At 66.8% G+C, this 337,865-nt stretch carries 303 protein-coding genes, 6 tRNA genes, 1 other RNA gene and 2 pseudogenes (1 of these 312 cut by a window edge); 106 read left to right on the top strand and 206 right to left on the bottom strand.

What is annotated here, in order from left to right; all coding sequences use genetic code 11:
* The first annotated feature begins 723 nt into the window (after positions 1-723).
* Positions 724-3,810, top strand: coding sequence for a TonB-dependent receptor (locus tag C1932_RS08920; protein WP_108761880.1), 3,087 nt, complete (start codon positions 724-726; stop codon positions 3,808-3,810).
* Between the two features lie 73 nt (positions 3,811-3,883).
* Here C1932_RS08920 and C1932_RS08915 read toward each other — a convergent pair whose 3' ends face one another.
* The 15 genes from C1932_RS08915 to hisS all read right to left on the bottom strand — a co-directional run bounded on the left by C1932_RS08915 (position 3,884) and on the right by hisS (position 18,014).
* Positions 3,884-4,642 (bottom strand): copper homeostasis protein CutC, encoded by a 759-nt coding sequence (locus C1932_RS08915; RefSeq protein ID WP_108761879.1) that lies wholly within the window; start codon positions 4,640-4,642, stop codon positions 3,884-3,886.
* Positions 4,639-5,637 (bottom strand): N(4)-(beta-N-acetylglucosaminyl)-L-asparaginase, encoded by a 999-nt coding sequence (locus C1932_RS08910; RefSeq protein ID WP_108761878.1) that lies wholly within the window; start codon positions 5,635-5,637, stop codon positions 4,639-4,641. The genes C1932_RS08915 and C1932_RS08910 overlap by 4 nt, the downstream gene beginning before the upstream one ends.
* 51 nt (positions 5,638-5,688) lie before the next feature.
* Entirely contained in the window at positions 5,689-6,711 is a 1,023-nt protein-coding gene (locus C1932_RS08905) for a glucokinase (protein WP_108761877.1), read from the bottom strand.
* Positions 6,712-6,802: 91 nt separating this feature from the next.
* Positions 6,803-7,087 carry a hypothetical protein gene (locus C1932_RS08900; RefSeq protein WP_108749468.1) on the bottom strand — a complete coding sequence of 95 codons (285 nt, stop codon included), beginning with the start codon at positions 7,085-7,087 and terminating at the stop codon, positions 6,803-6,805.
* Between the two features lie 35 nt (positions 7,088-7,122).
* On the bottom strand, positions 7,123-8,712 hold the full coding sequence (locus tag C1932_RS08895; protein ID WP_108761876.1) for a calcineurin-like phosphoesterase family protein: 1,590 nt from the start codon (positions 8,710-8,712) through the stop codon (positions 7,123-7,125).
* 149 nt (positions 8,713-8,861) lie between these two features.
* Positions 8,862-9,482, bottom strand: a complete 621-nt coding sequence (gene hisIE / locus C1932_RS08890) for a bifunctional phosphoribosyl-AMP cyclohydrolase/phosphoribosyl-ATP diphosphatase HisIE (RefSeq protein ID WP_108761875.1) — start codon at positions 9,480-9,482, stop codon at positions 8,862-8,864.
* Complete coding sequence (gene hisF, locus C1932_RS08885; protein ID WP_108752948.1) at positions 9,472-10,248, bottom strand: imidazole glycerol phosphate synthase subunit HisF; 777 nt, start codon at positions 10,246-10,248, stop codon at positions 9,472-9,474. The genes hisIE and hisF overlap by 11 nt, the downstream gene beginning before the upstream one ends.
* The gene (gene hisA / locus C1932_RS08880; protein ID WP_108761874.1) at positions 10,242-10,976 is read right to left on the bottom strand and encodes a 1-(5-phosphoribosyl)-5-[(5-phosphoribosylamino)methylideneamino]imidazole-4-carboxamide isomerase; all 735 of its coding nucleotides are present in this window, start codon (positions 10,974-10,976) and stop codon (positions 10,242-10,244) included. The genes hisF and hisA overlap by 7 nt, the downstream gene beginning before the upstream one ends.
* Complete coding sequence (gene hisH / locus C1932_RS08875; RefSeq protein WP_108749463.1) at positions 10,973-11,575, bottom strand: imidazole glycerol phosphate synthase subunit HisH; 603 nt, start codon at positions 11,573-11,575, stop codon at positions 10,973-10,975. The genes hisA and hisH overlap by 4 nt, the downstream gene beginning before the upstream one ends.
* Positions 11,572-12,645 (bottom strand): bifunctional histidinol-phosphatase/imidazoleglycerol-phosphate dehydratase HisB, encoded by a 1,074-nt coding sequence (gene hisB / locus C1932_RS08870; RefSeq protein WP_108761873.1) that lies wholly within the window; start codon positions 12,643-12,645, stop codon positions 11,572-11,574. Before hisB ends, hisH begins: the two co-directional genes overlap by 4 nt.
* Positions 12,642-13,736 carry a histidinol-phosphate transaminase gene (gene hisC, locus C1932_RS08865; RefSeq protein WP_108761872.1) on the bottom strand — a complete coding sequence of 365 codons (1,095 nt, stop codon included), beginning with the start codon at positions 13,734-13,736 and terminating at the stop codon, positions 12,642-12,644. The genes hisB and hisC overlap by 4 nt, the downstream gene beginning before the upstream one ends.
* Positions 13,733-15,028 (bottom strand): histidinol dehydrogenase, encoded by a 1,296-nt coding sequence (hisD, locus tag C1932_RS08860; RefSeq protein ID WP_108761871.1) that lies wholly within the window; start codon positions 15,026-15,028, stop codon positions 13,733-13,735. The genes hisC and hisD overlap by 4 nt, the downstream gene beginning before the upstream one ends.
* Positions 15,025-15,936 carry an ATP phosphoribosyltransferase gene (gene hisG / locus C1932_RS08855; RefSeq protein WP_108752942.1) on the bottom strand — a complete coding sequence of 304 codons (912 nt, stop codon included), beginning with the start codon at positions 15,934-15,936 and terminating at the stop codon, positions 15,025-15,027. Before hisG ends, hisD begins: the two co-directional genes overlap by 4 nt.
* A 34-nt stretch (positions 15,937-15,970) precedes the next feature.
* Positions 15,971-16,279 (bottom strand): YerC/YecD family TrpR-related protein, encoded by a 309-nt coding sequence (locus C1932_RS08850; RefSeq protein ID WP_108763403.1) that lies wholly within the window; start codon positions 16,277-16,279, stop codon positions 15,971-15,973.
* A gap of 340 nt (positions 16,280-16,619) precedes the next feature.
* Positions 16,620-18,014 carry a histidine--tRNA ligase gene (hisS, locus tag C1932_RS08845; protein ID WP_108761870.1) on the bottom strand — a complete coding sequence of 465 codons (1,395 nt, stop codon included), beginning with the start codon at positions 18,012-18,014 and terminating at the stop codon, positions 16,620-16,622.
* Between the two features lie 140 nt (positions 18,015-18,154).
* Between hisS and C1932_RS08840 the strand changes: the two genes are divergently transcribed.
* Positions 18,155-18,907, top strand: coding sequence for a helix-turn-helix domain-containing protein (locus tag C1932_RS08840; RefSeq protein ID WP_108761869.1), 753 nt, complete (start codon positions 18,155-18,157; stop codon positions 18,905-18,907).
* 79 nt (positions 18,908-18,986) lie between these two features.
* Here the strand turns inward: C1932_RS08840 and thrC are convergent, their stop codons facing one another.
* The 5 genes from thrC to C1932_RS08815 all read right to left on the bottom strand — a co-directional run bounded on the left by thrC (position 18,987) and on the right by C1932_RS08815 (position 26,161).
* Positions 18,987-20,273 (bottom strand): threonine synthase, encoded by a 1,287-nt coding sequence (thrC, locus tag C1932_RS08835; RefSeq protein WP_108763402.1) that lies wholly within the window; start codon positions 20,271-20,273, stop codon positions 18,987-18,989.
* Between the two features lie 29 nt (positions 20,274-20,302).
* On the bottom strand, positions 20,303-21,217 hold the full coding sequence (locus C1932_RS08830; protein ID WP_108761868.1) for a homoserine kinase: 915 nt from the start codon (positions 21,215-21,217) through the stop codon (positions 20,303-20,305).
* Positions 21,214-23,718, bottom strand: a complete 2,505-nt coding sequence (thrA, locus tag C1932_RS08825) for a bifunctional aspartate kinase/homoserine dehydrogenase I (RefSeq protein WP_108761867.1) — start codon at positions 23,716-23,718, stop codon at positions 21,214-21,216. The genes C1932_RS08830 and thrA overlap by 4 nt, the downstream gene beginning before the upstream one ends.
* 348 nt (positions 23,719-24,066) lie before the next feature.
* Entirely contained in the window at positions 24,067-25,017 is a 951-nt protein-coding gene (locus C1932_RS08820; RefSeq protein ID WP_108754788.1) for a DMT family transporter, read from the bottom strand.
* Positions 25,018-25,462: 445 nt separating this feature from the next.
* On the bottom strand, positions 25,463-26,161 hold the full coding sequence (locus C1932_RS08815) for an AraC family transcriptional regulator (protein ID WP_108752937.1): 699 nt from the start codon (positions 26,159-26,161) through the stop codon (positions 25,463-25,465).
* Positions 26,162-26,252: 91 nt separating this feature from the next.
* On the opposite strand from C1932_RS08815, the gene C1932_RS08810 reads away from it, so the two are divergent.
* Positions 26,253-27,053 (top strand): DUF6491 family protein, encoded by an 801-nt coding sequence (locus tag C1932_RS08810; protein WP_108763401.1) that lies wholly within the window; start codon positions 26,253-26,255, stop codon positions 27,051-27,053.
* Here C1932_RS08810 and C1932_RS08805 read toward each other — a convergent pair.
* From C1932_RS08805 to C1932_RS08780, 6 genes are all read right to left on the bottom strand, one after another.
* Complete coding sequence (locus C1932_RS08805; protein WP_108757708.1) at positions 27,050-28,102, bottom strand: linear amide C-N hydrolase; 1,053 nt, start codon at positions 28,100-28,102, stop codon at positions 27,050-27,052. The two genes, C1932_RS08810 and C1932_RS08805, sit on opposite strands and share 4 nt — an antisense overlap.
* An 83-nt stretch (positions 28,103-28,185) precedes the next feature.
* Positions 28,186-28,605 carry a BLUF domain-containing protein gene (locus tag C1932_RS08800; RefSeq protein ID WP_108761866.1) on the bottom strand — a complete coding sequence of 140 codons (420 nt, stop codon included), beginning with the start codon at positions 28,603-28,605 and terminating at the stop codon, positions 28,186-28,188.
* Positions 28,606-28,688: 83 nt separating this feature from the next.
* A complete protein-coding gene (locus C1932_RS08795) occupies positions 28,689-29,828 on the bottom strand; it encodes a hybrid sensor histidine kinase/response regulator (RefSeq protein ID WP_108752933.1) in 1,140 nt (379 codons plus the stop codon).
* Entirely contained in the window at positions 29,825-30,397 is a 573-nt protein-coding gene (locus tag C1932_RS08790) for a chemotaxis protein CheB (protein WP_108756044.1), read from the bottom strand. The genes C1932_RS08795 and C1932_RS08790 overlap by 4 nt, the downstream gene beginning before the upstream one ends.
* Positions 30,397-31,221 carry a CheR family methyltransferase gene (locus C1932_RS08785; RefSeq protein ID WP_108749448.1) on the bottom strand — a complete coding sequence of 275 codons (825 nt, stop codon included), beginning with the start codon at positions 31,219-31,221 and terminating at the stop codon, positions 30,397-30,399. Before C1932_RS08785 ends, C1932_RS08790 begins: the two co-directional genes overlap by 1 nt.
* Positions 31,218-34,328 (bottom strand): response regulator, encoded by a 3,111-nt coding sequence (locus C1932_RS08780; protein ID WP_108761865.1) that lies wholly within the window; start codon positions 34,326-34,328, stop codon positions 31,218-31,220. The genes C1932_RS08785 and C1932_RS08780 overlap by 4 nt, the downstream gene beginning before the upstream one ends.
* A 149-nt stretch (positions 34,329-34,477) precedes the next feature.
* Here C1932_RS08780 and C1932_RS08775 point away from each other — a divergent pair, with 149 nt between their 5' ends.
* Both C1932_RS08775 and C1932_RS08770 read left to right on the top strand, forming a co-directional pair.
* Positions 34,478-35,638, top strand: a complete 1,161-nt coding sequence (locus C1932_RS08775) for an ATP-binding protein (protein WP_234412337.1) — start codon at positions 34,478-34,480, stop codon at positions 35,636-35,638.
* Positions 35,628-35,987: a response regulator gene (locus C1932_RS08770; RefSeq protein ID WP_108749445.1), complete on the top strand. Its 360-nt coding sequence runs from the start codon at positions 35,628-35,630 to the stop codon at positions 35,985-35,987. Before C1932_RS08775 ends, C1932_RS08770 begins: the two co-directional genes overlap by 11 nt.
* 248 nt (positions 35,988-36,235) lie before the next feature.
* Here the strand turns inward: C1932_RS08770 and C1932_RS08765 are convergent, their stop codons facing one another.
* A complete protein-coding gene (locus C1932_RS08765; protein ID WP_108752928.1) occupies positions 36,236-36,925 on the bottom strand; it encodes a MarC family protein in 690 nt (229 codons plus the stop codon).
* 299 nt (positions 36,926-37,224) lie between these two features.
* Between C1932_RS08765 and C1932_RS08760 the strand changes: the two genes are divergently transcribed.
* Positions 37,225-37,716, top strand: a complete 492-nt coding sequence (locus C1932_RS08760) for a hypothetical protein (protein WP_159094513.1) — start codon at positions 37,225-37,227, stop codon at positions 37,714-37,716.
* 47 nt (positions 37,717-37,763) lie between these two features.
* Here the strand turns inward: C1932_RS08760 and C1932_RS08755 are convergent, their stop codons facing one another.
* Together C1932_RS08755 and C1932_RS08750 are read right to left on the bottom strand one after the other, a co-directional pair.
* A complete protein-coding gene (locus tag C1932_RS08755) occupies positions 37,764-38,201 on the bottom strand; it encodes an acetyltransferase (RefSeq protein WP_108761862.1) in 438 nt (145 codons plus the stop codon).
* A 24-nt stretch (positions 38,202-38,225) separates the two neighbouring features.
* Positions 38,226-38,302, bottom strand: a tRNA-Arg gene (locus C1932_RS08750).
* A gap of 190 nt (positions 38,303-38,492) precedes the next feature.
* On the opposite strand from C1932_RS08750, the gene C1932_RS08745 reads away from it, so the two are divergent.
* From C1932_RS08745 to C1932_RS08715, 7 genes are all read left to right on the top strand, one after another.
* Complete coding sequence (locus C1932_RS08745; RefSeq protein ID WP_108752925.1) at positions 38,493-40,025, top strand: aldehyde dehydrogenase family protein; 1,533 nt, start codon at positions 38,493-38,495, stop codon at positions 40,023-40,025.
* 17 nt (positions 40,026-40,042) lie between these two features.
* A complete protein-coding gene (locus C1932_RS08740; protein WP_108763400.1) occupies positions 40,043-40,828 on the top strand; it encodes an SDR family oxidoreductase in 786 nt (261 codons plus the stop codon).
* Positions 40,829-41,611: 783 nt separating this feature from the next.
* Positions 41,612-41,896, top strand: a complete 285-nt coding sequence (locus C1932_RS08735; protein WP_108761861.1) for a DUF4190 domain-containing protein — start codon at positions 41,612-41,614, stop codon at positions 41,894-41,896.
* A 5-nt stretch (positions 41,897-41,901) separates the two neighbouring features.
* Positions 41,902-42,672 carry a class I SAM-dependent methyltransferase gene (locus C1932_RS08730; RefSeq protein WP_108761860.1) on the top strand — a complete coding sequence of 257 codons (771 nt, stop codon included), beginning with the start codon at positions 41,902-41,904 and terminating at the stop codon, positions 42,670-42,672.
* A 9-nt stretch (positions 42,673-42,681) separates the two neighbouring features.
* Positions 42,682-43,737: a quinone-dependent dihydroorotate dehydrogenase gene (locus C1932_RS08725; RefSeq protein WP_108761859.1), complete on the top strand. Its 1,056-nt coding sequence runs from the start codon at positions 42,682-42,684 to the stop codon at positions 43,735-43,737.
* Positions 43,734-44,783, top strand: a complete 1,050-nt coding sequence (gene murB / locus C1932_RS08720) for a UDP-N-acetylmuramate dehydrogenase (protein WP_108761858.1) — start codon at positions 43,734-43,736, stop codon at positions 44,781-44,783. Before C1932_RS08725 ends, murB begins: the two co-directional genes overlap by 4 nt.
* Before the next feature lie 32 nt (positions 44,784-44,815).
* A complete protein-coding gene (locus tag C1932_RS08715) occupies positions 44,816-45,679 on the top strand; it encodes a DMT family transporter (protein WP_108763399.1) in 864 nt (287 codons plus the stop codon).
* A gap of 113 nt (positions 45,680-45,792) precedes the next feature.
* Here the strand turns inward: C1932_RS08715 and C1932_RS08710 are convergent, their stop codons facing one another.
* Complete coding sequence (locus tag C1932_RS08710) at positions 45,793-46,812, bottom strand: aminoglycoside phosphotransferase family protein (RefSeq protein ID WP_108763398.1); 1,020 nt, start codon at positions 46,810-46,812, stop codon at positions 45,793-45,795.
* Positions 46,813-46,922: 110 nt separating this feature from the next.
* Positions 46,923-47,534: a TetR/AcrR family transcriptional regulator gene (locus C1932_RS08705; RefSeq protein ID WP_108761857.1), complete on the bottom strand. Its 612-nt coding sequence runs from the start codon at positions 47,532-47,534 to the stop codon at positions 46,923-46,925.
* A gap of 103 nt (positions 47,535-47,637) precedes the next feature.
* Here C1932_RS08705 and C1932_RS08700 point away from each other — a divergent pair, with 103 nt between their 5' ends.
* Positions 47,638-48,711: an MBL fold metallo-hydrolase gene (locus C1932_RS08700; RefSeq protein WP_108761856.1), complete on the top strand. Its 1,074-nt coding sequence runs from the start codon at positions 47,638-47,640 to the stop codon at positions 48,709-48,711.
* Positions 48,712-48,749: 38 nt separating this feature from the next.
* Here the strand turns inward: C1932_RS08700 and C1932_RS08695 are convergent, their stop codons facing one another.
* Both C1932_RS08695 and C1932_RS08690 read right to left on the bottom strand, forming a co-directional pair.
* The gene (locus C1932_RS08695; RefSeq protein WP_108761855.1) at positions 48,750-49,241 is read right to left on the bottom strand and encodes a DNA-binding protein; all 492 of its coding nucleotides are present in this window, start codon (positions 49,239-49,241) and stop codon (positions 48,750-48,752) included.
* 30 nt (positions 49,242-49,271) lie between these two features.
* On the bottom strand, positions 49,272-49,514 hold the full coding sequence (locus tag C1932_RS08690) for a hypothetical protein (protein ID WP_108761854.1): 243 nt from the start codon (positions 49,512-49,514) through the stop codon (positions 49,272-49,274).
* 261 nt (positions 49,515-49,775) lie between these two features.
* Here C1932_RS08690 and C1932_RS08685 point away from each other — a divergent pair, with 261 nt between their 5' ends.
* Positions 49,776-52,895: a discoidin domain-containing protein gene (locus tag C1932_RS08685; protein ID WP_108761853.1), complete on the top strand. Its 3,120-nt coding sequence runs from the start codon at positions 49,776-49,778 to the stop codon at positions 52,893-52,895.
* A 249-nt stretch (positions 52,896-53,144) separates the two neighbouring features.
* Here the strand turns inward: C1932_RS08685 and C1932_RS08680 are convergent, their stop codons facing one another.
* The 9 genes from C1932_RS08680 to C1932_RS08640 all read right to left on the bottom strand — a co-directional run bounded on the left by C1932_RS08680 (position 53,145) and on the right by C1932_RS08640 (position 63,751).
* Entirely contained in the window at positions 53,145-54,119 is a 975-nt protein-coding gene (locus C1932_RS08680; RefSeq protein ID WP_108761852.1) for an ABC transporter substrate-binding protein, read from the bottom strand.
* Positions 54,120-54,136: 17 nt separating this feature from the next.
* Entirely contained in the window at positions 54,137-55,879 is a 1,743-nt protein-coding gene (locus C1932_RS20155) for an amino acid ABC transporter permease/ATP-binding protein (protein ID WP_108761851.1), read from the bottom strand.
* Complete coding sequence (locus C1932_RS08670; protein ID WP_108763397.1) at positions 55,876-56,427, bottom strand: GNAT family N-acetyltransferase; 552 nt, start codon at positions 56,425-56,427, stop codon at positions 55,876-55,878. Before C1932_RS08670 ends, C1932_RS20155 begins: the two co-directional genes overlap by 4 nt.
* A gap of 5 nt (positions 56,428-56,432) precedes the next feature.
* A complete protein-coding gene (locus C1932_RS08665; RefSeq protein ID WP_108761850.1) occupies positions 56,433-57,653 on the bottom strand; it encodes a M20 aminoacylase family protein in 1,221 nt (406 codons plus the stop codon).
* A 4-nt stretch (positions 57,654-57,657) separates the two neighbouring features.
* Positions 57,658-59,001, bottom strand: coding sequence for an LLM class flavin-dependent oxidoreductase (locus C1932_RS08660; protein WP_108761849.1), 1,344 nt, complete (start codon positions 58,999-59,001; stop codon positions 57,658-57,660).
* An 18-nt stretch (positions 59,002-59,019) separates the two neighbouring features.
* Positions 59,020-59,997: an MsnO8 family LLM class oxidoreductase gene (locus tag C1932_RS08655; protein ID WP_108761848.1), complete on the bottom strand. Its 978-nt coding sequence runs from the start codon at positions 59,995-59,997 to the stop codon at positions 59,020-59,022.
* A gap of 14 nt (positions 59,998-60,011) precedes the next feature.
* Entirely contained in the window at positions 60,012-60,374 is a 363-nt protein-coding gene (locus tag C1932_RS08650) for a DUF3088 family protein (RefSeq protein ID WP_108761847.1), read from the bottom strand.
* Between the two features lie 169 nt (positions 60,375-60,543).
* Entirely contained in the window at positions 60,544-61,125 is a 582-nt protein-coding gene (msuE, locus tag C1932_RS08645; RefSeq protein ID WP_108761846.1) for an FMN reductase, read from the bottom strand.
* Between the two features lie 46 nt (positions 61,126-61,171).
* The gene (locus tag C1932_RS08640; protein WP_108761845.1) at positions 61,172-63,751 is read right to left on the bottom strand and encodes a TonB-dependent receptor; all 2,580 of its coding nucleotides are present in this window, start codon (positions 63,749-63,751) and stop codon (positions 61,172-61,174) included.
* A gap of 311 nt (positions 63,752-64,062) precedes the next feature.
* Here C1932_RS08640 and C1932_RS08635 point away from each other — a divergent pair, with 311 nt between their 5' ends.
* Positions 64,063-65,055: a helix-turn-helix domain-containing protein gene (locus C1932_RS08635; RefSeq protein ID WP_108761844.1), complete on the top strand. Its 993-nt coding sequence runs from the start codon at positions 64,063-64,065 to the stop codon at positions 65,053-65,055.
* A 9-nt stretch (positions 65,056-65,064) separates the two neighbouring features.
* On the opposite strand, the gene C1932_RS08630 is transcribed toward C1932_RS08635, so the two are convergent.
* The 4 genes from C1932_RS08630 to C1932_RS08615 form a co-directional block, all read right to left on the bottom strand.
* Positions 65,065-65,463, bottom strand: coding sequence for a hypothetical protein (locus tag C1932_RS08630; protein WP_108761843.1), 399 nt, complete (start codon positions 65,461-65,463; stop codon positions 65,065-65,067).
* Between the two features lie 84 nt (positions 65,464-65,547).
* The gene (locus tag C1932_RS08625; protein WP_108761842.1) at positions 65,548-66,039 is read right to left on the bottom strand and encodes a hypothetical protein; all 492 of its coding nucleotides are present in this window, start codon (positions 66,037-66,039) and stop codon (positions 65,548-65,550) included.
* A 91-nt stretch (positions 66,040-66,130) separates the two neighbouring features.
* Positions 66,131-66,718, bottom strand: coding sequence for a TetR/AcrR family transcriptional regulator (locus C1932_RS08620; protein ID WP_108761841.1), 588 nt, complete (start codon positions 66,716-66,718; stop codon positions 66,131-66,133).
* 116 nt (positions 66,719-66,834) lie between these two features.
* Positions 66,835-67,785: an AraC family transcriptional regulator gene (locus tag C1932_RS08615; protein ID WP_108761840.1), complete on the bottom strand. Its 951-nt coding sequence runs from the start codon at positions 67,783-67,785 to the stop codon at positions 66,835-66,837.
* Positions 67,786-67,885: 100 nt separating this feature from the next.
* On the opposite strand from C1932_RS08615, the gene C1932_RS08610 reads away from it, so the two are divergent.
* The 4 genes from C1932_RS08610 to C1932_RS08595 all read left to right on the top strand — a co-directional run bounded on the left by C1932_RS08610 (position 67,886) and on the right by C1932_RS08595 (position 70,070).
* Entirely contained in the window at positions 67,886-68,725 is an 840-nt protein-coding gene (locus tag C1932_RS08610) for an oxidoreductase (protein ID WP_108761839.1), read from the top strand.
* 102 nt (positions 68,726-68,827) lie between these two features.
* Positions 68,828-69,283: an SRPBCC domain-containing protein gene (locus tag C1932_RS08605; RefSeq protein ID WP_108761838.1), complete on the top strand. Its 456-nt coding sequence runs from the start codon at positions 68,828-68,830 to the stop codon at positions 69,281-69,283.
* A gap of 8 nt (positions 69,284-69,291) precedes the next feature.
* Positions 69,292-69,606, top strand: a complete 315-nt coding sequence (locus C1932_RS08600) for a metalloregulator ArsR/SmtB family transcription factor (protein ID WP_108763396.1) — start codon at positions 69,292-69,294, stop codon at positions 69,604-69,606.
* A gap of 2 nt (positions 69,607-69,608) precedes the next feature.
* Complete coding sequence (locus tag C1932_RS08595; protein WP_108763395.1) at positions 69,609-70,070, top strand: SRPBCC family protein; 462 nt, start codon at positions 69,609-69,611, stop codon at positions 70,068-70,070.
* A 10-nt stretch (positions 70,071-70,080) separates the two neighbouring features.
* On the opposite strand, the gene C1932_RS08590 is transcribed toward C1932_RS08595, so the two are convergent.
* On the bottom strand, positions 70,081-70,743 hold the full coding sequence (locus C1932_RS08590; protein WP_234412332.1) for a hypothetical protein: 663 nt from the start codon (positions 70,741-70,743) through the stop codon (positions 70,081-70,083).
* A 67-nt stretch (positions 70,744-70,810) separates the two neighbouring features.
* Entirely contained in the window at positions 70,811-71,386 is a 576-nt protein-coding gene (locus C1932_RS08585) for a hypothetical protein (protein ID WP_108761836.1), read from the bottom strand.
* A gap of 223 nt (positions 71,387-71,609) precedes the next feature.
* Here C1932_RS08585 and C1932_RS08580 point away from each other — a divergent pair, with 223 nt between their 5' ends.
* The 8 genes from C1932_RS08580 (at position 71,610) to C1932_RS08545 (ending at position 80,886) form a co-directional block, all read left to right on the top strand.
* Positions 71,610-72,089: a hypothetical protein gene (locus C1932_RS08580; protein WP_234412330.1), complete on the top strand. Its 480-nt coding sequence runs from the start codon at positions 71,610-71,612 to the stop codon at positions 72,087-72,089.
* A gap of 322 nt (positions 72,090-72,411) precedes the next feature.
* Positions 72,412-74,004: a sensor domain-containing diguanylate cyclase gene (locus C1932_RS08575; protein WP_234412328.1), complete on the top strand. Its 1,593-nt coding sequence runs from the start codon at positions 72,412-72,414 to the stop codon at positions 74,002-74,004.
* Between the two features lie 123 nt (positions 74,005-74,127).
* Positions 74,128-75,897 (top strand): sensor domain-containing phosphodiesterase, encoded by a 1,770-nt coding sequence (locus C1932_RS08570; RefSeq protein ID WP_234412326.1) that lies wholly within the window; start codon positions 74,128-74,130, stop codon positions 75,895-75,897.
* 90 nt (positions 75,898-75,987) lie between these two features.
* A complete protein-coding gene (locus C1932_RS08565; RefSeq protein ID WP_234412324.1) occupies positions 75,988-76,473 on the top strand; it encodes a chemotaxis protein CheW in 486 nt (161 codons plus the stop codon).
* Between the two features lie 288 nt (positions 76,474-76,761).
* A complete protein-coding gene (locus C1932_RS08560) occupies positions 76,762-77,268 on the top strand; it encodes a hypothetical protein (protein WP_108761835.1) in 507 nt (168 codons plus the stop codon).
* A 5-nt stretch (positions 77,269-77,273) separates the two neighbouring features.
* Complete coding sequence (locus C1932_RS08555; protein ID WP_108761834.1) at positions 77,274-79,097, top strand: XVIPCD domain-containing protein; 1,824 nt, start codon at positions 77,274-77,276, stop codon at positions 79,095-79,097.
* 740 nt (positions 79,098-79,837) lie between these two features.
* Positions 79,838-80,200 (top strand): hypothetical protein, encoded by a 363-nt coding sequence (locus C1932_RS08550; RefSeq protein WP_108761833.1) that lies wholly within the window; start codon positions 79,838-79,840, stop codon positions 80,198-80,200.
* On the top strand, positions 80,197-80,886 hold the full coding sequence (locus tag C1932_RS08545) for an Imm52 family immunity protein (protein ID WP_108761832.1): 690 nt from the start codon (positions 80,197-80,199) through the stop codon (positions 80,884-80,886). Before C1932_RS08550 ends, C1932_RS08545 begins: the two co-directional genes overlap by 4 nt.
* A 43-nt stretch (positions 80,887-80,929) precedes the next feature.
* Here C1932_RS08545 and C1932_RS08540 read toward each other — a convergent pair whose 3' ends face one another.
* Together C1932_RS08540 and C1932_RS08535 are read right to left on the bottom strand one after the other, a co-directional pair.
* The gene (locus C1932_RS08540) at positions 80,930-81,343 is read right to left on the bottom strand and encodes a hypothetical protein (protein ID WP_108761831.1); all 414 of its coding nucleotides are present in this window, start codon (positions 81,341-81,343) and stop codon (positions 80,930-80,932) included.
* Between the two features lie 76 nt (positions 81,344-81,419).
* On the bottom strand, positions 81,420-82,202 hold the full coding sequence (locus tag C1932_RS08535) for a 3-hydroxybutyrate dehydrogenase (RefSeq protein ID WP_108761830.1): 783 nt from the start codon (positions 82,200-82,202) through the stop codon (positions 81,420-81,422).
* Between the two features lie 1,086 nt (positions 82,203-83,288).
* Here C1932_RS08535 and C1932_RS19795 point away from each other — a divergent pair.
* Positions 83,289-84,524 (top strand): hypothetical protein, encoded by a 1,236-nt coding sequence (locus C1932_RS19795; RefSeq protein WP_159094512.1) that lies wholly within the window; start codon positions 83,289-83,291, stop codon positions 84,522-84,524.
* Positions 84,525-85,003: 479 nt separating this feature from the next.
* Positions 85,004-85,348, top strand: a pseudogene (locus tag C1932_RS20150) (hypothetical protein); the annotation flags it as partial.
* A gap of 452 nt (positions 85,349-85,800) precedes the next feature.
* On the opposite strand, the gene C1932_RS08525 reads toward C1932_RS20150, so the two are convergent.
* The 16 genes from C1932_RS08525 to ndk form a co-directional block, all read right to left on the bottom strand.
* Positions 85,801-88,791, bottom strand: coding sequence for a type I restriction endonuclease subunit R (locus C1932_RS08525; protein WP_108761829.1), 2,991 nt, complete (start codon positions 88,789-88,791; stop codon positions 85,801-85,803).
* A 10-nt stretch (positions 88,792-88,801) separates the two neighbouring features.
* Positions 88,802-89,959 carry a restriction endonuclease subunit S gene (locus C1932_RS08520; protein WP_199912016.1) on the bottom strand — a complete coding sequence of 386 codons (1,158 nt, stop codon included), beginning with the start codon at positions 89,957-89,959 and terminating at the stop codon, positions 88,802-88,804.
* On the bottom strand, positions 89,952-91,478 hold the full coding sequence (locus C1932_RS08515; protein WP_108761828.1) for a class I SAM-dependent DNA methyltransferase: 1,527 nt from the start codon (positions 91,476-91,478) through the stop codon (positions 89,952-89,954). The genes C1932_RS08520 and C1932_RS08515 overlap by 8 nt, the downstream gene beginning before the upstream one ends.
* Positions 91,475-92,971, bottom strand: a complete 1,497-nt coding sequence (locus C1932_RS08510; RefSeq protein WP_108761827.1) for a class I SAM-dependent DNA methyltransferase — start codon at positions 92,969-92,971, stop codon at positions 91,475-91,477. Before C1932_RS08510 ends, C1932_RS08515 begins: the two co-directional genes overlap by 4 nt.
* A 455-nt stretch (positions 92,972-93,426) precedes the next feature.
* Positions 93,427-94,992, bottom strand: coding sequence for a glutamine-hydrolyzing GMP synthase (guaA, locus tag C1932_RS08505; protein WP_005413109.1), 1,566 nt, complete (start codon positions 94,990-94,992; stop codon positions 93,427-93,429).
* 110 nt (positions 94,993-95,102) lie between these two features.
* On the bottom strand, positions 95,103-96,560 hold the full coding sequence (gene guaB / locus C1932_RS08500) for an IMP dehydrogenase (RefSeq protein ID WP_108747812.1): 1,458 nt from the start codon (positions 96,558-96,560) through the stop codon (positions 95,103-95,105).
* A gap of 419 nt (positions 96,561-96,979) precedes the next feature.
* The gene (gene folD, locus C1932_RS08495; RefSeq protein WP_108749405.1) at positions 96,980-97,858 is read right to left on the bottom strand and encodes a bifunctional methylenetetrahydrofolate dehydrogenase/methenyltetrahydrofolate cyclohydrolase FolD; all 879 of its coding nucleotides are present in this window, start codon (positions 97,856-97,858) and stop codon (positions 96,980-96,982) included.
* Between the two features lie 192 nt (positions 97,859-98,050).
* Positions 98,051-99,886 (bottom strand): monovalent cation:proton antiporter-2 (CPA2) family protein, encoded by a 1,836-nt coding sequence (locus tag C1932_RS08490; protein ID WP_108761826.1) that lies wholly within the window; start codon positions 99,884-99,886, stop codon positions 98,051-98,053.
* A gap of 203 nt (positions 99,887-100,089) precedes the next feature.
* Positions 100,090-101,226, bottom strand: a complete 1,137-nt coding sequence (gene moeB, locus C1932_RS08485; RefSeq protein ID WP_108761825.1) for a molybdopterin-synthase adenylyltransferase MoeB — start codon at positions 101,224-101,226, stop codon at positions 100,090-100,092.
* A gap of 254 nt (positions 101,227-101,480) precedes the next feature.
* A complete protein-coding gene (gene der, locus C1932_RS08480) occupies positions 101,481-102,878 on the bottom strand; it encodes a ribosome biogenesis GTPase Der (protein ID WP_108752881.1) in 1,398 nt (465 codons plus the stop codon).
* 15 nt (positions 102,879-102,893) lie between these two features.
* Positions 102,894-104,102 carry an outer membrane protein assembly factor BamB gene (gene bamB, locus C1932_RS08475; protein WP_108749400.1) on the bottom strand — a complete coding sequence of 403 codons (1,209 nt, stop codon included), beginning with the start codon at positions 104,100-104,102 and terminating at the stop codon, positions 102,894-102,896.
* Positions 104,102-104,740 (bottom strand): tetratricopeptide repeat protein, encoded by a 639-nt coding sequence (locus tag C1932_RS08470; protein ID WP_108755991.1) that lies wholly within the window; start codon positions 104,738-104,740, stop codon positions 104,102-104,104. The genes bamB and C1932_RS08470 overlap by 1 nt, the downstream gene beginning before the upstream one ends.
* A 64-nt stretch (positions 104,741-104,804) precedes the next feature.
* The gene (locus C1932_RS08465; RefSeq protein WP_108761824.1) at positions 104,805-105,671 is read right to left on the bottom strand and encodes a RodZ domain-containing protein; all 867 of its coding nucleotides are present in this window, start codon (positions 105,669-105,671) and stop codon (positions 104,805-104,807) included.
* Between the two features lie 19 nt (positions 105,672-105,690).
* Entirely contained in the window at positions 105,691-106,479 is a 789-nt protein-coding gene (pilW, locus tag C1932_RS08460) for a type IV pilus biogenesis/stability protein PilW (protein ID WP_108761823.1), read from the bottom strand.
* Positions 106,466-107,671 carry a 23S rRNA (adenine(2503)-C(2))-methyltransferase RlmN gene (gene rlmN, locus C1932_RS08455; protein WP_107232307.1) on the bottom strand — a complete coding sequence of 402 codons (1,206 nt, stop codon included), beginning with the start codon at positions 107,669-107,671 and terminating at the stop codon, positions 106,466-106,468. Before rlmN ends, pilW begins: the two co-directional genes overlap by 14 nt.
* A gap of 10 nt (positions 107,672-107,681) precedes the next feature.
* Positions 107,682-108,107, bottom strand: coding sequence for a nucleoside-diphosphate kinase (gene ndk, locus C1932_RS08450; RefSeq protein ID WP_108749396.1), 426 nt, complete (start codon positions 108,105-108,107; stop codon positions 107,682-107,684).
* A gap of 351 nt (positions 108,108-108,458) precedes the next feature.
* On the opposite strand from ndk, the gene C1932_RS08445 reads away from it, so the two are divergent.
* The 3 genes from C1932_RS08445 to C1932_RS08435 all read left to right on the top strand — a co-directional run bounded on the left by C1932_RS08445 (position 108,459) and on the right by C1932_RS08435 (position 112,867).
* On the top strand, positions 108,459-109,124 hold the full coding sequence (locus tag C1932_RS08445) for a TetR family transcriptional regulator (RefSeq protein WP_108761822.1): 666 nt from the start codon (positions 108,459-108,461) through the stop codon (positions 109,122-109,124).
* Between the two features lie 26 nt (positions 109,125-109,150).
* The gene (locus tag C1932_RS08440) at positions 109,151-111,523 is read left to right on the top strand and encodes a 3-hydroxyacyl-CoA dehydrogenase/enoyl-CoA hydratase family protein (RefSeq protein WP_108752875.1); all 2,373 of its coding nucleotides are present in this window, start codon (positions 109,151-109,153) and stop codon (positions 111,521-111,523) included.
* A 135-nt stretch (positions 111,524-111,658) separates the two neighbouring features.
* Positions 111,659-112,867: an acetyl-CoA C-acyltransferase gene (locus tag C1932_RS08435; RefSeq protein WP_108752874.1), complete on the top strand. Its 1,209-nt coding sequence runs from the start codon at positions 111,659-111,661 to the stop codon at positions 112,865-112,867.
* Between the two features lie 381 nt (positions 112,868-113,248).
* On the opposite strand, the gene galU is transcribed toward C1932_RS08435, so the two are convergent.
* The 8 genes from galU to cmk form a co-directional block, all read right to left on the bottom strand.
* Positions 113,249-114,127: a UTP--glucose-1-phosphate uridylyltransferase GalU gene (gene galU / locus C1932_RS08430; protein WP_108752873.1), complete on the bottom strand. Its 879-nt coding sequence runs from the start codon at positions 114,125-114,127 to the stop codon at positions 113,249-113,251.
* Positions 114,127-116,037, bottom strand: coding sequence for a nucleoside-diphosphate sugar epimerase/dehydratase (locus C1932_RS08425; protein ID WP_164271348.1), 1,911 nt, complete (start codon positions 116,035-116,037; stop codon positions 114,127-114,129). Before C1932_RS08425 ends, galU begins: the two co-directional genes overlap by 1 nt.
* A gap of 15 nt (positions 116,038-116,052) precedes the next feature.
* Entirely contained in the window at positions 116,053-117,030 is a 978-nt protein-coding gene (locus tag C1932_RS08420; protein WP_108761821.1) for a glycosyltransferase family 4 protein, read from the bottom strand.
* A gap of 3 nt (positions 117,031-117,033) precedes the next feature.
* Entirely contained in the window at positions 117,034-118,212 is a 1,179-nt protein-coding gene (gene lapB, locus C1932_RS08415) for a lipopolysaccharide assembly protein LapB (RefSeq protein WP_108761820.1), read from the bottom strand.
* A 6-nt stretch (positions 118,213-118,218) separates the two neighbouring features.
* Entirely contained in the window at positions 118,219-118,503 is a 285-nt protein-coding gene (locus C1932_RS08410; RefSeq protein ID WP_108749389.1) for a lipopolysaccharide assembly protein LapA domain-containing protein, read from the bottom strand.
* Positions 118,504-118,580: 77 nt separating this feature from the next.
* Complete coding sequence (locus tag C1932_RS08405; RefSeq protein WP_005409286.1) at positions 118,581-118,886, bottom strand: integration host factor subunit beta; 306 nt, start codon at positions 118,884-118,886, stop codon at positions 118,581-118,583.
* An 89-nt stretch (positions 118,887-118,975) separates the two neighbouring features.
* Entirely contained in the window at positions 118,976-120,661 is a 1,686-nt protein-coding gene (gene rpsA / locus C1932_RS08400; protein ID WP_108761819.1) for a 30S ribosomal protein S1, read from the bottom strand.
* A gap of 198 nt (positions 120,662-120,859) precedes the next feature.
* Positions 120,860-121,537, bottom strand: coding sequence for a (d)CMP kinase (gene cmk / locus C1932_RS08395; protein ID WP_108749388.1), 678 nt, complete (start codon positions 121,535-121,537; stop codon positions 120,860-120,862).
* A gap of 197 nt (positions 121,538-121,734) precedes the next feature.
* Between cmk and ykgO the strand changes: the two genes are divergently transcribed.
* The 7 genes from ykgO to C1932_RS08360 all read left to right on the top strand — a co-directional run bounded on the left by ykgO (position 121,735) and on the right by C1932_RS08360 (position 127,215).
* Positions 121,735-121,860, top strand: coding sequence for a type B 50S ribosomal protein L36 (ykgO, locus tag C1932_RS08390; RefSeq protein WP_005409283.1), 126 nt, complete (start codon positions 121,735-121,737; stop codon positions 121,858-121,860).
* A 143-nt stretch (positions 121,861-122,003) separates the two neighbouring features.
* Positions 122,004-122,333, top strand: coding sequence for a hypothetical protein (locus C1932_RS08385; RefSeq protein WP_108761818.1), 330 nt, complete (start codon positions 122,004-122,006; stop codon positions 122,331-122,333).
* 39 nt (positions 122,334-122,372) lie between these two features.
* Positions 122,373-123,410 carry an agmatine deiminase family protein gene (locus C1932_RS08380; protein WP_108761817.1) on the top strand — a complete coding sequence of 346 codons (1,038 nt, stop codon included), beginning with the start codon at positions 122,373-122,375 and terminating at the stop codon, positions 123,408-123,410.
* Positions 123,411-123,663: 253 nt separating this feature from the next.
* Positions 123,664-124,551 carry a carbon-nitrogen hydrolase gene (locus C1932_RS08375; RefSeq protein ID WP_108761816.1) on the top strand — a complete coding sequence of 296 codons (888 nt, stop codon included), beginning with the start codon at positions 123,664-123,666 and terminating at the stop codon, positions 124,549-124,551.
* Between the two features lie 14 nt (positions 124,552-124,565).
* Positions 124,566-125,096, top strand: a complete 531-nt coding sequence (locus tag C1932_RS08370; protein ID WP_108755985.1) for a GNAT family N-acetyltransferase — start codon at positions 124,566-124,568, stop codon at positions 125,094-125,096.
* Complete coding sequence (locus C1932_RS08365) at positions 125,089-126,321, top strand: TraB/GumN family protein (protein ID WP_108761815.1); 1,233 nt, start codon at positions 125,089-125,091, stop codon at positions 126,319-126,321. The genes C1932_RS08370 and C1932_RS08365 overlap by 8 nt, the downstream gene beginning before the upstream one ends.
* Before the next feature lie 48 nt (positions 126,322-126,369).
* The gene (locus tag C1932_RS08360; protein WP_108761814.1) at positions 126,370-127,215 is read left to right on the top strand and encodes a phytanoyl-CoA dioxygenase family protein; all 846 of its coding nucleotides are present in this window, start codon (positions 126,370-126,372) and stop codon (positions 127,213-127,215) included.
* A 111-nt stretch (positions 127,216-127,326) separates the two neighbouring features.
* Here the strand turns inward: C1932_RS08360 and C1932_RS08355 are convergent, their stop codons facing one another.
* The 3 genes and pseudogenes from C1932_RS08355 to C1932_RS08345 form a co-directional block, all read right to left on the bottom strand.
* Positions 127,327-130,407, bottom strand: coding sequence for an efflux RND transporter permease subunit (locus tag C1932_RS08355; RefSeq protein WP_108761813.1), 3,081 nt, complete (start codon positions 130,405-130,407; stop codon positions 127,327-127,329).
* A pseudogene (locus tag C1932_RS08350) lies at positions 130,404-133,856 on the bottom strand (efflux RND transporter permease subunit); the annotation flags it as partial. The pseudogene C1932_RS08350 and the gene C1932_RS08355, both read right to left, overlap by 4 nt.
* 62 nt (positions 133,857-133,918) lie before the next feature.
* Positions 133,919-135,076, bottom strand: a complete 1,158-nt coding sequence (locus tag C1932_RS08345; RefSeq protein WP_108761812.1) for an efflux RND transporter periplasmic adaptor subunit — start codon at positions 135,074-135,076, stop codon at positions 133,919-133,921.
* Positions 135,077-135,293: 217 nt separating this feature from the next.
* Here C1932_RS08345 and C1932_RS08340 point away from each other — a divergent pair, with 217 nt between their 5' ends.
* Both C1932_RS08340 and C1932_RS08335 read left to right on the top strand, forming a co-directional pair.
* Positions 135,294-135,689, top strand: coding sequence for a c-type cytochrome (locus tag C1932_RS08340; RefSeq protein WP_108752863.1), 396 nt, complete (start codon positions 135,294-135,296; stop codon positions 135,687-135,689).
* A 9-nt stretch (positions 135,690-135,698) separates the two neighbouring features.
* Positions 135,699-136,160: a cytochrome c gene (locus tag C1932_RS08335; protein WP_108752862.1), complete on the top strand. Its 462-nt coding sequence runs from the start codon at positions 135,699-135,701 to the stop codon at positions 136,158-136,160.
* Between the two features lie 192 nt (positions 136,161-136,352).
* On the opposite strand, the gene C1932_RS08330 is transcribed toward C1932_RS08335, so the two are convergent.
* Positions 136,353-138,236 carry an ATP-binding cassette domain-containing protein gene (locus C1932_RS08330; protein WP_108761811.1) on the bottom strand — a complete coding sequence of 628 codons (1,884 nt, stop codon included), beginning with the start codon at positions 138,234-138,236 and terminating at the stop codon, positions 136,353-136,355.
* A gap of 111 nt (positions 138,237-138,347) precedes the next feature.
* Complete coding sequence (locus tag C1932_RS08325) at positions 138,348-139,223, bottom strand: LysR family transcriptional regulator (protein WP_108761810.1); 876 nt, start codon at positions 139,221-139,223, stop codon at positions 138,348-138,350.
* A 100-nt stretch (positions 139,224-139,323) separates the two neighbouring features.
* Here C1932_RS08325 and C1932_RS08320 point away from each other — a divergent pair, with 100 nt between their 5' ends.
* Together C1932_RS08320 and dbpA are read left to right on the top strand one after the other, a co-directional pair.
* A complete protein-coding gene (locus tag C1932_RS08320) occupies positions 139,324-140,403 on the top strand; it encodes a YeiH family protein (protein WP_108761809.1) in 1,080 nt (359 codons plus the stop codon).
* Between the two features lie 196 nt (positions 140,404-140,599).
* Positions 140,600-141,976 (top strand): ATP-dependent RNA helicase DbpA, encoded by a 1,377-nt coding sequence (dbpA, locus tag C1932_RS08315; RefSeq protein ID WP_108761808.1) that lies wholly within the window; start codon positions 140,600-140,602, stop codon positions 141,974-141,976.
* Positions 141,977-142,150: 174 nt separating this feature from the next.
* Here dbpA and C1932_RS08310 read toward each other — a convergent pair whose 3' ends face one another.
* Entirely contained in the window at positions 142,151-142,690 is a 540-nt protein-coding gene (locus tag C1932_RS08310) for an adenine phosphoribosyltransferase (protein WP_108752856.1), read from the bottom strand.
* Positions 142,691-142,989: 299 nt separating this feature from the next.
* Here C1932_RS08310 and C1932_RS08305 point away from each other — a divergent pair, with 299 nt between their 5' ends.
* Positions 142,990-145,413, top strand: coding sequence for a membrane-bound PQQ-dependent dehydrogenase, glucose/quinate/shikimate family (locus tag C1932_RS08305; protein WP_108761807.1), 2,424 nt, complete (start codon positions 142,990-142,992; stop codon positions 145,411-145,413).
* 101 nt (positions 145,414-145,514) lie between these two features.
* Positions 145,515-146,369, top strand: a complete 855-nt coding sequence (locus C1932_RS08300; RefSeq protein ID WP_108751533.1) for an IclR family transcriptional regulator C-terminal domain-containing protein — start codon at positions 145,515-145,517, stop codon at positions 146,367-146,369.
* 102 nt (positions 146,370-146,471) lie between these two features.
* On the opposite strand, the gene pcaC is transcribed toward C1932_RS08300, so the two are convergent.
* From pcaC to C1932_RS08220, 15 genes are all read right to left on the bottom strand, one after another.
* Complete coding sequence (pcaC, locus tag C1932_RS08295) at positions 146,472-146,855, bottom strand: 4-carboxymuconolactone decarboxylase (protein ID WP_108749372.1); 384 nt, start codon at positions 146,853-146,855, stop codon at positions 146,472-146,474.
* A 21-nt stretch (positions 146,856-146,876) separates the two neighbouring features.
* Positions 146,877-147,665, bottom strand: a complete 789-nt coding sequence (gene pcaD, locus C1932_RS08290; RefSeq protein ID WP_108761806.1) for a 3-oxoadipate enol-lactonase — start codon at positions 147,663-147,665, stop codon at positions 146,877-146,879.
* A 26-nt stretch (positions 147,666-147,691) separates the two neighbouring features.
* Positions 147,692-149,035: a 3-carboxy-cis,cis-muconate cycloisomerase gene (locus C1932_RS08285; protein ID WP_108761805.1), complete on the bottom strand. Its 1,344-nt coding sequence runs from the start codon at positions 149,033-149,035 to the stop codon at positions 147,692-147,694.
* 78 nt (positions 149,036-149,113) lie between these two features.
* Positions 149,114-149,677, bottom strand: a complete 564-nt coding sequence (gene pcaG / locus C1932_RS08280) for a protocatechuate 3,4-dioxygenase subunit alpha (RefSeq protein ID WP_108761804.1) — start codon at positions 149,675-149,677, stop codon at positions 149,114-149,116.
* A 4-nt stretch (positions 149,678-149,681) separates the two neighbouring features.
* Positions 149,682-150,392, bottom strand: a complete 711-nt coding sequence (gene pcaH, locus C1932_RS08275) for a protocatechuate 3,4-dioxygenase subunit beta (RefSeq protein WP_108761803.1) — start codon at positions 150,390-150,392, stop codon at positions 149,682-149,684.
* 78 nt (positions 150,393-150,470) lie between these two features.
* Positions 150,471-151,679, bottom strand: coding sequence for a 3-oxoadipyl-CoA thiolase (gene pcaF, locus C1932_RS08270; protein WP_108763388.1), 1,209 nt, complete (start codon positions 151,677-151,679; stop codon positions 150,471-150,473).
* Positions 151,680-151,686: 7 nt separating this feature from the next.
* The gene (locus C1932_RS08265) at positions 151,687-152,334 is read right to left on the bottom strand and encodes a 3-oxoacid CoA-transferase subunit B (RefSeq protein WP_108752849.1); all 648 of its coding nucleotides are present in this window, start codon (positions 152,332-152,334) and stop codon (positions 151,687-151,689) included.
* Positions 152,331-153,011 (bottom strand): 3-oxoacid CoA-transferase subunit A, encoded by a 681-nt coding sequence (locus C1932_RS08260; protein WP_108752848.1) that lies wholly within the window; start codon positions 153,009-153,011, stop codon positions 152,331-152,333. The genes C1932_RS08265 and C1932_RS08260 overlap by 4 nt, the downstream gene beginning before the upstream one ends.
* A 171-nt stretch (positions 153,012-153,182) precedes the next feature.
* Entirely contained in the window at positions 153,183-154,502 is a 1,320-nt protein-coding gene (locus tag C1932_RS08255) for an MFS transporter (protein ID WP_199912014.1), read from the bottom strand.
* Between the two features lie 52 nt (positions 154,503-154,554).
* Positions 154,555-155,442: a type I 3-dehydroquinate dehydratase gene (gene aroD / locus C1932_RS08250; protein ID WP_108761801.1), complete on the bottom strand. Its 888-nt coding sequence runs from the start codon at positions 155,440-155,442 to the stop codon at positions 154,555-154,557.
* Positions 155,442-156,734 carry a carbohydrate porin gene (locus C1932_RS08245; RefSeq protein WP_108752845.1) on the bottom strand — a complete coding sequence of 431 codons (1,293 nt, stop codon included), beginning with the start codon at positions 156,732-156,734 and terminating at the stop codon, positions 155,442-155,444. Before C1932_RS08245 ends, aroD begins: the two co-directional genes overlap by 1 nt.
* 22 nt (positions 156,735-156,756) lie before the next feature.
* Complete coding sequence (locus C1932_RS08240; RefSeq protein WP_108761800.1) at positions 156,757-158,268, bottom strand: right-handed parallel beta-helix repeat-containing protein; 1,512 nt, start codon at positions 158,266-158,268, stop codon at positions 156,757-156,759.
* Between the two features lie 838 nt (positions 158,269-159,106).
* Positions 159,107-160,672, bottom strand: a complete 1,566-nt coding sequence (locus C1932_RS08230; protein WP_108761799.1) for a YdiU family protein — start codon at positions 160,670-160,672, stop codon at positions 159,107-159,109.
* 31 nt (positions 160,673-160,703) lie between these two features.
* Complete coding sequence (locus C1932_RS08225; protein WP_108752842.1) at positions 160,704-161,393, bottom strand: glutathione S-transferase; 690 nt, start codon at positions 161,391-161,393, stop codon at positions 160,704-160,706.
* Positions 161,394-161,579: 186 nt separating this feature from the next.
* On the bottom strand, positions 161,580-161,789 hold the full coding sequence (locus C1932_RS08220) for a cold-shock protein (RefSeq protein ID WP_004153307.1): 210 nt from the start codon (positions 161,787-161,789) through the stop codon (positions 161,580-161,582).
* Between the two features lie 302 nt (positions 161,790-162,091).
* On the opposite strand from C1932_RS08220, the gene C1932_RS08215 reads away from it, so the two are divergent.
* The gene (locus C1932_RS08215; RefSeq protein WP_108761798.1) at positions 162,092-162,580 is read left to right on the top strand and encodes a YaiI/YqxD family protein; all 489 of its coding nucleotides are present in this window, start codon (positions 162,092-162,094) and stop codon (positions 162,578-162,580) included.
* 28 nt (positions 162,581-162,608) lie between these two features.
* On the opposite strand, the gene C1932_RS08210 is transcribed toward C1932_RS08215, so the two are convergent.
* Positions 162,609-163,496: a pseudouridine synthase gene (locus tag C1932_RS08210; protein ID WP_108761797.1), complete on the bottom strand. Its 888-nt coding sequence runs from the start codon at positions 163,494-163,496 to the stop codon at positions 162,609-162,611.
* Positions 163,497-163,617: 121 nt separating this feature from the next.
* On the opposite strand from C1932_RS08210, the gene C1932_RS08205 reads away from it, so the two are divergent.
* From C1932_RS08205 to C1932_RS08195, 3 genes are all read left to right on the top strand, one after another.
* Positions 163,618-164,166: a YaeQ family protein gene (locus C1932_RS08205; RefSeq protein WP_108755965.1), complete on the top strand. Its 549-nt coding sequence runs from the start codon at positions 163,618-163,620 to the stop codon at positions 164,164-164,166.
* The gene (locus tag C1932_RS08200; RefSeq protein ID WP_108761796.1) at positions 164,163-165,347 is read left to right on the top strand and encodes an NAD(P)/FAD-dependent oxidoreductase; all 1,185 of its coding nucleotides are present in this window, start codon (positions 164,163-164,165) and stop codon (positions 165,345-165,347) included. The genes C1932_RS08205 and C1932_RS08200 overlap by 4 nt, the downstream gene beginning before the upstream one ends.
* 91 nt (positions 165,348-165,438) lie before the next feature.
* Positions 165,439-167,508 carry an EAL domain-containing protein gene (locus tag C1932_RS08195; protein WP_108763387.1) on the top strand — a complete coding sequence of 690 codons (2,070 nt, stop codon included), beginning with the start codon at positions 165,439-165,441 and terminating at the stop codon, positions 167,506-167,508.
* Between the two features lie 82 nt (positions 167,509-167,590).
* Here the strand turns inward: C1932_RS08195 and fabV are convergent, their stop codons facing one another.
* From fabV to queA, 6 genes are all read right to left on the bottom strand, one after another.
* Positions 167,591-168,850 (bottom strand): enoyl-ACP reductase FabV, encoded by a 1,260-nt coding sequence (gene fabV / locus C1932_RS08190; protein ID WP_108761795.1) that lies wholly within the window; start codon positions 168,848-168,850, stop codon positions 167,591-167,593.
* Positions 168,851-169,612: 762 nt separating this feature from the next.
* Positions 169,613-170,593: a protein translocase subunit SecF gene (gene secF / locus C1932_RS08185; RefSeq protein ID WP_108749354.1), complete on the bottom strand. Its 981-nt coding sequence runs from the start codon at positions 170,591-170,593 to the stop codon at positions 169,613-169,615.
* Positions 170,594-170,609: 16 nt separating this feature from the next.
* A complete protein-coding gene (gene secD / locus C1932_RS08180; RefSeq protein ID WP_108761794.1) occupies positions 170,610-172,466 on the bottom strand; it encodes a protein translocase subunit SecD in 1,857 nt (618 codons plus the stop codon).
* Positions 172,467-172,527: 61 nt separating this feature from the next.
* Positions 172,528-172,872 carry a preprotein translocase subunit YajC gene (yajC, locus tag C1932_RS08175; RefSeq protein WP_108749352.1) on the bottom strand — a complete coding sequence of 115 codons (345 nt, stop codon included), beginning with the start codon at positions 172,870-172,872 and terminating at the stop codon, positions 172,528-172,530.
* Between the two features lie 134 nt (positions 172,873-173,006).
* Positions 173,007-174,137, bottom strand: coding sequence for a tRNA guanosine(34) transglycosylase Tgt (tgt, locus tag C1932_RS08170; protein WP_108755962.1), 1,131 nt, complete (start codon positions 174,135-174,137; stop codon positions 173,007-173,009).
* A 159-nt stretch (positions 174,138-174,296) separates the two neighbouring features.
* Positions 174,297-175,328: a tRNA preQ1(34) S-adenosylmethionine ribosyltransferase-isomerase QueA gene (gene queA, locus C1932_RS08165; RefSeq protein WP_108761793.1), complete on the bottom strand. Its 1,032-nt coding sequence runs from the start codon at positions 175,326-175,328 to the stop codon at positions 174,297-174,299.
* Positions 175,329-175,574: 246 nt separating this feature from the next.
* Here queA and C1932_RS08160 point away from each other — a divergent pair, with 246 nt between their 5' ends.
* Both C1932_RS08160 and C1932_RS08155 read left to right on the top strand, forming a co-directional pair.
* Positions 175,575-177,071: an aminotransferase class III-fold pyridoxal phosphate-dependent enzyme gene (locus C1932_RS08160; protein WP_108755960.1), complete on the top strand. Its 1,497-nt coding sequence runs from the start codon at positions 175,575-175,577 to the stop codon at positions 177,069-177,071.
* Positions 177,072-177,302: 231 nt separating this feature from the next.
* Positions 177,303-177,896 (top strand): TIGR00730 family Rossman fold protein, encoded by a 594-nt coding sequence (locus C1932_RS08155; protein WP_108749348.1) that lies wholly within the window; start codon positions 177,303-177,305, stop codon positions 177,894-177,896.
* A gap of 19 nt (positions 177,897-177,915) precedes the next feature.
* Here the strand turns inward: C1932_RS08155 and C1932_RS08150 are convergent, their stop codons facing one another.
* A complete protein-coding gene (locus C1932_RS08150) occupies positions 177,916-180,774 on the bottom strand; it encodes an EAL domain-containing protein (RefSeq protein ID WP_108761792.1) in 2,859 nt (952 codons plus the stop codon).
* Positions 180,775-181,040: 266 nt separating this feature from the next.
* Here C1932_RS08150 and C1932_RS08145 point away from each other — a divergent pair, with 266 nt between their 5' ends.
* From C1932_RS08145 to C1932_RS08125, 5 genes are all read left to right on the top strand, one after another.
* Positions 181,041-181,559: an RNA polymerase sigma factor gene (locus C1932_RS08145; RefSeq protein WP_234412374.1), complete on the top strand. Its 519-nt coding sequence runs from the start codon at positions 181,041-181,043 to the stop codon at positions 181,557-181,559.
* Positions 181,556-182,515: a hypothetical protein gene (locus C1932_RS08140; RefSeq protein ID WP_108761791.1), complete on the top strand. Its 960-nt coding sequence runs from the start codon at positions 181,556-181,558 to the stop codon at positions 182,513-182,515. The genes C1932_RS08145 and C1932_RS08140 overlap by 4 nt, the downstream gene beginning before the upstream one ends.
* A gap of 34 nt (positions 182,516-182,549) precedes the next feature.
* On the top strand, positions 182,550-183,146 hold the full coding sequence (locus tag C1932_RS08135) for a YigZ family protein (RefSeq protein WP_108761790.1): 597 nt from the start codon (positions 182,550-182,552) through the stop codon (positions 183,144-183,146).
* A complete protein-coding gene (locus C1932_RS08130) occupies positions 183,139-184,911 on the top strand; it encodes an ABC transporter transmembrane domain-containing protein (protein ID WP_108761789.1) in 1,773 nt (590 codons plus the stop codon). The genes C1932_RS08135 and C1932_RS08130 overlap by 8 nt, the downstream gene beginning before the upstream one ends.
* Before the next feature lie 70 nt (positions 184,912-184,981).
* Positions 184,982-185,176, top strand: a complete 195-nt coding sequence (locus C1932_RS08125; RefSeq protein WP_108761788.1) for a hypothetical protein — start codon at positions 184,982-184,984, stop codon at positions 185,174-185,176.
* Between the two features lie 206 nt (positions 185,177-185,382).
* Here C1932_RS08125 and C1932_RS08120 read toward each other — a convergent pair whose 3' ends face one another.
* From C1932_RS08120 to C1932_RS08110, 3 genes are all read right to left on the bottom strand, one after another.
* Entirely contained in the window at positions 185,383-186,507 is a 1,125-nt protein-coding gene (locus tag C1932_RS08120) for a prephenate dehydrogenase (RefSeq protein ID WP_108761787.1), read from the bottom strand.
* A complete protein-coding gene (gene pdxY, locus C1932_RS08115; RefSeq protein WP_108761786.1) occupies positions 186,504-187,412 on the bottom strand; it encodes a pyridoxal kinase in 909 nt (302 codons plus the stop codon). Before pdxY ends, C1932_RS08120 begins: the two co-directional genes overlap by 4 nt.
* Before the next feature lie 765 nt (positions 187,413-188,177).
* On the bottom strand, positions 188,178-189,377 hold the full coding sequence (locus tag C1932_RS08110; protein ID WP_108761785.1) for an MFS transporter: 1,200 nt from the start codon (positions 189,375-189,377) through the stop codon (positions 188,178-188,180).
* A gap of 73 nt (positions 189,378-189,450) precedes the next feature.
* On the opposite strand from C1932_RS08110, the gene C1932_RS08105 reads away from it, so the two are divergent.
* Positions 189,451-190,248, top strand: a complete 798-nt coding sequence (locus C1932_RS08105) for a helix-turn-helix transcriptional regulator (protein WP_108761784.1) — start codon at positions 189,451-189,453, stop codon at positions 190,246-190,248.
* 59 nt (positions 190,249-190,307) lie between these two features.
* Here the strand turns inward: C1932_RS08105 and dnaJ are convergent, their stop codons facing one another.
* The 4 genes from dnaJ to hrcA form a co-directional block, all read right to left on the bottom strand.
* Positions 190,308-191,435 (bottom strand): molecular chaperone DnaJ, encoded by a 1,128-nt coding sequence (gene dnaJ / locus C1932_RS08100; protein WP_108761783.1) that lies wholly within the window; start codon positions 191,433-191,435, stop codon positions 190,308-190,310.
* Positions 191,436-191,589: 154 nt separating this feature from the next.
* Positions 191,590-193,512: a molecular chaperone DnaK gene (dnaK, locus tag C1932_RS08095; RefSeq protein WP_108761782.1), complete on the bottom strand. Its 1,923-nt coding sequence runs from the start codon at positions 193,510-193,512 to the stop codon at positions 191,590-191,592.
* A gap of 186 nt (positions 193,513-193,698) precedes the next feature.
* Positions 193,699-194,214, bottom strand: coding sequence for a nucleotide exchange factor GrpE (gene grpE / locus C1932_RS08090; protein ID WP_108749334.1), 516 nt, complete (start codon positions 194,212-194,214; stop codon positions 193,699-193,701).
* A gap of 63 nt (positions 194,215-194,277) precedes the next feature.
* Entirely contained in the window at positions 194,278-195,342 is a 1,065-nt protein-coding gene (gene hrcA / locus C1932_RS08085) for a heat-inducible transcriptional repressor HrcA (RefSeq protein ID WP_108752821.1), read from the bottom strand.
* A gap of 115 nt (positions 195,343-195,457) precedes the next feature.
* On the opposite strand from hrcA, the gene recN reads away from it, so the two are divergent.
* Positions 195,458-197,134 carry a DNA repair protein RecN gene (gene recN / locus C1932_RS08080; RefSeq protein ID WP_108761781.1) on the top strand — a complete coding sequence of 559 codons (1,677 nt, stop codon included), beginning with the start codon at positions 195,458-195,460 and terminating at the stop codon, positions 197,132-197,134.
* A 124-nt stretch (positions 197,135-197,258) separates the two neighbouring features.
* On the opposite strand, the gene C1932_RS08075 is transcribed toward recN, so the two are convergent.
* Positions 197,259-198,176, bottom strand: coding sequence for a LysR family transcriptional regulator (locus tag C1932_RS08075; RefSeq protein ID WP_108755951.1), 918 nt, complete (start codon positions 198,174-198,176; stop codon positions 197,259-197,261).
* 93 nt (positions 198,177-198,269) lie between these two features.
* On the opposite strand from C1932_RS08075, the gene C1932_RS08070 reads away from it, so the two are divergent.
* The gene (locus tag C1932_RS08070; protein WP_108761780.1) at positions 198,270-199,535 is read left to right on the top strand and encodes an SGNH/GDSL hydrolase family protein; all 1,266 of its coding nucleotides are present in this window, start codon (positions 198,270-198,272) and stop codon (positions 199,533-199,535) included.
* 65 nt (positions 199,536-199,600) lie between these two features.
* On the opposite strand, the gene fur is transcribed toward C1932_RS08070, so the two are convergent.
* Positions 199,601-200,008: a ferric iron uptake transcriptional regulator gene (gene fur, locus C1932_RS08065; protein ID WP_108749330.1), complete on the bottom strand. Its 408-nt coding sequence runs from the start codon at positions 200,006-200,008 to the stop codon at positions 199,601-199,603.
* Positions 200,009-200,111: 103 nt separating this feature from the next.
* Between fur and bamE the strand changes: the two genes are divergently transcribed.
* Positions 200,112-200,501 carry an outer membrane protein assembly factor BamE gene (gene bamE, locus C1932_RS08060; protein ID WP_108749329.1) on the top strand — a complete coding sequence of 130 codons (390 nt, stop codon included), beginning with the start codon at positions 200,112-200,114 and terminating at the stop codon, positions 200,499-200,501.
* A 36-nt stretch (positions 200,502-200,537) separates the two neighbouring features.
* On the opposite strand, the gene C1932_RS08055 is transcribed toward bamE, so the two are convergent.
* Entirely contained in the window at positions 200,538-200,795 is a 258-nt protein-coding gene (locus tag C1932_RS08055; protein ID WP_108752817.1) for an RnfH family protein, read from the bottom strand.
* A 3-nt stretch (positions 200,796-200,798) separates the two neighbouring features.
* The gene (locus tag C1932_RS08050) at positions 200,799-201,224 is read right to left on the bottom strand and encodes a type II toxin-antitoxin system RatA family toxin (protein ID WP_108749327.1); all 426 of its coding nucleotides are present in this window, start codon (positions 201,222-201,224) and stop codon (positions 200,799-200,801) included.
* 57 nt (positions 201,225-201,281) lie between these two features.
* Between C1932_RS08050 and smpB the strand changes: the two genes are divergently transcribed.
* The gene (gene smpB / locus C1932_RS08045; RefSeq protein WP_065722998.1) at positions 201,282-201,785 is read left to right on the top strand and encodes an SsrA-binding protein SmpB; all 504 of its coding nucleotides are present in this window, start codon (positions 201,282-201,284) and stop codon (positions 201,783-201,785) included.
* Between the two features lie 194 nt (positions 201,786-201,979).
* Here smpB and C1932_RS08040 read toward each other — a convergent pair whose 3' ends face one another.
* A complete protein-coding gene (locus C1932_RS08040; protein ID WP_108761779.1) occupies positions 201,980-202,552 on the bottom strand; it encodes a hypothetical protein in 573 nt (190 codons plus the stop codon).
* Between the two features lie 228 nt (positions 202,553-202,780).
* Here C1932_RS08040 and ssrA point away from each other — a divergent pair.
* Positions 202,781-203,134, top strand: a transfer-messenger RNA (tmRNA) gene (gene ssrA / locus C1932_RS08035).
* Positions 203,135-203,296: 162 nt separating this feature from the next.
* Positions 203,297-203,773, top strand: coding sequence for a hypothetical protein (locus C1932_RS08030; protein WP_108761778.1), 477 nt, complete (start codon positions 203,297-203,299; stop codon positions 203,771-203,773).
* A gap of 18 nt (positions 203,774-203,791) precedes the next feature.
* Here the strand turns inward: C1932_RS08030 and C1932_RS08025 are convergent, their stop codons facing one another.
* A complete protein-coding gene (locus tag C1932_RS08025) occupies positions 203,792-204,247 on the bottom strand; it encodes a methyltransferase (protein WP_108763385.1) in 456 nt (151 codons plus the stop codon).
* A gap of 108 nt (positions 204,248-204,355) precedes the next feature.
* Here C1932_RS08025 and C1932_RS08020 point away from each other — a divergent pair, with 108 nt between their 5' ends.
* Together C1932_RS08020 and C1932_RS08015 are read left to right on the top strand one after the other, a co-directional pair.
* Complete coding sequence (locus C1932_RS08020) at positions 204,356-206,383, top strand: alpha/beta fold hydrolase (protein WP_108761777.1); 2,028 nt, start codon at positions 204,356-204,358, stop codon at positions 206,381-206,383.
* Between the two features lie 98 nt (positions 206,384-206,481).
* Positions 206,482-207,336 (top strand): endonuclease/exonuclease/phosphatase family protein, encoded by an 855-nt coding sequence (locus C1932_RS08015; RefSeq protein WP_108761776.1) that lies wholly within the window; start codon positions 206,482-206,484, stop codon positions 207,334-207,336.
* Between the two features lie 16 nt (positions 207,337-207,352).
* Here C1932_RS08015 and C1932_RS08010 read toward each other — a convergent pair whose 3' ends face one another.
* From C1932_RS08010 to C1932_RS07980, 7 genes are all read right to left on the bottom strand, one after another.
* Positions 207,353-207,616 carry a hypothetical protein gene (locus C1932_RS08010; RefSeq protein WP_108761775.1) on the bottom strand — a complete coding sequence of 88 codons (264 nt, stop codon included), beginning with the start codon at positions 207,614-207,616 and terminating at the stop codon, positions 207,353-207,355.
* A gap of 163 nt (positions 207,617-207,779) precedes the next feature.
* On the bottom strand, positions 207,780-209,195 hold the full coding sequence (locus C1932_RS08005) for an efflux transporter outer membrane subunit (protein WP_108752812.1): 1,416 nt from the start codon (positions 209,193-209,195) through the stop codon (positions 207,780-207,782).
* The gene (locus tag C1932_RS08000) at positions 209,189-209,926 is read right to left on the bottom strand and encodes an SDR family oxidoreductase (RefSeq protein ID WP_108752811.1); all 738 of its coding nucleotides are present in this window, start codon (positions 209,924-209,926) and stop codon (positions 209,189-209,191) included. The genes C1932_RS08005 and C1932_RS08000 overlap by 7 nt, the downstream gene beginning before the upstream one ends.
* Positions 209,927-209,992: 66 nt before the next feature.
* A complete protein-coding gene (locus tag C1932_RS07995; RefSeq protein ID WP_108761774.1) occupies positions 209,993-213,163 on the bottom strand; it encodes a multidrug efflux RND transporter permease subunit in 3,171 nt (1,056 codons plus the stop codon).
* Between the two features lie 112 nt (positions 213,164-213,275).
* A complete protein-coding gene (locus tag C1932_RS07990) occupies positions 213,276-214,499 on the bottom strand; it encodes an efflux RND transporter periplasmic adaptor subunit (RefSeq protein ID WP_199912013.1) in 1,224 nt (407 codons plus the stop codon).
* Positions 214,500-214,585: 86 nt separating this feature from the next.
* Positions 214,586-215,356, bottom strand: coding sequence for an SDR family NAD(P)-dependent oxidoreductase (locus C1932_RS07985; RefSeq protein ID WP_108752808.1), 771 nt, complete (start codon positions 215,354-215,356; stop codon positions 214,586-214,588).
* Positions 215,353-215,580 carry a hypothetical protein gene (locus C1932_RS07980; RefSeq protein ID WP_108751527.1) on the bottom strand — a complete coding sequence of 76 codons (228 nt, stop codon included), beginning with the start codon at positions 215,578-215,580 and terminating at the stop codon, positions 215,353-215,355. Before C1932_RS07980 ends, C1932_RS07985 begins: the two co-directional genes overlap by 4 nt.
* Before the next feature lie 146 nt (positions 215,581-215,726).
* Here C1932_RS07980 and C1932_RS07975 point away from each other — a divergent pair, with 146 nt between their 5' ends.
* Positions 215,727-216,755: a LysR family transcriptional regulator gene (locus tag C1932_RS07975; RefSeq protein ID WP_108749308.1), complete on the top strand. Its 1,029-nt coding sequence runs from the start codon at positions 215,727-215,729 to the stop codon at positions 216,753-216,755.
* A 207-nt stretch (positions 216,756-216,962) separates the two neighbouring features.
* Here the strand turns inward: C1932_RS07975 and C1932_RS07970 are convergent, their stop codons facing one another.
* The gene (locus tag C1932_RS07970) at positions 216,963-217,658 is read right to left on the bottom strand and encodes an OmpA family protein (RefSeq protein ID WP_108749307.1); all 696 of its coding nucleotides are present in this window, start codon (positions 217,656-217,658) and stop codon (positions 216,963-216,965) included.
* Positions 217,659-217,797: 139 nt separating this feature from the next.
* The gene (locus C1932_RS07965) at positions 217,798-219,213 is read right to left on the bottom strand and encodes a deoxyribodipyrimidine photo-lyase (protein WP_199912012.1); all 1,416 of its coding nucleotides are present in this window, start codon (positions 219,211-219,213) and stop codon (positions 217,798-217,800) included.
* Positions 219,214-219,318: 105 nt separating this feature from the next.
* On the opposite strand from C1932_RS07965, the gene C1932_RS07960 reads away from it, so the two are divergent.
* Positions 219,319-219,903: a hypothetical protein gene (locus C1932_RS07960; protein WP_108761771.1), complete on the top strand. Its 585-nt coding sequence runs from the start codon at positions 219,319-219,321 to the stop codon at positions 219,901-219,903.
* A 19-nt stretch (positions 219,904-219,922) separates the two neighbouring features.
* On the opposite strand, the gene C1932_RS07955 is transcribed toward C1932_RS07960, so the two are convergent.
* Genes C1932_RS07955 through C1932_RS07940 form a run of 4 tightly spaced genes read right to left on the bottom strand, consistent with a single transcriptional unit; the run spans position 219,923 to position 225,594 of the window.
* A complete protein-coding gene (locus tag C1932_RS07955) occupies positions 219,923-220,537 on the bottom strand; it encodes an inorganic diphosphatase (RefSeq protein WP_108761770.1) in 615 nt (204 codons plus the stop codon).
* A gap of 10 nt (positions 220,538-220,547) precedes the next feature.
* Positions 220,548-221,912, bottom strand: a complete 1,365-nt coding sequence (locus C1932_RS07950; protein WP_108761769.1) for a metallophosphoesterase family protein — start codon at positions 221,910-221,912, stop codon at positions 220,548-220,550.
* On the bottom strand, positions 221,909-223,033 hold the full coding sequence (locus C1932_RS07945; protein ID WP_108761768.1) for a phytase: 1,125 nt from the start codon (positions 223,031-223,033) through the stop codon (positions 221,909-221,911). The genes C1932_RS07950 and C1932_RS07945 overlap by 4 nt, the downstream gene beginning before the upstream one ends.
* Positions 223,033-225,594: a TonB-dependent receptor gene (locus tag C1932_RS07940; RefSeq protein WP_108761767.1), complete on the bottom strand. Its 2,562-nt coding sequence runs from the start codon at positions 225,592-225,594 to the stop codon at positions 223,033-223,035. Before C1932_RS07940 ends, C1932_RS07945 begins: the two co-directional genes overlap by 1 nt.
* Positions 225,595-225,748: 154 nt before the next feature.
* Here C1932_RS07940 and upp point away from each other — a divergent pair, with 154 nt between their 5' ends.
* Positions 225,749-226,381, top strand: coding sequence for a uracil phosphoribosyltransferase (upp, locus tag C1932_RS07935; RefSeq protein WP_108749301.1), 633 nt, complete (start codon positions 225,749-225,751; stop codon positions 226,379-226,381).
* A gap of 102 nt (positions 226,382-226,483) precedes the next feature.
* Here the strand turns inward: upp and C1932_RS07930 are convergent, their stop codons facing one another.
* The 6 genes from C1932_RS07930 to rsmD all read right to left on the bottom strand — a co-directional run bounded on the left by C1932_RS07930 (position 226,484) and on the right by rsmD (position 231,326).
* Positions 226,484-227,371, bottom strand: a complete 888-nt coding sequence (locus C1932_RS07930) for an MBL fold metallo-hydrolase (protein WP_108761766.1) — start codon at positions 227,369-227,371, stop codon at positions 226,484-226,486.
* A 119-nt stretch (positions 227,372-227,490) separates the two neighbouring features.
* Positions 227,491-229,230: a gamma-glutamyltransferase gene (gene ggt / locus C1932_RS07925; RefSeq protein ID WP_108761765.1), complete on the bottom strand. Its 1,740-nt coding sequence runs from the start codon at positions 229,228-229,230 to the stop codon at positions 227,491-227,493.
* Positions 229,227-229,508, bottom strand: a complete 282-nt coding sequence (locus C1932_RS07920) for a YfhL family 4Fe-4S dicluster ferredoxin (protein WP_108749298.1) — start codon at positions 229,506-229,508, stop codon at positions 229,227-229,229. Before C1932_RS07920 ends, ggt begins: the two co-directional genes overlap by 4 nt.
* A gap of 132 nt (positions 229,509-229,640) precedes the next feature.
* The gene (locus C1932_RS07915; RefSeq protein ID WP_108761764.1) at positions 229,641-230,132 is read right to left on the bottom strand and encodes a hypothetical protein; all 492 of its coding nucleotides are present in this window, start codon (positions 230,130-230,132) and stop codon (positions 229,641-229,643) included.
* A 79-nt stretch (positions 230,133-230,211) separates the two neighbouring features.
* Positions 230,212-230,721, bottom strand: coding sequence for a pantetheine-phosphate adenylyltransferase (gene coaD, locus C1932_RS07910; RefSeq protein WP_005409091.1), 510 nt, complete (start codon positions 230,719-230,721; stop codon positions 230,212-230,214).
* A 26-nt stretch (positions 230,722-230,747) separates the two neighbouring features.
* Positions 230,748-231,326, bottom strand: coding sequence for a 16S rRNA (guanine(966)-N(2))-methyltransferase RsmD (gene rsmD / locus C1932_RS07905; protein ID WP_108761763.1), 579 nt, complete (start codon positions 231,324-231,326; stop codon positions 230,748-230,750).
* Between the two features lie 663 nt (positions 231,327-231,989).
* On the opposite strand from rsmD, the gene htpG reads away from it, so the two are divergent.
* Positions 231,990-233,879, top strand: coding sequence for a molecular chaperone HtpG (gene htpG / locus C1932_RS07900; protein WP_108761762.1), 1,890 nt, complete (start codon positions 231,990-231,992; stop codon positions 233,877-233,879).
* A 159-nt stretch (positions 233,880-234,038) separates the two neighbouring features.
* Here htpG and C1932_RS07895 read toward each other — a convergent pair whose 3' ends face one another.
* Entirely contained in the window at positions 234,039-234,338 is a 300-nt protein-coding gene (locus C1932_RS07895) for a flagellar basal body protein (protein ID WP_108763384.1), read from the bottom strand.
* Between the two features lie 129 nt (positions 234,339-234,467).
* Between C1932_RS07895 and ftsY the strand changes: the two genes are divergently transcribed.
* The 3 genes from ftsY to C1932_RS07880 all read left to right on the top strand — a co-directional run bounded on the left by ftsY (position 234,468) and on the right by C1932_RS07880 (position 237,261).
* Complete coding sequence (gene ftsY, locus C1932_RS07890) at positions 234,468-235,778, top strand: signal recognition particle-docking protein FtsY (protein WP_108761761.1); 1,311 nt, start codon at positions 234,468-234,470, stop codon at positions 235,776-235,778.
* 83 nt (positions 235,779-235,861) lie between these two features.
* Entirely contained in the window at positions 235,862-236,986 is a 1,125-nt protein-coding gene (gene mutY, locus C1932_RS07885; RefSeq protein ID WP_108761760.1) for an A/G-specific adenine glycosylase, read from the top strand.
* Positions 236,987-236,991: 5 nt separating this feature from the next.
* A complete protein-coding gene (locus C1932_RS07880) occupies positions 236,992-237,261 on the top strand; it encodes an oxidative damage protection protein (RefSeq protein ID WP_108752794.1) in 270 nt (89 codons plus the stop codon).
* A gap of 35 nt (positions 237,262-237,296) precedes the next feature.
* Here C1932_RS07880 and C1932_RS07875 read toward each other — a convergent pair whose 3' ends face one another.
* The 10 genes from C1932_RS07875 to C1932_RS07830 form a co-directional block, all read right to left on the bottom strand.
* Positions 237,297-237,746, bottom strand: coding sequence for a DUF6491 family protein (locus C1932_RS07875; protein ID WP_108761759.1), 450 nt, complete (start codon positions 237,744-237,746; stop codon positions 237,297-237,299).
* 187 nt (positions 237,747-237,933) lie between these two features.
* On the bottom strand, positions 237,934-238,647 hold the full coding sequence (gene lolD, locus C1932_RS07870) for a lipoprotein-releasing ABC transporter ATP-binding protein LolD (protein WP_108761758.1): 714 nt from the start codon (positions 238,645-238,647) through the stop codon (positions 237,934-237,936).
* Positions 238,640-239,881, bottom strand: a complete 1,242-nt coding sequence (locus C1932_RS07865) for a lipoprotein-releasing ABC transporter permease subunit (RefSeq protein ID WP_108752791.1) — start codon at positions 239,879-239,881, stop codon at positions 238,640-238,642. The genes lolD and C1932_RS07865 overlap by 8 nt, the downstream gene beginning before the upstream one ends.
* 23 nt (positions 239,882-239,904) lie before the next feature.
* Positions 239,905-240,354, bottom strand: coding sequence for a hypothetical protein (locus C1932_RS07860; protein WP_108761757.1), 450 nt, complete (start codon positions 240,352-240,354; stop codon positions 239,905-239,907).
* Positions 240,305-240,553, bottom strand: a complete 249-nt coding sequence (locus C1932_RS07855) for a succinate dehydrogenase assembly factor 2 (protein WP_108752789.1) — start codon at positions 240,551-240,553, stop codon at positions 240,305-240,307. The genes C1932_RS07860 and C1932_RS07855 overlap by 50 nt, the downstream gene beginning before the upstream one ends.
* Positions 240,554-240,650: 97 nt before the next feature.
* The gene (locus tag C1932_RS07850; protein WP_108752788.1) at positions 240,651-241,436 is read right to left on the bottom strand and encodes a succinate dehydrogenase iron-sulfur subunit; all 786 of its coding nucleotides are present in this window, start codon (positions 241,434-241,436) and stop codon (positions 240,651-240,653) included.
* Positions 241,437-241,502: 66 nt separating this feature from the next.
* Complete coding sequence (gene sdhA, locus C1932_RS07845; protein WP_108752787.1) at positions 241,503-243,293, bottom strand: succinate dehydrogenase flavoprotein subunit; 1,791 nt, start codon at positions 243,291-243,293, stop codon at positions 241,503-241,505.
* 30 nt (positions 243,294-243,323) lie between these two features.
* Positions 243,324-243,719: a succinate dehydrogenase, hydrophobic membrane anchor protein gene (gene sdhD / locus C1932_RS07840; RefSeq protein ID WP_108752786.1), complete on the bottom strand. Its 396-nt coding sequence runs from the start codon at positions 243,717-243,719 to the stop codon at positions 243,324-243,326.
* Positions 243,716-244,108 carry a succinate dehydrogenase, cytochrome b556 subunit gene (sdhC, locus tag C1932_RS07835; RefSeq protein WP_108755925.1) on the bottom strand — a complete coding sequence of 131 codons (393 nt, stop codon included), beginning with the start codon at positions 244,106-244,108 and terminating at the stop codon, positions 243,716-243,718. Before sdhC ends, sdhD begins: the two co-directional genes overlap by 4 nt.
* A gap of 56 nt (positions 244,109-244,164) precedes the next feature.
* Positions 244,165-244,338, bottom strand: coding sequence for a DUF1674 domain-containing protein (locus C1932_RS07830; protein ID WP_108752784.1), 174 nt, complete (start codon positions 244,336-244,338; stop codon positions 244,165-244,167).
* Positions 244,339-244,377: 39 nt separating this feature from the next.
* Here C1932_RS07830 and C1932_RS07825 point away from each other — a divergent pair, with 39 nt between their 5' ends.
* Entirely contained in the window at positions 244,378-245,253 is an 876-nt protein-coding gene (locus tag C1932_RS07825) for a folate-binding protein YgfZ (RefSeq protein ID WP_108761756.1), read from the top strand.
* A 220-nt stretch (positions 245,254-245,473) separates the two neighbouring features.
* On the opposite strand, the gene ugpC is transcribed toward C1932_RS07825, so the two are convergent.
* The gene (gene ugpC, locus C1932_RS07820) at positions 245,474-246,556 is read right to left on the bottom strand and encodes a sn-glycerol-3-phosphate ABC transporter ATP-binding protein UgpC (protein ID WP_108761755.1); all 1,083 of its coding nucleotides are present in this window, start codon (positions 246,554-246,556) and stop codon (positions 245,474-245,476) included.
* Positions 246,557-246,910: 354 nt separating this feature from the next.
* Here ugpC and zwf point away from each other — a divergent pair, with 354 nt between their 5' ends.
* The 5 genes from zwf (at position 246,911) to C1932_RS07795 (ending at position 253,020) form a co-directional block, all read left to right on the top strand.
* Entirely contained in the window at positions 246,911-248,347 is a 1,437-nt protein-coding gene (gene zwf, locus C1932_RS07815; RefSeq protein WP_108752781.1) for a glucose-6-phosphate dehydrogenase, read from the top strand.
* Positions 248,344-249,351 carry a glucokinase gene (gene glk, locus C1932_RS07810; protein ID WP_108761754.1) on the top strand — a complete coding sequence of 336 codons (1,008 nt, stop codon included), beginning with the start codon at positions 248,344-248,346 and terminating at the stop codon, positions 249,349-249,351. The genes zwf and glk overlap by 4 nt, the downstream gene beginning before the upstream one ends.
* The gene (pgl, locus tag C1932_RS07805) at positions 249,348-250,070 is read left to right on the top strand and encodes a 6-phosphogluconolactonase (protein ID WP_108761753.1); all 723 of its coding nucleotides are present in this window, start codon (positions 249,348-249,350) and stop codon (positions 250,068-250,070) included. Before glk ends, pgl begins: the two co-directional genes overlap by 4 nt.
* A 58-nt stretch (positions 250,071-250,128) precedes the next feature.
* Positions 250,129-252,045: a phosphogluconate dehydratase gene (gene edd, locus C1932_RS07800; protein WP_108752778.1), complete on the top strand. Its 1,917-nt coding sequence runs from the start codon at positions 250,129-250,131 to the stop codon at positions 252,043-252,045.
* Between the two features lie 315 nt (positions 252,046-252,360).
* The gene (locus C1932_RS07795) at positions 252,361-253,020 is read left to right on the top strand and encodes a bifunctional 4-hydroxy-2-oxoglutarate aldolase/2-dehydro-3-deoxy-phosphogluconate aldolase (protein ID WP_108749277.1); all 660 of its coding nucleotides are present in this window, start codon (positions 252,361-252,363) and stop codon (positions 253,018-253,020) included.
* 108 nt (positions 253,021-253,128) lie between these two features.
* On the opposite strand, the gene C1932_RS07790 is transcribed toward C1932_RS07795, so the two are convergent.
* The 3 genes from C1932_RS07790 to ispG form a co-directional block, all read right to left on the bottom strand.
* Complete coding sequence (locus C1932_RS07790; protein ID WP_108761752.1) at positions 253,129-253,776, bottom strand: response regulator; 648 nt, start codon at positions 253,774-253,776, stop codon at positions 253,129-253,131.
* A gap of 201 nt (positions 253,777-253,977) precedes the next feature.
* The gene (locus C1932_RS07785; RefSeq protein ID WP_108761751.1) at positions 253,978-254,727 is read right to left on the bottom strand and encodes a phosphatase PAP2 family protein; all 750 of its coding nucleotides are present in this window, start codon (positions 254,725-254,727) and stop codon (positions 253,978-253,980) included.
* Positions 254,708-255,973 (bottom strand): flavodoxin-dependent (E)-4-hydroxy-3-methylbut-2-enyl-diphosphate synthase, encoded by a 1,266-nt coding sequence (gene ispG, locus C1932_RS07780; protein ID WP_108752776.1) that lies wholly within the window; start codon positions 255,971-255,973, stop codon positions 254,708-254,710. Before ispG ends, C1932_RS07785 begins: the two co-directional genes overlap by 20 nt.
* 114 nt (positions 255,974-256,087) lie before the next feature.
* On the opposite strand from ispG, the gene C1932_RS07775 reads away from it, so the two are divergent.
* Both C1932_RS07775 and C1932_RS07770 read left to right on the top strand, forming a co-directional pair.
* Positions 256,088-257,314, top strand: a complete 1,227-nt coding sequence (locus tag C1932_RS07775; RefSeq protein ID WP_108752775.1) for an ATP-binding protein — start codon at positions 256,088-256,090, stop codon at positions 257,312-257,314.
* On the top strand, positions 257,311-257,874 hold the full coding sequence (locus C1932_RS07770) for a response regulator transcription factor (RefSeq protein WP_108752774.1): 564 nt from the start codon (positions 257,311-257,313) through the stop codon (positions 257,872-257,874). Before C1932_RS07775 ends, C1932_RS07770 begins: the two co-directional genes overlap by 4 nt.
* A gap of 33 nt (positions 257,875-257,907) precedes the next feature.
* On the opposite strand, the gene pgi is transcribed toward C1932_RS07770, so the two are convergent.
* The 6 genes from pgi to pcnB all read right to left on the bottom strand — a co-directional run bounded on the left by pgi (position 257,908) and on the right by pcnB (position 263,490).
* Complete coding sequence (gene pgi / locus C1932_RS07765) at positions 257,908-259,419, bottom strand: glucose-6-phosphate isomerase (protein ID WP_108761750.1); 1,512 nt, start codon at positions 259,417-259,419, stop codon at positions 257,908-257,910.
* Positions 259,416-259,796, bottom strand: coding sequence for an aspartate 1-decarboxylase (gene panD, locus C1932_RS07760; protein ID WP_004153087.1), 381 nt, complete (start codon positions 259,794-259,796; stop codon positions 259,416-259,418). Before panD ends, pgi begins: the two co-directional genes overlap by 4 nt.
* A gap of 142 nt (positions 259,797-259,938) precedes the next feature.
* Complete coding sequence (gene panC, locus C1932_RS07755) at positions 259,939-260,778, bottom strand: pantoate--beta-alanine ligase (protein ID WP_108755916.1); 840 nt, start codon at positions 260,776-260,778, stop codon at positions 259,939-259,941.
* On the bottom strand, positions 260,775-261,590 hold the full coding sequence (panB, locus tag C1932_RS07750) for a 3-methyl-2-oxobutanoate hydroxymethyltransferase (RefSeq protein WP_079221487.1): 816 nt from the start codon (positions 261,588-261,590) through the stop codon (positions 260,775-260,777). The genes panC and panB overlap by 4 nt, the downstream gene beginning before the upstream one ends.
* 34 nt (positions 261,591-261,624) lie before the next feature.
* Complete coding sequence (gene folK / locus C1932_RS07745) at positions 261,625-262,110, bottom strand: 2-amino-4-hydroxy-6-hydroxymethyldihydropteridine diphosphokinase (protein ID WP_108761749.1); 486 nt, start codon at positions 262,108-262,110, stop codon at positions 261,625-261,627.
* A 3-nt stretch (positions 262,111-262,113) separates the two neighbouring features.
* Entirely contained in the window at positions 262,114-263,490 is a 1,377-nt protein-coding gene (gene pcnB / locus C1932_RS07740) for a polynucleotide adenylyltransferase PcnB (RefSeq protein ID WP_108761748.1), read from the bottom strand.
* 50 nt (positions 263,491-263,540) lie between these two features.
* On the opposite strand from pcnB, the gene C1932_RS07735 reads away from it, so the two are divergent.
* A tRNA-Glu gene (locus C1932_RS07735) sits at positions 263,541-263,615 on the top strand.
* A 338-nt stretch (positions 263,616-263,953) separates the two neighbouring features.
* Here C1932_RS07735 and C1932_RS07730 read toward each other — a convergent pair.
* The 3 genes from C1932_RS07730 to xylB are packed head-to-tail and all read right to left on the bottom strand — an operon-like array spanning position 263,954 to position 268,268.
* The gene (locus tag C1932_RS07730) at positions 263,954-265,378 is read right to left on the bottom strand and encodes a sugar porter family MFS transporter (RefSeq protein WP_108761747.1); all 1,425 of its coding nucleotides are present in this window, start codon (positions 265,376-265,378) and stop codon (positions 263,954-263,956) included.
* Positions 265,379-265,410: 32 nt separating this feature from the next.
* Positions 265,411-266,751 carry a xylose isomerase gene (gene xylA, locus C1932_RS07725; protein ID WP_108761746.1) on the bottom strand — a complete coding sequence of 447 codons (1,341 nt, stop codon included), beginning with the start codon at positions 266,749-266,751 and terminating at the stop codon, positions 265,411-265,413.
* Positions 266,752-266,774: 23 nt separating this feature from the next.
* On the bottom strand, positions 266,775-268,268 hold the full coding sequence (gene xylB, locus C1932_RS07720; protein ID WP_108763383.1) for a xylulokinase: 1,494 nt from the start codon (positions 268,266-268,268) through the stop codon (positions 266,775-266,777).
* A gap of 246 nt (positions 268,269-268,514) precedes the next feature.
* Between xylB and fdxA the strand changes: the two genes are divergently transcribed.
* Complete coding sequence (gene fdxA / locus C1932_RS07715; protein WP_108749264.1) at positions 268,515-268,838, top strand: ferredoxin FdxA; 324 nt, start codon at positions 268,515-268,517, stop codon at positions 268,836-268,838.
* A gap of 139 nt (positions 268,839-268,977) precedes the next feature.
* Here the strand turns inward: fdxA and C1932_RS07710 are convergent, their stop codons facing one another.
* Both C1932_RS07710 and dapA read right to left on the bottom strand, forming a co-directional pair.
* On the bottom strand, positions 268,978-269,514 hold the full coding sequence (locus C1932_RS07710; protein WP_108761745.1) for a hypothetical protein: 537 nt from the start codon (positions 269,512-269,514) through the stop codon (positions 268,978-268,980).
* Positions 269,515-269,546: 32 nt separating this feature from the next.
* The gene (gene dapA, locus C1932_RS07705; protein ID WP_108761744.1) at positions 269,547-270,440 is read right to left on the bottom strand and encodes a 4-hydroxy-tetrahydrodipicolinate synthase; all 894 of its coding nucleotides are present in this window, start codon (positions 270,438-270,440) and stop codon (positions 269,547-269,549) included.
* A 165-nt stretch (positions 270,441-270,605) separates the two neighbouring features.
* Here dapA and C1932_RS07700 point away from each other — a divergent pair, with 165 nt between their 5' ends.
* From C1932_RS07700 to C1932_RS07655, 10 genes are all read left to right on the top strand, one after another.
* Positions 270,606-271,166 (top strand): glycine cleavage system protein R, encoded by a 561-nt coding sequence (locus tag C1932_RS07700; RefSeq protein WP_005409051.1) that lies wholly within the window; start codon positions 270,606-270,608, stop codon positions 271,164-271,166.
* Positions 271,167-271,245: 79 nt separating this feature from the next.
* On the top strand, positions 271,246-271,725 hold the full coding sequence (locus C1932_RS07695; protein ID WP_108761743.1) for a peroxiredoxin: 480 nt from the start codon (positions 271,246-271,248) through the stop codon (positions 271,723-271,725).
* An 81-nt stretch (positions 271,726-271,806) separates the two neighbouring features.
* The gene (locus tag C1932_RS07690) at positions 271,807-273,207 is read left to right on the top strand and encodes a PhoH family protein (RefSeq protein WP_108749260.1); all 1,401 of its coding nucleotides are present in this window, start codon (positions 271,807-271,809) and stop codon (positions 273,205-273,207) included.
* Positions 273,204-273,704, top strand: coding sequence for a hypothetical protein (locus C1932_RS07685; protein ID WP_108761742.1), 501 nt, complete (start codon positions 273,204-273,206; stop codon positions 273,702-273,704). The genes C1932_RS07690 and C1932_RS07685 overlap by 4 nt, the downstream gene beginning before the upstream one ends.
* An 18-nt stretch (positions 273,705-273,722) precedes the next feature.
* On the top strand, positions 273,723-274,391 hold the full coding sequence (locus C1932_RS07680; protein ID WP_108761741.1) for a YoaK family protein: 669 nt from the start codon (positions 273,723-273,725) through the stop codon (positions 274,389-274,391).
* A gap of 97 nt (positions 274,392-274,488) precedes the next feature.
* Entirely contained in the window at positions 274,489-275,298 is an 810-nt protein-coding gene (gene thiD / locus C1932_RS07675; RefSeq protein ID WP_108761740.1) for a bifunctional hydroxymethylpyrimidine kinase/phosphomethylpyrimidine kinase, read from the top strand.
* Entirely contained in the window at positions 275,295-276,221 is a 927-nt protein-coding gene (locus tag C1932_RS07670; RefSeq protein WP_108761739.1) for an alpha/beta fold hydrolase, read from the top strand. Before thiD ends, C1932_RS07670 begins: the two co-directional genes overlap by 4 nt.
* Positions 276,212-276,288 (top strand) — tRNA-Arg (locus C1932_RS07665). Before C1932_RS07670 ends, C1932_RS07665 begins: the two co-directional genes overlap by 10 nt.
* Before the next feature lie 70 nt (positions 276,289-276,358).
* Positions 276,359-276,435: transfer RNA gene (locus C1932_RS07660), tRNA-Arg, on the top strand.
* 32 nt (positions 276,436-276,467) lie between these two features.
* Positions 276,468-276,544: transfer RNA gene (locus tag C1932_RS07655), tRNA-Arg, on the top strand.
* 733 nt (positions 276,545-277,277) lie between these two features.
* On the opposite strand, the gene C1932_RS07650 is transcribed toward C1932_RS07655, so the two are convergent.
* Positions 277,278-278,192, bottom strand: coding sequence for a LysR family transcriptional regulator (locus tag C1932_RS07650; protein ID WP_108761738.1), 915 nt, complete (start codon positions 278,190-278,192; stop codon positions 277,278-277,280).
* Between the two features lie 139 nt (positions 278,193-278,331).
* Between C1932_RS07650 and C1932_RS07645 the strand changes: the two genes are divergently transcribed.
* On the top strand, positions 278,332-279,033 hold the full coding sequence (locus C1932_RS07645; RefSeq protein WP_108752758.1) for a pirin family protein: 702 nt from the start codon (positions 278,332-278,334) through the stop codon (positions 279,031-279,033).
* A gap of 45 nt (positions 279,034-279,078) precedes the next feature.
* Here C1932_RS07645 and C1932_RS07640 read toward each other — a convergent pair whose 3' ends face one another.
* Complete coding sequence (locus C1932_RS07640) at positions 279,079-280,191, bottom strand: alpha/beta fold hydrolase (RefSeq protein WP_108761737.1); 1,113 nt, start codon at positions 280,189-280,191, stop codon at positions 279,079-279,081.
* A 232-nt stretch (positions 280,192-280,423) separates the two neighbouring features.
* Here C1932_RS07640 and C1932_RS07635 point away from each other — a divergent pair, with 232 nt between their 5' ends.
* Both C1932_RS07635 and C1932_RS07630 read left to right on the top strand, forming a co-directional pair.
* Complete coding sequence (locus C1932_RS07635) at positions 280,424-282,799, top strand: TonB-dependent receptor (RefSeq protein WP_108761736.1); 2,376 nt, start codon at positions 280,424-280,426, stop codon at positions 282,797-282,799.
* Positions 282,800-282,807: 8 nt separating this feature from the next.
* Positions 282,808-284,916 (top strand): phospholipase C, phosphocholine-specific, encoded by a 2,109-nt coding sequence (locus tag C1932_RS07630; RefSeq protein WP_108763382.1) that lies wholly within the window; start codon positions 282,808-282,810, stop codon positions 284,914-284,916.
* A 44-nt stretch (positions 284,917-284,960) separates the two neighbouring features.
* Here C1932_RS07630 and C1932_RS07625 read toward each other — a convergent pair whose 3' ends face one another.
* From C1932_RS07625 to rlmE, 18 genes are all read right to left on the bottom strand, one after another.
* Complete coding sequence (locus C1932_RS07625; protein ID WP_108752755.1) at positions 284,961-285,443, bottom strand: LuxR family transcriptional regulator; 483 nt, start codon at positions 285,441-285,443, stop codon at positions 284,961-284,963.
* A gap of 101 nt (positions 285,444-285,544) precedes the next feature.
* Positions 285,545-290,230, bottom strand: coding sequence for an ATP-dependent helicase (locus C1932_RS07620; protein ID WP_108763381.1), 4,686 nt, complete (start codon positions 290,228-290,230; stop codon positions 285,545-285,547).
* A gap of 168 nt (positions 290,231-290,398) precedes the next feature.
* A tRNA-Ser gene (locus tag C1932_RS07615) sits at positions 290,399-290,491 on the bottom strand.
* Positions 290,492-290,569: 78 nt separating this feature from the next.
* The gene (gene csrA / locus C1932_RS07610; protein WP_108749250.1) at positions 290,570-290,773 is read right to left on the bottom strand and encodes a carbon storage regulator CsrA; all 204 of its coding nucleotides are present in this window, start codon (positions 290,771-290,773) and stop codon (positions 290,570-290,572) included.
* A gap of 150 nt (positions 290,774-290,923) precedes the next feature.
* Positions 290,924-293,572 carry an alanine--tRNA ligase gene (gene alaS, locus C1932_RS07605; protein WP_108761735.1) on the bottom strand — a complete coding sequence of 883 codons (2,649 nt, stop codon included), beginning with the start codon at positions 293,570-293,572 and terminating at the stop codon, positions 290,924-290,926.
* Between the two features lie 109 nt (positions 293,573-293,681).
* On the bottom strand, positions 293,682-294,173 hold the full coding sequence (gene recX, locus C1932_RS07600; protein WP_108749248.1) for a recombination regulator RecX: 492 nt from the start codon (positions 294,171-294,173) through the stop codon (positions 293,682-293,684).
* Between the two features lie 111 nt (positions 294,174-294,284).
* A complete protein-coding gene (gene recA / locus C1932_RS07595) occupies positions 294,285-295,322 on the bottom strand; it encodes a recombinase RecA (protein ID WP_108749247.1) in 1,038 nt (345 codons plus the stop codon).
* A gap of 204 nt (positions 295,323-295,526) precedes the next feature.
* Positions 295,527-296,162, bottom strand: a complete 636-nt coding sequence (gene lexA, locus C1932_RS07590) for a transcriptional repressor LexA (RefSeq protein WP_108749246.1) — start codon at positions 296,160-296,162, stop codon at positions 295,527-295,529.
* 146 nt (positions 296,163-296,308) lie between these two features.
* Positions 296,309-297,991 carry a 2-polyprenylphenol 6-hydroxylase gene (ubiB, locus tag C1932_RS07585; protein WP_108761734.1) on the bottom strand — a complete coding sequence of 561 codons (1,683 nt, stop codon included), beginning with the start codon at positions 297,989-297,991 and terminating at the stop codon, positions 296,309-296,311.
* Positions 297,992-298,026: 35 nt separating this feature from the next.
* On the bottom strand, positions 298,027-298,521 hold the full coding sequence (locus tag C1932_RS07580) for a nicotinamide-nucleotide amidohydrolase family protein (RefSeq protein ID WP_108763380.1): 495 nt from the start codon (positions 298,519-298,521) through the stop codon (positions 298,027-298,029).
* Positions 298,522-298,583: 62 nt separating this feature from the next.
* Positions 298,584-299,891 carry an MFS family transporter gene (locus C1932_RS07575; protein ID WP_108761733.1) on the bottom strand — a complete coding sequence of 436 codons (1,308 nt, stop codon included), beginning with the start codon at positions 299,889-299,891 and terminating at the stop codon, positions 298,584-298,586.
* A gap of 186 nt (positions 299,892-300,077) precedes the next feature.
* Positions 300,078-301,388, bottom strand: coding sequence for a ribosome rescue GTPase HflX (hflX, locus tag C1932_RS07570; protein WP_108752750.1), 1,311 nt, complete (start codon positions 301,386-301,388; stop codon positions 300,078-300,080).
* A gap of 14 nt (positions 301,389-301,402) precedes the next feature.
* A complete protein-coding gene (gene hfq / locus C1932_RS07565) occupies positions 301,403-301,678 on the bottom strand; it encodes an RNA chaperone Hfq (RefSeq protein WP_079221450.1) in 276 nt (91 codons plus the stop codon).
* A 96-nt stretch (positions 301,679-301,774) separates the two neighbouring features.
* Entirely contained in the window at positions 301,775-302,728 is a 954-nt protein-coding gene (gene miaA / locus C1932_RS07560) for a tRNA (adenosine(37)-N6)-dimethylallyltransferase MiaA (RefSeq protein ID WP_108761732.1), read from the bottom strand.
* Positions 302,728-303,624: a dihydropteroate synthase gene (gene folP / locus C1932_RS07555; protein WP_108761731.1), complete on the bottom strand. Its 897-nt coding sequence runs from the start codon at positions 303,622-303,624 to the stop codon at positions 302,728-302,730. The genes miaA and folP overlap by 1 nt, the downstream gene beginning before the upstream one ends.
* A gap of 580 nt (positions 303,625-304,204) precedes the next feature.
* Entirely contained in the window at positions 304,205-304,393 is a 189-nt protein-coding gene (locus tag C1932_RS07550; RefSeq protein ID WP_108749239.1) for a hypothetical protein, read from the bottom strand.
* A gap of 94 nt (positions 304,394-304,487) precedes the next feature.
* Positions 304,488-306,425, bottom strand: a complete 1,938-nt coding sequence (gene ftsH, locus C1932_RS07545) for an ATP-dependent zinc metalloprotease FtsH (RefSeq protein ID WP_164271596.1) — start codon at positions 306,423-306,425, stop codon at positions 304,488-304,490.
* A 67-nt stretch (positions 306,426-306,492) separates the two neighbouring features.
* The gene (rlmE, locus tag C1932_RS07540) at positions 306,493-307,125 is read right to left on the bottom strand and encodes a 23S rRNA (uridine(2552)-2'-O)-methyltransferase RlmE (protein WP_008265654.1); all 633 of its coding nucleotides are present in this window, start codon (positions 307,123-307,125) and stop codon (positions 306,493-306,495) included.
* Between the two features lie 64 nt (positions 307,126-307,189).
* Between rlmE and yhbY the strand changes: the two genes are divergently transcribed.
* Together yhbY and C1932_RS07530 are read left to right on the top strand one after the other, a co-directional pair.
* The gene (gene yhbY / locus C1932_RS07535; RefSeq protein WP_108761730.1) at positions 307,190-307,495 is read left to right on the top strand and encodes a ribosome assembly RNA-binding protein YhbY; all 306 of its coding nucleotides are present in this window, start codon (positions 307,190-307,192) and stop codon (positions 307,493-307,495) included.
* Positions 307,496-307,507: 12 nt separating this feature from the next.
* Complete coding sequence (locus C1932_RS07530) at positions 307,508-307,882, top strand: Mth938-like domain-containing protein (protein ID WP_108749236.1); 375 nt, start codon at positions 307,508-307,510, stop codon at positions 307,880-307,882.
* Positions 307,883-308,011: 129 nt separating this feature from the next.
* Here the strand turns inward: C1932_RS07530 and C1932_RS07525 are convergent, their stop codons facing one another.
* The 4 genes from C1932_RS07525 to surE are packed head-to-tail and all read right to left on the bottom strand — an operon-like array spanning position 308,012 to position 310,881.
* Complete coding sequence (locus C1932_RS07525; protein WP_108752744.1) at positions 308,012-308,797, bottom strand: peptidoglycan DD-metalloendopeptidase family protein; 786 nt, start codon at positions 308,795-308,797, stop codon at positions 308,012-308,014.
* On the bottom strand, positions 308,794-309,408 hold the full coding sequence (locus C1932_RS07520; protein ID WP_108752743.1) for a YqaA family protein: 615 nt from the start codon (positions 309,406-309,408) through the stop codon (positions 308,794-308,796). The genes C1932_RS07525 and C1932_RS07520 overlap by 4 nt, the downstream gene beginning before the upstream one ends.
* 19 nt (positions 309,409-309,427) lie before the next feature.
* On the bottom strand, positions 309,428-310,105 hold the full coding sequence (locus C1932_RS07515) for a protein-L-isoaspartate(D-aspartate) O-methyltransferase (protein WP_108761729.1): 678 nt from the start codon (positions 310,103-310,105) through the stop codon (positions 309,428-309,430).
* Entirely contained in the window at positions 310,102-310,881 is a 780-nt protein-coding gene (gene surE / locus C1932_RS07510) for a 5'/3'-nucleotidase SurE (protein ID WP_108752741.1), read from the bottom strand. Before surE ends, C1932_RS07515 begins: the two co-directional genes overlap by 4 nt.
* 209 nt (positions 310,882-311,090) lie before the next feature.
* On the opposite strand from surE, the gene C1932_RS07505 reads away from it, so the two are divergent.
* Positions 311,091-311,630, top strand: coding sequence for a Smr/MutS family protein (locus C1932_RS07505; protein WP_108761728.1), 540 nt, complete (start codon positions 311,091-311,093; stop codon positions 311,628-311,630).
* A gap of 85 nt (positions 311,631-311,715) precedes the next feature.
* Here the strand turns inward: C1932_RS07505 and truD are convergent, their stop codons facing one another.
* The 10 genes from truD to C1932_RS07455 all read right to left on the bottom strand — a co-directional run bounded on the left by truD (position 311,716) and on the right by C1932_RS07455 (position 319,669).
* Positions 311,716-312,747: a tRNA pseudouridine(13) synthase TruD gene (gene truD / locus C1932_RS07500; RefSeq protein WP_108761727.1), complete on the bottom strand. Its 1,032-nt coding sequence runs from the start codon at positions 312,745-312,747 to the stop codon at positions 311,716-311,718.
* A complete protein-coding gene (ispF, locus tag C1932_RS07495; protein WP_005409005.1) occupies positions 312,744-313,241 on the bottom strand; it encodes a 2-C-methyl-D-erythritol 2,4-cyclodiphosphate synthase in 498 nt (165 codons plus the stop codon). The genes truD and ispF overlap by 4 nt, the downstream gene beginning before the upstream one ends.
* Positions 313,242-313,275: 34 nt before the next feature.
* Positions 313,276-313,974, bottom strand: a complete 699-nt coding sequence (gene ispD, locus C1932_RS07490) for a 2-C-methyl-D-erythritol 4-phosphate cytidylyltransferase (protein ID WP_108755894.1) — start codon at positions 313,972-313,974, stop codon at positions 313,276-313,278.
* The gene (gene ftsB, locus C1932_RS07485; RefSeq protein ID WP_108761726.1) at positions 313,971-314,321 is read right to left on the bottom strand and encodes a cell division protein FtsB; all 351 of its coding nucleotides are present in this window, start codon (positions 314,319-314,321) and stop codon (positions 313,971-313,973) included. Before ftsB ends, ispD begins: the two co-directional genes overlap by 4 nt.
* 4 nt (positions 314,322-314,325) lie before the next feature.
* Complete coding sequence (gene eno / locus C1932_RS07480) at positions 314,326-315,618, bottom strand: phosphopyruvate hydratase (RefSeq protein WP_108752736.1); 1,293 nt, start codon at positions 315,616-315,618, stop codon at positions 314,326-314,328.
* Positions 315,619-315,671: 53 nt separating this feature from the next.
* Positions 315,672-316,064: a hypothetical protein gene (locus tag C1932_RS07475; RefSeq protein WP_108761725.1), complete on the bottom strand. Its 393-nt coding sequence runs from the start codon at positions 316,062-316,064 to the stop codon at positions 315,672-315,674.
* A gap of 31 nt (positions 316,065-316,095) precedes the next feature.
* Entirely contained in the window at positions 316,096-316,452 is a 357-nt protein-coding gene (locus C1932_RS07470) for a hypothetical protein (protein WP_108761724.1), read from the bottom strand.
* The gene (gene kdsA, locus C1932_RS07465) at positions 316,449-317,279 is read right to left on the bottom strand and encodes a 3-deoxy-8-phosphooctulonate synthase (protein WP_108749223.1); all 831 of its coding nucleotides are present in this window, start codon (positions 317,277-317,279) and stop codon (positions 316,449-316,451) included. Before kdsA ends, C1932_RS07470 begins: the two co-directional genes overlap by 4 nt.
* Before the next feature lie 88 nt (positions 317,280-317,367).
* Positions 317,368-319,032: a CTP synthase gene (locus C1932_RS07460; RefSeq protein ID WP_108761723.1), complete on the bottom strand. Its 1,665-nt coding sequence runs from the start codon at positions 319,030-319,032 to the stop codon at positions 317,368-317,370.
* 400 nt (positions 319,033-319,432) lie between these two features.
* Positions 319,433-319,669 (bottom strand): hypothetical protein, encoded by a 237-nt coding sequence (locus tag C1932_RS07455; RefSeq protein WP_108751520.1) that lies wholly within the window; start codon positions 319,667-319,669, stop codon positions 319,433-319,435.
* Positions 319,670-319,829: 160 nt separating this feature from the next.
* On the opposite strand from C1932_RS07455, the gene parE reads away from it, so the two are divergent.
* The 3 genes from parE to C1932_RS07440 all read left to right on the top strand — a co-directional run bounded on the left by parE (position 319,830) and on the right by C1932_RS07440 (position 324,078).
* On the top strand, positions 319,830-321,719 hold the full coding sequence (parE, locus tag C1932_RS07450; RefSeq protein ID WP_108749221.1) for a DNA topoisomerase IV subunit B: 1,890 nt from the start codon (positions 319,830-319,832) through the stop codon (positions 321,717-321,719).
* Positions 321,720-321,899: 180 nt separating this feature from the next.
* Positions 321,900-322,475, top strand: coding sequence for a GNAT family protein (locus tag C1932_RS07445; protein WP_108761722.1), 576 nt, complete (start codon positions 321,900-321,902; stop codon positions 322,473-322,475).
* Positions 322,476-322,584: 109 nt separating this feature from the next.
* On the top strand, positions 322,585-324,078 hold the full coding sequence (locus C1932_RS07440; RefSeq protein WP_108761721.1) for a S10 family peptidase: 1,494 nt from the start codon (positions 322,585-322,587) through the stop codon (positions 324,076-324,078).
* Between the two features lie 436 nt (positions 324,079-324,514).
* Here the strand turns inward: C1932_RS07440 and C1932_RS07435 are convergent, their stop codons facing one another.
* Together C1932_RS07435 and C1932_RS07430 are read right to left on the bottom strand one after the other, a co-directional pair.
* Positions 324,515-325,636 (bottom strand): inorganic phosphate transporter, encoded by a 1,122-nt coding sequence (locus C1932_RS07435; protein ID WP_108752730.1) that lies wholly within the window; start codon positions 325,634-325,636, stop codon positions 324,515-324,517.
* Positions 325,637-325,649: 13 nt separating this feature from the next.
* Entirely contained in the window at positions 325,650-326,276 is a 627-nt protein-coding gene (locus C1932_RS07430; RefSeq protein WP_079221423.1) for a DUF47 family protein, read from the bottom strand.
* Between the two features lie 283 nt (positions 326,277-326,559).
* On the opposite strand from C1932_RS07430, the gene C1932_RS07425 reads away from it, so the two are divergent.
* Both C1932_RS07425 and C1932_RS07420 read left to right on the top strand, forming a co-directional pair.
* Positions 326,560-327,903, top strand: coding sequence for a hemolysin family protein (locus tag C1932_RS07425; protein WP_108761720.1), 1,344 nt, complete (start codon positions 326,560-326,562; stop codon positions 327,901-327,903).
* Positions 327,887-328,546 (top strand): exopolysaccharide biosynthesis protein, encoded by a 660-nt coding sequence (locus C1932_RS07420; RefSeq protein WP_108761719.1) that lies wholly within the window; start codon positions 327,887-327,889, stop codon positions 328,544-328,546. Before C1932_RS07425 ends, C1932_RS07420 begins: the two co-directional genes overlap by 17 nt.
* Positions 328,547-328,633: 87 nt before the next feature.
* Here C1932_RS07420 and C1932_RS07415 read toward each other — a convergent pair whose 3' ends face one another.
* From C1932_RS07415 to C1932_RS07400, 4 genes are all read right to left on the bottom strand, one after another.
* On the bottom strand, positions 328,634-329,131 hold the full coding sequence (locus tag C1932_RS07415) for a pyridoxamine 5'-phosphate oxidase family protein (protein ID WP_108761718.1): 498 nt from the start codon (positions 329,129-329,131) through the stop codon (positions 328,634-328,636).
* Between the two features lie 69 nt (positions 329,132-329,200).
* Positions 329,201-330,196 carry an LLM class flavin-dependent oxidoreductase gene (locus C1932_RS07410; protein ID WP_108761717.1) on the bottom strand — a complete coding sequence of 332 codons (996 nt, stop codon included), beginning with the start codon at positions 330,194-330,196 and terminating at the stop codon, positions 329,201-329,203.
* A 138-nt stretch (positions 330,197-330,334) separates the two neighbouring features.
* Positions 330,335-331,102: a sulfurtransferase gene (locus tag C1932_RS07405; protein WP_108761716.1), complete on the bottom strand. Its 768-nt coding sequence runs from the start codon at positions 331,100-331,102 to the stop codon at positions 330,335-330,337.
* A 313-nt stretch (positions 331,103-331,415) separates the two neighbouring features.
* Complete coding sequence (locus C1932_RS07400) at positions 331,416-331,781, bottom strand: DUF6164 family protein (RefSeq protein WP_108761715.1); 366 nt, start codon at positions 331,779-331,781, stop codon at positions 331,416-331,418.
* A gap of 66 nt (positions 331,782-331,847) precedes the next feature.
* Here C1932_RS07400 and C1932_RS07395 point away from each other — a divergent pair, with 66 nt between their 5' ends.
* Positions 331,848-332,282 (top strand): FKBP-type peptidyl-prolyl cis-trans isomerase, encoded by a 435-nt coding sequence (locus tag C1932_RS07395; RefSeq protein WP_108749211.1) that lies wholly within the window; start codon positions 331,848-331,850, stop codon positions 332,280-332,282.
* Complete coding sequence (locus C1932_RS07390; RefSeq protein ID WP_108761714.1) at positions 332,269-333,516, top strand: TIGR03862 family flavoprotein; 1,248 nt, start codon at positions 332,269-332,271, stop codon at positions 333,514-333,516. The genes C1932_RS07395 and C1932_RS07390 overlap by 14 nt, the downstream gene beginning before the upstream one ends.
* Before the next feature lie 162 nt (positions 333,517-333,678).
* Here the strand turns inward: C1932_RS07390 and C1932_RS07385 are convergent, their stop codons facing one another.
* The 5 genes from C1932_RS07385 to C1932_RS07365 form a co-directional block, all read right to left on the bottom strand.
* The gene (locus C1932_RS07385; RefSeq protein ID WP_108761713.1) at positions 333,679-334,140 is read right to left on the bottom strand and encodes a GNAT family N-acetyltransferase; all 462 of its coding nucleotides are present in this window, start codon (positions 334,138-334,140) and stop codon (positions 333,679-333,681) included.
* Between the two features lie 84 nt (positions 334,141-334,224).
* Positions 334,225-335,847: an FMN-binding glutamate synthase family protein gene (locus C1932_RS07380; protein WP_108761712.1), complete on the bottom strand. Its 1,623-nt coding sequence runs from the start codon at positions 335,845-335,847 to the stop codon at positions 334,225-334,227.
* A 55-nt stretch (positions 335,848-335,902) separates the two neighbouring features.
* Entirely contained in the window at positions 335,903-337,189 is a 1,287-nt protein-coding gene (locus C1932_RS07375; RefSeq protein WP_108761711.1) for a nucleotide sugar dehydrogenase, read from the bottom strand.
* A 123-nt stretch (positions 337,190-337,312) separates the two neighbouring features.
* Positions 337,313-337,756 (bottom strand): BLUF domain-containing protein, encoded by a 444-nt coding sequence (locus C1932_RS07370; RefSeq protein WP_108761710.1) that lies wholly within the window; start codon positions 337,754-337,756, stop codon positions 337,313-337,315.
* A gap of 64 nt (positions 337,757-337,820) precedes the next feature.
* Positions 337,821-337,865, bottom strand: partial view of a TraB/GumN family protein gene (locus C1932_RS07365; RefSeq protein WP_159094510.1) — the final stretch only. 960 nt of this gene lie beyond the right edge of the window; only the last 45 of its 1,005 coding nucleotides appear in the window; its start codon lies off the right edge, out of view; it ends in the stop codon at positions 337,821-337,823.

Genomic DNA, 337,865 nt, shown 5'->3' with positions numbered 1-337,865 from the left:
CCCCACACCGCCCCGCCTCTGACGGTTCCCCGCGATTTGTCGGGCCAGGCGGGGTCGGATCCCGTTGCTGCGCAACGGGCTCCGACCCCAGATTGATTTCGATGTCTGACAGATTCATCCACGCATGGCGTGGATCTACTGGCCGCCGGCCAACTGGATGTATCCATTCGATACCCGACAGATGTGTCGACCAAGGTCGACACCTACCAACAGCCGCGTGAACCTGTCGAGGGCGGGGCGGTGTCGGATTGCGGGGTGTCAGCCGCATGGATGCGGCTGCCAAGCCTACAAGGACGTACTTGCGGCGTCCCCGCAATCCGACACCGCCCCGCCAACCCACGGATAGCCCGCTTTTGAAGTTGACGTTGCCGTTGCTCCAGGCGGGTGCAGGGCTGCAAGCCCTGCCGAACAACCCCCACCCCTTTGCGCATGTAAACGATTCCAGTGTGTTTCAGCGAAACATCATTCGGCCGACACGTCCCTGCAATATTGCGCAGCAGCATGCGCAGACCCTCTGGCCATGCTAAAAATCGCCCCGCCATCGCTTAGATCGATCCAAGCGGATCCCGTGGGATGGCCCGGCGTTGGGGACCGGCACCAGATGTACCGAACACCAGCGCGCCGCCCCAGGCAGCCGCGCGGCATCAGCAAAATCGGCACCGCAGATTAGATCGATTCAAGTTTCCGCGTCAGTCACCGGATCAATCCATGAGAGAGGGAGAGATGGCAATCAAGCATTCAACTCGTACGCACGGCCGCGACGCCTTGTCGTTCGCCGTCGCACTGGCCCTGGCCGCAGCCGTTGCGCCGACCGGCGCCGCTGCCCAGCAGGCCAGCGCACAACCGACCACCGGCAGCGCCGACGCCACCACGCTGGACAGCGTGCAGGTCACCGGCTACCGCTATGCGATCGAGAAGAGCCTGCAGCAGAAGCGCGACGCCAACGCCGTGGTCGAAGTGATCACCGCCGAAGACGTCGGCAAGTTCCCCGACAAGAACGTTGCCGACTCGCTGCAGCGCGTGCCCGGCGTGGTCATCACCCGTGACGGCGGCGAAGGCAAGAGCGTCAGCGTGCGCGGCCTCGACCCCGACCTGACCCTGACCCAGTTGAACGGCAACTACATCGCCACCTCCGAAACCAATGACGAGGCCAGCCGTTCGTTCAACTACACCCTGCTGCCGTCGAACATGCTGTCCAGCGCCGAGCTGTTCAAATCGCCAGAAGCGCGCATCGACGAAGGCGGCATCGGCGGCACGGTCATCCTGCACACCCGCCGCCCGCTGGAAATGGAATCCAACTCCGGCTACGTGACCCTGGAAGGCGTCTCCTCCGACACCCACCAGGATGTCGACCCGCAGGCGTCGGCGCTGTACTCGTGGCACAGCAAGGACGAGCGCTTCGGTGTGCTGGTGGGCGTGACCCAGCAGAAGCGCACCAGCCGCACCATGGAAGTGACCACCGAGAACTACCAGTGGTACGGCACCGATGTCGATGCCCGTGATGTCAACGGCAACGCCCTCACCCAGGGCGGCATCAACTACTGGTGGGGCAACTCCGGCTTCAACGACCAGTTCGGCCGCAACTACAGCGACTTCTTCATGCCCACCTCGGTGAACTTCGCGGTGAAGGAAGAGAAGCGCGAGCGCAAGGGTGGCCAGCTGACGTTCCAGTTCAAGCCGGTCGACAACCTGACCCTGACCGCCAACTACTTCCGCTTCCAGCTGGACGGCGACTACACGCAGAACATGCTGAAGGTGCCCGAGTGGAACATGGCGCGCTACAACGGTGACGGCAACTGGGCCGGCGGCCGCCTGCTCAACGGCCTCAGCTTCGACCCCAGTGGCACGGTGGTCACCGGCGCACAGTTCGAAAAGCTGGCTGGCAAGACCTACTACTGCAGCGAAGACGAAGCCGCTGCCGCCGGCCTGGCCCCGGGTGGCTGGGGCCCGGATGACTGCACCATTCCCACCCCGCAGCTGACCGGTGGCTACAGCCGCGAAAAGGCGCTCTCGCAGACCGCCGACCTGACCATCGACTGGGACATCAGCCCGCTGTGGAAGGCCTCCTTCAGCGGTGGCCGCACCTGGTCCGAGGGTGGCCCGTCGATGAACTTCCGCATGTCGGCCAAGCCGCGCCGCCGCGTCAACGGCGTGTGGGAATCGGGCAACCAATACACCGCGTGGGACCTGACCGGCACCCCGTCGCTGACCGTCTCGCCGAACCTGCAGGAGGTGCTGATGAATGGCATCGCCGAGGTCGACACCGGCTCGACCGATTCGTCGTGGATGCAGACCGAGGTAGAGCAGAACCACTTCCAGGCCGATGTCACCAAGATGTTCGAAAGCGGCTGGCTGGACTCGATCCAGTTCGGCGCCAAGTACCGTGATGGCAAGGTCCACCGCAACACCGGCAACACCTACTGGGTGTGCCAGGGCGCCGACCCGGCCGACTATGACAGCCGCTATCAGGCCGGCTGTGACAACACCGCCGGCATCGCCCAGCCCGGTTTCTTCCTGTCCAACCCGATCAGCGGCATCGCCGGTGGTTTCAACGCGAATGTATTCCCGGGCATCAACTTCCCGTCCTACATCGACTACCTGAACTCCACCTATGGTTCGTCGCATAACCGCGTTGAGGACGACTTCGTCTACAACGTCAACGAGAAGATCTATTCCGGTTACTTCCAGGCCAACTTCCGTACCGAGCGCCTGCGCGGCAACGTCGGCGTGCGCGTGGTGCGCACCAAGCAGTTCGCCCAGTCCAGCGACTCGATCGAACGCTTCAACGATTACTTCCTGGACAACGCCTCTGGCGCGCCGATGTCCTGCGACGATCCGGCGGCAGCCGCCTTCCCGACCTATGGTTGCGAAAGCGGCTTCGTGCGCCTGCCCGATGCCCTGGCACGCGAGAAGAGCTACGAGCTGATCGGTTCGGACCGCACCTACACCGACGTGTTGCCCAGCTTCAACATCGCCTGGGACATCACCGACAACCTGGTGCTGCGTGGCGCCGCGTCGAAGGTGGTGGCACGGCCGAGCTACACCAGCATCGCCGCACCCGGCAGCCTAAGCTACTACAGCCCCGAGTACGTCAATGACCGCCGCGTTGCCGGCGGTGCGCCGACCGAAGGCTGGGCCGGCAGCGGCAGCAACAAGAACCTGGAAGCCTTCGAAGCGACCCAGTACGACCTGGGCGTGGAGTGGTACTTCATGCCGGGCGCGGTCGCCGGCGTCGGCCTGTTCCGCAAGGACATCAGCAACTTCACCGTGCCGATCGTGCGTGACGTGCAGATGGAAGTCGGTGGCGAAATGGTGACGGTGCAGAACTACAGCACCCAGGCCAATGGCCGCGATGCAGTGTCGCAGGGCGTGGAACTGTACGGCCAGTACACCTTCGACTTCGGCCTGGGCGTGCAGGCCAACTACACCTACAACGACACCAACCTGGCCTCGATCGAGCTCAATGGCGAGAACCTGGGTGCATCGCCGCTGGTGGGCAGCGCCAAGAACCAGGCCAACCTGACGGTGTTCTACGAAACCGATCGGTTCCTGGCCCGCGCCTCGTACAACCGCCGTGGTGAAGTGGTCGGCGGCCTGGTCAACGGCATGACCCAGTACACCGAGCCGTACGACCAGCTGGATCTGAACGTGGCCTACAACTTCACCGAAGCGCTGACCTTCACCGCCTCGGTGCTCAACGCCACCAAGTCGGAACAGCGCATCTACCTGGGCAACGACACCCAGTCGCGCCTGATCTCCAACCTGTACTCGGGCCGTCAGATCTACTTCGGCGCGACCTACAAGTTCTAAGCGCTACCGGGGTCGGAGCCCTTCTGCGAAGGGATCCGACCCCGTTCAACGGTCCTCCACGGCAGCTGCGCTTTCACAGGTGGCTGCCGTTTTTGTGTGCCGCGCCGTCCAACGCCTTGCGCAATGCCGCCACGGTGGCGGTACTGGTCTGGTGCCAGTCCGGGTCCAGCCCGCGCAGCAGCGGGTTCTGGAACTGCATGGCCGAACGCCGCAGGCCCTTGGCCGATGCATGCAGTTCGCTGCAGCCGGTCAACCGCGCGATCCTGGCGATGTTGGCCGGGCCGATCCCTGCGCCCGCCATCACGCGGATGCGCCCTGCCGCCTGCGTCACCAGCGCGGCCAGCATGCTGCTGCCGGCTTCGGCGCTCACCTGCCCGCCCGAACTCAGCACCCGCGTGCAGCCCAGCTCGATCACCTGTTCCAGTGCAGACGGCAGCTCACGCGCAGCATCGAACGCGCGATGGAAGGTGACCTGCAACGGCCCTGCAGCCTGCACCAGTTCACGGCACAGCGGCATGTCGATGCCACCGTGCATATCCAGCGCACCGATCACCACGCCATCGCAGCCCAGCGCACGGCACTGCGCGATGTCGCGCAGCATCAGCTCGGTTTCCAGCGCGTCGTAATGGAAGTCGCCCGGGCGCGGCCGCACCAGCACGAACAAGGGAATCTGCAGGCGCTCGCGCGCGATGGCGATGCTGGCGAACGATGGCGTGGTGCCGCCCTCGCCCAGGTTGTCGAACAGCTCGATGCGGTCGGCGCCACCGGCCTGCGCCGCCAGCGCAGATGCCAGTGAGTTGCTGGCGATCTCCAGCGTCAGCGCGGCGCTCACGTCTGGCTGCTCGTGTAGATCGACGGCGAATCGCGCAGGTCGTCCTGGCGCTGGCCATCGCATACCGCATAGACGAAGCCCCGATGCAGGGCGTACGCGCCCACCTCGCCCTGTTTGTTCATCGCCAGGAAGCACACCTGCAGTGTGCGGCTGGCTTCGGGGCGCTTGCGCACCACCCGGTCGATCGCTTCACGGCAGGCCTGCGCAGGCGTGCGGCCCTGCCGCATCAGCTCCACCACCAGGAACGAGGCGGCGTTGCGGATCATCTCCTCGCCCACGCCCGAGGCGGTGGCGGCGCCCACCTCGTTGTCCACGTACAGGCCGGCACCGATGATCGGGCTGTCGCCGACCCGGCCGTGCAGCTTCCAGGCCATGCCGCTGGTGGTGCAGGCGCCGGCAAGATGCCCCTTGGCGTCCAGCGCCAGCATGCCGATGGTGTCGTGGTTGTCGCTGTTGCCGGGGATGCCACGGCGCTCGGCGTTGATCTGCGGCTGGTACTGCTCGGTCTTCAACCATTCGCGCCAGGCCGCCTCGGCCTGCGGGGTGAGCAGCCGCTTGCGCTCGAAGCCCTGTTGCACGGCGAACCGCTGGGCACCGTCGCCCACCAGCAATAGATGCGGGCTGTTTTCCATCACCTTGCGTGCCACCGACACCGGGTGCGCGATGTCCACCAGGGCAGCCACCGCGCCGCAGCGGCCATCGCCATCCATGATGCTGGCATCCAGGCTCAATACCCCGTCGCGATCGGGGTTGCCGCAATGGCCGACGGTGGGATTGCACAGTTCGCTTTCGGCCCAGCGTGCGCCGGCTTCCACCGCGTCCAGCGCGCTGCCGCCCTGGCCCAGTACCTTCCACGCGGCCTGGTTGGCCGGCACGCCGAAGTCCCACGTTGAAACGACCTTCGCCCCGCCCTGCGTGCGCGCCTGCACGCCCGGCAAGGCGGCCATGCATGCGGCCAATGCACCGGCCTGCAGGAACTGCCTGCGATCCACCATGTTGCCCTCCCCTTGCAGAAAGCGATGCCGGCCGCGGGCCGGCTGCGTGATTCAGCCCCCGCGCGGCAGCCGCGCCGCGTGCCAGACGGCCGCGCCGAGCACGCCCAGCTGGCCATGTTCCACCCGCCACACCGGCACCTGGCGCAGCACATCGGCCAGCACGCCCTTGTTGAGGAAGCGGTCGCGGAAACGCCCGTCGGCCAGGAAATCCTGCACGTGGGCGGAAATGCCGCCGGCCAGGTACACCGAGCGCGCGCCTACGGCAATGGCCGCATCGCCCGCCAGGCTGCCCAGCCACGCGCAGAACACCTGCAGGGTTTCCACCGCCACCGCATCCTCGCCGCTGCGCGCGGCGCCTATCAGCGCTTCGGTGGTCGACCACTGCGGTGCAACCCCGCGCAGTTCGCACAGGCACGGGTACAGGTTCAGCAGCCCGCTGCCGGACAGCACCCGTTCGTTGTCCACGTGCGGCCAGCGCTGCAGCAGCTTGGCCAGCACCTGCAGTTCCAGCGCGGTGCCAGCCCCCAGCGCGGCGTGGCCCAGTTCACTGGCCAGCACCGGGCGGTCGCCATCGGCAAAGCGCAGCGCTGCGCCCAGGCCGGTGCCCGCGCCCAGCACCAGCGCCGGGAACGCCTGCGCCGGGTCGCCCGGGCCGTTCAGCGGCACCAGCGTTTCCGGCTGCAGGTAGGGCACGGCCAGGGCCACGGCCTCGAAATCATTGATCAGCTGCAGTTCGCCCAGGCCGGACTGCGCGCGGGTGGCCGACAGTGAAACGGTCCACGGCAGGTTGGCGTTGATCAGCACATCGCCATCAAGCACGCCGGCAATGGCCACCACCGCGCTGTGCGCGGGCGGGTCCAGGCTGGCACTGAAGTCGGCCAGGATCGCTGCCAGGCTGGCGTGGTCGGCGCAGGCATAGGTGCGATAGCCGCCCAGGCGCGGGGTCTGGCCAGGCACCAGATGGGCCACCGCGACACGGGCGAAGGTGCCACCCACATCGGCCACTACCACGCTGTGCGAAACGCCGGCGCCGCTGGCGTCGGAGGAAGACGGGTCTACTGCTGCGACGTTCACACGGGCCTGCTTGAATCGACGGATCGGCGTCGATTCTCGGGCATCCCAGCGGCTTTGCCAACGCTGCGGCAATGCCCCGCCCGGCAGCGGCTTACATGCCTTCCTGCTCGGCCACCTGCACGCCGTCCACCAGCACGCGCAGGCGCTGCGGGCGGAAGCCGGCAAACAGCAGCGGCCGGGTGCGTTCCACCAGCACCTGGTGGCCGGCGATATGGCGCAGCCAGGACTGCACCAGCGAGAACGAAAAATGCGTGCCCGGGTGCAGCGGGTGCTGCACCCACACCGTTTCGCTGGCACTGCGCAGCTGCATGGCACCACTGAACCAGTGGCGGCTGAGGGTGACCGGCGTGGTGCCGGCCATGAAGCGGATTTCCATGGCGCGTCCTTTCGTCGTGGCAACCGCCCGCCCGGTCAGGGCTGGGCGGTCTGCAGGCTGTAACTGGTGGTGGCGGTGAACACCGCACCGTCCGGCTGGGTGGAGCGTACCTCCACCTTGTGGCTGCCGACCGCCAGCCCGGTGGGCAGCGCGCCACGCCACAGGTGCGGCGAGGCGGTGGCTTCCGGCGAACGGTCATAGCCGCGCAGGGTGCTGGCCAGATCGTCGGCCACGTTCTCCACCAGCAGGCGCGGGTCGGGCTGGCTGACCTGCTTCATGGGCTGCCACGGGCCACCATCCACGCGGTACTCCACCACGCTGGCGTCCTCGCCCATGTACACGTTGGCGTACACGCCCCACGCCGGGTAGGCACCCTGGCGCAGCACCTTGGGCGCGTGCAGGCCGATCTGCTCGCTGGCCGCGGCACCGGCCACGCGGTACTGCAGGCGGTAGCTGCCGTTGCCGGCCACATCCAGCAGCGCGTAGCCCTTGGGCGTGCCATCGCTCATGGTGCTGTCCGGCACGCCGGCAGCATTCTTCACCCCGGACCAGAACGCGCCGCAGTTGGCGCCCACGTTGTATTCGTGCAGCGGCTTGTCGCCCTGCCAGCCTTCGGCCTTGCCGTGGTAGACGTGCTGCTGGGTGTGGCTGTGCCCACTCAGCACCAGCACATTGCGGAACGGCTTGAGCAGATCGAACAGGCGCTGGCGGTCGGCGTGGCGGAAGGTCTCGCGCCCCGGTGCGGCATCGAACAGCGGAATGTGCATGCCCAGCACCAGCAGGCGGTCCTTGTGCAGGCCCTGCAGGTACGCGGCCAGGAAGGCGAACTGGTCCTCACGCAGGCCGCCCACGTACTTCGGTTTGGCGTTGGGGTCGTACACCACGTCGTCCAGGAACACGAAGCTGGCACCGCCCTCTTCCACCGCGTAGGTGTCCGGGCCGTAGATGTTGCGCCAGCTGTCCAGCGAGTGGTCATCGTTGGCGGCGTCGAAATCCAGGTCGTGGTTGCCGGGCACATGGAACCACGGCACGCCCAGTTCGGTGGTCACCTTGTTGATGGCCGGGTACAGGGTCAGGTCGTCATTGACGATGTCACCCAGGGTGGTGCCCAGCCGCGCCTTGGTCTGCCCCACCAGCGGTTTGACGATCGACTGCTGGTAGTAGCCGATGTCCTGCGTGGTGGCGGTCTGCGAATCGGTGAACACCAGCATCTGGAAGCCGCGCCGGCTGTCGTGGCGATCGGCCTGCAGGGCGAAATCCCAACTGCGGGCGGCATCACCGGTGGCGGCGATGCCACCGTACTTCAGGGCCGGCGAGCCGTTGGGGCGGTAGTGCCGCCAGAACGACGGCAGTCCGTCGGCCGCCTTCGGGAAGGAATAGGCATCGGGCTTGATGACGAACACCGTCTGGCCGTCGCGCACCGGCAGGCTGTAGCTGCCATCGGCGGCGGTCTTGACGATGGTCTCGCCGTTGGACACCTGCACGCCGGCCAGGCCGGGATCGGTGGCACCGCGCCCGGGCTTACCGTCGCGCTCCAGGTAGACCTTGCCGCTCACCACGGTATCGGCGGCCCATGCCGGCGAAGTAAGCAACAGGCAGCACAGCCAGGCGGCAGGCAGTTTCATGGGGGCAGTCCGGGGGCAGAGAGACCCCCTATTGTAGGTGCGGACCGTTGGTCCGCACACCACTATCTGTCGCCCTTGTAGAGTCGAGCCATGCTCGACTGCATTGGCCACAACAGTCGAGCAAGCTCGACTCTACGGGTGGGTGCGGATCACCGGTGGCGCTGTTCCAGCACCGCCCGCGCATCATCCAGCGACAAGCCGCGCGCGCGCAGCAGCACCAGCAGGTGGTACAGCAGGTCGGCGGCCTCGCCCAGCAATGCCTCATCGTCCTGAGCCACGGCCGCCAGCGCGGTTTCCACGCCCTCCTCGCCCACCTTCTGCGCAATGCGGCGGATGCCGCCCTCGAACAGCGAAGTGGTGTAGCTGCCCGGCGGTCGCTGCGCATCGCGCACGGCCACCAGCTGGCCCAGCCCGCCCAGGAAGTCCTTGGGTGCGCCGTCGAAGCAGCTCTCCGCGCCGGTGTGGCAGGTCGGGCCGGCCGGCCGCGCCAGCACCAGCACGGTGTCGGCATCACAATCGACGCTGATCGACTGCACCGCCAGCACATGGCCGGACTGCTCGCCCTTGGTCCACAGGCGCTGCTTGCTGCGGCTGTAGAAGGTCATGTGGCCGGTCACCTGGGTGATATGCAGCGATTCGGCATTCACATAGCCCAGCATCAGCACCTGCAGCGTATCGGCGTCCTGCACCACCGCCGGCAGCAGGCCATCGCCCTTGGCCCAGTCCAGGGTTTCCAGCGCCTGCGGCGAGGGGCGTACTTCAATAGACATCTCGAACCTCGATCTGTTGCTCGCGCAGGTAGCGCTTCAAATCTGCAATGGCAATGGCGCCGCTGTGGAACACGCTGGCGGCCAGTGCACCGTCCACGTCGGCCTGGTCGAAGGCCTGGGCGAAGTGCTCCATCGCACCGGCACCACCGGAGGCAATCAGCGGCACGTTGCACACCGCACGCGCCTGGCGCAGCTGCGCCACGTCGTAGCCACGGCGCACACCGTCGCTGTCCATGCAGTTCAGCACGATTTCACCGGCACCGCGGCGCTGTGCGTCCACGATCCAGTCCAGGGTGCGCAACGGCACCGCCTGGGTCTTGCTGGGGTCACCGGTGAAGCGGCGCACGCGCCACTCGCCATCGGCCTCGCGCACCGAATCCACGCCGACCACCACGCACTGCACGCCGAATTCGTCGGCCAGTTCGGTGATCAGCTCGGGGCGGCCCAGCGCCGGCGAGTTGATCGAGATCTTGTCGGCACCGGCAAACAGCACACGGCGTGCGGTTTCCACGCTGTCGATGCCACCGGCCACGCAGAACGGAATGTCGATCAGGCGCGCGATGCGCTCGATCCAGCCCACGTCCACCGAACGTGCTTCCGGGCTGGCACCGATGTCATAGAACACCAGTTCGTCGGCACCCTGGTCGCGGTAGCGCTGGGCCAGTTCGGCGATATCGCCCATGTCCACGTGGTCGCGGAAGCGCACGCCCTTGACCACGCGGCCATCGCGCACGTCCAGGCAGGGAATGATGCGGCGGCTCAACATGCCAGTGCCTCGCCCAGGTCCATGCGCTGCTCCAGCAGGGCCTTGCCCAGGATCGCGCCACCACAGCCGGCCGCGCGTGCCTCGGCCACGTCGGCCACGCTGCGGATGCCACCGGACGCCTGCACGGCCACGCCCGGCAACAGCGCCGCAAGATGCGCGTACAGGCTGATGTTCGGGCCGGCCAGCATGCCATCACGGGCAATGTCGGTGCACAGCAGGTGGGCCATGCCCGCCTGCGCATAACGCTGCGCCAACGCATCCAGGGTGACCCCGGCGTTTTCGGTCCAGCCATGCACCGGCAGCTGCCACTGGCCCTGCGCATCCTGGCGCGCGTCCAGGGCGATGGTCAGGCGCTGCGGACCGAACTCGGCCAGCCAGGCGATCACGGTGTCCGGTTCGCGCACGGCCAGCGAACCGACCACCACGCGGCCAGCGCCGGCATCGAGGATGCGCGCCACGTCGTCGCGGCCGCGCACGCCGCCGCCGGTCTGCACCTGCAGCGAGGTCTGCGCGCGGATCGCCGCCAGCAGGGGTGCCAAGGTGTAACCGCCCGCTCGCGCCGCATCCAGATCGACCAGGTGCATCCACTGCGCGCCCTGCGCGGCAAAGGCCTGCGCGCGCGGCAGCGGATCGTCGCCGTAATGGGTTTCCTGCGCATAGTCGCCCTGGCGCAGCCGCACCACGCGGCCATCACGGATATCCAGCGCGGGGTAGACGGTGAAGCTCATGCAGCGGTGCCCTCAAGGAAATTGCGCAACATCTGCGATCCGGTCTCGCCGGAACGCTCGGGGTGGAACTGGGCGCCGAAGTAGCGGCCCTGCTCCACCACGGCGGTGAACAGGCCGCCGTGATCGCAGGCGGCCACGGTGTGGGTGTTCAGCGGTGCCGCATAGCTGTGCACGAAGTATGCGCTGGCACGCTCGGGCACGCCCTGCAGCAGGGTCGATTCGCGCAGCGGCAGCAGCCGGTTCCAGCCCATGTGCGGCACGCGGATCCCACACGCTGGCACCAGCTTGCGCACCACACCGGGAATCAGGCCCAGGGTGTCCACGCCTGCTTCTTCGGAACGATCAAACAGCAGCTGCATGCCCAGGCAGATGCCCATCAACGGCACCTCCAGGCGCCGCAGCGGTTCCACCAGGCCCTGCGCGTGCAGGCGCTGCATGCCCGGTGCGGCCGCGCCCACGCCGGGCAGGATCACCCGCTGCGCACCGGCCAGGCCTTCGGCATCACGCACCAGCCGCACCCGCGCGCCCAGGCGTTCCAGTGCGTAGCGCACCGAGCCCAGGTTGGCACCGCCGGCATCGATCAGCGCAACTTCGCTCACAGCGCCCCCTTGGTGCTGGGCAACGCCGTGCCCTGGCGGGCCAGCGCCGGGCGCAGCGCACGGGCCAACGCCTTGAAGCAGGCCTCGACCTTGTGGTGGTCGTTGTCACCGCGCACCTGCAGGTTCAGGTTCAAACCGCTGGCATCGCACAGCGAACGGAAGAAGTGCGGTACCAGCTCGGTGGGCATGTCACCCACGCGCTCGCGCTTGAACTCACCTTCGAACACGAAGTACGGCCGGCCGCTGAAATCCAGCGCGGCACTGGCCAGGGTCTCGTCCATCGGCAGGGTGAAGCCATAGCGGCCGATGCCGCGCTTGTCGCCCAGTGCTTCGCGCAGCGCCTGGCCCAGCGCCAGGCCGGTGTCCTCGATGGTGTGGTGCTCGTCGATGTGCAGGTCACCCTCGGCCCGGATGTCCAAGGCGAAACCGCCGTGCTTGCCGATCTGTTCCAGCATGTGGTCGAAGAACGGCAGGCCGGTGGCGATGTGCGCGTCCCCGGCCCGGTCCAGGTCCAGTTCAACGCGGACCTTCGTTTCCTTGGTGTTGCGCTGCACCACGGCGGTACGCGGCGCATCGGCCAGCGCGTGGGCGATGCCGGGCCAGTCCCACTCGCCGCCGAACTGCTCGGTACGCAGCTGGAAACCGCGGATGTTGAGGTTCTCGGCGAACTGCACGTCGGTGATGCGATCACCCACCATGGCCGAACGCGCCCAGTCGATGCTGCGGTCCTGCAGGTAGGCGGTCATCAGGCCGATGGCCGGCTTGCGCGTGGGCGCATTGTCCTGCGGCCAGCTGCAGTCGATCAGCACGTCACGGAACACGATGCCCTGGCTTGCGAAGATCTGCAGCATCAGGTCGTTGGGGCCATCGAAGCTGGTGCGCGGGTATGCCTCGCTGCCCAGGCCATCCTGGTTGGTGACGATGACGAACTGGTAGCCGGCATCGCGCAGCTTCAGCAGCGCCGGAATAACCTGCGGCACGAAGCGCAGCTTCTCGTAGGCGTCGATCTGGAAGTCGGCCGGCTCCTCGATGAGGGTGCCGTCGCGATCGATGAACAGAATGGGGATCATGCAGCGGCCCTCCGAGCCGACAGGGCCGCGAGCACGCGGTCGTTCTCTTCGCGCGTGCCAATGCTGATGCGCAGTGCATCGCCCAGCTGCGGCGCGGCGCGCTGGTCACGCACCACCACGCCGGCCGCCAGCAGGGCGTCGAATGCGGCCTGCGCATCGCCAAAGCGCACCAGCAGGTAATTGCCGGACGAGGGGTACACGCGGCGCACGCCGGGCAGGCCCGGCAATGCCGCAAACAGGCGTTCACGTTCGGCAATGACGGTGGCCACGCGTTCGGCGGTGCGCGCCAGCGCCGCCGGCTGCAGCGCCTGCACGGCCAGTTCCGCGCACGGCGTCGGCACCGGATACGGGGCCTGGCAACGGCGCAGCACGGCAATCAATTCCGGCGCGGCAATCAGCGTGCCGATACGGGCCGCGGCCAGAGCATGCGCCTTGGACAGCGTGCGCAGCACCGCCACGTTGGCGTGCGCGGCCAGCAGCGTGGTGGCTGACGGGCGCTGTGCGAATTCCACGTAGGCCTCGTCCACCACCACCAGGGCCTGCCCACGCAACGCCGTGGCCACACGTTCGATCCCGGCCAGGCTGATATCGCTGCCGGCCGGGTTGGACGGTGCGCACAGGAACAGCAGCTTGGCGCCCTGCTGCTGCGCGGCGCTGATGACAGCATCCAGATCGGCGTGCAGACCCTCGGCCGAATCCACCAGCGGCACGTCGATCAGCGCGGCGCCCTGCAGGCGCGCGCACACCGCGTACATGCCAAATACCGGCGAGGTAACCAGTACACCGTCGCGACCGGGCACGCACAGCGCGCGCACAAGCAGATCGATCGCCTCGTCGCTGCCACGGCCGATCAGCAGCTGCTGCGGCTGCACGCCGTACAGCGCGGCCAGACCCTCGCGCAATGCAAGCGGTTGCGGTTCGGGATAGCGGCGGCTGCTGCCGGCGGTATCGGCAGGATTGGCCCAGGCCGACTCGTTGGCGTTCAGCCAGACATCGCCCTGCACCGCCGCGCTGCGCGCCGAGCTGTAGCCCGCGAACGCCTGCAGGTCCGGGCGCACCAGCGCCAGTACGTCATCGATGGCAGCGCTCATGCGGCGGCCTCCATGCGCACGGCCACGGCACGTTCGTGCGCGTCCAGGCCTTCGGCACTGGCGATGATGCGCGCGCAGCCACCAATCGCCGCCAGCCCGGCCGCGCTGGCACTCTGCACGCTGATCAGGTTCTGGAAACTGGCCACGCTGACGCCGCTGTAGGCACGCGCGGCACCGGCGGTGGGCAACACGTGGTTGGTGCCACTGCAGTAATCGCCCAGCGCTTCGGGTGTGTAGTCGCCCAGGAATACCGAACCGGCGGCCTGCACCTGCGGCAGCCAGTCACGCGGTTCACGCAGCGCCAGGATCAGGTGCTCGGGTGCGTAGCGGTTGCTGATGGCGAAGGCTTCGTCCAGCGCCTCGACCTGGATCAGGCGCGACGCCGACAGGGCCTGCCGCGCGATCTGCTGCCGCGGCAGCAATGCCACCTGACGCTCCACTTCGGCTTCAACGGCCGCCAGCATCGCCGCATCGTCGGTCAGCAGCAGCACCTGCGAATCGGGGCCGTGCTCGGCCTGCGACAGCAGGTCCGCCGCCACGAACGCCGGATTGGCACCGGCATCGGCGATCACCAGCACTTCCGACGGGCCGGCCGGCATGTCGATGGCGGCCGCGCCGTCCTGCGCCACCTGCTGCTTGGCCTCGGTCACGAAACTGTTGCCCGGCCCGAACAGCTTGTCGCAGGCCGGAATGCTGGCCGTGCCATAGGCCATCGCAGCGATGGCCTGGGCCCCGCCCAGCTTGAACACGCGCTGCACGCCGGTCAGCCGCGCGGCCACCAACACGGCCGGATCGGCACTGCCGTCGGCGCGCGGCGGCGTGCACAGCACCACCTGCGGGCAGCCGGCCAGTTGCGCCGGCACGCCCAGCATCAGCGCGGTGGAAGGCAGCGGCGCACTGCCGGCCGGCACGTACAGCCCTACCCGGCCGATCGGCCGCAGCATGCGTTCGCAGACCACGCCCGGCGCGGTTTCCACCGCATAGCCCTGGCCCATGCCGGCTTGGTGGAAGCGGCCGATGCGCTCGGCGGCCTCGACCATGGCCTGGCGCAGCGCCGCCGGCACGGCCGCTTCAGCGGCGGCGAATTCGTCCTCGGATACTTCGAACGACGGCAATTCAACGCCGTCGAAACGGGCGGTGATGGCACGCAGGCCGGCGTCACCTTCGGTGCGCACCTGCGCGATCAACGCAGCCACCGCATCGCGGGTCTGCTGGGCCACGGTCTGCACCGGGCGGGTCAGCGCCTCGCTGCGTGCGGTTTCATCAAGTTGCGACCAGATCAGACGATTCATGCCAGCGACCGCTCCACGCTCAACACCATCAGGCCCTGGGCGCCGGCGCGCTCCAGTTCTTCCATGCGCTGCCAGGTCAGCGGACCCGGGCACATGGTCTGCAGGCGCAATGCGCCCCCATCGGCAGGCAAACGCACCAGCGGCTCGGCATCGGCCAGCAGCTGGGCCAGTGCGTCCACCCGGTCTTCGCTGGCGCGGAACATCAACAGCTTGCGGTCCTGCTTCTGCACCACGCCATCCAGGCGGCGCAGCAGCATGCTGCGCAGGCCGGCGCGGGCATCGTCGGGCACGCGCACGGCCCCGGCCAGCACGGCCTCGCTGTCCAGCAGGTTGTGCACGGGCGTGAGCTGGTTGGCGCGCAGGGTGGCGCCACTGGAGACCAGGTCGCAGATCAGGTCGGCGGTGCCCAGGCGCGGGGCGATTTCCACCGACCCGGACAGTTCCACCACCTGCGCATCCACGCCCTGCTCGCCCAGCCACTGCTTGAGGATGGCCGGGTAGCTGGTGGCGATGCGGGTGCCGGCCAGCTGCGCCGGACCGCTCCACTGCCACTCTTCGGGCACGGCCAGCATCAGCCGGCACTGGCCGAAGCCCAGCCCGCGCAGGGCCTGATAGGCGTCGGGCAGGCCGATCTGGCGGCGCGCGGCGGCCTGTTCGTCCAGCTCGTTGCGGCCGACGATGCCCAGGTCGCACACGCCGTCGGCAATCAGGCCGGGAATGTCGTCGTCGCGCACCAGCAGCAGGTCCACCGGCAGCGATTCGCCGTAGCAGAACAGCTTGTCGCGGCTCTCGCGCCAGCTCAGGCCGCAGGCGCTGAGCAGGTTGCGGGCGGGTTCGGCCAGACGGCCGCTTTTCTGGATGGCGATGCGCAGCCGGTCACGTGCCGGCGCTGCCTGGGTTGCGCTCATGGGGGAGGTCTCGAAGTTCGGAACGGGGCGCGGATCAGCGCGAAGCAAGGCGGTCGATGGCGGCGGCATAGCCTCGATGGCCATGCTCGAGCGTGCGCGCGACGCGTCCGGTGGTGGTCACGCTGACCCCGGTGCGTTCGTGGATCTCGCGGTAGGGCACGCCCTGCTGCAGCAGCGGCACGACCTTCCAGCGGTCGGCCATGGCTTCCAGTTCGGCGGGGGTGCACAGGTCACGCAGGAAGGCTGCCACCTCTTCCGGGGCGCGCAGGGCGGCAAAGGCTTGGGCCAGCGCGCCCAGGTCGGCCTGCGGGTCTTTGGCGGCAATGTCGGGGCGGGCTTTCACGGGGTCGATCTCGTGCATCAATGTAATAGCGCGTTAGTACATTAACGCATTCTTGCGCAGTGCGTCAAATCTGGGGGGGGGTTGTGGGCAGGGCTGCGCCCTGCACCCGCTGTAGAGTCGAGCCATGCTCGACTGAAGCAACAGCAAAAGCTGGTTTCCTGGGGTTGGCGGGATGGGTCCACCCCGCCTTCGACAGTTTCCTGCGAGCTGTTGGGAGGGCATGGGGTCGGATCCGTTTTCTGAAGGAAGACGGCTCTGACCCCGGAACGCGGCCCGGAAACAAAAACGCCCACCGGGTGGTGGGCGTTTCGTGGCGTGTCGGCGTGCGGCCAACCGGCCGTTACATCACCTTCGACTGTTCCAGCTCGACCTGCAGAGTGCTGGCCAGTTCGTCGCGGGAGACTTCGAACTGCTGCTCGCGCACCAGGTCCTTCACCGCCACCACGCCGCGCGCCAGTTCGTCCTCGCCCGCCAGCACCACGAAGCGGATGCCGGCCTTGGCCGCGTACTGGAACTGCTTGCCGATCTTCTTCGGCTCCATCTGCACTTCGGTGTTGATGCCACCGCTGCGCAGGCGGCGGGCGATGTCCAGCGACTGCGCCATGCCCTGCTCGTCCATCAGTGCCACCAGCGCCTGCACGCTGCTGGCTTCGATGCCGTCGATCAGGCCGGCTTCGCGCAGCTGCCAGAACAGGCGCGACAGGCCGATGGAAATGCCCACGCCCGGCAGCTTGGACTTGCTGTAGTGGCTGGCCAGGTCTTCGTAGCGGCCGCCCGAGCAGATCGAGCCGATCTGCGGGTGGTCGGTCAGCGTGGTTTCGTACACGGTGCCGGTGTAGTAATCCAGGCCACGGGCGATGGAGAAGTTCAGGCAGTACGCGCTTTCCGGCACGCCCAGCGCCTGCACCAGTTGCAGCACTTCGCGCAGTTCGGCCACGCCGGCGCGCAGGGTGTCCGACGATGCGGCATTGGTTTCCAGCGCCGCCAGCTGGGCCAGCGCATCGGCATGGCCCTGCGAACGCACGGCCACGAACGCCAGGATCTTCTCGACCTGTTCGGCCGGAATCCCGAAGCCCTCGCCCACCAGCGTGTCGCGCACGTAATCGGCGCCGCGCTTGTCCAGCTTGTCCACTTCGCGCAGCACCGCCAGCTGGCGTTCGCCCTCGGCCACGCCCAGGCTTTCGAAGAAGCCGCGCATCAGCTTGCGGTTGTTCAACTGGATGCTGAAATCGCCGATGCGCAGTTCCGAGAACACCGCATGGATGACCGCCAGCACTTCGGCGTCGTAACGCACGCTCAGGCTGTCCTTGCCGATCACATCGATGTCGCACTGGTAGAACTCGCGGAAACGGCCACGCTGGGCACGTTCACCGCGGTACACGCGCTGCATCTGGTAGCGACGGAACGGGAAGGTCAGTTCGTGTTCGTGCTCGGCCACGTAGCGGGCCAGCGGCACGGTCAGGTCGAAGCGCAGCGCCATTTCCGGCAGCGAACGGTCGCCCGATTCGGCCGCATTGGCCAGCGCACCGGTGGACTGCACGAAGTACACCTGGCGCTCGGTTTCGCCGCCGGACTTGGTCAGCAGCACATCGGACAGCTCGAACACCGGGGTCTCCACCGGCAGGAACCCGAAGCGCTCGTAGTTGCGGCGGATGACGTCCAGCATGCGCTGGAACGCAATCTGCTCGCGCGGCAGCAGTTCAAGGGTGCCGGGCGGGGTACGGGGCTTGATCACGGGGCAGAACTCCTGCAGGAACGGGAACGTGGGAGGGGGCGACATTCTAGCGCCCCGCATCGCTCAGGCGCCGATCAGGGGCCGTCTGGCCGCATGAAGTATCATAAGGCCCTCCCCCGCCCGCGATCTGCCCCTGCACCATGTCCCGGCCCGACGGCGCCCTGCCCGCTGATCCCTCCTCCGCTGCACCGTCCTGCACCACGCTGGACTGCCTGCACTGCTCGGTGCGGCATCTGGCGGTGTGTTCGGCGCTGTCGCCCGACGAGGTGCAGGCGCTGGAACAGGTTACGGTGTCGCAGCAGGTGGCCGTGGGCAGTACGCTGGCCCGCAGCGGTGAAGAACGCCTGCATGTCTATACATTGACCGCCGGTGCGCTGCGCCTGGTGCGCACCCTGGCCGATGGCCGCCGCCAGATCAGCGGCTTCGTGCTGCCCGGCGATTACCTGGGCCTGAGCGGCAGCGACCTCCACCGCTACGATATCGAAGCCATTGCGGACAGTCGCGTGTGCCGGGTGGCGATGCCGCAGATGCGCGCCCTGCGCGGGCGTTACCCACATCTGGAACGCAAGCTGCTGCAGCGCGCCTGCCAGGAACTGGACGCCGCGCAGGACGCGGCGCTGGCCCTGGCCCGTCTGCAACCGGCAGAGAAGCTGGCCGATTTCCTGCTGCGCCTGGCCGCGCGCGAGGCCCGCCTGGGCGGCGATGGCCTGCGCGTGCAGCTGCCGATGGGCCGCGGTGATATTGCCGATCATCTGGGCCTGACCATGGAAACGGTCAGCCGCACCTTCACCAAGCTGCGCCAGCAGGGCCTGATCGCCCTGCCCCATCTGAACGTGGTGGAGATCCAGGACGAAGACGGCCTGCGTGCGCTGGCCGGTGACGGGCTGCTGTAACCGCGGCCGCCGGGCATGGCCCGGCGCTACTCCCTTCGCCGACCTTCGGTAGCGCCGGGCCATGCCCGGCGGCGCTTGATCAACGCAACAACACCTCGCGCAACGTGTTGTAATCGGCTGGCAACGGCTCGGCATGCGCCGGGCGCTGCAGCAGCGCATCCAGCGCCGGCGGCACCGCCACGGCTTCACCGATCAACGGCTCCACCACCGCCTCGAACTTCGCCGGGTGCGCCGTGGCCACCACCGCCCAGTCACCCTTGGCACCACGCACGCGCAGATCGCGCAGCACCTTCACTGCCGTGGCCGTATGCGGGCAGAACAGTTCGCCATGGCTGGCGTGTTCGCTGGCAATGGTCGCGCGGATCGTCACATCGTCCACGCTGAACGCACGGAACGCGGCGCGCAGTTCGGCGTCATCGTCGTTGTACAGCCAGCGCAGGCGCTCGAAATTGCTGGGGGCACCGACGTCCATGGCATTGGCCACAGTAGCCACGCTGGCCTGCGGCTGGTAATCGCCGCCGTTGAAGTAGGCTGGCAGCACTGCATTGGCATTGGTGGCCAGCACGATCTGCCCGATCGGCACCCCCAACGCGCGCGCCAGCACCGCCGCCATCGCATTGCCCAGGTTGCCGGTCGGCACCACCAGGTTCAGGCGGCGCCCGCTCTGCGTGTGGTGCACCAGCGCGGCATGCGCGTAGTAGCTCATCTGCGGCAACAGACGGCCCAGGCTGATGCTGTTGGCCGAACTGAGCGGCACCTGCGCCTGCAGCGCGGTGTCGGCCAACGCCTGCTTGGCCATGGCCTGGCAATCATCGAACGAGCCGGCCACGCGCAGCGCCTGGATGTTGTCACCGAAGCAGCCCAGCTGATGTGCCTGGCGCGGCGATACGCGGCCGTCGGGATACAGCACCACCACGCGCACGCCCGGCTGCTGGTGGAAGGCCGCGGCCACGGCCGCACCGGTGTCGCCTGACGTTGCCACCACGATGGTCAGATCGCGGTCCTTGCCGGCCTGCAGGCGCGACAATGCACCGGCCAGGAAGCGTGCACCGATGTCCTTGAACGCGGCCGTGGGCCCATGGAACAGCTCCAGCACATGGTCGCCGTTGCCCAGCGCACGCAGCGGCACGGGGAAATCGAAGGCCTGTTGGCAGATTGCCGGCAGCGCATCGGCCAGTGCATCGCCAGTGAAGAACGGTGCCAGCAGATCGGTGGCGGTCTCAGCCAGCGACGCGCCGGCCTGCAGCACGCGCGGTGACGGCAGGCGCTCGGGCACGTACAGGCCGCCATCGGGAGCCAGCCCGGCGGCGATGGCCGCACTCAGGCCAACGGCCGGTGACTGGCCGCGGGTCGATACGAATTGCATCACGTCGGTTTCCAGAAGGGGGGAAGGATTCAGCACAGGTGGGCTCCCGGGGCATCCAGCGGCGAGACCCAGGCCTCGCTGTCCAGGCCGGCGGCCGCAAACGCGGCACGCACCGGCGCCGCCGCGGCCCGCGCGCGGTCGGCATCGTCGAACCAGGCGAACACGCTGGGACCGGCACCGGAAATGCCCGCGCCCATCGCCCCCGCCGCCAGTGCCGCCTCCTTGGCGGCATCGAAGCCGGCAATCAAGCCGGCGCGCCGCGGCTCCACCAGCACATCACGCAGGCCGGCCCGCACCAGCTCCGGATCACTGCGATGGCAGCCGCTCAGTACCAGGGCCAGGTTGGCACTCTGCGCAACGAACTCGCCCAGGGCATAGCTGCCCTGCAGCGCCTGCCGCGCACGCCGCGTTTCCAGCACGGCCTGCGGGTGCACCAGCAGGCTGTGCCAACTGGCCGGCACCGGCACCGGCACCAGCCGGTCGGCGGTGCACAGCGCCAGCCCGCCCAGCAGCAGCGGACCCACGTTGTCGCCGTGGCGGCCGCCACTGGCCACCGCTTCGCCATCCAGCGCATGCGGGTACAGCGCTGCGCGTGGCAGCGGCGAATCCAGCAACGCGTTGGCCGCCACCAGAGCGGCCACGCACGAGGCCGCCGAACCGCCCATGCCCGAGCCGAACGGAATGCCCTTGTCGATTTCGATGGCGAAGCCGAACTCCAGGCCCAGCGCTTCACGCAGCGACATCAGTGCGGCGCCGGCGGTGTTGCCGGCGGCGTCCAAGGGCAACGCAACTTCGCTGCCGCGGATCGCATCGATGCGCACCAGCGGGTCGGCGATGCGGCGCACGGTTACGGTATCGCCCACCCCGGCGATGGCGTGGCCGAGGATGTCGAAGCCCACGGCCACGTTGGCCACCGAGCCCGGCGCGAATGCACGTGCGATCACAGCCGCGCTCCTTCACCGGCAGCCACTCGCAGCAGGTCGGCGAAGACACCGGCGGCGGTCACTTCCGGGCCAGCGCCCGGGCCCTGCACCACCAGCGGGTTGTCGCAGTAACGGCGGGTACGGAACTGCACCACGTTGTCGGTCAGCCGCAGGTTGGCAAAGGCGTGCTCGGCCGGCAGCTCCTGCAGGCCCACCGACGCACCATCGGCGCCCAGCCGCGCGACATAGCGCAGCACTGCGCCACGCTCGCGCGCGGCCTGCAGGCGGGCCAGCAGTTCTGCATCCGAGTGGCCCAGCCGCGCCATGAATTCGTCCACGCTGCCCGCGCGCAGGGCCGCCGGCACCAGGCTTTCCACCTGCACCTGTTCCAGGCTGAGTGCGTGCCCGGCCTCGCGGGCCAGGATCACCAGCTTGCGCGCCACGTCCACGCCGGACAGGTCATCGCGCGGGTCCGGTTCGGTGTAGCCCATCGCACGCGCCTGCGCCACCAGTTCCGAGAACGGCTGGCTGCCATCGAAACGGTTGAACAGCCAGGCCAGCGTGCCCGAGAAGATGCCTTCGATGGCCAGCACTTCATCGCCGGTGTCCACCAGGTCGCGCAGCGTGGTGATCACCGGCAGGCCTGCGCCCACCGTGGCTTCATAGCGGAAGCGCGCGCCGCTGGCCGCGGCCGCCGCGCGGATGCACTGGTAGCGCGCCAGCGGCCCGGCCCCGGCCTGTTTGTTCGGGGTGACCACGTGGATGCCGGCAGCCAGCCAGTCGGCATAGCGCTCGGCCACCTCGGCACTGCCGCTGCAGTCGATCACCACCGCATGCGGCAGGTGCGCGGCCAGCAGGTGTTCGGTGAAGGCATCCAGATCACTGGCCTGGCCGTTTTCCTGCAGCGCGGCGCGCCAGTCGGCATGCAGCACCTCCGCTTCCAGGCGCATGCGCGAACGCGAGGCCAGTGCACGCACGCGCAGATCGACATTGGCCTTGGCCAGCAGCTGCGGGCGCGCGGCCAACAACTGGTCCAGCAAGGCCGCACCCACGTTGCCCGGACCGATCACGCCCACCGCGAAGGTCTGCGGCGATAGCCAGAACCCGGCATGCGCGGCGCGCAACGCACGCGGCGCATCGGCGCTGGACACGGCCACCGAGATATTGCGCTCGGACGAGCCCTGGGCGATGGCCAGGATGTTCACCTGGGCGCGACCCAGCGCTTCGAACAGGCGCGCGGCCACGCCCGGCTGGCCGGCCATGCCGTCACCCACCGCGGCCAGCACGCTCACTTCGTCACTCACCTGCACCCGCTGCACCTGGCCCACCGACAGTTCATGGGCAAACGCCTGCAGCAGCGCCTCGTGGCCACGCGCCGCCTCGGCGCCGCGCACCACGCAGCAGATCGAATGTTCCGACGACCCCTGCGAGATCATCACCACTGACACATGCGCCTGGCGCAGTGCGGAGAACACGCGCTCGGCGGTACCCGGCACGCCCATCAGGCCGGTGCCTTCCAGGTTCAACAGGGCCAGGCCGGGGCTGAGCGTCAACCCCTTCACCGGCCCACGCGGCGAGCGCTCGGCACTGATGCGCGTGCCCGGATGCAGCGGCTGGAAGGTGTTGCGGATGATGATCGGCATGCCCAGGCGGATGGCCGGCGACATCGTCTGCGGGTGCACCACCTTGGCGCCGAAGTAAGCCAGTTCGCAGGCTTCGTCGTAGCTCAGCGCTTCCAGCTGCACCGCCTCGGGCACCAGCCGCGGATCGGCCGAGAGCACGCCGTCCACATCCGTCCAGATATGCAGCTCATCGGCGTTGAACAAGGCGGCGAAGATCGCGCCGGAATAGTCGCTGCCGTTGCGGCCCAGCGTGGTGATGCGATCCTGGCCGTCACGTGCCACGAAACCGGTAGCCACCACCCGCGCCTGCGGGTGCTGCAGGCGCCAGTTGGCCAGCCGGTCGGCGCTGGCCTCCCAGTCCACGTCCACGCCCAGTTCGCCGTGGCCGACCACCAGCACGTCGCGCGCGTCCAGCACCGCGCAGTCCTCGCCCAGCGCCCGCAGGTGGCTGCCCAGCAACTGTGCGGAAAACACTTCGCCCAGGCCCTGCACGCGGTCCAGCACCTCGCGCGGCAGTTCGCCGATCACCGCCAGCGCGGCCAGCACCTCGGCCAACTGGTCAAAGCGCGCGTCGATCCATTCCACCGTCTCGCCCACCTGCTCGCCCAGCAGCGCCACGGCCGCGCCGCGGTGCCGCGCACGCACCGCATGCCAGGCATCGCGCCAGCCCGCGTCGCCGCGCGCGGCCAACTGGGCCAGTTCGATCAGCGCATCGGTCACGCCCTTCATGGCCGACACCACGGTGACCTGCAGTGCCTCGGGGCGGGCCAGCAGCAGACCGGCTACGTGGCGATAGCGCTCGGCATCGGCCACCGACGTGCCGCCGAATTTATGCACGACAGTGGAAGGCGCGGCCAGATCGAGGTGGGCACCGGAATGGGCGGGGGCGTTGGCGGACATGCAGACCTCATTGGGAGGCCCCGTCGCATGCAGGTGTCGAGTTTCCCCGCCACCTGGATGGTGCGGGGCCGTGGTTTTCGGGAGTTACACGAAGACGACGGGCCGCACCAGGGCAGTGGTGACGGTGGTGGTGGTAATGGCGACCGGCGCAGTCGAGCGGCCCGCGGTAGCGGGGGCGATCAGGCTGGCAAGGGCGGCATCGAGAACCATGGCGCACAGAAAACACCGTGCGCCGGGGCGCTGTCAAGTGTTGCAGCGCAAAATATTCCTGCGGCGATCATCTGCCAACGTGCCGCCATTTGGTTGCATCTGTGACGAAGCGGCGATCAGGGCGCGCACGGCGCGCAATCACCCGGCATGTTCGGCGATCGCGCGCGGCGCACGGTGTGCGTGCGCACACAACAACACCCCGGCCACCAGGCAGACGATGGCCAGCGCCTCCAGCAGGGTCGGCCAGCGCCATTGCCAGGCGAACGCGTATAGCAGCGCAAACAGTGTTTCGAACACGATCATCTGCCCGGTCAGGGTGAGCGGCAGCAGACGGCTGGCGCGGTTCCAGAAAGCATTGCCGATCAGCGAGGCAAACACCGCCACGCCGGCACTGATGCTCCAGAACAGCGTCCACTGCGCTGGGCTGTGCGCCGCGCTCTGGCCGGTGAACGCCATCGGCACCAGCAACAGGGCCAGGCCGCCGGTGGTCACGCCGGTCAGCATGGACCAGTCATGGCTGGAAAGATCGGGCCGCCGCGCCAGCCAGCGGCTGTTGCCCACCGAATACACCGCCCACGAGAACAGCGCACCAAACGCGCACACCAGACCCAGCACCCGCTGCCGCCACGGCGTGGCCAGGTGTTCGGACATCAGCGCCTCCCAGCCCACCAGGATGACCCCGAGCACGCACAGCCCCAGCGCCGGCAACAACTGCTTCAGCGGCACCGCACCCTGCTCGCGCACACCCACCAGGGTCACCACCACGGGGATCAGCCCGACGATGAGCGAGGCCGCCGCACCACCGGCCCACTGCACGGCGGTGGCCAGCAGCAGGAAGTACACCAGGTTGCCGGCCAGGCTGAGCCACAGCAGGCCCCGCCATTCGGCGCGGCCCAGTTTCGGTGCCAGCCGCTTCCAGCGCGGCAGCAGCAGCACCAGCGCAATCAGGCCGTAGACCAGATAGCGGCCGGCCGACAGCTGCAGCGCATTGAACGAACGCAGCACGGCAGGGGCGAGGAAGACCACGCCCCACAGCGCGCCGGCGGCAACGCCATTGGCGATGCCCAGGGCCATCGGGTTGTTGCGCATGAACACATCGGCGGGGGAAGGACAGGCCGCGCAGTGTAGGCGGCGCCGTCGCGCGCGTCTTGACCGAGGCTACTGCCCCACCCCGTCGCGACGGCGCTTACCGCGCCCAACGGCGGTTGCCCTCGCTTTTCGTAGCGTCGAGCTTGCTCGACGGCTGTTGCTCTCCGCTCTTCGTAGCGTCGAGCTTGCTCGACGGCTGTTGCTCTCCGCTCTTCGTAGCGTCGAGCTTGCTCGACGGCTGTTGCTCTCCGCTCTTCGTAGCGTCGAGCTTGCTCGACGGCGTTCCAGCAAGAGCCGTCGAGCAAGCTCGACGCTACCAAAGCCATTCACCGCCCGTGTCCGGTCGTTCCGCCTCAAGGCCATTCGCCGCCCGGGTCCGGTCGTTCCGCCACAAGGCCATGCCGCCTAAGTCACGGCGTTTCGCTGCAGCCCAACGCCGCCCGAATCAAGGCACCTCACCCCGCCGCCACGCTGCCGGGGTCATCCCGGTTTCCCGGCGCAGGGCACGGGTCAGCGCGCTCTGTTCCGAATAACCGGCCGCCAGCGCGATCTGGCTGATCGGCGCGGTACTGGTCAACAGCTGGTGCTTGGCCCAGCGCAACCGGTTGGCACTCAACCAGGCCTGCGGGCTGACCCCGAACTCACCCAGGAACAGCGCATGCAGGCGGCTTTCACTCACCCCGACAAACCCCGCCATGCGCGCCACCGGCCAGTGCTGGCCCGGTTCGCGCTGCACCGCCGCGCACAGGCCCTGCAGCCGCGCGCCACTGCCGGCCGGGGCGAACGCGTGCAGCAGGTCCGGCAGCAGTTCCGGCACCGCCTGCCCCGCCTGCACATGGGCCAGGCGCTGGCGCAGGCGCTGCGGCAGGTGCAGCCAGCGTTGCCGGCACAGGTGCTCCTGGGTGGCATCGTCCAGCACGCCCGGGCCGCAATCGACGATCACGAAACCGTTCGGCCCCTGCGCCATCTGGTCATGCGCCTCGCCGGCGGCCACGAAGGCGCCCTGCAGCAGATCCAGCCGGCCGCCATGGCCTTCCATCTCGAACTGCAGTTCGCCCTGCAGCGGCAGCACCCACTGCGCGTAGTCGTGCCGGTCCAGCCCGGTGGCCTGGCCGTAGTGCCGCAGGTGGAAGATCGCGCCCATCGGCGCAGTGTGCGCGTGCCGCCCGGCGGCGGCAATACTGACATGGGCCCGTGCTATGGTCGGCGCCATCCACACCCACCGGGATCGCACGATGAAGGAACGTCTGCTGCCGATCGCCCTGGCGCTGCTGCTGGCCAGCCAGCCGCTGTCTTCCCTGCGCGCGCAGGACGCGCGGACGCCGCCCGCCCCGCACTGCGTGGATGCACGCAGCGTGCAGCAGGTCGAACAGGATACCGCCGGGTCCATCGCCGTGCGCGATGGCCGCGACCGCGCCTTCCGCATCGACTTCAGCACTGCCTGCCCCGGTGTGAACCAGGCCGAAGCCCTGCGCCTGGAAGCGCCACAGGGCTGGGCCTGCGGCACACCCGGCGAACAGGTGGTAGTCGATGGCCGCCGTTGCGCGGTGAGCACGGTCACGCCCATCGACAACCGTACCTTCGCCCTCACCGCGCGTGAAAGCAGCCGCCAGTTCGCCGATACCCTGCCTACGGTTACGGTGGAAGCCAAAGGCACGGCGCGCCGCACCGACGATCGCGGCCGACACACCTTCCAGACCTCATCGGCCGTCTGCTTTGCCACCCGCCACGTGCGTGGCTGGAGCGAAACCCCCGAAGGCGTGGAGGTGGAAACCAACCCGCGCCGCAACGGGGGCCACCGCTATTACACGGTTGAACTGGCCAGCAGCTGCTCGATCCTGGCCGGCGCCACCGAGGTCGATTTCCAGTCCGGGTTCCAGAACGGGCTAATCTGCGGCAACCCGCGCGATCGCATCGTGCTGCAGCCGTCGGGCATCGAGAACGATGCCCGCTCCTACGGCCCGCGCTTCGCACGCCCGGGCTGCGACATTCTGGCCGTCTACCCGAGCGACAACAAAGGCCCCGCCGCGCCCTAGCCGTCGGTGCCCAGGAACGCGAACGGCTTGCTGGGCTGGAAATGGGACAGCGCATCACCGGCAAAGGTGTTGCGCTGGTCCGGGCCCAGGTCCAGTTTCAGTACCGGCCCGGCGAAGTCGATCTTGTTCAGGTCCACCCAGAATGTATTGGGCGTGAGCGCCGATTCGAAGAAATACAGGCGCCGCTTGTGGTCGGCCACCGTGCGCCAGCGGGTGGACGAAATATTGGGCTCGCCCGGCGTGGTGATGCCGTAGGGCACCGATGCATTGCGGATCACGCTGAACACACTGGCCAGCGCCACCACCGGGTCTTCCGCCTTCGGAATTGCATTGATGTAGAACGAAGCACGCGCGAAGCGGTCGGCCGAGCGGTTGGTACCGGGCAGCATCACGGTGCCGCCGATCTGCTTCCAGTAGGCGTTCAGGGCCAGCTGCTCATCGAAGATGGGCGAGTTGGTCATCACCTGGTAGCGGCGGTCGTGGTGGATCACCTGGCGTCCGCCGATGTACTCGACGATGGCGCTGTCACCGCTGGCATCGGACAGGGACAGGTGCAACGTGGCCTGGCGATCTTCGCCGGGCACCTTGTCGGTCACGATGGAATACGGCTCGCGTTCCAGCGCGGCCACCGCCTCCTGCACCGTGGCGAAATTGTCCAGCACGTACTGCGCCCACAGCGAAATGGCCAGGCCCGGCTTGTTGCTGCGGCTCTTGGGGTATTCCGATTCCACCAGCCACAGCAGGTTGGCGACCAAGCCCTTTTCGTTCATGCCATCGGTGGTGGACACGTCGTAGCCGGTCGCCACCACGCTGCCGTAGCGCGCCTTCCAGGCAATCGACTTCGGCCCGGCCTGGCCATTGCGTTCAATGCCCCGTGGCAGCACGTACAGGTTGGTGGCCACATCCACCTTCCAGTCCATGGAGCGGGCGGTGATCACATCACCATTGTCCCCCAGGTACACCGCGCGCGTACACGCCAGTGCCGGTGAAACCGCCGCTGCCAGCGCCATTGCCAGCATCGCCCTGCCCTGCCACTTCATGCGCGCCATGTCGTGCTCCATTCCCCGGGGATCAGCCGATGAAAGCGCGGCGCTTGTGACCTGCGAGTGAAGTGGTGCGCCCGGGACCGGTGTTACAGCGCCGGCTGCACGATCTGCGCCAGCAGATCGATGGCGGTCGGGCCGCCGGCATCCCCCGCCAGCGTGCGCGCGAAACCGGACCAGTCACCGGCGGCCAGCTGCCGCAGCAGGGAGGCCTCCACCGGCAGCACGCGCATTGACCAATAGGGGAACTGCCGCTGGCCCAAGTGCCCGCGCGCAAGCTCCATCAGATCGTGGTGACTGCCCGCGCGCAGGATGCGTTCGTACACCGAATCGATGCCATCGGGCGGGCCCTCGATGTACTGCAGGAAGCGCTGGCCATCATGGAGCAGCACGCCGGTGACGCCCGCCATCTTGTTGAAACGTGCCGCGTCGTCCACCAGCGCGTGCATGCGTTCAACCGGAAGATCTGCCTTTGCCTGGCTGACATAGGCGATGGCGCACAGTGGCATGGGGCGTCCTTGACCAAAGAGGCGCCCACCGTAGCAGTTGCGGACGGATGCGTCTCAATCGCCGCCGGAACTTGCTGAAGAATTCAGGAAACGGCGATGGCGCGTCCATCCACGCGACGCGGCAGGATCGCTTCGAACACCACCTGCCCTGCCTCGTTGCGTGCGGTCAATCGTCCGTGATGCGCGCGCACGAACTGGTCGGCGATGTACAAGCCCAGCCCCAGCCCCTTGCTGGGATGGAAGCTGGCCTTGAACGGTTCGAACAGGCGCGGCAGCAGCGCCGCATCGATCTGCCCCGCATTGCGCACGCGCAGGGTGACCGTATGTGCATCGCGGCCATCGACCTGCACCTGCACCGCCGAATCACCGCCATGGGTCAACGCGTTGCCGACCAGGTTCGCCGCGATCTGGCCCAGCCGATCCAGGTCGCCCTGCAGCCCGCTGTCGCCATCCTGTTCGAACTGCAGCCGGGCGCTGCCATGCGCGCTGCCGGCCTCGGCCAGCACGGCACGGGTCACCTCGGCCAGGTCGCACGCCGCCGCATCCATGCGCAGGCCGCCGGTGCGGATGCGCGAGAAGTCCAGCAGCTGTTCCACCATGCGCGCCATGCGCACCGTACTGGCCTCCAGATGCTTCAGCGTCTGCTGCGCTGAAGCGTTGTCAGCCGGCAGCTCCAGGCTCAGCTTGTCCGCGCACAGCAGGATGGCCGACAACGGCGTGCGCAGGTCGTGGGTCAACACGGCCGCCATGGTCTCGTTGAGCTTCAGCGCCCGCTCCAGCGCCTCGTTGCGGGCCTTCAGCAACTGGCGTTGCTGGTAGAGCTCGATGAACACGCTCACCTTGCTCAGGATCACCTGCGGCGCCACCGGCTTGTGCAGGAAATCCACCGCGCCGCTTTCATAGCCCTTGAACGCGCGCACCGGGTCGTCGGGCGAGGCGGTCAGGAAGATGATCGGCACATCGCGGCTGCGCTGCGAACCCCGCATCAGCTCGGCCAGGGTGAACCCGTCGATCTCGGGCATGTGCACGTCCAGCAGCGCCAGCGCCACTTCGTGCTCCAGCAGCAGTTCCAGCGCCTGTGCACCGGAACCGGCCAGCAGCAGGTTCACCCCGTCGCGGCGCAGCAGCGCCTGCATGGCCACCAGGTTCTGCGGCACGTCATCGACGATCAGCAGGTTGACCGGGGACTGCGTCGGGGCAGGCTCGGGCGGCAGCAGGTTCATGCGAAAACTTCCTTCAGGCGACAGCACAATGTTTCAAGGGACAGCACGGCGTCGGCGCCGGCGTGCTGCAGGGCGGAGGCCGGCATCATCGATGCTTCGGCCTCCTCGGGGCATTGCAGCCAGGCGCGGCCACCGGCGCTGCGCACCGCGGCCACGCCTTCGCTGCCATCACTGCTGGCCCCGGTCAGCAGTACTGCCAGCACACCCGCACCGAACACCGCCGCGGCAGATTCGAACAGCGGATCGATGGCCGGCCGCGAGAACAGCACCGGCTCGTCCATCGACAGCGCCACCGCCTGGGTGTCTTCCACCAGCAGGTGGTAGTCCGGCGGCGCGAACGTCACCGTGCCCGGCTGCAGCGGCTGCTTGTCCTCGGCCTCGCGCAGGGCCACCACGCAGTACGGCGCCAGCACTTCGGCAATGCGGCTGCTGCGGTCACGCGGCAGATGCAGCACCACCAGCACCGGCACCGGCAGGCTGGCCGGCAGCGCGCCCAGCAGCTGCTGCAACGCCGCCACGCCACCTGCCGAAGCACCCACCACCACCAGCGCCGGACGCGGCTCGGCCATCAGGCCACCTTCCGGTACAGGCGATGCTCGCGCGAGCAGACTTCGAACGCGCCATGGTGGATGCCAAACTGCAGCGATTCCTTGCTGCCCAGGCCCAGGAAACCCCGGTGCACCAGCGCTTCGCGGAACAGCCCGACCGCACGGTCCTGCAGATCGCGGTTGAAATAGATCAGCACATTGCGGCAGGACACCAGGTGTACTTCGGAAAACACCGTGTCGGTGGCCAGGCTGTGGTCGGCAAACACCACGTTGCGGCGCAGCTGGCGATCAAACACCGCGCCATCGTAGGCGGTGGCGTAGTAATCAGACAGTGAACCGGTGCCACCGGCGGCCAGGTAATTGCGGCTGAACTGCGCCAGGCGGTCGATGCCATAGGCACCGGCCTCGGCAGTGGCCAGTGCCTCCGGGTTGATATCGGTGGCGTAGACGATGCTGCGCTCGAGCAGGCCTTCCTCATGCAGCAGGATCGCCAGCGACCACACCTCCTCGCCCGTGCTGCAACCGGCCACCCACAGCTTCACTGACGGCCAGGTGCGCAGCACCGGCACCACCTGCTCGCGCAGTTCGCGGAAATAGGCCGGGTCACGGAACATTTCCGAGACCTGCACGGTGAAGAACTGCATGGCCTGGGCGAACAGCTCCGGCTCGTGCAGCAGGCGGTGCTGCAGGTCCACCAGGCGCTCGCACTCATAGCGCTGCATGGCCTGGCGCACCCGCCGCCGCAGCGACGAGATGGCGTAGCTGCGGAAGTCGTAGTGGTAGCGCTGGTACAACGCTTCCAGCAGCACCTTCAGTTCCAGGTCGAACAGCGCCTGTTCGTTCATTGCCGCGAGCACCACACACGGCACAGCGACACCAGCTTGTCCACGTCGATGGGCTTGGCGATGTAATCATTCGCGCCGGCCTGCAGGCAGCGCTCGCGGTCATCGGGCATGGCCTTGGCGGTCAGCGCAATGATCGGCAGGTCCTGCAGGTGCCGCTGCGCGCGGATCTCGCGCATGGCGGTCAAGCCATCCTTCTCCGGCATCATGATGTCCATCAGCACCAGATCGACCTCGCGCTGGGCCAGGCGGTCCACCGCTTCCTGGCCGTTGCGGGCGATTTCCAGGCTCACACCCAGCGGTTCCAGCACGCTGGACAGGGCGAAGATGTTGCGCACATCGTCTTCGGCCAGCAGCACGGTGCGCCCGTCCAGCACGGTGTCACGGCGGCGTGCCTCGCGCAGCAGGCGCTGCTGGTCACTGGGCAGGCTCGCTTCCACGCTGTGCAGGAACAGGGTCACTTCATCGAGCAGGCGCTCGGGTGAACGCGCGCCCTTGATGATGATGCTCTTGGAATAGCGGCGCAGGCGCTGTTCGTCTTCGCGGCTGAGCGCGCGGCCGGTGTAGACGATCACCGGCGGGAAGCCGACGTCATCGTTGCCGGCCATGTGCTCCAGCAGGTCGTAGCCGCTGCCGTCGGGCAGTGCCAGGTCCATCACCATGCAATCGAAGGTGACCGTGCTCAGCTGCTGCAGCGCCTCGGCCTGGGTGCCCACGGCCACGATCTGCAGCTGGTCGCGGCCCAGCAGCAGTTCCAGGTTGTGGCGCAGGTCGCTGTCGTCTTCCACGATCAGCAGGCGGCGCACATCGCGCTGGCTGGTCTGTTCCAGCTGCTCGATGGCCGCCACCAGGCGTTCGCGGGTGGTCGGCTTGATCGCAAACCCGATCGCGCCCAGTTCGCGTGCCACCTGGCTGCGATCCATCGCCGACACCACATGCACCGGAATATGGCGGGTGTCGGGATTGCGCTTCAGTCGTTCCAACACGCTCAGGCCGGATACATCGGGCAGGCCGATGTCCAGCAGGATGCCATTGGGGCGCAGCTCGACGGCCAGTGCCAGCGCTTCTTCGGCCGTGGTGGCCACCACGCAGTCGAAGTCCAATTCATGGGCCAGCGCCACCAGCGCTTCGGCGAAGGTGGCATCGTCTTCCACCGCCAGGATCAGGCGGCCGCCGTGGCGGCGCTGGCCACGATCATCGGCCACGGTGCGCACCGGCGCGGCAGCGCCATGGGCCACCCCCAGCTGCGGCGCGGGCGCATGCACCGCAGCCGGCGCTGCAGCAATGGGCGCAACTTCAGCCGGCGCGTGCGGTACCGATTCGGCCACGGCCGGGGCGCCCTGCAGCGGCAGTTCCAGGATGAAGCAGCTGCCCCGCCCCGGTTCGCTGTCCACCTGGATATCGCCGCCCATGCGTTCGGCCAGGTCACGCGAGATCGACAGACCCAGGCCCGTGCCACCGTAACGGCGGCGGGTGCTGCCATCGGCCTGGCGGAACGCCTCGAAGATGGCCTGCAACTGGTCGCGGGCGATGCCGATGCCACTGTCGGCCACTTCGAAACGCACCCGGCCATTGCCGCCGGCGCGCACGTGCAGGCTGACCTTGCCGTGCTCGGTGAACTTCAGCGCATTGGCCAGCAGATTCTTCAGGATCTGCTGCAGGCGCTGGCTGTCGGCCACCAGCTGCGTCGGTGCCAGCGCGTCGGCTTCGATCTGCAGGGCCAGGCCCTTCTGCCGGGCCATCGGCTCGAACGTTTCACGCAGGCGCTGCAGCACGCTGTCCACCACCACTACTTCGTCGGCCAGCTCGACATGGCCGGCTTCGATGCGCGACAGATCCAGGATGTCGTTGATCAGCGCCAGCAGATCGTTGTTGGACGACAGGATGGCGCGTGCGTACTTCACCTGCTCCTCGGTCAGCGTGCCGTCCTTGTTGTCGGCCAGCAGCTTGGCCAGGATCAGTGAGCTGTTCAGCGGCGTGCGCAGCTCGTGCGACATGTTGGCCAGGAATTCGGACTTGTAGCGCGAGGTGGCGGCCAGCTCGTTGCTGTTGCGCACCAGCTGCCCCTGCGCGACCAGCAACGCCTGCTTCTGCGCTTCCAGTTCGTGGGTGCGCTCTTCCAGCTGCACGTTGCTCTGTTCCAGCTCGGCCTGCTGCTGCTCCAGGTGGCCCTGCGACTGCATCAGGCTGCGGCTCTGCTCTTCCAGCTCTTCGTTGGCCACGCGCAGTTCTTCCTGCTGCGCCTGCAGTTCCTCGCCCTGGCGCTGCGATTCCTCCAGCAGCACCACCAGCTGCGCGCGCAGCAACGAGGCGCGCAGGGCCATGCCGATGGTTTCGCCACAGCGCTGCAGCAGTTCGGTGTCCAGCGCGGCCTGCTGGCCCGGGCTGGCGCGGCCCAGTTCGATCACGCCCACCAGGCTGCCATCGCTGCTGATCGGCGCCAGAATGCGCTCGCGCACGGCAATGCGGCCCAGGCTGGACTGAAGCTCCAGCGCCTGCGCATCGCCACCACTGAGGTGCAGCACCCGGCCATCGCGGGCCACCTGGCCGAGCAGGCCTTCCTGCAGGCCCACGGCGCTGGCAATGCCGGTGGGCAGGGCCACGCCGCCGGTCAACTGCAGGCGGCCGCCTTCCAGGCGGTACAGCGCGCCCACCTGGGCCTGCAGCTGCACGGCCAGGCTGGACATGGCGGCCTCGGCAATCTGTTCCGGGCCCGGGTCGCCGCGCAGGCTCAGGGCCACCGCGTTCTCGGCTTCCTGCAGCCACAGCGCGCGCATGGCCTGACGCCGGGCCTCGATGGCGCGCGACACGATCAGCGCGATCATCAGGAAGGCCACGCCGCCAATACTGCGGTTCACGAACGAGAATGCCGAGTTGCTGCTGGCCGGCGCAACGTTGTAGCCGATGGCCAGCAACCCGCAGGCGATCACCGCCACCATGAACGGCACCCGCGCACTGCGCTGGAAAACGGTCACGCCCACGGCCATGAAGTAGGCCAGCCAGACCGCGTAGCCCAGCGGCACCACCAGTTCCATGGCGGCAGTTGCCGCAAGTAGCACGGCTGAAGCCGTCCAGACCCAGCGGTCACGCGTGGTTGCACCAGGACGCATGCAGGTGGTTTCCAGTCGACAAAAGGGGGATGAGGATACCCCGTGTCGCATTCAGCCGCATACGACAAATGGCACACGCCGCGCCTGCACATATCCTTCACGCTGCGCTGCCTAGGGTCTGCGCCCTTACAGGGGCTTTTTCTATTGACGTGGTCGCTGCCGCATTCACGGATTCCGCACTGACGGATCCCTCACGACAATTGCGATTGCTGATTGACAGCGTGCATGACCATGCGCTGTACCTGCTCGATCCCGATGGCATCATCTGCAGCTGGAACCCGGGCGCGCAGCGCATCAAGGGGTTCCTGGCCAAGGAAGTGGTGGGCACCCATTTCGGCCGCTTCTACCTGGCCAAGGACCGCGACGCCGGTGAACCGCAGCGCCTGCTGCAGCTGGCTGCGCGCGATGGGCACCATGCCAGCGAGGGCTGGCGGCTGCGCAAGGACGGCTCCTCGTTCCGCGCCAGCATCGTGATCGAACCGGTGGTCGAACAGGGCCAGCTGCTGGGCTTCGTCAAGATCACCCGCGACATCACCGAGAGCTGGCAGGCCCAGCGCCTGCTGCGTGATGCCCAGCGCGCGCTGCGCCAGACCCAGCAGTTCGAGACCGTGGGCCGGCTCAGCCGCGGTTTGTCGCATGAATTCAACAACCTGCTGACCACCATCGGCAACGCCATCGACCTGGTCTCGCTGCGTGTGGGCCAGGACCCGCGCGCACAGGAGCTGCTGGCCAGCGCCCAGGCGGCCACCGACCGTGGTGCCCTGCTGACCCGCCAGCTGCTGGCGTTCAGTTCCGGGCAGACGCTGGTACGCGACCGGGTGGACATCAATGCCTTGATCGGCGGTCAGTTGGACGCCCTGCGGCGCAGCTGCCCGCCCGGCATCGGCCTGGACACGTCCATGACCCTGGACCTGCCGCCGCTGTGCCTGGACCGGGCGCAGCTGGAAACCGCGCTGGCCAACCTGGTGGCCAACGCCGCCGAAGCCACCCCGCCCGGCGGCCGGGTGCGGGTGGCCACCGCGCTGGAACGGCGCCTGGACCCCGACGCCGACGGGCACGTGGAGCGCGCATACGTTACCCTGCGTGTCCACGACGAGGGCCGTGGCATGGCGCCGGAGATCGCCGAGCGCGCCAGCGAGCCCTTCTTCACCACCAAGGACATCGGCAAAGGCAGCGGCCTGGGCCTGAGCCAGGTGTTCGGTTTCACCACCCAGAGCGGCGGTTTCGTCGACGTGGCCACCACCCCCGGTGTTGGCACGACGGTCAGCCTGCTGCTTCCTGCAATAGAGGACTCCACCCATGACCGATGACCCGATCCGCGTATTGATGGTGGAGGACCAGACCGATCTGCGCGAAATGATCGGCCTGGCCCTGCGCGATTTCGGCATCGACGTGGAAACCACCGCCGACGGTCACGAAGCGGTGGCGCTGCTGCAGAGCGGCACCCGTTTCGACGTGGTGTTCAGCGATATCAGCATGCCCAACGGCATGTCGGGCATCGAACTGAGCGAGCACGTGGCCCGCGACCAGCCGCACGCGCGCATGATCCTGTCCTCCGGCTACGCGCGCTCACAGCTGCCGCCGCTGCCCGACCAGGTCGAGTTCCTGCCCAAGCCCTACCGCCTGCGCCAGCTGGTGGAGCTGCTGCAACAGCACTGATCCCGCACCGCCCCGGTACCGGCGTACGATCCAACACCACTGAACCCGCTTCGGTAGAGTCGAGCTTGCTCGACTGCTCCTGCCCGTGCCCTTCGTAGAGTCGAGCTTGCTCGACTGCTCCTGCCCGTGCCCTCGACTGCTCCTGGCTCCTGCCCCATCCGTCGAGCAAGCTCGACGCTACAAAAGCGCCTCGCGTCGCTCCGGCGTGCGGCCGACGGTCCGGCGACCTCCGTCGAGCAAGCCCGACGCTACGCCGCGCCGGCAAACGTCTCGTGATTGAGGTCCACCCACCCCGTCCACATCAGCTGTATGCCAATGCACAGCAGCACGAACGCCACCAGCTGCTGCATCACCACCGCACCGGTCGGGCCCAGCCGCGTAACCAGAAAAATGGAATTGCGCAGGATCAGATAGATCACGCCCACCACCAGCAGCGCCCCACCCACCGCCACGATCACACCCGACAGCAGGTGCAGCGGCGTCACCGATTCCACGTGCGTACCTAGGGTGATGCACGCGGCAATGGTTCCCGGACCGGTGGTCAACGGGAACGTCAGCGGAAAGAAACTCTTGCCTTCCAGTTGCGCATCGGCAATCGCCTCGGCCTGCTCCTGCGCCGGGCTGGGCGGGTCGTCAGTACGCGCACCCAGCATGCGCCAACCGGCAGCGGCCACCAGCAAGCCGCCACCGATACGCACCACCGGCAGGGAGATGCCGAACAACGACAACACATAGGTGCCGACCAGCATCGCCAGCACGATCACCACGAAACTGTTCACCGCGATCTGCCGCGCCAGCTTCTTGGCCATGGCGCGGCGGTTGCCCACCGTGGAAACGAAGATCGACGCCGTGCTGAGCGGATTGATGATCGGCAGCAGGGTGACCGGCACCAGGATCAGTTCACCGGCCAGGGTGACAAGCAGGGTGGGCAACTGCACGGGCGCCTCCGTGGGGCTGGGCGGTTACCAGCGCAGGAACAGGGTGACACCGAAGATGATCAGCACCACGACCAGCACCAGCCACAGGCCATGGCGCTGTCTCCAGGTGGGCTTGGGCGTACCGGGGGTATTCATGTCGGAAATCCTTGCGTGGTGGGGATGACCGCAGGGTGCTGGACGCCGTGTGCAGTGGGCGTGGAGACGGGTTGGGTACTTCAGAATGGGTAGGATTGAACGGCCGCACCGAGTCATATAGCTTTCAGGCTCAGCTGTCCCCTGAGGGTACATTCGTGAGCGGCATGAATCTGCTTGGATTGCTGTTGATGCTCGGCCAGGACGCATCGCCGCCGACTGCTGCCGACGTTTCCCAGAAAGAGATTGCCGTCGCCGCCGCCGAAGCGGTTGAATCAGCGAAGATATATGCCAACTGTGCGGGCTGGTGGGATTTCCTGGCCACGCACGAGCGGGACGCCGGGCGACCCGCGTCCGCCGAGCAGTTCAAGAACCTGGGAAATGGCGCACAGACTGCGGCGTTGTGGCTGCATGGCCAAGCATATGCTCTCACCGCGACCAAGCCTGCCCGCTACAAGACGTGGTTACCCCTGGTTGCGCCTTTACGGGAGGGCGCGGCCATCAGAGCCGCGGCCATGGCCGAACATGGGAAAATCGACCTGGTGCGATCTGAGCTGCAGCGATGTGAAACCTTGCTGGAGAGCCAGCAGCGCGCCATCGACAGCATTCGCAATGACACTGTCCAACAGGAACTGGATGCCGCCGGTGCGGGCGACTAGTCCGGGGCCGTTGCGCAACGAGGCGGGTGCCCGGGCTTTCTGCTGGATTAACCGTCGTAACGCAGGTGGATCAAGGGATACGGACGGCCTTGCGAGTCACACGGTGAACGGCCGGTCTCGATGAACCCCATCCGCAGGTAAAACCCAACAGCCTGCGCGTTCTGCTCGTTTACATCGGTCGTCAGGTGCTTGTGCGCAGACAATCCATGCAGCAACAGCTGTCGTCCAATGCCGGTGCCACGGACATCAGGATCGATGAACAACGCTTCCATATGGGAGCCGTCGATCAGCATGAAGCCGTACGGCCGATCATTCTGATCAACCGCCACCGTCATCGGCGCTTGCGGCAGGAAAGCGGCGACCTCGTCATCAATCGCCAGCCGGTCCTCGGTACGGAGGAAGCCGTGGGTCGCTTCAACCGAGCGACGCCACAGATCCACCAAGGCTGCGCCATCGTCGGCGCGCGAGGAACGCAGAGTGTACATAGCCTGCTCAAGGTGCTTCGAATCTGGTGACCCCGGCCCGATTCGAACGGGCGACCTTCCCCTTAGGAGGGGGACGCTCTATCCAGCTGAGCTACGGGGCCATGCAGCCGCCAAGTTTACAGGCAAGCCCTCGGCCCTCCAAGCATTCATGTTTCCCCTCCCCGCTCCCAGCCCGCTGGCGCGCCGCACCATGGGCATCCGGGCGGCTCTGCTACCATCGGCGGTTCAGTCCGCTGCATCCCCCACCTGCCCGCGGCGGCGCCAACAACGTAACGAAATACAGGAGTCTGCATGTCTTCCGAGCTGCTCAAATCCCTTGGCCTGGACGCGATCAACGCCGGCACCTACCTGGGCAACGGGGAATGGTCCAACGCCAATGGCGGTGAGCTGATCACCCCGGTGAACCCGACCACCGGCGAGGCCATCGCGCAGGTGCGCGCCACCACCGAATCCGAGTACGAAATCGTCATCGCCCGTGCGCAGGAAGCCTTCAAGGTCTGGCGCACCACCCCGGCCCCGCGCCGTGGCGAGGCCGTGCGCCTGTGCGGCGAAGCGCTGCGCAAGCACAAGGACGCGCTGGGTTCGCTGGTCGCGCTGGAAATGGGCAAGAGCAAGCCCGAAGGCGACGGCGAAGTGCAGGAGATGATCGACATCGCCGATTTCGCCGTGGGCCAGAGCCGCATGCTGTACGGCTACACCATGCATTCCGAGCGCCCCGGCCACCGCATGTACGAGCAGTACCACCCGCTGGGCCTGGTCGGCATCATCTCGGCCTTCAACTTCCCGGTGGCGGTGTGGAGCTGGAACGCCTTCCTGGCCGCCATCTGCGGTGATATCTGCATCTGGAAGCCGTCCAACAAGACCCCGCTGACCGCCATCGCCTCCATGCGCATCTGCAACGAAGCGCTGCGCGAAGCCGGCTTCCCGGACATCTTCTTCCTGGTCAACGACGCCGGCACCGCCCTGTCCGAAACCCTGGTGGACGACCGCCGCGTGCCGCTGATCAGCTTCACCGGCTCCACCCAGGTCGGCCGCACCGTGAATGAAAAGGTAGCCCGCCGCCTCGGCCGCTGCCTGCTGGAACTGGGCGGCAACAACGCCATCATCCTGGACGAAACCGCCGATCTGAAGCTGGCCGTGCCGGGCATCGTGTTCGGTGCGGTCGGTACCGCCGGCCAGCGCTGCACCACCACCCGCCGCCTGATCGTGCACCGCTCGATCTACGCCGATGTGCTGGCCACGCTGGTGAAGGCCTACAAGCAGGTGGAAGGCAAGATCGGCGACCCGACAGATGCCGCCAACCTGATGGGCCCGCTGAACAGCGAAGGCGCCGTGCAGCAGTTCCTGGATGCCATCGCCCAGGCCAAGGCCGCCGGCGGCACCATTGAAACCGGTGGCACCCGCATCGACCGCGCCGGCAACTTCGTGCTTCCGGCCATCGTGTCGGGCCTGAAGAACAGCGACGCGGTGGTGCAGCACGAAACCTTCGCGCCCATCCTGTATGTCATGCCGTACGACAACATCGATGAAGCCATCGACATGCAGAACGGCGTGCCGCAGGGCCTGTCCTCGTCCATCTTCACCGCCAACCTGAAGACCGCCGAGAAGTTCCTGTCGGCCGCCGGCAGCGACTGCGGCATCGCCAACATCAACATCGGCACGTCCGGTGCGGAAATCGGCGGCGCCTTCGGTGGCGAGAAGGACACCGGCGGTGGCCGCGAATCCGGTTCGGATGCGTGGAAGGTCTACATGCGCCGCCAGACCAACACCATCAACTACTCCGATTCGCTGCCGCTGGCCCAGGGCATCAAGTTCGATCTGTGATGGCAAGCGAGCTGGCCATGGCCCAGGGTCGGATCCCCGCAGGGGCTCCGACCCTCGACCTCACCGGCCGCCGGGTGCTGATCGCCGGCGGCAGCAAGGGCATTGGCCGTGAACTGGCGCTGGCCTTTGCCGGCGCCGGTGCGCAGGTGTCGGTCTGCGCGCGTGGCCAGGCCGGCCTGGACGCCCTGCAGGCCGACGCCCAGACCCAAGGCACGCCGCTGCACACCGCGTCGGTCGATCTGGCCGACCTCGACCAGATCGACGCTTGGCTGCACGGCGCCGCCGACGCACTGGGCGGCATCGACGTGCTGGTGAACAACGCCACCGGCTACGGCATGGCCGACGATGAAGACGGCTGGGCAGCCAGCGTGCAGATCGACCTGATGGCCGCGGTGCGTGCCTCGCGGCTGGCCCAGCCGTGGCTGCGCGCCTCGGCAGATGCGTGCATCCTGAACCTGTCGTCCATTGCCGCGCAGCAACCGCGCCCCGGTGGCGCGCCGTATGCCGCGGCCAAGGCCGCGCTTTCGCACTACACCACCTCGCAGGCCCTGGCGCTGGCCCCGCACCGCATCCGCGTGAACGCCATCGCCCCCGGCTCGATCGAGTTCGCCGACGGCCTGTGGGATCGCCGCCGCGTGGAAGACCCCGCGCTGTACCACGGCACCCTGGCGAAGATCCCATTCGGCCGCTTCGGCCACCCGCAGGAAATCGCCAACGCCGCCCTGTTCCTGTGCTCGCCGCTGGCACGCTGGATCACCGGCCACGTGCTCAACGTCGATGGCGGCCAGGTGTTGATGGGCTGACCCGGCCCCGCCGGTGGGCGTCCCTGCCCCCGGTAGCTGCCAACCTTGGTTGGCAGTCCCGCCCCTGGTAGCTGCCAACCTTGGTTGGCAGTCCTGCTCTGGTAGCTGCCAACCTTGGTTGGCAGTCCTGCCCTGGTAGCTGCCAACCTTGGTTGGCAGTCCTGCCCTGGTAGCTGCCAACCTTGGTTGGCAGTCCTGCCCTGGTAGCTGCCAACCTTGGTTGGCAGTCCTGCCCTGGTAGCTGCCAACCTTGGTTGGCAGTCCTGCCCTGGTAGCTGCCAACCTTGGTTGGCAGTCCTGCCCTGGTAGCTGCCAACCTTGGTTGGCAGTCCTGCCCTGGTAGCTGCCAACCTTGGTTGGCAGTCCTGCCCTGGTAGCTGCCAACCTTGGTTGGCGATTCGCGTCGACCAAGGTCGACGCCTACCAGAGCAATCCCCGCCCCCGGTAGCTGCCAACCTTGGTTGGCGATCCGCGTCGACCAAGGTCGACGCCTACCAGAGCGATCCCCGCCCCCGGTAGCTGCCAACCTTGGTTGGCGATTCGCGTCGACCAAGGTCGACGCCTACCAGAGCGATCCCCCGCCCCCGGTAGCTGCCAACCTCGGTTGGCGATTCGCGTCGACCAAGGTCGACGCCTACCAGAGCAATCCCCGCCCCCGGTAGCTGCCAACCTCGGTTGGCGATCCGCGTCGACCAAGGTCGACGCCTACCAGAGCGATCCCCCCGCCCTTGGGCTTGGCCACCCGCAGGCACTATCATGTGCACACTGCCAAGGAGGACCCCGATGAGCGTGGCACCCCGACAGACCAGCACCGTGGCCGTACTCAGCCTGGTGCTGGGCATTGCAGGCTGGACCGTACTGCCGTTCGTGGCCAGCATCGTGGCCATCATTACCGGGCACATGGCCCGCGCCGAAATCCGCCGCCGCCCCACCGATCTGGACGGCGATGGTCTGGCCCTGACCGGGCTGATCCTGGGCTGGTTGAACGTGGGCATGGTGCTGCTGGGCATCCTGGCCTTCATCGCTTTCTTCGGCGGCCTGGCCTGGCTGGCCGCCATGTCGAACTGACCGCCATGAGCGCTTCTGACAGCACCGAACGCTTCAGCAGCCGGGTGGCCGACTACGTGCGCTACCGGCCCGACTACCCCGCCGCCCTGATCGACTGGCTGCATGGCCCGATGGCCGTGCACACCACGGCCCTGGTGGCCGACATCGGCGCCGGCACCGGCATCTCCAGCCGCCAGTTCCTGGCCGCCGGCCACCCGCTGGTGGCGGTGGAACCCAATGCCGCCATGCGCGCCGCCGCGCAGCAGTGGCTGGCGCCGCAGTACCCGCAGTTCCGCGCCGTCGATGGCCGTGCCGAAGCCACCGGCCTGGCTGATGCCAGCGTGGATCTGGTGTCTGCCGCCCAGGCATTCCACTGGTTCGACACCGTGGCCGTGCGCGCCGAGTGGCAGCGCATCCTGCGCCCCGGCGGCCTGGCCCTGGTGTACTGGAACTCGCGTCTGCTCGACGCCAGCCCGTTCCTGGTCGGCTACGAGCAACTGCTGCTGGACTTCGGCACCGACTACACCGCCGTGGCCGAGCGCTACCAGGACGATGCCACCATGCAGGCCTGGTTCGGCCCCGGCCTGCGTGGCTGGGTGCAGTTGCCCAACGTGCAGCACCTGGACCTGGACGCCCTGCGCGGCCGCCTGCTGTCGTCCTCGTACGCGCCGCAGGCCGGGCACCCGCGCCACGATGCCATGCTGGCCGCACTGCAGGACCTGTTCGCCGCCCACGCCGTGGATGGCCAGGTCGCCTTTGAATATCAAACCCGAGCCTTCCTCGGCACGCTGGACTGAAACCACCGCATGTATTCGCTTGCCCGCCCCTTCCTGTTCTCGCTCGACGCCGAGCGCGCCCACGGCCTCGGCCTGTCCGCCCTGGACCTGGCCTACCGCACCGGCACCACGCCGCTGCTGGCCGCACGCATCGCGCCGATGCCCAGCACGGTGTTCGGGCTGACCTTCCCCAATCCGGTCGGCCTGGCCGCCGGCCTGGACAAGAATGGCGAGCACATCGATGCGCTGTTCGCGCTCGGTTTTGGCTTCGTGGAAATCGGCACCATCACCCCGCGCCCGCAGGAAGGCAATCCGAAGCCGCGCCTGTTCCGCCTGCCCGCCCACAGCGCCATCATCAACCGCATGGGCTTCAACAATGCCGGCGTGGATGCGCTGGTGCGCAACGTGGAACGCGCGCGTGACCGCCGCGGCCTGCTCGGCATCAACATCGGCAAGAACAAGGACACCCCCAACGAACAGGCGGCCAACGATTACATCACCTGCCTGGACAAGGTGTATGCGCTGGCCGACTACATCACGGTGAACATCTCTTCGCCCAACACCGCCGGGCTGCGCGAGCTGCAGGAAGAAACCGCGCTGCGCCAGCTGGTGGCACAGCTGCGCGATCGCCAGGAGGCGCTGGCCGCGCAGCATGGGCGCCGCGTGCCGATGCTGGTGAAGGTGGCACCGGACCTGAGCGAGCGCGACATCGATGCCGCCGCACGCGTGCTGGGCGAACTGCAGGTGGACGGGGTGATCGCTACCAACACCACCATCGACCGCAGCCGCGTGGCCGGCGATCCGCTGGCCAACGAGGCCGGCGGCCTGTCCGGTGCGCCGGTGCTGGACCAGTCCACCCTGGTGCTGCGCCGCCTGCGCGCGCGCCTGCCCGAATCCATTCCGCTGGTCGGCGTGGGCGGCATTCTGTCCGGCGCCGATGCGGTGGCCAAGATGGCCGCCGGTGCGTCGCTGGTGCAGTGCTACAGCGGCCTGATCTACAAGGGCCCGGCCCTGGTGGCCGACTGCGTGGAAGCGATCCGTCGCCGCCGCGAGGCGCCCAGCCGTGGCGCGGTGGCACCACTGTGAGCACCGCACCCTTGCGCTGGACCCTGACCGAAAACGCGCCGCTGCAGGCGCTGAACACCTTCCATGTGCAGGCCACGGCAGCGCAGCTTCTGGAACTGCACGACCCGGCCCTGCTGCCCGATGTGCTGGCCCTGCCCAGCGTTGCCGGCGGCCCGCTGTTGGTGCTGGGCAGTGGCAGCAACGTGCTGATCGCCGACGATCTGTCCGGCACCGTGCTGGTGTTCGGCAACCGCGATATCAGCTTCCTGGAACACCGCGCCGACCACGCGGTCATCCGCGCCGGTGCCGGTGTGCCCTGGCACGGCCTGGTGATGTGGTCGCTGCAGAATGGCCTGTCCGGGCTGGAAAACCTGGCGCTGATTCCCGGCACCGCCGGTGCCGCCCCGATCCAGAACATCGGTGCCTACGGCGCGCAGGTGGGCGAATTCATCCAGGCCGTGGAAGCCTGGGATTGCCAGGACCAGGCCTGGGTGCGGCTGGACAACGAACAGTGCGGCTTCGGCTACCGCGACAGCGTGTTCAAGCAGCAGGCCGATCGCTACCTGATCACCGCCATCGAACTGAAGCTGCCGCTGCTGCACGATCTGCGCATGGATTACGCCGGCATCCGCGAGGAACTGCAGGCACAGGGCGTGGAACTGCCCAGCGCGGTGGACGTGGCCAACGCGGTCATCGCCATCCGCCGCCGCAAGCTGCCCGACCCCGATGTGCTGGGCAATGCCGGCAGCTTCTTCAAGAACCCGGTGCTGCCGCTGGAACAGACCGAGGTGCTGCTGCAGCACTTCCCCGAGCTTCCGGTGTTCCCGGCCGAGCGCGAGGACCAGCGCAAGGTGTCGGCGGCGTGGATGATCGACGCCTGCGGCTGGAAGGGCTTCCGCGAAGGCGATGCCGGCGTGGCCGCCAGCCACGCACTGGTGCTGGTGAACCACGGCAATGCCAGCGGCGCCGAACTGCTGGCCCTGGCCCGTCGTATTTCCGCCTCGGTGCTGGAAAAGTTCGGCGTGCCCATTGAACCGGAACCGCGCCTGCTCGGCGCCCAGTGGTGAACACCGCCGTGCAGGGCCCGGCCGCCGCCCCGTTGCGGGCGGCACTGCTGATGCTGGGCAGCACCCTGGCGTTCGGGCTGATGGCCGTAGCGATCCGCTACGCCACCCACTACGTGCCCACCCAGGAAGTAGCCTTCTTCCGTAATGCCTTCGGCCTGCTGGCGCTGCTGCCCATGCTGCTGCGCCCGGGCCGTGCGCCGCTGAAGACCCAGCAACTGCCGCGCTATTTCCTGCGCAGTGCCATCGGCCTGGCCTCGATGCTGTGCGCGTTCTGGGCGCTGGGCCATCTGCCGCTGGCGCAGGCGGTATCGCTGTCCTATTCCACGCCGCTGTTCGTCACCATTGCCGCGGTGCTGTGGCTGGGCGAGATCGTGCGCGTGCGCCGCTGGGCGGCGGTGGTGATCGGCTTCATCGGCGTACTGGTGATCGTGCGGCCCGGCACCGCCGGCTTTTCCGCAGGCAGCCTGGTGGCCGTCGCTGCCGCCCTGCTCAGCTCGCTGGTGGCCATCCAGATCAAGCAGCTCACCCGCGTGGACAGCGCCGATACGGTGGTGCTCTACGCCTACGTGTTCTGGGTGCCGCTGTCGCTGGTACCGGCCTTGTTCGTGTGGGTGTGGCCCACTGGCATGGCCTGGGTGTGGCTGGTGGCCACCGGCGTGATGGGCACCGTGGGCCAGCTGCTGTGGACCCGCGCGCTACGCCTGGGCGAAGTCTCGGCACTCACTCCGATCAGCTTCCTGCAGCTGCCCTTGGTGACCCTGTGCGGCTGGCTGCTGTTTGGCGAAACCATCGACCGCTGGACCCTGATCGGCGCCGGCATCATCCTGGCCGCCAACGCCTACATCGCCCACCGCGAAGCCGTACTGGCCCGCCGCGCCCGCACCACCGCCCCGTAAAGTCGAGCTTGCTCGACTGCTCTTTGTAGAGTCGAGCCATGCTCGACTGAATTGCCGAACGCAGTCGAGCATGGCTCGACTCTACAAGACACGGCAGTCGAGCAAGCTCGACTCTACAGAACGCAGCACGCTACCCGGTACGCGCGCTCTGCCGCATCCACCACATTCCCCGGCGCGAACTGCTCGCCCAGGAAATGCAGCGCCTGCCGCCGCTGCTGCACCGCACGTCCCTGCGCCTGCGCCCCCAGCAGCATCTGCTGGAACTCGATCAGGTCCTGCAGCACGCGCACATGCCGGTACCAGGCAATCCATCGCGCATCGCCCAGATCGTCCCCATAGCCTTCCACGAAACCCGGCGGGCGCTCACGCCCCCAGCGCCCGCCCACCGCGCCGCCCACGAACATCAGGTCACGCTCGCGCGGGGCCAGCGCCAGGCCATCCCAGTCGATCAGATGCAGTCGGCCAGCCGTATCCATCAACAGATTGCCGGCATGCAGATCGGAATGGCACACCCGCAGTTCTGCACGCTGGTCCTGTAGGCCCTGCTGAAGGTCCTCGGCGCGTGCATGCAGCTGCGCAATGCGCGCACGCTGCTGCTGCCACAGCGCCAGGAACGCCTCGCCCCAGCGATCCGTGGCCGTCGGCAGCGCACCGGGCTGCTGCAGCCACTGCCCCACCGACCCCAGCGCGTCGGTATCCAGCGCAACCTGCGGCAGCGCGCTCGCCATCGCTTCCGGCAGGCGCGCCTGGTGCAGGCAACGCAGCACGCGGCCCAGCTGCTGCCACTGCGCCGAGCTCAGCGGCGCCTCGAAACCCGATTGCCCTTCAATATAGGGAAACAGCGTGAACTGCAGGCCCCAGCGCTGTGCCGACGCGGCACCGGCCAGCGTGGGCCACGGCGCCACGATCTCCTCGATGCCCAGCGTGCCGCGCAACCAGTGCAGGCTGTCCCACACTGCCGGGTTCACCTGGTAACGGCGGCACTTCAGCCACCACTGCGCGTTACGCGCATCAATGCGGTACACCGCCGCATGGGCATCGGCGCCCACCGCGCGCGACACCACCGCCGTGGGCGTGATGCCATAGGACTGCTGCAGGACTTCCCCGATCTGCGGCGCCGTTGCAAGTGACATGAACACCCGACTGCGTGGAGGGCGCGCCCACTATCGCAGACACGCTTTACAGCGCGCAGGCAAACCGGTCACATCTTTGGCCAGCTGCGACAAAACAGCGCAGCGTCAGGTCACTTCGCGTAGTGCCCCAGGAACATCGCCACGGCCGATTCGGCCACCCGCGTACGCTCGGCGGCGGCCAGCGGCGGCTGCCCCAGCGTCACCTGCGGCCAGAACGCAAAGCCCTTCACCAGGCCCTGCAACTGCTGGTCGGCGAATTCCGGATCGACCTCGCGCAGACGGCCATCGGCCACCGCCGCGCGCACCCACGCACTCACCCCGCCCTCTTTTTCGCCCATGCGGCAGACGATGGCCTGCGCGCGTTCGGGCGAATGGATGATCTCGGCCATCGCCACCCGTGCCAGGTCAATGAAGTTAGGGTCGCCCAGCAGCTCCAGCTTCTTGGCCAGCAACTGCAGCAACTGCGCCTGCAGCGGCTGGTCGGCGCGGTACGGCACGTCCACGCTGGCCACGCTGCTTTCCCACAGTTCTTCCAGGATCAGCGCGAACAACTCTTCCTTGCTGGGGAAATGGTTGTAGACCGTGCGCTTGGAAACGCCGGCCGCCGCCGCGATGCGGTCCATGCTGGTCGCCTCGTAGCCCGCCGCGCGGAACTCTTCCACCGCCGCGCGCACGATGGCTTCGCGTTTGCGGTCGGTCAGGCGTTGCGGGGCTCGGGACATGGCGTTACCAGGAATCTGAACGGATGCCGTCATTTTACACCGCCCAGTGTACTTGCCTGAAATCGGAAACTACACTGTGCAGTATACCTAGCGGACGTCCCCGATGAAGCGCCTGCTCCTTGTCCTCCTGCTTGGAACCCTTGCCGTGACCGCCTACACGTTCTGCAAATCCTGGTCCCTGCCCGACTTCCCCGACTCGCCGCAGTACCGCGACGGCAAGTTCCGCAACGTCCTGCCCAAGCCGGCCATGGGCCTGCGCGATGGTCTGGAAATCTGGTGGACCTTCCTGTTCAACAAGCCCAAGGGCACCGTGCCCACGCAGCCTATTCCGGTGCAGCCGCTGGACCGCGCCACGCTGGACGCCGCGCCCGATCGCAGCCTGTTCCGCCTGGGCCATTCCACCCTCCTGCTGAAGCTGCGCGGCCAGTTCTGGCTGACCGATCCGGTGTTCTCTGAACGCGCCTCGCCGGTGCAGTGGATGGGCCCGGCGCGCTTCCACGCACCGCCCATCAGCATCGACGATCTGCCGCCGATCGCCGGGGTCATCCTGTCGCACAACCACTACGACCACCTGGACCATGCCGCCGTGCTGGCGCTGGCTGGCAAGACCACGCGCTTCATCGCGCCGCTGGGCGTGGGCGACCAGCTGATCGCCTGGGGCATCGATGCGGCCAAGGTGGAACAGCTGGACTGGTGGCAGAGCACCAGCGCCGGCGGCCTGCGCCTGACCGCCACCCCGGGCCAGCATTTTTCCGGCCGCGGCCTGGGCGACAGCGACCGCAGCCTGTGGGCGTCGTGGGTCATCCAGGATGACGACTTCCGCATCTTCTTCAGCGGCGACACCGGCTACTTCGATGGCTTCAAGGCCATTGGTGAAAAGTACGGCCCGTTCGATCTGACCATGATCGAGACCGGCGCCTACGACGAACGCTGGGCCTTCGTACACATGCAGCCCGAACAGACCCTGCAGGCGCACCTGGATCTGCGCGGCAAGTGGCTGCTGCCGATCCACAACGGCACCTTCGACCTGGCCCTGCACGACTGGCAGCAGCCGTTCGAACGCATCACCGCCCTGGCCGCTGCCCACAACGTCCCCGTCGCCACCCCGATCATGGGCGAAGCCCTGGACATGCAGGCCCCCACGCCCGGCACCCGCTGGTGGGAATCCCCCCGATAACCCCGGCCGGTAGGTGCCAACCTTGGTTGGCACGCCTTCTACCGCCGCCGTTGCTGCTCCTTGTCCACGTTTACCTGGGCCGCCGCGGCAGCCAGTTCCAGCAGTTCTCTGCTGACCTTCTGGCTACCGCGCGCCTGCAGCCACGCAAGAATGTCAGCCAAGTGCCAGATGGATGCGCTGCCTTCATGCACGGGTGCAGGGAAGGTGTGCGGGTGTGACAGCAGCAATTTGCGCATGTTCTGCCGCGACATGCCCAGCAGATCTGCCACATCGGTCAGCCCCACCAGATCGGGGCTGACTTCAATCAGCTCAGCACCCGGCACCGCGGCCCGTACATTGGCAAGTGCCGATGAGACGGCGTCCTGAGCGCTGGCGGCCTGTCGGCAGAACTCAAGCGCCAACCGACCTGGTCGGCCGATGCCCAACAATGCATCGTCGCAACCCGCTTCAGCCAGTTGCCGCTCCAACTCGCCGGCATCTGCACCAGCATCAGGCAGACGGAATTTCAGAATGAAGGTGAACTCGGTCATGGATACAACCCTTCGGGGCAGGCAGGTGCGTCATTGCTCACGGATGCAGTTCTCCACAACACGGCGCAGCGCCCTGGCGTGGTTCGCGGGATTGCGCGGCGTGCTCCAGATGCTGACGACACAGAATTCGCCGCAGCGGCACTCCTTGTCGTTGTAGGGGCAGTAAATCCTCCCCCACGCATGGCTGCCACCGATACGTAAGCACCAACCACGCTCTTCCGCAAAACGCAGCGCGGCCTCAATGTCTTTGTCTGGCTGGCGCGAACGGGGCATTCCTTTCCCTCGGAGTCTGGAGTCAGCCGGATGGGTTGTCAAGTGACAACCCACTCTGTGTGCGAACACCGCGATCAACCGTACGCGTTATCCAGTACCGATCCAGAGGCACCCGCGACACAGCGATAGGTGCCAACCTTGGTTGGCACGCCGTCCCTACGCTGACCCGCCCACATACTGCGATGCGTCATGTAACCGCTTACATGCCTTGCTAGCGTAGCCCTGCCCGTTCCCGGGCCGTGCTCATGTGAGGCCTTCGCAATGACGCTCTGCGCCGACCGCTGCACAACTTCCCCGCCGCACCGACGCCTCGCCCAGGCACTGCTGCTGCCCACCCTCGCACTGGCGGCAGCGGTCAGCGCACAGAACCTGCCACCGCGCGCGCAATGGCAGGCCAGCGCCTCATCGCAGCAGGTTCCGGCGATGGCGATCAGCCACCTGATCGACAACGATCCGAAGACGGTGACCGGTGGCGCGTTCAGCCCCGGCCATTGGTTCCAGATCGATCTGGGTAAACCGGCAATGCTGGCAGGCGCGCGCCTCACCTGGGATGTCTCCAACCCCGAAGCCTATTCGCTGCAGACCTCGCTCGATGGCACCCACTGGCAGACGGCGTACGTCATGGCCGATTCGCTGGGCGGCATCGAGACCCTGTACTTTGCGCCCCGCCAGGCCCGCTACCTGCGCCTGGCCAGCCCGCAGCGCACGTCCGACTGGGGTGTGTCCATCTTCGAAATGGAACCGCTCGACACCGCGCTCAGCGCACGGGTGCCCGGGCTGAAGGCCACCCAATCCGCTGCGCTGTGGCAGGGCGGCGGCACGGTTGCCCTACCCGCCGGCAAGGACGGCAGCCACACGCTCGACATCATCCTGCCCCGCGCCCAGCCCAGCACCGGGCTGGCGGTGGACTGGGCCAGCGTGCACGGCGCCGCACGGCTGCAGGCACAGGACGCGCAAGGTCGCTGGCACGAGCTGGCGCGCGATGCGCAGGCCGCCACGCGCCAGCAGAGTTGGCTGGCGGCAGATGCACCACTCGACCTGCAGGCGCTGCGGCTGACCGTGCAAGGCGATGCGCCGCAGGTCAAACGCATCCGCCTGCTCGGCCCGAAGGCCGTGATGACACCGATGAAGCGCTACCAGATCGCTGCCAGCGGCGCGCAGCGCGCATTGTTCCCTACCTCGCTGCACATGCAGCAGACATATTGGACGGCCGTGGGAGTGCACGCGGGCCGTCAGAAATCCATCTTCGACGAGTACGGCAACATCGAGGCCTTCAAGGGTGCGCCGCTGGTTCAACCGATCTGGCGCAGCGCCGATGGCCGCGCCGCCGGCGCCGCAGGACACCCGGTGCAGCACGCCCTTCGCGATGGCTGGAAGCCGATGCCATCGGCCACCTGGTCGCCGCAGCCGGGGCTGGAACTGCGCAGCGAGGCCTTCGCCATCGAGCGCGACGGTCAGCCGGTCACCTTCGTGCGCCATCGTCTGCACAACACCGGCACTACAGCGATCGAAGGCACGCTGAGCCTGGCCGTGCGACCGATGCAGATGAACCCACCGTGGCAGAACGGCGGGCTGTCGCCGATCCGCGAGGTGGCCGTTGCAGGCAACGCCGTGCGCGTGAACGGCCGAACCCTGCTGCACTCACTCACCTCGATCGACGCCGCAGGCAGCGCGCCGTTCGGCAACGAAGGCGAAACCGAAATCACCGCGGCCATCGCCAGCGGACAGCTGCCAGCAGCGAAGCAGGCCAGCGATGCGGCCGGGCTGGCCGCGGCGGCGTTAAGCTATCGCATCCGCCTGGCCCCCGGTGCCAGCGAAGCCGTCGTGGTGGCCTTCCCGCTGGGCACCGCCAACGCTGATGCCAATGGCGTGCTGCCGCAGGCACCGCCCCTGGACCTGGCATCGCTGCCACGCGACGGCAGCACGGCCTTCGACACGCTGGCCAGCCGCGCCTCCAACGATTGGCAGGCACGGCTGGGCCAGGTCGGCCTGCGCCTGCCCGATCCTTCGCTGGTGGACATGCTGCGCGCGCAGGCCGCTTACATGCTGATCAACCAGACCGGTCCGGCCATGCAGCCCGGCCCACGCAACTACAACCGTTCCTTCATCCGCGATGGCATGGCGACCTCGGCCGTGCTGCTGCGCATGGGCGAAGCCAAGGTCGCGCGCGACTACCTGGCCTGGTACAGCGAACACGGCGTGCATGACAACGGCCTGGTGTCCCCCATCCTCAACGACGATGGCAGCGTGAATACCGGCTTCGGCTCGGACATCGAGTACGACAGCCAGGGCCAGTACATCACCCTTGTCGCCGACGTCGCACGGCTGGATGGTGGGCCGGAAAGCGTGCGCGCCTATCTGCCCAAGGTGAAGGCCGCGCTGCGTTTCCTGCAGGAACTGCGCGAACGCACTCTGGTGCCGGGCTACATGGCCGACCAGCCGTCGCCGGAGCGCTTCGCCGGCATTCTGGCGCCGTCGATCAGCCACGAAGGCTACCCCTCACCCACCCACAGTTACTGGGACGACTACTGGGGCCTGAAGGGCTGGCATGATGGTGCGTGGCTGGCCGAATCGCTGGGCGACCATGAAACCGCAACGTGGGCGCGCGAACAGTACAAGGCGCTGTATGACGCACTGCATGCCTCTATCCGCGCGACCATGGAATGGAAGGGCATCGACTTCATTCCGTCCTCGGCAGACCTCGGCGACGGCGACCCGACCGGTGTGTCGATCGCACTGGATCCCACCGGCGCGCAGAGCGTGCTGCCCGCCGAGGCCCTGCGCACCACCTTCGCCCGCTACCTGGACGATGTGCGCAAGCGTAACCAGCCCGGCGCGCTGTATGCCTACACGCCGTACGAGATCCGCAACGTACTGAGCTACGTACACCTGGGCCAGCCTGAAGCAGCCGACGAACTGCTGCAGGGCCTGCTGCGCGATCGCCGGCCGCTGCAATGGCAGGTGCTGGCAGAAGTGGTGCATTCCCGGCTGCGCTTCCCGCGCTACCTGGGCGACATGCCGCACACCTGGATCGGCGCCGAATACGGCCGCACCCTGTTCGGCATGCTGATGCGCGAAGACGACGACGCGCTGTCGCTGCTGCCGGGGGCGCCCCCTTCCTGGGTAGCGGGTGAAGGCCTGGCCGTGGACCGCCTGCCCACCGCCTACGGCACGCTGCAGATGCAGGCCCGCCAGCGCGATGGCACCTTGCGGGTCACGCTGGGCCAGGGCCTGCGCAAGGACACCGCCGTGCGTGTGTGGTGGCCCAGCCGCACCCTGCCGAAGGACGTGCGCGTGGATGGGCGACCGGTCAGTGACTTCAATGCTGAGGGTGTGCGTCTGCCTGAACCGTTCAAGACGCTTGAAGCGCGCTGGCCGTGACCCGGGTCGGGTGGGTGCCAACCTTGGTTGGCACCCCCCGCCTTGGTAGGCACGTTTTGCCTTGGTAGGTGCCAACCTTGGTTGGCACGTCCTGCGTCGACCAAGGTCGACGCCTACCAAAGCACAGCCCCTCGCATTCCGGTAGGTGCCAACCTTGGTTGGCACGCCCTGCGCCGACCAAGGTCGACGCCTACCAAAGCACAGCCCCTCGCATTCCGGTAGGTGCCAACCTTGGTTGGCACACCCACATCAGAACCCCGGCAACCCCGGCGGGTTGGTCTGCGACTGCGGCACGGCTTCCTCAGCCAAGTTCCAACGCTGCAGCGCCTGCGCATACGTGCCGCTTTCAATCTGCGTGTTCAACGCCTGGGTAATCGCATCGGCCAGCCCGCTGCCCTTGCGCGTGGTTGCTGAAATCGCCGCCGAATCCGGCCAGCCGCCGGGGAACAGCCCCACGCGGCGCACCTTGCCATCGCGCGCCGAATAGGCGCCGGTCGCATTCGGTTCAAACGACACATCGGCGCGCCCGGTAATCACCGCCAACCGCCCCACCACCGCATCATCGAAGTACTGGTACTCCACCGGCTTCAAGCCCGCGGCAATATTCTGCTGGTCCCAGTGCCGCAGAATCTGGTCCTGGTTGGTGCTGGCGCCCACCACCACTTTCAGCCCTGCCACATCGGCAGGCTTTTCGATCTTCTGGATCGGCCCGTCGGTACGCGTGTAGATGCCTAACAGGTCAAACCGGTAGCTGGAAAAATCGAACTTCTTCTTGCGCTCTTCGGTCACCGTCACGTTCGACAACACCGCATCGTACTTGCCCGATTCCAGGCCCAGCGGCCAGTCGGCCCACGCTACCGGCACCAGCACCAGCTTCAGGCCCAGGCCATCGGCAATCAGCTGTGCGATGTCCGGCTCCACGCCAATCACCCGCTTGCTGTCGGCACCATAGTCGGCCAACGGCAGCTGCGCCGGGTGGGTGGCCACGGTCAGCACGCCCGGGGTCACGAAACGGTAGCCGGGCGGCAGCAGCGCCTGCGCCTTGGGGTCCGGCGTGCCGCGCAGCACCGGCGCGTCGGCGCCGGCCAAGGTAACGCTGGCAGCCGGCACCGGCGCCGGTGCCTGGCGCACGCGCGAATAGACAATGCCGGCAATGCCGATCACCAGCACACCCACAACCAGCAACGTGCTGCGCGAAGGACGACGGTGAGATGCAGGGCTCATGGGTTCACTCGAAAGGGTTACAGGGTCTTGGCAAGGAAATCGGCGGTGCGTTGCTGGCGCGGGCGCTCGAACAGTGCCTCGGGCGTGCCCTGCTCGATCACCCGGCCCTGGTCCATCATCACTACGTGGTCGGCCACGCGGCGGGCGAAAGACAGTTCGTGGGTCACAATCACCAGGGTGGTCCCCGAGCGCGCCAGTTCCTCGATCACACTCAGCACTTCGGCCACCAGCTCCGGGTCCAGTGCCGAAGTCGGTTCATCGAACAGCAGCACCTTCGGCTGCAGCGCCAGCGCGCGCGCAATCGCAATGCGCTGCTGCTGGCCGCCGGACAACTGCCGCGGGAACGCATCGGCCTTGTCGGCCAAGCCCACCCGCTGCAGCAACGTACGTGCCTGCTGCTCGGCCTGCACGCGCGATACCCCGCGTACCGCGATCGGCGCTTCCATGATGTTTTCCAGCGCGGTCAGGTGCGGGAACAGGTTGAATCCCTGGAACACCATGCCGATCTCGGCGCGGCGGCGACGGATCTCACGCTCGGGCAGTTCGTACAGGGTGTCACCGTCGCGGCGGTAACCGATCAGCTGACCGGCCACGCTCACATAGCCGCTGTCGGCGCGCTCCAGATGGTTGATCAGCCGCAGCAGCGTGGATTTGCCAGCACCCGAAGGACCAATCAACACCGTCACGCTGCCCGCGCGCAGGTCCAGGCTCACATCGTCCAGCACCACCTGCTCGTCGAACACCTTGCCCACGCCATGCAGGGTCACTGCCGCCCCCTGCCCGGCTTCCAGCGGCACCGCCACGCGTGGGCGATCACCATCCCCGGGCACAGCAGCGCGCGCACGCGGTACCGACGACACCCGCGATACGCTGCGCTCGCGCTGCAGCTGGCCACGCGCAAAGCGCTGCTCCACCCGCCGCTGCAGCAGCGACAACACGGTCAGGATCACCAGGTACCAGACCGTGGCCACCATCAGCAGCGGCACCACTTCCAGGTTGCGGCGGTAGATCACCTGTACGGTGTAGAACAGCTCGGGCAGCGCCAGCACGTAGACCACCGAGGTGCTCTTGGCCAGCCCGATCACATCGTTGAAGGCCGCCGGCAGGATCGATCGCATCGCCTGCGGCAGGATGATGCGGCGCACCTGGCGCCCGCGCGGCAGGCCAAGTGCGGCCGCCGCTTCATATTGGCCATGGTCCACCGACAGAATGCCGCCACGGATCACCTCGGCCGAGAACGCTGCCTGGTTCAAGGTCAGGCCCAGCACCGCCGCGGTGAACACGCCGATCAGCTGCGTGGTCGGGTACGAGAACAGGCTCATGCCGGTGAACGGCACGCCCAGTTCAATGGTGCTGTACAGGTAGCCCAGGTTGTTCAGCAGCAGCAACAGCACCAGCAGCGGAATCGAGCGGAACAGCCACACATAGCCCCACGACACCGCCGCCAGCAGCGGCGAGCCGGATACCCGCGCCAGCGCCAGCAGCGTGCCCAGCGCAAAGCCCAGCCCGGTGCCCAGTGCGGTCAGCAGCAGCGTGCGCCCCAGCCCTTCCAACACCGGCTTGGCGAAGAACCATTCGGCGAACGTACCCCAGCCCCAGCGCGGGTTGCCCAGCACCGACTGCAGGCCGATCAGGATCAGCGCCAACGCCAGCAGCGTACCCACCACCTGCAGCGGGTGCCGTGCGGGTACGATCTTCAATGCCGGTGCAGCGGCAGCGCGCGTGGCCAGTCCTTCCAGCGCGGTCGAAGGCGTGCTCATGCATGCACCGCCTGGCGTGCGGCAACCACCGCGCCTGCCCCCGGCTGCGGCGCGCGCAACCTCTTTTCGAACGGCAGATGCGCGATGGTTTCCGGGTCGGCGTGCAGGTCGAACAGCGCCGTGTAGCCGTGGCTCAGGTACAGGCCCACGGCCTCGGGTTGGCGGAAGCCGGTGGTCAGGAACACGCGCCGGTAGCCTTGGCGTGCGGCCTGCGCCTCCAGTTCCTGCAGCACCCGCCGCGCAATGCCCTGACGGCGCAGGCCGGGCAGCGTCCAGATGCGCTTGAACTCGGCGGTGTCGGCATCGCGGTGCGGCATGAAGGCGCCACCGGAAATGGCCACGCCGTCGCGCAGCAGCAGTACGAACGCGCCCACCGGCGCGGCAAACGCCTGCGCGGGGTAGCGCTGCAGTTCCTCGCGGGCGCTGCCGCCAATGCGCCGCCGCACATCGGCGTAGCGGCTGTCGTATTCCTGTTCCAGCCCATCGAACAGCGGCCGTGCCAGCGGATCGTCCACGCCGGTATACAGGAAGCGCTCGTTTTCAAACACCGTACTCATGCCGCCTCCTCCACCAGATAGTGTTCGGCCAGCCGCGCCCACAGGCTGGCGGCCGGCGCAATGGCTGCATCGTTGAAGACGTAGCGCGGGCTGTGCAGCGAAGCGCTGTCACCGTTGCCGACGAAGATGAAGCTGCCCGGACGCGCCTGCAGCAGGAAGGCGAAATCCTCACTGGCCGTGCGCGGTGCGAAGTCGGCCACCACCTGCTCGCGGCCAAACGCCTGCAGCGCAAGATCACGCACCAGCGCGGTCTGCTCGGCGTGGTTGATCACACTGGGGAAGCCGCGCGGGAAGGAAATCTCCACGCGCGCGCCAAATGCCGAAGCGGTCTGCTCGGCAATCTCGATCACCCGCCGCCGCAGGGTGTCACGCACCTCCGGCAGGTAGGCGCGCACGGTCAGGGTCAGTTCCACCGCATCGGGAATCACGTTGGCTGCCTGGCCACCGTGGATCGAGCCCACCGTCACCACGCCCATCTGCCGCGGGTCGACATTGCGCGACACCACGCTCTGCAGCGCGGTCACGATATGCGCCGCCGCCAGGATCGGGTCCACGCTGCCCTGCGGCTCGGCGCCATGCCCGCCCTTGCCGATCACCTTCAGCCGCGCCCAATCCACCGATGCCATCGCCGGGCCATCCACGAAGCCGAAATGCCCCACCGGCACGCCCGGCCAGTTGTGCAGACCGTAGATCGCATCCACCGGGAAGCGCTCGAACAGGCCGTCGTCGATCATCTTCGATGCGCCCGAACCGGTTTCTTCGGCCGGCTGGAGCACCAGGTGCAGGGTGCCGCTGAAGCGCCCATGATGGGCCAAGTAATGCGCCGCCGACAGCAGGATGGCGGTGTGGCCATCGTGGCCGCAGGCGTGCATCAGGCCTTCGTTCTGGCTGGCATAGGCCAGGCCGGATTCCTCGGCGATCGGCAACGCGTCCATGTCCGCGCGCAGGCCCAGCCGGCGCGTGCCCGTGCCACGCTGCAGCGTAGCGACCACGCCAGTGCCGCCCACGCCGGTGGTCACCGCATAGCCCCAGTGCTGCAGCAACTCCGCTACGCGGGCGCTGGTGCGGTGCTCCTCGAACGCCAGTTCCGGGTGGCGGTGCAGGTCATGGCGGATTGCGATGGCCTCGGCAGCGCGTGCCGCGATCTCCGGCAGCACGCCGGTCGCTGCGGAAACGCGCTGAGGGTGGCCCGGCGCTACCGAAATGTCTCCGCTCATCGCCCTACCCCACCTTCTGCGCTGGCGCGGCATCGACCGCATGCCGGCTGGCCTTGTACGGCAACGCCAGGTTGTCGCGCAGGGTCTGCCCCTGCAGCTCACGCTGGTGGTAACCCCGCGCCTGCAGGATCGGCAGCACCAGGTTCACGAAGTCATCCAGCCCTTCGCGCTGCGCGGCAAAGCCCAGGATGAAGCCATCACTGGCACCGGCATCGAACCAGCGGATCAGTTCGTCGGCCACCTGTTCGGGCGTACCAATGAAGTTCGGCCGCGGGCTTACCGCCTGCAGCGCCACCTGGCGCAGGGTCAGGCCTTGGGTGCGCGCATCCTGTTTGATGCGGTCGGTGGCGGAGCGGAACGAATTGCTGCCCACCTCGCCCAGTTCCGGGAACGGCGCGTCCGGGTCGTATTGGCTGAAATCGTGATGGTCGAAGAAGCGCCCCAGGTAGGCCAGCGCATCGTCCAGCCCCGCCAGTGCGGCAATGGCCTGGTACTTGGCCTCGGCCTCTTCGGCGGTGCGCCCCACGATCGGGCCGATGCCGGGGAAGATCTTCACGTCCGCCGCGCTGCGGCCATGGGCAATCGCCGAATTCTTCACCTTCTGGGTGAAGGCACGGGTTCCTTCCAGCGACGGCGAATGGGTGAACACTGCATCGGCATACTTGCCCGCCAATGCAATGCCATCGTCGGAAGAGCCGGCCTGGAAGATCACCGGCTGGCCCTGTGGCGAGCGCTGGATGTTCAGCGGTCCTTCCACCTGGAAGAAGCGCCCCTTGTGGTCCAGGCGGCGGAATTTCTCCGGTGCGAAGAACACGCCACTGTCGCGTTCGCGCACGAACGCATCGTCATCCCAGGAATCCCACAGGCCCTGCACCACCTCCAGGTACTCATCGGCAATCTGGTAACGCAGCGCATGTTCCGGGTGCGGGCGGCCGTAGTTGCGGCCCGACCCCTCCAGCGGCGATGTCACCACGTTCCAGCCGGCGCGGCCACCACTGAGCAGATCCAGCGAGGCAAACTGACGCGCCACCGTGAACGGATCGCTGTAGGACGTGGACAACGTCCCCGCCAGGCCGATCTTCTTCGTCGCCGTGGCGAGTGCGGACAGCAGCGAGATCGGCTCGAAGCGGTTGAGGAAGTGCGGAATGGACTTCTCGTTGATGTACAGGCCATCAGCCACGAAGCCGAAGGCGATGCCGTTGTCTTCGGCGGTACGCGCAATGTCGATGTAGAACTGCAGGTTCACGCTGGCATCGGCCGGGTTCGATGCGTGCTTCCACGCATGCATGTGGCTGCCAGGGCCCTGCAACATGATGCCGAACGGAATGGGACGCGGGGTCGTGCTCATGGGGGAATCTCCTGCAGGTCAGGCCACCGCCGCGCGCGGTGCGGGCGACAGCAGTTCAAGGGAGGTCAGGCGTGCATCCAGGTCGGCCACCGGCGCGTCCAGGATGAATTCGCCCACGCCGAAGCGGCGGTGCAACGCGTCCAGTTCTGCGCGCACGTGGGCGGCATCGCCGGACAGCACGCTGGGGACGGTTTCCTCGATACGGAACTCGGCCACACCCAACTGGCGGGCGTACTCGGCTGCCGCTTCCGGGCTCGGCAGGTTCACCGTCTGCCCAGGCGCCAGATGCAGCTTGTACACGCGCAGCGCGCCGATATGCCGCGCCGCTGCTTCGGCGGTGGGCGCAGCGAAGGCCACTGTGGCCAGCAACGGCGGTTGCATGGACAGCGCACGGTAGGCATCGAACGCCGATTCAATGTGCCGCGGGTCGCCGTCGAAGTGCGCCGCGTAGACGAAGCGCCAACCCAGTTCGGCAGCCTGGCGCGCACTGTGCGGGCTCGCGCCCAGCAGGAAGCGTTCGGGCGCAGTCTGCGGTACCGGCCGTGCCTGCGCATCCTCGCGGGTGCTGGCCAGATAGCCCTCCAGATCACGCAGCTGCTGGTCGAAATCGGCAAACGGCGGTCGCCCCGCCGCCAGCGCCGCGGTCGACGCCGGCAGGCCGCCGGGGGCCTTGCCCACGCCCAGATCCACCCGGCCCGGCGCCAGCGCCGCCAGCAGGTTGAAGTTCTCGGCCACCTTGTACGGCGCGTAGTGGCGCAGCATCACCCCGCCGCTGCCAATGCGGATGCGCCGCGTCTGCGCCAGCACCCAGGCCGCCAGTACTTCCGGCGCCGGGCTGGCCAGGGTGGGCGAAGCGTGGTGTTCGGCAAACCAATAGCGGTGGTAACCCAACTGCTCGGCGCGCTGCGCCAACTGCAGGCTGTTGCGCAGCGCCTGCTCCGGCGTTGCGCCCTCGGCCACCGGGCTCTTGTCCAATACGCTTATCTGGTAGCTCATGCGCGCGTCCTCGCTCAGGGGTGGGCCACGGGAATGCCCAGCAGGGCATTCAGCGCCGCCAGAATCGGCTCGGCGCCGGACACCACCTGGCGGTCCTGGTGCGCGCCATTGGCGTGATCGCTGTGCACGCCCTGCGGCAGCACCAGCTTGGGCAGCGACTGGTCCTGCTCGCCAATCTCGGCAATCACCTCACGGCGCGGCCGGGCGAACCCGATCCGGCGCACGTCCAGCTGGTCATCCAGACCGTCAATGCTGGACAGCGCGCCTTCCAGCAGCAGGCTGTGCCGGCAGAAGAAACGTTGGCCGGGCAACTGGCCATCCTCGAACTGGCGATCCAGCAGGAACAGGATGGGCTTGGGGGATGCGTCTACCGCCACAGTGAAGTCCTCATCAGGTGCGGCGTAGTGCTGCCGCGTCACCTTCGATGCTAGAGAGACCGAGCGCCGCCACTGCGCCAGTGCGCGACAATCGGCGGTCAGATCCGGCCATGCAGATGCGTGTTGGCCATAAGCACAGTGCTGCGCGTCATGGCCACCACAGGCAATGTCAGGCAATGCGGCGCAACGCCACCGGCAGCGCCACGCCCTGCGCCGCCAGGTGCCCGCCCGCCCGTTCGGCAGCCAAGACGATGCGCGCCTGCAGGGCCGCGCTGTTGATCACCTCGCCATCGAAATCGGCCGGCGTGGCATACACCCCGATGGGCAACGTGTGCGCCTGCAGGAAACTGAACAACGGCCGCAGCTGGTGATCGATCACCAGTGCGTGGCGCTCGCTGCCGCCGGTGGCGGCCAGCAGCACCGGCGTATCCACCAGCGCCTCCAGCCCGATGAAATCCACCAGGTGCTTGAATAGACCCGGGTACGAGCCGCGATAGACAGGCGCAGCCACCACCAGCAGGTCAGCCGCTTCGATGGTCTGCAGTGCCTGCTCCACCGCAGGCGCGGCCTCATCGCGCGACAGCGCCTGGCCCAGCGAGCGCGCAATCGGCGCCAGCTCCACCCACTCCACCCGCGCCTGCACCCGCTGCTGCAGCGCAACCAGCAGATGCCGCACCAGCAACGACGTACGCGATGTCGCCGACCCCGTCGGCGATCCCACCAATGCCACAACGTTCACTACAGAAGACATGAATCACTCCCATGTAGAGTCGAGCCACGCTCGACTGCCTTACACCTCAGAACCGATAGTTCACCCGCCCGTACCACACCGCGCCCACCGTGCTCAGCACATCGCCGGTATCCCAGGTGGTTTCGATGCTGGCCACGTCGGTGGCACTGCGCGCGTACTCGGGTACCTTGCGGGTGCGCTTGTCGAACACGTTGTTCACCCCCAGCGCGGCGCTCCAGCCCGCGCCCAGCTCCACCGCCCCGGAAATGTTGGTAACCAGCACCGGCGGCTGCGTATAGGCCACGCCGTTGTTCAGACGTTTGATCGGCCCGTAGTAAGTGAAGTCCAGGTTCGAGCGCCAGCGCCCGTTCTGCCATCCCAACCCCGCCACCTGGGTGTACTGCGGGGTGCGGTAGCGCAGTGCGTATTCGCTGGAACGGGTGAGCAGATTGATGTTGGGCAGGCCCTGCAGCGCGGCCGGAATCGCACTCACTTTCTGGATCGTGGTGCGGCCCACGTTGGCCGCGTACGTCCAGCGCAGCTTGCCCCACGCCGTGTCCTGGTTCGCTTCCAGGGTCAGCTCCACGCCGCGCGTGCGGGTGTCGCCCACGTTGGTGAAGTAGCTGGCGTAGAACGCATCGCCGGGCAGGATGCTGATGCCCGCCGTGCCCAGCAGCGCATCGATGGTGTTCTTCTGCGCGGCGGTCAGCACGGTGCCGCTGTTGTCGGTGATGCGCGCCGGGTCCTGCGCGTTGTAGCCAATCTGGCTGGACTGCCCCAGCTGCCCGCGGATATCGATCTGGTAGGCATCCACCGCCAGATGGAAGCCTGGGCTCGGGTCCCAGGTCACGCCCAGGCTGTAGTTGGTGGCCTTTTCCGGCTTCAGCGGCGTCGCGCCCAGCGCAACGGCAGCCGGCGAACCCACCTGCGCCACCAGCGTAGTGCCGCACGGGCAGCTGCCGGTGGCCTGGTAGAACTGCGCACCCAGGCTGGGCGCATGGAAGCCATTGCTGACCGTGGCGCGCACGCCCAGCGCATCGGTGAAGTCGAAGCGCGTGGTCAGCCGCCCGGTGGACACCGTGCCGAAATCAGAGTGGTCTTCCCAACGCGCCGCCGCATCCAAGTACCAGCGCGAAGTGATGTTGGTGGCCGCACCGGCATACACCGCCTTGCTGTTGCGCGTGGCCTTCACCGCATCGGCGGTGGAATAGCCCACGAACGCTGCCGCGCCGAAGCCGGTGTACGACTCCCACTGTCCGGCGCCGCGCTCGTACTGCTCGTGCTGGTACTCGGCGCCGGCACTTACTTCCAGTGGCGACGCAAAGGCCGCCACCTCGAATCCACGGCGCAGGTCCAGGTTGGCGATGCCCTGCTGGTAGTCCAGCTTGCCGTCGTAGAAATCGGTGGGCGAGCCGGGGTATGGCAGCGAATAGTTCACCGAATTGCGCGTGTAGGTGCGCACCGTGTTGCGGTTGCCGGTCAGGCTGGCGTCGTAGTCCCAGCCCGCCAGCTGGCCCTTCACCCCGGCCGTACCGGTGTACTGCTTCTCCTTGGTTTCCAGCACTGGCAGGAAGCCGTCGGGAAACACACTCAACACGCCCGGCGCCTTGTAGGTAGTGAAGATGGTGGCCGGCAGGCGGAAGTTCTGGATCGCCTGCGCCGTGCGGTTGCTGGCTGTGGCATTGGCATAGAACTGCACGCTTTCGCCCACGCCGTGCCCCACGTTCACCGCGAAGGCCTTCAATGCGTAGGAAGGCGAACTGAGGATGGTGTTGGCTTCCGCATCGCGCGTGGCCTCGGCCGGGTTCGGCGATGCACCGGCCGGCAGACGGTTATTCGGGCGCAGCGCCACCAGGTTGCCGTTGGCATCCACCGCCGGGTAGCTCAGGTAACCATCGATATAGCGCCGGGTGCGGATGGCATGGTGCTGGCGCGTGGTTTCACCAGACAGATTGATGAAACCATCTTCGCCCCAGGGCAGGCCCACATTGGCGCGCACGCTGGTGCGGGTGCCATCGCCATCGAAGCTCTGCCCGCTCTCCACGGAAACATCGCCACCGTGCGCCTGCGATTTCAGGATCACGTTGATCACACCGGTAATGGCGTCCGAACCGTAAATGGCCGACGCACCATCGCGCAGCACCTCCACATGGTCGATGGCCGACACCGGAATGAGCGCCAGATCGGCCCAGGCATGGCCGGGGTAGCCGCCGCCGTTGGCACCACTCACATAGGCGCTGGCATTGCGGCGTTTGCCGTTCACCAGTACCAGCGTGTAGCCTGGCGACAGATTGCGCAGCTGGTAGCCGCGAATCAGGCTTTCCTGGTCGCTCTGGTAGCCACCAATCTGGCTGAGCGACGGTAGGCTGCGCTGCAGCGCTTCCAGCAGATTGGCCTGGCCGGTGGAGGCCAGATCCTCGGCCGAGATCACATCGATGGGGATGGAACTGTTCTTGACCGTGCGCGTGCTGGTGCGCGAACCGGTCACCACCACCGCATCCAGTGTGGGCGCGGCCAGATTGGCCGAGGTGGCGCTGGCCGTGCTGGCCGGTGCATCGGCATCGGCGGCGTGGGCAGGTGCAGCGGCCAGCGTGGCCGCAATCAGAACCGCAAGGGTATTCAGGACAGGCGTGTGGGCGGCAGGCATGGGGGCTCTTGGGGGTGGGCCGGAGACACACCTCCATTCAAGAGCCCCGGCCCGCCAGGCAACAGGCGAAATCGCGTCACCCAACCGTCATATCGCGCCAGCCACATGACCGCTGGTAATGACCTTACGCAGCCGGGGTCGGATCCCTTTCCGAAGGAAAGGGCTCTGACCCCGCACGCAATCCATCCCCGACCGGGGTCAGATCCCTTTCCGCAGGAAAGGGCTCTGACCCCTGGCGCACATGCCCCACGGGCATCACCACATGCCCGCGCATCCCTGCGCTTACCGCCGCGCCTCGCTAGCATCACCCCATGCACAGCGAACCCGCCGCCCCCACTGTTGCCATCGTGGCTTGCCACGGCCAGGGGCTGTTCGAGTTCGGTTGCGCCGTTGGCCTGTTCGCGCCCATCCGCCCGGAACTGGGCGTGGCCTGGTACCGCACCCAAGTCTGCGCCGGCGAACCCGGTGCGCTGCGCATGCTCGGCAATGCGCAGGTGCAGCTGCCCTACACGCTCGATGCGGTGGAAGATGCAGACATCATCGTCATTCCCGGTTGGCGCGAACCCAGCGAACGCCCGCCGCAGGCGCTGCTCGATGCGCTCATCCGTGCCCACGCGCGCGGCGCACGCATCACCAGCATCTGCTCCGGCGCGTTCGTGCTGGCCTGGGCCGGGCTGCTCGATGGCCGCCAGGCCACCACGCACTGGCGGCTGACCGACACCCTCGCCCGCGAATTCCCGCGCGTGCAGGTCCGCGACGACGTGCTCTACGTCGATACCGGCGACATCATCACCTCGGCCGGTTCGGCCACCGGCATGGACATGATGCTGCACATGGTGCGCAAGGATTACGGCGCGCGCGTGGCCAACCTGGTGGCCGAACGCCTGGTGCTGGCACCGTGGCGCGATGCCGAACGAAGCCAACGGGTCAGTCGGGCCATTCCCAATGGCGAACCCACGCGGCTGGCGAAACTGATGGAATGGATGCGCCGCAATATCCGCGATGCGCACTCGCTTGCCAGCTTGGCCGAACAGGCCGCACTGAGCCAGCGCACCCTGCAGCGGCAGTTCCTGGAAGCCACCGGCCTGTCGCCCATCGATTGGCTCATCCGCGAGCGCGTGGCGTTTGCCCGCGAGCTGCTGGAAACCACCGACCGGCCGTTGCAATGGGTGGCCGAACAGGCCGGGTTCGGTTCGCAGGAATCGTTCCGCCGGCACTTCCGCGGACTGGTGGATGCCAGCCCAACGGAATACCGCAGCCAGCATCGTGGGGCGGTCAGTGCGGATCGGCTGGTGGGGTGCTGACGCTGCCCGCTATCCGGACCACAGGCGAACGTCCTCCGCCCCAGTGGGGAAAAATCCGTCCGGTTTGCAGAACACCAGTTTCCCGCCGAGAGACTGAGTGCGAGTGAAAACAGCTACGCCACCCTCGCTGCCGAATACTGCGTAGTGGTGAGTCAACTGGCACACCAGATTGGCTTCGGCACCCGGCTGACGCTTCCAGAAGGGACTTGCCTCCGAGTAAGCGAAAAGATGAAGCTGGTGTCCTTGATAGCCATGGCCCACCGAGTAGTCAGGTAGACCGGAGTGCTGAACCTCAACCTGCCGCAATGCATCGCGAAGCCGCTCCATCGCGGCAACGGCATTCTCCGCAGGGGGCATGGCCTCGAATGCATCCAATGCCAACTTCAATCGCTCGCTCTTCTTCAACATCGACTAATCCTTGACGGGAAGACCTCAGGCTGAAGTGTAGGCGCTGCCGATGTTGTTCAGCATGCGATTGCTGTTCCGCCGCATTCATTGGCGAGCAGCACGTCCAATCCGCCAGCACTGCGCAGCGAACCCGACCACGAACACCACCGCGCAGCACAGCAACACCTGCAGCACGACCGGCGCCAACGGCGCAGCCGCAATCGGGTGCCCCAGCGGCAAACGGGTAAGCGTTTCATTGGTGCCCGGCACCAACGACAACAGGAAGCTGAAGGACAACGCGAACGTGGACAGATACGGCGCCAAGCGCCCCAACACGCGCAGGCGTCCCGCCAGCACGCCGCCAAAGGCGATCAGCAGCACGATCACCCCAAACGCATGGCCCGGGTTGAGCCCACCTGTACTGGATACGGTGAATGCCGTCGCCACTGACAGCACCAGACCGACCAGATAGACCTTGCCTGAGCGAGTGGACGGGTCGATCGCGCGGTGGTGGATGAAGCTGTAAAGCCCGGCCAGGACAGGAATCAGGCTGACGGCCGTATGGATTGCGCCGAGGGTGGATAGTGGGTGTGCCATGAAGAACTCCGGACTCTATTTGAACCTACTAGTAGGTAGGGTTGATGGACAAAAGAAAGGCCTGCGCTGCCGCAGGCCCATCACACAACACTCAGGCTGCCGCGCTTACCCGCGCGATAGCCAGGCGCGCCAGCGTCGCGAACGTGGCCGCGTCACCAAAGCCACGCGCGGCCAGCATTGCGCCATGCACCGACGACATGAAGGCCTTCGCCTCGTCGGCCGCCGAGCCTTGCAGGCGCAGTTGCCCTTGCGCCGCGCCTTTTTCCAGGGTGACGGTCAGCCAGCCGCTCAGATCCTCGAAATGGCCGCGTACTTCCTCGGCGATCTCGGACGGAATCAACGGCGCCTCGGCCGCCAACATCGCGCAGATGCAGAACGACGACGTACCGCCGGCAATGCAACTGGACCAGTAATCCACGTAGGCGTTCAACTCCTTCAGCGGATCGCCCAACTGCCGGTCCAGCAGCGCCAGACCTTCGCGGGCTTCTGCCCGGTACAGCACCACCACCGTGCGCACCAGGTCCGCCTTGCTGGGGAAGTGGTGGTGGATGCTGGCCTTGCTGATGTTCACCCGCGCCGACACGTCGGCATAGCTGAAACCGTTGTAGCCACCGGCTTCCAGCAGCGAGCGGGCCTGGGCCAGGATTTCCAGTGCCTTCGGGGAGAGCTGCTCTTTCATGACTCCTAACCTACTAGTTGGTAGTCTTCACTGTCAACTGAGCCGCTGTGCTCGCCGGGCGTGGCCCGGCGCTACCGGTGGGTGATGGGTAGTGCACCGCCATGCACAGCAGCGGCTCAATGCGACGACACAAACACCGCACCTTCCACCGGCGCTGGCAGCGCGAAGCTGCGCCGCATGCGCGCCACCTCAGCTGCCGGCGGTAACCCGAATAGCCGCTTGAACTCGCGGTTGAACTGCGAGGGGCTGGCATAGCCCACCGCCAGCGATGCCGCTTCTGCAGTCATCGCCTGCCGCAGCATCAGCAGCCGCGCCTGGTGCAGACGGGTGGACTTCACGTACTGCATGGGCGAAGTGCCGGTAATGCTGCGGAAATGCTCATGGAAGGTCGCCACGCTCATTTCGGCCTCGGCGGCCAGCGCATCCACATCCAGCGCAGTGGAATACGCGGCGTGGATATGCCGCAGCACCTTGCCGATGCGCCCGAAGCGCCCGCGCATTGCCAGCGCTTCGCGCATGGCCGCGCCCTGCGCACCGGTCAGCACGCGGAAGTACAGCTCGCGCACCAGCGATGGCCCCAGCACATCTGCTTCCAGCGGGTCGGCCAAGGCCTCCAGCAGACGCAGCACGGTGGCCTGCAGGGCACCCTGCATCGGGCTGGCCATCATGCTTTGCGCAGGCGCCTCGCTGCTGCCCGCGCGCTCGCCCAGTTCAATCAGCAGATCGGCGGCCAACTGCAGGTCCAGGTGCAGGTAGATCGCCAGCAGCGGCGCCTCGGCGGTGGCCTCGGTTTCCATGGTGAATGGCACCGGCACCGACACGGCCAGATAGTGCTGCGCGTCGTACTGGTAGACCTGCCCACCGAGGTAGCCGCGCTTCACCCCCTGGCAGACGATCACGATGCCCGGGTCGTATAGCACCGGCGTGCGCGCCAGCGGCCGGTCCGAACGCAGCAGCCGCACACCCGGCAGCGCGGTCAGCGTGTAGCCCTCGTCCACGGCCAGCGCCTGCAGCAGTTCCACCATGCGCGCCTGTGCCTGCGGCTGGGTCGGCTCATCGCGCGACATCGCACCCTCGTAGAAATAGGCAAGAACGGGCGAATGTTAGGCCTGGGCGGTGCCGCGCTCAAGCACTAACGTGCAAGCTCCCTCACACGAGCCCTCCCCCATGACGGCCTCCCGCCTCCTCTTCATCACCGGCGTCAGCAGCGGCTTCGGCCGTGCCCTGGCCCAACAGGCGCTGCTGGCCGGCCACCGCGTGGTCGGCACCGTGCGCAGCCCTGCTGCGTGCAGCGACTTCGAAACCCTCGCCCCCGGCCGTGCGTTCGGGCGCCTGCTGGACGTCACCGATGCACAGGCCATCGACGCGCTGGTCAGCGCTGTTGAAACCGAGATCGGCGCCATCGATGTGCTGGTCAACAACGCCGGCTACGGCCACGAAGGCATCCTGGAAGAATCCACGCTGGACGAACTGCGCCACCAGTTCGAGGTGAACGTGTTCGGCCCGGCCGCGCTGATCAAAGCCGTGCTGCCGCACATGCGCGCGCGCCGCCGTGGCCACATCCTCAACGTCACCTCCATGGGCGGCTTCATCACCATGCCCGGCATTGCGTGGTACTGCGGCAGCAAGTTCGCGCTGGAAGGCATCAGCGAAGTGCTGGGCAAGGAAGTGGCCGCGTTCGGCATCCATGTCACGGCGGTGGCGCCCGGTTCGTTCCGCACCGATTGGGCCGGCCGTTCCATGGTGCGTGCACCGCGCGCGATCAAAGACTACGACGCACTGTTCGACCCCATCCGCAGCGCGCGCGAGGCCAAGAGCGGCCAGCAACTGGGCGACCCAATGAAGGCCGCGCAGGCCATGCTGCAGGTGATCGACAACCCCACCCCGCCTAGCCAGCTGCTGATGGGCAGCGATGCCCTGCATCTGGTGCGCGGCAAGCTGCAGGCCATGGCCCAGCGCATCGACCAGTGGGAAGCGCTGAGCCGATCCACCGACAGCCCGGTTTGAAATCAATACGGGGCACCGTTGACATGCAGGTAATTACCTGCCTAATCTCAGCTCCATGGACGGCCCGCGCCGTGGGCCGCCCTCCTACCGTAGGACGCTGAGATGGTCGAGATCGCGCACCGCGTTGGTATCAAAGCACCCGTCGCACAGGTCTACCAGGCCCTGGCCACCCCGCAGGGCGTTGCCGCCTGGTGGACCGAGGAAACTGCCGGCGACCGGCACCCGGGCGGCACGCTGCACCTGCGTTTCACCGCCCATGGCGAAGAACGCGGCGTCATGCAGATGAAGCTGCAGGAACTGCAACCCGACACCCTGGTGCTCTGGGAAGTGCTGGCCGGCCCGCCGGAATGGATCGGCACCCACATCCGTTTCGCCCTGCGCCAGGAAGGTGAGTACAGCATCGTGCTGTTCACCCACGAAGGCTGGAGCGAGCGCGCCGAATTTACCCGGCACTGCAGCACCAAGTGGGCCATGTTCCTGATGAGCCTGAAATCCCTGCTGGAAACCGGCACCGGCCAACCCAGCCCACGCGACATCAAGATTGACGAGTGGAACTGACCCACCGCATGGATGCAGACAAGGTTTTCAAAGCCCTGGCCGACCCCACGCGCCGAACCCTGTTGGACCGGCTGTGTGCGCAGAACGGCCAGACCCTGGGCCAGCTATGCGACCACCTGCAGATGACCCGGCAGTCCGCCACCCAGCACCTTGGCCTGCTGGAAGACGCCAACCTGATCAGCACCGTGCGCCGCGGCCGCGAAAAACTGCACTTCATCAACCCGGTGCCGCTGCACGACGTCTACGCGCGCTGGGTACGCAAGTTCGAGCAGCAGCGGCTGACGCTGCTGCATGACCTGAAACGCGAACTGGAAGGAGAATGACCATGCCCACCGAGGCCACCCGCTTCATCCACGTGATCTACATCGCCTCCACACCGCAGAAAGTGTTCGATGCCATCACCCGCCCGGAAGTCGCACGCACCTACTGGGGTCACGAAAACGTTTCGGACTGGCAGCCCGGTTCGCGCTGGCAGCATGTGCGCGCCAACGATGCACGCACGGTCGAACTGGTCGGCGAGGTGGTGGAAAGCACCCCACCCTCGCGCCTGGTCATCACCTGGGCGGCGGCATCGCAGGCCGACAACCCAGCCAGCTACAGCCGGGTGACGTTCGATATCGTGCCTTATGAAGACATGGTGCGGCTGACCGTTACCCACGACGACCTGGAGCCAGGCAGCGGCATGGATACCGGCATCCGCCAGGGCTGGCCGATCGTGCTGTCCAGCCTGAAATCGATGCTGGAAACGGGCACCGGCCTGGATGTGTTTGCCAAGCCGAAGGGGTGACCCTGCGCCGCTACGCCCCCACCACGGCCCCCGCCACGCGGCACACCAGCATCGTGGCGGCCAGCGCCCCGGCGAAGGCGAACAGCCAGCTCATCTCGGCGTTGAGCAGTCGCTTGCCCGCTTCATCCAACAGACCGGCATCGCGGCGGCGGACCTGGCGGTAAAGCAGCAGCATGCAGAACGCCATCAGTACCAGCAGCGGCAGCCACGCGAACAGCAGCACGTTCAGTTGGCCCGCAAACGCGGGGCTTACGCTGAAACGGCTGACCCAGCTACCGAAGGTGCGCTGGTTGTCCAACGGCAGGAACACGAACAAGACAAGCGCCATGCCCAGCACGTACAGCGCGCCATGGCGCAGCCGTAGCGACCACGGCCAACGCACATCGGCGTGCGGCGATGCCACGTTGGCGCCCAGTTGAAATGAAACGGGCGTGCCCCCGGCCTCACCCTCGCGCGCGTGATGCCAGAAGCCGCGCAGCATGCCCCGATGCAGCACCGGTAGCAGCACCACGGCGCAGAACCCCACCAGCACCGTGTTCAGTGCCAGCGCGCCACCGTCTTCGCGGTCGCCGAACAGCAGGGCCAGGCCGAACCAAGCGGCGAAGAACACGGTCATGCCTGCCACGAACAGCACGGCCGCGACCAACAGGCGGCGCCCTGGCTTCGCGGCCATCCATGCATGCAAGCCTGTGCTGTTCTGCGCATCCTTCATGGCAATCTCCTGTGCCGCCCTGCCCGCTTCAGCGTTGAATCACGTAGACGAACATGCCCACCAGCATCAGCAGCGCCACCGTCAAGGCGATATAGGGCGTGGCCGAGAACAGCTTCAGCAGCAGGTCAACGCCCGTGCTCCGCTTGCGCCCCCCAACATGCTGATCCAGCACGCTGTACAGGCCGTTGAAGCTGGCCTTGTCCTTCTCGTCGGGTGCGTTGAAGTCGCGCCAGGTCAGCAGGCCGCAGTAACGACCCGTTGCAGAATCCAGCCGCAGCACATGGCCGCCGCGGCGGTTGATGAACGGGTAAGCGTTGTAGCTGCGAATTGCCGAGAACGGTGAAGCGAACAGCGTGCGCTCACCGTGGCGGATCGCAATGGCGCCCGGGGACAGCACGATATCAATCAGGTAGGTGCCACGGCGCACGATCAGGTAGTTCACCCCACCCACCACCGAAAGCGTGGCGATCAGGAAAGCGGTCTGCGCGGATGTGTGCTCGATGGCATAGGCGCACGGCACGATGACCGACAGCGGCACCACCACCGCGATCAGATTGATCAGCAGGGTTTTCCAGGCTACCTGTCTTACGGTCAGCGTTTCCATTCGCGGTCCTTCGCTGGTGGGGGAAACGGGGTCGGCGCGAACAACCAGCGCCCGGTGGGGGCATGCTAATCGGAAATGGGGCGACAGGTGCAGGGGCTGGTGGTGACGCCTTTGGCTTGGCCGAACTCAGGGACATCATGCGGCACGCCCCTACTCTAGCTCGGGCATGCCGGCCGGGCGCAGACGCCGCATGAGGCTACCCGTCCTGTATGGATAGAATCCCATGAAGGCCAACAGCGCACTCAGGGAGGAAACGATGCCGTTCGTCAACGAGTACATCTCGCCGGAGGATGCGGCCAGATATCACTTGGCCGAGATTGACGCCAGCTTCAGAAGCGGGGGAATTTCCCGTCAGTGGACCATCGATCGCGAGCAGGACATCTATCTCAGGATCCTGTCGCGAGGCCTTGAGGCGGAGACAAAGCATGAAAGCGTGTGGTCGTTCTACTGGAAAGGAACGCTGCTGACGCTCCGCTTGGACCTGTTGAATGGGAACGGAAAGCCGGGAGAACCAGGGGGGTCGCATTGGCTACTGGTCAGACTGAACGGAACCAATGGCTTGCCACCGACACTTGGCCCATACAAGCAATCGATCAAAGAGAGCCTCAGGCAAGCGCTGGTGGCTTACAAGGACGCGGGGGTACTTTCAGGCAACACCGACTACACCATTACATTGGATGTTAGCGACGAGTGCGCGCTGTAAGCGCACCCTTCAATAGCGCATGTATCCAGTGACAACGGGCGATCACGCCACTGACTGAGGTAACGCCAAACTCTGCCCAACCCAATCAACCAGGCACCGTGTGGGGCGATGGATCGAGTATGAGCATACCCGTGCATGCATGCTGCCCTTGGCTCGTAGCATTCAGCGGGAGCACCATCTGGCGATGGAACAGCAGCGAAACCAGGATGGCCCTGGTGGCCGTGCTGGCCCGAGCCTAGGCTAAGTCGTGTGAAGGCCTGCCCACGCGCCCTCCTGCCCCCGGCTTGTAACCTGAGGCCCTACCAACTGCCTGGGGCGCAGGGTGAACGCATCGATCCGGCGGGTGAACCTGCAACGGCTGATCCTCGCGCTTGCCGCGCTCTCGGCCCTGGTCATGCTGGGCAATGCGGTCTGGGCCAGCTACCAGGTGCAGCGCCAGCAGCTGCTTGAAAAGAGCCTGGAAGCCAACCGGGTGTATGCGCACTCGCTGGCGCAGTCCACCCAGCACTTCGTGCTGAACGCGCAGCAGCAACTGGCAGTCGGCGCCGAACGTCTCAGCCGCAACGCCGCCCAGCCCGCCGCGCACGACGATGAAGTGGAACGGGTCAAGCTGCAGACCGATGCCTTCAACAGCGTCATCTCGGTCAATGCCCAGGGCGTAGTGGTGGGCACCTCACCGGCCCTGCCCGAGCTGCAGGGCAAGGCCCTCACCAGCGCGGCCAACCGGCAGGCGCTGCAGCAGCGGGTGCCGATGGTCAGCGATCCATTCGTTGCCCACACCGGCAACCTGGTGGTCACCCTCTCCCACCCCGTGTTCAACGCCGATGGCGACTACGCTGGCTACATCACCGCGTCCATCCATCTGCGCGACCCCAATGCGCTGCACAGCCTGCTCGGCACCCATCCCTACGACGATGGCTCGTATCTGTACGTGGTCAGCCGCGATGGCACCGTGCTCTACCACCCCGACCCCGACCGCGTCGGCCAGGCCGCCACCCGCAATGCCGCCGTGGAGGCACTCAGCCAGGGCCGCGCCGGCGCATTGCACTCGCACAACCGCCACGGCGTGCCGATGCTGGCCGGCTTCGCCCCTGTGCCCGCGGCCGGCTGGGGCATCGTCGCCCAGCGCCCGACCGATGCGGCCGTGGCCCCCATGGGCAGCCTGACGGCCACGGTGCTGCGCAATGCCGCGCCGCTGGGGCTGCTGACCCTGCTGCTGATCTGGCTGTGCTCGCGGCGCATCGCCTCGCCGTTGCAGGAACTGGCCCGGCACGCACAGGACCAGGATGTCGGCGCCGCCATCACCCAGGTCAAGGCGGTCAATTCCTGGTACCACGAAGCCGCCCAGCTCAAGCAGGCCGTGCTGGTCAGCTTCCGCAACCTCAACGAACGCATCGGGCTGCTGGACAAGGCCGCCCTCACCGATCCCCTCACCCAGCTGCTCAACCGGCGCGGGCTCGAACGCGCGCTCAGCGCGCTCAATGCCTCGGGCGTGCCATTCGGGGTCATCACCCTGGACGTGGACCACTTCAAGGACGTCAACGACCAGCACGGCCACGATACCGGCGACCAGGTGCTGGCCGGCATCGCCCAGTGCATGCGGGCCAACGCGCGCCCGCAGGACGTGCTGTGCCGCTTGGGCGGTGAGGAGTTCCTCGCCCTGCTGCCCGAGGTCAGCGCAGACACCGCGCTGCAGGTGGCCGAGCGCCTGCGCAGCGTGATCCAGGCGCACGCCTTCCCCAGCGTCGGGCACGTCACCATTTCAGCCGGCGTCAGCCACTACCCTGAAACCCAGGGCGACGCAGACCTGGTCATCCGCCAGGCCGACAAGGCGCTGTACCGCGCCAAGCACGGCGGCCGCAACCGCACCGTGCTGTACCGGCGTCGCAGCCAGCGGCGCGAAAACCCGTCTTGACGCGATGCTTGCCGTTTCTGCACAACGGCACCGCCCCGCACCTGCAACCCTGTCATCACCGCCGTGCCGCCTGCACGGCCCTGCTTCGGCTCTATGGCGCCCCTGTTCAACCGGAACACGCACATGGCCCCTACCCGTACCGAAGAACGCATGTCGACGCTGGGCAGCCTGGACGTCCTGGACGACGCCGCGGGCGCCTCGCTGGATCGGCTGACCGACCTGGCGGCGCGCACCTTCCGCGCGCCGGTGGCCTTCGTCTCGCTCATTGAAGAAGACCGACAGCGGCTGATCTCGCGCCAGGGCCTGGACGTGGCCGAATCGCATATCCGCGATTCCATCTGCGCCCACACCATCGGCTCCAAAGCCGGCCTGGTCATCAACGATCTGCGTGTGGATCCGCGTTTTTCCAGCCTGCCGCTGGTGGCCGGGCCTCCGCACCTGCGCTTCTATGCCGGTACGCCCCTGGTGGCCGCCAACGGTGTGCCCATCGGTGCGCTGTGCGTAATGGACAGCGTGCCCCGGCAGTTTTCCGCCGATGACCGCCGACAACTGCAGACGCTGGGTATGGCGGTGATGAACGAACTGGAGCTGCGCACCCTCAGCGGCCGTCGCGATCCGGTCAGTGGCCTGCCCAACCGCCACCAGTTCGCCATCGATTACGCCGCGCGCGCGGTGCGCGCGCCGGGCCAGCCGTGCTTCGCGGTCATGATCGACATTCTGGATCTGCCGCGCGTGCACGAGGCCGGCCAGGTGCTGGGCATGGTGCCGCTGGAAGCGCTGATCCGCCGTGCCGGCGTACGCCTCAACCTGGCCCTCGACGGCGTGGCCCAGGTCTACCATGTGGGCGCCACCCGCTTCGCCTTCGTGGTGGAACTGCCCACGCGCGAGGCCATCGAACGCCTGGTTCACCTGCTGCACGACGATCTCATCCGCCCATTGATGGCGGCATCGGTTCCGCTGGCGCCGCAGTTCCATGCCGGCCTGTGCGAGGCCGCCCTGGGCCGTGACAGTGCCGACGACGTGCTGCGCAAGATGATGATCGCGCTCGGCTCGGCCCTTGCCAGCCAGGTCACCTGCTGCTGGTACTCGCCCAGCCGCGATGAACGCCTGCAGCGCAGCTACCGGCTTGCCACCGACGGCCAGCAGGCACTGCAGCAGGACCAGTTCCACCTGGTCTACCAGCCGCGCTTCCGCGCCCATGATCTCGCCCCGGTGGCGGCCGAAGTGCTGTTGCGCTGGAACCACCCGCAGCTGGGGGCGGTCAGCCCGGCCGAGTTCATTCCCGTATTCGAGCGCACCACGCTGATGGATGGCGTTACCGCCTGGGTGCTGGAACACGCCTTCAGCCAGTTGGCGCAGTGGCGGCGCGAAGGCCTCAGCCTCACCCTGTCCATCAACCTGTCCGCGCGCGATGTGTCCCGCAAGGGCATGGCCGATGCCTTCATTTCCGCGCTGCTGTGCAAGGGGCTGTCCTGCAGCGATGTGGAAATCGAGATCACCGAGGGCGAATGGCTGCGTGCCGATTCGCTGCCTGGCGAACAACTGCAGCAGCTGGCCGCGGCCGGCGTGCGCGTGGCCATCGATGATTTCGGCAGTGGCTACAGCAACTTCGGCTACCTCACCGAACTGCCCATCCACACCATCAAACTGGACAAGTCGATGATCCACGACCTGCCCACCGATATGCGCGCCCAGTTGAAGGTGCAGGCGGTCATCAGCCTGGCCCACGGCCTGGGTTACAACACCGTGGGCGAAGGCGCCGAGACGCCGGAACAGGTGGCCCTGCTGCAGGCCTATGGCTGCGATGAGATCCAGGGGTTTGCCCTGTCCCGCCCGATCAGCGCGGCAGATCTGGCCCGGCAGCTGGACGCCGCGCCCTACGCCCAGACCTGACGCCCGCCGGGCGCTTGCCCAGCAGAAGCTGAATGTGCGCCTCGGCCTTCATCTGCCGCGCACACACCCGGGCATTCCGGCACGGCATGATTGCAGCGCATCAGCAGCGCCCCTTCCCCCGGATTTCCCTTGCAGCCGCATTCCCCTTTGGCCGGTCAACCGGCCCCGTTGTCGCATGACTTTTTCGAATTCCTGGCCGTGCGCGCGGGTAATCAGTGGTTTGCCATGGACGTGCAGGCCGCTGTGGAAATCCGTGGCCCTGAAACCTTCAGCCGCGCACGCGGCGAAGGCCGCCCCACCGTTACCGTGCGCGACGAAGCACTGACGGTGGTCGACCTGCGCCGGCTCAGCGGGCTGGGTGCGTTCGGGAGCGCCTGCCCGGCGATGCTGTTGGTGCAGGCAAGCGCAGAGGTGCTGGCTCTGGCCGTGGACGAAGTGGGCGATATCGAAAGCGTCCCCCGCGAGCAGGTGCGGGCGGTCAATCCACTGGGGTTTGTGTTCTGCAGCCAGAGCATCGCTCTGGGTGCCAGGGGCGTGTTGCCGCTGATCGATCCGATGTTGTTGATCGCCGCCTGATCGCTACCCCACCGCGCTGCAAAAGGCTTGCACGCAAGAACTGTCGCTACCTGCATTCAGCGCTCACATTCAAATGTGGCGAAGATCACATATCGCGCTTCATCCCCACCTGCCGGTGAAGGCCGAATCGCAATGCCCGGCCCGGATAGCGTACCTTCTCAGAGAGCCAAGCAGGGGCGAGATGTGAAAACTATCTACAAAGCCACGATTGCATCAACGCTTCTAATTGCAGCCGCTTGCGGAACTACGACAGGCGCGACGACCGTGACGGACAGACAAGGACGCGACATGAACGGCAACACGCAAATCACACCTGAACTGCTCGGCCACCGCTTTCTCAAAATGATTGAAAGCACCGACAACTTCGACCAGCTGACAGCGACTTCCATTCGGAATGCAGTAGGTACGCCATTCGATTCCGACGCAAACGATGAATCAGGTTTTTACACACTGATGATGCCCGGCGGCGATTGGCAGTACAGCGTCACCTACAACCTCGACGACTCCCGTCCGCAGTACTCGAACGTCGCAATCGAGCTGATAAGGTCGAAGGAGACCCCTGACACCAATGGCCCACCTTGCGGGCTCGATCTCAACACCTATCGAACCTCCTTGGACGCCATGGGGTTCAACGCCGAACCCGTCAGCTACAACGAGATTGGTTGGGCTGTGGCATTCAACTACACACGCAATAATGTGCGTGTTCAGATCATTCCGCAGCATCTGACATCTACGGAAAGCCAATCTGCCCGCGACTGCGTTAAGACGCTGAGCATCCACAAGCTTGGGGGCTAACACGGATGACATCTCCGAACGCAGCGCTGCAGGCGGCGCTATCTCGGTTTTCGAGTGAACCGGGCGTTTCTTCAGAGCAGCAAGCACAGTTGCGCGCGACGCTGGATGCTGATCAGGACCTGCTTGAACGGCTCAATGAACAGGCTGCAGCCGGGCATCTGTCCGGGTTCGCGTTGGGCCAGGCTGGCCATGAATCTTTGGCAGGCTCGTACAACAAGAGCAGCGGCGTAGTCACCCTCCCTGCCATTGACGCAGGAACGGGAGCCGACGAATCGCTGCGGGGTGCATTGCGACTGCAGGAAATGAGCATCCGATTTGCTCATAGCACCTACACCGATTCGAATGGCCAAAGCCAACCCGTGACGCAGGACATGGTCACCAATCTGCAGGCGACAATCAACGGATCGCCCACGCTCGCCAGCGAAATGAAACGAGCCGTCGTAACTACAGACAGCAGCAACGTCAACGACACAGGTAACGGCAGGCGGCAGCACATGCTGCTCGAGAATTTTGCACCGCTTAGTGGAACCGTCGCAGGTGGAACATTCTACCCTGGCGATAAGACAATGAGCATCCCGCCCGCCACACTGAACCAGCCTGCAGACAGATTCATGCAGAGCAGCGCAGCGGCCGACCTGACGTTTGTCTTAGGTCACGAGACTCAACATGCGTTCAATCAGGTAGATGTCGCATCTGCTTATCGTCAGTTTGACGCATCGGTAAAGGCGATTGCACGGGACAACAATCCCGTCAACGACTACACATTACCCATTGAGACCTTGATCGCAAGCAACCGCGAGGATGAGGCCAAAGCACAGATAGCAGGATGGAACGCATTGGTTGATAGGGTAAGGCAGACGGACCCTGCAGCCGACATGACCGCCATGCGGAATCTGCGCATCGGCCGGACAGACGATTTCATCGAAGCCGATCCACAGAACCCAAGACATGCCAGACCTCGGAGCGGATTTGAGTTCAACGAGAATGGCTCGCTATCGATGACGGCACAGAACATCACAACGCAAGCCAACTACTACTTCGACAAGCCTCCCGTCGGCACGCCCGGCGTGGCACGAAATCAGACCACCGGCATAGGCTTCCGTGGCGATTCTGATTACCCGAATTACTATGGGGCGGGCGCCGTCAGCCGTGCCATCGCTTTTGACAGGGCCTATGCCCACCCGATTTCGGGCGTTGAACCGCAATTTCATCTTGATATGCAGCGCCTGCGTCTCAGCGAGAGACTGCTCGAACACAACGGAATTACGCTCCCCCAAGCTACCGCCACAACACCTCAAACGTACTGGGATACGAGCACGACACCACCGACGCGCGGACTATTTCAGCACACGCGCGATTCGCACGAGCACACCTACCCAACGCCAGAGTTCAGTGCCCAACCAGCTCGCCCCGAGCACCCGGGAAGCGCAGACAAGGCTTTGTTCGATAAGATCTGCAGCGGCGTTCGCGAACTAGATCGAAGCGTGGGAAAGTCCTGGGACGACAACAGCGAACGACTCAGCGCAAGCCTGCTCGTATTGGCTACCCAAAAGGGCTTCACGGCGAAAGATGACGTTAGAGTCGCGTCCAATATGCCGACCGAGACCGTAGCCGGAGGGGAATTCGTACACATCTGGCGATGCGGACACCCCTCACCCGATCCGGCCTCCAACAGGGCACACATGCCAATGCAGGAGGCACTCTCGATGTCGGCGGAGCAACGCCTTGCTCAACTGGACGCCCTGCAACAGGCCAAGGCAGAGCAGATCGGAAGCAGACAGCAACAGGACGTCGCACTCGTGGAATCAGGTCCGGCTCGATCCATGTAGCTTGCCGTTCAAAGATCGCGATATGCGGCAGACTTTTCATGGTGAGTGCCGACGGCAGCATCCTGTTGGTCGACCCCATCGCGCGGCTGGCCAAGTCCAGGGTGCCGCCGGACATGGCCCGGCGCTACCCCACAGCGCCCGCGGCGCCCCCAGGTAGCGCCGGGCCATGCCCGGCGAGCGCAGCGGCCCATGACGCATTCGGCACGTCAAATCGGCCCGATGCGCCACATCGCGTCATGCGTTCTGTCTGCCGCGACCTCGCAGGGAATGCCTCATACAACTACTCCTAAGCGAAAAACGTCACGCATCTTTGGGCTTTCCGCGCCGTTTGCGTCATTTCATGTCGCGCCACGCCCGCCCGCGGCACGGACGAGCGCCCTCGTGTCGCATGTGCCACTGATCGTGCATGCGACAATCGTCTCCGCTCTCTCGATACATCAGCACGTTTCGGATTTTTCTGATTGAAGCGAGCGTGCACGCGTAGACAACATGGCGTGCCACCGACAACGGGTGGCCGGGCATGCAAACCCGAGACAGAAGTTGTTTACGCTTGCCCGTCGGCACCGTCCTTAACCGGTGCCGGCGGGCAATCCGTCGGCCGTCTATGGCGGGCGGTGCGTGGGGGTCTTCGGACCCGCCGGTCTATGGCAACTGTCTGTCCCGGTTTGCAGCCACGTACCGTCCGCCACCCCGCCTTGCGCGGGTGGCGCTGCTGTGCCTCTGCCACGGAAGCCGACGCCATGACCGCACCGAACGCCCTGCCCTTCAGCGCCACCGCTGATTCCATCAACGACGACGAAAACCCCTCGCCCGACCTCAGCACCCTGCTCGGCTGCCTCGACCGCATCCGCGCAGGCGAAGGCGCCGACGGCCAGCCTTGGCCCGAAACCCACCTGCCCCTTGGCCGTCGCATGGCCCTGGCCCGTATCGACCGCGCCGCCGCCGGTCTGCTCACCGTGGCCGAAGTGCTGCACGCCGCAGAGCGCTGCCGCGCCGTAGCCACACCCGATCGGCACCTGAGCGAAGGCGTGGTCGATGGCCTGTTCCTGGCCTGCCGCAGCCTGGCCGAACTGGTCTGCCAGGACATCCGGCCGCGCGGATGATCAGCGTCGTTCTCCGCTTCCAGATTGCCAAACACCACCACACCGATTACGAAGCCGCCTACCTGCAACTGGTCGAGATGCTGCAGCGCTTTCCCGGCAGCGACACCTGGTACTGCGAGGTAAACGCCCCCGGCCAGGTGCCGCTGCGGCTGGACGATGTCCCGGCCGTGCTGCACCGCCTGCGGGTGCGCGCCGAACTGGCGCCCGTGCGTACGTTCAGTGCATCGCTGTTGAACCGGCCAACCGGCCAGCGCCTGCCCGGGCTGATCAATATTGATTACAGTCCGGGCGTCGGCACCATGACCGTGGTCGTCAACCGGCCCGCCGACGTGCAGGCCAACCCCACCCGCTGGATCGCCGGCATCATGCTGGCGGTGCTGGAAAGCGAATTGGGCACCCGCTACGCATTTGCCGACGTCTACGACCGGCTGAATGGTCGGTTCGTGAACTACCACGATGCCTGCGCAAGCTACCCCGGGCGGCACTGCCTGGGGTGGATGGCGTATGTGCGCCGGGCAGTGAGCGCGGCGGAGTTACCACAGGCCGCATTGATTCTGCCCGCGCCGGGGGGATCGATTGTGGTGTCGGTGGATGGGGCGTTCAAGCTGGCCGACAAGAAGCATGTGCGGGTGGCGAACGCGCTGGAAATGCGGATGTATGAGTTGGGGTTGCTGCCGGTGTTTTAGCTGGTTGGGACGTCGGGTCTGCCGTGGTTGCAGAAAGGCGGGGTTACTTGCACACCGCAACCTGCCTTCCCTGCCAGACCGCCGGTGCAGGCGGCAGCGTTTCGGTCGATGTACCAGCCAAACTCTGCGCGCCGTCGAGATGGGTTACATGCAGTCCTCTGGCTTCCCGCTGCACAGCGATCGACTCGATGTTCCCGCGCATCAGAACTAAAGAATTGCCCCGTGGCTTGATCTTCATGACCTCAGGGGCGCTCGCTTCGCCCTCGTATCGCTGCACCACGGCATATCCACCATCCGGACCCCCAACGAACGAAACCTCCAGTCCCAGCAGGTCGCCGGATTCGGGGTGCATGCAGACGTTCGAATAGATGGGTGCCGGGTTCGGGGCGCCAGCGCCCGTTGCAATGCCAGGTAAAACCGCCAGCACCAGCATGCATAGAAGCTCTGGGTTGATCATCTGCGGGTCTCCATTCCTCAAGGCGCGAACGTGGCGGGCAGCTGGGAGTACACGAGATTGCAGCGTTAGCCGGTGGCTAGCGCGCCGTCCAGCCCCCATCCATCGGCAATGCTGTACCCGTAATCTGCGCCGCAGCATCCGAGGCCAGGAACACCACCATGTCCCCCAATTGCTCCGGCGTCACGAACTGCAGCGAAGGCTGCTTCTCGGCCAGCAGCTCACGCGCGGCGACCTCCTGATCGGTGCCATCCCGCTCCGCCAGCGCGGTGATCTGCTGCTCCACCAGCGCCGTGCGTACCCAGCCGGGGCAAATGGCGTTGGCGGTGATGCCGTTGCCCGCATTCTCCAGCGCCGTCACCTTGGTAAACCCGACCACGCCGTGCTTAGCCGCCACATAGGCCGACTTGTTCACCGACCCGACCAGCCCGTGTACCGAAGCAATGTTGATGATGCGGCCCGAACCCAGCTGCTTCATGTACGGCAGCGCCGCCGCCGTTGCATGGAACACCGCCGATAGATTCAGCGCCAGGATCGCATCCCACTTCTCGACCGGGAAGTCCTCGATCGAGCCGGTGTGTTGGATACCGGCGTTATTCACTAGGATGTCGATACGGCCCATCGTTGCGACAGCGCGGGCGATCATTTCCCGTACCGCTTCGCCGCGTGAAAGGTCGGCTCCATCGTGTGCCACCCGCACCCCAAACTCTGTCTCCAAGCCGGAGCGGATACGTTCGATCTCCGCCGAATCACCGAAGCCATTGAGCAAGATGTCGGCCCCCTGCCGCGCCAGCGCGGTGGCGATGCCAAGACCGATACCGCTGGTGGAGCCCGTGACTACCGCGACCTTTCCACTGAACATGGGTGATACTCCTCGGGACTGAGGCGCAGTGTAAACCTGCGCCATGCGTGGATGCTCCACCTCGGCACTACGAAACACGCAGTGCTTCTCCACATCATCTCGGCCACTTCAGGATGATCTCAGCTCGGCAATGGAAAGAGCAATCATATCCCTCCCTGAGACCGCAGCCTTGTTGTTTCCGAACTATCGGTTACTTCGCCGCACGGGCGTGCGCTGAAACAGCAACTACCCACGCATCAGGTGACCCATAGGCGCTTGCGAACAGGCGCACCCGGACAATCTCGTGAGGCACATTCTCCATCACCGTATCGCTCAATCAATACCATCTCTAAAGAACGTCGATGCACAGGATCGTCCCCATTGTATAGGTCGGCCCCCGTAGACGAGGCGAGGGGTAGCAACGTGGCTCTGTGTGCGCCGGCCGTGCTTACCACGGCATCACCTGCTACATTTCGACCAGTAACACCTCGCGCCTACCTGCGTGTTCCGAAGCATTCCGCATCAGCAAATTCCAGGTGCATGGATCACTTCGATCATGGGCTGGTTCGTCTACCGCACGCCAGCAATTCGTGAGGGAACTGCCGTGCAGTGCGAGAAGATTTTTTTAAATTACCTTAGGCCTCAACAGATTCCTCATCATTGCGATTGACCGTCTTCTAAGGTAGCGTTGCAGCTAATAAGGAAATTATGGAAGCTACCAGAGGGGGGCTCGATGGTATACAGGCATCACCCGCAGCATAGGTCAGCCGCATTTGCTAACAAGAAGTCGCAGTGGTGTATCACGCCGCCCGATGAGACCGCGTGCTATAACCTCGCGACTCTCAGCGGATGGATAGCGAATGGCGCATATTGGGGGCTTCACGTTTTGAATGGTGGCGTACCCGCCCCTTCTTTATTGGGAACATCGCCCAAGAATGACAACCTATTCATCGCCAAATTTGTCTCCAACCAGGGAGTTTGGCATGGCTATCCAGTTGCGCACTGGCTTTCTCCATTTGATAAGCCAACAATGGACGTTTTGAATAGCTGGAATGCCATTGGCTACATTAATAGGGCGGCAAAAGCGAAAATCCACAGAGGAAAGAAATGGACGCCGTAAAGATCAGAATTCCCGGCGCATTTTGGGACTCCCAAATTTACTCGGGAGAAATAATTCTATTTACGGATGGCGGAGGTGTACGACGATTCGACTGGCGCCAGTTCATCGATTCGATAGCAGATCATAATTTCAAAGTAATGACCGCGCTACGGATTGCCTTCGTGGATGGCGAGCTCTTCTACAATGAAAAAGTTAGAAAGATTCTACTTGATCCCGAGGTGTCCAGAGTAATTAAGTCGCAACTTGACACTTTGGCCTCGATGGATCTATGGGTTAGTGATAACTCTCGAGAAATGGGAAGGGAGACATCCAGTCCATTCGACTTCATGCCTACCGACACGGATATTTATTACAATAACGTCATTGCTTCCGGAGATAATGGACTCTTTAGCTGCGCGAGGGGACACATAGGGAAGCGATCCTCAGGTGCTTTTGTCGAAAAGCACCACGATGCAAAATTTATCCAAGTGAAAGCATCTGACCGCAACACTGCTGTGGCCGCTGCCGCAGGAGATGATGGATTACTGGAATTTTCGTTTGATCGTGAAGGTAGCGACGCCAGACTCGCCGCATCAAAGCTTCTTGCTCAGCGACCATGCAGTGCGTGCGACTGGGCATTCCAGAGCGTGGTGGGGTGGACCGAGTCTGACGGGTTTCTTGCAAATTTCAGAGAAGAGCGGCAAAGAGGAAGGACTGAGAAGATTCGTCTTTTTGATCGCGTCATCAATTTTTCTGAATTCTTTGACAATTCAACCGACGACCAATCCAAGTCCTTCTCATGGGGCGCACGCGAAAAATTCTACCGGATATCGGATGGATCCATATCCGTCGTGGAGCGCAGTGATTCATCCAAGTCCAGAAAGAGGGCAATGAATGAGTCGACCGGAGAGTTCAAGATACTCGACCGCATCGCTGCTAACCTTAATGCAGATTCAGTTGTATCGACTGGCACTGCACCTTTCGGGAGCGTCGTGGAGCTATCCGATAGGATCCTGGTAATACGCAGCGATGGACGGGTGGATACTTTCCAGGGCGAGCTTGTTCATTGGCGCATATTCCCCCGATCTTCCAATTACAGCAATCAACTGCACTTGATATACGAAGACCACATGGAAGTCGTGTCCTTCGTTCACGACTACTTTGTAGATCAAATAGATAAGAGATTTGGGTTCTATCGATCTGCTGACCCGCTTTCGGAAGAGGTCAAGGTCGCCTTTTCTTAGCATACTTAAGATGCGACTCCCCGCCGTAACTGGCGGGGATCTTTAGAGTCCGGATTATGCCCGCCACCAGTGGCCGCAAGCCGGTAGTCCTAAGCGACTATCACTACGTCGGCGATTGTCATTCTCTATCGTTCCTAGTCGAATTGGCGCCGCAGAACTACGAGATCGGTGCAGGCGTACAACAATCTTAGGAGCCAGCTCTCGCCTAGGTATAGCGGCGACACATCCAACACTTATGCGACGCATTGTCCAAGGATTACCCCACCCACTCGCGCTCGCCATCGCCATCGCCATCGCATCATACGCTTCATTATCGAGTCCGGACCTCGCCTTGATCGCGCCGTTGCCTGGGATGCGGAGTAAGAACTACTGCAAAGAAGGCGGTCGCGCTACTCGCTTGTGGCATGAGCGATTGCGCCACTTTGAATCACCATCAGCAGGACCGCTGCGCGAATGCGGCAGCCACGGAAGCCGACGCCATGAACGAATCCGACGCCTTCCCCTCTTACACCGTTGTTGAGCCCATCAACGACGACACTCCCCTACCCGACCTTAACTCTCTGCTCGGCATCCTCAAGCGCATGCGCGGCTGCGAAGGGGGATGGGCACCCTTGGCCAGAAACCGACGTGTCTCCCGGCCGCCGCGTCGGCGTGGCCAGGAGCGAGCGCGCGATGGTGGGAGCGCTGACGGTGCTGGAACTGCCGCACGCTGCAGACCGCTGCCGGGTGGCAGCGGAGCCAGACCAGTATTTGGATGAGGGTGTGATGGGCTGTTTCTGGCTTGCCGAGGGTTGGTTGAGCGGGCTTGTCGGGAGGTTAGGCCGAGTGAGCCCAATTTCCCGAACACGAATGCCGTAATGACAACCGAGGTGCCACCGCGTGTGGACGGGCACCTGCGCTGCGACGCTCGCTCAGTATCCATCAACAGGAGAACTGGAGGTCAGGAATATCCCTCTGGGCGGAGCGCAGATCCCAACTATTTTCAAGACCCGAAGCCTCTAGCTACCCCAGCCTGCGTAAGCATTCACGATAATCAGCTAGGACTATCAAAAACATCAGAGCCAGAGACATCAGCTTCCAGACCCCCTGATCCCCAGCGACCTAATACCCTCGCATAACATATAACAGTTGGAGGTCGCCCTAGCTAATCCAGGTCTGCATACGACATGCATCTCCTGCTCCGCAAAATGGCAACTCGTCTGAACTAGTAGAGCTTTCTGGCAGCCAGCCCGACTAGTGATGCCAGAAAGGCTTCATTCGAAGGCATCTGTATACGTTAGTAGTATTGCTTGATGTAGCTATAGGCCTTCTCGAAGAGCTCTTCATCCACGTGCAACTTGTACTTGAAGAGAGCCTTTCGCAGCGCTTTCTTGACCTCACGCTCGCCTGCTTGCGTGCTCTGCCAGCCCGGAAAGCGAACGAGCCGCACGATCTCGTCAATATCCGACACAACGCGTTCGACGATGATGGGCGTCTCAGAAGTCTTGATCTCGTTGAAAAGCTCGGTGAGCGCGGCCTTACCACGATCTTCGTGCTCTTCGGGCTGGACATCCTTCTCGGCTTGCAGCGTCTCCTTTGCGATTTCCAGCAACTGCTTCAGAAACTCGACGCTGCTGATCTGACCGAATTCGAAGCGGTCCTTCAGGGCATCAAGCCGCTCCGACAGCTTCTTGAACTTGGGGTTGCCGCCATGCTCGCGCAGCCGACGCTTAAGCTTGATCTCGATTTCATCGGCCTTCTTCGGATCGGGATTCGACAGCACAGCCTCCAGCAGATCAGCGTCCAGCACCAGGGTGTCAAGGTCATCCCGCACGGCGTCCACATGCACGTTCTGGTGGATCAGCTCGATGGTCTTGGCGCCTAGCGAATGCCAGATTAGCTTGCCGTGGCCACTCGAGGGCTGCACCGACTGGTACACCTGGGACAGCCACTTGTAGTCCTTCTCGAACGGGCCAAGCACAATGTCCGGTGACAGCGCCTCCCATATCTTGCCCAGCACGCTGTAGGCGGCCGCGAAGTTGTCACGAACCTCATTGTTCGGCAGGCACTGTTGCGCAGCGATCAGACCTTCATAACCTTGCAAAGAGCGATCACAGCCAGCGAAGAAGGCCAGGCTCTTCTGCATGGATTCGGGCAGCTTGTCCTTCAGCTCCTGAATGTTGCTGACCACCTGCTTAACACTCTGGTCGTCAAATTCCAACGCTGCCGCTACATCATCGAAGATGCCGAGGTAATCGACGATCAGACCGTGAGTTTTCTGCTCGGAGTAAGTGCGGTTCACCCGGCAGATGGCTTGGAGCAGCGTGTGGTCACGCAGCGGCTTATCCAGGTACATGGCCTGCAGGACCGGAGCGTCGAAGCCCGTCAGCAGTTTGGCCGTGACGATGATCAGCTTCAGCGGATCGGCCGGGTCGCGGAAACGATCCAGCAGTCGCTCTTCTTCGTCACGGCTTCGGGCGTAATGCGAGTACTCCGGGTGCTCCTTCTTGTCGGACGCCTGCACCGACATCACGATGTCTGTAGCCTCGGGCGGCAGCAGCTTGTCCAGTTCGACCTTGAACAGCAGGCAGCACTCTCGGTCGAAGGTGACGATCTGACCCTTGAAGCCGTTGGGCTCCACCTTCGTCTGGAAATGCTCGACGATGTCCTCGCACACCTTGCGGATTCGCTCGGGCGTCTTGACCAGCACGGCCATCTTGGCGGCAGTCTTGGCGAGGTTGTCCTTGTCCAGATCCGACAGGCCGCCGGTCAGGTCTTGGTAGGCGGCATCCAGCGCCGCCTTGTCGATGTGTAGGTCAATAAGCCGGGGCTCGAAGTGCAGCTTCAGCGTGGCGCCGTCGCGGATCGACTCCTCGAAGCCGTACCGGCTCATGTAGCCCTTCTCGTCCTCGTCTGCCCCAAAAGCATAGAAGGTGTTGCGGTCGGCACGGTTGATCGGCGTGCCGGTCAGGCCGAACAGAAACGCATTGGGCAGGGCCTCACGCATCTTGCGGCCCAGATCACCTTCTTGGGTGCGGTGAGCTTCGTCCACCAGCGCGATGATGTTGCTGCGGTCATTCAGACTGCCCGCGGCCTCACCAAACTTGAATATCGTGGTGATGATGATCTTGCGCACATCCTGCGCCAGCAGTTGTTGCAGCTTCTCGCGGCTGTCCGCCTTTTCCAAGTTGGGAATGTCCGCCCCGGTGAAAGTGCCCGTGATCTGGCTGTCGAGATCGATCCGGTCCACCACGATCAGTACCGTGGGATTCTTCAGGCCAACATGCATGCGCAGCTTCTGCGCGGCAAATACCATCAGCAGCGACTTGCCCGAACCCTGGAAGTGCCAAATCAGCCCTTTCCTGGGGTAGCCCATCAGCACGCGCTCGACGATCTTGTTGGCCGCTTCAAACTGCTGGTAGCGGCAGATGATCTTGATGCGCTGCTTTTTCTTGTTGGTGGCGAACAGGGTGAAGCTGCCGAGGATGTCCAGCACCAAATGCGGGCGCAGCATGCTCTCGGCGGACAGCTTGAGCGACTTCAGCGGGTGATGCTGACCATCCTCCCCATTGCGATCCAGATGCCACGGCCCCCAATCCTTGACCGGCAGACCGATGGAACCATAGCGATAGGCTTTGCCTTCAGTGGCCACTGAGAACACATTGCAGACGAACAGCTCCGGCACGAACTTCTCGTAGTCGTCGTGCACCTGCACCGCGCCATCGACCCAGCTGATGCATTTCTTGACTGGCGTCTTGGCCTCGATCAGCACCAGCGGCAGCCCGTTGACCAACAACACGAGATCGGCGCGGCGCTCGGTGGGACCTGCGCGGTAGATGAACTGCTGGGTGACGATGTATTGGTTCTGCGCCAAATCATCCAGGTCGATCAACCGCACCGGCACATGCTCGTTGTTAGGGCCGAAGGGCATCGAGCGCTCACTGCGCATCCAGGCAGTCATTTCCTCGTTAGCGCGGATCAGCCCGTCCGAGCGGACCGACAGCACGATGGCGCGCAACTTGTAGAGCACCTCGTCGGCCCGGTCGGGCTGGGCGGCAATCTCGGGGTTCAGTCGAATGAGCGCATCGCGCAGCCAGGGTTCGACCAGCACTTCCTGGATCTGGCGCGGCACATCAGCAGGGGCGACATAGCGCCAGCCGATGCCTTTGGGGCTAGGACCGTAGCTGACACTAGGCTCCTGGACGGTGTTGGCCGGGACAGCCTTGATAGGACCGGCGAGCAAATCGCGGACGTAGGCTTCGACGGTGTTGGCTTCTGTGAATGACATGGCTACCTCCTCACGACGCCAGATTCTGGTTAAGGAAATAGCGCTTCATCTTCATCGCATCAGCGTGCCTCGATTTCGCTTTGCCTACCGCAGCCCGCACGGCATCCACTTCAGCAATAAATGCGTCTTGTTCATCAAGGTCGATCTTTGGGACAGCAAGAGAAAATAGCTTGTCACTCTCCAGACGCTTGGTGCCGTGTGATGACTCCGAAACCAGCCGGAGGTAGCGTGGCGCCGCGTATTCGAACCAATACTGGATGTACTTAGGCCGATACTCATCGCTGACCACCAACGCCTTCATATCCTGATTAAATGCAGCAGGCACCAACGTCCGTGCAACGGGAAACGTGTGCGCTAGAATCATCCCTCGGACGACGATCATGATCGTGTCTTTGGGCATCAGCTTCGATCCCGCCTCAACACCTTCAGCCGTGAGATTCTCCTCAGCTGAATCAAGCTCGACCAGTTTCATGTCCTTCGGGCTTACCCACGGAATCGGGCCACCCCAAAAAGCGGAATTCCCCCGCGAGGGTGTTCCACCACTGTGCCATTTCCCGATCTCGGAAACCTTACGATATTCGGCATATGAAGTCTCGAAGTGATCGATCATCAATGAACGGCGTAGCTTCTCCGCAGAGTCTGATAGTGACTCTGTCAGTTCCAGGAATTCCTCGAAGCGAGTTAGCCCCCCCAGGAGCCTTTCCTGCTCATCCTTCGGCGGAAGCGCAAACTCCTGCGCCGCCATCGTTTTCCAGTTGATCGTTGGTGATAGAGAACCTACAGAAATCTCCACCGCGCGATTCATGAACAGATCACTCTGCATGAAGAATGGAAGGAGTTCGGAAAGTACAACTTCAGGCTTAGCCCGCAGTACCATCGCATGAGCCGAGCAAATGCCATCGAACTCGGAGACACCGAGCTTGCGCTGGTAGGCGCGACGGCGACCGAAAATTACGTCGCCCTTCTTGAACATCAACTTGGTGGCTTCCACGTCGTCCGGCGTACCCCAGCGACGGATCTTCAGCGAATCGGCATCCAGGTGTTCGAGACCAACGTAGTGCTCCATGCCTGATTCGGACGGGTTGTCGATACGGACATTGACGTTCGTCGCCATCTGATCGAAGCGCCAGACCTTCCAACCCGGCTTCAACTTATTGTTATCAGACACGCTCGATGTCCTCCGTAATCAGCCCATCCAGCGTTTCCACCAGTGCATCCATCTGTTGCCAGAACGCGCGGCCATCGGTTTGCCATTGTTCCCAGGTAGAAAGCAGCGATACCGCGTTGCCACTGCTGTCGGTAGTGATGGCAGCAGTAATACGCTTCACGTACAGCGGTATCGATAGGTTGCCTGCATTCGCGCCGATTTCAGCTAGTGTGGCGACCTTGGCGAAACCGGGCACATCCGCAAAGGCATTGTAAGCGCCCAGGATGCGCTGCTGGTGCTCGGGCTTCAAAAAGCTCTGCGCTCGTTCGCGAGTGACCTCGTTGACAGCGTCGATGAAAATCACCTTGCCCTGGCGTGCAGCGATCTTCTTGCGGTTGCAGATGACGATGCACGACTCCATCGGGGAGTTGTAGAACAGATTGGGGCCCAAGCCGATGACGGCCTCGATCCAGTCCTGCTCAACCATCTTGGCGCGCATAGCCTGTTCTTCGTTACGGAACAGCACACCGTGGGGCCAAAGAGCGGCACTACGCCCCTTGGAGGTGAGGCTGCTCAGGACATGCTGCTGGAAGGCGTAATCGGCGCGGCCTTGCGGCGGCGTGCCCAACGAGTTTCGGCCCCACTTGTCACTGCTCCAGGCCTCTCGATTCCACTGTTTGATGGAGTATGGCGGGTTAGCCAGGATCACATCAAACTGTCTCAAACGGTCGCCTTCGATGTGCTTCGGTTCCGCCAGAGTGTCGCCCCTGATGATTTCAAAGTCCTCCACGCCGTGAAGGAACAGGTTCATGCGGGCGATGGATGACGTGATGAGATTGCGCTCCTGCCCGTAGAGCTTGAGCGAGCGGTACTCGCCGCCCGAACGTTTCACTTCGTCCAGTGCCGAAATCAACATGCCGCCGGTTCCGCAGGTGGGGTCGTAAATCGACTCGCCGGTCTGCGGCGCCAGAAGCTGCGTCATCAAGTGGACGACGGTCCGGTTGGTATAGAACTCGGCCGCCGTGTGGCCTGAGTCGTCCGCGAACTTCTTGATCAGATACTCGTAGGCGTTGCCCAACTCGTCCTCGGGGACGTTGGCCACCGAGAGTGTCTGGGTCGAGAAGTGCTCTATCAGGTTTTTCAGCGTTTCGTCGGGCAGGCGTTCGCGATTGGTCCAGGGGGCATCGCCGAAGATGCCGTCGAGCAGATACGGGTTGGCCGTCTCGATGGCGCGCATGGCTTTCTGGATGGCTGCGCCCACACTCTTCGGCGTCTGACGCACATCGGTCCAGTGAGCACCTTGGGGTATCTGGAAGCGGTGATTCTCGGCGAACTGGGCGTAGGAGAGGTCGCCCTTAGAGTTGGCCAGCGCCGCCTGGTATTCCTCGTCCCAAACGTCAGAAACGCGCTTGTAGAACAGCAACGGGAAGATGAACTGCTTGTAGTCACCCGCGTCGATGAGGCCGCGAAGCAGCACGGCCGCACCCCACAGGTAGCTTTCGAGATCTTGTTGGCTTATGCGTTTGCTGGGGTGACTCATTGCAGCCATCCCCCTTCAGCCATGACCTGCGCGAGCCGCTCTTCGGCTTCACGGCAGCGGGTGAGCGCGTCCTTGAATGTCGCGATAGCATCGGGCAGGGGTGGGATGTCCTCTTGCAATGGCGGCAGGACATAACGCGAAATGTTCAGCGTCCAGTCCTCGGCCTTGATCTCGTCGAGACTGACCAGGCGGACTGCGTCCTGCACGTCAGCAAAGTCGCGATACCAGCCGAGGATCTCGGTGGCGTGGTCGGGTTCCAGATAGTTCTGCGCCCGCCCACGACGGAACAGGCGCGACGCATCGGCAATCAACACCTTCTTCCTGCGTTTGGCCGGCTTGCGCTTGCGCAAGACCAGGACGCACGCGGCCAGACCGGTGCCGTAGAAAAGATTGGGCGCCAACCCGATCACGGCCTCGACCAGATCCATCTCCAGCAGTGTCTGACGAATGCTTCCTTCTGCGCCCTTGCGGAACAGCGCGCCCTGCGGCAACACCACAGCCATGCGCCCGCTGCCCACTGCCATGGACTTGACCATGTGCTGCACCCATGCAAAGTCACCGCTGGATGCCGGCGGCAGGCCAGCGAAGTTGCGCCCGTAGGGATCGTTTACCCAGAGATCCTCTCCCCACTTCTCCAGCGAGAAGGGCGGATTGGCAATCACGCAGTCGAAGGTGGCCAGTCTGTCGCCCTCGAAGAAAGCTGGACTGCGCAGCGTGTCGCCGCGCACCACCTGGAAGTCCTCGATGCCGTGGAGGAACAGGTTCATCCGGGCGATTGATGAGGTGGTCAAGTTCTTTTCCTGACCGTAGAGCTTGCCCCATAGCCGCTTGACGTCACCATGCTGCTCCTTCACGTGCTGCACGGCAGCCAGCAGCATGCCCCCGGTACCACAAGCCGGGTCGTAGATGGTCTCGGCTTCCTTGGGATCGAGCATGTCGATCATCAGCCGCACGACGCTGCGTGGGGTATAGAACTCGCCAGCCTTCTTGTTGGTGGCGTCGGCGAATTTCTTGATCAAATATTCGTACGCATCGCCTAGCACGTCCGAATTGACCTTAGTGTTGCCGAACGGCAGCTTGGAGAAATGCTCGATCAAGTCCTTGAGCAAGGCATCGGACAGCCGCTCCTTGTTTGACCACTGGGCATCACCGAACACGCCGTACAGGGTTTCGGGGTTGGCCTTCTCAATTTCGCGCATCGCACGCTGAAGGCCCGCCCCAACATTGCTGGCCTTAGTGCGAACGTCGTTCCAATGGCTGTCTTCCGGGATCTGGAAGCGATGCGACTCCGGGAACCAGGCCAGTTGCTCGTCGCCAGTCTCGTCTACGATGTCTTGGTACTCCTCGTCCCAGACATCACAGATGCGCTTGAAGAACAGCAGCGGGAAGATGTAGGTCTTGAAGTCAGCCGCATCCACCGGGCCGCGCAGGATGTTGGCGGACTCCCAGAGGTGGCCCTCGAGCTGACTGAGGGTGAATTTCTGTTCGCTCACAATGCGCCTTTCTTATGATGTGCACATCAGCTTGATAGCTGATTCAAAACAATGATGCGCTTGAAGCTCTCCTCGGGATTACGCAGTCAGACAGGAGGTAAAGCAACTCCTCCAATCACGCCCCAGCTGCTGGAGCAACTGGATTCCAGTGCGCTGAAAACTCACTTCCCAAAGAGAAGCGACGAGCAAATTAATGTGGCCAGAAGAACCATCCATGCCCTTATGATGGGCCCAATTCAATCGGCCACCCCCGTCTGCTTCAATCACCGCGAAATCCAAACCGCCCGTGCGCTGGAACACGCGAATCTCGAATTCAGGGAGGTTTACCCCTCATTCTAGGCCAGTGAGACAGGCCCTGTGACGTCCCAGGATGGCAAATGCCATCCTACAGATGAAAACGGCCTAGGCTCATTCCCTCCAACAAGGGCGCCTCTCGGCGCCCTCGTTCTTTCAACTCATTCCCACTCAATAGTAGCCGGCGGCTTCCCCGAGATGTCATAGACAACCCGCGACACCCCCCGCAACTCATTGATGATCCGGTTGCTCACCGTACCCAGGAACTCATACGGCAGATGCGCCCAATGCGCCGTCATGAAGTCAATCGTCTCCACGGCCCGCAGCGCAATCACCCACTCGTAAGCACGCGCGTCGCCCACCACGCCCACCGACTTCACCGGCAGGAACACGGCAAACGCCTGGCTGGTCTTGTCGTACAGATCCGCCTTGCGCAGCTCATCAATGAAGATGGCATCGGCCTTGGCAAGCAGCTCGGCGTATTCGCGCTTCACTTCACCCAGGATACGCACGCCCAGGCCCGGGCCCGGGAACGGATGGCGGTAGACCATGGTGCGCGGCAGGCCCAGTTCAACGCCCAGGCGGCGCACTTCGTCCTTGAACAGCTCGCGCAGCGGCTCCACCAGGCCCAGCTTCATGTGCTCCGGCAGGCCCCCCACGTTGTGGTGGCTCTTGATCACATGCGCCTTGCCGGTCTTGCTGCCGGCCGACTCGATCACGTCCGGGTAGATGGTGCCCTGCGCCAGCCACTTGGCGTTCTTCAGCTTGTTCGACTCTTCGTCGAAGATCTCAACGAACAGGTTGCCGATGATCTTGCGCTTGGCTTCCGGGTCGCTCACGCCTTCCAGCGCGGCGAAGTAACGGTCGGCGGCATTCACGCGTACCACCTTCACGCCCATGTGCTCGGCGAACATCGCCATCACCTGGTCGCCTTCCTGCCAGCGCAGCAGGCCGGTATCCACGAATACGCAGGTCAGCTTTTCGCCGATGGCCTTGTGCAGCAACGCGGCCACAACCGACGAATCGACGCCGCCGGACAGGCCCAGGATCACTTCGTCATCGCCCACCTGTTCGCGCACACGGGCGATCTGGTCGTCGATGATGTTGGCGGCGGTCCACAGGGTCTGGCAGCCGCACACATCCACCACGAAGCGGCGCAGCAGCGCCTGGCCCTGCAGGGTGTGGGTCACTTCCGGGTGGAACTGCACGCCGTACCAGCGCTTTTCTTCGTTGGCCATGGCGGCCACCGGAATGCGGTCGGTGGTGGCGGTGATGGTGAAGCCCGGCGGCGCAACGGAGACGTGGTCGCCGTGGCTCATCCAGACATTCAGCTTCGGCTCGCCGCCGTGGTCGCTCAGGCCCTTGAACAGCGCATCCGGGTTGATCACGTTCACTTCGGCGTGGCCGAACTCGCGCTGGTCAGCGGCTTCGGTAGCACCGCCCAACTGCGCGGCCAGGGTCTGCATGCCGTAGCAGATGCCGAAGATCGGCAGGCCGCTGTCGAACACTTCCTGCGGCGCGGCCGGGGCGCCCGGCAGCGTGGTCGATTCCGGGCCACCGGACAGGATGATGCCCTTGGCGCCAAACGCCGCGATCTCGGCCGGGTTGTGGTCCCAGGCCCAGATTTCGCAGTAGACGCCCAGCTCGCGGATGCGGCGGGCGATCAGCTGCGTGTACTGCGCGCCGAAATCGAGGATCAGGATCTTGTCGTTGTGGATGTTGGTCATGGCGCCCTGGCAATGCAGTAGGGAAAACGAAACTTCGAATGCTTTTTCAACAGCAGATAGAGAAAGAGGAACGGGAATCAGCTTCCTCGTTCCTCTTTGCCCGGCCCGCGTCAGGCGCGGTAGTTCGGCGGCTCCTTGGTGATCGTCACGTCGTGGACGTGGCTCTCACGCTGGCCGGCGCCGCTGATCTTCACGAACTTGGGCTTGGTGCGCATGTCGTCGATGGTGGCGCAGCCCACGTAGCCCATGGTGGCGCGCAGGCCGCCCATCAGCTGGTGGATGATGCCGCCCACCGGGCCGCGGTACGGCACGCGGCCTTCAATGCCTTCCGGCACCAGCTTGTCGGCGGTGGCGGCGTCCTGGAAGTAGCGGTCCTTCGACCCCTTTTCCATGGCGGCCAGCGAACCCATGCCGCGGTAGCTCTTGTACGAACGGCCCTGGTACAGCTCGGTCTCGCCCGGCGATTCCTCGGTACCGGCCAGCAGGCCGCCGACCATGATGGTCGAGGCACCGGCGGCCAGCGCCTTGCCGATGTCGCCCGAGTAGCGGATGCCACCGTCGGCGATCAGCGGGATGCGGTCCTGCAGCGCTTCGGCCACCAGATCGATGGCGGTCACCTGCGGCACGCCCACGCCGGCAACCACGCGCGTGGTGCAGATCGAGCCCGGGCCGATGCCCACCTTCACCGCGTCCGCGCCGCTGTCCAGCAGTGCCAGTGCAGCTTCGCCGGTGCAGATGTTGCCACCGATCACCTGCACGTGCGGGAAGTTCTTCTTCACCCAGGCCACGCGGTCCAGCACGCCCTGCGAGTGGCCGTGCGCGGTATCAACCACGATCACGTCCACGCCGGCGGCGACCAGCGCTTCCACGCGGCGATCGGTATCGCCACCCACGCCGACGGCAGCGCCGACCAGCAGACGGGTCGACAGATCCTTGGCAGCGTTGGGGAAGTCGGTGTTCTTCTGGATGTCCTTCACGGTGATCAGGCCACGCAGGGCGAAATCATCGTTGACCACCAGCACCTTTTCGATGCGGTTGCGGTGCAGCAGCTGCAGCACTTCATCGCTGGCGGCGCCTTCCTTCACCGTGACCAGGCGATCCTTCTTGGTCATGATGTGGCGGACCGGATCGTCCAGCTCGGTTTCAAAGCGCATATCGCGGTGGGTCACGATACCGGCCAGCAGGCCGTCGCTGCCCACCACCGGCACGCCGGAGATGTTGTGTGCCTGGGTCAGGGCCAGCACGTCGCGGATGGTGGTTTCCGGGCCAACGGTGATCGGGTCGCGGATGACGCCGGCCTCGAACTTCTTGACCTTGGCCACTTCCGCGGCCTGCTGTTCCAGGCTGAGATTCTTGTGGATGATGCCCATGCCGCCGAGCTGGGCCATGGCGATGGCCAGGCGGGCTTCGGTGACGGTATCCATGGCTGCAGACAGGATCGGAAGCTTCAGCTTCAGGTCGCGAGTCAACCGCGTTTCGAGGTTGACGTCCTTGGGCAGGATGGTCGAATGAGCGGGGACGAGCGAGACGTCGTCGTAAGTGAGTGCTTCAGCCTGGATGCGCAGCATCGGCATACCCGAGATGTGGGGAAGCGCGACATTTTACCCCTTTTTCACGTCCGATGGGAGGGGGTGGATGCGACGCAGTGTCGCGCGGGCAACGATCGGTTCAGGGGGCCAGGCCCGGCCGCGGGATCACCCCCAACCGGAACCGCGTGGGATCAACCCAACCGGAAAACCGCCTTTGGTAGGTGCCAACCTTGGTTGGCACGAACCGGCAGACGCCCTCACCCCATTTGGGGTCTGGATGCCGGACAGAGCGTGCCAACCCCGGAGATCCGCCTTTGGTAGGTGCAAACCTTGGTTGGCACAAACCGGCAGACGCCCTTACCCCATCTGGGGTCCAAATGACGGACAGAGCGTGCCAACCAAGGTTGGCACCTACCAAGAGCGGGTCATGCGCCCTGCCCCAGCCCACCAACCGCAGGTCAGCTCAGGGCTTCCGCCGCTTCCAACGTGTTCTGCATCAACGTGGCCACGGTCATCGGGCCCACACCACCCGGCACCGGGGTGATCCAGCTCGCGCGCTCGGCGGCGGCTTCAAACCCGACGTCACCCACCAACCGGCCGTCATCCAGCCGGTTGATGCCCACGTCGATCACCACGGCGCCCGGCTTCACCCATTCACCCGGCACGATGCCCGGGCGGCCCACGGCCACCACCAGGATGTCGGCGTTGCGCACGGCCTGTTCCAGCACGTCCTTGGGGGTGAACTTGTGGCAGCTGGTCACGGTGCAGCCGGCAATCAGCAGCTCCAGGCCCATCGGCCGGCCCACGTGGTTGCTCACGCCCACGATGGTGGCGTTGCGGCCGCGCACCGGCTGGTCGGTGTGGCCCAGCAGCGTGGTGATGCCGCGCGGGGTGCACGGGCGCAGGCCGAATTCACGCAGGGCCAGGTGGCCGACGTTTTCCGGGTGGAAACCGTCCACGTCCTTGCGCGGGTCGATGCGCTGGATCAGCCGGCGCGCGTCCGGGATGCCCGGCAACGGCAGCTGGATCAGGATGCCGTTGATCTTCGGGTCGGCATTCAGCTGGTCAATCAGGTCCAGCAGCTCGGCCTCGGTGGTGCCGGCCGGCAGATCGTAGTCGTAGGCTTCAATACCGACCTTTTCCGCCGCGCGGCGCTTGTTGCGCACGTACACGGTCGAGGCCGGGTCACCACCCACCAGCACCACGGCCAGGCCCGGGCGGCTGCCGCCGGCGGCCACGCGGGCGTCAACGCGCACCTTCAGGCTGTCGAGCAGATCCTCGGCAATACGGCGGCCATCGAGGATGCGGGCAGGAGGCGTTGCGACGGAATCGTTCATCGAATGCGGGGGCAGGCGGCGGCGGGGACGCTATTGTCCCTGATTCAGGCCCCCTCGCCCACCGCAGGATGCGGCCAGGAAGGGGTCGGATCCCTTTGCCGCAGGCAAAGGGCTCTGACCCCGCAAGCTGCGGAGCCTACGAGGCCCGGGGTCGGAGCCCTTTCCGTTGGAAAGGGATCCGACCCCGCCCCCTCATTCCTCTTCTTCTTCCGGCACCTGGTCGGCGTTCAAGGTGCGCGCCTTGCGCTTGGGTGCGGTAAACGGCGTCGGGGTCGGTACGCCCGGCAGTGCGCTGCCGAACACCATGTGCGCACCGGCGCGCAGGCTGCCGCCGGCCATTTCCAGTTCGAAACGCTCGGCGTCGCGCTCGCGGATCTGCTCGGCGATTTCCTGGGCGTCCTCCTCTTCGGCACCCAGCTCCATCAGCGCAGCCTGGCCGAACAGCAGGGCCGATTCGAAGGTTTCGCGAATCTGGAAATCGACGCCGGCATGGATCAACCGCAGCGAGTGCTCGCGGTCGAACGAGCGCACCAGCAGCTTGGCCTGCGGGAATTCGTGCGCCACCAGCTCCACGATCCGGTCGGCGTCTTCGGCATTGTTCACGCACACCGCAATGGCACGTGCGGTGGCCGCGCCGGAAGCGTGCAGCACGTCAAGACGCGTGCCGTCGCCGTAATAGATCTTGAAACCGAAGCGCTCGGCGTTGTGGATCATGTCCACGTCGTTGTCGATGATGGTCACGTCCACGTCGCGAGCCAGCAGCGACTGGCTGGCCACCTGGCCGAAGCGGCCGAAGCCGATCAGCAGCACGCTGCCGGACAGGCCATCGGCGGTGTCCACGCCTTCTAGGCTCACTTCCGGCTTGGGCGCCACGCGCTTGTAGACCAGCACCACCAGCGGGGTCAGCGCCATCGACAGCACCACCACGGCGGTGAAGTTGGCATTGATGTCCATGTTGATGACGCCGGCGCTGGCGGCGGCACTGAACAGCACGAAGGCGAACTCACCGCCCTGCGCCATCAGCACACCACGGTCCAGCGCCTGGGCGTGGTCGCTGCCCATCAGGCGCGCCACCACGTAGATGCACAGGGCCTTGGCGGCCATCAGCGCCAGCACCAGGCCGACGATCAGCGGCCAGTTGCCGGCCACCACGCCCAGGTCCAGCGCCATGCCCACGCTCAGGAAGAACAGGCCCAGCAGGATGCCGCGGAACGGTTCGATGTCCGCTTCGATCTGGTGGCGGAAGGTCGATTCGCTCAGCAGCACGCCAGCCAGGAACGCGCCCATCGCCATCGACAGGCCCGACAGCTGCATCAGCAGCGCCGCGCCCAGCACCACCAGCAGCGCGGCGGCGGTCATCACTTCGCGCGCCTTGGCTTCGGCCAGCAGGCGGAACAGCGGGTTCAGCAGGAAGCGGCCAACCAGCACCAGGCCGATGATGGCGCCGGCGCCGATGGCCACCGACAACCAGCGCGAGCATTCACCGTCGGCACTGCCGGCGCTGGGCGCCATCCACGCCACCAAGGCCAGCAGCGGCACGATCAAGAGGTCTTCGAACAGCAGGATGGAAACGATCTTCTGCCCCGACGGCAGCGCGACGTCGCCGCGCTCGGCCAGCAGCTGCATCACCACTGCGGTGGAGGTCAGCACGAAGCCGGTGGCGCCGATGAAGGCGACCTGCCAGGGCAGCCCGAACAGCTTGGCGATGCTGGTCAGCACCAGCGCGCAGGTGACGATCTGCAGCGTGCCCAGCCCGAAGATTTCCTTGCGCAGGCTCCACAGGTGCGACGGCCGCATTTCCAGGCCGATGACGAACAGGAACATCACCACGCCCAGTTCGGCGGTGTGCAGGATCGCCTGCGGGTCGGAGAACCAGCCAAGCCCGAACGGACCGATGGCCAGACCGGCAGTGAAATAGCCCAGTACCGAGCCCAGGCCCAGCCTGCGGAACAGCGGCACCATGACCACCGCTGCGCCCAACAGGGCGACGACCTTGACCAGTTCGCTGGTCGCTGCTTCTACCGCCATGCGGTGCGTTCCCCATATGCGTTGATGGGGTCAACGATAGGGGAAGTTGGTGGACGGCAATAGCACGTGCGTTGCGTTTGATTGTGCCGAAAACGGAACGATGGCAGAAACAACACCCATCATCGTTCCATTGTAGAGTCGAGCCATGCTCGACTGCTCTGCTCGGCGGGCCAAAGGCAGTCGAGCATGGCTCGACTCTACAGTCACCCGCCCCGGCAGAACGCGGCGTAATCGATATACCCGGGGAACACCCCACCCGGCGCGCACACCGGGCACGTCGGGTCCGGCGCAATGCGGCTTTCCCGGAACCGCAGGCCCAGCGCATCGAACCGCAGCAACCGCCCGACCAGCGGCTCGCCAATGCCCAACAGCAGCTTCAGCACCTCGGTGGCCTGCAGCACCCCGGCCAGGCCGGGCAGCACGCCCAGCACCCCGGCCTCGGCGCAGTTGGGCGCAAATTCCGGCGGCGGCGGCTCAGGGAACAGGCAGCGGTAGCACGGCGCCACGCCACGCTGGCGGCCGGCGTCAAACACGCTTACCTGGCCGTCGAAGCGCTCGATGGCCGCATACACCAGCGGCACCGCGTGCTTGATGCAGGCATCGTTGAGCAGATAGCGCAGCGGGAAGTTGTCCGAGCCATCCAGCACCACGTCCACGCCCTGCAGCAGGCGGTCGATGTTTTCGGACGTGACCCGCTCGCACACGGCCTCCACGTCGATGCTCGGGTTCAGCGCCAGCAGACGCTCGCGCGCCGATTCCACCTTGGCCTGGCCGACGCTGGCTTCGGTATGCACGATCTGCCGCTGCAGGTTGCTGCGCTCCACGTGGTCGTGGTCGACCAGGCGCAGGTGCCCTACCCCGGCGGCCGCCAGATAGAAGCTGGCCGGTGCGCCCAGACCGCCGGCGCCGAGCACCAGCACGCGCGCCTGCTGCAGGCGACGCTGGCCGGCCTCGCCCACCTGGGGCAGCAGCAGGTGGCGCGAGTAGCGGTCGTAGAAATCCTGATCAGCTGCGGACAGCAGCGGCTGCACCAGCGGCAGCGATTGTCCGCGCCAGGCCACGGTGCCGCCCGTCACGGAAGCCACGTTCGAATAGCCCGCCGCGATTAGCGCCTGCGCCGCATCGGCCGAACGCTTGCCGGTCTGGCAGATCAGCAGGATTTCCTGATCGGGCGCGGGCAGGTGTGCGGCCGGCTCGGCCAGCAGATCTTCCTTGGCCACGCCGCGCGCGCCCTCGGCCATGCCACCGGCACGTTCGTGCGCGTTGCGCACATCGATCAACACCGCGCCATGGGCCAGGCGCGCGTGCGCCTGCTGCGGAGAACGCTCGGGAATGCTCATGTGCCCATTGTAGGCCGGCCGCCGGGCGCGGGTGGCCGCGGTAACGACGGCGCCAGCAACGCGCGCGGTAGAGTCGACCGTTGGTCGACTGCTCTTCGCCGAATCCCGAAGCCCCGCGCTGCGCGCGGCAGTCGACTGACAGTCGACTCTACCCCGTCGTTTTTCCCCGTCCGGTTTTTCCGGTCCGGTTTTTCCCTTCCGGTTTCCCCGGTCGGTTTCCCACGAAAAAGGCGGCCCTGCGGCCGCCTCTCGTATTACTTGCCCTTCACGTGCTTCATCAAGCGCCGCTTGGCCTTGACCTGCCGCTCGGTGAGGACGTTCTTCTTGCCCTCGTACGGGTTGGTACCCTCGCGGAAGATGAAGCTCACCGGTGTGCCGATCAGCTTGAAGCGCTTGCGGAAGAAGTTTTCCAGGTAGCGCTTGTACGATTCCTGCAGCTCCTTCAGGCGCGTGCCGTGCACGATGAAGGTGGGCGGGTTGGAACCGGCCGGGTGCACGTAACGCAGCTTGGAGACATGGCCGCGGATGGTCGGCGGCGGGTTGGTCTCGTACGCCACTTCCAGCGCCTTGTTCACTTCGCTGGTGGTGAAGGTCTTGTTCGCCGATTCGTGCGCGCGGTGCACGGCGCGGAACAGTTCGCGCAGGCCCGAGCCATGCTTGGCCGAGATGCGCACCGATTCGGCCCACGGCACGAAGCCCAGCTTCAGCGACAGCAGGGTTTCGGCCTGCTCGCGCTGGTACTCGGTCAGGCCATCCCACTTGTTGATGGCGATCACCAGTGCACGGCCGGCATCAAGCACGGCGCCCAGCACGGTGGCGTCCTGGTCGGTCACGCCTTCGGTGGCGTCCAGCATCAGCACCGCCACCTGGCACTGCTCGATGGACTGCATGGTCTTGACCACCGAGAACTTCTCGACCACTTCGTCCACGCGCGAACGGCGGCGCAGGCCGGCGGTATCGATCAGGCGGTAGTCGCGGCCGTCACGCTCCAGGTCCACCGCAATCGAATCGCGGGTGGTGCCCGGCACGTCCGAGGCGATCATGCGCTCTTCGCCCAGGATGCGGTTCACCAGCGTCGACTTGCCCACGTTGGGGCGGCCGACGAAGGCGATGCGGATGCGGTTCGGGTCGTTGTCCAGCTCTTCGCCGCTGCCTTCTTCGGGCAGGCGCTGGATCACTTCGTCCAGCAGGTCGTCCAGACCCTGGCGATGGGCGGCCGATACGGTCAGCATTTCGCCGAAGCCATAGCGGGCGAATTCCGAACGCACGTTGTCCTCGTCGGTGCCGTCGATCTTGTTGATCAGCAGCAGCGTCGGGCGCGAGAGCTTGCGCAGCCAGGCCAAAATCTCATCGTCCATGGCCGAGGTGCCCTCACGGGCATCCACCACGAACAGGATCAGATCGGCTTCGGCAGCGGCGGCACGGGCCTGGCGCGTGGTCGCGCCAGCCAGGCCTTCTTCTTCTTCGGCAATACCGCCGGTGTCGACCACCAGGAAGTGGTTGTCTTCATCCAGGCGGCACACGCCGTAGTTGCGATCGCGGGTGACGCCGGGCTGGTCATGGACCAGGGCGTCACGGGTGCGGGTCAACGCATTGAAAATGGTTGACTTGCCGACATTCGGCCGTCCAACCAGGGCGACCAAAGGCAGCATCGCGATTACTCCGTATTAATTTGCCAACCGGAAGGCGGTCAGCTTGCCATCAACGTTCTGCACCAGCAGCAATCCGTCGGCCACGATTGGCTGGGCCAGCAGGGCGTCACCGCCGCTCTTGGCCCGCGCCGCCAGTGCGCCATCGGACGTCTGCAGCCAGTGCAGGTATCCCTTGTAGTCACCCACCACCACGTAATCGCCCTGCAGCGCCGGGCCGGTGAGCGAGCGACGGGCCAGTGCGGTCTGCGACCACATGGCAGCGCCACTGGTCTTGTCCAGGCCGAACACCCCGCCCTTGTTGTCGGTTACGAACACATTGCCCGAAGACACCGCCACGCCACCGGCGCCGCCGTGGTCACGCGCCCACAGCGGGCGACCGGTCGGGCCTTCGATGGCCATGGTCTGGTTCTTGAAGCTGCTGACATACAGCGTATTGCCTTCCAGCACCGGGGCGCCGTCGACGTCGGCCATGCGCTCCAGCTCGGTACGACCTTCGCCGCTGGCCAGGCTCTGGTCCCACAGGGTGCGGCCGTCCTGCATGGCCAGCGCGGACACGGCGCCGTCATCCTTGCCGATGAACAGCACGCCCGGGCCGGTGACCACCGGCGCGTTGCCGCGCACGGTCAGGGCCGGCAGTTCGCTGGGGTTGAACCACTTCTGGGTGCCGTTGCCGGCATCGAAGGCGGTCACCCGGCCATCGTTGCTGCGCACGAACACCAGGCCGTTGGCCACGGCCGGGGCGGCGATGACTTCGTTGGGCACGCGGGCGCGCCACTTTTCGCTGCCATCGTTGATGTCCAGGGCAATGACCTGGCCGTCCAGCGTGCCGATCACCACCAGGTTTTCACCCACGCCGGGGCCGCCGGACAGGCGCAGCTTCGGCTTCTTCTTTTCCTTGGTCGGTTCCCAGGTCCAGACCTTCTTGCCGGTCTGCAGGTCGATGGCATGCACGCCGCCGGTAATGGCCGCGGCGAACACGTGGCCATTGGCCACCACCGGGCCCTGGCGCACGCCAATGCGCTGCTCGCCCTTGCCCAGGTTCACCGACCAGGCCTTGTTGACCTTCACGGTCGGCTCGAACTTCACCAGCTCGGCCGGTTCCTGCGCCTTCTTGGCGGCGGCATCCTTACCGGCGAACCAGCCCTTCATGGTGCTGCAGCCGGACAGCGCCATACCGAGCAGCAGCACGGAAGCGACGCGCGTGATCATGACCTTCTGACTCATCAAACCGACTCCGCAGGGGCGGCGACGGTGCCGCCAGCGTCCATAACCTTGGTTTCCAGCAGGCGCCGCTGCGGCGCTGCCACGTCCAGCGTTTTCAGCGCCTTCTCATACTGTTCGCGCGCGGCGTCGCGCTTGCCCTGGGCCAGCAGCGCATCGCCGTGGATTTCCAGGCTGCTGCTGTCGGTGGCACTGCCCAGCAGCTTGATCGCCTCATCGCTCTTGCCGGTAGCCACCAGCAGGCGCGCCACGCGCTGGTCGACCACGCGCTGCAGGTCGCCTTCAACCTTGACCGCGCGCAGGGTGGCCAGCGCTTCTTCGTTCTTGCCCGCGTCCACCTGGGCCTTGGCCAGCTGCAGGGCGGCCAGATCGCCGTAGATGCTGGACGGGCCAGCCTCCAGCGCCTTCACCGCCTTGGCGGCGTCGTCCAGCTTGTTCTGTTCCAGGCCGACCAGGGCTTTCTGGTATTCGACATTGGCCGTGGCCAGCTTGCCGCCCTGTTGCTGCTGCCACCACTGCCAGCCGGCAATGGCACCGATGGCGATGACTACGCCACCGATGATGCTGGCGCCATTGCTCCGCAGCCAGCTGCGGACGCGTTCACTTTGTTCGTGCTCGTCGAGCAGATCGTCGATCGCCATGCGTACTCTCGCCCCGCCCATCGGGAGGGACCATTGGGATTATCGAAGGTGGTGAAACCGCGTCTCAGTGTGAAACCGGGACAACGGAGCCTTCAGAGGATACCTGAAAGCGGGCCACGTTGGCTCGCTGGTAGGGGCTCAGATCGACGATAGCGCCGTTCTGCTGAACCTGCACCGCCGAGGCATTGCCCAGGGTGACGCGGGTTACCTGGCCGGGGGTGAAGCTGCGGCGCTCGCCGGCCTTGATCAGGGCCTTCTCGACCGTGCCGCCGTCGGGGCCGGCAATATCCACCCAGCTGTCGCCACTGAACTGCATGTCCAGGTTGGCGGCGGCCGGCGCAGCGGCCGGGGCCGGGCGCGGCACCGGGGTGAGCGAGGCCACGTACGGCGCGGCCGGCTTGGCGGCCGGGGCGGCCACCGGCGCGCTGGCAACGGCGGCATCGCCGCCTGCCACCGGCGGAGTGACCGGCACGGCGGCGGGAATGGCATCCAGCGAGGCGGTACTGGGCGCTGACGGGGTGGCATCGAAGTGGCCGCGGGTGGCGAACCACACCGGCACCGCCAGCACGGCAGTAATGCCGACGTACAGCGCACGGCGGCCGAGGTTTTCGGCAATGCGGCGCGCACGCGGGGTATGGGTATGGCTGACCAGGGTGGGCGGTACCACCGGCCCCACCTGGGCCTGTTCCAGCAGCTGGCTGATATCCACGTTCAGCAGGCGCGCATAGCTGCGCAGCTGGCCGCGCACGAACACCGGCGCGCCGAGCTTCTGCCACTGCTCTTCTTCCAGGGACTTCACCACCTGGACGGGCATGCGCAGGCGCGCGCCAACGTCTTCAAGGGTCAGCCCGGCCGCCTCGCGGGCCTGGCGCAGGCGGGTGCCGCAGCCGGCCGCAGTATCGAGAGCGCTCACAGTCTGGTCATCAATCACAATGCATCAACCCTGGAGTTTAGGAGCCCGCATCCTGCGGAAATTCCTGTCGAATGCGCTGCAGATAACGATCAGATGCCGCCTGATCGCCCAGTCGCGCTTCGATGTCAGACGCAAGTTGTAACACGGAACGCGTGGCCGGTGCAGCCGCAATCCTACGTTCGGCGAAGGCCCGCGCGGCCATGTACTGGCCCTGGCGGAAGCTGAGCTGGGCCATCGCTTCCAGCGCCACCGGGTTCTGCGGGGCGTGCTGCAGCGAGGTCCGCAGGTCGCGTTCGGCACGCTCGACCTGGCCGGCATCGAGCGCACAGCCCCCGGCGTTGGCCAGTGCCGCGGCGGGGGTGGCATAGCCCGGCGCCTGCAGGGCGCGGTCGAACCAGACCAGCGATTCGGCGGCCTGGCCGTGCTGGCACAGCCAGGCGGCGTAGTTGTTCAGCACATCGCCGCGCTGCGGGGCCAGTTCGGCGGCGCGGCGGAAGCCGTCGCCGGCCTGCTGCTGGCGGCCACGGCGGTCTTCCACCCCGGCCTGCAGCATCAGCGCATCCACGCCGTTGGGCTGGATCTTCAGCGCCTGCCGGGTCTTGCGCTCGGCCTCGTCCAGATTGCCGACCTGCAGGTCACGGGCGGCCAGCGCCAGCATGTCGTCGTACTTGAACTGCTGGCGCACGTTGGGGTCGTCGCGCACGGTGTGCACCGGGGCCACGCCGCCGGGGCCGATGGGAATTTCAGAAGTGGTGGTACAGCCGCTGGCAGCCACTGCCAGCATGCCTGCGAACAGGGCCGGCAACCGGCGGTCAGGCCGCTGCATCACTCCCCTTCCCTGCCTGCAGCGTCTTGTTGAACTCTGCCTGGCGGCGCGTGCGGTCCATCACCTGGCCCTTCAACTGGCCACAGGCCGCGTCGATGTCGTCGCCACGGGTGCGGCGGACCATGGTCAGCACGTTGCTGTCCAGCAGGATCTTCTGGAAGGCGCGGATATGCGCTTCTTCGGAACGCTCGTAGCGGGTGCCCGGGAACGGGTTGAACGGAATCAGGTTGACCTTGCCCGAATCCCTGGCCTGTACCGCGTTGTCGAACTGGTGCATCAGGCGGGCCAGCTCGCGCGCATGCTCGGGCTTGTCGTTGATGCCCTTCATCAGGGTGTACTCGAAGGTGACCGACTCGCGGCGCTTGTTGGCGCGCAGGTAGCGGGCACACGAGGCCATCAGCTCGGCAATCGGGTACTTCTTGTTCAGCGGCACCAGCGTTTCGCGCAGCGCGTCATTCGGCGCATGCAGGGAAACGGCCAGCGACACGTCGCTTTCGGCGGACAGGCGATCGATCTGCGGGACCAACCCGGAAGTCGAAAGCGTCACGCGCTTGTTGGCCAGGCCGTAGCCCAGGTCGTCGCGCATCACGCTCATGGCGCGCACAACGTTGTCGAAATTCATCAGCGGCTCGCCCATGCCCATCATCACCACGTTGGTGAGGCGGCGCATCTGGTGCGGCACGTTGCCCAGGTGGCGCGCAGCCACCCACACCTGGCCGATGATCTCGGCGGTGGTCAGGTTGCGGTTGAAGCCCTGGGTCGCGGTGGAGCAGAACGTGCAGTTCAGGCCGCAACCGACCTGCGAGGACACGCACAGCGTGCCGCGGGTCTTGTCGGGGATGTACACGGTCTCGATGGCGTTCTTGCCATCCACGCCCATCGCCAGCAGCCACTTGTGGGTGCCGTCGGCGGAGGGCTTGTCGAACACGATGTTGGGAACAACGACCTCGGCATGGGCCTGCAGCTTGGCGCGCAGGACCTTGCCGAGATCGGTCATTTCATCGAAATCGGTGACGTAGCGATGGTGGATCCACTTCATCACCTGATGGGCACGGAATTTCTTTTCGCCGAGTTTTTCGACGAAAAACTGTTCCAGGCCCGCGCGATCGAGGTCGAGCAGGTTCTGCTTGCCAGCCGTGGGTGCCGACTTCGGCAGCGGCTGGATGGCGGGGGACTGTACGACCTCGTTCACGGCATCACTCTCAGCGCGAAACGACTTCGGTGGCGGCGAAGAAGTAGGCCACTTCAATGGCGGCATTCTCGACCGAGTCCGAGCCGTGGGCGGCGTTGGCATCGATGGAATCGGCGAAGTCGGCGCGGATGGTGCCCGGCGCAGCGTCCTTCGGATTGGTGGCGCCCAGCAGGTCGCGGTGGGCCAGGACGGCGTTCTCGCCTTCCAGGGCCTGGATCATCACCGGGCCGGAGATCATGAACTCGACCAGCGCGTTGAAGAACGGACGCTCGCGGTGCACGGCGTAGAAGCCTTCGGCTTCACGGCGCGACAGCTGCTTGTACTTGGCGGCCACGACCTTCAGGCCGGCCTTCTCGAAGCGGGCGTAGATTTCGCCGATGACGTTCTTGGCAACGGCGTCCGGCTTGATGATCGAAAGGGTGCGCTCCAGCGCCATGGGATGTCTCCAATGGAATCGGGCCGCTGATGGCCCGAAGGGTAACATGAAAAAAACCCGCGTCGGGACGCGGGCTTAGCCTGATAAACGTGCGCGGATTGTAAAAGATCCCGCGTAGTAGTGCCAGCCCATGGCTGGCAGCCGCGCGGCCACCCGGGGTCAGACCCCCGCAGGGGCTCTGACCCCCTTCCCCAGCCCGGCCTTGGGGTCGGAGCCCCTTCGGGGATCCGACCCCGGTCCTTCGGGTGAATGCCCTGTAACCGGCCCGGTGATTTTGCTGCACTGCAAAATGCCATACGCCCCCGTCTGGTCCTAGTATCAAACAATCGTTTGATTAAGGTCCGCCGCCCCATGGCCAAACCCGCCCACTTCTCGACCAAGGACCGGATCCTCGGTGCCGCCGAGGAGCTGTTCGCCCAGCACGGGTTCGCCGGCACGTCGCTGCGCCAGGTCACCAGCCAGGCCGACGTGAACATCGCGGCGGTGAACTACCACTTCGGCTCCAAGGAAAACCTGGTCAACGAGGTGTTCCGCCGCCGCATGGACGAAATGACCGCCGCGCGCCAGGCCCAGCTCGAACGCGCCCGCAGCGAACACCCCGGCCAGCTGCGCCCGGTGCTGGCCGCCTTCGTGGAGCCGGCACTGGCCATGGCCCAGGACCGCCAGAGCGGCGGCGCCTTCGTGCGCGTGATCGCCCGCGCCTACGCCGAAAAGAACGACAACCTGCGCAAGTTCCTGTCCGATCACTACGGCCATGTGCTGCGCGCGTTCGGCAAGGCCATTGCCGAATGCGTGCCCGGCCTGAGCAAGGAAGAGCTGTACTGGCGGCTGGATTTCCTGGCCGGCTCGCTCACCTACGCCATGGCCGACTTCGGGCTGATCAAGCGACCCGCCGGTGTCACCGAAGCGGCGCATCGTGCCCATGCCGCCCACGAACTGATCCACTTCGCCGAAGCCGGGTTCCGCGCCGCCGCACGCGACAGCGCCCTGCCCGCTTCCATTGATTCCACCCAGTAACTGCTGACCAACAAAGGCCCTACACCATGTCCAATTCCCTGCTAGTCCGCCGCGCCGCCGTGCTGGGTGCCGGCGTCATGGGTGCCCAGATCGCCGCCCACCTGACCAACGCCGGCGTCGATACCGTGCTGTTCGACCTGCCTGCCAAGGAAGGTCCGGCCGATGGCATCGTGCTGAAGGCAATCGCCAACCTGGGCAAGCTGAGCCCGGCGCCGCTGGCCAGCAAGTCGCTGGCCGAAGCCATCACCCCGGGCAACTACGAAACCAGCCTGGAACAGCTGAAGGACTGCGACCTGATCATCGAGGCCATTGCCGAGCGCATGGACTGGAAGCAGGACCTGTACAAGAAGATCGCCCCGTTCGTGGCCGACCACGCGGTGCTGGCCTCCAATACCTCCGGCCTGGGCATCAACAAGCTGGCCGACGTGCTGCCCGAGCAGCTGCGCCACCGCTTCTGCGGCGTGCACTTCTTCAACCCGCCGCGCTACATGCACCTGGCCGAACTGATTCCGGCCACCACCACCGACAAGGCGGTGCTGGAAGGCCTGGAAGCCTTCCTGGTCACCACCCTGGGCAAGGGCGTGGTGTACGCCAAGGACACCCCGAACTTCATCGGCAACCGCATCGGCGTGTTCTCGATCCTGTCCACCATCCACCACACCCAGCAGTTCGGCCTGGGCTTCGATGAAGTGGACGGCCTGACCGGCCCGCTGGTGGGCCGCCCGAAGTCGGCCACCTACCGCACCTCCGACGTGGTCGGCCTGGACACCATGGCCCACGTCATCAAGACCATGGGCGACACCCTGCCCAACGACCCGTGGCATGAATTCTTCAAGTCGCCGAAGTGGCTGGACGCGCTGATTGCCAAGGGCGCGCTGGGCCAGAAGACCGGCGCCGGCATCTTCCGCAAGGTCGGCAAGGACATCGTGGTGCTGGACCTGGAAAAGCAGGACTACCGCGCCGCCGATCGCACTGCTGCCCCGGAAGTGGTCGAGATCCTGAAGATCAAAAACCCGGCCGAAAAGTTCGCCAAGCTGCGCGAAAGCCAGCACCCGCAGGCGCAGTTCCTGTGGGCGACCTTCCGCGACCTGTTCCACTACAGCGCCTACCACCTGGCCGATATCGCCGAAACCGCGCGCGACGTCGACCTGGCCATCCGCTGGGGCTACGGCTGGTCGCTGGGCCCGTTCGAAACCTGGCAGGCCGCTGGCTGGAAGCAGGTGGCGCAGTGGATTGCCGATGACATCGTGGCCGGCAAGAGCATGAGCAGCGCCCCGCTGCCGGATTGGGTGTTCGATGGCCGCGACGGCGTGCACGCCGCCGAGGGCAGCTACAGCCCGTCGCGCAACGCCAAGCTGCCGCGCTCGTCGCTGCCGGTGTACCAGCGCCAGCGCTTCCCCGATCCGCTGCTGGGCGAGCAGTTCGCCCCGGGCGAGACCGTGTTCGAGAACGACGGCCTGCGCATGTGGCACGACGGCGATGGCATTGCCGTGGTCAGCTTCAAGACCAAGATGAACACCGTGTCCGACCAGGTGCTCGATGGCCTGCAGGAATGCGTCAGCCGCGCCGAGAAGGATTTCCAGGGCCTGGTGATCTGGCAGCAGAAGGAACCCTTCTCCGCCGGTGCTGACCTGGCTGGCGCGCTGGGCCTGCTGCAGGCCGGCAAGGTCGACCAGTTCGAAGAAATGGTGGCCAACTTCCAGCGCACCAGCCAGCGCATCAAGTACTCGCTGGTGCCGGTGGTGGCCGCGGTGCGTGGCCTGGCCCTGGGCGGTGGCTGCGAATTCCAGATGCACAGCGCCAAGACCGTGGCCTTCCTGGAAAGCTACATCGGCCTGGTCGAAGCCGGCGTGGGCCTGCTGCCGGCCGGTGGCGGCCTGAAGGAACTGGCCGTGCGCGCCTCGCAGGCCGCTGGCCCGGGCGGTGATGTGTTCGCCGAACTGAAGAAGACCTTCGAGACCGTGGCCATGGCCAAGGTGTCCAACTCGGCGGTCAACGCCCAGGAACTGGGCCTGCTGCGCAGCACCGACAAGGTGGTGTTCAACAGCTACGAGGCGCTGTACATCGCCAAGGCCGAAGCGCGTGCGCTGGCCGAAGCCGGTTACCGTCCGCCGCTGCCGGCACGCCGCATCCAGGTGGCCGGTGACGTGGGCATCGCCACCTTCAAGATGATGCTGGTCAACATGCTGGAAGGCCGCTTCATCAGCCCCTACGACTACGAGATTGCCGAGCGCATCGCCACCGTGCTGTGCGGCGGCAAGGTCGACCGCGGCACCCTGGTGGACGAAGAGTGGCTGCTGACCCTGGAGCGCAAGCATTTCGTTGAACTGGCCCAGCAGGAAAAGACCCAGGCCCGCATCGCGCACATGCTGAAGACCGGCAAGCCGCTGCGTAACTGATTCCCTGCTTCTGGTAGGTGCCCACCTTGGTGGGCACACCTCCGCCTCTGGTAGGTGCCCACCTTGGTGGGCACACCCTGATGTGGCAGTCGAGCATGGCTCGACTCTACAAATCCTATTCAAGAGATCACTGCAATGACCAAGCAAATCCAGGACGCCTACATCGTCGCCGCCACCCGCACCCCGGTGGGCAAGGCGCCCAAGGGCATGTTCCGCAACACCCGCCCCGACGACATGCTTGCGCACGTGCTGCGCAGCGTCGTCGCCCAGGCCCCGGGCGTGGACGTGAACCGCATCGATGACGCCATCATCGGCTGCGCCATGCCCGAAGCCGAGCAAGGCATGAACGTGGCGCGCATCGGCGTGCTGCTGGCCGGCCTGCCCAATACCATCGCCGCACAGACCGTGAACCGCTTCTGCTCGTCCGGCCTGCAGGCAGTGGCGCAGGCTGCCGATGCGATCCGCCTGGGCAACGCCGACCTGATGCTGGCCGGCGGCACCGAATCGATGTCGATGGTGCCGATGATGGGCAACAAGATCGCGATGGCGCCGAGCGTGTTCGACAACGACCACGTGGCCATTGCCTACGGCATGGGCATCACCGCCGAGAAGGTGGCCGAAGAGTGGAAGGTTTCGCGCGAAGAGCAGGACGCCTTCGCCCTGGCCTCGCACCAGAAGGCCATGGCCGCCATCCAGAACGGCGAGTTCAAGGATGAGATCAGCCCGTACGAGATCGTCTCGCACCTGCCGGACCTGGCCGATGGCCAGCGCATCATCACCCGCAACAAGATTGCCGACACTGACGAAGGTCCGCGCCCGGATTCGTCGGCTGAAGGCCTGGCCAAGCTGCGCCCGGTGTTCCGCAACGGCCAGTTCGGCGGCACCGTCACCGCCGGCAACTCGTCGCAGATGAGCGATGGCGCCGGCGCCGTGCTGCTGGCTTCGGAACAGGCGATCAAGGATTACGGCCTGACCCCGCTGGCCCGTTTCGTCAGCTTCTCGGTGGCCGGCGTGCGCCCGGAAGTGATGGGCATCGGCCCGATCGCCGCGATTCCGAAGGCACTGAAGCAGGCCGGCCTGACCCAGGACCAGCTGGACTGGATCGAACTGAACGAAGCCTTCGCCGCGCAGTCGCTGGCGGTGATCCGCGATTGCGGCCTGGACCCGAGCAAGGTGAACCCGCTGGGCGGCGCGATCGCCCTGGGCCACCCGCTGGGCGCGACCGGCGCGATCCGCACCGCCACCCTGCTGCACGGCCTGCGCCGTCGCCAGCAGAAGTACGGCATGGTGACCATGTGCATCGGCACCGGCATGGGCGCCGCGGGTATTTTCGAAGCGCTGTAACCCCGACCGCCGGAGTCAGAGCCCTTTGCTAGGCAAAGGGATCTGACCCCGGTTGGCCCGCATTGTAGAGTCGAGCCATGCTCGACTGGCGCACGAAAAGCAGTCGAGCATGGCTCGACTCTACCGGGGTCAGATCCACGAAAAAAGGCAGCCAATGGCTGCCTTTTTTTGCTTTTGCCCCTGCCCTTGATTCCGCCCTTCCCGTCCGCGCGCGCAGGAAACCTGGCAGGCGGGATGGGTGGGCCTTTGCAGGACCGCTGGCGCCATGGATGGCGCCAACGAGCCCCCATGGACGGGTTTACGGCGTGTCCTGCAAAGGCCCACCCATCCCGCCCATCACGTATCAATCAAGGCGCCGCGAACGGAGCGCCTGATAAACCCTTACTCCGCCAGCATTGCCGCCAGCTTCTCGCGGGCCGGGCCGGCCAGCTTCGGGTTGTCCAGCGCGAAGCGGATCGTCGCTTCCACCAGGCCCAGGTGCGTGCCGCAGTCAAAGCGCGTGCCCTCGAAGCGGTACGCATCTACCGGCTCCTGCGCCAGCAGCGCGGCAATCGCATCGGTCAGCTGGATCTCACCACCAGCACCACTGCCGGTCTGTTCCAGCAGCTCGAAGATCTTCGGGCTAAGCACGTAGCGACCCACCACCGCCAGATCGCTCGGCGCGTCTTCCGGCTTGGGCTTTTCCACGATCTGCGAAATACGGCCCTTGCGGCCATCGAACGCCTCGGTGGCGACGATGCCGTAGCTGGCGGTTTTCTCGTGCGGCACATCTTCCACTGCAATAACGCTGGCGCCACTTGCCTCGTTCAGATCGGCCATCTGCTTCAGCGCACCGGCGCCGCGGTTCCAGATCAGATCGTCGGGCAGCAGCACGGCGAAGGGCTCATCGCCGATCACCGCCTTGGCGCACAGTACTGCATGGCCCAGGCCCAGTGCCTCGGCCTGGGTGACGAATATCGCGCGCACGCCTTCGGGCAGCACGTGGCGGATCAGCTCCAGCTGCTCCTGCTTGCCGGCACGCTCCAGCTTCTGTTCCAGCTCGTAGGCCTTGTCGAAGTAATCGGCCACGGCGTGCTTGTAGCGGTTGGTGATGAACACCAGGGTGTCACAGCCCGCCTCGATCGCCTCGTCCACCGCGTACTGGATGAGGGGCCGATCGATGATCGGCAGCATTTCCTTGGGAACCGTCTTGGTGGCGGGCAGGAAACGGGTGCCCAGGCCTGCCACTGGGAAAACTGCCTTGCGAATGCGCTTGCTCATTAGTGCCTGCTGGCCTCTCGTGCGGGGAATGGCACGACTTTAGCGGATGAGATGTATGCGTCCTGTTCGATTGGCGAGAATTCGGGCATGGTCGCGAACAGGATTTCCTGGATGGCGCCGGTGTCATAGCTCACCGTTGCCTCGCGCAGCTTGGGCACGTTGCCCAGCACCAGATCGCGCGAGAAGGTACGCACGCCGGCCTCCAGCACCTTCGGGTGCGAGGTCGGGCGGTAGTCTTCGTCGGAATAAAACAGCGTCTCGTGCAGCTTCTCGCCCGGGCGCAGGCCGGTGTAGATGATCGGAATATCCTTGTACGGCTGCTTGCCGGCCAGGCGGATCATCTGTTCGGCCAGCACGCGGATCGGCACCGGCTCGCCCATGTCCAGCGTGTAGATGGCACCGTGCGACGCCGACGCGGCCGCCTGCAGGATCAGCTGGCAGGCCTCGGGAATGGTCATGAAGTAACGGGTCACTTCCGGATCGGTCACCGTGACCGGGCCGCCGCGCAGGATCTGTTCGCGGAACAGCGGCACCACGCTGCCGGCCGAGGCCAGCACGTTGCCGAAGCGCACGGTCACGAAACGGGTATGCGTGGATTTCTGGTCCAGGCTCTGGCAGATCATTTCCGCATAGCGCTTGCTGGCGCCCAGCGCATTGACCGGGTCGACCGCCTTGTCGGTGGAAATGAACACGAAATGCTCCACGCGCGCTTCCAGGCAGGCGCGTGCCACGTTTTCGGTGGCCAGGATGTTGTTGCGCACGGCTTCGCGCAGCTGCCGTTCCAGCACCGGCACGTGCTTGTACGCGGCGGCATGGAAGGCGGTATCGACCGGGTGTAGCGACAGCGCATGGCGCATCACCGCCGGGTCGCCACAGTCGCCCAGCACGGCCTCCACTTCGATATCGGGGAAACTGCGGCGCAGCTCGCCTTCGATGGTCAGCAGCAGCAGTTCGCTGATTTCGACCAGCACGATGCGGCCGGCGCCGTGGCGCGCGCACTGGCGGCACAGTTCCGAACCGATGGAACCACCGGCGCCGGTGACCATGACGGTACGCCCGCCCAGCCAACCGCGGATCAGGTTCCAGTCCGGCATGATCGGCTTGCGACCCAGCAGGTCTTCGATCGCCACTTCCTTCAGCTGACCCGGCAGCGACTGGCCCTGCAGGATGTCGCTCAGCTTGGGCACGGTGCGGAACGGCACGCCGGTGCTTTCGCAGATGGCGACCACGCGCTGCATGCCCACCGCATCGAGCGAGGGGATGGCGATGACCAGCAGCTTGGCCGCGCTTTCGCGCACCACCGCCGGGGCATCGTCCAGGGTGCCCAGGATCGGCAGGCCCTGCAGCTTGGCGCCGCGCAGGTGCGGGGCGTCATCGAGCAGGCCCACCGGTTCGAAGTTGCCGGAACGGCGCAGGTCGCGCACCAGCGTTTCGGCAGCCTGGCCGGCGCCGAGGATCAGCACCCGGCGCGCGGTCGAATCGGACTGCAGCGACTGGTAGTCCTTCCATGCGCGGTACAGCAGGCGCGGCGCGCCCAGCAGGGCCGACAGTGCGAAGGGATAGATGACCAGCACCGACATGGGCACGCCGTTGAAGCGCTTCCAGGCCAGCACCAGCACGATGGCGACCAGGCCGATGAAGCTGGCCTTGAAGATGTTCAGCAGGTCGCTGACGCTGGCGAAACGCCACAGGCCGCGGTACAGGCCCACGCGCCAGAACACGATGCCCTGCAGCGCCAGCACCAGGGTGGTGTCGACATTCCACAGCGGCAGCGCCGGGGCGTCGGCCAGGATCGAGTACCGACCGGCATGCAGCAGCTGCCAGCAGGCCCAGACCATGAACAGGTCGTGGCAGACGATGGCCGTGCGCGGCAAAAGACCGAGGATTCTGTCCCGCCAAGGTGAAGACATATTTCGCTTAATTCCTTATCGATTGCGCAATCCATTGCGCAGGAGGAGCCAGAGCAGAGTCAGCGCGGCAAACCACGCGACCGCTACGACAGCCTCCCACCTCGGCTGCAAACTGGAGCAGACATTGAACACTGTAATACTGAACAGGCCCAAAACAAAGTACATCCCTGTGACCTGTGCGTGGCTGGCTCCTGCCTGCACTGCGCGCTGGTAGACGTGCTGAGTGTGGGGTTCCATCCAGCGTTGCCCGGAGAGCATGCGCGCCAACAGTGTGAAGCCAGCGTCCACAAGGAAAGGTGAAATCGGCACCAGCAGCAGCATCCACTGGATGTTGGTCTTCAGGCTGGCGATGGCCAACACCACGGACACCGCATAGCCCAGGGCGCCGCTGCCGACATCGCCCATGAAGATCTTCGCCTTCGGGAAATTGAACGGCAGGAAACCCATGCAGGCCAGGCCCAGGGCAATGGCGACCAATGAATAGGGCCACGGCAGCACCGGCGCCAGCCCCAGCGCGGCGATCACCGCCTGGCTGCTGGCAATGCCGTTGATGCCATCCATGAAGTTCCAGATGTTGATGAGCGAGGTGGTGAAGAACAGCACCAGCGCGGCAAGCAGCCAGCTTCCGCCATGCAGCTTCACCAGCCCGGCCAACAGCGCGGCGGCGACTACGTGCACGCACAGACGGCGCACCGCCGGCAGCGGGCGATGGTCATCCCACCAGCCGATGCCGGCCACCAAGACGAGGCCCAGGCTGGCGATCAGCACACTGCCTGCGGCGTCGGGCCAGGCCCACATCGCGGCACCGGCGGCCACCAGCAGGCTGATGACGATGGCGATGCCGCCACCGCGCGGGGTGGCCACGCTATGGCTGCGGCGTTCGCCCGGCTGGTCCAGCAGTTGCCGGCGCAGGGCGTAGCCCCGTGCAGCCCACGTCAAACCGGCGCTGAGCAGGGCCAGGCCCAGCAGCGCGCCCATCACCAGCCAGGGCATGGCTCAGAGCACCGCGTAGTTCAGCAGCGGCTTCACGGTGCCCCACTCCTTGCAGCTCGGGCACTGCCAGTGGTGGGTACGCGCGCCGAAGCCGCAGCGCGTGCAGCGGTAGGCCGGGTTGCGCACCAGCAACTGATCGGTGATGTGCTTCAGATCGTGCAGGGTGGCGGTGGAATCGGCGCCCTCGGCCAGGGTCAGATCGATCAGCGCCGATTCGCCACGCACCGACGGGCGGTCCTTCAACTGGCGGCCCAGGTAGGCACGCGCCGGGGCCACGCCTTCCTGCTCTTCCATCAGGCGGGTGAGCGCCAGCACCGGGGCGATGCCACGGTAGTGTTCGGTCATTTCCGACAGGAACGCGCGGGCACCGCCGAGGTCACCCACCTTGCGGTAGTTCTCCATCAGCGCCGGCAGCAGCTCGGGCAGGTATTCGGGGTCGTTGCGGGCGGCGCGTTCGAACGCACGCACGGCGGCTTCGGCATTGCCGGCATCCGTTTCCAGACGGCCTTCAATGATGCCGGCGCGCACCGACATGGCATCGGCCTGGTAGGCGCGGGCAATGGCCGCCCTCGCCTCGTCCAGCTTGCCGGCACCACGGAAGCGCTCGGCCAGCTCGCATTCGAACTGACCGATCAGCTTGCCCATCGGCTCGCCGGTCACGTCTTCGAAGCGGGTGGCGTTGTCGATCGCCTTTTCCCAATCGCGCTCGGCCTGGTAGATGCCGATCAGGTGTTTGAGCGCCTGCGGTGCGCGCTGGTCCAGCTGCGCCAGTTCGGTGAACACGGTTTCGGCACGGTCCAGCAGGCCGGACTTCATGTAGTCCTCGCCCAGTGCCAGCAGCGCCTGCACGCGCTGCGCGTCGCTCAGGTCGTTGCGGTTCACCAGGCCCTGGTGCAGGCGGATGGCGCGGTCCACTTCGCCGCGACGGCGGAACAGATGGCCCAGCGCGACCTGGGTCTCGAAGGTTTCCTTGTCCAGTTCGGCGATATGCAGGAACAGTTCGATGGCCTTGTCCGGCTGCTCGTTCAGCAGGTAGTTCAGGCCACGGAAATAGGTGCTGGACAGGCGGCTGACCTCGTTGTCACCGTGGCGTTGACCGCCACGCCGGCCGATTACCCAGCCTGCAACAGCAGCCAGCGGCACGAACAGGAAAAACCAGAACCACTCGGTGACGAAATCCATCTTCGATCAGCGTCCATCAAAAGATTGGGGGGAAGTAACCGGGGCCGACGTGGCGGCCACCGACTTGTTGGCGCGGCGCAGCTGGCTGTAGAGCGGAATGACCACGCTTACCAGCACCAGCCCGGCACCGACAACCACGCCGACCAGCAGTGCGGCGATCAACGCCACGCCAACCGACGTATGCAACTGGGTGAACAACAGGTTGATCGACATGTCGGTCATGTTGACCGCGCCGATGATCAGGCCAAGGATCAGGACTGCCAGCAGCACCAGCAGACGGAAAACCTTCATGCGACAGCTCCAATGGCAGGAGCCTGTAGCTTATCCGACTGGCGGGAAAAATCGCACGTCGTCGCGCGACAGGACCTTCAGGCCGGATCGGCGTCCAGCGGCAGCACGCTGCTGACCCGCTCGCGCAGCTCCTTGCCCGGCTTGAAATGGGGAACGTGCTTGCCCGGCAGGGCCACCGATTCACCGGTCTTCGGGTTGCGACCCAGGCGCGGCGGCCGGTAGTGCAGCGAGAAGCTGCCAAAGCCACGTATTTCGATGCGATCCCCGGCAGAGAGGGAACCGCCCATCATCTCCAGCAACGACTTCACCGCCAGATCGACATCATCGGCCTTCAGGTGCGCCTGGCGGCGCGCAAGGATTTCGATCAGTTCGGATTTGGTCATCGCCGGCTCACATCAGGGGTCACTCAGCCTGAAACGGCCCGGGCAATGCCCGGGCCGTCCAGGAAACAACGAACAGCTACAGGCCGATATTACTCGGACTTGTTGCCGTTCAGCTGTGCACGCAGCAGCGCGCCCAGCTGGGTGGTGCCGCTGGAAGCCGAAGAGGACTGGTATTCCTCCAGCACTTCGCGCATTTCAGCGTCGTCCTTGGCCTTGATCGACAGCTGCAGGGTGCGGCCCTTGCGGTCCATGCCCACGAACTTGGCTTCGACCTTGTCGCCGACCTTCAGGTGCTGGGTGGCGTCGTCAACGCGCTCGTTGGAGATGTCGCGTGCCGAGACGTAACCTTCGATGCCGTCAGCCAGCTCGATGATCGCGCCCTTGGCGTCGACTTCCTTCACCACGCCTTCGACCTTGGAGCCCTTCGGATTGGCAGCCATGTACTGGCCGAACGGATCCTGCTCCAGCTGCTTCACGCCCAGGGAGATGCGCTCGCGTTCCGGATCGACGGCCAGGACAACGGCGTCCAGGGTGTCGCCCTTCTTGAAGTTGCGAACGACGTCTTCGCCGGTGGTGTTCCAGCTGATGTCGGACAGGTGGACCAGGCCGTCGATGCCGCCGTCCAGGCCGATGAAGATACCGAAGTCGGTGATCGACTTGATCTGGCCCGACACCTTGTCACCCTTCTTGTGGGTGGCAGCGAAGGTTTCCCACGGATTGGCGGCAACCTGCTTCATGCCCAGCGAGATACGGCGACGCTCTTCATCGACGTCCAGCACCATCACTTCGACTTCGTCACCAACCTGCACAACCTTGGACGGGTTGACGTTCTTGTTGGTCCAATCCATCTCGGAGACGTGCACCAGGCCTTCGACGCCCGGCTCGATCTCAACGAACGCGCCGTAATCGGTGACGTTGGAGACCTTGCCGAAGACGCGGCTGTTGGCCGGGTAACGACGGGCGATGTTATCCCACGGATCTTCGCCCAGCTGCTTCAGGCCCAGCGAAACGCGGTTGCGCTCGCGGTCGAACTTCAGCACGCGCACGTCCAGCTCGTCGCCGACGTTCACGACTTCGGACGGATGGCGCACGCGCTTCCATGCCATGTCGGTGATGTGCAGCAGGCCGTCGATACCGCCCAGGTCCACGAACGCGCCGTAATCGGTCAGGTTCTTGACGACACCCTTCAGGATCGCGCCTTCCTGCAGCTTGTCCATCAGCTGCTCGCGCTCTTCCGAGTGCTCGCTTTCGACGACAGCGCGGCGCGAGACCACGACGTTGTTACGCTTGCGGTCCAGCTTGATGAGCTTGAATTCCAGCTCCTTGCCTTCCAGGTAGGCCGGATCGCGCACCGGGCGCACATCGACCAGGGAACCCGGCAGGAAGGCGCGGACATCCTTGATGTCCACAGTGAAACCACCCTTGACCTTGCCGCTGATGCGGCCGGTGATGGTTTCGTTCTTTTCCAACGCTTCTTCCAGCTCGTCCCACACCATCGCGCGCTTGGCCTTCTCGCGCGACAGGACGGTTTCGCCGAAGCCGTTCTCGATCGAGTCGAGGGCGACCTTGACGATGTCGCCTTCGGCGACGTCGATTTCGCCAGCGTCGTTACGGAACTGTTCGATCGGCACGATGCCTTCGGACTTCAGGCCAGCGTTGATCACCACGACGTCGCCGCGGACTTCAACAACGGTACCGCTGACGATGGCGCCCGGCTTCAGCTTGGCCAGGTTGGCCTGGCTGGCTTCAAACAGTTCGGCAAATGATTCGGTCATTAGATTTACTCTGTTGGACACATGGGTCGGTGGCGTCCCCTTCAGGGGAATGGCGACCGCCCGCCTGTTGGTCGACCCCGGAAACGCAGGTCGTGTGTAGTAGGAAAACCGCCACGCATCATTGCGCGACGGAGCTTGTACAGCACTGCATTGCGCGACCACCACCGGTGTTGCTGGCAGCGCTCCTGCGCGAACGGATCAGGCAGCCGGAACCGGAAGCAGATCCATCACTCTGGCAACGACATCTGCGATGCCGATGCCTGTGGTGTCGATGAGGACGGCATCGTCTGCCGGCTTCAGGGGCGCCACGGTACGCTGAGCATCACGGGCGTCGCGGGCCATGATCTCGCGCAGGAGGTCATCAAAGCTAACAGAAACCCCCTTGTCTTTCAACTGCTTATGCCGGCGCTCGGCGCGCTCCTCGGCACTGGCGGTCAAGAACACCTTGTAGGGGGCGTCGGCGAAGATGACCGTGCCCATGTCGCGGCCGTCGGCGACCAGGCCCGGCAGCTCCCTGAATGCGCGCTGGCGCTCTTTCAACGCCGAACGCACCTCGGGAATGGCGGCAATGGCCGAGGCCAGCGCGCCGGTGGTCTCCAGGCGCAGCTCGTCGGTGGCATCGGTGCCGTTCACCAGCACGCGCATGGCATCGCCCTGTTCAACAAACTGAACGCGGGTGTCGAAGGTGCAGCGCACCAGGGCCGAGGCGTCGGAGGTGTCGATATCGGCCCAGCTGGCCGCCACGCCCACCGCCCGGTACAGCGCGCCCGAATCCAGGTAATGCCAGCCCATGCGGCGCGCCACGATGCGGCTGATGGTACCCTTGCCAGCCCCGGACGGGCCGTCGATGGTCAGGACGGGAGCGAGTGGATTCATGGGGGTCCTTGCGCGTGTGAAGGGGCCATTCTAGCCCCTGCCAGACGCCCTGCGCGGCGACTTTCGTGCAACCACTTGAAACCACGGAGAAAAGCCCGGTAGAATGGCGGGCTTGAACGAGCGTCAACTGCCGATTGTCTTTCGCATATCGCGGCCACGCTCCACCCGAACAACTACTGTTTACGCCGAGGTATGCCATGAAAGTCCTGTCCTCCCTGAAGTCGGCGAAGGCCCGTCACCGTGACTGCAAGGTCGTGCGTCGTCGTGGCAAGATCTTCGTCATCTGCAAGTCGAACCCGCGTTTCAAGGCGCGCCAGCGCTAAGCCTTCCGGCCTTCGGGCCCAGGCTGCCCCACGCGGGGCGACCCGATGCAAAAAACCGCCTTCGGGCGGTTTTTTGTTTATGCGGCTTTTTTCCGCCGTTTTTGCTGTAATCGCCTTTCTTGACCACTGGGGAGTAGTTCGAGATGAAGCGTTACCTGTCCACCCTGGCCGTACTGGCCACCCTGGCCGCCGCCACGCCGGCGCTGGCCGACACCCTGCTGATCGACCGCGCCCGTGAAAAGCCGGCCACCGCCCTGCCCGTCCGCGGCCAGAGCATGCAGCAGGTGCAGTCGCAGTTCGGCGCGCCGAGCGAACAGCTGCAGCCGCGCGGCGGCCAGAAGCGCCAGTGGCCGACCATCCACCGCTGGGTCTACCCGCAGTTCACCGTCTACTTTGAAAAGCAGAAGGTGATCGATGTGGTGGCCAACCAGGCCGACCCGAACGAAGTCGGCCCGAAACCGCCGATCCGTTGATCCCCCACCCCGCCCGTGGCGGGCCCGTGTAGCGAGACCATGAACCAGAACCTTCGTTTTCCTGCCGAATGGGAAGCCCAGAGCGGCGTCCTGATTGCCTGGCCCACCGCCGACACCGACTGGGCCGACCGCCTGGGCCAGGTGGAAGAGACCTACATCGCCCTGGTTGCGGCCATCACCCGCTTCCAGCCGGTGCTGATCTGCGTGGCCGATGACGATGTGGAGACCTATGCCGAAATGCGGCTGCGCTCCAACCGCATCGACATGGACAAGGTGCGCTTCACCACGGCGGCCTACGACGATACCTGGCTGCGCGATTCGGGCCCGATCACCCTGCGCCGCGCCGACGGCGGCTTCCAGCTGCTGGACTTCCGCTTCACCGGCTGGGGCGGCAAGTTCGACGCCACCCTGGACGACCAGCTGGTGGGCGTGCTGGACCAGGCCGGTGTGTTCAACGACGCACCGGTGCGCAGCATTCCGTTCGCGCTGGAAGGCGGCGGCATTGAAACCGATGGTGAAGGCACCCTGCTGACCACCTGGAAGTGCCTGCACGAACGCCACCCGGACCGCGACCGCGAAAGCCTGAGCGCCGACCTGGCCGACTGGCTGCAGCAGGACCGCGTGCTGTGGCTGGACCATGGTTACCTGGAAGGCGACGACACCGACGCCCACATCGATACCCTGGCCCGCTTCGCCTCGCCTGACAGCATCGTCTACCAGGCCTGCGACGACCAGAGCGATTCGCACTACGCCGAACTGCAGGCGATGGGCAACGAACTGGCCGCGCTGCGCACCAAGGATGGCAAGCCGTACCGCCTGTTCCCGCTGCCGTGGGCGCAGCCGGTGATCGACGAAGGCCGCCGCCTGGCCGCGTCGTACGCCAACTACCTGATCGTCAATGGTGCGGTGCTGATGCCGGCCTACGGCGATCCGGCCGACGACCTTGCCCGCGACGTGCTGGCCCTGGCCCACCCGGGCCGCGAGATCGTGCAGGTGCCCTGCCGCTCGCTGATCTGGCAGAACGGCAGCCTGCACTGCATCACTATGCAGTTGCCGCAGGGCCTGCTGAAGGCCTGATGCACCATCGCCGGGCCCCGCGCCCGGCACCGCCTTGGATGCAACATCGCCGGCTCCGCGCCCGGCACCGCCTTGGATGCAACATCGCCGGCTCCGCGCCCGGCACCGCCTTGGTAGAGTCGAGCCATGCTCGACTCTACCGCTGCCACGTGCCCGTTCGCGTTTCGAACGGAGCGGGCCCATTCAGCGGCCAACACGCCGCGGCACGCCATCCGCGCTAACATGCAGGTTTTCCCCCGCAGGAACGCCCCGCATGAACTCGCGCAGCCCCCTTACCGTCGCCCTGATCCAGGAGCGCAACCACGGCGATGCCGCCGCCAATCTGGCGGTGATCGAAGCGCGTGTGGCCGAGGCGGCTGCGCAGGGCGCGAAACTGGTGCTGCTGCAGGAACTGCACAACGGCCCGTACTTCTGCCAGCACGAATCGGTGGACGAGTTCGACCTGGCCGAGCCGATTCCCGGCCCCAGCACCGAACGCCTGGGCACGCTGGCCAAGAAGCATGGCGTGGTGCTGGTCGGCTCGCTGTTCGAGCGCCGCGCCGCCGGCCTGTACCACAACACCGCCGTGGTGTTCGAAAAGGACGGCACCCTGCTGGGCAAGTACCGCAAGATGCACATCCCCGATGACCCGGGCTTCTACGAGAAGTTCTACTTCACCCCGGGCGACATCGGCTTCAAGCCGATCGATACCTCGGTGGGCCGCCTGGGCGTGCTGGTGTGCTGGGACCAGTGGTACCCGGAAGCGGCGCGCCTGATGGCGCTGGCCGGTGCCGAACTGCTGCTCTACCCCACCGCCATCGGCTGGGACCCGGACGATGTGCAGGATGAAAAGAATCGCCAGCGCGACGCCTGGGTGCTGAGCCACCGCGGCCATGCCGTGGCCAACGGCCTGCCCGTGCTCAGCTGCAACCGCGTGGGCCATGAGGCCTCGCCGCTGGGCGCGTCGGGCATCCAGTTCTGGGGCAACAGCCACGTGCTGGGCCCGCAGGGTGAGTTCCTGGCCGAGGCCGGCACCGACGCCACCGTGCTGGTGTGCGACGTGGACCTGCAGCGCAGCGAGCACGTGCGTCGCATCTGGCCGTTCCTGCGCGACCGTCGCATCGATGCGTACGGTGATCTGCTGAAGCGCTACATCGACTGATCCGGAGACCCGGCATGGCCGTCCTCATCCGTGATGCCGGCCCGGCCGACATTGCTGCGATCACCGCGATCTACGCGGTGGAAGTGACCGATTTCGTCAACACCTACGAGTACGACATTCCGGATGCGGCCGAGATGCTGCGCCGCATGCGCGACATCATCGACCGCGGCTTCCCCTACCTGGTGGCCGAGATCGACGGCCAAGTGGCCGGCTACGCCTACGCCAACACCTACCGCACCCGCGTGGCCTACCAGTGGACCGTGGAAAATTCGGTCTATGTGGATGCCGCCTTCCAGGGCAACGGCGTGGGTACGCGCCTGCTGCAGGCGCTGATCGATGCCTGCACCGCGCGCGGCTACCGGCAGATGGTGGCGGTGATCGGCGAACCCACCAACACTGCCTCCATCAAGCTGCACGAACGCTTCGGCTTCCACCTGGTGGGCGTGTTCCAGGGCCTGGGCCGCAAGCACGGCCGCTGGCTGGACACCGTGCAGATGCAGCGCGCGCTCGGCGACGGCGCCGACACCGCCCCTTCCAATGAATGACCCCATGACTGAAACCCTTCCCGAAACCGGCGACGATCTGTTTGCCGGTCAGCCGGTGCGCGTTGTCGAGCGCGACGGCGTGCGCTACACCCTGCTGGGCACCGCCCACGTTTCCCACGCCAGCGTGGAGGCCGTGGAAAAGGCCATCGACAGCGGCCGCTTCGATGCGGTGGCGGTGGAACTGGACCCGCAGCGCCTGCAGGCACTGAGCGATCCGGACACGCTGGCCAAGCTGGACCTGGTGGAAGTGATCCGCAAGGGCCGCGTGGCCCTGTTCGCCGCCAACCTGGCCTTGTCGGCCTACCAGCGCCGCCTGGCCGAGCAGCTGGGCATCGAACCCGGCGCCGAGCTGAAGCGTGCGGTGGACCTGGCGCGCGAGCGCAACCTGCCGGTACACCTGATCGACCGCGAAGTGGGCCTGACCTTCCGCCGCGCGTCGCAACGTCTGGGCTTCTTCGGCAAGCTGAAGCTGGTGGCCGGGCTCGGCGCCGGTCTGTTCTCGTCCGAAGAAGTGGGCGAGAACGAGATCGAGAAGCTGAAGCAGGGCGACATGCTGGAATCGAGCTTCGGCGAATTCGCCAGCGAAAGCCCGGCGCTGTACGAAACCATCATTGGCGAGCGCGACCGTTACATGGCCACCCGCCTGCGCGAGGAGCACACCCCGCTGCAGCGCGAGGTGCTGGCCGTGGTCGGCGCCGGCCACCTGGCCGGCCTGGCGCGCTACCTGGAAACCGACAACGAGGCACCGGCAGCGCTGCGTGCCGAGCTGGAAGCGGTGCCGAAGAAGCGCAACATTCCCTGGTTCACCCTGGCGATCCTGGCCATCGTGGTGACCGGTATTGGCGTGGGCTTCTACCGCGGCGGGCTGGGCGTGGGCACCGAACTGCTGGCGACCTGGGCGATGTACACCGGCGGCCTGGCCGGCCTGGGCTGCCTGCTGGCCGGCAGTCACCCGCTGAGCATCCTGACCGCGATCGTGGTGGCACCGTTCAAGCCGTTCCGCCTGAGCATTCCCACCGGTGCGTTCTCGGCGCTGGTGGAAGCGCGCCTGCGCAAGCCGGCCTACGAGGATTTCCTGAAACTGCGCGACGATGCGCAGAGCCTGAAGGGCTGGTACCGCAACCGGGTCACCCGGGTGGTGCTGACCTTCATGCTGACCAACCTGGGCAGCATGCTGGGCCTGTGGCTGACCGCTGGCCGGGTGTGGGGCAAGGTGGCAGGCTGAAACCCGGGCCTGCACTGCAGGCCTACGCGTTAAGGAGACGATTGAGCAATGGATGCATATGAAGCGCTGATGCGCGATGGCTACGTGGTGGTGCGCCAGGCGATCGCGCCGGCGCTGGTGGAGGACATCAACCAGCGCATCGCGCGGTTCAAGCAGCGCAACGTGAAAGCGGTGACGCGCAACCTGGATGCCCACCAGCGCCTGTACCGGATCGTCAACCTGCACCTGGTGGTGGATGCAATGACCGCGCTGCTGACCGACAACGCGGCCATCGATGTCTGCGACCGCTTCTTCGGTGAGCCCACCACGCTCTACACCAGCCTGTACTACGAGCGCGGATCGGAGCAGTCGCTGCACCGCGACACCCCTGTGTTCTGCACCTCGCCGGGCGAGCGCTACATGGGCGTGTGGACGGCGCTGGACGCGGTGGATGACAGCAACGGTCCACTGCGCGTGGTGCCGGGCAGCCACCTGCTGCCGCCCATCGACCTGCAGGCACTGCGGAAGAAAGTCTTCGGTGATGGCCCGGTCAGCCCCATGGCTGGCGAAGGCTGGGCGGGCTACCAGGAAGCGGTGGCGCGCCAGTGCGAGGAAGCCGGACTGCAGGCGCAGGCGGTGCATGTGCAGCCGGGCGATGTGATTGTCTGGCACCCGCAGCTGTTCCATGGCGGTGCGCCGCACCCGTCGGCCGGCACCCGCCGCAGCGTGGTGATGCACGTGACGCCCAAGTCGATGCCGGTGGGCCACATGGACGTGTTCTACGGCCAGACCGCGCTGCCTGAAAAGGCCCCGTGGCGTTACTACCGCCGTGGCCAGCGCGAGATCGCGCGATTTGGCCATGTCGATTTCGGTCACGAGTACACGCGCCGGACCTGGTTCCTGCGCAAGGCCTGATCGGCCCCGGAAAAAAGAAGGGGGAGACCGCCCCACTACGACCGGTCTCCCCCCACCACTACACACGGTGTTGCCGCCATTGGCGGCAGTCGAATGGGCTCGGCCCTGCGTTCAGTCGAGCAGGCTCGACTCTACCGGGCGAACGCGGGCGCGGCGGATCAGGCGCACGGCGGCGTTGCGCAGGTCGTCCAGCAGGGCGTAGATCGTGGGCAGGAACAGCAGGCTGACCACGGTGGAGAACGCCAGGCCGCCGGCAATCGCGCGCGCCATCGGGGCGTACTCCGGGCCATCGCCGAACATCTGCGTGTTGGTCAGCGAGATCGGCACCATCGCCAGGATCGCCGTGCCCATGGTCATCATGATCGGGCGCAGGCGCTCGCGTGAGCCTTCCACCAATGCCTGGGTGCGGCCCATGCCGCCACGCCGCAGGTTGTTGATGTGCTCGATCATCACGATGCCGTTGTTCACCACCACGCCCATCAGCACCAGGATGCCGATGAAGGACATGATGCCGAACGAGGTGCCGGTGATCCAGAACAGCCAGAACACGCCGAAGATCGAGAACAGCACGCCGCTCATGATCGCCGCCGGGAACAGCAGCGATTCAAACACCGCGGCCATCACCACGTAGATCATCACCAGCGCGATGAGCAGGTTGAACACCATCTGCTGCATGGCTTCATCGTCGTTGCCGTAGTCGCCGCCGTCGAAGCTGTAGCCATAGCCGGCCGGGAAGTTCATCGGCTTGAGCACGGCCTCGATCGCCTTGCGGCCGTCGGGTGCGGTGATCTTCTCGGCCAGGTTGGCCTTGATGGTGAGCGTGGTCTGGCGGTTGGTGCGGCCGATCTGGGTGGCAGAGGACCCCACATCCACGCTGACCAGGCTCAGCAGCGGCACGCTGCGGCCATCGCCGGTGCGCACGCTGAAGCCGGCCAGGTCTTCCGGGCTGCTCTGTTCGGCACCGGCGAAACGAACCCATACCGGCACTTCATTGTCGCCACGGCGGAACTCGCGCATGGGGGCGCCACGCAGGGCCAGGCCGACGAAGCTGGCCACCTGTTCGGCGTTGAAGCCGAAGGCTGCGGCACGTTCGCGGTCGACGTGCACCTTCAGCTCGCCACCCTTCTCGCCGTTGTCGATGCGCACGTCACGCAGCTCGCTGCGTTGCGCCAGCAACGGCAGCACTTCCTGGCCGATCTCCTGCAGCAGGGTGCTGGAATCGCCCACCAGCTGCACCTGTACGCCCTGGTTGCCACCGCCGCCGCCATCGCCGCCCTGGTTGCCGACAAAGTAGTCGGTGCGCGCGGACTTGGGCAGACCCTTGCGGATTTCCTCCTGCAGCGCCTTGATGTCCTTGGCGTGCTTCTCGTCCAGAGTGACCACGGTGGAGCTGCCTTCCTGTTCGCTGTACCAGGAATACACCTGCTGCACGTGCAGGCGCTCGCGGTTCTCTTCGATCCAGGCTTCCACGCGGCCCACTTCCTCGGACATCTGCCGGTAGGTATACGCGCCCTTCCACATGTAGCCGATGAAGATGTCCTTGCCACCTTCGCCGCCAAACATGTCCACCTTGGTCAGCTTCATCGGCACCAGGCTGACCAGCACCACCAGCACGATGCCCAGCAGGCTCCAGCCACGATGGCGCAGCGACCAGTCCAGCAGCTGCGCGTAACGGTGCTGCAGGCGCGCGATCACGCCGGTCTGCGAATGCACCAGCTTGGGCGTTGCCATGCGCGCGGACAGCATGGGAATCAGGCTGACGGCCACCAGCCACGAGGCCAGCAGCGAGACCGAGATGGTGATCGCGATCTGCGCCATGAAGATGCTGATGTTGTTGGTTTCGCCAAACAGGTTCGGCACGAACACGATGCAGTGGCACAGGGTGCCGGCGCTGAGCGCGATGGCGACGTTGCGGGTACCGATGATCGAGGCCAGCCGTGGCTGCCCGGGCATCCGTTCGCGCTCCTGGTAGATGCTTTCCACCACCACCACGGCGTTGTCCACCAGCATGCCCACCGCCAGCAGCAGGCCCATCATGGTCAGGATGTTCAGGGTGACCCCGGCGAAGTACATGAAGCCCAGGGTGATGGTGAAACAGATCGGAATGGCCAGGGTGACCATCAGCGTGGACGGCCAGTGGCGCAGGAAGAAGAACAGCACGGTGACCGACAGGATCAGGCCGACCGCACCGGCTTCGGCCAGTTCCAGCAGCGAGGACGTGACCGCCTTGCCCTGGTTGTCGATCACCTTGATCTGCACATCGCGCATGGAATCCTGCGCACGGATCGCTTCCACTTCGGCCAGCGCCGCGCGCGAGACTTCCACCAGGTTCGCACTGCGCTCCTTGTAGATGTCCAGGCCCACCGCCGGGTTGCCGTCCAGCCGGCGGCCGTAGTTCATGCGCGCCGGCTTCAGGCGCACATCGGCGATATCGCCCAGGCGCAGGCCGGTGGCATTGATCACCAGGTCGCGCATTTCCTGCAGGTCGGTGATCTCGCCCACCGGCTGCACGCGCACGCGCTGGCCGTTGTCGTCGATCTGCCCGGCCGAGATCGAGAAGTTCAGCGTGCGCAGGCGCTCGCTCAGTTCGTTGATGCTCAGGCCATGGGCATTCAACCGGTTCGGGTCGATGGCGATCTCGACCTCGTTCGGCGGCGCGCCGGTGATGTCCACGCGGGCTACGCCGGGAATGCGTTCGATGCGCCGCTTGAACTCGCGGTCCAGCATGTCATACGCGGTGGTCAGGTCGGTGGTGCTGGCCAGGCGCACCTTCAGCACCGGCTGGTCGCTGCTGGACCACTTGAACACGTTGTAGCGCTGCAGGTCGTCGGGCAGATCACTGCGGATCGCATCGATGCGTTCGCGCGCATCGGAGGCGGCAATGGCGATATCGCGGTCCCAATCGCTGAACTCGATGAAGATCGACGCCGCCTCGGCGGTGGCCGACGAGCGCATGCGCTTGATGCCGGTCATGGTGGCCAGTGACTCTTCCACCGGCCGGATGATGGTGCGCTCAACCTCTTCCGGCGTGGAGCCGGTGTAGGGAATCTGCACGAACAGGAACGGCGCGGAGATATCCGGCAGCGCTTCCAGCGGCAGCCGGAACGAGGCGATCAGGCCGACCACCACCAGCGACACGAAACACATGATGGTGGTGACCGGGCGACGGATGGAAAACTCGGCAACGCTCATGCCGGTTCCTCCGCGCCCGCCGCGCTGCCGGTGGCGCCGTGCAGGCCTTCGCCGGCGTGCTTGCGGCCGCGTTCGCGGTAGTAGGCATCGCCGCGGCGGTCCATCAGGTCGTACACCACCGGAATGACCAGCAGGGTGAGCAGGGTGGACACCAGCAGGCCGCCGATCACGGTGATGGCCATCGGCGCGCGCACCTCGGCGCCCTCGCCCATCGCCACCGCCAGCGGCAGGAAGCCGAACAGCGTGCACAGGGTGGTCATGATGATCGGCCGCAGGCGCGAGCGTGCCCCTTCCACCAGGGCTTCGTGCTTGGCCACGCCGGCTTCGCGCAGCTGGTTCACCTTGTCGATCAGGATGATCGCGTTCTTGGTGACCAGGCCGACCAGCAGGATCAGGCCGATGAACACCACCACCGAAATGGGTTTTCCGGTCAGCATCAGCGCCAGGATCGCGCCGACCAGCGCCAGCGGGATGGTGAACAGGATGACGAACGGGTGCAGCAGCGATTCGAACTGCGAGGCCATCACCAGGTAGACCAGGAAGATGGCCAGGCCGAAGGCGAAGATGAGCGACGTGGCGGCCTGAGCCAGTTCTTCACCCTGCCCGCCGATATGCAGGCCCACGCCGGCACCCAGCGGCTGTTCGGCCACCATCTGCTGCACTTCGCGCATGGCCGCGCCCAGATCGATGTCGCGCAGGTTGGCCGAGACCACCGCCACGCGGGTCTGGTCGGCGCGGTGGATCTCGCTGGGGCCACTGGTGGCGATGACGTCGGCCACTGCATCCAGGGTGACCGGACGGGTGCTGCCCGGATTGACGATCAGCCGGCGGATGCTGTCCACGCTGGCGCGGTCGCCTTCCTGGGCACGCACCAGCACGTCGATCTTGCGGTCGCGGAAGCTGTAGCGCGTGGCCACGTCGCCGCGCACTTTCTTCACCACCACATCGGCGATCTGCCGGGTGGTCAGGCCCAGCGCACCGGCGCGTTCCTGGTCGAAGCGGATCTGGATTTCCGGGAAGCCTTCTTCCACGGTGGATTTGACGTCGGCGTAGTGCGCGTTGCCGCGCAGCAGCGCGGCCAGGCGCTGGCCGGCCACTTCCAGGGTGGCCATGTCCTGCCCGCGCAGCTCGATTTCCAGCGGCGTGGAGAAACTGAACAAGGCCGGCCGCGCGAAGTCGACCTGCGCTCCCGGGTGCTGGCCCATGCTGTCACGCAGGCGCTCGGTGATCTCCGCTTCGGTCTTCGCGTTTCCGCCACCGGCCATCACCACGGTCAGCTTGCCGATGTTCTCACCGCTTTCGGTGGGGCTGGCATCCAGACGGGTGCCGCTGCCGCTGACGCCGTACAGCGAGGCCACGCCCTGACTCTGGCCATGGGCCAGCTGCAGTTCGCGCACCAGCGCATCGGTCTGCTTCAGCGGCGTGCCGGCGGGCAGCTTCACGGTCATTTCGAAGCGGTCCTGGGCCAGCTGCGGAATCAAGTCCGCACCCAGCATCGGCACCATGGCCATGGTGGCCACGAAAGCCAGCCCGGCCAGGCCCAGCACCTTGCCCGGGTGGGCCAGCGCATTGGGCAGCAGGCGCAGATAACCGCGCTCGGCGCCGGCATAGGGCTTCATGGCGATATCGCTGGCCTTGCGCATGACCGGGCCGACCACGGCCACGATGCCGCGCCACACGCGCACCACCAGCCAGGCCAGGGCGAAGAAGCTCCAGCGCACGCTGGCCACGAACCCGCGACGACCCAGCGCGATCGGCTTCTGCCAGCGGCTGTCCGGCCGCCACGCGTCGGCGCCGGGTTCTTCCGGGAACGCCAGCGGCGGGCGGCCCTTCAGCGAGCTGAGCATCGGGATCAGGGTCATCGACACCAGCAGCGAAATGGCAATGGCGATGGCCACCGTGAGCGCCTGGTCGCGGAACAGCTGGCCGGCGATGCCATCGACGAACACCAGCGGCAGGAATACGGCGATGGTGGTCAGGGTGGAGGCCACCACCGCCATGCTCACTTCACGGGTGCCGACGATGGCCGCCTGCAGGATGCCCAGGCCACGTTCGCGCGCCTTGGCGATGCTTTCCAGCACCACGATCGAGTCGTCCACCACCAGGCCGGTGGCCAGGGCCAGACCACCCAGCGACATCACGTTCAAGCTCAGGCCAAGCTGGCCCATGAAGAAGAACGTGGCGATGATCGACACCGGCAGCGACAGGCTGATGACGAAGGTGGACCAGCCATCGCGCAGGAACAGGAAGATGATGAGGATGGCCAGCAGGCCACCGATCACCGCGTCCTTTTTGACATCGGCAATGGCGTGTTCGATGAAGCGCGACTGGTCCTCGATGGTGGTCAGTTCGGCGTCGGACGGGAAGGTGCTCTTGATCTGTTCCAGGCGCGTGCGCAGGGCCTGCGCGGTGGCAACGGTATTCGCATCGCCTTCCTTGTAGATGGCCAGCTCCACCGATTCCTTGCCGCCCAGGCGGATGATCGCTTCGCGTTCCTTGTAGCCCTGGCGCACGGTGGCAACGTCTTTCAGGCGCACCGGCACACCATTGGCGACCACGCTGGAATTGCCCGAAGAGGCACTCTGCGCGGCCGACGCCGCGGCAACGGCGGCCGCCGAGCCGGTGGACGCGGCGATGGTGAACATCTGCTGCAGGGCCGAATCGGCTGCACTGCCATTGGACGACTGGGTGGTGACCAGCAGGTTGCGGATCTCTTCCAGGTCGGCGAACTGGTTGACGGTACGCACCAGGAAGCGTTGCGAGCCCTCTTCCAGACGCCCGCCGGAGATGTTGATGTTCTCTTCCTTCAGCCGCTTGATGACGGTATCGATGGGCAGGTTGAGCTGGGCCAGCTTCTGCTGGTCGATGTCCACCTGGATCTCATCCTCAAGACCGCCACCCACCTTCACCGCAGCCACGCCGGTCACCGGTTCCAGCTTCTTCTTCAGGTCTTCGTCGGCATAGCGGCGCAGGCCGGTCAGTTCGCGGATCGCGTCTTCATCGCTGGCCGGCGCGGCCTTGGTCGACAGCACCAGGCGCATGATCGGCTCGGTGGACGGATTGAAGCGCAGCAGCACCGGCGCCTTGGCCTCCAGCGGCAGGTTCAGCGCTTCCATCTTGTCGCGCACTTCCAGGCTGGCCTGGTCCATGTTGGTGCCCCAGGCGAACTCAAGCACCACATCGCTCTGCCCGGTGCGCGAGACCGACTTCAGCTTGCGCAGGTTCTTGACCACGCCCACCGCTTCTTCCACCGGCTGGCTGATCAGGCTTTCGATTTCGGTCGGTGCCGCGCCGGTGTATTCGGTGCGCACGGTGAGCGTGGGATAGCTCAGGTCCGGCAGCAGGTTTACTTTCAGGTTGCCCAGCGCGATCAGGCCGAACAGCAGCAGGGTGACCGTGCACATGGCGATGGTGACGCGGCGGCGGGTGGCGAATTCCACCAGGCCGCCGCGCATGCCGGAGGCGGCGCCGTCGCTCGCCGGCGAGGCACCGTGGTCGTGGCCCGGGGCGGTCATTGCTGGCTCCCGGCCTTGTCTGCGGGCTTGGCCGCGGCTACCGTGGCCGGCTTGGCCTTGGCCTTGGCGTTGGGATCGGCGATGACCTGCACCGCAGTACCGTCGCGCAGCGCCACCTTGCCGGCCGTGACCACCTGGTCACCGGCGGCGAGGCCTTCGCGGATTTCCACCCACGGGCCTTCGGCGTAGCCCAGCTTCACCGGTACGCGGGCGACCTTGCCGGCGCGCACGCGGAACACCGCCGGTTCGCCATCGTCCAGCAGCGAAAGGCGCGGCACCACCAGTGCGTCGGCGCGCTGGTCGTAGTCGATGCGGATGCGGCCGAACATGCCCGGCTGCAGGGCGTGCGCGGCGCCATCGAAGGCACTGACCACGCGGAAGGTGCCGCTGCCCGAATCGACCACCGGCGCGATGCGGTCCACCGTGCCGGTGAAGCTCTGCCCCGGCAGCGCGTCGGCCGACAACGTGACCGGCTGGCCGGCACGCAGGGTGGCCAGTTCGCGCTCGGGCACGTTCAGCGTGGCCTCCAGCCGCGAGTTGTCGACGATGCGGAAGATGGGCGTGTTGATCTGTACGAAGTTGCCGGTCTTGATCGAGCGCGAGGCGATGACGCCGGAGATCGGCGCCACCACCGTGGTGTAGGACAGTTCCAGCGTGGCCAGGCGGTACTGGGCGCGCATGTTTTCCAGGTCGTAGCGCAGCTGGTCCACGTCGGCGGCGCTGACCATCTGCTGGCCCACCAGCTTCTGGGCGCGCTGGTAGTTGTTTTCCAGCTTGCGCAGCTGCGCTTCGCTCTGCGCCACGGCCAGGCGGGCGCGATCGGGGTCCAGGCGCACCAGCGCCTGGCCGGCGGAAACCCGCTGGCCCTCTTCCACCAGAACCGCCAGCGCCACGCCGGAGGTCTTGGCCACCACCTGCGATTCGGCGCGCGGTTCCAGCGCCGCCGTGCCGGTGTAGCTGGCGGCCACGGCACGATGGCTGGCCACGGCCACTTCCACCGGTACCGCATCGACCTTCTTCTCGTCCTTGGTTTCGGCCTTGGCCTCGTTGTTGGGCCCGGCGGCACAGCCACTCAGCAGCAGGGAGGTGGTGAGCAGCAGCGCGGCAGCACAGGTTGCGCTGCGGCGGCCCGGCAGCAAGTTGGAGTACGACATCGTCAGGTCCCTGGAAGATGCGTGGACGGGGGTGTGGACAGGTGTGCTACCAAAGTAATGCACCACTTCACGGCCACACCATATCCCAAAGGTCATGGTGCCTTCACGCCGCTGGTCGGACCGCCCCCATTTCAGCTAGATGAAACCTGCGGCTATACTCGGGACCGTTCCGTACCCCACGCCGGAACGACCAGACCCGAATCCCGGAAACGACATCATGCGCCCGCAGCCGCTCGCCGCTTGTCTCGCTCTGGCCGTCCTCCTGCCCCTTGGGGCCGCCGCACAGCCCGCTCCTGCTTCTGCACCTGCCACACCCGCACCGGCCCCGGCACCTGCCGCCACGCCGGCGCCTGCCGCGCCCAGCGGCAATTTCGACAATGGCCGGGTGCTGGCCTACACCTGCCAGGGGTGCCATGGCATCACCGGCTACAAGAACGCCTACCCCAGTTACCGGGTGCCCAAGATCGGTGGCCAGAGCCAGCAGTACCTGACCCAGGCCCTGACCGAGTACCGCCAGGGCAAGCGCCGGCATCCGACGATGCAGGCGCAGTCGATGAGCTTCAGCGAACAGGAGATCGCCGATCTCGCTGTTTACCTGTCCACCGTCAAGTAAGGCCCGCCCATGTCGAAAGCCGCGCATCCCGTGCGTCACGCCATCGCCCTGTCCGTCGCCCTGCTGCTGGCCGCCTGTTCGCAGTCGCAGGTGGAAAACAGCGAAAAATCCGCCGCCGACCCTGGCCATGCCAGTGGCGAGCACGGCTCGTCATCGTCGGCCGGCCTGCCGGCCGGGCGCGAAGCCGCCGGCGAAGCCCGCGCCAAGGTGAAGGGCAAGGCCACCAACCAGAGCTGCATCGATTGCCACGGTGCCGACGGCAACGCGCCGATCGACCCGACCTACCCCAAGCTGGGCGGCCAGTACGGCGATTACCTGGCCCATGCGCTGCAGGCCTACCGCGCCGGCGACCGCGAACATGCGCTGATGACGCCGCAGGCCAAAGACCTGAGCGACCAGGACATTGCGGATCTGGCGGCGTACTTCGGCAGCCGGACCAGCCAGCTGCGGGACCTGCACGGGGTGAAATGACCCCGCCATCCACGCATGGCGTGGATCTACCGGGCACCGGCGCCGGCCACCGGCATTGGTAGGTGCGGACCTTGGTCCGCACACATTGCGCCGTCCGCCTTCCGGTAGCGCCGGGCCATGCCCGGCGGATCACCCGATGCGCCGCGCTGCACGCTCGCGGGGCATGGCCCCGCGCTACCGCATGCCGCGCGATCAGCCTTCCAGCTCTTCCCAGCGTGCGTACGCAGCGTCCAGCTCGGCCTGCACCTTGGCCAGCTGCTGGGTGTGGGCGGTCACTTCGGCGATGCTGCGGGTGTAGAACGAGGGGTCGTTCATCGCCGCGGTCAGGCCTTCCACATCGCCTTCCAGCGTTTCGATGGTCTTGGGCAGCTGCTCCAGCTCGCGCGCTTCCTTGTAGCTGAGCTTGCGCTTGGCGGCGGCCGGTTCGGCGGCGACTGGCGCCGCTGCGACGGCCGGCGCCAGCTTGGCCACCACCGGTGCTACCGGGCTGCTGATGCTGGCCGCGTAGCGCTGCCAGTCGCTGTAACCGCCCACGTATTCGCCAATCACACCATCGCCTTCCATCACCAGCGTGGAGGTCACCACGTTGTCGATGAAATCACGGTCGTGGCTGACCAGCAGCAGCGTGCCGGTGTATTCGCCCAGCAGCTCTTCCAGCAGCTCCAGGGTTTCCACGTCCAGATCGTTGGTCGGTTCGTCCATCACCAGCAGGTTGGACGGCTGCGCGAACAGCTTGGCCAGCAGCAGGCGGTTGCGCTCGCCACCGGACAGGCGGGTGATCGGCGCACGCGCGCGCTCGGGGGTGAACATGAAGTCCTGCAGGTAGGCATGCACGTGCTTGCGCTTGCCATTGAACTCGAGGAAATCACGGCCTTCGGCCACGTTCTCGATCGCGCTCCAGTCTTCGCGCAGCACCGCACGGTACTGGTCGAAGTAGGCAATCTGCAGGTTGGTGCCGGCGTTGACTTCGCCCTTGGCCGGCTGCAGTTCACCCAGCAGCAGCTTCAGCAGCGTGGTTTTGCCGCTGCCGTTGGGGCCGATCAGGCCGATGCGATCGCCGCGCAGGATGGTGGTGGTGAAGTCGCGGACCATGGTGCGCTCGCCGAAGGCGAACGAAATGTCCTTGACGTCGATGACCTTCTTGCCGGAGCTGACGCCCTGGGCGGCTTCCATCTTGACGTTGCCGCTGAGGTCGCGGCGCTGCGAGCGCTCGGTGCGCATCGCCTTCAGGCGGCGCACGCGGCCTTCGTCGCGGGTGCGGCGGGCCTTGATGCCTTGGCGGATCCAGACTTCTTCCTGCGCCAGCAGCTTGTCGAAGCGGGCGTTTTCCTGCGCCTGCGCGTTCAGGCGTTCCTCGCGGCGGCGCTCGTAGTTGGCCCAGTCGCCCGGCCAGCTGGTGACCTGGCCGCGATCGATCTCGACGATGCGGGTGGCCAGCGCGCGCAGGAAGCGGCGGTCATGGGTGACGAACACCACGCTGCCGCTCCAGCCCTTCAGGAAGGCTTCGAGCCAGTCGATGGCTTCGATGTCCAGGTGGTTGGTCGGTTCGTCCAGCAGCAGCACATCCGGGCTGGACACCAGCGCGCGGGCCAGCAGCACGCGGCGCTTCATGCCGCCGGACAGGCGGCCGAATTCGGCTTCGCCATCCAGGTCGAGCTTGGTCAGGGTTTCGCTGACGCGCTGGTCCAGGCCCCAGCCGTTGGCGGCGTCGATCTTGGCCTGCACGTTGCCCAGCGCTTCGCCGTCGAATTCCTCGGCATGGCTGAGGTGGTGGAATTCGGCCAGCCACTGGCCCAGTTCGCCCAGGCCGTCGGCCACGACGTCGAACACCGAACCGGCGGCGCCGTGCGGCACTTCCTGTTCCAGGCGGGTGACGCGCACGCCCTGCTGCACGCGCACTTCGCCGTCATCGGGCTTGTGGTCGCCCGACAGCAGCTTGAGCAGGGTGGATTTGCCGGCGCCGTTGCGGCCGATCAGGGCGATGCGTTCGCCCGGCTCGATCGACAGTTCGGCCTTTTCCAGCAACAACGGGCCGCCGACGCTGAAGTCGACGTTCTGCAGAGTAATCAGAGGCATCCCCATAGTGTAAGCGTTGGGGAGGTCAGCCGGAATCTCGCCGGCGAACGGGTATGTCGGGGTCGGATCCCGTTGCTGCGCAACGGGCTCTGACCCCATCGTGAAGCGTGATTATCCCACCGCTCCCAGCAACGCCTGCAAGCCCGGCAGCCAGTGCTTGCCGGGGTGGCGTACCAGCCACAGGGTGCGCTGCAGGGCCGGTAGCGGAGTCTCCAGCACCTGTAGGCGGCGCAGCGCCAGCGGCTCTTCCACTGCGTGGCGCGACAGGCAGGCCACGCCCAGCCCGGCAATAGCGGCCTGCTTGATCGCTTCGGTGTTGCCCAACTGCAGGGTCTGGGCGAAACCGTGCAGGTGCGGCAGCAGGGCCTGCTCCACCGCTTCGCGGGTGCCGGAGCCGGGCTCGCGCAGCAGCCAGCGGGCGGCGCGCAATTCGTCCAGCGACCAGCACGCGGGGGCGTCTGCGGCGGCAACGATCACCAGCGGGTCCTGCTGCCACGGCGTTACCTGCAGGCCGCGCTCGTGGCACGGGCCTTCGATCAGGCCAGCGTCCACGTCCAGCCGCTGCACGGCGGCCACCACGCCGGCGCTGTTGTCGATGCGCAGGTCGACTTCGGCCTGCGGGGTCTGCCGCAGCAAGGCGGCAATGCGTGCGGGCAGCAGGTAGTTGCCGATGGTGGTGCTGGCCGCCAGCACCAGGTGCAGCGGTGCGCCCTGCCCCGGCGTGCCGCCTGCCGCCAGGTGTCGTTCCAGGTCGGCGGCGTTCGCCAGCAGGGTGCGGGCCGGTTCCAGCAGGGCCCGGCCATGCCCGTTCAGCACCAGGCGACGGCCGATGCGGTCGAACAGCGGCGTACCGAAGTGCGCTTCCAGCTCCTGCAGGGCCGCACTGCTGGCCGATTGCGAGAGGGCGATCGCCTGCCCGGCGGCCGTGGTGCTGCCGTGGTCGGCAATGGCGACGAAGACCTGTAGCTGGCGCAGGGTCAGGCGCATGCAATTACCTGCTTGATAGGTAGTTTTCACTCATAGTATTCGTTTTACAGGTAATCCGCGCGGGCGCAGGCTGGGCGCACCTCCTCCATGCCCGCCCGCCATGAACGCCCCTGCCCTGACTCCCTGGTACCTGCCCGCTCTGCGCCAGCGCTGGCAACCGCGCCTGCCCGGCCTGCTGCTGGTGGGTCTGCTGGCCGGGGCGTCGCTGTACCTGGCCGAGCTGCCGTGGCTGCAGGCGCATGGCCTGAGCGCGCTGACCGTGGCCATCGTGGCCGGCATCGTGGTCGGCAACACCTTTTACCCGCGACTGGCCCCCGCCAGCGCAGCCGGCGTCGGCTTTTCCAAGCATCGGCTGTTGCGCGCGGGCATCGTGCTGTACGGACTGCGCCTGACCTTCCAGGACATTGGCCAGGTGGGCGTGGCCGGCGTACTGATGGATGCGCTGGTGGTGGCCAGCACCTTCGGCCTGGCCTGCTGGCTGGGCGTGCGCGTGTTCAGGATGGAGCGCGAAGCGGCGATGCTGATCGGTGCCGGTAGCGCGATCTGCGGCGCGGCGGCGGTCATGGCCGCCGAACCCGTGGTGCGCGGGCGGGCCGCGCAGGTGACCGTGGCGGTGTCGACGGTGGTGGTGTTCGGCACGCTGGCCATGTTCCTGTACCCGGCCCTGTTTGCGCTGGCGCAGTCGCATGGCTGGCTGGCCATGGACGCGCGCCAGTACGGGCTGTTCACCGGTGCCACCGTGCACGAGGTGGCGCAGGTGGTGGCCGCCGGTCGCGCGGTGAGCGAGGCCGCCGCCGATACCGCCGTGATCACCAAGATGGTGCGGGTGATGCTGCTGGCGCCGTTCCTGGTGGGGCTGTCGCTGTGGCTGGCGCGAGGCGGCAAGGCGGCTGGTGAAGGCACGGCCCCGCGCATCGTGGTGCCGTGGTTTGCGTTCGGGTTCGTGGCGGTGGCCGGTTTCAATTCGCTGCATGTGCTGCCGGCAGGTTTCCAGGCCGGGCTTGTGCAGCTGGATACGGTGCTGCTGGCGATGGCGATGGCCGCGCTGGGCCTGACCACCCATGTGTCTGCGCTGCGCCAGGCCGGGCTGAAGCCGCTGCTGCTGGCGCTGGTGTTGTTTGCGTGGCTGCTGTTGGGTGGCCTGGCGATCCACCAGGGTGTGCTGGCGGTGTTGGGCTGAGGGCCGGGACACCGCCATCCACGCGTGGCGTGGGTCTACTGATTCAACGCGTGGTACACCCGGCAGTAGATCCACGCCATGCGTGGATGCCCCCCGGTGTATTCGACTCCGATGGGGTCAGAGCCCATTCCTGCGGAATGGGATCCGACCCCACGCCATCAGGCGGGCCCTGCCGCGCAGACAGGTACAATGCGCCATGACTGACTTTTCGACCCTGCCGCTGAGCCCGGCCCTGCAGCCCGGCCTGGACGCCCTCGGCTACACCACGCTTACGCCGATCCAGGCGCAGAGCCTGCCCGCTATCCTGGACCGCCACGATGTGATCGCACAGGCGCCGACCGGCAGCGGCAAGACCGCGGCCTTCGGCCTGGGCCTGCTGCAGGCCATCGACCCCAGCCTGATCCGCGTGCAGGCGCTGGTGCTGTGCCCGACCCGCGAACTGGCCGACCAGGTCGGCAAGCAGATCCGCAAGCTGGCCACCGGCATTCCCAACCTGAAGCTGCTGACACTCGTCGGTGGCGTGCCGCTGGGCCCGCAGCTGGCATCGCTGGAAGGCCACGACCCGCATGTGGTGGTGGGCACGCCCGGCCGCGTGCAGGAACTGGCCCGCAAGCGCGCACTGAACCTGGGCGCGGTGCGCACGCTGGTGCTGGACGAAGCCGACCGCATGCTGGACATGGGCTTTGAAGAACCCATCCGCGAGATTGCCGGCCGCACCCACAAGGATCGCCAGAGCCTGCTGTTCTCGGCCACCTTCCCCGACAGCATCCGCGCCATCGCCCGCGACCTGCTGCACGATGCGGTGGAAGTCACCGTGGAAGGCGCCGACCAGGCCCCGGCCATCCGCCACCTGTTCTGCGAAGTGGAACCGGCGCACCGGCAGAAGGCGCTGGCCGGCCTGCTGCTGAAGTACGCGCCGGAATCGGCGGTGGTGTTCTGCAACACCCGCAAGGACGTGGACGAAGTGGCCAACTCGCTGCAGCAGTTCGGCTTCTCCGCACTCGCCCTGCATGGCGACATGGAACAGCGCGACCGCGAGGAAGTCCTGCTGCGCCTGGCCAACCGCAGTTGCAACGTGCTGGTGGCCAGTGATGTGGCCGCGCGCGGCCTGGACGTGGAAGAACTGGCGGCAGTGATCAACTACGAACTGCCGACCGACGTGGAGAGCTACCAGCACCGCGTGGGCCGTACCGGCCGTGCCGGTGCCAGCGGTCTGGCGATCAGCCTGGTGGCAGGCCGCGAGAAGACCCGTGCCGAGGCGATCGAAGCTCAGATGGGTCAGCCGCTGGATTGGCAGAAGACCCCGCTGGCGACATCGCGCCCGGCCGAGCTGCCGCAGGCAGCCATGCGCACGCTGCGCATCGATGGCGGCAAGACTGACAAGCTGCGCCCCGGCGATATCCTGGGTGCGCTGACCGGCGATGCCGGCCTGTCGGGCAAGCACATCGGCAAGATCGCGATCTTCCCCACCCGTTCGTACGTGGCCATCGCCCGCGAACACGTGAACAAGGCCGTTGCGAAGCTGGAAGCCGGCAAGATCAAGGGCCGCCGCTTCCGCGTGCGGATGATGTGATCGGGTAGGCGCCACCGTGATCCGGTAGGCGCCAACCGGTGCCAACCAGAGCGAATCACCGCGATCTGGTAGGCGCCAACCTTGGTTGGCGCTCCACAGGTCGCGCGGACATCAGTGCCAACCAAGGTTGGCACCTACCAAAGCAGGCGGCACCTGCGGGATCGGGCTCCCCGCTCAGAACACCAGTTCGGTGTGCAGCGGCAGATCCGCTTCCCAGCGGCCACGGCCACCCAGGCCGTCCAGTTCCACCAGCACGCCGGCGCCGACCACGTCCACGCCCAGGCGGCGCACCAGCGACAGCGCGGCCACCAGCGTACCGCCCGTCGCCAGCACGTCATCGATGATCGCCACGCGCGCACCGGCGTGCAGCGCATCGGCGTGCACTTCAATGCAGTCGCTGCGGTATTCCAGCGTGTATTCCTCGCGCAGCACCTTGCCCGGCAGCTTGCCCGGCTTGCGCACCGGCACGAAGCCCACGCCCAGTTCCAGCGCCATGGCCGCGCCCAGGATGAAACCGCGCGATTCGATACCGACCACCGCATCCAGCTTCTGGTCGCGCCAACGATCGGCCATTGCCGTGATCGCGCCGCGGAAGTCTTCGCCGTGCGCGAGCAGCGGCATGATGTCCTTGAACAGGATGCCGGGCTTGGGGAAATCAGCGATATCGCGCAGGCGCGAGGCCCAGGCGGGGACGGCCACGGTGGCGTCGGTCATTGCAGCTACCAGCTTGTATGGCGGCATAGGGTAACCGGTTCGCCTGAACGCTGCCCGTTCCCGGCACTGGCGCGCCGCAACGTTCCATTAGTGGCCCGCCCGATCTCACGCCAAAATCGCACACACGTGCGATAATCGCCCTAACCGGCCATTCACTCCGCCTGCGCCATAAGCAGGTCACTGCCTGCCCGCCCGCTGGACGGCCCGCAGCCAGGGATGCCGAACGGTCCCCGCCACGCCTGGCGCGCGCGGGCCTTCCCCCACGGCCGTGGGGTTTTTCGATACGAGGTTCATGCAACGTGGACGAGACGACGAAAGTTCCGGCCCTGTGCCGGGTGCTGCTGGTCCTGCTCGGCATTCTGGTGGCACTGTTCGGCCTGGCCCTGCTGGTCGGCGGTGTGCGCCTGGCCCAGCTGGGCGGTAGTTGGTATTTCCTGCTGATGGGTCTGGCATCGGCGCTGGCCGGTGCCCTGCTGCTGGCGCGCCGCCCGGCCGGTGCACTGCTGTACGGCGCCGCCTTCGTGGCCACCGCGGTATGGGCACTGGTCGATGCCGGCTGGAATTTCTGGCCGCTGGTATCGCGCCTGGTGATGCCGGCCGTGCTGGCCCTGCTGGTGGCATTGGCCTGGCCGCTGCTGCGACGCAGCCGTGGCGCAGTGGCGGGCCGCGGTGCCTATGGCGTGGCTGCCGTGCTACTGGTGGGCCTGCTGGCCACCGCGGTGTCGGCCTTCCAGCCGCGCCCGGTCGTGTCCGCCGCCGGCGATGTGCCGCCGGTGGTGCCGGTGGCCAAGGGCAGCGAGCAGCGTGATTGGATGCATTGGGGCAACACCACCGCCGGCACCCGCTTCGCCGCGCTGGACCAGATCACCCCGGACAACGTGCAGCAGCTGCAGGTGGCCTGGACCGCGCGCACCGGCGATGTGCCGGAAAGCAACGGCTTCGGTGCCGAAGACCAGAACACCCCGCTGCAGATCGGCGACACCCTGTACCTGTGCACCCCGCACAACCAGGTGATCGCCATCGATGCCGATTCGGGCACGCAGCGCTGGGCCTTCGATCCCAAGGCCACTGCACCGAACTGGCAGCGCTGCCGCGGCCTGGGCTACTTCGACAGCAGCACCGCTGCCGCCGCGCCCGCCGCTGTGGTCGAGCCGTCCGCACCGGCCCCCAGCGTCGCCGCTGCAGTGGGCCAGCCGGCGATCTGCGAAAAGCGCATCCTGATGACCTCCATCGATGCCCGCCTATTCGCGCTGGACGCCAAGACCGGCGCGCTCTGCCCAGACTTCGGCAGCAACGGCGTGGTCGATCTGAAGGTGGGCATGGGCGAGATCAAGCCCGGCTTCTACACCCTGACCGCCGCACCGCTGGTGGCCGGTGACCTGATCGTGGTCGGCGGCCGCGTAGCCGACAACATTGAAGTGGGCGAACCGTCCGGCGTGGTGCGTGCGTACAACGTGCGCACCGGCGCGCTGGCCTGGGTCTGGGACCTGTCCAAGGAAACCCCGGACGTGCCGCTGGATCCGTCGATCCATTACACCCGCGCCACGCCGAATGTGTGGACCTCGATGGCCTACGATCCGCAGCTGGGTCTGGTCTACCTGCCCACCGGCAACACCACGCCGGACCAGTGGGCCGGCGAGCGCACCCCGCAGGACGACAAGTACAGCTCGGCCGTGGTCGCGCTGGACGTGGCCACCGGCAAGGAGCGCTGGGTCTACCAGACCGTGCGCCATGACCTGTGGGATTACGACCTGCCCGCGCAGCCGACCCTGACCGACGTGCCCGACGGCAAGGGCGGCACCCTGCCGGCCCTGCTGCAGATCACCAAGGCCGGCCAGATCTTCATGCTGAACCGCCAGACCGGCCAGCCGATCACCGAAGTGCGCGAGATTCCCGCACCGCAGGGCAACGCCCAGGGCGAGCGCTACGCCGCCACCCAGCCGCTGTCGGTGGGCCTGCCGCAGATCGGCGCGCAGACGCTGACCGAATCGGACATGTGGGGCGCCACGCCGATCGACCAGATGCTGTGCCGCATCCAGTTCAAGCAGTTCCGCTACGACGGCATGTACACCCCGCCGGGCGAAGACCTGGCCCTGCAGTGGCCCGGTTCGCTGGGCGGCATGAACTGGGGCAGCGCCTCGGTCGACCCGACCACCGGCTATCTGTTCGTGAATGACATGCGCCTGGGCCTGTGGACCAAGCTGATTCCGCGTGCGCAGATGGCCAGCGGCGATGGTGGCGTGGAAATGGGCGCCGCTTCGCAGACCGGCACGCCGTACGGCTCGCTGCGCGACCGTTTCCTGTCCAAGCTGGGCATTCCCTGCCAGCAGCCGCCGTTCGGCACGATGTCGGCCATCAACCTGGCCACCCACAAGCTGGTCTGGCAGGTGCCGGTGGGCACGGTGCAGGACACCGGGCCGATGGGCATCAAGATGCACCTGCCCATTCCGATCGGCATGCCGACGCTGGGCGGTTCGCTGGCCACGCAGTCGGGCCTGCTGTTCTTCGCCGGCACTCAGGATTACTACCTGCGCGCCTACGACAGCCGCAGCGGCAAGGAAGTGTGGAAGGCCCGCATGCCGGTGGGCAGCCAGGGCACGCCGATGACTTATGTCTCGCCGAAGACCGGCCGTCAGTACGTGGTGATTTCCGCCGGTGGCGCGCGCCAGTCGCCGGACCGCGGCGATTACGTGATCGCCTACGCGCTGCCGCAGAGCAAGTGAACCGTGCCCACGCCGTGGCCCCTCGTGGCCACGGCGTGCGGGTACCGATCCTGCTGCCCAGCGCTTACCATGCAGGGCTTACGTAGATGAAACCGGTTGCCATGCCTGCTGTTCCTCCCAGCCGCCGCCCCAAGCGTTCCCCGGCCCCGCCACAGGAGCGCGGGCTGGCCCATGAGTTGATGCAGCAGATCCAGGGCAACCAGGGCGATCCGGATTTCATGACCTCGCTCGGCCGCGGCCTGGCCGTGCTGAGCGTGTTTTCGCAGCATCCGCGCGAAGTGACCATGTCACAGATCAGCAGCGACACCGGCATCTCGCGTGCGGCGGTGCGCCGCGTGCTGTATACGCTGGAAAAGCTGGGCTACGTGGGCGAACAGGGCCGCGGCTATGTGCTGCTGCCGCGCGTGCTGGGGCTGGGCGGCGCCTACGTGGCGTCCTCGTCGATGACCGCCGCCGCGCAACCGGTGCTGGATGCACTGCGCGACGACGTGCACGAATCGTGTTCGCTGGGCGTGCTCGATGGCGACGACATCCTGTACATCGCGCGTGCCGAGACCGTGCGCATCATGTCCATCGGCCTGCGCGCAGGCAGCCGCCTGCCGGCGTACTGCACCTCGATGGGCCGGGTGCTGCTGGCGGCTCTGCCGCGCGACACGCTGGAAGGCTATCTGGAACGCACGCCCCTGCGCCCGCGCACCGAGCGCACGATCACCCGCATGGATGATTTCCTGGAGACGCTGGAGAAGGTTCGCCGCGAAGGCGTTTCACTGGTGGACCAGGAGTTGGAGATCGGTCTGCGTTCGATCGCCGTGCCGGTGCGTTCGCGCAGTGGCGAGGTGATTGCCGCGTTGAACATCGGCACCCAGGCCGGCCGCGTGAACCTGGGCGTGATGCAATCGCAGTTGCTGCCGCGCCTGCGCGAAGCCGCGCAGCAGCTCGGGTCGTTGCTGCATTGAGCCAAGCCCCGGGGTCAGATCCCTTTCCGCAGGAAAGGGCTCTGACCCCAGTCGTGAGCGGGGTCAGAGCCCTTTGCGTTGCAAAGGGATCCGACCCCGCCCTCAGTCGGCCGCCTGCTCTTCCAGGATCGGCTTGGCCAGCGCGAAGGCGTGGTTGGCCGCAGGCACGCCGCAGTAGATGGCCGCCTGCAGCAGCACTTCCTTGATCTCTTCCGGCGTGACGCCATTGTTGCGTGCCGCGCGGATATGCAGCTTGAACTCTTCGTCATGGCCCAGCGCCACCATCATCACGATGGTCAGCAGCGAGCGGGTGTGCCGCGGCAGGCCGTCGCGGGTCCACACCGTGCCCCATGCCGTGCGGGTAATGAATTCCTGGAATTCAGTGGTGAAGTCCGTGCGCGCCTGCAGCGAGCGTTCCACATGGGCTTCGCCCAGTACCTGGCGGCGTACGGCCAAGCCGGCTTCGTAGCGTTCCTGTTCGTCCATCGTCGTCTACCTGTGCAAGTGTCAGTGCGTGGCCTGCGCCAGATGCGCGGCCAATGCATCGGTGAAGGCCTGCGGTGATTCCAGGTTGCAGATATGCCGGCCGGCCACCTGCGCATACGCACCCTGCGCAGCACCGCTGGCAATGGCCTGCAGATCGGCCGGCACGCAGACCGGGTCGTCATCGCCGGCGATGGCCAGCAGCGGCACCTGGATGCGCGCCAGCATCTCGCGGAAGTCGGCCGTGCCCACCGCGTTGCAGCAGCCCACGTAGCCCTCCACCGGCGTGGCCAGGAAGCGCTGCAGGATGTCTTCCACCAGGCTGGCATGGGTCTGTGCGAAGCCGGCCGTGAACCAGCGCTCGCGCGTGCCATCGACCAGCGGCAGCAGGCCGTCGTGCTGCACCTGGGCGATGCGTGCCTGCCAGCTTTCGGCGCTGCCGATCTTCGCGGCCGTGGCAGCCACGGTGAGCGTGCGCAGGCGGTTGCCGGCATGCACGCCCAGCCACTGGCCGGTCAGCCCGCCGATGGACAGCCCGCAGAAGTGGCTGCGCTCGATGCCCAGGTGATCCCACAACGCCAGCACGTCGACGCCCAGCTCGGCCACGCTGTACAGGCCCGGCGGCGCGCTGGACTGGCCATGGCCGCGGCGGTCATAGCGCAGGATGCGGTACTGCGCAGACAGCGCCTGCACCTGCGGCGCCCACATGCCCAGGTCGGTGCCCAGCGAGTTGCAGAAGGTCAGCCAGGGGCCGTCTTTACGGCCCTCGGTCTGGAAGTGCAGACGATGCTGCGGAAGCTCGAGAAACGGCATGCTGGCTCCAGCGAAGTACGTGGGGATCAGGCGCGTGCAAGCACGCGGTCGATCCAGGTATCGGCCATGCCGCGCCAACTGTCGGCGGCGAACAAGGCATCGAGTTGTTCAGCGGAAAGCTGCGCGGTCACCTCGGGCATCTGCGCCAGCACCGCACGCAGGTGCTGCGATTGGCCCAGTGCGCGCTGCGCGGCCTGTTCCACCAGCGCGTGCGCGGCGGCCTTGCCGATGCGCTCGCCCAGGGTGACCGCTACGGCTTCGGCATAGAGCAGGCCGCCATGGCTGTCCAGGTGCTGCAGCATGCGCGCGCGATCCAGTTGCAGGCCCTGCACCACCACGGTGACCTGGGCCAGGCTGCCGGCACACAGGCGCACGATCTCCGGCACGGTTTCCCATTCGGCATGCCACTGCCCGGCCGCACGTTCGTGCGGTTGCGGCATGGCGCTGTACAGCGTGGACAGCAGGCCCGGCACACGGGTGGCAGCGGCAATGGCCGCCACGCAGCCCACCGGGTTGCGCTTGTGCGGCATGGCCGACGATCCGCCCTTGCCCTCGCCTGCCGGTTCGAACGCCTCGGCCACTTCGGACTGCATCAACAGCACGATGTCGGTGGCGATCTTGCCCAGGCTGCCGGTCAGCAATGCGAACGCGCTGCCCAGCTCGGCCACGCGATCGCGGGCGGTGTGCCAGGGCAGTGCCGGCACTGGCAACTGCAGTTCCTCGCCCAGTGCCTGGGCAACGTCCAGGCCACGGTGCTGCAGCGAGGCCAGGGTGCCGGCGGCACCACCGAACTGCAGCACCAGGGTGTCTTCGCCCAGGGCCAGCAGACGGCGCTGGCTACGTTGCAGGGCATCGAGCCAGCCGGCGGCCTTCAGCCCGAAGGTGACCGGAACCGCCTGCTGCAACAAGGTGCGGCCCGGCAGGCCGGTACCGCGCTCGGCGTCGGCCAGCTGCGCAAGCGCCGTACACAGCGTCTGCAGGCGCGACAGCACGTGCTCACGTGCGGCGCGCAACTGCAGCACCGCACCGGTGTCGATGATGTCCTGACTGGTCGCGCCCCAGTGCACCCAGCGCGCCGCCTCGGCGTCGTTGGCCTTGACCTGCGCGGTCAGTGCCTTCACCAGCGGGATGGCGGGGTTGCCGGCAAGCGCGGTGGCGGCTGACAGCGCGCTCACATCGTAATGGGCTGCATTGCAGGCCGCCTCGATGGGGGCCACCGCCGCCTGCGGAATCACCCCGCAGCGCGCCTGCGCGCGGGCCAGCGCGGCTTCCACATCCAACATGGCCTGCAGCCGTGCCGCATCGGTGAACGCCACGTCCACGGCAGGCTCGCCGAACAGGCCGCCAAGCAGCGAAGGAGTCGGGTTCATCAAAGTAGATCCTTCCGGGGTTGCCCCAGCTTACCCGCGCCGGCCGTGACCGGCGTGGGCAAGCGACAGCCCGGGCGTTCAGTAGGCAAAGAACACGGTTTCGTCGGGGCCCTGCATGCGCACGTCCCAGTGGTACACGCCCTGGCCCTGCGCCTGCGCGACCAGGGTGTGGCGGCGCTCGGCCGGCACCAGCGCCAGGATGGCATCGTCGCCATTGCTGGCTTCGTCACTGAAGTAGATGCGCGCGCGGGTGGCCTGCAGCAGGCCGCGCATGAACACCAGCACCACCAGGTGCGGGGCCTGCGCTTCACCGCGCAGCCCCGCCACGCGGCCGGGCTTGACGGTGCTGAAGGCAAAGCGTCCCTGGTCGTCGGTCGGCACCCGGCCCCAGCCATCGAAGCTGGGATCGTGGTCGTCGCGGCGCGGGTCTTCGGCGTGCGCGTAGATGCCCTGCGCGTCGGCCTGCCAGATTTCCAGCACGGCATCGGACACCGGCACGCCCTCGCCATCGAACACCTGGCCCTGCACCTGCACGCGTTCGCCCTGCGCCTGGGCCGGCGCGATCTCGACGCGGTACAGCGGTTCCAGGCCCAGCCGGTAGTAAGGGCCGACGGTCTGCCACGGAGTGGATTGGAAGCTCATGGTCTTACTCCCACACGGTCATCTTGCGACCGCGCAATACGATGTCGAAACGATAGCCCAGCGCGAATTCATTCGCGGTGGTTTCCCAGTCGAACGAGGACACCATGCGCTCCCGCGCCTTGGCGTCATCCACGCAGTTGTAGATCGGGTCGAACGCCAGCAGCGGGTCGTTGGGGAAGTACATCTGCGTGACCAGGCGCTGGCCGATGCCTTCGCCATGCAGCGAGAAGTGGATGTGCGCCGGCCGCCAGGCGTTGTAGTGGTTGCGCCACGGGTACGCGCCCGGCTTGATGGTGGTGAAGCGGTAGCGGCCTTCGCTGTCGGTCAGCACCTGGCCGGTGCCCTTGAAGTTCGGGTCCAGCGGTGCGTCGTGCTGGTCGCCCTTGTGCAGGTAGCGCCCGGCGGCGTTGCACTGCCACACCTCGACCACCGAATTGCGCACCGGCCGACCGTTCTCATCCAGCACGCGGCCACTGACGATGATGCGCTCACCCAGCGGCTGGCCGGGGAAGCCAGCAGTCAGATCGGCGGCATGCGCGCCCAGGGTGATGCGGTTGATGCTCGGCCCCGTCACTTCGGAAAGGGTGACCGGAATGGCAATCGGATCGGTGCCCGGGCCGCGCTTGGCGGTGCTGGCATACGGCAGGTGGATGCGCGGAGGCTGGCTGCCGGGATACGGCTTGCGGTAGCCGCGCAGTTCGGTGGGATCGCTCATGGCGTACTCCTGTTGGCGAGCGGCCCGAGGGCCGCGGCTGTCATGCTGGTTACGGGCAGATTATGGAATGCGAGGGGGTCACACGCGCTCGATGGCCAGGGCCACGCCCTGCCCCACGCCGATGCACATGGTGGCCAAGCCACGCCGGCCGCCGCTGGCTTCCAGCTGGCGCAGCAGGGTCAGTGCCAGGCGCGCGCCGCTCATGCCCAGCGGATGGCCCAGCGCAATGGCGCCGCCGTTGGGATTCACGTGTGCGGCATCGTCGGCCAGACCCAGCTGGCGCATGCAGGCCAGGCCCTGCGAGGCGAAGGCTTCGTTCAGTTCGATGGCATCGAAATCGGTGATTGACAGGCCCAGCCGTGCCATCAGCTTCTGGCTGGCCGGCACCGGGCCCATGCCCATGATGGCCGGCTCCACGCCCGCGCTGGCGAAGCCGAGGATGCGCGCGCGCGGAGTCAGCCCCAGCGCCTTGACCTGTGCGCCCGAGGCAAGCAGCAGTGCCGCCGCGCCATCGTTGATGCCCGACGCATTGCCGGCGGTCACCGTGCCCGGCTGGCGGAACAGCGGCTTCAGTTTGGCCAGTGCTTCGGCGGTGGTATCGCCACGCGGGTGTTCATCACGGTCGACGGTCACGGTCTCGCCGCGCTTGCGGCCCGGCACGTCCACCGCCACGATCTCGCCCTCGAAGAAGCCACGCGCCTGCGCCGCGGCGGTGCGCTGCTGGCTGCGCAGGGCGAACGCATCCTGGTCGTCGCGGCTGATGCCGTAGCGCTCGGCCACGTTCTCGGCGGTCTGGCCCATCGTTTCCACGCCATGCAGTTCACGCAGGCGCGGGTTGATGAAGCGCCAGCCCATGGTGGTGTCTTCGATCTGCTGGTCGCGGGCGAACGGCGAGGCCGCCTTGCCCATCACGAACGGCGCGCGCGACATCGATTCGACGCCGCCGGCGATGGCCAGGCCCAGCTCGCCCGCAGCGATGCCGCGCGCCACGGTGCCGATGGCATCCAGCCCCGAACCGCACAGGCGGTTGATCGTGCTGCCCGGCACGCTTACCGGCAGGCCAGCCAGCAGCAGGCTCATGCGCGCCACGTTGCGGTTGTCTTCGCCGGCCTGGTTGGCGCAGCCCAGGTAGACATCCTCGATCAGCGCCGGGTCCAGCTGCGGGTGGCGCGCCAGCAGGGCCTTCAGCGGAATCGCGCCCAGGTCATCGGCACGCACGCCGGACAGCGCGCCGCCGTAGCGGCCGATCGGGGTGCGGATGCCATCGACGATGTAGGTCTCGTGCAGGCTCATCTCAGGCTCCTTCGGCCAGGGCCAGCGGCAGGCCGGTCAGTTCACGCAGTTGTGCGATGTCCATGCCTTCCACCATTTCCAGCACGGTGGCGCCGTCGGGGCCGAGATCGAACACCGCCACATCGGTATACACGCGCGATACGCAGCGCAGGCCGGTAAGCGGGTAGCTGCAGTCGGCCACCAGCTTGCTTTCACCCTTCTTGGTGAACAGGTCCATCATCACGAAGACCTGCTTGGCGCCGATGGCCAGGTCCATGGCACCGCCCACGGCGGGAATGGCGTCGGCCGCACCGGTGCTCCAGTTGGCCAGGTCACCGTGTACCGACACCTGGAAGGCGCCCAGCACGCAGATGTCCAGGTGGCCGCCACGCATCATCGCGAACGAGTCGGCATGGTGGAAATAGCACCCCCCGGTGAGCAGGGTGACCGGCTGCTTGCCGGCATTGATCAGGTCCGGGTCTTCGTGGCCGGGCGCCGGCGCCGGCCCCATGCCCAGCAGGCCGTTTTCCGACTGCAGGAAGATTTCCTTGTCGGCCGGCAGGAAGTTGGCCACCGTGGTCGGCAGGCCGATGCCCAGGTTCACGTAGGCACCTTCGGGAATATCGCGGGCCACGCGCGCGGCCATCTGTTCGCGGCTGAGCTTGTTCATGCCTGTACTCCTGCTGCGGCCACCGGCACCACGCGCTGCACGAAGATGCCGGGCGTCACCACCGCTTCCGGGTCCAGTTCGCCCAGCGCCACCACCTCACGCACCTGCACGATGGCGCAGCGCGCGGCCATCGCCATCAGCGGGCCGAAGTTGCGCGCGGTCTTGCGATAGACCAGATTGCCCCAGCGATCGCCGCGGTCGGCCTTGATCAGCGCGAAGTCGGCATGCAGCGGATATTCCAGCACGTAGTGGCGGCCGTCGATCTCGCGCGTTTCCTTGCCCTGGGCAAGTTCGGTGCCGTAACCGGTGGGGGTGAAGATGGCACCCAGGCCGGAACCGGCCGCATGGATGCGCGCGGCCAGGTTGCCCTGCGGCACCAGTTCCAGCTCGATTTCACCGGCGCGATACGCAGCATCGAAGTGCTGCGAATCGGACTGGCGCGGGAACGAACAGACGATGCGGCGCACGCGCTTGTGCTTGATCAGCGCGGCCAGGCCGGTATCGCCGTTGCCTGCATTGTTGTTGATGATGGTCAGCTCGCGCGCGCCCTGCGCGATCAGCGCATCGATCAGCTCGTCGGGCATGCCCGCGGTGCCGAAGCCACCGATCATCACGGTGGCCCCATCGTGGATATCGGCCACCGCTGCTTCGGCGCTGGCCACGGTCTTGTCGATCACTGCATTGCTCCTTGCCCTGCCCTTCGCTGGTACGTACCAGCGCGGCGCACGGCCACTGCGACGGGAAAACATGACGCGGACATGGTGCGCACAGGCCCCTGCCCGGTCAATCCGATATTCGGCCATTCAATCCGATAATCGCACATTGCCTGCATGACTCCGGAAGGCGGTTCAACGCCGGTTCTGGCCCACGCCCACGCGCAGCCCCAGGCATGCCCAGGCGGCCAACAGCAGCGGCAGCGCGCACAGCACATACAGCGCCGACGGCGGCCAATGGCCATCCACCAGCACGCCCACGGTGAGCGGCGACAGGATGGCGCCGACCCGGCCGACGCCGATCGCCCAACCCAGGCCGGTGGTGCGCACCTGTGCGGCGAACACCACCGGTGCGGCGGCGTACAGCCCGGCCATGGCAGCAAACAGCGCCGCACCAATCACGAATGCCAGCGGGAAGGCCACGTTCAACTGTGTGTTGAACGCAGCGAAGCCCAGCATCGCCACCATCGCCAACAGCAGCGCGCCGGCGGTCAGGCGGGACAGCGACCAGCGCGAGGCCAGCCAGCCGAACAGACTGCCGCCGACGATGCCGCCCAGGTTCAGCAGCACGCCGCCGGTGATGCCCTGCTGCGCCGAAACACCTGCAGATACCAGCAGCTTCGGGGTCCAGCTCAGCACGAAGTAGAACGCGAACATGTGCAGGAAGAACGCCAGCGCGATCAGCAGCGCGACACGGCGCAGATCACCCACGAACAGCGCGGCGTAGCCCTGCGGCTGGCCCTCACGCACCGGTGCCGGCGGCAGCGCCTGCAGCGCAGGCATCTGCATGCGCGACAGCAGCGCGTTCAATCGCGGCAGCGCATCGGCCGGGCGCCGTGCCACCAGGAAATCCAGCGATTCGGGCAGGCACTTGAGCACCAGCGGGATGCACAGCAGCGAGGCACCCGCGCCGATCAGGAACACGCTGTGCCAAGACCAGTGCTGCAGCATCCACGCCGCCAGCACGCCACCGGCGGTGGCGCCAATGGGATAACCGGTTGCCTGCAGGGCCACGGCGGTGCTGCGCCACTTGGCGTTGGCATACTCGGCGGTGATCACCCCCACACCGGCCAGCATGCCGCCAATGCCGATGCCGGTGAACACCCGCAGCGCGCCCAGCTGCCACGCGTTGCCGGCCAGCGCCGACAGCGCCATGCCCGTGGTCAGGATCAGCAGGCAGCACACGATCATCGGCCGCCGGCCCCAGCGGTCAGCCAGCGGCGCCAGCAGGAACGAGCCCAGCGCCATGCCGACCAGGCCGGCACTGAGCATCAGCCCCAGCACCTTGCCCGACAGTTCCCAGTCCGCCGACACGTGCGGCGCGGTGAAGGCCATCACCATCACGTCGAAGCCATCGAGCATGTTCAGCAGCACGCAGATGGCGATGGCGGTCCACTGGAAGGGACTCATCCGTTCCAGGACGAGCGGCGGTGCGGCGGCGGAGGCGTGGCTCATGGTGCGGTTTCCTGCAACAGCGTGAAGCGGCGGAACATCCGGCGTGGTGGTCTCAGCGACCGGCCTGGCTGGAAGCGTGGATGACCTGCAGGACGTCCTGCAGTTGTTCGACTTCAACCTGGCCCGGCGCCGACGGCGTGCCGATCATGCCGAAGGTCAGGGCCTGGCCGAAGGTTTCCCCAGCCAGTCGCGAGACCACGCCGGTGCCGCCCATCGACATGGTCAGCAGCGGCTTGTCACTGCGCTGGCGTACCTGCCAGGTGGCGTCCAGCAGGGCCAGCACATCGCCGGCGTCGCGCGGCATCACCGCGATCTTCAGCACGTCCGCGCCCATCGCCTGCTGCTTCAGCAGCCGCGCGACGATCTCCTCGCGCGGCGGCGTGGCCTGGAAATCGTGGTTGGACATCACCACCTTCACCCCCGCCTTGTGCGCCTGCGCCACCAGCGCCTGCACCACGTTCGGGTCGCGAAACATTTCCACATCGATCAACTGGGCAAAGCCACCGCGCAGCAGCGTGGCGTACAGCGCGCCGTAGTCGCGGTCACTGATCGCCTTCGCACCGCCCTCGGCCTTGGTACGGAAGGTGACGATCATCGGCTTGCCGCCCAGCGTGGCCTGGATGCGCTTGCCCAGCGCCACCAGCTTGCTGCCATCGGTGGCGATATCCAGGTAATCGATGCGCCATTCGGCCAGGTCGGTGTGCGTGCTGGCGGCGATGGCCGCGGCCTGCTGCAGAGCGAGTTCGGCACTGGCACCGGTAATTGGCACGATGGTGCGCGGGCTGCCCTCGCCGATGCGCAGCGAGCCCACCTGCAGCACCGCCGGCGGCGGCGCGGCCAGGGCCAACACGGGGGAGGTGCACAGCGCACCGGCGAGGACAAGGGAGGCAAACGGAATGCGCATGGCAGTCACCAGGGCGTGGAAGGAGCGCGCGGCCATCAGAAGGTCACCTTGGCCTGGACACCCACGGCCCAGGCGTTGTCGGTACCGCTGTAGTTGAACGTGCCGGGATTGACGATGTACTGCACGTCGGGGCGGATCATCAGCCACGGGTTCACCTGGAAGCTGTAGGACAGCTCGAACAGCTCCTCGGCCTGGCTGAGGTTGTACAGCGGCGAATCCACCGGCACGCCACCGGCGGCCAGCGAAGCGCGGCGCGCATCCACCAAGCGGTCGTTGATATCGGCGCCCACGTAACCCAGCGCGATGCTGTCCTGCGCGCGCGAACCGATGCCCTGGTACACGCCACCCACTGCATACCAGCGCTTGATCTGTGCGGTATCGGCGTCGGACACCATGTACTGCGCGAACGCCGTCAGGCCGCGGCTGGGGTCGGCCGACTCCTGGGTCAGGCGCTGCTCGGCCAGCACGTAGGCGCCGTGGCGGCCGGTGGTGGGCGAGGTATCCAGGCCGCGCTGGTCTACGCGCGAGGTGTCGTAGTAGCCTCCGAATTTGTAGACGCCGGCGTAGCGGCTGCCCTTGGCCGGGGTCCAGGTCACTTCCACCGGGAACAGCGAACCGGTGGTGCCCGAGGCGAACGGGCGGAACGCATTGCGTTCGATGTTGCCACCCAGGTTCGGGTTCACCTGGAACCAGCCGGTGCGCACGTTCAGCGCCGGGCTGACCTGTTGCGCCACTTCACCGCCCCAGCGCGCCACCGGGTAGTTGTACCAGCCGCTGTTGCCGGACATCGCCAGCGGGTGCGCGCAGAACGCCGCATTGACGAAATGGGTCAGCAGGCTGTGCAGGCCGAACTGGTTGCCCATCGCGTAGTAGCCCAGCTTGTAGTACGACTGGCCACCGTTGAAGGTCTGGTCGTAGCTCAGTTCGGTCAGCCGCGTGTACTGGCCGCCGTAGGCTTCCTGGATCGGGAAGCGGTTGCCGACCAGATCGGCCGAGGTGCTGCGGCCACGCCGGTCGTTGAGCGTGAAGTGGAAGGCACCGCCGTCCCAGCCGGCCAGCTTGCCCATGTCCAGGTCCATGCCCACGCGCACCTGCTGCGCATAGCGGGCGCCGGTTTCCCCGTAGCCGCCATCCACCACGCCCATGGCCTCGCCCACGTAGTCGCCGCGGAAGGCAATGCCGCGCTCGTACAGATCGGTGCGGGTACCGCCCCAGTCGCCGGTGAGCGTCTTGCCCGCGTAGCGGTTGCTGGATTGCGCGCTGGCGACGGCCGGCAGCAGGGCCATCGCGGCCAGTACGGTCAGGGAAACAGGCTTTGCAGGAATCATGGTCAGGGTCTCGGAAAGGTGATCAGCGCAGCGACAGCGGCGCGCTCAGGGGGGACGTGGCGCCCTGCGGCGAGGTGACCGTGGCGGTCACACCGCCCAGATCCGCAGCATCGGCGCCATTGCCCAAGGGGAAGGTGAAGGTGCCGTTGCCCTGGCCGTCGGTACGCGCCTGCACGGTGCCCAGCACGCGCTCAGCTTCGCTGCCGTTGGCCGCACGGTTGCCGAACACTTCCACCTGGTAGTGGCTGTCCGGCTGGCCGTGGAAGCTGCCGGTCACGGCGCGCTGTGCGCCCTTGCCCTGCACAGCCACCAGTTGCGGCGCGGCCTGGCCCAGGTTGGCCTGCGGCTGGCAATCGGCCTGGCCGGCGGCGCTGCAGATGCGCGCACGCTTGGCCGGATCGTTGTCCACGCCGCGCCCACGCGAGCCGACGAAGCTGGCATGTTCCAACCCCGGCACACCGAACACGATGGCGCCGCGCGGCTGGCCCTTCACGCAGGCGCCGCCGGCTTCGCAGCGCTCGATCGGCAGACCGTTGCCGAAGATGCGGTTGGCGCTGAAGCGGTTCGGCGCACTGACCGGCTGCGGACGCACGCCAATGCCGATGCCGTTGCCGGTGATGGTGTTGCCATCGACCACGTTGCCGCTGCCGGTGATGCTGAGCCCGATCGAGTTGCCGGTGAAGGTATTGGCCGCGATGTAGTTGCGGTTGCCCCAGTTGATCTGCAGGCCATCGGAGTAATCGACGAAGCGGTTGTGCACCACGCTGTTGTCATTGCCCCACAGGATTTCGATGCCCTGCGACGGTTCCGGGTTGGCCGTGGTGGACTGGAACAGGTTGTCGGCCACCAGGTTCCAGGCCGCGCCGCGGGTCAGTTCCAGGCCATCGCCGTTGTCCAGGAACACGTTGCGCACGATGCGGTTGTGCACCGTGGTGGTGGCGGTGGACTGGCCCTTGCCATCGTCGCCGGTGAGCATGATGCCGGCACCGCCCTTGTTGGCGACGATGCGGTTGTCATGGATTTCGCTGTGGCTGGCGCGGTTGATCAGCACGCCGATGCAGAAGTTGCGGATCTCCAGGCCGGTCAGTTCGACGCCCTGGGTATCGCGCAGCACCAGGCCTGGCAGCGTGGTGGTGCGCACATTGGTGCCAGACTGGCCCGGCTCGGCACCCGGGCAGGCATCGGTGCCGGTGCCGGTCACGTAGGCCGAGCCATCGATGGCCACAAACTGGCCATCGCGCGCCCACGGCGTGCCGACAATCTGCACCGGGCCCTTGATTTCCGGCAGCGGCGAGGCCGGCTTGATCACGTACGGCGCCGCGCCCACCGCATTGATTTCAATGCGGTAGCGGCCCGGCGTGGCGTTGGCGGTTTTGATGGCCCAGCGCAGCGAGCCGGCGTTGCTGTCGTCGGCGTAGCGATCGACACGCAGCACCTGCAGCGCTTCACGCGGGGGTTCGGCCTGGTAGGCCAGCGCCAGCGACGGCAGCAGGGCAAGCAGGGACAGGGAAACGACAGACAGACGACGGCACATGCGATCACTCCGCACAGGTGAAAGAGATCCAACGGTCTTCCCCTGCACCTGGCTTCAGCACCGTTGCCTATGCTGCCCTCGCCCCGCCAGGGGTGGATCGCTTGGACTGCTATGAAACTGCGGAAGTGAAATTAGGTTTATCGCACTGCACCATTCAAGTGCGGTAATCGACTGCGCGTGCGAATATCGCACTGAATAGGTAATACGTTGGTTGTAGGGGGTTCTTTGCAGGGCTTGCAGCCCTGCACCCGCTCAATGCAACGGCAACGGCGAAAGCAACAGCAACAGCAACAGCGGCATTCCGTGGGATGGCGGGGCGGTGTCGGAGTGCGGGGACGCCGCAAGTACGTCCTTGTAGGCTTGGCAGCCGCATCCATGCGGCTGACACCCCGCAATCCGACACCGCCCCGCCTTCGACAGGTTCACGCGGCTGTTGGTATCTGCGCCAATTGTCCCGCGCGGCTGTTGGTAGGTGTCGACCTTGGTCGACACATCTGTCAGATATCGAATGAATTCATCCGTGTCGACCAAGGTCGACACCCACCAGAGCAGAACGCCGCTTCGACAGCACGCGGCTGTCCGTAGGTGTCGACCTAGGTCGACACCCACCAGAGCAGAATGCCGTTCCAGCAGATCGCGGGAAACTGTCGAAGGTGGGGCGGTGTCGGATTGCGGGGTGTCAGCCGCATGGATGCGGCTGCCAAGCCTACAAGGACGTACTTGCGGCGTCCCCGCAATCCGACACCGCCCCACCATCCCACCGATACCCAGCTTTTGACGTTGCTGTTGCTGTTGCATTGAGCAGGTGCAGGGCTGCAAGCCCTGCAAAAAAACTCCCCTACGAACTGCAGGACAGCATCGAGCAGCCGGCGCGGTGCTCGGCCCAGGCCGGCCGCTTGCCTGCGTAATGTTCCAGCCCCGGCCGCTGCGTATACGGATCGCGCAGCACCTCCTGCAGCGCATGCACGCCACCCAGGTCGCCCTGCTCGGCGCGATCGATGGCCTCCTGCGCCAGCCAGTTGCGCAGCACATACAGCGGATTGGCCGCTGCCATCTTCGCCTGCCGCGCTTCGACCGACAGCGGGTCCACGCGCAGCCGCGCCGCGTACGCCTGCAGCCACTGCTGCAACGGCGCCTGCACCGCCTGCCGGCGTGCCTGGTCGTAATACACATCGCCCAGTGCGGCCACATCCGGCGCGGCCACGTCCACCTGCATCAACGCACGCCACGCCAGGGTCATGTCCATGCCGCCGTCCTGCAGCAACTGCTGCCAGCGAAGGTACAGCTGCAGATCCTCATCGTCAGCCGCCGCCAGACCCAGCTTGGCCGCTGCATCGCGCCGGGTGCAGGCCACGAAGGTGGACTGGAATGCGGCCAATCCGGCCTGCAGGGGCTGCACATCGGCGAACAACGGCGACAGTGCCTGCGCCAGCCGGTTGAGATTCCAGTACGCCACCTGCGGCTGGGTGCCGAAGCGGTAGCGGCGGCCTTGCGCGTCGGTGGTGTTGGGCGTCCAGTCCGGGTCGTAATCCTCCACCCAGCCGTACGGGCCGTAATCGATGGTCAGGCCGAGCACGGACAGGTTGTCGGTGTTCATCACTCCATGCACGAAGCCGACGCGCATCCAGTGCGCCATCAGCTCGGCGGTGCGCACGGCAATCTGCGCGAACCAGTCGCCGTACAGCGCCCCCCCTTCCCCCTGCAGTTCAGGGAAATCGCGGGCAATGCAGACGTCGGCCAGCTGCTTCAGCAGCGTGGTCTCACCGCGCGAGGCAGGCAGTTCGAACGTGCCGAAGCGCATGAACGACGGCGCCACGCGGCAGACGATCGCGCCGGGCTCGGCGCGCGGGTGGCCGTCGTAGAACATGTCGCGCACCACGTCCTCGCCGGTGCCGACCAGCGACAGCGCACGCGTGGTCGGCACGCCCAGGTGATGCATGGCTTCGCTGCACAGGAATTCGCGGATGGACGAGCGCAGCACGGCGCGACCATCGGCGCCGCGCGAATAGGGCGTGGGCCCGGCGCCCTTCAACTGCAGCTCCCAATGGCGCCCGTCGGCGGCCACCAGCTCACCCAGCGATATCGCGCGCCCGTCGCCCAGCTGCCCGGCCCAATGGCCGAACTGGTGGCCACCGTAGTTGGCCGCCCACGGCTGCATGCCGTCGTACAGCGCGTTGCCGCCGAACACCTGGGCGAAGTCGGCGCCCTGCACATCGGCGGCGTCGAAGCCAAGGAACGCGGCAACCTGCGGCGACCAGGCCAGCAGGGTCGGCGCCGCGACCGGGGTCGGCATCACCGATGACCAGGCCGCCTCGCGCACCTCGCGGCGGCGTGGGCCGGTTTCGGGGTCGCCCGGCAGGGCAGTCAGCAAGCGGTTGTCGAAACGGGGGGCGTGGGTATCCATGCCAGCAGGATGGGGGCGGTCGGCCCCGGCCTCAATCGCCGCGCAGGGCCTGCAGTGCCCCGCCGTGGGCCTCGGCGCGCTGGTAGGCCGGGCGCTGGCCGATGCGTTCCAGGAAGCCCCGCAACGCCGGCTTGTCGTCCAGCCCGCCGCCACGGGCGGCCGCGGCCTGGATCGGGAAACTCATCTGGATGTCGGCCGCACTGAAGCGTTCACCGGCGAACCACGGGCTTTCGGCCAGGCGCCGCTCCATCCAGTCCAGGTGCAGGCGGCGCTGCGGGCCGATGAAGCTGCGCTCGGCCTTGTCGGCGATGCTGCGTGCGATCGGCCGGGCAAAGAACGGCATCGGCGCACTGCGGATGCGCCCGACCACCAGGGTCAGCAGCAGCGGCGGCATGGCCGACCCTTCGGCGTAGTGCAGCCAGTAGCGATAGGCGATGCGCTCGGCACTGTCGGCCGGCACCGGCGACGGCGACAGCACGCGCTGGGTGTCGTAGCGGTCGACCAGGTAGTCCAGGATCGCGCCGGATTCGGCCAGCACCAGGTCACCGTCCTGCAGCACCGGCGCCTTGCCCAGCGGATGGATCTGCCGAAGCTCCGGCGGCGCCAGCAGCGTCTTCGGATCGCGCGGGTAGCGCCGCAGTTCGTAGTCCAGCCCCAGTTCTTCCAGCATCCACAGCACGCGCAGCGAACGCGAGTTTTCCAGGTGGTGGACGATGCGCATGCGAAAACTCCTGAGGGAAGCCCGCATCGTACCGCGCGCGATGCATGCGCTCCGTAGAGTCGAGCTTGCTCGACTGCCTTTCGCATTGCGCCAACGGCAGTCGAGCAAGCTCGGCTCTACAAAAGCAAAAAAAACGCCGGAAGCTTTCGCTTCCGGCGTTCTGGCTACCAAACGGTAGCAGACGGATTAGACCGCCTGCACCTGGTCAGCCTGCATACCCTTCTGGCCCTGGACGGCGATGAAGGTAACCTTCTGGCCTTCCTGCAGGGTCTTGAAGCCGGTGCCCTGGATGGCACGGAAGTGCACGAACAGGTCCGGGCCGCTTTCCGGGGTGATGAAGCCGAAGCCCTTGGCGTCGTTGAACCACTTGACGGTGCCGGTCTGACGATCAGACATTTGACTAACTCCTGAAACACATGTTGAAAAAATCGCAGCCACCGGGAATCGGGGCCGAGACTGAGTTGCAGGCGTTGGTAAAGCGGATCGATGAGCGGATCGTGAGATCAACTGCACCAGGCCACGATTCACGGTGACCCTAGCAAACACAGTGGGTCGAACGATACGCGTGTTTTCAGCAAAAAGCGATAGCCCCGGCATTCAGCGGCAGAGCCCCGCCCGCTAGACGTGACAAGGGCTGGGCCCAGATCAGGGCTAAACCCGAGTCCCTATTCAGGTTTTTCCTACCCTACACTGGGCTGATGACTGAAGCTGAAACCCCCGCTGAACACGCCCGCCCACGCATCTGGGTCGATGCCGACGCCTGCCCGACGGTCATTCGCGACATCCTTTTCAGGGCCGCCGAACGGGTCGGCCTGGAGCTGACCCTGGTTGCCAACCAGTGGCTGCGCACCCCGCCCTCGCGCTGGATCCGCTCGCTGCAGGTGCCGCAGGGCCTGGACGTGGCCGACAGCGCCATCGTCGAACGGGTGGCCGCCGGTGACCTGGTGGTCACCCAGGACATCCCGCTGGCGGCGCTGGTACTGGATAAGAAGGCCGTGGCGCTGAACCCGCGCGGCCAGCTGTACACCGCCAACAACATGGCCGAGCGCCTGTCCATGCGCAATTTCATGGAGGAACTGCGCGGTGCGGGCGTGCAGACCGGTGGCCCGCCGCCGCTGGGCGCGCGCGACCGCCAACTGTTCGCCGCAGAACTGGATCGCTGGCTGGCCCGGGTCAAGCCACGGTGATCAAGCCACGGTGACCCGGCCGCGCTGATCAGGCGCCCGGCACCGGGTCGGCCGGCCAGCGCAGCGAGCGCTCGCTGCGGAACACACGCGGATCCCCGCTGAGTGGATCCTGGAAGGCCAGGGCCCGCGCCAGCAGTTGCAGCGGCGGCGCCTGCAGCGGATCGGCCGACGGCTGCAGCTGTGGATACAGGTCATCGCCCAGGATCGGCGCCCCCAGCGCGGCCATGTGCACGCGCAGCTGGTGCTTGCGCCCGGTCTGCGGGCGCAGCCGGTAGTGCCACACCGCGCCATCGTCGGCGATCACCTCCACCTGCGTGCGCGCATTCGCCTCGCCCGCCACTTCGGCCATGCGGAAGAAGGGCTCACCCGGCACGATCCGGCTCAACCGCTGCTGCGGGAACGGCAGCCCTGGCAGGGCCGGCGCCAGTGCCTCGTAGATCTTTTCGATGCGCCGCTCACGGAACAGGCGCTGGTAGGCGTCACGCGAATCGGGCCGCTGCGAGAACAGCACCAGCCCGGCGGTCAGCCGATCCAGCCGATGCAGGGGCACCAGGTCGGGATTGCCGGTGCGTGCCACCAGCCGCGCCAGCAGGGTCTCGCGCACATAGCCCCCGGCCGGGGTGACCGGCAGATAGTGCGGCTTGTCGGCCACCAGCAGGTGCGCGTCCTGGTACAGCACCGTTTCGCTGAACGGAATGACCGGCTCATCGCTGACTTCGCGGAAATAGACGATCTCCCGCCCGACCTGCCACGGCTGGTCGGCTGCAAGCGCCCTGCCCTGCGCATCCCGCACCCGCCCACGCGCGAAACGGTCCAGCCACTGGCCGCGGTCAATGCGCGGGAAACGCGCGCACAGGCCGTCCAGCAGGGTCGGCCAGTCCCCGGGGGGCAACTGCAGGCGGCTGGGCAGGCTCATCGAACACACACGCAGGGAAGTCGCGGCCAGAGTGCCACCGTTGACACCGCGCAGACACCCCTGCCACGGACACCCCGCCAGCAAACCTCTATCATGGGCGGTCTTTGCCCCCGGAACGCCCATGGCCCTCACCGCCACCATCCGCAAGGCCGAACTGCAGATCAGCGACATGGATCGCGGCTACTACGCGACCCACAACCTGACCCTGGCCCAGCACCCGTCCGAAACCGACGAGCGCCTGATGGTGCGCCTGCTGGCCTTCGCCCTGAACGCCGATGACCGCCTGGAGTTCGGCCGCGGCCTGAGCACCGACGACGAGCCGGACCTGTGGCAGCACGACTACACCGGCGACATCCTGCAGTGGATCGATCTGGGCCACCCGGACGAATCGCGCATCCGCAAGGCCAGCAATCGCAGCCGGTCGGTGCAGGTGGTGAACTACGGCGGCAACGCATCCGATATCTGGTGGAACAAGCAGGGCAAGGGCCTGGCCCGTTTCGACAACCTGTCGGTGGTCGACCTGGACGGCGCCTTCGTTGAACAGTGGGGCCAGCAGATCCAGCGCGCCATGCGTTTCAGCGTGCTCATCCAGGATGGCGAAGTGCAGATCCTCAACGACCAGATCCAGCTGGACGTGATTCCCAGCTGGCGCAAGCGCGCCAAGGCATGAGCATTACCCGTTGCGACGTGGTGGTCATCGGCGCCGGTGCCGCCGGGCTGATGACCGCGCTCACCGCCGGCCGCCGCGGGCGCCAGGTGCAGGTGCTGGACCACGCCAACAAGGTCGGCAAGAAGATCCTGATGTCCGGCGGCGGGCGCTGCAATTTCACCAATACCGGCACCACCCCGGCCAACTTCCTGTCGGCCAACCCGCATTTCTGCAAATCGGCGCTGGCCCGCTATTCGCCGTGGCACTTCATCGACATGGTGGAGAAGCACGGCATCGCCTATCACGAAAAAGAGCTGGGCCAGCTGTTCTGCGATGTCTCATCGAAGCTGATCGTGAAGATGCTGGTGGAGGAATGCCAGGCCGCCGGCGCCCAGATCCGCACTCAGTGCAGCATCGAGCGCATCGAACACGCCAGCGATGGCTTCCGCGTGCACACAACGCAGGGGCTGTTTCATTGCGCATCGCTGGTGGTGGCCACCGGCGGGCTGTCCATTCCCAGCCTGGGTGCCACCGGCTTCGGCTACGAACTGGCCCGCCAGTTCGGCCACAACGTGCTGCCCACCCGCGCCGGCCTGGTGCCGCTCACCCTCAGCGGCAAGCACCAGGAACGCCTGGCCGAGCTGAGCGGGATGGCCCTGCCGGTGCAGGCGCACTGCAATGGCAAGAGCTTCCAGAACTTCATGCTGCTCACCCATCGTGGCGTCAGCGGGCCGGCCATCCTGCAGATCTCCTCGTTCTGGCAGCCCGGCGACACCCTTGAGATCGATCTGCTGCCCGGCCAGGACGCCGGGGAGTGGCTGCGGCAGATGAAGCGCGAGCGCCCTGCCGCCGAACTGCGTACGGTGCTGGGCGAGGTGCTGCCCAAGCGGCTGGCGCAGCGCCTGTGCGAGCACTGGCTGCCGGACCGCCCGGTGCGCCAGCTCGACGAACCGGTGCTGCGCCAGGCCGCGCAGGTGCTGGGCGCGTTCCCGCTGGTAGCCAGCGGCACCGAAGGCTACCGCACCGCCGAGGTGACCCTGGGCGGGGTGGATACGGCCGAAGTGTCGTCTTCCACGTTCGAATCCAAGCGCGTGCCCGGCCTGCATTTCGTCGGCGAGGTGTTGGATGTGACCGGTTGGCTGGGCGGATACAACTTCCAGTGGGCGTGGGCCAGCGGTCACGCCGCAGGCAGCGTGGTGTGAACCGCATCGCCGTTCGGCGCTCGCCCGGGGCCAGCGCATGGACGTGCCGCCGCGCATCGTGTATCTAGGTTCGCAGATTGGGGAGCAGTGCATGCAGAACGCGAACGACATCACCATCCGCCTGCTGATCGTGGACGACAGCGGCGAAAACGCAGAAGCCATCGTCAGCACCCTGCGCAACAGCGGCATTGCCGTTCGCCCGTGGCGCCCACAGGATTCGGCCGAACTGTCACAGGTGCTGGCCAGCCAGGCCATCGACCTGGTGCTGGCCTCGCCGTCGCAGGGCATCCCCCTGCCGCTGGTGGCCCAGCACATTGCCGCCAGCGGCAAGGACATTCCGCTGGTGCTGCTGGCCGACCGCATCGACGAAGACGAACTGGTGCAGGCCAGCAGCAACGGCGTGCGGGCCCTGGCCCTGCGCCAGCGCAACGAGCACCTGCTGGCCGTGGTGCGTGACCAGTGGGTGGATCTGCAGGCACGGCGCGGCCTGCGCCGCATCGAAGCACAGATGCGCGAGACCGAACGCCGCTGCGACGCGCTCATCGCCTCGTCCCGCGACCCCATCGCCTACGTGCATGAAGGCATGCACATCCGCGCCAACGACGCCTACCTGGGCATGTTCGGCTACGACGAATTCGACGATATCGAAGGCATCTCGCTGCTGGACATGGTAGCCGCACAGCACGTGGATGGCTTCAAGCAGCTGCTGAAGTCGCTCAGCCGCGGCGAAGCACCGCCCCCGCAGTACCAGCTGGATGCACGCCACCAGGACGGCAGCGCATTCCCGGCCACCATGGAATTCACCGCCGCCGCCTATGAAGGCGAGGCCTGCCTGCAGGTGGTGTTCCGCCGCCGCCTGGAACTGGACACCGAACTGGCGCGCGAGGTGGAAGACCTGCGCCAGCGTGACCAGGTCACCGGCCTGCTCAACCGCCCCACCTTCATGCTGCAGGTGGAAGATGCCGTAGCCCAGGCCGGCCGCAGCGAAGGCCAGTTCGGCCTGCTGCTGGTCGAGCCGGACCACTACGCCCGCCTGATCCCCGATATCGGCCTGGACTCGGCCGACACCCTGATCGGCGCCCTGGCCGGGCTGCTGGCCGAGGTGGTGGGCGACCAGGCGCAGCTGGCACGCTTCGGCGAACACAGCTTTGCCGTGCTGCAGTCGGGCCCGTATGCGCAGACCGAAGCGCTGGCCGAACGCATCCGCGCCGCCTATGCCGCGCATGTGTTCAGCATTGGTGCGCGCTCGGCCACGGTCACGGTCAGCGTGGGTGGCGTGCAGGTGGGCGAAAAAATCGCCAGCATCGGCCAGGTGCTGGCCCGCGCCAGCGAATGCACACAGGCCGCCGCCGCGCTGGGCAATACCTGCCGCATCTTCGACCCGGCCGCTGCCGACCGTGTGGAGGAAGAACGCGTGCAGCGCTGGGTGGCGCGTATCCGCGAAGCCCTGGCCGGTGAAGGCTTCCAACTGCACTACCAGCCAGTGCTGAATCTGCAGGGTGAATCGCTGGAACTGTACGAGGCCTACCTGCGCCTGGAACACAACGGCGAGCTGCTCAGCCCCACGGCCTTCCTCGGCATTGCCGAAGACCATGGCCTGCTGGCCGACATCAACCGCTGGGTGGTGTCGCGCGCGATCAGCGTGCTCGGCGCGCGGGCGCGCGAGGGCCATGCCACGCAGATGCTGGTGAAGGTGACGCCCGAATCCTTCGATGACCCGAAGATGATCGCCACCCTGCGCCGCGAACTGCAGGCCCACGGCGTGCCAGGCGAACGGCTGTGGCTGCACGCGCCCGAGGCCAAGGTGTTCACCCATCTGCGCGCCGCACAGCAGTTCCTGGCCGAAGTTGCCCCGCTGGGCTGCCGCATCGGCCTGGAGCAGTTCGGTTCGGGGCTGGATTCGTTCCAGCTGCTGGCGCACTTCCAGCCGCAGGTGCTGAAGCTGGACCGCAGCTTCACCAGCGACCTGGTGTCGACCCGCGAGAACATCGACCTGATCAGCCAGATCACCGCGCGTGCGCAGGAAGCCGGCATCCGCACCGTCGCCGAGTTCGTCAGCGACGCCAATTCCATGACCCTGTTGTTCAGTGCGGGCGTGGATTACGTGCAGGGTGATTTCGTCGGCCCTGCCCTGCCGGTGATGAATTTCGAGTTCGGTTGAGCGGCATGCGCCGGGCATGGCCCGGCGTTACCGTTGGAGCTGCACCGGTAGCGCCGGGCCATGCCCGGCGTTACCTCGGTCCTCAGGTCAGATCGACCAGGTTGGCGATCTTCACGTCCGGATTGACGTCGGCCTCGTAGTCCACGCCTTCCACGCCAAACCCGAACAGGCGCAGGAAATCGGCCTTGTAGCCGGCCAGATCACTGATCTCGTACAGGTTCTCGTTGGTCACCTGCGGCCACAGTTCCAGCACCTTGCCCTGCACTTCCGGCGCCATTTCCTTGTAGTCGGCACGCAGGCGGCCTTCCTCGTCCACCAGCGCAACCTTGCGACCCTGGCCATCGACCAGATCGTGGCGCAGGCGGTCGACGGCCACGCCGTCAGCCTTGCCGCCGTACAGGATGTCGTACAGCACATCGAGCTGCTCGATGCAGCCTTCGTGCGTACCCTGCGCCTTCATCACCTTGAACAGCAGCGACAGGTACAGCGGCATGGTCGGAATGGCCGAGCTGGCTTGGGTCACAACGGCCTTGAGCACCGACACGCGCGCGTCGCCACCAATTTTTGCCAGCGATTCGCGCAGGCCCAGCACCTTGTTGTCCAGATCCTTCTTGGCGGCACCAATCGAGCCGTTCCAGTAGATGGCCTGGGTGATCTCCTCGCCCACGTAGGTGAAGGCGGTGGTGGTGCAGCCATCGGCCAGCACGCCGGCATCGGCCAGCGCGTCGATCCACATCTGCCAGTCTTCGCCGCCCATCACCGCAACGGTGCCGGCAATCTCTTCCGGGGTGGCCGGCTGCAGGGTGGTTTCGGTGATCACTTCCTTGTCGGTGTCCAGGCCACGCAGGGTGATCTGTTCGCCGATCGGCTTCAGCGTGGAGCTGATGATCTCACCGGTCTTGGGGTGCTTGCGGCGCGGCGCAGCCAGGCTGTAGACCACCTGGTCAACCTGGCCCAGGTCGGCCTTGATCATCTCGATGGTCTTGGCCTTCACTTCATCGGAGAAGGCATCGCCGTTGATGCTCTTGGCGTACAGGCCGGCTTCGTCGGCGTACTTGTGGAAGGCGGCCGAGTTGTACCAGCCGGCGGTGCCCGGCTTGGTTTCGCTGCCCGGGCGTTCGAAGAAGATACCCAGGGTGGCCGCGCCGCTGCCGAAGGCCGCGGTGATGCGTGCCGCCAGGCCATAGCCGGTCGATGCGCCGATGACCAGCACGCGCTTGGGACCGTTCTGGATGGGCGGGCGGGCGCGGATGTAGTCGATCTGCTGCTTGACCGCGGCCTCACAGCCGGTCGGATGGGTGGTGACGCAGATGAAGCCGCGGACGCGCGGTTTGATGACCATGGATACCTCGGGTTGGCAGATGCGGCGCACGCGGGCGCATGCGAACCGCAGGATCGTAGTGCGCGGGGGACGATTGCACAACCGACGCAGGCGTAGGGTGGGGTTTCTCTTTTGCAGGGCTTGCAGCCCTGCACCTGCCGACGCAACGGCAACGTCAAATTCAAGAGCGGGCTATTCGGGGGATGGCGGGGTGGGTCCGGTTGCGGGAGAGGCCGCAACCGGACCCACCCCGCCTTCGACAGTTTTCCGCGATCTGTCGGAACGGCCCGGGGTCGGATCCCGTTGCTCCGCAACGGGCTCTGACCCCAGATGGATTTCCATGTCTGATGGATGTGTCGACCAAGGTCGACACCTACCAACAACCTGTCGGAGCAGCGCTCTGCTCTGGTAGGTGTCGACCTTGGTCGACACAGTACAGCCACGCCATGCGTGGATGATTCGTTCGATATCTGAACGATGTGTCGACCAAGGTCGACACCTACCAACAGCCGCTCGGAACAACAGGCGCCGTTACCAACAGCCGTGTGAACCTGTCAGAGGCGGGGCGGTGTGGGTGGGCAGGACCGCAGGCGCCATGGATGGCGCCTACGAGCCTACAGGGACGTACTTGCGGCGTGTCCTGCCCACCCACACCACCCCGCCATCCCACGGATACCCCGCTTTTGCCGTTGCCGTTGCTCCAAGCAGGTGCAGGGCTGCAAGCCCTGCCAACAAAAAAACCCCGCTTGCGCGGGGTTCTCTGTGTGCTGCGTGCCGTAAGGATTACGGGCGACGCTCCAGGGCTTCGATGTCCTTGGCCTTGGGCAGCAGGTCCTGCTTGCTTACGCGCAGGAAACCGATCGTCAGCATCGGCACGGCCACCAGGATCGAGGACAGCACCACGATCACCGCACCGATCATGTGCGTCTCGGCCAGGCCTTCCATCGAGCTGCCGCCGTACAGGTACAGCGCCAGCGCCGACAGGAAGAACATCACCGCGGTGATCACCGTACGCGACAGCGTCTGGTTGATCGAACGGTTCAGCACCTCCATCGGCTCCACGCGCAGGCTGCGGAAGTTCTCTCGCACGCGGTCGAACACCACGATGATGTCGTTGATCGCAAAACCCATCACCGACAGCAGGCCGGCCAGCACCGTCAGGTCGAACTCACGACCCAGCAGCGACACGTAGGCCACGGTGACCAGCAGGTCGAACAGCGCCACGATGCTGGCGGTGACGGCGAACTTCCACTCGAAGCGCACGGCGATGTAGATCAGGAAGCCGGCCAGCATGAAGATGGTGGCGTACAGGCCATTCATCGCCAGGTCCTTGCCGATCTGCGGACCGACAAATTCATTGCGCAGCACGGTGGCCTGGTTGTCGGCCGAAGAGACCGCCTTGACCACGGCGGCCGCGGTGGCCTTGTCTTCAGCCGACGCGCCACCGGTACCCGGGGCGTGCTCGCCGTGCGGGGCCAGGCGGATCAGAAGGTCGGTGTTGCCACCCACGCTCTGCACCTGCGCGCCGTCGAAGCCGTTCTGCTCCAGCTTGGTACGGACGTCCTCGACGTCCACCGCTTTGTCGAAGCGCGCTTCGATCAGGGTGCCGCCGGTGAAGTCCAGTGCGTAGTTGAAGCCCTTCACACCGATGATGGCGATCGAGGCAATGAACACGGCGATCGTGACGACCATGGCGACATGGCGCCACCGCATGAAGTCGATCTTGGTGTCGTTCGGGAGGATGTGCAGCGGAAACAGTTTCATTGTGCGTGTCGTCCCGTCAGATGGCCACGTTCTGGAGCTTCTTGCGACCGCCGTAGATCAGCGTCGCCAGCGCGCGCGACACGGTGATCGCGGTGAACATGGAGGCGAAAATACCGATGATCATGGTCAGCGCGAAGCCCTTCAGCGGGCCGGTGCCGAAGGCAAACAGGGCCACGCCCACGATCAGGCCGGTCAGGTTGGCGTCCAGGATGGTGCCCGAGGCGCGGTCGTAACCGGTCACGATGGCGGTCTTGCCCGGCACACCGGCACGCAGTTCCTCGCGGATACGCTCGTTGATCAGCACGTTGGCGTCCACCGACAGGCCCACCGACAGCGCCAGACCGGCGAAGCCCGGCAGGGTCATGGTGGCACCGAACAGCGACATCACCGCCACCACGATCAGCAGGTTGAACAGCATGGCGATGGAGGTGATCAGACCGAACACGCGGTAGTAGATGCTGAAGAACACCAAGGTGAACAGGAAGGCGTAGACCACCGCGGTGATACCGTTCTTCACGTTCTCGGCGCCCAGGCTGGGGCCGACCACGCGCTCTTCCACGAAGTCCATTGGCGCAGCCAGCGAGCCCGACTTCAGCAGCTTGGCCAGATCTTCGGCTTCTTTCTTCTGCAGACCGGTGGTCTGGAAGTTCTTGCCGAACACGCCGTTGATGTTGGCCACCGAGATCACTTCCTCGTTGACCTTGAAGCCACGCACTTCCTCGCCATCGACCACGGTCACCGTCGGCACGCGCTCGGTGTAGACCACGGCCATCGGCTTGTTCACGTTGGCGCTGGTGAAATCGAACATGCGCTGGCCGCCGACATTGTTCAGCGTCACGCTGACCGCCGGCGAACCGCTGGTCGAATCGGTCACTGCCTGCGCGGCCACCATCTGGTCGCCGGTGACGATCACGCGCTTGTTCAGCAGGATCGGGCCACGGCCATCACGCTGCTGGTAGACCTTGGCTTCCGGCGGAATGCGGCCCGAAGCGATGGCGTCCTGCGCATTGCCTTCCACCACCGCACGGTATTCCAGGGTGGCGGTGGCACCGATCATGCGCTTGGCTTCGGCGGTGTCCTGCACGCCGGGCAGCTGCACGACCACGCGGTCGGCACCCTGGCGCTGGATGATCGGCTCGGCCACGCCCAGCTGGTTCACGCGGTTGCGCAGGGTGTTGATGTTCTGCTCGATCGCGCCGTTGGCGATCTGCGCGATCTCCGCGTCCGGCACGGTCACGGTGATGCGGTTGCCAGAAACGTCATAACCCAGGGTCGGCTGCGCGGTGCCCAGCGCCACGCGGGCACGGCTGGCCGCATCGGCGCCAGCCGACGGGCTCAGGTTGGCCACGATGGTGTTGTCAGCGCGGCGTTCCACCGACTGGTAGGCGATGCGCGCATCACGCAGGGTGCTGCGCACGTCTTCGGTGTAGGCATCCAGGCGCTTTTCCAGCGCAGCCTTCTGGTCGACCTGCAGCACGAAGTGCACGCCGCCCTGCAGGTCCAGGCCCAGCACCATCGGGCGACCGCCCAGGTTGGCCAGCCAGTCCGGCACGGTGGAGGCCAGGTTCAGGGCCACGGTGTAGTTCTCGCCCACGCTGTCGCGCAGCGCATCGCTGGCGGCCGACTGCGTCTTCAGGTCCGGCAGGCGGACGATCAGGCTTTCCCCTTCTTTCTCCGCGCCGATCGGGTTGATGCCGGCCTTCTTCAGGTCGGCCAGCACACGGTCGCGCAGCGCATCGTCAATCTGCCCGCCACGGTTGGCGGTGATCTGGATGGCCGGGTCCTTCTGGTAGATGTTGGGCAGCGCGTACAGGGTGCTGAGCGCCAGTACGATCAGGATGACGACGTACTTCCAGCGTGGAAATTCGAGCATTGCTTGGGTCCCGCGCGGCGCCATCCCCGGCGCCGCGGTTGTGCATCGGAAAGGGAGTGGCTTACTTGGCCGAGTTCAGGGTACCGGCCGGCAGCACGTTGCCGACAGCGCCCTTCTGCACGCGGATGCGCACGTTGTCAGCCACTTCGATGGTGATGAAGTTGTCGCCGATGTCGGTGACCACGCCGGCGATGCCGCCGTTGGTCAGCACTTCGTCGCCACGCTTGATCTTTTCCAGCATGGCCTTGTGCTCCTTCTGCCGCTTCATCTGCGGGCGGATCATCAGGAAGTACATGATGGCGATCAGGATGATCGGGAACAGCAGCGTGGTCAGGCCCATGCCCTGCGGTTGGCCGCCGGCGGCCTGGGCGTGGGCGGCGGGAATCAGGAAGGCAAGCAGGTTCATCGTTGGTCCTTTGGTTGGGCGGCGCTCCCGTCCGTTCACGGGCGGGGGTGTCGACCGCGGATCTGGGTCAGCCTTGAAGTATGCCACGGCCCCGGACGTTCGTCCTTGGGCCGTTCGGCAGGGGTACCACGGGGTTACAGCGGGGGTGCCACCGCCCCACGGGCCGCATAGAAGGACTCGCGGAAGGCCTGGAAGGTTCCCGCCTCGATGGCCGCGCGGATGTCGGCCATCAGTTTTTCGTAGTAGAACAGGTTGTGCAGGGTGCCCAGCATGGGCGCCAGCATCTCGTTGCAGCGGTCCAGGTGGCGCAGGTACGAGCGGGTGTAGCCGCCGGTGCAGGCCACGCAGCCGCAGCCCGGCTCGATCGGGTCCATGTCGCGGGCGTACTGCGAATTGCGGATGCGTACGGTGCCGAACGAGGTGAAATAGTGGCCGTTGCGGGCGTTGCGGGTCGGCATCACGCAGTCGAACATGTCCACGCCGCGCGCCACGCCTTCCACCAGGTCTTCCGGCCGGCCCACGCCCATCAGGTAGCGCGGGCGGTCGCTGGGCAGCTCCGGGTCCAGGTGGTCCAGCATGGCGTTGCGCTCGTGTTCCGGCTCGCCCACGGCCAGGCCGCCGATGGCGTAGCCGTCGAAACCGATGGCCTGCAGGGCGTCGGCCGAGCGGCTGCGCAGGTCGGTATGCACCCCACCCTGCACGATGCCGAACAGCGCCGCGTCGTTGCCCAGCTCGTCGTGGGCATTGCGGCTGCGCTGGGCCCAGCGCAGGCTCAGTTCCATCGAACGGCGCGCCACCTCTTCGGTGGCCGGGTACGGGGTGCACTCGTCGAAGATCATCACCACGTCCGAATCGAGCACCTTCTGGATCTTCATGCTCTCTTCCGGGCCCAGGAACACGCGGGCACCGTCGGTGGGCGAAGCGAAGGTCACGCCCTGCTCGGTGATCTTGCGGCGGTGGGCCAGCGAGAACACCTGGAAGCCACCCGAATCGGTCAGGATCGGGCCGTCCCAGCGGCAGAAGCCGTGCAGGCCGCCGTGGTCGGCAATGATGTCCAGGCCCGGGCGCAGGTACAGATGGAAGGTGTTGCCCAGGATGATTTCCGCGCCCAGCGCGCGCACCTGGTCCGGCAGGATGCCCTTGACCGAGCCATAGGTACCCACCGGCATGAAGGCCGGCGTTTCCACCGTGCCACGCGGGAAGGTCAGGCGGCCGCGGCGGGCACGGCCGTCACGGGTCTGGAGCTGGAACTGCAATCGGGACATGGAGCGGTCATTCAGGCAAATAGTTGCCTATTGTCTCCCATCAGGGCGTGCGCACCAAGGTGCGCACCTACCTTGGGTGGTTCGGGGCTTGCGCACCAAGGTGCGCACCTACCGCCGGCGGTTCGGGGCGTGCGCACCAAGGTGCGCACCTACCAGGCGTCAGGGCGACTGCGGGAACAGCAGCATCGCGTCGCCGTAGCTGAAGAAGCGGTAGCGCTGCTCGATCGCGTGCTGGTAGGCCTCGAACACCCGCTCGCGGCCGGCGAAGGCCGAAATCATCATCAGCAGCGTGCTTTCGGGCAGGTGGAAGTTGGTCACCATCGCATCGACGCTGCGGATGCGGTAACCGGGGGTGATGAAGATCTGAGTCTCGCCAGCGAACGGCAGCAGCTCGCCGTCACGCATCGCGCTTTCCAGCGCGCGCACCACGGTGGTGCCCACGCCGATCACCCGGCCGCCGGCCTCGCGCGTGCGCCGCACCTGCTGCACCAGTTCGGCGCCCACGTTCAGCCACTCGCGGTGCATCACGTGGTCCTTCAGGTCATCCACCCGCACCGGCTGGAAGGTACCGGCGCCCACGTGCAGGGTCACGTGGCCGAACGCCACGCCCTTGTCCTTCAGCGCCGCCAGCAGGGCTTCATCGAAATGCAGGCCGGCGGTCGGCGCGGCCACGGCGCCCACTTCGCGGGCGAACACGGTCTGGTAGCGCTCGCGGTCATCCTGCCCCGGCTCGCGCTGGATGTACGGCGGCAGCGGCAGCCGGCCGGCATGCAGCAGCCACTGTTCCAGCGATTCGGGCACATGGAACTGCAGCAGGTAGAACTCGCCATCGCGGCCCAGCACTTCGGCCTCGCCGCCGGCGTCCAGGGCAATGCGGCTGCCGGCCTTGGGCGACTTGCTGGCGCCCACCTGGGCCCGCACCTGCTGGCCGCCCAGCAGGCGCTCGATCAGGATTTCCACCCGCCCGCCACTGGCCTTCTGCCCGAACAGCCGCGCCGGAATCACCCGGGTATCGTTGAACACCAGCAGATCGCCCGGCTGCAGCAGCGACGGCAGGTCGCGCACCTGCACATCGGTGAAGGCGGCGGGCGCCGGCGGCACCACCATCAGGCGGCTGGCCGAACGCTCGGCCAACGGCGCCTGGGCAATCAGTTCGGCCGGCAGGTCGTAATGGAAATCGGACTTCTTCAAGGCGGTGGCGGCATCAGGTCGACAATGGCGCGCATTGTACGTCCAGCATCGGCCAGGCAGCGCGCATCGTGGCGAACGTCGGGCATTATGCTGCTATGCAGCAGGTTTCTGCGGGGTTATCGCGCAAAAAAACAAGTGCTAGCATCGGGAAGGAAGTCCGCTGCACGAGCCTGCCCCAAAGCGCGCGTGATGACGCGCGTTCTGCATTTTCAGGCCCGTGTGAACCATCGTTTCAGGAGATCTGCAATGAGCTTCATCGAACGTCTTGCCCCCCTGCGCACCCAGCCCGGCACCCGCCTGACCACCGGCCTGGACGATGCCACCCTGACCGCCCTGGCCGACCGCCACCCGCAGCTGGTTGCCGCGGTGGACGCCGCCGCAGCGGAATTCGCGCGCGTGCAGGGCGAACTGGGGCCGCTGCTGGCACAGGACGAGCAGGCCCAGATCGAGGCCATGCAGGACGGCTTCGTGAACTTCTATGCAGACGATGCGGTGACCCCATACGTGGCGCTGGCCGCACGCGGCCCGTGGGTGGTCACCCTGAAGGGCGCGGTGCTGTACGACGCTGGCGGCTACGGCATGCTCGGCTTCGGCCACACCCCCGATGCGGTGCTCGAAGCGATGGCGCGGCCGCAGGTGATGGCCAACATCATGACCCCCAGCCTGTCGCAGCAGCGTTTCATTACGGCCCTGCGCGCCGAAGTCGGCCACCGCCGCGGCGGCTGCCCCTATGCCCGTTTCATGTGCCTGAATTCCGGCTCGGAAGCGGTCGGCCTGGCCGCGCGCATCGCCGATGTGAACGCCAAGCTGCAGACCGACCCGGGTGCGCGCCACGCCGGTGCCGCCATCAAGCGGGTGGTCGTCAAGGGCAGCTTCCACGGGCGCACCGACCGCCCGGCGCTGTATTCCGATTCCAGCCGCAAGACCTACCTGCAGCACCTGGCCAGCTACCGCGGCGAGGATTCGGTGATCACCGTGGCGCCTTACGACGAGGCCGCCCTGCGCCAGGTCTTCGACGATGCCGCGCGCAACCAGTGGTTCATCGAAGCAGTGTTCCTGGAACCGGTGATGGGTGAAGGCGACCCGGGCCGTTCGGTGCCGCCGGCCTTCTATGCCCTGGCCCGCGAACTGACCCGTGCCCATGGCAGCCTGCTGCTGCTCGATTCGATCCAGGCCGGCCTGCGCGCCCATGGCGTGCTGTCGGTGGTCGATTACCCCGGCTTCGAAGGCCTGGACCCGCCGGACATGGAAACCTATTCCAAGGCACTGAACGCGGCCCAGTACCCGCTGTCGGTGCTGGCAGTGACCGAACACGCCGCCCAGCTGTACCGCAAGGGCATCTACGGCAACACCATGACCAGCAACCCGCGGGCGCTGGACGTGGCTTGCGCCACCCTGGCCCAGCTGACCCCGCAGGTGCGCGCCAACATCGCCGAACGCGGCGCCGAAGCGGTGCGCAAGCTGGAGCAGCTGAAGAACGAGCTGGGCGGGCTGATCACCAAGGTGCAGGGCACCGGCCTGCTGTTCTCGTGCGAGCTGGCCCCGCAGTTCAAGTGCTATGGCGCCCACTCCACCGAGGAATGGCTGCGCCAGCACGGCATCAACGTGATCCACGGCGGCGAGAACTCGCTGCGCTTCACCCCGCACTTCGGCATGGACAGCGACGAGCTGGACCTGCTGGTGGGCATGGTCGGCCGCGCCCTGCGTGAAGGCCCGCGCCGCCAGCAGGCCGCCGCCGCCTGATCTGTAGAGTCGAGCCATGCTCGACTGCGCTTCGTTCGGATCCTGGCAACGGCCCAGTCGAGCATGGCTCGACTCTACAAGGGCCAGTCGAGCAAGCTCGACGCTACCGGACAGCGCGCAGTCGGGCACAACCCCGCCCAAGGCCTCATAATCCCGACACACCCCGCCCGCAACCGCTGATCCGGTTGCCGGCGGGGCGTTTTCGTTTCCGCATCAAGAGACAGGCACACCATGAAGTCGATCTGCGTCTACTGTGGCTCCAACGCCGGCAGCAAGCCGGCCTATACCGAACGCGCCATTGCGCTGGGCGACCGCATCGCCCGTGACGGCATGCGCCTGGTGTATGGCGGCGGCAACGTCGGCCTGATGGGCACCGTGGCCAATGCGGTGCTGGCCGCCGGCGGCGAAGTGACCGGCGTGATTCCGCGCCAGCTGGCCGACTGGGAAGTGGCCCACCGTGGCCTGACCGAACTGGAAATCGTCGGCTCCATGCACGAGCGCAAGTCGCGCATGTTCGATCTGTCCGACGGCTTCGTCGCCCTGCCCGGCGGCTTCGGCACCATGGAAGAAATCTTCGAAATGCTGACCTGGCGCCAGCTGGGCATCGGCAACAAGCCCTGCGCCTTCCTGGACGTGGACGGCTTCTACGCGCCGCTGATCGGCATGATCGATCGCATGGTCGAAGAGCGCTTCCTGCACCCGGAACAGCGCCAGGACCTGTGGTACGGCTCGGACATCGAGGAAATGCTGGTCTGGATGAAGAACTACCAGCCGGCCCAGGCCTCGAAGTGGATCGACGAAAAGCGCCGCGCCGCGCTGCGTTGATGCACCCGCGCGCGGCGGCTCAGGCCACCGCGCGCGTCCACGGCGCCGGGCGCCCCAGCAGGTAGCCCTGGCCGTAGTCGCAGCCCAGCTCCAGCAGGCTCTGCCGCTGCGGTTCGGTTTCGATGCCTTCGCCGATGGTTTCAATGCCCAGCGTGCGCGCCAGCGACAGCACGCCTTCCACCAGCGCGCGCGTGCTCTGCGCTTCCGGCCCGTGCAGGCCGGCAATGAAGCTCTGGTCGATCTTCAGCGTGCTGATCGGGAACCGGTGCAGGTAGGACAGCGCCGAGAAGCCGGTACCGAAATCGTCCAGCTGCACCTGGATGCCGCGCTCGCGCAGGCCCTTCAGCGTGCGCAGCGTATGCGGGCCATCGTCCAGCAACGCCACTTCGGTGATCTCCAGGCGCAGGCGCCGCGGATCGGCATCGCAGGCCTCCAGCAGGCCGAACAGGCGCGCACTGAAATCGGCCGAGCGGAAATGCCGCGGTGACACGTTCACCGACACATAGCCGCGGCCGCCATCGGCCAGGCCGGCGATCACCTGTTCGTAGATCAGCCAGTCGACCTGCTCGATCAGGCCGCTTTCTTCGCCCAGCTCCAGGAATGCGCCGGGCAGCAGCAGGCCACGGCGCTCGTGCTGCCAGCGCAGCAACGCCTCATGGCCGACCACTTCGCCATCGGCCAGGCGCACGATGGGCTGGTAGAACGGCACGAAATCGCGGTTGTTGATCGCCCGCCGCAGGTCCGCTTCCAGGTCCAGGCTGCGCATGGCCTGCTCGCGCATGTCCTCGTCGAAGATCGCGCAGCGGTCGTGGCCCTGCGCCTTGGCGCGGTACATGGCTGCATCGGCGTCGCGCAGCAGCTCTTCACCGGTGCGGTAGTGGCTGTTCCACAGGGCAATGCCCAGGCTGCCGGAAGGAAACAGCTCGCGCCCGGCAATCCAGACCGATTCCTGTAGTGCCAGCAGCAGCCGCTGGCCGAACTCCAGGGCCTGCGACAGACCGCTGGGGCATTCCAGCAGCACGGCGAATTCGTCGCCGCCCAGCCGCGCCACCACATCGTTGTCACCGGTCATGGAGACGATGCGCTTGGCCACTTCCACCAGCATGCGGTCGCCGGCAGCGTGGCCGATGCTGTCATTCACCAGCTTGAAGCGGTCCAGGTCCAGGAACAGCACCGCGAACACCGGGCCACCCTCGCGCCGCGCACGCGCCAGTGCATCTTGCAGGCGGTCCAGCAGGTGCAGGCGGTTGGGCAGGCCAGTCAGGGCATCGTGCATGGCCTGGTGGGTCAGCCGCTGCTCGGCGCGCAGGCGCTCGGCAATCTGGCCCAGCAGTTTGTCGTTCACCTCGGCCAGTTCGCGGGTTCGCTCTTCCACGCGCTTTTCCAGCTCGGCGTGGGCCAGCCGCAGGTTCTGCTGGTCGCGCTGGCGGGCCAGCCCGGTGCCGATGTTCTGCGCCACGAAGGTCAGCAGGCGCTGGTCGTGCACGCTGAAGGAGATCTGCGCGCTGTAGCTCTGCACCACGATGGCGCCCACTACTTCGTCATCGCGCAGCAGCGGTACGCCCAGCCAGCACTGCGAGCGCGCGCCATGCTCGCGCACCTCGCCGGCGTCCAGCAGCGCATCGATCTGCGCGCGCGAGGCCAGCAGCGGGCAGCGGTGGCGCACCACGTACTCGGTCAGGCCGTGGCTGAAGGCGCGCGGTGCCCGGCTGGCGTTGTGCTCGTCCACCGAATAGACGAAATCCAGGCCATCGCCGCGGGCGTTGACCAGCGCGATGTAGAAGTTGCGCGCATCCAGCAGGCGCCCGACCACCCCGTGCACCTGGCCGTAGAACTGCGCCAGGCTCTCGGCGGACATGGCCAGTTCGGCAATGTTGTACAGCGCGGTCTGCAGCTGCTCGGCGCGGCGGCGCTCGGCCACTTCATCCTGCAGGCTGCGGTTGGCCCGCTGCAGTTCCAGGGTGCGGCGCTCCACCTGCTGTTCCAGCCGCACCTGCGCCTGGCGCCGGTCCATCGCGGTCTGCACGTGCTGGGCCACGAAACCCAGCAGCGCGCGCTCGGCCTCGCCATAGCGCGCACCGGCTTCGTAGCTCTGCACCACGATGGCGCCGCAGACCCGGCCGTCGCGCAGCATCGGCACGCCCAGCCAGTCCTCGCTTTCCGGCCCGCGCTGCGGGTCGTATTCCAGCCCGCCCACCTGCGCCAACAGGACGCGCGAGGGGCCGCTGAGTGGCCGCCCATGCTGCAGCAGCGCCACCGTCAGGCTGTGCGGCATGTCATCGGCGGCATAGGCGCGTGCCGGATCGGCAACGAAATCGTCCAGCTGGTCGGCGAAGTACAGGAAGCGGATCTGCCGGCGCACATCGTCGTATTCCACGATGTAGCAGTTCTCGGCATACATCAGCGATCCCAGCACGCCGTGTACGTGGCGCAGCATTTCGCCCATTTCCAGATCGGCACCGGCCAGATCGGCAATCTGGAATAGCGCCTGCTGCAGGCGCTCGGCCTGTTCCAGCGCGCGGATCTGCCCGGCCTGGCGGCCGCGCTGCAGGGCCAGTTCCATCGACTGCCGCGCCATGTCCCACCACGTCGGTGCGGGATCGGCGCCCTGCACCTGCAAGCGCAACTGCGCGCCGTCGTGGTCCCACTGCTGGCAGCCGGCATCGACCGCGCAGGGCGAAGACCACAGCACCGCCCCTGCCCCGCCAGCGGCAGCGGCAGCGGCAGGCCAAGCATCCTGGCCGCGGCCCAGCTGCGGGTCGTCCCAGCCCACGCGCACGCTGGCTTCCGCTGGCAGCAGCGCATGCAGCGCGCGCACCAGCGCCGTGCTCAGCACGGCCTCGTGTGGTGATTGCGGCTGCACGCGTTCGGCTTGCATGGACAAAATCACGTTCTCTTGGCACTGCAAGGCAGCGCCTCCCCTGAGTCACCGAGCATAGCGCGCCACCGGGGGGGAAATGGAAGCCCAACAACCCCGATTCGCATGACGGGCCGTTATTGCGTGCACCTTCGAACGCAATGCGCCCTTTGAACGCTGCCCTGCCCCTGCCCCTGCCCCTGCCTGCCACCGGCTATGCGCCACCGCCCGCAGCGCTTACTCTGTGCAGCGTGGACGCCGCCGCCCTGCCAACTGACGAAGCCTTGATGCTGGCCTGGGCCGGTGGCGACCTGCATGCGTTCGAAAGCCTGTATGCGCGGCATCGCAAGCGCTTGTTCGGTTTCCTGCTGCGGCAACTGCGCGACAACGCGCTGGCCGAGGAGATCTTCCAGGACGTCTGGCAGCGGGTGATCAGCGCGCGCGCCGGCTGGCAGCCCGATGCCGCATTCAGCACGTGGCTGTTCCGCATCGCCCACAACCGGCTGAACGATCATTGGCGCGCGGCGCGCCACCGGCCCGCCGCACCGGCCGATGCCGAACTGCGCCTGGCGGCACTGGAAGACGGGCACACGCCGGAAGCTGAACTGTCTGAATTCGAACAGCGCCGGCGTATCCAGCGCGCGATGGAAGACCTGCCGCCGGAACAGCGCGAAGTGCTGCAACTGCGGCTGGAACAGGAACTGAGCCTGGAGGAGATCGGCCAGATCACCGGCGTTGGCCGGGAGACCGTGAAGTCGCGGCTGCGCTATGCGATGGACAAGCTGCGTGCGGGACTGAACGCATGAACCGAGACGATCCACTGACCCCGGAAGAACGCGCACTGGCCGGCCTGCTGGGGCGCCGCAGCGAACAGGCGCCGCCGGCATCGCTGGACGCGACCATCCTGGCCGCCGCACGCGCCGCGGTGCAGGATACGGCGCCCCCTGCACAGGGCGCGGCCGCAACGCTGCGGCCGGTTGATCGGGCCCGGCGTACGCGCAAGGGTGGGCGCTGGCCGGCGGTGTTCGGCATCGCCGCCTCGACCGTGCTGGCCGTGGGCATCGCCTGGCAGATGCGGCCGGAACCCCCTGCGCCGCCGCCGATGGAAGCCACTGCGCCGGCCCAGGCCGAACATGCAGCCGCAGACGCCGCAGCAGCTGCGCCCGCGGCCGAGCCTGCGGTGGTCGGCCGCGCCGCCGAACCGGCGACCCTGCCGCCCCCGCCACCGGTCCAGGCCGCGCCTGCACCGCAGAGGGCGCAGCGCGCGCCCGCGCCGGCTGCACCCGAACCGCAACCGGCGGCCGCAGCGGTCGCCAAAAATGTTGTTGCGCCACCGGCACCGCCAGCGCCTCCCGCACCGCCCGCGCCCGTGGCGTACGCCGCGCCCGCGCCTGCAACGGAAGCCGCCGCAGCGGACAGCGCCGACATGGCTGCAGAAGCGGCACCGGCAGCCGCCGCACGCCAACAGCAGCGCGAAGCATCGGCCGCCTTCAAGGCCAGCCCGGCGCCGGCCAGTGCGCCCGCCGCCCGCGCGCCCGGGGTGATGCTGCGCCGCTCCAGCGATGCCGGGCTGAGCGCACAGGACGTACACGCCGAAGTACTGGCCGATGCGAAACTGCCGCGCCGGCAGTGGCTGCAGAAGATCCGCGAGCGCCGCGATGCCGGCCAGCGCGACCTGGCCCGCATCAGCCTGGAGCGCTACCTGCAGCAGTACCCGGAATCGCGCCTGCCCAAGGACCTGCGCCCGCTGCTGGACGACTGAGGCAAGCAGGCAGCAACGCCGTAGAATGGGTGCAATGCCCGACACCCTCGCCCAGCCCGTCAGCCATACGCTGGAGATCAAGCACAGCCGTTTCACCGCCCATGCCGCGCCCATCGACGGTGCCGCGGCGGCGTTGGCGTTCCTGCAGCAGGTCGCCGTGGCCGACGCCACCCACAACTGCTGGGCCTACCGGCACGGCCAGGATTACCGGTCCAGCGATGATGGCGAGCCCGCCGGCACCGCCGGTCGGCCGATCCTGGCCGCCATTGATGGCCAGGGCTTTGATCGGGTGGTGGTGGTGGTCACGCGCTGGTACGGCGGCATCAAGCTGGGCGCCGGCGGTCTGGTACGCGCCTATGGCGGTACTGCCGCAGAATGCCTGCGCACCGCGCCACGCCAGCCCCTGGTGGAACTGGCACGGCTGCAACTGGCCGCCGGTTTCGAGGATCTGGGCGCCCTGCACGCCGCCCTGCCCGCGCACGGGGCCGAAAAGCGCGATGAACAGTTCGACAGCCACGGTGTGCGGCTGCGGGTGGAATTGCCCGCAGAGCAGGTGGAAGCATTGAAAACGCGCCTGCGCGACGCCACCCGTGATCGTATCCGCATCTACAACGACGACCTGCATGACTGACAAGGACGACGCCACCGCCTCGACCCCGCCGCTGCGCCGCCTGGGCAGCCTGCGCACGCTGTGGCCCTTCGTACGTCGCCACCGCGGCCTGTTCAGTGCCTGGCTGGTGGCCTTGGCCATCTCCTCGGCGGCCACGCTCAGCCTGCCGCCGGCGGTCAAGCAGATGATCGACCATGGTTTCAGCAGCGGCGGCCAGATCAACCGCGCCTTCGCCCTGTTGATGCTGGTGGCCGTGGTGATGGCCCTGGCCACCGCCGCCCGCTTCTACTTCGTATCGCTGCTGGGCGAAAAAGTGGTGGCCGACCTGCGCAGCAAGCTGTACGCGCACCTGATCCAGCTGGGCGCAGGCTTCCACGACCGCAGCCGCAGCGGCGAACTGGTCTCGCGTCTGACCGCCGACAGCGAGCTGCTGCGCAGCGTGGTCGGCTCCACCATGTCCGTCGCCCTGCGCAGCAGCGTGACCGTGGTCGGCAGCCTGGGCATGCTGTTCGTCACCAGCCCGCGGCTGGCCGCATGGTCACTGCTGGGCATTCCGCTGGCGGTGCTGCCGATCATCATCGGCGCACGCAAGCTGCGCACGGTGGCGCGCAACAGCCAGGACCGCATTGCCGATGCCAACAGCCTGGCCAGCGAAACCCTGGGCGCGGTGCGCACGGTGCAGGCGCATGCACGCGAGCCATACGAACGCGGCCGCTTCGACCACGCCCTGGCCGATGCCATCGGTGCCGCGCGCCGGCGCATCGGTGCGCAGTCGCTGGTCACCGCCAGCGCCATCCTGCTGATCTTCGGTGCCATCGTCGGTGTGCTCTGGCTCGGCGCCCACGACGTCATCGCCGGCCGCCTCAGCGCCGGCACCCTGGGCCAGTTCGTGCTGTATGCCCTGATCGGTGGCGGTTCGGTTGGCGCACTGGCCGAAGTGTGGAATGAACTGCAGCGCGCCGCCGGTGGCATGGGCCGCATTGGCGAGCTGCTGCAGGAAGACATCGAAATCCGCGCGCCCGCGCAGCCGCGTGCGCTGCCGCAGCCGCTGCGCGGCGAGATCCAGTTTGACGATGTGGTGTTCCACTACCCGCAGCGGCCCGACCAGGCCGCACTGGACCACTTCAGCCTGCACGTGCGCCCCGGCGAAACCGTGGCCCTGGTCGGCCCCTCCGGCGCCGGCAAGAGTACGGTGCTGTCGATGCTGCTGCGCTTCCACGATCCCGAACAGGGCCGCGTCTGCGTGGACGGCATCGACGTTCGCGAAACCGACCCGGCCGCGCTGCGCGCGCACTTGGCACTGGTGCCGCAGCAGCCCACGCTGTTCGCCGCCAGCGCACGCGACAACATCCGTTACGGCCGCCTGCAGGCCAGCGATGCCGAGGTGGAAGACGCCGCCCGCGCCGCCGAAGCCGACGCCTTCCTGCGTGCCCTGCCGCAGGGTTACGACAGCGAACTGGGCGAGCGCGGTGCCCGCCTTTCCGGCGGCCAGCAGCAGCGCGTAGCCATTGCCCGTGCGTTGTTGAAGGACGCACCGATCCTGCTGTTGGACGAAGCCACCAGCGCGCTGGACGCGCAGAGCGAACATGGCGTGCAGCAGGCACTGGAACGCCTGATGGCCGGGCGGACCACGGTGGTGATCGCACATCGCCTGGCCACCGTGCTCAAGGCCGATCGCATCGTGGTGATGGACCACGGCCGCATCGTGGCCGAAGGCACCCATGCGCAGCTGCTGGCCGAAGGTGGCCTGTACGCTGAACTGGCGCGCCTGCAGTTCATCGATTGATGACGCCCCGCTAACGCGGGGCAGCCCACGCTGGAATCGCAGCGAACCGGCTGCAGACAGGAGCTGGGCGATGTCGTTCCGTCAGTTTCCCGCCGTGGACAACCACGGCGAAACCCATGTCATCATCGAATTCAAGCCGGATGCCGATGGCAGCGGGCATGCGTCCGAGGCCACCCCGCGCTACGAACTGGACGATGGTCGGCACCTGGTGCGCAACGGCCGCGAGTTCACCACCACCGGCGGCGAACTGCATCTGACGATTTGATGCGGCCACCCGGCATGGCCCGGGCCAGTCACCGGTAGGTGTCGACCTTGGTCGACACAGGGCCTCGGTCGAGCATGGCTCGACGCTACAAAAAGATGTGGCCAATTTTTCACCAATCGTCTTGACAGCATTGTCTGCCAAGGGCTGCGCGCGGTTATCCACACCTTTACGCAGAAACCATCCACATCCCCTGTGGATGAATGCGACTAGGCCAGCACCCGGCCGATGCCACTGGCATCGACGTCCGCCGCCGCCAGGGCGATGGCAGCGGCATCACTGCCCGCCACGAAGCCGATGCGGAAGTGCACTTCGCCGGCAGGCGTGCGCGAGGAATGGATCGACGCCAGGCTGATTCCATGCTGCTCGAACACGTTCAGTAGCTCGCGCAGCGAACCGGGGCGATCTTCCGGCAGGTGTACCGACAGCGCGTTGCGCTCGGTCAGGTCGGCCAGCAGGTAACCCACCCGCTCGAAGGTGTAGTTTCCCGCCGCCAGCGCGGGCTCGCCGAAGGCCGCGTGGTTGGCCGCCAGCGACTGCTGGCGGAACGCACCGCGCGCCGCATCGTCGCCCTGCCCCACCTGCACCTGCAGGCGCTGCAGATGACCGACCAGCTTTTCCAGCATCGGCGCCACATACGGGTTGCCGAACTGGATGTCCTCGTAGATGGACGGGTTCAACGACAGGATGCGCGAAATGATCGCCGTGTCCAGTTCAAAGGACGCCGAGCGGTACGGCATCATCGCCGCCAGGTCACCCAACTGCGGCTGGTACTCGCGCAGCACGCCGGCTTGGGCCAGGTGGGTGGCATGCACCATCGCCTGCACCAGCGCCATCATCTGGTCGTGGTGCTGCGGCGTGGCGCGCACGCACTCGGCCTGCAGGGCGCTGCACAGCGCATCCACCCACGGCTGCCACTGCTGCAGGCGTGCCTCGCAGACCACCATCACCCGGCCTTTCAGCGTGGGCGCCTTCGGCGGCGCGGTCATCGGGTGCAGCCCCACTACCTCGGCCTGCGAGGCCAACATCGCCTGTACCGGTGCTTCCTTCACCGAGGTCACGTCCAGCCACAGGCGCCCGGCCTCGCGCCCGCCCGACTGGTCCACGTAGCGGGCAATCAGCGCCGGCGTATGCCGGATCGGTGCGGAGAACACCAGCACGTCGGCCTGTGCCAGCAGCTGCTCCGGCGAATGTGAGCTGGGGTCGGCCGGGTCATGGCCGATCACCTGCAGCTGCATGTGCTGCTGGAAGAAACGGGTCAGCCAGCGCCCGTAGGCGCCGGCGCTGCCAACGATGCCGACCGTGCGCGGCGTGCGTGCCTGCGAAGCAGTCATGCCAGCCGTTCGGCCTGGAAGCGGGCGCCGTCGGCCAGCGCGGCCGGGGCCGCGGCAATCACATCGAATTCCTCGAAGCCCTGCGCCAGCGTCGCCTCCAGCGCCGCATGGGTGCCGGCCACGGCACGCGAGATCGCCTGCTGCATCGATTCACCGCGCAGCAGGAACGACACGACCAGGGCCATCAGCACATCGCCGGTGCCGGCCACATCCACCGGCAGCAGCGGCGAGGTCCAGCGCCAGGTTTCCTCGCGGCCCACGGCCAGGGTGACCAGTTCGCCCGGGTTGCCGCCCACACTATGCGCGATCACCCAGTGCGGGCCGCGATCAAGCAGCGTGCGCGCGGCGGCGATGGCATCGGCCTCGGCCAAGGCGGGCATGCCGGTCAAACGATTCAGCTCGAAGGCATTGGGCGTGACCAGCCAGGCGTGCGGCAGCAGCCGTTCGGCGAAGATGGCTTCCAGCCCCGGCTCCACGTAGGGACCGGTATGGGTATCGCCGATCACCGGGTCCAGGCAGTAGCGCAGTTGCGGGCAGGCCGGCAGCAGGGTGTCCAGCCAGTCGGCGAACGCCGCGCCGTTGGCGGCGCTGCCGAAGTAGCCGGACACCAGCATCTTCGCCCGTTGCGGCAGGCCACGTTCGGCGGCACCACGCAGCAGGTCGGCGAACCAGTCGGCGGGCAGCACACGGCCGCGGGTGGTGTCGTAGAACGGCGCGTTGCTGAGCAGGACGGTCGGCACTTCGGCAACGCGCAGGCCCAGCGCACGCATTGGTGGCACTGCGGCGCTGTTGCCGGCGTGGCCGTAGACCAGTTGCGACTGGACCGAAATGACATCGATCGGCGAGGGCCCGTCGGGCCGCTGGCGACGACCGTGGAGCAAGTGGTTTTCGAGGGATTCGCTCATCCCCGCATTCTACGCCCAAGGGAGTTTTCGGCAGGGCTTGCAGCCCTGCACCCCTGTAGAGTCGAGCCATGCTCGACTGAAGCAACGGCAACGGCCAAAGCAACAGCAACAGCAGCATTGCGTGGGTAGGCGGGGCCGTGTGGGTGGGCAGGACACGCCGTGAATCCATCCATGGAGGCTCGTAGGCGCCTTGCTCGTGTGCGCTGTCCTGCGCACACGGCAAGACCGGGGTTGGGCGTCCTGCCCAACCCGCCCGAGGCATGCCTCGGGCCCATGGCGCCTGCGGTCCTGTCCACCCACACAGCCCCACCTCTCACACATTCCGCGTGCTGTTGCTGGGTGCCGACCGTTGGTCGGCACAGTAGATCCACGCCATGCGTGGATGAAATCTGTCAAATATCGACATTCAAAATGGGGTCGGAGCACGTTGCGCAGCAACGGGATCCGACCCCGTGTGGTTCCAACAGATCGCGGCACTCTGTTGAAGGCGGGGCGGTGTCGGATTGCGGGGTGTCAGCGGCATGGATGCCGCTGCCAAGCCTACAAGGGTGAGGGCGCTTTGCTTGCGAAGCACTGCTTCGCAAGCGCCCGAACGCACAGCCGCCAGCGGCTGGGCCGGGCCCCGGAGGGGGACTTGCGGCGTCCTCGCAATCCGACACCGCCCCGCCTACCCACCGGAAACCCGCTCTTGACGTTGCTTCAGTCGAGCATGGCTCGACTCTACAGCAGGTGCAGGGCTGCAAGCCCTGCAGACCAACACCCCCCTCAGTTTGCAGCCGGACGCGACGGTGGCAGCCAGGCGGCAACAATGCCCAGCAGCGGCAGGAACGCGGTCAACTGGTAGACGAACTCAATGCTGGTCTTGTCCGCCAGCAGGCCCAGCACCGCCGCACCCAGCCCGCCCATGCCGAAGGCAAAACCGAAGAACAACCCCGACACCATGCCGATCCGGTGCGGCATCATTTCCTGCGCGTAGACCACGATGGCCGAGAACGCCGACGACAGCACGAAACCGATCAGCACCGCCAGCACCGTGGTCCACAGCAGATCGGCATGCGGCAACGCCAACGCGAACGGCGCCACGCCCAGGATCGAGGCCCAGATGATCGGCTTGCGGCCAATGCGGTCACCCAGTGGCCCGCCCAGGAAGCCACCAGCCGCCGATGCCACCAGGAACGCGAACAGATGCAGCTGCGCCTGTGCCACCGGAATGCCGAAGTGGTGGATCAGATAGAAGGTGAAGTAGCTGCCGATGCTGGCCATGTAGAAGTACTTGCTGAAGATCAACACCAGCAGGATGGCCATCACCCGCGCCACCGTGCGCCCGGGATGACGCGGGGCGACCGTGCCCTGCCCGGCCGGCCGCGGCGTACCCAGGTGCAGCGCGTACCAGCGGCTGACATAGGTCAGCAGGGCAATGCCGATCAGCGCCGAGCCGGCAAACCACGATGCGGCGTGCTGGCCGTACGGCACGATCACCGCCGCGGCGATCAGCGGGCCCAGCGCGGTACCGAAATTGCCGCCGACCTGGAACACCGATTGCGCGAAGCCATGGCGGCCCCCCGAAGCCAGGCGCGCGATGCGTGAGGCTTCCGGGTGAAAGATGGCCGAGCCGACGCCCACCAGCGCCGCGGCCAGCAGCACCATGGCGTAGTTCGGTGCGAAGCCCAGCAGCAGCATGCCGCACAGGGTCGAGGCCATGCCGATCGGCAGCGAATACGGCGCCGGCCTGCGGTCGGTGGCCAGACCCACCAGCGGCTGGAAGATCGACGCGGTCAGCTGGTAGGTGAGCGTGATCAGGCCGATCTGCGTGAAGCTGAGGTTGAAACCGCCCTTGATGACCGGATAGATGGCCAGGATCAGCGACTGCATCATGTCGTTGACCACGTGGGAGGTGGAAATCGCCGCCAGCACGCCCGGGGACGTGCTGCGGGTGCGTGGAACCGGGGAAGCCAGGCTGGACATGGTGCGCAGTCAGGATGGGGGCGAGCCACGCATGCTACGGTGCCCGTCCCTTCCCTTCCGCCGCGTTCTGGTCATGCCATATCGCAAAAAGGACACCCCCTGCGCGATCCGGGAGTCCGCGCCCTGGAACGAGGTGCCCGGCCATCGGCCGGTGACCTGCCGGGTGAAGGACTACCCCGCCGGCACCCGGGTGTCGCCGCACCGGCATCGCCGCCACCAGCTGGTGTATGCCATGTCGGGCCTGATGGTGGTGCGCTCGGAAGTGGGCCGCTGGGTGGTGCCGTCCACCCGCGCGATCTGGATGCCGGCCGGCATGGCGCACGGGGTGGACTGCATTGCCGACGTGCACATGCGCAGCCTGTACATCGATCCTGCCTTCGCCCCGCAGCTGGCCACCGAACCGTTCGCGGTGCAGGTGGCGCCGCTGCTGCGCGAACTGCTGCACGCGGCCAGCCAGATCCAGGGCGAGCACGAAGACGACAGCCGCGACGGCCGCGTGGTGCGCCTGCTGCTGGACGAACTGCATCGCATGGATGTGCTGCCGTTGCACCTGCCAACGCCGACCGACCCGCGCCTGCAGCGCATCTGCCAGCACATCCAGAAGCACCCCGGCGAAGAGGCCACGCTGCAGGACTGGGCGCAGGCGCTGGCGGTGGACGTGAAAACCATCCAGCGCCATTTCGCCAGCGAGCTGGGCATGACCTTCGGCCAATGGCGGCAGCAGGCCCGCCTGCTGGCGGCGATGGAGCGCCTGGCGGTGGGTGAGAAAGTCATCGATGTGGCGCTGGCCATGGGCTATGACAGCCCCAGCGCGTTCACCAGCATGTTCAAGCGCCAGCTGGGGCAGACGCCGGCGGCGTTTTTCCGCTGATCGCACACGAAAACGCCGGGCATGGCCCGGCGCTACCGTTCATCGTCTGCGGTGAAACCTCAGGACGTCATCCGGTCCCAGAAGCCCTTTACACCGTCCATGAAGGTGGCCGACTTCGGCGAGTGCTTGCGTGCGTCTTCACCGTTGAAGGTCGCCTCGAACTGCTCCAGCAGCTTGCGCTGGTCGGCGGTCAGGTTCACCGGGGTTTCCACCACCACGCGGCAGTACAGGTCGCCTTCGCTGCGACTGCGCACCGAACGCACGCCCTTGCCGCGCAGGCGGAACAGCTTGCCGGTCTGGGTTTCGGCCGGAATGCGGATTTCCGCTTCGCCGCCCAGAGTGGCCACGCGCACGGTATCGCCCAGCGCGGCCTGCGAAATGCGGATCGGCACTTCGCAGTGCAGGTCGTCGCCGTCGCGCTGGAAGATCGCATGCTCGCGCACGCGCACTTCCACGTACAGATCGCCCGGCGGCGTACCGGCCGGACCAGCCTCGCCTTCGCCGGACAGGCGGATACGGTCGCCGGTGTCGACGCCGGCCGGCACCTTCACCGACAGCACCTTGTCTTCTTCCACCCGGCCGTTGCCGTGGCAGGTCTTGCAGGGCTTGGCGATGATCTGGCCGCGGCCGTTGCAGTTGTGGCAGGCCTGCTGCATGGCGAAGATGCCGCGCTGGATGCGCACCTGGCCACGGCCATGGCAGACGTTGCAGGTCTCGACCTTGCCGTCTTCCGAACCACTGCCATCGCAGTCGCCGCACTCGGCCAGGGTCGGAATCTCGATGCGGCGCTCGACGCCACGCACCGCTTCTTCCAGGTCCAGCTCCATCACGTAACCGATGTCGGCACCGCGACGGGCCTGGCGCGGGCCCGCACCGCCGCCACCGAAAATATTGCCGAAGATATCGCCGAAGATATCGTTCATGTCCGGGCCGCCCGGACCACCTCCACCGCCCATGCCGTGCTCGAACGCGGCGTGGCCGTGGGCATCGTACATGCGGCGCTTGGTGCCGTCGGACAGCGTTTCGTAGGCTTCCTTGCACTCCTTGAAGGAGGCTTCGGCCGCCGCATCACCCGGGTTGCGGTCCGGATGGAATTTCATCGCGCAGCGACGGTAGGCCTTCTTCAGCTCTTCGTCGGTGGCGGTGCGGGCAACGCCCAGCACTTCGTAGTAATCGCGCTTGCTCATAGGGTGGATCAGCTTCCGGAAAGTCGGGATTCGTCAAAGCGGAAGAGCGGAACCAGGTCCGCTCTTGCGTCGGGCGCCCCGACACGCCGGGTGGCGGTCAGGACCCTGATGCGACAACGGGACGCTGCCAGGCAGCGCCCCGTGTCGGTCCGGATCAGGACTTCTTGTCGTCCTTGACTTCGGTGAACTCGGCGTCCACCACGTCATCCTGCGCCTTGCCTGCATTGCCGGCGTCGGCACCCGGGGCACCGCCCTGGTCAGCCGAAGCAGCAGCGAACAGCGCCTGGCCGGCTTCTTCCAGCACCTTCGACTTGGCTTCGATCTGTGCCTTGTCGTCGCCCTTCATCGCGGTTTCCAGATCGGCCAGGGCCGCTTCCACCTTGCCGATGACATCGCCGCCCACCTTGCTGCCGTGTTCGGTGATGGCGCTGCGGGTGCCGTGGATCAGGGCATCGGCCTGGTTACGGGCCTGCACCAGTTCCTGGAACTTCTTGTCTTCTTCGCGGTTGGCTTCGGCATCGGCCACCATGCGCGCGATTTCTTCCTCGGACAGACCCGAACCGGCCTTGATCTCGACCTTCTGTTCCTTGTTGGTCTTCTTGTCCTTGGCCGACACGTGCAGGATGCCGTTGGCGTCGATGTCGAAGGACACTTCCACCTGCGGCAGGCCGCGCGGGGCCGGCTCGATGCCGGACAGGTCGAACTTGGCCAGCGACTTGTTGAAGCGGGCCTGTTCGCGCTCACCCTGCAGCACGTGCACGGTCACGGCCGACTGGTTGTCTTCGGCGGTGGAGAACACCTGCGAAGCCTTGGTCGGGATGGTGGTGTTCTTTTCGATGATCTTGGTGAACACACCGCCCATGGTTTCGATGCCCAGCGACAGCGGGGTCACGTCCAGCAGCAGCACGTCCTTCACGTCGCCGCCGAGCACGCCGCCCTGGATCGCCGCACCCAGTGCCACGGCTTCGTCCGGGTTGACGTCCTTGCGCGGTTCCTTGCCGAAGAACTCGGTCACCGCCTGCTGCACCTTCGGCATGCGGGTCTGGCCACCGACCAGGATCACTTCGCTGATGTCGCTCGAACGCAGGCCGGCATCGTTCAGGGCCAGGCGGCACGGCTCGATCGACTTCTTGATCAGGTCTTCCACCAGCGCTTCCAACTTGGCGCGGGTCAGCTTGATGTTCAGGTGCTTCGGACCGGAGGCGTCGGCAGTGACGTACGGCAGGTTCACTTCGGTCTGCTGGGCGCTGGACAGCTCGATCTTGGCGCGCTCGGCAGCGTCCTTCAGGCGCTGCAGGGCCAGCGGATCCTTACGCAGGTCGATGCCCTGGTCCTTGTTGAACTCTTCAACCAGGTATTCGATGACGCGGTTGTCGAAATCTTCGCCGCCCAGGAAGGTGTCGCCGTTGGTGGCCAGCACTTCGAACTGCTTTTCACCATCGACGTTGGCGATTTCGATCACCGAGACGTCGAAGGTGCCGCCGCCCAGGTCGTACACCACGATCTTGCGATCCTTGTTGTCACCCTTGTCCAGGCCATAGGCCAGCGCGGCCGCGGTCGGCTCGTTGATGATGCGCTTGACGTCCAGGCCGGCGATGCGGCCGGCGTCCTTGGTCGCCTGGCGCTGGCTGTCGTTGAAGTAGGCCGGCACGGTGATGACCGCTTCGGTGACCTTCTCACCGAGGAAGTCCTCGGCGGTCTTCTTCATCTTTTCCAGCACCTTGGCCGAGATTTCCTGCGGGGCCATCTTCTTGCCGTCGCTGGTGGCCACCCAAGCATCGCCATTGTCATGGGCCAGGATGCTGTACGGGACGTGCGCGATGTCCTTCTGCACTTCGGCGTCGGTGAACTTGCGGCCGATCAGGCGCTTCACCGCGTAGAAGGTGTTCTTGGGGTTGGTCACGGCCTGGCGCTTGGCCGAGGCACCGACCAGCACTTCGCCGTCCTTGGTGTAGGCGACGATCGACGGGGTGGTGCGATCGCCTTCCGAATTCTCGATGACGCGGGCCTTGCCGCCGTCCATGATCGCCACGCACGAGTTGGTGGTGCCGAGGTCGATACCAATGATCTTGCCCATGGGGAGACTCCTGAAGAATGCTTGTTGGGTTCAGTCCGGCCGGTGTGCCGGTGGATGAATGGGATGTGGGGGAGGCTCGTGGAACATTCAAGCCATCCCCCGAACGCTGTGTTCAGCGCCTGGAAAACATTGCAGGGGCGGTTAGCGCCGGGCCCTGCCCAGCGGCCGTTCGCCCGGGACGCCGGGTCAGTCGGCGGCCACCACCACCAGCGCCGGCCGCAGCAGGCGCTCGTTCAGCAGGTAGCCCTTCTGGAACACGGTGACCACGCTGCCGGGGGCGGCGCCGGGGGTCGGCACCTGGCTGATGGCCTGGTGGTGTTCCGGGTTGAACGGCTGGCCGGTCGGGTCCAGCAGGACCAGGCCATTGTCGGCGGCGACCTTCAGCAGCTGCTTGTAGGTCAGCTCCAGGCCCTCGCGCAGCGGATGGGCGTCATCGCCAGCGGCCTTCAGGCCGGCATCCAGGCTGTCGAACACCGGCAGCAGCTCGCCCAGCAGCTTTTCGTTGGCGAACTTGCGGGCCTGCTCGATGTCGCGGGCCACGCGCTTGCGCTGGTTGTCCAGGTCCGCGCGCTCACGCAGGGCGTCGGCCTTGATCTGCTCGATCTCGGCGCGCAGGCGCTCGGTTTCGTCACTCACGCCGGCCGCAGCCGCTGCATCGGCCGCGCTCTGCTGGGATTCGATATCGGGGTTTTCGTGGTTCATGTCTGGGTCCCTGGCGGTCACAGCCCGCCTCCACCCACCCTAGTATGGGCGGGATGCTGCGTTTCAAGCGTCGGATGTGCCCGGGGTGCGCCCGGACGGCGAAAAGGCCGCGCCCAGCACGTCGGCGGTGGCCTGCACCAGCGGAATCATGCGGTCGTAGGCCATGCGCTTGGGCCCGATCACCCCCAGCACGCCCAGTACCTGGCCGTTGGCGGTATAGGGCGCGGTGACCAGCGAGACGCCCTGAAGCGGCATCATGCCGGTCTCTTCGCCAATGAAGATGCGCACGCCCGGGGCCTGGATGGTGCGCTCCAGCAGCTGCAGGATCTCGCGCTTGCTGGAAAACAGCTCGAACAGTTCGCGCAGCCGCTCCAGGTCGGACAGGTCCTGCACCCCCATCAGCCGGGTTTGCCCGGCTACCAGCATGTCATCGGCCGGCGGCTGCAGGGCCTGCTCGGCCAGCTCGATGCTGTGCGCCAGCAGCTGTTCCAGCTCGGAACGGGCATCGCGCAGCTCCAGCAGCAGGCGAGTGCGGATCTCGGCCAGCGGCAGGCCGGCGAAATGCGCGTTCAGGTAATTGGCGACCTGTTCCAGCTGGCCCGGGGCGAAATCCTGGCGGGTCTCGATCACCCGGTTCTGCACTTCATTGTCGGCAAACACCAGGATGGCCAGCACCCGGCGCCCGTCCAGGGCCACGAAATCGATCTGCCGGAAGGCGAACTGCTCGCGCCGCGGGGCACTGACCACGCCGACGAAATGGCTCATGGCCGACAGCAGCTCCGAGGCGCTGCCCAGCAGGGCCTGGGTGCTGCCGCCGCCGGCCAGTTCCAAGCGCAGGCGGGCCAGCTCGCCCTCGCCCGGCGGCTGCATCTGCAGCAGGCTGTCGACGAACACCCGGTAGCCGTGGGCGGTGGGAATGCGCCCGGCCGAGGTATGCGGCGAGGCCAGCAGGCCCAGGTCTTCCAGGTCGCCCAGGATGTTGCGGATGGTGGCCGGACTGACTTCCAGCCCGGCCACGCGCGCCAGCGTCTGCGAGCCCACCGGCTCGCCGTCCTGGATGTAACGCGCGATGAGCGTGCGCAGCAGATGGCGCGCGCGCGGGGCTAGCTGGTCGGCGGAACCGTGCATGGAATCAACCTGTGAGACACGGACACTAGATAATGGCGGCGCAGCACCTTGGCAAGTCATTGGACCACCCGGCCGCACATGCTAGCGTTGCGCGGCTGCAGACACCCCATTACCCATGCTCAGACATCTTTCGATCAAGGATTTCGCCGTCGTCCGCGCCACCGAACTGGAATTCGGGCCCGGCATGACCGTCGTTTCAGGCGAGACCGGCGCCGGCAAGTCGCTGATGGTCGACGCACTGGGCTTCCTGTCCGGCCTGCGCGCCGACAGCGGCGTGGTCCGCCACGGCGCCGCCCGCGCCGAGCTGTCGGCCGAATTCGCCCTGGACCAGCTGCAGGCCGCCCGCCAATGGCTGGCCGACAACGAGCTGGACGACGACGAGCAATGCCAGCTGCGCCGGGTCATCCGCGCCGATGGCGGCTCGCGGGCCTGGATCAACGGCCGCCCGGTCACCCTGGCGCAGCTGGGCGATCTGGCCGCGCACCTGGTGGAAATCCATGGCCAGCACGAACAGCAGGCGCTGCTGGCGCGGCCGTCGCAGCTGGCCCTGCTGGACGCCTTCGCCAACAACGAAGAGGCCCGCCGCCAGGTGCGCCGTACCGCTGCTGCCTGGCAGGCCTTGGTGGACGAATCGCTGGCGCTGTCGCAACAGGGCGACGTGAGCGACCGCATCGGCTTCTTGGAACACCAGCTGCGCGAGCTGGACCGCGAGGACCTGGAACCGGAATCGATTGCCGCCCTCGGCGCCAGCCACCGCCGCCAGGCCCATGCCAGCGCCTTGCTGACCGCCTGCCAGGCCGCCAGCAACCAGCTCAACGGCGACGACGGCAGTTCCGCGCTGGACCTGCTGCAGCAGGTCCGCCACGACCTGTCGCGCCTGATCGAACACGATGCGCGTCTGGGCGAGGTGGACGGCCTGATCGAGAACGCCTCCATCCAGTTGCACGAAGCCCTGTCGTTGCTGGACCGGGTGCACGACGACCTGGACGCCGACCCGGAACAGTTCGAAGAGAACGAGCGCCGCCTGGGCCGCCTGCACGACCTGGCGCGCAAGCACCGGGTGCCGATGGACGAGCTGGGCGCGCAGCGCGAGCGCATGCATGCCGAAGTGGAACAGCTGCGCGGCGCCGACGAGCGCCTGCAGCGCCTGGCTGGCGAGATCGACAAGGCCGTGGCCGCCTGGCGGGTGCAGGCCGAGGTACTGACCGCCAGCCGGCGCAAGGCGGCCGCCGAGCTGTCTGCCACCACCACCGGCATCATTGCCGAGCTGGGCATGGGCGGCGGCCAGTTCCTGATCGAACTGGAACCGCAGGACGCCGGCAAGCCCGACCCGCAGGGCGCCGAGCGCGTCGAATTTCTGGTTGCCGCCAACGCCGGCCAGCCGCCGCGCGCCCTGCGCAAGGTGGCCTCCGGTGGTGAACTGTCGCGCATCTCGCTGGCGATCGAAGTGGCCGCGCTGGATCTGGACGCGGTGCCGACCATGGTGTTCGACGAAGTGGATTCGGGCATTGGCGGCGCGGTGGCCGACATCGTCGGCCAGAAGCTGCGCGCACTGGGCGAGAAGCGCCAGGTGCTGTGCGTCACCCACCTGCCGCAGGTCGCCTCCAAGGGGCATGCCCATTACCGGGTCAGCAAGGCGCCGGTGGAAGGGATGACCCAGAGCGCGGTGGAGAAGCTCGACACCAAGGCCCGCGAGGAAGAACTGGCGCGCATGCTGGGCGGGGTGGAAGTGAGCAAGGAAGCACGCGCGGCCGCGCGCAAGCTGTTGGTCGCGTCGAGCTTGCTTGGCTGAGCACGCGCATCCACGCATGGCGTGGATCTACCGGGCGTCAGGTCTGTAGAGTCGAGCCATGCTCGACTGCTACTGGCGTCAGCCCAAGAGCAGTCGAGCATGGCTCGACTCTACCAGGCCGGGGTCACGCCAAGGGTTTGGCCAGATCCACGTGTTCCACCAGGAAATCCAGCAGCGCGCGCACCCGCAGCGGCAGGTAGCCGCCCTGCCCCACGAACACGGCGTGCACTTCTTCCAGATCGCCGGGGTTGGCCTCTTCCAGCACCGGCAGCAGACGCCCGGCAGCCAGGTCGTCGCGTACCTGGAAGGCCGCCAGCCGCGCCATGCCCAGACCGCCCAGCACCAGCTGGCGCAGCGCGTCGCCATTGCTGGCGCGCAGGTTGCCCTGGGTCGGCACCCGCACCTGCTGGCCGTCGTGCAGCAGCGGCCAGCCCTGCAGCGTCCGCGCATGGCCGATGTCCAGCCGGTTGTGTGACAGCAACGCATCGGCGTCGGCAGGCAGGCCGTGGCGGGCCGCATAGGACGGCGCCGCCACGATCATCATCCGCGTCGCGCCCAGCTGCCGCGCCACCAGGCTGGAGCTCTTCAGCGGGCCGGCGCGCACGGCCACATCGGTGCGCTGTTCCAGCAGATCGATCACCTCGTCATTCAGGCTCAGGTCCACCCCCACCTGCGGGTGCGCCTGCAGGAACGCCGGCAGCAGCGGCAGCAGGAAATGGCGCCCGAAGGGCACGTTGGAATTCAGCCGCAACCGCCCACGCGGTTCGGCGTGTGCACTGGCGCAGCGTTCGGCCTCTTCCAGGTCGGCCAGCACGCGCAGGCCACGCTCGTAGAAGCTGCAGCCTTCCGGGGTCAACTGCAGTTGCCGGGTGGAGCGCTGCAGCAGGCGCGTGCCCAGCCGTTGTTCCAGCCGCGCCACCAGCTTGCTGACCGCCGAAGGCGTCATGTCCAGGCTGCGCGCGGCGGCGGAAAAGCCCCCGGTCTCGATCACCCGCACGAACACTTCCAGTTCGCCGGATCGGTTGATGTCGGGGCGCGCCATGATGAATCCTGTTCACAGATGATTGTCCGTGCGCAGTCTAGTTCACAGATGGCGCAGCGGCCACGCTGGCTGTCCCTTTTGAGGACGCCTGCCATGCGCCGCTACCTGCTTGCGGCCACCGCCCTGCTGTCGCTTTCCGCCCACGCGGCCCCGGCCAAACCCCATTGGGTGGCCAGCTGGCAGGCCAGCCCGCAGCCGGTCTGGGGCGAGGACTTCCTGTTCCCCACCCTCATTCCGGCCAGCCTGCACGACCAGACCTTCCGCCAGACACTGCGCCTGAGCCTGGGCGGCAGCGCACTGCGGGTACGCCTGAGCAATGCCCACGGCCGCCAGCCGCTGCGGATCGACCGGGCCAGCGTGGCCAGCCAGCCCGGTGCGACGCCGTTGCCGCTGGCCTTCGATGGGCAACCTGACGTCGTGATCGGCCCCGGCGAGGACCGGTTGAGCGACCCGCTGCCACTGGCCACCGCCGATCAGCAGGCACTGCAGGTGAGCGTGTACGTGGCTGGGCCGACGCCGCTGCAGACCTTCCACTGGGACGGCCGACAGACCAGCTGGATCGCCCCCGGCAACCAGAGTCTGGCAAACGCCCTGCACGGCGCCAGCACTACCACGGCGCGCCTGTTCGTGAGCGGCATCGAGGTCGCGGCCCCGTCCGCGGCACGCAGCGTGGTGGTGATCGGCGATTCGATCACCGACGGGGCCACCGCCAGTCTGGACGCCAACCAGCGCTGGACCGACCATCTGGCCGCGCGCCTGGCGCCGCACGGGGTGGCCGTGGTCAATGCGGGAATCTCCGGGGGGCGCCTGCTGCGTGATGGCATGGGTCTGTCCGCCCTCGTCCGCTTCCAGCGCGATGTGCTGGACCTGCCCGGCACCACCAGCGTCATTGTGCTGATCGGCATCAACGACATCAGTTGTCCGGGCACCGCCTTCGCCCCCGGCCAAACCCGCGCCACGCTGGCCGACCTGCAGGCCGGCTACCGTGCCTTGGCGCAACGGGCGCGTGCGCGCGGGGTGCGCATCGTCGGCGCCACCCTGCCACCGTTTGCCGGCGCGCTGACGGGCACCCCGCTGCAGGACTATTACCAGCCGGGCAAGGACGCCCTGCGCCAGCAGCTGAACGCCTGGCTTCGCACCGACAGCCCGTTCGATGCAGTGATCGACCTGGATGCCGCCCTGCGCGACCCGGCGCAACCGTCACGGATGGCCGCAGCCTACGATTCGGGCGACCACCTGCACCCCAGTGACGCCGGCAACCGGGCCATGGCCGAGGCGGTGGATCTGGGCGTTCTGAAAGGACCCTCCACGCATGGGGGGACGGGGGTCAGAGCCCTTTCCGGGCGGAAAGGGATCTGACCCCGGCAACGAAAAACCCCGGGCCAGGCCCGGGGTCTTCGCACATCACAGCGGGCGGGAAACCGTTACTTGCGCTTCTTGCGCACGTACAGCACCAGCGAATGCTCTTCCAGCTCGTAGCCATGCTCGGCCGCGATCTTGCGCTGCAGCTCTTCGATTTCGTGGCTTTCGAACTCGATGATCTTGCCGCTGTCCACATCGACCATGTGGTCGTGGTGGCCGCCGCGGTCCAGCTCGTAGACGGCCTGGCCGCCTTCGAAGTTGTGCTTCAGCACCAGGCCGGCGGCCTCGAACTGGGTCAGCACCCGGTACACCGTGGCCAGGCCGATCTCGTCGCCGTGCTCCAGCAGCTGGCGGTAGATGTCTTCGGCGGTCATGTGGTGCTGGGCATTGCGCTGCTCGAGCAGCGCCAGGATCCGCATCCGCGGATGGGTCACCTTCAGGCCGACTTTGCGCAGGTCGTGGGTTTCCATAGGTCTCCGTTCATTGGCGATTTAGCGCCAGCTGCCTCGGATTGGGTCGCGGTGGCACGCCGGGAGTGTATCATCGGTTCGATTTCCCCAAACGCCCTTTCCGATGCGCAATCTCCTGCTGGTCGCCACCATCGCTCTGTCCACCACCGGGTGCGGCATCATCTACAAGCAACCGATCTACCAGGGCAACCTGATCCGCGAGGACGCCGTTGCCAAGCTGCAGGTCGGCCAGAGCAAGCAGCAGGTGAATGCGCTGCTGGGCACGCCCTCGGTGCCCGATCCCTTCCACGCCCAGCGCTGGGACTACACCTCCAGCGAGCGCGTGAACCGCCTCGGTCGTACCGAAGTGAAGAACTTCACCGTCTACTTCGAAAACGACGTGGTCACCCGTTGGGAAGGCGATTACTTCCCGGCCAACGACAAGGCCCTGGCCCAGCAGACCGTGCGCCAGTTCGGCCGCAACCTGCCTAAGGACAAGAAGAAGGGCCGCTGAGCCCCGCTTGGCCGCGCCGCCTCGCGGTGGCGCGGTTCAGTCGCCGCGTGCGCGCTTGCGCCGGTTGTCCTTGGGGTCGGCCAGCAGCGGGCGCAGCAGTTCCACCCGGTCGCCGTCGTGCAGCACCTGCTGCGGGCGGGCCAGAACGCCATGCACGGCCAGCGCCGGGCAGTCGGCACTGCCTTCCAGCGCAGCGGCAGCGACCGCATCGGCCACGGTGGCACCCTCTTCCAGCTGCAGCCGGCGCGCCAGCACGCGCTGCGGCCAGGCCAGCACCACCTCGACCTCGATCATCGCTCAGCCCTCGTCGGCCACGCGCACGAAATCGTTGACCATGCGATCGGCCAGCCCCTGGAAGCCGATGGCCAGCGCCGGCCCCAGCAGGCGTGAGCTGGGTTCGAATTCCAGGGTCAGGGTCACCTTGCAGGCATCCTCGGCCAGGGCATGGAACTCCCAGCGGCCGTGCAGCTGCTTGAACGGGCCGTCGCGCAGCTGCATATCAATGCTGTGCGGGCGCTGCAGGGTGTTTTCGGTCTGGAACCAGGTGCTGAACGAGCCCAGGCCCAGGTCCAGGCGGGCCACCAGCCGGTCCTCGCCCTGTTCCAGGATGCGGGCATCGGAACACCAGCGGAAGCGGCGCGGATAGGCCTGCACGTCGTTGACGAGATCGAACATGCGGGCGGAGGAATGTTCGACCAGGGCGCTGCGGCGGATAGTAGGCATAAAGAAGGAACGTCTCGGCAATCGACCGGGCGGGCCCGAATCGGAGACAATACGGAAATGAGCAAGAACAGCGGCAAGGATAAAGCAAAGAACGCGACGGCCAACAAGACCATCGCGTTGAACAAGCGTGCCCGCCACGAGTACCACATCGAAGAGCGCTTCGAGGCGGGCCTGGCCCTGCAGGGCTGGGAGGTGAAGTCGATCCGCGCCGGGCGCGGCAACATCATCGACGCCTACGCCTACGTGAAGCAGGGCGAGATCTTCCTGATCGGCGCGCAGATCACCCCGTTGATCCAGGCCTCGACCCACGTGGTGGCCAACGACCGCCGCGAGCGCAAGCTGCTACTGCACCGGAGCGAGATCGACAAGCTGGTCGGCAAGGTCGAGCGCGATGGCTACACGATCGTGCCCACCGCCATGTACTGGAGCAAGAACAAGATCAAGCTGGAAGTGGCGCTGGCCAAAGGCAAGCAGACCCACGACAAGCGCGATGCCGCCAAGGACCGCGACTGGGCCATCGAAAAGCAACGCGTCATGCGCCGCGGCAACCGCGACGCCTGAAGCACCGCCTCGCATCGGTAGCGCCGAGCCGTGCTCGGCTGCCCTGCTCGGTAGAGTCGAGCTTGCTCGACTGCTGTTGCTTCGCTTCGTAGAGTCGAGCTTGCTCGACTGTGGCGGACTGATCAGTCGAGCAAGCTCGACTCTACGCAGGGCTTGGATCAGTCGAGCAAGCTCGACTCTACCCCCCGCCCCGGTCAACCGGCCAGCATGCCCCGCCCGCCCAGGCGCGGCGCCAGCGCTGCATGCATCACCGCCAGGTGCATCACCACCGCCAGTTCCTGCGCATGGCGGTCATCGCCGGCGCGCCACTGCTGGGCCAGGCGCGCCGCGTCGGCCGGCAGCAGCGACAGCAACTGCGCATCATCCAGCGCATCGGCCGCGCCCTGCAGCTGCCGCGCGGTCTGCCGCGACTGCCACACATGCACGCCCATGCTCAGGCTGGCCAGCGACATCAGGGTCAGCGCCAGCCCATGTTCGAACCATTGCGCCAGCACGTCCGGCCCCCACAGCAGGGCCGCCAGCACCGCCAGCGCCGGCAACCGCCAGCCCAGCCAGTGCATGCGCCCGCGCTGCGGCCAATGCACCACCACCGCACTGGCCACCAGCGCCGCCGCGGCCGTGGCCGGCAACTCACTCAACCAGGTGGCCGCCAGCAGCATCCCCATGACCGCCCACACCCACGTCGGCGGCACCGCCCGGCGCTGGTAGTCCGCGCCCACCGGCCCGACCAGTTGTCGCAGGCTGCGCTGTTGCTTGGCTTCGGTCACCCACTGTCTCCGTGTCGATCCTGGCTCGGATGGTCGCTGCCAGTGTGTCGCAATTTCGTGCCAGGGAAGTTAGCAATCCGCTATGACAAAGGCTCTACAACCTGTTGCGGATTGAAAAACCGGCGAAGGTGACGGTTCAGCATTTTTGCCGTAGCATTACAGGCGTTGGGCAGGCTTGTGCCGTTGCAACACGGAACCGGCCTTGTACCTTGCAGCACTGTAGAAACCGGGGGTGCATTGGTTTCGACGGGGGTTGTGAAGTCGCCTGGCGCATGCCGAGGGGGTAGCTTTCCTCGTAAATCCAGCTGCAAAACTCTAGTTGCCAACGACGACAACTACGCTCTGGCCGCTTAAGGCCTAAGCCTCGAAACCGCTTGTGTCCATGCTCGCGGTGTAGAGTCACTATCATGGAATCGCGCTGGGCGGCTGCCTGTCAGTCCGGCACTAGAACACAACAGGCTGGTCCCCGGGTGCGCTTTGCACACCGTGCTGCTCGGGGGCGAGATCCAACGGTGAGCTAAGCATGTAGTGCTGGGGATGGAGTGCCTTCGGACGGCGGTTCAATTCCGCCCACCTCCACCATCTGTATGGCCTGTCGAGGCCGCAAGAAGCCGGATCTCCCACCAAGGGGTTCCGGCTTTTTTGTTGCCGTTTTCCTGCCCGCGGTGACAGCCCACCCATGCCTGCCGCACACTGCAGAACCAACGGCCACTCCCCTGCCCGGACACCCCAGAAGGATCTGCCATGAATCTCCGTCTGCCCACCCTGCTGCTCGCCCTGGCCACTGGCGCTACCGCCACCGCCACCGCCGCGCCCGCCACCAAGCCCACCGCCGCCCTGGAAACCCTGCTGGCCTGCCGGCCCGGTTCCGATTTCACCCAGGCCCAGGCCGAACAGGCGCTGCTCGCGGCCGGGCTGACCCCGGTGCCGGGCGGCGTATTCCAGCCCAAGGGCGGCAAGGTGGCACTGCTGGGCGGCAGTGTGACCAGTGCCGATGTCAGCGTGATTGCCGGCGGGCAGAAGAGCATCCACGTGTACCTGCAGGGCATCACCGCCGCGCAGGTCGGCCGCAGCCTGTCGGTCACCACGGTAAACGACGATGCCGACACCGAGGCGCCCTCCTATATCCGCAGGGTCGATGCCCGCCACACCCAGCACGTGGGCGCGGCCGACGATTACGAGGGCTATTCGGCCGCGGTCAGCTGCCGGATCTCGCCGTAACCCTGCGCGGCACGGCGCCTACAGCCAGCGCCGCACCTGGCTGCGGAATGCCGCGTAGCGGGCACCAAAGCGCGCGGCCAGCGCGCGTTCTTCCGGCACGATCTGCAGGCGGGTGATCCACGCCACGAACAGCGGCACCACCAGAAGCGCCAGCGCATTGTGCAGCAGCAGAATCGCGCCCAGCAGCACCAGCGCCTGGCCCAGGTACATGGGGTTGCGGCTGTAGCGATAGATGCCGCCAGTCACCAGTACCGTGGTCGACGCCGGCCGCAGTGGGTTCACCGTAGTGCGCACGCGGCCGAAGGTCCACTTCGGCAGCAGGTTCAGCAGCAGGCCCAGCACGCCGATGGAAACCGCTGCCCAGGCCGGCACCGGCAGCGGCCACCCGGGCAGCAGGCCGTCCAGCGCCCACCCCGCCAGGCCGCACAGCAGCATGACCAGCGGCGGCGGAATGCGGGTTTCCAGCAGGTGCATCGGCATCTCCAGGCGTCAGCGCAAGGCCCGCAGTGTCACACACACCACCACTTTCTTCCGCGTTGACGCCGCTCCGGCTAGAGTGGCGCCACTGCGCAGGAGGACCGCATGGCATTACCGGGTTTCACCGTCGTTCGCCACATGGCGCTGGCCGCCACCGCCGTGCTGCTGCTGAGTGGCTGCGCCACGTTGCGCCAGTTCGGCCCGTCGGTGCAGGTGGGCACGGTCACCCCGGGCCAGTACATCGCGCTGAAGCGCGGCGACATCCTGACCAGCGGCAAGCTGAGTGCGGCCACCTGGGAAACGTTGCGCGTGGCCGGGCTGGATGAAACCGCGTGTGCCAAGCCAGGCCCGGCCTGCATCGAGGCGATGGAAGCCAGCATCGTGGTGCGCGAGGAGGACAAGCGTTCCAGCCTGGCCGAGCTGTGGCTGCAGTATGCGATGAGCCTGCCCGCACCCAAGCGCGAATCCCCGGCCGCGGCACGTGCGGCGGCGCCGACGCAACCGCTGGCCCCGCTCGATGCCAGCTTCCAGCCACGCCTGGATGCGTGGATGCAGGTGGCCCGCCAGGCCTACGCGTATCTGTTCTTCACCGAGCGCACCGCCAACCAGCGCGGCTTCGAAGACCGCCAGACCCAGGTGCGCGATTACTACAACCTGGCCGTGCAGGAAGCCTCGGTGATGCTGTTCGAGGTGTATTCGCGCGGCGACGCCGGCAGCGACCGTTCGCGCCTGCAGGTGGGGCCGTGGACCTTCGTGCTGGCCCCCGATGCCGACGGTGCTACCCAGGACGGCCGGCAACTGGTCGAGCTGGTGCCGGCCGCGTCGATGTCCTTCACCGGCACCCTGCGCAGCGTGCACCGCCGCGATGGCTTCGGTGCCGAGCTGGTGGCGGTGATGGCCGACCCGACCGAGCAGCCTGCTGCAGCGCCAGCGCCGGGCAGCCCGCAGGCTGCTGCCGCCTCCACCGTGCGCGACTGGAGCGAGATGCCCTCGCCGTCGATGACGGTGCTGCTGCGCTTTGCCGGCACCAACCTGTGGGAAGTGCTGCACGACAACGCGCCCACGCTGGAAATCCACGACCCCTACCAGGTGTCCGAAGTACAGCTGCATGGCGAGCAGGTGCCGCTGGCGGCCAACTTCACCGCCGGTTACGCCCTGTGGCTGGCGCGCTCCAATTTCAGCCGGCAGTCGCTGCGCTCGCTGTTCGGTGGCAAGGGCGGTATCGAGCGCCCGCATCTGTTCATGATGCAGCCGTTCGACCCGGACCGGCGCGTGCTGCTGATGATCCACGGCCTGGCCAGCAGCCCGGAAGCGTGGGTGAACGTGGCCAATGAACTGATGCGCGACGAAGAGATCCGTCGCGACTTCCAGATCTGGCAGTTCTATTACCCCACCAACATGCCGATCGCGCTCAGCCACGATGCGATCCGGCACACGCTGGACGATGTGCTGGCGCACTTCGATCCGGCCGGCAAAGATGTGGCTTCGCACGACATGGTGGTGGTCGCGCACAGCATGGGCGGGGTGATCTCGCGGCTGTTGGTTTCTTCGTCCGGCGACCATCTGGTGCAGACCCTGCTGGACACTGCGCAGATGTCGCCGGTGCAGCGCGAGCTGCTGCGCACGCGCGGCGCACCGCTGCTGAACTTCCAGCCGGAACCGGAAATCTCGCGGGTGGTGTTCATCGCCACCCCGCACCGTGGCACCGATGTGGCCGGCACGCGCCTGGGCCGATGGATCGGCAAGTTCGTGCGCCTGCCGTTGACCGTGCTGGAAGACGTGGCCAGCCTGGCCAACGACGGCCAGATCGAACGCAACGATGACAAGCACGGTTACCGCATGAACAGCATCCAGAACCTGGACAAGGACGATGCGTTCATCAAGGCGGTGGCCGACCTGCCGATGGCGCCGAAGGTGCGCTATCACTCCATCATTGCCCGCTCCAGCGCGCAGGGCCCGCTGCAGGACAGCAGCGATGGCCTGGTGCCCTACTGGAGCTCGCACCTGCCGCATGCGCAGTCTGAAAAGGTGATCGTGTCCGGCCACAGCGTGCAGGAAGCGACACCGGCCATCGTCGAGCTGCGGCGCATCCTGCACGAGGACATGCAGGCGCACGACGCCCCACGCAACTGAAGCCCCTGCCGGCCGCCAGCGGCCACACCCGGCATATCCGCGGGGTGCCATCCGTGCGATCCTCTGGAATCGTTTTCATGGAATGGAGGGATTCCACGATGTTGCAGCACGTCCGCCGCACCGCGCTCTGCGCGCTGCTGGCCCTGGCCCTGCCGGCCGCCGCCTGGGCTGCCACCCCGGCACCCCTGAAAGTCATGTCGTTCAATGTGCGCACGCCGGCCGATACCGAGCCGGGCAAGCGCTGGCCGGACCGCCGCGATGCGATGGTCAAGGTCATCCTGGAGGCCCACCCGGCGGTGATCGGCACCCAGGAACTGGTGCCGGAACAGGCCAGCTACCTGGCCGAGCACCTGCCGGGCTACCGCTGGTTCGGCAAGGGCCGCCGCGGCGGCGACGGCGACGAGCACATGGGCGTGTTCTACGACAGCAAGGTGCTGGCGATCGAGCAGTCCGGCGACTTCTGGCTGTCGGACACCCCGGACGTGGCGGGCAGCATCACCTGGGGCAACCTGTACCCGCGCATGGTCACCTGGGCGCTGTTCCGCCGCCTGGACGACGGCCGCCGCTTCTACTTCATGGACACCCACCTGCCCTACCGCGACGAGGATGAGCCGCGCCGGCAGAAGGGTGCCGAACTGATCGCCCAGCGCGTGGCCGGCCTGCCGGCGGATCTGCCGGTGGTGCTGACCGGCGACTTCAACAGCGAACCGGGCAGCGGCACCTACCAGGCCTTCACCCGCGTGCTGCAGGACACCCGCACCCAGGTGGCCGCACCGAAGGGGCCGCGCAAGACCTTCCATGATTTCACCGGCACGGCCACCACGCAGCTGGACTGGGTGCTGGTGCGCGGCTTCCACGCCCGCAGCTTCACCACCGACGACCGCCGCATCGGCGGCGTGCTGCCCTCGGACCACTTCCCGCTGGTGGTGGAACTGGACTGGCCGAAACCCTGACCGATACGCCCCCTGCTCAGGGCGGGGGGCGCTTATCCAACAGGCGGAACAGCGCCTGATGCTGGTCGCGCGCCTGGAAGATGCGTGCGGCCACCGCCAGGAGCAGGGCCACGCAGATCAGGCCGACGCCGAGCATGGAATCGGGCAGGCGCATGAAACCCACGGCGCCGGTCAGCGCGGCCAGCACCATCAGCACCACCACTGCCACCGACAGCCCTGCGCCAGGCAGGCCGGGATCGCCAAACAGCATCCGCTGGGTGGATCGCTTCTCGTCACGCATCGCCGGTCCTTGCTGGGGGGTGTCCCACTAGGTACACCGCGCAGGCAGATTCCGGCAGAGTCAGAAACGACATGGCGCCGACAGGCGTTGCCGCCAGACCGTGCAGTGCGCGGGCATCACGCCGCCAGCCACGCTGGATACGACGTGATGCCCTCGCCTGCTGTCAGCGGCTGGCCACCGCCGGCTGCGGCGCCTGCCCCCAACCGCCCAGTGCCTTGTAGACACCGACCACACTGACATTCACTTCCGCCTCGGCTGCGGCCAGCGCATCGTCGGCGGCCAACTGGGTGCGCTGCGCATCCAGCAGGGTCAGGAAGTCTTCCGAACCTTCGCGGAAGCGGATCTGCGCCAGCGATTCGGCACGTCGTGCCGCCTGCGCCTGCTCGACCACGATGGCCAGACGCGCCTGCTGCTTGGAATAGCGGGTCAGCGCGTTTTCGGTGTCTTCCAGGGCCAGCAGCACGGCCTGTTCGTACTGCGCCGCCACGCCTTCGGCTTCGGCCTTGCTGGCACGCAGGCGCGCCTTCACCGTACCGAAGTCGAATGCGGCCCAGCTGATCGACGGGGTGAGCGACCACGCCTTGTTGTTGCCGTTGACCAGGCCGCTGGCATCGCCGCCGAGGAAACCGACGAAGCCGGACAGCGACAGACGCGGGAAGAGATCGGCGGTAGCCACGCCTACCCGCGCGGTGGCAGCGGCCAGGCGGCGTTCGGCCATGCGCACATCGGCACGCTGGCGCAGCAGTTCGCGGGTATCGCCCAGCGGCAGCGCCTTGGCAAATGCCGGCACGTCATGCGGGGCCAGCATCGCGGTCAGCACTTCCGGGCGCTGGCCCAGCAGTACGGCCAGGCGATTGCGCGACTGCGCTTCGGCCACTTCCAGCAGCGGAATGTCGGCCTCGATCGCCTTCAGGCGCGCACGGCTGCTCTGCACGTCCAGTTCGCTGCCGGCGCCCAGTTCCCAGCGCGCTTCGGTCAGCTTCTGCGTATCGCGCAGGTTTTCCAGCGTGTGCTGGGCCACCGCGATGCGCTTCTGGGTGCCACGCAGTTCGAAGTAGTTGCGCGCCACTTCGGCCGCCACCAGCACCTGCGCGTCGGCCAGGTTGGCCTGCTCGGCGCCCAGATCGGCACGCGCGGCTTCGGCGGCGCGGCGCTTGCGGCCGAACAGATCCAGTTCCCAGCCGGCATCGAAGCCGAGCTGGTAGCTTTCGCTGAACACCCGCTCGCCACCCTGCTGTGCATCGGGCTGCTTGCGGCGGTCGTAGCTGCCACCGGCGGTGACATGCGGGGCCTGATCGAAGCGGCTTTCCACGAACACCGCGCGGGCCTGGCTGACGCGGGCCACGGCCACGCGCAGGTCCAGGTTGTCCGACAGGGCGCCGTGCACCAGCTCTTCCAGCACCGGATCGTCGAACTGCGCCCACCAGCTGGCCACCGGCGCGGCCGTGCTGAACACCGTCTGCTGCGCGCTCTGCAGGGCCACCGGTTCCTGCACCGGTGCCTTGTAGTTGGGGCCGACGGTCACGCAGCCGGCCAGCACCAGGCTGGACACGGCGGCGGCCAAGGTACGGATCACCACGGCAGCACCTCGCCCAGGTAGGTGAAGCTGCCGCTGGCGCCGGCTTCGCCGATCAGCGCCATTTCCACGCTGGAACGGGCGCCTTCGCTGATTTCGATTTCGCCGTTGCCACCGTTCATGTCGGTCTTCACGTAACCGGGGTGCACGGTGTTGACCTTGATCGGCGTGTTGCGCAGCTCGTAGGCCAGGGCCAGGGTCCAGCTGTTCACCGCCGCCTTGGAGGCGTTGTAGGCGGGAATCTTGAAATCGTAGATGCCCGAGTTCGGGTCGGCATGCAGGGTCTGCGAACCGAGCATGCTGGACACGTTGACGATGCGGCCCGACTTGGCCTGCTTGACCAGCGGCAGGAAGGCCTGGGTGACCGCCACGAGCGCATACACGTTGGTGTCGAAGGTGCGGCGCCAGGTATCGAGCGACTGCTCGGACGGTGCCTGCGCCGGGTTCTCGATCATGATGCCGGCGTTGTTCACCAGGATGTCCAGGCGACCGTGGCGCTGGCGCACCTGTTCGGCGGCTTCGGCAATGCTGGCCGCATCGGTCACGTCCAGCTGGATGGCTTCCACCGGCAGGCCTTCGGCCTGCAGCTGCAACGCCTGTTCCACCGCCGTTTCGCGCTTGCGACCGGCCAGCAGCGTGTGCACGCCGGCCTGCGCCAGCTGGCGCACGGTTTCCAGGCCGATGCCGCGGGTGGCACCGGTAACCAGGGCAATCTTGTTCTGATGGGTGTTCATGGGGTCATGCCTCGATAGGGGAAAGCGGGCGCCGGCACCGGGCCGGCGCAACCGCTGTTTTCCAGGTCAGTGATGGATGGTCGGTTCGCCGTGCTGCACCAGCTGGCCACCGCCGTTGCGGGTGACGAACTTGCGCAGGGCGACGTAGAACACGGGGGTCAGGAACAGGCCGAACAGGGTCACGCCCAGCATGCCGGCGAACACGGTGATGCCGGTAACCGAGCGTACCTCGGCACCTGCGCCATGCGACAGCACCAGCGGCACGGTGCCGGCGATGAAGGCGATGGAGGTCATCACGATCGGGCGCAGGCGCAGGCGGCAGGCTTCCAGCGCGGCCTCGACAATGCCCTTGCCGCCCATTTCCAGCTCGCGGGCGAACTCGACGATCAGGATCGCGTTCTTGCACGCCAGGCCCATCAGCACCACCAGGCCCACCTGCACGAACACGTTGTTGTCACCGCCAGTCAGCCACACGCCGAACAGGGCCGACAGCAGGGTCATCGGTACGATCAGGATCACCGCCAGCGGCAGCGACCAGCTTTCGTACAGCGCGGCCAGCACCAGGAAGGCCAGCATGATCGCCACCGGGAAGACGATGAAGGCCGCCTTGCCCTGGGTCGCCTGCTGGTAGCTCAGGTCGGTCCATTCGGTGGTCATGCCCACCGGCAGCACCTTGCCGGCGATGTCGGTCAGCTTGTTCATGGCTTCGGCCGAGGACAGCACGCGCGGGTCGGCTTCACCGGCCAGGTCGGCGGCCGGGTAGCCGTTGAAGCGCAGTACCGGGTCGGGGCCGTAGGTCTGCTTCACGGTGACCATCGAACCGATCGGCACCATCTCGCCACGGTCGTTGCGGGTACGCAGCTTGCCGATGTCTTCCACGCTTTCACGGAACGGACCATCGGCCTGGGCGATCACCTGCCAGGTACGGCCGAACTGGTTGAAGTCGTTCACGTAGGCCGAGCCCAGGTAGGTCTGCAGGGTGTCGAACAGCTCGGTGAGCTGCACGCCCTGCGCCTTGGCCTTCACCCGGTCCACTTCCGCATCCAGCTGCGGCACGTTGGCCTGGTAGCTGGTGATCGGGAACGCCATGCCCGGGGTCTGTGCCACTGCACCCTGCATCGACTGCACCGCATTCTGCAGGGCGCCATAGCCCAGGTTGCCGCGGTCTTCGATGAACATCTGGTAGCCGTTGCCGTTGCCCAGGCCGAGGATCGGCGGCGGCATCATCGAGAACGCGAAGCCTTCCTGCAGGCCGGCGATCTTCTGGTTGATCTCGGCATTGATCTGCGCGGCGGTACGGCCGTGACGCTCGTTGAACGGCTTGAGCGGGATGAAGGCCACGCCGGTGTTGGGCGTGTTGGTGAACTGCAGCGCGTTCAGACCCGGGAACGAGATGGTGTGGGCCACGCCATCGGTTTCCTGGGCGATCTTGGCGACCTTGCGCAGCATTTCATCGGTACGCGCGATCGACGAGCCTTCCGGCAGCTTCACACCGGCAATCAGGTACAGCTTGTCCTGGGTGGGAATGAAGCCCGGCGGCACCAGCTTGAAGATCACACCGGTACCGACCAGCAGGATCGCGTAGACCACGAACACCGCACCGCGACGGCCGAGGATCTTCGAAACGCCACGCTCGTACTTTTCCGAGCTGGACTTGAAGAAGCGGTTGAACGGACGGAACACCCAGCCGAACAGACGGTCGATCAGGCGGCTCGGCGCATCCTTGGGCGCACCGTGCGGCTTCAGCAGGCGCGCGGCCAGCGCCGGCGACAGGGTGAGCGAGTTGATGGCCGAGATGACCGTGGAGATGGCGATGGTGACGGCGAACTGCTTGTAGAACTGGCCGGTGACACCGGACAGGAAGGCCATCGGCACGAACACCGCGCACAGCACCAGGGCGATGGCGATGATCGGCCCGGACACTTCGCGCATGGCCTGGTGTGCCGCCGCGGTGGGCGACAGGCCTTCTTCGATGTTGCGTTCAACGTTTTCCACGACCACGATCGCATCGTCCACCACGATGCCGATCGCCAGCACCAGGCCGAACAGGCTGAGCGTGTTGATCGAGAAGCCCAGCAGGTACAGCGCAGCGAACGTGCCCACCACCGACACCGGCACGGCGATCAGCGGAATGATCGAAGCGCGCCAGGTCTGCAGGAACAGGATCACCACCAGCACCACCAGGGCGATGGCTTCCAGCAGCGTGGACACCACGGCCTTGATCGAATCACGCACGAAGATGGTGGTGTCATACACCGCTTCGTACTTCACGTCGGCCGGGAACGTTTTCTGCATCTCGTCCATGGTGCCGATCACAGCATCACGGATTTCCAGCGCGTTGGCGCCGGGCGACTGGAAGATGCCGATGCCCACCGCGTTCTTGCCATCCAGCTGCGAACGCAGGGTGTAATCGCCGGCGCCCAGTTCCAGGCGGGCCACATCGGACAGGCGCACGATTTCGCCATCGGTGCCGCTCTTGAGCACGATGTCGCCGAATTCCTGCTCGCTCTTCAGTCGGCCCTGCGCGTTGATCAGGGTCAGGAACTGGCTGTTGGGCAGCGGTTCGGCACCGAGCTGGCCGGCCGAGACCTGCACGTTCTGTTCGCGCATGGCGGCCACCACGTCGCTGGCGGTCAGGCCGCGCGCGGCCACCTTGTCCGGGTCCAGCCAGGCGCGCATGGCGTAGTCACCGCCACCGAAGATCTGCGCATCACCCACGCCCTGGATGCGTGCCAGCGCGTCCTTCACGTGCAGGCGAGCGTAGTTGCGCAGGTACAGCGTGTCGTACTTGCCATTGGGCGAGGTCAGGTGCACCACCATCAGGAAGGTGGGCGACTGCTTCTGCGTGGTCACTCCCTGCCGGCGCACGTCTTCGGGCAGGCGCGCCTGCGCCTGGGCCACGCGGTTCTGCACCTTCACCGCCGCTTCGTCCGGGTCGGTGCCCGGGCGGAAGGTGATGGTCATCTGCAGCACGCCGTCCGAACCGGCCACCGACTTGAGGTACATCATGCCCTCGACGCCGTTGATCGCTTCTTCCAGCGGGGTGGCCACGGTTTCAGCAATGACCTTGGGGTTGGCGCCCGGGTAGACCGTGCGCACGACCACCGACGGCGGCACCACTTCGGGGTACTCGCCGATCGGCAGGATGGGGATCGAGATCAGGCCAGCGGCGAAGATCACGATCGACAGCACCGCCGCGAAGATCGGCCTGTCGATGAAGAAACGGGAAAAGTCCATGGAGGAATTCCTGGGAAATGCCGCCGGCGGGCAACAGCCGCCCTGCCCCTCGCCAGGATGACGAAGGCAGGGAAGGCTGCCGCAGGCGCCGGCAGCTAGAGGGAAACGCGGATCAGTGCTTCAGTGCGGCGGTCGCATCGCGGCCCGGTGCGGGGGCCGGCTGCGGCTGCATCGCCACCGCCTTGGCCTGCACCGGCATGCCCGGCATGAAGACCTTCTGCACGCCGTCGATGATCACCTTGTCACCGGCAGCCAGACCGTCTTCGACGATGCGCAGGCCTTCGGCGGTGCGGCCCAGGCGGACATCGCGCCGCTGCGCCTTGCCGTCCTTGTCGACCACGTACACGTACTTGCGGTCCTGGTCGGTCAGCACGGCCTTGTCATCGATCAGGCGGGCTTCGAACTGGCCGCTGCCCAGCAGCTGCACGCGCGCGAACAGGCCGGGGGTGAACTGGCGATCGGCGTTGTCCAGCAGCGCACGCACGCGGATGGTGCCGGTGCTGCGGGTGACCTGGTTGTCGAGGAAATCGACCTTGCCGGTGTGCGGGTAGCCGTCTTCGCCGGACAGGCCGACCTTCACCGGCAGTTCGCTGTCACGCTCGCTCGGGCGCTGGCCGTTGCGGGCCATCTGGGTGTAGCGCAGGAAGGTGCTTTCGTCGGCATCGAAGTAGACGAACACCGTGTCCAGCGACACCAGCGTGGTCAGCACGCTGGCGCTGTCGCCGGCGGTCACCAGGTTGCCGGCAGTGACCATCGCGCGGCCGGCACGGCCATCGATGGGTGCACGCACCTTGGTGAACTCCAGGTTCAGGCGCGCCGCATCCAGCGCGGCCTGCGCGGCCTGCACGGCAGCGCCGGACTGGTCCGCAGCAGCACGACGCTGTTCAGCAGTTTCGGTGGAAATGGCCTGCTGTTCGGACAGACGCTTGGCGCGCTCGGATTCGCTGCGTGCCAGGCTGGCCTGGGTGCGGGCGCGGGCCAGTTCAGCGGCGGCGCGATCGTACTCGGCCTGGTAGCTGCGGGCGTCGATGGTGAACAGGACAGCGCCCTTCTTCACTTCTTCGCCTTCGACATAGTTGACCTTGTCGATGTAGCCGGACACACGCGGACGCAGCTCGACGCTCTGCACGGCTTCAACGCGGCCGCTGAATTCGTCCCACTGGCTGACCTGCTTGACCAGTACCGGCGCGGCGCTGACCTGCGGCGGCGGCGGTGCACCGGCCTCTTCGGCATGACCGCCACTGCAGGCGGCCAGCACCGCCGCGGCAAGGATGGAGACACCGGCCATCGCCAGGCGATGACCGATACGGTGTGGAGGGGTGTTGGGGGAAGTCATGGCATGCATCCGTACGGAAGGGGTGGTGGTTCGGTGACGTGTTCGTTTTCTGGCGGCGTAGCCTGCGACCTCAACGATGGTTGAGGTCAAGCAACGCCTGCGGTGTCGCGCCACAGCGGTGGCAGGTCCAGGTTCAACAGCCCGCGCGGCAGTTCGGCATCACTGCTGTCACAGCGGACGATGGCGCGGTTGTCGCGGCAGCCATCCAGCAGGGACACCACGCGGCGGCCGACCAGCAGCGAGCTGGGCCATTCGATGCAGGCGTTGGCCGCATTGCTGGGGGTACAGACCGGATTGCCGACCTCCAGCATCTGCGCGCGCACGCCCATCGCCTGCGCTTCCTGATGCACCACCTGCGCGTACATGCGCAGCGCTGCGGTGGTGATCGAGGTTTCGCCGTAGCCGGCCCATGGCTTGGCACCGGCCGGACTGCCGATCAGCACGTAGCGGCGCGCGTGCGGGTTGTCCTGCAGCAACGGCAACAGATGGCGCGCGGCGTGCACGTGCGGCATCAGGTCGGCCTGCAGCGCGCCCAGCAGCGCATCGCCGCTGCGCGCGGTGACCCGGCCACGGTTGTACGGGCCGCCCATGGCCGCCACCACGGCGGCCAGCGGCCGCGGGCGCTGCGCCACGCGCTCGGCCACGGTGCGCGCCGACGCATCGTCGCTGAGCGAGCCGAGCATCGTCTGCAGGCCCGGCTCATCGGCGAACTGTTCGTGCAGTGCTGCCAGGCGGCCGGGATCGCGGCCGACCACCAGCACCGGGCTGCCGGCCTCCAGCAGCGCACCGACCACGCCCTGGCCGACCGCACCGGTGCCGCCGAGGACCAGGACCTCGGGGGTCAGAATCCCATTCACGGGACATTTCCTCCCAAATCCGGGATAGTCCCAATTCGACGCAGGCGATCACCCTGGCGCGGGGCCAGGCGGATGGAACCGCCACGCTGCTGACGCAGGGGCGCGGTAAACTCCCGGAAATCCTTGTGCACCAAGGAACTCGGGCGGACTTCCACGGTCATCGCCTGGTCCAGGGTGTCCTGGCCGGCAAGCCGGAAGCGGGCAAGAATGTTGCGCAGGCTCATGGCGGACGGGCTCCAATCAACGAATGGCGCCACGATAGACCTCAAACCTTTACTTGATTAGTCCGGATTAAGGGGAATAATCATCCCGTCTCCGGTCCAATCGTTCTGTCACGATATCCCCGTCCCCGGCGTCCAGGATCCCGATCATGTCCCACGATCTCAATGAAACCCTGATCTTCGTCAAGGTGGTCGAGCAAGGCAGCTTCATCGCCGCCGCCAAGTCGCTCGGCCTGCCCAAGACCACGGTCAGCCGCAAGGTGCAGGAGCTGGAAACGCGCCTGGGCGCGCGCCTGCTGCACCGGACCACGCGCCGCCTCGGCCTGACCGAAGCTGGTTCGATCTACCACGAGCACTGCCAACGCATCGCGCGCGAACTGGAAGAAGCCGAGAGCGCGGTCAGCCAGTTGCAGTCCGGCCCCCGCGGTTGGCTGCGCTTCACCGTGCCCTACTCGATCGGCATCACCTGGATCGCGCCGCTGCTGGGCCAGTTCCATGCGCAGTACCCGGAAATCCGCCTGGACATGCACATGGGCAACGAGAAGCTGGACCTGATTGCAGGCGAAGCCGACCTGGCCCTGCGCGTGGGTGCCCTGCCCGATTCCAACCTGGTGGCGCGCAAGCTGGGCAGCCTGCGCACCCAGGTGTTCGCCAGCCCGGCCTACATTGAACGCTACGGCGAGCCGCTGCACCCGGAAGAGCTGCAGTTCCACCGCATCCTGGCGATGCGCAAGCCGCACCACACCGGCAATTCGCCGCGCTTCACCTGGCAGCTGGGCGAGAACGGCGGCGAACTGCGCGACTTCCCGGTCACCCCGCTGATGACCGCCAACGATATGTCCGCCCTGAACGGTGCACTGGTGTGCGGCGAAGGCCTGCTGCTGACCGGCGATGTGATGGCCAAGCCCTTCGTTGAATCGGGCATGGTGCGCCGCGTGCTGGCCGGCTGGACCGGCCCGGAAGTGGACTTCAATGCGGTGTTCGCAGGCGGCCGCCTGGTGTCGCCGAAGGTACGCGCCTTCGTCGATTTCCTGGTGGAAAAGCTCAACTTCGATGCCAACTACATGCTGGCCCAGTGCCCGGCCGCGAAGCTGGCACAACGGCAGCAGGAGAAGGAAGACGCCGCGCTGGAAAGCAGCGGGAAGCGGATCCTGGAGAAGGTGACGGCCGCGGCGTGACGGGTGGTCGTCATCCAGGCCCCCCTTTTGTAGAGTCGAGCCATGCTCGACTGCTTCCGAGCGTGCCGACCAAGGTTGGCACCTACCAGGAGCCGGAGGCGGTGGGCTCCAGGGTGTGCCGAGCATGGCTCGGCACCTACAAAAAATGCCGCCTGCTAGGGCGGCATTTTTGTTCCGGCTTTGCCGGAACAGCAGTAACGCTGCGCGTCACTGCTTCAACGGAATCACGCGGATTTCCACGCGGCGGTTCTGCGCGCGGCCGGCGTCGGTGCTGTTGTCGGCAATCGGGTAGGCCTTGCCGGCACCCAGGGTTTCGATACGCACCTGCTGCACGCCCTGGCCTACCAGGTACTGCGCCACCGAATCGGCACGCTCCTTCGACAGGCGGTTGTTCACCGCATCGCTGCCGATGCTGTCGGTATGGCCGACCACTTCGATCATGGTCTGGTTGTACTCATTCAGCGTGCTGGCAACACCGTTGAGCGAGCTGTAGAACTGCGGCTTCAGCGCCGACTTGCCGAAATCGAAGGTGATGCCATCGGGCAGGTTCAGGGTGATGTTGTCGCCCTGGCGCTGCACGTCGATGCCAGTGTTGGCGGTGCGCTCACGCAGCGCGCGTTCCTGGCGGTCCTGGTAGTTGCCGATGGCCGCGCCGCTGAGCGCGCCGATGCCTGCGCCGATCAAGGCATGCTGGCGGCGTTCGGTGGCGCTGTTGCCGGTCAACAGGCCGGCCGCTACGCCCACGGCGGTGCCGATCAGCGCGCCACGACCGGTGCGGTTCTGCTGCTCGGTCGGGTTGCCGTACTGATCGCTCTGCACGTAGGAGCCGCCGGTGGCGCACGCACTCAGCGCGGCGGCAGTCATCAGGGCCAGTGCGACGTTGCGGGTGGTGTTGCGGATCATGGGTGGTCTCCTTGGATGCCGGCCGATGCGGCGTGCGAACGGTCAGGAGGATATACACGGCGGCGCGATGCCGGGATGATGAATGTGAAGGCCGGACGTGCTGCATTCAGCTTTCTGACCCGGCCTTCATCCAGCCTCTTTACGCCACGCCCGTGCTTCGGTAGGCCGCCAGCGCGGCATCGCGGCCGGCCGCCAGGTCGACCAGTGGCGTGCGCGGGTAGCCGGGCGCTTTCTCGGCCAGCAGTTGCGGGTGCTGCCACGGGGCGAAGCGCGCCTTCACCGGCAACGCGGCCAGTTCCGGTACCCAACGGCTGATGTAGCGCGCCTGCGGATCGAATTTCTCGGCCTGGGTGACCGGGTTGAACACGCGGAAGTACGGCGCTGCATCGGCACCGGTGCCGGCCACCCACTGCCAGCCCATCGTGTTGTTGGCCAGGTCCGCATCGACCAGGGTGTCCCAGAACCAGCGTGCGCCGTGCAGCCAATGCGCGCGCAGGTGCTTGCACAGGTAGCTGGCCACGATCATGCGTACCCGGTTGTGCATGTAGCCGGTGTGCCAGAGTTCGCGCAGACCCGCATCGACGATCGGCACGCCGGTGTTGCCACGCTGCCAATCGTGCAGCTGCGCGGCGCTGGGATTGGCCCATGGGAAGCGGTCGAAACGCGGATTGAGATTGTCGGTGGGCGTTTTCGGGAAGTGGTGCAGCAGGTGGTAGGCAAAGTCGCGCCAGCCCAGCTGGCGCAGGTAGCCATCGATATCGGCATCGGTACCGGCGCTGCGCAGGGCTTCCAGCGCGTGGGCGATGCGCCACGGTGCGATCTCACCGAAATGCAGGTGCGGCGACATGCGCGAGGTGCCTACGCGATCAGGCAGGTCACGCTGCTCGCGGTAGCCACGCAACGCACCGTCTTCGAACACCGACAGCGCTTCCAGCGCACCGGCTTCGCCCGGCTGCCAGTGCTCCCAGAAGCCGCTGTCCCAGTCCAGCGTGGGCGCCAGCTGCAGCGCGTCCAGCGCAAGGCCGTGTACCGCGTGCGCCGGCAGTCGCTGCGGCGCGGCCTGCAATGCGGGCAGGCGCCAGTGGCTGAGCACGTTGCGCCAGTACGGGGTGAATACCTTGTACGGCTGCCCCTGCTGGGTGGCGATATCCCACGGTTCGAACAACAGGCTGCCATTGCAGCTCTGCGCATCGATGCCCTGCTCGCGCAGCGTGCGCTTGATGGTGGCATCGCGCGGCTGGGTGGCCGGCTCGTACTTGCGGTTCCAGTACACCGCTTCGGCGCCGGTCTGCTCGATCAGCGACTGCAGTTCGGCCAGGCTGTCGCCGGCGCGCAGCACCAGTGCGGAACCGCGCGCACGCAGGTCGGCATCCAGCGCCGCCAGCGAACGGTGGCGCCAGGCATCGGACGCGGCACCCGGCATCCACTCGCCCTCTTCCTGCGGCGCATGGATGTACACCGGCACCACGTCATGCCCGGCATCGCATGCGGCCTGCAGGGCCGGATTGTCCTGCAGCCGCAGATCGCGGCGGAACCATACCAACGCTACCGACACGTGCATCGCCTTCGTTCTGAGTGCCGCACATGATAGCCAGCGACAGTGAAGGCCGTGCGCGAGGCGCGGTCTGCTAGGCTGGCCCGCCCGCCAGTGGAACGTTGCATGCAGGATCTACGTGACCGGTTCGCCGTGTTTGGGCCGTTGCAGGCGCAGGATGAAAACGATTGGCAGGGACCGTTCCCGCTGCCGCCGGTCGTGGCCCGCTTCTACGCGCAGGTCGGGCCCCTGGGCAGCGAGATCAATGCCAAGGTCGGCCATGCCGGCATCACCATTCCCGGGCTGGAGGTCTGGATTCCGCCCTTGCGGCGTCTGTGGAGCCACCAGGCCGGTTATCGCTGGCATGGCATCAGCGGCGAACCGATCGAGGACTGGCCTTCGAACTGGCTGGTGATTGCCGACCTTGGCGCCGACCCCTTCATCCTGGACGTGGACGATGGCCGCATTCTGTTTGCCCAGCATGGGCGCGGGCACTGGGATGCCGGCGTGTTCCTGGATGACCTGCCGACCTTGATGGCCGCGCTGGCCGCCGTCGGTGCGGTGTATCTGCAAGCCGGCGATGATCTCTACAACGATGACGACGAGGGCGGTATCCGCGCCGAGCACCAGGAGACAGCCGTGCAGGCGGTGGCCCAGGTGCTGGGCGACCGCCTGCAGGCCGAGTCGTTCATCGAGACGCTGCAGGGGTGAATCCACGCATGGCGTGGATCTACTTTTCGAAACGCTGCATCGCCTCGCTGATCACCGCCCGGGCCTCGGCCGCGTTGCCCCAGCCATTGAGCTGCACCGGATTGCGCCCGGCGGGCAGGTCCTTGTAGAGACGGAAGAAGGCTTCGATGCGCTGCCGCTCGATCTCGGGCAGATCGGCCAGGTCGCGGATGTTGGCGTAGCTGGGGTCCACCTTGTCGGTGGGCACGCCGATCACTTTTTCGTCATGCTCACCGTTGTCGATCATCTTCAGGTAGCCGATCGGACGGAAGCGCACGATCACGCCAGGATGCAGCGGCTCGCGGGTCATCACCAGGGCGTCCAGCGGATCGTTGTCACCGGCCAGGGTCCGCGGCATCGAACCATAGTTGGCCGGATAGGCCACCGGCATCGACTGGAACCGGTCCACATGGACCAGCCCATCTTCCTTGATCTCGTACTTGGTGAAGCTGCCGGCAGGGATCTCCACCGCCAGGTTCACTTCCTGCGGGGCCTGCTTCGGCTGCGCGGCCAGGAAAGGGTGCAGTACGGCTTCGGCAGCGGTGGCAGCCCCTGCCACCAGCAGCACGGCTGCGGCGAGGGCGGCCACCGGCACGAAACGTCGGGAGGTGATCATCGTTGGTTCCTCATTCCCAGCAGCGGTCAGCGCGACCCTTGGCAGTCTGCGCACGCGGGCATGCACGCGGGGTGATGCGCCCCTGCTGCACCTCCACCTTCTGCGTGCTGCCATCGGCAGCGCGGCGCAGTTCGAAGGCGTCGTACAGACGGCCGGTGACCGTGCGGGCTTCGTAACGCAGCTTCTGCGGATCGATGCGCAGCACCTGGAACAGCTGGGTGTCTTCGGCCACCGGGTCCATGGTCTGTTTCGCCTCGTCCGACAGCCGGTACTGCTTCGGCCCGGCCACGGTCACCACGTACTGCGGCGTAGCCGCCTGGCCTTCGCCACGACGGCCATAGGTGTGGTCGTGGCCCTGCAGCACCAGATCCACCTTGTGGCGACGGATCACCGGCTGCAGCACCTGCTGCAGTGCGGCGTTCTGGCGGCCTTCGCGCGGCGAATAGAACGGCTGGTGCAGCAGCACGATCGTCCAAGCGCTCGGGTTGCTGCCCAGCACGGTGTCCAGCCACTGCGCCTGCGCCTGTGCGGTGCCCAGGTCCAGCGCCGAGGTGCCATCGAGCACCACCACGCGCACGTCCTGCACGTCGAACCAGTAGGTACTGGTATCAGCCGCTGCCACACCGTTGCCCGGCAGCGCGAAGGTGACCGGCCAGTGACGGCCCAGCACACGGCGCTCCTGCGGCGTGTCTTCGAACTCCTCGAAGTATTCGTGGTTGCCGATGGCCGGCGCCACCAGCGTTTCCTGCGCCAGCCAGCCGGTGGCCGCGAACCATTCGCCCCACTCGCTATCGTCGGCGCCGTCGCCACCGCTGACCAGGTCGCCGGCGAACAGGCTGATCCGTGCATCGGGCGCGGCCTTCTGCGCGGCACGCACCACGCGGCTGACATGGCTCAGGTTCTTGTTCTGGGTATCACCGAAGTACAGCAGGGTCAGCGGCTGTCCCGCTGTACCTGCGGTGCGCAGCTGGTTCCATGCACTCCAGCCGCCATTGCCCTGCACGCGGTAGACATACAGCGTATCCGGCTGCAGCCCTTCCACCTGCACGCGGTGGTGGTGGGACAGGCCGTTCTCGCTCTGCAGCGTCTGCGTGCCCGCACGCAGCTGGCGCACGCCCTCGATGGCCGGCGAATCGCCAGCCACGGCCACTTCCAGCAGCGGCGACTGCACGCTGCCGTCGGTACGCCAGGCCACCGCGAATGCGTGCGCCGGATCGGCCGAAGGCGATGCCACGATGCGGTCCGGCAGTGGCGTGGCCGCGTAGTGGCGGCTGCCCTGCGGAACCTGGGTATTGGGCTCGGCTGCGGCGCCCGCCAGCAGCGGGGCGGCCAGCAGCAGGGCGACACTCAGCACGCGTATGCAACGGCCGCTCATGCGCCACACTCCAGCGGCAGCGAAAGCTGTTTGGCGATGGCCTGCCAATCGAAGGCGACGACGCCCTGGTCGTCATGCACCGCGTACAACGCGCCATGCGGGAAGCGTGGCGTGGGCCGCTGCATCATCCAGATGCCGTCGGTGTTGGCCACCGTATTGCCCTGGAACGCGCCGACCGGTTTCAAGGTATGGCGGTCGAACAGATGGAACACACTGCGTTGCTTGCCCTGTTCGGTGGTGACCCACCAGCCATCCTTGCCGCACGTGCGCAGCATCACGCCTTCGGCCTGCGCCTTGAACACATCGCGACCGAAGGTGGTGCCGGTGAAGCGACCGGCCAGGGTGTAGACCTTGAATTCGCTGGCGTAGCTTTCATCCTCTTCGGCAATCAGCAGGCGGTCGTTGGCCGGGTCACCCCAGATCGATTCGACCACGCGCAGCGCTCCGGCCTCGCTGGTGTCGCCGATGCTGGCGGCCAAGGTGGCTTCAAGCTTCATGCCATCGCGGCTGACGTGGTACTGGCGCACGCGCTTGTCCAGTTCGGCCAACGGCGGCAGGATGTCCTTGCCCTGCGCATCCTCGCCGTTGTCCCACGAATCGGTGACGTACACGCTGTAGCCGTCGGCCCGCTTGTCCACCCACAGGCCGTAGGGCTTGCGCAGATCCTGCGCACCGAACACGGCCAGCGGAGTGAAGTCGGGCAGCGAGAACACCTGCACGCGGTGGTTGTCACGCTCCACGATCCACAGCAGGTCATCGGTCACCGCAATGCCGTTGGGGCGATCGAACTGACCCAATGCGGTGCCGCTGCTGCCGACGTCGCGCAGGTGTTTGCCGTTGCTGCCATCGTAGACCACCAGCTTGTCGGTGGCCTTGGCGGTGGCGATCAGCCAGGTCGCGCCATCGGGCGCCTGCCAGCTGGCGGGCGAATCGATGTTGTCGGCCGGGGTCATCGGGGTCAGGAAGGCCTCGGCGATGGTCGCCACGGCTCGGGGTGCATCGGCGCCAGCGGTGGTCTGTGCGGAGGCGGCGCTGCCCGCATCCGGCGACGGTGCCGGGGTGCAGCCGGCCGCCAGGCAGGCGACCAGCGCGGTCGCCAGCAGGTTCATGCCGCGCGCCATCACAGGGCCACCTTCAGGCCGATGGCATAGGTGCGGCCATACTCTTCCAGCTGCAGGGTGCGCGAACGCGTGCCCTGGTACAGCTCCAGCGGCTTGTCCAGCAGGTTCTGTGCTTCGAAGTACATGCTGACGCGCGGGGTGAACTTGTAGTCCAGCGAGAAGTCCAGCTGGGTGTTGGGCGCCACGTAGATGTCGAACGCGCGGCCCTTGCCGATGCTGTCCAGGTATTCGCTGCGGTACACCGCGGCCAGGCGCGTGCTCAGACCATACTTTTCATAGCCGATATGGGCACTGTACACGTGCTTGGATGCGCGCGGCAGCATGAAGTCCTCATCGGCACGGTCTGCAATGCCGGCGTCGAATTCGGTATCCAGCCAGGTGCCGCTGGCACCGACCAGCAGGCCATCCAGCGCGCCTGGCAGGAACGACAGCTGCTGCTGCCAGTTCAGCTCGGCGCCGCGCACGGTGGCCTTGCGGCCGTTGATCGGCTGGGTCACGTCGAAGCCACCGTAGGCCGGATCATTGGTGCGCACGGTTTCCACGATGTAGCCGTCGATAGACTTGTGGAACAGACCGAGCGAAACGATGCCGGTGGTGCCCAGGTACTTCTCCACCGACAGATCGATGTTCTTCGACTCGTACGGATCCAGTTCCGGGTTGCCCAGGCGCACTTCTTCATCGCCACGGCTGTACCCGACGCGCGGCGAGACATCGCCGAAGGACGGGCGCGCGACGGTTTTGTTGGCCGAGGCACGCAGCACCCAGTCGTCGGCTGCGTCGTAGCGCAGGTGCAGGCCCGGCAGCACGTTGCTGTAGCTGCTGTTGGCCACCCGCGGGGTGACCGTGAAGCTGCGCCCGTTGGCGGCCACGTCCACCTGGTTGCCGATGGCCTGGAAGCGCGTGCTTTCCACACGCACGCCACCGATCACGCGCAGCGCACCGATGTCCCAGGTGCCCATGGCGTAGCTGGCGAAGATGTCTTCGCTGGCCACGTAGTCTTCTTCCAGCGAGGTCATCGCATTGCCGCCGACATCCTGCGGGCGGGCGCTGTACTGGCCGCCGTTGGCCGCCCAGTAGGCGCGCATCGCGTCCGAGCTCATGCCATCGCCCAGGTTGCCGTGGCGGTGCTCGGGCGAACCGGTGGTCCAGCTCGACAGGGCCACCTTCGGGCCGACGCGCAATTCGCGCTCATCCACGTTCACGTCGCGGTCGCGCCAACGACCCAGCAGACCGAACTTGATGCTGCTGCTGTCGCCGTCGAAACGCACGTTCACCTGCGCGCTGTGTTCCTTGTCGTTCACCTGCTTGGGCGACAGCACGAAGCGGTCGAACGCGTAGTTGCCGTTGTCCAGCCACTGCGGGTTGTCGAAGGTGTAGGTCGGCAGGCGGCTGCGCTGGTCGAGCGTGCCGTTGAAATCGTCGCCGTCCAAGCTGAAACGCGCTTCCATTTCATCGTTCACCCGTTCTTCGGTGCGGGTGTAGCCCACCTTGTAATCGACCACGGCGTTGGTGAAGGTGTTCTCGCCGCCGAGGCTGGCGGCGAAGGTGTTTTCTTCCTTGGTGCGGTAGCGCATGCGCTTGTCGATCGCATCGCCGGGCATGTCGTCCAGGCGGTACTGGTCGGTGCCGGTGCGGACCATGTCGGCATCGTCGAAGTTGAAGATCACCCTCTGGCGGGTCTCGGCATCGTCGAACTGGCTGTACAGCGTGCGCAGGTAGTACTTGCTGTACTCGCTGGGGCGCCAGTCCAGGTTGAGGTTGGCGCCGATGCGCTTGCGCTCGATCTCGTACTTGCGGTGCTGCAGGTTGATCGCGGTGACGTCACCGGGCGCGGCATCGTCCTCGCCGTCGTACTCCACTTCGCTGTTGTCCGATTCGAACGTGCGCTTCTGGTAGTTCACGCCCAGCGCCACGCCGAAGGTATCGGCGAACACTTCGCTGTAGTTGAAGGCCGCCTTGGGGCTGGTTTCACCCGACAGCTGCTGGTGGCTGGCTTCGATCTTGCCGCGCAGGCTGCGGCCATCGCGGTCGAAGGCCGAGGCCGATTCGACCAGCACCGCGCCACCAATGGCATCACCCGGCATGTCCGGGGTGGGCGACTTGACCACGCGCAGGCGTTCGGTCGAATCGGACGGAATCACGTCCAGCGGTGCGGCGCGGCTGGAATCTTCCGGCGTGCCCACGGCAATGCCATCCACGCTGACGCTGTTGAGGTTGGCATCCAGGCCGCGGATGACCACGAAGCGGCCTTCGCCCTGGTCGCGGGTCACGCTCACGCCCGGCAGGCGCTGCAGCGATTCGGCCACGTTCTTGTCCGGGTACTGGCCCAGCGCATCGGACGAAACCGCATCTTCGATCGCGTTGCTGCTGCGCTTCAGATCCACGGCGCGCACCTGCGATTCCAGCTGGGCGCGCACTTCGATGCGGTCCAGGTCGACCGCATCGGCGGCAACCGCGCCGGCACCGGCCACGACCTGCTGCCCGGCAGCGTGCAGCGGCGCTGCAGCCCCCATCGCCAGGGTCAGAGTGATGGCCATGGCCAGCGGAGTCTTGATATGCACGTTGAAGCCCCGTTCCTGTTAAGAATGGGTCTGCACGGTATGTCTGCAAGGTTGCACCGTCGTGACATGCCGGTGCAGCCGGCGGCGCCCGGCGTTTGGGTTCGGACCGGCGTTCCGGCAAAATGGAGCCCTCTCCCAGACCCCCTTTCCGACCATGAAGATCGTCGAAGTGCGCCACCCGCTGGTGCAGCACAAGATCGGCCTGATGCGCAACGCTGCGCTCAGCACCAAGGATTTCCGCGAACTGGCCAACGAGCTGGGCACCCTGCTGGCCTATGAGGCCACCGCCGACCTGGACACCGAACCGCACACCCTGCCCGGCTGGGCCGGCCCGGTCACCGTGCAGCGCATCGCCGGCGCCAAGATCACCGTGGTGCCGATCCTGCGCGCCGGCCTGGGCATGCTCAGCGGCGTGCTGTCGCTCATTCCGGCCGCGCGCGTGAGCGTGGTCGGCCTGCAGCGCGACGAAGAAACCCTGCAGCCGGTGCCCTACTTCGAGCGCCTGACCGGCCGCCTGGAAGAGCGCGACGCGCTGATCCTGGACCCGATGCTGGCCACCGGCGGCACCCTGATCGCCACCATCGACATGCTCAAGCGTGCCGGTGCGCGCCGCATCAAGGGCATTTTCCTGGTGGCCGCACCGGAAGGCATCGAGGCAGTGAAGGCGGTGCATCCGGACGTGGAGATCTACACCGCCGCGATCGATGCCCATCTGAATGAAAAGGGCTACATCCTGCCCGGCCTGGGCGATGCCGGCGACCGCATTTTCGGTACCCGCGTGGCGTGATCCACCCCCGGGGTCGGATCCCTTTCGCAGAAAGGGCTCTGACCCCGATGCGCGGATGCATCCCGCGCCAGTCGAGCAAGCTCGACTCTACGACCCCGCTACTCAGCCCAGCGCGCGGGCCTTCAGTTCGCCCTGCTCATGCAGGGTCACGAAACGGCCTTTTTCGTCGCGCCCCAGCTGGGCCAGGGCCACCTGCGGGTCGTGGGTGAAGAACAGATGGACGTTGCGCGCCAGCTTGTCTTCCAGGAACTGGCGCTTTTCGTCGATCAGCAGTTCGGCATTACGGTCGTAACCCATGGTGATCGGCACGTGCACCCAGGAGCGCCCGGGAATCAGATCGGCACAGAACACCACCCCGCCGTGCGGCGCTTCGTCAGCATGCGCATGGCCGACGATCTCGGCCAGCATCAACCCCGGCGTGTGGCCGTCGCTGTAGCTGAAGCGCACGCTGCGGCCCAGCACCTGCGAATATTCGCCCTCCACCACTTCCAAACGACCGCTGGCCTGCAGCAGCGCGGGCAGTTCGGCGATGAAGCTGGCCCGATCGCGCGGGTGCGGCTGCAAGGCCCGTTGCCAGTGCTGCGCACCAACCACGAAGGTGGCATTGGGGAACAGCAGTTCCGGGCCACGGCCTTCGGTCCACGGCGCCAGCAGGCCGCCGGCATGATCGAAATGCAGGTGGCTGAGCACCACCACGTCGATGTCTTCGTGTTCGAAACCGGCTTCGCGCAGCGAATCAATCAGCACATGCCGGCTTTCCTGCACGCCGTAGCGTTCGCGCATGCGCGGGTCGAAGAAGGCGCCGATGCCGGTTTCAAACAACACCGTCTTGCCTTCCAGCGGACTGGCCAGCAGCGCACGGCACGCCAGCTCGATGCGATTGAGCTCGTCCGGAGCCGCCCATTTTTCCCACAACGCGCGCGGCGCGTTGCCGAACATCGCCCCGCCATCCAGGCGCTGCGAGTTTCCACGAATTGACCAGAGTTTCATGCCGCGATTATCAAACGGCTGCCGTTAAATAATCGCTAGCCGGAAAATGGAAAACCCCGCCGGGTGGCGGGGTTCGTGGCATTGGGCTTCACCGGGCGTGGCCCGGCGCTGCCCGCATTTCAATGCGCCGGCACGACCTGGGCGCTGCCCACCGGGTTGCGCGGATCGCTGCCACCGAACAGCTTGTTGGCCTTGCGGTCCCATTCCACGGTCTGCAGGTTACCCCAGACGTGGCTGGAACCGCGGCCACCGGCGGCGACGTCGCCCGGAAGGTCGATCTTGTGGCCCATCGCCTGCAGCTGCTTCACCGTGTCGGCGTCGAAGGCATCGCTCTCGGCCTCGATCAGGTCGGGCAGCCACTGGTGGTGGTAGCGCGGCAGCGCAGCGACCTGCTGTGCATCCAGGCCAGCGTCGTAGCCGAGGATGCCCAGCAGCACCATGGTGATGATGCGGCTGCCGCCAGGCGTACCGAGCACGACCACCTTGTCGCTGTTTTCCATGAAGGTGGGCGTCATCGAGCTGAGCATGCGCTTGCCCGGCTTCGGTGCGTTGGCCGCATAGCCCATCACACCGAAGGCATTGGGGGTGCCCGGCTTCAGCGCGAAGTCGTCCATTTCATTGTTCAGCAGCACGCCGGTGCCCTTGGGAATCAGGCCCGAGCCGTACAGCAGGTTCACCGTCTGGGTGGCGCCCACGCGGTTGCCATCGCGGTCGATGATCGAGAAATGAGTGGTTTCGTCATCTTCCAGCGGGGTCGGGTTGCCCGACAGCAGGTCGCTGGGGGTGGCCTTTTCCGGGTGGATGGTGGCGCGCAGGCCCTGGGCGTAGTCCTTGCTGGTCAGCACCTTCTGCGGAATCTGCACGAAATCCGGGTCGCCCAGGAAGAAGGTGCGGTCGCGGTAGGCGCGGCGCATGGCTTCCACCACCAGGTGGGTGCGGTGCGCGGCATCCATCTGCTTGATGTCCCAGCCTTCCAGGATCTGCAGCATGCTGGCCAGGGCGATGCCGCCGGACGACGGCGGCGGCGCGGTAGTGATCTTCCAGCCGTTGTAGTCGAACACGATCGGCTCGCGCAGCTTGACCTGGTAGCCGGCCAGCTCATCGGCGGTCCACTTGCCACCGGCCTGCTTCACCCCTTCCAGCAGCAGCTTGCCGGTCTGGCCCTTGTAGAAGCCATCACGGCCGCCGGCCGCCAGGCGTTCCAGGGTCTGTGCCAGTTCGGGCTGCTTGAACAGATCGCCGGTGGCGATCGGCTTGCCATTGCGCAGGTAGACCTCGCGCGTGCCGGGGAAACGCTCCATCACTTCACGGCGCGAGGCGTAGCCCTTGGCCATGCGCTCGTACACCGGGAAGCCGTCGCGGGCGATGCGGATGGCCGGCTGCAGCGAGGTGGCCAGCGGCAGCTTGCCGTGCTTGGACGAAAGTTCCACCAGCGCGGCCGGCAGGCCCGGAATGCCCGCCGACCAGGGCCCGTTCACCGAGCGGTCGCGGTCCAGGTTGCCCTGCTTGTCCAGGAATGCCTGCGGCGTGGCCGCGGCCGGCGCGGTTTCGCGCGCGTCCAGCATCACGTCCTTGCCGGTGGCCGCGTCGTGCAGCAGGAAGAAGCCACCCCCGCCGAGGCCGGAGCTGATCGGTTCAACCACCGCCAGCGTGGACGACACCGCCACGGCCGCGTCGAAGGCGTTGCCGCCCTGGGCCAGGATGTCGATGCCGGCCTGGGTGGCCAGCGCATGGCCACTGGCCACGGCCACCCCATCGGGGCGCTCGGCGCGGGCGGGGGTCTGGGCAGGGCTTTCAGCCCAGGCCTGGGGGGCCAACAGCAGGCCGAGCAGCAACAAGGGGCGGACGATCAGCTTCATTCGGATGGGGGCTCCGCATAGAGTTCGGGATGATCGTTCTGCAGCTGGCGCAGCTTGGCCAGCAGCTGGACTTCCGTTTCCACGATATCCGGGTCCGGGTCGATGCATTCGACCGGGCAGACGACCACGCACTGGGGTTCGTCGAAATGACCCACGCATTCGGTACAGCGTGCGGGATCGATCACGTAGATGGTTTCACCCATCGAAATGGCCTGGTTCGGGCAGGCCGGCTCGCATACGTCGCAGTTGACGCAGAGCTCATTGATTTTCAGCGACATGGCGATACTCCTCGCCCGCGCCTTGGGACAAGGACCGGCACGCGCGGGCGCGCGCACCGGTCAGTTCATCGGCGGCACCCCTTGCAGGACGCCGCCCGGGCCACGCCGCAGCGTGGCCGCCACGGCTCGGTCTTACTTGGCTTCGACGAAAATGTACTCGGCGCCGGTCGGCTGCACGGCAGCCTGCACGCGGGCATTGTCGGCCGACTGGCCGATGAAGACGACGCGCACGCCCTTCATCGAATCCGGCGACACGTCCTTGAACACGGCCTGGATCATGTCAGCCATCTTGCCCGAGGCCGACGAACCGAAGGCCAGCATGTTGCCCGGCTGCACGCCACGGGCCACGGCCTGGGTCGCGCTTTCGGTCTGGCGCTCGTACTTGGCCTGGAAGTCCGGGTCCGATTCCGGCGAGAGGTAGTACAGGAACGGGCTGTTGCTGATGTTGCCCATGTTCTGGATGGCCACTTCCTGCAGGTACTTCTTCCAGCCTGCATCGTCGTCCTTGGCCGGAGCGACCAGGGCCTGCTTAGCCTCTTCGACCGGAGCAGCCTCTTCCTTCTTGCAAGCGGTGAAGGCCAGGGCAAACGAGGCGATCAGCATCGCGCGCATGGTGGTGTTCATGGGTTTCCTCCCGAGATGGTGCGTGTTGGTGTACGTAATGGGGGTGCGTGGTACTACAGGAACGGCCGCTTGGCAGCGGTTACGACTGTGCCGCCTTCGCTTCGCGGACCTTGCGCAGCGCTTCGAGCACGGCGGCCGGCACGAAGCCGGACACGTCGCCACCCAGGCGCGCGATCTCGCGGACAAGCGAGGACGAAATGAAGCTGTGCTGTTCGGCCGGGGTCAGGAACAGGGTCTCGACCTCGGGAATCAGGTGGCGGTTCATGCTGGCCATCTGGAATTCGTACTCGAAATCGGACACCGCGCGCAGGCCGCGCAGCAGCACCCCGCCCTGCACCGAGCGTACGAAATGGGCCAGCAGGGTATCGAAGCCGATGACCTCGACATTGCCATGGTGGCCCAGGGCGCCCCGGGCCAGCTGCACGCGCTGCTCCAGCGGCAGCGCCGGCCCCTTGGACGGGCTCTGCGCCACGCCCACCACGACCTTTTCAAACAGCGGCGCGGCCCGGCTCACCAGATCGATGTGACCATTGGTGATGGGGTCGAACGTGCCGGGGTAGACGGCAATGCGGCGGTTGGCCACGGTCATGGGCGGTTGCAGATGTTCAGATGAAGTCAAAGTGTAGCAGCGGCGCGGCGGTACAGGGCAAAGCGGACTTCGCGGGTGGCGCCCTCGCGGTGCAGCAGCCATTCCGGCGGCAGCAGCGGCGCGTGCCCGGCCGGCGATTCCAGGTATAGCCAGGCATCGGCAGCCAGGTGCCGCGGCAGCTGGGCCAGCACGTCCTGCCACAGACCATCGGCGAACGGCGGGTCGATGAACACCAGGTCGGCCTGCTGGGCCGGCGCGCCCTGCAGCCAGCGCAGGGCATCGGCCTGGACCACGGTGATCTGGTCGGTGGCCTGCAGCTTGGCCACTGCGGCGGACAGGTTGCGCCCCAGCTGGGCATCGCGCTCGACCAGGGTGGCGTGGGCGGCGCCGCGCGAGACGGCCTCCAAGCCCAGCGCGCCGCTGCCGGCAAACAGATCCAGCACACGGGCACCGGCCAGCCTGGGCATCAGCCAGTTGAACAGGGTTTCGCGCACGCGGTCGCTGCTGGGCCGCAGGCCCGGCAGGGTCGGCACCGGCAGGCGGGTATTGCGCCAGCGCCCACCAATGATGCGGACCTGACCATCATTGCCCCCACGGCCGCTCACCGGCGCCCCCTCAGGGGGTGGTTCAAGAAATTCAGCATGGCGGGGATTGTAGTTCGGCCGGGCTTTGCCCGGCACCCGTAGAGGCAAGAGCAACAGCAACAGCGGGCATTCCGTGGGATGGCGGGGTGGGTCCGGTTGAGGGGGACGCTGCAAGTACGTCCATGTAAGCTCGGTCGCCGCATCCATGCGGCTCACGCCCCCTCAACCGGACCCACCCCGCCTTCGACAGTTTCCTGCGAACTGTCGGAACGGCACCGGGGTCGGATCCCGTTGCTCCGCAACGGGCTCTGACCCCAGATTTGTATAGGTAATTGACAGATTTCATCCACGCATGGCGTGGATCTACCGTGTCGACCAAGGTCGACACCTACCAACAGCCGCGGGGAGCTGTCAGAGGTGGGGCGGTGTGGGTGGGCAGGACCGCAGGCGCCATGGATGGCGCCTACGAGCCCCCATGGACGGGTTTACGGCGTGTCCTGCCCACCCACACCGCCCCGCCATCCCACGGATAGCCCGCTGTTGCTCTTGCTTCGGCTGTTGCATTTGCCTCGGCAGGTGCAGGGCGCAGCCCTGCCCGATCAACCCCTTGATTTCGGGACAATCAGCCATACCCCTTGGCCAGGCCGCACGCGCTGGCGCGGCATTGCACACGGAGCCCTATCGATGACCGAGACCCCCCAGACCGAAACCCTTGGCTTCCAGACCGAGGTCAAGCAGCTGCTGCAGCTGATGATCCACTCGCTGTACTCGAACAAGGAGATCTTCCTGCGCGAGCTGGTCTCCAACGCCGCCGACGCCGCCGACAAGCTGCGCTTCGAGGCCTTGACCCAGCCGGCCCTGCTGGAAGGTGACAGCGAGCTGCGCGTGCGCGTCAGCTTCGACGCCGCCGCCCACACCATCACCATCGAAGACAACGGCATCGGCATGAGCCGCGCCGAAGCCATTGCCCACCTGGGTACGATTGCAAAATCCGGCACCGGCGACTTCCTGCGCCAGCTGTCCGGCGACCAGAAGAAGGATTCGCAGCTGATCGGCCAGTTCGGCGTCGGCTTCTACAGCGCCTTCATCGTCGCCGACGAAGTGGAAGTGACCTCGCGCCGCGCCGGCCTGGCCGCAGGCGAAGGCGTGCGCTGGACCTCGCGCGGCGAAGGCGATTTCGAAGTCGCCACCGTCGACAAGGCCGAGCGCGGCACCCGCATCGTGCTGCATCTGAAGGACGGCGAGCAGGACTTCGCCGACGGCTGGCGCCTGCGCAGCATCCTGAAGAAGTATTCGGACCACATCGGCCTGCCGATCCAGATGCCGAAGGAAGGCGAAGAAGGCGCCGCGCTTGAATGGGAAACCGTCAACCGCGCCAGCGCGCTGTGGACCCGCCCGCGCACCGAGATCAGCGACGCCGAGTACTCCGAGTTCTACAAGCACGTGGCGCACGACCACAGCGATCCGCTGGCCTGGAGCCACAACAAGGTCGAAGGCAAGCTGGAATACACCTCGCTGCTGTACGTGCCCGGCCGCGCGCCGTTCGACCTGTACCACCGCGATGCGCCCAAGGGCCTGAAGCTGTACGTGCAGCGCGTGTTCGTAATGGACCAGGCCGAGCAGTTCCTGCCGCTGTACCTGCGTTTCATCAAGGGCGTGGTCGATTCCAACGATCTTTCGCTGAACGTCTCGCGCGAAATCCTGCAGTCCGGCCCGGTCATCGATTCGATGAAGGCCGCGCTGACCAAGCGCTCGCTGGACATGCTGGACAAGCTGGCCACCGACAAGCCCGAACAGTACGCCAGCTTCTGGAAGGAATTCGGCCAGGTGCTGAAGGAAGGCCCGGCCGAGGACTACAACAACCGCGAGAAGGTGGCCGGCCTGCTGCGCTTCGCCTCCACCCGTGGCGAGGCCGATGCGCAGAGCGTGTCGCTGGCCGATTACATCGCGCGCATGGCCGAAGGCCAGGACAAGATCTACTACCTGACCGGCGAGAGCTACAGCCAGGTGCGCAACAGCCCGCACCTGGAAGTGTTCCGCAAGAAGGGCGTGGAAGTGCTGCTGCTGACCGATCGTATCGACGAGTGGCTGATGGGCTACCTGACCGATTTCGACGGCAAGGGCTTCGTCGATATCGCCCGTGGCGACCTGGACCTGGGCGCGCTGGAAAGCGAGGCCGACAAGCAGGAACAGGAAGCGGCCGCCAAGGACAAGCAGGCCCTGGTGGAGCGGCTGAAGACGGTGCTGGGCGATGACGTGGCCGAAGTGCGCGTGTCGCACCGCCTGACCGATTCACCGGCGGTGCTGGCCATCGGCGAACAGGACCTGGGCCTGCAGATGCGCCAGATCCTGGAAGCCAGCGGACAGAAGGTGCCCGACAGCAAGCCGGTGCTGGAGATCAATCCGGGCCACCCGCTGATCGCCAAGCTGGATGCCGAAGCCGATGGTGCGCGCTTTGACGATCTGGGCCGGGTGCTGTTCGACCAGGCCGCGCTGGCCGCCGGTGACAGCCTGAAGGACCCGGGTGCCTATGTGGCCCGCCTGAACAAGCTGCTGCTGGAACTGTCGGCCTGACCGACGCGGTTGCCGCCGGGCATGGCCCGGCGCAACCGCGCCCTGGTAGATGCCAACCTTGGTTGGCATGGCTGCTGTGGTAGGTGCCAACCTTGGTTGGCACACCAAGAGCGTGTCAACCAAGGTTGACACCTACCAAGGCGGGGGGGGGCGGTCGGCTCAGGCGTTGCGATCCAGCAGGGTGCCCAGCATCTGGTCCTGGCGGCGCACCAGCGCGGCGTTGGCAGCGAAGGCCACCGCCTCGGTTCTCGCCGCCAGCAGGTCGCCCAGCGGCGCGCTGGGATCGGGCTCGGTGATGGCCACCTCGGTCTCCACCCCACCCTGCTCCATCGCGCTGCGCTGCACCTGCAGCCGTTGCGCATCCGGGGTCGCCAGATTGGCCACGTTGTGTGCGGCCACCTGCACGCCCTGCTGGGCGGCGCGCATGCCGGAAAGAGCGGTTCCCATCACGCTGTTCATGTTGGCCTCCGGGCCGCCCAACGCAGCCCTCCGTACCCGTTAGCGGCCGGTCGGCCGCAACCTTCAGTCCACATCGGCCCGACAGGCCCGAGTGGTAGCATATCCCCCTGATTTCAGCGCCTTTTGCCAATGCTCAGTTTTTTCCGCCGCAAGAAGCCCCAGGACGCCGCCGCACCGGACGCGCCCAAGACCCAGCACTACTCGGCTGAAGAGCTGGCGGCGGCGTTCCCGTCCGCCGCCCCGGCCGAAGACGCGCCCACCGCTGCGGTGGCCGAAGCCGTAGCACCTGCACCGGCACCGGCACCGCAACCGGCCCCGGTGCCGGCGCCCGTCGCCGAAGCGCCCGCCGTGCCGGCTGCACAGCCCGCTGCGCAGCCGGTCATCGCCGCCGAGGACGTACAGGCCGAAGCGCTGGCCGCCGCCGCTGTGCTGGCGCCGCTGGCCCCGGTCGTTCCGGCCGAAGCGCCGGTCGCCCCGGCCGCCGATCTGCCGGCCCCGGTGGATGCCCCGCCGGCCCCGGCCGGCAAGCCCGGCTGGCGCGAGCGCCTGCGCAACAGCGTCATCGCCCGCAGCTTCGGCGGCCTGTTCTCGCGCAACCCCAAGCTCGACGACGATCTGCTGGACGAGCTGGAAACCGCCCTGATCACCGCCGACGTCGGCGTGGGTGCCACCACCGATCTGGTGGAAGGCCTGCGCAAGCGCATGAAGTCGCGCGAATTCGCCGATGCCAGCGCCCTGCTGGCCGCCCTGCGCAGCGAACTGATCGCGATCCTGCAGCCGGTGGCGCAGCCGCTGGTGATCGACCGCAATGCCAAACCGTTCGTCGTGCTCACCGTCGGCGTCAACGGCGTCGGCAAGACCACCACCATCGGCAAGCTGGCCAAGCGCTTCAAGGATGACGGCCACAGTCTGATGCTGGCCGCCGGCGATACCTTCCGTGCCGCCGCGGTGGCGCAGCTGCAGGCCTGGGGCGAGCGCAACGGCGTGGCCGTGGTCGCCCAGGGGCAGAACGCCGATGCCGCCTCGGTGGCCTACGACGCGCTGCAGGCCGGCAAGGCCCGTGGCACCTCGGTGCTGATTGCCGACACTGCCGGCCGCCTGCATACCCAGTCCGGCCTGATGAACGAGCTGGGCAAGATCCGCCGCGTGCTGGGCAAGATCGATGAAACTGCCCCGCACGAAGTGCTGATGGTGATCGACGGCACCACCGGCCAGAACGCGCTCTCGCAGCTGCGCCAGTTCAATGCAGCGGTGAAGGTGACCGGCCTCGTGGTGACCAAGCTGGACGGCACGGCCAAGGGCGGCGTGGTGTTCGCGCTGGCCCGCGAGTTCGGCATTCCGATCCGCTTCGCCGGCATTGGCGAGCGCCCGGAAGACCTGCGCGTGTTCGATCCGGAAGCGTTCGTCGACGCGCTGCTGCCTGAAGCACTGGGCGCCTGATACACCGTGCAGCCACGCATGGCGTGGCTCTACTGCAATTCGGTAGAGCCACCCCACGGGTGGCTGCCTCCCCCGGAACACACATGCCCCGCCAGCCGCACGCCAGCGCCGACACCGCCCAGCACGATCGCTTCGTCGGTCGCCTGCTGCACTGGTTCGACGCCCACGGCCGCCACGACCTGCCCTGGCAGCATCCGCGCAGCCCGTACCGGGTCTGGCTGTCGGAAATCATGCTGCAGCAGACCCAGGTGGCCACGGTCATCCCGTACTTCCATCGCTTCCTGCAGCACTTCCCGACCCTGCCCGACCTGGCCGCCGCCAGCAACGATGCGGTGATGGCGCAGTGGGCCGGGCTGGGCTACTACGCCCGCGCGCGCAACCTGCACGCCGCGGCCAAGCGCTGCGTGGAGCTGCATGACGGCGACCTGCCGCGCGATTTCGATGCGCTGCATGCCCTGCCCGGCATCGGCCGCAGCACGGCCGGCGCGATCCTCAGCCAGGCCTGGAACGACCCGTTCGCCATCCTCGACGGCAACGTCAAGCGCGTCCTCAGCCGTTACCATGGCATTGAAGGCTTTCCCGGCCTGCCGGCCATCGAGAAGCAGTTGTGGGAGCTGGCCGAGGATCATGTCCGCCACGTGCCCGCAGGCCGCATGGCCGATTACACCCAAGCGCAGATGGATCTGGGCGCGACGGTCTGCAGCCGGGCCAAACCTGCCTGCGTGATCTGCCCGCTGCACGACGACTGCGTGGCCCGACGCGAGGGTCGCACCGCCGAACTGCCCACCGCCAAGCCCAGCAAGACCCTGCCCGAGCGCGAAGCGGTGGCCCTGCTGCTGCGCGATGCGCGCCAGCGCGTGCTGCTGCAGAAGCGGCCGGACACCGGCATCTGGGCCCAGCTGTGGACCCTTCCGCAGGCCGACGCCGGCAGCGCGCTACAGGACTGGTTCGACGCCAACGTCGACGGTTCGCTGGAAGATGCCGAAGAACTGCCGCTGCTGCAGCACACCTTCAGCCACTACAAGCTGCACCTGCAGGTATTGTCGCGACAGGTGCGCGGCCTGCGCGTGGAAGAGCCCACGCTGCGCTGGGTGGCCGCCGAAGAACTGCCCGCGCTGGGCCTGCCGGCACCGATCCGCAAGCTGCTGGATGGCGCCAGCCCCAAGGCGCCGAAACGAAAGACCCCGAAATCCCGCAACCACGAGTAACCACCATGCCCCGAACCATCTTCTGCCAGTACGAACAACGCGATGCCGAGGGCCTGGACTTCGTGCCCTACCCCGGTGAGCTGGGCCAGCGCGTGTTCAACCACATCGGCAAACCGGCGTGGACGGCATGGCTGGCGCACCAGACCATGCTGATCAATGAAAACCGGCTGTCGCCGCGCAAGCCGGAGCATCGCGCGATGCTGGAGGCGGAACTGGTGAAGTTCCTGTTCGAGAAGGACGCCGAAAAGCCGGCCGGGTTCACTCCCGAAGCCTGAGCCGCGTTCCGCCGGGCATGGCCCGGCGCTACCGGTTATTTCGCGGGTTCTTCGCGCTCCTGCACCTGCGCCTGGCGCATTTCCTTTTCCTCCGCACGCAGTGCCTTCACGTCCAGCTTGCGGATGGTCTTGATGAAGCACGGCATGCGCGGGCCACCGGTGGGATCGCGCACCAGCACCTTGTCGAACGGCGCGCTGACCCGGCCCATGTGGCTGGTCAGGCCAATGGCCGGGGCAAAGGACAGATCCGGGCAGGGCCCGGTCAGTTCCAGCAGATAGGCCTCGCTGGGCTTGGTCCAGACCGCCAGCGCACTGTCACCCAGTTCGGTCCAGCCATTGAGCGTGCCGAAGAACTGCATGTCCTTCTGCGGCGCGCCAGCGTGGGCGCGATAGAGATCCAGGCGCTCGGCACTGCTCAGCCGACCGGTGGTGGCACAGGCGGCCAGGGCCAGGCACAGCCCAGCCAGCAACACGGGGGTCTTCATCGGCATCTCCTCGGGGAAGTGCGCACATCATGCGCCCCGCCGGGCAACGCCGGCGCGACGATCAGCTGCCCGATTCAGCCGCTGGTCGGCGAGCCCCGCCCGCACGCTGCATTGGTAGGTGCCCACCTTGGTGGGCACACCCCGCCCCGGTAGGCGCCCACCTTGGTGGGCGCAACGCACACACCACTCAAACCTCGGCGTGCGCCAGCGCGTGCAGCCGCCCTTCGCGCAGCTCCAGCACCCGGTCCAGGCGCCGGGCCAGGCTGCGGTCGTGGGTCACCAGCACCAGGCTGGTATGGCGCGCGCGGTTCAGTTCCAGCATCAGCTCGAACACCGTCGCCGCCGTGCGGTCATCCAGATTGCCGGTCGGTTCGTCACCCAGCACGCAGGCCGGGTGGTTCACCAGTGCGCGTGCGACCGCCGCACGCTGGCGCTCGCCACCGGACAGCTCGCCCGGCTTGTGGTCCAGGCGATGGCCCAGGCCAACGGCCTCCAGCAGCGTGGTGGCGCGCGAGCTTGCTTCGGCCACGGCGGTGCCGGCCAGCATCACCGGCATCATCACGTTTTCCAGCGCAGTGAATTCGGGCAGCAGGTGGTGGAACTGGTAGACGAAGCCCAGCGCCTGGTTGCGCAGCAGGCCACGGGCGGTGTCCGACAGCGCCGACATGCGCTGGCCGGTCACGTACACCTCGCCGGCGCTGGGCACGTCCAGTCCGCCCAGCAGGTGCAGCAGGGTGCTCTTGCCGGCGCCGGAAGCACCGATGATCGCCACGGTCTCGCCGGCGTTCACCCGCAGGTCCAGGCCATCGAACACCGGGGTCTGCATGCGGCCTTCGGCGTAGGTCTTGCCCAGCGCCTCGGCACGGATCACTTCATCGCCGCGGTTGACGATCTTATTCATAGCGCAGGGCCTCGGCCGGCTGGGTGCGTGCGGCCCGCCAGGCGGGGTACAGGGTGGCCAGGAAACTCATCAGCAGCGCGATCAGGGTGATCGCCACGATGTCGCCGGTCTGCATGTCGGTGGGCAGGCCGGTGATGTAGTACACGTCTTCCGGCAGCAGCTTCACGTTGAACACCGATTCGATCGCGCCCAGGATGCGTTCCAGGTTCAGGGTCAGGGTGATGCCGCCGATCAGGCCGGCCAGGGTGCCGAAGATGCCGATCAGCGAGCCCTGCACCATGAACACCTGCATCACCCCGCCCGGCGTCAGGCCGAGCGTGCGCAGGATCGCGATGTCGGCCTGCTTGTCAGTCACCAGCATCACCTGCGAGGACACCAGGTTGAACGCGCCCATGGCGATGATCAGCGACAGCAGGATGCCCATCACCACTTTTTCCATGCGCAGCGAGTGGTACAGGTTGGCGTTCTGCTGGGTCCAGTCGCTGACCCGGTACGCCCCGCCCAGGTTCTGCGCCAGGTCCACGCCCACTTCCAGCGAACGGTCCATGTCGTGCAGCTTCAGGCGCACGCCGGTGGCGCCGTCACTGCGCAGCACGCGCTGCAGATCCTGCATGTTGGCAAAGCCGACGCCGCGGTCCACTTCGTTGTAGCCGGCCTCGAAGATGCCGCTGACCGTGAAGCGTTTCATGCGCGGCACCGCACCGGCGGGCGTGCCCTGCACTTCGGCGAAGGTGACCAGCACCTGGTCGCCCACGTCCACGCCCAGCCAGATGGCCAGCTCCTTGCCCAGCAGCAGGTTGAAGCTGCCCGGCTTGAGGCTGTCGTAGCTGCCCTTGACCACCTTCTGGTCGATCACCGACACCTTCGGTTCCAGCGCCGGGTCGATGCCCTGCACGATGGCACCCTGCACGCGCGGGCCGCTGATCATCGACTGGATCTCGATGTACGGCGCGGCGCCGGCCACGCGCGGGTCCTTGCTGGCCACGTCCACCACCCGCATCCAGTCGGGCATCGGTTCGCCGTCACGGCTGATGGTGGTGTGGGCGGTCATCTGCAGCAGGCGGCTGCGGATTTCCTTCTGGAAACCGCTCATGACCGCCAGGGTGGTGATCAGCACCGTAACGCCGAGCGCAATGCCCAGGATCGATGCCATCGAGATGAAGGAGATGAAGCCGTTGCGGCGCTTGGCGCGCAGGTAGCGCAGGCCGATGGCCACGGGGATGGGTTTGAACATGCAGGCACGCCGGTCAATTCAGCTTATGGTGCCACCGACCGGGGCCGACTGGAAACCGCTCGTGCTGCCACGGCCAGTCGCAGTTCACGTCGCTGTGCGCGATCCAGCACGTCCGGCCAGAACAGCAGGTGCCGGCGCCGGCCCCGCTGCCGCCAGCGCAGCAGCAGCCAGGGGCCGCGGGACAGCAGCCGCGGGCTTTCGATGTCCTGCCCGGCCACCTGCAACGGCGCCGGCAGCGAAGGCAGCAGCAGCACGCGCCGCGGCCGGTACAGGCGCCAGCCCAGTTCGGCCAGGCCCACCGCCCACACCGCTGCCAGCACCGGCCAGTACAGCGCCGGCGGCAGTGCCGACACCTGCAGCAGCCAGGGAGCGGCGATCAGCACCGCCAGCTGCGCTGCGCCCTGCAGGCGCGAGGGGCGCCACTCAAGCCTTGAGGGCGAGGATCTTCTGCATGAGCGGAATGGCGTGGGCATGCGGGCAGGCCTCGTAGCCCATGAACCAGCGCCACAACTTATCGTCCTCGCACTCGAGCAGGAACAGGAAAACCTCGCGCTCTTCGGTCGGCGCAGTGCCCCATTCGCGGTCCAGGTAGCGCTCGAACAGCTGGTCCAGTTCGCGCATGCCGCGGCGGCAGCGCCAGCGCAGCTTCTTCAGCAGGACGTCTTCTTCCATCGTGTTTCTCCAGATACAGCAAAGCCACGCATGGCGTGGCTCTACTGGGGGGCACAGCCACGCATGGCGTGGCTCTACCGGGTACCGCCAGCCTGTATCAGGCGCGGCGTTCCATCATCAGCTTCTTGATCTCGGCAATCGCCAGCGCCGGGTTCAGGCCCTTCGGGCAGGTGCGGGCGCAGTTCATGATGGTGTGGCAGCGGTACAGCTTGAACGGATCTTCCAGATCGTCCAGGCGCGCACCGGTGTCTTCATCGCGCGAGTCGATGATCCAGCGGTAGGCCTGCAGCAGGATCGCCGGGCCCAGGTAACGCTCACCGTTCCACCAGTAGCTGGGGCAGCTGGTCGAGCAGCAGGCGCACAGGATGCACTCGTACAGGCCGTCCAGCTTCTTGCGGTCTTCCGGCGACTGCAGGCGCTCACGGTCCGGCGGTGCCGGGGTCTGGGTGCGGATCCACGGCTTGATCGAGGCGTACTGCGCGTAGAAGTGGGTCAGATCCGGAACCAGATCCTTCACCACGTTCATGTGCGGCAGCGGGTAGATCGGCACTTCCTTCTTGCCGCAGTCCGCGATGGCGCGGGTGCAGGCCAGGGTGTTGGTGCCGTCGATGTTCATCGCGCACGAACCGCAGATACCTTCGCGGCAGGAGCGGCGGAAGGTCAGGGTCGGATCGATCTCGTTCTTGATCTTGATCAGCGCGTCCAGGACCATCGGGCCGCAGGCGTCCAGATCGATCTCATAGGTGTCGGTGCGCGGATTGCTGTCGTCGTCCGGACTCCAGCGGTAGATCTTGAAGGTGCGCACGTTCTTGCCGCCGGTCTTGGCGGGGAAGTGCTGGCCCTTCGTGATCTTGGAATTCTTGGGGAGTGAAAACTCGGCCATGGCTGCTCTCGTTGGCTCAGGCGGCCCGCGCCCGTGGGCGCGGATTGCATGGTAGGCGGGGTCGGATCAGTACACGCGCGGCTTCGGCGGCACCACGGACACGTCGTCGGTCAACGTGTACATGTGCACCGGGCGGTAATCGAAGCTGCACTTGCCCTTCTCGTCCACGCTGACCAGGGTGTGCTTCTGCCAATTGACGTCGTCGCGATCGGGATAGTCCTCGTGCGCATGCGCGCCGCGGCTTTCCTTGCGCTGTTCGGCCGAATTGATCGTCGCCACCGCGTTCAGCAGCAGGTTGTTCAGTTCGTACGTCTCGATCAGGTCCGAGTTCCAGACCAGCGAACGGTCGGAAACCTTCACGTCCTGGAACGAATCGAACACCTTGGCCATCTTCTCGCAGCCTTCCTTCAGGCTTTCGCTGGTGCGGAACACCGCGGCGTCGGCCTGCATGGTGCGCTGCATGCGGTCACGGATGACCGAGGTCGGCGTATCACCATTGGCGTGGCGCAGCTTGTCCAGCAGGCCCAGTGCCTTGTCGCAGGCGTCGGCCGGCAGCGGCTTGTGCGCAGCGCCCGGCTTGATGGTCTCGGCGCAGCGGTTGGCCACGGCGCGACCGAACACGACCAGATCCAGCAGCGAGTTCGAGCCCAGGCGGTTGGCACCGTGCACCGACACGCAGGCGGCTTCGCCGATCGCGTACAGGCCCGGCACCACCGAATCGGGGTTGTCGCCGACCTTGCGCACCACTTCACCGTGGAAGTTGGTCGGAATGCCGCCCATGTTGTAGTGCACGGTCGGGATGACCGGGATCGGCTGCTTGTGCACGTCCACGCCGGCGAAGATGCGGGCGCTTTCGGCGATACCCGGCAGCTTCTCGTCGATCACGCCCGGGCCCAGGTGGGTCAGGTCGAGCAGGATGTGATCCTTGTGCTCGCCGACGCCGCGGCCTTCGCGGATTTCGATGGTCATCGAACGGCTGACCACGTCGCGCGAGGCCAGATCCTTGTAGTGCGGTGCGTAGCGTTCCATGAAGCGCTCGCCCGAGCTGTTGCGCAGGATGCCGCCTTCACCGCGGACACCCTCGGTGATCAGGCAGCCGGCACCGTAGATGCCGGTCGGGTGGAACTGCACGAACTCCATGTCCTGCATGGCGATGCCGGCACGCATGGCCAGGCCGCCACCGTCGCCGGTGCAGGTGTGCGCCGAGGTGGCGCTGAAGTACGCACGGCCGTAGCCGCCGGTGGCCAGCACCACGCCCTGGGCGCGGAACAGGTGCAGCGTGCCGTCGGACATGTCCAGGGCCAGCACGCCACGGCACACGCCTTCGTCATCGAAGATCAGGTCGAGTGCGAAGTACTCGATCATGAAGCGTGCATCGTGCTTCAGCGACTGCTGGTACAGGGTGTGCAGCATGGCGTGGCCGGTACGGTCGGCCGCCGCGCAGGTACGCTGCGCCGCCGGGCCTTCACCGTACTTGGTGGTCATGCCACCGAACGGACGCTGGTAGATCTTGCCTTCGGCGGTACGGCTGAACGGCACGCCGTAGTGTTCCAGCTCGATGATGGCCGGAATGGCCTCGCGGCACATGTATTCGATGGCGTCCTGGTCGCCCAGCCAGTCCGACCCCTTGATGGTGTCGAAGAAGTGGTAGCGCCAATCGTCTTCGCCCATGTTGGCCAGCGCGGCGGAAATACCACCCTGCGCGGCGACGGTGTGCGAACGGGTCGGGAACACCTTGGTCAGACACACGGTCTGCAGGCCCTTGGCGGCCAGGCCGAACGTGGCGCGCAGGCCGGCGCCGCCGGCGCCCACCACGACCATGTCGTACTTGTGTTCAGTAATCTTGTAAGCGGACATCTAATCTGGATTCCTGTCTTGTGCCTGGGCTCAGGCGACGCCGAGGGCGATGCGGCCCACCGCAAACACGCTGACGATCATGCCGAGCACGGCCACGAACTTCACGAAGGTCTGCAGCACCAGGGCCAGCAGCGATTCGTGGATGTAATCTTCCAGCACCACCTGCAGGCCCAGCTGGGCGTGCCAGAACATGGCGATGAGCAGGCCGATCAGCGGCACCGCGTTCCACGGCTTGGCGATGGCGGCGGTGGCGGTCACGTAGTCGGCACCGGCCAGGCGCACCACGAACACCAGGAACCACACGCCCAGCACCACCAGGGCGGCTGCGGTCAGGCGCTGGTGCACGAAGTGTTCGGTACCGGTCTTGGCCGAACCCAGGCCGCGCACGGTCTTCAGCGGGGTACGGAACTTGTTCGGCTTGTTCATGCGGCACCTCCCAGCAGCACGTAGGCCCACACCAGCGCGGTGATCACCAGGCTGCCGAAGACCGAGATCCAGCTGCTGCGAACGAAGGCAGGAATGCTGAAACCAATGGCGAAGTCCTGCACGATGTGGCGGATGCCATTGCACAGGTGGTAGGCGAACGACCATGTCCACGCGAACAGGAACACGCGGCCATACCAGGCCCCGGCATGGCCGGTGTAGCAGTTCCAGGATTCGGGCCCCATCATCAGGGCCAGAAGGCCCGCGGCGATGATGAGGGCACCAACAGACAGAAAGACGCCAGTGGCTCGATGCAGGATCGAGGTGGCCATCTGAATCTGCCAGCGATACACCTGAAGGTGCGGGGAAAGTGGGCGTTGTCTGGTCGCCATTCGCTGGGCTCGTTGTCTCGGCTGGGCGGCACACGGCCGCGTTGGCTCAATGCTGATCAGAAATCGATGCAGCGTCCGTTTTTCTCCCAATCGCCGTACCGCACCGGATCAAGTCCGCCGCGGCCGCCGAATTCCTCTTCCACCTTTTCCGGCTCCACAGGCACAGGTGCCGCGGGGACCAGCGGGGCTTCAGTTTCGGCGTCGGGAGTGGGGGTTGTTTGGCCTATCATGTTCGGTCTCGCAACGCACAAATTTTAGACCTCGTTCACGTGCCTGACAACCTGCCCCCTGCTTTCGTCGCATATCCACACCTTCCGGGCCACCAGCTGGTGACACTGCAGGGTGCCGATGCGGCCGCGTTCGCCCACGCCCAGTTCAGCAGCGACGTGACCGCCCTGCCCCTGCTGCACTGGCACTGGAGCGCCTGGCTGAGCGCCAAAGGCCGCACCCTGGCGGTGTTCCAGCTGCTGCGGCTGGCCGAAGATCACGTGATGCTGGTGCTGGCCGACGGCGACGCCGATGCGATTGCGTCGCAACTGCAACGCTTCGTGTTCCGGCGCAAGGTGAAGGTGCAGGTGCGCGCGGATCTGGCGGTGACCGGCGCCTTCACTGCGCCCGAGGCCGCCAGCGGCGCGGCGATTGCCCTGGCTGAAGGCGCGGACTGGGAACTGGACCTGGGCAGTGATGCGCTGCCGCGCACCCTGCGTATCGGCGCGCCCGATGCAGCGGCCACGGAAGCCGATGCCGCCGCAGACACCTTCGCCCTGGCCTGGCGCCAGGCCGATCTGCGCTTCGGCCTGCCGCGCCTGGATGCCAGCCAGCGCGAGGTGTGGACGCCGCAGCAACTGGGGCTGGACCGCCTGAACGGGTACAGCGTGAAGAAGGGCTGCTATCCGGGCCAGGAAATCGTGGCCCGCACCCATTTCCTGGGCAAGGCCAAGCGCGCGGTGCAGCTGCTGCACACCGCCGCACCGGCGCAGGCCGGTGACACGGTGCAGCAGGACGGCGCGGCGCTGGGCACCCTGGCCAGCGTGGCCGCAGACCTTGCCCTGGCGGTGCTGCCGCTGGAAACCAGCGATGGCGAACTGCAGGTCGGCGGCGTGGCCGCGCAGCGCGTGCCACTGCTGGACGGCCTGGCGCGCTGAGCCCAGCCCGTAGGCGCGGACCTGAACTGGTGGGTGCGGACCTTGGTCCGCACTGCTTCTGCTGGCATCCCATCCACGCATGGCGTGGATCTACCGGGCCTCGCTTCATCCGCGCATGGCGTGGATCTACCGGGCCTCGCCTCATCCACGCATGGCGTGGATCTACGGCGGCCCTGCTCTGGTAGGTGCGGACCTTGGTCCGCACGCCGACCAAGCATGCTTACAGGCGTTCGCCGGTTTCTGCGCTGAAGAAGTGCAGCCCCTGCGGGTGGATTGCCACGCGGATCTCCTCGCCCACCGCCGGCAGCGCCTGCGGCGCCACGCGCATGGTCAGCGCATGCTGGCCACTGCTCAGGTTCACGAAGATCTCGTTGCCAACCGGCTCGATGCCCTCGATGCGCGCGGTGAACGCATGCGCATCATCGGGGACCGCCGGCTGCAGATGCTCCGGACGCACGCCCACGGCGATCGACTTCTGCAGCCACGCCGGATCGATGGTGGCCTGGCCCAGCGGCGCGCGCCAGGCACCGTCCACCACGCTTACGCCACCGGCGTCGCCCTGCAGCGTGCCGCGCAGCACGTTCATTGCCGGGCTGCCCAGGAAGCCGGCCACGAACAGGTTGGCCGGGCGGTCGTACAGCGCCATCGGCGTGTCGATCTGCTGGATGATGCCGTCCTTGAGCACCACGATGCGCTGGCCCAGGGTCATCGCTTCCACCTGGTCGTGGGTCACGTAGATCATGGTGGTGCCCAGCTTGCGATGCAGCTGCGCGATTTCGGTACGCACGCTGTGCCGCAGCTTGGCGTCCAGGTTGGACAGCGGTTCGTCCAGCAGGAACACCGCCGGCTCGCGCACCAGGGCGCGACCCAGGGCCACGCGCTGGCGCTGGCCACCGGACATCGCCTTGGGCAGCTTGTCCATCATCTCGGTCAGGCCCAGCGTCTGCGCCGCCTCGGCGATGCGCTTGTCGATGGTCGCCTTGTCATGGCCGCGCAGCTTCAGGCCGAAGGCCAGATTCTCGGCCACGGTCATGTGCGGGTACAGCGCGTAGCTCTGGAACACCATCGCGATGTCGCGATCCTTCGGCGCCACGTCATTGACCACCCGGTCACCAATGGTGAGCGTGCCGCCGCTGATTTCCTCCAGGCCCGCCACCATCCGCAGCAGCGTCGACTTGCCGCAGCCGGACGGCCCGACCAGCACCATCAGCTCGCCGTCGGCCACCTCGAACGTGGCGTCCTTCACTGCAACCTGGCCGTTGTCGTAGACCTTGCGCACACCCTGCAACTGCACTTTTGCCATATCACTCTATCCAGTCCGCCCGGTGCCGGGCTGTCATTGGGGACTGCCTTCGGCCCTCCCGATGGCAGTGATGATTGCGCGGTCGCCGCATGACGGCGAGCACTGCAATCGAATACAGTTGCCCATTCTGCCATGTAAACGTTTTCACGTGGCACTATCCGATGGTCGGCGCGCACCGACCTGCAACAGCGGCCAACCGAAAGCGGGCCGTTGCGGTGGTTTCGAATGGAACGGTTGCCCGGACGCCCGGAAAACCGCCCCCAGCGAACCTCGGACAGACAGTAGCGCGGATGTCCCCTGAACCCAGCCATGAAGCGATTGACAACGATGTCACCCGGATCTGAAACTCGAGCGATGCACGACACCCTCTTCCTGTTTGGTGCCACAGGTGATCTGGCCCAGCGCTACCTGTTCCCTTCGCTGCTGCGCCTGCTCGGCGACGGCCTGCTGCCGGAGGATTTCCGCATCCGTGCGCTGGCCCTGTCCGGCCACGACACCGAAGCCTTCCATGACATCCTGCGCCCGCGCCTGCAGCAGGCCATGCCCATGGCCAGCCAGGACGACATCGCCGGCCTGCTGCGCCGCATCGACTACCGCTCGGTGGACCTGCGCGACGTGGACTCGGTGGCCGCCGCCGTGTCCGACCTGGTGCACCGCCGCTGCGTGAGCTACCTGGCCATTCCGCCGGGCCTGTACATCTCCACCTGCGAAGGCCTGGCCAAGGGCGGCGCACTGGCATCGCCGGCACGCCTGATGCTGGAAAAGCCGATCGGCAGCGACAGCGAAAGCGCCGAAGAGATCATCAGCACCATCGGCCAGTGGATCGACGAAGACCGCGTGTTCCGCCTGGACCACTACCTGGGCAAGGCCGCGGTGCAGAACCTGATCGCCCTGCGCTTCGGCAACACGCTGCTGGAAGCAGTGTGGAACCGCAACTACATCGAATCGGTGCACATCCTGGTGGCCGAAAGCGAAGGCGTGGACGGCCGCGACGCCTACTACGCCCGCTCCGGCGCGCTGCGTGACATGGTGCAGAGCCACATCCTGCAGCTGCTGTGCATGGTGGCGATGGAACCGCCGGCTTCGCTGGAAGCCGACCGCATCCGCGACGAAAAGGTGAAGGTGCTGCGCGCCCTGCGCCCGCTGGATGCCAAGCACGCCGCGCGTGACAGCATCCGCGGCCGCTACACCGCCGGCAGCATCAACGGCCAGCCGGCCCAGGCCTACCAGCCGCCGGAAGGCAGCGACGTGGAAACCTTCGCCGGTGTCACCGCGCACATCGACAACTGGCGCTGGAGCGGCGTGCCCTTCCACCTGGTTACCGGCAAGCGCCTGCCCGAGCGCACCACCCGCGTGGTGGTCACGCTGAAGCCGGTCACCCATTGGCTGTTCGAGCGCCCGCAGCGTGCGCAGGCCGCGCCGAACCGCCTGGTGTTCCAGCTGCAGCCGCAGGAAAACATCGAACTGGGCCTGATGAGCAGCCTGGCCGGCCCGGAATGGGGCGCGCTGGAACTGCATCCGCTGGAACTGGAACTGTCGGTGCCGACCGGCCTGCACCGTCGCATCGCCTACGAACGCCTGTTCCTGGATGCCTTCAATGGCAACCACACCCTGTTCGTGCGCGATGACGAAGTACGCGCCGCCTGGGCCTGGATCGACAGCGTGGCCGACGCATGGAAGGACGCCAAGCTGCCGCTGGAACCCTACCCGGCCGGCCAGTGGGGCCCGAGCAGCGCAACCGAGTTCCTGCCGCAGGGCGTGGATGCTCCCGACAGCGGAGCGTCGGCATGAGTGCCCCCAGCCAGCCGGTGCTGGTGGCCGATATCGGCGGCACCAACGCCCGCTTCGCCCTGGCCGACACCTCGCAGGACGCGCCGCTGCTGAAGGACAGCATCCGCGAATACGCGGTGGCCGAGTTCCCGTCGCTGGGCGATGCCGCGCGCCATTACCTGGAACAGGCCGGCGCCAGCGCCCGCCGCGGCGTGTTCGCCGTGGCCGGCCGCGTGGACGGCGACGAAGCCCGCATCACCAACCACCCGTGGGTGATCTCGCGCAGCCGCACCGCGGCCATGCTCGGCTTCGACGAACTGCACCTGATCAACGATTTCGCCGCGCAGGCCATGGCCGTAGCGCTGCTGCAGCCGCATGACGTGGTGCAGATCGGCGGCGCGCAATGGACCCCGGCCGCACCGGGCCAGCCGCGCAACTACGGTGTCATCGGCCCGGGCACCGGGCTGGGCGTGGGCGGCCTGCTGGTGCGCCACGGCCGCAGCTACCCGCTGGAAACCGAAGGCGGCCATGTCAGCTTCCCGCCGGGCACGCCCGAGGAGATCCGCATCTTGGAGATCCTGTCCGAACAGTTCGGCCGCGTTTCCAACGAACGCCTGATCTGCGGCCCGGGCCTGGTCAACATCCACCGCGCCGTGTGCGAAATAGCCGGCTTCGATCCGGGCCAGCTGCAACCGGCCGATGTCACCGCGCGCGCCGCCTTGGGCGACCCGCAGGCGATGCGCACGGTGGATGTGTTCTGCGCGGTGTTCGGCGCCATTGCCGGCGATCTGGTGCTGGTGCAGGGCGCCTGGGACGGCGTGTTCCTGACCGGCGGCCTGGTGCCGAAGATGCTCGATTCGCTGCAGCATTCCGGTTTCCGCCAGCGCTTCGAACACAAGGGCCGGTTCTCTTCCATCATGGGCCGGGTGCCGTCGCTGGCGATCATGCACCCCTGCCCCGGCCTGCTGGGCGCTGCCGCCTACGCCGCCGACGCCGAACGCGATGCCCCTGGAGTTGCTGCATGAGCCCGATCTTCCACGACGACCGCATTGATTTCGTCCAGCACGCCGATGCCGACGCCTGGATCGAAACGGTGGCCGCCGAGATGGCCCAGGCCATCAATCATGACATCAACGACGTGGGCCGTGCCCGCATCCTGCTGTCCGGCGGCACCACGCCGGCGCCGGTGTACCAGGCGCTGGCCGAACTGGACGTGCATTGGGACCGGGTGGAAGTGAGCCTGGCCGATGAGCGCTGGCTGTCGCCGCAGGATCGCGACAGCAATGCCTGGCTGGTGCGCGAGCACCTGCTCAAGCGTGCCGAAGGCGCGCACTTCGACCCGCTGGTGCGGGTGGGCAAGCCGCTGCCCGAATGCGTGTACACCGCCAACCTGCAGGCCCAGCACAGCCAAGCGCCGAGCGTGGTGGCCCTGGGCATGGGCAACGACGGCCATACCGCGTCGCTGTTCCCGGGTTCGAAGGATCTGACCCGCGCCCTGGAAAGCACCCTGCCCTACGCGGCGCTGGATGCCACCGGCTGCCCAGGCTCGAACCAGTGGCCGCTGCGCATCACCCTGACCCCGCGCGGGCTGGGCCAGTGCCGCCAGCGCCTGCTGCTGCTGCGCGGCAAGCAGAAGCTGCAGGTGCTGCGCCAGGCTTTGGACAGCAACGACCCGCAGCTGTACCCGATCCTTTCTGCGATCAACCTGGACGGCGCGCGCCTGCGCGTCCACTGGGCTGATTGATGTCGGCGGCGGCACCGCGGTGCCGCCTGTCACTCGCCACCTTGAATGCCGGTAGCCAATGAGCCTCCATCCGCAACTGCAAGCCATCACCGAGCGTGTCATCCGCCGCAGCGCCGCGTCCCGCGCCGCCTACCTGGCCGCGATCGACGCCTCGCTGCGTGACGGCCCGTTCCGCAGCCGCCTTAGCTGCGGCAACCTTGCCCACGGCTTCGCCGCCTGTGGCGGCACGGACAAGAGTCGCCTGCGCGGCGGCGTCACCGCCAACCTGGGCATCATCACCGCGTACAACGACATGTTGTCGGCGCACCAGCCGTTCGAGACCTACCCCGAGCAGATCCGCCAGATCGCCCGCGAACTGGGCGCGACCGCGCAGGTGGCCGGTGCCGTGCCGGCCATGTGTGACGGCGTCACCCAGGGCCGCGGCGGCATGGAACTGTCGCTGTTCTCGCGCGATGTGATCGCCCAGGCGACCGCGATCGGCCTGAGCCACGACATGTTCGATACCACCGTCTACCTTGGTGTGTGCGACAAGATCGTGCCGGGCCTGCTGATCGGCGCGCTGGCCTTCGGCCACCTGCCGGCGGTGTTCGTGCCGGCCGGCCCGATGACCCCGGGCATTCCGAACAAGCAGAAGGCCGAAGTGCGCGAGCGCTACGCCGCCGGCGAAGCCACCCGCGAGGAGCTGCTGGAAGCCGAATCGGCGTCGTACCACGGCGCCGGCACCTGCACGTTCTACGGCACCGCCAATTCCAACCAGGTGCTGCTGGAAGCGATGGGCGTGCAGCTGCCCGGCGCGTCGTTCGTGAACCCCGGCACGCCGCTGCGCGATGCGCTGACCCGCGAAGCCACCGAGCGCGCGCTGGACATCACCGCGCTGGGCGACGATTTCCGTCCGCTGGGCCGCATCATCGACGAGCGCGCCATCATCAATGCGGTCATCGCACTGATGGCCACCGGCGGTTCGACCAACCACACCATCCACTGGATCGCCGTGGCCCGCGCAGCCGGCATCGTGCTGACCTGGGACGATTTCGACGAGCTGTCGCAGCTGATTCCGCTGCTGGCACGCGTCTATCCGAACGGCGAAGCCGACGTGAACCGCTTCGCCGCGGCCGGTGGCCCGGCCTTCGTGTTCGGTGAACTGATCAAGGCCGGGCTGATGCACGGCGATCTGGTCAGTGTGGCGCGCGGCGGCATGGCCGACTACGCGCGCGAGCCGCAGCTGCGCGATGGCCAACTGGTCTACCTGCCGGGGCTGGAACGCAGCGCCGATGACGAGGTGGTGCGCGGCGTGGACAACCCGTTCGAGAGTCAGGGCGGCCTGCGCCTGCTGCGCGGCAACCTGGGCAAGTCGCTGATCAAACTGTCGGCGGTGAAGCCGCAGTACCGCACCATCGAGGCCCCGGCCGTGGTGGTCGATGCGCCGCAGGTGCTGAACAAGCTGCACGCCGCAGGCATGCTGCCGCAGGATTTCGTGGCGGTGGTGCGTTACCAGGGCCCGCGTGCGAACGGCATGCCGGAACTGCATTCGCTGGCGCCGTTGCTGGGCCTGTTGCAGAACCAGGGCCGGCGCGTGGCGCTGGTTACCGACGGCCGTCTGTCGGGTGCGTCGGGCAAGATTCCGGCGGCCATCCACGTGACGCCGGAAGCGGCGCGCGGGGGTCCGCTGGGCAAGGTACGCGAGGGCGATATGATCCGTCTGGACGGTGAGGCCGGCACGCTGGAAGTGCTGGTGGATGCGGCCGAATGGGCGGCGCGTACGCTGGCGCCCAATACGGCGCCGGCGGCCAACGACATGGGCCGCAATCTGTTTGCGATCAATCGTCGGGTGGTCGGGCCTGCGGACCAGGGCGCGATTTCGATTTCGTGCGGGCCGGCGGCGGCTGATGGTGGGCCGTGGGATTACGACGCGGAGTACGAGCTGGGGCACGATGCTGCGGCCGCGGCGGCACCGCATGAGGCGAAGGACGCCTGAGGGTTTGAAGAGCGTTGCGGGTTCGCGTTGGCGGTCAGTGTCCTGGTTGAGGCGGCGGGTAGCCCCCATCAGGACACGCCGTGAACCCATCCATGGGGGCTCGTAGGCGCCTTGCTCGTGTGCGCAATCCTGCGCACACGGCAAGACCGGGGTCGGGCGTCCTGCCCAACCCGCCCGAGGCATGCCTCGGGCCCATGGCGCCTGCGGTCCTGGTGGGGGCTACCCACCGCCTCTGGACAGTTTGCTGGCGCCCTCGCGCCGCGAAGTGATCATTGAAAGCACAACAAGAGCGAAAGCAAAGGCAGAAGCAGAGCTATGGGTATCGAGCAACATCAGGTTAAGGCGGCGGAGATGCTGCGGGCGGCGGGTATTCTGCCGGTGGTGACGATTCATACGCTGGAGCAGGCGCGGGCGGTCAGTGCGGCGCTGCTGGAGGGCGGGCTGCCGGCCATCGAGTTGACCCTGCGTACGCCGGTGGCGATGGAAGCGCTGGCCATGCTCAAGCGCGAACTGCCCGATGTGGTGGTCGGTGCCGGTACGGTGCTGACCGTGGAGCAGATGCAGCAGGCCATCGATGCCGGGGCTGATTTCCTGGTCACTCCGGGTACGCCGCCGGTGCTGGCCGATGCGCTGGCGGCGGCGCCGCTGCCGGTGGTGCCGGGTGCGGCCACGCCCACCGAGCTGCTGTCGCTCTACGCGCGCGGCTTCCGCGTCTGCAAGCTGTTCCCGGCCACGGCCGTGGGTGGCCTGGCGATGATCAAGGGCCTGGCTGGGCCGGTGGCTGACCTGAAGCTGTGCCCCACCGGTGGCATCACCGAAAACACCGCCGCCGAATACCTGGAGCAGAAGAACGTGGTCTGCATCGGTGGTTCGTGGATGGTGCCGGGCAACTGGATCGCCGACGGCCAGTGGGACAAGGTGCGCGAAAGCGCCGCCCAGGCCGCGAAGATCGTCAAGCGCGTCCGCGGCCACTGAAGAACTACGGGGTCAGAGCCCTTTCCCGCCGGGAAAGGGATCCGACCCCGGGGTCGGATCCCGTTCCATCGGAACGGGCTCTGACCCCAGCTTTCAAGCGCGACCGACCTACAGCGGCCGTGCCGGATCCACCAGCCCGTACTGGCTGGCCATGCGCGCCAGCGCGATGTTGTCGTGGATACCCATCTTCTCGAACAGGCGCGCCTTGTGTGTGTTCACAGTCTTCGCGCTCAGGCTCAGGCGCCGCGCGATGTCTTCCTGGCGCAGACCCTGGGTCAGCAGCAGGGCCACTTCCAGTTCGCGCGGCGACAGCATATCGAACGGCGAGGCGTTGCCTTCCACCGTGGACAGCGCCAGATTCTGCGCGATGCTGGTGCCCAGGTAGCGGCGACCGCCGGCCACGTCGCGCACCGCGCGCAGCAGTTCCTGCGCATCGCAGCCCTTGCCGATGTAACCGGCCGCACCGGCCTCAAGCAGGCGCTTGGGCAGCGGCCCATCTTCCAGCACCGATACGATCACCACGCGCGTGGCGCGGTGGCTGCGCACGATGCGCTCGGTCACCTCCATGCCACTGACACCGGGCAGGTGCAGATCGCACAGCACCACGTCCGGCAGCAGCTGGCGGACCTCACGCAGGGCGTCCTCTCCGGTCTCGGCTTCGCCCACGACCTCGATGTCGGGTTCCCCCGACAGGATCATTTTCATCCCGGTGCGGACCAGCGCGTGGTCATCCACCAGGTAGACTCGAATCGTCATCCACGTCCCTCTTCGAATGCGGCCATCGGGGGCCAAGCTAGGCGTGCGCCATGGCACATCGCAAGCGCGGAAACTGCGCAAAAACGGCGTTCTGCCTTGCGCATCACATTCTTCACGCGCCGATTCCGTCCCTGGCCCCGTAAAACCCCCGACATCGAAACTACACATCCATTGCGCGGCATCCCAAACGGGACAACCGCGTCAATCCCCTGTTGCGATCGCTTCGCTGGCCCTCGCTGGCGGCGAACCGTGACGCCGCCAAGGATGCCGGCGACGGAACATGACCAGATAGCACCCTACCACCCAAACGAGCGCGGCACACCATCCGGCCAGGATGTCCGAGGGATAGTGCACGCCCAGATAGACCCGGGACACGCTCACCAGCAGGCTGAACGCGGGGGCCAGCACCAGTACCGGCCAACGCCAGCGGGTGTTCCAGGCCAGCAGCACCAAGGTCATCGCCAGGGTCATCGAGCCCATGGCGTGGCCGCTGGGGAAGCTGAATGTCGATTCCGGCGCGATCGATTCCCACAGGCTGGGGCGGTCACGCTGGAAGAACTGCTTGCTGCCCATGTTCAGCAGCGCCGAACCGACGAAGCTCACCGCCACGAAGGTCGCTTCGCGCCAGCGCCGCCGCCAGGCCAGTGCGCCCACGATCAGCACGTCGGCGGGAATCAGGAACCATTCGTAGCCCAGCCGCGACAGCAGCACGAAGAACGTGTCCAGCGCCGGCGAATGCAGGCCGTGCATCTGCCACAGCAATGGCGCATCGAAATGGAACGATTCGAACTCGTGCACCTCGTCGGCCAGCGCTACGAAGCCGGCCAGCGGCAGCAGGACGCCGGCAAACAGCAGCAGCAGGCGCCAGGCATTGCGCGCCATCCAGTGGCGGAAACCGGACGCCGGCTCCGGCGCGGCCAGGATGACGGGCTTATCCTGCGCTTCGGACATAGGTACGTTCGACGTACTCGTCGATCAGGGCAACGAACTCCTGGGCGATGTTGTCGCCGCGCAGGGTCACCTTCTTCTCGCCATCGACGAACACCGGCGCGGCCGGCGTCTCACCGGTACCCGGCAGGGAAATGCCGATGTTGGCGTGGCGCGACTCGCCCGGGCCGTTCACGATGCAGCCCATCACCGCCAGGGTCATGTTCTCCGCACCCGGGTGGTGGATCTTCCACAGCGGCATCTTCTCGCGCACGTGGTTCTGCACCACCTTGGCCAGTTCCTGGAAGAATTCGGAGGTGGTACGGCCACAGCCTGGGCACGCGGTCACCAGCGGGGTGAAGGCACGCTGGCCGGTGGTCTGCAGCAGTTCCTGGGCGACGATCACTTCCTGCGTACGCGACTGCCCCGGTTCGGGGGTCAGCGAAATGCGGATGGTGTCACCGATACCTTCCTGCAGCAGCACGCTCAGCGCCGCGGCCGAGGCCACGATGCCCTTGCTGCCGATGCCGGCTTCGGTCAGGCCCAGGTGAAGGGCGAAATCCGAGCGCTGGGCCAGGTCGCGGTACACCGCGATCAGTTCCTGCACGCCGCTCACCTTGGCCGACAGCACGATGCGATCGCGCGGCAGGCCCAGTTCCACCGCCTGTTCGGCCGAATCCAGCGCCGAGCGGATCAACGCTTCGCGCAGCACGCGGCCGGCGTCCCAGGGCTGTTCGCGATGGTTGTTCTCGTCCATCAGCTTCGCCGCCAGCGCCTGGTCCAGCGAACCCCAGTTGGCACCGATGCGCACCGGCTTGTTGTAGCGCACGGCGAATTCGATCAACTGCGCGAACTGCAGGTCTTTCTTCTTGCCGAAGCCGACATTGCCCGGGTTGATACGGTATTTGGCCAGCGCTTCGGCGCAGGCCGGCTCGGCGGTCAACAGCTGGTGGCCGTTGTAGTGGAAATCGCCGATCAGCGGCACGTCGATGCCCATCATCGCCAGCTTGTCGACGATGCGCGGAATGGCCGCGGCCGCTTCAACCGTGTTGACGGTCAGGCGCACCATTTCCGACCCGGCACGCCACAGCTCGGCCACCTGCTTGGCGGTGGACGCCACGTCGGAGGTGTCGGTGTTGGTCATCGACTGCACCACCACCGGCTTGCCGCCGCCTACAGTGACCCCGCCGATCTGGACGGCATGGGTCTGGCGGCGCGGCCAGGCGGTGGCATCAGAGGGGGGCGTAGGGCGGGTGACGGCGTCGTGCATGCGGCCATTCTACCGCCCGCCCCTGCATTCGGGGTGGGTCGCATTCAGCGGCCAGCGCGTCTGCGGCCGATTGTCGCAGGCAGCCCGTGCGATGAACGCATACGATGGGCAGGCATGACCGGACCCGACGCCCCGTTCCTTCGTACCCTGTGCAGCCTGCGCTGGCTGGCCGTGGCCGGCCAGGCGGCCACCATCCTGGTCGCCACCTGGGTGCTGGGCCTGCCGTTGCCGCAGCAGCCCCTGTGGGCTGGCGTAGCCGTGCTGGCCGTATTCAACCTGTATACCCAGCTGCGCCCGGAAGCGGGCGATACCGCCCCACTGACCGCCTTCGGGCACATCCTGGTGGACGTGATCATCCTGACCTGGATGGTCGGCTGGAGCGGCGGCATCGCCAACCCCTTCGGCTCGCTGTTCCTGATCCTGATCGCGCTGGCCGCCTTCGCCCTGCCCCGGCGCTGGGCGCTGGCGGTGGCCGGCGCCTGCCTGCTGGGCTACGCCGCCAGCGGCGTGTTCGGCCAACCCCTGCCCGCCGGCTACTTCCGCGCGCTGGACCTGAACCGCTGGGGCGTGGTGGCCAACTTCCTGCTGTCTGCGGCGGTCGTGCTGACCTTTTCCACCCGCCTGGCGACGGCCCTGCGCCAGCGCGAACTGGAACTGTCGGCGCTGCGCGAACGCTTCGCCCGCAACGAAGGCATCGTCGCCCTGGCCACCCATGCCGCCTCGGTGGCGCACGAACTGAACACCCCGCTGGCGACCATGACCCTGCTGGCCGATGACGTGGCCGAGCGCAGCGAAGAGCCGGAAGTGCGCGAGGACATGGAAACCCTGCGCGAACTGCTGGTGCAGTGCCGTGAGCGCGTGCTGGCGCTGGCCGCGCCGGCATCCACCGATGGCCCCGGCCGCGGCCATTCCAGCGCGCAGCAGGTGCTGGAACAGTGGCGGCTGGTGCGGCCGACCATCGACCTGCACCGCAACGACGACGCGCCACTGAGGCTGCCGCTCGATCCCGGCGTGGGCCACCTGCTGATGGTGCTGCTGAACAACGCCGCCGATGCGGGCGAACAGGCCGGGCGCCCGCGCGTGGACCTGGACCTGCGCATCGAAGGCGACGACCTGATCGGTGAAGTGCGCGATTACGGGCACGGCTTCAACGCCCGTGCCGCCGTGCTGCCGGGCCGATTGTTCGGCAGCAGCAAGAGTGAAGGCATGGGCGTGGGTCTGGCCCTGTCCCATGCCACCATCGAACGCCTGCAGGGCGAGATGTGGATGCGCCCGGCCCAGGGGGCCGGCAGCCGCGTCGGCTTCCGCCTGCCGCTGGCCCCACGCGAGGACACCCCATGAACGCCTCAACCCTTGGCCTCCTGGTCGACGACGACGAACTGTACCTGCGCACCCTGCAGCGCAGCCTGGCCCGCAAGGGCCTGGAAACGCAGACCGCACAGGACGCGGCCAGCGCGCTGATGCTGGCACGCCAGCACCCGCCTGCATTCGCCCTGATCGACCTGAAGCTGGGCAACGATTCGGGCCTGGCCCTGATCCAGCCGCTGCGCGCGCTGCGTGCAGACATGCGCATCCTGCTGGTGACCGGTTACGCCAGCATCGCCACGGCGGTGGAAGCGATCAAGCTGGGCGCCGACGATTACCTGCCCAAGCCGGCCACGGTGCCGATGATCCTGCGCGCCCTTGGCGAAGAGGACGACGGCCCGGCCGATGACGGCGAAATGGAAGTGCCCGATGCGATGACGCCGATCAGCCGCCTGCAGTGGGAACACATCCAGCAGGCCATGCACGAGACCGGCGGCAATGTGTCGGCCGCGGCGCGGCTGCTGGGCATGCACCGGCGTTCGCTGCAGCGCAAGCTGGCCAAGCGGCCAAGCCCGGAGCGCGACCCGAGCCGTTGATGCGGGGTCGCGTCCGCCGGGCATGGCCCGGCGCTACCGGATCTGCGCCAGAATCTCGCGGGTCATCGGATCGGCAATCGCCACATTCTCGCCCTGCAGCGCCGGCAACAGGCCATTGGCCAGCTGCTTGCCCAGCTCGACACCGAACTGGTCGAAGGCGTTGATGTTCCAGACCACCGACTGTACGTACACCGCGTGCTCGTACATGGCGATCAGCGCACCCAGCGCCTGCGGGGTCAGTGCATCGAGCAGGATCAGGGTGCTGGGGCGGCCACCGGGATAGTCGCGGTGCGGATCGTCGCTGGCCTGGCCGTTGGCCAGCGCTTCGGTCTGCGCCAGCAGGTTGGCCAGCAACGCCTGGTGGTTCACCGTGTAGGGATCGTCGTTGCGCACGCAGCCGATGAAATCGGCCGGAATGATGCTGGTGCCCTGGTGCAGCGCCTGGAAGAAGCTGTGCTGCACATCGGTGCCTGCCCCGCCCCACCACACCGGCACGGTGTCGGTGGTGACCGGCTGGCCGTCGCGCTGCACGCGCTTGCCCAGGCTTTCCATCACCAGCTGCTGCAGGTAGGCCGGCAGCAGCGCCAGGCGCTGGTCGTAGGTCATCACCGCGTGGGTGGCACACCCCAGCAGGTTGCGGTTCCAGATATCGGTCAGCGCATGCAGCACCGGCAGGTTGCGCTCCAGCGGCGCGTCCAGCGCATGCGCATCCATCTGCGCGGCACCGTCCAGCAGCTGCTCGAAACGCTCGAAACCAATGGCCAGCGCAATCGGGAAGCCGACCGCCGACCACAGCGAGTAACGCCCGCCCACCCAGTCCCACATCGGCAGCACGCGCTCGGCGGCGATGGCGAAGGCCTTGGCGGCACGCTCGGGGTTGGCGCTGACCGCGTACAGGCGATCGCTGCCGCCCAGCCAGTCGTGCAGGATCTGCCCGTTGAGCAGCGTTTCCTGGGTACCGAAGGTCTTGGAGATGAGGATGCCAGCGGTCTTCGCCGGATCCAGCGTGGCCAGCGTGCGCTGCATGGCGGCGCCGTCCACGTTCGACACGAAATGCACGCGCAGGCGCGCGCCGCTGACCGGACGCAGCGCGTCGGCCATCAGGCGCGGGCCCAGATCGGAACCGCCGATGCCAACACTGACCACATCGGTCACGCCGCTGTCTTCCAGCGCGCGCACCAGTACGCCCATGCGCTGGCGGATGCCGCGCGCGGTGGCATAGGCCTCGGCCGCCACCGGCGCATCCACGCCGTCACCGCGCAGCGCGGTATGCAGCGCCGCGCGGCCTTCGGTCAGGTTCACCTGTTCGCCGCGGAACAGGCGGGCGATGGCCGCGCCGACATCGCGCTCAGCGGCCAGCGCCAGCAGCGCCTGCAACGCAGCGGCATCGTACTTCTGCCGCGCGAAGTTGACATACAACGGACCGACCCGCAGCGCCAGGTCCTGCACGCGGCCCGGTTCGGCGGCCAGCAGGCTGGGAATGCTTGCGCCCTTCAGGCGCTGGGCGTGGGAATGCAGCGAGTCGAATCCGTTGTTCGTTGTCATGCGGCCTGGGTCGGGATCGTGTCGTTGGTGTGGGAGATCTGGTTGTTGCCGTCCACGTACACCAGCTTCGGCTTGAAGCTGTCCGCTTCCTGCTCGGTCATGCTGGCGAAGGCAGCGATGATGATGATGTCACCGACCTGCACGTGGCGCGCGGCGCCGCCATTGAGCGAGACCACGCCGCTGCCGGCTTCGGCACGGATGGCATAGGTCGAGAAGCGCGCACCGTTGGTCACGTCCCAGATGTGCACCTGCTCGAACTCGCGGATGCCGGTGGCAGCCAGCAGGTTGTCATCGATGGCGATGGAACCTTCGTAGTTCAGCTCGGAATGGGTGACGGTGGCGCGGTGGATCTTGGTCTTCAGCAGGGACAGGTGCATGGCACGGCACAACGCAAAGGAAAGTGCGGATTCTAGCACCCGCGTGGCGCGGGGCATCAGGGCCGGCAACTTGTTCAGGTAGCAGGCTGGAAGTGGGGTCAGAGCCCTTTCCCACCGGGAAAGGGATCCGACCCCGCAGACATCAGAATTCCAGGTTGTCGATCAACCGGGTGCTGCCCAGGCGGGCGGCAATCAGCGCCACCCGGCCGCCGCCGTCGAAGGTCGGTTCGGCCAGCTCCGGGGTGCGCAGCACCGCGTAGTCGACCTGGAAGCCGGCAGCCTGCAGTGCGGCGGTGGCATCGGCTTCGATCTGCGCCCGCGTGTGCCCGGCCACGTAGCCTTCGCGCATGCCCAGCAGGGTGCGGTGGATCGTGGTGGCCAGCGGTCGCTGCTGCGCATCCAGGTACTGGTTGCGCGAGCTCTTGGCCAGGCCATCGTCGTCACGCACGATCTCGGCACCGACGATCTGGATCGGGAAGGACAGCTCGGCCACCATCTGCTTGATCACCGCCAGCTGCTGGTAGTCCTTGCGGCCGAACACGGCCACGTCCGGCTGTACCTGCAGGAACAGGCGCGCCACCACCGTGCAGACGCCGTCGAAGTGGCCCGGGCGGCTGGCGCCCTCCAGCACTTCACTCACGCCGGGGGCGTGCATCTGCGTGGTCTTGTCCACGCCCAGCGGGTACATCGCCTCGACGCTGGGCAGCCACACCGCATCGCAACCGACCTGCTCCAGCCCGGCCACGTCGGCCTCGGGCGTGCGCGGGTAGCGGCTGAAATCTTCGTTCGGCCCGAACTGGGTCGGGTTGACGAAGATGCTGGCCACCACTTTGTCGGCGTACTGCCGGGCCAGCGCCACCAGCGAATGGTGCCCCCCGTGCAGGTTGCCCATGGTCGGCACCAGCGCCACGCGCAGGCCCTGCTGCTTCCACTGGGCGATCTGTTCGCGCAGTGCGCCAAGTTCGTTGAAGGTCTGGATCATTGGGCGTAGGCGTGCTGTTCGTCGGGGAAGCTGCCGTCGCGCACGGCGTCGGCGTAGGCGCGCGTGGCACCGGCCACCGAACCGCCTTCGGCCAGGAAGTCCTTGACGAACTTCGGACGGCGGTGGCCGCTGTCCAGGCCGATGAAATCGTGCAGCACCAGCACTTGGCCATCGCAATGCGGGCCGGCACCAATGCCGATGGTCGGTACGTCCACTGCGGCGGTCACTTCAGCCGCCACCGGGGTCGGCATGCATTCGAGCACGATCAGGGTGGCACCGGCGGCGGCCACGGCCTTGGCGTCCTCCACCAGCTGGCGCGCGGCATCGCCACGGCCCTGGATCTTGAAGCCGCCCAGGCGCAGCACCGACTGCGGGGTCAGGCCCAGGTGCGAACACACCGGAATCTCGCGCTCCACCAGGTAGCGCACGATGTCGACCTTGAAGCCAGCACCTTCGATCTTGACCATCTCGGCACCGGCCTGCAGCAGCTGCAGCGAGGCGTCCAGCGCACGTTCCGGGGTGGCATCGGCGCCGAACGGCAGGTCAGCCACCAGCAGCGCCCGCTGCAGTACGCGCGACACGGCACGGGTGTGGTAGACCATGTCCGCCACGGTCACCGGCAGGGTGGAATCGTGGCCCTGCACGACCATGCCCAGCGAATCGCCGATCAGGATCAGGTCCACGCCATTGGCGTCGAAAGTGCGGGCAAAGCCTGCGTCGTAGGCGGTCAACATGACCAGCTTCTGGCCATTGCGCTTGGCTTCGGCCAGCGCGGGTACGGTCCAGGGCTTGCTGTCTGCGTGGGTGCTCATGTGCTGATAACCGGGGGAGATAACCCGGGCATTATCACCCTATCGGCGCGATCCCGCAGGCATCGACCCGCATCACTGCGTCCTGCACGCTGCCATGGCCGGGAATGGTCAGTTCCGGCGCGATTTCAGCCAGTGGCACCAACACGAAGGCGCGCTGGTGCAGGTACGGATGCGGCACCTGCAACGCAGGCGCGTCCAGGGTCTGCTGACCGTAAAGGAGCAGATCCAGATCCAGCGCGCGCGGGCCCCAGTGCACGGCCGGGTCGCGCACCCGGCCGAAACGCTGCTCCAGCGCCAACAGGGCCTGCAGCAGGTCCAGCGGCGCCAGTGCGGTTTCCACGGCTGCCACCGCATTGACGAACGGCGGCTGGTCTTCGTTGCCCCAGGCCGGGGTGGCGTACAGCCGCGACGCCCGCTGCAGGCGGGTGCCGGCCAGTGTGTCCAGCGCGGCAATCGCCGCGCGGACCGTGCCCGCCGCATCGCCCAGGTTGGCACCCAGGCCTATCCATGCAACGGTCATGACTTACTCGGCGGCGCCGCCCGGGCCACCGCTGCGACGGCGGCGACGGCGACGCTTGCGCGGCGCCCCGCCCTCTTCGTCGCCGCCCTCGGCGTGCATGGCTTCGAGCGAGTGTTCCAGCTCGTTGCCCGACTGCGCCTGCGCCTCGCGCCAGAACAGCACGTCGGCTTCGTGCTCGGCCGAGGCCACCTGGCGCAGCGACAGGAAATCGAAGGCCGCACGGAAGCGCGGATGGGTCAGCGTGCGGAACACGCGCTTGCGCTGGCGCGAACTGAAGCGCGACTGCAGCAGCCAGATTTCCTGCATCGGCAGCGAGAACCGGCGCGGCAGGGCGATGGTGCTCAGCTGCTGCACCGTGACCCGGTCGGCGGCGCGCCGCTGCGCTTCTTCCGGGGCCACGCCCTGCTTGAGCAGGGTGGCCTGGGCACGGCAGTAGGCCGGCCACAGCAGCAGCGCGAACAGGAACGCCGGCGAGACCGGTTCGTCGTTGGCCACGCGCGCATCGGTGTTGGCCAGGCCTTCCACCAGCATGCGGCGCAACGCACCGGTGCGGTTCGACTTCAGCGCCTTGGCGCTTTCCGGGAACAGCACGTCCAGCAGGCCGTAGCGCTCCAGGCCTTCGAAACTGGCCACGCCGTGCCCGGACAGGAACAGCTTCAGCACCTCTTCGAACAGGCGTGCCGGGGCTGCTTCGTTGAGCAGGCCGGCCAGCTGCGGGATGGGCGCGGCGGTGCCCTGTTCGATCTGGAACCCGAGCTTGGCGGCCAGGCGCACCGCGCGCAGCATGCGCACGGGGTCTTCGCGGTAACGCTGTTCGGGATCGCCGATCAGCTTCATCAGACGTGCCTGCACGTCCTCGAAGCCGCCGACGTAGTCGCGCACCGAGAAATCCTCGATGGCGTAGTACAGGGCGTTGCAGGTGAAGTCGCGGCGCACGGCGTCGTCTTCGATGGTGCCGTAGACGTTGTCGCGCACCAGCATGCCGTTTTCCATTTCGCGGTCGCCGCTGCCGTCATCGCTGTTGGCACGGAAGGTGGCCACTTCGATGATCTCGCGGCCGAAGACCACGTGGGCAAGGCGGAAACGGCGGCCGATCAGGCGGCAGTTGCGGAACAACTGCTTGACCTGTTCGGGCGTGGCGTCGGTGGCCACGTCGAAATCCTTGGGTTGGCCATTGACCAGCAGGTCGCGCACTGCGCCGCCCACAAGGTAGGCGCCGAAACCGGCATCGCGCAGGCGGTAGAGCACGCGCAGGGCGTTCGGGCTGATCTCCTTGCGGGAGATCGTGTGCTGGTCGCGCGGAATGACGCGCAGGCTGAACGGAGATGGAGCAGGGGAAATGATGTTGGCGCTTCCGGTTGAAGTTTCGGGATTGCCCATTGGCATCGAGGTACCTATACTACCGCTCCTGCCTCGGCAGCGACATACATGCTCCCTTCGTCTAGTGGTTAGGACGTGGCCCTCTCAAGGCTAAAACAGGGGTTCGAGTCCCCTAGGGAGCACCAGTCGCCGCAGCAGGAACCGAAAAAGCCCGCCAATGTGCGGGCTTTTCTGTTTTCCGGGGTTCACTGCTCCGGGGGCTTGGTCGCTGTAGCGCCTGCCTGCTCCTGCGTTCGAGGGGGGCGGGAACAGCCTCGCTCCTCCGCCGCCAATTCGACCCCGACGCGCAGACCTGCGTCCGCCACCCGCAATGTGTCGAGAGGCGGCAGGCCAGCCGATCCAGGACCGTTGGCGCCATGGATGGCGCCAACGAGCCCCCATGGATGGGTTAACGGCGTGTCCTGGAGCGGCTGGCCTGCCGCCTCCCCACTGAAAAGGAAGGCGCTGGAGCGCAGGTCGGCCGTCAGCCTTCCATCTGCTCCAGTTCCTTGCCCTTGGTTTCGCGGACGTAGCGGACCACGAAGAAGATGGAGAGGAAGGCGGCCACGGTGTAGATGCCGTATGCGCCAGCCAGGCCGATACCGGCCAGCAGCATCGGGAAGGTGACGGTGATGGCGAAGTTCGATGTCCACTGCGCCGCACCAGCCACGGCCAGCGCCGAGCCGCGGATCTGGTTCGGGAACATTTCGCCCAGCATCACCCACATCACCGGGCCCCAGGACATGTTGAAGAACACCACGTAGACGTTGGCCGCCACCAGCGCCAGCCGGCCCATGCCGTCGGACAACTGCAGGCGCCCGTCCACCAGGCTGCCACTGGCGAAGGCCACCACCATCAGCGCCAGCGACACCGCCATGCCCACCGAGCCGATCCACAGCAGCGGCTTGCGGCCGATCCGGTCGATCAGCAGCACCGTCACCAGGCAGGCGCCGATGCTGAGCGCGCCGGACAGCACGTTGATCAGCAGCGCGTCGTTTTCCGAGAAGCCCACCGCCTGCCACAGCACGGCCCCGTAGTAGAACACCACGTTGATGCCCACCAGCTGCTGCAGCACCGCCAGGCCGATACCCACCCAGACGATGCCACGCAGCTTGCCGGTGGCCTTGTCCTTCAGGTCGGCAAACGTCGGCCGGTGCTGGTCCTGGGCCAGGCTGCCCTCGATCTCGCCGCGCTTCACCCGTGCCTCGGCCGGCCCGTACAGGCGGGCCAGCACCGCTTCGGCCTGCGCGTGCCGGCCCTTGGCCACCAGGAAGCGCGGGCTCTCGGGAATGGTCAGCAGCAGCACCAGGAACAGCAGCGAGGGAATGGCCTGCATCCAGAACATCCAACGCCAGGCCTCCTGCCCCAGCCACAGCGGCTCGGTGGACGCACCGGCCGCACGCGCCAGCAGGTAGTTGCTCAGGAAGGCGGCAAACAACCCGCTGATGATCGCCATCTGCTGCACCGTGGCCAGCTTGCCGCGATAGCGTGCCGAGGCCACTTCGGCAATGTAGGCCGGCGACATCACGCTGGCCGCGCCCACCGCGAAACCACCGACCATGCGTGCGGCCACGAACAGCCACGAGGCATGCGCCGCGCCCGCGCCCAGCGCCGACAGCAGGAACAGCACCGCCGAAATGATCAGCACGCTGCGGCGGCCCAGCAGGTCACCCAGGCGCCCGGCCACGAAGGCACCGATGGCGCAGCCCAGCAGCATCGAGGCCACCTCGAAGCCCAGCGCGGCCTCGCTGGAATTGAATGCCTGGCGCAGGCCATCGACCGTACCGTTGATCACCCCGCTGTCGAAGCCGAACAGGAAGCCACCGAGGGTGGCCACACAGCTGATCAGGACGATGAAAGCGGTGTTTTCGCCGCGGCTGCCGGCGCTTGCAGGAATCGCTGTGGACATGGGTTCATCCGCGAAGGAAAAGGGCCTGCCGCTCAGCGCAGCAGGTACTGGTTCAGCAGGTTCTCATAGGCTTCCTGCCGTCCGCTACGCTGGCGCAGCTCGCCGGTCTGTTCGGCCAGCGCGCACAGCGCATCCAGGCCCAGCTGGCCGGTCGCGAAGGCCTGGCCCGGGCCCTGGTCGAAGCTGGCGTAGCGCTCGCGCCGCCACTGTTCCAGCGGCGACTGCTGCAGCAGCGCATGGGCCACTTCCAGCCCGCGGGCGAAGGCGTCCATGCCGCCGATATGGGCCAGGAACAGATCCTGCGGGTCGGTCGATTCGCGCCGCACCTTGGCATCGAAGTTCAGCCCGCCGTGGCCCAGCCCGCCCTGCCGCAGCACCACCAGCATCGCCCCGACGGTGTCGTACAGGTCGGTCGGGAACTGGTCGGTATCCCAGCCATTCTGCGGATTGCCCCGATTCGCATCGATGCTGCCCAGCAGCCCGGCATCGGCCGCCACCTGCAGGTCATGGGCGAACGTGTGGCCGGACAGCGTGGCGTGGTTGGCTTCGATGTTCAGTTTGAAGTCCGCATCCAGGCCATGCTGGCGCAGGAAGCCGACCACGGTGGCGCTGTCGAAATCGTACTGGTGGTGCATCGGCTCCATCGGCTTGGGCTCGATCAGGAACGTGCCTTCGAAGCCGATGCTGCGGCCGTGGTCGCGTGCCGCTGCCAGGAACCGCGCCAAGTGGGCCTGCTCACGCCTCATGTCGGTGTTCAGCAGGCAGGCATAGCCTTCGCGGCCGCCCCAGAACACGTAGTTGCTGCCGCCCAGGGCCACGGTGGCTTCCAGCGCGGCCTTGACCTGCACGGCGGCGCGCGCCACCACGGCAAAGTCCGGGTTGGTCGCCGCACCGTTCATGTAGCGCGGGTGCGAGAACAGGTTGGCCGTGCCCCACAGCAGCTTCATGCCGGTCTGCTGCTGGCGCTGGCCGGCCAGTTCAACCATGTGCGCCAGGTTGGCGCGGTACTCGCCGATGTCATCGGCGTCGGGCGCCAGGTCCACGTCGTGGAAGCACCAGTACGGCACGCCCAGCTTGGTGAAGAACTCGAAGGCGGCATCGCAGCGCGCTTCGGCACGGGCCAGCGGCGTATCGCCCTGGTCCCAGGGGTAGGCGCGGGTGCCCGGCCCGAACGGGTCCTGCCCGGCGCCACAGAAACTGTGCCAGTAGGCCACCGCGAAACGCAGGTGCTCGGCCATGCTGCGCCCGCCGATCTGCCGCTGCGCGTCATAGACCTTGAAGGCCAGGGGATTGTCGGAGTCGCGGCCCTCGAAGGGGATGCGACCGATGCCGGGGAAGTACTCACGCTGACCAACATGGAACGGGGTTGCCATGGACGATGCTTCCTTCTTCGGGATCAGGGCAGGCGCTGCTGGAACAACGGCGTCAGTGCCTGCAGGTGGTGGACGAAACGCTGGTAACCGGCCTGGTACAGGGCGCCGCGCGCGGCATCGGGCTGCGCGGGCTGGGCGGCATCGAACTGCAGATGCTCATCGACCAGATCGGCCAGCGCCCCGCCCTGCCCCTCGCACAGCCACAGCGCCTGCAGTGCAGCACCGAACGCGGCGCCTTCGGCCTGCACGGGCACGACCACGGGCAGCTGGAACAGATCGGCGATCATCTGCCGCCAGCCGGGGCTGTTGGCGCCGCCGCCGGTCAGCACCAAGCGCTGGCCCTGCAGCCCGCCCTCGACCAGGGCGTCGTAGCCCAGGCGAAGGCTGTAGCTGGCCCCTTCCATCGCGGCGCGATACAGGTTGGCCGGACCCAGGTTGTGCAGGTCCAGCCCATGCAGGGCGCCGCGCGCCAGCGGCAGGTCCGGGCTGCGTTCGCCATTGAAGAACGGCAGCATCACCAGCCCCTCGGCGCCGGGCGCGCTCTGCGCCAGCAGGTCTTCGCACTGCGCGGGCGACTGCCCCAGCAGCGCGGCCACCTGGCCGGTAGCGACGGTGCAGTTCATCGTGCAGATCAACGGCAGCCAGCCACCGTCGGAGGCGCAGAACGCGGCCCAGCGTCCCTGCGGATCGATGCGCGGCGTGGCGCTCCAGCCAAACAGCGTGCCCGACGTGCCCAGGCTCATGCTAAGCCGCCCTTCGCGCACCGCGCCGGTGCCGATGGCCGCCATCATGTTGTCGCCACCGCCGACCGCCACGCGGGTGTTCGCAGGCAGGCCCAGCAGCGCCGCCACCGCGGGCAGCAGGGTGAACCCCTGGTCCGGCGCGACCAGCGGCGGCAGCAGTCCGGCCAGATCGCGCCGCTCATCGGTGGCGGCCAGCATCGGTGCCGACCAGGTGCGCCGGCGCACATCCAGCCAGCCGGTACCGGAGGCATCGCCGGCCTCCATGAAGCGCTGGCCGGTCAGCCACAGATTCAGGTAATCATGGGGCAGCGCGATGCCGTCCAGTCCTGCATCGACCTGCGGCCGGTGCTGGCGGGTCCAGCGCAGCTTGGAGGCGGTGTAGCCCACGCGCAGGTCGTTGCCGGTTTCGGCAATGCAGGCCGAAACCCCGCCCATGGCCGACACGATCTGCGCGCACTGCTCGCTGCTGCTGGTGTCGCACCACAACTTCACCGGCCCCAGCGCGCGGTTGTCCGCGCCCAGCGGTACGAAGCCATGCTGCTGGCCGGAAACGGCAAGCCCGCGCACCCGCGCGCGCAGGCTGCCCGGCAAGGCCTGGATGGCCTGCACCAGCGCCTGCACCCAATCGGCTGCGTTCTGCTCGCGCCCGCCATCGTCGGTGGCGGTCAGCGACAACGGCCGCGCCTGCTGCGCCAGCACCTGCCGTGCCTGCGCGTCGTAGGCCAGTACCTTCACACTCTGGGTGCCGGCATCGATGCCCAGATACACGCTCATGCCCTGCCCTTCGCTGCGATCCGCACTGCCACCCGCCAGATGTCCACCGATGGACATCGAGTCTGCCGGGGCCGTCAGCGGCTTGGCAATGTGCACTGCGGCAAAGCGGGCCGGGATGGCGCCAGATGACAACCGGCAGCAAGCGGGCAATTGATGCGTTTCAGCGCGCCGAAGCGCGCAACGGCAGCGCGCGCGGTCAACCTGTTCTAGAATTGTCCGCTTGAAGACGGATCTGCCTCCCCCCTTATGCCCTTTGTCGTCACCGAAAACTGCATCAAGTGCAAACACACCGATTGCGTGGAAGTGTGCCCCGTGGATTGTTTCCACGAAGGCCCGAACTTCCTGGTGATCGACCCGGACGAGTGCATCGACTGCACCCTCTGCGAGCCGGAGTGCCCGGTCAACGCGATCTTCCCCGAAGACGATGTGCCCGCCGGCCAGGAAGTGTTCGTGGGCCTGAATGCCGAACTGGCGCGCGAGTGGCCGGTGCTGACCGTGCGCAAGGACCCGCCCGCCGACGCCGGCGACTGGGACGGCAAGCCGGACAAGCTGAAGCTGCTGGAGCGCTGAGGCGCCAGCGGTTGCAAGGAAAAAGGGCGCCCTCGGCGCCCTTTTTCCTTGGTAACGCCGGGCCATGCCCGGCGGAACCTGATCCGCGCTGCGCGCGCGCCGGGCATGGCCCGGCGCTACCCGGCGCGGGTACCGGCGCTTACGGCGCCAGCTTGGCCTTCAGTGCGGCGATCAGCTTCACCGGTGCTTCGGCGGTGGCCGGCAGGCCGCGCGGGTCGACGGCCGAAATGTAGGCGCCGGCATCGACGGCCACCACGCGCACCAGGAAGTTGCTGCCTTCATAGGCCACGTCGTACGAGCCCAGCAGCTGCGCGCGGGTTGCGATGGTCACGCCTTCCAGGCCTTCCAGCGCAGTGCCGACCTTGGTGAAGGCCTCATCCTTGCTGCCCGGCACGATGAAGCCGGTGTTGTTGGCAGCCGGCGCCGCAGCGGCGGCCGGTGCAGCCGGCGCCATCGGGGCGGCCTGCTGCGGGGGTGCGCCAAGCGCCGGCATCTGGTTGCTGCCCGCACCGGCCGGCAGGTTCAGGTCCGGCGGCACTTCCAGCGGACGCATTTCAGGGGCCAGGGCGTAGTCGCCCTTGGCGCCGCGCTTGAAGCAACCGGTGGTACCGGCGGCAACGGCGACGGCAAGCAGGGCGTAGGACAGCACGCGGGCAGTGGAAACGGATTGACGCATGTGGATCTCCTGGATCAGGCCACGACGACAGGTCAGTGGCTGGAAAGAGCTTCAAGGGCGGCGATGTCGCCGGCAAGATGGTCGGCGGCCGGCGCGTGCTCGGCCGACAGCGGCAGCAGCGGCAGGCGCAGATCGTGGCCGATGCCGATCCGGCGCAGCAGCGCCTTCACCGGAATCGGGTTGGGCTCGACGCCACAGAAATCGTGGAACGGCTGCAGGCGGCCATCCCACGATTCGGTCGCTTCATGGTCGTGGGCGGCAGCCAGCGCGCACATGCGGCGGTAGGCACCCGGCAGCGCGTTGGAGCCGACCGAGACCAGGCCATCCATGCCGGCCTGGATCGAGCGGGCAGCGGTGCCGTCATCGCCGCTCAGCACGGCGAAATCCGGGGCCGACAGCGCCAGCAGCGCCTGCACCCGGCTGGTGTCGCCCACCGCTTCCTTGATGCCGACGATGTTCGGATGGCGGGCCAGTTCGGCCACGGTCTCCGGCAGCATGTCGCAGCCGGTACGGCCGGGCACGTTGTACAGCACCACCGGCAGGCCACCGTGGTCGGCCACGGCACGGTAGTGCGCGATCAGGCCGGCCTGGGTCGGGCGCACGTACGGCGGCGTGACCACCAGCGCATGGCTGGCGCCCAGCGCAGCGGCGCGACGGGTCTGTTCGATGGTCTTGGCGGTGCCGGACAGGCCGGTGCCGGCCAGGACCGGAATGCGCCCACCGATGCGCTCGACCGCGCTGGCCAGCAGCTGGTCGTACTCGGCATCGGACAGGGTGGCGGCTTCGCCGGTGGAGCCAGCGACGACAACGCCCTGGACGCCCGCCTCCAGCTGCAGGTGCAGCAGGCGCTGCCAACCGTCGGGATCGAGGGAGCCGTCGGCCCGGAACGGGGTCGCCAGCGCGGTGATGAGGCCGGAAAGGGACAAGGACGTGCTGCTCTTGGCTGGGAAGGGAAACGCCCGCCATTACTGGGCGGGGGCGACCTGAATGTTACTTGCGGCGCGAAACCACGGGCAAGTATGCTGGACACCGGTGGATTCCCGCCCCCCGGCGGGCATTCAGACTCACCCCAAGCATTACCCGGAATCGCCTTGACCGACACCACCCCGCGCCCCGCGCCGAGCGAAAACCACCTCCTGATCAACGCCTATACGACGCATCCGGAGTCCCCCCTGCTGTCTGTCACCCGCCGCATCGCCGACAGTGGCTGCAATCTGGTCGACGCCCGCCTGGCCACCGTTGGCCGCGATGTCTCGGTGACCGCGCTGGCCACCGGCTCCTGGGATTCGGTGGCCAAGCTGGAAGCCATGCTGACCCGGCTGGAGCGCGAGGAAGGCCTGAAGCTGGTCTGGTACCGCACCGCCGCCAAGCAGGCGCAGTCCAACCTGCTGCCCTACATCGTGGAAGTGATCGCCGCCGACAAGCCGGGCATCCTGTTCCAGCTGGCCGATTTCTTCGACCGCCAGGGCATCACCATCGAGAACCTGCAGAGCACCCGCTACCGCGCCATGCAGACCGGCGCTGAAATGTTCAGCGCGCAGGTGACCATCGGCGTGCCGGCCAACATGCACATCGCCGCGCTGCGCGATGACTTCCTTGAATTCTGCGACCACTTGAACCTGGACGCGATCATGGACCCGATGAAATTCTGATTCTTCGCGCGCCTCTCACGGGCGCGTGGCGTTTCATGCAATTGTCGTAGAAACAACCCAGGCTCGACAGAAGGACCTCATGAACAACGGCGATACCCTGGACAGCACCACCCTTTCCCTGCCGCTGGCCCTGTCTGGCGGCCACCACGCCACCCTCGGCGACTATGCCGGCCAGTGGCTGGTGCTGTACTTCTACCCCAAGGACAGCACCCCGGGCTGCACCACCGAAGGCATCGACTTCAACGCGCTGCTGCCCGAATTCAAGAAGGCCGGCGCGGTGGTGCTCGGCGTCTCCCGCGATTCGGTGAAGTCGCACGACAACTTCTGCGCCAGGCAGGGTTTCAACTTCCCGCTGGTCAGCGATGGCGATGAAGCCCTGTGCAGCGCCTTCGACGTGATCAAGCTGAAGAACATGTACGGCAAGCAGGTACGTGGCATCGAGCGCAGCACCTTCCTGATTTCACCCGACAGTCGTATCGTGCAGGCATGGCGCAAGGTCAAGGTTGCTGGCCACGCCGATGCCGTCCTCGCCGAACTCAAGGCCGCCCAAACCAAGTGAGCCCCATCGCCCACTCTGTCCGCCACCGCCCTGCCCTGCAGGCTGTGGTGGTTTTTCCCTGTCCGTAACCAGGAAACGACGATGACCCGAGGCAAGCGCATCTACGTGCTGGATACCAACGTGCTGATGCACGATCCCACCGCGCTGTTCAAGTTCGAGGAACACGACGTCTACCTGCCCATGCAGGTGATCGAGGAACTGGACAACGGCAAGAAGGGCACCTCTGAAGCGAGCCGCAACGCGCGCCAGGTAAGCCGCTTCCTCAACGAGCTGGTGCAGGAATCGGGCCTGGACAACCTGGCCGACGGCATTCCGCTGCAGCGCCCGAACGGGCTGCAGCTGCGTGGCAAGCAGAGCGCCGGCAAGCTGCGCTTCCAGACCAGCCATTTCGACGCGGGCAAGAGCTTCGGCAAGGTCATTCCGGACAACGCCATCCTCGGCGCGATCCTGGCGCTGAAGGAAGAGACCCCGGACCTGCCGGTGGTGTTCGTTTCCAAGGACATCAACCTGCGCATCAAGGCCGCCATCGCCGGCATCGTGTCCGAGGACTACGAGAACGATCGCGCGCTGGACGATTTCAGCCTGCTGTACACCGGCGCCACCGAGCTGCCCGAAGACTTCTGGAAACGCCACGGCGAAGATCTGCGCAGCTGGAGCGACAAGGGCCGCACCCATTACGAAATCCAGGCGCAGGATGGCGAGGAGTGGTACCCGAACCAGTACGTCTACCTGCCCGGCGAAGACGAAGTGGAACTGCGCGTCAGTCGCGTGGTGGGCGATGGCAAGGTGGTGCTGTCGCTGGTCGATGACTTCCGCCACGGCAGCCACGCCGTGTGGGGCATCAGCGCGCGCAACCGCGAGCAGAATTTCGCACTGAACGCGCTGATGGACCCGGAGATCGATTTCGTCACCCTGCTGGGCACCGCCGGCACCGGCAAGACCCTGCTGGCGCTGGCCGCCGGCCTGGCCCAGACCATGGACCAGCAGCGTTACCGCGAAATCATCATGACCCGCGCCACGGTGAGCGTGGGCGAGGACATCGGCTTCCTGCCCGGCACCGAAGAAGAAAAGATGACGCCGTGGATGGGCGCGCTGACCGACAACCTGGAAGTGCTCACGCACAACCAGGAAGGCGGCACCTGGGGCCGCCAGGCCACCAACGACCTGCTGGCCAGCCGCATCAAGATCCGCTCGATGAACTTCATGCGCGGCCGCACCTTCCTGTCACGTTATCTGATCCTGGACGAGGCGCAGAACCTCACCCCCAAGCAGATGAAGACCCTGATCACCCGCGCCGGCCCCGGCACCAAGATCGTCTGCCTGGGCAACGTCGAACAGATCGACACCCCGTACCTGACCGAGACCACCTCGGGCCTGACCTACGCGGTGGACCGCTTCAAGAACTGGCCGCATAGCGCGCACATCACCCTGCGCCGTGGCGAGCGTTCGCGCCTGGCCGATTACGCTTCGGAGGTGTTGTGAACCGTTGCACCCGTCTGTTGCTGCCTACGGTGGCGATCGCCCTCGCCACCGCACTCGGCGCCTGCACCACTACGCGCGGGCCGGCCAGCGTGCCCACCGCCGAACGCACCGGCCAATCGTGGGTGGTCACCCGCCCGGTCATCGCCGCGCAGGTGCTGGACACCTGCTCGCGGACCAGCCCCGGCCGCGAGGCCGGTCGGGTCACGGGTTACTGGGCGCCCAGCCGGCAGCAGGTGGACCAGCTGGAAGCGAAGCTGTCCTCGCTGGAAGCACAGGTGCCGCACGTACTGGACTTCGACCGCCAGTACGTGGGCATTGAAAGCGCGGGGCAGCGGCTGATCTACATCAACGCGTTCCATCTGCCCGACGATGGCAGCGTGAATCCGGCCCGCGAAGCGATCCGCGTGTGCGATGGCGGTCGCCAGTTCTGGGGTGCAGTGTTCGACCCGGCCAGCAACACCTTCAGCGACCTGCAGTTCAACGGCGGCTTCGACTGACCCTGAGGGGCCTCACCGATGGGAATCCGCCTGCCCACCTGGGTCTGGATCGGCGCGGTCGCGCTCTCGTGCGTGGCCGGCATGGTCAACGTGGTTGGCTTCCTGGGCTTCGAGCACCAGGCGGTCAGCCACATGACCGGCAGCACCAGCCAGCTGGGCATGGCCCTGGCCCATGGCGACTGGCGTGCGGTGGGTCATCTATGGGGCCTGCTGATCGCCTTCTCGCTGGGCGCCATGCTCAGCGGCCTGCTTATCCAGGACAGCACCCTGCAGCTCGGCCGCCGCTACGGCGTGGCGCTGGCGATCGAATCCATGTTGCTGCTGACGGCCATTCCGCTGTTTGAGCAGCAGCAGATCTGGGGCGCACTGGCTGCGGCCATGGCCTGCGGCCTGCAGAACGCCATGGCCACCACCTTCAGTGGCGCGGTGGTGCGCACCACGCATCTGAGCGGCATGTTCACCGACCTGGGCATCGGCCTGGGCCATCTGCTGCGCGGCCTGCCGCTGCAACTGCGGCGGCTGACCCTGAGCGGCCTGATCATCAGCGGCTTCCTGGCCGGCGGGGTGATCGGCGCCTGGCTGTTCATGCGCTGGCAGTACGACGCGTTGCTGGCCCCAGCGCTGCTGACCGGCCTGACCGGCATCGTCTACGTGATGTACCAGCAATGGGCGCGCTGGCGGCATTGATGGGGTCAGATCCCCAGTAGATCCACGCCATGCGTGGATGCATTACGCGTGAATGTGACAAACCGCGGAGAACCCGCTTCTACGGCACAATCAGCCCATGAGCCCCTCTACACCCGTTTCCGCCCTGACCATCGCTGGCTCCGATTCCGGCGGCGGCGCCGGCATCCAGGCCGATCTGAAAGCCTTTGCCGCCCACCGCGTGCACGGCCTGTCGGTGATCGCGGCACTGACCGCGCAGAACACCCGCGGGGTGACCGCAGTGCATGTTCCGCCGGTCCACTTCCTGCGCGCGCAGCTGGACGCCTGCTTCGATGATTTCGACATCCACGCGGTGAAAGTCGGCATGCTGGCCAATGCCGAAGTGATCAACGCGGTCGCCGAAGTACTTGAACAGCGCCGCCCCGCCCATGTGGTGCTGGACCCGGTGATGGTCGCCACCAGCGGCGCGCGCCTGCTGGAAGACAGCGCGCTGCAGGCACTGCGCGAACGCCTGATTCCGCTGGCCACGCTGATCACCCCGAACACCCCCGAAGCCGAACTGCTGGTCGGCCACCGCATCGGCAATGCCGCGCAGGCAGAACAGGCGGCGGCGGCACTGCTGGACCTGGGCGCCGGCGCGGTACTGCTCAAGGGCGGCCATCTGCAGGAAGGCAACCGCGTGGTCGATCGTTATTTCGACGGTGTCAGCAGCGAAGAATTCATCCATGCGCGATTGCCGCTGGATGCACACGGCACCGGCTGTACGCTGGCCTCGGCCATCGCCGCGCAGCTGTGCAACGGCCTGAGCCTGGGCAACGCCTGCGAAGCGGGCATCGACTACGTGGCGCGCGGGCTGCAGCAGGGCTATGCGCCTGGCCGCAGTGAGGTGCTGGTACTGGACCACTTCGGCGCGGCGCCGCACGCATGAGCGCTACCCCACGCACGTTCGCCGTACAAAGCGGCGATGGCCACCAGTACGAGATCATCGCCTGCGTGCCGCCGCAGCCGCTGGCCCGCCTGCTGTGGCTGCCGGCGCTGGGCGTGGCCGCGCGCCATTACCTGCCGCTGGCGCAGGCGCTGGCCGCACGCGGCGTTGCGGTGTACCTGCACGAGTGGCGTGGCAATGGCAGCAGCTCGCTGCGCCCCTCCAGGAAGGTGGACTGGGCCTACCGTGAGATTCTCGAACAGGATCTGCCGGCCAGCCAGGCCGTGCTGGAGCGCGACGACAACGAAGCGACGCTGGTGCCCTGGATCATCGGCGGCCACAGCCTGGGCGGGCAGCTGGCCTGCGTGCATGCGGGCCGCGTGCCGGATCGCTTCCAGCACCTGTGGCTGGCAGCCAGCGGCACACCGTTCTGGCGCGCCTTCCCGGCCCCGCGCGGGTGGCTGCTGCCGCTGTTCTACCGTTTCCTGCCCTGGATCGCGCGCCGCCAGGGCGTACTGCACGGCCGCCGCCTCGGCTTTGGCGGCACCGAAGCACGCGGGCTGATCGCCGACTGGGCTCGGGTGGGCCTGAACAACCGCTATGCCGCCGTCGGCATGGCCGAAGATCTGGAGGCGCAGCTGGCGCGCATCCACGGCACCGCGCAGGCGGTGCTGATGGCCGATGACTGGTTCGCCCCGCTCAGTTCGATGCAGGCGCTGCTGGCCAAGCTGCCGAATGTGGCCTCACGCGCGCGCGTGCTGTCCGCGCAGGAACTGGGTACGCGTGCCGATCACTTCGCCTGGATGAAGGCCCCGGACGCTGTGGCGGAAAGCTTTTTCATTCAGTTGAATGAAAATTTTCACAAAAGCGTTGACGTCGGGCGCCGACATCCGCATAATTCCGCTCCTGTCGCAGGGCGCCCGTAGCTCAGTTGGATAGAGTACCTGGCTACGAACCAGGCGGTCGGGAGTTCGAATCTCTCCGGGCGCACCACTCGACAGGCTTCCAGCATCCGCCGCTGGAAGATGCAGTAAAATGATGTAACAAATTGATTGTGTACCGCGCGCCCGTAGCTCAGTTGGATAGAGTACCTGGCTACGAACCAGGCGGTCGGGAGTTCGAATCTCTCCGGGCGCACCACACACGATCAACACAACAAGTTTATGTAATTGGCGCCCGTAGCTCAGTTGGATAGAGTACCTGGCTACGAACCAGGCGGTCGGGAGTTCGAATCTCTCCGGGCGCACCATTACACCGAAACAGCAGGCCTCGGCCTGCTGTTTTTTTATGTGTGTTTTCTGCAGGGCTGCGCCCTGCACCTGCAGAAGCTTTACAAGCCAGAGCAGATCAGAAGCGGCGCTGGCTTTCTGCTGGTTGGGCGGGGCGGTGTGGGCTTGCAGGACACGCCGGAAACCCTTCCATGGGGGCTCGTAGGCGCCTTGCTCGTGTGCGCAATCCTGCGCACACGACAAGACCGGGGTTGGGCGTCCTGCCCAACCCGCCCGAGGCATGCCTCGGGCCCATGGCGCCTGCGGTCCTGCAAGCCCACACCGCCCCACCCCCGACAATTTCCTGCGGCGGTTGGTAACGGCTGTTGCTACTGCTCTTGGTAGGTATCGACCTTGGTCGACACGATTTTTCTGTCAGATATCGAATTGAATATTGAATCTGGGGTCAGAGCCCGTTGCGTAGCAACGGGATCCGACCCCGTGCCGTTCCGACAGATTGCGGGGAGGCGTCAGAGGCGGGGCGGTGTCGGATTGCGGGGTGTCAGCCGCATGGATGCGGCTGCCAAGCCTACAGGGACGTACTTGCGGCGTCCCCGCAATCCGACACCGCCCCGCCACCCCACGGATATCCAGCTTTTGCTTTCGCCGTTGCCGTTGCCGTTGCCGTTGCCGTTGCCGTTGCCGTTGCCGTTGCCTTGAGCAGGTGCAGGGCGCAGCCCTGCAGACCCCCCCCCATCCACGCATGGCATGGATCTACCCCATTGCCTGCCACCACTGCGCCAGCAACTCCGGCCTGCGCAGCCGTTCGCGCCACCAGCGCAGGGCCGCGCCGTCCTCGCCGGTGCGCCAGGCCAGCCAGAAGGTCTCTTCCGCCTTGGGCTCTTCCACCTCGCGGATCACCAGCTCGCCGCGCGCTACCGCCGCGCGCGCGCACGGCTCGGGCAGGAAACCGAATCCCAACCCCTGGCATTGCAGCTTCAACTTGCTGGCCATGTCCGGCACCGTCAGGATCTCCTGCCCCATCAGCAGGCCCACGGTGCGCGGCAGCAGACGCCGCGCGGAATCGGACACCGCAATGGCGCAATGCTCGGCCAGATGCTCTCGACCCAGTACGCCCGGCACCTGCGCCAGCGGATGATCCGGCGCCACCGCAAACACGAAATCCACGCTACCCAGCGGCTCCACCACATAGCCACCCCCGCTGGGCCCCTCGCCCGCCGCCCCAACCAGCAGGTCGGCGCGTCGGTCCAGCAGGGCCTCCCAGGTGCCAGACAAGGCTTCACCAAACAGTCGCAGGCGCGTCGGCGCCTCGATACCGCGGAAGGCGGCGATGTCCGGGCCCAGCAGCCAGGTCGGGAACATCGAATCCACGGCCAGGCTCAGCTCCGCCTCCCAGCCCGACGCCACCCGGCGCACCCGCAGCTCCAGCTCGCGGGCCGCACGCAGCAAGTGCCGGCCCTCGTCCAGCAGCGCGCGCCCGGCGTCGGTCAGCTCGGCGCGTGGCCCTACCCGGTCGAACAGCTGCACGCCCAGGTCTTCCTCCAGCTTGGCCACCGTGTAGGAAATGGTGGACGGCACCTTGTGCAGGGCCTTGCCGGCCCCGGCAAACGAGCCGCGGCGGTCGATGGCTTCCAGGATCTGCAGGGCATCGAGGCTGATCTTGAGCATTCGAAATTTTCGATGATGGCTGTCAAAACTATCCGTTTTTCAAACCCGCGGCGCAAGCAGATACTTCTCTCCAACGGGGAAACACAGCGGCCACCGGCCCACCCCGCCCCATCGAAACCATCGAACAAGGAGAATCATCATGCTGCAGATCCGCAAGAGCGCTACCCGTGGCCTGGCCGAGCATGGCTGGCTGTCGTCCCGCCACACCTTCTCCTTTGCAAGCTACTACGACCCGCGCTACGTCAGCTTCGGCCCGCTGCGGGTCATCAACGAAGACAAGGTGATCGGCGGCCAGGGCTTCGGCACCCACAGCCACAGCAACATGGAAATCATTTCCTACGTGCTGGGCGGCGCGCTGGAGCACAAGGACTCGATGGGTACCGGCTCGGTGCTGCGCTACGGCGACGTGCAGGTGATGAGCGCCGGCAGCGGCGTCAGCCACAGTGAGTTCAACCACTCGGCCACCGATCCGGTGCACTTCCTGCAGATCTGGGTCTTCCCGGACCGCGAGAACATCGAGCCGTCCTACCGCGAGACCCACTTCGCGCCGGAGAGCAAGCGCGGCCAGCTGCGCCTGATCGCTTCCCCCGATGGTGCCGACGGTTCGCTGCGCATCCAGCAGGATGCCCGCATCTTCGCCACCATCCTGGACGGCGAGCAGAAGCTGCACCATGCCCTGGCCAGCGGCCGTGGCGCTTACGTGCAGGTGGCCCGTGGCCAGCTGCAGGTGAACGGCATCACCCTGGAAGCCGGCGATGCCCTGCAGGTCAGCGACGAAGCGCAGCTGACCCTGGAAAACGGCAACGACGCTGAAGTGCTGGTGTTCGACCTGCCGCTGTAAGGCACGGAAACCTGCGGTGCCACGTGGCGCCGCAGGTTCAGTGGTTCAGGCCCGCCAATGCGCCTGCGCCGGCAGGCGTGGCGCCGGACAGGTCGCGGCCGGATGCTGCGCATCGCGCGCCATCCAGTCGTCCACCACACCGGCCAGCAGGTCCAGACGCAGCGGCAGCGTGATGTGGTCTTCGCCGCGCATTTCGATGTAATGCGCACGCGGGTTGGCCTGGGCCAGTTCGCGGCCCTGGCTGACCGGAATGTGCTGGTCGCCCTGGCCGTGCAGCAGCAACACACAGGCACGGGTATCGGCCAGGGCGCGGGCCACGTCCACCTGGTCCAGGTCCAGGTCCAGGCGCTGCCCGGCGGCGGCCACCACCTGATCGATATCCTGGCCGCCGTAACGCCAGCGGGCATAGCCGGCGATCATCTGCGCCTTCAGCCCTTCCGGCTGCAGCGCCATCAGGTGCGGAATCATCGTGCGGATGGCCACACCCGCATTGGCGAATGACTCCATCGCCACCACACCCTCGATCTGGTCACCCAGCTTGTCCGCCGCGAACAGCGCGGTGGCCGCACCGTAGGACACCCCGAACAGGTACAGCGGGCCGCGTATCTCGCCGCGCGCGCGCAGTTCGGCGATCACCTCCACCACATCATCTGACTCGTAGGTGCCGTAGCCGGAAGGCCCCGCCCCCGACTGGCCATGGTTGCGCAGGTCCAGGGTCACCACCCGGTAACCCTGCCCGGCCAGCTGCAGCGACCACGGCAGCATCGAATCACCGTTCATCATCCAGCCGTGCAGCAGCACCACGGTGCCGCGCGGCGCCTGTGCGCGGAACGGGTGCGGCAGCGCAAGGCTCAGGCCGGTGTCCAGCGGCAGGCCATTCTGGTGGTGCTGCGGCAGGTAGTGGTAGCGGGCACCGTAGTCGCCCGGATCGAACACCCGCCAGAAAATCGGTACGCCCTCGCGGCCACGGGCGAAACCATGGCGGGTGGGCAAGGCGGCAATGGCCGCCTGCAGGCGCGGCTGGTCCAGCAGGGTCGAGACCCCACCCGGCGCGACCAGACGGTCGCTGAGCGAGGTGGAACCGGCATTGATCGAGGAGGAGCATGCAGCCAGCCACAGACCGGCGCACGCCAGCAGGAGCAGCAGCAGGCGCTTCATGGGCATCAAGGGAAAGGGACGACAGCGCGACAGGCTATCTGCGTCACGGCCTGTCATCTATCGCACTGTCATGACGAGTTGATGACAACCCAGCCACGGTTCAGCCCGCGCCCTGCCCCACGGCCGCGCTGTGACCGCGGCCGCAGTGCCATCGAACCTGCGTCTTCACGTCACCCCCATGTCATTGGCGCTGCCGACACTCCCGGGCTTTCCCACCGAAGGTCCGCTCTCAATGCCCATGCGTGCGCCGTTCCCCCGCCTGTCCCTGCTGGCCCTGCTGATCGCCCCCGCCCTGCATGCCATGGCCGCAGCGCCTGCGGCCGACGCCGATACCGCCAGCACCGATGCGCGCACCCTGGACCAGGTGCAGGTGATCGGCCAGGCCACCAGCTACGCCAAGACCGCGGTCAGTGCCGAAACCCTGAACCGGCAGATGGCGATGAGCAGCGTGAACGACGCACTGAATGAAGTGCCGGGCGTGGTGGTCAGCGAAGCCGATGCCACCGGCTCGTCCGTCTGGGGCACGCAGATCAGCATGCGTGGCTTTGTCACCAACCGCGATACCCAGCAGATCGGCACCACCATCGACGGCCTGCCCAACGGCGGCTCCGGCTACGGCGGCGGTTCGCTGGCCAACCGCTACATCGACACGCTGGATCTGGAAACGGTGGAAGTCAGCCAGGGCACGGCCGATATTTCCTCGCGCTCCAACGAAGCACTCGGCGGCACGCTCAACTTCCTCACCAGCGACCCGCTGCACGACAGCCGCCTGCGCTTCGTGGTCGGCGCCGGTGACAACGATGCACGCAAGTACTACGTGCGCTACGACACCGGTCTGCTGGGCGGCCACACCCGCGCCTGGATCAGCGCCTCGTCGGCCGAAGTGAACGACTGGATCGACGGCACCGGCCATGCCAGCAACGACCATATCGCCGGCAAGTTCATCACCGAACTGGATCGCTGGACCCTGACCGGCTACCTGTCCTACAACGACGCCGACGAGCCGGAGTACACCAGCGTCACCCCGCAGGGCTTCGCCACCCAGCCCGACCGCGACAACCTGGTCGGCACCCTCACCGGCATTCCCTACCTGGACCAGAACTACCGTTCCGGCTCGCGCGCGCTGCGCGAGAACACCTTCGGCTACCTGCGCGCCGCATTCGACGGCGGCAATGGTTTCAAGGCCACGATGGCGGCCTACGGCCACCGCATGCAGGGCCGCGGCGACTGGCTGCCGCCCTACCTGGCCGATGTCAGCGCCGACGGCGCCGGCCGCCCGGAATCGGAATACCTGGGCAGCCGCACCGTGTACGGCGGCGGCAACCTGGGCCAGATCTACTTCGTGAACCCCGATGGCAGCGCGGCCCAGCCGATTGCTGGCTGCACGCCGCGCGCCGGCTTCAGCGCCGAGTACGATCCGAACTGCTATGCCGGCAACGTGCTGGGCGCGCAGTCCTACCGCCACACCCACTACGACAACGACCGCATGGGCGTGACCGCAGACGTGGAATGGCGGCAGACCTTCGGCAGCGTGGACAACACGATCCGTGGCGGCCTGTGGGTGGAGAAGCTGGACCGCACGGCGCGCCGCGACTGGCACCGCCTGCTCAGCGTCGGCCAGAACATCGGCTTCGACCACCAGCCGTACTGGGTGCAGTTCGACGACCGTTACAAGGTCGATGAGCAGATGTACTACATCGAGGATGTGGCGCGCTTCGGCCCGTTCAGCGCCCGCCTGGGCGTGAAGCAGTTCTTCGTCGACCAGTCGCGCCGGCGCACCATCGGTGCCAACGAACAGGTCAGCAGCGACTCGAAGTCCGACCCGCTGCTGTCCACCGGCTTCACCTGGGCCCCCGGCCCGGAAGGCATGGAGCTGTTCGCCGGCTTCTCGCAGAACTTCGCGGCCATCCCGTCCGGGGTGCTGGGCGAGACCGACCCGCAGCGCTTCCGCAACGTGGAACCGGAAACCGCCGACAACATCGAACTGGGCCTGCGCATCAGCCGCTGGCCGCTGACCGCATCGGTCACCCTGTACAACATCCGCTTCGACAACCGCATCGTCTACCTGCCGGCCGGTCTGGTCAGTGGCATCGACTACCTGGACGAGACCGATGGCGTGTACGAGAACTTCGGCGGCGTGGAAAGCAATGGCCTGGAAGCCGCGTTCGGCTATGGCTGGGACAACGGCTGGCGGATCAATGCGGCCTACACCTACAACCGCTCCACCTATCTGGGCAGCGGCGACGCCGCCCGCGATACCGAACTGGGCATCGTGGACGGCGCCAAGGTGATCGGCCAGGCGGAAAACACCCTGGTGCTGTCGGCCGACTGGCAGGGCACGAACTGGAACTTCGGCCTGTCCGGGCGCTACCTGGGCAGCCGCTACCTGGATGCGGCCAACGTCAACAAGCTGCCCTCGGCCACCGTCTTCAACGCCAACATCGGCTTCGACCTGCAGGGCCTGTCGCCGCGCCTGAAGGGCATGGGCGCCAACCTGGTGGTGAGCAACCTGACCGACAAGCGGTATCTTGCAGGGGTGGATGGTCGCGATTCCGCCTTCATCGGCGCGCCGCGTACCGTCGGCATCTCTTTCCGTGTGGATCTGTGAGCAAGCCCGTGACTGATATCGGCCGACGCCGGTTGTTGCAGGCCGGCGTGGCTGCCGGCCTTTCCCCGCTGCTGCCCAGCATTGCCCGGGCCGCAGCGATCGCCCCGGCGGCGCATACGCGCAGCCTGCAGGACCTGCAGCACATCGTTGTGTTCATGCAGGAAAACCGCTCGTTCGACCACTACTTCGGCACCCTGCCCGGCGTGCGCGGTTTCGGTGATCGGTTCGTGGCGCCGGCACCGCCGCTGGCCGATGCCGAGGGGCCGCGCACGCTGTGGCTGCAGCCCGATGCCGACGGCCACCGGGCGATCGCGCCCTTCGCCCTGGATACGGCCCGGCACTTCGGCTACATGCGCGTGGAAGGCACCCCGCACACCTGGCCCGATGCGCAGCGCGCCTGGGACCACGGGCGCATGGCGCGCTGGCCCCAGGCCAAGCAGAACCACTCGATGGGCTACTTCCAGCGGGCCGACCTGCCGTTCCAGTTCGCCCTGGCCGAAGCGTTCACCGTCTGCGATGCCTACCACTGCGCCATGCAGGCGGGCACCAACCCGAACCGCGTGTTCCTGTGGACCGGCCACAACGATGCCTTTGCCCGGGCTGGTGGCCCGGTCATCGCCAATTCCCACGACAACTTCCCCGAGTACGGCGGCCACACGCAGTCGTACCAGTGGGCCAGCTACGTGGAACGCCTGCAGCAGGCCGGCGTGTCCTGGCAGATCTACCAGGACATGGACGACAACTTCACCGACAACCCGCTGGCCGGCTTCGAAGCGTTCCGCCAGGCCTACCGCGGCGCTGAAGGACATGACCCGCAATTGCGCAGCCGCGCGGTCAGCAGCCGCGGTCTGGCGCAGCTGCGCCAGGATGTGATCGACGGGACGCTGCCGCAAGTCAGCTTCATCATTGCCGACGCCGCCGGCAGCGAGCATCCCGGTCCGTCCAGCCCGGTGCAGGGTGCGGCCTACACCGCGCGCGTGCTTGATGCGCTTACCGCCGATCCCGATGTGTGGAGCCGTACCGCGCTGCTGCTGATGTTCGACGAGAACGATGGCTTCTTCGACCACATGCCGCCGCCGGCACCGCCCTCGGCGCAGGGCGATGGCTGGGCCGGCGCTTCTGCGGTCAGTACCGAAGGCGAATACCACCTGCACCCGGCACCGGGCGATGAGAAGTACGACGACGCCGACCTGCGTGGCCGCCCCTATGGCATGGGGCCTCGCGTACCCCTGTACGTGATTTCGCCGTGGAGCCGTGGTGGCTGGGTCGACTCGCAGGTGTACGACCACACCTCGGTGCTGCGCCTGATCGAGCGCCGCTTCGGCGTGGCCTGCCCGGACATCTCACCGTGGCGGCGTGCGGTCAGCGGCGATCTGGTCAATGCGTTCGACTTCGCCCAGCGCGATACCCGGCCGTTCGTGCGTGCCCTGCCCGATGTCAGCGCGGCGGCCGCGCGCGCCGCCACCCTGCCCGGCCGTACCGTGCCGGCATTGCCGGACGATCTGCAGCCTGCGCGTCAGGAAAGCGGCGTGCGCCCGGCACGCGCGCTGCCCTATCGACCCCAGGTGCAGGTGCAAACGCGCGATACCGACAGCATCACGCTGGCGCTGTCGTGCGAAGGCGCTGCTGCCGTACTGCACGTGTACGACCGGCTGCGGCTGAAGCAGATTCCGCGGCGCTATACGCTGCTGCCGGGGCACCCATTGCAGGACCACTGGCCGCTGGATGCACAGGGGCGCTACGACCTGTGGGTGCTGGGTCCAAACGGCTTCCATCGCCACTTCCAGGGAAATGCGAGTGCGCCTGCGCTGCAGGCGTGGGTGCAGCACAGCGACGCCAAGCTGTACCTGTCGTTGCGCAATCCGGGCACCACTGCGCAGACGGTCCGCGTGAGCGCCGGTGCCTACGCAGGCCACATGCCGGAACAGACGCTGTCGCTGGCCGCCGGTACCGAACAGGTGTTGGACTGGAATGCCGCACCCACTGCGGGCTGGTATGACCTGCACCTGCAGGCCGGTGAGCAGCAGCTGCGCCTGGCCGGTCGCGCCGAAGATGGTCGCCCCGGCAGCAGTGACCCGGCGATGGGCAGCCAGCCGCTGCGTTTCGCGCACGGCTGAATCCCTGCGCGGACATGCGGCGCCGGCCCTGCGCGAGCGTTCGCTCAGGGCAGGCGCCGGAACAGGTTGGTCTGCAGGATCGGCGTGCCCTCGTGGGTGTAGAACGCCTTGGTCTCGGTCATCGTCGACGGGTCGGCCGCGATCGTGTAGATGCGCGTGGACGCGGGGGCGCCGTGGTCGACCAGCTGCATCACCAAGGTGGAGGGCGACGGTAGCTTGAGGTTGGCCTGGTCGGCGCCGTAGGTACCCGACAGCGGGCCCGGCGTGCCATCCAGCGACAGGGTGCCGTCGGACTTCATGGTCTTGCCATCGTGCAGCACGATGTCCACGTGCGAACTCCAGCGACCGCCACCGGCATCCTTGAATTCCAGCACCACCTGCTTCGGACGCTGCGCTTCCGGCAGGGCCGACGTGGAGATGTCCAGCGACCAGCGGCCCAGTAGTGGCGACGGGGAGGCATCGGCAGCGGAAGCAGCACCGGCCTGCAGTGACAGCGCGGACAGCAGCACAGCGGACAACAGCTTCATGCAAGGCTCCGTTCGAGTGAAGAAGGATCTGCGGCAACGCGTGCGCACACTGGAACACAGTTTCACCCAGCCGCCTGTTCACGCTCGCGCTGGGCGGGGCGTCAGCCGTTCCAGCCCAGCCCGCGCGGCTCACTGCTGAACCCCGCCGCGCGCAGGGCGTCCACGGCAAGGCCGCGGTGGACCGGCTCGGCATTGATCCGCTGCAGCGTGAAGGACAGCCGCCGGCCGCGCCGCAGGCCGACGGCCAGCGCCTGTGCCGCCGCCGTCCAGCGCGCTGCAGCGTCGGTGTCGGTGTCATCGATCCAACTGGACAGCTGGCGGCCCCCTTGCGGCAGGTACAGCTGCAGCCGACCTTCACCGATCACCACCAGCGCACCGGCGCGTCGCACCGGCCTCGACCCGGCCAGGGCCTGCGGCCATGGCAACAGGCTGCCGAACGGGTTGGCCGGATCCAGCGCGGACAGCGCAACCCATCCACCAGCGCCGCCCGCACGCTCGGCACAGGCACGCAGGTGGTCGATGTCTGCGCGCTGGGCGAACTGGGCACCGCCCATCCCCTGCACGAAGCGCCCGCGCAGCAGCTGGCCTGCGTCCTCCATGCTGCGCAGCACCGGCCGCAGTGCCGGGAAGCCGCCGGCCACGGCCTCGCTCATCGCCGCGCTGCGGGTGAGCACCGTGTAGCGGTCAAGCAGCGCCTCGGTCTGCGCCAGCGCACGTACCGTGTTATTGGCCCGCTCCTGTGGCAGCAGCGACCAGCGCCCGGCCAGCGTCGGCCCCGCGCTGCTGGCCAGGGCCAGTCCTGCGGTGCCCGTCGCCAGGGGTGCGAAGGCAAGGTCACGGCGGCGGCGGGACACGGACATCGGCCGCGCCCGCGCCGGGCGCACGCCGTCGAGCGCGCGCAGCGGTGCCCACAGGTCACTGCTGATCTGCCCGCGCCATGCCAGCTGCCACAGCGCCGTCTGAAAATCCTCGCCTGCACTGTCTGCATCGGCGGGATGCGGCTGTACCTGCATCGCCAATTGCCGGGCGAAGAACGCACCGCCTGCGGCCAGCACCTGCAGGATGGCCTGCTGCATCGGCGATGGGATGGCATCGCTGTCCATGAGCGGCAGGGTTTCGGCCGCATGGTCCCGCAGGTGCAGCGACACCCATCCATCATCATCGCCCAGCCGGCCGTGGCCGGCCCAGAGCACCGTACCGGTGGCCAGCAGTTCATCCAGCAGCGCAGGCGTGTAACCGGGCACCCGCGCAGGCAGCACCTGCTGCTCCCACAGCGATGCCGGCAGTGGCAGGCCCGCCAGTTGTCCAATCACCTGCAGCACGGCCTCGCTGTCGTTGCCCGGCGTGGCCTTCGGCAGCACGCCCTGCCCTTCCAGCAATACGCCCACGTAGGCTTCCACCGGTACCGGCCGCGTTGCCGCGCGGGCGGCCTGCAGCGAGCGCAGCCGCAACCGCTGCAGCACATCGGCGGCCACCCATTGATGGGCCGCGCGCGGCGAAGGCGGTGCGGCATTGTCGGCCGGCTGGCTACGATCAAGGCCGAAGCGACCACGGATGATCCGACCCTGCTCCTGCAACACCTGCAGCGCGTCATCGACCACCGCCACGCCCAATCCGAAACGGGCCGCCACGCTGCCGCTGCTGAAGGGCCCAGCGTGGCGCGCGTGCCGGCCAAGCAGGTCACCCAGTGGATCCACTACCGATGCCAGGAATACCCCGGCAATGTCCGCCGGCGGGTCGATCCCGAGGGCATCGCGCAGCCGCGCGGCGTCCTCCACCGCTGCCCACTGTTCAACACCGGCAATGGTCACGCGGATGGCACGCCCAGCAGCCTGCAACGCCTGCAGCCAGGCCGCCACCTGCGTGGGTTCGGCGCTGCGCTGCGCGATGTCGCTGGCCGGCAATGGGCCAAGCTCGCGCAGCAGGTCGGCCACGCCTTCGATGCCACGCGCGTGGCGGGGCGGGTCCAAGCGCTGCAGTTCACGCGCGACGGTGGCCACCACCTCATCGTCCAGCAGCTCACCGAGGTCGACCTGGCCCAGCAGCTCGGCGAGCAGGCCACTGTCGAGCGACAGCACCGATGCGCGTCGTTCAGCCAGGGGCACGTCGGCTTCGTACATGAACTCGGCGACATAGCCGAACAACAGGTCCGCCGCGAAGGGCGACGGTACGGCGGTCTCCACCTCGACCACCTGCACTTGGCCGGCCTGCACGCGCAGCATCAGCGCATCCAGCGCGTCCAGGTCGTAGACATCCTGCAGGCATTCGCGCGCGGTCTCGACCAGGATGGGGAAACCCTCGTGGCCACGCGCGATCTCCAGCAACTGCCCCGCACGCAGGCGCTGCTGCCACAACGGCGAGCGCTTGCCCGGCGTACGGCGCGGCAGCAGCAGGGCACGCGAGGCGCACTCACGGAAACGGGCGGCGAACAGAGCCGAGCCGGTGACCGACAGCGTGATGGTGTGGCGCAGGCTGGCCGCGTCGAACAGAAAGACGTCCGCGCCCGGCGCCGCGCCGCTACGGTCAGGCAGGCGCACGATGATGCCATCGTCGCTGGCCACCACGGCCGGGTCGATGCCCGCCTGCTTGCGCAGCCGCGCGGCGACCGCCAAGGCCCAGGGGTCGTGCACGCGACGCCCGTAGGGCGAATGCAGCATGACCCGCCAATCGCCCAGTTCATCGCGGCAGCGCTCGACCACCAGGCGCAGGTCGGTCGGCAGCACGCCGGTCGCCTGCTGCTGCTCGGCAACAAGCGCCAGCATGTTGCCGATCGCATTGTCGTCCAAGCCACGCCCGCGCAGCCGGGCCAGCAGCGCCGGTGACGGCTCGCCAGCGGCGCGCGGATCGTCTTCCAGTTCGGCAAGGAACGCGCCGGTGGCCTGCCCCAGCTCGGCCGGGCGCCCCATGCCCTCGCCACGCCAGAACGGCAGCCGCGCCGAGCGCCCGGGTGCGGGTGTCACCACGACCTGGTCGAGGGTGATCTGGTCGATGCGCCAAGACGTGGCGCCAAGGGTGATGACATCGTTCACCCGCGACTCGTGCACCATCTCCTCGTCCAGCTCACCCACCCGACGCGAGCCGGCCTGCTCCTCGCCCTCGGGCAGTACCACCGCGTACATGCCGCGGTCCGGAATCGTGCCGCCACTGGTGACCGCCAACTGCCGGGCGCCGGGGCGCGCGGTCAACGTGCCTGTCTTCCGGTCCCACACCAGGCGGGGGCGGAAGCCAGCGAATTCGTCGGACGGATAGCGCCCGGCCAACATGTCCAGCACCGCGTCGAAGGCACTGCGGGGCAGCGTGCGGTAAGGCGCAGCGCGGCAGACCCGTGCAAACCAGGCCTCTGCATCGAGTGGCTCCATCGCCACCGCGGCAACGGTCTGCTGGGCCAGCACATCAAGCGGGTTGCGCGGTGGATCGATGGCTTCGATGCGGCCCTCCAGCATGCTGTCCACCACCACGGCGGCATCGACCAGGTCACGTCGTGTACGTGGGTAGAGCAGGCCGCGCGACATACCGCCCACCTGGTGTCCCGCACGCCCCACCCGCTGCAGTGCACTGGACACCGACGGCGGCGCCGCAACCTGGATGACCAGATCCACCAAGCCCATGTCGATGCCCAGCTCGAGGCTGGACGTCGCTACGACGCAGCGCAGTGCACCCGTCTTCAGCGCCTGCTCGATGGCGGCGCGCTGCTCCTTGGACACCGAGCCATGGTGCGAGCGCGCGATCACCGCGTCGGATGCCGTGACGCGGTTCACCGTGCTGCCGGTAAATGATCCGTAGGCGGTTGCGACCGCACCTTCGGTGTCGCCCGCGTTTCCCGCACTCGTGCGCTCGGCATGCAGCTCGTTGAGCCGCGCGGTGAGCCGTTCGGCCACGCCGCGCGAATTGGCAAAGACGATCGTTGAGCGGTGCTGCATCACGTTATCGAGGATGCTGGCCTCCACGTGCGGCCAGATCGACCCCACGTGTGTGCCGGCCCCGCGCCCTTGCGTCGGGCCGTGCATGGCCAGGTCGGTCATGTCCTCCACCGGCACCACGATCTTCAGCTGCAACTGCCGCTGCGAAGGCGGCTGCACCACCTGCACCGGACGATCGCCGCCAAGGAAGGCGGCCACGCCCTGCACCGGGCGCACCGTGGCGGACAGGCCGATGCGCTGTGCTGGCGCCTGCAGCAAGGCGTCCAGCCGCTCCAGGCTGAGGGCCAGATGCGAGCCTCGCTTGCCGCCGGCCACGGCATGGATCTCATCGAGGATGACCGTATGCACATCGCGCAGGATCTCCCGCGCCTGTGAGGTCAGCATCAGGTACAACGACTCGGGCGTGGTGATCAGGATGTCCGGCGGACTCCGCAGCAGCCGCGCGCGGTCGCTGCTGCTGGTATCGCCGGTGCGCATGGCCACGGTAAGCGCAACGGCCGGGTCGCCGCGTTCACTGCGGCGCGCACTGATGCCCTGCAGCGGCACCTGCAGGTTGCGCTGCACATCGCTGCCCAGCGCCTTGATTGGCGACAGGTACAGCACGCGCGTGCGCGCCACGGGCCTGGCCGCAGGGTCGCGGCGCGCATCGCCATCGCGTTCGGCGAACACCTGGTCGATCGCATGCAGGAAGGCCGCCAGCGTCTTTCCCGACCCGGTGGGCGCGACCACCAGCGTGTGCTGGCCTGCGGCGATCGATGCCCATGCCTGGTCCTGCACCGGCGTCGATGCCGCGAACGTGGAACCGAACCAGTCACGCGTGGCGGGATGGAAGTTCTGCAGGGAATCCAAGGCAGGGACGGTCGCCATGTTCGACGGTTCGATGATACGGCGAAGCTGCACAACGCCGTGAAGACCAGTGCGGCCCCGGCGAGCCGCATGGGTCGAGACATGCATGCGACAGACAGCTGCACGCAGAGAAACGCGCACAACGAAAAACGCCCGCAGATCGGAAATCTGCGGGCGCTTTCTTGTATCTGGCGGAGCGAGAGGGATTCGAACCCTCGATAGAGCTTTTGACCCTATACTCCCTTAGCAGGGGAGCCCCTTCAGCCACTCGGGCATCGCTCCGGGGTTTTTATCGCGTCTGGTGCGTTGCACCTCAGCGGGGCGTGAATCATAACGTTAATCACGCGGGAAGGTAAAGCTTTATTCCGCAGAATTTTCGTTGCCGGTGCTGCCGGCTTCGTCACCGCGCTGGATGCGCTGGTAGATCTCTTCGCGATGCACGGCAACGTCCTTCGGCGCGGTAATGCCGATGCGCACCTGGTTGCCCTTGACGCCCAGCACAGTGACGCTGACCGAGTCACCGATCATCAGGGTTTCGCCAACGCGGCGAGTGAGGATCAACATTTTTGTAAGTCTCCATGGAACCGTGTGGAAGGGTATCCCCCACCGGCTTGACGCTCCGTCAAGAAGCGTCCCCACGACAAAGGGAAAAGATTCCGCAATGGTACCGTCAGCCGTCCCGCTCCTACAAGGAGGGGGACGGCCGGGCATTCATCACAGGCGGGGGCTGACCCATTCGACGACCGCGGCCAGCGCGGTAGCAAGGGCGGGCCCGTCCTCGCCACCACCCTGGGCGAGGTCCGGGCGTCCGCCGCCCTTGCCCCCGATCTGACCGGCAATATGGGACAACAGTTCCCCGGCCTTGACCTTGCCCATTGCACTGCCGTTCACACCGGCAACCAGGGCGGCCTTGCCGTCCTGGGCGCCGGCCAGCACGATCACCGCGTCACCCAGCTGCTGCTTCAGGCGGTCGATGGCATCACGCAGGGCCTTGGCATCGAAGCCTTCCAGGCGGGCGGCCAGGACCTTCACCCCGGCCACTTCGACGGCCTGGCTGGACAGGTCGGCGGTGGCGCCGGCGGCAACCTTGGCCTTCACTGCCTCCAGTTCGCGTTCCAGCTGCTTCTGGCGCTGGCCCAGCGCGCGGATCTTCTCGACCACGTCGGCGGCGCTGCCGCCCAGCAGTTCGGCCGCTTCGGTCAGGCGGGCCTCTTCGGCATCCACGTAGTCCAGCGCGCCCTGCCCGGTCACCGCCTCGATGCGGCGCACGCCGGCCGAGACACCGCCTTCAGAGGTGATCTTGAACAGACCGATATCGCCGGTGCGCCCGACGTGGGTACCGCCACACAGTTCGGTGGAGTAGTCACCCATCTTCAGCACGCGCACGTTCTCGCCGTACTTCTCGCCGAACAGCGCCATCGCACCGAAATCCAGCGCTTCCTGCATGCCCATGTTGTGCACTTCGGCGGCGTTGTTGGCACGCACCTGCTGGTTGACCTTGCGCTCGATGATCGCCAGTTCCTCGGCCGTGATCGGCTGGAAATGCGAGAAATCGAAGCGCAGGCGGTCCGGCGCCACCAGCGAGCCCTTCTGCTGCACGTGGGTGCCCAGCACTTCGCGCAGGGCGGCATGCAGCAGGTGGGTGGCCGAGTGGTTGAGGATGGTGGCGCCACGGCGCTCGCCATCGACCTGGCCGGCCAGCACGTCACCCACCCTCAGGCCGCCTTCGGCCAGGGTGCCGACGTGGCCGTGGAACTGGCCGGCGAACTTCTGCGTGTCGGTCACGTCCAGGCGCACGCCGGCGCCGCTCAGCACGCCGGTATCGCCCACCTGGCCGCCGGATTCAGCATAGAACGGGGTCTTGTCGGTGATCACGATGACCGCATCGCCGGCATCGGCCGCAGCCACCGGGCGACCGTCCTTGAGCACGGCCAGCACGGTCAGGCCGTCGGCCTGCAGGCGGTCGTAGCCCAGGAACGCGGTCGGGGTGAGCGTGGCCACCAGCTCGGCCGGCAGGGTCACGCCGCCGCCGAACTTGCCGGCCGCGCGCGCCGTCTCGCGCTGCTGTTCCATGGCCGCATCGAAACCGGCGATGTCCACGGTCAGTTCGCGCTCGCGGGCGATGTCCTGGGTCAGGTCCAGCGGGAAGCCATAGGTGTCGTACAGGCGGAACGCGTCCACGCCGGGAATGACGCCGTTGCCGGCCTTGGCGGCCACGTCCTCGAAGATCTTCATGCCGGCGTCGAGGGTTTCGGCGAAACGCTCCTCTTCGGCCTGCAGGGCGCGGGTGACGGTATCCACCGCCGCCGGCAGTTCCGGGTAGGCCTCGCCCATCTGCTCGACCAGGGTCGGCACCAGCTTGCTGAAGAACGGCTGGCGCACACCCAGCATCCAGCCGTGGCGCAGGGCGCGACGGATGATGCGGCGCAGGACATAGCCGCGGCCTTCATTGGACGGCAGCACGCCATCGACGATCAGGAACGAACAGGCGCGGATATGGTCGGCGATCACCCGCAGCGACTTGTTTTCCAGATCGGCCGTGCCGGTCAGCTCGCTGGCCTTGCGGATCAGCGCCTGGAACAGGTCGATCTCGTAGTTGGTGTGCACGTGCTGCAGGATCGCCGCCAGGCGCTCCAGGCCCATGCCGGTGTCCACGCACGGCGCCGGCAGCGGCACCAGGGTGCCGTCGGGCTGGCGGTCGAACTGCATGAAGACCAGGTTCCAGATCTCGATGAAGCGGTCGCCGTCTTCATCCGGCGAACCCGGGGGGCCACCGGCGATATGGTCGCCATGGTCGTAGAAGATCTCGGTGCACGGGCCACAGGGGCCGGTGTCGGCCATCTGCCAGAAGTTGTCCGAGGCGAACGGCGCACCCTTGTTGTCGCCGATGCGCACGATGCGCTCTTCCGGAATGCCGACCATGTCGCGCCACAGCGCGTAGGCTTCGTCGTCGGTCTGGTAGACGGTAACCAGCAGGCGCTCGGCCGGCAGCTTCCAGACCTGGGTCAGCAGTTCCCAGGCCCAGGCAATGGCGTCCTTCTTGAAGTAGTCACCGAAGGACCAGTTGCCCAGCATTTCAAAGAAGGTGTGGTGGCGCGCGGTGTAGCCCACCTGGTCCAGGTCGTTGTGCTTGCCGCCGGCACGCAGGCAGCGCTGCACGTCGGCCGCGCGCACGTAGCTGCGCTTTTCCGCGCCAAGGAACACGTCCTTGAACTGCACCATGCCGGAATTGGTGAACAGCAGGGTCGGATCGTTGCCCGGCACCAGCGGCGCGGACGGCACGATGGTGTGGCCTTTGCCCTTGAAGAATTCAAGGAAATCGCTGCGGATCTGGGAGGTCGTGAATTTGGCGGATGCGTTCATTGGGGGCTGGCAGTCTGCGGGCCGGCGACCCTGCACCGCCGGCCGCACTGGCCGGGGTCGCGACGGACCGCCGAAAACCTAAAGGGTAGCAGGCCCGGCGCCGCCAGTCTCAGTCATCCGGGTCGAAGCGGGTGGCGCGGCGGATGGTGTCGCCGTCGAAGCCCCGCCGGGCCAGCAGATCGGCGGCCTTGCGGCGCTGGGCCAGGTCCTGTGGGCCGTCCTCGCCGAAGCGGCGGCGGACCAGATCGCGGGCGTTTTCCTGCCAATCGCCCTCGTAGCTGTCCATGGCGGCGCTGATGGCCGCACTGTCCAGGCCATGGGTACCCAGTTCGGCGCGCACGTGGATCGGGCCATAACCGGTGTTGGCGCGCATGCGCACCAGATTCTCGGCAAAGCGGGTGTCGTCCTGCCAGCCTGCCTCGGTCAGCTTGGCCACGGCGGCCTGCGCTGCCTCATCTTCGATCCCGCGGGCGGTCAGCTTGCGGGTCAATTCCTTGCGCGAATGCTCACGCCGCACCAGCAGGCCCAGGGCGCGCTGCACCGGCGTCTGCTCGCGGGGCCGGCGCTTGCGGCCGGTGGGGACGTCGTCAGCGTCGGACATCGGTTACTCCAAGGGTGGCGCCGTCCCTGGCACCCAGCCCATCCGTGGGCGATTCGAACCTGCGGGACAGGGCAACGTCACTGACGGCGCCGCCCTGCCCCACAGCAAGACTTACTCGTCGTCGCCGTCGTCGTCGCCTTCTTCGCGCGCCGCTTCGGCCGGCTGGAACTTCTCGCGCAGTTCGGCTTCCAGCTTGGCAGCCACGGACGGGTTGTCGCGCAGATAGCCGCGGGCGTTGTCCTTGCCCTGGCCGATGCGCTCTTCGCCGTAGCTGTACCAGGCGCCGGCCTTCTCGACCAGCTTGGCGTCCACGCCCATGTCGATCAGTTCGCCCTCGCGGCTGATGCCCTCGCCGTACAGGATTTCAGTGATGACCTGCTTGAACGGCGGTGCCAGCTTGTTCTTGACGACCTTGATCTTGGTCTGGTTGCCGATGATCTCGTCGCCCTTCTTGATCGCACCGATGCGGCGGATATCCAGACGGACCGAGGCGTAGAACTTCAGCGCGTTGCCGCCGGTGGTGGTTTCCGGGCTCTGGCCCGGCATCATCACGCCGATCTTCATGCGCAGCTGGTTGATGAAGATCACCAGCGTGTTGGAACGCTTGATGTTGCCGGTCAGCTTGCGCAGGGCCTGGCTCATCAGGCGGGCCTGCAGGCCCGGCAGCTGATCGCCCATTTCGCCTTCGATTTCGGCCTTCGGAGTCAGCGCGGCAACCGAGTCGATCACCAGGATGTCCACCGAACCCGAACGCACCAGCATGTCGGCGATTTCCAGCGCCTGCTCACCGGTATCGGGCTGCGACAGCAGCAGGTCGTCCACGTTCACGCCCAGCTTGCCGGCGTAGATCGGGTCCAGCGCGTGCTCGGCGTCGATGAAGGCGGCGGTGCCGCCCATCTTCTGGCATTCGGCAATGGCCTGCAGGGTCAGGGTGGTCTTGCCCGACGATTCCGGACCATAGATTTCAACGACACGGCCCTTCGGCAGACCGCCGATGCCCAGTGCGATGTCGAGCATCAGCGAACCGGTCGGGATGGCTTCGACGGGCTCGACCACGCGGTCGCCCATGCGCATCACCGAGCCCTTGCCGAACTGCTTCTCGATCTGGCCCAGAGCAGCAGCCAAGGCGCGCTTCTTGTTCTCGTCCATCGTATTGGTCCTTGCAGAGGTCATGTCGTTGGGGGTGCTGTCTTTGGGGGTCTTCTTTGCCATGGGTTCACTTTAAGTCGGACGTATCGCACAGGCTGAGATTCTGCCCGGCGCTCTGAAAAGAATTATCGGACATCCGTACCAACCTCAGTGGAACCAGAGAATCGCCACAAAAGACCGCGGGGAATTGCACAGTGGAACGGGTCAACGGTTGGGCCGAAGCAGGCCGCAGTACAGGCCCTCGATGGCGAAGTCCTGGTCGGGCAGGACCTCGATCGGCTTGTAGTCGGGGTTGCGCGGCAGTAGACGGATGCGGTCCTTGGCGATCTTCAGCAGCTTGACGGTGATCTCGTCATCGATGCGGGCCACCACGATCTGCCCGGAATGGGCATCGCGGGTGCGGTGCACACCGATCAGGTCGCCGTCGAAGATGCCTTCGTCGATCATCGAATCGCCCTGCACCTTCAGCAGGTAGTCCGGCGCGGGCGAGAAGAACACCCGGTCCAGCACCACGAAATCGTCCGAGCCGATGTCGGCGCCGATCGGCAGACCGGCTGCGACCCGACCCAGCACCGGCAGCCGCAGGACGCTGTCGGGCAGCCCCGGCTCGGCCAGCTTCTGCAGCGGCGGCGCCTGTACCAGGCGGATGCCGCGGGCCTGGCCCGGGATGCGACGGATCGCCCCGGCCTGCTCCAGCGCTTCCAGGTGGTACTGGGCCGCGCGGACGCCCTTGAAGCCGAAGGCGCGTGCGATTTCAGTCTGCGACGGCGGTGCGCCATCGCTCTCGATACGCTCGGCGATCAACTGCAGGATCGCCTGCTGGGTGTCGGTCAGGTCCATGGTTAGTAGTATTACTACTAATATCGGCCACCGCAAGTGCCGGGTGCGACACGGCGGCGGGGCATGGACCAGCAGGCCACGGCAAGGGCAAGGGCAGCCGACTGACAGTCGGCTCTACCGGATCGGCTCTACCGCAATCGCGCAGGTTACGTGTGCTTGCCGCTGCGCCAGATCGAGAACAGGATCCACACCCCGCAGAACCCGGCGCCGACGAAGCCGCACACCCCCAACCCCAGCAGCCAGCGGCTGGATATGCCGCCCACGCTGTGCATGACGATGGACGAGCCGATGATCAGCGCGGCAGTGACGATGCCCATCACCAGCCGGTTGGCGGCCCGGTTCACCTGGTCGCCGAAGCCCTGCAGGGCGCTGGTCTCCACCTTCAGCTGCAGGCGGCCGCGGCGTGCTGCCTGTACCAGCTTGCGCAGGTCGCGCGGCAGTTCCCCGGCCAGGTCGATCATGCCCTGCAGCGAGCGCCGGCCACGCTTGATCAGCGCCCGCGGCGCGTAGCGCTGCAGCACCACGCGCTCCAGGAACGGCCGCGCGGCGCTGGCCATGTCGAAATCCGGGTCCAGCTGCCGGCCCATGCCCTCCAGGGTCAGGAAGGCCTTGATCATCAGGGCCAGGTCGGCCGGCAGGGTCAGGCTGTAGCTGCGCAGCAGCTGGGTGATGTCGCCCAGCATCAGGCCGATGCGCAGGTCCTTCAGCGCCACCCCGCGGTACTGGTCGACGAACTGGCTGATGTCGTGCTGCAGCCGGTTTTCATCCACTTCCACGCCCCCGGCCCAGTCCAGCAGCACGTCGGCCACGCCCTGCGGGTCCTGTTCCACCAGGCCGTGCAGCAGCTGCGCGACCTGGAAGCGGCGCACCTCGGACAAGGCGCCAACCATGCCGAAGTCGATCACTCCGATACGGCCATCGCGCAGGTAGATGATGTTGCCCGGGTGCGGATCGGCATGGAAGCTGCCGTCCTCGAGCACCATCTTCAGGACGATATCGGCGCCCCGGCGCGCCAGCGCACGCCGGTCCAGACCGGCGGCATCCACAGCCGCCAGGTCACGGCCGGGAATGCCGTCCACGAAGTCCTGCACGTTCAGGCTTTCGCAGGTCCACTGCCAGTGCACTGCGGGAACCAGGATGTCGTCGCGCCCCTGGAAATTGCGGGCAATGCGCTCGGCGTTGCGGCACTCGGCGGCGAAATCCAGTTCGCGGCGCAGCGATACGGTGAACTGCTGCACGACCTCGGCCGGCCGGTAGCGGCGCAGGTCTGGAAGACGTGCCTCCACGATTTCGGCCAGGCGCGCCAGCAGCCGCAGGTCGGCTTCGACCACGTCACGGATGCCGGGCCGGCGTACTTTCAACACCACCTCACTGCCGTCATGCAGGCGCGCCCGGTGTGCCTGGGCCAGCGAGGCGGCCGCCATCGGCGTTTCATCCAGGAAGGCGAATACCTGCGCCGGCGGCGCCCCCAGGTCGGCCTCCAGTTGTTCGCGGATGGCCGCGTACGGCAGCGCGGGCACGGCGTTCTGCAGTTCGGACAGCTCGGCGATCCAGTCCGGCGGCAGCAGGTCCACGCGGGTGGCCAGCACCTGGCCCAGTTTCACGAAGGTCGGCCCCATATCCTGCAGGGCGCTGCGCACGCGCACCGGCGCGGTCATGCGCAGCATCTGCTGGCCTTCCTCGTTCCAATGCAGCAGGCGGCCGGCGCGCTCCAGCACGCTGGCCAGGCCGATGCGCCGCACCACATCACCGAATCCATAGCGGATCAGGACCGCCGCGATTTCCTGCAGCCGGCCCAGGTCACGGACTGTGCCCAGTGTTTCCCACATCGCTGACGCCTCCGGTCATGTACCGGGCCAGCATGTCACAGCTGGGCGTCGATACCGCGCAATGCGGCCGCAACGGTCTGCCGGCGGATGGCGTCGCGGTCGCCATCGAACTGGAACAATTCCGCATGCGCATAGCCGCCGCGGCGCTTCCAGCCGATCCAGACAGTGCCCACCGGCTTGTCCGCGCTGCCACCGCCCGGGCCCGCAATGCCGGTCACCGCCACGGCGATGCCCGCCCCGGAATTGACCAGCGCGCCGGACACCATTTCCAGCACCGTTTCGCGGCTGACCGCACCGGACTGTTCCAGCGTCTGCGCGCGCACCCCCAGCAGCCGCTGCTTGGCCTCGTAGCTGTAGACCACCATGCCGCAGTCGAAGAACGCCGACGAACCGGCGATATCGGTCATGCACTTGGCGATCCAGCCGCCACTGCAGCTTTCGGCGGTGACCAGTTGCAGCGCGGCGTGCTGCAGGCGCTGCCCAAGCGCGGCGGCCTGGGCGTTCAGATCGGCATCGGTGGGAATGGACATCGGCAGGGTTCGCGGAAACGACGGCACGTTGTACCGCAGATCCGCGCCGCTGTCCCGCCGCATCAGTGGTCGTGGTGCAGGTAACGGGCCTGGACCGGCAGGCGCAGGCTGACCAGGAGAGCCACCACCATCATCACCGTGACATACCAGAAGAACAGCTGCTCATGGCCCAGCTGCTTCAGCCCCAGCGCGGCGTACTCGGCGCTGCCACCGAACACGGCGTTGCCAATGGCGTAGGCCAGGCCCACGCCCAGTGCGCGCACCTGCGGCGGGAACATTTCGGCTTTCACGATGCCCGAGATCGAGGTGTAGAAACTGACGATGGCCAACGCCAGCACGATCAGCCCGAAGGCCGCCCACGGGCTGGTGACGTGCTGCAGGGTGATCAGGATCGGCACGGTGGTGAGCGCACCGAGCGCACCGAACAGCATCATGCTGGTGCGACGGCCGATGCGGTCGGACAGCATGCCGAACAGCGGCTGCATGCACATGTACAGGAACAATGCCCCGGTCATCACGTAACTGGCGGTCTTGATCGGCAGGTGCACCGTGTTCACCAGGAACTTCTGCATGTAGGTGGTGAAGGTGTAGAAGATCAGCGAGCCGCCGGCGGTATAGCCGAGCACGGTGAAGAAAGCCGCCTTGTGGTCGCGGAACAGCGCACCCAGCGTGCCGGCATCCTTGTCATCGCGGCTCGACTCGCTCTGGGTTTCGTGCAGGGTACGCCGCAGCAGCAGCGCCACCACGGCCGCGACGGCACCCAGCACGAACGGAATGCGCCAGCCCCAGGCGCGGATCTCGGCCTCGCTCAACACCGATTCCATGATGACGATCACCAGCACGGCCAGCAGCTGGCCGCCGATCAGGGTGACGTACTGGAACGAAGAGAAGAATCCGCGCTGGCCGCGCAACGCGACTTCGCTCATGTAGGTGGCCGTGGTGCCGTACTCGCCGCCCACCGACAGGCCCTGGATCAGGCGTGCCACCAGCAGCAGCACCGGCGCCAGCGCACCGATGGTCGCGTAGGTCGGCAGGCAGGCCACCATCAGCGAACCACCGCACATCATGCTGACCGAGATCAGCAGCGATTTCTTGCGCCCCAGGCGGTCGGCAATGCGACCGAACAGCCAGCCGCCGATCGGCCGCATCAGGAAGCCGGCCGCGAACACGCCAGCGGTGTTGAGCAACTGCACGGTGGGATTGGAGGCGGGGAAGAAGGCGCCCGCGAAGTAGATCGCACAGAACGCGTAGACGTAGAAGTCGAACCATTCCACCAGGTTGCCGGACGAGGCCGACATGATGGCGAAGACGCGATGGCGCTTCTCCGCAGCGGTGTACTGGGGCAGATCGACGGCCGGGGCCTGCGACATGGGGAACTCCGAAGGGGGCCGTGGGGGCCGACCTTCGGATCATCCTCCCGCCGTGTGCAAGACGGTGTGCAGCATCAGGCGGTTGGCGTGCGGTAATCGGCCGGTTGTGCGACGGGGTCGGATCCCGAAGGGCGAAGGGGTCGAATCCCGTTGCAACGCAACGGGCCCCGACCCCACCCGCCGGCATCACCACTCCGGCAGTTTTTCCGGCAGCAACGCACGGATCGGCGCGCCATCGGCGCTGGCCGCCAGTTTCTCGGCCTCGGCGATCGGCAGATCGACCTGCAGCAGCCAGCCGTCTTCATCGGCCTGCTCGCTGCGGATCACTTCCAGCTGGTGCAGGCGTGCGCGCAGGCGCCCCGCACTGGGTGGCAGGCGCAGCTCGCCGGTCACGTGCTGCAGGCCCAGGCGGCGGCCCAGCACGGTCTGCAGCAGCTCCAGGCCCTGGCCGTCACGCGCCGAAATCCAGACCCGCTCGCGACGGGCCTCGTCGGGCACGCCGTCCTGGCCGTCGTGGCGCACCTGCGCGCCGTCTATGCGGTCGATCTTGTTGAACACCAGCAACTGCGGCAGGTCGCCTGCCCCCACCGCGGCCAGCACCTCGTCCACCTGGGCGATGCGCTCTTCGCGGTGCGGATCGGCGGCATCGACGATATGCAGCAGGAAATCCGCCTCGCGCGCTTCGGACAGGGTGGAGCGGAACGCCGCCACCAGGTCATGCGGCAGGTCGCGCACGAAGCCCACGGTGTCGGCCAGCACCACGTTGCCACCGGGCACCGCAATGCGCCGCACGGTCGGGTCCAGGGTGGCGAACAGCTGGTCGGCCGCGTACGCCTCGGCACCGGTCAGCGCGTTGAACAGCGTGGACTTGCCGGCGTTGGTGTAGCCCACCAGGGCCACGCGCGGCAGTTCGCTGCGTACGCGCGCACGGCGCATCTGGGTGCGCTGCACTTCCACCTTTTCCAGCCGCTTCTGCAGCTGTTCCACCCGCTTCTGCAGCAGGCGGCGGTCGGTTTCCAGCTGGGTTTCACCCGGGCCACGCAGGCCGATCGAACCGCCGCGCTGGCGCTCCAGGTGGGTCCAGCCGCGCACCAGCCGCGTGGCGATATGCCGCAGCTGGGCCAGCTCGACCTGCAGCTTGCCTTCGTGGCTGTGCGCACGCTGGGCGAAGATGTCCAGGATCAGACCGGTACGGTCGATCACCCGGCGTTCCAGGAAGCGTTCCAGGTTGCGTTCCTGGCCAGGGCTGAGTGCGTGGTTGACCAGGATCAGGTCGGCGCCGGTGGCCTCCACCGCCGCCTTGATCTCATCCAGCTTGCCGCTGCCGATCAGGGTGGACGGATTGGGGCGATCCAGGCGCGCGGTGATGGTGGCAGCGATGCTGGCCCCGGCCGAGCGGGCCAGATCGCCGAATTCTTCCAGCACATCCTCTTCCAGCTTGCCGAAGTGGGGCTGGATCAGCAGGGCGTGTTCGCCCCGTTTCGAGCGGTCAAACATTCACCGCTCCGTTGTTACTCGTCTGCTTCATCACCCGCCTGACCATTTTCACCCGACTGCACGTAGCCGCCACCCGGGCCGACCTTGACGTTGCGTGCCGGCACCACCGTGGAGATGGCGTGCTTGTAGACCATCTGGCTGACGGTGTTGCGCAGCAGGACCACGAACTGATCGAACGATTCGATCGTGCCCTGCAGCTTGATACCGTTGACCAGGTACACCGAAACCGGCACGCGTTCGCGCCGCAGTGCGTTCAGGAAAGGATCCTGCAGCGATTGCCCCTTGGACATTGCATACTCCTGATTATTGTTCTTATTGGATTGCCGGCGCTGGCTGCGGCCCCCGAGCCGCACGCCGGCCCATGATGGTACACGGCCAGCGGCCGTTCAGCGTGCGACGAAGGTCGCGACTGCGTCGGACAGCCGCTGTTGGTCGATATGGGGGTCGAACCAGCGGGCATCAAGCTCGCCGCGCAGCCAGGTCAGCTGGCGCTTGGCCAGCTGGCGGGTGGCGAAGATGCCCTTGTCACGGAACCCGGCGGCACTGCCCTGCCCGTCCAGGAATTCCCAGGCCTGGCGGTAACCGACCGCCCTGACCGCCGGCAGGTCCAGCGGCGCGGCCACGGCAGCCATCTGCGGCATGGCGCGCAGGGCGCGCACCTCGTCCAGGAACCCCTGCGCCAGCATGGTGTCGAAACGCGCTTCGATGCGCTGGTGCAGCAACGCCCGCTCGCGCGGGGCCAGGATCAGCTTCAGGGTCCGCACCGACAGCGGCGCAACACCGCGCTGGCGCTGCAGTTCGGTGATCGGCGTGCCGGTCAGCCGGTACACCTCCAGCGCCCGCTGGATGCGCTGCGGGTCGGTGGCATGGATGCGCGCCGCCGCGGCCGGATCGACCGCCGCCAGATCGTTGTGCAGGGCCGCCCAGCCACGCTCGGCCGCCTCTGCCGCCAGCGCTTCGCGCATGCCGGGATCGGCTTCCGGCATCGGCGAAAGGCCTTCCAGCAACGCCCGGAAGTACAGGCCGGTGCCGCCGGCCAGGATCGGCATGCGGCCACGGGCCACGATGTCGGCCACCACGCGGCCGGCGTCGGCGGCGAACTCGGCGGCCGAATACGTCTGCCACGGATCACGCAGGTCCAGCAGATGGTGCGGCGCCTGCGCGCGTTCGGCGGCGTCCGGCTTGGCCGAGCCGATATCCAGGCCGCGATAGACCAGCGCCGAATCGACGCTGACGATCTCGCCGTTCAACTGCTTGGCCAGGGCGATCGCGGTGGCGGTCTTGCCGCTGGCGGTCGGCCCCATCACGGCGATCGCCAGCGGTCGCCGGTCGGCGGCCATCAGTCTTCGTCCGGCCAGCGGATCGCCGCGGTGGCGGCCACGCGTGGGGCGGGCACGGCCTCGACCGCCTGCCAGATCTTCAAGGCGTCGACCGTGGCGGCCACGTCGTGCACGCGCACGATGCGCGCACCGCGCTGCACCGCGATCAGGTGCGCGGCCACCGACGCTGCGACACGCTCGGTTGGCACCTGCCGCCCGGTCAGCTCGCCCAGGCTGCGCTTGCGCGACAGGCCGGCCAGCATCGGCACGCCCAGTTCCAGAAAGCGCTCGGAACGGGCCAGCAGAGTCATGTTGTGCGCAGTGGTCTTGCCGAAGCCGAAGCCGAGGTCGATGACCAGGTGTTTCTTGGCGATGCCGGCCATTTCAGCGGCGAACAGGCGCTGCACCAGGAAGCCGTGTACCTCGGCCACCACGTCGTCGTAGTGCGGTTCGGCCTGCATGTTGCCGGGCTCGCCCTGCATGTGCATCAGCACCACCGGCACGCCCGCGGCGGCGGCGGCTTCCAGCGCGCCTTCCTGGCGCAGGCCGTAAATGTCGTTGATCATGCCCGCGCCAGCGGCCACGGCCGCACGCATCACTTCCGGCTTGAAGGTGTCGATGCTGATCGGCACCTGGGTGCGGGCCGCGAGCTGTTCGATGACCGGCACGACGCGCTGCAGCTCTTCGTCGATCGACACCGGGGCGGCGCCCGGGCGGGTGGATTCACCGCCGATATCGAGCAGGTCGGCGCCCTGCTCCACCAGCTTCAGGGCATGGGCGACCGCCGCGTCGGTGCTGTCATGTGCGCCGCCGTCGGAGAACGAATCGGGGGTCACGTTGACGATGCCCATGACCTGGGCGCGATCCAGGCGCAGGATGCGGCCGGCGCAATCGAGCTGGGGCGAGATATCGAACATGGGCGATCCTGCAGGTAACGGCGTCTAGTTTAGTTCGGCAGGGCTGCGCCCTGCACCTTCGTAGAGTCGAGCCGTGCTCGACTGAAGCAACGTCAAAACCCTGCATTACGTGGGATGACGGGGCGGTGTGGGTGGGCAGGACACGCCGCAAGTACGTCCCTGTAGGCTCGTAGGCGCCATCCATGGCACCTGCGGTCCTGCCCACCCACACCGCCCCGCCTCTGACACATTCCCGCGAGCTGTAGGAACGGCACGGGGTCGGATCCCGTTGCTGCGCAACGGGATCCGACCCCAAATGAATATCGGTATCTGACAGATCCATCCACGCATGGCGTGGATCTACCGTGTCGACCAAGGTCGACACCTACCAACAGCACACGGAATCTGTCAGAGGTGGGGCGGTGTCGGATTGCGGGGTGTCAGCCGCATGGATGCGGCTGCCAAGCCTACACGGACGTACTTGCGGCGTCCCCGCACTCCGACATCGCCCCGCCAATCCGCGGAATGCCCGCTCTTGCTCTGGCTGTTGCCGTTGCTTGAGGCATCGGCGGGTGCAGGGCGCAGCCCTGCCGGGAAACCCTCAGCGCGGGCGGCGGCGTTTGCGGTCGACGTACAGGGTCTTGATGATGCTCAGCACGATACCCACGCCGATGCCGACACCGCAGCCGAGCAACAGATTGTCCAGGGTCAGGCCGACCACGACACCGACGATGGTGGCGATGACCATTTCAACGGTGTGGGAGATCGGCTGCGGCGGGGGAATGGACATGCGGGCTCCAGCGAAAGACAGGGGTGCGGGTGTAGCGCGGAAACAACGAGGCCGGGTTGCCCCGGCCTCGTCTGCGATCAGTATTGGCGGGCCGTCAGTGCGACTCGGCCGGGCCGGCGATCGGCGGCAGCGGACGGGCGTCGCCGCCCTTGTCGTTGCTGCCACCATCCTTGTTGGACTTGTTCCAGCCCATCGGCGGCGGCGGGTCGCGGCCTTCCATGATCGCGTCGATCTGCGGCGCGTCGATGGTTTCGTACTGCAGCAGCAGCTGCGACATCGCATGCAGCTTGTCCAGGTTGGCCGTCATCAGCTCGGTGGTACGCGCGTAGGCCTCGTCCAGGATGTTGCGCACTTCCTCGTCGATGCGGCGGGCGGTGTCGTTGGACACGCTCTTGTGCTGGGTGACCGAACGGCCCAGGAACACCTCGTCGTCCTCTTCGCCATAGGCGATCGGGCCGAGCTGGTCGGACAGGCCCCACTTGGTGACCATGTTGCGGGCCATCTTGGTGGCGCGCTCGATGTCGTTGGAGGCACCGGTGGTGACCTTGTCGGCACCGAAGATCAGCTCCTCGGCCACGCGACCACCGTACAGCGAGCACAGCTGGGACTTGATCGCCACGCGGTTCATCGAATAGCGGTCGCCTTCCGGCAGGTACATGGTCACACCCAGCGCACGGCCGCGCGGAATGATGGTGACCTTGTAGACCGGATCATGCTCGGGCACCAGGCGACCGACGATGGCGTGGCCGGCTTCGTGGTACGCGGTGAGGGTCTTCTCTTCCTCGCTCATGGCCATCGAGCGGCGCTCGGCACCCATCAGGATCTTGTCGCGGGCACGGTCGAAGTGGTCCATGCGGACTTCCTTCTCGTTGCCACGCGCGGCGAACAGCGCCGCTTCGTTGCACAGGTTGGCCAGGTCGGCACCGGAGAAGCCCGGGGTACCGCGCGCGATCACCATCGGCTCGACGTCATCGGCCAGCGGCAGCTTGCGCATGTGCACCTTCAGGATGTGCTCGCGGCCCTTCACGTCCGGCAGGCCGACCACGACCTGGCGGTCGAAACGGCCCGGGCGCAGCAGCGCCGGGTCCAGCACGTCCGGACGATTGGTCGCGGCGATTACGATCACGCCTTCGCCACCTTCAAAACCGTCCATCTCGACCAGCAGCTGGTTCAGGGTCTGCTCGCGCTCGTCATGACCGCCGCCCAGGCCGGCGCCACGGTGGCGACCGACAGCGTCGATTTCATCGATGAAGATGATGCACGGGGCGTGCTTCTTGGCCTGCTCGAACATGTCGCGCACGCGGCTGGCGCCGACGCCCACGAACATTTCCACGAAATCCGAACCGGAGATCGAGAAGAACGGCACCTTGGCTTCGCCGGCGATGGCCTTGGCCAGCAGCGTCTTGCCGGTACCGGGCGGACCGACCATCAGCACGCCGCGCGGAATCTTGCCACCCAGCTTGGTGAACTTGGACGGATCACGCAGGAAGTCGACCAGTTCGCCCACTTCTTCCTTGGCTTCGTCGCAGCCAGCAACGTCGGCGAAGGTGACCTTGATCTGGTCTTCGCCCTGCAGCTTGGCGCGCGACTTGCCGAAGGACATGGCGCCCTTGGCACCACCGCCACCGCCCTGCATCTGGCGCATGATGAACAGCCAGAAGCCGATGATCAGGATGACCGGCAGGAAGTTCATCAGGATGGCCGCGAAGGAAATGCCGCTGGACGGCTGTTCCTGCACGATGTCCACGTTCTTGGTACGCAGCACGTTGATCAGGTCGCGATCAGCCGGTGCCGACACCGTGCCGGTCTGGCCGCCACGGGTGGTGTAGGTGATTTCGTTGGTCAGGCCGCGCGAATCGCCACCGAAGGTGACCTTCTGCACGTTGCCGCTGTCCACCTGGTCCAGGAACTGCGAATACGATGTGGCCTGTGCCCCGGCCCCGGAGGACTTGGGCGAGAAGCTCTGGAAGACCACCATCAGCACGACGGCGACGACCACCCATAGCAGGAGGTTCTTGGTCAAGTCGTTCATCCTCATTGGCTCCAGCGTTCCTCTTTCAGTGCGGGCATTGCGTTAGGGTCGAGCTTACGGGTCGAGCTTACTTCATGTGGGCGCGTTTTCCCTGACCCAAGGCGTAGACCTCTGGGGAACGCTTGCGCGAGGCTTCCGGCTTGCGGATGGAGACTTTGTCGTACCGACGGCGCATTTCACGCACGTAGTCATCGAAGCCTTCGCCCTGGAACAGCTTGATCAGGAACGCCCCACCGGTCTTGAGGTGGTTGTCGGCGAAATCCAAGGCCAGCTCTGCCAGGTGCATCATCCGCGGCTGGTCGACCGCGCCTACACCACTCTTATTGGGGGCCATGTCCGACAGCACAAGGTCTACCGGCTGATCGCCCAGCATGGCCTCGAACTGCGATAGGACGGTTTCTTCCCTGAAGTCACCGTGAAGGAACTCCACCCCGGCCAGCGGCGGCATGTCCAGGATGTCCAGGGCCAGCACGCGGCCGGTGTCGCCAATCTGTCTCCGCACCTGCTGAGACCAGCCGCCCGGGGCGGCGCCGAGATCGACCACGACCATGTGCGGCTTCAGCAGCCGGTCACGTTCGAGCAGCTCTTCGAGCTTGTAGGCGGCACGCGAGCGCATGCCTTCGGCCTGCGCCTTCTTCACGAAGGGGTCGGAGAAGTGTTCCTTGAGCCAGCGCTGGCTGCTTTTGCTGCGGGTAGCCATTGGAAATAGGGGGTTACGGGGTGGTCATGATACCCTGATCACCCCATTCAACCGTGTTTTCTGCATGCCCATCGCCCTGACCGCTTCCCAGACCCGTTTCCTGCGCGGCCAAGCCCACGATCTGAAGGCACTGCTGCAGACCGGCGGCAAGGGCATCACGCCCGCGTTCATCGCCGAGCTGAACGAGGTGCTGGAGCGCCACGAACTGGTGAAAGTGAAGGTGGCCGCTGAAGATCGCGACGCCCGCGACGTGATGATCTGTGAGATCGTCGAAGCGACCGAAGCCGCGCTGGTACAGCGTATCGGCCACGTGGCCGTGCTCTACCGCCCGAGCAAGGAACAGCGGCAGATCGTGCTTCCGCGCGGCTGATCGCCCTGCCCCATGCAGCTGAACCACGAACCGCCTGATTACGCTTACAGCCTGCGCGCGGCCGATGGCCGCTCGGCGCGGGTGAACGACCAGTCGCTGTCCAGCAGCTTCTTCCTGACGCCTGAACAGCTGGCAACGGACTGGCCGGTGCTGCGTGCCGCCGATCTGCAGGTGGCCGACCTGGAACCGATCCTGGCCCTGGGCCCGGCGCTGATCGTGCTGGGCACCGGCGATCGTCAGGTGTTCCCGCCCGCCGTGGTGATGGCCGCCTGCCTGTCGCGCGGCATCGGCCTGGAAGTGATGAACAATCCGGCCGCCGCGCGCACGTTCAACATTCTTGCCGGCGAAGGCCGCAAGGTCGCCGCGGCCTTCATTCTGGAAGGTTGAGGCGGCAGCCGCCGGGCGTGGCCCGGATCAGATCGCGATACCCCTGGCGCCCGGGCCGATGCTCGGGCGTTTTCGTGTGGGCGCGATGAGCCGCCGGGCATGGCCCGGCGCTACCCGTATCTGCCCGCGCTAGCGCGCCGGCAGATACTGCTGCGGGTCGACCGGCTTGCCGTTGTAACGAATCTCGAAGTGCAGCATGTCGCGGTTCGCACCGGTACGGCCCATTTCCGCGATCTGCTCGCCGGCCTTCACGTTCTGCCCTTCGTTCACCAGGCGCTTGCGGTTGTGGCCATAGGCCGACAGCCACTGGTCACTGTGCTTGATGATGATCAGCTCGCCGTAGCCCACCAGGCCTGCGCCGGAGTACACCACCACGCCGTTGGCCGATGCGCGCACCGGGGCCCCGCTGCTGCCTGCGATGTCGACGCCCTGCTTGGTGGCATCACCCGCCACATAGCGACCCACCACCGCACCGTCGGCCGGCCAGCGCCAGGCAATGCTGCTCTTGACCGGCGTGGCCGGCGCGGTGCTCGGCGCCGTCGAAGGCGTGCTGCCACTGCCGGTGGCCGGACGCGGCGCGGTGACCACCGTGGTGGGTGCGCGGCCGCTGCCGGCACCCTGCGGATACAGGCGGATGACCTGGCCCGGATAGATCTGCGACGGGTTGTCCAGCCGGTTCCAGGCAATCAGGTCGGCCGGGGTGATGTCGTGGATGCGGGCGAGTGCGTAGATGGTGTCGCCCTTGCGCACGACCACGGTCTGCCCCGGCTTGGGCACCGAGGTCTTGGGCGTACTGGCTGCCGCACCGCTGCCACCGGGGCGGACCACCGTGGCGGTGCCACAGGCAGCCAGCGAGGAAACCAGCAATGCCAGCGCGCCGATACGCACGCCCTTGCCCAGACCATTTGCATTCATGCGAACTTCGACCTCCATACAAGCCAGGCAACCAGCACCACCACCAGCGCGGTGGCGATCCAGCCCAGCGGTTCAATCCAGCGCCGCAGCGCGGCTTCCGCGCGCGGGCCGCCAATGCGGATCACGGCGGCCAGAACGTACACACGCTTGCCGCGACCGATCAGCATGCTCAACAGATACTGCGGCATGGGCACACCGACGATACCCGATGCCCACGTGAAGACCTTCATCGGGATGGGCATGAAGCCCCCCAGCACCAGGAAGGTGAACACCGCCCAGGGCGACTCGGCCATCTTGGCCTGCACCGTGGCGATGCCATCTTCAATGGCCGGCAGCATGCCCAGCATCTCGAACAGCGGCTTCACCGCCTCGAAGGCGTAGTGGCCCAGGGCGTAACCGATCACTGCGCCCACCATCGAGCCGGCCAGGCTGAGGGTGGCAAACCACCAGCCGCGCTTGGGCTGGGCCACGCACATCGGCGCCAGCATCACTTCCGGCATGACCGGGAAGATGATGGCTTCGAAAAAACTCAAGACGGTCAGATAGGTCGGCGCGCGTTCGTGCGCCGCCCATTTCATCGCCCGCTCGTATAGCGGCCCGAAAATCTTCATGCAACCCTGCTCCCTGGATTCAGTCGAGCATGCCGGACAGCAGCGGCACGAAGGTGACCGGTGCCAGCACGCGTTGTTCGATGCTGCCGTCGGCCTTGCGGTCGAGCTGTACCAGCGATTGCCCGCCGGGGCCGCCGACCGGCGCCACCAGGCGGCCACCCACGGCCAACTGCTCGACCAGCGCATCGACCAGCGCCGGTGCGGCTGCGGTGACCACCACGGCGTCGTACGGGCCGTGCTCGGCCCAGCCCACCCGGCCGTCGTCATGCTTGGTGCGGATGTTCATGCCCAGCGCGCGGAATCGCTTGCGCGCCTGCCGCAGCAGATCGCCGATGCGTTCGACCGTGTAGACCTCGAGGCCGACGGCGCAGAGTACGGCGGCCTGATAGCCCGAGCCGGTGCCCACTTCCAGCACCGTCTTCGGTGCAACCTGCAGCACCGCTTCGGTCATCCGCGCCACCACCCAGGGCTGGGAAATGGTCTGGCCGTGGCCGATCGGCAGCGCGGTGTCCTCGTAGGCACGCGAGGCCAGGGCTTCATCGATGAACAGATGGCGCGGCACGATGCGGATGGCATTGAGCGTGGCCTCGTCGGCAATGCCGGCCTCGCGCAGGCGATCGACCAGGCGGTCGCGCACGCGCTGCGAAGTCATGCCGATCCCCACGGCTTCCGGCTGCAGGCGCAGGCGCGGGCTCATGCCGGCTGGTCCAGCGCGGCGCTCAGGCCACCGACCCAGCTGGCCACCTTCTCCAGTGCCTGGTAGCGGGTCAGGTCGACCTGGATGGGGGTGATCGAAATATGGCCGGTGCGCACCGCGTGGAAATCGGTACCGGGACCGGAATCCTGCTCGCGACCGGCCGGACCGATCCAGTACACCTCGTTGCCGCGCGGATCCTTCTGCGCGATGCACCCTTCGGCGCGGTGGCGGTTGCCCAGGCGGGTCACTTCGAAGCCCTTCACCTCGCCCCACGGCAGGTCAGGCACGTTCACGTTCAGAATGGTGTCGGCCGGCAGCGGGTCGGCCTTCAGCCGGGCCACGATCTCCACAGCCGCACGCGCCGCGGTTTCGAAATGCTTCGGGTCATGGTTGCGGCTGACCAGTGAGACCGCCACTGCCGGCAGCCCCAGGAACCGCCCTTCCATGGCCGCCGAGACCGTGCCGGAGTAGATGACATCGTCGCCGAGGTTGGCGGCATTGTTGATGCCCGACACGACGATATCCGGTTCGAACTCGAGCAGGCCGGTCAGCGCCAGATGCACACAGTCGGTGGGCGTGCCCGCCACCGAGACGGTGTAGTGGTCGATGCGCTTGAGCCGGATCGGCAGATCCAGCGTCAGTGAATTGCTGGCACCGGACCGGTCGCGATCGGGGGCAACCACCGTGACTTCATGCCCGGCGTCGCGCAGCACCTGCGCCAGCATCCGGATGCCTGCAGCGTCTACGCCGTCGTCGTTGCTGACCAGGATGCGCATGTTCGATTCAACCGCTTGATTTTCCAAGAATTCGATTCCATCACCTTGCCGCGTGGGCGGGACCGGCAGCCGCCCCCTCGGGAACCGGCGATCTCGCAAGTGCGTCCACTATTGTGCCGCAAGCGGGGCGCGGGTCCTACCCTGCCGGCGGTCACGGAAGCGTTTGAAATGCCGTAGGCAGCGCATCAGTGGCGGTTTACCCTGTGCACATGTCGCACCCAGAAGATGAAGACCCCGCCGCGCTGTTCCGCGCGGCCATCGGCGAAGTCACCCCGCTGCGCAAGGATGCCGAACCGGCGCCGGCCGCACCACGGCCGAAACCGCGCGCCCGCATGGCCGAACGCGACGAGCAGGAAGCGGCCGGTGAGTTCGCCCGGCTGCTGCGCGACAGCAGTCCGCTGGAGGCGGGCGATACCGCCAGCTACCGGCGTGACACGCTGCCGCCGCGCATGTTCCAGCGGCTCAAGCGCGGCCAGTATTCGGTGCAGGACGAACTGGACCTGCATGGCGCGACTGCCGCGCAGGCCGAAGCGCTGCTGCGCCAGTTCCTGCTGGAAGCGCACGCGCATGAGTTCGGTTGCGTGCGCATCATCCACGGCAAGGGGCTGCAGTCTGACGGCGGCGCGCCCGTGCTGAAGAACCTGGTGGACCGCCTGTTGCGGCTGCGCAACGATGTGCTGGCGTTTCATTCGGCGCCGCCCGGACAGGGCGGCACCGGTGCGGTGCTGGTGTTGTTGGCGCGGCGGTGAGGCATTCATCCACGCATGGCGTGGATCTACCGGGCGGTGAGGCATGCATCCACGCCAGGCGTGGATGCGCTGCACCGCCGGGTCCTCACCCCTGCGAGGCGTCCTCCACCGGACCCAGCTCATGCAGCACTGCAGTGGCGTAGCAGCCCGGTGGCAGCGCAAAGGAAAGCTCGAGCACGTCATCGGCCAGCCACTGGTGCTGCAGCAGCGCCGGGCGCAGGCGCATCGCGCGCCGCTCCTGCTTCAGGCGCGCATCTTCCAACCCTGCGCGCAGCGCCTTGGACTCTTCATCGTCCAGCGCGCCCAGTTCCAGCGCGCGCGCGGCATCGGTACTGCGCAGTTCGCCCTCGCCCCACAACGGCGCGCTGGGATGGATGTCGAACCGTGCCAGGCGATCGGCCAACGCATCGGTGTACGGCTCCGGACCGAACACGCTGCGGCTGCCATCGAGCATCCACACCTCACCCTGCAGCGGCTGATCCCAGCTGCCCTGCTCCACCCGGGCAGCCAGCACCCGGTTGAACAGCGCCGAACGGGCGGCCGACAGCAGCAGCGAGCGCTGGTCCTTGCGCATGCGGCGGCCGCCGAACATGGCCAGGGCCGCCGGCACGTTGCCACCGTCGCGACCAAAACGCTGTTCGCCGAACCAGTTGGGCAGGCCGCGGGTGGCGATCTGCTGCAGGCGTTCGCTGATCGCGGCGGCATCGCCCTGCACATTGCGCAGGACCAGCTTGAAGCGATTGCCAGCCAGGGCGCCGCGCTGCAGCTTGCGGTTGTGCCAGGTGGCGTCGAGCACTTCGATCTCGTCGCTGGCCAGTGCGGCCAGGTCAGGCGCCACCCGCTTGGGCAGGTGCACGCTGAAGCGCTGGGTGGTGACCGCGTGGCGGTCCTTCATGCCGGCATAGCTGACCGCCATTTCCGGCAGGCCGGCCCACGCCGCCAGCAGCTTGGCCACATGCACTGTGTTGGCGCCGCGCTTGCGGATGTGCAGCAGCAGGTGCTCGCCCTCGCCGGTGGCCTCGAAGGCCGGCAGTTCGTCCACCTGGAAATCTTCCGGCGTGCTGCGGATGCGGGCGCGCAGCAACGGCGCACCGAACGCCAACGGCACCGGAATCATGCGGCCACCAGCAGCACCACCGCCTGCGCGGCGATGCCTTCGCCACGCCCGGTGAAGCCCAGCTTCTCCGAGGTGGTGGCCTTCACGCTGACCGCGTCCAGCGGCAGCTGCAACAGGCCGCCGATGCGCTCACGCATGGCCAGCGCATGCGGGCCGACCTTGGGGCGCTCGCAGATGACGGTGATGTCGGTGTTGCCGACCCGCCAGCCGCGCTCGCGCAGCAGGCTGTCGCAGTGGCGTACGAAATCGCTGCTGTCGGCGCCCTTCCAGCGGTCGTCGCTGGGCGGGAAGTGTTGGCCGATATCGCCCAGCGCAAGCGCGCCCAGCATCGCATCGCACAGCGCGTGCAGGATCACGTCGCCATCGCTGTGGGCCAGCACGCCGCAGCTGTGCGGTACGTTCACGCCGCCAAGCATGATGTGGTCGCCTTCACCGAAGGCATGGACGTCATAGCCCTGGCCGATTCGGACGGGCGGGAACGGAGCGGTGCTCATGGATGCAACCCTTGCAGCAGGGCCGCGCGGTCACTCAACCAGCGCGGCGGGAAAGTACGAATTCGAAACGGTCCAGGTCGGCCGGCGTGGTGATCTTGAAGTTGTCCTCGCTGCCTTCCACCAGCAGTGGGCGATGGCCCTGGCGCTCCATGGCCATGGCCTCGTCGGTCACCTCGACATCGGCAGCGGCGGCATCGGCCAGCGCGCGCGCCAGCTGGTGGCGGCGGAACAACTGCGGGGTGAGCGCGCGCCACAGGCGTGCGCGCGGCTCGGTGGCATCGATGCCACCATCGTCGCCGGCACGCTTCAAGGTGTCGCGCACCGGCGCGGCCAGGATCGCGCCGACCGGGTCGGCACGCCCCACTTCCAGCAGCCGGCCCAGATCGGCCGGCGACAGGTTCGGGCGCGCGGCATCGTGCACCAGCACGAATTCATCGGCGCGCACGCTGTCGGGCAACGCCTGCAGGCCCGCCAGCACCGACGCGGCGCGGGTGGCGCCGCCGATGCAGGTCAGCACCGGCTTGCCCGCGAACTCGGTCCAGCCCGGCCAGTCGGCATCGTCCGGGCCCAGCACGACCATCACGCCGGCCACCGCCGGATGCGCCAGCAGCGCATCCAGGGTGTGGGCCAGCAGGATCCTGCCGCCTGCCTGCAGGTACTGCTTGGGCAGCGGCGCACCGAAGCGGGTGCCGCGGCCTGCCGCTGGCACCACCACCCAGATGGCCGCGCTCATGGCACGTCCGCCGTGTGGTCGCCGGTCTGTGCAGCCACCGGTGCAGCCGCCGGCGGACGCGAGGCGGCATCCTCCACCACGCGGTAGAACTTCTCGCCGGGCTTGATCATGCCCAGCTCGCTGCGAGCGCGCTCTTCGATGGCGGCCTGGCCTTCTTTCAGGTCCTTCACTTCGGCAGCCAGCGCATCGTTGCGCTGCTGCAGACCTTCGTTGTCCCGTTCCTGGTTGGCGACCTGGGCTTCGAGCGTCATCACTTCACCCGAATTGCCCGGGCCGAACCAGAAACGGTACTGCAGCCATGCCAGCAGCAGGGCCAGCACCAGCAGCAGCCAGCGCCAATCGCGCATGGGCTCAGCGCTTCAGCGAAACGAACGCGTCACGACCGGCGTAACGCGCGCCGGCACCGAGGGCTTCCTCGATGCGCAGCAGCTGGTTGTACTTGGCCACGCGATCGCTACGGCACAGCGAACCGGTCTTGATCTGGGTCGCGGTGGTGGCAACCGAGATGTCGGCGATGGTGGTGTCTTCGGTTTCGCCCGAACGGTGCGAGACCACGGCGGCGTAGCCGGCACGGTCGGCCATGGCGATCGCTTCCAGGGTTTCGCTGAGCGTCCCGATCTGGTTGACCTTGATCAGGATCGCATTGGCGGTGCCCGAATCGATGCCTTCCTGGAAGATGCGCGGATTGGTGACGAACAGATCGTCGCCCACCAGCTGCACCTGCTTGCCGATGCGGTCGGTCAGCAGCTTCCAGCCGGCCCAGTCGTTCTCGGCCAGGCCATCTTCAATCGTGATGATCGGGTACTGCGCGGCCCAGTCGGCCAGGAAGTCGACGAACTGCTCGGAGGTCAGGCGCTTGTTCTCGCCCACCAGGTTGTACTTGCCGTTCTCGAAGAATTCGCTGGAGGCCACGTCCAGGCCCAGCAGCACGTCTTCACCGGCGGTGTAGCCGGCCTTGCCGATGGCTTCCAGGATGGTGTCCAGCGCTTCGACGTTGCTGCGGAAGTCCGGCGCGAAGCCGCCTTCGTCGCCCACGGCGGTGCTCAGGCCATGGCCCTTCAGCACCGACTTCAGCGAATGGAAGATTTCGGTGCCGGCGCGCAGCGCTTCAGAGAACGAGGTGAAGCCAACCGGCAGCACCATGAATTCCTGGAAATCGACGTTGTTGTCGGCATGCGCGCCGCCGTTGATGATGTTCATCATCGGCACCGGCAGCGACGGCGTGGCGCCGGTCTTGCCGGCCAGGTACTGCCACAGCGCCTGCTTGCTGGAAGCGGCGGCAGCATGCGCGGCAGCCATGGAAACACCCAGCAGCGCGTTGGCGCCCAGGCGGCCCTTGTTCTCGGTGCCGTCCAGATCGATCAGGCGACGGTCCAGGCCGGCCTGGTCGGTGGCTTCGAAGCCCTTCAGCGCGTTGGCGATGGCGCCATTGACGTTGTCGACGGCCTTGCGTACGCCCTTGCCCAGGTAACGGGTCTTGTCGCCGTCACGCAGCTCCACCGCTTCCTTGGTGCCGGTCGAGGCGCCGGAAGGAACCGCGGCGCGACCGAACGAACCGTCCTCCAGGATGACTTCGGCTTCCAGCGTGGGGTTGCCACGGCTGTCGAGGATTTCACGGGCGTGGATGCTGCGGATCGTACTCATGGTCGGGCCGGTTACCTGTAAGGAGAGGAGGCGACAAAACGAATGCCGCGTGATTATCCCCGGCTGCCCGCCGCTTGCCAAATGGTGTCGCCGATCACGACCGGATCCTGGCCCTGCACCAGCATCGGCACGGCCACGATCATGCCCAGCAGGGCCAGCAGCAACGCCGCCACGGCGGCCAAGCCACGCCCACGCCGCAGGCGCCACGCCAGCACCGAAGCGACGCCACTGCCCAGCGCGGACACTGCCAGCACGCCGATGGCCGCAAACAGGGCCACCTGCACCGATTCCAGCGCATGACTGCCATCGCCGGGCGAACCGATGGCCGACAGAAACACCAGCACGCCTGCACCCAGGGCCGCCCAGGCCAGCACGGCCAGGCTGAGCGCACACAGGCCCCAGGGCCACGGCCGGCGCGAAGCGGGCGCGGAAGATGTTGGATTCATCAGGTGAATGGGCTCCCCGCCCGGGTGAGGATCACAGCTGGGTCAGCACGACCCCGCCCAGCAGCAGCGCCACGGCAAGCAACAGCAGGCCTGCCAGCATGGCCGCGCCACGCGCACGACGCAGGCGCCAGCCCAGCACGGTAGTGACCGCGCTCAGCACGCACGACACGGCCGCCGTGTTCAGGCAGGCCCAGGCCATCGAATGCTGCCAGCGCGGCGCGGCACCGTCGCCCGGCATGCGGGTGCTTCCCGCTGCCAGCAACACGGCATAGCCCAACGCCGCCCACATCAGCACGCCGAAGGCCACGGCCACCCAGCCCCACGGCCACTGCCGCCAGTGCCGCCGGCGACGCCGTGCTTCCAGCGCCGCCCACGGGTCCAGACTCACGCGAAGCGCGAGAAACCGTGCTTCTTGGTCACCGCGTCGAGCTCCATCAGGGTCTCCAGCAGCGCTTCCATCTGGTCCAGCGGCCACGCATTGGGGCCATCGGACAGCGCCTTGGACGGGTCCGGATGGGTTTCGGCGAACAGGCCGGAAATGCCCACGGCCACGGCAGCGCGCGCCAGCACCGGTACGTGTTCACGCTGGCCACCGGAACTGGTGCCCTGCCCGCCCGGCAGCTGCACCGAATGGGTGGCGTCGAACACCACCGGGCAGCCGGTGTCGCGCATCACCGCCAGCGAACGCATGTCGCTGACCAGGTTGTTGTAGCCGAAGCTGGCGCCACGCTCGCAGACCATGATCTGCTCGTTGCCGGTGGACTTGGCCTTCTCCACGACCGGCTTCATGTCCCACGGCGCCAGGAACTGGCCCTTCTTGATGTTGACCGGCTTGCCGGCGGCGCACACCTTGCGGATGAAATCGGTCTGGCGGACCAGGAACGCCGGGGTCTGCAGCACGTCCACCACCGAGGCCACTTCGTCCATCGGGGTGTATTCATGCACGTCGGTCAGCACCGGCACGCCGATCTGCTTCTTCACTTCGGCCAGCACCTTCAGGCCTTCTTCCATGCCCGGACCGCGGAACGCGGTACCCGAGGTACGGTTGGCCTTGTCGAAGCTCGACTTGAAGATGAAGTTGACGCCAAGCTTGTCGGTGATCTCCTTCAGCTTGCCGGCGGTATCGAGCTGCAGCTGCATCGACTCGATCACGCAGGGTCCAGCGATCAGGAACAGGGGCTGGTCCAGCCCAACCTCGAATCCACACAGTTTCATGGCGTTTCCTTGTTGGTCCGCGCGCCGTACAAGCCAGCGCGCTGGGGTTGAAGCATGCAGGATGGGGGCCGCAACCCCCATTCACAAGTCAGGCGCGGGCTTCGGCCAGCAGCGCGCCGCCAGCCTTGCGCTCACGCGCGGCACGGATGAAGCCGATGAACAGCGGGTGGCCGTCGCGCGGCGTGGACAGGAATTCCGGGTGCGCCTGGCAGGCCAGGAACCACGGGTGCGCATCGCGCGGCAGCTCCACCACTTCCACCAGAGTGTCGTCCATCGACTTGCCCGAGATCACCAGGCCGGCATCTTCCAGCTGGGTGCGGTAGCGGTTGTTGAACTCGTAGCGATGGCGATGGCGCTCGGCCACCACGTCCTTGCCGTACAGCTCGCGGGCCAAGGTGCCCGGCTTCAGGCGCTGTTCCTGCAGGCCCAGGCGCATGGTGCCGCCCAGGTCGCTCTTGTCGTCGCGCTTTTCGACATCACCGGTGGCGGTGCGCCATTCGGTGATCAGGCCGATCACCGGGTCCGGCGACTGGCGGTCGTTCTCGGTGCTGTTGGCCTGCTCCAGGCCCAGCACGTGGCGTGCGTAGTCGACCACCGCGGCCTGCATGCCGTAGCAGATGCCGAAGTACGGCACGCTGTTCTGGCGCGCGAACTGCGAGGTCAGTACCTTGCCTTCGAAGCCACGGTCACCGAAGCCGCCCGGCACCAGGATGCCGTCAACGTCGGCCAGGGCGGCCATGTCGGTGCCTTCCAGGTCCTGCGCTTCCAGCCACTTCAGGTTGACCTTGGTGCGCTGGCGCAGGCCACCGTGCTTGAGTGCTTCGCCCACCGACTTGTAGGCGTCCTGGTGGTCGACGTACTTGCCAACCACGGCGATGGTCACTTCGTCCAGCGGGTGCAGGGTGGCATCGACGGCGTCTTCCCACATCGACAGGTCCACCGGGCCGGCCTTGTCGGCCAGCTTCAGCTGGCTCACCACGATCTCGTCCAGGCCCTGCGCGTGCAGGCCCGAGGGAATGCGGTAGAGCACGTCCACGTCCGGCACGCTGATGACGGCGCGTTCGGAGACGTTGGTGAACTGGGCGATCTTGCGGCGCTCCGAATCGGGCACGGCCTGCTCGGAACGGCACAGCAGCACGTCCGGCTGGATGCCGATCGAACGCAGTTCCTTCACCGAATGCTGGGTCGGCTTGGTCTTCAGCTCACCGGCGGCCCCGATGTAGGGCACCAGGGTGAGGTGCATGAACAGCGCCTTCTCCGGGCCACGCTCGGTGCGCACCTGGCGGATGGCCTCCAGGAACGGCAGCGATTCGATGTCGCCCACCGTGCCGCCGATCTCGACCAGGGCCACGTCGTAGCCCTCGGTGGCTTCGTCGATGCAGCGGCGGATCTCGTCGGTGATGTGCGGAATGACCTGCACGGTCGCGCCCAGGTAGTCGCCGCGGCGCTCCTTGCGGATCACGTTCTCGTAGATGCGACCGGTGGTGACCGAATTCTTGCGGCTCAGGCGGGTGCGCACGAAACGCTCGTAGTGGCCCAGGTCGAGGTCGGTCTCGGCGCCATCGTCGGTGACGTAGACCTCGCCGTGCTGGAACGGGCTCATCGTGCCCGGGTCCACGTTGATGTACGGGTCGAGCTTCATCATCGTGACCTTCAGGCCACGCGCTTCAAGAATGGCGGCCAGCGACGCAGCGGCAATGCCTTTGCCGAGCGAGGACACCACGCCGCCGGTTACGAAAATCAAGGGAGTCATGGCTGCAAGCATCCTGTCTGGAAATGGAAAACGGCAGCACCACGCCTGCCCGGGGGGCAGACAGGGTGCAGAAAGGGGGTTTTCCGGTTCGCTGGGACAGCGAGGGAGGTGCGGACCTGGCCGGCGGCAGGCGCCGGGCGGGAACCTTCGTGCGAGGTCGGGGCGGCCGTGCCGGCCATTTCGACCGTCACCTGCGACCCGCATTGCTGGAGGCCAGACCTGGCCCTTCCAGCCCATTCGCAAAGGGTGGACACGCACTTACTCCCGGAAAGCCATAGTTTACAGATAGAGGGCCGCCAACCCAAGGGGCAGATGGCGGCAAGGGCAAAAGAAAACGCCCCGCAATGCGGGGCGTTCAGGAACAGAACCCTTGTACCAAGGGCCTTGGGGGGCGTAAGACTTAACGCTTCTTCCGCGCTTCCTCTTCTTCTTCCTGCTGCGGGACCGGCTGGCCCTTGGCCTTCATTTCGGCATTGGCCTGGGCCCGGCGCTTGGCCTTGGCATCGGCTTCGGACTGCGCGGCCTTGTCGGCCTGGTCGTTCTGCTGCGGGGCCGGCTGGCCGGCGTTCTGCGCCATGACCAGGGGCACGGCAACGGCGGCGGCGGCCAGGATCGCAATGGTCAGCAACTTCTTCATGGAGTCCTCCTCGCGGTATCGCTTCGACATGGGGGTGCCGGCGTCTGGATTCCAGCGATGCCCATTTTACCCCCTTGTGGTGGCCGAGGCTGAACCGCAGGCGTGCAAAATCGCGTTCCAGACCGCACACTTGCGCGTCGCTCCAAGCTTCCGAACATAGATGAACGCCCGCTATAACGCCGCCGATATTGAAGTCCTGTCCGGCCTTGACCCGGTCAAGCGCCGTCCCGGCATGTATACCGACACCGCGCGCCCGAACCATCTGGCGCAGGAAGTGATCGACAACTCGGTGGACGAGGCGCTGGCCGGCCATGCCCGCTCCATCGAGATCACCCTGTACAAGGATGGCAGCGTGGAAGTCAGCGATGACGGCCGCGGCATGCCGGTGGACATCCACCCGGAAGAAAAGATTCCCGGCGTGGAGCTGATCCTGACCCGCCTGCATGCGGGCGGCAAGTTCAGCAACAACAACTACACCTTCTCCGGCGGCCTGCACGGCGTGGGCGTGAGCGTGGTCAACGCGCTGTCCACCCTGGTGGAAGTGCACATCAAGCGCGAAGGCGCCGAGCACCGCATCACCTTCCGCAACGGCGACCGCGCCACCCCGCTGGAAGTGGTCGGCACGGTGGGCAAGAAGAACACCGGAACCCGCGTGCGCTTCTGGCCCGACCCGAAGTACTTCGATACGCCCAAGTTCGCCGTGCGCGCGCTCAAGCACCTGCTGCGCGCCAAGGCTGTGCTGTGCCCGGGCCTGACCGTGAAGCTGACCGACGAGGCCACCGGCGAAGTCGACACCTGGTACTACGAAGACGGCCTGCGCGATTACCTGAAGCTGGAACTGGGCGAGCGCGAATCGCTGCCGGCCGACCTGTTCGTGGGCAACCTGAAGAAGGACACCGAAGTCGTGGACTGGGCCGTGGCCTGGCTGCCGGAAGGTGAGCTGGTACAGGAAAGCTACGTCAACCTGATTCCCACCGCCCAGCACGGCACCCACGTGAACGGCCTGCGCACCGGCCTGACCGAGGCGCTGCGCGAGTTCTGCGATTTCCGCAACCTGCTGCCGCGCGGCGTCAAGCTGGCCCCGGAAGACGTGTGGGACCGCGTGTCCTTCGTGCTGTCGCTGAAGATGACCGACCCGCAGTTCAGCGGCCAGACCAAGGAACGCCTGTCCTCGCGCCAGGCCGCCGGCTTCGTCGAAGGCGCCGCCCACGATGCCTTCAGCCTGCTGCTGAACCAGAACGTGGAACTGGGCGAGAAGATCGCGCAGATCGCCATCGAACGCGCCAGCGCCCGCCTGAAGACCGAAAAGCTGGTGGTGCGCAAGAAGGTCACCCAGGGCCCGGCCCTGCCCGGCAAGCTGGCCGACTGCATCAGCCAGGACCTGTCGCGCACCGAACTGTTCCTGGTGGAAGGCGACTCGGCAGGCGGCAGTGCCAAGCAGGCGCGCGACAAGGATTTCCAGGCGATCATGCCGCTGCGCGGCAAGATCCTGAACACGTGGGAAGTGTCCTCCAACAGCGTGCTGGCTTCGGAAGAAGTGCACAACCTGGCCATCGCCATCGGCTGTGACCCGGGCAAGGATGACATCAGCGGCCTGCGCTACGGCAAGGTGGTGATCCTGGCCGACGCCGACTCCGACGGCCTGCACATCGCCACCCTGCTGACCGCACTGTTCCTGAAGCACTTCCCGGCGCTGGTCGATGCCGGCCACGTGTTCGTGGCGATGCCGCCGCTGTTCCGCATCGACGTGGGCAAGCAGGTGTTCTACGCGCTGGACGAGGAAGAGAAGCGTTCCATGCTGGACAAGATCGAGCGCGAGAAGATCAAGGGCGCGGTGAACGTGACCCGCTTCAAGGGCCTGGGTGAAATGAATCCGCCGCAGCTGCGTGAATCCACCATCCACCCCGATACGCGCCGGTTGGTGCAGTTGACCGTGGACGATGGCGAGCAGACCCGCTCGCTGATGGACATGCTGCTGGCCAAGAAGCGTGCGAGCGATCGCAAGGGCTGGCTGGAAAGCAAGGGCGACCTGGCTTCGCTGGAAGCCTGATTCCCGCGCGGGGTCGGATCCGGTTGCGCAGCAACGGGCTCTGCCCCCTGCTTCCCGGCGATGGGGTCGACGATGGGGTCAGAGCCCTTTCCTGCGGAAAGGGATCCGACCCCGCCCTTCCGCCGCCATCGGCAAAGCCGGCAGCGCGATAATGCGCGTTCACCCGCGCGGACCACTGTATTGCCCAGCCACTCGCTGCTGTTCCCGGGCCTGCCGCTGCACAGCGCACGCCTGGTCCTGAGCCCGATCCGCCGCGACGACGCCGCCGCGCTCTACGCCCTGCAGTCCGATGCCGAGGTGATGCGCTGGTGGAACCACCCGGCCTGGACCCGCCCGGCCGAAGCGCGTGCGCAGATAGACGATGACCTGGCCGCACAGGCCACCGGCACCCAGCTGAAGCTGGCCGTGCGCGAATCGATCGATGGCCCGCTGCTGGGCATCTGCGTGGTGTTCGCGCTGGAGCGTGATGCACGGCGGGCCGAGATTGGTTACCTGCTGGCACCGGCGCAGCAGGGCCAGGGCTACATGCACGAAGCGCTGCAGCGGCTGCTGGATTACCTGTTCCAGACACTGCGGCTGCATCGCGTGGAAGCCGAGCTCGATCCGCGCAATGCGCCCTCGGCACACGTGCTGGAACGACTGGGCTTTGCCCGTGAGGGTCTGCTGCGGCAGCGCTGGCGCATCCAGGGCGAACTGGCCGACTCGGTGGTGTACGGCCTGCTGGCCGACGACGACCGCGCCCCGCGACCGGCTTGACCGAATCTGGCTGCAACGGCCTGGGCGACCGGGCCATGCCTTTGGACACATACCGCGCGCGGCGTGGCGACCTAGCATCGCAGTCCCCTTCCGCTACCGCTCTGGTGCCATGAAGTTCCTGCTGCACACTGCCGCGCTCTGCGTCGGCCTGCTTGTTGCCCCTGCCAGCGCCCTGGCGGCGCCTGCTGCCGACGCCGCCGAAACCAAGGCCCCTGCCACCGAAGCTCCGGCCCTGCCGGCCGATGCGTCGGTGCGGCAGAGCATGCGCCTGGGCGGCCGCACGCTGGATTACACCGCCAGCGTCGGCACCCTGCCGGTAAGCGACGACAAGGGCAAGGTGATTGCCTACGTGGTGTTCACCGCCTACACGATGCCCGGCAAGGACCGCCCGGTCACCTTCGCCCTCAACGGCGGTCCCGGCGCCTCGTCGGTCTACCTCAACCTGGGTGCGATCGGCCCGAAGGTGGTCACCTTCGGTTCGGAAGGTGACAGTGCGTCAGCACCGGCCACCCTGCACGACAATCCCGGCACCTGGCTGGACTTCACCGACCTGGTGTTCATCGATCCGGTCGGCACCGGCTTCAGCCGCGCGCGCATCGGCGATGACGAGGCGAAGAAGCAGCTGTATACCCCCAGTGCCGACGTCGAATATCTGTCACGCACCATCTACGACTGGCTGCTGCGCAACCAGCGCATGGCCTCGCGCAAGTACCTGACCGGTGAAAGCTACGGTGGCTACCGCGGCCCGCGCATCACCCACTATCTGCAGACCCGGCTGGGCGTGGCGATGAACGGCCTGGTACTGGTGTCGCCCTACCTGAGCCCGACCCTGGAAGACAACGCCGATGTCTCGCCGATGGCGTGGATGCAGACCCTGCCCTCCATTGCCGCCGCGCACCTGGAGCGGCAGGGCAAGCTGACCGATGCGGCCATGCGCGAGGTGGTCGAATACACCCGCGGCGACTATGCCACCGCGCTGATGAAGGGCCGCAGCGATCCGCAGGCCACCGAAGCGATGCTGCGCCGGGTGAGTGAGCTGACCGGGCTGGACCCGCAGTTCGTGCGCCGCGCCGGTGGGCGACTGGAAACGCAGGCCTACCTGCGCGAGGTGTTCCGTGACAAGGGCACGCTGGGCAGCCGCTACGATTCCAACGTGACCGCGTTCGATCCGTTCCCGAATGATCCCGAGCAGCGCGCCAACGACCCGCTGCTGGACAGCATCATCGCGCCGACCACCACGGCCATGGTCGACTTCGTGACCCGCGTGGTGGGCTGGAAGGTGGATGCGCGCTACCAGGCACTGAACTACGAGGTGAACCGGCTGTGGGACCGCAATGGCGACCTGCGCCAGGGGGCGGTGACCCAGCTGCGCCAGGCGGTGGCGATCGACCCGCACCTGCAGGTGCTGATCGTGCATGGCTGGAACGACTTGTCGTGTCCGTTCATGGGTTCGATCCTGACGGTGGACCAGATGCCGGCGATGGGCAGCAACCCGGACCGGGTGCAGGTGCGCAGCTATCCGGGCGGGCATATGTTCTACAGCCGGGCGGACAGCCAGGCCGCGTTCCGTCGCGATGTGCAGGCCCTGTTCCAGCGCAACTGAGGTGGGTGGCAGGCCGGGCCTGCGGCCCGGCACCCGCTGACGGCAACGGCAACGGCAACGGCAAAAGCCTGCATTTCGGGGGGCGGCGGGATGGGGTGGGCAGGCGGGGGACGGCAAAAACCGCTCCTGCGTGCCTCGTAGAGCGCCATCCATGGCGCTCTGCGCCCCCGCCTGCCCACCCCACCCCGCCGCTGACGGGTTCGTGGCGCTGCTGGTGGGTGCCGACCGTCTGCTGTTGGTGGGTGCCGCCCGTTGGTCGGCACAGACTCTGACCCTGGTTCTGCTCTGGTAGGTGTCGACCTTGGTCGACACGATGGGTGCAGGAGAATGGTTTCGCCCATGAAAAAGCCCGCCGGAATCCGGCGGGCTTTTTCTGTTTCCGGGGGTCAGATCCTTTTCCCGCAGGGAAAGGGCTCTGACCCCGGGGCTGCCGGTATCAGGTCCAGCCGGCCAGCTCGAACAGCTTCAGGATCAGGTACGCACAGCCACCGGCTGCCGGGATGGTCAGGATCCAGGCCCAGACGATGCGTTCGATCACCCCGAACTTCAGCGAACGCGGGTTCTTGGCAAAGCCCACGCCCATGATCGCGGTGGAGATGCTGTGGGTGGTCGAGACCGGCATGCCGAAGTGGGCGGCCAGGGTCAGGATGGTGGCCGAGCTGGTTTCCGCGGCGAAGCCGTGGATCGGGTGCAGCTTGACCATCTTGTGGCCCAGGGTCTTGATGATCTTCCAGCCGCCGGAGGCGGTACCGGCAGCCATCACCACTGCACAGGTCAGCACGATCCACATGGCAATGCCGTCGCCGGCGCTGGCATCGGGGTGCATGAAGGCCAGCCACGACGGCAGGTTGTCCAGCGCACCGGTGGCTTCAGCGCCGATCAGGGTCATGGCGATGATGCCCATGGTCTTCTGCGCGTCGTTGTGGCCGTGGGCGAAGCCCATGTAGGCCGCCGAGGCGATCTGCGCCTTGCCGAAGAACGCGTTGACGATGCGCGGACGGGCCAGGCGGCCGATGGCACCGCCGATCTTGGCCAGGCCGGCGATCAGGCCCCACAGCAGCACCATCACCACGATGCCCAGCAGGAAGCCGGCGATCGGCGAGGTGATCATCGGCACGAACACCTTCCACAGCAGGCCCTTGTTCTGCGCCCAGCTGCCCAGGCGCTCGGACCAGATCAGCGCATCCCAGTTGTTGTGGGCGGCCGCCAGGCCGGCGCCGCACAGGCCACCGATCAGCGCGTGCGAGGACGAGGACGGCAGGCCCTTCCACCAGGTGATCAGGTTCCAGATGATGCCGCCCAGCAGGGCGCACAGGATCACCTGCGGGGTGACATCGACCACGTTGGTGTTGAGCAGGCCCGAGGCGATGGTCAGCGCCACCGCGGTACCGGTCAGCGCGCCGATGAGGTTCATGAAGGCGGCCAGCATCACCGCCCAGCCGGGCGAGAGCACCTTGGTCGCCACCACGGTGGCAATGGAATTGGCGGTGTCGTGGAAGCCGTTGATGAACTCGAAGACGAGCGCGGCCAGGATCACCACCAGGACAAGGGTCAACATGCGGCGGCGTCCGTCAGCTGTTCTTCAACACGATCTGGTACGCCACCACGCCGGCCTCGCGGCAACGGTCGATGGCCTTTTCCAGGATCTCGAAGAATTCCTTCAGCAGGAACATCTGCAGGTTGTCCAGGCGACCGGAGTAGATGTCGCGGTACAGCTCCAGCATCAGGCGGTCGGCTTCGTTTTCCAGCGAACGCAGCTTCTCGTTCAGCGCGGTCATCCGGTCCAGGTTCATGTGGCGCAGGTCGGCCACCATTTCCACGACCACGCCAGCGGCCTGTTCCAGCATCGCCGCGCGCGGCGCGAAGTCGATGTGTTCCAGGTGGGTGGTGGCCAGCGAATAGCGATCGGCGAACTTCTCGATCTGCTTGGGAATCTTGTACAGGGCCGAGCCCAGCGCTTCGATGTCTTCGCGCTCGATGGGGGTCATGAAGCTGTCCACCAGCGCCTGGCTGATCTTGTCCGACGCCGCGCGCTCGCGCAGGCGGGCCAGCTTGAAGGCGTCCAGCGCCGGCTGGCGGTCGGCCTCGCGCAGCATGGAATGCAGCGCCTTGGCGGCATCGTTGGCCGCGACGGCAGCCTCATCAAGCAGGGTGTAGAACTGTTTGCCGGAACCGAAAATGGTCTGCAGAGAGAACATTGAGAAACCTGTCAGCCGTCGCGGGAAGGACGGCACCAGAGGGAATTATGACGGCTAGATGACCATCACGGGTATACCCGCCCGCTTCCGGGGGTGGAAAACCCCCAACCTGAACAGGCAGTTGCCATCCCGCCACGCCCCTTTGCTAAGATGCCAGCGCGCCCCCGGGCGCACCTTATGGACGACGACCCTTATCCCCCCGCGCCGCGCCGGACCCCGTTCCTGAGCGCCAGCCGCCACCGCAAGCACCCGCCCTCCCTGCCACCAACCGGGGACGACGCCCGTGTTTGAGATCCTGATTGTCCTGGCCCTGATTGTCTTCAACGGCTTTTTCGCCATGTCCGAGATGTCGGTCATGACCTCGCGCAAGAGCCGCCTGAAGCAGATGGCCAGCACCTCCAAGCGCGCAGCCAAGGCGCTGGAACTGTCCGAGAAGCCCGAGAACTTCCTGTCCACCGTCCAGATCGGCATCACCCTGGGCGGCATCCTGACCGGCGTCTACGGTGGTGAAGCCATTGGCAGCAGCATCGCCCACCACCTGCAGGCGATGTTCCCCTCGCTGGCCGACACCATCACCCTGTTTGGTGAGCCGCAATCGCTGGCCAATCTGATTGGCAAGACGCTGGCCGTCGCGCTGATCACCTTCCTGACCCTGATTTTCGGCGAGCTGGTGCCCAAGCGCCTGGCCATCACCCGTTCCGAAGACATTGCCGGCATGGTGGCCCTGCCGATGGGCTGGCTGGCCCGCATCGCCTTCCCGGCAGTCTGGCTGCTGTCCCATTCGACCCGTCTGGTGCTGCGCCTGCTGGGCCTGGGCAAGGACGAAGCCGCGTCGGTCACCGAAGAAGAAATCCGCATGCTGGTGGCCGAGAGCCACGAGGCCGGCGTGATCGATGCCCACGAGCGCGACATGATGAACCGCGTGATGCGCCTGGGCGACCGCACCGCCGACAGCCTGATGACCCCGCGCAACCGCATTGCCTGGCTGGACACCCAGGCCGGCCTGGAGCGCAACCTGGAAATCATGGCCGAGCACGAGTTCTCGCGCTATCCGGTGTTCCGCGACAACGACCAGGACGTGGTGGGCGTACTGGAACTGAAATCGCTGGCCACCCGCATGGCACGCGGCGACAACGCCCTGTTCCAGACCCTGCGCGAGGCGCTGTATGTGTCCGAATCGACCCATGCGATGAAGCTGCTGGAAATCTTCCGCGAGGAACAGCAGTCGATGGCGCTGGTGGTGGATGAGTACGGTGAAATCCAGGGCCTGGTGACCATCAGCGACCTGATGGGTGCGGTGGTCGGCCGCCTGCAGGCGGTGGAGAACGCCGACGAGGATGCGCTGGTGGTGACCCGCGAAGACGGCTCGCTGCTGGTGGATGGCTCGTTGCCGATCGAGGACCTGCGCGAACTGATCGGCAGCAACGAGCTGCCCGATGCCGAGGAAGGCGATTACTACACGCTGGCCGGCATGTGCATCCACTACTTCGGCCGCATCCCGCATGCGGGCGAGTACTTCGATTGGGCTGGCTGGCGCTTTGAAGTCGTCGACCTGGACGGCGCCCGCGTGGACAAGCTGCTGCTGCGCACCCTGTCGGACGAGCAGGCCGATGAGCTCACCGCCTGATCCAGGCCACGGCGCGGGCGACGAGCGCCCGAGCTATCGCAACGAGGGCATCCGCACCCTGCTGGCGATGTTCGAATTCGGCGATCCGGCCCAGCACATGAAGCTGGGCCAGATCCTGCAGGACCTGCAGCAGAGCGCGTTCGGCGTGTTCCTGTTCGTGGCCATCCTGCCGGCCTTCATCCCCATTCCGGGGCTGGGCGGCGCGGTCAGCGGGCCGCTGGTCATCCTGATCGGGCTGCAGATGCTGTTCTGCATGCGGAAGCCCTGGCTGCCGGGCTTCATCGCCCGCCGCGGGCCCCGCCGCGGCACCATGCACCGGTTCCTGGACCGCATCGATCGGCCGCTGCGACGGCTGGACCGCATGCTGAAGCCGCGCATGCCGCAGATGCTGGCGCCAGCGCCGGCGCATGCCTTCACCGGTCTGCTGCTGGTCCTGCTGGGGCTGCTGCTGTCGCTGCCGATCCCGTTCACCAACTACCTGTTCGGGTTCCAGCTGCTGCTGTTCTCGCTTGCGTTGCTGGAACGCGATGGCGCGCTGATGCTGTTCAACTGGATTGGCGGCGTGGTGGCGGTGGCCTTCTTCGGTTTCAGCTCCGGCCAGCTGGTGGGTTATACCGCCGACCTGTTCCAGCGCTGGTTCTGAGCGTTGGCCGCAGGGCTCGCCAGGCATGGCCCGGCGCTACCCACCACGACCCGATCGGTAGCGCCGGGCCATGCCCGGCGGGGTGCCTCACCGCAGATCGATGAATCCGTTGTCGCCCAACTGCGCCGGATCATCCTGCACCGCCGACAGCACGAAGCTCAACGCCTTGCCCAGCAGCGTGCCCGGGCCTTCCCAGTATTCGGCGGTCTCCGCACGTACCTGGATCAGGCGCAGGTTCGGATCATCCTTGCCGCCGGGGAAGAACAGCTTCATCGCCGGCGACCACAGCGCCTCGATCTTTTCACGATCGTCCACGATGCGCGCCCGGCCAGACACCGACACGTAAGTATTCTTCGACGTGGAGGCATAGGCCACGTTGACGCGCGGATTCAAGGCAATCTCCGCCACCTTCGGGCTGTCGGCGGCGGTGGCGAACCACAGGTCGCCGTCGAAATCGACCTGCTGGGTGCCCAGCGGCCGGCTGTACAGCCGACCGTCCACGCCGGTGGTGGTGAACATGGCCACCTCCACGTCCTTGATCAGTTCGGACAACTGGGCGATGTGCTCGGCACGGGTATCGGTCATGGAAGGGGCTCCGGAATCAGGAGCCCCCATCAGAGCGCGTCGCCCTGCAATGCGCCGTGACGCAAACGTTCAGCCGGCGTGGCGGGCGTGCCAGGCCTGCATGGCCAGTTCGAACGAACGCAGGCGCGCGCGGTGGTCGTACAGGTTCGCGGTCAGCAGCAGTTCGTCCGGCGCGTGGCGGTCGACGAAGGCGGCGATACCCTCGCCCACCTGCTGCGCATCGCCCAGCACGGTGCAGGCCAGGGCGCGTTCCACACCCAGCTTTTCATGCGGCTCCCAGAAGCTGTCGATGTCGTCGACCGGCGCGGGAATTCGGCCTGGGCGGCCCCGACGCAGATTGACGAAGCTCTGCTGCTGGCTGGTGAACAGCCGGCGCGACTCGGCTTCGCTGTCGCTGGCCACGACGTTCAGCGCCAGCATGGCGTGCGGCTGCTTCAGCGTGGCCGAGGGCCGGAACTCACGGCGGTAGACGGCCAGCGCTTCATCCATCGCATCGGGCGCGAAGTGCGAGGCGAACGCGTACGGCAGCCCCATCGAGGCGGCGAGGCGCGCACCGAACAGGCTGGAACCGAGGATCCAGGTCGGCACCCGCAGACCGCCGCCGGGCACTGCCTGCACCGCCTGCCCGGCCTGCACCGGTTCGAAGTAATGCAGCACTTCGCGCACGTCCTGCGGGAACTGGTCGGCACTGTCGAAATAGCGGCGCAGTGCACGCGCCGTGGGCTGGTCGGTGCCCGGCGCACGGCCCAGGCCCAGATCGATGCGGTCCGGATACAGCGACGCCAGGGTGCCGAACTGCTCGGCCACCTGCAGCGGCGCGTGGTTGGGCAGCATGATGCCGCCGGCGCCGACGCGGATGCGCCGCGTGCCCCCGGCCACGTGGCCGATCAGCACTGCGGTGGCGGCGCTGGCGATGCCCGGCATGTTGTGGTGTTCGGCCAGCCAGTAGCGGCGGTAGCCCAGCGCATCGGCATGCTGGGCCAGTTCCAGCATGTTGGCGAAGGCGGCGGTAGTATCACTGCCCTCGCAGACCGGGGCCAGGTCGAGGATCGACAACGGGATCATCAGGGGGTTTTCCGTCACAGGATTCCCCCTGCATGGGGTCGCGACGGCGCCACGGCCAGTGACGGTGGCGGAATGCTGATTCCTGCCGGACCGGTTCAGCGCGCGCCGGGCTTGTCCCGGCGCGACATCAAGGGCAGATCAGAACGCGCTGGGGCGCGGCTCCGGCAGCGGCTGGTCGACCAGCGGTTTCAACTCGGCATCCAGCGCCACGCGCTCGTCGAAGACGAAGCAGCGACCCTCATAGCCTTCGCCACCGACTTCCTCGAAGTAGCCCAGGATGCCGCCATCGAGCTGCAGGACATTGTCCATGCCATCGTTGACCATCCACAGCGCCGCCTTTTCGCAGCGGATGCCCCCGGTGCAGAAACTGACCACCGTGCTGTCCTGCAGCGCCTGCCGATGCGGCGCCAGCGCTTCAGGCAGATCGGTGAACTTCTCGATGGGCAGCACCAGCGCATCCTTGAAGGTGCCATGGGCCACCTCCTGCAGGTTGCGCGTATCGAGCATCACCACCGGCTTGCCGACATCGTCGTGGCCCTGGCGCAGCCAGCGCTGCACCGTGGCCGGATCGACCGCCGGCGCACGCGGGTACGCCAGCGGCTGGCCATCGTCGCGCCGGAAGCTGATGATCTCGTCCTTCACCTTGGCCTTGAGCCGCGCGAACGGCTGGTGTTCGCTGAAGCTGGTCTTGACCCGCATGTCGGCAAAGCGCGCATCGGCGTGCAGTTCCGCGTAGAAGCCCTGCACCGCCTGCGGCGCCCCGGCCAGGAACAGGTTCAGCCCCTCGCCCGCCACCAGGATCGTGCCACGCAGCGCCGCCGCCTCGGCACGCGCCAGCAGCTGGTCGCACAGGGCCTGGGGGGCGTCGATGACGGCGAAATGGTAGGCAGCGGTATTGGCGATCATTCCGCCATTTTACCGCCTTCAGACATCGGGGTCAGAGCCCTCTGCGCAGCAGAGGGATCCGACCCCGTGCGGTTCCCTGTGTCGACCAAGGTCGACACCTACCAACAGCCGCGGGGAACAGTCAGAGGCGGGGCGGTGGGGGCAGGCGGGGGCGCAGAGCGCCATGGATGGCGCTCTACGAGGCACGCAGGAGCAGCTCTTGCCGTCCCCCGCCTGCCCCCACCGCCCTGCCCGTTCACGGAAAACCCGCTTTTGACGTTGACGTTGACGTTGCTTCGGCGGGTGCCGGGTGCAACCCGGCCGCAACAGCCCCCTACCCCCGCAACAGCATGAACGGCAGCAGCACCAGTGCCGCCGCACCCGCCATCCCCAGCAGCACCAGCACCACGAACAGTGGCCGCCGCCGCAGCAGGCTGCCGAACGTTTCGGCCGTGCCATCGCGCAGCGCCTGCTCGCGCTCGGCACGGATGCGCGGCGCCCGCTCGGCCTGGTAATCGGCCATCAGGGCCTTGGCGCGCGGCTGGTCCGCATCATCGCGCAGCCACAGGCCGCCATTGGAGATGCCCCAGGGGCTGGGTTCGGTGCGATACCAGGCGATGCCGTGCTGGTCCAGCAGGGCGCACACATCGGCGTACTCGTCGTCGCCGACATTGCGCAGGTTGAGCAGAAGTTTGGCCATGCCACCATGATACCCGGCGCCGATGCGCTACCCTTGCCGCCCGCGAACACCCTACGGAGACGCCCGATGCGCCGCCTGCTGCTTCCCCTGCTGCTGTCCCTTGTTGCCGCCGGTTGTTCGTCCGAACCCGCCGGCCCGCCGCCGGGCGGCACCCTGACCACCTTCGAACGCATCGATACCCAGGTGGGCACCGGCGCCGAAGCCGTGCCCGGGCAGAAAGTGACCGTGCATTACACCGGTTGGATCTACGACAACCGCACCGAGAACAAGCACGGCAAGACCTTCGACAGCTCGGTCGGCCGCGGCCAGCCCTTCGTCTTCGCGCTCGGCGCCGGCCAGGTCATCCGTGGCTGGGACGAAGGCGTGGCCGGCATGAAGGTAGGCGGCAAGCGCACCCTGATGATCCCGCCGGAGTATGGCTATGGCGACCGCGGCGTCGGCCCGATTCCGGCCGGCTCTTCGCTGGTGTTCGACGTCGAGCTGCTCGATGTCCAACCCTGATCTGCAACCGCCGCGCCGCGTCGCCGTGGTCGGCGGCGGCCCGGCTGGCCTGTTCGCCGCCGAGCGCCTGCGCGCGGCCGGCTTGGAGGTCGACCTGTACGAGGCCAAGGGTTCGCCCGGCCGCAAGTTCCTGATTGCCGGCAAGGGCGGGCTGAACCTGACCCATTCCGACGAACGGCCGTTGTTCGACAGCCGTTACCGCGAACACAGCGCCGCCGTGGGTGACTGGCTGGACGGCTTCGATGCACAGGCGCTGCGCGACTGGGCCGCGGGGTTCGGCGTGGACACCTACGTCGGCAGTTCTGGCCGGGTGTTCCCGGTGGACCGCAAGGCAGCCCCGCTGCTGCGCGGCTGGGTACGGCGCCTGAAGGAACAGGGCGTGCGCCTGCACGTCAATCATCGCTGGACCGGCTGGGCCGATGACGGTGCCCTGCAGTTCGCCAGCGAACACGGCGAGGTGCGCGTGCACGCCGATGCCACGGTACTGGCCCTGGGCGGCGGCAGCTGGCCGCAGCTGGGCAGCGATGGCGCCTGGGTGGCGCCAGTGCAGGCGCGCGGCGTGGATGTCGCGCCGCTGCAGTCGGCCAACTGTGGATTCGACGTGGACTGGAGCCCGCATTTCGCCCAGCGCCATGCCGGCGCCCCGCTCAAGCCGGTGGTGGCCCACTGGACCGATCTGCAGGGTCGGACGCAATCGCTGCAGGGTGAGTGCGTGGCCAGCAGCTATGGCATCGAAGGCAGCCTGGTCTACGCGCTGGCTGCCGATCTGCGCGACACCATCAACCGCGATGGCCACGCCGTGCTGGCGCTGGATCTTGTACCCGGCCGCGACGAGGCACGCCTGCTGGCCGACCTGTCACGGCCACGCAAAGGCCGCAGCTTCGGTGAACACCTGCGCCGCCAGGCCGGCCTGGATGCGGTGAAGGCTGCGCTGGTGTTCGAGCACCTGGGCAAGGACGCAGGCAACGATCTGCCGGCCGTGGCAGCAACGCTCAAGCGCCTGCCCCTGCGGCTGCTGCGACCGCGACCGATGGCCGAGGTGATCAGCACCGCCGGCGGCGTGCGGCTGCAGGCGATGGACCGCCAGCTGATGCTTAGTGCCCTGCCTGGCGTGTTCTGCGCCGGCGAAATGCTGGACTGGGAAGCGCCGACCGGCGGCTACCTGCTGACCGCGTGCTATGCCAGCGGGCTGCGCGCCGCTGAAGGCGTGGTGGCGTGGCTGGCAGCGCGCTGACCCAGCCTTTGTAGAGTCGAGCTTGCTCGACTGCTTCGGTAGAGTCGAGCTTGCTCGACTGATGGAAAAACAGTCGAGCATGGCTCGACTCTACAAGAACGGAAAAGCAGTCGAGCAAGCTCGACTCTACAAGAGCGGAAAAGCAGTCGAGCAAGCTCGACTCTACACGGGGCGGTGCATACGCACCGAGGCCAGGGCTACGCCGCTGGGGTGCGGGTACAGCTCCTCCCGGTCGGCCACGAAGCCCTGCCGCTGGTAGAACGCTACGGCGTTCAACGAGGCCGACAGCACCACCTCGCGGCTGGGATCGGCCATCGCCAGCAACCGCTGCATCAGCGCCTGACCAATACCCTGCCCGCCCCGATCCGGATCGACGAACAACGCGTCGACCTCGTTGGCGTCGCTGTCGAACACGCCAAACCCCAGCAATGCGCCCTGCGCATCCTCAGCCACCACGCAGCCGCCCTGCCCCAGCAGCCGCGCGTACTGCGACGGTGGCGGCGAGGCCGACCACGGTGCAATCACCTCGGGCGGATAGTGGCTGCTGCAGGTCTCGCGTACGCAGCGGGTGCGCAGCGCCCACAGGGTGGCTACATCGTCGGTGGTGCCGGTCCTGAACTGCATGGCATGTCCTTGTAGAGTCGAGCCATGCTCGACTGCATTGCGATCAATAAAAGCAGTCGAGCAAGCTCGACTCTACAACCGCGTTCAGCGCGATTTGCTGGCGCGCAGCGCCTGGATGCGCGCCGGCGGCTGGAACGAATCGCTGCGTGCATCGGCCCAGAACGCATGGAACACCGCGTGATCGGGCACTTTGTGCAGCAGCTCGCCCGGTTCCAGATAGCGGTACAGCGTGGCCAGCGAACGGATCTCGACTGGCGAAACGCGACGCAGGATATGCTCCGGCCCCAACTCTGCCGGGTCGTTCAACCCGGCGGCACACAGCAGTTCCTTCAACGCATGCAGCGTGTGCTCGTGGTAGCTGTACACGCGCGTGGCCTTGTCCGGTGCATCCAGGTGCTTCCAGCGCGCCGGGTTCTGGGTGGCGATGCCGGTCGGGCACTTGTCGGTGTGGCAGCTCAGCGACTGGATGCAGCCCAGCGCGAACATGAAGCCACGCCCGGCGTTGCACCAGTCCGCGCCCAGCGCAATGGTGCGCGCGATGTCGAACGCACTGGTGATCTTGCCGGCCGCACCAATGCGGATGTGTTCACGCAGGTCCAGCCCGACCAACGTGTTGTGCACCAGCAGCAGCGCCTCATGCATGGGCACGCCCACGTGGTCGACGAACTCGGCCGGTGCCGCACCGGTGCCGCCCTCGGCGCCGTCCACCACGATGAAATCAGGGCGCAGGCCGGTTTCGTGCATGGCCTTGGCGATGCCGAACCATTCCCAGGGGTGGCCGATGGCCAGCTTGAAGCCCACCGGCTTGCCGCCGGACAGCTCGCGCAGGCGGGCAACGAACTGCAGCAGTTCCACCGGTGTGGAAAATGCCGAATGGCGCGACGGTGACACACAGTCCACGCCCATCGGCACGCCGCGGGTGGCGGAAATCTCAGCGGTGACCTTCGGTGCGGGCAATACGCCGCCGTGGCCAGGCTTGGCGCCCTGGGACAGCTTGATCTCGATCATCTTCACCTGATCGTGGGTGGCGTTGGCGACGAAGCGCTCTTCGCTGAAGCCGCCCTTCTCGTCGCGGCAACCGAAATAGCCCGAACCGATCTCCCAGACCAGGTCCCCGCCCATTTCGCGGTGGTAGGGCGAGATCGAGCCTTCGCCGGTGTCGTGGTAGAAGCCACCGCGGCGGGCACCGTCGTTCAGCGCGCGGATCGCGTTGGCCGACAGCGAACCGAAACTCATCGCCGAAATATTGAACACGCTGGCCGAATAGGGCTTCGCACAGGTCGGTCCGATCAGCACGCGGAAATCATGCTTGCCGATCGTGGTCGGTGCCAGCGAGTGGTTGATCCACTCGTAATCCACCGCGTAGGTGCTGCGCAGGGTGCCGAACGGCACCGTGTCCATTTCATTCTTGGCGCGTTGGTAGATCAGCGCGCGCTGCTGGCGCGAGAACGGCACGTCTTCCAGGTCGCTCTGCACGAAGTACTGGCGGATCTCCGGGCCGATCGATTCGAGCCCGTAACGGAAATGGGCCATGACCGGGTAATTGCGGCGCAGCGTGCTGCGCTTCTGCAGCAGGTCCCAGCAGCCCAGCGCCACCATCGCCGCGGACAGGCCAACGCCCCAGTACCAGGCGGGCCAGAGTGTCGCCAGCCACAGACTGACCGGCAGCATCAGGATGGCGAGCACGAAGACAATGTAGCGGTGCATGGCGTTCCTCGGTTGCAACTGCCCCCGAGTCTACCCCGCCACGGGTGTACGCCCGCTAGAGGCGATCATCGACCACGCTGCGCGGCCAGGCAGACTTCACGTCGTAGACCAGCCCGTCCGGCACCAGCAGCGCGCGGATCTGCCCCTCGTCCAACGCGGTGAAGGCGGCGTGCGCCACCGCCAGCACCACGGCGTCATAGACGCCCTGCTGCGGCTGCTGCAACCACTGCACGCCGGTGTCGGCCAGTGCCGCCGGCCCCACCCAGGGGTCGCTCGCATCCACCTGTGCGCCACTTTCCTGCAGCCGCTGCGCCAGTTCCAGCGCACGACTGTTGCGCAGGTCCGGGCACTCTTCCTTGAAGGTCACGCCCAGCACCAGGATGCGCGACTGCGCCGGGCTGCGCCCCCGCTCGGCCAGCATTGCCAGCACCCGCGCGGCCACGTGTTCGCCCACCCGGTTGTTGACCTGGCGGGCGGTGTGGATCAGATCGGGGTGGTAGCCCACGCTCTCGGATTTGTGCAGCAGGTAGTACGGGTCCACGCCGATGCAATGGCCACCGACCAGGCCGGGCCGGAACGGCAGGAAATTCCACTTGCTGCCTGCCGCGTCGAGTACATCCTGGGTATCGATGCCCAGGCGGTCGAAGATCAGTGCAAGCTCGTTCACCAGGGCGATGTTGACGTCGCGCTGGATGTTCTCCACCACCTTGGCCGCCTCGGCCACGCGCATCGACGGCGCGGGGAAGGTGCCCGCGCGGATGATCTGCCTGTACAGTCCATCGATCACCGCCGCCACTTCCGGCGTCGAACCGGAGGTGATCTTGCGGATGTCCGCCAGCCGCCGCGCGCGATCGCCGGGGCTGACCCGTTCCGGGCTGTAGCCGCAGTAGAAGTCATCATTGAAGCGCAGGCCCGAGCCCTGCTCCAGCAGCGGTACGCACACTTCCTCGGTGGTGCCAGGGTAGACGGTGGATTCGTAGACCACCACGTCGCCACGGCGCAGATGGCTGGCAATCAGGCGCGTGGCCGAGCGCAGCGGCTCCAGGTCCGGCTGCTCGTAAGCATCGATCGGGGTCGGCACGGTCACGATGTACACATTGCAGGCATCAAGCTGCGCCGGGTCACTGCTGTAACGCAGCTGCGTGGCCGTGGCCAGCTCGTCGGGCTCCATTTCCAGGGTGTGGTCCTGGCCGCCACGAAGCTCGGCGATCCGCGCTTCATCGATGTCATAGCCCAGCGTGGGCAGATGCTGGCCGAAGGCCACCGCCAGTGGCAGGCCGACATAACCCAGGCCGATCACGGCCGGCGCAGGCGCCAGCGCCGCGCTGATCGGCGCGCTCAAGCGCAATACCCCATGGGCATCATCAAGGTGCAAGGGCTCATCCGGGCATCCGCAGGCGTTCAAACATGCGTACAAGAGTAACGGCCATGGCCGCCGCAGGTCACGCCCGCGTGCGTACCGGCCCTAGCCCAGGCTGACCGCGGCCGGCTCCAGTTCCCCATGTCCGCCCATCCACGAACGCAGCAGCAGCGCAAAGCCGTTGCCGGGCCAATGCGGATCGTTGTCGAAGCCATGCCAGGGGGCTGCCACGATGCTGGCCAGCGCACCGGGATCGATCATGCGGTTGGCCATGGTCCAGCGCGGGAACCACCGCGCCTGCAGCGGGCCTGCGGCCAGTTCGGTCAGGCAGGCGTGGCGGCGCGCATTGAAGATGCGCGCGTGTACCGAAGCCAGGCCATCACGCGGGCCTTCGGCGTACTGCAGGAAACGGCTGCCGTCGTACATCAGTACACCGGTGACCCCGGCCATGCGGTTGAACGCGGTGGCATCGGCCAGCAAGGCGTCCAGCGCAGGCAGGTCCAGCCCTTCGCAGGCCGTACTGACGTAGGCGAACGCGTGCAACGACATGGCCCATCCCCCCCTGGTGGATGAATGGGACTATGCCACGAAGCGGGCGTACTGCCTACGACCGCTATTCCGGCGGCGCTTCCACCTGATAGCCACGCTGCTGCAGCGC

The sequence above is a fragment of the Stenotrophomonas sp. YAU14D1_LEIMI4_1 genome (assembly GCF_003086815.1).
GTDB lineage: Bacteria > Pseudomonadota > Gammaproteobacteria > Xanthomonadales > Xanthomonadaceae > Stenotrophomonas.
The sequence above is the reverse complement of the archived record's forward strand: the minus strand, read 5'-3'. Positions and strand labels throughout refer to the sequence as shown.

Coding starts and splice junctions, on each gene's coding strand:
- C1932_RS08920 (WP_108761880.1), top strand. CDS start 724: ATGGCAATCAAGCATTCAACTCGTACGCACGGCCGCGACGCCTTGTCG.
- C1932_RS08910 (WP_108761878.1), bottom strand. CDS start 5,637: ATGGTGGATCGCAGGCAGTTCCTGCAGGCCGGTGCATTGGCCGCATGC.
- C1932_RS08900 (WP_108749468.1), bottom strand. CDS start 7,087: ATGGAAATCCGCTTCATGGCCGGCACCACGCCGGTCACCCTCAGCCGC.
- C1932_RS08895 (WP_108761876.1), bottom strand. CDS start 8,712: ATGAAACTGCCTGCCGCCTGGCTGTGCTGCCTGTTGCTTACTTCGCCG.
- hisIE (WP_108761875.1), bottom strand. CDS start 9,482: ATGTCTATTGAAGTACGCCCCTCGCCGCAGGCGCTGGAAACCCTGGAC.
- hisF (WP_108752948.1), bottom strand. CDS start 10,248: ATGTTGAGCCGCCGCATCATTCCCTGCCTGGACGTGCGCGATGGCCGC.
- hisA (WP_108761874.1), bottom strand. CDS start 10,976: ATGAGCTTCACCGTCTACCCCGCGCTGGATATCCGTGATGGCCGCGTG.
- hisB (WP_108761873.1), bottom strand. CDS start 12,645: ATGATCCCCATTCTGTTCATCGATCGCGACGGCACCCTCATCGAGGAG.
- hisC (WP_108761872.1), bottom strand. CDS start 13,736: ATGAGCGCTGCCATCGATGACGTACTGGCGCTGGTGCGCCCGGACCTG.
- hisD (WP_108761871.1), bottom strand. CDS start 15,028: ATGAATCGTCTGATCTGGTCGCAACTTGATGAAACCGCACGCAGCGAG.
- hisG (WP_108752942.1), bottom strand. CDS start 15,936: ATGAGCGCAACCCAGGCAGCGCCGGCACGTGACCGGCTGCGCATCGCC.
- C1932_RS08840 (WP_108761869.1), top strand. CDS start 18,155: ATGTCCCGGCCCGACGGCGCCCTGCCCGCTGATCCCTCCTCCGCTGCA.
- thrC (WP_108763402.1), bottom strand. CDS start 20,273: ATGCAATTCGTATCGACCCGCGGCCAGTCACCGGCCGTTGGCCTGAGT.
- thrA (WP_108761867.1), bottom strand. CDS start 23,718: ATGTCCGCCAACGCCCCCGCCCATTCCGGTGCCCACCTCGATCTGGCC.
- C1932_RS08820 (WP_108754788.1), bottom strand. CDS start 25,017: ATGCGCAACAACCCGATGGCCCTGGGCATCGCCAATGGCGTTGCCGCC.
- C1932_RS08815 (WP_108752937.1), bottom strand. CDS start 26,161: ATGGGCGCGATCTTCCACCTGCGGCACTACGGCCAGGCCACCGGGCTG.
- C1932_RS08810 (WP_108763401.1), top strand. CDS start 26,253: ATGAAGGAACGTCTGCTGCCGATCGCCCTGGCGCTGCTGCTGGCCAGC.
- C1932_RS08805 (WP_108757708.1), bottom strand. CDS start 28,102: ATGGCGCGCATGAAGTGGCAGGGCAGGGCGATGCTGGCAATGGCGCTG.
- C1932_RS08800 (WP_108761866.1), bottom strand. CDS start 28,605: ATGCCACTGTGCGCCATCGCCTATGTCAGCCAGGCAAAGGCAGATCTT.
- C1932_RS08795 (WP_108752933.1), bottom strand. CDS start 29,828: ATGAACCTGCTGCCGCCCGAGCCTGCCCCGACGCAGTCCCCGGTCAAC.
- C1932_RS08790 (WP_108756044.1), bottom strand. CDS start 30,397: ATGGCCGAGCCGCGTCCGGCGCTGGTGGTGGTGGGTGCTTCGGCAGGT.
- C1932_RS08785 (WP_108749448.1), bottom strand. CDS start 31,221: ATGAACGAACAGGCGCTGTTCGACCTGGAACTGAAGGTGCTGCTGGAA.
- C1932_RS08780 (WP_108761865.1), bottom strand. CDS start 34,328: ATGCGTCCTGGTGCAACCACGCGTGACCGCTGGGTCTGGACGGCTTCA.
- C1932_RS08770 (WP_108749445.1), top strand. CDS start 35,628: ATGACCGATGACCCGATCCGCGTATTGATGGTGGAGGACCAGACCGAT.
- C1932_RS08760 (WP_159094513.1), top strand. CDS start 37,225: ATGAATCTGCTTGGATTGCTGTTGATGCTCGGCCAGGACGCATCGCCG.
- C1932_RS08755 (WP_108761862.1), bottom strand. CDS start 38,201: ATGTACACTCTGCGTTCCTCGCGCGCCGACGATGGCGCAGCCTTGGTG.
- C1932_RS08745 (WP_108752925.1), top strand. CDS start 38,493: ATGTCTTCCGAGCTGCTCAAATCCCTTGGCCTGGACGCGATCAACGCC.
- C1932_RS08740 (WP_108763400.1), top strand. CDS start 40,043: ATGGCCCAGGGTCGGATCCCCGCAGGGGCTCCGACCCTCGACCTCACC.
- C1932_RS08735 (WP_108761861.1), top strand. CDS start 41,612: ATGAGCGTGGCACCCCGACAGACCAGCACCGTGGCCGTACTCAGCCTG.
- C1932_RS08730 (WP_108761860.1), top strand. CDS start 41,902: ATGAGCGCTTCTGACAGCACCGAACGCTTCAGCAGCCGGGTGGCCGAC.
- C1932_RS08725 (WP_108761859.1), top strand. CDS start 42,682: ATGTATTCGCTTGCCCGCCCCTTCCTGTTCTCGCTCGACGCCGAGCGC.
- C1932_RS08710 (WP_108763398.1), bottom strand. CDS start 46,812: ATGTCACTTGCAACGGCGCCGCAGATCGGGGAAGTCCTGCAGCAGTCC.
- C1932_RS08705 (WP_108761857.1), bottom strand. CDS start 47,534: ATGTCCCGAGCCCCGCAACGCCTGACCGACCGCAAACGCGAAGCCATC.
- C1932_RS08700 (WP_108761856.1), top strand. CDS start 47,638: ATGAAGCGCCTGCTCCTTGTCCTCCTGCTTGGAACCCTTGCCGTGACC.
- C1932_RS08695 (WP_108761855.1), bottom strand. CDS start 49,241: ATGACCGAGTTCACCTTCATTCTGAAATTCCGTCTGCCTGATGCTGGT.
- C1932_RS08690 (WP_108761854.1), bottom strand. CDS start 49,514: ATGCCCCGTTCGCGCCAGCCAGACAAAGACATTGAGGCCGCGCTGCGT.
- C1932_RS08685 (WP_108761853.1), top strand. CDS start 49,776: ATGACGCTCTGCGCCGACCGCTGCACAACTTCCCCGCCGCACCGACGC.
- C1932_RS08680 (WP_108761852.1), bottom strand. CDS start 54,119: ATGAGCCCTGCATCTCACCGTCGTCCTTCGCGCAGCACGTTGCTGGTT.
- C1932_RS20155 (WP_108761851.1), bottom strand. CDS start 55,879: ATGAGCACGCCTTCGACCGCGCTGGAAGGACTGGCCACGCGCGCTGCC.
- C1932_RS08665 (WP_108761850.1), bottom strand. CDS start 57,653: ATGAGCGGAGACATTTCGGTAGCGCCGGGCCACCCTCAGCGCGTTTCC.
- C1932_RS08660 (WP_108761849.1), bottom strand. CDS start 59,001: ATGAGCACGACCCCGCGTCCCATTCCGTTCGGCATCATGTTGCAGGGC.
- C1932_RS08655 (WP_108761848.1), bottom strand. CDS start 59,997: ATGAGCTACCAGATAAGCGTATTGGACAAGAGCCCGGTGGCCGAGGGC.
- msuE (WP_108761846.1), bottom strand. CDS start 61,125: ATGTCTTCTGTAGTGAACGTTGTGGCATTGGTGGGATCGCCGACGGGG.
- C1932_RS08640 (WP_108761845.1), bottom strand. CDS start 63,751: ATGCCTGCCGCCCACACGCCTGTCCTGAATACCCTTGCGGTTCTGATT.
- C1932_RS08635 (WP_108761844.1), top strand. CDS start 64,063: ATGCACAGCGAACCCGCCGCCCCCACTGTTGCCATCGTGGCTTGCCAC.
- C1932_RS08630 (WP_108761843.1), bottom strand. CDS start 65,463: ATGTTGAAGAAGAGCGAGCGATTGAAGTTGGCATTGGATGCATTCGAG.
- C1932_RS08625 (WP_108761842.1), bottom strand. CDS start 66,039: ATGGCACACCCACTATCCACCCTCGGCGCAATCCATACGGCCGTCAGC.
- C1932_RS08620 (WP_108761841.1), bottom strand. CDS start 66,718: ATGAAAGAGCAGCTCTCCCCGAAGGCACTGGAAATCCTGGCCCAGGCC.
- C1932_RS08615 (WP_108761840.1), bottom strand. CDS start 67,785: ATGTCGCGCGATGAGCCGACCCAGCCGCAGGCACAGGCGCGCATGGTG.
- C1932_RS08610 (WP_108761839.1), top strand. CDS start 67,886: ATGACGGCCTCCCGCCTCCTCTTCATCACCGGCGTCAGCAGCGGCTTC.
- C1932_RS08605 (WP_108761838.1), top strand. CDS start 68,828: ATGGTCGAGATCGCGCACCGCGTTGGTATCAAAGCACCCGTCGCACAG.
- C1932_RS08600 (WP_108763396.1), top strand. CDS start 69,292: ATGGATGCAGACAAGGTTTTCAAAGCCCTGGCCGACCCCACGCGCCGA.
- C1932_RS08595 (WP_108763395.1), top strand. CDS start 69,609: ATGCCCACCGAGGCCACCCGCTTCATCCACGTGATCTACATCGCCTCC.
- C1932_RS08590 (WP_234412332.1), bottom strand. CDS start 70,743: ATGGCCGCGAAGCCAGGGCGCCGCCTGTTGGTCGCGGCCGTGCTGTTC.
- C1932_RS08585 (WP_108761836.1), bottom strand. CDS start 71,386: ATGGAAACGCTGACCGTAAGACAGGTAGCCTGGAAAACCCTGCTGATC.
- C1932_RS08580 (WP_234412330.1), top strand. CDS start 71,610: ATGAAGGCCAACAGCGCACTCAGGGAGGAAACGATGCCGTTCGTCAAC.
- C1932_RS08570 (WP_234412326.1), top strand. CDS start 74,128: ATGGCCCCTACCCGTACCGAAGAACGCATGTCGACGCTGGGCAGCCTG.
- C1932_RS08560 (WP_108761835.1), top strand. CDS start 76,762: ATGAACGGCAACACGCAAATCACACCTGAACTGCTCGGCCACCGCTTT.
- C1932_RS08555 (WP_108761834.1), top strand. CDS start 77,274: ATGACATCTCCGAACGCAGCGCTGCAGGCGGCGCTATCTCGGTTTTCG.
- C1932_RS08550 (WP_108761833.1), top strand. CDS start 79,838: ATGACCGCACCGAACGCCCTGCCCTTCAGCGCCACCGCTGATTCCATC.
- C1932_RS08545 (WP_108761832.1), top strand. CDS start 80,197: ATGATCAGCGTCGTTCTCCGCTTCCAGATTGCCAAACACCACCACACC.
- C1932_RS08540 (WP_108761831.1), bottom strand. CDS start 81,343: ATGATCAACCCAGAGCTTCTATGCATGCTGGTGCTGGCGGTTTTACCT.
- C1932_RS08535 (WP_108761830.1), bottom strand. CDS start 82,202: ATGTTCAGTGGAAAGGTCGCGGTAGTCACGGGCTCCACCAGCGGTATC.
- C1932_RS19795 (WP_159094512.1), top strand. CDS start 83,289: ATGGACGCCGTAAAGATCAGAATTCCCGGCGCATTTTGGGACTCCCAA.
- C1932_RS08525 (WP_108761829.1), bottom strand. CDS start 88,791: ATGTCATTCACAGAAGCCAACACCGTCGAAGCCTACGTCCGCGATTTG.
- C1932_RS08515 (WP_108761828.1), bottom strand. CDS start 91,478: ATGAGTCACCCCAGCAAACGCATAAGCCAACAAGATCTCGAAAGCTAC.
- guaA (WP_005413109.1), bottom strand. CDS start 94,992: ATGACCAACATCCACAACGACAAGATCCTGATCCTCGATTTCGGCGCG.
- guaB (WP_108747812.1), bottom strand. CDS start 96,560: ATGCTGCGCATCCAGGCTGAAGCACTCACTTACGACGACGTCTCGCTC.
- folD (WP_108749405.1), bottom strand. CDS start 97,858: ATGAACGATTCCGTCGCAACGCCTCCTGCCCGCATCCTCGATGGCCGC.
- C1932_RS08490 (WP_108761826.1), bottom strand. CDS start 99,886: ATGGCGGTAGAAGCAGCGACCAGCGAACTGGTCAAGGTCGTCGCCCTG.
- moeB (WP_108761825.1), bottom strand. CDS start 101,226: ATGAGCATTCCCGAGCGTTCTCCGCAGCAGGCGCACGCGCGCCTGGCC.
- der (WP_108752881.1), bottom strand. CDS start 102,878: ATGCTGCCTTTGGTCGCCCTGGTTGGACGGCCGAATGTCGGCAAGTCA.
- bamB (WP_108749400.1), bottom strand. CDS start 104,102: ATGAGTCAGAAGGTCATGATCACGCGCGTCGCTTCCGTGCTGCTGCTC.
- C1932_RS08470 (WP_108755991.1), bottom strand. CDS start 104,740: ATGGCGATCGACGATCTGCTCGACGAGCACGAACAAAGTGAACGCGTC.
- pilW (WP_108761823.1), bottom strand. CDS start 106,479: ATGCAGCGGCCTGACCGCCGGTTGCCGGCCCTGTTCGCAGGCATGCTG.
- ndk (WP_108749396.1), bottom strand. CDS start 108,107: ATGGCGCTGGAGCGCACCCTTTCGATCATCAAGCCGGACGCCGTTGCC.
- C1932_RS08445 (WP_108761822.1), top strand. CDS start 108,459: ATGGCCAAACCCGCCCACTTCTCGACCAAGGACCGGATCCTCGGTGCC.
- C1932_RS08440 (WP_108752875.1), top strand. CDS start 109,151: ATGTCCAATTCCCTGCTAGTCCGCCGCGCCGCCGTGCTGGGTGCCGGC.
- C1932_RS08435 (WP_108752874.1), top strand. CDS start 111,659: ATGACCAAGCAAATCCAGGACGCCTACATCGTCGCCGCCACCCGCACC.
- galU (WP_108752873.1), bottom strand. CDS start 114,127: ATGAGCAAGCGCATTCGCAAGGCAGTTTTCCCAGTGGCAGGCCTGGGC.
- C1932_RS08425 (WP_164271348.1), bottom strand. CDS start 116,037: ATGTCTTCACCTTGGCGGGACAGAATCCTCGGTCTTTTGCCGCGCACG.
- C1932_RS08420 (WP_108761821.1), bottom strand. CDS start 117,030: ATGCCCTGGCTGGTGATGGGCGCGCTGCTGGGCCTGGCCCTGCTCAGC.
- lapB (WP_108761820.1), bottom strand. CDS start 118,212: ATGGATTTCGTCACCGAGTGGTTCTGGTTTTTCCTGTTCGTGCCGCTG.
- C1932_RS08410 (WP_108749389.1), bottom strand. CDS start 118,503: ATGAAGGTTTTCCGTCTGCTGGTGCTGCTGGCAGTCCTGATCCTTGGC.
- C1932_RS08405 (WP_005409286.1), bottom strand. CDS start 118,886: ATGACCAAATCCGAACTGATCGAAATCCTTGCGCGCCGCCAGGCGCAC.
- rpsA (WP_108761819.1), bottom strand. CDS start 120,661: ATGACCGAATCATTTGCCGAACTGTTTGAAGCCAGCCAGGCCAACCTG.
- cmk (WP_108749388.1), bottom strand. CDS start 121,537: ATGAATCCACTCGCTCCCGTCCTGACCATCGACGGCCCGTCCGGGGCT.
- ykgO (WP_005409283.1), top strand. CDS start 121,735: ATGAAAGTCCTGTCCTCCCTGAAGTCGGCGAAGGCCCGTCACCGTGAC.
- C1932_RS08385 (WP_108761818.1), top strand. CDS start 122,004: ATGAAGCGTTACCTGTCCACCCTGGCCGTACTGGCCACCCTGGCCGCC.
- C1932_RS08380 (WP_108761817.1), top strand. CDS start 122,373: ATGAACCAGAACCTTCGTTTTCCTGCCGAATGGGAAGCCCAGAGCGGC.
- C1932_RS08375 (WP_108761816.1), top strand. CDS start 123,664: ATGAACTCGCGCAGCCCCCTTACCGTCGCCCTGATCCAGGAGCGCAAC.
- C1932_RS08370 (WP_108755985.1), top strand. CDS start 124,566: ATGGCCGTCCTCATCCGTGATGCCGGCCCGGCCGACATTGCTGCGATC.
- C1932_RS08365 (WP_108761815.1), top strand. CDS start 125,089: ATGAATGACCCCATGACTGAAACCCTTCCCGAAACCGGCGACGATCTG.
- C1932_RS08360 (WP_108761814.1), top strand. CDS start 126,370: ATGGATGCATATGAAGCGCTGATGCGCGATGGCTACGTGGTGGTGCGC.
- C1932_RS08355 (WP_108761813.1), bottom strand. CDS start 130,407: ATGAGCGTTGCCGAGTTTTCCATCCGTCGCCCGGTCACCACCATCATG.
- C1932_RS08345 (WP_108761812.1), bottom strand. CDS start 135,076: ATGTCGTACTCCAACTTGCTGCCGGGCCGCCGCAGCGCAACCTGTGCT.
- C1932_RS08340 (WP_108752863.1), top strand. CDS start 135,294: ATGCGCCCGCAGCCGCTCGCCGCTTGTCTCGCTCTGGCCGTCCTCCTG.
- C1932_RS08335 (WP_108752862.1), top strand. CDS start 135,699: ATGTCGAAAGCCGCGCATCCCGTGCGTCACGCCATCGCCCTGTCCGTC.
- C1932_RS08330 (WP_108761811.1), bottom strand. CDS start 138,236: ATGCCTCTGATTACTCTGCAGAACGTCGACTTCAGCGTCGGCGGCCCG.
- C1932_RS08325 (WP_108761810.1), bottom strand. CDS start 139,223: ATGCGCCTGACCCTGCGCCAGCTACAGGTCTTCGTCGCCATTGCCGAC.
- C1932_RS08320 (WP_108761809.1), top strand. CDS start 139,324: ATGAACGCCCCTGCCCTGACTCCCTGGTACCTGCCCGCTCTGCGCCAG.
- dbpA (WP_108761808.1), top strand. CDS start 140,600: ATGACTGACTTTTCGACCCTGCCGCTGAGCCCGGCCCTGCAGCCCGGC.
- C1932_RS08310 (WP_108752856.1), bottom strand. CDS start 142,690: ATGACCGACGCCACCGTGGCCGTCCCCGCCTGGGCCTCGCGCCTGCGC.
- C1932_RS08300 (WP_108751533.1), top strand. CDS start 145,515: ATGCCTGCTGTTCCTCCCAGCCGCCGCCCCAAGCGTTCCCCGGCCCCG.
- pcaC (WP_108749372.1), bottom strand. CDS start 146,855: ATGGACGAACAGGAACGCTACGAAGCCGGCTTGGCCGTACGCCGCCAG.
- pcaD (WP_108761806.1), bottom strand. CDS start 147,665: ATGCCGTTTCTCGAGCTTCCGCAGCATCGTCTGCACTTCCAGACCGAG.
- C1932_RS08285 (WP_108761805.1), bottom strand. CDS start 149,035: ATGAACCCGACTCCTTCGCTGCTTGGCGGCCTGTTCGGCGAGCCTGCC.
- pcaG (WP_108761804.1), bottom strand. CDS start 149,677: ATGAGCTTCCAATCCACTCCGTGGCAGACCGTCGGCCCTTACTACCGG.
- pcaH (WP_108761803.1), bottom strand. CDS start 150,392: ATGAGCGATCCCACCGAACTGCGCGGCTACCGCAAGCCGTATCCCGGC.
- C1932_RS08265 (WP_108752849.1), bottom strand. CDS start 152,334: ATGAACAAGCTCAGCCGCGAACAGATGGCCGCGCGCGTGGCCCGCGAT.
- C1932_RS08255 (WP_199912014.1), bottom strand. CDS start 154,502: ATGAGCCACGCCTCCGCCGCCGCACCGCCGCTCGTCCTGGAACGGATG.
- aroD (WP_108761801.1), bottom strand. CDS start 155,442: ATGGCCGCGCGCTCCTTCCACGCCCTGGTGACTGCCATGCGCATTCCG.
- C1932_RS08245 (WP_108752845.1), bottom strand. CDS start 156,734: ATGATTCCTGCAAAGCCTGTTTCCCTGACCGTACTGGCCGCGATGGCC.
- C1932_RS08240 (WP_108761800.1), bottom strand. CDS start 158,268: ATGTGCCGTCGTCTGTCTGTCGTTTCCCTGTCCCTGCTTGCCCTGCTG.
- C1932_RS08230 (WP_108761799.1), bottom strand. CDS start 160,672: ATGGATACCCACGCCCCCCGTTTCGACAACCGCTTGCTGACTGCCCTG.
- C1932_RS08225 (WP_108752842.1), bottom strand. CDS start 161,393: ATGCGCATCGTCCACCACCTGGAAAACTCGCGTTCGCTGCGCGTGCTG.
- C1932_RS08220 (WP_004153307.1), bottom strand. CDS start 161,789: ATGTCTGATCGTCAGACCGGCACCGTCAAGTGGTTCAACGACGCCAAG.
- C1932_RS08215 (WP_108761798.1), top strand. CDS start 162,092: ATGACTGAAGCTGAAACCCCCGCTGAACACGCCCGCCCACGCATCTGG.
- C1932_RS08210 (WP_108761797.1), bottom strand. CDS start 163,496: ATGAGCCTGCCCAGCCGCCTGCAGTTGCCCCCCGGGGACTGGCCGACC.
- C1932_RS08205 (WP_108755965.1), top strand. CDS start 163,618: ATGGCCCTCACCGCCACCATCCGCAAGGCCGAACTGCAGATCAGCGAC.
- C1932_RS08200 (WP_108761796.1), top strand. CDS start 164,163: ATGAGCATTACCCGTTGCGACGTGGTGGTCATCGGCGCCGGTGCCGCC.
- C1932_RS08195 (WP_108763387.1), top strand. CDS start 165,439: ATGCAGAACGCGAACGACATCACCATCCGCCTGCTGATCGTGGACGAC.
- fabV (WP_108761795.1), bottom strand. CDS start 168,850: ATGGTCATCAAACCGCGCGTCCGCGGCTTCATCTGCGTCACCACCCAT.
- secF (WP_108749354.1), bottom strand. CDS start 170,593: ATGAAACTGTTTCCGCTGCACATCCTCCCGAACGACACCAAGATCGAC.
- secD (WP_108761794.1), bottom strand. CDS start 172,466: ATGCTCGAATTTCCACGCTGGAAGTACGTCGTCATCCTGATCGTACTG.
- yajC (WP_108749352.1), bottom strand. CDS start 172,872: ATGAACCTGCTTGCCTTCCTGATTCCCGCCGCCCACGCCCAGGCCGCC.
- tgt (WP_108755962.1), bottom strand. CDS start 174,137: ATGTCCCGATTGCAGTTCCAGCTCCAGACCCGTGACGGCCGTGCCCGC.
- C1932_RS08160 (WP_108755960.1), top strand. CDS start 175,575: ATGAGCTTCATCGAACGTCTTGCCCCCCTGCGCACCCAGCCCGGCACC.
- C1932_RS08155 (WP_108749348.1), top strand. CDS start 177,303: ATGAAGTCGATCTGCGTCTACTGTGGCTCCAACGCCGGCAGCAAGCCG.
- C1932_RS08150 (WP_108761792.1), bottom strand. CDS start 180,774: ATGCAAGCCGAACGCGTGCAGCCGCAATCACCACACGAGGCCGTGCTG.
- C1932_RS08145 (WP_234412374.1), top strand. CDS start 181,041: ATGCTGGCCTGGGCCGGTGGCGACCTGCATGCGTTCGAAAGCCTGTAT.
- C1932_RS08140 (WP_108761791.1), top strand. CDS start 181,556: ATGAACCGAGACGATCCACTGACCCCGGAAGAACGCGCACTGGCCGGC.
- C1932_RS08135 (WP_108761790.1), top strand. CDS start 182,550: ATGCCCGACACCCTCGCCCAGCCCGTCAGCCATACGCTGGAGATCAAG.
- C1932_RS08130 (WP_108761789.1), top strand. CDS start 183,139: ATGACTGACAAGGACGACGCCACCGCCTCGACCCCGCCGCTGCGCCGC.
- C1932_RS08125 (WP_108761788.1), top strand. CDS start 184,982: ATGTCGTTCCGTCAGTTTCCCGCCGTGGACAACCACGGCGAAACCCAT.
- C1932_RS08120 (WP_108761787.1), bottom strand. CDS start 186,507: ATGACTGCTTCGCAGGCACGCACGCCGCGCACGGTCGGCATCGTTGGC.
- pdxY (WP_108761786.1), bottom strand. CDS start 187,412: ATGAGCGAATCCCTCGAAAACCACTTGCTCCACGGTCGTCGCCAGCGG.
- C1932_RS08110 (WP_108761785.1), bottom strand. CDS start 189,377: ATGTCCAGCCTGGCTTCCCCGGTTCCACGCACCCGCAGCACGTCCCCG.
- C1932_RS08105 (WP_108761784.1), top strand. CDS start 189,451: ATGCCATATCGCAAAAAGGACACCCCCTGCGCGATCCGGGAGTCCGCG.
- dnaJ (WP_108761783.1), bottom strand. CDS start 191,435: ATGAGCAAGCGCGATTACTACGAAGTGCTGGGCGTTGCCCGCACCGCC.
- dnaK (WP_108761782.1), bottom strand. CDS start 193,512: ATGGGCAAGATCATTGGTATCGACCTCGGCACCACCAACTCGTGCGTG.
- grpE (WP_108749334.1), bottom strand. CDS start 194,214: ATGAACCACGAAAACCCCGATATCGAATCCCAGCAGAGCGCGGCCGAT.
- hrcA (WP_108752821.1), bottom strand. CDS start 195,342: ATGCACGGTTCCGCCGACCAGCTAGCCCCGCGCGCGCGCCATCTGCTG.
- recN (WP_108761781.1), top strand. CDS start 195,458: ATGCTCAGACATCTTTCGATCAAGGATTTCGCCGTCGTCCGCGCCACC.
- C1932_RS08075 (WP_108755951.1), bottom strand. CDS start 198,176: ATGGCGCGCCCCGACATCAACCGATCCGGCGAACTGGAAGTGTTCGTG.
- C1932_RS08070 (WP_108761780.1), top strand. CDS start 198,270: ATGCGCCGCTACCTGCTTGCGGCCACCGCCCTGCTGTCGCTTTCCGCC.
- fur (WP_108749330.1), bottom strand. CDS start 200,008: ATGGAAACCCACGACCTGCGCAAAGTCGGCCTGAAGGTGACCCATCCG.
- bamE (WP_108749329.1), top strand. CDS start 200,112: ATGCGCAATCTCCTGCTGGTCGCCACCATCGCTCTGTCCACCACCGGG.
- C1932_RS08055 (WP_108752817.1), bottom strand. CDS start 200,795: ATGATCGAGGTCGAGGTGGTGCTGGCCTGGCCGCAGCGCGTGCTGGCG.
- C1932_RS08050 (WP_108749327.1), bottom strand. CDS start 201,224: ATGCCTACTATCCGCCGCAGCGCCCTGGTCGAACATTCCTCCGCCCGC.
- smpB (WP_065722998.1), top strand. CDS start 201,282: ATGAGCAAGAACAGCGGCAAGGATAAAGCAAAGAACGCGACGGCCAAC.
- C1932_RS08030 (WP_108761778.1), top strand. CDS start 203,297: ATGAATCTCCGTCTGCCCACCCTGCTGCTCGCCCTGGCCACTGGCGCT.
- C1932_RS08025 (WP_108763385.1), bottom strand. CDS start 204,247: ATGCACCTGCTGGAAACCCGCATTCCGCCGCCGCTGGTCATGCTGCTG.
- C1932_RS08020 (WP_108761777.1), top strand. CDS start 204,356: ATGGCATTACCGGGTTTCACCGTCGTTCGCCACATGGCGCTGGCCGCC.
- C1932_RS08015 (WP_108761776.1), top strand. CDS start 206,482: ATGTTGCAGCACGTCCGCCGCACCGCGCTCTGCGCGCTGCTGGCCCTG.
- C1932_RS08010 (WP_108761775.1), bottom strand. CDS start 207,616: ATGCGTGACGAGAAGCGATCCACCCAGCGGATGCTGTTTGGCGATCCC.
- C1932_RS08000 (WP_108752811.1), bottom strand. CDS start 209,926: ATGAACACCCATCAGAACAAGATTGCCCTGGTTACCGGTGCCACCCGC.
- C1932_RS07995 (WP_108761774.1), bottom strand. CDS start 213,163: ATGGACTTTTCCCGTTTCTTCATCGACAGGCCGATCTTCGCGGCGGTG.
- C1932_RS07990 (WP_199912013.1), bottom strand. CDS start 214,499: ATGACTTCCCCCAACACCCCTCCACACCGTATCGGTCATCGCCTGGCG.
- C1932_RS07980 (WP_108751527.1), bottom strand. CDS start 215,580: ATGAGCCTGCGCAACATTCTTGCCCGCTTCCGGCTTGCCGGCCAGGAC.
- C1932_RS07975 (WP_108749308.1), top strand. CDS start 215,727: ATGTCCCACGATCTCAATGAAACCCTGATCTTCGTCAAGGTGGTCGAG.
- C1932_RS07970 (WP_108749307.1), bottom strand. CDS start 217,658: ATGATCCGCAACACCACCCGCAACGTCGCACTGGCCCTGATGACTGCC.
- C1932_RS07960 (WP_108761771.1), top strand. CDS start 219,319: ATGCAGGATCTACGTGACCGGTTCGCCGTGTTTGGGCCGTTGCAGGCG.
- C1932_RS07955 (WP_108761770.1), bottom strand. CDS start 220,537: ATGATCACCTCCCGACGTTTCGTGCCGGTGGCCGCCCTCGCCGCAGCC.
- C1932_RS07950 (WP_108761769.1), bottom strand. CDS start 221,912: ATGAGCGGCCGTTGCATACGCGTGCTGAGTGTCGCCCTGCTGCTGGCC.
- C1932_RS07945 (WP_108761768.1), bottom strand. CDS start 223,033: ATGGCGCGCGGCATGAACCTGCTGGCGACCGCGCTGGTCGCCTGCCTG.
- upp (WP_108749301.1), top strand. CDS start 225,749: ATGAAGATCGTCGAAGTGCGCCACCCGCTGGTGCAGCACAAGATCGGC.
- C1932_RS07930 (WP_108761766.1), bottom strand. CDS start 227,371: ATGAAACTCTGGTCAATTCGTGGAAACTCGCAGCGCCTGGATGGCGGG.
- ggt (WP_108761765.1), bottom strand. CDS start 229,230: ATGAAGCTGATCGTCCGCCCCTTGTTGCTGCTCGGCCTGCTGTTGGCC.
- C1932_RS07920 (WP_108749298.1), bottom strand. CDS start 229,508: ATGTCGCTGAAAATCAATGAGCTCTGCGTCAACTGCGACGTATGCGAG.
- C1932_RS07915 (WP_108761764.1), bottom strand. CDS start 230,132: ATGAACACCACCATGCGCGCGATGCTGATCGCCTCGTTTGCCCTGGCC.
- coaD (WP_005409091.1), bottom strand. CDS start 230,721: ATGACCGTGGCCAACCGCCGCATTGCCGTCTACCCCGGCACGTTCGAC.
- htpG (WP_108761762.1), top strand. CDS start 231,990: ATGACCGAGACCCCCCAGACCGAAACCCTTGGCTTCCAGACCGAGGTC.
- C1932_RS07895 (WP_108763384.1), bottom strand. CDS start 234,338: ATGAACAGCGTGATGGGAACCGCTCTTTCCGGCATGCGCGCCGCCCAG.
- ftsY (WP_108761761.1), top strand. CDS start 234,468: ATGCTCAGTTTTTTCCGCCGCAAGAAGCCCCAGGACGCCGCCGCACCG.
- mutY (WP_108761760.1), top strand. CDS start 235,862: ATGCCCCGCCAGCCGCACGCCAGCGCCGACACCGCCCAGCACGATCGC.
- C1932_RS07880 (WP_108752794.1), top strand. CDS start 236,992: ATGCCCCGAACCATCTTCTGCCAGTACGAACAACGCGATGCCGAGGGC.
- C1932_RS07875 (WP_108761759.1), bottom strand. CDS start 237,746: ATGAAGACCCCCGTGTTGCTGGCTGGGCTGTGCCTGGCCCTGGCCGCC.
- lolD (WP_108761758.1), bottom strand. CDS start 238,647: ATGAATAAGATCGTCAACCGCGGCGATGAAGTGATCCGTGCCGAGGCG.
- C1932_RS07865 (WP_108752791.1), bottom strand. CDS start 239,881: ATGTTCAAACCCATCCCCGTGGCCATCGGCCTGCGCTACCTGCGCGCC.
- C1932_RS07860 (WP_108761757.1), bottom strand. CDS start 240,354: ATGCCCACGCCATTCCGCTCATGCAGAAGATCCTCGCCCTCAAGGCTT.
- C1932_RS07855 (WP_108752789.1), bottom strand. CDS start 240,553: ATGGAAGAAGACGTCCTGCTGAAGAAGCTGCGCTGGCGCTGCCGCCGC.
- C1932_RS07850 (WP_108752788.1), bottom strand. CDS start 241,436: ATGGCCGAGTTTTCACTCCCCAAGAATTCCAAGATCACGAAGGGCCAG.
- sdhA (WP_108752787.1), bottom strand. CDS start 243,293: ATGTCCGCTTACAAGATTACTGAACACAAGTACGACATGGTCGTGGTG.
- sdhD (WP_108752786.1), bottom strand. CDS start 243,719: ATGAACAAGCCGAACAAGTTCCGTACCCCGCTGAAGACCGTGCGCGGC.
- sdhC (WP_108755925.1), bottom strand. CDS start 244,108: ATGGCGACCAGACAACGCCCACTTTCCCCGCACCTTCAGGTGTATCGC.
- C1932_RS07830 (WP_108752784.1), bottom strand. CDS start 244,338: ATGATAGGCCAAACAACCCCCACTCCCGACGCCGAAACTGAAGCCCCG.
- ugpC (WP_108761755.1), bottom strand. CDS start 246,556: ATGGCAAAAGTGCAGTTGCAGGGTGTGCGCAAGGTCTACGACAACGGC.
- zwf (WP_108752781.1), top strand. CDS start 246,911: ATGCACGACACCCTCTTCCTGTTTGGTGCCACAGGTGATCTGGCCCAG.
- glk (WP_108761754.1), top strand. CDS start 248,344: ATGAGTGCCCCCAGCCAGCCGGTGCTGGTGGCCGATATCGGCGGCACC.
- pgl (WP_108761753.1), top strand. CDS start 249,348: ATGAGCCCGATCTTCCACGACGACCGCATTGATTTCGTCCAGCACGCC.
- edd (WP_108752778.1), top strand. CDS start 250,129: ATGAGCCTCCATCCGCAACTGCAAGCCATCACCGAGCGTGTCATCCGC.
- C1932_RS07795 (WP_108749277.1), top strand. CDS start 252,361: ATGGGTATCGAGCAACATCAGGTTAAGGCGGCGGAGATGCTGCGGGCG.
- C1932_RS07790 (WP_108761752.1), bottom strand. CDS start 253,776: ATGACGATTCGAGTCTACCTGGTGGATGACCACGCGCTGGTCCGCACC.
- C1932_RS07785 (WP_108761751.1), bottom strand. CDS start 254,727: ATGTCCGAAGCGCAGGATAAGCCCGTCATCCTGGCCGCGCCGGAGCCG.
- ispG (WP_108752776.1), bottom strand. CDS start 255,973: ATGCACGACGCCGTCACCCGCCCTACGCCCCCCTCTGATGCCACCGCC.
- C1932_RS07775 (WP_108752775.1), top strand. CDS start 256,088: ATGACCGGACCCGACGCCCCGTTCCTTCGTACCCTGTGCAGCCTGCGC.
- C1932_RS07770 (WP_108752774.1), top strand. CDS start 257,311: ATGAACGCCTCAACCCTTGGCCTCCTGGTCGACGACGACGAACTGTAC.
- pgi (WP_108761750.1), bottom strand. CDS start 259,419: ATGACAACGAACAACGGATTCGACTCGCTGCATTCCCACGCCCAGCGC.
- panD (WP_004153087.1), bottom strand. CDS start 259,796: ATGCACCTGTCCCTGCTGAAGACCAAGATCCACCGCGCCACCGTCACC.
- panC (WP_108755916.1), bottom strand. CDS start 260,778: ATGATCCAGACCTTCAACGAACTTGGCGCACTGCGCGAACAGATCGCC.
- panB (WP_079221487.1), bottom strand. CDS start 261,590: ATGAGCACCCACGCAGACAGCAAGCCCTGGACCGTACCCGCGCTGGCC.
- folK (WP_108761749.1), bottom strand. CDS start 262,110: ATGACCGTTGCATGGATAGGCCTGGGTGCCAACCTGGGCGATGCGGCG.
- pcnB (WP_108761748.1), bottom strand. CDS start 263,490: ATGGGCAATCCCGAAACTTCAACCGGAAGCGCCAACATCATTTCCCCT.
- C1932_RS07730 (WP_108761747.1), bottom strand. CDS start 265,378: ATGTCCACAGCGATTCCTGCAAGCGCCGGCAGCCGCGGCGAAAACACC.
- xylA (WP_108761746.1), bottom strand. CDS start 266,751: ATGGCAACCCCGTTCCATGTTGGTCAGCGTGAGTACTTCCCCGGCATC.
- xylB (WP_108763383.1), bottom strand. CDS start 268,268: ATGAGCGTGTATCTGGGCATCGATGCCGGCACCCAGAGTGTGAAGGTA.
- fdxA (WP_108749264.1), top strand. CDS start 268,515: ATGCCCTTTGTCGTCACCGAAAACTGCATCAAGTGCAAACACACCGAT.
- C1932_RS07710 (WP_108761745.1), bottom strand. CDS start 269,514: ATGCGTCAATCCGTTTCCACTGCCCGCGTGCTGTCCTACGCCCTGCTT.
- C1932_RS07695 (WP_108761743.1), top strand. CDS start 271,246: ATGAACAACGGCGATACCCTGGACAGCACCACCCTTTCCCTGCCGCTG.
- C1932_RS07690 (WP_108749260.1), top strand. CDS start 271,807: ATGACCCGAGGCAAGCGCATCTACGTGCTGGATACCAACGTGCTGATG.
- C1932_RS07680 (WP_108761741.1), top strand. CDS start 273,723: ATGGGAATCCGCCTGCCCACCTGGGTCTGGATCGGCGCGGTCGCGCTC.
- thiD (WP_108761740.1), top strand. CDS start 274,489: ATGAGCCCCTCTACACCCGTTTCCGCCCTGACCATCGCTGGCTCCGAT.
- C1932_RS07670 (WP_108761739.1), top strand. CDS start 275,295: ATGAGCGCTACCCCACGCACGTTCGCCGTACAAAGCGGCGATGGCCAC.
- C1932_RS07650 (WP_108761738.1), bottom strand. CDS start 278,192: ATGCTCAAGATCAGCCTCGATGCCCTGCAGATCCTGGAAGCCATCGAC.
- C1932_RS07645 (WP_108752758.1), top strand. CDS start 278,332: ATGCTGCAGATCCGCAAGAGCGCTACCCGTGGCCTGGCCGAGCATGGC.
- C1932_RS07640 (WP_108761737.1), bottom strand. CDS start 280,191: ATGAAGCGCCTGCTGCTGCTCCTGCTGGCGTGCGCCGGTCTGTGGCTG.
- C1932_RS07635 (WP_108761736.1), top strand. CDS start 280,424: ATGCCCATGCGTGCGCCGTTCCCCCGCCTGTCCCTGCTGGCCCTGCTG.
- C1932_RS07625 (WP_108752755.1), bottom strand. CDS start 285,443: ATGAAGCTGTTGTCCGCTGTGCTGCTGTCCGCGCTGTCACTGCAGGCC.
- C1932_RS07620 (WP_108763381.1), bottom strand. CDS start 290,230: ATGGCGACCGTCCCTGCCTTGGATTCCCTGCAGAACTTCCATCCCGCC.
- csrA (WP_108749250.1), bottom strand. CDS start 290,773: ATGTTGATCCTCACTCGCCGCGTTGGCGAAACCCTGATGATCGGTGAC.
- alaS (WP_108761735.1), bottom strand. CDS start 293,572: ATGAACGCATCCGCCAAATTCACGACCTCCCAGATCCGCAGCGATTTC.
- recX (WP_108749248.1), bottom strand. CDS start 294,173: ATGTCCGACGCTGACGACGTCCCCACCGGCCGCAAGCGCCGGCCCCGC.
- recA (WP_108749247.1), bottom strand. CDS start 295,322: ATGGACGAGAACAAGAAGCGCGCCTTGGCTGCTGCTCTGGGCCAGATC.
- lexA (WP_108749246.1), bottom strand. CDS start 296,162: ATGGACCTGACCGACACCCAGCAGGCGATCCTGCAGTTGATCGCCGAG.
- ubiB (WP_108761734.1), bottom strand. CDS start 297,991: ATGTGGGAAACACTGGGCACAGTCCGTGACCTGGGCCGGCTGCAGGAA.
- C1932_RS07580 (WP_108763380.1), bottom strand. CDS start 298,521: ATGTCCATTCCCACCGATGCCGATCTGAACGCCCAGGCCGCCGCGCTT.
- C1932_RS07575 (WP_108761733.1), bottom strand. CDS start 299,891: ATGTCGCAGGCCCCGGCCGTCGATCTGCCCCAGTACACCGCTGCGGAG.
- hflX (WP_108752750.1), bottom strand. CDS start 301,388: ATGTTTGACCGCTCGAAACGGGGCGAACACGCCCTGCTGATCCAGCCC.
- hfq (WP_079221450.1), bottom strand. CDS start 301,678: ATGTCCAAGGGGCAATCGCTGCAGGATCCTTTCCTGAACGCACTGCGG.
- miaA (WP_108761732.1), bottom strand. CDS start 302,728: ATGGCCGCCGACCGGCGACCGCTGGCGATCGCCGTGATGGGGCCGACC.
- folP (WP_108761731.1), bottom strand. CDS start 303,624: ATGTTCGATATCTCGCCCCAGCTCGATTGCGCCGGCCGCATCCTGCGC.
- C1932_RS07550 (WP_108749239.1), bottom strand. CDS start 304,393: ATGTCCATTCCCCCGCCGCAGCCGATCTCCCACACCGTTGAAATGGTC.
- ftsH (WP_164271596.1), bottom strand. CDS start 306,425: ATGAACGACTTGACCAAGAACCTCCTGCTATGGGTGGTCGTCGCCGTC.
- rlmE (WP_008265654.1), bottom strand. CDS start 307,125: ATGGCTACCCGCAGCAAAAGCAGCCAGCGCTGGCTCAAGGAACACTTC.
- yhbY (WP_108761730.1), top strand. CDS start 307,190: ATGCCCATCGCCCTGACCGCTTCCCAGACCCGTTTCCTGCGCGGCCAA.
- C1932_RS07530 (WP_108749236.1), top strand. CDS start 307,508: ATGCAGCTGAACCACGAACCGCCTGATTACGCTTACAGCCTGCGCGCG.
- C1932_RS07525 (WP_108752744.1), bottom strand. CDS start 308,797: ATGAATGCAAATGGTCTGGGCAAGGGCGTGCGTATCGGCGCGCTGGCA.
- C1932_RS07520 (WP_108752743.1), bottom strand. CDS start 309,408: ATGAAGATTTTCGGGCCGCTATACGAGCGGGCGATGAAATGGGCGGCG.
- C1932_RS07515 (WP_108761729.1), bottom strand. CDS start 310,105: ATGAGCCCGCGCCTGCGCCTGCAGCCGGAAGCCGTGGGGATCGGCATG.
- surE (WP_108752741.1), bottom strand. CDS start 310,881: ATGCGCATCCTGGTCAGCAACGACGACGGCGTAGACGCTGCAGGCATC.
- C1932_RS07505 (WP_108761728.1), top strand. CDS start 311,091: ATGTCGCACCCAGAAGATGAAGACCCCGCCGCGCTGTTCCGCGCGGCC.
- truD (WP_108761727.1), bottom strand. CDS start 312,747: ATGATTCCGGTGCCGTTGGCGTTCGGTGCGCCGTTGCTGCGCGCCCGC.
- ispF (WP_005409005.1), bottom strand. CDS start 313,241: ATGAGCACCGCTCCGTTCCCGCCCGTCCGAATCGGCCAGGGCTATGAC.
- ispD (WP_108755894.1), bottom strand. CDS start 313,974: ATGAGCGCGGCCATCTGGGTGGTGGTGCCAGCGGCAGGCCGCGGCACC.
- ftsB (WP_108761726.1), bottom strand. CDS start 314,321: ATGCGCGATTGGCGCTGGCTGCTGCTGGTGCTGGCCCTGCTGCTGGCA.
- eno (WP_108752736.1), bottom strand. CDS start 315,618: ATGAGTACGATCCGCAGCATCCACGCCCGTGAAATCCTCGACAGCCGT.
- C1932_RS07475 (WP_108761725.1), bottom strand. CDS start 316,064: ATGAATCCAACATCTTCCGCGCCCGCTTCGCGCCGGCCGTGGCCCTGG.
- kdsA (WP_108749223.1), bottom strand. CDS start 317,279: ATGAAACTGTGTGGATTCGAGGTTGGGCTGGACCAGCCCCTGTTCCTG.
- C1932_RS07460 (WP_108761723.1), bottom strand. CDS start 319,032: ATGACTCCCTTGATTTTCGTAACCGGCGGCGTGGTGTCCTCGCTCGGC.
- C1932_RS07455 (WP_108751520.1), bottom strand. CDS start 319,669: ATGAAGAAGTTGCTGACCATTGCGATCCTGGCCGCCGCCGCCGTTGCC.
- parE (WP_108749221.1), top strand. CDS start 319,830: ATGAACGCCCGCTATAACGCCGCCGATATTGAAGTCCTGTCCGGCCTT.
- C1932_RS07440 (WP_108761721.1), top strand. CDS start 322,585: ATGAAGTTCCTGCTGCACACTGCCGCGCTCTGCGTCGGCCTGCTTGTT.
- C1932_RS07435 (WP_108752730.1), bottom strand. CDS start 325,636: ATGTTGACCCTTGTCCTGGTGGTGATCCTGGCCGCGCTCGTCTTCGAG.
- C1932_RS07430 (WP_079221423.1), bottom strand. CDS start 326,276: ATGTTCTCTCTGCAGACCATTTTCGGTTCCGGCAAACAGTTCTACACC.
- C1932_RS07420 (WP_108761719.1), top strand. CDS start 327,887: ATGAGCTCACCGCCTGATCCAGGCCACGGCGCGGGCGACGAGCGCCCG.
- C1932_RS07415 (WP_108761718.1), bottom strand. CDS start 329,131: ATGACCGATACCCGTGCCGAGCACATCGCCCAGTTGTCCGAACTGATC.
- C1932_RS07410 (WP_108761717.1), bottom strand. CDS start 330,196: ATGATCCCGTTGTCGATCCTCGACCTGGCCCCGGTCTGCGAGGGCAGT.
- C1932_RS07405 (WP_108761716.1), bottom strand. CDS start 331,102: ATGATCGCCAATACCGCTGCCTACCATTTCGCCGTCATCGACGCCCCC.
- C1932_RS07400 (WP_108761715.1), bottom strand. CDS start 331,781: ATGGCCAAACTTCTGCTCAACCTGCGCAATGTCGGCGACGACGAGTAC.
- C1932_RS07395 (WP_108749211.1), top strand. CDS start 331,848: ATGCGCCGCCTGCTGCTTCCCCTGCTGCTGTCCCTTGTTGCCGCCGGT.
- C1932_RS07390 (WP_108761714.1), top strand. CDS start 332,269: ATGTCCAACCCTGATCTGCAACCGCCGCGCCGCGTCGCCGTGGTCGGC.
- C1932_RS07385 (WP_108761713.1), bottom strand. CDS start 334,140: ATGCAGTTCAGGACCGGCACCACCGACGATGTAGCCACCCTGTGGGCG.
- C1932_RS07380 (WP_108761712.1), bottom strand. CDS start 335,847: ATGCACCGCTACATTGTCTTCGTGCTCGCCATCCTGATGCTGCCGGTC.
- C1932_RS07370 (WP_108761710.1), bottom strand. CDS start 337,756: ATGTCGTTGCACGCGTTCGCCTACGTCAGTACGGCCTGCGAAGGGCTG.